Below are 447,963 nucleotides of genomic sequence, written 5' to 3'. Positions count from 1 at the left end.
GTGGTCATCGACTATCTGGAACTGAAGAAGTCTTCCTTCTTCGACCAGGTCACCGTGAAGGATGATGAGCTGCAGGCCGCCTATCAGAAAGAAATCGCCAACCTCGCTGAACAGCGTCGTGCCGCGCACATTCTGATTGAAGTCAACGACAAGACCACCGACGCGCAAGCCAAGGCCAAGATCGAAGAAATCCAGGCACGCCTTGCCAAGGGCGAGAAGTTCGAAGCCCTGGCCAAGGAGTTCTCCCAGGATCCAGGTTCGGCCAGCAATGGCGGTGACCTGGGCTTTGCCGGCCCTGGCGTCTACGATCCGGACTTCGAAACCGCCTTGTACGCGTTGAACAAGGACCAGGTATCGGCGCCGGTGCGCAGCAGCTTCGGTTGGCACCTGATCAAGCTGTTGGGCGTTGAGGCACCGCAAGTGCCGACCTTTGCCAGCCTGAAAGACAAGCTGACCAAAGAGCTCAAGACCCAGCAGGTTGAGCAGCGTTATGTCGAAGCGACCAAGCAATTGGAAGATGCGGCATTCGAAGCCTCCGACCTGGCCCAGCCGGCGTCTGACCTGAAACTGACCGTACACACCTCCGCGCCGTTTGGCCGTGAAGGTGGCGAAGGTGTTGCGGCCAATCGTGCCGTGGTCACCGCTGCGTTCAGCCCGGAAGTGCTGGATGAGGGTGCCAACAGCAGCGCCATCGAGCTGGACCCGGAAACCATCATCGTGCTGCGTGCCAAAGAGCACCTGAAGCCTTCGCAATTGCCGCTGGAAAGCGTTGCAGCGGCAATTCGCACGCAGATGGCCAAGGAGCGCGCCAGCGCGGCTGCCAAGACTCACGCTGACGAGCTGATCGCCATCTTGCGTGATGGCAAGACCCCGCTGAACCAGCCGGTTGACGGCCAGGCCTGGAAGGTCACTGAAGCGGCTACCCGTAGCCAGGAAGCGATCGATCCTGCCGTGCTGCAAGCCCTGTTCCGCATGCCCAAGCCAGCGGCCAAGGACAAGCCGACCTTCACCACCGTGACCCTGGCGGACGGTAGCCTGGTCATCGTGCGCCTGAACGGCGTCAACGAAGCCGCTGCGCCAACGGACGAAGAAAAGGCGCAATACCGCCGCTTCCTTGCCTCCCGTGTCGGCCAGCAGGACTTCGCGGCCTACCGCAAGCAGTTGGAAACCAAGGCTGACATCAAGAAGTTCTGATGTCGGTTTGAATAAAAAGCCCCCGGCCTGAAAAGACCGGGGGCTTTTTCATGGGCGCTGGAGTGGGATGCCCGGTGACGCACGCTTTGTCCTGCCGCTTTTCAAGGAGCCGGCCGCGACCTTGAGCAAACGCTGGAAATTCGGGCATTGCCCGTGGTCAGGTGCCGGGCAGTCCGCGGCATGCCGCAAGCCCTGGCTCATCGCTTTCAGGCGCTTGATGGTCGCGTCGATGCTGTCGGCCTTGTCCAGCAACAGTTGCCTGTCCACCTGCAACGCACCCTCGAAGGGCAGCATGCTGCGGATCTCGTCCAGCGACAAACCGCCGGCCTGCCCGAGGGCGATCAGCGCCAACTGATCAAGCACATCGGGCTTGAAGTGGCGCCGTTTGCCTGGGGCACTGGTCGCGGTGATCAACCCGGCCTTCTCGTAAAATCGCACAGTGGAGGAGGGCAGTCCCGTACGCCGGGCCACTTCCGAGATATCCATGACGCCTCGCTTGACTTGAAGTTGACTTCAACTTCTATCCTGCCTGTGAACGAAGGTCTCATCAATCAGAGGGTAGGTCATGTTGTCGATGGAAGCAGGGGTAAGGCTAGTATTGATCGGGGTCGGGGCGACTGCCGTGATGGATGTGTGGTCAATGATCCTCAAAGGCTTGGGCATTGCAACGCTCGACTACTCGATGGTGGGCCGTTGGGCAGGCCACCTGCGTCACGGCACGTTTGCCCATGCCAGTATCGGCAAGGCCTCGCCGGTTCGCGGCGAATCGGCGCTGGGTTGGGCGATTCACTATGCCGTGGGTATCGCCTTTGCGGCGCTGTTGGTGAGTATCTACGGGGTGCAATGGCTGCATGATCCCCAATGGTTGCCTGCGTTGATGGTGGGCACGCTGACGGTGGTGATCCCTTTCTTTGTGATGCAGCCCGCGATGGGCGCGGGTGTGGCGGCTTCTCGCACACCAACACCTTGGAGAAATCGCCTGCGCAGTGGGCTGTCCCATGGCGTATTTGGTGCCGGTCTGTATCTTTCGGCCGTGGTGCTCAGCCAGGTACGGTCTTATTGATTCTTCAGCTGCGGGCGCCTCTCGACGCCCCGGCCAATGCCCACAGCATCAGCAACACCACCGCCCACGGAAACGCCGCGACGCCCCAGCCCTGGAGCAACACGCCGCCCGCCAAGCCGCCGCCCGCAATGCCCAGGTTCCACACAGTCACCAGCATCGATTGCGCGGCGTCCGCTGACTCACCTGCCGATTTGGCCAGTGCGGTTTGCAGCAATGCAGGCAGCCCGCCGAACGCCAGGCCCCACAGGGCGACCGCGAGGTAGATAACCGTCGGCCGGTTCATCCAGAACGCCAGCGCCAAGGCGATCAGGCCAAACAGCGCACAGCTGACCAGTAGCAGCGTGTACAGCCACCGATCAATCAATACACCCGCCAGCCAAATGCTCAGCAACGCGGCAAGGCCGAACACCAGCAGGACCTGGTCAATATCGGCGGCAATCCCCGCCGGCACCAGCAGCGGCGCAATGTAGGTGTAGAGAATGTTGTGGGCCAGCACGTAGGTAAAAGTCACCCACAGCACCGGACGAATACCCGGCAAGCTGAACACTTGAAGCAGCCCCAAGCGTTTCCCCGCCGGTTCACCGGCGAAATCCGGCAGTTGCAGGCGTGCCCAGATCAGTAGCACCAGCGTCAGCCCGGTCATGATTGCAAAACTCAGGCGCCAGCCAACCGCAGCCCCCAGAAATGTACCCGCGGGCACACCCAGCGACAGGGCCAGCGGTGCGCCCAGCATCGCGACTGCGATGGCCCGGCCTTGCAGGTGGGGCGCGACCATTCGGCTGGCATAGCCTGCCAACAGCGCCCACAGCAGTCCGGCGAATACACCGGCAAAGAAGCGCGCCACCAGGGTCAGCCCATAGTGGCTGGAGAGCGTGGTCACGCTGTTGACCAGGGCAAAGCCGCCAATTGCGACCAGCAGCAAGGGACGGCGTCGCCAGCCTCGCGTCAACAGGGTCAGCGGGATGGCCGCCAGCAGCGACCCCAGGGCGTACAGCGTAACCAATTGGCCGACCAGTGCGGGTGACACGCCGAGGCCATCGCCCATCTGCGGCAGGAGCCCGGCGGGCATGGCTTCGGTCAGGATGGTGATAAAGCCGGCGCTGGCCAGGGCCAGCAATCCCCCCAGTGGCAGTGTTTCTTTTCGAGCAGTCACGGCGGAATCGGTGAGGGAGGTCATCGCGCTCTATCCATGCAAATGGGCAAGCCGACAGAGTAGGGGGCTGTGGTCTACGGAAAAACAGGCTAAGGTTCCGAACTTATCGGACGTTGGAGTCCGCAATTTCCAGGGACTCGCTCATGGATAGTCTGGGTAGCCTCTCTGTATTCGTACAGGTGGCAGAAACGCGTAGCTTCACCATAGCCGGGCGTGTGCTGGGCGTGTCGTCGTCGGCCGTCGGCAAGAGCATTGCGCGGCTGGAAGAACGTCTGGGCGTACGGCTGTTTCACCGCAGCACCCGCAGCATCACGTTGACCAGTGAAGGCGTGCTGTTCCTGGAGCGTTCGCGGCGGATCCTGGCCGAGGTCGAGGCGGCCGAGCGGGAGCTGACGGACGCCAGCGCCATGCCCCGTGGCACGTTGCGCATCAGCGTGCCGCAGGTGCGCGGCTTGCTGATGCCGGTGCTCAGCGACTTCCTGCGTGCCTACCCGGAGATCGAGCTGGATGTGGATTTTTCCGACCGCATGGTGGACGTGATCGAGGAAGGTTTCGATGCGGTGATTCGTACCGGCAAGCCAGAAGATTCGCGCTTGATGGCACGCCATCTGGGGCATTACCAGTTGGTGCTGGTGGGCACGCCAGCCTATTTTCGCCAGCACGGCACTCCACGACAGCCGCAGGACTTGAACGGGCATGCCTGCCTGCGCCACAAGTTCTGCGCCACCGGTAAGCTCGAACCCTGGCCGCTACGCCTGGTGCCCGGCGCCTCGGAGCCGGTCCTGCGCACCCCGTTGGTCAGCACCACCATCGAGTCCCTCAAGCATGTAGTGCTAGAAGGAATGGGGATCGCTTGCCTGCCGGACTACATGGTCAATCAGGCCGTCCAGGAGGGGCGGCTGCAAAGGGTGCTGGATGACTGCCTGGAACACCGGGGCAGTTTCTGGATCTTATGGCCATCAAGTCGCCATGCTTCGGTCAAATTGCGCGTGTTTATTGATCATATGTGTGCAGGGCTTTTTCCTACGGCCGGTACGCGGTAGGGCTGTGACGTTTTACCGACAGGAATGCGCGCGCCAAGGCCTCGTTCTGTTGCACAATACCGCCCGGACCGTTTTCCTCAGGATTTTCAATGTCGACATCATTTCACTTGCGTAGCCTCGGGCTGGCGCTGGTGCTGGCGGGCGCCGCGGGCTGCTCGTCACCCAAGACCGCCATTTATGAACATGAGAATTTCGACGACTCCGGTACGTTTTCCCGCGATTACCCAGTCACCGATGTGGCCGCGTGCGAAGCGGCGCGACGTGCCTTGCTGAGCCAGGGCTACATCATCACCAGCAGCGATCCGAAACTGGTGGTGGGCAACAAGAGCTTCCAGCAGACCGGCGAGACCCACCTGCAGATCAGCTTCAACGTGGTGTGTGCCGATGATGGTAAGGGCACCAATCATTCGACCATGTTCGCCAACGCCTTGCAGGACCGTTATGCGCTGAAGAAGGTCAACAACTCCGCGAGCCTGGGTGTGGGCGTGCTGGGGTCGGTGTCGATGCCGATCGGCTCTACCGATGACTCGATGGTGAAGGTAGCGAGCGAGACCGTTTCGGCGCCGAAATTCTACGAGCGCTACTTTGCGCTGGTGGATGTGTTCCTGCCTCAGGAAGTGAAGAAGGCCGCGCATATCCCCGAGCAGCCAAAAGCCGAGCTGGGTGTTCCGGAACCTAAAACCGCACCGGCGGCAGAGAAAACCGAGCCGCCGAAGGAAGAGCCAGCCGTGTCCCAACCCGTGGCGCCGCCTGCCGAGGCTGCGCCGCTCGCGCCGCAGGCGGAACCCGCGCCGGCCACCAGCAACCCGGACCTGCCGGCGCCGACAGAAGCGATTCCGCCCCTGCCGACGCCTGCGCAGTAATTCAGACCGCTACGGGGTCGGCCTTGTCGACGTTGATCCCGTAGCGGCTGATGGCTTCGCTGACTTTTTCACGACCGATCACGCCGTCATCCGCCAACGCCTTCAAGGCTGCCAGCGCGATGAAATACCGGTCCACTTCGAAGAACGCGCGCAGGGTTTCACGGGTATCTGATTGTCCGAAGCCGTCGGTGCCCAGGGCCACAAAGCGCCGGCCATGGACAAAGGGGCGGATCTGATCGGCGAACAGCTTCATGTAGTCCGTCGCCACCACCACCGGGCCCGCCTGCCCGGCCAGGCGTTGCTCCACATAACTCACCCTTGGCTCGCTCTGCGGGTGCAGCAGGTTCCAGCGTTCGGTTGCATGCCCGTCACGGCGCAATTCGGTGAGGCTGGTGGCGCTCCACACAGTGCTGTGCACGCCGAAGTCGTGCTCAAGCAACTCGCCCGCCGCAATCACCTCGCGCAGGATTGAGCCACTGCCCATCAGTTGCACCCGGGCCTGCTCGCTGGTCTTGAGCGGGTACATGCCCTTGAGAATCCCGTCTTCCACCCCTTCGGGCATCGCCGGGTGCGGGTAATTTTCGTTGAGCAGGGTGATGTAGTAGTAGATGTCCTCCTGTTCCACGTACATCCGCCGCATGCCTTCGCGAATGATCACCGCCAGCTCGTAGGCAAAGGTCGGGTCGTAGGACACGCAGCACGGAATCACCGACGACAGGATATGGCTGTGCCCATCATCATGTTGCAAACCTTCGCCCATCAGCGTGGTGCGGCCGGCGGTGGCCCCCAGCAGGAAGCCGCGTGCCCGGGCATCGCCGGCAGCCCACGCCAGGTCACCGACCCGCTGGAAACCGAACATCGAATAGAAGATATAGAACGGCACCGTCATCAAGCCGTGGTTGCTGTAGGACGTACTGGCCGCGATCCACGAGGAAATGGCGCCGGATTCATTCAGGCCTTCCTGCAGGATCTGTCCGTCCTTGCTCTCTTTGTAGTAGCTCAGTTGCCCTGCGTCCTGCGGGGTGTACAGCTGGCCTACGGCGGAGTGGATGCCAATCTGACGGAACAGGCTTTCCATGCCAAAGGTGCGCGACTCATCCGGCACGATAGGCACGATCAGTTTGCCCAGGTGCGGGTCCTTGAGCAGGGTGCCGAGGATGCGCACAAAGGCCATGGTGGTGGAGATCGCCCGTTCGCCGGTGTCCTTGAGCTGGGTAGCAAAGGCGGCCAGTTCGGGAATCTGCAAGGGTTCGACCGCGCTGTGGCGTGATGGCACATAGCCGCCCAGGGCCTGGCGGCGCGCGGCGAAGTAGCGGGCTTCTTCGCTGTCGGCGGCGGGCTTGAGGTAGGGAATGTCGGCGAGTTGCTCGTCCGCGACTTCCAGGCCAAAACGATCGCGGAAGGCCCTTACCGCATCTGCGCCCATCTTCTTCAATTGATGGTTGATGTTCTGCCCTTCGCCGGCTTCACCCATGCCGAAGCCCTTGACGGTTTTCGCCAGGATCACCGTAGGCTGGCCGCTATGGCGCACAGCGGCGGCATAGGCGTTGTAGACCTTGTCCGGGTCATGCCCGCCCCGTGAGAGTTTCCAGATTTCGTCGTCGGACATATCCGCAACCAATGCCAGTAACTCCGGGTATTTGCCGAAGAAATGTTCACGCACATAAGCGCCGTTCTGCGACTTGTAGTTCTGATAGTCGCCGTCCACGCATTCCATCATGCGTTGGCGCAGCAGGCCGCTGTGGTCTTTGTCCAGCAGGGCATCCCAACCGCCGCCCCAGATCACTTTGATCACGTTCCAGCCGGCGGCGCGGTATAGGCTTTCGAACTCCTGGATCACCTTGGCATTGCCGCGTACCGGGCCGTCTAGGCGTTGCAGGTTGCAGTTGACCACGAAGATCAGGTTGTCGAGCTTCTCGCGCCCGGCCAGGGAGATGGCGGCCAGGGATTCCGGCTGATCCATTTCGCCATCACCGAGGAAAGCCCAGACCTTGCGGCCCTGGTGTTGCTTGAGGCCACGCAATTCCAGGTAACGCATGAAGCGCGCCTGGTAAGCGGCCGTGATCGGGCCGAGGCCCATGGACACGGTGGGGAATTGCCAGAAGTCCGGCATCAGCCGTGGGTGCGGGTAGGACGAAATACCGTCGCCATTGGCCTCACGGCGGAAGTTGTCGAGTTGCGCTTCGCTGATGCGGCCTTCCAGGTAGGCGCGGCCATAAATGCCCGGGGAGGAGTGGCCCTGGATGTACACCAGGTCGCCGTCAAAGCGCTCGGTACGGCCACGGAAGAAGTGGTCGAAGCCTACGTCGTACAGCACGGCGGCTGACGCATAGGTCGCGATATGCCCACCGACCCCTGAGTGCTTGCCTGCACGCAGCACCATTGCCATGGCGTTCCAGCGGATAAACGCATTGGTACGGCGTTCGATGGCCAGGTTGCCGGGGTAGGGCAACTGACGGTCCGCCGGGATGGTATTGACGTACGGCGTGGTCACCCGCCCGTAGAAGTCGCCATGCCGCGCCACGTCGAAATCCAGCAACTGATCGATCAGGTAGTGCGCGCGGGGCCGGCCTTCGGTGGACAGCACCGATTCGATGGACTCCAGCCACTCGCGGGTTTCCTGTGGGTCGTCGTCGCGTCTGACTGCGTTGTTCGGGGTCATGTGAGGCTCCAGGGTAGGCAGGTTTGAAGTGGCGGGCTCCTTGTGGGAGTGCCGGCAAATGTAATTGCAATTGCAACTACATGGCCGAATCTAGCGCGGGATGAGCTACTATTGCAACCTTCTTGAAATTCCCCGGATGGTGTTGCATGTCGTCGAAAGAGCCGGATGTATGGTTCCGTTTTGTCAGGGCCCACAGGACCGTCATCCGTGAAATCGAGCGTCGCCTGGCTGAGGCGGACCTGCCGCCGTACGCCTGGTACGACGCGCTATGGGGCCTGGAAAGCGGCCCCGACGGCACCCGCCGCATGCACGAATTGGCCGATGTGCTCGCCATCGAACGCTACAACCTCACGCGACTGGTCGACCGTCTGGAAAAGGACGGTCTGGTGGTGCGCTCCCGCTCCGACGGCGATGGCCGTGCGGCGTTTGCCTCGATCACCGAGGCCGGTCGGGTGCTGCGTAAAAAGATGTGGAAGATCTACGAAAGCACGGTGGATGAGTTGTTTCTGTCGCAGATGGAGCCCGAGCAGCGCCAGGGCTTTGCCGACGCGTTGGAGCGCACCGCCGGGCTGGCCGTAGAGGCCGGTGTACAGGTTCGAGGACGACGCAGCTCCAAGAAACAATAGACATCCAATGTGGGAGCGGGCTTGCTCGCGAAAAAGGCGTGTCAGCCACAGGTGTTTCAAATGAACCACCGCCTTCGCGAGCAAGCCCGCTCCCACATTTTTGAGTGCATTCCAGCTCATTTCAGTGGGTAGCGCTGCATCACTTTTTCTATCTGCAGTGCATTAACCCGGCCCTCATCCGCCAACGCCTTCAGCGCCAACACCACTATCCAGTACCGACTCGGCGCCGCCGCCTGCACTGAACCCGCCCCCAGCGCCACATATCGCGCATCCACATAGGCCGCCAACTGGTCGACAATCGGTTGCGGGTAGCCCGTGACGGCAATCACCGGCGCGCCGCTTCCCGCCAGGCAGTCACGCAGATGGCAGCTGCGCTTGGGGGCTGTGGGATGCAGGCGGTTCCAGTGCTCAGCCGCGGCTGCCTCGCGGGCCAGTCGTGTGTAGCTGGGGCAACTCCACAGTTGCGCGCTGATGTTCCAGTCCTGTTTGAGCAAGCGCCTGGCGTGCACTACCTCGTCAAGCGCCCGGCCTGCGCCGAGCAATCGCACATCGAAGGGGCCGTCGCACTGGAGTGGGTACATGCCCTTGAGCGCGGCCTCTCGGTCCTGCTCGCTCAAGGGCGCTGCGCTGTCTTGATCATGCAACGCCAGGTAATAGAAACCGGGCTTGCCATCGACATACAGGCTTCGCAACGCCGCCAGCACAATCGTACGGGCTTCTTCCCCTGAGGCCGGGTCATACGGGGTACAGCGCGGATGAGTGGCCAGCCACAACGGCAAGGACGGCTGTGCACCTTTGGGCCAGCGCGAAGGCTGGTTTTCACTGTCGTTGCACAGGATGCCGCGCTGCCGGGTAACGTTCGATAGCGCGCTCAACTGTGCCGCCGAGTGCGCGCTGTGCAGGTACAGCAAGGGTTTTTCCACGGCGTTGCGGGCGAACCAGGCGGGCCAGTTACCCACGCGTCGGGAGCGCGACTGGCCGTGGATCACCCAGGCCTGGCGGCTGTATTCGAGGGTGCTGGCCATGCTGATCACGGTGTGCAACGGTGACCGGCTGGCGGGGGTGGCAGTGCTCAAGGCGTCGATACAGAGCTGCGCGGCGTGTGCGGTAGCGGCGGTCATGGAGAGGGTCACCTGGCGACGAATGCCCATACCCTAATGCAAATCTGTATTTGATTGCAATTGCAATGATTGCAATAGTTTCTCGGCCGTCAGGTGCTAAATCCCTGCAACGCTGCTACGTTTAATCCTTGAGTGCAGGAACGTCATGACGTCGACATTTTTTCGTCATCACGGCACTTTAGGCTGGTGATGCAGGTCATTTATCTGCAACCCCTGTTAACGCAAGAAGGAGTCCGCCATGGACGATTACCAGGAAGAACTGCTCGAGTACCATGCGATTGAGTTGGACCCGCTGGAACCGGCAGACGACGCTACAGAGCTGTAAGACCGACTTCAGGCGGAATGCCGCTGACTGCGGCGAAATTCCCCTGGGGTCTGGTTGTTCCACCGCCTGAAGGCCCGTTGAAATGCCTGGGCCGAGGCAAAACCGAGCAAGTAGGCGATCTCGCCGAACGCCAGTTCCGTGTCGCGGATGTAGGTCATGGCCAGGTCGCGACGGGTATCGTTGAGAATCGCGCGAAACTGAGTGCCTTCATCGGCCAGTTTGCGGCGCAGCGTCCAGGTCGGCAGCTTCAAGCGTGCCGCCACTTCTTCCAGGTCGGGTTCCCGGCCGCCATTGAGCATCGGCCCGAGCAAACGGGTAATGCGCTCGCGCAGGCTGCGGGTGCGGGTCAGTTGCTCCAACTCTCGTTCACACAGCTGCACCAACAGGTTCCAGGTACTCGGGCAGTGCTGCGGGTTGCGCAGGGCCAGGGTGTGCTGGTCGAGGCGCAGTTGATTGGCGTCGGCGCCGAAGTGAACGTCTCCCAGCGCGTCGTAGCGTTCGCTGTACTCCGGTGCCTCGAACTCAATGTCGATGCGCTGCGCCTGCACCGGTTGCCGGGCCAGGCTCGACAACTGCTGCAGCCAGCCGGCGATGATCGAGTCCACCACAAAGCGGTTGTAGGCGTTGTAGGGGCTGATGGAGTAGAAGCGCAGCCAGGCACCCTCGGCATCCTCGACGAAGCTCGACTGCCCGCGATAGTTGGAGCCGTAGAGTGCCTCGAAGCGGGTCAGCGCGCGCGCCGCCTCCCGCACAGTGGGCGCCTGGGCGGCAGTGACGCCGGCGAGCCCCGCCTGGCTCAAGCGGCTGAGCTGGCCCATGCGCAGGCCCAGGCCCGGGTCGCCGGTAAGCTGGATGGCCGCGTGGCCCAGGCGCATGTAGCGCGGGATCGACAGGCGTGCACCGGCTTCGGCGAGACGCGCCGGGTCGAGACCGTATTGCAGCAGCAGCGGTTGCGGGTCCAGGCCATGGCTGTGAATGGCATCGGCCAGGCTGTGCACGAAGCCCACAGACAGGTCCCCCAGCCGTACCGGTTTCACAACCAGATATTCAACAAGCGCGCACCACGGGCCTCGCCATCGGCGCTGATTTGCCCGTTGCTGCTGAGAAAGCTGTGCCCGGCGGTGCCCAGGTCCCAGAACTGCCCGCGCAGGAACACGCTCATGCCGGCGCTGGCCTGGCTGATCGGCTGCTGGCTGATCAGCGTAAGACGGCGCCAGGCTTCGCCCTCACTGAGTTCTTCGGGCTTGAGGCTGATTTCGGTCGGGGTGGACACGCTTTTGAAGCCGCGCCACGGACGGTCCCAGGTATCGCGACCCAGCACAAAGGCTGGCACCGCGATCAATTGCGCGCCTTGTTCGTTGAGCTTGCGGTAGTTGTCCGGGTACCAGCTGTCGCTGCCGACCAGCACCCCCAGGCGCCCGGCAGGAGTGTCGACCACGCTGACGATGTTTTCATCGCCAGGCTTGATGAAGCCGCGCTCATCGTAGATCGGGTAGAGCTGGCGCTGCGGATCGCCGATCGGCAAGCCGTCGGCGGCAAACACCACGCTGGCGTTATACAAGGCGCCATGGCCGACCTGCAGTTGACCCTGGCTCACGGTCGGGTTCGGCAGGGTGATGGAGCCGGCCACCAACGTAACGCCGAACTCCTTGGCCAGGCCGCCGAACAACAGCTGGTAGTCCCGCGCCATGCCCGAGGCTTTCATGCGCAGGTAGGCGTCGTCGGTGCGGTTGTCGCCGGTGGCGCTGATCCAGGCACGGGCGAAGAGCAGCGGGTTGCTGACCGACAGCCAGTTCATCGCATCCTTGACATGGAGCGCCTGGTACACCTCGTTCTTTTCGCCGGTGAGCATCAGCCAGGTGCCGATGTGTTCGGGCAGCACCACGATGGTCTTGTTGTTGATCAGCCCCTGGTCCCGGGCCTTTTGCAGGTAGGCCGCGAGCTTCAGGTGCAGGCGTTCCAGGCTCTGGTAGTCGGCGGGAAACAGCTCCGGCTGGATGCCCAGCAGGTTGCCGCGGTCGGCAGGCAGGCCTTCGTTGACGGCGAGAGTGATCCGCAGATCCGACAGGTAATGCGCCACGGGGCGCTCCTGGGTCCAGACCAGATACGCGGCGATGGCGGCAACCAGCGCCAGGGAGACGGTAAAAGCAAGAAGTTTACGCATGGGGGAACAGACAACAGACCGTGTGCAGGGTTCGCCGACTAGGGTAGGGCCCATGGGCGGGCTTGCCAAGGGGCGCTGTGCATTTGGATCAATAACTTGTCAGTTTCAGTCATTGAGCCGTCATCCACCGCCTTTTAGTCTGTGGGACATAAACCGATGGCGGGCCGCACGAGCCCGTCACACCCCGTGATGATCCGTTGTGGAGCTTGACCATGACCGCTGCTGCCTACCCGCATCTGCTGGCCCCGTTGGACCTGGGTTTTACCACCTTGCGCAACCGTACCCTGATGGGTTCGATGCACACCGGCCTGGAAGAGAAACCCGGCGGTTTCGAACGCATGGCTGCCTATTTTGCCGAGCGCGCCCGGGGCGGCGTGGGCCTGATGGTCACCGGCGGCATCGGCCCGAATGACGAGGGCGGGGTGTACGCCGGCGCAGCTAAGCTGACCACCGAGGAAGAAGCACAAAAACACAAGATCGTGACCCAGGCGGTGCACGCGGCGGGTGGCAAGATCTGCATGCAGATTCTCCACGCCGGCCGATATGCCTACAGCCCCAAACAGGTCGCGCCGAGTGCGATCCAGGCGCCGATCAACCCGTTCAAGCCCAAGGAGCTGGACGAGGAGGGCATCGAGAAACAAATCCAGGATTTCGTCACCTGCTCGCTGCTGGCCCAGGTCGCCGAGTACGACGGCGTGGAAATCATGGGGTCCGAAGGTTACTTCATTAACCAGTTCCTCGCGGCCCACACCAACCACCGCACCGACCGCTGGGGCGGCAGCTACGAAAATCGCATGCGCCTGGCCGTGGAAATCGTGCGCCGGGTGCGTGAAGCCGTGGGCCCGAATTTCATCATTATTTTCCGCCTGTCGATGCTCGACCTGGTGGAAGGCGGCAGCACCTGGGAAGAGATCGTGCAGTTGGCCAAGGCCATCGAAGGCGCCGGTGCGACGATCATCAACACCGGCATCGGCTGGCACGAAGCGCGCATCCCGACGATTGCAACCAAGGTGCCGCGTGGCGCGTTCAGTAAAGTCACCGCCAAGCTGCGCGGTGCGGTGCAGATTCCGCTGATCACCACCAACCGCATCAACACCCCGGAAATCGCCGAGCAGATTCTTGCCGAGGGTGATGCCGACATGGTCTCCATGGCGCGCCCGTTCCTGGCCGACCCGGAGTTCGTCAACAAGGCCGCCGCCGGTCGCGCCGATGAGATCAATACCTGCATCGGCTGCAACCAGGCGTGCCTGGACCACACCTTTGGCGGCAAGCTGACCACCTGCCTGGTCAACCCACGGGCGTGCTACGAAACCGAGCTCAACTACCTGCCGGTCAAGCAGATCAAGAAGATCGCCGTGGTCGGTGCCGGTCCTGCCGGCCTGGCCGCCGCAACGGTGGCCGCCGAGCGTGGCCACCAAGTGACGTTGTTCGACTCCGCCAGCGAGATCGGCGGCCAGTTCAACATCGCCAAGCGGGTGCCGGGCAAAGAGGAGTTTTTCGAAACCCTGCGCTACTTCAAGCGCAAATTGCAGACCACCCATGTGGAGCTGTGCCTCAACACCCGCGCGGACGTGGCGCAACTGGCGGCGGGCGGTTATGACGAGATCATCCTGGCCACCGGTATCGCACCGCGCACCCCAGCGATCCCGGGGATCGACAACGCCAAGGTGCTGAGCTACCTGGATGTGATCCTGGAGCGCAAGCCGGTCGGCAAGCGCGTGGCGGTGATTGGCGCCGGCGGTATCGGTTTTGACGTGTCGGAATTCCTCGTGCATCAGGGCGTGTCTACCAGCCTGGACCGCGAAGCGTTCTGGAAGGAATGGGGCATCGACACCCAGCTGCAAGCCCGTGGTGGCGTGGCCGGGATCAAGCCTCAGCCGCATGCCCCGGCGCGTGAAGTGTTCCTGCTGCAACGCAAGACTTCCAAGGTCGGCGACGGCCTGGGCAAGACCACCGGCTGGATCCACCGCGCCGGGTTGAAGAACAAGCAGGTGCAAATGCTCAACAGCGTCGAGTACCTGAAGATCGACGATGCGGGCCTGCACATCCGCATTGGCGCTGAAGGTGAACCCCAGCTGCTGGCGGTGGACAACATCGTCATTTGCGCCGGCCAGGACCCGTTGCGCGAACTGCAGGACGGCCTGGTCACCGCCGGCCAGAACGTGCACCTGATCGGCGGCGCCGATGTGGCGGCCGAGCTGGACGCCAAGCGCGCCATCAACCAGGGCTCGCGCCTCGCCGCCGAGCTGTAAGACCCTGGGCGGGGCGGTGGTAGACTACCGCCCCGTTTTTCATGCAGGTCCCGCCCGATGGGTCCCTTCGATTGGCTTCCCCACGCACCGCTTGAGCCGCTGCACCTGGATTGGCTCAGAGGTGTCGAGCTGGCCGTGTTGCGCCTGGACCGCATCGACCCGCTGATCAGCGGCAACAAGTGGTTCAAGCTCACCGGGCACCTGGCGCAGGCGCAAGCCGCTCGCGGCCTCATCAGCCTGGGCGGGGCTTACTCCAACCATCTGCATGCATTGGCGGCCGCTGGCAAGCGCTTCGGTTTCCCCACCGTCGGCCTGCTGCGCGGGCACCCGCAAGACACCCCCACCGTTCTCGACCTGAAAGCCTTCGGCATGCAGCTGCATTGGCTGGGCTATGGCGGTTATCGCGCGCGGCATGAACCCGGTTTCTGGTTGCCGTGGCGTGAGCAGTATCCCCACCTGCACCCGGTGCCCGAGGGCGGCGGTGGTCGGGAGGGCGCCCTGGGTTGCGCGGTGCTGGTCGAGCAGGTGCGTGCACAGTTGCACAGCGTGGGCTGGGCGGACTACGACGGCTGGTGGCTGGCCGCAGGCACCGGCACCACGCTGGGCGGCCTGGCACTGGCAGAGGCGGGCGCGCACCCGGTGCACGGCGCCATGGCGGTGCCGGACGATCACGGTGTGGCGCAGAACGTCGAGGCCATCGTGCAGGGCGGCTATGAACTGCTGGACGCCAGTCGAGGTGGCTTCGCCAAAGTCGACCCCGAGTTGCTCGACTTCATCGACACCACCCAGCAGGCCTGCGGCGTACCCTTGGAGCCGCTTTACACCGGCAAGGCGTTACTGGCCTTGAAGACGCAGATCGAAGCCGGGCGTTTCGCCCCCGGCACTCGCCTGGTCTTCGTCCACACCGGCGGGCTGCAAGGCCAGCGAGGCTTCAAGGGTTAGCGCGCTTGCCCGGCATCATCCGCAACGCGGTGTTGTCCCGCAGGATGTAATGGTGGGCGATCCCGGCCAGCGCATGCAGCCCGATCAACCAGTAGCCGATCTTGCCGAACAGCACATGCCAGCCTTCAATCTGCTTGGCCAGCGCCTTGTTTTCCGCGATCAACGGCGGCAATTCCATGCCATAGAACATCACCGAATGCCCCTCGGCACTCACAATCAGCCAACCCGCAATCGGCATGCCGATCATCAACGCGTACAGCGCAACGTGCATCAGCGTCGCCAACAGGCTCTGCCATGGCGGCGGTGCCGGTACGATCTTCGGCGCCACCCCCAGGCTGCGTGCGAACAGGCGCAGCCACACCAGCACAAACACGGTGAGGCCGAACATGAAGTGCATCTCGACGATCAGCGTTCGCGCACCGCTGCCTTTGGGAAACTGGCCGCGTAACTCAATGCAGGCGTAGACCACCGCCAGCAGCACCACCATCAACCAGTGCAACGCAATCGACATGGTGCTGTAGCGTGTATCGGAGTTTTTCCACGGCATTGCTGGGTTCCTCACTCATCAGGGCAAACCTCCATTCTTTGGCGATGGAGTCCTTTAACTGTATGCCGGTTTTGAGCGGTTTGCCTTGGGTAAGTGCCGTGATGTTGACCTCTATCAGTAGCTCTGCGGCATTTGCCCACGGGCCAGGCGCGCATTGATGTCGGTGATGACCGCAGGCAGGTCGTTGATGGTGTCGATCAGGTAGTGCGGCCGTGAGCCTGCGAACATCGCCTCGATGCGCTTGCGCTCGCTGGCCAGTGTGGCCGCATCCAGGTCGCGGAACTGCTCGTAGGTCAAACCCAGCGCATTGCCGGAGCAGGTCAGGGCCACGGTCCACATGCCGGCGCGGCGGCCTTCGAGTATACCCGGCACGGTGTCGTCGACCTTCACGCAGGCCGCCACATCGTCGATGCCCAGCGCAATCACGTTGGCCAGGGCCTGGGCTGGCCATGGGCGACCGTTGGGCACTTCGTCGGTGGCGACTACGTGGTCGGCGATATAGCCGTTGGTGGCGGCCAGGGCAACCACCTTGTCCATCACTTGCTTGGGGTAGCCGGAGCAGGAACCGATCTTGATGCCTTGCACCCGCAGCTGGGCGATAGTGTCGAGGGCGCCAGGGATCAGTGCCGAGTGTTCGGCGATTTTCTCGATCTGCAACGGCATGAAACGTTTGTAGATGGCGGTTACGTCATCGTCGGTGGGCGTGCGACCGAAGGCCTTGCGGTAGCGCTCGGCGACTTGCGGCTGATTGCACAGGGTGCGGATGTGGTCCCACTTGCCCATGCCCATCGGGCCACGGGCTTCTTCGATGGAAACTTGCACGTCGAATTCGGCGAAGGCTTCGACAAAAATCTGCGTCGGGGCGAAGGAGCCGAAGTCGACCACGGTGCCGGCCCAATCGAGGATCACGGCTTGCAGGGTGTTGGGGTTTTGATAGTTCATGCGTGTGCTCCAATCGATGAAAGGGTGATACCCATGGCCTGCAGTACGTCAGCGATGGCGGTGACGGCGGCGTGCATGTCGCTGTCATCGACATGGCCGATGCAGCCCACGCGGAAGGTGTCCACCTGGGTCAGTTTGCCCGGATACAGAATGAAACCCTTGGCCTTGACCCGTTCATAGAAGTCCTTGAACTGGTAACGCGGGTCTTGCGGCGCGTGGAAAGTGACGATGATCGGCGCCTGGATCGCCACCGGCAGGAAGCTGTGCAGGCCCAGCTCGGCCATGCCGTCCAGCAGAGCCTGGCAGTTATTGGCGTAGCGTTGATGACGTGCGCGCAGGCCGCCTTCTTCGGCGTATTGCAGCAGTGCTTCATGCAGGGCCGCCACCACGTGGGTCGGCGGGGTGAAACGCCATTGGCCGGTCTTGGCCATGTAGCTGTGCTGGTCGAACAGGTCCATCGCCAGGGAGTGGCAGTTGCCTTGGGCGGCGGCCAGCGCCTGTTGGTCGACGAAGACAAAGCCCATGCCCGGCACGCCTTCCAGGCACTTGCCCGAAGCGGCGATCAATGCGTCGAACGGTACTTCGCGGGCGTTGATCGGCAGCGCACCAAAGGCGCTCATGGCGTCGACGATCAGGCGCTTGCCGTGGTGTTTCACCACCTGGGCGATCTCGGCCAAGGGGTTGAGGATGCCGGTGCTGGTTTCGCAGTGGATCAGCGCGACATGGGTAATGGCCGTGTCGGCGTGCAGCAGGCGGTCCACATCGGCGGCGGTGGTGGGTTGGTCCTCGGCGGTTTCGAAGGTACTGAACTCGCGGCCCAGTATTTCGCAGATTTTCGCCAGGCGCTTGCCATAGGCGCCGTTGATCAGCACCAATACCTTGCCGTCGCGCGGGACCAGCGTGCCGATGGCCGCTTCGACGGCAAAGGTGCCGCTGCCTTGCAAGGGCACGCAATGGTGGCTGGCGGCGCCGTCGATGATTGCCAGCAACTGTTCGCAGACGCTGGCGGTGAGCTGGTTGAATCGGTCGTCCCATGAACCCCAATCCACCATCATGGCCTGGCGGGTGCGGTTGGAGGTGGTCAGGGGGCCGGGGGTCAGCAGGATGGGCGTCGTCATTACAAATCCTCGCGAAGCATCGGTTGAATCTACGGCGCCTAAATTGCAGTTTGGCTTGTCATCAATCAAATTGTTTGTTGTTATGCGAGCTATCAGTGAGGCCGATAAATATGAATCTGTTCCAACTGCGCGCATTCGATGCCGTGGCCCGCGAGGGCAGTTTTACCCGTGCGGCGGCGCGGCTGTTCATCAGCCAGCCGGCGGTGACCGGGCACATCAAGGCCCTGGAGGAGTATTACCAGATCCCTTTATTGCGCCGTACGGCAAGGCGCGTGGAACTGACCGAGGAAGGCACGCGCCTGGCGGCCATCACCCGGGCGATCTTCGGTCTGGTGGACGAGGCGCAGACCCTGCTGGAAGCCAATCGCCAATTGCTCACCGGGCGCCTGGAAGTGGCGGCGGACGGTCCGCACCTGGTGATGCCGATGATCGCCAGCCTGCGTGCGCGTTATCCCGGGATCACGGTCAATCTGCGCCTCGGCAACGCCCAGGAAACCCTGGCGGCGCTGTTGTCCGAGCATGCGGATGTGGCGGTGCTGACTGAGGTGGAGCCGCGCAATGGGCTGCACTTGCAGCCGTTGGCCGAATCGCGGATCTGCGCGCTGGTGCCGGTGGCGCATCCGTGGGCCAGGCAGGCCGAGGGTGTTCAGCTGGAGCAATTGCATGAGGTCATCATGGTGCTGCGTGAACCCGGTTCCATCACCCGGCGCACGTTTGACGGTGCTTGCCTCGCTGCCGGTGTACAGCCCAGGGTGCTGCTGGAGCTGGACAGTCGCGAGGCGGTGACGGAAGCCGTGGCTGCCGAATTGGGCGTGGGGGTGGTGTCGTCGATGGAGGTCAGCCCCGACCCGCGGGTGTGCGCCGTGCCGATCCAGGGTGATGGCCTGGTGAACCGGCACCTGCTCGGCTGCATGGAACGGCGCCGCGCATTGCGCCTGATCCAGGCGTTTTTCGAGTTGGCGCCCTGACGGTTTTTTGGTGGAACGATGCGTTCTTGCGCTATAAACTCTGCCCCCAAAGCGCCGGCCAGTAGACGTTTCGGCGCGATGGACATTAAAGAGAGTGAGTCATGGGCGCACAGTGGAAAGTCAAACATAAAGAAGCGGCAGCCAATGCCAAGGGCAAGATCTTCGGCAAGCTGGTGAAAGAAATCACCATCGCTGCCCGCAATGGTGCCGACACCGCGACCAACGCCCACCTGCGTCTGGTAGTGGAACAGGCGAAAAAGGCCTCGATGCCCAAGGAAACCCTGGACCGCGCCATCAAGAAAGGCGCCGGTCTGCTCGGCGAAACCGTGCAATACCACCGCGTGACCTACGAAGGGTTCGCCCCGCACCAGGTGCCGCTGATCGTCGAATGCGTAACCGATAACATCAACCGCACCGTGGCGGAAATCCGCGTGGCGTTCCGCAAGGGCCAGCTGGGCGCTTCCGGTTCCGTGGCCTGGGACTTCAACCACGTCGGCCTGATCGAAGCCTCGCCGGACAGCCCGGACGCCGATCCGGAAATGGCCGCCATTGAAGCCGGCGCCCAGGATTTCGAAGAAGGCGAAGAAGAGGGCACCACCCTGTTCATTACCGAGACTACCGACCTTGACGCTGTGCAGAAAGCCTTGCCGGAGCAGGGTTTCACCGTGTTGTCGGCCAAGCTTGGCTACCTCTCGAAGAACCCGGTGAGCGGTTTGAGCGATGAGCAGATGGCGGAAGTCGAAGCCTTCCTCGAAGGCCTGGACAACCATGATGACGTGCAGGATATGTTCGTCGGGCTGGCGGGCTGAACCCTCAAACTGTGGGAGGGGGCAAGCCTCCTCCCACATTGGCTCAGCGCAGTTGGATAGAGGCCAGGATGGCTTCGATCTCTTCGAATCCAGGCCGAGCCAGCACATCGGGCTGACAGCACCTTGCTTGTAGCGTCAGCCATTCACCGCTCACCTGTTCCTCAACCCGCTCCAGCAACTCCCCCAGCAAAATCCCGAACGCACGCACTTCAATACGCTGCAACGCCGTGGTTTCCACGGTGTCCGCCGTAGCATGGAACGATGCCGCGCCAAAGTCCCCGAGGAGGCAGTCACCCGCTTTATTCCACAGAATATTGTGGCCATACAGGTCGCCATGGGTGATGCCGTGCCGGTGCAGATGCGCCGCGACCGAGGCGATACCACGGGCGATGCGCAGCGCCACGTCAAGGCTGAAACGGGTGTCCGGCGTGTAGATATCCCGGGTGCACGACGCCAGGCTCGGCAGCGCCGCGAGGTTGCGGTAGCTCGGGTCGATCAGGTCCATCACCAGGGCGGCCTGGTCATCGGGGTGGCCGACCACGCGGCCTTCGACCTTGATCAGGTTGGGGTGCAACCCGGCGGCGATACAGGCCTGCATTTCGTGCAGCGGTGAGCCGTCGCTGGTGATGCTGCCCTTATAGAGCTTGACGGCGACGGGCGTGTTTGAGGGCGTCCATCGTGCTTTGCGGATCACGCCGGACGCGCCTTCGCCCAGTACTTCGGCCAGTTCCAGTTCGGACCAGGGAATGTCCGGCGTGGTGTCTTCACCCGCCACCGTCACAGCCATTTCCACCGGGTTCCCGGCGTAGGCCAGCCAGGTCAGGCTCGGCAGCGTCAACAGCCATTCCGGCAGGCGCGTGAAGCGGTTGGAGGCGATGCGCAGCAGTTCGAGGTTGTGGCAGTTGGCCAGGCTTTGCGGCAGGTGCGCCAGGTGGTTGCCGGCCAGCATCAGTTTTTGCAGCAATGGCCGTTCACCCAATGCCTCGGGCAGTGCGCTGACGCGGTTATCGGTCAGGATCAGCCAGCGCAACAGCGGCGGTAACGCGGCGGCGGGCACGTGGCTGATCTGGTTGGCCTTGAAGCCGATCATGCTCAGTTTGGCGCATTGGCCGAGGCAAGCCGGCAGTTCGGTGAACAGGTTGTCCGAACAGAACAGCACACGCAGGTGCGGCAGGCGGTGCAGGTCGTCGGGCAGGCTGCTCAGGGCATTGCCGCTGAGGTTGAGGATTTCCAGAGAGTCGGCCAGTTCGAAGATTTCCCGGGGGAATTCGGTCAGCCCGCAGGACAAGTCCAGGCGCGTGATGCCGGCCAATTGGCCGGCCTTGAGTTGGGCGAGGGTATTCATGAACGGCGCGGTCACTCGGCAAGAAGTCGTGGAAGGCGCTCATGATACCGGGTCGGGGGTGCGTTGCGGGGGGGCCTGCTGCAATTGTCCTAGACGGCTGGCGGTGCGGGCCAGGTCGATGGCCTGGCCGCTCAAGGCAATCTCGAGCGGCAGTTCGCCGATCAGTACCAGATGCTTGTCGCGGTCGTAAAGCACATCCACCAGGTTGATAAAGCGCTGCTGCACGGCAATCGGGCAGGTCGCCAGTTGAGGCAGGCCGTCGATGATCCAGTGGTCGTAGTCCTGGCACAGCAGCAGGTAGTCCATCACCGCCGTCAGTTGTTCGCACAGGTCGTTGAAGGTGAAGGCAATGCTGCGCCCTTCATGGCGGCGGCACATCAAGGTCCGATGGCCAACGCCTAGGGGGCGGGGCGGGCTGTCTGCGGCGGGCAGGTCGAGCGCCGCCCGCTGCCCCGGGGTGCCCGGCCACACGTAGTGACCGCAGGTGAAACGTTGCGCGCTCTGGGCCTGGGGCAGGCTGCGAAAGTCCTGGGGCGAACTGACTTCCAGCACCTCCATGCGCGCGGCGATCAGGTCGATCACCGGCTTGAAGCGCTCGTGGTACAGGGGGTTGGGCAGCAACCCTTGCGGCGCATAGTTGGACGTCACCAGCACCAGTACACCGCGCTCGAACAGGGCCTTGAACAGCCGTGTGATCAGCATGGCATCGCCGATATCATGGACGTGGAATTCGTCGAAACACAGCACCCGGCAGCCTGCCAACTGCTCATCGAGCGTCGCGGCCAGGGCATCGTCCTGCGCATGATGCGTGAACATGCCGCGATGCAGTTGGGCGAAAAAATCATGGAAGTGCACGCGCTGCTTCTCGGCGATCGGCAACGCCTGGAAGAACCCGTCCAGCAGCCAGCTTTTGCCGCGACCCACGGGGCCGTGGAGGTACAGGCTGCGGGCGGGCTGGCCGGCGAGCAGTTGTTGGGTTTCCCGGGCCAGGGCAGCAATGGCGCGGGTTTGACCGGTGCTCAGGGTGTAACCCTGTTGCGCGGCCTTTTGCTGAAAAAACGCGGGAATGGGCGAAGCGTCAAGGGGCCCGGGCTTTTGGCCGAGCAGGCGACGGATCAGGGAAAGCGCGGCCAATGCAAGTCACTCTGTATTTCGGTGGTTGCTCACTTTAGGACGCTCGTCGCGTTTTGACCAATAGAGAAGGGCGCTGCCAGCTATCTCGAAAAAGCATCTCGTGAAGGTAATCCTGTCCAGACTGGCAGTTTCTCGCTGAGTGACTAACCTCCTACACAGCAGTCACCCCTGTACAAGGATTTGGGGCAGTGAAGGGACGAGCAGTATTGGCAGTCATGGGCGCGATGCTCTGCAACACGGTTTACGGTGCACAGCTCCAGGTGGAGGTGCGTATCGACGTGCAGCGCGGTTGCCAGTTGGTGGGGACCACCCGCAGCGCTGGCATCGAGCAACTGGGCGTACTGGATTTCGGCAGCGGCCCGCGTCTGGATGACCCGGCCGGGCCCCTGAGTGCGGCGCTGATCAGCCAGCGCCAACCGCGGCTGGAGTGCAACCCCGACACGCCGTATCAGGTCCGCGTTGATGGCGGCCTGCATGGTGGCACCGGTGAAGTACGCTACCTCAGTGCTACCCCATCGACCCAACCCATTCCCTATCGCATCTATGCCGACGGGGCACGGCGCGTGCCGTTGCCGGTGGATGTGCCGCTCAGCGGCCGGGTGCCGGACGCAGGGTTCGTCAACCTGCCGCTCTATGGTCGCATCGAGCCACTCAAGGACATCCCCGCCGTCGGCCGCTACACCGACCTGCTCAAGGTGACGGTGACATGGTGAGCCGTTGCCTGGCCCTGGTGGCCATGGGCGGCCTGCTGGTGTTGGCAGACGACGTGCAGGCGGCTGTCGCCAGCGGGTTTATCCAGGCGCGGCTGGTGATCACCGCCAGTTGCGAAGTGAGCAAAGGCGTTGAGAGCGCGCCGGTGAACCCCACGGGCGGCACGGCGATGCTCGACTTCGGCAGTCAGGGTCCGACCTGGAACAACCCATTGGGTGCTGGCGTCACCGCTGGCGACAAGGCGCCCTTGGCGGTGTGGTGCAACCCCTCGGTCTCGAGCTTCACCGTGACCATCGACGGCGGCACCAACGGCGATGGCACTACCCGACGCCTGAGCAATGGGCGCCAGATGATTCCTTATCGACTGTCCGCCGACCCGCAGGGGCGCAGCACCTACAGCATCGGGCAGCAACGCAATTTTGTCGTGGCCAAGGGCACCCAGATACCGATCCCGGTATTTGGCTCCGTGGTGGCAAATACCAGTGCCTTACCGGCAGGGATCTACACCGACACGTTGACGGTGACACTGGACTGGTAACTCAAGAGGATGAAAACCATGCATGTACTTGTTTCGCGATTGGGTGTGTGTGCGCTGGGCCTGGCAATGGCCTCCAGCCTCAATGCCGCAACTACGGTGACCGGGCAGATCACCTCCAGCCTGATATTGATCGCCAGTTGCCAGGTCAACGGTTCGGGCGCGGCTACCGGGTTGAACTTCGGTAGCTTGAATTTCGGCACCACCAACAGCCTGTTCACCAACGCCGATGCCCAGTTGCTTGGCGGTACGGGTACCGGTGGCGCGTTGTCGATCCTGTGTTCTAGTGGCACTACGCCAGCGGTCAAGGTACGCGCCGGTGCCCATGATGGCGCGTCCCCCGGTGGCAGCCGTGCATTGGCCGACGGTGCGGGCAACTTCGTGCCCTACGATTTCTACACCGACAGCGGCCATTCCGCGCTGCTGGCGATTGACGGTGTGATCACCCTCGCCACCAGTACCGGCGTGGCGCAGACCGTCAACCTCTATGGTCGGGCGGTGGGCAAGGCGGGGCTGCCGGCAGGCACCTACACCGACACCGTGGCCGTGGAACTGACGTTCTAGCAATGTGGCTCAGAGCGTTGCTGGCCTGTGGGCTGGCGGTGCCGTTGCCGTTGTCGGCGGTGACCAGCCAGAGTTTCCAGGTGAGCGCGACCATCATCCCGGGCTGCCTGATCGTGGGCGGCAGCTCCAATTATGGTGCGCTGACCTATGGCAGTTATTCGGCCCTGGCCACCAGCACGGTCACGGCGGCGCTGACGGGGGGCGTGACCTTGCAGTGCACGCCGGGGGTGACGCTGAGCATGAGCGTCGACGGCGGGCAGCACAGCAGCACCGGGCGCAATCTGCAGCTCAATAGCGGTAGCGCGCGGGTGGCTTACCAGTTGTTTCAGGATGCGGCGTTCAGTCAGAGCCTGGGGATCGGCCAGAGCGTCAACGTGGCCTACAGCGATGCGAACAACATCAGCCTGCCGATCTACGGGCGGGTGCAATTGCCGGGCAATCAGCCTGGGGGGACATACAGCGACACGCTGCAGGTGCAGCTGACGTGGTAAGGCTATCGGTATAAGGAGTGGGGTTATGCGTTCACCATCCCGGCGGTTGTGGGCCGCGGGTATTGCCTTGAGTGCAGTGTGCACGGCGGGGCTTGTGCAGGCGGCCAGCTCGGTGCTGATCTGGCCCATCGACCCGGTGCTGGAGGCCGATCAACAGGCGAGCGCGCTGTGGCTGGAAAACCGTGGGACCGAAACCGCGAGCCTGCAGATTCGCGTGTTTGCCTGGAGCCAGCGTGGTTTCGAGGAGCAATACCAGAACCAGCGTGATGTGATCGGCAGCCCGCCCGTCGCGCGGATCGAGCCGGGGCAGAAACAATTGGTACGCCTGACCCGCACCCGCGAAGTACCACCGGGGCAAGAGTTGGCCTACCGCATCATCATCGATGAAATCCCTTCACCCTTGCAGGTGCCTACGCCGCCGGAAGGCAAGAACACCGCAGCGGCGATCCGCTTTCAGATGCGTTATTCGGTGCCGCTGTTCGCCTACGGCGCGGGCCTGTGGAACAAGGAGGACAGCACACGTCAGCGTGACCCCAAGGGCGCGGGCAAACCGGATTTGAGCTGGCACAAGGTCACGGTAGCAGGGCGCGACTACATCGAAGTGCGCAACCAGGGCGCTGTGCATGCGCGCCTGACCGATGCCGCATTCAAGCAGGGCGGGCAGACACGCCCCTTGGTGGATGGCCTGTTGGGCTACGTGCTGCCGGGCGCCAGCATGCGCTGGCCGGTGCCGCAAGCGCTGTCGGCAGACCAGCCGCTGCAGGTCAGGGTCAACGGCGCACCGCAGTTGGAGAGCCTCGCGCCGCAGCGGTAACAAGCCGGTAACGGGGCAGGAACGCCCCGGGATTTAAACGGATGGAGATGTCCATTGAAGGACACAACGCCATGGTGAGTCGTGGTCTGGCTCGCAGTCTATGGCTGTCGGTGGTGGGCGGGCTGGGCGGTGCAATGGTTGCGCTTCCGGGCGTGGCTGGCGACCTGCCTCCGCCCCCGAGCAGTATGGAGGCTGTCGCCGATGCACAGTTGTTTCTGGAGCTGGTGGTCAATCAGATGGACACCGGCCGCGTTATCGCGGTCGATCAACGGGCCGGGCAACTCTATGTGCCGGCCAGCGCGCTGCAGGACGTGGGCATGAAGCTGCCCGGCGAATTGAGCGGCAGCGTGGCGCTGGACACGATCCCCGGCCTGCACAGCGATTACGACAGCAACGGCCAGCGCCTGCTGCTGGATGTGCCGCCGTCGTGGCTGAAGGAACAATTTATCGGCAACCGCAACACCTACCCGCGCACCCAGGCAATGAGCAGCTTTGGCGCTTTGCTCAACTATGACCTGTATTTCAACGACACAGACGAAGGCGGCAGCTACCTCGCCGCCTGGAACGAAGTGCGACTGTTCGATCACTGGGGCACCTTGTCCAATACCGGCCAGTACCGCCAGACCTTGGCCGACGGCGTCAGCAGCAGTACGTTCAACAACGGCTACCGGCGCTATGACACTACCTGGCGCTTCTCCGATGATGAGCGGCTGCTGACCTACGAAGCCGGTGACGTGATCAGCGGCGCCTTGCCCTGGAGCAGTTCGGTGCGCCTCGGCGGTGTGCAGTTCTCGCGGGACTTCGCGGTGCGTCCGGACCTGGTGACTTACCCCCTGCCGCAATTTGCCGGTGAGGCCGCGGTGCCGTCGTCGGTGGACCTGTTTATCAATGGCTACAAATCCGATAGCGCGCAGTTGCAACCGGGGCCCTACACCCTGACCAACGTGCCGTTTATCAACGGAGCGGGCGAAGCGGTGGTGGTGACGACTGACGCCCTGGGTCGCCAGGTGTCGACCACCGTGCCGTTCTATGTGACCAGCACCCTGTTGCAAAAAGGCCTGACGGATTTTTCGGTGGCCGCCGGCACCTTGCGCCGGGAGTACACCCTGAAGGACTTCGCCTACGGCCCCGGCGTGGCGAGCGGTACCTTTCGTTATGGTTATTCCGACAATTTGACCCTGGAGAGCCATGCCGAAGCCTCCACCGACCTGACGCTGGGCGGCCTGGGTGGCAACCTGCGGCTGGGCAACCTCGGCGTGCTCAATGCCGCCGTCAGCCAAAGCCGATTTGAAGGGCGTAGCGGCCAGCAACTGAGCCTGGGGTATCAGTACAACAGCACGCGCTACAGCCTGTCCTATCAGCGGGTGGAACGACACGACGAGTACGCCGACCTGACCCTGGTCGACACCGCTTACGCGAGCCTCAGCAAACGCAGCGAGCAGGTGACCCTGAGCCTCAACCTTGAGCGTTTCGGCAGCCTGGGCATGGGCTATTTCGACGTGCAGGCGGCGGACGATTCGCGCACGCGGCTGCTCAACCTGAGCTGGAGCAAACCGCTGTGGCGCAATACCAGTTTCTACCTGTCGGCCAACCGCGAGATCGGCGACAGCAATTGGGCGATGCAGGCGCAATTGGTGATTCCGTTCGACCTCAACGGCAGCCTGGCCTTGAGCACCGAGCGCAGCAAGGACGGCGCCAGTCGCCAGCGCCTCAATTACAGCAGCGCGGTGCCCAGCGAGGGCGGGGTGGGCTACAACCTCGGTTATGCCCAGGGCGATGGCGCGGCGTATCGGCAGGCCGACCTGACCTGGCGCTTGCAGTCGGTGCAGCTGCAGGCCGGCGTGTACGGCAGCAGCGATGCCGAGACTCGCTGGGCGGATGCCAGCGGCTCGCTGGTGTGGATGGGTGGCGACACCTTTGCCGCCAACCGTATCAGTGATGCCTTTGTGGTAGTGAGTACCCAGGGTTTCGCCGGTATCCCGGTGCGCTACGAGAACCAGCTGGTGGGCGAAACCGACCGTAATGGGCATCTCCTGGTGCCGTGGAGCAGCGCGTACTACCGCGCCAAGTACGAAATCGATCCGCTGAACCTGCCGCTCAATGTGCAGAGCCCGAATGTGGAACAACGTGTGTCGGTGCGCCGTGGCAGTGGCTACCTGCTGGAGTTTCCATTGCGCCGGGTACTCGCGGCGAGCGTTACCCTGGTGGACACCCAGCATCAGGAATTGCCCTTGGGCAGCCTGGTGGTGCACGAGCAAAGCAACCAGCAGGCGGTGGTTGGCTGGGACGGCCTGGTGTACCTGGAGAACCTCTCGGCGCATAACACCTTGCAGGTCACGCTGGGTGAAGGGCGTACGTGCCAGGCGCGATTCGAGGTCGACGAGCAGCAACAAGGCGTGCCGCTGATCGGGCCGTTGGTGTGCCAATGAGACGCGTGGGCTGGCTGCCGCTCCTCGGGATGGTGTGCTCGGGGCAGGCAATGGCGCTGTGTTCGACGGTGGCGACGGCCCCGGTGAGTTTTGGCTCGGTGAGTTCGATCAACGTACGCACCACGACGCAAAACAGTTCGACCCTCAACGGCGGGTTGAGCTGCACCGCTTCACTGATTGCCCTCGGCACCAGTGACCACTTCTATGCCACGATCACCTCGACCACCAGCGGCATGGTCGGCCCCACGGGGGATGTGATCGGTTATACGCTGTATGGCAATAACACCACCACGTTCCCTATTACACGCGGGCTCCAGTTCGATTTCGGCCCCAATGGCATTGCGACAAGCGCGGGGCTTTTGACGGGGCCGGGCAGCAAGAACCTGCCGCTTTACGTGGGCAGTATTACCGGGACCAATGTGGCGGCCGGGGTGTATACCGAAGTCCTCAGCGTTGCATGGACCTGGGATTATTGCATTGGCCTGGGGGTGGGTAACTTGTGCGTATTGCGCGACAAGAACCTGACTCCCCAAGTCAAGCTCCTGACCGTGAGCATGACCGTCACCAATGACTGCCAGATCACCGCGCCCAATATCAGTTTTGGCAGTGCGCCCGTTATCAGCGGGTTCACCGCTGTCACCGGCCAGACCATCAGTGTTTCCTGCACCAAGGGCAGTGCCTACAGCGTGGGCCTGAGCGACGGCCAGAACGCTGTCAGTGTGGGCGGGCGGCGGCGCATGATCTCAGGCACCAACTACCTGGCCTACGACATCTTCAAAAGCGCCGGCACCACGCGCTGGGGCAGCGTGGGCGCGGCGCGGCGCGACAGTTCCAGCGCCGAGGTCAACCCCGGCAATGGCCTGGGTATCGGCAGCCAGGTGTTCAACTACAACGCCAGGATCTACACCGATCAAACCACACCGCCCGCCGGCACCTACCTCGACAACGTGGTACTCGACGTGGGTTTCTAGAACTTCAACATCGCCGGGGTGGGCTGATCTGCCGGGCTGACCACCGCATAGTTGTAGCCGGCACCGGACCAGTACTGGGCCTGCAAGCCATCGGCACTGCGGCTGCCACGCGGCAGGAAGCCGTTTTCCGGGCCTGGCGGGCGGATGTAGAAGCTGATGCGCCGCCCTTGCGGGTCTTCGTACAGCACCATGGCGGCGGCGCCTTGCTCGGTGGTGAGCAAGCGCCCGCTGACCGGCGTGAAGCCCGACGCGCTCAGGTCAGGCAGGCGGTGGGCCTGGTTGAAATAGCGGTCGAGCCAGGCCTGCATCGTGCCGCCGCCCTGGCCTTTGTAGTCGGCCTGCATGATGCCGTCCTGGGCAAACAAGCGGAACGCCTGCATCGCATCGGCCATCGGCAGTTGGGCCGGCTGGCTGACTTCACGGGCGTGCCAGCCGCCGACACCGCCGAGGCTGACAGCGATCAGCAGCACGGCTGCCGTGGCGAAGTGGCGGCGTGATTGACGCTTGATACGCTGGCGGATCAGCGCCGGGTCCAGGTCCGGGTTGGCCGGTTGCTGCAGGGCACCGCCCAACGCGGCACGCAGCAACTGCGCGTCGTGCTGCCAGGCGTGGACCTGGGCGGCAACGTCCTGGTGCGCCGCCAGGTAGGTTTCAACGATACGGCGATCACTCTCCAGCAGTTGGTGATCGACGTAGGCATGCAAATCGCGTTCGCTGGGGGGCAGGCTGATCATTTGAGTATCCGCAGGGAAGGGCTGGCAATTTCGCCATCACTGAGTTGACGCAGGGCTTGGCGCGCCCGGGACAGGCGTGACATCACCGTGCCGAGGGGCACATCGAGGATCTCGGCGACTTCCTTGTAGCTCAAGCCTTCGACCGAGACCCACAGCAGCAGGGCGCGCTGCTCGGTGTTGAGCTGATCGAAGGCTTGCAGGGTCGATTGGGCGATCACCGTGCGTTCAACCGACGGCTGCGCATCGTCACGCCCGGTAAAGAATTCCAGCATGCGCGCATAGCGCCGGGTGCGGCGGTGGGCATCGAGGAATTGCCGGTAGAGGATCGAGAACAACCAGGCGCGCAAGTCGCCTTCGACACGTTTATCGGCCCAACTGATGATCGCCCGCTCCAGGGTCGACTGCACCAGGTCGTCGGCGCTGCTGGCGTTACGGGTCAGGGACACGGCAAAGCGCCGCAGCCTGGGGATGAGTTCACGTAACGGTTCGTCGAGTTCATGCATGGGAATCTGGCTGGTCACTACGCTGGGATTAGAGAGACGTGCGCCGTTGAGGGTTATTCCCCGTGCGTGAAAATAAATCCAGGGCCAGGGAATAGAGCCGATCGGCGTTCGTCTCAATGCTCCGACCTTATGTTCACCCCTAAGGCCTTTGGCCTGGAGTTCCTTCATGGTAGATCACTCATCACCGCCCCGTCCTCCGTTGAGCATCGCGAGCCTGATCGCGCGCCTGGCGGGTATCGGTGCCGTGGTTGCGGTTGTGGCGGGGGCCTTTGCCTACGTCAACGGCACCCTCGACCCACAGCGCCTGCGTCCTAAAACCCTGGTCAACGCGCTGGAAACCAACAATGGCGTGCACCCGGGTTTTCGGCGTAACCATGCCAAAGGCATCTGCGTCGCCGGGTATTTCGAGAGCACGCCCGAAGCCCGCACCTATTCCAGTGCCCAAGTGTTCAGCGAGGCCAAGACCCCAATGATCGGCCGCTTTGCCTTGCCCAGCGGTAACCCTTACGCGCCCGACAGCAGTGTGCCGATCCGCAGTTTTGCCGTGCAGTTCACCCAGGCCAACGGCCAGCAATGGCGCACCGGCATGAACAGCATGCCGGTGTTCCCGGTGGGCACGCCCGAGGCGTTCTACCAGATGCTAAAGGCCGGTGCTCCGGAGCCCGCTACCGGCAAGCCGAACCCGGCGAGCATGCCGGCGTTTTTTGCTGCCCACCCCGAGACCGCGCCGTTCATGGCGTGGGTCAAGACTGCCAAGCCTTCGGCCAGTTATGCGACTGAAACCTACAACGGTATCAACGCGTTTTACCTGGTAGGGGCCGATGGCAAGCGCCAGGCCGTGCGCTGGGGTGTGGTGCCGCAGAGTCAGGACGCGGCGGGCGACGTCGCCCCGGCGGGGAGTGATTACCTGGAAAAAGACCTGGTCCAGCGCCTGGCTACCGGGCCGTTGCGCTGGCAGTTGAACATGACCCTGGCCAACCCGGGTGACCCACTGGACGATGCGAGCAAGGCCTGGACTGGCGAGCATAAAGTCATCAATGCCGGGACCCTGGTGCTGCAAAGTAGCCAGCCGCAGGCGGACGGTGATTGCCGCGACATCAACTTCGACCCGCTGATTCTGCCCAGTGGCATCGAAGCGTCCAATGACCCGTTGCTGGCGGCACGTTCGGCGGCGTATGCCAGTTCCTACCTGCGTCGCGCCGGTGAAGTCGGCCCGTTGCACAGCGCCCCTCAGGAGTCGAAGCCATGAATGCCCAACCACGGTTTTTTGCCCCGCTGGCGCGTTTGCTGCACTGGCTGATGGCGCTGATGATCATCGCCATGCTGTTTATCGGTGCGGGCCTGGCGGCGTCTGTCTCGGAGCGGCATGAGTGGTTGATCCACCTGCACAAGCCGCTGGGCATCGCGATTCTGGCGCTGGTGATCGTGCGCCTGATGGTGCGTTTCGCCACCCGTCAGCCACCATTGCCCACCGACTTGCCACTGTGGCAAGTGTTGGCGGCCAAGGCGTCCCATGTGCTGCTGTATGCCTTGATGCTGGTATTGCCGCTGCTGGGCTGGGCGATGATTTCGGCGGCGGGCGACCCGGTGATGCTCGGCAGTTCGGTGCAACTGCCGGCACTGGTGGGCGCGGATGCGCCGTTGTTCGCGGTGCTGCGCAAGGCCCACGGTTATCTCGCCTACCTGCTGTTCCTGACGGTGCTGTTGCACCTGGCGGCGGCGTTGTTCCATGGGTTGATCCGCCGCGACGGCGTGTTGCAGAGCATGACCGGCACCCAAGAGTGATGCCGGTGGGAGAGGGCGTCAGCGCAGCACGTTGACGATATCGGCCACCGTGCTCAGCACGTCCTTGCCCAACTGCTTGGAGCGCTCGCCGGACCAGCCGGTCTTCGGGTTGGGCGCGTCGTCGTTGTCCTTGAAGGGCATTTCCAGGGTCAGGGACAGGCAGTCGTATTTCTGGCCTACCGCGTTGCACGCCAGGGTCATGTTGGCTTCGCCCGGCAGGTGGCGGGTGTAGCCGTGGGTGGTCTGGAAGTCGCGGGTCAGGGCGCTCAAGTGGCTGCGGAAATGTTTTTCCAATGCCTCGATGCGTGGGGTGTACCCCGGGTTGCCTTCGCAGCCGGCGGTGAAGACGTAGGGGATTTCCTCGTCGCCGTGGATATCGAGAAACAGGTCGACGCCGTACTTTTCCATCTGTTGCTGGACGAACAATACCTCCGGGCTGATCTCCTGGCTGGCGCTCTGCCAGGCGCGATTGAGGTCCTGGCCCATGGCGTTGGTGCGCAGGTGGCCGTGGAAGGCACCGTCCGGGTTCATGTTGGGCACCAGGTACAGGTCGGCAGCTTTCAGCAGTTTTTTCAGCTCGGCGTCACCGTCCTGTTGCAGGCGTTCGATGATGCCTTCCATGAACCATTCGGCCATGTGCTCGCCGGGATGCTGTTGGGCGATGATCCAGATCTTGCGCCGACCTTCGCCGCCTTTGCCGCGACGCAGCAGTTGGATGTCACGGCCTTCGGCACTTTTGCCGGTGGCCAGCAACTGGGTATTGGCGCGACTCAGGGCCTGCTCGATCAGCCAGTCGTGGCGCTCACGGCTATAGGGTTCGAAATAGGCGAACCAGGCTAGCTTCTCACGGGTTTCCAAACTGATATGCAGGATTTCCCCATCGAAGCGCGACGGCACCCGGAACCAATTGACGTGGTCATAGGAGGCCACGGCGTTGTAGCCGCTCCACGCGTGTGGGTAGGACGATTTACCCGCGTTGCTCAGGCGAAAGGTGTGGGTATGACCCACGTGCATGCCTTCGGCCTTGAAGTGGAACCATTGGTAATGTGGGCTGCGTGTGTCGGGTTTGATGGCCAGCAATAACTGATAGGCGTCGTGGGCATCCAGTACCTGGATATTGCCACTGTCGAAGTCGGTGCTGATCCTGATGGAGGTCAAGGCCACGGTCATAGTCTGGTTGCCTGAATATGAGTGTTGTGGCGGCTATCTTACACAGGAGTCTGGTAAAGACTGGACGCAAAATTGTTGCGAAGGGGAGGGGGCGTCTTCCTTGACGCAGCAGCAGCTTAGAATCTATGAGATTGATTCTCAAGCGCTATTTCGCAAAGATCTGGGCTAGAGCGGTCGGCTGGCTTTCTTTTGGCGATGGTCTTTTGCTACCATGCGCGCCATCAAGCAACACAGTCTTCATTAGCCTGAAGCCATGCCAGGGAAACTGGCAAAAAAAAGACCCGGCCAAAGAGCCGGGTCAAAAACCGTGATTAGCCTGATGAGGAGATATTCCAAGAGTCCGACCTAAGGTCCCTTGGTCTATCGACTGATCTCGTGATCAGCTGGGTCCAATAATAATCATTATCATTTGCAAGTCAAATGTTTTTATCCCCTGGATAGAAATATTTTTCCTTCGCGCCTGTCATCCGTTCGCCTGAGCCTCCGGCGCCTGCAACGATCGCTCTACCATCGCCTTCGCCATATCGATCAAATACACCACCGAAAACGCCAGGTCCCGATGATTGCCCTGATGGCTGCTCGCTGACTCATAGGCCGTGGCTGCAGCGCTGCGCAACAGATCCGAGGCGTGCACCAGGGCTTCTTCACGGCCAATGCCCGGCTTGATGGCAAACAGGGCCTCGCCAGGGGCTGATTCCGACATATCTTCTTTCAAGTAAAAGTCCAATGCGCGCTTGGCGGCGCCACTGCTGCGCAGGTCGTGCAGCTCGGTGTCTTCGGGGATTTCAGGTAGCAGATACGGGCTTGTCGTCATAAGGGGCGGTACTCTGGGGTGGGTGTCGAAAACCTTATGCCCGATGATAGTACGTATCGTATTTATGTCGTTTTATGGATTACTACAAACTGTTTATTGCCCTGGAAACTGCGTGACGTATTGTCAGCGCCCATGGATAACTGGATCGCGTTGGTCAAGGCCAATATGGAAGACCGCAAGGTCACACAGGGTGAACTGGCTGAGCGCCTGGGCATGTCCCAGAGCGGTGTCGGCCATTGGCTCAACAAGCGCCGTGCGCCGAGCCTGGTGGACATGAATCGGGTGCTGGCGGCGCTGGGGCTGGGCTACCTGGAAGTCGCGCTGGATATCCGCGAGCGGGTCGATGAGCCGCCTGCGGAGAAAAACTACAACCCGTATTTCCGCTATCCGGTCAGCGACTGGAAAGGGCTGTGCGAATTGCGTGAGCCGCGAACACCTTACGGCGCTTCCCGCTTCGAGCTGACGGATTACCACGCCCGGGGCGAAGCCTTCTGGCTGCCGGTCACCGGCGACGCCATGACCGCACCCAGTGGCCTGAGCATCAGTGCGGGCATGATGATCCTGGTGGACCCGGCCATTGCCGCCGAGCCCGGTAAATTGGTAGTGGCCCAGTGGGTTGGGAGCCCCCAGGCGACCTTTCGCCAGTTGCTGGAAGAGAGCGGCCAGCGTTACCTGGTGCCGCTCAATCCCACCTACCCGAAGCAGTTGTTGACCGACGATTGCCGGCTGCTGGGCGTCGTCGTACAGGCCACGGCAAAGTTTTAACCCGCCGTTTCGAGCTCCACCAATGCGCAACCTTCGGCAACCATTTCGCCTTCCTGGCAGAACAGTGCCTTGACCACCCCGGCCTGGGGCGCACGGATGCTGTGTTCCATTTTCATCGCTTCCAGCACTACCAGTTGCGCGCCGGCTTCCACCGGTTGGCCCACCTCCACCAGCACCCGTACGATGCTGCCGTTCATCGGCGCTGTCAGCCCACCCTGGTGCGACTGGTTGGCCTCGACTGCCGCAATCGGATCGAACAGTGTGACGCCATGCATCTCGCCGTCCCAACGCAGATACACCGTGGGGTCATGGCGTACCGCCAGATGGCTGCGACGCACGCCCTGTTGTTCGATCAGCAACTGTTCGCCCCGCAACTGTGGCGCCTGGGCGGCCAGCGTCACCAGTCGGTCCTGGCCATCGCAACTCAAATGCAGCGACACCTCGGCAGGCAGCCCGGCGCGAAAGCCGTGCCTATCCGCCCACGGTCCCTCACCCGGCGGCAGGCTCTGAACAAAGGCCGCGCCAGCCGCCTGCCAAAACTCATCACTTAGCTCTCTTGGGGCCGGCAGCAATTCATCCTGATAACGCGGAATAAACCCGGTATCCAACTCGGCCGCCGCAAATGCCGGATGCCCGATAATGCGCCGCAGAAAACCCAGGTTGGTCTTGAGGCCGCCGATGGCAAACTCATCCAGCATGCCCAGCAACCGCAGTCGCGCCTGTTCACGGTCCTCGCCCCAGGCAATCAGCTTGCCGAGCATGGGGTCATAGAACGGCGAGACGTTGTCACCCTGCTCGACACCGCTGTCCACACGGCGTCCCGGGCCTGGTGCGGATTCACGGTACAGCGCCAGGTGCCCGGTGGCGGGCAGGAAGTCATTGGCCGGGTCCTCGGCATACAGCCGCACTTCGATCGCATGGCCGACCAGCGGCACCTGTTCCTGGGTGATCGGCAGCGCCTCGCCCTGGGCGACACGAATCTGCCAGGCCACCAGATCCAGGCCGGTAATCGCCTCGGTGACCGGGTGTTCCACCTGCAGTCGCGTGTTCATCTCCATGAAGAAAAACTCACCGCGCGCGTCCAGCAAGAATTCCACGGTGCCCGCACCGACATACCCGATGGCCAGGGCCGCACGCACGGCCGCCTCGCCCATGGCCTTGCGTTGTTCAACACTCAACCCCGGTGCCGGTGCTTCCTCGACGACCTTCTGGTGGCGACGCTGGATCGAGCAATCCCGTTCGTTGAGGTACAGGCAGTGCCCATGCTGATCGGCAAACACCTGGATCTCCACATGACGTGGCTTGAGCAGGTATTTCTCCACCAGCATCTGCCCATTGCCGAAAGACGACAGCGCCTCACGCTGGGCCGAGGCCAGCGCTTCGGCCAACTGGCTGACGTCCTCGACCACCTTCATGCCCTTGCCGCCACCACCGGCGGTGGCCTTGAGCAGCACGGGGTAGCCAATGCGCTCGCAGGCGGCGCGGAAAGTGTCCAGGTCCTGGGCTTCGCCGTGATAACCCGGCACCAGGGGCACACCGGCGGTTTCCATCAGCGCCTTGGCGGCCGACTTGCTGCCCATGGCATCGATGGCGGAGGCGGGCGGCCCGAGGAAGATCAACCCGGCGGCTTCAATCGCACGGGCAAACCCGGCGTTTTCCGACAGAAAACCGTACCCCGGGTGGATCGCCTGGGCGCCACTGGCCTGGGCGGCGGCGATCAGCTTGTCGATTTGCAGGTAACTGTCGGTAGCTTTGCTGCCGCCCAGGTCGACACGAATATCCGCCTCACGGCTGTGGCGTGCATCGCGGTCGATGGCGCTGTGCACCGCGACGGTAGTCAGGCCCATGGCCTTGGCGGTGCGCATCACGCGGCAGGCGATCTCGCCACGGTTGGCTACCAGCAGGGTCGTCAATGTACTCATGAACGCGGCTCCTGGGGCTGCCAGCTCGGTGGACGTTTTTGCAGGAAAGCGCGCAAGCCTTCCTGGCCTTCGGCGCTGACCCGGATGCGCGCAATGGCGTTTTCGCAGTAGCGACGCAGCGCCGGGGTGAGGGCACCGTTGCCCACTTCGCGCAGCAAGTCTTTGCTGGCGCGCATCGCCGCCGGGCTGTTTTGCAGCAGGTTGGCAATCCACTGTTCGACTTGATCATCCAACTCGCCAAGGGGATAACTCTCCGCCAGCAAGCCGATGTCGCGCGCGCGCTGGCCGCCAAAGCGTTCGGCGGTCAGGGCATAGCGCCGCGCCGCACGTTCGCCGATGGCCTGTACCACGAACGGGCTGATCACCGCTGGCGCCAGGCCGATGCGCACTTCCGACAGGCAGAACTGCGCATCATCGGCGCCAATCGCCATGTCGCAGCAACTGATCAAGCCCAGCGCACCGCCGTAGGCCGCGCCTTGCACCACCGCCAGGGTCGGGATTTTCAGTTTGGCCAGGTTGTACATCAGCTCCGCGAGTTCGCGGGCATCGTCCAGGTTGGTGTGGTAGTCCAGTTCTGCCGACTGCTGCATCCAGGCCAGGTCGGCGCCGGCGCTGAAGTGCTTGCCGCGCCCGCGCAGGACCAGGAAGCGCAGGGACGGATCGCCTTGTACCCGGTCGAGGGCGATGATCAGTTCGCGGATCATCTCGGCGTTGAACGCGTTGTTCTTGTCTTCACGACTGAGCCACAGCGTGGCAAAGCCACGGGGGTCGGTGATCAGTTCGAGGGTGTTGAAATCGCTCATGGGGTACAGCTCCATTTACATGCGGAACACGCCGAAGCGGCTCGGCTCGATGGGGGCATTCAGCGACGCGGACAAGGCCAGGGCCAGCACGTCACGGGTTTGCAACGGGTCGATCACACCGTCGTCCCACAGGCGTGCGCTGGAGTAGTAGGGGTGGCCCTGGGTTTCGTACTGGTCGAGGATCGGCTGCTTGATCGCCGCCTCTTCCTCGGCGCTGAACCCTGTGCCGGCGCGTTCAGCCTGCTCGCGCTTGACCTGCACCAGCACACCCGCCGCCTGCTCGGCGCCCATCACGCCAATACGCGCGTTCGGCCACATCCACAAAAAGCGCGGGTCATAGGCGCGGCCACACATGCCGTAGTTGCCGGCACCAAAGCTGCCGCCGATGATCACCGTGAATTTCGGTACCTTGGCACAGGCCACGGCGGTGACCAGCTTGGCGCCGTGCTTGGCGATGCCGCCGGCTTCGTACTTCTGGCCGACCATGAAGCCGGTGATGTTCTGCAGGAACAGCAGCGGAATACCGCGCTGGCAGGCCAGTTCGATAAAATGCGCGCCTTTTTGCGCCGCTTCGGCAAACAGAATCCCGTTGTTGGCCAGGATCGCAATCGGGTAGCCGTGCAGGTGGGCAAAGCCGCACACCAGGGTGGTGCCAAACAGCGCCTTGAATTCATCGAACACCGAACCGTCCACCAGCCGTGCAATGACTTCGCGTACATCAAACGGCTGCTTGGCGTCGGCCGGGATCAAGCCGTACAACTCTTCACCGCTGTATAGCGGCGCGACTGGCGAGCGTTGCAGCAACTGGCCTTGTTTGCGCCAGTTGAGGTTAGCCACGCTGCGCCGGGCCAGCGCCAGTGCATGCTCATCGCTGTCGGCATAGTGGTCGGCCACGCCGGAGATCTTGCAGTGCACATCGGCACCACCGAGGTCTTCGGCAGTCACCACTTCGCCGGTGGCGGCCTTCACCAGCGGTGGGCCGGCAAGGAAGATAGTGGCCTGGTTGCGCACCATGATTGCTTCGTCGGCCATGGCTGGCACATAGGCGCCACCGGCGGTGCACGAGCCCATCACCACCGCGATCTGCGGGATGCCCTGGGCGCTCATGTTGGCCTGGTTGAAGAAGATCCGCCCGAAGTGCTCACGGTCGGGAAACACTTCGTCCTGGCGCGGCAGGTTGGCGCCGCCAGAGTCCACCAGGTAGATGCACGGCAGGCGGTTCTGCTCGGCGATGGTCTGCGCGCGCAGGTGTTTTTTGACGGTGAGCGGGTAGTAGGAGCCGCCTTTCACCGTGGCGTCGTTAGCGACGATCATGCATTCGACGCCTTCCACGCGGCCGATCCCGGCAATCACCCCGGCGGCCGGCACGTCTTCGCCGTAGACCTGATGGGCCGCCAGTTGGCTGAGTTCAAGGAACGGCGAGCCCGGGTCGAGCAAACGATTGATACGTTCGCGGGGCAGCAATTTGCCGCGTGAGGTGTGTCGCTCCTGTGCCTTGGCGCCGCCACCTTGCTGCACGTGGGCGAGCAGGGTGTGCAGGGCGTCGACCTGTTGGCGCATCGCGGCGCTGTTGGCAGCAAATTCTGCCGAGCGCGGATTGAGCTGGGTATGCAGAGTGGCCATGGTGCGCTCCTTCAGCGGGTTTCGTTGAAGAGTTCGCGACCGATCAACATCCGCCGGATCTCACTGGTGCCGGCGCCGATCTCATACAGCTTGGCGTCGCGCAGCAGGCGCCCAGCCGGGAATTCGTTGATGTAGCCATTGCCGCCGAGAATCTGGATCGCGTCCAGGGCCATTTGCGTGGCGCGTTCGGCACTGTAGAGGATCACCCCGGCGGCATCCTTGCGCGTGGTCTCGCCACGCTCGCAAGCCTGGGCCACCGCGTAGAGGTAGGCGCGGCTGGCATTGAGCTGGGTGTACATGTCGGCGACCTTGCCCTGGATCAACTGGAATTCGCCGATGCTCTGGCCGAACTGCTTGCGGTCGTGGATGTAGGGCACGATCAGGTCCATGCACGCCTGCATGATCCCGGTAGGGCCGCCGGAGAGCACCACACGCTCATAGTCGAGGCCGCTCATCAGCACTTTGACGCCGCCGTTGAGCACGCCGAGGATGTTTTCTTCCGGCACTTGCACGTCATCGAAAAACAGCTCGCAGGTGTTGGAGCCGCGCATGCCCAGCTTGTCGAACTTGTTGCTGCGGCTGAAGCCTTTCCAGTCGCGCTCGACGATAAACGCGGTGATGCCGTGGGGGCCCTTTTCCAGGTCGGTCTTGGCGTAGATCACATAGGTGCTGGCGTCGGGACCGTTGGTGATCCAGGTCTTGCTGCCGTTGAGTACGTAATGATCGCCGCGTTTATCGGCGCGCAGCTTCATCGAGACCACATCGGAGCCGGCATTCGGCTCGCTCATGGCCAGGGCGCCGACGTGTTCGCCGCTGATGAGCTTGGGCAGGTATTGGAGTTTCTGTGCGTGATTGCCGTTGCGGTTGATCTGGTTCACACACAGGTTGGAGTGCGCGCCGTAGGACAACGCCACTGAAGCCGAGCCCCGGCTGATTTCCTCCATGGCCACCACGTGGGCCAGGTAGCCCAGGCCGGCGCCGCCGTATTCTTCTGGGACGGTAATGCCCAGCAGGCCCATGTCGCCGAACTTGCGCCACAGGTCGGCGGGGAACAGGTTGTCGATGTCGATCTGCGCCGCACGGGGCGCGATTTCCTTGCTCACAAAGGACTGCACCTGGTCGCGCAGCATGTCGATGGTTTCACCGAGGGCGAAGTTCAGGGACGGGTAACTCATGGACAGGCACCTTAATGTGAGCATTGTTGTTGTGTGGATGGGGCGCCAGGGGAGGGCGCTCACCTTTACGTTAACGTAAGCTTGCGTTACGGCGCTGTCAATCGTAGTTTACGTTTACGTCAACCTACAAAAAAGACAACAGGGGTCGTTATGGATCAACCGAACCAGAGCTACAGCCGTGGCTCACAGGACAAGACCTTGCTGGCCATGACGATTGGCCAAGCCTTTGACCGAACCGTCGCGCAGTTTCCCGATGGCGAGGCCCTGGTGGTGCGCCATCAACAACGCCGCTACACCTGGCGGCAGTTGGCCGAGACGGTGGATTTGCATGCCCGTGCCTTTCTTGCCCTCGGCATGCAGACCGGCGACCGCCTGGGCATCTGGGCGCCCAATTGCGCCGAGTGGTGCATCAGCCAGCTTGCCAGCGCGAAGCTCGGGGTGATCTTGGTCAATATCAACCCGGCTTATCGCAGCAGTGAACTGGAGTACGTGCTCAAGCAGTCCGGTTGCCAATGGCTGGTGTGCGCCGGCTCATTCAAGAGCTCCGATTACCACGCCATGCTGCAGGAACTGAAACCGGACGTGCGCGGCCTCATCAGCCTCGATCCCAACCCGCCTGCGGGGTTCATGCCCTGGTCGCAACTGGCCGCGCTCGGGGCTGGCGTGCCGCCCGAACAGTTGCACAGCCGTCAGGCCAGCCTGCACTTCGACCAGCCGGTGAATATCCAGTACACCTCCGGCACCACCGGCTTCCCCAAGGGCGCCACCCTCAGTCACCACAACATCCTCAACAATGGCTACATGGTCGGCGAAAGCCTGGGCCTGACCGCGCAAGACCGCCTGGTGATCCCGGTGCCGCTGTATCACTGTTTCGGCATGGTCATGGGCAACCTGGGCTGCATCACCCACGGCACCACCATGATCTATCCGAACGACGGCTTCGACCCGCTGCTGACCCTCACTGCGGTTTCCGAAGAGCACGCCACCGGTCTTTACGGCGTACCCACCATGTTCATCGCCCTGCTCGATCATCCACAACTGCGCGACTTTGACCTGTCCACCCTGCGCACCGGCATCATGGCCGGTGCCACGTGCCCCATTGAGGTGATGCGCCGGGTCATCAGCGAGTTGCACATGCGCGAGGTCCAGATTGCCTACGGCATGACCGAGACCAGCCCGGTGTCGCTGCAAACCGGAGCGGACGACGACCTGGAACGCCGCGTGACCACTGTCGGGCGCACCCAGCCACAGTTGGAAAACAAGATCATCGACGTCGACGGCAACACGCTGGCGCGCGGTGAGATCGGCGAATTGTGCACCCGTGGCTATAGCGTGATGCTCGGCTACTGGAACAACCCCGACGCCACCCGCGAGGCCATCGACGACGCCGGCTGGATGCACACCGGCGACCTGGCGAGCATGGATGCCCAGGGTTACGTATGCATCGCCGGGCGCAACAAGGACATGATCATTCGTGGCGGCGAGAACGTGTACCCGCGAGAGTTGGAGGAGTTTTTCTTCACGCATCCTGCGGTGGCGGATGTGCAGGTCATCGGCATTCCGGACGAGCGCTACGGTGAAGCCATCGTCGCCTGGGTCAAGTTTCACCCCGGCCATGTCGCCAACGAGCTGGAGTTGCAAGCCTGGTGCAAGGGTCGTATCGCGCACTTCAAGACGCCCAAGCACTTCAAGTTCGTGGAGGAGTTTCCGATGACGGTGACGGGCAAGATCCAGAAATTCCGCATGCGCGAGATTTCCATGCAAGAGTTGGGGACAGGGCAGGAATAAAGCCCGGAAAGCACAAAGGGGACCCGAGGGTCCCCTTTAATTTGTCGTTGCGTGCTCTTTTTTTATTATTGAGGGGCGGTCTATTGTTGTTTTTGGCAACCGTTACCCTTTACCGCTGTTTTTGGCGACCCCCATCCGGGATCAAGAGCAAACGTATTTTTTTGAGCGCTGATCTGCTTCTTCGTGATGATCCAACCAGTGGGCAGCTACCTGAGGTAGTTTTATTTTTCTCTGACCGGTTGCGGGTTTCGGCATGCCGTACCCTGCGAAGCACATCTTCTCCAAAAAAATCTGTTAGCTGCGTCTCTGCCGTGTTGTTTTTGTTATGTCAGAGTCGTTTCGTCTTATTTTTATTAGGTTTGGCGCTTTTTATTCTTGTTATGCCATAGAGATAGCAGAAGCCGTGCCAACTTTTAAAATCCCTTTAAAATCAATGAGTTGATTTTTTTGTAGGGTTTGGCCTACGGCAAATACGACAAAATATGTTCCCGTGTTACTCGATGTGTAGGCGTGCGGTAACACATTGTCACGGCTAAGCTACTCAACCGGCGTTACGCGCCTTTGCCACGCGCGACCCTGTCGGCCGGCCCAGCACACGGCTGATCTGCTGGCCCGCGCCAATCAATGCCTCAAGGTCGATACCGGTCTCGATACCCAGGCCGTTGAGCAGGTACAGCACGTCTTCGGTGGCGACGTTACCGCTGGCGCCCTTGGCGTAAGGGCAGCCGCCGAGGCCCGCGATAGAGCTGTCGAACACCGTGATGCCTTCCAGCAGGCTGGCGTAGATATTCGCGATGGCCTGGCCATAGGTGTCATGGAAGTGTCCGGCGAGCTTGTCCCGTGGCACCTGCGCCGCTACCACCTCGAACAGCCGCCGCGTGGCGCCTGCCGTACCGGTGCCGATGGTGTCGCCGAGGGACACCTCATAGCAGCCCATGGCATAGAGTTCCCGCGCAACGGCCGCGACCTGTTCCGGCGCGATCTCGCCTTCATAAGGGCACCCCAGCACGCACGACACATAGCCGCGCACGCTGACCCCGTGCTGCCTGGCCGCCGCCATGATCGGCGCAAAGCGCTCCAGGCTTTCACTGATGGAGCAATTGATATTGCGCTGGGAAAACGCCTCGGACGCGGCGGCAAACACCGCCACTTCCTTAACGCCAGCCGCCAGCGCGTCCTCGAACCCGCGCAGGTTCGGCGCCAGCGCACCATAAGTCACACCGGGCTTGCGCTGGATCTGCGCAAACACCTCGGCGGAACCGGCCATCTGCGGCACCCACTTGGGCGAGACGAAACTGCCGACTTCGATATAGCGCAAGCCGGCTGCGCTCAATGCATCCACCAAGCGGACCTTGTCCGCCACGCTGATGGGTTGGGCTTCGTTCTGCAAACCGTCGCGCGGGCCGACTTCCACCAGGCGTACGTGTGAGGGGAGGGACATGGTGGTTACCTTCTGATCAGTGGTCGGCCTGGCGCAAGGTGTGTGCCAGGGCCTGGGTGCAGCGCTCTTCGGCGGTGTCCAGCTCCAGCTTCATCTGTTCGATATCCAGCAGTTGCTGTTCCAGCTGCTCACGGCGCTCGGCGATTTTCGCCAGCATGCTGTTGAGTTGTACGTGGTTGCCGCTGGTGGGGTCGTAGAGTTCGATCAGCTCGCGGCATTCGGCCAGGGAAAAACCGATGCGCTTGCCCCGCAGGATCAGCTTGAGGCTGACCTTGTCGCGGGCCGAGTAGATGCGCTCCTGGCCCCGGCGTTCCGGGGCCAGCAGGCCTTGTTCTTCGTAGAAGCGAATGGCGCGGGTGGTGATGTCGAGCTCGCGGGCGAGGTCGGAGATGCTGTAGGTGGTGCTCATGGGGGCGCTCAAGAAGGTCTTGGCGTTAAGCTACTGGCAGGTTGACGTAAACGTCAAGGGTCGCTGCGCGACCCATCGGGGGCAAGCCCCCTCCCACAGGGCCGGCGCTTCAACCTCAGGCCTGTTGTTTATCGAGTTTCTTCTCGTGAGCGGTGACCTGCTGGCACAACTCGATCATCTGCTCGCGCATCCAGCGGTTGGCTGGGTCCTGGTCGGTGCTTTCGTGCCAGTACAGGTGGGTTTCCACCGGCGGCACGTCGTTGACCGGCAGGTTGAACCAGTGCAGTTCGTGGCGGCGGGCGAAGCGCTCGGGCACGGTCATGACCATGTCGGTCTGCTGCAACACCTGCGAGGCCATCAGGTAGTGTTGGGAGCGCAGGGCAATCTTGCGCTGGATGCCCATCTTGCCCAGTGCCAGGTCCACATGACCCAGGCCGTTACGCCGGCTGGAGATATGGATATGGGTCAGCGACAGGTAGTCATCCAGCGTGAGCTTGTCCTTGCCGGCCATGGGATGGCCCTTGCGCATGGCACACACGTAGCGATCTTCCATCAGCTTGACGTGGCGTACCTGCGGGTCGGTGTTGAGCGGCGCATCCACGGCAAAGTCCAGGCGCCCGGCGGCCAGCTCCTTGGTGGTTTCGCGGCGCTTGGACAGGAAACTCTCGATCACCACCGTGGGCGCCAGGCGGCGCAGGCGCTGGAACAGCAGCGGCAGGATCACCGCCTCGGTGAGGTCGGTCATGCTGATGCGGTAGGTCTTGGCCGCCTGCTGCGGGTTGAAGATGCGGCTTTCCTGCACCGACACCCGCAGCAATGACAGCGCGTTGCGCACCGGGCCGATGATGTTCTGTGCCATGGGCGTCGGCACCATGCCCTGGGCGGTGCGCACGAACAGTGGGTCGTTGAAGGTCTCGCGCAGGCGGGCCAGCGCGTTGGACACCGCCGGCTGGGTGATGCCGACAATCTGCCCGGCGCGGGTCAGGTTGGCTTCGGTGTAGATCGCGTCAAAGACGATAAACAGGTTGAGGTCGACCTTGCTCAGATTCATTTCGCAGCGCTCTTATTGTTAGGTGGCCATACGTCGATCATATATCGGTGATGAATGTTAATACACGCCGAGAATAGGCTAGGTAAATTATCAACGCTGTTCTAGCATCGATTGCATGACCTAAACAACCTCTCAGAGAAGGGAGCTGCTCATGGATTTCGCCTATTCGCCCAAGGTTCAGGAACTGCGTGAACGTGTCACTGCGTTCATGGATGCTTACGTTTACCCGGCCGAGCCGGTGTTCGAACGCCAGGTCAGCGAAGGCGACCGCTGGCAGCCCACCGCAATCATGGAGGAGCTCAAAGCCAAGGCGAAGGCCGAAGGCCTGTGGAACCTGTTCCTGCCCGAATCCGAACTGGGCGCCGGCCTCACCAACCTCGAATACGCGCCACTGGCCGAAATCATGGGCCGTTCCCTGCTGGGCCCGGAGCCGTTCAACTGCTCCGCCCCCGACACGGGCAACATGGAAGTGCTGGTGCGCTACGCCAATGAAGAGCAGAAGCGACGCTGGCTTGAGCCGCTGCTGCGCGGCGAGATCCGCTCGGCGTTCGCCATGACCGAGCCGGACGTTGCTTCTTCCGACGCTACCAACATGGCCGCCCGTGCCGAACGCCAGGGCGATGAGTGGGTGATCAACGGCAAGAAATGGTGGACCTCCGGCGCCTGCGACCCGCGCTGCAAGATCCTGATCTTCATGGGCCTGAGCAACCCGGATGCACCGCGCCACCAGCAGCACTCGATGATCCTGGTGCCGGTGGACACACCCGGCGTGAAGATCGTGCGCCCGCTGCCGGTGTTCGGTTACGACGATGCGCCCCACGGTCACGCCGAAGTGCTGTTCGACAACGTCCGCGTGCCCTATGAAAACGTCCTGCTCGGCGAGGGCCGTGGCTTTGAAATCGCCCAGGGCCGCCTTGGCCCAGGCCGTATCCACCACTGCATGCGCTCCATCGGCATGGCCGAGCGTGCGCTGGAATTGATGTGCAAACGCTCGGTCAGTCGTACCGCATTCGGCAAGCCGCTGGCACGACTTGGCGGCAACATCGACAAGATCGCCGATTCACGCATGGAGATCGACATGGCGCGCCTGCTGACCCTGAAGGCGGCGTACATGATGGACACCGTGGGCAACAAAGTGGCGAAAAGCGAGATCGCCCAGATCAAGGTGGTGGCGCCGAACGTGGCCTTGAAGGTGATCGACCGCGCGATCCAGATCCATGGCGGTGCCGGCGTTTCCAACGACTTCCCGCTGGCCTACATGTACGCCATGCAACGCACCCTGCGCCTGGCGGACGGCCCGGACGAAGTGCACCGGGCGGCCATCGGCAAGTTCGAGATTGGCAAGTATGTGCCTAAAGAGCTGATGCACAGCGGGCAGTAACACCGCGTCGCCTGCATCGGGGGCAAGCCCCCTCCCACACTTGGATGTGTTTACAGATCAAAATGTGGGAGGGGGCTTGCCCCCGATGAGGCCGGATCAGGCAATGAAGCTCCATCAGTCCTCAGTAAACCCACACCTCCACTCGCCGATTCTTGATCCGCCCCTCATCCGCCGTATTCGCCGCCACCGGCATCTGCGCACCAAACCCGCGGATGTCACGCAGCACTACGCCGTTCTTCACCAGTTCCCGACGCACCGCCATCGCCCGCAGCTTTGACAACAACGCGGCGCGCTGCGGGTCATCCTTGGCATCGCCAAACCCCACCAGCGTCACCTGCTTATTCAGCTTGTCGTGGTTTTTCAGATAGGCCACCACCCGCTGCAGATCCTGGCGCGCCTTGTTGTCGAGGCTGGCGCTGCCTTCTTCAAAGCGAAAATTCACCGTCAAGCGCTGGGCATCGCGGGCGATGGCTTGATAGTCATCGGGCATCGACGGGCGCGGTTGCACGGCGACTGCCTGCACCTGCTGCGCAATAAACCCGTTGGCGGCCACAATCGCCTGGCCCTTGGTGCCCTGGGTAAAGTCCACCAGTGCCTTGGCCCACGGGTTGTGCCCGGACGGCGGCAGGTAGAAAAACAACCGGCGTGACAGCGGATAATCCTCGGTAGCAATCAGGCTGTTGAGCGGCAACATGGGCTGTGAATCGCCATCCACAATCGCCACGGCCTTGGCCTGGCGCACGTAGGGCAGGCCGATAAAGCCGATGCCCTGCGGGTCGTGGCTGACCGCGTCGGACAGCTGCTCGCTGGACTCGAAGCGCTTGGCACCCGAGGCCAGCGGCTTGCCACGCAAACGCAACACCAGTTCCTTGAACGTATCGTAGGTGCCGGATTGATCATCCCGTGCGTACACATGGATAGGCCCGCCGATGCCGCCCACGGCCTCCCAGGTACTGATGTCGCCATTGAAAATCTGCGCCAGTTGCTCGGTGTTCAGTGTGTTCAAAGGGTTCTGCGGGTGGAGAATGATGGCCAGCCCGTCGATGGCTATCACCTGTTCGGCTTCGGGGCTTTTCAGGTCGCCCAGGGGTTCTAGGTCGACCAGTTCCCTGTCCTTGATCGGGCGAGACGAGGCGGCCAGATCGGCGCTGGTTTTTTTCAGCGCTGTGAACCCGGTGCTCGAACCGTGGGCCGCGACCTCGATGGTCACGGTCTTGCCTTGGCGCGTCTTGCCGATAACGCGTTGTTCATTGGCGCCTTCGCCCGGTTCGCTGTGCACTCCCTGCAAGCCCTGATGCTCCATCAGCCCCTTGACCAGTGCCGGGCCCAGCGCCGCGCCAATGGTATTGGAGCCCTGGATGCGCAGTGCAGGGCCTTGATCAGGAACGGGCAGGGGGGCGGAAACGGCGAAGAGGGGAAAAACAGTCAGCAGTAACAGAACGCGCAGCCTCATGCCGGCACCTTCTCAAGCCAAAGGGAGTGCCGCGAGAATAAGTCAGGCAGGTTGCATAAATATGACGGACGCGCCGCAAGGCTGAATGTGGGAGGGGGCTTGCCCCCGATAGCGGCGTGTCAGCTATAGATGGGCTGACGACCCACTGTCATCGGGGGCAAGCCCCCTCCCACATGTTGTGATCAGCTCAGTTCCAGCCAGATTGGCGCATGGTCAGACGGTTTTTCCAAACCACGCAGCTCGTAATCCACCCCGGCATCCTTGACGCGCGGCAGCAGGCCATTGGAGGCGAGGATCACGTCGATGCGCAACCCACGCTTGGGCTCGTCTTCAAAGCCCCGGCTGCGGTAGTCGAACCAACTGAAGCGGTCGGCCACGTCCGGGTTGAGGTGACGGAAGCTGTCCACCAGGCCCCAGTTTTTCAGGCGGGCCATCCATTCGCGCTCTTCCGGCAGGAAGCTGCACTTGCCGGTCTTGAGCCAACGCTTGGCGTTGTCGGCGCCGATGCCGATGTCGCAGTCTTCCGGGGAAATGTTCACGTCGCCCATCACCACCAGCGCCTGGTCGTTGCTGAACTGGCTTTCCAGCAGTTGCTGCAGGTCTTCGTAGAAGCGCTGCTTGGCCGGGAACTTGGTGGGGTGGTCGCGGCTTTCGCCCTGGGGAAAGTAGCCGTTCATGATGGTCACCGGGTGGCCGTTCTCGTCGGCGAAGGTGCCCCAGATAAAGCGACGCTGGGCGTCCTCTTCGTCACTGGCAAAGCCTTTGTGCACGCTCAGGGCTTCCTTGCGCGACAGCAGGGCGACGCCGTAGTGGCCTTTTTGCCCGTGGTAGTACACGTGATAGCCAAGGGCCTGCACTTCGGCCAGCGGAAATTGGTCATCGTGGACTTTGGTTTCTTGCAGGCCGATCACGTCGGGCTGGTGCTTTTCAATCAGCGCCGCCAACTGATGTGGGCGGGCGCGCAGCCCGTTGATATTGAAGGAGACGATTTTCATGGTCGGCAGTCCAGTCTGGCAAAAGGGCGATGCTAGCGGACAAGTCGGACGGGGGCCAGCGTGGCGGTAGGGCAGATGCACTGCTAATGTCTGGGAACGACTCGTGCTGTGTAGGTTCGTACCCATAAGAACGCTGCCTTTTGAGCCGCGCCCAGGGAGATTGACGGTATGCCGGACACTACAACTGCAATTGCTGAAATTCGCCTGCTCAACAGCGGCTATTCCCGTGAGGCCCGTTCCCTGTTGTACCAGGCCTATCGGCATGAGCCGACCTTCGCCTACATCTTCGAAGCCGAGCGTCCCGGTTATGAACAACGGGTGCGCGCCACCGTGCGCGAGTTGGTCAAGCAGCACTTCTTTCAGAAACTGCCGGCCATTGGTTTGTTCGTCAATGACCGCCTGATCGGCATCGCCCTGATCGCGCCACCGCAGCGGCGCCTGGGCATCACCGAGAGCTGGGCTTGGCAACTGCGCATGTGGCTGAGTACTGGTGTGCGCGGTACACGGCGTTACCTCGACTACCACCACGCGGTGCTGGCGTGCCTGCCCAGTGAGTCGGTGCATCTACTGCCGTTGCTCGGCATCCACCCGCAGTTCCAGGGCAAGCATTACGGCGAGCAGTTACTGGAAGCCGTGCACAATTGGTGTGCCGAAGACCCGCATTCGTCCGGTGTGGTGCTGGACACGGGGAATTCACGTTACCTGGAGTTCTATAAGCGTCAAGGCTATGAGGAAATCGGTGAAGTGGCGGTAGGCCCGATCCTGGAGCACGTGTTTTTTCATCCCAATCCCCAGCCGTTACATGCTGCAACGGCTTGATCCAGAATTATTCAGATAAATCCAGGTTCAAAGAATCTCCCTTGCTCGTGTAGCATCCGCGCCTATGAAGTTTCCAGGAAGATTTACCAGCGGCTTGATTCTGCTGTTCACAAGCTGCGGCGCATTGGCGCAAAGCGAACTGGACGTGCGGATCAAACCCTCAAACGACGCGTTGAAAGCCAACATCGAAGGCTATATCGGCGGGGTGGGCGATCGTGATGAAGAAGCCCTGCTGCGGTTCAGCCGTGGCGCCGAGGAGCAGGCGCGCAAAGCGGCTCAGGCCCTTGGCTTCTATCAGCCACAGATTGACAGTGAGGTGAAAGGCGGCAAGAACCCGCGCCTGATCCTCACCATCGACCCCGGCGAACCGGTGCATTTGCGCAACGTGACCATTCGGGTCGACGGCCCTGCCGCAGACCTCAAGACCTTTCGCGTGCCCGTCAGCAAAGACCTCAAGGCCGGCGCCGTGCTCAACCACGGCCATTACGAAGACGCCAAGCGCTTGATCCAGAACCAGGCCTCGCGCTACGGTTTTTTCAGTGGGCGCTTCACCCGCCAGAAACTGGCGGTAGACCCCAAGGCCGGTGTCGCCGATATCGAACTCATCTATGACAGCGGTCCGCGTTATGCCTTGGGCAAGGTCAGCTTTGCTGGCGACACGCCGTTTGACGAAGAACTGCTGCAACGCATGGTGCCGTTCAAAAGCGGCACGCCCTACGATTCCGAACTGATCGCCGAACTCAACCAGAACCTGCAAGCCAGTGGGTTTTTTGAAGGTGTGCGCGTGGATGCTGCTCCGGCAGCCTCGACCAATGACATCATCCCGGTGGCCGTGCGCCTGGAGACCCGCAAACCCCGCACCATGGGGCTGGGCCTGGGGTTCTCCACCGACGTCGGCCCGCGCGGCAAAGCCAACTGGACCCGCCATTGGGTCAACCCTCAGGGCCATAGTTATGGTTGGGAGGCCGAGCTATCGGCACCACGGCAGAACGTCGGCCTGTGGTACGACATTCCGCTGGACCCACCGCTCACCGACAAACTGCGCTTCGCCGGTGGCTATCAGAACGAAGAAATCGCCAACACCGACACCCTGAGTAAATTGCTCACCGTGGGCCCGGAGTGGCACAGCAAGCTGCCCAGCGGCTGGACCCGGGTGATTTCGCTCAAGTACCAGCGTGAAGAATATCGCCTGGGCAATGACTCCGGCCTGAGTAACCTGGTGATGCCAGGGATCAGCTACTCCTACCTGCGCAGTGACAACCGTATCGACCCGCACAACGGCTACCGCCTGCAATTCGACACCAAAGTCGCCAAGGAAGGCCTGGGCTCCGACACCAACCTGCTTTACGGCACGGCCATGGTCAAAGGCCTGACGACGCTGTGGGACAACCATCGCTTCCTGGCCCGTGCGCAGGTGGGCGGCAGCGCCACCAACGGCTATAACTCGGTGCCGCCGTCGCTACGTTTCTTTGCCGGTGGTGACCAGAGCGTGCGCGGCTACGAGTACCAGACGCTGTCGCCGGAGAATGATCGCGGCGACCGTATCGGTGGCCGCTACATGGTGGCCCTGAGTGCCGAGTATCAGTATTCCATCGCCGAGAAATGGCGGATCGCGACGTTCGTCGACCAGGGTAACTCCTTCAATAATCTGGACCTGCCCAGCCTGAAAACCGGCGTCGGCGTCGGTATCCGCTGGGTGTCGCCGGTCGGCCCGATCCGCCTGGACCTGGCCCATGCCCTGGAAGACCCGGGCGGCGTTCGATTGCACTTTTCCATGGGGCCTGAGCTGTGATGCGTGGTGTGAAAATAGCGGGGCTGGCGGTAGTGGCCAGCCTTGCCGTGTTGTTGCTGGCACTGTGGGCGGTGCTGGGCACCCAGGCGGGCAGCCGCTGGGCGTTGGGCAGCGTGCCGGGGTTGACCCTAGAGAATTTCCAGGGGCATTTGGGCGGCCAGTGGAGCGCCGATCAGGTGCTGTGGCAGCAGGACGGCAGCCGTGTCGAGCTCCAGGCGCCCAAGCTGGATTGGTCGCCGGCGTGTCTGTTGCGCATGACCCTGTGCATCAATCAACTGGATGTCGAGCAAGTCAGCCTGCAATTCCCCCCCAGTACCGAGCAGAGCAGCGGCCCGATCGAGCTACCCGACCTGAAACTGCCGCTGGCCATCCAGTTGGGCGATGTTCGCGTCGGCAGCCTGCTATTCAATGGCAGCGAAGAACTCAAGGGCCTGCAACTGGCGGCGCACTGGACGGCTGCGGGCATGCAGATTGATTCGGTGCATCTGCAACGTGATGGCCTGGTGCTGGACCTGGCTGGTCTGCTGCAACCCACCGGCGACTGGCCATTGAACGCCAGCGGCAACCTGAGCCTGCCTTACGCGCCCGGTGGTGAGCAGTGGACGGTTGGCCTCAAAGTCGAAGGCGACTTGCTCAAGACCCTCACCGTCAACGGCGATAGCCATGGCTACCTGGACGGCAGCCTGCTGGCGCAGTTGCAACCGCTGGCAGAAGATCTGCCGGGACAAGTGCTGATCAAGTCCGATGCATTCAAACCGGATGCCGGTTTGCCGGACACCCTGCAACTCAATGAGCTGGTGCTCCTGGCCAAGGGCGACCTGAAAACCGGTTATGTGCTCTCGGGCAAGGCGTCGCTGCCTGCCGAAAAGAGCCCGGTAAGCCTGTTGTTGCTGGGGCGCGTGGATGCCAAAGGGGCGCAGATTGAAAAACTCGACCTGTATGGCGACGACAAGCAAAGCCTGAAGCTCAGCGCCAACCTGGACTGGCAGCAAGGCTTCAGCGCCGACGCCAAGGTCGATTGGCTGGACTTCCCCTGGCATCGCCTTTACCCCGTCATCGATGAGCCCCAAGTCGCGCTGCATACATTCAATGGCGAGATCTCCTACAAGGATGGCAACTACCTGGGCAACCTCAAGGCCGATCTCGACGGCCCTGCAGGCAAGTTCAACGTGGTCACGCCGTTCAGTGGCGACCTCAAGCAAGTTTTCCTGCCTGAGCTGAAACTCACTGCCGGCCAGGGCAAGGCCGAGGGCCACCTGAACCTGCAATTTGCCGATGGCATCGCCTGGGACACGGCACTCGACCTGTCGGCGCTGAACCCGGCGTACTGGGTCGCCGAATTGCCCGGCACCCTGGCCGGGCCGCTGCGCAGCAAGGGCGAGTTCAAGCACGAGCAGCTCAAGCTGAATGCCGACCTCGACCTCAAGGGCCGCCTGCGCGGGCAAACCGCCGTGCTGGTCGCCAAGGCCGAAGGCGCGGGCGAGCAATGGACCCTGGCCAACCTGGATATCCGCCTGGGCGACAACCGCATCAACGGCAGCGGCAGCCTGCAACAACGCCTGGCCGGGCAGATCGACATCAAGCTGGCGCGCCTGGCCCAGTTGTGGCCGCAGTTGCGTGGGCAGGTCAACGGCCGACTCAATGTGGCCGGCAGCCTCACGGCACCCCAAGGCAAACTCGACCTCAAGGGCCAGCAACTGGCGTTCGCCGATAACCGCCTGCAAAGCCTCACCCTCGACGCCAGCCTCGACGGTGCCCAGCGCGCCAAGATTGACCTGAAAGGCAGCGGTATCCAATCCGGCGAGACCCAGGTCGGCACCCTGACCGCCAGTGCCCAGGGCGATATCAAGAACCAGAAGGTCCAGCTCGACCTCGCCGGCCCGCTGGTCAAGCTGGCCCTGGCGTTGGACGGCAACCTCGACAACGGCAACTGGCGCGGGCGCCTGGCCAGTGGCGATGTCCAGGCCGGCGGCCAGGACTGGAAACTGCAAGCCCCGGCCAGGATCGAACGTATGGCGGATGGCAGGCTGACCTTTGCCGCGCATTGCTGGGTGTCCGGGCCGGCCAGCCTGTGCGGCGAAGACCAGCGCCTGATGCCGGAGCCGAAGCTGCGTTACCACCTCAAGCAATTCCCCATCGACAGCCTGGCGGCGTTCCTGCCCAAGGATTTCGCCTGGCAGGGCAAGCTCAATGCCGACCTGCAACTGGACCTGCCGGCCAGTGGCCCCAAGGGCGTGGTGATGGTGGACGCCAGTGGTGGCACCTTGCGCGTCAAGGACAAGGACCAGTGGCTGGATTTTCCCTACAACACCCTGAAACTGGAAACCACCCTCAACCCCAAGCGTATCGACACGCAGCTCAACTTCCAGGGCGGCAAGCTCGGCGAACTGTTGTTGCAGGCGCAGATCAACCCGTTACCCAAGAACAAACCCATCACCGGCAACTTCAGCCTGGTCGGCCTCGATCTCGCGGTGGCACGGCCGTTTGTGCCGATGGTGGAAAAACTCACCGGCAAGCTCAACGGCAACGGCCGTCTCTCCGGCGGCTTGCTGGCGCCCCAGGTCAACGGCAACGTCAACCTGGTGGGCGGTGAGATCTCCGGCCCGGAACTGCCCATCAGCCTGGAAGGCCTGAATGTGCAGGCGCTGATTGCCGGCGAAAGTGTGCAGCTCAACGGCGCCTGGCGCAGTGGCAAGGCCGGGCAGGGCAGCCTCAAGGGGCAGGTCGACTGGGGTAAGGCGCTGGTGGTGGACCTCAGTTTGCAAGGCTCGCAGTTGCCGGTCACGGTCGAGCCTTACGCGGTGCTGGAAGTAGCGCCGGACCTGAAAATCAGCCTGAAGAACGACAAGTTGGCCATCGCCGGCAACGTGCATATCCCACGCGGCGATATCACCGTGCGCGAGCTGCCGCCGTCGACGGTCAAGGTCTCGGATGACACGGTGATCATCGGCAGCCAGACCGAAGAGGGTAAACCGCCGATGGCCATGGCGATGGATATCAACGTGGTTGTGGGCGAAGACAAGCTCAACTTCTCCGGCTTCGGCCTCACCGCCAAGGTCCAGGGCCAGGTGCACATCGGCGACAACCTCGACACCCGAGGCGAGCTATGGCTCAACGATGGCCGCTACCGCGCCTACGGCCAGAAGCTCGATGTGCGGCGTGCGCGGCTGTTGTTTGCCGGGCCGCTGGACCAGCCATTCCTGGATATTGAAGCCATCCGCAAGACCGGCGATGTGGTCGCGGGTATCCGCCTCAGCGGCAGCGCGGAACAGCCCACCACGCAAATCTTCTCCGAACCGGCCATGAGCCAGGAACAAGCGCTGTCCTATCTGGTGCTGGGGCGTCCGCTGAGCACCACCGGTGAAGACAACAACATGCTGGCCCAGGCCGCTCTGGGCCTCGGCTTGATGGGCAGTGCGGGGGTCACCTCGGACCTGGCGAAGAACCTGGGCATCCAGGACTTCGAACTCGACACCCAGGGCAGCGGCAACACCACCGCCGTGGTGGCCAGCGGCAAGATCACCGAGAAACTCAGCCTGCGTTATGGGGTAGGGGTGTTCGAACCGGCCAGCACCATTGCCTTGCGCTACCTGTTGAGCAAGAAGGTGTACCTGGAAGTGGCGAGCGGCGTGGCCAGCTCATTGGACATCTTCTACAAGCGCGATTTCTAAGCCACACAGTGACAAAAATGTGGGAGGGGGCTTGCCCCCGATAGCGGTGTTTCAGTCGGCTTCAAGTTGACTGACCCACCGCTGTCGGGGCAAGCCCCCTGTTACATTACCAAGCAAGCTAATAATTCCATTTGACATTCGCTGCCTAAGCAGTAACATCTTGTCATACATTCACTGCCTAGGCAGTAATAAGGTGACTTCCGATGCCCCACTTCACCCCTGACAGCTTTCGCAACTGCCACCTCGGCCTGCTCCTGGGCCGGGCGGCGCTGCTCAAGGACCGCATTATCGACACCCATATGGAGCCGCACGGCGTGACCGCTGCGCAGTTCAAGGTGTTGATCATCATCGCCCAGTTCGACGTGGATACTCCGGCGGAGCTGTGCCGCAACCTGTCCCTGGACAGCGGTTCCATGACCCGCATGCTCGACCGCCTGGAGCAAAAGGGATTGCTGGCACGCCAGCGTTCCGAGCAGGACCGGCGCCAGGTGCGCCTGGTGCTCACCGAAGACGGCCAGCGCCTGGCGGACATGCTGCCGCACATCGGCGCCCAGTCGATGAACGAACTGGCCGGCGCCCTGGAGCCCGGCGAGTTGCAGACGCTGGAGCGGATCCTCAAGAAAATTCTGGTAGCTGCCGGTGACGCCATCGTCATCCAGCGGGTAGGTAAAGAATGAACAGACGCGCACTTAGCCTGGTGCTGGTGGCCATGAGCATGGCCGGTTGCGCCAACTACAGCGGCCTCGACACCCAAGGCAAACGCCTCGACGCCGGCACATTGCAAACCGGTAAAACCTTGAGCGGCGTGACCCTGTCGAGCGCTGCCTGGCCGACCGCCGACTGGTGGAAAAGCCTCGGCGACCCGCAACTCGATGGCCTGATCCAGGAAGCCCTGCACAACAGCCCCGACATGCAAGTGGCCAGCGCCCGTGCCCACCAGGCCGAAGCCGCCGCCTACGCCGCCGACGCAGCGCGCATGCCGACCCTGGATGCCAGCGCCGGTGTGACCCGCTCACGCCTGGCGAAAGACCAGGACCCACGCGGGCAGGGTGATGCCTACTCGACCGTGCGCAATATCGGCGCCAGCTTCAACTACACCTTCGACCTCTGGGGCGGCCAGCGTGCGGCCTGGGAAGCCGCATTGGGTGAAGCGCGTGCCGCCCAGGTCGACCAGCAGGCCGCGCGCCTGACCCTGGCCGCCAACGTGGCCAAGGCCTACAGCGACCTGGGCCAGGCCCATATCGTGCGTGACCTGGCCAACGATGACCTCAAGCGTACCCGGCAGATGCTCGACCTGAGCAAACGCCGGCTGAATTCGGGTATCGACAGCCAGTACCAGTACCAGCAGACCGAAAGCCTGGAAGCCAGCTCCCAGTCGCAACTGATCGACGCGGAAAAACAACTGCAAAGTGCCAAGATCGCCCTGGCCGTATTGCTCGGCAAAGGCCCGGACCGTGGCAGTGAACTGGCCCGGCCCAACGTACTGAAACCCAGCGCTGTCGCCGTGCCCTCGGTGCTGCCGGCCGAGCTGCTGGGCCGGCGCCCGGACCTGATCGCCGCACGCTGGCGGGTCGAATCGGCGGGCCGCAACATCGACGCCAGCAAGACGCGCTTCTACCCCAACCTCAACCTGAGCGCGAGCGCTGGCGCCGAGTCGTTGCTGGGGGATGCGATGTTTGGCTCGGCCAGCCGCTTCTTCAACATTGCGCCGACGATATCGCTGCCGATCTTCGACGGCGGCCGCCTGCGTGCCGACCTCGACGCCCGCGACGCCGACTACGACCTGGCCGTGGCGCAATACAACAAAACCCTGGTGCAAGCCCTGGGCGATATCGGCAACACCCTTTCGCAACTGCGCGACACCGGCCGGCAGATCCAGGCCCAGCAACATGCCGCGGACATTGCGCAGCAGTCCTACGACACCGGGTTACAGCGCTACAGCTCCGGGATCGGTAACTACCTGGATGTGCTCAGCATCGAGCAGCAATTGCTGCAGGCCCAGCGTCAGCTGGCAACCCTGAATGCTGCGCAGATCGATCTGTCGATTCAACTGATGCAGGCCCTGGGCGGCGGCTACAGCGCCGACAACGTGGCAGCGACCACCCCCGCCACACGCACGGAATAATTTGAGGTATTTGTTATGGCCACTGCCGAAAACACCAACGCAACCGAACAACCCAAAGACAACAACCCACGCAAACGCAAAGTGATGCTGATCGGCCTGGCGCTGATCGTCATCCTCGCCGTGGTCGGCGTGTGGGGCTGGTACGAGCTCTACGGCCGCTTCAGCGAAAGCACCGACGACGCCTACGTGAACGGCAACGTGGTGGAAATCACTCCGCTGGTCACCGGCACCGTGGTCAGCATCGGCGCCGACGATGGCGACCTGGTCCACGAAGGTCAGGTGCTGATCAACTTCGACCCGAACGACGCCGCCGTCGGCCTGCAAAGCGCCCAGGCCAACCTGGCCCGCACCGTGCGCCAGGTGCGTGGCTTATACAGCAACGTCGACGGCATGAAGGCCCAGGTCAATGCGCAGAAAGCCGACGTGCAGACTGCCCAGGACAACTTCAACCGGCGTAAGACTCTGGCCCAGGGCGGGGCGATTTCCCAGGAAGAACTGTCCCACGCCCGTGACAGCCTGACCGCCGCGAAAAACGCCCTGACCAACCTTGAGCAACAACTCAAAACCACCAACGCGCTGGTGGATGACACAGTGATCAGCTCCCACCCGGATGTGCAGGCCGCCGCCGCGCAATTGCGCCAGGCCTACCTGGCCAATGCGCGTAGCACCTTGATCGCACCGGTCACCGGCTATGTGGCCAAGCGCACCGTGCAATTGGGCCAGCGCGTACAACCGGGTACCGCCTTGATGGCGGTGATCCCGCTGAACCAGCTGTGGATCGACGCCAACTTCAAGGAAACCCAACTGCGTGACATGCGCATTGGCCAGCCGGTGGACATCGAGTCGGACATCTACGGCAGTGACGTTAAATTCAGCGGCACCATCGACAGCCTCGGCGCCGGCACCGGTAGCGCATTTGCCCTGCTGCCAGCGCAGAACGCCACGGGTAACTGGATCAAGATCGTGCAACGGGTGCCGGTGCGTATCCACATCAATGCCGAAGAACTGGCCAAGCACCCGCTGCGTGTGGGCCTGAGCACCCTGGTCAAGGTCGACCTGCACGACCAGAGCGGCCCGGTCCTGGCGCAGCAGGCACCGCAGAAGGCCTCGTTCAGCACCAACGTGTATGACCGCCAACTCGCTGAAGCTGACGCCATGATCACCCAGTTGATCCATGACAACAGCCTCGCCGCGCCCAAGGCTGTGCAACGCTGATGAGCAATAACGCCTCCTTCACGCCACCCAGCCTGTTGATGGCCACTATTGGCCTGTCGCTGGCGACCTTTATGCAGGTGCTCGACACCACCATCGCCAACGTGGCGTTGCCGACCATTTCCGGCAACCTGGGCGTGAGTTCGGAGCAGGGCACCTGGGTCATCACCTCGTTTGCGGTGAGCAACGCGATTGCCTTGCCGCTGACCGGCTGGCTGAGCCGGCGGTTTGGCGAGGTGAAGCTGTTCTTGTGGGCGACGATGCTGTTTGTGCTGGCCTCGTTCCTCTGTGGTATTTCCTCGTCGATGCCCGAGCTGATCGCCTTCCGCGTCATACAAGGCCTGGTGGCCGGGCCGTTGTACCCGATGACCCAGACGCTGCTGATCGCCGTCTACCCGCCGGCGAGGCGAGGCATGGCCCTGGCGTTGCTGGCGATGGTTACGGTGGTGGCGCCGATTGCCGGGCCGATCCTCGGCGGCTGGATTACTGACAGCTACAGCTGGCCGTGGATTTTCTTCATCAACGTGCCCATCGGCATCTTTGCGGTGATGGTGGTGCGTTCGCAGTTGAAGAAACGCCCGGTGCAGACCAGTTATCAGCCGATGGACTACGTCGGGTTGCTGAGCTTGATCGTCGGGGTTGGCGCATTGCAGATCATTCTCGACAAGGGCAATGACCTGGACTGGTTCGAATCCAACTTCATTATCGTGGGCGCGGCGATTTCGGTGATTGCCCTGGCGGTGTTCATCATCTGGGAACTCACCGACAAACACCCGGTGGTCAACCTGAAGCTGTTCGCCTACCGCAACTTCCGCATCGGCACCATCGTATTGATCCTGGGGTACGCGGGTTTCTTCGGCATCAACCTGATCCTGCCGCAGTGGTTGCAGACCCAGATGGGCTACACCGCGACCTGGGCGGGCCTGGCGGTGGCGCCGATTGGTATTTTGCCGGTGCTGATGTCGCCGTTCGTGGGCAAGTACGCGCACAAATTCGACCTGCGCCTGCTGGCGGGCCTGGCCTTCCTGGCGATTGGCTTGAGCTGCTTCATGCGCGCAGGCTTCACCAATGAGGTGGACTTCCAGCACATCGCCCTGGTGCAGCTGTTCATGGGGATTGGCGTGGCGCTGTTCTTCATGCCGACCTTAAGCATCTTGATGTCCGACCTGCCGCCGCACCAGATTGCCGATGGCGCGGGCCTGGCCACGTTCCTGCGTACCCTGGGCGGCAGCTTCGCGGCGTCGCTGACCACCTGGATCTGGATTCGCCGGGCGGACCAGCACCATGCGTACATGAGCGAGAACATGACCACCTACGACTCGGCGACCCGCGATGCCTTGCAGGCGCTGGGCGGGGCAGGGCAGAAGGCCTACACGCAGCTGGACCAGATCCTCACCAGCCAGGCGTACATGATGTCCACCGTGGATTACTTCACGTTGCTGGGGTGGATGTTCATGGGGTTGATGCTATTGGTGTGGTTGGCCAAGCCGCCGTTTACGGCGAAGGCGGGGCCGGCGGCTTCCGGCCACTGATTTCGGGATGTACGCGGTCAAAAATGTGGGAGCGGGCTTGCTCGCGAAGGCGGTGCGTCAGTCAATTTATGTATCGACTGAGCCACCGCCTTCGCGAGCAAGCCCGCTCCCACATTTGAACTATGTGCGCAGGGGTTATGTGCCGGGCAGTGCCAGTTGCGGGTTCACAAAATCAAACGCCGCCAACTGAAACCCTTGCTCATCCACCTGCAACGCCCAGCCCTGCTTGTCCCAATCCCCCAGCACAATGCGCTTGGCCGCCTGGTCGCCAATCTGCAACTTGTGAATGGCGGGGCGGTGGGTGTGGCCGTGGACCAGGGTGCGCACGCCGAACTGCTGCATCACCCGTGGCACTTCCTCGGGCGTTACATCGACGATGTCGTTGGCCTTCATGCGCGTCTGCGCACGGCTTTCACTGCGCAGCTTGCGCGCCAGCTTGTGGCGTGTGCCCAAGGGCAGGTGGCGCAGGATAAACAGCACGATCGGGTTACGCAGGATGCGTCGCAGCTTCATATAGCCGACGTCGCGGGTACAGAGGCTGTCGCCGTGCATCAACAGCACGGGCTCGCCATGCAGCTGCACGACACTCGGGTCCTTGAGCAAGCTGGCACCTGCCGCTTTGCAGAACGCCTTGCCGATCAGGAAATCGCGATTGCCGTGCATGATGAAAATCGGGGTGCCGCTGTCGCTCAGTTCGCGCAGGGCTGAGCAAATGGAGCGCTGGAACGGTGTCATCCCATCGTCGCCAATCCAGGCTTCGAAGAAGTCCCCCAGAATGTACAACGCCTGGGCGCCACGGGCGCGGCCGTGGAGCAGATCCAGAAACGCCCGGGTAATGTCCGGGCGCTCCTCTTCCAGATGCAAATCTGAAATCAGCAATATCACCCAACGATCTCGGCTTTCTCGACGATCACGTCTTCTACCGGAACGTCCTGGTGACCGGCTTTACCGGTGGTCTGCACACCTTTGATCTTGTCGACGACGTCCTGGCCTTCGGTGACTTTACCGAATACCGCGTAGCCCCAGCCCTGCACGTTCTTGCCGCTGTGGTTCAGGAAGGCGTTGTCGGCCACGTTGATGAAGAACTGCGCGGAGGCCGAATGCGGCTCCATGGTACGGGCCATGGCGACGGTGTACTTGTCGTTGGAAAGGCCGTTGTCCGCTTCGTTCTGGATGCTTGGGCGCTTGTCTTTCTTTTCTTTCATGCCAGGCTCGAAACCGCCGCCCTGGATCATGAAGTTGCCGATGACACGGTGGAAAACGGTGTTTTCGTAGTGGCCGGCGTTCACGTACTCGATGAAGTTGGCGACGGTGATCGGCGCTTTCTCGGCGTTCAGCTCGATGACGATGTCACCGTGGTTGGTGGTCAGTTTGACTTGAGTCATGTTCACTACTCTTTTCAGGGAATTCGTGGGTTTGGGTGCATGGGCACCACGACCGGTATGGCGAAACTGCGGCCAAGGCGCGCAGTTTAGCGTGCCCTGCAGGAATTTCGAGGTGGTTTTTTACCACTGGTGCGTTAAATGCACCGCAACCCTGTCAGCGACTTGACAGCATCAGCTATGATAAGCCCTTTGTTTTATCGGCCTAGCCCGGCCACGTACTTGTCTGTTCAAGGATCCTATGAGCAAGCCCACTGTCGACCCTACCTCGAATTCCAAGGCCGGACCTGCCGTCCCGGTCAATTTCCTGCGCCCGATCATCCAGGCGGACCTGGATTCGGGCAAGCACACGCAGATCGTCACCCGCTTCCCGCCAGAGCCCAACGGCTACCTGCACATCGGTCACGCCAAGTCGATCTGTGTGAACTTCGGCCTGGCCCAGGAATTCGGCGGCGTCACGCACCTGCGTTTCGACGACACCAACCCGGCCAAGGAAGACCAGGAATACATCGACGCCATCGAAAGCGACGTGAAATGGCTGGGCTTCGAGTGGTCCGGTGAAGTGCGCTATGCCTCGCAGTATTTCGACCAACTGCACGACTGGGCCGTCGAGCTGATCAAGGCCGGCAAGGCCTACGTCGACGACCTGACCCCGGAGCAGGCCAAGGAATACCGTGGCACCCTGACCGAACCGGGCAAGAACAGCCCGTTCCGCGACCGTTCGGTCGAAGAGAACCTCGACTGGTTCGCCCGCATGCGCGCCGGTGAGTTCCCGGACGGCGCCCGCGTACTGCGCGCCAAGATCGACATGGCTTCGCCGAACATGAACCTGCGCGACCCGATCATGTACCGCATCCGCCACGCCCATCACCACCAGACGGGCGACAAGTGGTGCATCTACCCGAACTACGACTTCACCCACGGTCAGTCGGACGCCATCGAAGGCATCACCCACTCCATCTGCACCCTGGAGTTCGAAAGCCATCGCCCGCTGTACGAATGGTTCCTCGACAGCCTGCCGGTGCCGGCGCACCCGCGTCAGTACGAATTCAGCCGCCTGAACCTGAACTACACCATCACCAGCAAGCGCAAGCTCAAGCAACTGGTTGATGAAAAGCACGTACACGGCTGGGACGACCCACGCATGTCGACGCTGTCGGGCTTCCGTCGCCGTGGCTACACGCCTGCGTCGATCCGCAACTTCTGCGAGATGGTCGGCACCAACCGTTCCGACGGCGTGGTCGACTACGGCATGCTCGAGTTCAGCATCCGCCAGGACCTCGACGCCAACGCCCCACGCGCCATGTGCGTGCTGCGCCCGTTGAAGGTCGTGATCACCAACTACCCGCAAGACCAGGTCGACCACCTCGAGTTGCCGCGTCACCCGCAAAAAGAAGAACTCGGCGTGCGCAAGCTGCCGTTCGCCCGTGAAATCTACATCGACCGCGATGACTTCATGGAAGAGCCGCCAAAAGGCTACAAGCGCCTGGAGCCAAACGGCGAAGTGCGCCTGCGTGGCAGCTACGTGATCCGTGCCGACGAAGCGATCAAGGACGCCGATGGCAACATCGTCGAACTGCGTTGCTCGTATGACCCGGACACCCTGGGCAAGAACCCCGAAGGCCGCAAGGTCAAAGGCGTGATCCACTGGGTGCCGGCGGCCGCCAGCATCGAGTGCGAAGTGCGTCTGTACGATCGCCTGTTCCGCTCGCCGAACCCTGAAAAGGCCGAAGACAGCGCGAGTTTCCTCGACAACATCAACCCTGACTCCCTGCAAGTACTTACGGGTTGTCGTGCTGAGCCATCGCTTGGCGACGCACAGCCGGAAGACCGTTTCCAGTTCGAGCGCGAAGGTTACTTCTGCGCGGATATCAAGGACTCGAAACCAGGTCGCCCGGTATTCAACCGTACCGTGACCTTGCGTGATTCGTGGGGCCAGTGATCAAGTCTTAAGGGATTCATCGTGCTAACGATCTACAACACGCTCAGCAAGACCAAAGAAGTCTTCAAGCCGCTGGATGGCAACAAGGTGCGCATGTACGTGTGCGGCATGACCGTGTACGACTACTGCCACATCGGCCACGGCCGCAGCATGGTTGCCTTCGACCTGGTAACCCGCTGGTTGCGTTTCAGCGGCTATGACTTGACGTACGTGCGCAACATCACCGACATCGACGACAAGATCATCAACCGCGCCAACGAAAACGGCGAGTCGTTCGACGCGCTGACCGAGCGCATGATCGCCGCAATGCACGAGGACGAGGCCCGCCTCAACATCCTCAAGCCGGACATGGAACCGCGTGCCACGGACCATATCCCGGGGATGCACGCCATGATCCAGACCCTGATCGACAAGGGTTACGCCTACGCACCAGGCAATGGCGACGTGTACTACCGCGTCGCCAAGTTCATGGGCTACGGCAAGCTGTCGCGCAAGAAAATCGAAGACCTGCGCATCGGCGCGCGCATCGAAGTCGACGAAGCCAAGCAAGACCCGCTCGACTTCGTGCTGTGGAAAGGCACCAAACCCGGCGAGCCGAGCTGGGAGTCGCCGTGGGGCGCCGGGCGTCCGGGCTGGCACATCGAATGCTCGGTGATGTCCACCTGCTGCCTGGGCGAGACCTTCGACATTCATGGCGGCGGCAGCGACCTCGAGTTCCCGCACCACGAAAACGAAATCGCCCAGAGCGAAGCCGCCACCGGCAAGACCTACGCCAACGCCTGGATGCACTGCGGCATGATCCGCATCAATGGCGAGAAGATGTCCAAGTCCTTGAACAACTTCTTCACCATTCGCGACGTGCTGGAAAAGTACCATCCCGAGGTTGTGCGTTACCTGCTGGTGTCGAGCCACTACCGCAGCGCCATCAATTACTCGGAAGACAACCTCAAGGACGCCAAGGGCGCCCTGGAGCGTTTCTACCATGCGTTGAAAGGCTTGCCCGTTGTCGCCCCAGCCGGCGGCGAAGCGTTCGTTCAGCGCTTTACCCAGGTGATGAACGACGACTTTGGCACGCCGGAAGCCTGCGCGGTGCTGTTCGAGATGGTCCGTGAGATCAACCGTTTGCGTGAGAGTGATCTCGACGCAGCGGCCGGCCTTGCTGCTCGCCTGAAAGAGCTGGCCAGCGTGCTTGGGGTTCTGCAAATGAAGCCTGAGGACTTCCTGCAAGCCGGCGCCGAAGGGCGTGTGGATGCGGCTGAGGTGGATGCGCTGATCCAGGCGCGTCTGGCAGCGCGCGCCAATAAAGACTGGGCGGAATCCGACCGTATCCGTGACCAACTCACCGCCATGGGCGTGGTGTTGGAAGACGGGAAGGGTGGGACGACGTGGCGGTTGGCTGATAAGGCTTGATCGGTAAATGCTGAACGAAAAACGCCCCGACTGGTTCGGGGCGTTTTTTTGCACATCGGTTTAACGGCTTACTCGATCGACTGTGGTAGCTGGCAGGGCAGGCGAGGAGTGCCCTGTGGCGAGCGGGCTTGCCCCGCGTTGGGCTGTGAAGCAGCCCCAGCACCTGCGGCCGAAGAGTGCCTGATTCACCGCATTCCTCCTTCCAGGGTCGCTTCGCAACCCAGCGCGGGACAAGCCCGCTCGCCACAGGTTATGCGCGAGATTGAAAGTTGTGCTGATACGTATGTCGCGATAACAGCGTGTCTGCCACATATCGATTCGCCCACCTTCATTGCCCGCTGGCTTTGCAATTGCTACGACAGCGATACTTGATAGCGGCTCTGCACAAATCCATTGTCCGATACATACGTGCCGAGATGACGAAGTTCTTGCTCGCTGCCCATCTGGCTGAACAAACAAACCCCTTTGCCCAGCAACACTGGTATGCGTGTGATGATCAACTCCTCGATCAGGCCCGCTTCAAGAAACGCCTGGATCGTCTGCCCACCGTCGATATACAGATGCTTCACGCCGCGCTCGGCTAACGTCGTCACCAGTGTGGTCACGTCTCCTGCCATGACCTCAACCTTGCCTTCCAGATGCGCCGGGATCTCCAGGTGCTGGCGAGACAGGACAACGACCGGCGTACCCTCATAGGGCCACTCCGGAAAGGACAGTACCTTCTCCAGGGTCTTGCGTCCCATCACCAGTGCATCCACCGTGGCGATGAAACTTTCGTAAGTCACGCCGTTCAACTCGGCGGTTTCATACTCCGGCCGGTGCAACCAGTCGATATCACCGTCCGGGCGGGCGATGAAGCCGTCGATGCTGGCGGCGATAAACACCGAGCATTGGATATCCATGGCGAAAACTCCTTTTTGTGCGCTTGGACGCTAATGTTGATTTAATCCTCGCGTGTAACAACCGGGCGTCTGGGAAACAGCCCTGATGCCCCTGTCTGCCGTGCGAGGATGTATGCGAAGTTGGTTGATCCGTTACCGTTACGCAATCATTTTCTGGTTGTGCTTCGGCGTTTTCCGTACCTCTCTGGCGGACTGGAATCCCATTCCCTCCGGCTCCATGCGCCCGACCTTGCTGGAGGGCGATGTGGTGCTGGTCAATCGTGTGGCCTACGACCTCAAGCTGCCGCTCACGGACATTTCCCTGGCCCAACTCGATAACCCCCAGCGCGGTGATGTGGTGACGTTCTCGTCGCCCAAGGACGGCATGCGCCTGATCAAGCGCATCGTCGGCATTCCCGGTGACACCCTGGAAATGAAAGATGAGGTGTTGTGGGTCAACGGCGTGCCTGCCACCTACAGTGATGCGCAGGACATCAGCGAGCCTATCGTTCCCGGCCATGCGGTGCCGGGGATCAAGCTGAACGAGTTGGCGGCCAGCCGGCAGCGCACGGTGCAGTTCATACCGACGGTGCGGGCGATGCGCAGTTTCGGGCCGGTGGTGGTGCCGGCTGACAGCTATTTCATGCTCGGGGACAACCGCGACAACAGCGATGATTCCCGGTACATCGGCGTTGTGCCGCGCCGGCTGTTGATCGGGAGGGCGCATCATGTGCTGGCATCGGCACAGATTCCGGGTGATTGGATGCCACGGTTTCGCAGGTTTGGCTCGCCTATCTTGTAATGGAAGTTGTGCTATTTGAAGGGCACCAAGAACCACTGATGGAGACTCGAATGACGTGTATTTTCTGCAGCATCGTCCAAAAGACTTCCCCGGCGCACATTCTGTGGGAAGACGACCAGCACATGGCCTTCCTGTCGATCTTCCCCAACACCCCGGGGTTCAGCGTGGTGATCCCCAAGCAGCATTACGGCAGTTATGCGTTTGCGCAGTCGGATGAAGTGTTGGCCGGGCTCGCCGTCGCCGCAAAGAAAACCGCACAACAGATCGACCGTGCGTTTCCCGATGTGGCGCGCACCGGGATGATCCTGGAAGGGTATGGGGTGGATCACCTGCATGCGAAGCTGTTTCCCATGCATGGGACCGGCGGCGATAGCACCTTCAAGCCCATCAGCTCCAAGGTGGAGAAGTTCTTCGAAGCCTATGAGGGCTATATCTCGTCCCACGATTTTGTGCGGGCAGATGATGCCGAGCTAGCGAAGTTGGCGGCGCACATCAGATCATTTGTCTAATGCAAAACCAAATGTGGGAGCGGGCTTGCTCGCGAATGCGGTGGGTCAGTCGCTGATGTGCTGACTGAAAAACCGCATTCGCGAGCAAGCCCGCTCCCACATTTTTTACTGTGTTCGCTTGATGAATCAGCGGCGGCTGCTGACTTCGGCCGGTACGTCGTCACCGGCCATGCGCTTGCGGAACAGTGCAGTGCGGGCCAATAGCAACGTGGTCACTGGCACGGTGATCGACAACAAGATCGGAATCAACCACCCGTGCAACACCGGCCCGGACTTGAGCACCGAAAAATAGATAATCGACGCCAACGCCACACACCAGGCCCCCAACGTCGAAGCCAGTGCCGGCGGGTGCATGCGCTGGAAGAAGTCCTTCATGCGCAGCAAGCCGATCGCGCCAATCAACGCAAACACACTGCTGAGCACCAGCAATACCGCGACGACGATTTCCATCCATAACGGCATCATTCAATCACCTCCCCACGCAACAGGAATTTCGCCAGGGCAAACGAGCCTACGAAGCCGAACAGCGCGATCAGCAGCGCCGCTTCAAAGTAGGTGTCACTGGCATACCGGATACCCAGCACCAGCATCATCAACATCGCCAGGATGTACAGGTAGTCCAGCGCCAGTACCCGGTCCTGGGCTGACGGGCCTTTGAACAGGCGGATAAGCGTCAGCACCATGGCCAGGGAGAACAGGAACAGGCTGAACAGGATCGCATTGGAGAGCAGCGCGCTCATTCGAAGATCTCCATCAGGGGCCGTTCGTAGGTGGTCTTGAAGTGCTCGATGAAGGGCGCCTCATCGTCCAGGTCGAATACGTGCAAGAGCAGGATGCTGCGGTCCAGCGCCAGTTCCGACCAGATGGTGCCGGGCACCACGGTGGTGATCATCGACAGCGCGGCGAGGCCGTTGGGGTCGCGCAGGTCCAGGGGAATCCTGATGAAGCGCGAACGCGGTGGGCGGGAGCCGCAGGTCAGCACGCCCCAGGCCACTTGCAGGTTGGAGACGATCACGTCACGGCCCACCAGGAAAAACAGGCGGATGATCACGCCGGGGCGACGGATGCGGATCGGCAGTGGTCGCAACGGTGCCATCAGCAGCGGCGCAAGAAAGCCCAGCAGTGCACCCAGCAGCAGGTTGCCCGGGCTGACCGACAGGTTCAGCACCAGCCACAACACCCACAGCGCCAGGGACAACCACGGGGCAGGGAACAGTCGCTTCATGGCTGCACCTCCAGCGCGGCGGCCTGGGCTTCGGGGCTCGGCACCGGTCGCGTCGCCATCACCGCCATCACGTAGTGTTCCGGGTTGTTCAGGCTGACGGCGGTGGCCTGTGTATAGCGCATCAGCGGCTCGGCCTTGAAGGTCAGCAGGATGCTCAAGCCCAGCAGGAAGAAGATCGGCAAGCACTCGTAGCGACGCAGCAGCGGCGAAGGGCGTTCCTCAGGGGTCCAGAAACGCTGGATGCCCAGGCGTGCGAAGGCAATCAACGAGGCCAGGCCGGAGAGAATCAGCAGCGCCACCAAGCCCCAGGCGGCCGGTCGGATCGGTTCGTCAACACTGACGCCCAGGCCCAGCGGATTGACCAGCGCACTCAACAGACTGAGCTTGCCGATAAACCCGGAGAGCGGCGGCATGCCGATAATCAGCAGGGCACAGGCAATAAAGCTCAAGCCCAGGAACGCCATGGTCCAGGGAATCACCTGGCCGACCACGGCTTGCTGCTCGTCATCGAGGTTGACGCCAGGGCGCGGATGCAGGGATTCCATGGCCTTGGGCAGCGCATCGATCTCTTCATCCAGCGGCAGGTCGTTGGCCGAACGCGAGCGCTCGATCAACTCAGCCAGCAGGAACAGCGCACTCAAGGCCAAAGTAGAACTGACCAGATAGAACAGCGCGCCCGCCGTCAGGCTTGGCTGGGCAAACCCCACTGCGGACAACAGAATTCCCGCCGACACCAGGATGCTCAAGCTGGCCATGCGCTCCAGGCGCTGCGCCGCGACCATCGCCAGCGCCGCGCAGATGATGGTCGCCATGCCGCCATACACCAGCCAATCCCCACCAAACAGCGCCGACGCCCCGGCCTGGCCGGAGAACAGCAGGGTCCACAGGCGCAGCACGGTGTACACGCCAACCTTGGTCATGATCGCAAACATCGCCGCCACCGGCGCGCTGGCCGAAGAGTAGGCGGGCGCCAGCCAGAAGTTCAGCGGCCACATGCCAGCCTTGGCCAGGAACGCCGTCGCCAGGATCGCCGCACCGGCATGCAGCAGGCCACGATCAGCCTCCGGCACCAGCGGGATTTTCAGCGCAAGGTCCGCGAAGTTCAGCGTGCCGGTCACACCGTAGATCATCGCCGCGCCAATCAGGAACAGTGAAGACGCCAACAGGTTGATCGCAATGTAATGCAACCCCGACGACACCCGCGCGCGCCCGGAGCCATGCAGCATCAAGCCATAGGAGGCCGCCAGCAGCACTTCGAAGAACACGAACAGGTTGAACAGGTCCGCCGTGAGAAACGCGCCGTACAACCCCATCATCTGAATCTGGAACAGCGCGTGGAAGCTGGTGCCCGCGCGATCCCAGCGGGCCATGGCGAACAGCAGCGCACTCACGCCGATGATCCCGGTGAGCACCAGCATCAGCGCCGACAGTTGGTCCACCACCAGCACAATGCCGAACGGCACTTGCCAGTTGCCCGGTAGGTAAACCCCAATCGAGCCGGGGCCGCCTTTTTGCGTCCAGTACAGCAGCAGGATGGCGATGCCCAGGCCGATGACGCTGGAGAACAGGTTGATTTTCGCCTTGAGCGGGCGGCGCTTTTCGCCAAGCATCAGCATCAGCGCGGCCGTCATCAACGGCAGCAGGATCGGTGCGACGATCAGTTGATTCACCCAATTCATTCCTTGGGCTCCCGGCCGTCCACATGGTCGGTGCCGGTCAGGCCCCGTGACGCCAGCAGCACCACCAGGAACAGCGCGGTCATGGCGAAGCTGATCACGATGGCCGTGAGCACCAGGGCCTGGGGCAGGGGGTCGGTGTAGTTGAGCAGGTCTTGCGGCACGCCGTCCTTGATGATCGGCTCCTTGCCGATAAACAGGCTGCCCATGCTGAAAATGAACAGGTTGACCCCGTACGACAGCAGACACAGGCCCATCACCACCTGGAAGGTCCGTGGTCGCAGGATCAACCAGACGCCGGAGGCCGCCAGGACTCCAATGGCAATTGCGATGACTTCTTCCATCAGGCGGCTCCTTCCGTTGCGGCAACCACTTTGGCCTGGTTGCTCGGTTTATGGGCCCGCACGGACTGGTGACCGAGGGCGGTGAGCATCAGCAGCGTCGAGCCGACGACCATGGCGTACACGCCGACGTCGAAGAACAACGCGCTGGCGATATGAATGTCGCCAAGCAACGGCAGGCTGAAATGCCAGGTGTGAGTGGTGAGGAATGGGTAACCGGCAAACAACGCGCCGAGCCCGGTCAGGGTTGCCGACAGCAGCCCGAAGCCCATCCAGCGCATCGGCCGCAGGCTCATCTGCGCCTCGACCCACTGCGTACCGGCGACCATGTATTGCAGGATGAACGCCACCGACATCACCAGCCCGGCGACAAACCCGCCACCCGGCTGGTTGTGGCCGCGCATGAACAGGTAGAACGACACCACCAGCGCAATCGGCAGCAGCAGGCGCACCAGCACCGCCGGCACCATCATGAAGCCCAGCGCGGTGTCGCTGGCCTGGCGCGGGTTGACCAGGTCGGTGGCCACGTCCGGCGCCAGTTGGCGCTGTTGCGCGGGCAGTTGCATGCTTTCTTTTGACGGGCGGAAGCGCCGCAGCAGGGCATACACCGTCAGCGCCACGGCGCCGAGCACGGTGATTTCACCCAGGGTGTCGAAGCCCCGGAAGTCCACCAGCATCACGTTCACCACATTGCTGCCGCCGCCTTCGGGCAGGGCGCGGCTCAAGTAGAACGAGGAGATATCGTTGGGCGTCTGGCGCGTCAGCATTGCGTAGGACAGCAACGCCATGCCGCCACCCACTACGGTGGACAGCAGGAAGTCACGCAGGCGACGGATGCGCGCCTTGCGCAGCGAGCTGGGCAGTGGCGACACCTCTTCGATCCGCCGTGGCAGCCAGCGCAGGCCGAGCAGGATCAGCACGGTGGTCACCACTTCGACCACCAATTGGGTCAGCGCCAGGTCCGGTGCCGAGAACCACACGAAGGTCACGCAGGTCATCAGGCCGCACACGCTGACCATGGTCAGGGCCGCCAGCCGGTGGTACTTGGCTTGCCAGGCGGCGCCGAGCGCGCAGGCAATCGCCAGCAGCCACAGGGTCACGAACACGATGGAGCCGGGGATCTTCGGGCGGTCGCCCCAACTGAGGCCACTGTTGAGCATCGGGATCATGCCGCCGATCACCGCCACCAGCACCAGCAGGAACAACTGGGTCTGCAGGCGCTTGGTGCTGATGCGTTTTTCGATCCTGCGCACGCCACGCATCATCACCACCAGGCTGCGCTCAAAGCCGCGCTTGCCGTTGAAGTAGCTGATCACCGGCGGGTACTTGAAGCGGCCACGCTTGAGTTGCTTGCGCAGCAGCAGGTACAGCACCACGCCACCGGACATGGCCACCAGGCTCATGATCATCGGTGCGTTCCAGCCGTGCCAGATCGCCAGGCTGTATTCCGGCAGCACGCCGCCCACCACCGGCAACGCGGCGGCGGCGAGGATCGAACCGACCACCTGCGCCGGGAAGATCCCCACCAGCAGGCAGGTGAACACCAGCAGCTCGACCGGTGCGCGCATCCAGCGCGGTGGTTCGTGAGGCGTATGCGGCAAGTCGGTCGCGGGCGGGCCGAAGAACACGTCGACGGTGAAGCGCAGGGCGTAGGCCACGCTGAACGTACCGGCGATGGTCGCGATCAGTGGCAGGGCGAACTCCACCCAGGCGGTCGAGGTGATGAACACGGTTTCGGCGAAGAACATCTCTTTGGACAGGAACCCGTTGAGCAACGGCACGCCGGCCATGGACGCACTGGCCACCATCGCCAGGGTCGCGGTAAACGGGATCAACCGCACCAGGCCGCTGAGCTTGCGGATGTCTCGCGTACCACTTTCGTGGTCGATGATGCCTGCGGCCATGAACAGCGAGGCCTTGAACGTGGCGTGATTGAGGATATGGAACACGGCTGCGACGGCAGCCAGTGGGCTGTTGAGGCCCAGCAGCAAGGTGATCAGCCCGAGGTGGCTGATGGTGGAGTAGGCCAGCAGGCCCTTGAGATCATTCTGGAACATGGCGCAGTAAGCGCCGAGGAGGAGGGTGAGGGCGCCGGCACCGCCGACGATCCAGAACCATTCTTCGCTGCCGGACAGCGACGGCCACAGGCGGGCCAGCAGGAACACGCCGGCCTTCACCATCGTTGCCGAATGCAGGTACGCCGACACCGGCGTAGGGGCCGCCATCGCGTGGGGCAGCCAGAAGTGGAAGGGGAACTGTGCGCTTTTGCTCAAGGCGCCGATCAGCACCAGGGCCAGCATGACCGGGTACAGCGAATGCGCGCGGATCTGCGCGCCCGCCGCCAGTACCTGGTCCAGGTCATAGCTGCCGACGATATGCCCCAGCAACATTACGCCCGCCAGCAGGCACAGGCCGCCGGCGCCGGTGACCATCAGCGCCATGTACGCCCCACGGCGCGCATCGGCGCGGTGGTGCCAGTAGCCGATCAGCAGGAACGAGAACAGGCTGGTCAGTTCCCAGAAGAACACGATCTGGATCAGGTTGCCGGAGATCACCAGACCGAGCATGGCGCCCATGAAGGCCAGGAAAAACGCGAAGAAGCGCGGCACCGGATCGTCCGGCGACATGTAATAGCGCGCATACAGCGACACCAGCGTGCCGATGCCCAGCACCAGCATCGAGAACAGCCAGGCAAACCCATCCATGCGCAGCACGAAGTTCAGCCCGAGGCTGGGCAACCACATGAATTCTTCGCGGATCACGCCACCGTGGGCGATCTGGGGGTAGAGCAGGGCGACTTGAATAGTGCCGACCAGGGCCACCAGGCCGGCCAGCAGGGATTCGGTGTTACGTGCATTGTGCGGCAGCAAGGCCGCCAGACAGCTGCCAATGAACGGCAGAAGCAGTAGAACTATCAGGGACATAGGCTTCTAATCTGCGGGAGTTTGGGATGCATCATACGTGCCGCTTTCACGATCACCAAACGGCAAGATGTGGCAGGATCCTACAAGCCAAGCTGAAATCGCCCATTTCGCGTTGTTTCAGAAAACCGATTCGGGCACGCGGCACCGCCCCCTGTGGGAGCCGGGCTTGCCCGCGATGGCGATCTGACAGCCATTTCAACTATTCGGACCTCATCCCTGCTGTTCCTGTTCCCTCTCATCGTGCAATTGGAGGGCCTTCTGCCCTAACGATACGAGTGACACATACCGCGCGGTGATAAATGCCGACTGGCTGCGGGGAATGCTCTGCAGAGCGTTGGTCTGCAAGTCATAAACAAACATGATCGATCCGTCGATGAGGGCCCGGCCTTCAACGCCAGCGTCTTTATGTCAACTGTCAAGTCTGACAGGTTTCAATGCGCGCACCGGGTGTTAGATTAGGCCCTCGATACCACAGTTAGTTGTTGCCAGCGGGTGTCGAGCAACTAAACAATGGAGGTTCATGCAATGGATGTTTTTATTCCTGCCCCAGGCTCAAGTCTGCCGGGCGCGATTCTACCAGATCCCTCGATTACTCCCGTGAATGCAGATGGCACTATCAATCATGCTGATATTGCGGCCAACCTTGCTTATATACACATATACCCATACGCCGGTATCCAGTTGGGGGATGAAATTACGTGCGTCCAGGAAATCCTGGGTGGGACATGGTTTAGCTTTAGAGAAGTAACCGACCCAAGCGTTTCTGTCAATGTGCGCGTCAGGCCAGTCGATGTGGAGGGCGGTTCTTATACAATCGTTTCTTATACAGTGAAACGCGCTGATGGGACTCCTTTGGGACATTCTGCGAAGCGCCACTACGATGTAGTTTAAAAGCGCCTGTCGATCTTCTCATCATATGAACCGTTTAGTTGTCAGGCATTTTTATATGATGAGAATATCAAGAGTATATTCAACGGGTTTAAGTGTTTGCTCTCGAAGTCAGAGTTGACGTAGCGCACAGCGCCGTCGTGGCGACAGCACTCGTGACGTGATGCCGCCAGCGACGTTGGCAATACACTGATTTTCATTGTGCCGCTGTCGGCGTTCTTTATCGGGCACTCGGCGGCTTATTACAGGATTACTTCTTCCTCGGGAAATCCGATGACATCCCGTGCCGCGTGATATGAAATCAAATCCTGAGCCGCTTTCACGATCACCAAACGGCAAGATGCGGCAGGATCCTACAAGATAGGCCGAAAAACCCTTAAAGGAACGTCAGTTCTGGCGCTTCTGCTCCAGCTCTTCTTCCAGTTCCAGCTCCAGTGCCTTTTGCCCCTTGGTCTTCATCTCGCTGACAATCACCGCGACCACGATCAACGCCGCTCCGACCATGGCGATGGGGGCAAAACGTTCACCGGCAATGCGTCCGATCACACCGGCCCATACCGGCTCACCTGCGTATATCAGGGTGGCCCGCGTCGGTGAAACACTGCGTTGCGCCCAGTTCATCGCCACCTGGATCACCGCACTGGTCAAGCCCAGGCCCACCGCGCTGAACACCAGCAACCAGGAAAACCCCGGCAGCGCCTCGCCCATCGGCACCACCATCAGGAATGACAACACCGACGCGGTGGCCAGTTGCACCACGGTGACGCGGCGTACATCCACTTGGCCGGCATAGGCGCTGATCAGAATGATTTCGGCCGCTACCGCCATTGCGCAGATCAGCGTGGCGATTTCACCGGGGCTGAAATTGAAGGACGCGCCCGCCGGCCCGGTCAACAGCATCAGCCCGGTAAACGCCAGCATGATGCCGATGCTCGGCATCAGTGTCGGCCGCCGCCCCAGTACCAGCCACTGCAATAACGGCACGAATGGCACATACAGCGCGGTAATAAACGCCGATTGGCTGCTGGGAATGCTCTGCAGGCCGATGGTCTGCAAGCCGTAGCCAAACATGATCGACACGCCGATGAAGACCCCGGCCTTCAATTCCAGCAGGGTCAGGTCGCGCAGGGTGCGCAAGGTAAAGAACCCCACCACAAGCGCCGCCGCCGCAAAGCGCAGACCGACAAAAAACATCGGCCCACTGACCGTCATCGCATGTTGCACCAGCAAAAAGGTGCCGCCCCAGATCATGGTGATCACCACCAAGATGCATTCGGCTTTGCTGAAACGGTTGAAACGAGGGGAGGCGTTCGGGGTGGTCATGGCGGCTCGGTCTTGCAAGGGAAAGGCACGGACCGCACAATGCGCCGCACGCTGGGCAGTATACTGCGCACACCCACCCATTGAGCAATATAGTGCACAAAGAAAATCCACATCGGGCCTCGGTCCTGCAGCACGTCAGCCAGAACGTCCGTCGCCTGCGCCACGCCGCCGACCTGAGCCAGACTGCGCTCTCGGAAAAATCCGGGGTCAGCCGGCGCATGCTGGTGGCCATCGAGGCGGGCGAAAAGAACGTCAGCCTGTCCACCCTCGACCGCGTGGCCGAAGCGTTGGACGTGGCTTTCAGCGACCTGATCCAGGCGCCCGATGCCCCCGACCACAGCCGCATCAATGAACTGGCCTGGGCCGGTGAAATCCCCGGCAGCAAGGCGGTGTTGCTGGCCAAGGCCACGGCGCGGCGTGAAGTCGAGTTGTGGGAGATGCAACTGGAGCCGGGCGATCGCTACAGCCCGGACCCCGACCCGGACGGCTGGAGCGTGCAGCTATTTGTATTCCAAGGCTGCCTCACGCTGCTGGTGGGCGATGAAGAAAAGCACGTCGCTGCCGGTGAGTTTTATATGTTCGCCAGCCGTCACGTGCATGGCTATCGCAATGACGGCGACGTGGCGGTGCGCTTTGTGCGCAATGTGGTGATCTAACTGTTCCTGCGGCAACACTGGATGGACACTTTGCTGGTTTGAAACGCGCTCGACTGCGTTGAAATGCCAGCAACTCGCTGATTTTATTGGCGACTGGATTCAGGCACGACTTCTGCAATCACCCAGGTCATCCCCTCGGAGCCTGGAGTCGGCCCATGTCAGCCCACCCTCAACACCCTGCCCATATCATCCGCTCTGACGCGCAAGCCATCGAGGTCGCCACGCGCCTGGCCGCACGCTTTGCCGTCGAGGCCAGCGCCCGCGACCGTGAGCGGCGCCTGCCAGTGGCCGAGCTTGACGAGTTCTCCGCCAGCGGCCTGTGGGGCATCACCATTCCCAAAGCGTACGGCGGCGCTGGCGTGTCCTATGTGACCGTGGCCGAGGTGATCAAATTGATCTCTGCCGCCGATCCGTCCCTGGGGCAGATCCCACAGAACCACCTGGGCGTGGTGGACATCCTGCTGCAAACCGCGACCGAGGCACAAAAACAGTATTACTTCGGCAAAGTCCTCCAGGGCTACCGTTTCGGCAACGCCTTTTCCGAAGCCAAGAGCAAGAACGCCGGCACCTTCGATACCCAGATTCGCTTTCACGGCGATACCGCGCAGATCAACGGCGAGAAGTTCTACTGCACAGGCGCGCTGTTCGCTCACCTGGTGCCTACCGTCGGTAACAATGAAGCCGGCCAGGCCTTCATCGCCTTTGTCGAACGCGACGCGCCCGGCCTGAACGTGATCGACAGTTGGGACGGCTTCGGCCAGCGCACCACCGCCAGTGGTGGCGTGACCCTGGATGGTGTGACCGTGCCCTTGAGCGCGGTGATCCCTGCGCATCAGGCTTTTGACCAGCCCACCGCCAATGGTCCGATTTCGCAGATCATCCAGGCGGCGGTCGATACCGGTATCGCCCTCGGGGCCCTTGAACAGGCGAAGATTTACGCACGCCAGGCGCGACCCTGGATCGACAGCCAGCAGGAACACGGCTGGCAAGACCCGTTCACCATCGCCGCCATCGGCGACCTGGAATGGCGTGTGCACGGCACCGAAGCGATCCTCGCCAAGGCCGGGCTGGCCGTAGACCGTGCCCTTGCCGAGCCCAATGAAGACACCGTCGCCAACGCTTCGCTGGTGGTCGCCCAGGCCAAAGTCCTCTCCGCCGAAACCGCCTTGCTCGCCAGCAGCAAACTCTTCGAGCTGGCCGGCACCCGCTCGGTCACCGGCAAGCACAACCTCGACCGCTTCTGGCGCAATGCGCGCACCCATACTCTGCACGACCCGGCCCGCTGGAAATACCACCTGATCGGCAACTACGTGCTCAACGGCGTGAAGCCTGCGCGCCACGCCTGGAACTGAGGAGCCTCACCCATGACTGCACTGAACCTTGCGCGCCAACTGCTGGACAGCACCCGCCGCCACGTTGAAAACAGCACCGACCCCTACGTGATCAGCCGTTTCGGCGACTTGCAGATTCGCGTCGATGTGGCTGCGGCTTTGTTTGAACGCGCCGAAACCCACCCCAGCCCCGTCGCGGCTACCGAAGCGCAAATCGCCGCCGCCGAAGCCCTGATCGCCGCGAGCAATGCCGAGTTCGAACTCACCGGCCAACGCACCGCGTTGCCGGCGAGCCTTGATGACCCGCTGCGTACGAAGTACCAGATCGTCGGCAACTACCACCTCAACGGAGTGCTTTGATGTCCCGTGAAATCCGCTTGAATGCCTTCGACATGAACTGTGTCGGCCACCAATCCCCTGGCCTGTGGGCGCATCCGCGTGACCGTTCGTGGCAGTACAAGGACCTGGAATACTGGACCGACCTCGCCAGAATCCTTGAGCGCGGCAAGTTCGACGGCCTGTTTATCGCCGACGTGCTGGGTATCTATGACGTCTACAACGGCAACGGCGACGCGGCCATTCGCCAGGCGACGCAGGTGCCGGTCAATGACCCGCTGTCGTTGATCGCGCCGATGGCCTTGGTCACCGAACACCTGGGCTTCGGCCTGACCGCTTCGTTGTCATTCGAACACCCGTACCCGTTCGCTCGCAGACTCTCCACCCTGGACCACCTGACCAAGGGCCGCATCGGCTGGAACATCGTCACCTCCTACCTGGAAAGCGGCGCCAAGAACCTCGGGCAGAAAGCCCAGACCGAACACGATGCGCGCTACGACTACGCCGAGGAATACCTGGAGGTCTGCTACAAGCTCTGGGAAGGCAGTTGGGAGGAGGGCGCCGTGTTGCGTGATCGCGAACGGCGGATTTTCAGCGACCCGAGCAAAATCCACGAGATCCGCCACGTCGGCAAACATTTCCAGGTGCCCGGCATTCACCTCTGCGAACCGTCGCCGCAGCGCACGCCAGTGCTCTACCAGGCGGGCGCGTCCAGCCGTGGCAAGCAGTTCGCCGCCGAACAGGCCGAGTGCGTATTCGTCGCCGCGCCGTCCAAGGTGCTGCTGAAAAAGACCGTCGCCGACATCCGCCGCCGTGCCGCCGAAGCCGGGCGTGACCCGCAGAAAATCCTGATCTTCAACTTGCAGACCGTGATTGTCGGTGAGACCGATGCCAAGGCCAAAGCCAAGTTCGAGGAATACAAATCCTATGTCAGCTACGAAGGTGCGATGGCACTGATTTCCGGCTGGACTGGCATCGACTTCAGCCAGTTCAAACCCGATGAACCGCTCAAGCATGTGCACACCAACGCCATTCAATCGGCGGTAGAGGCGTTCTCGACGGCCGATCCGAACAAGGTCTGGACGCCCAACGAGCTGGCCGATTGGGTCGGCATCGGCGGCTTCGGCCCGCTGTTCGTCGGCGGCCCGGAAACCGTCGCGGACTTGTTGCAGGAGTGGGTCGAAGACACCGATGTGGATGGCTTCAACCTGGCCTACGCGCTGACCCACGAAACCTTCATCGACGCCGTGAACTTGCTGGTGCCGGAGTTGCAGAAGCGTGGGGTGTACAAGACCGAATATGCCCAGGGTACGTTGCGCGAGAAGTTGTTTGGCGTTGGTGCTCGATTGCCGGCGAATCATCCGGGGGCCGGTTACCGTGATTTGGCGGCCTTGCACTATTCCCCTGTGGGAGCGGGCTTGCTCGCGAATGCGGACTGACATTCAACATTGATGTCGACTGATTTGCCGCTTTCGCGAGCAAGCCCGCTCCCACAGTAGATCGGTGTCGATTCAAAAAAATCAGCCAGCGGACCACCGCACGCTTAACACTTCAATAGGAGCAAATCCCTATGAGCGTGCACGAACTCAACCGTCCGCTGACCCTGGAATGGCCCGCCGAACTGCTCGGCAACCTGCCCAAGGCCCTGGAACAACTGCGCCACTGGGCGCAGATCACGCCGCTGCACACCGCCCTGCGCCATAAGCGCCAGGGCCAGTGGTACGCGTGGCGCTGGATCGACGCCTTGCGCGATGTGGAACGCCTGGCCGATGGCTTGCGCCAGCAGGGGTTCAGCGAGCAATCGCGGCTGGCCCTCAGCGGTGCGTTCGAGCCGAACCTGCTATTGCTGGCGCTGGCGGCGCACAGCATCGGCGGGCAGGTGCTGACCCTGGCCGATGACCTGGAGCCCGAGGCACTGCAACAGCACCTGTGGCGCATTCGCCCGACTCATTCCTATGTGCAGGGCCGCCAGACCGCGCGGCACTGGCAGTCGGCCAACTTGTTGGATTTTGCCCAGTTGCTCGGCCCGTTGGCGCCGACGCAACACCTGGCACGCTGGTGGCAGCCCACGGGGGAAATCCTGTTGTGGAGCGAAGAGGGCACCCACTGGCAGGGCGGTCTGGCGGTGGTGCTGGAGCAATGGCTGAACAGCGGTCACGGTCTGGCCTTCCCGGAGAGCCTGGCCTCGGCGCGGCGCGACCGCAGCGAAGTCGCACCCACCGGCCTGCTGTTGTCGCCCGCACGCTTGCAGCACCTGGCCGACGAGATCGAAAGCCGCCTGGCGCCCCACGGCACCTGGCGCCGACGCTTGTGCGACTGGGCCATCGCCCACCCGCAAAGCGGCCTGCGGCGCCTGCTGAAAAACCGCGTGCGCCGGCTCCTGGGGTTCCAGCGCCTGGCGTACATCTGGCAACCCGTCAAAGCCACGCCTTCACCGGTGTGGCTGGCGCAATTCAAACGGGACATCGCATGAGCCAGGCCATTTTGCAGGTGCGGGATATCTCGCTGTCGTTCAAGGGGGTCAAGGCGATCAATGCCTTGTCCTTCGAGGTGTTGCGCGGCGAGATCTGCGCGTTGATCGGGCCGAATGGTGCCGGCAAGAGTTCGCTGCTCAATGTGCTCAATGGCGTGTATCGCTTCGATGCCGGCGAGATTGTCTTCGAAGACCAGCACTTCCACCGTATCGATCCGTTGGGCGCCGCGCTCCGCGGCATTGGGCGCACCTTCCAGAACAACGCGCTGTTCAAGAAAATGAGCGTGTTCGACAACATCCTCACCGGCCTGTCGCGGCATATGCGCAGCAGCTTTATCGAACAGGCCCTCGGCTTGCCTCGCGCACGCCGGGAAGCCGAGGCGTTCCGGTTGCGCGCACAGGGCATTCTCGAATTCCTGGAGCTGCAAGCCCACCGCGATGTGCTGGTGGGCAACCTGTCCTACGGCCTGCAAAAACGCGTGGAACTGGGTCGGGCGTTGATCGCAGAGCCGAGCTTGTTGCTGCTGGACGAGCCCATGGCGGGCATGAACGCCGAAGAAAAACAGGAAATGGCGCGCTTCGTCGCCGATGTAAACCGCGACCTCGGCACCACCGTGGTGTTGATCGAACACGACATGGGCGTGGTCATGGGCCTGTCCGACCATGTGGTGGTGCTCGACTACGGGCGCAAGGTCGGCGACGGCTCCCCAGCCGACGTGCAGGCCAATCCCGAGGTGATCGCGGCTTACCTGGGAGTGGTAAACGGATGACGTTTTTCTTTGAAACCCTGCTCGGCGGCCTGCTCGCCGGCACCATGTATTCGTTGGTCGCCATCGGCTTCGTGCTGATCTACAAGGCCAGTGGCGTGTTCAATTTTGCCCAGGGCGCGATGCTGCTGTTTGCTGCACTGACGTTCGTCAGCCTGCATGACCAGGGCGTGCCATTTGCCCTGGCGTTGCTGCTCACGGTGATTGTGATGAGCGTCGGCGCCTTGTTGATCGAGCGCCTGGTGCTGCGGCCATTGGTGAACCGTTCACAGATCACGCTGTTTATGGCCACGCTGGGCCTGTCGTTCATTATCGAAGGCCTGGCCCAGGGCTTGATGGGCTCCCAGGTGCGGGCGCTGGACCTGGGCATCGACGACGTGCCGCTGTTCGTCGGCCCGCTGATGCTCAGCCAGTTCGACCTGATCGCCGCCGCCGCTGCGGTGGTGCTGGTGACAGTGCTGGCACTGCTGTTCAACAAGACCCGCATCGGTGTGTCGCTGCGCGCAGTGGCGGATGACACCACGGCGGCGCTTTCCATCGGCATCAACCTCAACCGCATCTGGCAGATCGTCTGGGCCGTGGCCGGCATCGTCGGGCTGGTCGCCGGGCTGCTGTGGGGCGCGCGCCAGGGCGTGCAGTTCTCGTTGTCGCTGGTGGTGCTCAAGGCTTTGCCGGTGTTGATCATCGGCGGGTTTACCTCGATTGGCGGGGCGATTGTCGGCGGACTGATTGTCGGCGCGGCGGAGAACCTCGCCGAGGTCTACATCGGCCCGTTGATCGGCGGCGGTATCACGCCGTGGTTCGCCTACGTCTTGGCCCTGGCCTTCCTGTATATCCGCCCCGCCGGCCTGTTCGGCGAGCGCGCCATCGAGCGAGTCTGAAAGCATGTCGATCCCTCTTGTACAACACGCCGCGCCGTTGCTGCTGATTCAGCGGCGCATTCCCTGGGCCTTGATCGGCCTGTTGGCACTGGCCTTTATCGGGGTGCCGCTGTGGGGCAATGACTATTGGCTCAATGCGATCCTGATCCCGTTCCTGGTGCTGTCATTGGCCGGGCTGGGCCTGAACCTGCTCACCGGCTACACCGGCCAGACCTCGGTGGGCGCGGCCGGCTTCATGGCCGTCGGTGCGTTTGCCACCTACGGTTTTCTGCTGCGCCTGCCGGAGCTGGGTTTGCCCTTGGCGCTGCTCGGCGGCGGGGTCATCAGTGCGTTGGTCGGCCTGCTGTTCGGCCTGCCCAGCTCGCGGATCAAGGGCTTCTACCTGATGGTCACCACCCTGGCCGCGCAGTTTTTCCTGGAGTGGCTGTTCGTCAAGTTTCCCTGGTTTTACAACTACGGTTCGTCCGGGACCATTTCCGCGCCTAGGCTGGCGCTGTTCGGCCATGACCTCAACACACCGTTGGGCCGTTACCTGCTGACCCTGGTCACCGTACTGCTGCTGACCTGGACCGCCCTCAACCTGGTGCGCAGCCAGGTCGGCCGCAACTGGATGGCGATCCGCGACATGGACACCGCCGCCGCCGTGGTCGGCATCCCGGTGGTGCGCTACAAGCGTCTGGCGTTCGCAGTCAGCTCGTTCTACCTGGGCATAGCCGGCGCGCTGTGGGCCTTTGCCTACCTGGGCACGGCCAGCGCCAGCAGCTTTGATATCAACCGCTCCTTCCAGATCCTGTTCATCATCATTATCGGCGGCATGGGCAGTATCGCCGGCAACTTTGTCGGCGCGGCCTTCATCAGTTTGCTGCCGATCTTCCTCAGCCACGCCGGGCAGGCACTGTTCGGCGGCTCGGTGGATGCGGGGCAGTTGCAGAACCTGCAGAAAATCATTTTTGGCGTGTTGATCATCGTGTTCCTGATCAAGGAACCCGAGGGCTTGATTCGCCTGTTGCACAACCTGCGTGATCGCGTGCGGCAGTGGCCGCTGCGTTTCTGACATTCCTCTAAGAGAATCCCTATGCGTGCATCCTTGAAACGTTCCCTGGTCGGCGCTGCCTTTGCGCTGGCAACTTTGGCCGGTGCAGTCCCCCAGGCGATGGCCTCGCCGGACCAGCAATTCATTCCCCTTGCGACCTACCGTGTGGGCGCCTATGCGTCCAGCGGCGTGCAGGTGTGGGCCGGGATGATCGACTACCTGCGTTACATCAACGAGGTCGAAGGCGGCATCAACGGCGTCAAGCTGGTGTGGCAGGAATGCGAGACCGAGTGGACGGCGGAGAAGGGCATCGAGTGCTACGAGCGCTTCAAGCATGGCCTGGATGGCGCGCCGGTCGCGGTGTACCAGCCCAATGGCGCGCCGGCGGCATATGCGCTGAGCGAGCGGGCCGAGGTGGACAAGATCCCGCTGATCACCCTGGGCTACGGTCGCACCGAAGCCACCGACGGCACGGTGTTCCCGTATAACTTCCCGGTGATGCTGACCTTCTACAGCGAGGCGTCGACGCTGGTGAACTACATCGCCCAGCGCGAAGGCGGCTTCGACAAGCTCAAGGGCAAGAAGATCGCCACGGTCTACCACGACTCGGCCTACGGGCGTGAAACCCTCGGCCCGCTGAAGTTGCTGGCGGAAAAATACGGCTTCGAAAACATCCAGATTCCGGTGGCCGACCCCGGCAACGAACAGTCCGCGCAATGGCGCCAGGTGCGCCAGGCCAACCCGGACTGGGTGTTCCTGCGCACCTGGGGTGTGTCCACGCCAGTGGCGGTAAAGACGGCGGCGCGCTTCGGCTTCCCGGTGGACCACATCATCGGTGATATCTGGGCCAGCTCCAGCGAAGACGTATTGCCCGCCGGCGCCGCCGCCAAGGGCTACCTGGCCCTTACGCCATACCCGGCCGGGGCGGATTTCGAGATCCACAAGCGCCTCAAGCAATACATCCTCGACAAGGGCCACAGTGACCTCAAGGACCTGAAGAGCTTCGGCAGCGTCTACTACAACTCCGGCCTGGTGAACGCCGCCGTGGCGGTGGAGGCGATCCGCACGGGCCAGGCCAAATTCGGTAAGCGCCCGCTCAATGGCGAAGAAGGTCGCTGGGGCCTGGAACACCTGAACATCGACGATGCGCGCTTGAATGACATGGGTTACCTGGGCCTGATGCAGAACCTCAAGCTGTCGTGCCGTGACCACGAGGGTGGCGGCTCGGCGCGGGTGCAGCAGTGGGACGGCGCCAACTGGACGCTGATCAGCGACTGGATCGCCGCCGACCGTGCGCTGTTGCGCCCGTTGATCGATGAAAAGTCCGCCGCCTTCGCCAAGGAAAAAGGCCTGACGCCACGCGCCTGCACCGGGGATGAATAAGCCATGAGCCAGCCCGCCACCGCTGCCGCGCAGCCGTCGCTGCTGACGGTCAACGATATCGAAGTGATCTACGACGGCGCGATCCTCGCGGTGGCCGGGGTGTCGCTGAGCGTGCCCAAGGGCGCCATCGTCGCCTTGCTCGGTGCCAATGGCGCCGGCAAGAGCACCACGCTCAAGGCCATCTCCGGCTTGGTGCGTGCCGAACGCGCCGAGGTCAGCCGCGGTGTGATCGAATACGCCGGTGCCGATCTGGCCGGCATCGACCCCAGCCAGCGCGTGCGCCAGGGCATGGTGCATGTGTTGGAGGGCCGCCATGTGTTCGGCCAACTGAGCGTGGAAGACAACCTGCGCAGCGGCGGCTTTGTGCGGCGCCTGAGTCGCCGCGACATGGAGCACGACCTGGAGCGCCTCTACGCCTGGTTCCCACGGCTCAAGACCAAGCGCCACACTCGTGCCGGCCTCACCTCCGGCGGCGAGCAGCAGATGGTCGCCATCGGCCGGGCGTTGATGACCCGTCCTACTTTGGTACTGCTCGACGAGCCGTCCATGGGTTTGGCGCCTATGATCGTGCAGGAGATTTTCGCGATTATCGCGCAGCTCAACCGCGAGCAGCAGGTGAGCTTCCTGATCGCCGAGCAGAACATCAACGTCGCACTGAACTATGCGTCCCACGGCTACGTATTGGATACTGGGCGCGTGGCCTTGAGTGGCAGCGCCGCTGAACTGCTGGCGCGGGGCGATCTGCATGACATTTACCTGGGCAAACAGTAAGGGCGACTCCCCATGACTGAATCCATCCGCAACGCTGATGTCCTGATCATCGGCGGCGGCCTGAGCGGCACGATGCTGGCCGTGCAACTGCTGCGCCTGCCGGGCGCGCGCCGGGTGCTGGTGATCGAACCGCGTGCCGAACTGGGCCGGGGCGAGGCCTACAGCGCCGTCGAACTGGGCCACACCCTGAACGGCAACGCGGCGCGCATGAGTGTCGACCCGGACAACCCTGACGACCTGACCCAATGGCTCACCGACTACATCGGCGCCGGCGGCTGGCCCGAGTCCGACCAGCAGCACGTGCCGATCAGCGAACTGTTCCCGCCGCGCGGGATGTTTGGCTTGTATGCCCAGCAACGCCTGGCCGAGGCGAAGGCGCAGTCCGCGTCCAGCGTCGAGCATGTGCGTGGCGAAGTGGTCGACCTGCAAGTGGATGCAGGCTCAACCCTGTTGATTCTCGATAACGGCCAGCAACTGCGCGGTGGGTTTGCGGTCCTGGCCACCGGCATGTTCCCGGCGGCACGTACACCGCAGACCGACTCCAGCGGGCTGAACGCGGCGGCGGTCGACCCCTGGGATGTGAGCGCGATGCGCCGGATCGACCCTCACGCGCCGGTGCTGATCATCGGTTCCGGGCTGACCATGGTCGACGCCGTGGTGTCCCTGGAACAGGCCGGGCATCGCGGGCCCATCGAGGTATTCTCGCGTCACGGCCTGTTGCCCCATGTGCGTCGGCAACCGCCGGGCTGGGTGGATTTTCTTGGCGAGGACCATGGCCTGCGCAGCCCTCGGCAGTTGCTGCGCGAGGTGCGTCGGCAATGCGCGTTTGCGCAGGCCCAGGGCATTGATTGGCAAGCGCCGCTGGACACCGTGCGTGCGCATATCGCGCGTTTGTGGAGCCAGGCCAGCGAGCGCGAGAAGCGCCAGTTCGTGCGGCATGTGCGGCCCTGGTGGGAGAGCCATCACCACCGTTCGCCGCCATTGAGCGCGCAGTTGGTGGCGCGGCTGCATGCAGAGGGGCGGTTGCGGATCCGGGCGGCGTCGTTCAAGGGGCTGGAACCTTCGGGTGAAGGGGTGACGATTCGTTTGCGTTATCGCGGCGAGCAAGGCATCACCCAGGTCTCGGGCGCAGCGCTGATCAACTCCAGCGGTATCGAATACGACTGGCGCCGCGTGGCCCGGCCATTGCCCCGGCAATTGCTCAAGCGTGGGCTGATCCAGCCAGGGCCGCTGGCGTTGGGGATTGCGGCGGATACGTCGGGGGCGGTGGTGGACGCCCAGGGGCAGGTCAGCCAGCGCTTGTTCGCCATGGGCCCGCCGTTACGCGGGGTGTGGTGGGAGAGCACCGCTGTGACTGATGTGGCGCTGCAAGCCAAGGCACTGGCTTCAAAGCTGACAAAGATCTAAATGTGGGAAGGGCTCCATTTATCTTGAGGTCTTCACGAAGCCCGGCTTGAGGCCGAACACCTCCACGCCCTGCGCCGTTGCTTGCCCGGTGGTCACCATCACCCGCTCCACCGGCTTATCCATCGCCTCGCGGTATTCGACGGTCTTGTCCGCCTGGATCGCCTGGCTCGGAATCACAATGGCTTGCGCATTGTTGTAGGTCACGATGGTCAGCCGCGCACTCATCCCCAGGCGCACCCGTTGCAACTGCTGCGGCGTGAGCTTGGGGATTGACAGGGTCACCGGAAACTGCGCGCTGCCCTGGCTGTCGTTGGCAATTGCCAGGCCGCTGACCACGCTTACCGAGCCGGTCAGTCGCTCGCCATCAAACCCGTCGCCCAGCACTTCCACCGCCTGGCCCTGGTGCAATTGGTTGATGTCCAGCTCCGAGACCTTGGCGGTGATTTTCAGCCGTTCAATGTTCGCCAGTCCAAACAGCACCTGGCCCTGGCTGACTTTACTGCCGGCCTGCACCGGGGCATTGTTGTTGCCGCCGCCCTGGGATGAGGTGTTGCCCGGTGGCGGCACCACGATGCCGGAGAACGGCGCCTTGACCTCTTGCCCGTCGAGCAGCTTGTGCAGGGCGTCGTATTTCACCGTGGCGTTGGTCAGCTCCATGTCGGCGATCTGGCGGTACTCGCCCTTGCCCTGGTCGATGGCCTGCTGCAGTTCGCTGCGGGCCGAGGCAAGGTCCAGCTGTTGCTGCTGGGTCTGTTGCTTGAGGTCGTCCAGCTCATTGCGCGGGATGATGCCGCGCTGGAACAGGTTTTCGCTTTCGGTGAGTTTGCGCTGGGTGTTGCCGGCGGTCATTTCGGCGGTGCGCAGGCTGCGGCGGGCGCGGCTGACGGCGGGGCTGCTGTCCCAGTCCTGCATCTCTTGCACGGTGCGCCGAGCCTTGAGCTGGGCGGAAAGCGCTTCGCGCAATTGCACCTCCAGCGTGGCCGGGTCCATGCGCAACAGCACTTGGCCGGCCTCGACCCGCTGACCTTGCTCCACCAGGTTGGCTTGCACGTTGCCATCGAAGGGCGCGGTGAGGGTGATGGTGGTGTCAGGCTCGATCTTGCCCACCAGGCCGATCCGGTGCTCCAGCGCTTCGGGCTTGACGGCCAGCCACTGTTCGCTGGCACCACCCGGATCGGACGCCGGGCTGCGCAAGGCCAGGCCCGCGCCGCCGAGCAGGACGATCAACACAGCACCCAGCAGGCGTTTCTGATTAGTAGTCATTGAGGGCGATTTCCCAACTTTCCAGCGTCATGCCCAGGGTCAGGTCGAGCTGGGTCTGGGCGTTCAAATAAGCGATCAGCGCATTCAGTTGCGCGTTTTCGGCGTTGCGCAAATCAGTCTCGAAGCTCAGCACCTGGAAGTTGGTGGAGCGCCCGGCGCTGAGTTTTTCCCGCTCGATCTCGATCTTGCGCCGCGACAATTCCACCGCCCGCTGGGAGATTTCATACTGGCGCCAGCGCGTACCAAGGTCACGCACCACATCGTTGACGCTGCGTTCCAGTTCCTGGCGCGCATCGGTGATGCGGATGGCCTGGTCCTCCACATTCACCCGCGCGCGCACTTCGGCCTGGCGCGTGCTGATATCGCCGATGGGAATCTGCACCTGCACCCCGGCGTAGCTGTCCCAGGTACGGTTGTTGGAACGGCCCGCGTCGTTGTCGGTGTTGGCGCGCACCTGGTTGGCGCCGGCCACCAGGTCCACCTGCCAGCGCCCGGAGTCCTTGGCGATCACCAGGTTGAGGTCGGCCTGCTGGCTGCCGAGCAGGGCGGCGAGGTATTCGGGTTGCTGGGTCTGCGCCAGGGTAAAGGCCTGGCGCTTGTCGATCTGCATGGGCCTGGCCTCCAGGGCTTCGGTGGCGCGAATCGGCGTGGACAGGTCCAGCGCCAGCAGGCGCAGCAGGGCGAGGCGGCTGGTGTCCAGTTGGTTCTGCGCTTCTTCGACGCCCAGTTGCTGGGTGGCGATATCGGCTTCGGTCTGTACGATTTCGAATTCGGCCATGCGCCCGGCGCTGATCAGCGCCTTGTTCACGTCCAGCAGGGTGCCGGAACGCTTGAGCGCATCCTGCACGATGCTCAGTTGCTCCTGGGCACGCAGCAGTTCGCGGTAGGTGGCGATGATCTGGCTGATGGTCTGCGCCACGGTAGCCTTGAGGTTCAGGCGATTGGCCTGTTCCGACAGGCGTGACAGGCGCAGCGGCGCGGTGGTGGCGTCCCAGCCGGCGCCGCGCAGCAGCGGTTGGATGACTGCCAGGTCCAGGCCGTCGCTGCGGTAGCGACCGGCGCGGTCGGCGTTGCTCAGTTGCTGGGTCCAGGCCATGCTCAGGCGCGTGCCGTACTCGCCGAGCAGGCTGGTGGCGGGCGCCAGGTTGGCATTGCGCGCACTGTCGGCGGAGCCCCGGGTGGTGCGGTAGTAACTGTTGAGGGTGAGCTTGGGGTTGAACACATCTTCGGCCACGCGCAGGTCGAACTTCTGGGCCACCCGTTGCAGGTACGCGCTGCGGATCGCCGGGTTGTTGCGCAGGCCCAGGTACACCGCATCACCGAGGGTCATGGCGGTGGTCTGGGCGTTCAACGACACGCTGCGCTCGTAGCCGCTGCGGGTGGTGCTGGGTGCCGAGGGCTTGATCACCACGTCGGCGGCCATGCCGGGCAGGCTGGCGAATGCGAGCAGCCATAGCCATTTACTCATCGCGCAGGGCCTCCACCGGCTGCAACCGCGAGGCCGAGACCGCCGGGTAGATGCCGAAGAACAACCCCACCAGCAACGTGCTGCCCACCCCCAGCGGCAAAGCGGCGACCGCCAGGGCAAATGCCCAGCCCGACAGCCAGGCGTACAACCAGGCTGCCGTCATGCCCAGCACGGCGCCACACAGGGCACCGACGGCGGTGAGGGTTACGGCTTCGAGCAGGAACAGGTTGCGGATGTCGCGTTGGCGCGCACCCAGGGCCATGCGAATGCCGATCTCGCGACGGCGCTCCGAGACGTTCATCAGCATCACGTTCATCACCCCGACGCCACCGCCCACCAGGGAGATCGCCCCCAGGGCCAGCAGCAGATAGGCGAAGGTGCGGCTTTGCCGGGTCATGCCGTCGATCATTTGCTGGGGCACCTGGATGTCTGCATCGTGGTCGGCGAGCTGCGAGCTCAAGGCGGCAGCCACGTCCTTGGCAAGGCGCTCCATGTCCTGGCCGGGCGTGGCGCGGATGATCACGTTGCCGATCTGCGGTGTGGCATAGATGCGGCGCATGCCTTCGGCGGGGATGAACAGCGACTCATTGGCCTGCACCGGCATCAGCATCGCCCGGGGCTGGCTGCGCAGGATGCCGACGATCAGGAACAGGTAGTCGTTGATGCGCACGCGGTCGCCCAGTTGCAGCGGGTCACCTGGCGCACCGAGCGCCTGGGCCAGTTGGTCGCCGATCACGCCGTAGGTTTCATTGGCATCGAAGCTCGACAGGAAGCGCCCCTGCTGTATCGCCAGGCGCATTGCGTCCTTGATGTCTGGCGTGCTGCCGACGAAGTTGGCGTTGGTGGTGCGGCCGTGGAACACGATCGGCCCGCTGAACAGCGTGAGGGCGCCGATATGGGCAATGCCCGGCACGGTTTGGCGCACGGCGTCGAGGTCGAGGCGGGCGGGCATCGGGATGCTGCTGCCGCCTTTGGCTGGGAACTGGGCGATCAGGGTGTCGGTGCCCATGTCCTTGAAGATCATCGCCGCGTCGGTGGCGGCGTTGTGGCCGATGTTGATCAACGCCACCACCGACGAACTGCCGATGACGATGCCCAGCAAGGCCAGGACCGAACGCTTGCCCAGGGTGCGCAGGCTGACGAAGGCTTCATGCAGCAGCTGGCTGAGGCTTTGTTCGACCCGCAAGCTCATAGGCTTCGGGCCTCTTGCACCACGCCATTGCGCACCAGGATCTTGCGTTCCAGGCGCTCGGCGATATGCGGGTCATGGGTGACGATGATCAGCGTGACTTGCTGTTCGCGGTTCAACGCCAGCAGCAGGTCCATGATCTCCTGTGCGGTGGTGCTGTCGAGGTTGCCGGTGGGTTCGTCGGCGAGGATCACCGACGGGTTGCCCACCAGTGCCCGCGCGATGGCGACCCGTTGGCGCTGGCCACCGGAGAGGTCGGCGGGGCGGTGGTGGGCGCGGTCGGCCAGGCCGACCTGCTCCAGCATGCGCAGGGCCTGTTCCACCGACTCATGCCGCGATACGCCGCGATAACTCAGGGGCAGGGCGACGTTGTCCAGGGCGCTGAGGCGCGGCAGCAGGTTGAAACTCTGGAACACGAAGCCGATCTGCTGGTTGCGGATGGCGGCCAACTGGTCCGGTGTGGCGTTGAAAATGTCGTGGCCGGCGAAGTGGTACTGGCCGCAATTGGGCAGGTCCAGCAGGCCGAGGATGTTGAGCAGGGTACTTTTGCCCGAACCGGAGGCGCCGAGGATGCCGCAACTGTCGCCGCTGGCGATGGACAGGCACACATCATTGAGAATGGCCAGGTGTTGCCCGGCCAGCTGATAGCTTTTGCCGATGCCTTGCAGGGAGATCAAGCCTGGGTGCGTGGGGGTATCTGTCATCATGACTACGCCTGCAGTCTCGACGATGCTGTGCAGCCCCCGGAAAAGCATTGTTACAAGTTCGGGAGCTGCCTGGCATGCGTCACGGACTGGTTTTATTTCTTGTTTTTAAAATATTGTTTGAATACTAACCGTGTTCCTGCTGCTTCGCCAGCCATGGATATAGAGCGGTTTCATCCTTTGAAACGATTTCCTCCAGGGGCCTCCAGGCCGCTCAAAATTCATTCGACCAGTCTCAAAGAGCCCGTGGGCGCAGGCTTTTGATCATATGGCGCAGTGTCACTACTTGCTTTCAGGCGGCGGCCCCGGTATAAAAAATCAAATTATTTTTTAAAACAATATTTCCCACGTGGAACTTCTATGGTCGCGAAGAAAGTCAGCGCTCCAAACATTACCAAGACTCGATTGCTGGATGCGACAGAGGCTCTCTTCATCAAGTACGGATATGACGCGGTTTTGTTACGGCAGATTACCGAGCGTGCCCAGGTCAACCTGGCGGCGGTGAACTACCACTTCGGGGACAAGGACTCCCTGATGCAAACCCTGCTCAAGCAGCGCCTGGAGCCGCTCAACGAGCAGCGCCTGGAACTGTTGGCGCGGTGTGAGGCCGAGTCCGACGGCCCGCTGGACTGCGACACCTTGCTCGGCGTGCTGTTCGCCCCGGCCATGGGCCTGGAGCGCAGCGATCCGGCCAGCGCCAGCGGGGAAGGGCGTTCGTTCATCCGTTTCCTGGGCCGGGTCTACAGCGACACCTCGCCGTTTATCCAGGAATACCTCAAGGTGCATTACCAGCCGGTGTTCCAGCGTTTCTTCGAAGCCTTCGCCCTGGCCTTGCCGGACCTGCCGCGCAATGAACTGGGGGTGCGCCTGCAATTTGCCCTCAAGGCGATTTCCGGGGTGATGGCCGGCACCGAGCTGCGCCTGCTGATGAATTCCATGAGCCTGGGCCGCCCGGCGACGGATGCCGAGGTGATGGCCAAGTTGATCACCCTGGTGTCGGCGGCGATTCGTGTGCCACAGCAAAGCCCGGAAGCGGAAACCGCATTGGCCAAGGTACTGGATACCCAGCGGGCCATCCGCGAACAAGCGGCAGCCCCCGCCGCCAAGGCCTCACGCTGACCGCCCTGTACCTGTAGGAGCGAGCTTGCTCGCGAAGAACTCAAGGGCGCCGCGTTTACCCAGAATAAACGCGTCATCCTTAACGTTTTTCGCGAGCAAGCTCGCTCCTACAGTGTTTTGCACAGGCAAAAAAAAGCCCGCTGGGGCGGCGGGCTTGATATGCAACATTTGTAACGGATGAGGCTTCACCCTACGTTCCGGGATGTGAATAAAACGTGAAAAATATGTAATAGAAAGTGTGAAAGTGTTGACGTTGGCGAATTCGGCAACAAGCCACCTTCTAGATCTTCCAGTGCCCGGCAGTTTTGGCCAGGCGTTGGCGCATCGTATCCACGTTTGCCGCCAGTTGTACCGTCAACAACCGATAGCCATCCAGCGCGCTGTAGACCGGCGTATCCAGTGCTGGCTCGGTGCCCGTGATAGGGCTGGGCCGCTCCAACCGCTCCGTCACCCCCGACTTCAACGCCCGCGCCATCCCCACCAACTGCACCCGGATCTGCCGATGTTCGGCCCTCAACATCACCTGCATCCGCGCCATCGCCTGTTCATCCCGTGGATCGGGCCGGGTATTGCCAAGAATCTCCAGGGTGCTGATGCACATGCGCAGGTGGCGTTGGATCGCGTCCAGCTCGGTCATGGAAATGCGCACTTCCTTGGATACCGACGGCATCAACGAACGCAGTTGCAGCATCGCCGCGTTCAAGCGATTGAGTAGCTTCAGATGTTCATCATCGGTAACCGACTGGCCATTGATGATCCGGCTGTAGATCGCCGCGCAATCGCGCAGCGCACTCGCCAGGTTGTAGCGCCACGAGTACACGGCATACAGCGGCAGGGCGAACGAGAACGCCAAGGCCAGCACGATGCCGATCAGGATATCCACGGTGCGCCATAGCCCATCGGAGATCGGGTTGTCCCCGTGGCCGGCGACGATAAACACCGTGATCGCCGACAACAGGGCGATGTAACCGCCCTTGCCGATGGCGTGATAGGAAAAGAACCCGCACACCGCCGACATCAACAGGTAGGTCAGGAAGGGCTGGCCGAAGTAGGCCTGTTGCACCACCAGCACCAAGCCGACGCTGGCGCCGATCAAGGTGCCATAGGCGCGTTCCACGGCTTTCTTGCCGATATTGCCGTGGTGCTGCAAACCGCCGATCACGATCAGCATGGTCACCGACGCCCACTCACCGTGGGGCAGGTTGATGCCGGTGGTCAGCAGGATCGTTGCCAGCAAGCCGATGGACACGCGCACGGCATGGATCAGCTTGGCATGGCGGTAGCGGCGATAAGGGTCGAGCAACGGGCGCAACAGGCGCCGGGCGAAGAAGGGCAGGTTCATCGGTAGTAAAGTGGCCTCGAAATTCATGGGGTACGCGGTGCAAATGTGGGAGGGGGCTTGCCCCCGATAACGGTGGATCAGTCAACCGGTCTGTTACTGAGAGACTGCTATCGGGGGCAAGCCCCCTCCTACATTTGGGTGCGTGTCGTTTTCAGAAAATGTAATCGGTGGTCAGGAAGCTTGAATCGCGATTGCGCAGGATGTCGCTGACCAGCGCCTTGTTGCTCTCCTGGAACTTGGTCGCCACCAGTGTGCGGATCGAGAACACGCGCAACGCGTCATGCACAGACAGCGTGCCCTCGGCCGAGTTCTTGCGGCCGTTGAACGGGAAGGTGTCCGGGCCGCGCTGGCACTGGGCGTTGATGTTGATACGGCCGACCTGATTGGCGAAGGCGTCCACCAGGCGCCCGACTTCGACGGCGTTGGTGCCGAAGAGGCTCAGTTGCTGGCCGAAATCCGAGTCCAGTACGTAGTCGATCACAGTGTCCAGATCGCGGTAAGGCACGATTGGCACCACCGGGCCGAACTGTTCCTCGTGGTACACGCGCATCTGCGGGTTCACCGGGTACAGCACTGCCGGGTAGAAGAACGAACCACGGCTTTCACCGCCATGTTCGTTCACCACCCTGGCGCCGTGTTGCGCGGCATCGGCCACCAGGCCGTCGAGGTAATCCACCTTGCCCACTTCAGGCAATGGCGTCAGTGCCACGCCGTCTTCCCACGGCATGCCGGGCTTGAGCGTGGCCACTTTCTGGTTGAATTTCTCGATAAAGCGGTCGACCACGTCTTCATGCACAAACAGGATTTTCAACGCGGTACAGCGCTGGCCATTGAACGACAAGGACCCGGTGAGCGCTTCGCTGACCGCATTGTCCAGGTCCACCTCCGGCAGCACGATGCCAGGGTTTTTCGCATCCAGGCCCAATGCCGCGCGCAGGCGGTGCGGTTTCGGGTGCAGTTTTTTCAGGTCGCTGGCGGCCTTGTTGGTGCCGATAAACGCAAAGATATCGATCTTGCCGCTGGCCATCAGCGCACTGACGGTTTCGCGGCCGCTGCCGTAGATCACGTTGATCACCCCGGCCGGGAAGCTGTCGCGGAACGCCTCCAGCAACGGGCGGATCAGCAGCACGCCAAGCTTGGCCGGCTTGAACACCACGGTGTTGCCCATGATCAGCGCCGGGATCAGGGTGGTGAAGGTTTCGTTCAGCGGGTAGTTGTAGGGGCCCATGCACAGCGCCACGCCCAGCGGTACACGGCGGATCTGGCCGAGGGTGTCCTGCTCCAGCTCGAAGCGGCTGGAGCGGCGGTCGAGTTCCTTGAGCGCGTTGATGGTGTCGGTGATGTAGTCGCAGGTGCGGTCGAATTCTTTCTGCGAGTCCTTGAGGTTCTTGCCGATCTCCCACATCAGCAACTTGACCACCGCGTCGCGCTGTTCACGCATGCGCCGCAGAAACGCTTCGACATGCTGGATGCGTTCGGCCACGCGCATTGTCGGCCATTCACCCTGGCCCCGGTCATAGGCACGCACGGCGGCATCCAGGGCGGTGAGGGCGGTCTCGGCATCCAGCAGCGGCGTACTGCCGATGTGCACGCGCTCATCGCCGAACTGCACCGGGCTTTGCACTTTGGCCAAGGGGCCGTTCCATACCTGCAACTGGCCGTCGACCAGGTAATCACGCTGTTCAATGGGCGCACCGAGCTGGAACTGCTCGGGAACTGCGGCGGCGGAGGCGGGAAACAGCTGGGCGAGCAGGTTGCTGGTGGTCATGGCGCTACCCCTGGAATAGTTGCAAAACATGACTAGAGAGTCACTCAACAACAGGCTCTATGGCAAGGCTTGCGCGCTTTCTTGTACGCATGGCTGTGCCCGGCGGTTAAACTGCGTGGCTTTTCAGAAGGAGTTCACATGAGTCAGTACCAGCCGGGCATTCTCGCCGCACCGGTGCCGTTGCAGGCACGCCATCTGTTTTTTACTGTGGAGGCCCTGGCCGCCGTGCCTGCTGCGCTGGACGCGCTGGTGCAATTGGCTGACTCGGCGGCAGTGGTCGGTCTGGGCGAGCCGCTGGTCACCGCACTGGGCGCGCGCGTTGACGGCTTGCGCAGTTTCCCGGCGGTCAGCGGGCCGGGTGCGCATAATCCGTCCACTCAACACGCACTGTGGGTGTGGCTGCATGGCGTGGATCGCGGTGAATTGCTGTTGCGCAGCCGTGCCTTTGAAAAGGCCCTGGCCCCGGCATTTCGCCTGGTGCAGATGACCGAAGGTTTCCGCTACAAGACCGGCTTCGACCTCACCGACTACGAAGACGGCACCGAAAACCCCCACGACGACGCCGCGGTTGAAGCCGCCCTGACCGACAGCGGCGCCAGCTTTGCCGCGATCCAGCAATGGCAGCATGACCTCGATAGCTTCGCTGCGCTGCCGGCGCAGGAGCGCGACCACATCATCGGTCGCCGCCACGGCGACAACGAAGAACTCGACGACGCTCCCGAGTCCGCCCACACCAAGCGCACTGCCCAGGAAAGCTTCACGCCGGAAGCCTTCGTGGTACGTCGCTCCATGCCATGGGCCGAGAATGGCCAGGCAGGGTTGATGTTCCTCGCGTTCGGGCATTCCTTCGATGCGTTCGAAGCGCAACTGCGCCGCATGAGCGGGTTGGAGGATGGGATTGTCGATGGTCTGTACCGCATCAGCACCCCCTTGACCGGTGGTTACTACTGGTGCCCGCCGATCAAGGATGGGCATCTGGACTTGAGCACCCTGAGCTAAACCAAGCCGCCGCCCACACGTTCACCGCCGCCGCCTGACGGCCTCATCGCCCGCGGGTGCGCCGCCCGCTCGAACCAGGTGGGCGCGACAAAACGATAGCCCATGCCCGATGCCGTGGCGATGTACGGCACATCGTCATCGCCCAGTGTGCGGCGCAGCGTCTTGATCTGCGTGCGCAGGTTGCATTCCTCTACCACCAGTTTCGGCCAGGCAATGTCCAGCAGTTCGGTTTTCTGCAGCAATTCACCGGGCCGCGAGGCCAGGGCGATCAGCAGGGTCAGGGCGCGGCTGCCAAGGTTTACCGGCTGGCCATGCCTGAGCAGTTGGTGGCGCTTGGGCAGCAGTCGATAAGGGCCGAAGTGAATCTCAACGCAACCGTCGTCTTCAAGGAAAGTTGGGGGTGAATAATTCATGTCGGTCATAGATCACCTGGAAGTTTCATATATAGGCGGCCTGCAAGCGCGTCCTTTGGTTATTAGTGCAGTTGCACTAACAGGCACGGAGGAAAGTTGCTCCCCCCGCAATTAGGTTGTTGGGGGAGGCCTATCAAACGCGATGATTAAGTCGCTTTTGTTACAAATCGAAATGCCCTGGAAGTTGGGCAAAAGGCTATTAGCGAAAAATGTGACGTTGTCGCGAAAATAATTGCCGAGCAGTGCTGTGCCGGGCGTCTCCATCGAGATTTATTGTTCAGCTTCGTTCTGTAAACACTAGGTGAGTCCCCGTCAATCGGGGCCTGTAGCGTGTTTTGGGTTTCTGCTAAAAGTTCCATGCCGCTCCGGCGATGAGTTTTTTTCAATGCCAGGTTGAGCCACATCTTTCACAGTGCCTATCTGAAACGTTTCACAAGCTTTCACAGCGAAGGCGTTTTGATCGTGAGTAGTATGGATTCCATGCAAACCAACGGCGATTCGAAGGTTCACTGTCTGACGTTTTGGGCCTTCACCGGTTTGCATACTTTCAGCGTGCTGTTGCGCAACTGAATAACTTCCCTATCGATGCAAGGAGATGAACATGGCTGATGTCCCACCAGTAAAAGCCGGCGGCGCCGACGACGCTATCGCGAAGATGGAAGCGACCTTCAACATGGCTATCGAGAAGTCGGCCAAGATCACCGAAATCAGCACCGCGAAAAAAGCGGAGCTGGACGCCACCAAACAGCGTCCGCAGAACTGATTCGCCAAACGGGCAGCGCCGGCGCTGCCCGTTTACCCCTCAAGTTCCGTTTTTATCCTGATTCTTGACCCCGTTGCACAGGCTCAAGGGGGCAAACCCGACTATGACAGCCCTGATTTCCCTGGGTCCGGTCGCCGCAACTGGCGCGCCGACCCTGACGGTGACCGGCGGTTTGCATCAGGGCAGTTCCCTGGTGCTCGACCAGCCTGTCTACACCCTCGGCGCCGATCTGGCGGCTGATCTGGTGCTCAGCGATCCCGGCATTGCCGGCCTGCACCTGCGCTTGCGTTTTGAAGGTGGCCAGGTGGCGGTCGAAGCCCTGGGCGGTGACGTATTGATCGCCGGCAACGTGCGCATTCCCCAAGGCAACGGTCATCGCGCGCGGCTGCCGGTGCAGCTGCGCATCGGCACGGCGGGGGTAAGCCTGGCAATGCCTGGCGGTGCTGAAAAACCCGTGCCCGCACCACGCAGATTGACCCCCTGGATTGTCGCGACCGCGCTGTTGTTTATCTGTGCTGGAGCGCTGGCGTTTCGCAGTGAAGCACCGCTGCTGCCGACAACCGCCGTGGCCGACGTTGCCCCGCTGAAAAAACCTTCCCGCGAGCAGGCCAAGGCCTGGCTGGAGCAGCAGCTGCAAGCCGCCCAGCTGGACACGGTGAAAGTCAGCAACAGCAACGGCCAGCTCAGCGCCACCGGCACCTTCGAACAGTCGCAAAAACCGCAGTGGCTGGCGGTGCAGCGAGCCTTCGACCAGCGTTACGGCCAGCAGATCGTGCTCAACCCGCGTGTCACCGCGCGGGCCGATGCGGCGGCGCCGCGTGTGCGCTTCCAGGCCGTGTGGTTCGGCCCTCATCCCTATGTGATCAACGACAGCGGCAAGCGCCTGTACCCCGGCGCGGCACTGGCGGACAACTGGGTGCTGGAACGCATCGAAAACAACCAAGTGATCCTCGCCCGTGGCGAGGAGCGCTTCACCTTCACCCTATGAAAAACCACCGCCTCCCTGTAGGAGCGAGCTTGCTCGCGAAAAACCTCCAGCCAACGCGTTCCTCCAGGCGGCCCGCGCCAACGTTCACGACCTTCGCGAGCAAGCTCGCTCCTACAGTGTTTTTGCGAGTCTTTTCATGAAAGTCGAACCCCGCCCGTTGATCCCCAGTGACGTACGCAGTGCCCCGGTCGAAGCCGTGCGCCCGGTCAATTCGCGCCAGGCCACCGCTTTCGAAGCGGTGCTCAAGACCCGCAAGACCCAGACCCGCCGCTCCCTGCGCAGTGACCTCGAAGAACTCACCAGCGCCGCCGGCGTCGACTCGCTGCTGTTCGGCAGCGCCCGTTCCCTGGAACTGCTGGAGCATGTGATGGAACACATCCTGCCAAGCCTGGACGCCGAGCCACACATCAAGCAACTGGCCGTCGAGCTGATCGGTGAAGAGATCGAGATGCGCCGTACCCTCGCACAGCAACGCTCGGAGGTACACGCCTGATGGCCCGCGATAACGACGACGCCGTGCAACTGCTCAAGGGCATCGGCGAGCTGTACCGGCGCAATGGCCAGTCCCAGCGCGCCCTGGTGATGCTGCTGATCGCGGTCAACGTCGCTCCCGATGACGGTGCTTTGCTGCGCTCGCTGGTGCTGGCCTTCACCGACAGCGGCGACGCGACTCGCGCCCTCGGCGCCTTGGATCGCCTGGTGGCGCTGGAGGGCGAGTCCGCCAGCCTGTTGCTGCTGCGCGCCCGCGCCTTGTGGTACGGCGAGCGCAAGGACGACGCGCGCCAGTGCTTCAAACGCTACCTGGCCGCACGCAGGGCCGGCGCATGAGTGCACTCAACCGCCTGAACAACCTGGCGCGCCTGGCTGCGCAGCGCACCGACGTGATCATCGTCGCGTTCATGCTGATGGCGATTGTGATGATGATCATCCCGCTGCCCACCTACCTGGTGGACGCGCTGATCGGTCTCAATATCGCCCTGAGCATCCTGATCCTGATCGTGGCGTTCTACATCGGCCACTCGGTGGAGTTCTCCGCGCTGCCGCCGCTGATCCTGCTCAGCACGCTGTTTCGCCTGTCGCTGTCGATCACCACCACCCGTTTGATCCTGCTGCACGGCGATGCGGGGCATATCGTCAAGGCCTTCGGCGACTTTGTGATCGCCGGGCAAGTGGTGGTGGGCATGGTGGTGTTCCTGATCATCACCGTGGCGCAGTTCGTGGTGATCACCAAGGGCGCCGAGCGCGTGGCGGAAGTGGCCGCGCGCTTCACCCTGGACGCGATGCCGGGCAAGCAGATGAGCATCGACAACGACTTGCGCAATGGCGATATCGACCAGGCCGAAGCCCGGCGCCGGCGTTCACGCCTGGAGCGCGAAAGCCAGATGTTCGGCGCGATGGACGGCGCCATGAAGTTCGTGAAGGGCGATGCCATCGCCGGCCTGGTGATCCTGGCGGTCAACCTGCTGGGCGGCATGCTGATCGGCATGATCGAGCGCGACATGCCGTTCGGCGTCGCGGTGCACACCTACTCGTTGCTCACCGTGGGTGATGGCCTGATCGCACAGATCCCGGCGCTGCTGATTTCGGTGGCGGCCGGCACCGTGGTCACCCGTGTCAACAGCGACGGTGAAGCGGGGGACCTGGGCAGCGAGATCATCAAGCAACTGGGCGCCAGCTACCGTGCACTGGGGTTGACCGCGTTGATCATGATCGGCGTGAGCCTGTTGCCGGGGTTTCCGAGCTGGGTGTTCCTCGGCTTGTCCCTGGTGTTCGGCGGCGCGGCGTTCATGATGTATCGCCGGCATCACCGCCAGCCGGAACTTGACGTGCTGGTCGAGACGCCGGAGCCGGTGGTCGAAGTCCAGGCCGAACTGAATGACAACCTGCTGCCCGACACCCGCGTGCTGCTGACCCTCGGCAGCGGCGTGTCGCAAAGCGCGCCGCGCCAACTGCTGCGCCAACGCGTCGAAGCGCTGTGCCACGACCTGCGCACCGAACTCGGCGTGGACGTACCGGTGCCGGGTATCTACATGGAGGCCAAGGCCACACCGGGCAGTTTCCGTGTGTCCCTGGAAGGCGTGCCGGTCAGCGAAGGCGAGTTGCCGATCAATTGCCTGCTGGTGCAGGACGACCCGGTGCACGTGCAGTTGCTCGATCTCGCCACGGTGCAGGCCGACTCGCCTCTCACGGGCCGCAACGCCCACTGGGTCGAGCGCCAGCACGAAGACACGTTGCGTAACGCCGGCATCGGTTTCCTGCTGCCCGACGAGGTGTTGCGCGGTGTGCTGGAACGCAGCCTGCGCCGCTACGCTGCCGACTTCCTCGGCATCCAGGAAACCCGCCTGCTGCTGGAGCGCACCGAGGCCACCTACGGCGAATTGGTCAAGGAAGCCCTGCGCCTGGTGCCGTTGCAACGGGTCGCAGAAACCCTGCGTTTGCTGGTCGGCGAAGGTGTGTCGATCCGCAACCAGCGCGCCTTGCTGGAAGCCATGGTGGAGTGGGGCGCCCGTGAAACCGATGCCGGGCGCCTGGCCGAACACCTGCGCGCCGCGTTGGCACGGCAGATCAGCCATCAGTACGCCGACCGCAACCGGGTGATCGGTGCGCTGGTGCTGGCGCCGGGCCTGGAAGACCAGTTGCGCGGCGCCCTGCGTCGCCAGGAACCGCAGCGCGAGTTGATCCCCGAGGACGTCAGCCGCGCCTTGCTCACCCAACTGCGCCAGGCCTGCGAGCACACCCGCGAGGTCAACAGCGCGGTGTTGCTGGTGCACCCGGAACTGCGCCGCAGCCTGCGTCGCCTGGTGGTGCGCGGCGAGCTGGAACTGGCGGTGCTGTCGTTCCGCGAGCTGGCCACCGAGTACAACCTGCAAGCGCTGGTGACCATCAGCCTGACCGAAATTTCCAATCGCCGCGCGCCTGCCGCGGCTTCCGTCACTGCCCTGGCGTCTGCCTCATGATGCGTTTTTGTGTGTTGTTGCTGAGTGTTTTTTCGTGTGTGAGCCAGGCTCAGGAAATCGCCGCCGGCGCCGGTGGCTCTATCGCCCTGGCCTCCGGTGAAGGGCGCATCCTGCATTTTGTCGCCCCCGTGGACACGGTGCTGGTGGCCGAACCGAATGTGGCCGATTTGCAGGTGGTGTCACCGGGCACGATCTACATCTTCGGCAAGGCGCCGGGCAACACCAGCCTGATCGCCCTCGGCAGTGACGGTAAGCAACTGGCGAGCCTGAGCCTGGCCGTCAGCAGCGCCAGCCAGGCGGTGACGGCGCCGATGCAGGCATTGCATCCCGGCAACGCTGCGCAGATCAGCGGTGCCGGTAACCGCCTGATCGCCAAGGGCACCGTGGGGTCGGTGGCAGAAGCGACGGACTTGAATGCCTTGCTCAATCCCCAGGGGCAAGGCTTCCAGAGCGCGATCAACACTACCGAGTACGCAGGTTCCGCCCAAGTGAACCTGCGGGTGCGCTTTGCCGAAGTCTCGCGTTCGGAACTGCTGCACTACGGGGTCAACTGGAACGCGATGTTCAACAACGGCACGTTCTCGTTCGGCCTGATCACCGGCGGCCCGTTGGCCGCGGCCTCGGCGGGGGGCTTGGCCGCTGCGGGCGCAGGCTCCGGCAATGTGAATATCGACGGCATGCTCGACGCCTTGCAGGCCAATGGTGTGTTGCAGATTCTGGCTGAACCGAACATCACCGCCATGACCGGCCAGACCGCCAGCTTCCTCGCCGGTGGCGAAGTGGCGATCCCGGTGCCGGTCAACCGCGACCTGGTGGGCATCGAATACAAGTCGTTCGGCGTGTCGCTGTTGTTCAACCCGACCCTGCTGCCCAACGGCCGCATAGCCTTGCAAGTGCGCCCGGAAGTGAGCCAGGTGGTCAGCGGTGGCACCGTGGATTTCGGCAACTTCCATGTGCCGTCCTTCAGCGTGCGTCGCGCCGATACGCGGGTGGAAGTCGGCAGCGGGCAGACCTTCGCCATCGCCGGGCTGTTCCAGCGCCAAAGCAGCCAGGACATCGAGAAACTGCCGTTGCTGGGTGACCTGCCGATCCTCGGCAACCTGTTCCGCTCCAAGCGCTTCCAGCGCAATGAAACCGAACTGGTGATCCTGATTACGCCGTACCTCGTGGAGCCGGTGCGCGGTCGCACCCTCGCCACGCCCCTCGACGCACCACCGGCTACCGCAGCGACCACCGGACCGCGCAGCGGCGGGGCGTTCGGTTTCTACATGAATTGATCAGGGGGCCTGCCATGACTGTTTTGCGTGTGTTGCTGCTGTTGCCCCTGGCGCTGATGGGTTGCCAGACCCACCTGGCGCCGACGTACTACTCGTCCGAATACCGTGCCGATGGCTTGCCGACCCAGTGCCAGCAAGCCCCGGCGACGGACACCGTCGGGTTGGGTGAGGATTTCAAACCGACGTTGGCACTTGGCTGTGCGAACAATTTGAACCTGATGCAAATGGTCGAGCGCAAGCAGGACCTGACCCAAGGCCGCGCCACCGGCCCGGCCATGGCCGCGCCAGTAGGCCGCGCTGCCCAGGTGTACATCGAAGGGTTTGACCGCGAGCAATTGCAGCGTCGCAAGGACCAGCAGGAAGCCAAGGCTGATGCGGCAGGGGGCAAGCAATGACCCTGGAAGATCACACTGACTACTGTGGTGAGCGGGCTTGCCCCGCGTTGGGCTGCGAAGCAGCCCCAAAACCAGGCGCTGAGAACTGTCTGTTGGAATGCGGTGAATTTGACAGGGGCCGCTTCGCGCCCCAACGCGGGGCAAGCCCGCTCACCACAGGAAGCCTGCTCATCACAGGAAGCCTGCTCACCACAACAGGCCTGCTCACCACAGAAAAGTCATCTGCAGCAGAGTCAGCGCGGATCCACCAACCCCAACTCCCGAGCCTGCGCCACCGGATCACTGATCGCCCTGATCCGCTTGGCTTCATCCACCAACCGCGTCCGCTCGGCTGCGGGAATATCGTCCAACGGCAGCGCAGCGACGCGGCCTTCGTACCCCGCCAACACCATCACCAACAACTCATTGCGCTGATGCCGCGCCAATGCGCGGGGCGACTGGGCGACGGGGGTGATGGTGTCCAGCGCCTGCTGCGACTGCCCGCCCAGCGCATACGCCAGGGCCAGGTTGCAGCGGTTGTCGAGGTCGTCGGGCTTGAGGCTCAGGCTCTTGGCGAACGCGGTTTGCGCCGCAGCGGCCTGGCCATTGAGCATCTGCGCGACACCCAGGCGGGTGTAGGCCACCGGCAAGCCGCTGATATCAGCCGCCTGGCCCAGGGCGGTGGCGGCGCGCTGGGTCTTGCCCACTTGCAATTGCGCGGTGCCCAGGCCGAGCAGAGCCTCGGCGTTGCGCGCATCGAACCCCAGGGCCTGCTGGAACGCCCGCTCGGCGCCCGCCGCATCCTTGGCGTCGAGCCTGGCCTGGCCGAGCTTGAGCCACAGCTCGATACCCGCGCCGGGTTGCTGCGCCGCCCGCTCGTACAGCGCTGCCGCACTGGCGTAGTCGCCGCGCTTGCTCAGGTCGTTGGCCAGTTGCAGGGACTTGTCGGCATCGGTCGCAGGCTGGTGGGCGCAGGCGGCCAGCAGCAGGGTACTGGCGAGCAGAAATCTGGGGGTCATCGTCACAACTCGTCTGGCGAAGGCGGAGGCCATGTAAGCATATTTTTGATGGCTGTCCTATGCCTGTTCAGCGCCAGTTTCGCCCACGCTGCCGAAGAGCCTGCCTGGTTCTCCCAGCCGTACGCCTACGTGCTGGTGGACCAGGATGTGCGCAGTGCCCTGGAAGAATTCGGGCATAACCTCGATGTGCCGCTGGTGCTCTCCGACAAGGTGCGCGGCAAGGCTCGCAGCACGATTCGCGCGGCCACCGCCGGGGAGTTCCTGCAAACCCTGTGCAGCACCAACGGCCTCACCTGGTACTTCGACGGCAACCTCTTGTACCTCAACGCCAGCGATGAAATCAGCACCAAGCTCTTCAAGGCCAGCGCCCTGGACCTCGATCAGTTGCAGGCCTACCTCAACAACCTCGATGTGTTCGGCCAGCAGTTGTCGATGCGCAACGGCCCCGAGGGCGATGAAGTGTTCGTGTCCGGACCACCGCCGTACCTGGCGCTGGTGCAGCAGCATGTGGATCACCTGCAACCCAAGGTCGTCGCCACCCCGGTGGCGCGCGAGCGCGGGGTGCGGGTGTTCCGTGGCGCGCAAGTCAGTACCGAAACCCCAACCCAGTAAAGGAGCAGCACCATGTCCGTAACGGCCGTAGACAGCAATCCCACCCCTGGTGGCGCCAGCCCTGAAGCCAAGTTCAATGCGGCGGTGGAAAACGCCAAGACCGCCGATAAACCTAACGAGCCCACCGACGCCGAACTCACCGATTCGTTCATCACCCAGGCTGTCACCTACGGCGGCCAGTTCATCATCATGCCGAAGATGCAGGAACTGCTGAACGACGCCATGTCCGATGACGACGAAGAGTAGGAAACCCCTATGACTATCAGTCTCGCTGCCGGTGCTTCGGCGTTGCCGCCGTCTGCCGGCGCGGGGCCCGCCGGGGCCTCGCAGAACCTGTTCGAGCACATGGCCAACACCGCCAAGGGCATGCCCGAAGGCGCCAGCCCGCACCAGATCGGCTCGGGCCTGATGGAGCGCATGAACAGTTTCATCGACCGTACGCGGGCTTTCTCCGAACGGGCCGACCTGCTCACCAACAATCCTTCGGCACCGCCGCCGGCCCAGGCAGAAATCCGCACCGCCAGCGCTTCGCCCCAGGGTGAACCGGGGAAAAAAGTCGGCGAGCAACAGGTCGACCAGATCGTCCACTCCCTGGGCAAGATGTTCGATTACTCCATCGAAACCCAGATGGTGGTGCGCGGTGCGACACAGATTTCCGGTTCCGCCAACACGCTGCTCAAGGGTCAATAACCGTATGCCAAGCCCAAACCGCACCTTGCGCCTGTTGCTGATCGGCCTGCTCGCCAGCCTGTTGCAGGCGTGCAACACCGACCTCTACACCAACCTCAGCGAGCGCGACGCCAACGCCATGGTCGCGGTGCTGCTGCGCGGTGGTGTCCCGGCCGAACGCAAGGCCCAGGACAACGGCCAGCTCAAGGTGGTGGTCGATGAGTCACGCTTTGCCGAAGCCATGACCCTGCTCGACAACGCTGGTTTGCCGCAACAGAGCTTTTCCAACATGGGCGAAGTGTTCAAGGGCAATGGCCTGGTGTCGTCGCCGGTGCAGGAGCGGGCGCAGATGATCTATGCGCTGAGCGAAGAACTGTCCCACTCGGTGTCGCAGATCGACGGCATCGTTGCCGCCCGTGTGCATGTGGTGCTGCCGGACAATGACTTGCTCAAGCGTGTGATCTCGCCGTCGTCGGCCTCGGTGCTGGTGCGTTACGACCCGGGCACCGATATCAATACGCTGATCCCGCAGATCAAGACGCTGGTTGCCAACGGCATCTCCGGGTTGAGTTACGACGGCGTTTCTGTGACCGCGATCAAGGCTGCCGTCGCCATCAGCCAGAACCCGGCGCAGCCGCGACTGGCGCGGTTCATGGGCCTGTGGCTGCTGGAAGACAACCTGGCGCAGGCGCGGCTGATGTTCGGCGCCTTGTTGTTGATCGCACTCGGTGCCGTGGGCGTGCTGGCCCGTCAGCAGTGGGCGCGTCGTCAGTCCCAGGCGTTGTATGTGCTCAAGGAGGGTGAATGAGTTTGTTCGAACGCTGGCAGGGCTTGGTCGCCGAGCCGTTGCAGTTCGTGCGCGGGCAGAGCCTGGGCGCGTGTTTTGCCGATGAGTTGCCGCAAGCGGTGTTGCAGGCGATGCAGGGCCAGCCACGCTTTCGCCAGCGCCTGGAGCAGTTGCTGGTCAGCCATTATCAACTGGCGCCCATGGCGCAATTGACCACGCCAATGGCGGCAGACTTGGCGGTGCTGTTGTTGTCACCGGCACAGTTTGCGCGCTTGCCCAGGTTGTGCGGCGCCATCTGGCATGCCCCGACCCTGAGCCGCGAGATCCGCCGCGAGGTGGTCAATGAGTTGCGCGAAGGCCTGGGTGCTGAGGTCTTCGTGAGCGCCCTGGCCTTGCGCCAACTCGGTGGCGCGGCGGATCTGCTGCGCGAGCCGGCCGAGTTGGTCGACGCCATCGACCGCGATGGCCAAGGCTGTGTCGCGGCCTGGTTGCACGCCCAGCATGCCGACTGGCAGGGCTGGCTGCGTTTGCGCTTTGCCTTCCCCCAGGGCCACAGCGCCCGTGTGCCCCGCGACCTGGAAATCGTCCAGGCCGCCGCTGCGTGCCTGCTGGCCGAGGAGATTGCGCCATGAGTGAACTGCCGAGCCGTCCCACCGCCCGCATCCTGCGCGCCGAGGACGCCGCGTTATGGAGTGATGGGTTTGCCTTCCTGCAAGCGGCCAAGGCGCAGGCCGAGCAGCTCCGCGCCGACAGCGAACAATGGCTGAGCAGCGCCCGCGCAGAGGGTTTCGAAAGCGCCCGGCAAGCCGGTGCTGAACAGGTGGCGCAACTGCTGCTCGCTACCCAAGCCCAGGTGCAGCATTACTTGAGCAGTCTGGAAACGTCCCTGGTCGACCTGGCCCTGGGTATCGTGCGTGAAGTGCTGGGTGAGTTGGACACGGCCGAGCGTGTGGTGCGCAGTACCCGCCAGGCGTTGAGCGCGTTTCGCCAGGACCAGGCCCTGACCTTGTGGGTGCCGCCGGCGGACGTGGATGCCTTGCGTCAACGCCTCAAGCTGGAGGGGCTGGCGATTGCAGTGGATGCGGATGAACAGCTGAGCGCCGGCCAGGCCCGCCTGAACAGCCCGGCCGGCTCTGTGGAACTGGGCCTTGAAGCCCAATTGCAGAACCTGCGTCGCAGCCTGTTGCCCTTCGCCGAAGAGGGCGTGGCATGAACCTGGAACACCTGCTGCCACGCCTCACTGAACGCCTGGCCCAGGCGCGCCCGCGACCCATGCACGGCAGCGTGCTGAGTATTCGCGGTGTATTGCTGCGCGCCAGCGTGGCCGGGGCGAGCATCGGTGAACTGTGCCAGCTGCGCGACCCCGGCAGCGCGCGCAGCCTGAGCGCCGAGGTGATCGGTTTTGACGGCGACGAAGCCATCCTGTCGCCCATCGGCTCCATGGAAGGCCTGTCCACGCGCACCCAAATCACCGCCACCGGCGAAACCCTGGGCGTGGCGGTCGGGGATGCGCAGCTCGGCCGGGTCATCAGCCCCATGGGCGATTTCCTCGACGGCGACGGCATCCCGCCGACCGTGGCCTTGCAGCATTACCCGCTGCACGCTGAACCGCCGGCACCGTTTTCGCGGCAGTTGATCGTGCGCTCCATGGCATTGGGCATTCGCTCCATCGATGGCTTGCTGACCCTGGCCCAGGGCCAACGCATGGGCATCTTCGGTGAGCCCGGTGTGGGCAAGTCGTCGCTGCTCGCCAGCATCATCCGCAACAGTGAAGCCGATGTGATCGTGATCGGCCTGATCGGCGAGCGTGGCCGGGAAGTGCGCGAATTGCTCGATGTGCAGCTAGACGCCCAGGCGCGTGCGCGCACGGTGGCGGTGGTTGCCACGTCGGATCGCCCGGCCGCCGAGCGGGTGCGTGCGGCGTTTGTCGCTACGACCCTGGCCGAGTACCACCGCGACCAGGGCCGCAACGTGTTGCTGTTGATGGACAGCCTCACACGTTTCGCCCGGGCCCAGCGCGAGATCGGCTTGGCCGTGGGCGAGCCGCCGACCCGGCGCGGTTATCCGCCGTCGTTCTTCTCGGCCTTGCCGCGTTTGCTGGAACGCGCCGGCCCCGGTCCCAGCGGCAGCATTACCGCGCTGTACACCGTGCTGACCGAGGGCGATGCCGCCAGTGATCCGGTGGCCGAAGAGGCTCGTTCGATCCTCGACGGGCATATCGCGTTGAGTGCCGAGCTGGCCCAGCGCAACTACTTTCCGGCGGTGGATGTGTTGCGCAGTCGCAGTCGTTTGATGGAGCAGGTCGCCGGTGAAGAGCACAAGCGACTGGCCATGCGCATGCGTGAATTGATGGCGCGGTATGGCGAGATCGAAATGCTGATTCGCGTGGGGGAGTACTCCGCCGGCAGCGATCCTCTGGCCGATGAAGCGATCAACCGCCACGCCGCTATCGAAGCCTTCCTGCGTCAGAACGCGGATGAGCCGAGCAACCTGGAACAAACCCTGGCCCACATGCGCCGGGTACTGGCATGAACAAGGAGCATATCCAATGAAAACCCAACAACTGCGCACCCTGCAAACCCTGCGGGTATTGCGTGAACAACGGGCCGCCAGCCAGCTGGCCGCGCAGCAGCAGCGCTGTGAGCAGACCCACGGCGTGCTCACCGACGCCAAGGAGCAATTGCGCCTGCACCGTGAAGCCATCGCCGAAGAAGCGCGGCTGGTTTATGCGTCCTTGACCGAAGGCCTGTCGGTCGCCAGTTGGCAGGCCGCCCAGGATCGCTTGCGCGGCCTGTCGGATGACCAGCAGCAACTGGAAAACGATGTGAGTCACGTCTCCATTACCTTGGAAAGCCAGGAGCGTGAACGCGATCTGTTCCGTCAGGAGCGCCTGAGCCGCCAGCGTCAGTCCGACGCCTGGCAAAGCCTGCTGGAGGGCCGCGAAAGCGCCGAACGCCGGGTGGGCGAGCTGCGTGATGAAGGCACCGGCACATGATCGCAGCCCTTGCCGACCCGCTGTCGCCGTGGCTGACCCACTACGACCCGGCATTGCTGGCGCTGCATAACCAATTGCACCGCCGCTGCCGTCCCTGGCAGGGCCGTTGCGCCGGGCAGGACCTGCGCGTGAGCTGGGCCGCCGTAGCGCACAGCCTCGACGCGCCGCGTGAGGTGTTGCTGTCGCTGGGCCGTGCCCCGGTGCGCCTACGGTTGTCCGCTGTGGCGCTGGAGCAACTGATGCTGCCGCTGGCACTGCCGTTCGACGTGCAGCCGTTGCCTGCGCTACCGCGCGCGTTGTTGCTGGAGCTGGCGCTGCTCGACCTGATCCAAGCCCTGGAGCCGTTGCTCGGTCACCCGGTGCAGGTGCTTGAAGCCGCTGATGAGCAGAGCGTGTTTGCCCTGCGGTTGACGCTGGAATTGACCTTCGGCGACCAACCCGCCATGAGCGTCCAGCTGGACCTGAGCGAAAGCGCCGCCGTGCTGGTCGCGCAGCTGCTGGCGCAATACGCCGAGGTCGACCCCGACCCCTTGCCAGGCCTGCGCCAGACCCTGGCGGTGGTGGCGGGGCGGCAGTGGCTGAGCCTCGGCGAACTGCGCAGCCTGCGCCCCGGTGATGTGCTGATGCTGGAGCAAGGCCCGGGCCTTTTGCTTGACCTCGACGGCCGCCTGCAGGCGCGCTGCCAATACCAGGGCGAAGTCCTGCGCCTGCAGGAAGCCTTGAAAGCCCCCTTTGTGGAACCGGAGAACCCCATGACCGATGTTGATGCCGCCGTTGCGCTGGATGACCTGCCGTTGAAACTGGTGTGCCAGGTGGGCAGCCTGGAACTGACCCTGGCGCAATTGCGCGAACTGGGTGCCGGCAGCCTGTTGCAGCTCAATACGCCGGGCGTGGACAGCGTCGACCTGTTGGTCAACGGCCGCCGCGTCGGCCAGGGCCAACTGGTGAAAATCGGTGACGGCCTGGGTGTGCGCCTGCTGAGTTTTGCCACCCCATGACCGGTTATCAGCCGAACCTGATCGAGATCATCCTGGTCGTTGCGACGATCGGGCTGATCCCGCTGGCGGTGGTGACACTTACTGGATTCATGAAGATCTCGGTGGTGCTGTTCCTGATCCGCAACGCCCTTGGCGTGCAACAGACGCCGCCGAACCTGGTGCTCTACGGCATTGCGCTGATCCTGTCGGTGTATGTGACCACGCCGTTGATTGGCGACATGTACCGGCAGGTGGAGGGGCGCGACCTCAACATCGAGCATGTGGAGCAACTCAAGGATTTGGGCGATGCATTGCGTCCACCGTTGCAAGCGCACCTCAAGCGCTTCGCCAATGAGTCCGAACGCGGTTTTTTCGTGCAGGCCACCGAGACCATCTGGTCGCCTGAGGCACGCGCCGATTTGCGAGACGACGACCTGGTGGTGCTGATCCCGGCGTTCGTCAGCTCGGAACTGACCCGCGCCTTCGAGATCGGCTTTTTGCTCTACATCCCGTTCCTGGTGGTGGACTTGCTGGTGTCCAACGTGCTGATGGCCATGGGTATGTCGATGGTCTCGCCGAACCTGATTTCCATTCCGCTGAAGATCTTTTTATTCGTGTCCCTGAGCGGCTGGTCGCGCTTGATGCACGGTTTGATTCTGAGTTACGGCTGAGGCACGACCCATGGGCCAGGACGTATTCCTGTCATTGATGAAACAGGCACTGATGACGGTGCTGATGCTCTCCGCGCCGGCGTTGGGGGTGGCGATTATCGTGGGGTTGAGCGTGGGCCTGTTCCAGGCGTTGACGCAGATCCAGGACCAGACGTTGCCCCAGGTGGTGAAGCTGGTGGCGGTGTTGCTGACCATCGTGTTCCTCGGTCCGGTTCTCGCCGGACAAGTCGCGGAACTCGGCGGTCAGGTGCTGGACAATTTTCCAATGTGGACGCGCTGACCGCCCATGGATGCCAGCCTGACCGCGCAGTTCCTCGAAGTCGCCTACCCGGTGATCAGCTCCGCGTCGCTGGCCGCCTGCCGCGCCATGGGGGTGGTGGTGATCACCCCGGCGTTCAACCGCCTGGGCCTCACCGGCATGATTCGCGGCTGTGTGGCCGTGGCGATTTCCATCCCGATGTTTTTCCCGGTGTTTGAAGCGCTGACCTCGATGCCGGAGCACGGCAGCGTGTTTATCGCCGGGTTGCTGATCAAGGAATTCCTGATCGGCATCCTCATCGGCCTGCTGTTCGGCATTCCGTTCTGGGCCGCCGAGGTGGCGGGGGAGTTGATCGACCTGCAACGCGGCTCGACCATGGCGCAATTGGTGGACCCGCTGTCGTCCGGGGAGTCCAGCGTGATGGCGACCCTGCTCACGGTGATGCTGATCACGCTGTTCTTCATGTCCGGCGGGTTCATCCTGATGGTCGACGGCTATTACCACAGCTACCAGCTGTGGCCGGTCACCTCGTTCACGCCAGTGTTTGCCAGCTCGGCGCTGCTGGCGGTGTTGTCGATCCTCGACCAGATCATGCGCGTTGGCGTGCTGATGGTCTCGCCGCTGTTGATCGCACTGCTGGTGACCGACCTGATGCTTGCCTACCTGTCGCGCATGGCGCCGAACCTGCATATTTTTGACCTGTCGCTGCCGGTGAAAAACCTGTTTTTCACGATCCTGATGGTGATCTACATCGGCTTCCTGATCCCGCTGATGCTCGACCAACTGGCGGAGTTCCGCGGCACCGTCGAACTGCTCAAGACCCTGGCCGGCATGGAGTAGCCCATGGCCGATACCAGCGAAGAAAAATCCCAGCCGGCCACGGACAAGAAGCTCCAGGACGCACGCAAAAAGGGCCAGGTTGCCAAAAGCCAGGACCTGGTGTCGGGCATGGTCATCCTGTTCTGTACGCTGTGCATTTCCATTCTGGCGCCACGGGCCAAGGCCCAGGTCACCGCGTTGATCGACCTCACCGCGCAAATCTATATCGAACCGTTCGCCACCGTATGGCCCAGGGTGCTCGACCACGCCGAACAACTGGTGATCGGCATTACCCTGCCGGTGATGGCGGTGACCACTGGGGTGGTGATCCTGACCAATATCATCACCATGCGCGGGTTTGTGTTCTCGACCGACCCGATCAAACCCGAGTTCAAACGCATCAACCCGGCAGAGGGCATGAAGAAGATCTTTGCCCTGCGCAACCTGGTGGAGTTCATCAAGGGCCTGATCAAGGTACAGGTGCTGGCAATCGCGTTCTACCTTGTCGGCAAGCATGCGTTGCAGGCGCTGATGGAGTCGTCGCGCTGTGGCGCCGAGTGCATGGAATCGACATTCTTCCTGGTGCTCAAGCCGCTGGTGTTCACCGTGCTGTGTGCGTTCATCCTGGTGGGTGGGGTGGACGTGATGATGCAGCGCTGGCTGTTCGGCCGCGACATGAAGATGACCCGCAGTGAAACCAAGCGCGAACGCAAGGACATCGACGGCGACCCGCTGATCAAAAGCGAACGCCGCCGCCAGCGCAATGAGATGCAGGCCCTGGCGACCAAGCTGGGTTTGGGCCGTGCGTCCTTGATGATCGGCACCACCGACGGCTGGGTGATTGGCGTGCGCTATGTGCGCGGGGAAACCCCGGTGCCGGTGATCGTGTGCCGGGCTTCGCCGCAGGAGGCGTTGTTGATGCTGCAGGAGGCGTATGACCTGGGAATTCCCCATGCGCCGGACAGGGGCCTGGCCGCTGAGATCGCGCGCAGGACCGTCCCCGGTGACCCGGTGCCGGATGCGTCGTTCCAGGCCGTGGCGGACTGGTTGGTGGCCGCTCGCCTTATCTGACCCTCAGCTACCAGAGGGAGGCTGTTCAAGGACATTGGGATACATCCAGTCACCAAGTAACACTGGCTCACCTTACATCAGTCGCTAGCGTTAATGCTCTTAAGGACTTCTCCAGGAGTAATGGATATGCGCCCAGCACCTCAATCCCATCGCCTGCGCCACGGGCGTTATTCGGAACACGGCCGTAGCTACCTCATCACCATCGTCGTTCACAACCGCCAACGTCTATTCACTGATTTGTTCCTTGGGCGCCTGTTGGTTGCCGAATTCCGGAATGCCCACGAATTGGGCCTGGTCGAGTCCCTGGCTTGGGTCATCATGCCTGACCATATCCACTGGCTATTCGATCTGAAGCAAAAGACCCTGGCCGATGTAATGCGGCGTATCAAGTCGCGCAGCACACTGACCATCAATCGTCGTCGCCGAAGCAAAGAACGTGTCTGGCCGCCCGGATATCACGATAGGGCGGTACGTGAGGAAGATGATATTCGCAACATGGCCCGCTACATCATCGCCAACCCATTGCGGGCTGGGTTGGTTGAGCGGGTAGGCGATTACCCGCTGTGGGATGCTGTTTGGCTCTGATGGGTTTCTGGGTGTGGCTTGTGGTTGTGGTTGTGGTTGTGGTGAGCGGGCTTGCCCCGCGCTGGGCTGCGAAGCGGCCCCAATCCAGTCACCGCATATCTCCAGTCAGAAACAGGTCGCCTGGTTTAGGGCCGCTTCGCAGCCCAGCGCGGGGCAAGCCCGCTCACCACAGGAAGCCCGCTCGCCACAGGAAGTCTGCTCACCATGCTATCGGTGCTGGAAGCGCGGCAGGGAGGCGATGCGCAGCTTGGGTTCCTGCAGGCGCGCCAGGTCGGTCGCAATCTGCGCCCGCCAGAAGTGCGCGCCCGCCAACTGCGCGTCTACCCACGCCTGGCGCAGCAGCACGGTGGCCTTGTCCACCGAGCCATAGTGCGCCTGGCGCAGGGTCAGTTGTGCCTTGATCCGCAGCATTTGCGGCACGAACCAGCGTTCATGGCGGCCGAGGGCCAGTTGCAGGGTGTCTTCCAGCACTTCCAGGGCGAGTTTTTCCAGGCCCAGGCGCGCCAGGCCCAGGGCGTATTCACAGCGCAGCAGGCTGTAGAGCTGGCTGTCACCCTGGCCTTGCAGGTGGTGCAAGGCTTCGCCCAGCTGCGGCACACCGGTTTGCGGTGCGCCTTCGCGGATCAGCAGGATGCTTTCGAAACACAGGCGAAATTGCCGCCAGATATGCAGGTCCTGGCCGGTGGTGCTGTCTTGCAACAGGCCCAGGTAATAGCGCACTTTCGGCAGGTTGGACGCCAGCAGGGCCAGGGGTATGGCGCCCAGGCACAGGGTGTACCAGAGGGTCGCGGGGTGTTCGAGGGAGATGGCTTCGTCGACGCAACTGCCGATCAGGCGCAGCGCCGGGTCAACGTCGCCTTCAAGCAGCTGCACCTTGGCCTTGAGGCAGCGGGCGGCGATGCGTTGGTCGAAGTGCAGGTCGATGATGTGCGAGCGCGGTGCCGACGGCGAGCCCAGGGCTTCATCGATGTTCTGCCGTGCACCCATCAGGTCTCCCATGTGGAACAGCGCCACGGCGCGCATGCGCTTGCCGAGCAATTGTTGGCTGCCGCTGCTGTTCAGCGCGATGTAGCGCTCGGCAAGTTCCAGGGCTTCGGTGTACTGGTTGCAGCCGCAACGGTCGGTCCACAGGCCCCACAGGGCGCGCAGCTTGTGCTCGGCATCGCCGAGGTCGCGGGCGTCTTCGCACACCTGGCGCCAGGCTTCGCGCATCGGGCCGCCGGTGCCATAGGTGAGCATCAGCACACTGGCCAGGGCGGTCTGCAACAACATGCGCTGGCGCAAGGGCAGCGGGACGAGGGCGTCGCTGGCCAGGCCTTTGTCGACCCAACTGCGGCACTCGCTGACCAGTGACACCCGTAGCCACAACGGCACGCCGCCCAAGGTCAACTCGATGCCCAGGGGCAGGTCGCCGGTGGGCGAGTAGGCCCAGTCGAGGGCGGCCCGAAGGGTGTTGATCTCCGCAGCGTAGAGGGCCAGCCAGGTGCCCGGCGACAGGCCATCCAGGGTTCGCCCGGCTTCGCGCAACATACCGAGGGCATACCGCGCGTGACGCTGATTGGTGGCGTGGGTTTCGCCTTGCTCGTTGAGTTTTTCCAAAGCGTAGGCGCGGGTGGTTTCCAACAGGCGATAGCGCTTGGGCAGGGTGGAATCGCTGGCGATCAGCAGCGACTTGTCCATCAGGCTTTCGAGCAAGGGCAGGGCATTGCGCGGGGCCAGGCGGCTGGTGGCGGTCATCGACTTGACGGCCTCCAGGGTAAAGGAGCCAGTGAACACCGCGAGTTGGCGCAGCATGGCCTGTTCGTCGTCACTGAGCATGGCGTAGGTCCAGTCCAGGGTCGCGCTCAGGGAACGGTGCCGGGCGAGGGCGGTACGCCGGCCGGTCATTTGCAGGCGGAAGCTGCCGTCGAGCAGGCCCACCAGGTCCTGGACGCCAAAGGTGCGTACGCGAGCGGCGGCGATTTCGATCGCCAGCGCGTTGCTGTCGAGTTTGCGGCAGATCGCACTGACGGCCGCGACGTCGGCGTCGTGGAACACAAAACTCGGGTCGAGCGCGCGGACGCGCTCCACAAACAGACGCACACCGGACCAGGCCAGGGCTTGCTCGGCGCTGAGAGGGGCGTGTGCGTCGGGCACCTCCAGCGGCGCCAGGTCGTGCACCCGTTCGCCGTCTGCACGCAGCGGCTCGCGGCTGGTGGTCAGCACACAGCATTGCGGGGCGCCGCGCATCAGGGTTTCCACCGCATCGGCGATGGCCGGCAGTACGTGTTCACAATTGTCGAGCACCAGCAGCAAGCGGCGGTTGGCCAGGCTGGCGACCACAGAGTGCAGCGGGTCTGCGCTGACGGTCTGGATACCCAATGCGCTGGCGAGCATGCCGGCCACCCATTGGCCGCTGGTGGCCGGGGCCAGGTCGACAAAGCACGTGCCCAGGTTGAGTTCACCGGCCAGGCGCTGCGCCACGGCCATGGCCACGGTGGTCTTGCCGATACCGCCGGGGCCGGTGAGGGTGACGAAGCGCTGGCTCATGACCTGGTCGGCGAGGTTGGCGATCAAGGCGTCGCGGCCGATCACCTCAGCCGTCGGCGTCGGCAGGTTGGACTCATCCATTCGCACATAGGGCACGGGCAGGTGCTCTTCAGCGGCTGCCTGTACGGTGACCGGGGCGACAAAGCGATAGCCGCGGCCCGGCACGGTAACGATATAGCTGAAGTTGCCATCGTCACCCAGGGCACGGCGCAGCGCGACGATCTGTGCTCGCAGGTTGCATTCTTCCACCACCACCTTGGGCCAGGCGAAGGCGATCAGTTCGGACTTCTCCAGCAATTCCCCCGCACGGGTCACCAGGGCGATCAACAGGTAGAGCGCGCGGCTGCCCAGGGTGACCGGCTCGCCGTTGCGCAACAACACATGTTGCTTGGCCAGTAATAGAAAGGGGCCAAAGCCCAGGGTGCTGTCAGGGGTGGCCGGCGCGGGGTGGTCTGCGTCCAGGAAGGACACGGCGTGGTGCTTGCTCGAGCTCATCAAATCATCCTTTTTATAGTCGGGCTTGTTATTGGCGATCAGGCCATTCGCCCTTTTTGGGGTACAGATGTGCAGCAGCAGTCTTGGAAAATGATGTCGATCAACAGTGTTAAAGGCTGCCCTCCTTTGGGGCATGGTCGTTTTTATGGGTACGTCACAGAGCCTGTTTCAGGGGATGAGACTGTCTCAGAGCTGAAACATTTTATTACCAGAAATACTGATAAAGCAGAATGTATGCCAGTTGGCATGTAACAAACATGACATCAACCGTATGAAATTCATGGTGATTTTTGCGGTCGTGGGCGACACGGGAGGGCCTTCGTTCGGAAAGGCGAATATTTCAAATTGTTTCGTTCGGGATGCCGAATAAAGCGCCGGGGTTTTGGCACTGTTTTATTGACTGTGTATCGAACTGTATCCCTGCACCATCCTGATACACCTGCATGACGTTCTATCGCGTTCGCGACACAGAGCGGATACACGCCTGGCTTTAACTCTGCTCACCAGCTGGCGCAGGCGGTCATCGACCCCCAAGGCGCCCTGGTCACACTCAGTCAAGCCAGGAGACTCACCCTATGAAGCGTCCTTACGCAGCCCTCGCGGCAACCCTTGCGCTGTCCCTCAGCGCCTTCGCGGCCGTGGCCCACGCCGACGAGCCCAAGCCCCAGGAAAAATGCTTCGGCGTGTCCCTCGCCGGTGCCAACGACTGCGCCGCCGGCAAAGGCACCTCGTGTGCCGGCACCGCCACCACCGACTACCAGGGCAATGCCTGGGTACTGGTGGACAAGGGCACCTGCACCCAGATCAAGACCCCGAAAGGCTTCGGCAGCCTCACGGAGCAACCGTGATCCAGCGCCTGCTGCCCGAAGCCCTGTTGTTGCTGGTGGCCCGGGTGGGGATCGCGGCGGTGTTCTTCCTGTCGGGGCGCACCAAGGTCACCGGGTTTCTTGAACTCAAGCCGTCGACCTACACGCTGTTCCGCTCGGAGTACGCCTTGCCGCTGATCCCGCCGGAGTGGGCGGCGCACCTGGCGACCTACGCCGAGCACCTGTTCCCGCTGTTGCTGGTGCTGGGCCTGCTGACCCGTCCGGCCGCCGCCGCGCTGTTGGGCATGACCCTGGTGATCGAGGTGTTTGTATACCCCGACGCCTGGCCTGTGCACCTGACCTGGGCAGGCCTGTTGTTGCCGCTGCTGGCTTACGGCGGTGGGGCCTGGTCGCTGGACCGCCTGATCCTGGGCAAACGTTCTTAACTTTGATGGAGATTTCCAATGCGTATGCTTTCTACCCTGGCCATTGCCATGGCCTTGACTGTTCCGATGCTGGCCCAGGCCGCCGATGCCCCGCAGCCCGGCACTGGTAAAAGCGTGGTGATCGTGCCCGGTTCGTTTGTCGACGGCTCCGGCTGGCGTGTGGTGCACGACATCCTGATTCACAAGGGCTACAAGGTCACGGTGGTGCACCAGGGTCACGAGAACCTGGCCGCCGATGTGGCCGAGGCGCGCGAAGTGCTGGAGCAGCAAGTCGGCCCGGTGGTGCTGGTGGGTCACAGTTCCGCTGGCGCGGTGATCTCGATTGCCGGTGACCGCGACAAGGTCAAGTCGCTGGTCTACGTGTCGGCGCTGCAACCGGAAGTGGGCGAGAACATGGCCCAGTTGATCGGCTCCATGCCGGCGCCCAGCGATGACATCAAGCAGAGCCGCGACGGTCATCTGTTCTTCGACCGCGCCAAGTTCAACGCTGACTTCGCCGCCGACCTGACCACCAACCGCACCGATTTCATGGCCGCCTCCCAGGTCCCCGCGACCACCGCCTTGTTCGGCGGCACCGTGTGGGCCGCGGCCTGGCACAAAAAGCCGACCTACGCGGTGGTCTCCACCGAAGACCGCGCCCTGAGCCCCGACCTGCAGCGCTGGATGTACAAGCGTGCCGGTTCCAAGGTCAGCGAAATCAAGGCCAGCCACTCGGTGTACATCTCCCAGCCCGAGGCTGTGGCGAAGGTCATCGAAGACGCTGCGTCCGTTATCAAGTAATTCACCCCCAACCCTGGAGAAACACCCATGAACACTGCACTCAAGTCCCGTCTGAGCCTCGCTGCCGCTGCTGCCCTGATCGCCATGGCGTCTGCCTCATTCGCCACCGCCGCCAGCGCCGCCGACCAACAGGAAAAACCCGGTCGCTGCTACGGCGTCAACACCTGCAAAGGCACCAGCCTGTGCGCCACCGCCAAGAACGACTGCAAGGGCCTCAACAGCTGCAAGGGCGAAGGCGTGATCGTCAAGACCCCGTCCGAGTGCCTCAAGGCCGGCGGCACGCTGACTGAACCGAAATAAGCCCTCACCCCTTGTAGGAGCGAGCTTGCTCGCGAAAAACGTCAACGATGACGCGTAGTACCTGGAGGAGCGTGGTGACCTTGCGTTCTTCGCGGGCAAGCCCGCTCCTACAGGGTTATTGGAGAACTCCCAATGTCGACATCCAACCCTCACTTTTCAGGCTACGGCCTGGGGCTGCGCAAGGAGCATTACTGCGACTTCCTGGAGACCTCGGTGCCCGTGGACTTCGTCGAAGTGATCTCCGAAAATTTCATGGTCGCGGGCGGCCAGCCCCGGCACATCCTGCGCCAGGTGCGCGAACGCTACCCGGTGGCGCTGCACGGCGTGTCGCTGTCCATCGGCACCGCCGAAGGGCTGGACACCGATTACCTGCAACGCCTCAAGTCGCTGGTGGATGAAATTGAACCGCTGTTTGTCTCCGACCACCTGAGCTGGTCGCGCAGCGGCGGTTTCAATGCCCATGACTTGTTGCCGCTGCCCTACACCGACGAAGCGCTGGACCGGGTCTGCGCCAATATCCATCAGGCCCAGGATGTGCTGGGCCGCGCGATGCTGTTCGAAAATCCGTCGAGTTACCTGGCGTTCGAGGGCGCCTCCATGACCGAGTGGGAGTTCATCACGGCCATGGCCCGGCGCACCGGTTGTGAACTGCTGCTGGACGTCAACAACGTGTTCGTCAGTGCCAGCAATCACGGTTTCGACGCCCTGGCGTTTCTCGACGGCATCCCCGCCGAGCGAGTACGCCAGGTGCACCTGGCCGGCCACAGCCAGGGTCGTGACATCTTGATCGACAGCCATGATAGCCCGGTGTGCACCGGCGTCTGGGAACTGTACGCCCAGGCCATGACCCGGCTGGGGCCGGTAGCGACCATGATCGAGCGCGATGATGAGATCCCGCCGCTGGCCGAGCTGCTTCAGGAGCTGTCGATGGCCCGGACGTTGGGGGCGGTGCGATGAACCTGGCGCAACTTCAGCAGGCTTTTCGTGGCTGGCTGGTGACCGCGTCGGATGAATCCGCACAGTTGCTGGGTAGTAATCACGCCGGTTTGGCGGTGTATCAGAACAACTATCGCGCCCAGTTGGTGGGCTGCCTGGAACAGGCGTTCCCCAACCTGCGCCGTTGGGTGGGGGACGACGCGTTCCTGGCCGCGAGCATCACCCATATCGACAACCATCCGCCCCATGCCTGGACCCTGGACGCGTACCCCGAGGGGTTCTACGCCACGTTGAAGGAGGTGTTCCCGCGCAATCCGGATGTGCATGAGTTGGCGTGGATCGAGTCGGCCCTGAATGAAGCCTTTGTCGCCGCTGACGCGCAACCGCTGGCCCTGGAAGCGCTGGCCGAGCTGGACTGGGACACGGCGGTAGTGCAGCTCACACCGTCGTTGCGTTGCCACGACTTGACCACCAATGCCGAGGCCATCTGGTCGGCGTTGTGGCAGGAAGCACCCGCACCGCAGGCGGTGATGCTGGAACAGGCGGGCGGCCTGCTGGTGTGGCGGCGTCAATTCACCTCGCGACTGCGTCAGGTGGATGCGCTGGAACTTCAGGCGGTGCAGCACGTACAGGTTGACGGCAGTTTCGCCGGGCTGTGTGAGTTCCTGGTGCAGCGCCTGGGTGAAGACGCGGGCGTGATGCAGGCGGGTGAATACCTGGCCGCTTGGCTGGGCAGTGAATTGATCGTGGGGGTGAGCGATGTTTGATCGGCGTGGTTTTTTACTGTTGGCGGCGGTGGTGATGGCCGCACCGGCGTTCGCGCTGCAACAGGTGAGTACGGATGAGGGGGAGATCCGTTATGAGCAGTTCGGGCCGCAAGAGGGCCGAGCGATCATCTTGCTGGCGGCGGATGTCCGTGCATTTTCCCAGGTTACGACGCCGCTGGCCGCCCAGGGTTTTCGCGTGATCGTTCCCTCTCTGCGCGAGGCCGATGACGCTGCGCTCGGCCAGGACGTGCTGGACCTGATGAACGCCCTGCACATCCCCGAGGCGGTTTTCGCCGGTGTGGAGCAGGGCGCACGGATTGCTGCGCGCGCTGCCACGTTGAAACCGAGCCGGTGCGTGGGCCTGGTCACACTGAACAGCCTCCCCCAGGCTGGTTTTGCACAGGCCGTCGGGGTGATGGCCAGTACTGGGCATTGGCGCTGAGCTTCAGCCGAGCAACTCGACCTGGCCACTGTGCAACTTGTAGATACCGCCGACAATCTGCAGTTTCCCGGCGGCCAGGGCATCGGCCAGGAGCGTCGACTCGGTTTTGAGCCGCGCCACGGTGTCGCTGACATTTTGCGCAATCGCGTTCGCAAGCAGATCGCCAGGCGCCTTCAAGACCTTGCGCACCGACGGCTTGAACGCCTCGGCCAGGCCCTGGATCTTGCCGGGGAACGTGGCGTTGTCCTTGACGGCCTTGACACCGGCGGCCAGGGCGCCGCAGCTGTCATGCCCGAGCACCATGATCAGCGGGGTGCCCAGCACGGCTACCGCATATTCGAGGCTGGCGAGCCCGTCATCGGTCACGAAGTTACCCGCCACCCGCACCGCAAAAAGGTCGCCACGGCCGGTGTCGAACGCGTATTCCGGCGCAATCCGTGAATCGGCGCAGCCCAGGACTGCCGCGAATGGATTCTGCCCGCCTTCCAATATCACGCGCTCGCTCATGAAATCATGCCGCTTGGTGACGCCTTCGACATAGCGGCCATTGCCTGCCATCAACCGGGCAAGGGCTTGTTGCGGGCTGAGGTCATTGGCCGTTTTGGGGGCCGGTGCGGCGTGTGCCAGAGTTGCGGGTAGCGCCCCCGCAAACATCAGGGCACCCGCGCCGACGGTGGCGAGGCGCAAAAACCGTCGACGTGCGTTGATCGGAGGTTGCCGGTTGGACATGGGCTGTATTCTCAGGTTCGTTGAGAGAAGAAGCGCCAAGGGTGCAAAGAATGTTAAGGGGAGGATGTAGGCAATATCTGTACTCCAGGGGCAATCCCATGGTCATCAACATGAAAATTCTGACAGGCAGGCCATCGCCCACTGAAAAAAATCCGGTCTGCCCGTAATCTAGGCATCTTGTCACTTGAGCCGGACCGTTCATGTCTTCTGCCCCCGATGGGTTGCCCCTCAATAAACGCCTGCCGGCCGTGATGGCGATCTCCCTGGGGATCGGCATGGCGACCCTGGACACGGCCATCGTCAACACCGCGTTGCCCACCCTGGCCGAGGGGATCGGCACCGATTCCGCCTCGGTGATCTGGGTGGTCAATGCCTACCAGTTGGCCATCATCGCCACGGTGCTGCCATTTGCGTCGCTCAGCGATGTGCTGGGGCATCGGCGGGTCTACCTTGGCGGGTTGCTGCTGTTTATTGTGTCGTCGCTGTTTTGCGGGTTGGCCGGGTCGCTGGTCACCCTGACCGCCGCGCGAGTGGCGCAGGGGCTCGGGGCTGCGGCGATCATGAGCGTGAACACGGCGTTGCTGCGGCATATCTACCCGTCAAAAATGCTCGGGCGTGGGCTGGGCTATAACTCGTTGGTGGTGGGGTTGGCGTTCACGCTGGGGCCGACGGCGGCATCGGCGATCCTGTCGGTGGCGACCTGGCACTGGTTGTATCTGATCAACGTGCCGCTGGGGCTGTTGGCCTTGGGGCTGGGCTTGCGCTCGCTACCGACCCTGCCGATGACGGGGCATGCCTTCGATCGGCTTGCCGCCGTGTTGTGCGCCGGGCTGTTCGCCCTGCTGGTGCTGGGCCTGGGCACGGCAGTGCACGGCGCCCAGGGCGCGCTGACGCTGGGCCTGATTGCCGTGGCGCTGGTCTGCGGCGCGCTGTTGTTGCGGCGCCAGGCCGGGCACCCGGCACCGATGCTGGCGCTCGACCTGTTCAAGCGCCCGGTGTTTGCCTTGTCTTCCTTGACCGCTGTGTGTGCCTTCAGCGCCCAGGGCCTGGCGTTTGTGTCGCTGCCGTTTTTGCTGCAGGCGGTGCTCGGGCACACCCAGGTGGAAACCGGTTTCCTGATGACGCCATGGCCGGCGGTGGTGGCGGTGATGGCGCTGGTCGCGGGGCGCCTGGCGGATCGGGTGTCCCTGGGCGTGTTGTGTGGCATCGGTTTGTTGATGCTCAGCGTGGGCATGGCCGCGCTGGCAACCCTGGGCAGCGGTGCTTCGGCATTTGATATCGGCTGGCGCATGGCGCTGTGCGGGGCCGGGTTCGGGTTCTTCCAGTCACCCAACCTCAAGGCGCTGATGACCAGCGCGCCGCTGGCCCGCAGCGGTGGGGCCAGCGGCATCGTGGCGATCTCTCGGTTGTTGGGCCAGACGCTGGGCGCATCGCTGGTGGCGTTTTGTTTCCACCTGTCCATGGGCAGCGGCCCGCACTACGCGCTGTGGCTGGGCTGCGGGTTTGCACTGGTGGGCGCGGTGGCCAGTGGTCTGCGTTTGTTGCCCTATGGGAAAAAGGTCTGATTAACGCTACCGTGGCGACCTGAATATTTCGGGATGTTTCAGATTTATGTCCAGCCTGGCCCTTCGCACCGCTGATACACACTCCCGCCGCGCCGCGCTGACCCTCGCTTTGTGCTTGCCCAGTGATGTGTTGCTCTACCTGTTACTGCCCATGGAATCCCAGGCGTTCGGCATCACTCTGGCCCAGGCCGGGGTGTTGCTGGCGGCCAACCGCCTGGTGCGGATTTTCGGCTACCGGCATGTACTCAATTTTTACGCACGCAGCGGCGACCGCCTGACCTGCATGATCGCTGCCGGCGCCGCGACCTTGTGTGCGGTGGGCAACTCGATGTTGTCGGGTTTTGCGGCATTGCTGGGACTGCGGCTGGTGTGGGGCCTGTGCTTTGCCGCGTTGAACCTGTCGACCCAAGTGCTGGCCACCTCGGAACCTGCGGGTGCAGCACGCCGCGCCGGGCGCTCGCGGGCGTTGATCGCCCTGGGGCCGATGCTGGCGCTGCCCCTGGGCGGCTGGCTGACGCTGTGGGCCGGGCCGCGTCCGATCTTTCTGATTCTGGCCGGGTGTTGCCTGGTGGGCTTGTGGATGGCGCGCGGCTTGCCTACGGTCGGGCATGATTTGCACAGCACACCGGGGCGCCGCTTCAAATGGCCGGACAGTGTGGCGGTGTGGTCGTTTATCGAGGGCGTGGCGCTGGACGGGCTGTTTATCTTCGGCCTGTCGATCCAGGCGCAGAAGCTGCTGGGCGGGGATGCGGTGCTGATCGCCGGCGGCCTGATGGCGCTGCGTTATGTCTCGGAAATGCTCCTGAGCCCGTTGGGCGGTCGTGCGGCCCAGCGTTTTGGCGCCACCTCGATGCTGCTGCTGTTTTCGTTCCTGAGTGCCCTGGCCCTGACGGCGTTCGGCAGTTACTGGGTGATAGTCGGCGCGGCGGCGGTATTGGTGTTGCGTGCGTTGCAACTGCCGCTGGTGACCACCCTGGTAGCGGAGCGCAACCCCGGTTCGATGCGGGTGTCGGCCCTGGCCTCGAACGCCGTGTGGCGCGATATCGGCGCCGGCCTTGGCCCCTTGCTCGCCGGCCTGCTGTTGCCGATCGCCTCGGCGCCGTGGGTGTTTGGCCTGGCCGGTGCAGCCATCGCCGTGAGCGCGGTGTTCTGCTGGCGCGCAAAAAATTCCAACTGATGATGTGAGGTTGTACGTGCCCTCTCAAGAAACCTTCGTAGACGTGCTGGATAAGGCCTATCGACACTGGACCGGCCAGGGACTGCCGGCCCCGGCACACCTGGACGCGCAACAGCGCCTGGCCTGGCTGCACAGCGACGCGCCCTACAGCTTGCTGGCCCATGACGGCGGAGCAGATCCGCGATTTACGTATGTGAATGAATGCGCCTTGCAGTGCTTCAAATACCCGCGCGACAGTTTTATCGGCATGCCCTCACGCTTCAGCGCCTCGGCACTCGACCGCGCTGCGCGTCAGCGGCTGCTGGAGCAAGTCACCGCCAACGGCATCGCCGATGGCTACAGTGGCTGGCGGGTGGATGCGCACAACCAGCCGTTCATGATCCACGCCGGGGTGGTATGGACCTTGCTCGATGACGCCGGCCAGCCGTGCGGCCAGGCGGCGTTGTTCTGGCCCGACGAGCAGCGCATCGGCGTGTTGGCTTAAGCGGTTTTAAAGGCTGCCAGCCAGGCGGGGTCTAACCGGGTTTGTTCGGTGTCGATCCCCAGCGCCTGCATCCTGGCCTTGTGCGCCTCGACCTCGGCCAGCAACTGCACCTGGGCGCTGGAGTTGGCATCCAGCTCATGCATCTGTGTCAGGCCCAAGTGGTAGAAGCGCAGCACCTTGATCGCCATCGGGTCATTGGCTTGTACCCGTTCGGTGACCTTGTGCATCACATTGGTCACGCTCATCAGGCTGCGCTTGAGCTGCCAGCCATACACTGCCGGCGCCAGCCACGGCTGGGTCCAGAACGGGCCACGCACCAGGGCCAGGGTGATCAGCACCCCGGCGAACACACCGCCGACATTGAAGCGGAAATTGTCACCGCCGGGCTCACCGAACAGCATCACCGCCAGGCTCGACAGCAGCATCGCCAGGGCGACGAACAACACGGCCACGATCAGCGTGCTGCGCCGGGTCTGTTGGCGGAAGGTGACAGGGTCGCAGGGTTTGAGCTCGAACATCCGGGTCATCTCTCCAGAAGGGGCCGGCATCATCTCACGCTATGCGTGTGCTCACGTAACTCACAGCGATTCATGCGCGGCGAGGTTGCGATACTGTCCTTTGAAATACAGTAATGGCTGCGAAGCGGTCGCTTTATGCAGGTTCAGTGCTTTCACTTCACCAATCACGATCAGGTGATCACCCGCAGCGTGTTCGGCGTGAATTTCGCAATCCAGCCAGTGCAGGCTGCCGGCAATGAGCGGATTGCCCAATGGGGATTCTTGCCACTTCACGCCGTGCCACTTGTCTGTGCCTCGGCGAGCGAACTGGTTGGAAATCCTGATCTGCTCGCCGGACAGGATATTGACGGCGAACCGGCCGGCCTGGCGAATCCTGGGGTAACTGGCCGAATTGGACATGACGCTGAATGACACCAGCGGCGGGCTCATCGACACGCTATAGAACGACTGGCAAGTGAAGCCGATCGGCTCGCCATCAACGTGGGAGGTAATCACTGTGATACCGGATGCGTAGTGCCCGAGGGCTTCTCGAAAGCGTAACGGCTCGATGGGACGTGACATAGGCGGTCCTGAATAATGTGTGCCGTTCGAAAGCGCCAGGCAAGGCCTGACAGGGTCAGGCCTTGTGCGTGCTCAGTACGCGTTCGAGAGTTCTTTGCGCACGATGGCTGCGCCGGCACTCAACGCATTCAGTTTGCCCCTGGCCACGTGACGGGGCAGGGGCGCCATCCCACAGTTCGTGCAAGGGTAGAGCTTGTCGGCATCGACAAACTGCAGTGCTTTGCGCAAGGTGTTGGCGACTTCCTCCGGTGTTTCAATGGTATGGCTGGCCACGTCAATGGCCCCGACCATCACTTTTTTACCGCGGATAAGTTCAATCAGCTCCATGGGCACATGGGAGTTGTGGCATTCCAGCGAGACGATATCGATGCTGGATTGCTGTAACTTGGGAAAGGCTTCTTCATATTGACGCCACTCGGATCCCAGCGTCTTTTTCCAGTCGGTATTGGCCTTGATGCCGTAGCCATAGCAAATATGCACGGCGGTTTCACATTTGAGGCCTTCAATGGCCCTTTCCAGGGTAGCCACGCCCCAGTCGTTCACCTCATCAAAGAACACGTTGAAGGCGGGCTCATCGAATTGGATGATGTCCACCCCGGCGGCTTCTAATTCAAGGGCTTCCTGGTTAAGGATTTTGGCGAATTCCCAGGCCAGCTTTTCACGACTCTTATAGTGGTTGTCATACAGCGTATCGATCATCGTCATGGGGCCAGGCAGCGCCCACTTGATGGGTTGCCTGGTTTGCTGGCGCAAGAACTTGGCGTCTTCAACAAACACCGGCTTCTGGCGGGAAACAGCCCCTACGACCGTTGGCACGCTTGCGTCATAACGATCACGGATTCGCACGGTCTCGCGTTTCTCGAAATCAACACCGCTGAGGTGTTCAATAAACGTCGTCACAAAGTGTTGGCGCGTCTGTTCGCCATCACTGACGATATCAATGCCCGCGTGTTGTTGTTCCTGTAGGGACAGACGCAAGGCGTCGTGTTTGCCTTCGGTCAATGCCTCATCTTGCAGTTTCCATGGTGACCACAGTGTCTCAGGCTGGGCCAGCCAGGAAGGTTTAGGCAAACTGCCGGCAGTCGAAGTCGGTAACAACTTTTTCATCAGGGATGACCTTGTAGTATTAATGCGTCAAAGCGTGCAGTTGGCGGACCACTGTTGAAGAACAGCCTGGTAGGGTTTGATGAAGTGCTCTTCAACAAATTTTCCCTGTTCAATGGCCAGGCGGCTGCGTTCTTCTCGATCGTAAACAATCAGCGTCAGTGAATAGTCCTGATGCTTCAAACTGGGATGATAGGATTTCCCGGCGGCCGAATTGGCATTGTAGATCTCGGGCCGGTAAATCTTCTGGAAGGTGTCCATGGTGCTGATGGTGCTGATAAGTTCAAGGTTGGTGTAATCCGCCAGCAAATCACCGGAAAAATAAAAGGCCAACGGCGCAACACTGTTTGAAGGCATGAAGTAGCGAACCTTCAATCCCATTTTGCTGAAGTATTCATCCGTCAAGGAGTAGGCATCCTGTTGGTATTCGAAGCCTAGTACAGGGTGCTGGTTTTCCGTCCGATGATAGGTCCTGGTGTTCGAAACGCTCAGGCAGATTACCGGCGGTTTTTTGAAGTTTTCTTTGTAAGTGCTTGAGTTGACGAAGTGCTTGAACAGCTTTCCGTGTAGCTCGCCAAAGTTGTCGGGTGTGCTGAAGTCGGACCGATCCTTGTTGTGCGCTGATAAGGCAACACTGAAGTCATAATCTCGCACATAAGAGGAGAAGTTGTTGCCGACAATACCCTCAATGCGTTCATGGGTGTGTTGATCGACAATTGTTGTTTTCAAGATTTCAATCAGCGGGATGGCGTTGCCACGCTGTTCAGGGTCAATGCCCATTTCAACGGAGACGATATCAAGTTCCACGCTGTAGCGATCACCCTTGGGGTTATCCCACTGTGCCAACGCATTGAAACGATTGTTGATCATCCTCAGTGTGTTGCGCAGATTCTCCTGGCGGCTTTTGCCCCTGGCCAAGTTGGCGAAGTTGGTGGTGATGCGCGTGTTTTCCGAGGGATGATAATGTTCGTCGAAACGAAGGGTTTTGAGGGTAAAGGCAAACTCGCTGTTCATTGTGACCTGACATCCTGATTTCTGGGGCACACCTGATGGGTTGTTCAGGTGCCAGATTGATTTCGAGTATCAATAATTAGGATGTAGTTTAGGCGGGGCACAGGTCGAGTAAAATTGAATTGATTTCACTGAAGCGTTAGCCCTGTTCATGATGGGCAAACGGTCAACTGCAAAAGGTGTTGGAAGCCCCACCTTGCACGGTGAGGCTGTTCACTTACTTGGGTGCGATCCACGTGACATCCGTAATCCCGAACTTCTCCGCCCAGGGCCGGGTCGTCTTCTTGACCTGCTCGTGCCCCACGCGTCCCACGCGACTCACATGGGCAATATCGGCATCCACCGCCGCCCAGTGCCAGGCCTCGGCGTTGTTCATCACTTCGGCACGCACCACAAAGGTTTTCGGTTGACCGTGCAGCTGATAATTGATCGTGTAGATTTTTGCGGTACTCATGTTGCCTCCCTGTGTTGTTATAGATGGATAGGGCAGCGTTCAAAAAGGTTCATTCAAAATGACAATCTGCATGCGGGCGCGGCATAGTGACGCCTTCTTCCTGTGCCAAAGGATCGTGCCATGCCTGTGCTGACCCATAGCCGCCTCTACCTGCAACGCCTGGGTTATGACACGCCGCCGGCGCCCACCCTGCAAACCTTGCAGGACCTGCAATTGCGCCATGTGTGCAGCTTTGCCTTCGAGAACCTGTCGAGCCTGGTACGGCTGCCGGTGCCGATCGACCTACCGAGTGTTGAACAAAAAGTGCTGTTGGACGGGCGCGGGGGCTATTGCTATGAGCTGAACCAGATGTTCCTGGCGCTATTGCAGGAACTCGGTTTCGACGCCCGAGGCATCACCGGTCGGGTGGTGATGGGCGGGCCGCCGGATGCGCGTACGGCGCGTACCCATCGCTTGAGCCTGGTGACCCTGGACGGCGTGCGCTACATCACCGATGTCGGCTTTGGCGGCATGGTGCCCAGCAGCCCGTTGCAGTTGGACACGCAGGCGGTGCAGGCCACGGCTCATGAACCTTATCGTCTGACCTTCGACGGACAGGGCAGTTACACTTTGTGGGCGCAAGTGGCCGAGGAGTGGCGCGGCCTGTATGTGTTCGACCTGCAAGTACAGGCGGCTATCGATTACGAAATCGGCAACTGGTACGTCTCCACCCACCCGAATTCGGTATTCGTCGGCCAACTGAAGGTCGCGCGCCTGGCGCCGGGCAAACGCCATACCCTGAACAACACCCACTATGCGATCCACTCCCTGGATCGGCCGAGCGAAAAACGCATGCTTGGCAGTGCCGATGAGGTGGTGCAGGTGCTGACTGAAACCTTCGGGATTCGCGTGCCGTACTCGGTATCGCTTCGGCAATGCCTTGATGGCTTGGTCCAGGCCGCTACCCAGCAATAGCGAGATAGAGCCTTCGCTGAACCGTTTTACCTCCAAATCAACGCAAATTAATTCGAACCTTTGGTGCTCGCCGGGGTTCGAAGCGGTTCCTGAATAATTTGCTCACCAGACAAGGAGATGTAAAACGATGTCCAAGCTATTCGGAAAATTCCTCAAGGGTTCCTCACTGCTGGCGCTGGTCGCTGCGCCTGCCGTGGTGTTCGCCGCACCGTCCACCGACCCGATTTCCACCTTCGGGATCCTGGGCAGCTACAACGACTTCAAATTCGAAGGCGGCAGCGAAAGCGACAAGAGCCACATGCCTGAGGCCGGCCTGTTCTACAACTTCGGCAACAAGCTCACTGCCGAATCCGGCTTTATCTACCAGGCCGGTATCGAAGCCAAGTACGGCGAAAAGAGCGATAACAAACTCAAGGAAGGCCAGGCTGACCTGGACCTGGGCTGGCGTGCCGCGCTGGATGCGCGCAATTTTGTCGACGTGATCGTCGGTGGCGGCTACAGCTGGACCCGCTACGAGCCAGAGATCAACGACCTTGATGTGAAGCTCACCAACAAATCGCCGTTCGCCAAGGCGGCCCTGGGCTATAACCACCAGTTCGATGACATGACCCTGCGTGTCGAAGCCGGCGCCCGTCGTACCATTGATGGCCGCACCAAGCTCAAGGTGGATGACTTCGGCAGCGACACCGTCGACCTCAAGGACCGCACCAACCCCTACGCCGAAGTCAGCCTGTTGATGAACCAGAAGGGTGACCTGCCGGTGGTCGCGGGCCTGTACTACACCCGCACCGAGTACAAGCTCGACGGTGACTCCGAAGTGGCCGACAACACCAAGCTCAAGCGTAACGAGTACGGCTTCAAGGTCGGTATCGCTTTCTGACGCGATGCACCGAAAAACGCCCCGAATGTCCGGGGCGTTTTTTTTTGAGGCAATTGCAGATCAACCCAAAGCGGCAAGTTGCGCCACGGTCTCAGGAAAACGTGCCACCAGGCGAATCAGTGTGGCAGCCTGGGCATTCGGCTTGGCCCGGCCTTGCTCCCAGTTTTCCAGGGTGCGGGTGTTGGTGCGCAGGTACATGGCGAACACCGACCGGGAGAGGTTGAGTTGTTGGCGCACGGCGACCACCTCCTCGGCGGTAAGCGGCTCCAGTTGGTTGAGATGAACCTTATGGGTTCGCAGGGTGACTTTGCCTTGGCGTTCGTTTGCCAAGGCGTCGAAGCCTTCGACCAGTTCGGAAAAGATTTCACGTTTCATGGTGTGTTCTCGCTTTGATTTCCCTGTCCAGCATGTGTTTCAGGGCTTTTTTGTGCTGTGGTGTCAGGTCATCCTGTTCGTGCTTGCCGTACAGGGTGAATAGCCAGAATTGCGTGCCGCCCGACCACCAGTAGTAAATGACCCGCAGGCCACCGCGCTTGCCTTTGTTGCGTCGCTCATCGATGAAGCGAACTTTGCGCAGTCCGCCTGTTCCCTCGATCACATCTCCTGCTTCCGGGTTCTTCATCAACTCTTGTTGAAAACCCTGGAAAAGCTCGTCACTCAGATAGTCCTTGCGATGCCGCTCGAAGGCCGGCAGTTCGATAAATAGAGCATCCATGTTCTGTACGTAGCCTGCGTAGAGTTTGGTGGCCCACCTGCTTATGGTCAAGTGACCTTGCTGTGGGAACTTTCCTAAAACTCAAACACCATACGGCGGGCTTCGGCGTGCATATGCCAGATGAGTAGGCGAGTGGAAGAGGAAATTTCCGTGAGTTGAAGAGGGTGTTTGAACCCATTGCCCAGAATGCAAAACGGCGCCCTAGGGCGCCGTTTTGTTGACTGCATCCCGCTAAGCGATCAAACACCCAATACCGCGTGCTGCACCAGGGTCAGCAACGGTTGTGGGTACACGCCCAGGAAGAACGCGAGCAGGGCGATGGCCAACAGCATCACGCCGCCTGCCTTCTGTTCCCAATGCAGCTCGGCATCCACACGGCGCAGGTTCGGCTCGATCAGGTACAGGGTGACCATCACGCGCAGGTAGTAGAACACGCCGATGGCGCTGCCCAGTACCAGGGAGGCAACCAACCACCACTCGTGTGCTTCAACACCGGTCGCGACGATGTAGAACTTGCCGATGAAGCCCGCAGTGAGCGGAATACCAGCCAGGGACAGCATCATCACGGTCAGTACGGCGGTCAGGTACGGACGGCGCCAGAACAGGCCGCGGTACTCGTACAGGGCATCGGCGTCACGGCCTTTGAACGGCGAGGACATCAGCGTGATCACGCCAAATGCACCCAGGCTGGTGATCACGTAGGTGACCAGGTACACGCCCATGGCTTCCACGGCCAGGCCTTTGCTCGCCACCAGGGCGATCAGCAGGTAGCCGAAGTGAGCGATGGAGGAGTAACCCAGCAGACGCTTGAGGTTGTTCTGGGTCAGGGCCAGCAGGTTACCGAACAGGATCGACGCGATGGCGATCACGGTCAGCACGTTGCTCAGCACACCGGTGTTGGCGACAGGCGAGATCTGGAACAGACGCACCATCACCGCAAACACCGCAACCTTCGATGCGGTGGCCAGGAACGCAGCCACCGGCGCCGGGGCGCCTTCGTACACGTCCGGGGTCCACAGGTGGAACGGCACCAGCGACAGCTTGAACGCCAGGCCGATCAGCATCATGGCCAGGCCCAGTTGGGCGATTGGCGCAGGCAGGCTGGTGGTGGCCAGGGCGTGGCCGATACCGGTGAAGCTCAGGCTGCCGGCTTCGGCGTAGAGCAGGGCCATACCGAACAACAGGAACGCGGAACCAGCGGCCGACAGCACCATGTACTTGATGCCGGCTTCCAGGGAGCGCTTGTTGAAGAAGGCATAGGCCACCAGGCCATAGGTCGGGATCGACAGCAGTTCCAGGCCGATGAACAAGCCGGCCAGGTGCTGTGCACTGACCAGCACGATGCCACCGGCCGCAGCCAGCAGGATCAGCAGGTACAGCTCTTCCTTGTTGCCTGGGTAACCGGTGCCGCCTTCGCCCATGTAGGCGTGGGCGAGGGTGACGCAGGCCAGGGTCGCGACCAGGATCAGCGCGATATACAGCAGGGCGAAGTCATCGACCATCATCAATGGTGTGACCGCCAGTGGCGCGACCTTGAGGGCCGGGATGATCGACAGCAGGGCCAGGTTCAGGCCGGCACAGGACAGCAGGAACGTTTGCGAGTGATTGCGGCGCCAGGCGATCGCCAGCATCACCACCACGATGGTGAGGCTGGTGATCAGCAGCGGCGCAAGCGCGATAAAGTGTTGGATCGTGAATTCCATAGCGCTCTTACCGGGCCGAAGCGAGTTGAGAGAAGGCGGTGCCGAACCACTGCTGCACGCCATGCATCGTTGCGGCAGAAGTGTCCAGGAACGGTTGCGGGTACACGCCGATGTAGATCAGCAGTACCGCCAGGCCGAGCACCATGATCAGTTCGCGAGCGTCCATCCCTTGCAGGACGGTGTCGGACTTGGCCGGGCCGAAGTAGGCGCGGTGGATCATGATCAGCGAGTAGACCGAACCGAATACCAGGCCGGAGGTAGCAATCGCACTGATCCACGGCGTTTGCACGAAGGCACCCATCAGGATCAGGAACTCGCCGATGAAGTTGCCGGTGCCCGGCAAGCCCAGGGACGCGGCGGCGAAGAATAGGCTGATCGCCGGCAGGTAGGCGATGCGCGACCACACGCCACCCATTTCACGCATGTCACGGGTGTGCAGGCGCTCGTACAGCTGGCCACTCAGGATAAACAGTGCAGCGGCTGAGACACCGTGGGCCAACATCTGGATCACCGCGCCTTGCAGCGCCAGTTGGCTGCCGGAGTAGATGCCGATCAGTACGAAGCCCATGTGGGAAACGGACGAAAAGGCAATCAGACGCTTGATGTCGGTTTGCGCAAACGCCAGGAACGCACCGTAGAAGATCCCGATCAGACCCAGGGTCATGGCGATCGGCGCGAATTCGGCCGAGGCATTCGGGAACAGCGGCAGGGCGAAACGCAGCAGGCCGTAGGCTGCTGTCTTCAGCAGGATACCGGCCAGGTCCACGGAACCGGCCGTCGGCGCCTGGGCGTGCGCATCGGGCAGCCAGGAGTGGAACGGCACCACCGGCAGCTTCACCGCAAACGCGATGAAGAAGCCCAACATCAGGATGTACTCGGTGGTCAGGGACATCTTGGTCTTCAACAGGTCGGCGTAGTTGAAGGTAATCACGCCGGTGTTGTTGAAGTTGACCAGTACCAGGCCCAGGATCGCCACCAACATGATCAGGCCGGAAGCCTGGGTGAAGATGAAGAACTTGGTCGCCGCGTAGATCCGGGTTTTCTTGCCGTCCGAAGAACTGTGACCCCAGAGCGCGATGAGGAAGTACATCGGCACCAGCATCATTTCCCAGAAGAAGAAGAACATGAACAGGTCGAGGGCGAGGAACACGCCGACGACACCGCCCAGGATCCACATCAGGTTCAGGTGGAAGAAGCCCACGTGACGCTGGATCTCTTTCCAGGAGCAGAGTACCGAGAGGATACCCAGCAGGCCGGTCAGCAGGATCATCAACAGCGACAGGCCGTCGAGGGCCAGGTGCACGTTGATGCCGAAGCGCTGGATCCACACGTGCTTGAATTCAAGCGCGAAGGTGGGATCGAAACCCGGTGCCGGAGCAAATGAATAGTCGCCATGGGCCCACAGCCAGAGGCCGAGCGCGAGTTCCAGGGACATGGTCAGCAACGCAATCCAGCGGGGGAGGGTGGCGCCGAAGCGTTCACCCATCCAGCAGAGCAGGCCGCCGATGAAGGGGATCAGGATTAGCCAGGGCAGAATCATGACAGGCTCGTTTCCTTTCGCAAGTTCGCAAAGTTGGCAATGTTCATAATCAGACCGCTACCACGACGATGGCGCCAATAACCAGTACCGCACCGGCAGCCATGGAAGCAGCGTACCAACGCAACTGGCCAGTCTCGCTGCGGCTCAGGGCGGTGTGACCGGCCTTGGCGGCACGCGGGATCAGACCGATGGTCTGGTCGAGCGGGTCTTTGCGCAGAATGTGGCTGATGGCGAGGTAAGGCTTGACGAACAGTTTGTCGTAGATCCAGTCGAAGCCCCAGGCAGCGAACCACCAGGCCGACAGGAAGCGGCCAATACCACTGTTGGCGACGGCTGTCACGAAGCGACGCTTGCCGAGGAACAGCAGGGCCGCCAGCAGGATACCGGCAATGGCGATGGCGCCCGAGGCGATTTCCAGGCTGTGCTGGGCTGCGCCGCCGGCATGGCCGACGCTTTGCGGCAGTACACCGTGCAGAGGCGGAGTGATCATGGCGCCGACGAAGGTCGACAGGATGATCAGTACCGACAATGGCAACCAGTGCGAGATGCCGTGGCCTGCGTGGGCTTCGGTCTTGGCTTCACCGTGGAAGGTGATGAAGATCAGGCGGAAGGTGTACAGCGAGGTCATGAATGCACCCACCAGGCCTGCGTACAGCAGGTTCTGGTTGCCGCTGGCGAAGGCTTCCCAAAGGATCTCATCCTTCGAGTAGAAACCGGCGGTCACCAGCGGCAGGGCGGCCAGGGCGGCACCACCGACGATGAAGCTGGCGTAGGCCAGTGGCAGTTTCTTCCACAGGCCGCCCATCTTGAAGATGTTCTGCTCGTGGTGGCAGGCAACGATCACCGCACCGGAGGCGAGGAACAGCAGGGCCTTGAAGAAGGCGTGGGTCATCAGGTGGAAGATCGCCGCGTCCCAGGCGCCAACGCCCAGGGCCAGGAACATGTAGCCGATCTGGCTCATGGTCGAGTAGGCGAGGATGCGCTTGATGTCGGTCTGTACCAGGGCAGCAAAGCCAGCCAGGACCAGGGTCACGCCACCGACGATGCCGACCAGATGCAGGATGTCCGGCGCCAGGGTGAACAGGCCGTGGGTACGCGCGATCAGGTAGACACCGGCGGTGACCATGGTGGCCGCGTGGATCAGTGCGGAAACCGGGGTAGGGCCGGCCATCGCGTCCGCCAGCCAGGTTTGCAGTGGCAGTTGCGCGGATTTACCCACGGCGCCGCCCAGCAGCATCAGGGTAGCCAGGGTGATCCAGAAGTCACCGACCTGGAATTTCTGCGGTGCCAGCACCAGCAGTTCCTGGATGTTCAGCGTGCCCACCTGTTGAAACAGGATGAACAGGCCGATGGCCATGAACACGTCGCCGATGCGGGTGACGATAAAGGCCTTGAGGGCTGCGTTACCGTTGTTGCGGTTGCTGTAGTAGAAACCGATCAACAGGTACGAGCACAGGCCCACGCCTTCCCAGCCGAAGTACAGGAACAACAGGTTATCGCCGAGCACCAGGAACAGCATGCTGGCAATAAACAGGTTGGTGTACGAGAAGAAGCGCGAGTAGCCGGCTTCACCGCGCATGTACCAGGACGCGAACAGGTGGATCAGGAAGCCCACGCCGACAACCACGCCGAGCATGGTGATCGACAGGCCGTCGACGTAGAGGGCGAAGTTGGGCTTGAAGCCCTCCACCGACATCCACTGCCACAGCACCAGGGTGTAGTGACCGCCTTCCGGCGGCGCCACGTTGAATTGCCAGATGACGTAGGCGGCGACGATCGCCGACAGGCCAATGGAACCCACGCCCACCAGGGCCGAGAGGTTTTCCGACCAGCGTCCACGGGAGAACGACAGCAGCAGGAAACCGATCAGGGGGAATACGAAAGTCAGAAAGATCATGTTCATCCGCGCATCTCACTGGCAGCGTCGATATCAAGCGTGTGGAAGCGACGATACAGTTGCAGCAGGATCGCCAGGCCAATGCTGGCCTCGGCGGCTGCCAGGCTGATCACCAGGATGAACATGACTTGTCCATCCGGCTGGCCCCAACGTGCACCCGCAACGATGAACGCAAGTGCCGCGGCGTTCATCATGATTTCCAGGCTCATCAACACGAACAGAATGTTACGGCGGACCATCAGGCCGACCAGGCCAAGGCAGAACAGGATGCCGGCGACCGCCAGACCATGCTCCAAAGGGATAGCAGGCATCGTCATTGCTCCTTGGCTTCGTTGCGGCCCAAGTGGAAGGCGGTGACGGCTGCAGCGAGCAGCAGCATCGACGCCAGTTCGACCACCAGCAGGTACGGGCCGAACAGGCTGATGCCCACGGCTTTTGCATCCACGGTGGTGTGGCCGATGGCCTGGCCGCTCTGGTGAGCGAACAGCACATACAGCAGCTCACCCAGCAGCAGCGCTGCCAGGACAACCGGGCCGAGCCAGATGCCGGGCTTGAGCCAGACGCGCTCCTGGGCGACCGAAGCCGGCCCCAGGTTGAGCATCATTACCACAAACACGAACAGCACCATGATGGCACCGGCGTAGGCGATCACTTCCAGCACACCGGCGAACGGCGCGCCGAGGCTGAAGAAGGTCATGGCCACGGCGATCAGCGAAATGATCAGGTAGAGCAGGGCGTGCACAGGGTTGGTGTTGGTGATCACGCGAAGCGTGGACACAACCGCGATACCCGATGCGAAATAGAAAGCGAATTCCATCTTTCTTCCTTAAGGCAGCAAGCTCTTCACGTTGATCGGCTCGGCTTCGTTTTGTGCGGCGCCTTTCGGCTTACCGGCAACGGCCATACCTGCAACACGATAGAAGTTGTAATCAGGGTTTTTACCGGGACCAGAGATCAGCAGATCTTCTTTCTCGTACACCAGGTCCTGACGTTTGAACTCGGCCATCTCGAAATCCGGCGTGAGCTGGATCGCGGTGGTCGGGCAAGCTTCCTCGCAGAGGCCGCAGAAAATGCAGCGCGAGAAGTTGATGCGGAAGAAGTCCGGGTACCAGCGACCGTCTTCGGTTTCAGCTTTCTGCAGGGAGATGCAACCCACCGGGCACGCCACGGCGCACAGGTTGCAGGCTACGCAACGCTCTTCGCCATCGGGGTCGCGGGTCAGCACGATACGGCCGCGATAGCGCGGCGGCAGGTACACCGCTTCTTCCGGGTATTGCAGGGTGTCGCGTTTGCGGAAGCCGTGACCGAACACCATCACCAGGCTTCGCAACTGGGTACCGGTACCCTTAACGATGTCGCCAATATATTTGAACATGGGTCAAATCCTCACTGAACCGCGCCGGCTGGCGTGTTCAACAACACAACGGCAGCCGTCACCAGCAAATTGATCAGGGTCAGTGGCAGGCAGAAGCGCCAGCTGAAATCCATCACCTGGTCGTATCGTGGACGCGGAATGGAAGCGCGCAGCAGGATAAACAACATGATGAAGAACGCGGTCTTCAGGAAGAACCAGAAGAACGCCAACTGCGGCAGGATGCCGAATGGACCGTGCCAGCCGCCGAAGAACAGCGTGACCAGCAGGGCCGAGATCAAGATGATGCCGATGTATTCGCCGACGAAGAACATGCCCCATTTCATGCCGGCGTATTCGATGTGGTAACCGTCGGCCAGTTCCTGTTCCGCTTCCGGCTGGTCGAACGGGTGACGGTGAGTCACGGCCACGCCAGCGATGAAGAAGGTACAGAAGCCGAAGAACTGCGGAATGATGAACCACAGGTTCTGCGCCTGGTACTCGACGATGTCGCGCATGTTGAACGAGCCAACCTGCACCACGATGCCCATCAGCGCGAGGCCCATGAACACTTCGTAGGACACGGTCTGGGCCGAAGCCCGCAAGCTGCCCAGCAGGGCGAACTTGTTGTTGCTCGACCAACCGGCGAACAGCACCGCGTAGACCGACAAACCGGCCATGGCGAAGAAGAACAGCAAGCCGATGTTCAGGTCCGCCACGCCCCAGGTCGGGGTGATCGGGATGATCGCGAAGGCGATCAGCAAGGCACTCATGGCCACGACCGGTGCCAGGGTGAAGATCACCTTGTCGGCAAACGGTGGGGTCCAGTCTTCCTTGAAGAACATTTTCAGCATGTCGGCGGCGATCTGGAACATGCCGAACGGGCCAACGCGGTTCGGACCGTAGCGGTCCTGCCACCAGCCCAGCAGGCGACGTTCGACGAAGCTGAGCAGGGCGCCCGCGACGACCACGGCCAACAGGATCACGATGGCCTTGACGACCGAGATGATCACGTCGATCACTTCAGGGGTGAACCAGGTCATTGCGCTGCCTCCTGCAGACCGTCAACGGTTTTGCCAAAGATCGCCGGCGGGATACCGGCGAGGCCTTTAGGCAGTGCAACCAGACCGGCACCCAACTCATCGTTGATGCGCAGCGGCAGACGCAGGGTCTGGCCGGCCACGTTCAGGCTGAGCAGGGCACCGTCGTTGACGCCCAGGCGGTCGGCTTCGGACTTGGCCACGGATACGTAGGCCTCAGGAATGCGACTTTGCACCGGTGCGGCCTTGGAAGAGTTCTCTTCGCTGCCGAACAGGTGGAAGAACGGCACGACCTGCCAGGTGCCCTGGGCCGGGTTGAACGGACGCGGTACGGCGGCGAACCAGTTCAGCGCATCACCGGTGCTTTCGATCAGGCGGGTGCCCGGGTCGCCAGCGCGGATGTGACCACCGACTTCGTCCTGGAACTTGTTCCAGGCCTGCGGCGAGTTCCAGCCCGGCGACCAGGCAAATGGCACCTGCTGACGTGGCTCGACCGAACCCGAGTAACCTTCCATGGAGAAGGCGAACGCGGTGTCGTTGTCTTGCGGGGTACGCGGTTCATGCACGCTGATGTCGGCGCGCATGGCGGTACGACCGGAGTAACGCAGCGGCTCACGGGCCAGTTTCATGCCCTTGATGCGGAACGAGGCGGACGGTGCAGCGTCGACGATCCGCGCCAGTTGCGGGGCGCTGGCAGCGGTGGCTGCGGTGACGTGGTCGAGCTGGGTCCAGTCGATCGGCTGGTTCAGCAGGGTGGCGCGCAAGGCGTGCAGCCAGCGCCAGCCTTCGTGAACCAGGATGCTGGCGTCCATGTACTTCGGATCGAACACCTGGAAGAAGCGCTGGGCACGGCCTTCCTGGCTGACCAGGGTACCGTCGCCTTCAGCGAAGGTGGCGGCTGGCAGTACCAGGTGGGCGCGGTCGCTGGTGGCGGTCTTCTGGTGATCGGCAACGATCAGCACTTTGGCCGCGTTCAGTGCAGCGTCAACCTTGGCGGCATCGGTGCGGGTGTACAGGTCGTTTTCCAGTACCACGATGGCGTCGGCGTTGCCGTCGATCACCGCTTGCAGGCCGGCGTCCAGTGACTCGCCACCGAGCATGGCCAGGCCAAGGCTGTTGGCTTCCGGCACCACCAGGCTGATGGAACCGTTCTTGTCGCGCAGCTTCAAGGCCTTGGCGATGTTGGCGGCGGCTTCGATCAGCGCCTTGGAACCCAACGAGGTGCCGGCAATGATCAATGGGCGCTTGGCCGCCAGCAGGGCGTCGGCAATGCGTTGGGCCAGTTCACCGGCTTCGGTGTCCAGGCCTTCGACGGCAGGCGCGCTGGCGTCGAGAGCGTGGGCCACGGCGAAACCGAGGCGCGCCAGGTCGTCCGGCGCTGCGTGCACACATTCTTCGGCGATGTCGTCGAGCTTGGTTTCAGCCAAGCTTGCAATGAACAGCGGGTTCAGCGCGTGCTGGCCGATGTTTTTCACCGCGGCGTCGAGCCATGGCTGGACGCGCATGGCGTCGGCCATGTCTTCAGCCTTGCCCTTGACCGACTGGCGCAGCGACAGGGCGATGCGGGCGGCGGTCTGGGTCAGGTCTTCACCGAGCACGAAGATGGCGTCGTGGTCTTCGATGTCGCGCATGTTCGGAACCGGCAGCGGGCTGTCGTTCAACACTTGCAGGACCAGGCGGATGCGCTCCAGCTCAGCGGCTTCGATACCGGAGTAGAAGTGCTCGGCACCGACCAGCTCGCGCAGCGCGAAGTTGCTTTCGAGGCTGGCGCGCGGTGAACCGATACCGACGATATTTCGGCCGCGCAGCAGATCGGCGGCTTTATCCAGCGCGTCGTCCAGGCTCAGTTTGGCGCCGTCGGCCAACAGTGGCTGGCGTGGGCGGTCTTCGCGGTTGACGTAGCCATAGCCGAAACGGCCACGGTCGCACAGGAAGTACTGGTTGACCGAGCCGTTGAAGCGGTTTTCGATGCGGCGCAGTTCGCCGTAGCGCTCGCCCGGGGAGATGTTGCAACCGCTGGAGCAGCCATGGCAGATGCTCGGGGCGAACTGCATGTCCCATTTGCGGTTGTAGCGCTCGGAGTGGGTCTTGTCGGTGAACACACCGGTCGGGCAGACCTCGGTGAGGTTGCCGGAGAACTCGCTTTCGAGCACGCCGTCTTCAACGCGACCGAAATACACGTTGTCATGAGCGCCGAATACGCCGAGGTCGGTGCCGCCGGCGTAGTCCTTATAGAAGCGCACGCAACGGTAGCAGGCGATGCAGCGGTTCATTTCGTGGGAAATGAACGGGCCGAGGTCCTGGTTCTGGTGGGTACGCTTGGTGAAGCGATAACGGCGCTCGTTGTGGCCGGTCATCACCGTCATGTCTTGCAGGTGGCAGTGACCGCCTTCCTCACAGACCGGGCAGTCGTGGGGGTGGTTGGTCATCAGCCATTCGACGACGCTGGCGCGGAACGCCTTGGATTCATCATCGTCGATGGAGATCCAGGTGTTGTCGGTGGCTGGGGTCATGCAGGACATGACAATACGACCACGGGTGTCGTTCTCGTCGGTGTACTGCTTGACCGCACACTGGCGGCAGGCCCCGACGCTACCAAGCGCGGGGTGCCAGCAGAAATACGGGATATCGAGACCGAGCGACAGACAGGCCTGTAACAGGTTGTCTGCCCCATCGACTTCGAGCGCTTTGCCGTCTACGTGGATAGTGGCCATGGTTCAAAGTTCTTCGTTGGCCCGTTGTCAGCGGGCGTGGCTAATGGAATCTTGTTATTCATGGGCCTCAACACAGCCTTTACGGCGTCAGCCCATGAGCAGGTGAAGGGCACGGACCCTTCACCTGTTAAAGCGTTACGCGCCGACTACGATCGGCCTCGCCAGAGGCGGCACGGCGGCGCTGGTAGGCGCGATGCCGGCTTCGAACTCCGAGCGGAAGTATTTGATGGCGCTGCCCAATGGCTCCACGGCGCCCGGTGCGTGAGCACAGAAGGTCTTGCCTGGGCCGAGGAAACCGACCAGGCCCAGCAGGGTTTCGATATCACCCTCGCGGCCTTCGCCATTTTCCAGGGCCATCAGCAGCTTGACGCTCCATGGCAGGCCGTCGCGGCATGGGGTGCAGAAGCCGCAGGATTCGCGGGCGAAGAACTGCTCCATGTTGCGCAGCAACGAGACCATGTTCACGGTGTTGTCCACCGCCATCGCCAGGCCGGTACCCATACGGGTGCCCACCTTGCCGATGCCGCCGGCATACATTTGTGCGTCGAGATGCTCGGGCAACAGGAAACCGGTACCGGCGCCGCCTGGCTGCCAGGCTTTCAAGGTGTAGCCGTCGCGCATGCCGCCGGCGTAGTCCTCGAACAGCTCGCGTGCGGTCACGCCGAACGGCAGTTCCCACAGGCCAGGGTTCTTGACCTTGCCGGAGAAGCCCATGAGCTTGGTGCCCATGTCTTCGCTGCCTTCTCGGGCCAGCGATTTGTACCAGTCCACGCCGTCGGCAATGATCGCCGGCACGTTGCACAGGGTCTCGACGTTGTTCACGCAGGTCGGCTTGCCCCACACGCCCACGGCGGCAGGGAAGGGCGGCTTGGAGCGCGGGTTGGCGCGGCGGCCTTCGAGGGAGTTGATCAGTGCGGTTTCTTCCCCGCAGATGTAGCGCCCGGCGCCGGTGTGCACGAACAGTTCGAAGTCAAAACCCGAACCGAGGATGTTCTTGCCCAACAGGCCGGCGGCCTTGGCTTCTTCCACGGCACGGTTGAGGTGCTTGGCGGCGGTGGTGTATTCGCCACGCAGGAAGATGTAGCCCCGGTAGGTTTTCAGCGCGCGGGCGCTGATCAGCATGCCTTCGATCAGCAGATGGGGCAGTTGCTCCATCAGCATGCGGTCTTTCCAGGTGTTCGGCTCCATTTCATCCGCGTTGCACAGCAGGTAGCGGATGTTGATGGATTCGTCCTTGGGCATCAGGCCCCACTTCACGCCCGTGGGGAAGCCCGCACCGCCGCGGCCCTTGAGGCCGGCGTCTTTCACGGTCTGGACGATATCGTCCTGGGCCATGTCGGCGAAGGCTTTGCGCGCAGCGGCGTAACCGTTCTTGGCCTGGTACTCGTCGAGCCATACCGGCTCGGCATCGTCACGCAGGCGCCAGGTCAGCGGGTGGGTCTCGGGCGAACGCTTGATCAGGTTGGCCGGGCCGAAAGAAGTCAGGGTCATGGGTAGCCCTCGAGCAATTGGGTCACGCCAGCAGGCTGCACGTCACCGAATGTGTCGTCGTCGATCATCAACGCCGGCGCCTTGTCGCAGTTGCCCAGGCAGCACACCGGCAGCAGCGTGAAGCGGCCGTCCGGAGTGGTCTGGCCGAGGCCGATGCCCAGCTTGTTCTGGATCTCGCTGACCACGGATTCGTGGCCGCCGATGTAGCAGACCATGCTGTCGCACACGCGAATGATGTGGCGGCCCACCGGCTGGCGGAAGATCTGGCTGTAGAACGTGGCCACGCCTTCAACGTCGCTGGCAGGGATGCCGAGAATCTCGCCGATGGCATAGAGGGCGCCGTCCGGCACCCAGCCACGTTCCTTCTGGACGATCTTCAAGGCTTCGATCGACGCAGCGCGCGGATCTTCGTAGTGATGCAGCTCGTGCTCGATGGCCGAGCGCTCGGTTTCACTCAAGGTGAAACGGTCTGTCTGGATAAGCGTGCTGTTCATGCTTAGCGGTCCACGTCGGCCATAACGAAATCGATACTACCCAGGTACGCAATCAAGTCCGCGACCATCTCGCCTTTGATCACCGAAGGGATCTGCTGCAAGTGGGCGAAGCTCGGGGTACGGATCCGGGTGCGGTAGCTCATGGTGCCGCCATCGCTCGTCAGGTAATAACTGTTGATACCCTTGGTCGCTTCGATCATCTGGAAGGACTCGTTGGCCGGCATCACCGGACCCCACGAAACCTGCAGGAAGTGCGTGATCAGGGTTTCGATGTGCTGCAGCGTGCGCTCTTTCGGCGGCGGCGTGGTCAGCGGGTGATCCGCCTTGTACGGGCCGGCCGGCATGTTGCGCATGCACTGCTCGATGATCTTCAGGCTCTGGCGCATTTCTTCGACGCGCACGATGCAGCGGTCGTAGGCATCGCCATTGGCCGCCAGCGGGACTTCGAATTCGAAGTTCTCGTAGCCGGAGTACGGGCGCGCTTTACGCAGGTCGAAGTCGCAGCCGGTGGAACGCAGGCCAGCACCGGTGACGCCCCATTCCAGGGCCTCCTTGGTGTTGTACTGCGCGACGCCGATGGTACGACCCTTGAGGATGCTGTTATCCAGCGCCGCCTTTTGGTACTCGTCCAGACGCTTGGGCATCCAGTCGATGAACTCCTTGACCAGGCGTTCCCAGCCATTCGGCAGGTCGTGGGCCACGCCGCCGATGCGGTACCAGGCCGGGTGCAGGCGGAAACCGGTGATGGCTTCGATGACCTTGTAGGCGCGCTGACGGTCGGTGAAGGTGAAGAACACCGGGGTCATGGCGCCGACGTCCTGGATATAGGTACCCAGGAACAGCAGGTGGCTGGTGATCCGGAAGAACTCGGCCATCATGATGCGGATGGTGTCGACGCGGTCCGGCACCTTGATGCCGGCCAGCTTCTCGACCGAGAGCACGTACGGCAGGTTGTTCATCACGCCGCCGAGGTAGTCGATACGGTCGGTGTACGGGATGAAGCTGTGCCACGACTGGCGCTCGGCCATCTTCTCGGCACCACGGTGGTGGTAGCCGATGTCCGGCACGCAGTCGACGATTTCTTCGCCGTCCAGTTGCAGGATGATACGGAAGGCACCGTGGGCCGAAGGGTGGTTCGGGCCCAGGTTGAGGAACATGTAGTCCTCGTTGGTGCCGGAGCGCTTCATGCCCCAGTCTTCCGGACGGAAGCGCGCAGCTTCTTCTTCAAGCTGTTGCTTGGCGAGGTTGAGGCTGAACGGGTCGAATTCGGTAGCGCGCGCCGGGAAGTCCTTGCGCAGCGGGTGACCTTCCCAGGTCGGCGGCATCATGATGCGCGTCAGGTGCGGGTGGCCCGGGAAGTCGATGCCGAACATGTCCCAGACTTCGCGCTCGTACCAGCTGGCGTTCGGCCAGATACCGGTCACGGTCGGGATGCTCAAGTCGCTTTCCGACAGCGCAACCTTGATCATCACGTCACTGTTACGTTCCAGCGACATCAGGTGGTAGAACACGGTGAAATCGGCGCCACTCGGCAGCCCCTGGCGCTTGGTGCGCAGACGCTCGTCCACGCCATGCAGGTCATAGAGCATGACGTACGGCTTGGGCAGGTTGCGCAGGAAGGTCAGGACTTCGACGAGCTTGGCACGCGCCACCCACAGCACCGGCATACCGGTGCGCGTGGCCTGGGCGGTGAAGGCGTCAGGGCCAAAACGGTTATTGAGTTCGACGACCACATCCTGGTCGTCTGCCTTATAAGGCGGGATGTACAGAGCACTGCCTGTAGTCATGGTTTTTTATCGCTTTCGGTCAACGTAAAGAATGAAGCCAGGTGTTCGTTCTATAAAAGAAGCGGTGCTGGATCAGACTTCGTCGGGGCTGCGCAGGTTGGTGACTGCGATACGCTGTTCGCGGCGCTGTTCCTTTTGCGACGGCATCTCGGCGCGGTACACGCCTTGATCGCCGACGACCCAGGAAAGCGGACGACGCTCCTTGCCGATCGATTCCTGCAACAGCATCAAGCCTTGCAGGAACGCTTCAGGGCGAGGCGGGCAGCCAGGCACGTAGACGTCCACGGGCAGGAACTTGTCCACCCCTTGAACGACGGAATAGATGTCGTACATGCCACCGGAGTTGGCGCACGAACCCATGGAGATAACCCACTTCGGCTCGAGCATTTGCTCGTAGAGACGCTGGATGATCGGCGCCATCTTGATGAAGCAGGTACCGGCGATAACCATGAAATCCGCCTGGCGCGGCGAGGCCCGGATAACTTCGGCGCCAAAGCGCGCGATGTCGTGGGGCGCCGTGAAGGCGGTGGTCATTTCCACGTAGCAGCACGAAAGACCGAAGTTGTACGGCCACAGGGAGTTTTTACGCCCCCAGTTGACCGCGCCACTCAGCACGTCTTCCAGCTTGCCCATGTAGATGTTTTTGTGGACTTGGTCTTCTAACGGGTCGGAAACGGTTTCCCGTTCGCCGATGGGGTACTGCTCGTTAGGAGCATCCGGGTCGATCCTGGTGAGATTGTATTGCATCGCCAAAGCCTCATTGTTTCAGCTTCGCTTGCCGCTTACGACGAGCTTCCGGAGCCCAGTCAAGGGCGCCCACTCGGAATAGGTAGACAAGGCCTGCCAACAGAATTGCTATGAAAACGAGGGCTTCGACGAATCCGGTCCAGCCGCTTTCGCGGACGGACACAGACCAGGCAAAGAGAAAGAGGGCTTCGATATCGAAGATCACGAACAGCATCGCGACCAGATAGAATTTGGCTGAGAGCCGCAAGCGGGCGCCACCTGTAGGCAGCATGCCGGACTCGAACGGTTCATTTTTGCTGCGGCCCCAGGCTTTTGACCCGAGGAGGCTGGAGACACCGAGCATGAAGGCGCAGAGGCCGACAACACCGAGGAGGAAAATGGCAAAGCCCCAGTTGTGGGCCATGAGTCCTGTCGCTTCGGTCATGCTGGAAATCCTTAACAGAGAGCAAAGGTCTCTGAGCTCGAAAAAGTAACGATGCAGTGACGATATGTCGCACTGCAATCAATCGCGGTGATTTTATGGCTAAACACCGGGCAAGTAAAATTCCTATGGCGAAATTATTCGATGGAATAAGCACATAGTGCACCTTCTTGGGGCTGCAGCCCTTGTGTGGCGGGCATTAGCGGGCATTTAATCAAATGTGTTTTGTTTAACCGGTAACGAAGTTTTCATGGTCTAAATGATAATGAATATTGTTTGCGCGGGTTTTAAGCGGGTGTGTGTGGTGGGGCGGGGGAAGTTGCTGTTACTTGGTTGAATACCGCTTAGTTGCCGACGGGGATCTTTTAACCGATTTGATCCCTGCAAATACCGCTCTGGATCAATGTTTCGTACAAAAATTCCGAGGTCACCACCGTTCTTAATGTGGGAGGGGGCTTGCCCCCGATGACGGCGGGTCAGTCACAGATGTATCAACTGACGCTCCCTCATCGGGGGGCAAGCCCCCTCCCACATTTTGACCTTCATTTTGTCAGGGAGGTTTTCACGAGGCAAAAAAACGCCCCGAACAGGTCGGGGCGTGATCGTTGTGCGGCACTGCGGTTAGGTCTTCCTTGGGGCTGCAGTGGCCGTGTACGCGGTGCTTAGTGGAACTGCTCTTCTTCGGTCGAGCCGGTCAGCGCGGTCACGGACGAGGTGCCGCCCTGGATCACGGTGGTCATGTCGTCGAAGTAGCCGGTGCCCACTTCCTGCTGGTGAGCCACGAAGGTGTAGCCCTTGGCGGCGTCAGCGAACTCCTGCTCCTGCAGCTTCACGTAGGCGGTCATGTCGTTGCGGGCGTAATCGTGCGCCAGGTTGAACATGCTGTGCCACATGTTGTGGATGCCGGCCAGGGTGATGAACTGGTGCTTGTAGCCCATGGCGGACAGTTCGCGCTGGAACTTGGCGATGGTCGCGTCGTCCAGGTTCTTCTTCCAGTTGAAGGAAGGCGAGCAGTTGTAGGACAGCAGTTGGTCCGGGTATTCCTTCTTGATCGCCTCGGCGAATCGACGGGCTTCGTCCAGGTCCGGCTTGGCGGTTTCACACCAGATCAGGTCGGCGTACGGGGCGTAGGCCAGGCCGCGAGCGATGGCCTGGTCGAGACCGGCACGTACCTTATAGAAGCCTTCCTGGGTGCGCTCGCCAGTCACGAAGGGCTGGTCATACGGGTCGCAGTCCGAAGTCAGCAGGTCAGCAGCGTTGGCGTCGGTACGCGCCAGGATGATGGTTGGCGTGCCAGCAACGTCAGCGGCCAGGCGCGCAGCGGTCAGCTTCTGTACGGCTTCCTGGGTAGGCACCAATACCTTGCCGCCCATGTGACCGCATTTCTTCACGGATGCCAGTTGGTCTTCGAAGTGCACGCCGGCAGCACCTGCCTCGATCATGCTCTTCATCAGTTCGTAGGCGTTGAGTACACCGCCGAAACCGGCTTCGGCGTCGGCCACGATCGGCGCGAAGTAATCGATGTAGCCTTCATCGCCCGGGTTCTTGCCGGCTTTCCACTGGATCTGGTCGGCACGACGGAACGAGTTGTTGATGCGCTTGACCACAGTTGGAACCGAATCCACCGGGTACAGCGATTGGTCGGGGTACATGGATTCAGCGGAGTTGTTGTCCGCCGCCACTTGCCAGCCGGACAGGTAGATCGCCTGGATACCGGCTTTCACCTGCTGGACTGCCTGGCCGCCAGTGAGGGCGCCCATGCAGTTGACGAAATCTTTGTCGGGACGGAAGGAAGGCTTGGCCCCTTGGGTAACCAGCTTCCACAGCTTCTCGGCGCCGAGTTTTGCAAAGGTGTGCTCAGGTTGAACCGAGCCACGCAGGCGGACGACGTCAGCAGCGGAGTAAGCGCGGGTCACGCCTTTCCAGCGTGGGTTTTCAGCCCAGTCTTTCTCGAGGGCTGCAATTTGCTGTTCGCGTGTCAGTGCCATGGAAGTAAACCTCGTCGCGTCTTCGTGTGGTGGAAAAATCCATTTGCCAGCCCTGCATTCAAGTGCGGGGGCAGGGCTGCTCGCTGACCAGAAGCTTAGGCGGTCATGTCGGGTCTGGCGGGGAATGCGACGGGATGAACGAGTAGCGAGAGGGTCGGGCAGGTACAGGCGGACCGAGAACAGTCTTCGGGCGTCGTGGGCCCTCGGGTGTTCAACAGCGTGTAGCCGGGTTACCTGGTTAGCTTCCGTCCCTCGGGACAACTTCGTTCCAGTCGCAACCTCGTCAAACACGCCTTGTGGGCGGTACAGACACGAATCGGCTCAGGTGGGTAGCTTGGAGCGCGATCCGAAGGCCCTTGCCAGGGCCCCTGATTAGCGGGAGCGAGGCCATCATGCCCAGGCTTTTTTGGATCGTCAAATGTTTTGTAGTGCTTTTTTTAAAGCACTACATCTTTAGTCTAATACGACTCATCAGTCAGTTTTTGGTGCTTCAGTTCAGGGTGTCGACCTTGACGCGCACCGTCAGGTCATCACGGCCCTGAGTAGAGTAGCTGCGGGTTGTAGCGGATTTGTCGGCTTGGGTCTCGCGATTGATGCCGGCCAGGGTGATCCACTCGCCTAGGCGCCCACTGACGGTTGTGTCGGTACTCTGTACGTTCACTACATCGGGACGCTCCTGGCTCATGCGGTCACGATTGGTACTGATTGCCAGGTGCACGGTCTCGCCGGTGACGCTGGCGGTCACGTAGAAGCCCTGGGTCACGTTGCGATACTGGGTCTGGTTTTGCAGGCGGCCATAGCTGTCCTGCTGGGTGGTGGTCAGTGGCACACTCTGGCCGACCTGGATCAGCGCAGGCACGCCTTCGCTGGCCTGGATCTGCTGGGTACCGCCGTCGCGGCTGGTGGTGCCGTAGCTGATGATGCGGGTCTGGCTGTCTCCCGTGTTCTGCTGGTTGTTTTCGTTGGTGTCGACGGTGATCAGCAGGCGTTTGGCCGGAGTATCCAGTTGAGACAGCAGGGCGCGAAGGTCCTGGATCTTGCCAGGGTCGGCCTTGACGATCAGTTGATTGCCGTAGGCGCTGACGGTGCCGTCCTTGCCGATGAAGTTCTGCGCCACGGGGAGCAAGTCGGCGCTGGTGCGGTTGCTCAGGTTGACCACTTCGGTGTCGGCCACGGCCGAGACGCTGGCGGTCAGGAGGAGGGCGGTGAGCAGGGTGCGTAGGGACATGTCCGTTATCTCTGCGAGTCAAAGGCTGGATAGTGCCAGTTTGTCGGCCTGGCGGGTCGCAAATTGAATCGTAGACGGCAAAATGCCCTGGCAGTGCAGGGCATTTATGGTGCTGCTGATATCGCTTTCGCAGGCAAGCCAGCTCCCACATTTGACCGCATTCCAAGGAGTGTACTCGGTCAAGTGTGGGAGCTGGCTTGCCTGCGATGCAGGCGACGCGGTGTCGGATCAGTCCCCGCGCACCATATCCACATGCGGAATCCCGACTTCAAGAAACTCATCACTGACAATCTTGAAACCCAGCCGCTCATAGAACGGTGCAGCATAAACCTGCGCACTCAGGAACTGCCGGGTCTGGCCACGTTTCTCGGCCACGCCGATCACCGCTTCCATCAGCTTGTCGCCGACCTTCAAGCCGCGCCAGTCCTTGAGGACCGAAACGCGTCCGATCTCGCCACTGGGCAGCAGGCGCGCAGTGCCAATCGGAAAATCGCCTTCGAATGCAAGGAAATGCACCGCGCCGGCGTCGTCCGCGTCCCACTCCAGCTCCGGTGGAACCGATTGTTCAGCGATAAACACCGCTTCACGAATGCGCCGAATCTCGGCGATATCCTTTTGCCAGTCCGCGACACTTACGTGAATCTTATTCATCGGCAAATCCCAGGCTTCCTTGCTTGACCAATTCGCACAGCAGGTCGCGGCCGTCTTCGTCCGCCAGCCATTCGCCCAGGTTCTCGCTGTGCAGCGCATCGGCCGAACACACCAGCTTCAGCAGTTCACGCAATTTACCCGGCAGGTAACGGCTTTGCCCGCTGGCGAACAGCAGTACATCGTCATCCACTTCCGACCAGGCCATTCGTGCGCTTGGGTTGCGCACCAGGATCGCGCCGTCTTCCAGGGCGCTGATGAAGTCCTCTTCGCCGAGTTCTTCGCCGGCCACCAGTTCCGGGTAGCGCGGTTCGGTCATGAACTGGCCGAACCAGGTCAGCAGCATACGCTCGTCGCTCATGTGCTCGGCGAGCAGGCTCTTGAGGCGATCCAGGGCGTCGCTCTGGATCTGATGCGGGTCGCTGACCGGCTGGGCGTCGGCGTCGGTGTAGCGCTCTTCGTCGGTCAGGTACTGGCTGAGGAAGTCGGTGAAGTGGGTCAGCACCTCGGCCGCGCTCGGTGCGCGGAAGCCCACGGAGTAGGTCATACAGTCGTCTTCGGCAATGCCGAAATGCGCCAGGCGCGGCGGCAGGTAAAGCATGTCGCCCGGTTCCAGGACCCACTCGGCGCTTTCTTCGAATTCGGCGAGGATGCGCAGGTCGGCGTGCTGCAGCAGCGCGCTTTCGGAGCTGCACATCTGGCCGATCTTCCAGTTGCGCTTGCCCTGGGCTTGCAGCAGGAACACGTCGTAGTTGTCGAAGTGCGGGCCAACGCTGCCGCCCGGTGCGGCGAAGCTGATCATCACATCGTCGATGCGCCAGCTCGGCAGAAAGCGGAACTGCTCCAGCAATTCGGCCACTTCCGGTACGAACTGGTCGACCGCCTGTACCAGCAGGGTCCACTCACGATCAGGCAGGGTGCTGAAGGCGTCTTCGGCGAACGGACCGCGACGCAGCTCCCACGGGCGCTCGCCATGCTCGATCACCAGGCGCGACTCGACTTCTTCTTCCAGTGCCAGGCCGGCCAGTTCGTCGGCGTCGATCGGGCTTTCGAAATCAGGAATGGCCTGGCGGATCAGCAGCGGTTTTTTCTGCCAGTAGTCGCGCAGGAATTCCCGTGCCGTGATGCCGCCCAGAAGTTGAAGAGGGATATCAGGATTCATGTGTAACCTATTGAAAAAAAGCACTTTTCAGACTGGAATAAAAACGCCCGGCGCGGCCGGGCGTCTCAAAGGGTCTTGCGATGATCAGATGCGCTTGGCTTGCTCTACAGCGTTACCGATGTAGTTGGCCGGGGTGAGCAGTTTCAGTTCGGCCTTGGCGGCGGCTGGCATGTCCAGGCCGTCGATGAAAGTTTGCAGCGCTTCAGGGCTGATGCCCTTGCCGCGCGTCAACTCTTTGAGCTTCTCGTACGGGTTTTCGATGTTGTAGCGGCGCATCACGGTCTGGATCGGCTCGGCCAGGACTTCCCAGCACGCGTCCAGGTCAGCGGCGATCTTCTGCTCGTTGAGTTCCAGCTTGCTGATGCCTTTGAGGCTGGCTTCGTACGCGATCACGCTGTGAGCGAAGCCCACGCCGAGGTTGCGCAGTACGGTGGAGTCGGTCAGGTCGCGCTGCCAGCGGGAGATCGGCAACTTGCTGGCCAGGTGCTGGAACAGGGCGTTGGCGATGCCGAGGTTGCCTTCGGAGTTTTCGAAGTCGATCGGGTTGACCTTGTGCGGCATGGTCGACGAACCGATTTCACCGGCAATGGTGCGCTGCTTGAAGTAGCCCAGGGAGATGTAGCCCCAGATATCGCGATCGAAGTCGATCAGGATGGTGTTGAAGCGCGCAATGGCGTCGAACAGCTCGGCGATGTAGTCGTGCGGTTCGATCTGCGTGGTGTACGGGTTGAAGCCCAGGCCCAGCTCATCTTCGATGAAAGCGCGGGCGTTGGCTTCCCAGTCGATCTCCGGGTAGGCCGACAGGTGGGCGTTGTAGTTGCCCACGGCGCCGTTGATCTTGCCCAGCAGCGGTACAGCGGCGACTTGAGCGATCTGGCGTTCCAGGCGGTACACCACGTTGGCCAGTTCTTTGCCCAGGGTGGTCGGCGACGCCGGCTGGCCGTGGGTGCGCGACAGCATCGGCACGTCGGCGAAGCGGATGGCCAGTTCGCGGATGGCGTTGGCGGTCTGACGCATCAGCGGCAGCATCACGTCATCACGGCCTTCGCGCAGCATCAGGGCGTGGGACAGGTTGTTGATGTCCTCGCTGGTGCAGGCAAAGTGGATGAATTCGCTGACCTGGGCCAGTTCCGGCAGCTTGGCCGCTTGCTCTTTGAGCAGGTATTCGATGGCTTTGACGTCGTGGTTGGTGGTGCGCTCGATCTCTTTCACACGCTCGGCGTGCTCCAGGGAGAAGTTTTCCGCCAGGGTGTTGAGCGCAGCGTTGGCTTCGGCGGAAAACGCCGGCACTTCGCTGATGGCGGGGTGAGCGGCCAGGCGCTGGAGCCAACGCACTTCAACCAGTACACGAGCGCGGATCAGGCCGTATTCGCTGAAAATAGGGCGCAGGGCCTGGGTTTTGCCGGCGTAGCGGCCGTCTACAGGGGAAACCGCAGTGAGCGAAGAGAGCTGCATGGGGTGTTCTCGGACAGTCGGGCAACGAAATGGGGCGCGTATCATACATGAAAAAATCCGCCGGTCCGTTGCCAACTGACCGGCGTATTACGCGTAACGGCTTGAAAATGGCCTGCTGCTGCGACTTATTCGTTGCGCATCAACGGGTAAAGCTCTTTGAGCAATTTGCGCCGGCTGATCACCAGCTGCCAACGATGACCGCCCAACTGGCGCCACAACCGCGCCGAACGAATACCGGCCAGCAGCAGGGCGCGGATTTTCGAAGCGTTGTTCGGTTGTTGCAGGTTGCGCATGTCGCCGTGTACCTGGATGCGTTGGCGCAAGGTGCTCAATGTGTCCTGGTACAGCGCGCCACAGGCGGCGATCACGTTTTCGTGGGCCGGGCCGAAGTGTTCCACCTGGGACTGGATCTGCGGCAGGCGTTTGCCGATGACCTCCAGCATGTCCTCGCGCTTGGCCAGTTGGCGCTCGAGGCCGAGCATCGACAGGGCGTAGCGCAGCGGCTCGCGCTGCAGGGTGCTGGGGTCGCGCTCCAGGGCGCCGATCAGCGCGCGGTAACCTTCACGCAGCGCCAGGTCGTCGCCACCGTAGACTTCCAGGGTGTCCTTGGGGTCGCGGATCAACAGGCTGCCGAGCATGCAGGTCAGGCCGGCCTCGGTGACCTGGCCGGTCTTGGCGATCTTGTCCACCAATACCGCGGCGAGGAACACCCCGCCCAGTGCCGTCAATTGCTCCTGGGTCGGGCTCATGCCTTCTGGCTCCAGGCTTCGGCGATTTCAATCACGCCGCCGCCCAGGCAGATTTCGCCATCGTAGAACACCACGGACTGGCCAGGGGTGACCGCGCGTTGCGGGTCATCAAAGGTGGCACGGTAGCCGGTAGCGGTTTTTTCCAGGGTGCACGGCTGGTCGCTCTGGCGATAGCGCACCTTGGCGGTCAGGTGGCGTGGGGTGCTCAGGTCGATCGGGTTGACCCAGTAGATCTCGGAGGCGAGCAGGGCGCCGGAGAACAACAGCGGGTGCTCGTTGCCCTGGCCGACGATCAGCACGTTGTTTTCCAGGTCCTTGACCAGCACGTACCACGGCTCTTCACCGGCGTCTTTCAAGCCGCCGATGCCCAGGCCCTGGCGCTGGCCGATGGTGTGGTACATCAGGCCATGGTGACGGCCGATGACCTCACCTTCGGTGGTGTGGATCTCGCCCGGTTGCGCCGGCAGGTATTGCTTGAGGAAGTCGCTGAAGCGGCGCTCGCCGATAAAGCAGATGCCGGTGGAATCCTTCTTCTTGGCGGTAGCCAGGCCGTGTTTCTCGGCGATCCTGCGCACTTCGGGTTTTTCCAGCTCGCCTACCGGGAACAGGGTCTTGGCGATCTGTTCGCCGCCGACGGCGTGCAGGAAGTAGCTCTGGTCCTTGTTCGGGTCCAGGCCCTTGAGCAGTTCGGTGCGGCCATCAATGTCGCGGCGGCGCACGTAGTGGCCAGTGGCAATCAGGTCGGCGCCGAGCATCATGGCGTAGTCGAGGAACGCCTTGAACTTGATCTCGCGGTTGCACAGGATGTCCGGGTTCGGCGTGCGGCCGGCCTTGTATTCGGCCAGGAAGTGCTCGAACACGTTGTCCCAGTACTCGGCGGCGAAGTTGGCGGTGTGCAGCTTGATGCCAATCTTGTCGCACACGGCCTGGGCATCCGCCAGGTCGTCCATCGCGGTGCAATATTCCGTTCCATCGTCTTCTTCCCAGTTCTTCATGAACAGGCCTTCCACCTCATAACCCTGCTCCATGAGCAGAACGGCGGAAACGGAAGAATCCACGCCGCCGGACATGCCGACGATGACGCGCTTCTTTTGTGTGTCAGAAGGGGCTGGATCACGCATAGGGTTTCAACGGGTGTCTTGAAAAAGGACGCGATTCTATCAGGCTCGGGCCTTCAAGGCTAAAGAGAAGGGCGGATCAATTCGAGACTGTGGCGCTGGCCGGCCAGATAATCATCGATGCAGCGGATGATCAGCTCGCTGCGCCAGTCGTCGCGCAGGCTCATCAGCTCGTCACGGCTCAGCCAGCGGGCGCGCAGGATGCCGTCGTCGAGTGGGTAGTCGGGGTGGTGTTTCAGGGCCTTGGCGATAAAGCAGACTCTTTGATAAGTCACGCCATTGCTCGGGGCGGTGTACAGGTAAATGCCGACGATGCCGGTGGCTTCCACATCCCAGCCGGTTTCTTCGAGGGTCTCGCGTACGGCGGCTTCGGTGAGGGTTTCATGCGGGTCGAGGTGGCCGGCGGGCTGGTTGAGCACGGCGCGGCCGCCCTTGAGTTCTTCGACCATCAGGAACTTGCCATCGTCTTCGACGATGGTGGCGACGGTGATGTGGGGTTGCCAAGTCATGGTTGCCTCTGGATTTAAGATGCGGTGCAGTCCTGGAGCAGGATAACAGTCAGTGTGGGAGGGGGCTTGCCACCGATGAGGGAGTGTCAGTTGATCTATCTGTGCCTGACCTACTGCCATCGGGGGCAAGCCCCCTCCCACAGTTTGATTGGGTTTCTTCAGTAAGAAAGCACATAAAACAGAAACCCCGGCACGGGGCCGGGGCTTCTTTGCATCCTTACAACCTTACTTCAACTTGGCAATCGCCGCATTGAGGGTGTTGCTTGGGCGCATGGCCTTGCTGGTCAGCTCTGGGTTAGGCGCGTAGTAGCCGCCGATGTCCACTGGCTTGCCCTGGACGGCGTTGAGTTCGGCAACGATGGTTGCCTCGTTCGCGGTCAGGGTCTTGGCCAGTTCGCCGAACTGCGCTTGCAGTGCAGTGTCTTCGCTCTGGGCGGCCAGGGCTTGGGCCCAGTAAAGCGCCAGGTAGAAGTGGCTGCCGCGGTTGTCGATGTTGCCGACTTTGCGCGATGGCGACTTGTTGTTGTCGAGGAACTGGCCGGTGGCCTGGTCCAGGGTCTTGGACAGAACCAGGGCTTTCGGGTTGTTGTACGTCACACCCAAATGCTCAAGGGAGGCCGCCAGGGCCAGGAACTCGCCCAGGGAATCCCAGCGCAGGAAGTTCTCTTCCACCAGTTGCTGCACGTGCTTTGGTGCCGAACCGCCGGCGCCGGTTTCGAACAGGCCACCGCCGTTCATCAGCGGCACGATCGACAGCATCTTGGCACTGGTGCCCAGTTCCATGATCGGGAACAGGTCGGTCAGGTAGTCGCGCAGTACGTTGCCGGTCACCGAGATGGTGTCCAGGCCCTTGCGGGTGCGCTCCAGGGTGAACTTCATCGCGTCGACCGGCGACATGATGCGGATGTCCAGGCCGTCGGTGTTGTGGTCTTTCAGGTAAGCCTGCACCTTCTCGACCACGACGCCGTCGTGTGCGCGCTGTGGGTCCAGCCAGAAGATGGCCGGGGTGTTGCTGGCGCGGGCGCGGTTGACGGCCAGTTTGACCCAGTCCTGGATCGGCGCGTCTTTGGTCTGGCACATGCGGAAGATGTCGCCGGCTTCGACTTTCTGTTCCATCAGCAGGTTGCCCTTGCTGTCGGTGACGCGGACTACGCCGTCAGCCTTGATCTGGAAGGTCTTGTCGTGGGAGCCGTATTCTTCGGCTTTCTTCGCCATCAGGCCAACGTTCGGCACGCTGCCCATGGTGGTTGGGTCGAAGGCACCGTTGGCCTTGCAGTCTTCGATGACCGCCTGGTAGATGGTCGCGTAGCAGCGATCCGGGATCACCGCCTTGGTGTCGTGCAGCTGGCCATCGGTGCCCCACATCTTGCCGGAGTCACGGATCATGGCTGGCATCGAGGCGTCGACGATCACGTCGCTCGGCACGTGCAGGTTGGTGATGCCTTTGTCGGAGTTGACCATCGCCAGGGCAGGGCGAGCGGCGTAGACCGCTGCGATGTCGGCTTCGATCTGTGCTTGCTGCTCGGCCGGCAGGGCCTTGATGCGTGCGTACAGGTCGCCGATGCCGTTGTTCAGGTTGAAACCGATCTGCTCAAGTACGGTGGCGTGCTTGGCCAGGGCGTCTTTATAGAACTCGGCAACGATCTGGCCGAACATGATCGGGTCGGAGACCTTCATCATGGTGGCTTTCAGGTGAACCGACAGCAGCACGCCTTGTTTCTTGGCGTCTTCGATTTCAGCGGCGATGAACGCGCGCAGGGCTTTCTTGCTCAGTACGGCGGTGTCGATGATTTCGCCGGCCTGTACCGAGGTCTTTTCCTTCAGGACGGTGGCGGTGCCGTCCTGGGCGATCAGCTCGATTTTGACAGCATCAGCGCCTTCGATCTGTACGGCTTTTTCGCTGCCGTAGAAGTCGCCGTTGCTCATGTGGGCGATGTGCGACTTGGAGTCGGCAGCCCAGGCGCCCATCTTGTGCGGGTGCTTGCGTGCGTAGTTCTTGACCGACAGCGGTGCGCGGCGGTCGGAGTTGCCTTCGCGCAGTACCGGGTTCACGGCGCTGCCCTTGACCTTGTCGTAACGTGCACGGGTTTCTTTTTCCGCGTCGGTGGTTACGGTTTCCGGGTAGTCCGGCAGGGCGTAGCCCTGGGCCTGCAGTTCCTTGATCGCGGCTTGCAGCTGCGGGGTCGAGGCGCTGATGTTAGGCAGCTTGATGATGTTGGCTTCAGGCGTAACGGCCAGGTCGCCCAGTTCGGCGAGGTGGTCCGGGATGGCCTTGGCGCCCAGTTGCTCGGGGAAGCTTGCGAGGATGCGCGCGGCGAGGGAGATGTCGCGGGTTTCCACGGCAATATCAGCGGAAGCGGTGAAGGCCTCTACGATAGGCAGCAGTGAATAGGTGGCGAGGGCCGGGGCTTCGTCGGTGAAGGTGTAGATGATCTTCGAGCGGGTGGGCATATTCGGATTAACTCTCTTCTTTGCTGAAAGCGTGCGCAGAAACTCGAGATGCGCCGGGTGGAGCGCGTTCGTTCAAAGTCATCCATGAGCGAAATGTCGAGGTTTCTTCGCGGTGATGTTGGGTTGCATCAGTCGAGCGTCAAGCGGGTGGACTATTGTAATAGTCCTGCTTTGTAGCGGAAGGCTGTGTTCTAGAGCGGTCCGCCGTCGTGACTCTTTGGTCAGCGGCGGCATTATACATAGGTCGCTATGCTTACGCCGAGCCTTCATACAAAAGGTGTGTCGTCCATTGGTCTAAAGGTCGCAGGTGCCCAATTGCGACCAAAGTCGCACGATGTGCTCAAGATTGGCGATTTTGCCTTTGCTTTCAGGCTTGTAGGCGACAAATTATGCTGTTTTCGATGCAAATGAGCATGGCGTGAGGTTTCAGTCGCCATTTATCTGGAGTAGGCTCGAACGCAGCCAGATGTTCAATCCATAGATGGAGTTCAGCATGGGATACAAGAAGATTCAGGTTCCGGCAGTCGGCGACAAAATCACCGTCAATGCAGACCATTCTCTCAATGTTCCTGACCAACCGATCATTCCTTACATCGAAGGTGACGGTATCGGCGTCGACATCAGTCCGGTGATGATCAAGGTGGTCGATGCAGCTGTTGAAAAGGCCTACGGCGGCAAGCGTAAGATCTCCTGGATGGAGGTGTATGCCGGCGAAAAAGCGACTCAAATCTACGACCAGGACACCTGGCTGCCCCAGGAAACCCTGGATGCGGTCAAGGATTACGTGGTGTCCATCAAGGGCCCGCTGACCACCCCGGTCGGTGGCGGCATCCGTTCGCTGAACGTGGCCCTGCGTCAGCAACTCGACCTGTATGTGTGCCTGCGCCCGGTGCGCTGGTTCGAAGGCGTGCCCAGCCCGGTCAAGAAGCCCGGCGACGTGGACATGACCATCTTCCGGGAAAACTCCGAAGACATTTACGCCGGTATCGAGTGGAAGGCCGGTTCGCCCGAAGCGATCAAGGTGATCAAGTTCCTCAAGGAAGAAATGGGCGTGACCAAGATCCGTTTCGACCAGGACTGCGGGATCGGCGTGAAGCCGGTTTCGAAAGAGGGGACCAAGCGCCTGGCGCGCAAAGCCCTTCAGTATGTAGTGGATAACGACCGCGACTCGCTGACCATCGTGCACAAAGGCAACATCATGAAGTTCACCGAAGGTGCCTTCAAGGAATGGGCCTATGAGGTGGCGGCTGACGAATTTGGCGCGACGCTGCTGGATGGCGGCCCGTGGATGCAGTTCAAGAACCCCAAGACTGGCAAGAATGTGGTGGTCAAGGATGCTATCGCGGACGCCATGCTCCAGCAGATCCTGTTGCGTCCGGCTGAGTATGATGTGATCGCGACGCTTAACCTGAACGGTGATTACCTGTCCGACGCCCTTGCGGCGGAGGTGGGCGGTATCGGTATTGCGCCGGGCGCGAACCTGTCGGACACCGTGGCGATGTTCGAGGCGACACACGGTACTGCGCCGAAGTATGCGGGCAAGGACCAGGTCAACCCGGGTTCGTTGATTTTGTCGGCGGAAATGATGTTGCGTCACATGGGCTGGGTCGAGGCGGCTGACTTGATCATCAAGGGCACCAATGGTGCAATTTCGGCGAAGACCGTGACCTATGACTTCGAGCGTCTGATGGAGGGTGCGAAGCTGGTGTCGTCGTCGGGCTTTGGTGATGCGCTGATCTCGCATATGTAAGCAAGCAGGTATAAAAACGGCCACTCCAAGTTGATTGGGTGGCCGTTTTTCTTACGGGCTGTACGATCGGTGGCGGATCAGGCCGTTTGTTTCTTTTCTGTTTCGCTCGCACGTGCCGCAGGGCTGGCAACGACTTCTGCCTTCACTGTGTCGATATTCACGGCATGCAGTCCCTTGGGGCCCTGAATGATCTGGAAGGTGACCGCTTGTCCCGCTTTCAGCGTTTTGTAACCGTCCATGATGATCGCTGAATAGTGTGCAAAAAGGTCCTCGGTTTTCCCTTCCTCATTAACAAAGCCATATCCCTTGGCATTGTTGAACCATTTGACCTTGCCATTGATCTTGACGCCAGACATACCCATATCCCTCTGCACCAGACTCCATCACTGGAGTATCATCCAGTTTATCCGTCCTAACCCGAATAAATAAGGTTGACTGCGCGGACCTTTTTTACCCACTGTGGGTTCTATTGGTTGTAACACCGTTTCGCCGATAGTCAAGGCGACCAGCCGGTCAGTAGTTGAAAATCTGACAGGTCGCCCCCACCACTGTATTTGAACCACTGACGAACCTTTCTTTCCATGCATGCAAACAGCCAGATTCGACTAACATTCAATCAGGATCGACCGGATCAGGAACATGATGACGACGGTTCTGCAGGCATTGCTGTTCAGGAGGCCAAGCCTGCTCTACAGGCGCCGCCGATGTACAAGGTGGTTTTGTTCAATGATGACTACACACCGATGGATTTCGTGGTCGAAGTGCTCGAGGTGTTTTTTAACCTGAACCGCGAGTTGGCGACCAAGGTAATGCTGGCCGTTCACACAGAAGGACGGGCAGTATGTGGAGTGTTTACCCGCGACATCGCCGAGACAAAGGCCATGCAGGTCAACCAGTACGCCAGGGAAAGCCAGCATCCGCTACTCTGTGAAATCGAGAAGGACGGTTAACGCCGACCACTTGGGTATGAGGTGAAGCTATGTTAAACCGCGAGCTCGAAGTCACCCTCAATCTTGCCTTCAAGGAGGCTCGTTCGAAGCGTCATGAGTTCATGACCGTCGAACACCTGCTGCTGGCACTTTTGGATAACGAAGCTGCCGCCACCGTTCTACGTGCGTGCGGCGCCAACCTCGACAAACTCAAGCATGACCTGCAGGAGTTTATCGACTCCACGACGCCACTTATTCCAGTCCACGATGAAGACCGTGAGACCCAGCCAACCCTGGGCTTCCAGCGGGTGCTTCAGCGTGCCGTGTTCCATGTTCAGAGCTCCGGTAAGCGTGAAGTCACGGGCGCCAATGTGCTTGTGGCGATTTTCAGCGAACAGGAAAGCCAGGCAGTGTTCCTGCTTAAACAGCAGAGCGTTGCCCGTATCGATGTCGTCAACTACATCGCCCACGGTATCTCCAAGGTGCCTGGGCACGGCGATCATTCCGAGGGTGAGCAGGATATGCAGGACGACGAGGGCGGTGAGTCTTCTTCTTCGGGCAATCCACTGGATGCCTATGCCAGCAACCTCAACGAGCTTGCGCGCCAGGGGCGGATCGATCCGCTGGTGGGGCGTGAGCTTGAGGTTGAGCGTGTAGCGCAGATCCTCGCGCGTCGTCGCAAGAACAATCCGTTGCTGGTGGGTGAGGCAGGCGTGGGTAAAACCGCGATTGCCGAAGGCCTGGCCAAGCGCATCGTGGACAACCAGGTGCCGGACCTCCTGGCCAACAGCGTCGTCTACTCCCTTGACCTGGGCGCCTTGCTCGCCGGGACCAAGTACCGTGGCGACTTCGAGAAGCGCTTCAAGGCGCTGCTCGGTGAGCTGAAAAAACGCCCGCAGGCGATCCTGTTCATCGACGAAATCCACACCATCATTGGTGCCGGTGCGGCCTCGGGTGGGGTGATGGACGCCTCCAACCTGCTCAAGCCGTTGCTGTCGTCGGGTGATATCCGCTGCATTGGTTCGACCACGTTCCAGGAATTCCGTGGCATCTTCGAGAAAGACCGTGCCCTGGCGCGTCGCTTCCAGAAGGTCGACGTGTCCGAGCCTTCTGTGGAGGACACCATCGGCATCCTGCGCGGGCTCAAGGGGCGCTTCGAAGCGCACCACGGCATCGAGTACACCGATGAGGCCCTGCGTTCGGCGGCTGAGCTGGCGTCGCGCTACATCAATGACCGGCACATGCCGGACAAGGCCATCGACGTGATCGACGAGGCGGGCGCCTACCAGCGCCTGCAGCCGGTCGAGAAGCGTGTGAAGCGCATCGACGTGCCGCAGGTCGAGGACATCGTGGCGAAGATCGCGCGGATTCCGCCTAAACACGTCACCAGTTCCGACAAGGAGCTGCTGCGTAACCTTGAGCGTGATCTCAAGCTGACCGTGTTCGGTCAGGACGCGGCCATCGACTCGCTGTCCACTGCGATCAAGCTGTCGCGTGCGGGCCTCAAGTCGCCAGACAAGCCGGTGGGTTCGTTCCTGTTCGCCGGCCCGACCGGCGTCGGCAAGACCGAAGCGGCGCGGCAATTGGCCAAGGCCATGGGTATTGAGCTGGTGCGGTTCGACATGTCCGAGTACATGGAGCGTCACACCGTGTCGCGCCTGATCGGCGCACCTCCGGGTTATGTCGGTTTTGACCAGGGCGGCCTGTTGACCGAGGCGATCACCAAGCAACCGCATTGCGTATTGCTGCTCGATGAAATCGAGAAGGCCCACCCCGAAGTCTTCAACCTGCTGTTGCAGGTGATGGACCACGGCACCCTGACCGACAACAACGGGCGCAAGGCGGACTTCCGCAACGTGATCGTGATCATGACCACCAACGCCGGCGCCGAAACGGCCGCGCGGGCTTCTATCGGCTTCACGCATCAGGACCACTCGTCCGATGCGATGGAAGTGATCAAGAAGAGCTTCACGCCGGAGTTCCGCAACCGTCTGGACACCATTATCCAGTTTGGTCGCCTCAGCCATGAGGTTATCAAAAGCGTGGTGGACAAGTTCCTTACCGAGCTCCAGGCGCAGTTGGAAGACAAGCGCGTGCAGCTGGAGGTCACGGACGCGGCGCGCAGTTGGCTGGCCGAAGGCGGTTACGATGCGGCAATGGGCGCACGCCCAATGGCGCGTCTGATCCAGGACAAGATCAAGCGGCCGCTGGCGGAAGAGATCCTGTTTGGCGAGCTCTCCGACCATGGTGGCGTGGTGCACATCGACCTGAAGGACGGCGAGCTGACCTTCGAGTTCGAAACCACGGCTGAAATGGCTTGATCTATAGCTGCGGGCGTCAATGTGGGAGGGGGCTTGCCCCCGATAGCAGTGTTTCAGTCGCTACATGAGTGACTGATCTACCGCAATCGGGAGCAAGCCCCCTCCCACATTTGGTTTTGGCGCTTGGTAAATAGCGCACACACAAAAACGCCCGGCATAACCGGGCGTTTTGTATTGACTTGCTTAGCGAGCGCGGTAAGTGATGCGCCCTTTGCTCAAGTCATAGGGCGTCAGCTCGACGCGCACTTTGTCACCGGTAAGAATACGAATGTAGTTCTTGCGCATCTTGCCGGAGATATGCGCGGTTACGACGTGCCCATTTTCCAACTCCACACGAAACATGGTGTTGGGCAGGGTGTCGACGACAGTGCCTTCCATTTCGAAGCTGTCTTCTTTCGACATGCAGTAAAGCCCTCGGTATCCAGTGAATGGCCCGGTGCAACTGCGCCAGGCAAAAGCGGCGTGCATTGTGCCCGAAAAAGGGTGTTTAAGCCAAGGGGTTCTAGTTAAGCACGACCCATCTTTGATTAATCAGCAGTTCGATGGGCCGATATTGGGTCTTGTAGTTCATCTTTTTGCAGTTCTTGATCCAGTACCCGAGGTACACCGCCTCCAGTTCCTGGCGCAAGGCCTCGCCAATTTGCCAGAGGATCGCAAAGCGTCCGAGGCTGCGGCGTTCTTCGGCGGGTTCATAGAAGGTGTAGACCGCCGACAGGCCGTTGGGCAGCAGGTCGGTCACCGCGACGGCCACCAGGCGGCCGTTCGCACGAAACTCGTAAAAGCGCGAGAAGGGCAGGTCGCGTACCAGGAAGGTGGAAAACTGATCGCGACTGGGCGGGAACATATCGCCGTCGGCGTGGCGTTGCTCGATGTAGCGTTGGTAAAGGTCGAAATATTCTTCGGTGAAGCGTGGCTTGGTCGACGTCACCGTCAGGTCGGCGTTGCGCTTGAGGATGCGTTTCTGGTTGCGGTCTGGCAGAAACTGCGCAACGGGGATGCGTGCGGGCACGCAGGCATTACAGTTCTGGCAATGTGGCCGGTACAGATGGTCGCCACTGCGCCGAAAGCCCATCTCCGACAGGTCGGCATACACATGCACGTCCATAGGCTGGCTGGGGTCGAGGAACAGTGTGGTGGCCTGCTCGTCGGGCAGATAGCTGCAAGAGTGGGGTTGAGTGGCATAAAACTTCAAACGCGCCAACTCGGTCATGATCAACCCTCGGATAAGCTTTGAAATAAGTGTAAGCCAGGAGCACGGATGTCGCCTAGGAAACCCACGGTCCAGCGTTGGGTTGGTCCAGATGGTCGCGCAGGAACCCTGCGAAGTCGTTGCGGGATATGGCGCGGGCACCCAGGTTGTGCAGGTGATCGTTGGGCATCTGGCAGTCGATCAATACAAACCCCCAGGCCTGCAATTGGCGGGTCAGCGTGGCAAAGCCGAATTTCGAGGCGTTGTCGGCGCGGCTGAACATGGATTCGCCAAAAAACAGCTGGCCCATTGCAAGGCCATACAGACCGCCGACCAGTTCACCCTTGTCCCAGACCTCCACCGAATGCGCGTAGCCGCGCTGATGCAGTTCCAGGTAGGCGCTCTGGATGCCTTCGGTGATCCAGGTGCCGTCGGCATAGGCGCGTGGTGCGGCGCAGGCCTGGATGACGGCGGCGAAGTCCTGGTCGAAGGTCACGCTGTAGCGCTGTTGACGCAAGAGTTTGCCCAGGCTGCGCGATACATGCAGTTCGTCGGGGAATATCACGGTGCGAGGGTCGGGCGACCACCACAGGATCGGTTGGCCCTCTGAAAACCACGGGAAGCAGCCATGACGATAGGCTTGTATCAGCCGCTCGGCGCTGAGATCACCACCGGCGGCGAGCAAGCCATTGGGTTCGCGCATGGCCTTGGCCAATGGGGGGAAAGTCAGTGAATCGCGTTGTAACCAGGTCAGCATGGCATCCAGGCTTTGCGGAAGGGGAGGGGAGTGGCAGGTATGACACCTGCGGCGGCAGTGCTGATTATTGTCGACCTGGCGCCATCGGGCCAGCCCGAATCAGGCATTAAGGGGGATTAGCGTGAGCAGGTGTTTCTGCAACTCTATGCCGGGGGCGTGGTCGTAATCGGGTCTATTCCATGCAGGCCATTTGCCAAGCTTGCCTGGATTGGCAAAAACAGCTCATAAGCCTTTGTCAGCAAAGACAATGCATGCTCAAATTGAACATCTTGTGACACACAATTGGCTATGCTGCTGGAAGAGCGCCAAGTGGCGTGGCATCAGGGACACAAACCCGTACAATGCGGCCATTGTGGCGTTATTGCCATTTCATCCAGCAATCGCCCGGTGTTAAACAGTAGATTCAACGACGCTCGTTCATTTTTCAGCTGCTCGGATTGGGCAGTATTTACAGTCATTCAACAGATGGACGCGCTGAAGGCGCAGGAAAAGACCCGTTTTGAAGAAATCCGCCGCAACACCTAAAGCCGCAGTCGTGCCGGCCTGGCGCCAGCACCTGCATTATCGCCTCAAGGAAGGAGCGCTGATCGCCATCGGCGCACTGTGCCTGTTCCTGATGATGGCCTTGCTGACCTATGGCAAGGACGATCCGGGCTGGAGCCACAACAGCAAGATCGAAGACGTGCAGAACTTCGGTGGCCCTGCTGGTTCCTACAGCGCCGATATCCTGTTCATGGTGCTGGGTTACTTCGCGTATATCTTCCCGTTGCTGCTGGCGATCAAGACCTGGCAGATCTTCCGCCAGCGCCACGAACCGTGGCAGTGGAGCGGCTGGCTGTTCTCCTGGCGCCTGATCGGCCTGGTGTTCCTGGTGCTGTCCGGCGCGGCCCTGGCGCATATCCATTTCCACGCACCCACCGGCCTGCCTGCCGGTGCGGGCGGTGCGCTGGGCGAGAGCCTCGGCGACCTGGCGCGCAGGACCCTGAATATCCAGGGCAGCACCCTGATGTTCATCGCACTGTTCCTGTTCGGCCTCACCGTGTTCACCGACCTGTCCTGGTTCAAGGTGATGGACGTGACCGGCAAGATCACCCTCGACCTGCTGGAGCTGTTCCAGGGAGCCGCCAACCGTTGGTGGGCGGCCCGTATCGAGCGCAAGCGTATGGTCGCCCAGCTGCGTGAGGTGGACACCCGCGTCAACGAAGTGGTGGCCCCGAGTACACCGGACCGGCGCGAGCAGGCCAAGGTCAAGGAGCGCCTGATCGAGCGCGAGCAGGCGCTGAGCAAGCACATGTCGGACCGCGAGAAGCAGGTGCCGCCCGTGATTGCCCCCGCGCCGCCCAAGCCGGCCGAACCGAGCCATCGCGTACAGAAAGAGAAACAGGCGCCGCTGTTCGTCGACAGCGCCGTCGAAGGCACCTTGCCGCCGATCTCGATCCTCGACCCGGCTGAAAAGAAACAACTCAACTATTCTCCGGAATCCCTGGCGGCTGTCGGCCACCTGCTGGAAATCAAGCTCAAGGAATTCGGCGTCGAAGTCTCGGTGGACTCTATCCACCCCGGCCCGGTGATCACCCGTTACGAAATCCAGCCGGCCGCCGGTGTGAAGGTCAGTCGCATTTCCAACCTGGCGAAAGACCTGGCCCGCTCCCTGGCCGTGACCAGCGTGCGTGTGGTGGAAGTGATTCCCGGCAAGACCACTGTGGGTATCGAGATCCCCAACGAAGACCGCCAGATCGTGCGCTTCTCCGAAGTACTGTCGACGCCCGAGTACGACAACTTCAAATCGCCGGTCACCCTGGCCCTGGGCCACGACATTGGCGGCAAGCCGGTCATCACCGACCTGGCGAAGATGCCGCACCTGCTGGTGGCTGGTACCACCGGTTCCGGTAAGTCGGTGGGGGTGAACGCGATGATCCTGTCGATCCTGTTCAAGTCCGGCCCGGAAGATGCCAAGCTGATCATGATCGACCCGAAGATGTTGGAACTGTCGATCTACGAAGGCATTCCACACCTGCTGTGCCCGGTGGTCACCGACATGAAGGACGCCGCCAACGCCCTGCGCTGGAGCGTTGCCGAGATGGAGCGCCGCTACAAGCTGATGGCGAAGATGGGCGTGCGTAACCTGTCGGGCTTCAACGCCAAGATCAAGGAAGCCCACGAGCGCGGCGAGACCATCGATGATCCGTTGTACCGGCGCGAAAGCATTCACGACGAAGCACCAAAACTGACCAAGCTGCCGACCATTGTGGTGGTGGTCGACGAATTCGCCGACATGATGATGATCGTCGGCAAGAAAGTTGAAGAACTGATCGCGCGTATCGCCCAGAAGGCCCGTGCCGCCGGTATCCACTTGATCCTCGCCACCCAGCGGCCGTCGGTGGACGTGATCACCGGCCTGATCAAGGCCAACATCCCGACGCGCATGGCGTTCCAGGTGTCGAGCAAGATCGACTCGCGGACCATCATCGACCAGGGCGGCGCCGAACAACTGCTCGGCCACGGTGACATGCTCTACATGCCGCCGGGCACCAGCCTGCCGATCCGGGTGCATGGGGCTTTTGTTTCCGACGATGAAGTGCATCGTGTGGTGGAAGCCTGGAAACTGCGCGGCGCACCGGAATACAACGATGACATCCTCGCCGGTGTGGAAGAGGCCGGCAGTGGCTTCGACGGTGGCAGCGGCGGTGGCGACGATGATGCCGAGACCGATGCGCTGTACGACGAGGCCGTGGCTTTCGTGCTCGAAAGCCGTCGCGCCTCGATTTCCGCGGTACAACGCAAGCTGAAAATTGGCTACAACCGTGCCGCGCGTATGATCGAAGCCATGGAAAACGCTGGCGTCGTGACCGCAATGAACACCAACGGCTCGCGCGAAGTCATTGCCCCCGGGCAGATGCGCGACTGATCCCGCGCCGCGTGGCAGCACGCGGCGCGCCCTGACTACTCAATGAGGACTCCCATGCGCTTTATCCGCATGCTGTTGTTGCCGGCACTGGCCCTGACCGCTGTTTCGGCTCACGCTGACCCGGCCTCCGTCGCCAGCCTGAAGAACCTGCTCGACAAATCCCAGACCCTGACCGCGCGCTTTTCCCAGTTGACCTTGGATGCCGGAGGCACCCAGTTGCAGGAAACCGCTGGCGAAATGGCCGTGCAGCGTCCTGGCCTGTTCTACTGGCACACCGAGGGCAAGGCTGAGCAGACCATCGTGTCCGATGGCCAGAAGGTCACCCTGTGGGACCCGGACCTGGAACAGGCAACCATCAAGAAGCTCGACCCACGCCTGAACCAGACCCCGGCATTGCTGCTCTCCGGTGACGTGTCGAAGATCAACGACAGCTTCGACATCACCTCCAAGCAGACCAGCAACGTGATCGAATTCACCCTCAAGCCGAAATCCAAGGACACGCTGTTTGACACGCTGTCCCTGTCGTTCGGTAACGGTGTGATCAACAACATGCGCCTGATCGACAGCGTCGGCCAGCGCACCGATATCCTGTTCTCCGGGGTCAAGGCCAACCAGCCGGTACCGGCGTCCAAGTTCAAGTTCGACATCCCCAAGGGTGCCGACGTGATCCAGGAATAAACTCTCCAGAGGTTTCAAACGCTGCCCATGGACCTGTTTCGAAGTGACCCGATTGCCCAGCCACTGGCCGCACGCCTGCGTTCGACCAACCTGGATGAGTACGTCGGTCAGGAACACCTGCTCGCTCGCGGCAAGCCCCTGCGTGAAGCCCTGGAGCAGGGTGCGCTGCACTCGATGATTTTCTGGGGGCCGCCGGGGGTGGGCAAGACCACCCTGGCGCGGCTGCTGGCAAAAGTCTCGGATGCACACTTCGAAACGGTCTCGGCGGTACTCGCCGGGGTCAAAGAGATCCGCCAGGCGGTGGAAGTCGCCAAGCAGCAGGCCGGGCAGTACGGCAAGCGCACCATCCTGTTCGTCGACGAAGTGCATCGCTTCAACAAGTCGCAACAGGATGCGTTCCTGCCCTATGTGGAGGACGGCACGCTGATCTTTATCGGTGCCACCACTGAGAACCCTTCGTTTGAATTGAACAACGCCTTGCTGTCGCGGGCGCGGGTCTATGTGCTGAAAAGCCTGGACGAGGCGGCGATGCAAAAGCTGTTGCAGCGTGCCTTGAACGAAGACAAGGGCCTGGGCAAGCGCCAACTGAGCGTGAGCGAAGAGGGCTTCAAGATCCTGCTGACGGCCGCCGATGGCGATGGGCGCCGTTTTCTCAATCTGTTGGAAAACGCCTCCGACTTGGCCGAAGACGGCGCTGAGATTGGCGTCGACCTCCTGCAAAGCCTGCTCGGCGACACACGCCGCCGCTTCGACAAGGGCGGTGAAGCCTTCTACGACCAGATCTCGGCGCTGCACAAATCCGTGCGCGGTTCCAACCCGGATGGCGCACTCTACTGGTTCGCACGCATGATCGACGGCGGTTGCGACCCGCTGTACCTGGCCCGCCGCGTGGTGCGCATGGCCAGCGAAGACATCGGCAACGCCGACCCGCGCGCCCTGAGCCTGTGCCTGGCGGCATGGGACGTGCAGGAACGCCTAGGCAGCCCGGAAGGCGAGTTGGCGGTGGCCCAGGCCATCACCTACCTGGCCTGTGCGCCAAAAAGCAATGCGGTGTACATGGGCTTCAAGTCCGCACTGCGCGCCGCCGCCGAATATGGCTCGCTCGAAGTGCCGATGCACTTGCGCAATGCGCCGACCAAGCTGATGAAGCAGCTGGGGTATGGCGATGAATACCGTTACGCCCACGATGAGCCGGATGCCTACGCGGCCGGTGAAGATTACTTCCCCGATGAGCTTGAGCCGTTGCCGCTGTATCAGCCGGTGCCCCGTGGCCTGGAGCTGAAGATCGGTGAAAAGCTCAATCACCTCGCCACCCTCGACCGCCTGAGCCCCCGGCAGCGGAGAAAGTCATGATTCCTCTGGTTGTCGCCGTTTCGGCAGGTGGTATCGCAGGTACACTGCTGCGCTTTGCCACGGGCAATTGGATCAACGCCAATTGGCCGAAACACTTCTATACGGCGACGCTCGCCGTTAATATCGTGGGCTGCCTATTGATCGGCGTGTTATACGGCCTGTTTTTGCTGCGCCCGGAAGTGCCTATCGAGGTACGTGCCGGCCTGATGGTTGGCTTTCTTGGCGGCCTGACGACTTTTTCATCCTTTTCACTGGATACCGTGCGCCTGCTGGAAAGCGGGCAAGTGCCGCTGGCAATTGGCTATGCGGCCATCAGCGTATTCGGCGGGCTGCTCGCCACCTGGGCCGGCCTGTCCTTGACCAAACTTTGATAAACGAGAGACCGACATGCTCGATTCCAAACTGTTACGTAGCAACCTTCAGGACGTAGCGGACCGCCTGGCATCCCGTGGCTTTGCCTTGGATGTTGCGCGCATCGAAGCGCTGGAAGAACAGCGCAAGACCGTCCAGACCCGCACCGAAGCACTGCAGGCTGAGCGTAATGCGCGTTCCAAATCCATCGGTCAGGCCAAGCAGCGCGGTGAAGACATCGCGCCGTTGATGGCGGATGTCGAGCGCATGGGCACCGAGCTCTCCGAGGGTAAAGTCGAGCTGGAAAAGATCCAGTCCGAGCTGGATTCGATCCTGCTGGGCATCCCCAACATCCCGCACGAATCCGTGCCGATTGGCGCAGACGAAGACGGCAACGTCGAAGTGCGCCGCTGGGGCACGCCTAAAGCCTTTGATTTCGAGATCAAGGACCACGTCGCCCTGGGCGAACTGAGCGGTGGCCTGGATTTCGAGACCGCCGCCAAGATGTCCGGTGCGCGCTTCTCGCTGCTGCGTGGCCCGGTTGCACGCCTGCACCGTGCCCTGGCGCAGTTCATGATCAACCTGCACACCGGCGAGCACGGTTACGAAGAGGCCTACACCCCGTACCTGGTGCAGGCGCCGGCGCTGATGGGCACCAGCCAGCTGCCGAAATTCGAAGAAGACCTGTTCAAGATCAGCCGCGAAGGCGAAGCCGACCTGTACCTGATCCCGACCGCCGAAGTGTCGCTGACCAACATCGTCTCCGGCGAGATCCTCGACGCCAAGCAACTGCCGATCAAGTTCGTCGCCCACAGCCCGTGCTTCCGTAGCGAAGCCGGCGCATCCGGCCGCGACACCCGCGGCATGATCCGCCAGCACCAGTTCGACAAGGTCGAGATGGTGCAGATCGTCGAGCCGTCGACCTCGATGGACGCCCTGGAAGGCCTGACCGCCAACGCCGAGCGCGTCCTGCAACTGCTGGAGCTGCCGTACCGCGTACTGGCGCTGTGCACTGGCGACATGGGTTTCAGCGCCGTGAAGACCTACGACCTCGAAGTGTGGGTGCCGAGCCAGGACAAGTACCGCGAGATTTCGTCGTGCTCCAACTGCGGTGATTTCCAGGCCCGTCGCATGCAGGCGCGTTTCCGCAACCCGGAAACCGGCAAGCCGGAGCTGGTGCACACCCTCAACGGCTCCGGGCTAGCTGTAGGCCGTACCCTGGTGGCCGTGCTGGAAAACTACCAGCAGGCTGACGGCTCGATCCGTGTGCCGGAAGTGCTCAAGCCTTACATGGCGGGCGTTGAGGTCATTCGCTAAATGGAATTTCTGCCGCTGTTTCATAACCTGCGCGGCAGTCGTGTGCTGGTCGTCGGTGGCGGGGAGATTGCCTTGCGCAAATCCCGGCTGCTGGCCGACGCCGGGGCGTTGCTGCGGGTGGTTGCTCCCCAGATCGAAGACCAGTTGCGTGAATTGGTACTGGGCAGTGGCGGGGAACTGATTCTGCGCGGTTATCAGGAGGCTGATCTCGATGGCTGCACCCTGATCATCGCGGCAACCGACGACGAGCCGCTGAACGCGCAAGTGTCCAGCGATGCCAAGCGCCGGTGCGTGCCGGTCAACGTGGTCGATGCGCCGGCATTGTGCAGCGTGATCTTCCCGGCAATTGTCGACCGTTCACCCTTGGTGATCGCGGTGTCCAGCGGCGGCGATGCGCCAGTGCTGGCGCGCTTGATCCGCGCCAAGCTGGAAACCTGGATTCCGTCCACCTACGGTCAACTGGCCGGGCTGGCGGCGCGTTTTCGTGCCCAGGTCAAGGGCTTGTACCCGGATGTGCAGCAGCGCCGTGCGTTCTGGGAAGAAGTGTTCCAGGGCCCGATTGCCGACCGCCAGTTGGCCGGGCAGGGCGATGAGGCCGAGCGGCTGCTGATCGAGAAGGTCAACGGCGCGCCACCTTATGCGCCGGGCGAGGTTTATCTGGTGGGCGCGGGTCCGGGTGATCCCGACCTGCTGACCTTCCGCGCGCTGCGCCTGATGCAGCAAGCCGATGTGGTGCTGTATGACCGCTTGGTTGCACCCGCGATTCTCGAACTGTGCCGCCGGGATGCCGAGCGCATCTATGTCGGCAAACGTCGCGCCGACCACGCCGTGCCGCAAGACCAGATCAACCAGCAATTGGTGGACCTGGCCAAGCAGGGCAAGCGGGTGCTGCGCCTCAAGGGTGGCGATCCGTTCATCTTTGGTCGTGGCGGTGAAGAGATCGAGGAACTGGCCGCCCATGGCATCCCGTTCCAGGTGGTGCCGGGGATCACGGCGGCCAGCGGTTGCGCGGCGTATGCCGGGATTCCGCTGACCCATCGGGATTATGCGCAGTCGGTGCGTTTTATCACCGGGCATTTGAAGGACGGTACCTCGGACCTGCCCTGGCATGACCTGGTGGGGCCCTCGCAGACCTTGGTGTTCTACATGGGTTTGATTGGCTTGCCGATCATCTGCGAACAGCTGATCAAGCACGGGCGTGCACCCGACACCCCCGCAGCGTTGATCCAGCAGGGCACCACGTCCAATCAGCGCGTGTTCACCGGCACCCTCGCCGATTTGCCGCGCATGGTGGCGGAGCATGAAGTGCATGCGCCGACACTGGTTATCGTCGGTGAAGTGGTGGTGTTGCGCGAGAAGCTGAAGTGGTTTGAAGGCGCGCAGTCCCAGGTCTGAACCTTGAAAGCATCGGGGGCTTGCCCCCGATGAGGCCCTAAAAGCCAGCCAATACGTGGATCAGTTCCACACGCCTTTGCCAATCAATTGTTGCCGATCGTGCTGTTCATCAAACCCCTGCAACGGCCCCTTCGGCACAATCCCCGTCGGGTTGATCGTGCGATGGCTAGCATAGTAATGCCCCTTGATGTGCGCAAAATCCACCGTCTCGGCCACTCCCGGCCACTGATACAGCTCCCTCAACCAATTCGACAGATTCGGATAATCCGCAATCCTGCGCAAATTGCATTTGAAGTGGCTGTAGTACACCGCATCAAAGCGAATCAGCGTGGTGAACAGCCGCACATCTGCCTCGGTCAGGTATTCACCGGCCAGGTAACGATGGTCGCCCAAGTGCTGTTCCAGATGATCCAGCTCGGCGAACACATCATCAAACGCACTTTCATACGCTTGCTGTGAGGTGGCGAAGCCTGCGCGGTATACGCCGTTGTTCACTGCCGGGTAAATGCGTTCGTTCAACGCGTCAATGGTCGTGCGCAGCGGCTGGGGGTAGAAGTCCAGGGTGTTGCCGGTCAATTCATTGAAGGCGTCGTTGAACATGCGGATGATCTCCGCCGATTCATTGCTTACGATGCGCTTGAGCTTTTTGTCCCACAGCACCGGCACGGTGACGCGTCCGGTGTAATCGGCCGTGTCGGCGGTATAGCGCTGGTGCATGAAGTCGAAATCATCCAGCTTGTCGCCGGTGGAGCCGTGAGCCTTGTCGAAGGTCCAGCCGTTTTCCAGCATCAACCAGCTGACCACGGACACGTCGATCAGGCTTTCCAGGCTCTTGAGCTTGCGCAGGATCAGCGTGCGGTGAGCCCAGGGGCAGGCGAGGGATACGTACAGGTGATAACGACCGGCTTCAGCCTTGAAGCCGCCTTCGCCACTCGGGCCCGGCGCGCCGTCGGCGGTCACCCAGTTTCGGCGTTGCGCCTGTTCCCGTTGGAATGCGCCGTCTGCGCTACTTTCGTACCACTGGTCTTTCCAGTGTCCTTCGATCAGCAAACCCATGACTGGCTCCTTGGCTAATAAGCGTTGGAGGCCAGTCTAAAGGGCTGAGTTCGATTTAAAAGCGCAAAGACCGGGCGTTAATGATCAATTAAATCGATTTGTCCCGCGCGTTCCAGTATTGCTGGGCCAGGACGAACGCCTGTTCCCGTGAATGGCCCAGGCCACGCAAGGCCAGGGCCATGGTCGCGATCAAGGCCAGTTGCGGATAGCTGTCTTCGACATCGCCGCGCCACAACGCTTTCAGATGCTCAGGTTCGAGCATGGCTGGCTTGACGTGGCGCTGGGCGGAGAGGGCGGGCCACTCTTCGTCCCAGCTTTCGCCTCCAGTGGTGCCGTACAGGTGACTGGCCGAGTCGGGATTGATCTCGATCTCACCGCCGTCGCCCTTCACCACGATTACATTGTCGCCGAGCAGGCCGCTGGCATCGCGGTGCACGCCCTGGTAACCCGGATGGAAAATACTTTGCAGGCCCAGGCGCGCATTGAGCGGGTTGAGCAGGCGCGCCAGGGAGTGGATCGGCGAGCGCAGGCCCAGGGTGTTGCGCAGGTCGATCATGCGTTGCAATTGCGGCGCCCAGTCGCCCAGCGGGATAAACGCCAGGTTGCCGTGTGCATAAGCGGCCTCGACCTGCTGCCAGTTGCGGCACAGCGGGATCTGCAAACCCTCCAGCAATTGCTCGGTGTACAGCCGTCCCGCCGTGTGGGCGCCGCCGCCGTGCATGAGGATGCGCACGCCGTTTTGCGCCAGGCACTTGGCCGCCAGCAGGTACCAGGGCAGGTGGCGTTTCTTGCCGGCGTAGGTCGGCCAGTCAACGTCCACATTCAGCGCCGGGGCGTCCAGGCGTTCGCGCACGGCTTCGGTGAAACCGGCCAGTTCTTCCGGGCTTTCTTCCTTGTGGCGCAGCAGCATCAGGAAGGCGCCGAGCTGGGTGTCCTCGACTTTCTCGTCGAGCAGCATGCCCATGGCTTCGCGCGCCTCCTCACGGGTGAGGTTGCGCGCACCGCGCTTGCCTTTGCCCAGGATGCGCACGAACTGTGCAAACGGGTGCTCGGCAGGGGTTTCAAGGGTCAGCGGGGCAAAGTCGGTCATAAGCAATTCGTCGGCCTGGGCAGGCCCGCCAGCTTGGCGGCAAGTTTGGCGGGAGTGCCGTTGAACAGTTTGTTGAGGTGCAGGCTGTTGCCCTTTTCCGGGCCCAGCTTCAAAGCGGTGTACTTGATCAGCGGGCGCGTGGCGGGTGACAGCTGGAATTCGGCATAGAACTGGCGCAGTAGCGTGAGGATTTCCCAATGGTCCGCGGTCAACGCCAGCGGTTCGGCGGCGGCCAGGGCGTTGGCGACTTCCTCGGACCACGCGTTCAGGTCGACAAGGTAGCCGTCCTTGTCCAGTTCCAGGCTGCGAGTGCCTACGGTCAGGGTGTTCATAGCCAGCTGTTGACCTTGTCGTAGGCGAGCGACAATTGCACGAAACCCGGGTAGTCCACGCTGTCGGCCCAGTCCGGCAGAGGCAGGTTGCGCGCCTGCATGTCTTCGGCCAGTACGAACACCTTTACGCCTTTGGTGTGCAGCGCCGCGTTGTGCAGCCCGTAGGCGCCGTCGCCGCAGAGCAGGATGGCGTCATTAACGCCACAGATACGCAGGCAGCTGTCCAGGCGGCTATCGGTAAACGGGGAGTGGGAAACCACATGTAGAGTCGACATCAGAGGGTTATCACCTGGTCGTAACGGTCAATCAACTGGGAGATCGCAGCGCTGTCCAGCGGCTGTGCGCTGGTGGGCGTCGTGAGGCCGCGCTCGGCCAGGCTATGGCTACAGGCGAATACCTCGTCGATACCGAACAGGCCCAACGCCTGCAGGTTGGCGCTGAGGTCCTTTTGCTGCACGGCCTTGGCGTCCTGGTGCGGCGCCAGCTGGAACACGCCGTCATCGAGGAACAGCAGGCCAATGGGCAGATCGAACGCGCCCCCGGCCAGCACGATGTCCAGCGCTTCGCGCGCGCTTGGGCCGGACCACGGCGCCTGGCGGCTGATGACCAGCAAGGATTTGGACATGTCACGGCCCTCCAAAACAGATCAGGCGGTCGGCGGCCTGGGCGGCGTCATGCAATTGCCCCAGGCCCGACAGTTCCCATGGCGCCTCAAGGTTGATCGCGCTGCGTTGATACCGCGTAGCTTCCTCCTGGTTGAGCACGCCACGGCGCAAGGCGGCGGCGATGCATACCACGCTGTCGAGTTGATGCGCGCTGACAAACTCGCGCCATTGGCGGGCGATGTCCTGCTCATCCTGGGGCGCGACGATGGAATTGGAGGTGCTGTAGACACCGTCCTGATAGAAAAACAGCCGCACAATCTCATGCCCACCGGTCAGCGCCGCCTGGGCGAACAGCAGGGCGCGGCGCGAGGAGGGCGCGTGGGCGGCGGAAAACAGTGCAATCGCAAACTTCATGGAACACTCTGCAAGCAAACGTGGGCCAATGATAAAGCCGCCGCCACGAAAAAGCCCGCCGTGATCAAAACGGTCACTGTTGGTGACTGTTCCGGTGATTGCCGACTGGCGCAAGGCTGCCTAGTCTGTGGGCATTCAAAACCGAAATGGAGTGCCCATGTCAGGTCCCTTGGCGTCCCTCAAAGTGCTGGATTTTTCCACCTTGCTGCCTGGCCCGTTCGCGTCGCTGATGCTGGCGGACATGGGCGCCGAGGTGCTGCGTATCGAGTCACCCACGCGCATGGACCTGTTGCGCGTCCTGCCGCCCCACGACCAGGGCACGTCGGCCAGCCACGCCTACCTCAATCGCAACAAACGCAGCCTGGCGCTGGACCTCAAGCAGGCCGAGGCGCTGGAGATCGTACGGGCGCTGGTCAAGGACTACGACATCGTCCTCGAACAGTTCCGGCCAGGGGTGATGGAGCGCCTGGGCTTGGGCTATGAGGCGTTGAATGCGATCAATCCCCGGCTGATTTATGTGTCGATCACCGGTTACGGCCAGACTGGCCCGTATAAGGACCGCGCCGGGCATGACATCAATTACCTGGCGCTGGCCGGAATCGCCAGCTACACCGGGCGCCGGGACAGCGGCCCGTTGCCGCTGGGCGTGCAGTTGGCGGATGTGGGCGGGGGCTCGCTGCATGCGTTGGTGGGGCTGCTCGCGGCAGTCATCGCCCGGCAGCAGACCGGGGTCGGCCAGTATCTGGATGTGAGCATGACCGATTGCTCGTTCAGCCTGAACGCCATGGCCGGCGCGGGTTACCTGGCGTGCGACGTCGAGCCTGAACGCGAAAGCCATGTGCTGAACGGTGGCAGCTTTTACGATTATTACCGCTCGCGGGATGGGCGTTGGATGTCGGTGGGCAGTCTGGAGCCTGGGTTTATGCAGCAGCTCTGTGACGCGCTGGGCCGGCCGGAGCTTGCGGCGCTGGGCCTGTCGCCCGCACTCAGGCCGGCGCTGCAGGTTGAGTTCGAGAAGCGCAGCTTTGCTGAGTTGTGTGCGTTGTTTGCCGGGGTGGATGCGTGCGTGGAGCCGGTGTTGAGCCTGAGTGAAGCGGTGGAGCATCCGCAGTTGAAGGCGCGGGCGTTGGTCAGTCAGGTGCCTAGGGGCGATGGGTCGACCCAGGCGCAATTGGCGTGCCCGCTAAAGTTCTCCGAGGGGCTGCCTGAGCCGAGGCATATTGGCGCCGCCGTGGGGGCGCACAGTGATGAGGTGCTGGCGGAGTTGGGGTTCAGTGTTCAGCGGATAGAGGCTTTGCGGCGGGCCAAGGTCGTCGGGTGACTGGACCGGCGCCATCGGGAGCAAGCTCCCTCACACACTGGGTCGGCGGCGCGGTCACTATGTGGGAGGGGGCTTGCCCCCGATGAGGCCCTCACTCCATTCGGGTTTCGCCGGTAAACACCAAGGTCTGCCGGCACCGCCGACACAAATACCTTCGACCCTGGGCCACCATGCCATGGCGTTGTGACGAGAACGGAAAGTCACTGTCCGCACACGGGCATCGGTAGATATAGCGAGTGACCTGGCGGCGCTTCACGGCATACGTGTGGCAACGGTCCGGCGGCAGTTCGTAGACCCCGCGCATGATCAATTGCCATTCCTCGCCGTGGGGCTGGATGCGTTCGCCAAACAATTGGTGGGCAATCAGGTGCGCCACTTCATGGGCAACGGTCTGCTTCAGGAAATGTTGGCTGTTTTCACGGTACAACTGTGGGTTGAAGCGCAGCAGGTTCTCGTGCAAATGAGCGACACCGGCCTTCTGGCCCCGCAGCTTGAGGCTGACCTGGGGGCGTTTGAAGCTTCGTTTGAAAAAGGATTCGGCTAGCAGGAAACAATCTTCGACGCGGGTATTGAGTTGCTCGGGCATGCTGTACATATCTCCAGAGACGTCCAGTATGCCGCAAAGCTGGGTGTTTCCGAATCTGTCAGGCGCCGAATGGTCATGCATGATGCACAAAGCCACCTTGCGGTGGCTTTGCCTTAGGGTTTTCAACGGTCAGTTGGTGTAGATCGGCCCCACGCCCAGCCCCCAGACGATCACGGTAAACGCCATGATCGCCACCAGCACCACCAGGCCCACGGCCAGTACCGAGCTGGAAAACAGGAAGCCTTCATCCGGGTCGATGTTCATGAAGGTCGGCAGCCCCACATACAGCAGGTACACCGTGTAACAGATGGCCGCCGTGCCCACCACCATACCCAGCCACATGTGTGGGTAGAGCGCCGCCAGCCCGCCGATGAACAGCGGTGTAGCAGTGTAGGTGGCGAACGCCACGCAACGTGCCATGCTGGGGTTGGCGTCGTAGGTTCGCGCCATCCAGTGAATGAAGGCGCCCATCACTGCCACGCCACCGAGCATGGCGGCGTAGGACATGAGGGTCATCCACAATGCGCTTTCCTGGGTCAGCATCACCGGCGCGCGGTTGCCGATGACCCAGCCGACCTGGGTGGTGCCGATAAACGCTGAAACGGCGGGGATCGCCGCAAGAATCAAGGTATGGGTGAGGTACATGTGGCTGATGCTTTCTTCTTTATCGCCACGGATTTCCCGCCATTCCTGGTCGGGATGGGTAAAAAGCCCCACGACGTGATGGATCATGCCAGTCACTCCTGTCGTTATTGCCATCGCCCCCCATCGGAGCGCCCACGGGCCAAATGGCCTCAAAGGTCCTGGATAGCTGTGCGACCTCTAGTCGCAGTATAGGAAGGGATAGCCTGAATAACTGTAGGGCCATTAGAGCAAATTGCGCTGTAAACGTTGGGGTTAATCGCGCTGAGGTCTTTTGACTGGACGCGGATCATAGTGGGAGGGGGCTTGCCCCCGATGGCGTTGTGTCAGCTATCAATGAGTCGCTGGGACGCCACAATCGGGGGCAAGCCCCCTCTCACATTGGAACTCGGTGATTCTTACCGGTAAAATGCTGCGCTTTTCGTCACACACCTCTAGCGGATCCAAGCGCCATGGGCACTCTTACGGTCAACCAGAACAAACTGCAAAAACGCCTGCGTCGCCTGGCCGGTGAAGCGGTCGCCGATTTCAACATGATCGAGGACGGCGACAAGGTCATGGTCTGCCTCTCCGGCGGCAAAGACAGCTACACCATGCTCGACGTGCTGCTGCACCTGCAAAAGGTTGCGCCGATCAAGTTCGAGATCGTTGCCGTCAACATGGACCAGAAACAACCGGGTTTCCCCGAGCACGTGCTGCCGGCCTATCTCAAGGAGCTGGGCATCGAGTACCACATCGTCGAGAAAGACACCTATTCGGTGGTCAAGGAGCTGATCCCGGAAGGCAAGACCACCTGCTCGCTGTGTTCGCGCCTGCGCCGTGGCACGCTGTACACCTTCGCCGATGAGATCGGCGCGACCAAGATGGCCCTGGGGCACCATCGCGACGACATCGTCGAGACCTTCTTCCTCAATATGTTCTTCAACGGTTCGCTCAAGGCCATGCCGCCCAAGCTGCGTGCCGACGACGGGCGCAACGTGGTGATCCGCCCGCTGGCGTATTGCAACGAGAAAGACATCCAGGCCTACTCCGACTTCAAACAATTCCCGATCATCCCGTGCAACCTGTGTGGTTCCCAGGAGAACCTGCAACGCCAGGTGGTCAAGGAAATGCTGGTGGACTGGGAGCGCAAGACCCCGGGCCGTACCGAAAGCATCTTCCGTAGCCTGCAGAACGTGATCCCTTCGCAATTGGCCGACCGCAACCTGTTTGACTTCACCAGCCTGAAAATCGATGAAACCGCCGCGTCGCGCTTCGTCAATGTTGTGAACCTCTGAGTCCCTTCAAGGCTCTGACACACGGCGCTCGCGGGCGCCGTTTTCCATTCAATTGCCAGGAGAGGGCATGCGCGATTACAAGTGGCTGCACGAATATTGTCTGAACCGCTTCGGTTCTGCGGCCGAGCTGGAAGCCCATCTGCCTGCACCCAAGACCCCGGCGCAATTGCGCAAGATCAGTGATGATCGCTACCTGTCGACCCTGGCGCTGCGCGTGTTTCGTGCGGGCTTGAAGCACAGTGTGGTGGACGCCAAGTGGCCGGCGTTCGAAAAGGTGTTTTTCGGCTTCGATCCGGAAAAGGTAGTGCTGATGGGCGCCGAGCACCTGGAGCGGCTGATGCAGGACACCAGCATCATCCGCCACCTGGGCAAGCTCAAGAGCGTGCCGCGCAATGCGCAGATGATCCTGGATATCGAGCAGGAGAAGGGCAGCTTCGGCGCGTTCATCGCCGATTGGCCGGTGACCGACATCGTCGGGCTGTGGAAGTACCTGAGCAAGCACGGCCACCAGCTCGGCGGGCTGTCAGCGCCACGTTTCTTGCGCATGGTCGGCAAGGACACCTTTGTGCCGAGTGATGACGTGGTGGCGGCGTTGAACGCGCAGAAGATCGTCGACAAGGCACCGACCAGCCTGCGCGACCTGGCGACGGTGCAGGGGGTGTTCAACCAGTGGCACGCCGAGAGCGGACGGCCGATGTGCCAGTTGTCGATGATGCTGGCGTATACCGTCAACCATTGAGACTGAGGTGCTGCCATCGGGGGCAAGCCCCCTCCCACATTTGATAGGCGGCGCGGTAGAAGTGTGGGAGGGGGCTTGCCCCCGATGAGGGACTTCAGGCCGCTGTCAGCTGTCGGTTCAACTGATGCCGCCAGCGCACATACAACAGTGCCGTGCAAAACACCGCCAGGCTCGCCAGCATCTCCAGCACCCCGAACCACTGCCGGTTCGGGTCATACGCCGCCAGCGCGCCCTTGATGAAATACAGGTTCACCACAAAGCACATCCACGAGTGTCCGCGTGCGCTGCCCAGCAGCATGCCGGGCGTCAGCACCAGCAGCGGCACCAGTTCGATCAGCAGGATCACCCAGGGCCGCGCACCGTGCAGGTCGGCGACGAACAGGTAATACACGCAGAGCAAACCGACCAGGCCAAAAAACGCCAGCAGGCTGAGTGCGCGAGCCACCTTGACCCGTGGCTCCAGCCACGCCTGGGGCGGCAGGATCTTAGGCTTCCTGGCCACGACCGCCCTCCAGCAGGGTGGCGGTGTTCGCCAGGCGCAGGCCCAAGGCACGGCACAGGGCGATCTCATGCTGGTCGAGCATGCGCTTGCCGTCGGGGCCGGCGTGGTGGCTGGCGCCATACGGCGTGCCACCGCCCTGGGTATCGAGCAAGGCCTGTTCGCTGTAGGGCAGGCCGGTGATCAGCATGCCGTGGTGCAGCAACGGCAGCAGCATCGACATCAGCGTGGTTTCCTGGCCGCCGTGCAGGCTGGCGGTGGAGGTAAACACACCCGCCGGCTTGCCGACGAGGGCGCCGGTGAGCCACAGGTTGCTGGTGCCGTCGAGGAAGTACTTGAGCGGCGCCGCCATATTGCCGAAGCGGGTCGGGCTGCCCAGGGCCAGGCCGGAGCAGTGTTTCAGGTCGTCGAGGCTGGCATACAGCGCGCCTTCCTCCGGAATGCTCGGTGCCACCGCTTCGCACTCGGTGGAGATCGCCGGCACGGTGCGCAAGCGCGCCTCCATCCCGCCTTGCTCGATGCCTCGGGCAATCTGCCGGGCCATTTCGCTCACCGAGCCGTTGCGGCTGTAATACAGCACCAGCACATACGGCGACGTCACGGCAGGATCTCCAGTACGTTTTCCGGCGGACGGCCGATGATGGCTTTGTCGGCGGTTTCCAGGATCGGGCGTTCCATCAATTGCGGGTGATCGACAATCGCCGCGATCAACTGAGCTTCGCTGAAGCTGGCGTCGGCCAGGTTGAGCGCCTTGTATTCGTCTTCGCCGGTGCGCAGCAGTTGGCGCGCGCTGATGCCCAGCTTGCCGAGCAACGCCTTGAGTTGCGCGGCGTCCAGCGGGGTTTCCAGGTAGCGTACGACGGTGGGCGAGAGGCCACGGGCTTCCAGCAGTTGCAGCGCACCGCGGGATTTCGAGCAGCGCGGGTTGTGATAAAGCGTCAGATCGGTCATGTGCGGGTCGCATCTTGCGTAAGGTGGCGGGTATTCTACCCGCGCAGCGACCTGTCCTTAAACCGTAAGAGGCGATAGGCCGCAGCCAACGTTCATTTTTGCGAAGGATTACCCCATGACTAGGCGACTGATCGGTGTATTGGCGATCATCACAACCCTGCTGCTCAGCGGCTGCGGTAACGATTACGGCGTTGACCAATATGGCCAGAAGGTAGCGTCCGAACGCTTGGACAAGCAGTGGCTGGTGGTCAACTACTGGGCTGAATGGTGTGGCCCGTGCCGCACGGAAATCCCTGAACTCAACGCACTGGCCGAACACCTGAAGGCGCAGAACGTCGGCGTGTTCGGGGTCAACTTCGACAATGTGCAGGGCGAAGAGCTGAAAGCCGCCAGCGACAAGCTGGGCATCAAGTTCACGGTGCTGGCGCAGAACCCGGAAGAGATTTTCGATATTCCGCGTAGCGAAGCGTTGCCGGTGACCTACATCATCGATGACAAGGGCAAGGTGCGTGAAACGTTGATGGGCGAGCAGACGGTGGAAGGGGTGCTGGCCAAGCTCAAGGCCTTGCGCGGTTAAAGCCACAACTCAAAACAAATGTGGGAGGGGGCTTGCCCCCTCCCACATTTAGCTTCCATCAATCCATGGATTGGGAAAATCAGCCTTCTTCGAGCCACAAGCGTATTGGCTTGCCCTCGGCCGGCCAGAACCGCGTCTGCTCGATCGGCGAGATATCCCAGCGCTGTACGCCTTGCAGGGCCTGGAAGAAGCGGTGTTCCTGCTCCATCAAGGCTTCGGCGCAGAGTTTGCGGGTGCTGCCGATCTGGCCGAAGCTGAGCTTTTTGCCCTCGACGGTGTAGGGCGCGAACCAATGGTTGCAGCCGCCATTGCCGTAGGCGCGGCCATCGGCACCGAGGGTGACGGTCAGGTGCGCGTAGTCCATCAGCGGCCGCTCACCAATCCATTCCACCACGTAGCTGTGATCCTGCTTGAGCTTGACCGCGTCGCCGGCGCAGCCGGTCAGGGCCGACCCGAGGGCGGCGAGCAGCATCAGGCTTCTCATTGCGCAGCCTTCTGGCATTTCGGGCAGCGGTGCTTGTCGCCCTCGCTGGCCCAGCCCAACTCGGCGATCCGCGCATTGGCGGCCGGTTGCAGTGGCTCTTTGGTCAGCTTGGTTTCCACCGCAAACTCGAAGTCCAACACGGCGTCGCAGCTGTCGCAGTTGACCTTCCAGGTGTGAATCTCCAACTCGCCGAACTTCGGCCCCTGGGCCATGGCGACCCACTGGCCTGCAGGCCGGATGGAGTAGCGCGCGTCACCTTCGACGGTGAGGCGCATCGACAGGGTTTTACTGCCGCGCAGGGAGACGATCAGCACGTCGCCATGCTTGATCGAACCACCGTTGCCGGTGACCTGGTAACGGCCCGGCACCAGGGCGCGGCATTCGATCAGGGTGTGTTGCGGGCTCAGCAAACTGAAGCGGAAATCGTGTTCGGCCATGGATCCTCCAAATAGGCGCGGCATCCTATCACGGGTGCTGGCTCATCATGAGCCTGGTATGTGACCGCTGATCATCCTTCGACGAGGTTCTGTGCCCGGCCATCGGCCCAGGCGGCAATGTTGGCCAACGTTGTGCCGGCGATGGCCGCCAGCGCCTCGCGGGTCAGAAATGCCTGGTGCGCGGTAATGATCACGTTGGGGAAGGTCAGCAGGCGCGCGAGTACGTCGTCCTGCAAGGGCAGGTCGGAGCGGTCCTCGAAAAACAATTGCGCTTCTTCCTCATACACATCCAGCCCGAGGTAGCCGAGCTGGCCGTCCTTGAGCGCCTCGATCAGTGCCGGGGTGTCGACCAGACCACCGCGACCGGTGTTGATCAACATCGCGCCGGGTTGCATCTGTGCCAGGGAGCGGGCGTTGACCAAGTGTTTGCTGTCGGCGGTGAGCGGGCAGTGCAGGCTGATGATCTGCGCCTGGGCCAGCAGTTCGGGCAGGCTCACATAGCGCGCACCCAGGGCCTGGACCTGCGGGTTGGGGAAGGGGTCGTAGGCGAGCAACTGGCAACCGAAGCCGGCCATGATTTTGGCGAAGGTGGCGCCGATCTGCCCGGTGCCGACCACGCCGACGGTCTTGCCAACCAGGTCGAAACCGGTGAGGCCATGCAGGCTGAAATCGCCGTCGCGCGTACGGTTGTAGGCACGATGCAGGCGACGGTTGAGGGCGAGGATCAGCGCGACCGCGTGTTCGGCCACCGCGTGGGGCGAGTAGGCCGGTACGCGCACGATGGTCAGGCCCAGGCGCTTGGCGACGGGCAGGTCCACATGGTTGTAGCCCGCAGAGCGTAGGGCGATCAATCGTGTGCCGCCCTTGGCCAACTGCTCCAGCACCGGGGCGCTGAGGTCATCGTTGATAAAGGCGCAGACCACCTCGTGATGTTCGGCCAGGGCCACGGTGTCGAGGTTGAGTCGGGCCGGCTGGAATTGCAGCGCCAGACCCACCGGTAATGGTTCGCCGAGAAAGCTGTCGCGGTCGTAGGCCTGGCTGCTGAATAGAATTACGCGCATCAAAAAGCTCCCTGCAATTAATCACTTGGAAATGCCGATCAACAGTGGGAGGGGGCTTGCCCCCGATTACGGTGTGTCAGTGACAGACGTTTCGAATGACACGACGCTATCGGGGGCAAGCCCCCTCCCACAGGTGATCAGCGTCCATGAAGTCGCTTCAGGCGCTGACCCGCGCCTCGCTGGCCAGCCGTGCAATCGCCATGTCCAGTTCGTCCAGCGCATGCATGGCCTTGGCGTCGTCCTGCTTGAGCAGGGTTTCGGCGCGGTGGCAGCATGCGCGCAGTTGCGGTACGCCGCAGTAACGCGTTGCGCCGTGCAGGCGATGCACGCGTTCAATCAGGGCGTTGTTGTCATTGGCCTCACGGGCGAGGGTGATAGCCAGGCGGTCAGCATCCAGGGAGGCCAGCAGCATCGCCAGCATATCCGCCGCCAGATCGGCTTTGCCGGCCGCCAGGCGCAGCCCTTCCTCGTGGTCGAGCACCGACAGTTGCACGCCAGGGCCGAGGCCGTCGGTCGCGCGTTCCGGCCCCTGATTGCGCAGGGCGAGGCCGGTCCATTTCAACACCACTTGGGCCAGTTGGCGTTCGCTGATGGGCTTGGTCAGGTAGTCGTCCATGCCGCTTTGCAGCAAGGCGCGTTTTTCATTGGCCATGGCGTGGGCGGTGAGGGCGACTACCGGCAACGGCGTGCCGCTGCGTTCGCTTTCCCACTGGCGGATCGCCTCGGTGCTTTGGCGACCGTCCATACCGGGCATTTGCACGTCCATCAGCACCAGGTCGAAGGTGTCCTGCTTCACTGCGTCGATGGCTGCATAACCGCTTTCCACGGCATGCACCCGGGCGCCCATGTCTTCCAGCAGGGTCTGGACCAGCAACAGGTTCGCCGGGTTGTCATCCACGCACAGTACACGCGGTGCCCTACTGGACAGTGGCTCGCCGGGTTCGCTGCGTGTCGGGCGCGGGCTGATCAGGTCGGACAAGGCACGGCGCAGTTTGCGCGTGCACGCCGGCTTGGCCTGCAATTGACTGTTGGGGTTGGGCACCGACTGGTTGAACAGCATCTGTTCGGTGGTGGGGCACAGCACCAGCACTTTGCAGCCCAGGTGTTCGAGGTCCCACAGGTGTTGGTTGAGGCGCTCGGGCGGGATATCGTTGGCCGTGACGCCGAGCACCGCAAGGTCAATGGCCTGCTCGGTCTGATGGGCGCTGGTGATGCCGTTGGTCAGGCTCTCCAGGCTGTTGAACGGCGTGACTTCCAGGCCGCAATCTTCCAATTGATGTTGCAGCGCCTGGCGTGCCAGTTCGTGGTTTTCCAGCACCGCCACGCGATGGCCCAGCAGGGGCGCGGAAGGCAGGTCCTCGACGTCGTCGCGGGTCTTGGGCAGGTTCAGGCTGATCCAGAACTCCGAGCCTTCGCCCGGCGTGCTGTCGACGCCGATTTCGCCGCCCATCTGTTCGATCAGGCGCTTGGAGATCACCAGGCCCAAGCCCGTGCCGCCGGGCTGCCGCGACAGTGAATTGTCGGCCTGGCTGAAGGCCTGGAACAGGGCGCGCACGTCCTGGCTGGACAGGCCGATGCCGGTGTCCTGCACGCTGATGCGCAATTGCACGCTGTCTTCCTGTTCGTCCTCGATCATCGCCCGGGCCACAATGGTGCCTTCGCGGGTGAACTTGATCGCGTTGCTGATCAGGTTGGTGAGGATCTGCTTGAGGCGCAGCGGGTCGCCCACCAGCGCCAGCGGCGTGTCGCGGTAGACCAGGCTGACCAGTTCGAGCTGCTTGGCATGGGCGGCGGGGGCGAGGATGGTCAGGGTGTCTTGCAGCAAGTCCCGCAGGTTGAACGGGATGCTGTCGAGGACCAGTTTGCCGGCTTCGATTTTCGAGAAGTCGAGGATCTCGTTGATGATGCCCAGCAGGTTGTCGGCGGATTTTTCGATGGTGCCCAGGTAGTCGAGTTGACGCGGGGTCAGCTCGCTCTTTTGCAGCAAGTGGGTAAAACCCAGGATGCCGTTGAGCGGCGTGCGGATCTCGTGGCTCATGTTGGCCAGGAATTCCGACTTGATGCGACTGGCCTCAAGGGCCTCCTTGCGCGCCAGGTCCAGCTCGATGTTCTGGATCTCGATGGTTTCCAGGTTCTGGCGTACGTCTTCGGTGGCCTGGTCGATGCTGTGTTGCAGTTCTTCCTGGGCGTTCTGCAGGGTCTCGGCCATGCGGTTGATGCCCGAGGCGAGCTGGTCCAGTTCCTGGCTGCCCAGGGGCGGCAGGCGGGTTTCCAGGTTGCCGTCCTTGAGCTGGGCGACGGCTTGCTTGATCTGGCCGATTGGCGCGTTGATGGTACGGCTGATGCGCAGTGCCAGCGCCGCGGTGCAGATCAGGCCGATGGCAATCAGCAGCAGGCTGGCGAACAGGCTGCGGTAGCCACGCAGCAACATGCCGTTGTGGGACAGTTCCACCTCGACCCAGCCCAGCAGGCGGTCGGCTTCATCCGGGATCAGGTCGCCGGCGAGGTTGCGATGGCGGCCAAACACCGGCAGCAGGTAGCGCGTGGCGTCATTGCCGGTGCGCTGCAACAAGTGTGAGCTGTTGCCGATGGGTGCCTGGTTGAGCATGGTCGGGCCGGCATGGGCGAGGGACGCGCGGTCCGGGCTGAGGAACGACACGGCGCGTACGTCAGGCTGCTCAAGGGACTGGGTGGCGATGCGTTCCAGCAGGTCGGTGTTGCGTGCACTCAAGGCGGGCGCCACCAGCGGTGCCAGCTGCTCGGCGATCATTTCGCCACGTTGCAGCAATTGGGTCTGCAGTTCCGACAACTGCATCCAGGTGAAATAACCGCCCAGCAACGAGGCCATCAGGCTGGTTGGTAATAAGGTCAGCAACAGTACGCGGCCTTTTATCCCCATTCTTGTCAGCACGCCACTCTCCTGCTACCACATTGATATCGATGATTCACACGGGCATCCGGCCCGCGCCACCTGCGCAGTGTAGCCATTTGCGCGGCGTGGAATCTTGCAAATTAATGACATACGGCAATCTTCGCGCCATTTGGCGCCCGGTGGCGATTGCCTGTAGCGGGGTAATCTTGAATAATCAGCTATTGAGAATGACTTGCAGATACTAATGAATCCCGCAGCAATCGGCCTACCCAGTATCCTGACCATTGAAGATGACCCCGTGCTGGGCGCTTATGTCCATGAGCACCTGGGCCGGTGTGGCTTCCACGTGACCTGGTGCCAGAATGGCCAGCAGGGCCTGCAGATGGCACGCGACCAGGCCTTTGACGTGGTGTTGATGGATATCCTGTTGCCGGGGATGGACGGCCTGTCGATCCTCACTCACCTGCGCCAGAGCCATTCGATCCCGGTGATCCTGATGTCCGCACTGGGTGCCGAGGCCGATCGCGTCAGTGGTTTCCGCCTGGGGGCCGATGACTACCTGCCCAAGCCGTTCAGCATGATCGAGCTGCGCGTACGCATCGAAGCCATTCTGCGTCGGGTGGCCCTTGACCGGCGTCCACTGCCGATTCCGGCGCCGGTGCGCGACGATGCCCGCACCCTGCGTTTCGATGATGAACTGTGTGATGTCTTCCATCTTGACCACTGGGCCGGCCTGACCCGCAGCGAATACCGCCTGCTGGAAACCCTGCACCGCAACAGTGAAGAAGTCCTCAGCAAACCTTTCTTGTACCAGCACGTGCTGCAACGCGGTTATGCGCCCCATGACCGCAGCCTCGACATGCATATCAGCCAGATCCGCCGCAAACTCAAGGCCATCGGCTACACCGAGCGCGAAGTGCGCACCGTGTGGGGCAAGGGCTATGTGCTGAGCGGTCACGATGACGGCCTTTGAACGCCCCTTGAAACGGCTGCCGGGCAGGCACTCGTTATTCTGGAAACTGGCCTGCCTGCTGATCGCCTTTTGCTTGCTGATGATCTGGCTCAGTTGGTCCTGGGGCCGCTACATGGAGCAGAAGAATGCCTACCTGTCCGATGAAGCGCGGATCACCTTGAGTGGTTATGCAGTCGGGGCTGAGCAAGCGTGGAATCGCGGCGGGAGTGCGGGCGTTGACGCCTGGCTGCAGGCGGTGGGCAAGCGTGAAAGTACTTGGATAGGCGTGATCGGCAATGACCTGCAATCGTTGAGCAGCATCCCACTGAGCGACAACGAAAGCCAGCGCCTGACCTTTCTGCGTGGCCTGGATTGGCCAGTGAGCCGGCATGTCAAAGGCCTGCCGTGGCTGAAGATCCCGTTTCCGGTGGACCCTCATGCGGGTTCGCTGGTGATCGAGTTGCCGCAACGCTTCATGCCGGGGCGCTATCAACTGTTCTGGCGGGTGGTGACCAACGGGGTGATTCCCGGTCTGTTTACCCTGTTGCTGTGCATCGGCCTGTATCGGCTGCTGATCATGCCCCTCAATCAACTGCGCGAGCAGGCCAATGCCTGGCGTGCCGATCAGTTGAATACGCGGTTGTCTCACGATGCCACCAGTCGCCAGGATGAGCTGGGCGAACTGGGGCGTGCGTTCGACCATATGTCCGAGCGTTTGCAGGGCACCGTGGTGTTGCAGCAACAGTTGCTGCGGGACATGTCCCATGAACTGCGCACCCCGCTGAGTCGCCTCCGAGTGGCCTGTGACAGTGAGCAAGACCTGGTGCAACTGCGCGAGCGGCTCGGCCGTGAAATCGACGCGATGCAGCGCCTGGTGGAAGACAGCCTGCAACTGGCCTGGCTCGACACCGAACGCGCGCCGCTGCCCCAGGAAGCTATCCAGCTTCAGGCACTGTGGGACATGTTGCGCGAAAACGCCTGCTATGAGAGCGACTGGCCGGCGTCACGGCTGCCATGCCTGCTGGGGGCGGAATGCTGGGTGCGAGGCAACCTGAATGCGTTGGCCCAGGCCCTGGAAAACATCTTGCGCAACGCTATCCGCCACTCACCGTCGGGCGGTGTGGTCAGCCTGGACGGGCGTCACGAAGGTGATTATTGGCATGTCTGGCTGGAAGACCAGGGCGGCGGGATCGATGAGGGGGACCTGGAACGGATCTTCGCGCCTTTTACCCGCCTGGACGGTTCACGCCCCGGCGATGGCGGCTTCGGGCTGGGCCTGAGCATCGCCCGCAATGCCGTGCAGCGCCAGGATGGCAACCTGTGGGCGGAAAATACCGGTCAAGGCCTGAGGGTGCACCTGCGCTTGCGGGCCAGCTAAGCGCGACGCTGTTTGCGCTTTTTCCACTGGTGGGCCACCCACCAGCGCCAGTAGCCCATGGTCAGGCAATAGGCGAGGGCGCCCAGCACTAGCCCCAACACCACTGAACCCAGCAGGAACGGCTGCCACAAGGTGCTCAGTTGGCCGCTGATCCATTCCCAGGTCAGGTCGTCGGGCAGGCTGCGCGGTGGCACATTCATCAGCCAGGCACCGGTCATGTAGGTGCCGATAAAGACCACGGGCATGGTGATCGGGTTGGTCAGCCACACCAGGCTGATAGCGATGGGCATATTGCCGCGCACGGTGATCGCCAGGACCGCCGCTAACAGCATCTGGAGTGGAATCGGTATAAACGCCGCGAACAAACCCACGGCCATTGCGCGTGCGACCGAGTGCCGGTTCAGGTGCCAGAGGTTCGGGTCATGCAGCAACGTGCCGAGAAACTGTAATGACTTATGTTCCCTGATACTCGTGGGATCGGGCATGTACCGTTTGAATAAGCGCCGGGGCATAAGGGGTCCAGGTCAGTTCGAGGGGCAAGTATGCCCGCATTCTATAAACAGAAAATTCAGACTTTGTGACAAAACATCAAAGGCCGCCCTGGGCATCCGGCTAAGACTGAGTGGATCACTTGAAAAGGATGGTTCATGAAAACAGGGATGTGCGCGTTTGCGCTGGGGTTGCTGGCCTTGCGCTTTTTGCCGGCGTTGCCACCTATGGGATGGCTGATTGCCTGCCCGGTGCTGGCGTTGATGTTGTTGCCGTTTCGTACCTACCCACTGGCGTTTTTCCTGCTGGGGCTGGGTTGGGCATGCCTCAGCGCACAGTGGGCACTGGATGATCGCCTGATACCGGCACTGGACGGCCAGACGCGCTGGCTGGAGGGTCGGGTGATCGGATTGCCGCGACAGACGGGCGAGGGTGTGCGCTTCGAATTTGCCGATAGCCGGTCGCGAAATGCCCGCTTACCCCAACGCATCCGCGTGTCCTGGCGGGGCGGGCCGCCGGTGCGCAGCGGTGAACGCTGGCGCCTGGCGGTTACCCTCAAGCGTCCGGCCGGTTTGCTGAATTTCCACGGGTTTGATCAGGAAGCCTGGCTGTTGGCCCAACGCATCGGCGCCACGGGCTCGGTCAAGGACGGCGAGCGCCTGGCGCCGGCCCGCAATGCTTGGCGCGACAGTGTGCGTCAGCGCCTGCTGGCGGTGGATGCCCAAGGCCGTGAGGCCGGCCTGGTTGCCCTGGTGCTGGGGGATGGCTCCGGGTTGGCCGCTGCCGACTGGCACGTGTTGCAGGACACGGGCACCGTGCACCTGCTGGTCATCTCCGGCCAGCATATTGGTTTGCTGGCGGGTTTGATCTATGGGCTGATCGCCGGGTTGGCCCGCTACGGTTGCTGGCCACGAACCTGGCCGTGGTTGCCCTGGGCGTGTGGCCTGGCGTTCAGCGCTGCGTTGGGCTACGGCTGGCTCGCAGGGTTTGGCGTGCCGGTGCAACGGGCTTGTGTGATGGTCGGGTTGGTGTTGGTGTGGCGGCTGCGCTTCCGGCATCTGGGGCTGTGGTGGCCATTGCTGCTGGCACTCAATGGGGTGTTGGTGCTGGAACCGTTGGCCAGTTTGCAGCCAGGGTTCTGGCTGTCATTCGCAGCGGTGGCGGTGTTGATTCTGGCGTTTGGTGGGCGGCTGGGGCCGTGGAGCCTGTGGCAGGCGTGGACCCGACCGCAGTGGCTGATTGCCATCGGGTTGTTTCCGGTGTTGTTGGTGTTGGGACTGCCCATCAGCCTGAGCGCACCGCTGGCCAACCTGGTGGCTGTGCCGTGGATCAGCCTGGTGGTTTTGCCGTTGGCGTTATCAGGGACTGCATTACTGCCATTACCGTTCATTGGCGAGGGTTTGCTGTGGCTGGCGGGCGGTGCACTGGATGGCTTGTTCAGGGGGTTGGCGTGGCTCGCCGGACACATGCCGGCCTGGATCCCGGCGCAAGTACCGTTTGGTTACTGGTTGGTGAGCCTGCTGGGTGCCGTGCTGCTTCTGCTGCCCGGGGGTGTACCCTTTCGCATGCTGGGCTGGCCGATGTTGCTACTGGCGGTGTTTCCCCCGCGAGAGCAGGTGCCCCACGGGCAGGTGGAGGTGCTGCAGTTGGACGTCGGGCAGGGGCAGTCGCTGATTCTGCGCACGCGCCATCATGCATTGCTTTACGACGCCGGACCGCGCACCGGAACCTTTGATCTGGGCGCACGGGTGGTGCTGCCGTCGTTGCTCAAACTTGGCGTCGAGACGTTGGACCTGATGCTGCTCAGCCACGCCGATGCGGATCACGCCGGTGGTGCGGCGGCAATTGTCAAAGGCATACCGATCAGGCGTGTGGTGGGCGGGGAAACCGACGGGTTGCCGGTGTTTATCGGTACGCAACCCTGCGTCAGTGGCGAACGATGGACCTGGGACGGCGTCACGTTCGAACTCTGGCAGTGGCCTGGCGCCATCAGTGGCAATGCAAAGTCTTGCGTGTTGCAGGTGCAGGCCAATGGCGAGCGCCTGTTACTGACCGGCGACATCGATCGCGAAGCCGAGAAGGCCATGCTTGCGTCGCCCCTGGCGGTGCCCACCGAGTGGCTGCAGGCGCCCCACCATGGCAGTCGCAGCTCTTCGTCCTGGGCGTTTGTCGATCGGCTTGCACCCCGCAATGTGCTGATCTCGCGGGGGCGTGGCAATGCATTCGGCCATCCCCATCCGCAGGTGATGGAACGTTATCGGCGGTTGGGCAGCCGGGTGTATGACAGTGCCGAGCAGGGGGCCGTGCGTGTGCAGTTGGGAGCGTTCGCGCCACCGGTCGTTGCGCGCAGTCAACGCAGGTTCTGGCGCGAGCGCTTACCCTAAGGGTTCAAGGCCTCGGCCGATGGGGTCTGTGGCCGACGCACCTATATGGTAAAGTGGCGCACTTTTTCGAGGGGACATTCACTGTGTGGGAATTGGTCAAATCCGGCGGCTGGATGATGTTGCCGATCATCATGAGCTCTATCGCCGCACTCGGCATCGTCGCCGAACGCCTGTGGACCCTGCGTGCCAGCCGCGTGACCCCCGAGCATCTGCTGGGGCAGGTCTGGGGCTGGATCAAGAACAAGCAACTGGACAAGGAAAAGCTCAAGGAACTGCGCGCCAACTCCCCGTTGGGTGAGATCCTTGCCGCAGGCCTGGCCAACTCCAAGCATGGTCGCGAGATCATGAAGGAGTGCATCGAAGAGGCCGCCGCCCGCGTCATCCATGAACTGGAGCGCTACATCAACGCCCTCGGCACCATCGCCGCCATGGCGCCGTTGCTTGGCTTGCTGGGCACGGTGTTGGGCATGATCGACATTTTCAGTTCGTTCATGGGCTCCGGCATGACCACCAACGCCGCTGTTCTGGCCGGTGGTATCTCCAAGGCACTGATCACTACGGCCGCCGGCCTGATGGTGGGTATTCCTTCGGTGTTCTTCCACCGGTTCCTGCAACGCCGCATCGATGAACTGGTGGTGGGCATGGAGCAGGAAGCCATCAAGTTGGTGGAAGTGGTGCAGGGCGACCGCGACGTGGACCTGGTTGGGGGCAAAGCGTGAAATTTCGCCGCAAGCAACGGGAAAATGTCGATATCAACCTCGCGTCGCTGATCGACGTGGTGTTTATCCTGCTGCTGTTTTTTGTCGTCACCACCACCTTCACCCGGCAAACCGAGCTGCGCGTCGACCTGCCGGAAGCCGTGAGCGGTTCGCCGGCCGAAGACCAGCAAGTCAAGCAACTGGACATCGCCATCAGCGCCGACGGGGTGTTCTCGGTGAACAACCATTTGCTGGAGAAAAACGACCTCGCCAACCTGATGGAGGCGTTGCAGAAGGAGTCCGGCGGCGACACGCAGTTGCCGCTGTCCATCAGCGCTGATGGCAAGACCCAGCACCAGGCCGTGATTACCGCAATGGACGCTGCCGGCAAGCTCGGTTTCAGCCATTTGCGCATGAGCACCGTCGAGGCGGCGAGCCAACCCTGATGGCCATGTCCGATCGTTTGCTCAAGGCCTGGTACGAGGGCCATCCGGCACTCGTGTTGTTGCGGCCGCTGGAGTCGCTGTATCGCCGGGTGGTGCAGCGCAAACGCGCACGCTTCCTGGCGGGTGAGGGCGATATCTATCAACCGCCAGTGCCGGTGGTGGTGGTGGGTAATATCACCGTGGGCGGCACTGGCAAGACGCCATTGATCCTGTGGTTGATCGAACACTGCCGACGCAGCGGCTTGCGCGTGGGTGTGGTCAGCCGGGGTTATGGCGCCAAGCCGCCGCAGTTGCCGTGGCGGGTCGAGGCCAGCCAAAGCGCCGATGTGGCGGGTGATGAGCCTTTGTTGATCGTGCAGCGCTGCGGCGTACCGCTGATGATCGACCCCGATCGCAGCCGTGCGGTCCAGGCGCTGCTGGCCAGTGAAACCCTGGACCTGATCCTCTCCGACGACGGCCTGCAGCATTACCGCCTGGCCCGTGACCTTGAACTGGTGTTGATCGACGCCGCCCGTGGCCTGGGCAACCGTCGCTGTCTGCCGGCGGGGCCGTTGCGCGAACCGGTGGAGCGCCTGCAGGGTGTCGATGCGTTGCTGTACAACGGCGCCGTCGGCGACCACGAGGACGGCTTTGCCTTTCGTTTGCAGCCCACCGCACTGGTCAACCTGCAAACCGGCGAGCGCCGGCCGGTGGATCATTTTGCGCCGGGCCAGCAGGTGCATGCGGTCGCCGGCATCGGCAACCCGCAACGTTTCTTCAACACCCTTGAAACGCTACACTGGCAGCCGATACCCCATGCATTTGCCGACCACGCGCCCTACAGTGCCGAGGTCCTGAATTTTACGCCGTCATTGCCGCTGGTCATGACCGAAAAGGACGCGGTGAAGTGCCGCGCCTTTGCCCAGCCCGACTGGTGGTACCTTGCGGTGGATGCGCTGCCGTCGCCGGCGTTCGTCGCCTGGTTCGACACGCAGCTGATGCGCCTGTTGCCCGCCCGTCTTTTGCCTTAAACCGCTTTCTTCCAGGAAACACTCATGGACACCAAACTGCTCGACATTCTCGCTTGCCCGATCTGCAAAGGCCCGCTCAAGCTCAGCGCCGACAAAACCGAGCTGATCAGCAAAGGCGCCGGCCTGGCGTACCCGATCCGTGATGGCATCCCGGTGATGCTGGAAAGCGAAGCCCGTACCCTGACCACCGATGAGCGCCTGGATAAATGACCACCGCCTTTACCGTTGTCATTCCCTCCCGCTATGCGTCGACCCGACTGCCGGGCAAACCGCTGCAACTGATCGGCAACAAGCCGATGATCCAGCTGGTGTGGGAACAGGCCTGCAAAAGCAGCGCCGAGCGTGTGGTGGTGGCCACCGATGACCCGCGCATCATCGAGGCCTGCAAAGGCTTTGGCGCCGAGGCGGTGCTGACCCGCGAAGACCACAACTCCGGCACCGACCGCCTGGCCGAAGTCGCCACAAAGCTTGGCCTGGCGCCAGACGCCATCGTGGTCAACGTGCAAGGTGACGAGCCGTTGATCCCGCCCGGCGTTATCGACCAGGTGGCCGCCAACCTGGCCGCCCATGGCGAAGCGCGCATGGCGACGCTGGCCGAGCCGATCGAAGACATCGAGACCCTGTTCAACCCGAACGTGGTGAAAGTGGTCAGCGACATGAATGGCCTGGCGCTGACGTTCAGCCGTTCGACCCTGCCGTGGGCACGCGACGCCTTCGCCAGGCAACCGGACGTGTTGCCGGAAGGCGTGCCGTACCGTCGCCATATCGGCATCTACGCCTACCGCGCCGGCTTCTTGCATGACTTCGTCAGTTGGGGCCCGTGCTGGCTGGAAAACACTGAATCCCTGGAGCAACTGCGGGCGCTGTGGCACGGCGTGCGCATCCACGTAGGCGATGCGCTGGAAGCGCCGCCGGCCGGTGTCGACACTCCCGAAGACCTCGAGCGCGTCCGTCGCCTGCTGGGGGCCTGATGGAGGTTCTGTTCGTCTGCCTGGGCAATATCTGCCGCTCGCCCACCGCAGAAGGCGTACTGCGCCACAAACTGCGCGACGCGGGGCTGGCGGGGCAGGTCGATGTGGCGTCCGCCGGCACCGGTGAGTGGCATATCGGCAATCCGCCGGACCAGCGCAGCCAGCGTGCGGCGTTGGCGCGCGGCTACGATCTGTCGGCCCAGCGCGCCCAGCAGGTGTCCCGCGCCGACTTTGCGCGCTATGACCTGATCCTGGCCATGGACCACAGCAACCTGCGCAACCTCAAGGCCATGCAGCCGGGGCAGGGCAAGGCAGAGCTGGACCTGTTCCTGCGCCGTTACGATGCCGAAGTGGACGAAGTGCCAGACCCATATTACGAAGGTGAACAGGGCTTCGAACGGGTCCTGGACCTGATCGAACAGGCCTGTGATTTATTGGTGATCGAATTGAAGGGGCGGTTATGACCTTGCAGGTGCTTGCGCAGGTATCGCTCAAGCCTTTCAACAGCTTTGGCATTGATGTGCGGGCCCAACTGTTCGCCGAAGCCCACAACGACAGCGATGTGCGCGAGGCCCTCACATACGCCACCGCGCACAATGTGCCGCTGCTGGTGATCGGCGGCGGTAGTAACCTGTTGCTGACCCAGGATATTCCGGCGCTGGTGCTGCGCATGGCCACCCAAGGGATCCGCGTGTTGCACGACGACGGTTTGCGTGTGGTGGTCGAGGCCGAGGCCGGCGAAGCCTGGCACCCCTTTGTGCTGTGGACCCTGGACCAAGGCTTCTGTGGCCTGGAAAACCTCAGCCTGATCCCCGGCACCGTCGGCGCCGCGCCCATGCAGAACATCGGTGCCTACGGTGTCGAGATCAAGGATGTATTCGCCGGCCTGACCGCCCTGGACCGCCACACCGGCGAGCTGCGCGACTTCAGCCTGGAGGAATGCAACTTTGCCTACCGTGACAGCCTGTTCAAGCACGAGACCGGACGCTGGCTGATCCTGCGCGTGCGTTTCGCCCTCAGCCGCGCCAGCCACCTGAAACTCGACTACGGCCCCGTCCAGCAGCGCCTGGCGGCGCAGGGGATCAGCGAGGCAACGCCGAGCGACGTCAGCCGCGCCATCTGCAGCATCCGCCGCGAAAAACTGCCGGACCCGGCAGAACTTGGCAATGCCGGCAGCTTCTTCAAGAACCCGTTGGTGTCCCAAGTGCTGGCGGCCGAGTTGCAGGCGCTGTACCCGGACCTGGTGGCTTACCCGCAACCTGACGGGCAGATGAAGCTCGCGGCCGGCTGGCTGATCGACAAGGCGGGCTGGAAGGGCTTCCGTGAAGGGGATGTGGGTGTGCACAAGCTGCAGGCGCTGGTGCTGGTCAACTATGGCGGTGCCTCGGGGCACGACATTGCCAACCTGGCCCGGCGTATCCAGCGGGACATTCTGGAGCGCTTCAAGGTCGAGCTGGAAATGGAACCCAACCAGTACTGATCTCCTGAAAACAAAAATGCCCCGCATCTTTCGATACGGGGCATTTTTTATTGCAGCCAGTAATCAGTCGTCGCGGCTCATGATGCCGAAGATCTGCAACAGGCTGATGAACAGGTTGTAGATCGACACATACAGGCTGATGGTCGCCATGATGTAGTTACGCTCACCACCGTGGATGATCGCGCTGGTCTGGAACAGGATGCACACCGAGGAGAACAGCACGAAACCTGCGCTGATCGCCAGTTGCAGCCCGCTGATCTGGAAGAACATGCTCGCAACCACCGCCGCCAGCAACACGAAGAAACCTGCGGTGATGAAGCCGCCCAGGAAGCTCATGTCCTTGCGGGTGATCAGCACGTAGGCCGACAGACCACCAAACACCAGCGCCGTCATGGCAAACGCCGAGCTGACCACTTCCGCGCCGCCGGCCATGCCGAGGTAACGGTTGAGGATCGGGCCGAGGATAAAGCCCATGAAGCCGGTCAGGGCAAATGCCGACACCAGGCCCCACGCCGAGTCGCGCAGTTTGTTGGTGAGGAAGAACAGGCCATAGAAGCCGATCAGCACCACAAAGATATTCGGGTAGCCGACGCGCATCTGCTGAGCCACGAACGCCATCACGCCGCTGAATGCGAGGGTAAGGGCGAGCAGGCCATAGGTGTTGCGCAACACGCGGCTGACTTCAAGCTGCTCAGCCTGCGCGTTACCATTCACTGCGTAATTCTGTTCGCGCATGGCGACACTCCTTCAGTTTTGAAACGTTCAGTCGCAAAGATCATAACAGACGCTCTGTAACAAGCTATGGCGAGAGTTTGACAGTGTGTTTCATTCGGGTATTATGGCGCCCGCTGAGACGGGATAGGCTACTATAATCCTGTGATGCACAAGGGAAATTGGCAGAGTGGTTGAATGCACCGGTCTTGAAAACCGGCGGACGTTAATAGCGTCTCCAGGGTTCGAATCCCTGGTTTCCCGCCAAGATTCAAACGAAAGCCCCGCGAATGCGGGGCTTTTGTGTTTCTGGGGGTTGGGTAGGCAGCAACGGTTTTTCATAGGAGTTCCGAAACTTTCGGGTAGGCGTTCCGAAACTTCGCCTATTTTGATGGTTTAGCAGTGGCGCCAATCCTCCTGTAAACCCGTTTGGTGATCTCCTGCGTGCTATGTCCCGGCAGTAGGCTGGCTTCGCCAATATCGATGATTTCCGATGCCGCCTTGGGTCTTGCCGCTATAGCGGCTGACTTTGAAGGGGAGGGATAAAAGGGCAGCGAATGAGTGAGGTGCTAATTCCAGCGAACGTCGAGTTCTGAAATTTGTTGCTGCAGCTGCTCTATGCGCTCAAACCAAGAATCGAAACCATTGGATTCGTCCTGCACCATGAACAGGTAATATCCACCCGTTTCACCTGCGCGGTCATCCTGAATTTCTATCGTCCAACCAGCGTATTCGCCAGTGAAAACCGTTCCAGTGCGGATGATCTGCATGTGTTGGTCTGAATCCAGTGAAGGCTTGCAAGGGCAATAGTACTTTTTTACATCAGCTTGGGAGATGTTGGTACCGCGGCATACTCCCTTGCCACCAGGTCATGGGCATTCACAACCGTGATGCCGATTGATGACCACGCCCGCGGTCCTGAATACCCGCTACCAAGCTGATGCGTTATTCTTCGGGAAATTTAGCAGTGCCTGATAGGTCATTTCCATGCTGCGATTCGAAGCTTTCAGTAATGGGCAGCCTATCGGTTGGTCCGATTTAGAGCTCGGCGATCCGCCCATGGGGGTTGCGTTCGGCGTATTTGTTCCTGCTCCTGGATATTCCATTATCCAGGAGCAAGTCAGAGCCTTTGCTCAGCGTGATCAGAGACATTTTAATTTTACAGTGCGTATTGTGGGCGCAGAGGCGATTCGTGCAGCCGGTGTGTGCATTGCGGATTACTCGTCTGATTGCGGGGAAGACGCAATAGAGTTGAGCGTTCTAGGAATCGAGTATCCACCATACGGTGATGTCTTTCCTGAGCACGTCGCGGCCTATAACCAGCAGTGGGGAGCGTAAGTCGCTTCGAGCTACTGAAAACTGTGTAGATTTAGGTGTGCCGCAGGTGAGTGCGGCACGGGTGATTGTCACATGCCACCAAACAGTATCTTAGCGCTGACCAGTTTCTGGCCGTTGACCGTGAGAGTGCAAAAGCTCTCAGGTATTGTCCTGCCAGGCTCAGTCTTCAGAGGTTCGCATTTCAGAACTCCCTTCTTGTCGCCGAATGGTAGTTCAAACCCCGCAAGCGTCTTGCTGAATTCCAGAGTGTATTGCTGCCCATAGCCCATTCTTGCGATTACGGTAGGCTCGCCGTCGCTCAGGAATCCGGACGTAGGAAACGCGCACAATGTGCCTTCCACTCGCTTCCCGTCGATGATGTTTGCGTCTGTATAGCAGGCGATTTGGCTGCGTTTGGTTGCTATCCCACCGGGGCCCAGGTTGGTCCACGTTGCTTGAGGGCCCACGGTGCATCCGCTGAGCGACGCAGCGCCCAAAAGGCATACGAAGAGTGAGCCGGCTTTGACGAATGACATGAGTATTAGCGTCCTTACTTTTTGAAGTCGCCATGAATACCGGCAATGCGCCACTATTTCAAGCTCAAGGTAACTTATGGACAGGCAGACCCACCATCGTCACTGCTTGAGCTGTCCGACCTATCCGACTTCGACATTCGCCTAACCCCGGCTCCCGAAGTATGGGAATGACTCCAAGCCGAGATCCTCACCGACACCGGCAGTATTCACAACGAAGACCATGCCCAATTACTGGATGCGGGCATCCGGGTGATGTGGGCGTCGTCGAAGTTAGAGAAGCAGGGCCGCACAGCCATTATCCCATTGGGTTTGTGCACTTCCTGCCAAGCTTTTCCTCGTCATCTCTTTGATTTTTTACTACTATTGCTCACCTGCGCACTCAAGGAAGAGCGGCTGAGCGCCTTGAGTCTGGTAGAAAATGTACGCTCGATCATTGATTGAGTGATGACTTTTACCCAGAACCTAACGACTCAGCCAACCCCAAATACCTCTTGGTGAAACCGATGAATAAAATGAGTGGCATCGTTGTAGTGGTAGGTCTTGCTCTCTCGGGATGCGCTACGAAAACTCCAGAAAAACCTAAAGAGACTCCCCCTCCAGCCGTCGTCCATGAGGCACCCGCTGAAGCCGCACCTTCGACTCCACCAGAAAATTTCACTGTGCGATATGAGGCTGCGCCTGCGAACCCACGTCCTGTAGCCCCAATCCATGTCTCCCAGGAGGCTGCTCAGGAAGAATCTGAAACAAACTTGACCCAGAATCGCGCTGAGCAATGCCGTAAAGAGCTTGATGTTCTAAGGGTGTACAACAAAGCGTCTTACGATAAATACGAGGCGCAATACCAGGCCATTGCGGCCAAGACGGCTAAATACATGGAAATCAAAGACTCATTGGGTCCTGATTTGAACTACATGGTCATGCCGGCTTATCAATTTCAAATTCGTGAATTCTGCTTCCGGGTCAAGACTCGTTTGACGGAACTTGTGCTTCGCCAAGCCAAATAGTGATCCCGCGTCAGGGTGAGATTTTTGCCAGTCGAGGAAACGTTGAAAAACATTCCGTTTCTGGCGGAATACCCACCTTGAGCGCTGCTTAGCCCGGAGAGTTCAAGTGGTGCCCCGGAAGCGTCTTAAGGCCTTCGTGGCGCCGCTTTATCCGAGAGACGAAGTTGATCTCCGGTGTGTGTTTGTGTGGCACCTGGACATGCTTTGTATTGGCTTTTACCCGAAGGGGCTGCGTTTTCACGCCGTCGCGATTGCGGGGCTTTTGCGTTTTTGAGGGATGGTAGCGGGCACAGTAAAGCGCATCGGTTCATGCGGTTTGCGCAACTCAATATCAGCGAGCTGGTTTCGCGGTCTCCCCGGCTCACTTCATCGTCGCCGTTACGCCCCAGATTCCACGATACCCAGCAACAGCTCCAGCGATTGCTCCAGCGAGCAGAAGTCCGTATCTATTCGCAAGTCCGGATTAACGGGTGCCTCATACGGCGAACTGACCCCCGTGAAATTCGGCAGGTTTCCGGTTCTTGCCATGTGGTACATCCCTTTTGGGTCACGTGCTTCGCATATCTCCAAGCGGGTGCTCACATGAATCTCGCGGAAGCTCTCTGGCCCGATGATCGTTCTCGCTTGTTTTCGATCTTTTCCGTAAGGGGAAATGAATGCAGCTATCACGATGATTCCAGCATCGTTCATCAGCTTCGCGACTTCGGCGACGCGACGGATGTTTTCGGCGCGGTCTTCGGGGCTGAAGCCGATATTGTTGTTTAGTCCATGGCGTATATTGTCGCCATCCAGCACATAGCACACACGTCCTTTATCTATGAGCCTGCGTTCCAAGGCGTAAGCCAGGGTTGATTTTCCTGATGCGCTCAGGCCCGTCATCCATAGTGTCATGGGCTTGTGGCCGAGCAGTTGGTGCCGGTCTTCTGCCGTCACTTGGCTGTTATGCGCGACGATAAGATTTCGATTTTCTTGAGTCATTGAAAGCAAGTCTCGGAACTCTGCGGCTGGGGCCGCTTTTTGAAAGTATCTCAGGCTTGATTAACAGCAGCTTCTGCATTGAGCGTCTTACCACTCTAGCGCTTTATCCATGAGGCCGCGTTTCTTAGCGGTGCAGTCACTCGCCAGGACGTTGAGCTGTAAAGGGCCTGAAGCAGGCCTTTGCAGTGCGCCAGTTCCTCTGTCGTTGAGGTGGCGGCAGCAGTCGCTTCCAATCGCGCCTGTTCAGCGTTCCGCGCTAAAACGGCTTGCTTGACCAGCTCGTCATTGAGACGGTCCGCCAGTGCTCTCTGCTTGGTCAGTTCGTCATTGAGTTGATCTAGCAGGGCGCTCTGCCTGGCCAGTTCGTCATTGAGTTGACCCAGCTTGGCGGTCTGTTGAGCCTGTTCCTCATTGACATGACGCAACGTGTTTTCACTGTAGGAAAGTCGTTTTTCTTTCAGCTTGATCAGCCTGCTGATCAAGCGCTGGTCGTATGCTTGCAGCACGGCATCAGTGAATACATAGTCAAGCGAGTTGATGGCTTTGATTTGCGCCAATGTCTGAGGCTTGAGTGCAGGCACTTTGCTGCCGTTGGCGATGTGCTGCATGTCTTTCTCGATGTTTACGTCCAGATCAGCGATCAGCCCGCACGTACTCATGAATTCGCCCAGCGCAGGAAAGCGACCCACCCATATGAATGTCTGGCGCACCAGTTGAGCCAAATCCAGGGCGGCGGCCTCATCGAACGTCTTGCGCTCATGCTGGGGATGCAGGAAGGTTGAAAAGTAAGACAGGTAATAGTTCTGGTTCAGTTGCGCATAGTTTAAAACCAGCGCGTCGGGATCGACATCGTCTTCAATCATTCGATTGAACCAGGCCTCCCCGTACTCCTTGCGGTGAAACTCATATTCCCCGGATGGAAGTTGCCCGGCAGCAACGCTGGCATGCGCCTCGCGAAGAAAGCGACGCATGTGAAAGGCTTCTGAAACCAGGCGGCTCACCGGGTCACGAATCAATGTCACACGCTGTACCTGGTCAGACTCCAGCAAGTATGGTTCGTATTGATGGGTATGGTGATGGTAAATGACATCATCATCGAAGCAGAGGCCGGTCTGCTCAAGAAACTCGTGGAAAAACCGGATCGCCTTATCCGGGGCGAATGGATGTCCGGTGATCTCTTTGGATTGATGATAGAGGTCGGCGATGATTCTATTCTGCCTGGCCGCTACACCGGCCAAACTATGCCAGACCGATGATCCCCCAGTCCTGGGAATATGAAAAAACATCAAAGCCATGAGTATCCCGTTATTTTAATGCACAACACAATGCGTTGAGAGAATGTCCGGGCAGGCTGCAATGCAGTATGTGTCAGGGGTCTATGAACCCACCCAAAAGGATGGAACATTAACAGATTGACGGGTGGCTGTTCCAGGCGCAATGCGCGGACCTCGCCGGGATGATCCGGCACTCATCCGTGCTTTGAGTTCCATTGGCAGTTGCGGGCTTTCCGATCAGGTCGTCGCAGTCAACCCGCTACTTTGCCTGCGACTTCATCGGCCCATCGCCCGCAACCATTGAAGCAATTCCATTTCCACACCGCCTGCCTTGGGCGCAGTCGAAGACAGCAGGCAATAGCTTGTACCGTCCTCAACGAATCCTAAAGGAGCGGCCAAGACACCGTTGAGGATATCGTCGCGAACGAGATGCCACGGCCCCATGGCAACTCCGAGGCCCGCAACAGCTGCCTGAATGCTGAAGTAAAAGTGCTCAAATGCTTGCATCTCCGTCACGGGGGTGGGCAGTTGTTTTGCCACGGCCCATTCCTGCCAAGCTGTAGGCCGGCTTTTTGTGTGAAGCAGCGGGGCGGTTGAATGCAAGAAATGCCCGTTTGGGCCGAACCACGTATCCACCTTATCTGGCCGGCACACAGGGCCGACCTTCTCGGGGAATAAGGCTTCGGCGTGATAGCCGGGAGGGCGTGGGAAGTCGTCTCGCCGGATAGCCAGGTCGATGCCCTGGTCGAATGAAAACAGGCCACCGCCCGCCACCAAGTGAATGTCCAGCCCGCAGTGGCGTGCCTGGAACTCGCTCCAGCGCGGGATCAGCCAGCGCATCAGCAGGGTGGGTTCGCAGGACAGGACGAGCTGACGGGCGCGGCGGGATTCGGTACGGATCTCACGCACGGCGTGGTTCATCACGCCAAGCCCTTCGTTGACCGCTTTGGCAAGGCGTCTTCCGGTATTCGTTAAAAACACCCTGCGGCTGCGTCGGTCGAACAGGTCAACGCCCAGATCCTCTTCAAGCAAGCGCACGGCGCGGCTGATGGCGCCGGGTGTCAGGTGCAGTTCCTCTGCAGCACGGGCAAAGCTTTCAAAGCGTCCGGCTGATTCGAAGCAACGCAACGCGAGTAAAGAGGGCATACGATTGTCAGAAACAGGCGATTCAAAATCACCTTTCCCTTTAGAAATCATCGTTAGTTCCAGTCAGCACAGTTTGAAAAAATGGGGACCTACGACCACTATTTATCAAGGTACACCATGAACGAATGGATAGCAGTAATCACCATTACCCTGCTGGCATGCATCAGTCCCGGGCCGGATTTCGCCATGGTTTCCCGCAACGGGCTGTTGCTGTCTCGACGTGCGGGTGTCCTCACTGCGCTGGGCATCGGCATGGGTGTGCTTGTGCATGTGAGCTATACGCTGCTCGGATTAGGCTGGGTGCTCCAGCAAACGCTCTGGTTGTTCGGCGCGTTGAAGCTGGCGGGGGCGGCGTATCTTGTCTACCTGGGGGTGAACATGCTGCGGGCCAGGCCTGCGATCGATCCTTTGGATGCGCCGTCACCCGTCATGTCCGATCTGGCGGCTTTGCGGACGGGGTTTCTGACCAATGCGTTGAACCCCAAGACGGCGATTTTCATTGTCAGCCTGTTCATGGGGGTCGTCAGGCCGGACACGCACTTAAGCGTGCAAATCGCCTATGGCGTGTTCATCGCGGGGGCGCACGTGGTGTGGTTCAGCCTCGTCGCGCTGTGTTTCTCTGCGGGCAGTGTGCGCCAGAAGTTGATGGCTGCACGGCATTGGATCGACCGACTGTTTGGTGGCCTGCTAGTGAGCTTTGGTGTATTGCTGGCGGTCACCCGGCGTTCGGGCTGAGTTAATCAGTCGCATACCGTTGCCTTTTAACGCGGTACATATCGCCATCCGCGTGACTCAGCAGCGTATCGGCATCTGCCCCATCTTGCGGAAAAAAGGCCACGCCGATGCTGCAGGACGGCATTGTAACCCCACCAAACTCCGGCCCCAGTGGCTCGGCCATCACTGCGAGTAGGTGCGCGACCTTGCCGGCAACCGCATCCTGTGACGGGATATCGGTCATCAATACGGTGAATTCATCTCCGCCCATACGTGCAACCAGGTCGCATTCGCGCACGCAGCGCTCCAATCGGCGTGCAATCACGCAGAGCAGGCGGTCGCCCATGGCATGGCCGTGTATGTCGTTGATGCCCTTGAAGTCATTGAGGTCCAGGAACAGCAACGCCAGGGTTCGGTTGTGAAGCTGTGCGGTGTGCAGGGCCTCGTCCAGCCGGGCATTGAACAGCGACCGGTTGGTGAGGGCGGTCAGCGGATCATGGTGGGCCAGAAAGCGCAGTTCCTCCTCGGCCTGGGTGAGCGCCGTGACGTCCCGTGCGACACCGATGCGCGCCCCGACTTCTTCGGACCAGAACGCTGCCCACAGGATGTGCACGACGCTGCAATCCTTGCGGATATAACGATTGCGGAAGTCGACATGGGGTTGGCCGTTCATGACCCGGATAATGGAGGCACGGGTGCGTGCCAGGTCTTGCGGGTGCATGTAGTGGGTGATCAGGGTGCCCACCAATTCATCGGCACTATAGCCGAGCAGTGCCTCACAAGCATCGCTCACAAAGACAATCTGATTGTCACTGTCGACGACGAAGACCGTATCCAGCATCAGGTGGATCAGTTTGGGATAGAGGGCTTCCAGGTCAACGGGCATGGGCAGTCAGCCTTCCGGTTCATAGGGGCCGATCATAGCCTGAACAGGGCGAGTGGCGGCTAGGCTTCTGATGAATTTTGGATGCCCTGCACAGGTTGTTCAAAGCGCCTGACCAAACGTATGATCACGCCGGGCGTCCTCTACGGTCGCTTGGATTCACCCCCTTTTCAAGGACACGAGCATGCAAAAGCACTTCGGTAATTCAGGCCTGTTCAAGGCTGCTTCGTATCGCTGCAACAAAACCCTCGGCAACGGCATCGCCCGCTGGGAGCTGAAAAACAGTGCGTTGAATACGAAGGAGTTTTTGATATGTCCAAAGAATTACTCGGAGTTTCTGCTCTAGGATTGATGGTCGTTGGTGAGTTTTGTGCAATCTACAGCGAGGTAATCACCGCCAGATTGGCTCAGGCCGGCGACGGTTCATGGCAGGCGTTCATCATGCCGGTCGTAGTCATGTGTTTTGCCGGGCTTTGCCTGCTGGGGGCTTACTGGCTGGGGTATCGGGCGGTCGGTGATATCTGGGTGGTGACAGTCGTATCCATCACCTCGTTATTGCTGCTGGAGCCTGTGGTGATCTGGGCGCTGTTCCATGAAGTACCCGGGCGGGGTGCCCTGATCGGGTTTTGCCTGGGGGCTCTAGGCATGCTGGCCACGGTCTTGCTGTAGTTGCACGTTCTGGCCCGGCCACCTGTGTCGGGCCAGATGATGAGGTTGTTGCAGGCAATACCTTCCAGCGCCGCAGCCACGGCTGAATTCAAAACCAGTGACACGTTTTTCAGCAAAAAAGCTGAGCCACCGAAAGCAGGCAAATCATCTGAACAACCATTTGCGCCCGAATTGGATGTTTCATTGCCGTCAACTCCTATACAGCCGCTTATGAGCAAATGCGCCAACAACACACGCAGCTGTTGCTCTGAGTATAGGCCCTGAAACGAATCCTTCACGATTGCGCCGATTCACCTGCCCGGTGGTCTCTGCTTACAACTATCTGCCCGGGTCCACTGCACTTTTTTAGATTTCTCCGCTCTATCCTTGTCCCAGCCCTGGCGATTTCCCGCGTGGGCAGATGAATCAGATCGGGTGCCGATGGATCGCACGTTTCTTCGTTTCAACCTTCCACGCTGTTGCCAGCCCTTGCTGCTGGCCGCCGTGTTGATGCTTTGCGCTGGCGGTTGCAGCCAGCAACAGGGGCGGGATATCGCCAAGCAGTTCAGCAACGGCAAGCCCGATGAGTTCTTCCAGACCAGTGTCGACCGCATGGCCACGCTGGGCATGCGCGACAACCTGCAAAGCCTGTATCTGCTGATGAGCAAGCTCTACCTGCGCAACCCCAGCCAATGGCGTCAGTCGGGCTATCCGGATGCGGTCACCGCTGCGCGCGAGATCCGCCAGGCCATCGAGCAGCGGCGATCGCTGTCGGCCCTGGGTGATCGCCGCGACCTGGCGGCGCTGAGTTACTCCCTGAGTCCTGAGTTCAAAGGCGACCGCGTCGGCGCGTTTATCTATGCCATCGGCAGCATGATCGTCACCGCCCACGGGGGGCGCACCGAGTTCTACATCACCGATTCGATCAACCCGCAGTTCGTCAGCAACGCCGCGCGCAACATCGAGAAGGCCACCTGGCTGCTGAGCCAGCGCCAGGACGCCAATGGCGTGCTGCTTTTGTTCTCCAACGAGATATCGGAGGAGGGCAGCAACCTCAGCTTTGCTGTGGAGTTCGGCAAGATCGTTGCGCGCCTTGACCTGCTGACCCAGATGCTCGACGAACGTTACCGGCGCATCGGTCTCAATTATGCGCAGAGCTTGTTGCTGATGAATTTTCTGCCGGTGCAATAAGGTTTGGTTTCCTCTGATGATCGGTACGGTGTTTCGTTTTCCCTTGTAGGAAGCGCCCTATCTTGACCCTCGATGGTTGAAACGCCCTGTACTCATCAATAGCCTCGGATTTTTCCGAAAATCCGAGGCCTCTACCATGGGAAAGCAAAAAACGGTTTGGCCCACTGATCGCGAAATACGTTTGCGTTTTATCCTTTTCGCCGTGATCGATGCGGCGAGTGTCCAAGGCGTTTCTGCCGACTTGTTACTGCCGGCGCACAAGCTGTTGCGCGAATCGCCGAGCGAGGCACAGTTATTGGAAGCGCTGGGTGAAATCCTCAGTACTGATGACATGTATGGATTCCGGTTTGCTCCGGGATCAGAAGCAGAAGAACTGATGCAAACCTGGCTACCCTCCCATTAAGGACGAACACTGCAACTGTGGCGAGCGGGCTTGTCCCGCGTTGGGTTGCGAAGCGACCCTGGAAGGACGAATTCGGTGAGTCAGGTACTCTTCGGCTGCTGGTTTTGGGGCTGCTTCGCAGCTCAACGCGGGGCAAGCCCGCTCGCCAAGTCCTGCTGCTCTGCCACCCTCTTGCTGCGAATAGTCTCGGTCCGACGTTGGTGTAGGAAGGGTCTGGTCCGTTAATAAGGAGTGACCTGGCGGGCGCCCCTGACTTCCCACCACGTGCCCCCCGAATTCCAAGGACCTGCCCGATGCTGCTGCGCCAACCTCCGCTCCTGTTTGCCGCCCTGACCTTAAGCTCACTGGTGCACGCCGAAGACCTGCAATTGGCCCCGGTCGAAGTCACCAGCAGCCAAGCCAGCGACGCTGAAGTGGCCCAGGCGCAGCTCAAGAGCGTGCCCGGCGCCACCAACTATATCGACATGAACAGCGTGCAGCAGGGAAGGGTGAGCACCAACGAAGACGTGTTCAAGTACCAGGCCGGGGTGTATGCCAAGGCGGCCAACAACGAAGGGGTGAAACTCTCGATTCGCGGCTCGGGCCTGAACCGTAGTCCCGGTTCCCATGCTTCCGGCTTGTATGAAATGTTCGATGGCCTGCCACTCACCGGCCCCGGCGGCACGCCCTATGAGCTGAAAGACCCGCTGTGGCAAAGCCGGGTCGAAGTGCTGCGCGGCGCCAACGGTTTTGATCAGGGTGCGCTGGCCTTGGGCGGCGCAGTCAACTACGTGACCCGCACGGGCTATGACGCGCCCAAGCTGCAACTGCGTTACGAAGCGGGCAGTAAAGGTTATGCCCAGCGCGAGATCAGTTCGGGCCAGGTACTGGGGGATGCCGATTACTACATCAGCCTCACGAACTCCGAATCCGACGGCTACCAGCGCCAGAGCGCCGCCACAGGCAAGGGCGTGGCCGTCAACTTCGGCTACCGCTTCAACCCGGACCTGGAGACCCGCTTCTACTTCCGTTACCGCGAAACCACCAACGACACCCCAGGCAAGCTCACGCGCAGCCAGATCAGCCACGACCCGCGTGCGGCCAACAGCCTCAACGCCGCCCGCGATTCCAAGCGCCTGCAACCGGGCTCCACCTGGATCGCCAACAAGACCACCCTGCAGTTGGACGACAACGCCCGGGTCGAAGTCGGGCTGGCCTACCACGACTACCCGATGGACCTGCGCGAAGGCACCAACCGCCTGAAAGTCGCCTACACCGATATCAGCAGCACCCTCAACTACATCCGCCAGGACACGCTTTTCGGCCATGACAGCAAAACCACCGTCGGCCTGCGTACCACCCAGGCGATGCCCAACAATGGCGCTTCGGAATACGTGCGCACACCCGCCGGCAATACCGCCGGCTACACCCCAGGTACCAAGACTCGCGACTACAGCTACCTGGGTTCCGACACCGTGCTGCATATCGGCAACGACCTGGAACTGGTGCCTGACTTGTGGCTGACCACCGGCCTGGCGGCGATCTACACCCGTCGCGAAACCCAGGTCACCTACCCCGAAGGCCAGGCGCCGCTCAGCCAGCACGACTGGGACTACGCACCACGCGTCGGCCTGCGCTACGACTTCACTCCGCAGTTGCAGGTGTACGGCAACCTGAGCCGTTCGGTCGAGCCGCCGCATGCGTGGTCGATGATCTGGGGTTCCAACAAGTATTTCCCCGCAGGCAGCGGCCCGGCCACCGGCTTGCAGCGCGAAGGCGTGAGCCTTAAAAACCAGACCGCCACCACCCTGGAGATCGGCGGGCGCGGTGAGGCCTGGCTCGGCCAGTGGGACCTGGCCCTGTACCGCTCCGAAGTGCGCCACGAACTGCTCACCGTGGAAACCCAGGCGCAAACCTCTACCAGCAATGCCATCGTCGCCGAGTCCAACGCCAGCCCCACCGTACACCAGGGCGTTGAACTGAGCCTGCTCAGCCCGTTGTGGGACGGCGGCCGCAACGGCCGGCTTGCCCTGCGCCAGGCCTACACCTTCAGCGACTTCCACTACCGTGACGATGACCGCTTCGGCGACAACACCTTGCCCGGCATCCCCAAACACTACTACCAGGCGCAAGTGCGCTACAGCCATCCGACGGGTTTCTATACCAGCCTCAACACCGAGTATTCCTCGCGGGTGGCGGTGGACTACGCCAATTCCTACTATGCCGCGTCCTACACCCTGCTCGGCGCCACGTTCGGTTATGACGCGCCGAATCAGGACTGGCAAGCCTGGGTTGACCTGCGCAACCTGACCAATCGTCGTTACGCCAATACCGTGACGCCGGGTTATGACGACAAGGGGTTGGATGTTGCTCGCTCTACACCCGCAGATGGTCGTGGCATCTATACCGGCGTGTCGTGGAGTTGGCGTTAAAGACAGGCCCTTGCCCCAGGCAGGTTTTACTGGCATTGTTCGCGCAATTGGTAACTCTTCCCATTTGAGATCTTTTTGCGCATGCATGACATTCCGGCCGCGCTGGGCGACTCTGTTCGCCAGCAGACCCTCACGGCGATGTACAGCGAGCACCACGGCTGGTTGCACGGCTGGCTGCGCAAGAAACTCGGGTGTTCCCAGCACGCCGCCGACCTGGCCCATGACGCGTTCATTCGCGTGCTGATGCTGGCCGAGCCGCAAAGTATCAAGGAACCTCGCGCGTTCCTGGCCACCACGGCAGGCCGGTTGTTGATCGACGGCGCCCGTCGCCGCCGGATCGAAAAAGCCTACATGGAAGCCCTGGTGATCCAGTGCGAAGACGCCGGCATGCCCGACCCGGCCGCGATTCATGTGGCGCTGCAAGCCCTGGAACGCATCGCCGAGATGCTCGCCGGCCTGCCTGCCAAGGCCCGCGAAGCATTCCTGTTGAGCCGCCTCGACGGGCTGACCTACAGCGAAATCGCCCTGCGCCTGGACGTTTCCTCCAGCACCGTCAAAAACTATATTTCCAGCGCCCTGGTGCATTGCTACCACAGCCTGCACCCGGCAGACCCGCTGGCATGAGTTCCGAGCAGATCATCCAGCAAGCAGCGCAGTGGCTGACTCGCCTGCACGACGAAGGCGTGACCGACGCCGACCGCCAGGCGTTCAACACCTGGCGCCAGGCCGACCCGCGCCACGCCGTGGCCATCGAGCGCATGAGTGCGTTATGGGGCAGCCTCGATGCCGTGCCCGCCAAGCCCGCGCGCATGGCCTTGAACCGCGCATTCACATCGCGACGGCCACGTGGCGCACAGGTGGTGGGTCTGCTCGGCATGGTTTTGTGCGGCTGGCTGGGCCTGCATCACCTGCCGGTGTGGATGGCCGACCAGCGTACCGGTATCGGTGAGCGTCGACAGATAGCCCTCGAAGACGGCAGCCAGTTGCAGCTCAACAGCAACTCGGCAGTGGATGTGAAGTTCGACGGTCATCAACGGGTGATCGAACTGCTGCAAGGCGAGCTCTGGGTCGAGGTGGCGAAGGATGCGCAGCGGCCGTTCGTGGTCCGTACCGACCAGGGCACGGCCACTGCGCTGGGCACGCGTTATCTGGTCAAGCGGGCAGCAGATGGCACCACGCTGGTCACGGTGATCGAATCCACGGTAGCGGTCAAAGGTGAAAGCAACGAAGGGGTCAAGGTCACAGCCGGCCAGCGCTCCGTGCTCGACCACGGTCGTGCCCAGCCGCCGCAGGCCATTGGCGACAGCGACCCCGACGCCTGGACCCGGGGCCTGCTCAAGGTCAACGACCAACCCCTGAGCGAGGTCCTGCAAACCCTCGCCAGCTATCGCCACGGCATGCTGCGCTTCGACCCCCAGGCCCTGCAAAACCTGCGGGTGTCCGGGGTGTTCAAGCTGGACGACACGGCGGCGGCGTTGTCGTCGCTGGCCGATAACCTGCCGATTCAGGTGGAGTACTTCACCGATCTGCTGGTGGTGGTCAAGCCGCGTTAGTTTTCGTTCTGGCGCAGGCGTTTGTAGAGAGTATTGCGGCTCACCCCCAGCTCCCGCGCCAGGTGGGAGATGTTGCCGCCGGCGGCCTTCAAGCGCTGGTTCAGGTCGATGCTGTCATCCAGGTATTCACTGGTGGGCAGCGGCGCGGTAACTTTCAGATCCACGAAGAAATCATCCGGCAGATGCTCGGCACGGATCGGTTGTTCCTCGGCCATGGCCAGCGCCACCTGCAACACACTGCTCACCTGGCGTAAATTCCCCGGCCACGGGTGCTGCTCGAACAGCGCCAGCACTTCGGCGCTCAGGCCCGCCCATTGAGTCGGCTCGCGGTGCTGCTGCCACAGTTGCTGGAACAGCGCCTGTTTATCGGTGCGTTCGCGTAACGGCGGCAGCTCCAGGGTCAGGCCGCCGATGCGGTAGTACAGATCCTCACGGAAACGCCCGGCCTGCACCAGTTCCCGCAGTGCACGGTTGGTGGCCGAGATGATGCGCAGATCCACCGGGAACAACTCGCTGCTGCCCACCGGCTGCACGCAACGCTCCTGCAACACCCGCAGCAAGCGGGCCTGGGTGGGCAGCGGCATATCACCGATCTCGTCGAGAAACAGCGTGCCCTTGTCGGCCTTGCGGATCAGGCCGATGCTGCCTTTCTGGTTGGCGCCGGTGAACGCACCTTTTTCGTAGCCGAACAGCTCCGATTCCACCAGCTCGGCGGGAATCGCCGCGCAGTTCACCGCGATAAATGCCTTGTGGCTGCGTGAGCTGGCCTGGTGCAGGGCTTTGACAAACACCTCCTTGCCCACACCGGTTTCGCCGTGGATCAGCAGCGGGATGTCCTTCTCCAGCAGGCGCTCGGCCTGGCGCACGGCTTTCTCCACGCGCGCGTCGCCGAAGTGCAAGGTCTTGAGGCCAATCAGCGCCGGTTTAGACGGTGCCGGCGCGGTGAACACGCGCGCCTGCACCGGCGTCTGCTTGGGCCGCTTCAACAAGCATTGGAAGCGGTTGCGTCCCGCCGCTTGCAGGGAGAAGGGCAGGCCTTCCGGTTGGTTCAACAGTTCCAGCAACGACACCTTGAACAGGCTGTCGATCATCACCCGCGACAGGCTGATGCCCAGTAGGTTGTCGGCACGCCGATTGGCGGAGAGCACCTGGCCGCTCTCATCAAAGATCAACAGGCCGGCCCACTGGCTGTCGAGGTTGCTCAGGCCGGTGTTGAAGGTCAGTTGGAAATGTTCGCCGCGAAACAGGTTGAGGATCAGCCGGTTCTCCACGGTCTGGCTCATCATCTTGACCATGCCCAGGGTGTGGGAGGGCGGCAGGTAGCTGTCGCTGGACACATCCAGCACCGCGATGATCTCGCGCTGGGCATCGAAGATCGGTGCCGCCGAGCCCGTCATGAAACGGTTGGCCTTGAGAAAGTGTTCATCGTGTTCGATATGCACCGCCTGGGCGCAGGCCAACGCAGTGCCGATGGCATTGGTGCCGCTGGCGCGCTCCATCCAGCTGGCACCCGGGTTGAAACCACGGGCCAGCTTCGGCTCGATAAAGCGCTGGGTGCCCCAACTGGTCAGCACCTGGCCCTGGTTGTCGGCCAGCATGATCAGGCAGTTGGAATTGCTCAGGATGTTCTCGTAGTAGGGCAGCACTTCCTGGTGGGTGGTCTGCACCAGCGAGTGCTGGCTCTCCAGCAATTGGCTGATGCCCTCGGCAGGGAGTTGATCGAAGCTGGGCGTGCTCTGGTGGTCCAGGCCAAAGGCGCGGCAACGGCGCCAGGATTCCTGGATAAGGGTGTCGTGAGCCAGTGGTTCGGCCATGGGTTGACCTTCGTTTTTATTGTTATTGGGCTTGCACAATCTACCTGACGAAACCGGATCAAAATGTGGGAGCGGGCTTGCTCGCGAATGCGTTGGACCAGTCGACCTATGTATTGACTGACACACTGCTTTCGCGAGCAAGCCCGCTCCCACATTTGCCCTGTATCGGTGATGAGAGTGTTGTTCAGAACTGTTCATTGTCAAGGGCCTGAGTGTTCAGTTGTTCAGCCTGTGATGTTCATTTCTGTTCACACCTGAACATCCCTTTTAGCCCATTTCCTTGCACATCAATAACTTGCCGTTTTGGCACGGAACTCGCTCTGACACCTGGCCAGATTCATTCCAATAATAAAAAGGTCGTGTCATGTCATTGACCCTGGAACATGTCTCCCGCGTTGTCGAAGGCCAGACCTGGATCGACGACGCCAACCTGCGTTTCGAAGCCGGTTCCTTCAACGTCTTGCTCGGTCGCACGCTGTCCGGCAAGACCAGCCTGATGCGCTTGATGGCCGGCCTGGACAAGCCCGACAGCGGCCGCATCCTGATGAACGGCGTGGACGTCACGCAAAAACCGGTGCGCCTGCGCAACGTATCGATGGTGTATCAGCAGTTCATCAACTACCCGACCATGACCGTGTTCGAAAACATCGCCTCGCCGTTGCGCCAGGCCGGTGTGTCCAATGAGCTGATCCAGAGCAAAGTGCTGGAAACCGCCAGGATGCTGCGCATCGAGAAATTCCTCCAGCGTCACCCGCTGGAACTCTCCGGTGGTCAGCAGCAGCGCACGGCCATGGCGCGTGCACTGGTCAAGGACGCCGAACTGATTCTGTTCGATGAGCCGCTGGTGAACCTGGACTACAAACTGCGCGAAGAACTGCGTCAGGAAATGCGCGAACTGTTCGCTGCGCGCCACACCATCGCCATCTACGCCACCACCGAGCCCAACGAAGCCCTGGCCCTCGGTGGCACCACCACCATCCTGCACGAAGGCCGGGTGATCCAGAGCGGCAAGGCGGCCGAGGTGTATCACCAGCCGCAGACCGTATTGGCCGCCGAGCTGTTTTCCGAGCCGCCGATCAACCTGATGCCGGGGCGTATCAGTGGCAACGAAGTGAGCTTCGCCAATTTCGTGCACTTCCCACTCAACGTCGACCTGCGTCCCATCGGCGAAGGCGAGTTCCGGTTCGGCGTACGCCCCAGCCATATCAGCCTGGTGCCAAGCAACGATGACGACCTGGAGCTGGCGGTCACCGTGGAAGTCGCCGAGATCAGCGGTTCGGAAACCTTCCTGCATGTGCGCAGCGAACACTTCCTGCTGGTGCTGCACCTGCCGGGGGTGCACGAATACGACGTGGACGCGCCGATCCGCGTGTATATCCCCACCCATAAACTGTTTGTGTTCGATGGTCAGGGCCGTTTGGTCCAGGCCCCCGGGCGCCGTGTCGCGAGGGTTGCCTGATGGCCGAGATCCATTTGCAGAACTTGGCGCACAGCTACAGCCCTACGCCGAAAGGTCCTGAGGACTACGCCATCCGGGCAATGAACCACGTGTGGGAGCAGGGCGGGGCCTACGCCTTGCTCGGGCCGTCGGGCTGCGGCAAGTCGACCTTGCTCAATATCATCTCCGGCCTGCTCAGCCCCTCCGAAGGCCAGGTGCTGTTCGACACTAAAGTGGTCAACGACCTCACCCCGGAAAAGCGCAATATCGCCCAGGTGTTCCAGTTCCCGGTGGTGTACGACACCATGACGGTGTTCGACAACCTGGCATTCCCGCTGCGCAACCAGGGCATGGCCGAGGCGAAGATTCATAGCAAGGTGCAGGAAATTGCCGAAGTCCTCGACCTGCAAAACCTGCTGACCAAAAAGGCGCGCAACCTCACCGCCGACGAAAAACAGAAAGTCTCCATGGGCCGTGGCCTGGTGCGCGACGACGTGTCGGCGATCCTGTTCGATGAACCGCTGACGGTAATCGACCCACACCTGAAGTGGAAACTGCGGCGCAAGCTCAAGCAGATCCACGAGCAGTTCAACATCACCATGGTCTACGTGACCCACGATCAGCTGGAAGCCTCGACGTTTGCCGACAAGATCGCGGTGATGTACGGCGGCCAGATCGTGCAGTTCGGCACGCCGCGTGACCTGTTCGAACGGCCCAGCCACACCTTTGTCGGCTATTTCATCGGCAGCCCGGGGATGAATCTGATCGAGGTGCAGGCCGAGGCGAGCGGGGTGCGCTTTGCTGGCACCCATCTGCCCTTGTCCGAGGCCCTGCAGCAACGTATTGCCGATACTGATTACAAGAAGTTGCAGGTCGGCATCCGCCCGGAATTCATCCACGTCTGGGACGAGTACAACCCTGACGCCCTGCAGGCCGATGTCACTCACCTCGAAGACCTCGGCACCTACAAAATCATCACTCTCAACCTCGACGGCGCGCTGCTCAAAGTGCGCCTGGCCGAAGACAAGCCGGTGCCCGAGGGCAAGGCGTCCATCAGCTTTCCGGCGCAATGGCTGATGGTGTATGCCGACGACTACCTGCTGGAGGTGCAGCCATGAACAAGGTGCAGAACAACAAGGCCTGGTGGCTGGTACTGCCGGTGTTCCTGCTGGTGGCGTTCAGTGCGGTGATCCCGATGATGACCGTGGTCAATTACTCGGTGCAGGACATCTTCGACCAGTCCAGCCGCTACTTCGTCGGTGCCGACTGGTACAAGCAGGTGCTGCTCGACCCGCGCCTGCATGACTCGCTGCTGCGTCAGTTCATCTATTCGGCTTGCGTGCTGCTGATCGAAATCCCGCTGGGCATCGCCATCGCCCTGACCATGCCGACCAAGGGTCGCTGGTCGTCGCTGGTGCTGATCATCCTGGCCATTCCGCTGCTGATTCCGTGGAACGTGGTGGGCACCATCTGGCAGATCTTCGGGCGTGCCGACATCGGCTTGCTGGGTTACAGCCTCAATGCCCTGGGCATCAGTTACAACTACGCCGCCAACACCATGGACGCCTGGGTCACGGTGTTGGTCATGGACGTCTGGCACTGGACCTCACTGGTGGCGCTGCTCTGCTATTCGGGGCTGCGGGCGATTCCGGACGTGTACTACCAGGCTGCACGGATTGATCGTGCATCGCCCTGGGCGGTGTTCCGACATATCCAGTTGCCGAAGATGAAAAGCGTGCTGCTGATCGCGGTGATGTTGCGCTTCATGGACAGTTTCATGATCTACACCGAGCCCTTCGTCCTGACGGGCGGTGGACCGGGTAACGCCACCACGTTCTTGAGTCAGACACTGACTCAGATGGCCGTAGGCCAATTCGACCTGGGCCCGGCCGCGGCGTTTTCCCTGGTGTACTTCCTGATCATCCTGTTGGTGTCCTGGCTGTTCTACACCGCCATGACCCACTCCGACGCCAACCGCTGAGGCCGCCAACATGAGCAAGCGCAAGGTTATTCCGCTGCTGATCTACATCCTGTTCCTGCTGGTGCCGATCTACTGGCTGCTGAACATGTCCTTCAAGAGCAACACTGAAATCCTCGGCGGGCTGACGCTGTTTCCGCAGGATTTCACCCTGGCCAACTACAAGGTGATCTTCACCGACCCGAGTTGGTACACCGGCTACCTCAACTCGCTGTACTACGTGAGCCTGAACACGGTGATCTCCCTGAGCGTGGCGCTGCCGGCGGCCTATGCGTTTTCGCGTTATCGGTTCCTGGGTGACAAGCACCTGTTCTTCTGGCTGCTGACCAACCGCATGGCGCCACCGGCGGTGTTTCTGCTGCCGTTCTTCCAGCTGTACTCGTCGATTGGGCTGTTCGACACCCATATCGCCGTAGCCCTGGCCCACTGCCTCTTCAACGTGCCTTTGGCGGTGTGGATCCTCGAAGGCTTCATGTCCGGCGTGCCCAAGGAAATCGATGAAACTGCCTACATCGACGGCTACTCGTTTCCGAAGTTCTTCGTGAAGATTTTTATCCCGTTGATTGGTTCCGGCATCGGTGTGACGGCGTTTTTCTGCTTCATGTTTTCCTGGGTCGAACTGCTGCTGGCACGCACGCTGACCTCGGTCAATGCCAAGCCGATTGCGGCAGTGATGACGCGCACGGTGTCGGCATCGGGTATCGATTGGGGCGTGCTGGCGGCGGCGGGGGTGTTGACTATCCTTCCCGGCATGCTGGTGATCTGGTTTGTTCGCAACCACGTGGCCAAGGGCTTTGCCCTGGGCCGGGTCTGAGGAGTCGATGATGGAATGGATGGCCTGGACCACCCCCACCGCGCTGTTCTTTGGCGGCATAGCCCTGATCCTCGCGGGCATGACCACCTGGGAACTGCGCTCGCCGAGCATCCCCCGGCGGGGCTTTTTGCCGATCAGCACCACCCGTGGTGATCGTTTGTTTATCGGTCTTCTCGGCAGCGCCTACCTGCATTTGCTGGTGATCGGCGTTACCGACTGGAGCATCTGGGTAGCGTCCGCGCTCTCCCTGGTATGGCTGTTGAGTGTGATGCGTTGGGGCTAGTGCCCTTATGAATAAACAACCAGGAGGTCTCTATGTTGAATAAGAACAATAAGCTGCGACATAGCATTTCATTGGCCGCCGTACTGGCCCTGAGCGGTTTGAGCGCTTCGGCCTGGGCCGATGCTTACGAGGATGCCGCGAAAAAATGGATCGGCAGCGAGTTCAAACCGTCCACCCTCACGGCCGAGCAGCAGCTGGAGGAATTGAAGTGGTTTATCAAGGCCGCCGAACCGTTCCGTGGGATGAAGATCAACGTGGTGTCGGAAACCCTCACCACCCACGAGTACGAGTCCAAGGTGCTGGCCAAGGCCTTCACGGAAATCACCGGGATCAAGCTGACCCACGACCTGCTGCAGGAAGGCGACGTGGTGGAGAAGCTGCAAACCCAGATGCAGTCCGACAAGAACATCTATGACGGCTGGGTCAACGACTCGGACCTGATCGGTACGCACTTTCGCTACGGCAAGACCGAATCCATCACCGACCTGATGGCCAACGAAGGCAAGGACTTCACCTCGCCGACCCTGGATATCAAGGACTTTATCGGTATCTCCTTCACCACCGCGCCGGACGGCAAGATCTACCAGTTGCCCGACCAGCAGTTCGCCAACCTCTACTGGTTCCGCGCCGACTGGTTCGAGCGTCCGGAGCTGAAAGCCAAGTTCAAGGAAAAATACGGCTACGACCTCGGTGTGCCGGTGAACTGGTCGGCCTATGAAGACATCGCCAAGTTCTTCAGCGAAGACGTCAAGGAAATCGACGGCAAACGTGTCTACGGCCACATGGACTACGGCAAGAAAGACCCGTCCCTGGGCTGGCGCTTCACCGATGCCTGGTTCTCCATGGCCGGTGGCGGCGACAAGGGCCTGCCCAACGGCCTGCCGGTGGACGAGTGGGGCATTCGCGTGGAGGACTGCCATCCGGTGGGCTCCAGCGTCACCCGTGGCGGCGACACCAACGGCCCGGCCGCAGTGTTTGCCACGCAGAAATACGTGGACTGGATGAAAGCCTACGCGCCACCGGAAGCGGCGGGCATGACTTTCTCCGAATCCGGCCCGGTGCCGTCCCAGGGCAACATCGCCCAGCAGATCTTCTGGTACACCGCGTTTACCGCCGACATGACCAAACCGGGCTTGCCAGTGGTGAATGCCGATGGCACGCCGAAATGGCGGATGGCGCCGTCACCTGTGGGACCTTACTGGGAAAAGGGCATGAAGAAGGGCTATCAGGACGTAGGCTCCTGGACCTTCCTCAAGTCGACGCCTGAGAAACAGAAACTCGCGGCCTGGCTTTACGCGCAGTTCGTGACCTCGAAAACCGTTTCGCTGAAGAAAACCATCGTCGGCCTGACGCCGATCCGTGAGTCCGACATCAACTCCCAGGCCATGACCGACATGGCGCCGAAACTGGGTGGCCTGGTGGAGTTCTATCGCAGCCCGGCCCGCGTCGAGTGGACCCCGACCGGCACCAACGTGCCGGACTACCCACGCCTGGCGCAACTGTGGTGGAGCAACATCGCCGCCGCTGCCAGCGGCGAGAAAACTCCGCAACAGGCGCTGGACAACCTGGCCAAGGAGCAGGACGCGATCATGACGCGCCTGGAACGCTCCAAGGTGCAACCGGTGTGCGGGCCGAAAATGAACCCCGAGCGCGACGCGCAATACTGGTTCGACCAGCCGGGTGCGCCGAAACCTAAACTGGCCAACGAGAAGCCGAAAGGCGAGACCGTGGCTTACGGTGACCTGCTCAAGCAGTGGGAGGCGGCGCGTAAGTAATCACCTCTGTGCAAGTGTAGTGAGCGGGCTTGCCCCGCGCTGGGTGGCGAAGCCACCCCATGACAGGGATCGATTTCCTTCAGGCGGAACTTGGTTGTCTGGTTTTGGGGCTGCTTCGCAGCCCAGCGCGGGGCAAGCCCGCTCACCACAAAATGTGGCTTACGCCGCCTGCGGCTGAACCTGCAACGCCCCCTCCACATCCTTGACCAACCCACTGGCCAAAAACAACGGCGCCAGGCGCTTGTGCAACTGCGGTTCGACAAACTCCTTCACCGTATCCAGCGCCAGCACACCGCTCAGCGGCAGTTCGGCCTTGGTGTACGACAACCAGGCCTTCTTCAACACCTGCAACACATCGCTGCCCGCCGTGGTGGCGAAGCGGCGCTGGGTGGGTTTGCCGTCGAAGGTGAAGCTGTGCTGGAACTCATAGCCGTTTTCATCGCCGTTACCACTGGTGCAGCGAATGCAGCTGCACGGGCCGTCGCCGAACGCGCTGCGCAGGTAGGCGTTGAAGTCCACCACGGGTTTGAGTGACAGGCGTTTATCCACCTCGAACAGGTCCCCGGTCATTTTTTCGTCAGTGTTCAACGTCCATTTCCTCGCTGGTTCGGCAGTTTTTCAAAGCGCGGCACAATAGCAGCCGGGCGCTGGTTTGTGGTGCATTTGCATAACAATAGATCCAGATATTCTTTTCCAGTCTAAAAAAACGTCGCTAGGCTCCATCACCTTCTTAAAACCGCGGCAGACTCCCATGACTTTCAAGCGTTCCTCCCTGACCCTGTTGGCGGCTGCGACGGCCCTGATCAGTATCGGCGCCCAGGCCGAAGGCAAGATCAGCATCGCCCAGCAATTCGGCATCGGCTACCTGATCCTCGATGTGGTGCGCGACCAGCACTTGATCGAAAAACACGGCAAGGAACAGGGCCTGGATATCCAGGTGGAGTGGAACAGCATTTCCGGCGCTACCGCCATGAATGAATCGCTGTTGGCCGGTGCGCTCGACGTGGTCTCCGCCGGTGTGCCGCCGATGCTGACCCTGTGGGACCGCACCAAGGGCAAGCAGAACGTCAAGGCCATCGCCTCCCTGGGCTCGATGCCCAACTACCTGCTGACCAACAACCCCAACGTGAAGACCCTCAAGGACTTCAGCGAAAAAGACCGCATCGCCGTGCCCGCCGCCGGCGTGGGCTTCCAGTCGCGCACCTTGCAGATCGAGACGGCCAAGCAGTTCGGCGATGCCCACTACAAGAAGTTCGACGACATCTCCATCAGCCTGGCTCACCCTGATGCTACTGCTGCGCTGATTGCCGGGGGATCGGAGATCAACGCGCACTTCTCCAGCCCGCCGTTCCAGTATCAGGAACTGCTGAACCCTAACGTGCACAAGGTGCTCAGTTCCTACGACATCCTGGGTGGGCCGGCCACGTTCAACGTGCTCTACACCACGCAGAAATTCCACGACGAAAACCCCAAGACCTACAAAGCGTTCTATGCCGCGCTGGCCGAAGCCGAGACGATCATCAAGGCTGATAAGCCGGCGGCGGCCAAGGCGTATATCCGTGTAGAACAGTCGAAGTTGCCGTTGGACCTGGTAGAGAAGATCGTCCAGGACCCGGAGATCGACTTCACCATCGTGCCGCAGCGTACCTACATCTATGCCGAGAAATTGCAGGCACTCGGCGTGCTGAAAAACAAAGCCGCCAGCTGGAAGGACTACTTCTTCGAAGAGGCCCATGGCGGCAATGGCAGCTGATGTCAGCGGAAGAATTCACCGGGTGTCGCCTCGAATTGCTGGCGAAACGCATTGATAAACGCCGACGTCGACTCATAACCACACCCCAGCGCCACATCCGTGACCCGCTCGCCTTGCTCCAGGGCGGGCAGGGCGCTCAATAAGCGCAGGCGCTGGCGCCAGGCGCGGAACGTCAGCCCGGTGTCGCTCAAGAACAACCGACTGAGGGTCTTCTCGCTCACCCCCAGTTTCTGGCTCCACTGGCCCAAGGTCGTTTGCTGCTCCGGGTGCGCACTCAGGCTGCGATAGATCGGGCGCAAACGTGGGTCCAGCGGCAGTGGCAGCATCAGGTCGACGTGCGGCGCCGCCGCCAGCTGGTCCAGCACCACCTGGGCCAGGCGCCCGTCCGGCCCGTCCTCGGCATATTCCACCGGCAGTTCGCTGAAACTGCGGATCAACTCGCGCAGCAGGCTGCTTACCGCCAGCACATGACAGCGCTCGGCCGCCCAGGTGGTGACGCTGCAATCCAGGTACAGGCTGCGCATTTCGGTGTGGGGCGAGCTGAACACGCGGTGCGGTACACCGGCTGGAATCCACACCGCGCGCTGGGGCGGTGCGACGAAGCGGCCGACGCTGGTCTGGATCTCCAGCACCCCGGAAATTGCGTAGGACAATTGCACCCACGGGTGACTGTGCCGGCGGGTCAGGGCGCGGTTGGGCAGCGATTCGGTGCGCCCATACACCGGCCGTGGCAGGCTGGAAAGCCCGGGCACGCTACGGCGCACAGTGTTGGCATGTCCTTTGGGCGGCATTTGTTGGCTCATTGGCGTTAGTCGGTAACAAGCCGTTACGTTAGAGTCGCGATGACGCTCTTGGCAACCCCCGGAAGATCCTGCTTATGACTCGCCCCCGTTTCCTGCCTGACAACTTCACCCTGACCCTGATCGCCACGGTGATTCTCGCTTCCCTGCTGCCCGCCAGCGGCCAGACCGCCGTGGCCTTCGGTTGGGTCACCAACCTGGCCATCGCGCTGCTGTTTTTCCTGCACGGCGCCAAGCTGTCGCGCCAGGCTATCGTGGCCGGCGCCGGGCACTGGCGCCTGCATTTGCTGGTGTTCAGCCTGACCTTCGTGCTGTTCCCGCTGCTGGGCCTGGCGCTCAAGCCGGTGCTGTCGCCGCTGATCGGTAAAGACCTGTACATGGGCATGCTCTACCTGTGCGCCTTGCCGGCCACGGTGCAATCGGCGATTGCCTTTACATCGCTGGCGCGGGGCAATATCCCGGCGGCGATCTGCAGCGCGGCGGCGTCCAGCCTGTTCGGCATCTTCCTTACACCGTTGCTGGTGACGCTGCTGCTCAATGTGCACGGCGACGGCGGCTCGACGGTCGACGCCATCCTGAAAATCAGCGTGCAATTGCTGCTGCCGTTTATCGCCGGGCAGATCGCCCGCCGCTGGATTGGTGAGTGGGTCGGGCGCAACAAGTCCTGGCTGAAGTTCGTCGATCAGGGCTCGATCCTGCTGGTGGTCTATGGCGCATTCAGCGAAGCGGTGAATGAAGGTATCTGGCACCAGATCCCGCTATGGGAACTGGGCGGCCTGGTGGTGGCGTGCTGCGTGTTGCTGGGCCTGGTGCTGGTGGCGTCCACGGTGCTTGGCAAGGCGTTCGGTTTCAACCAGGAAGACCGCATCACTATCCTGTTCTGCGGTTCGAAAAAGAGCCTGGCCACCGGTGTGCCGATGGCCCAAGTATTGTTCGCCGGAGCGAGCATGGGTGTGCTGATCCTGCCGCTGATGCTGTTCCACCAGATCCAGTTGATGGTCTGCGCGGCGTTGGCCCAGCGTTATGCGAATCGGCCGGAGTCGATTCCGGAATTGATGGGGCAGGTGGACCCGTAACTTTTCTTTCAGACACCGACGAATAACCTCAAGTAAACGCCGGGCCAGACGACTTACTTCTTAACAGCCCAAGAAGGAGCGTCGACATGAACGTTTTACGTTTGTCACTGGTTAGCGGTGTTCTTGCGGTATGGACGGGGGCATGCCTGGCGGCATCTTCCGGTGTCATTCAATTTCACGGCAGCATCGTCGAGCCCGGTTGTAACCCCAGTACGTCGGGCGGCGCGACAGTGGAGTTCAATGGATGCCCGCAAGCGCTGCGTGGCAGCCAGTTCGAGGCACAGTCGGTGCGCAGTGTGACCGCGCTGGGCAATGCGGCGGTCAACGTCAAGTTGGTGGCCGACAGCCCCAACGGGCGCTATTTCGACCAGCGGTATGTGCTGGTGGATGCCCTCGGCAAGCCGGTTCAGTCGGGGGCCTACGTGGTCACCATGACGGCACCCTGACCCGGTTGAGGTCATTTTGAGCGGGATGAGCGTCAACAGTCGGGCCGCAAACCTATAGAATGCTCGGCGGCGGCGCTTGTTCCGGGTGGCCGCTCGCTCACCGCCCCCGCTTGATCACAGCCAGAGTACCGCGCCGTTTCATGAGTATTTCAGCCGCAACGCCCCAAGCCAATTGGCAACCGGTCTTCGCTCTCGCGTTGGCCGCGTTTGTGTTCAATACCACCGAATTCGTGCCCGTCGGGCTGCTCAGTGCCATCGGCGCCAGTTTCGACATGCCGGTGTCCAGCGTCGGGCTGATGCTCACCATCTATGCCTGGATCGTGTCCCTGACCTCGCTGCCGGTGATGCTGCTGACCCGCAACGTGGAGCGGCGCAAGTTGCTGATCGTGCTGTTCGGCCTGTTTATCGCCAGTCACATCCTTTCCAGTGTCGCCACCAGTTTCGGCATCCTGATGCTCAGTCGCATCGGCATTGCCCTGTCCCATGCGCTGTTCTGGTCGATCACCGCGTCCCTCGCGGTACGCCTGGCGCCAGCAGGCAAGCAGGTGCAAGCCCTCGGCCTGCTGGCTACTGGCACTTCCCTGGCGATGGTGCTGGGTATTCCGTTGGGCCGCTTGCTGGGCGAGGCCATGGGCTGGCGCACCACGTTCCTGGTGATCGGCGCGTTCGCCGCTGCGCTGGTGTTCTGGCTGGCGCGCACCTTGCCGTTGTTGCCGAGCCAGAACTCCGGCTCGTTGCGCAGCCTGCCGCTGCTGTTCAAGCGCCCGGCGCTGGTGGCGCTGTATGTGTTGACCGCGATGACGGTCACTGCGCAATTCACCGCCTACAGCTACATCGAACCCTTCGTCGAAGGCGTGGCCGGCATGAGCGGCAGCGCGGTGACCCTGATCCTGCTGGTGTTCGGCGGTGCGGGCATCATCGGCTCGCTGCTGTTCAGCCTGGTGCACCGTTTCAACCCGCACCTGTTCGTGGTGGGCGCGGTGTTCATCCTGAGCGCCTGCCTGGCGTTGCTGCTGCCCTTGAGCGGTGCCGAGTCTTACCTGGTGGTGCTGAGCGTTTTCTGGGGCATGGCGATCATGGGCTTTGGCCTGGCCATGCAATCCAAGGTGCTGGTGCTGGCACCCGACGCCACCGACGTGGCCATGGCGATGTTCTCCGGCATCTACAACATCGGCATTGGCGGCGGCGCGCTGATGGGCAGTTGGGTCGGCAGCCAGTTCGGCTTCGCCTGGATCGGCGCGGCCGGTGGGTTGCTGGCGGCGGTAGCGTTGATCGGTTACTGCCTGGCGATCAGGACATTTGGGCAGGGCGTTGTAAGCCGTTAAAACCAGACAAGTCTTACAGGACCTATTGATACCCATTGCTACCGTCGCCCCGGACCGCCCACCTCCCGTGGTGACGGCACTTGAGCAGCAATGGAGTTGATTGTGCAAAAACGTTTGACTGCAGAGTTCATCGGTACGTTTTGGCTGACCTTCGGCGGCTGTGGCAGCGCCATCCTGGCGGCTGCGTTCCCCGGGTTGGGCATTGGTTTTGTGGGCGTTTCCCTGGCGTTTGGGCTTACGGTGTTGACCATGGCCTATGCGCTGGGCGGTATTTCCGGCGGGCATTTCAACCCGGCGGTGACCATCGGCCTGTGGGTGGGGCGCCGTATCGAGGGCGCTGATGTGCTGCCGTACATCGTGGCGCAGGTTGCGGGGGCGATTACGGCCGCTGCCGCGTTGTTCCTGATTGCCAATGGGCAGCCGAATTTCGCGGTGGGTGGTTTCGCCGCCAACGGCTATGGTCCGCTCAGCCCCGGTCATTTCGACATGAAGTCCGCGTTGCTGGCCGAACTGATCGCCACGTTTTTCTTCGTCTTCATCATCCTGCGCGTGACCGCACCCGGCGCAGTGCCTGGCTTTGCCCCGATTGCCATTGGCTTGGCGCTGACCTTGATTCACCTGGTCCTGATCCCTGTGACCAATACCTCGGTCAACCCGGCGCGCAGCACCGGGCCGGCGTTGTTTGCCGGGGTGGATTACCTGGCACAGCTTTGGCTGTTCTGGCTGGCGCCGATGGTGGGCGGGGTGATGGGCGCGGTAGCGGCACGATCAATGGATGAATGCCGCAAAAAAATGCCCGCCTGAATTGCGGCGGTGGGCGCCCCGCAGGCCTTGGTTTTTCAAGGCTTCCAGGTCTGCACATCCCTGGCATCCACCGCCTTGGGCAACAAGCCCGCCTTGAAGAACGCATCGGCGATCTTCTGCTGTTCGCCCAACTGATCGAGCGTCACCGGCTGCACCTGATAACTGCGGTGCGCATTGGCCGCTTCAACCGTCGCCACATCCAGGTTGCCCCACAACGGCCCCAGCACCTTGGCGGCATCCTGCGGGTGGTTTTTCACCCATTGCCCGGTCTTTTCCAACTGCTCGTACACCACCTTCAATACTTGCGGGTGCGCCTTGGCGTACGGCGTACCGGTCAGGTAGTAACGCTTGTAGCTGGCCAGCCCTGCGCCGTCCGCCAGGGTGCGTGTGGGCAGTTGGCGCTGCACGCTGGTGAGGAAGGGTTCCCAGGTGACCCAGGCGTCCATCTTGTTGTTCTCGAACGCCGCGCGACCGTCGGCGGGTGACAGGTAGGCCGGTTCGATATCCGAAAAGGCCAGCCCCGCCTTGGCCAGTGCGGCGATCAACAAATAGTGGGTGCCGGCGGCCTTGGTCACGGCGATCTTCTTGCCCTTGAGGTCCGCCAGGTTCTGGATCGGCGAGTCCTTGCGTACCACGATGGCCTGGGCCGAAGGCGAGGGCGCTTCCTGGGCGAAGTAGGTGAGTTTGGCCTGGGCCGCCTGGGCGAAGATCGGCACGGTGTCGGCCACGTCGGCGCTGATGTCCACATTGCCCACGTTCAGTGCTTCCAGCAGCGGCAGGCCGCTGGGGAACTCGTGCCAGCTCACGTCGATGTTGTCGGCCTTGAGGGCTTTTTCCAGGGTGCCCTGGGTTTTCAGCAGGGTGATCAGGGTCGAGGACTTCTGGTAACCGATGCGCACGGTTTCCTGGGCCTGCGCGCTGATCGCAACGGAAAAAGCCAGCAACCCGAGGACTGCGGCGAAGGGGCGACGTAGGGACATGGTGGGCTCGATCTCTGACGAAATAGTCCTGAGCTTAAAGTTCTAAAAACTATTCGTTAAATACTCTTTAGATCTGAGCTTAGGACGCTTTGCCTGCCCGCCTATGAATTGGGCATAACCATAGAATTATAAGATTCTTTCATCATTCCTAATCATTAATATAATCGAATCAACTTCACTGCCAGGCCTTACGCGCTTTTTTGGCATAAGCAGCGCCCTCCCTTTCTTCCACGCCAAGGCCTCCCATGACGTTCAAAAAACTAGTCGTCGCCGCCAGCCTGCTGTTCGCCGCCACGGCGGCCCAGGCCGAGCAAACCCTGGACATCAGTTACCAGCGCTCATCCACCCTGTGGATCCTGCTCAAGCAAAATGGCCAGTTGGAACAGCGCCTCAAGCCCCTGGGTTTCACGGTGAACTGGCACGAGTTCAGCACCGGCCTGCTCAGCTCGCTGAACGCCGGCAGTGTCGACCTGCACGCTGATGTGGCCGACGCTTTCGCGTTGTTCACCCAGGCCGCCGACGCACCGCTGACCTATTACGCCCAGGAAAACGCATCGCCGGGCGCCCAGGCGATCATCGTCCAGGGCACGTCGCCGATCCACAGCATCGCCGACCTCAAGGGCAAGACGGTTGCCGTGTCCAAGGGTTCGGGCAGCAACTACCTGCTGATCTCGGCCCTGAAAAAGGCCGGCCTGACGCTGGCCGATATCACCCCGCGTTACCTGGAAGCACCGGATGGCGGCGCGGCGTTCGCCAATGGCAGTGTCGACGCGTGGGTGATCTGGGACCCGTTCCTCGCCACCCAACAGCTGGATCACCACGTACGGGTGATCGCCGACGGCAAGAACGGCCTGGCCGACTACAACCGTTTCTACCTGGCGACGACAAAGTTCGCCAAGGCCCACCCGGACGTGTTACAGGTGACCTTCGACACCCTGCGCGAGACCGGCCAATGGGTGAAGGCTCATCCCAAGGAAGCCGCCGCCATCCTTGGTCCGCTGTGGGGCAATATCGCCCCGGCCACGGTGGAGCGCGCCAATAGCCGCCGCAGCTACGACATCATCCCGGTCAAGCTGGACCACCTCGCCGAGCAACAGCGCATCGCCGACACCTACTATGCCGCCAGGCTGATCCCCAAGGCGTTGAAGATCAACGACATCAACGTGTGGACGCCCAAGCCATGAGCCGCCAGATCCATTTATCCGCGTTCCTGCTGAGTGGGCCGGTCGTGCACAGCCATGCGGTGTGGCGCCACCCGCAAACCGTCGGCAATTACCTCGACCCCGAGTACTACGCGCGCGTGGCCAAGGTGGTGGAGGAGGGGTTGTTCGACTTCCTGTTCTTCGCCGACCGCCTGGCCGTAGGCGACCAGATGGGCGGCTCGCGCGAGTTGGCCTTGCGCTACGGCGCCCAGGACGCCACGCGCCTGGACCCGTTGCCGATCCTCTCTTATCTGGTTGGCAAGACCAGCAAGCTGGGCCTGGGCGCAACGCGGTCCACCACCTATTACGAACCGGCACACATCGCCCGGGAGTTCGCCACCCTCGACCACCTGTCCAAGGGCCGCGCGGCGTGGAATATCGTCACCTCGATGAACGACAGCGAAGGGCGCCTGTTCGGCAAGGACAAGCACCTGGAGCACGACCTGCGCTATGACCGCGCCGATGAGTTTGTCGAAGTCGCGTTGAAACTGTGGAACAGCTGGGGCCAGGACGCGCTGAAACTGGACCGCGAAAGCGGCGTACTGGCGGACCCTGGATTGATCCGTTCGGTGCAGCACCAGGGCGAATGGTTCAGGGTTGAAGGCCCGCTGAATATCCCGCGCACGCCCCAGGGCCGACCGGTGCTGATCCAGGCCGGTTCTTCCGGGCGTGGTCGGCGCTTCGGTGCGCGTTGGGCCGAGGCGATTTTCACCATTCACCCGCACTTGGCGGCCATGCGTGCGTTCCGCGATGACGTGCGTACCCAGGTGGTGCAGCAGGGGCGTGACGCCGACAGTTGCAAAGTGCTCACGGCGGTGATGCCGTTCATTGGCGGCAGCGAGGCCGAGGCCCGTGCCAAGCGCGACCAGCACAATGCATTGGCTCGTCCGGAATTGGGGCTGGTGACGTTGGCTTCGCAGTTGAATGTGGACCTGTCGCCATTCCCGCTCTCGGCGACGCTGGCCGAGATCGCCCAGTCGCCGCTGATCCACCCGGCGGCGGCTGAAAAGCTGTTGATGCAAGGCCCGCAAACCACCTTGGAGCAACTCGGGCGCATCTTCGCCAGCAGCGTACGTGTGCCGCAGCTCGTGGGCACCGGCGCGCAGATTGCCGACCAGTTGGCCGAGCTGTTCGAGCAGGGCGGTTGCGATGGGTTTGTGATCTCTCCGGGGTATCTACCGGGCTCGTTCACTGAATTTGTCGAGAGCGTGATTCCGCATTTGCAGCGCAAGGGGCTGTTCCGCACCGCGTATGAAGGGGCGACGTTGCGTGAGCATTTGGGCCTGGCTGATCTGAACAGTTGACTGTGTAGCGTGGCGAACAGGCTTGTTGTAGTGAGCGGGCTTGCCCCGCGCTGGGGCGCGAAGCGGCCCTGAAACGGTCATCGCGGTTTGCCTGGGAGAACGCGGTGCTTTTATTGGGGCTGCTTCGCAGCCCAGCGCGGGGCAAGCCCGCTCACCACAACAGGTCCGTCGACCGGGGGCGCGGCACGTTCAGTTCAGCGCAATCGTCGCCGGCGCCAGCGAGCTCAAGGCCCCGGCGCGGTCCGCCAGGTAACGCGCCGGCGGCTGGCCCACGGTCTTGCGGAACATGGTGATAAAGCCGCTGGCGTTCTCATAGCCCAGGTCCAGGGCCACGCGCTGCACACTCTCACCCCTGGCCAGGCGTTGCAGCGACAGGATCACATGCAACTGCCGACGCCAACGGCCAAAACTCAGGCCCAGTTCCTCCAGCAGCAGGCGCGTCATGCTGCGTTCGCTCATGCCGATGCGCACCGCCCATTGGCTAAGGGTGGACTTGTCCGCCGGTTCAGCCAGCAGGCTGTCGGCCAGGCGACGCAGGCGCGGGTCCTGGGGCATGGGCAGGTGCAGGGCTTCAACCGGCGCGATGGCCAACTCGTCCAGCAAGGTACTGATCAAACGGCCCTGGGCGCCGTGCTCGTCATACAGTTGCGGGAAGCTCACTGCCTTGCTGATCAGCTCATGCAGCAGGGCCGACACCGCCAGCGTGCAGCATTGCCGGGGCAGGGCGCAGGCGGCATCGGGGTCGATCAACAGGCAATAGACTTCCGCAGCGCCAGCCCCCCGTGCCGCGTGGGGCGTTCCGCCGGGAATCCACAGCGCGCATTGCGGCGGCACGATCCAGATACCGGCCTCAATCTCGCAATGGATGACCCCGCGCAAGGTGTACATCAGTTGGCCTTTGCGATGGGCATGCTGGGTATGTTCCCAGGTATCCGACGTGGCGGTGGCCCCTACGGCCACTACGGCGCGGGGGAATACGTCGGCGTCCCTGGACAGCGACGGGTCGTGCATTTCCAGGCGATGGTGCTTCATGGTGGGTATCGCAGGTTGGCTGAATTGCGAAACAGTCTGGCTATTCTGTGCAATGCCGTCCAGTGGTCTGGCCCTTATAGTGAGATCAATTCTCAACAAGGAGCTCGGCCATGCGACTCGACAGTTCAACATTCCCAGTGGTGAAAATCGTCTTTGATGCGCCCAATGAAGGCGGGCCGGAGGATGCCTTCGCCGTGTTCGAAAGCCTGCTGGCCCGCCAGCAACCGTTCCTGCTGCTGCACGAAAAATCCGTGGACGAGAACAATCACGAACACTCCCATGAGGAGCGCAAGCAAGCGTCGATCTGGATGAAGAAAAACAAACAGGCGCTGCATACCTACGTCAAAGGCATGATCCAGGTCGAGCCCAGTGCCGCGCAGCGCCTGGCGCTCAAGCCGTTTGCCGCGATGTTCGGCAAGGCCTGGGGTTATCCGTTGCTGGTGGTGGAATCCCGGGACCGGGCCTGGGCACTGGCGCGGGATGTGCTGGATGAGCGGGTGTCGGATGTGGCGCACTTTTGAGCGAGGGCGACCGGATTGTGGCGAGGATATCGGGCATTTCAGGTATCCTCCGCGCCCCGCTTACCACCGATTCAAAGACAGATGACTGGACAAGACATGCAGGCGCTGCTGGAGTCGATCCTCGACGAAGTGCGCCCCCTGATCGGCCTCGGCAAAGTCGCCGATTACATCCCGGCATTGGCCGATGTGCCTGCCAACCAATTGGGCATCGCCGTGTACGGGAACGACGGCTCGGCCTACTGCGCCGGAGACGCTGACACGCTGTTCTCGGTGCAGAGCATTTCCAAGGTGTTCAGCCTGGTGCAGGCCATCGACCATGGTGGCGAAACCATCTGGGAACGCCTGGGCCATGAGCCTTCCGGGCAGCCGTTCAACTCCATGGTGCAACTGGAATTCGAACGTGGCCGCCCGCGTAATCCGTTCATCAACGCCGGTGCGCTGGTGATCTGCGACATCAACCAATCGCGCTTCGCCGTGCCGATTTTGTCGATGCGCGATTTCGTGCGGCGCCTGTCGGGCAACCCGCAGATCCTGGTCAACAGCGTCGTCGCTGAATCCGAGGCTCAGCACGGCGCCCGCAACGCGGCCATGGCCTACCTGATGAAATCCTTTGGCAACTTCCACAACGACGTGGACGCGGTGCTGCACAGCTACTTCAACTACTGCGCCTTGCAGATGAGCTGCCTGGATTTGGCCAAGGCATTCAGCTTCCTGGCCAACGAGGGCACGAGTGCCCACAGTGGCGAACAGATTTTAACGGCGCGCCAGACCAAGCAGGTCAACTCGATCATGGCCACCAGCGGGCTGTACGACGAGGCAGGCAATTTTGCCTATCGCGTGGGGTTGCCGGGCAAGAGCGGGGTGGGCGGCGGGATTGTCGCGGTGGTGCCGGGGCAATTTACGGTGTGCGTGTGGTCGCCGGAGTTGAATACGGCGGGGAACTCGCTGGCGGGGATGAAGGCATTGGAATTGTTGAGTGAGCGGATTGGGTGGTCGGTGTTTTGAGGGCGCGCCCCGTTCATGGGAGCGACCGCCGTTGGCGATTGAGAATATTGATCGCTTTACGTGTGCAATAGGTTCTCCCGGAAAAGGAGATCCAGTGTGGGAGCTGGCTTGCCTGCGATGGCGGTACATCAGCCAGCACATCCAGCGGCTGACACACCGCTGTCGCGGGCAAGCCCACTCTCACATGGGGAGTGGTGTGAGTGAGGGCTCTGTTCAGCTGATGTTGAGCCGATCCAGCAAGCTATACCACGCCACCCCCGCGCCAATGTAAAACCGCTGCAACCCATGCATCGGCAAGCGCTGCAACGGCGTCACCGGGTAGGCGAACTCCGCCTGGCTGTCACACAACCGCCCCGCCAATTGCTGGCCCAGGCTGGTACACAGCGCGATGCCACGACCATTGCAGCCCAGTGCCAATGTCAGCCCCGGTGCGGGCTGGTGCACATGGGGCATGAAGTCCCGCGTGATTGCGATGCGGCCCGCCCAGCGATACTCGAAGTCCAGCGGCCCCAACTGCGGAAACAGCAACGCCAGCGAGCGTTCCAGGTGGGCAAAATCCGTGGGTGACGTGGGGTCGTTGAACAGCCCGCGTCCGCCCATCAGCAAGCGGCCATGGCTGTCTTTGCGAAAGTACAGCAGCAGCCGTTGTGCGGTGGAGACGGTTTCCTGGCCCGGCAAGATGCTGTCCGCTGCGCGCCCACTCAAGGGTTTGGTGGCGACGATAAAACTGTTCGCCGCGAGGATACTCTGCGCCATGCCTGGCCACAGGTTGCCGCTGTAGCCGTTGGTGGCCAACACCACTTGATCGGCCGTGACCTGTGCACCGCCCCCCGTCTGCAATTGCCAGCCGCAACCCTGGCGCTGCAACCCGGTCACCGCGCTTTGCCCATGAATCCACACGCCCGCCGCCAACGCCGCACCCACCAAGCCACGGGCATACGCCAACGGCTGAATCGCCCCGGCGCGACCGTCCAGCCAGCCACCGGCAAATGCGTCACTACCCATGCGTGAAGCCACCGCTGCGGCATCCAGGCGCTGCACCGGCACGCCGCGCCGGGCCCATTGATCTGCCCGTGCGTGCAGCCCGGCGACGCCTTTTTCGCTGTACGACACCTGCATCCAGCCTTTACGTACCGGCGCGCAGTCGATGCGGTGTTTTTCGATCAGCTTGAACACCAGGTCGGCCGAGTTCGATACAGCCGAGATCAACGGTTCGGCACGCTCCGGTCCGTACATCTGCACCAGTTGCTGCGGGTCGTATTTGAGCGTCGGGTTGACTTGCCCACCGTTGCGTCCGGATGCGCCCCAGCCCGGCTCGTTGGCCTCCAGTACGCACACGCTGACGCCGCGCTCGGCCAAATGCAGCGCCGTCGACAAGCCGGTATACCCGGCACCGACAATCGCCACGTCCACCTTCAGCGACTCGCTCAACGCAGGCGTCGGCACCACAGACGGAGCCGTGGCTGACCACAAAGACTTCATGACAGGCTCCGCGTGTTGCCGGTGGGGTGCAGCACGCGCCGCAGGAAGTCCTGGGTCCGCGCATGCTGCGGGTTGCCCAGCACCTGTTCGGCGGGCCCGCTTTCGACGATGTAGCCGCCATGCAGGAAGCACACGCGGTCGGCCACTTCCCGTGCAAAGCCCATTTCGTGAGTGACCACGATCATGGTCATGCCCTCATCGGCCAGGGTGCGCATCACCGCCAGCACATCACCGACCAGTTCCGGGTCGAGCGCCGAGGTGGGCTCGTCGAATAACATGGCTTCAGGTTTCATCGCCAGGGCGCGGGCGATGGCCACGCGTTGTTGCTGGCCGCCGGAGAGCTGCTCCGGGTAGGCGTCGGCCTTGGCACTCAGGCCGACTTTTTCCAGCAGTACCAGGGCTTCTGCGCGGGCCTGCTGGGGCGGTTCGCCTTTGACGTACACCGGGCCTTCCATCACGTTTTCCAGCACGCTGCGATGGGGGAACAGGTTGAAGCGCTGGAACACCATGCCCATGCGGCTGCGCAGGGCGTGCACGGTCTTGCTGCCGCGCTGCACGGTTTCGCCGAACACGTTGATGTGCCCGCCGTCATAGGCTTCCAGCGCGTTGATGCAGCGCAGCAAGGTGGATTTGCCCGAGCCCGAGGGGCCGATCAGGCACACCACTTCGCCCTTGGCCACGTCCAGGTCGACGCCGTGCAGCACGCGGTGGCTGCCGTAGTGTTTTTGCAGTTGGCGAATCTCGATCATGCTTTTTTCCTCCGGCCCAGGTGCTGTTCCATGCGACGCAGGCCATACACCAGCGGCAGGCTCATCAGCAGGTAGAGCAGGGCGACCAGGGTGTAGACCGTCATGTTCTGGAAGGTCGACGAGGCAATCAGTTGGCCCTGGCGGGTCATCTCGGCGACGGTGATGGTGGACACCAAGGAGGAGTCCTTGAGCATCATCACCAGGGTGTTGCCATACGGCGGCAGCGCGATGCGAAACGCCTGCGGCAGGATCACCCGGCGCATCATCAGCGCCGAGCGCATGCCCAGTGCTTCGGCGGCTTCACGCTGGCCCTGCTCGACGGCAATGATGCCGGTGCGGAAGTTCTCGGCCTGGTACGCCGAGTAGGCGATGCCCATGCCGATCACGCCCGCGTAGAACGCGGTGAGGTGCACGCCCATGTCCGGCAGCACGAAGTAGATGTAGAACAACTGCACGATGATCGGCAGGCCACGGATCACATTGATGATGGTGCTCGCCGCCCACGACAGCGCACGGATCGGCGACAGCTTGAGCAACGCCAGCACCAGTCCGATGGCGCTGCTGAGCAGGAACGACAGCACGGTGATCTGGATCGTCACCCACGCGCCTTGCAGCAGAATCGGCAAAAAGTCCTGGGCGTTTTGCAGGAACTCCGCCGGGTTCATGGGCGCACCTGGGTATCGAGGCCCCACTTCTTGAGGATGTTGTCGAGGGTGCCGTCCGCCTTGATGCTGGCGATCGCGCTGTTCAGGCGCTCCAGGGTTTGCGCGTCACCCTTGCGCACCACCAGGCACACTTCGCCGACATTGGTGGGTTTGTAGTCCGGCGCCAGTTTTACGCCTTTGAACAGTTTTTGGCGGATCTGGTAGGCCACCACCGGCTGGTCACCCACGGCGGCCTTGATACGGCCCAGGGACAGGTCGCGGACCATCTCGCCGATGGAGTCGTAGGTGCGGATCTCCTTGAAGATGCCGAGCTTGTTCAACTGGTCATAGAAGACAGTGCCGGCCTGCACGCCGACCACTTGGTCCTTGAGAGGCATGAGGTCAGGGTAGGCGGTGTTGTCGTCGGCGTTGATGATCAGGCCTTCACCGTAGGCATACACCGGGGCGCTGAAGTCGACGACCTTAGTACGTTCTTCGGTCTTGAGCATGCCGGCGGAAATGAAGTCGAGCTTGCCGGACGTGAGGGAGGGGATCAGCGCGGCGAAGTTGGTCTGCTCGATCTGGCTGGTGAAACCACCGGCCTTGCTCACGGCCTCTGCCACATCGACCATCACGCCTTGGATGCTGTTGCTCTTGATGTCGAGGAAGGTAAACGGCGAACCACTGGCCGTTGCACCGACTTTGTACGAGGACGCACTTTCTGCGTGCACCGCTGTGACGCAGAGCGTGGCGCAAATACCGAAGGCGAGGCGGCGAAACAAGGGCGAAAGACTGTTCATCGGGTTACTCCAGTAGGAAAACGGAAAGTCAGTACCGCAAGCGGCTGCCGATGAAATCGCAAGCTATGTGCCATTTCGATCAATAAGAATCGTATAGCGCTATAGAAAATAGACAAAATGAACCATTCGTATCGATATGCGATATTTAATGGTCTATTTCTGTGATTTGGAGTAGAAATATCGCCACGCCTGATCGACCTGACCGTGAGTCCGCCATGTCCGAAGAACGCAACAGTCTGCACAACCAATCCCTGGAAAAAGGCCTGTCGGTGCTCAAGGCATTCAGCGCACAGCGCCGCAGCATGAGCCTCGCAGAGGTGGCCGAGGCCGCAGGCATGACCAAAAGCTCGGCCCAGCGCATGGTGTTTACCCTCGAAAGCCTGGGTTACCTTCGGAAACACTCCCGCACCCGGCATTACCAACTCACACCCCGGGTGCTGGAGCTGGGCTTCAGTTACCTGGATGCGCATTCGTTGATCGAGGTGGCGAATCCGTTCCTGTCGGAGTTGACCCGGTTGACGGGTGAGACGTCGTGCCTGACCGAGCCTGCGGGGTACGACATGACCTATATCGCACGGTTCGTCAGCTCGGGTTTTGTGCCCGTGCATATGCCGATCGGCTCGCGGGTGCCGATGTACTGCACGGCGTCGGGGCGGGCGTATTTGAGCGCGTTGCCGCAGGAGGAAGCGTTGGTGTTGATCGAGAACAGCCAGCGTATTGCGCACACCAGCCAGACGCTGACTGAAGTCGACGAAATCATGGCGTCGTTGCAGCAGGTGCGTGAGCAGGGCTATGCAGTGAACGGCCAGGAGTTGTTCCTGGGTGATATGACCATCGGTGCGCCGGTGCTGGGTGCCAATGGCCGGCCGGTGGCGGCGGTGCATGTGGTGGCGCCGACCAGTCGGTGGAGCAGGGCGGATGCGGAGCGGCAATTGGCGCCGGCGTTGTTGCAGTGTTCAAGGGCGCTGAGCAATTCGGCGCGGAACCTGGAATAACCCGCTATTTCAAATTCACTAGAGATCCCCTGTGGGAGCGGGCTTGCTCGCGAATGCGGTGTGTCAGCCAGCCTATTCAATATTGACCCACCGCTTTCGCGAGCAAGCCCGCTCCCACATTTTGTGCTTCATTGATTTCGAGAGTGTTGTTTGGTCAGGTCACCGGATGAGCCTGATCCAACGCCTTGTCCACCAACAATTGCACACCTTCGAGCATGCGGCAGATACCCAGCGCTACGTTGCGTTGAGCGCCCTCGACTTCAAAGGCGAGATGGGTGGCGATGTCGTTGAGGCTGGCCAGGTCTTGCGAGGCATTGGCCAGCAAGGTTTCGGTGTTCAGGTTGGGGTGGAGGGTGAAGGGGGTGGTTGGGGGATTTGGACTGTCTTTGATCATGGTGGCATTCCTAAGATTAGTGGAGCTGCCAGCGTTCGCGGTCAAACGAAGAGGGTGGCAGCTGTACGCGGGTTGACCGACCGGCAATCAAAGGAAATCCGGCATACCCGAAGGTATCCCGCGTACAGCCGCCGCGACACGATACCTCAGGCATAAAAAAAACGCCTGAAATAGGTTTTGGCGCAACAGTACTTCAATTAATCAGACGGTCAAATCCGGCCGCTAAATGGGTAGCGACGGCGAGGAGGTTAGCCAGTGAAGTTCCGAGGGACAACCTGAAAGCCTTGTGGGAAATCTCTGAGCACAGCAAGCGCCGTATACCACTGTGCTAGAGCACCACAAATCCCACAGCTGACCTCATTGGTCGTGAGGGCTGTGTTTGCCCCGAACAAAAAATGCGCCCCAGAGGGCGCATTTTTTTGTTCGGGCCGCTATCGCCTACTCAGGCAATCGCATCCCAAGCCCGATCACCGTTCTCGTCTTTGATCCGAGTCGGCAAGCCCATCACATCCAGCGCCTTCAGGAACGGCTCGGCCGGCAGTTCCTCGACGTTGGCCATGTGCTTCACATCCCACTCGCCACGGGCCACCAGCAGTGCAGCAGCGACTGGTGGCACGCCTGCGGTGTAGGAGATGCCCTGGCTGTCGGTCTCGGCAAAGGCTTCTTCATGGCACGCCACGTTGTAGATGAACATCTCGTGGGGTTGGCCATTTTTGGTGCCTTTGACCAGGTCACCGATGCAGGTCTTGCCGGTGTAGCCCGGTGCCAGCGAAGACGGGTCGGGCAGCACGGCCTTGACCAGTTTCAGCGGCACGACTTCCAGGCCTTCGGCGGTGGTGACCGGCTTCTCGGAGAGCAGGCCGAGGTTTTTCAGCACGGTGAACACGTTGATGTAGTGTTCGCCGAAGCTCATCCAGAAACGCACGTTGGGCACGTCGAGGTTTTTCGACAGCGAGTGCACTTCATCGTGGCCGGTGAGGTAGAGGTTCTGCGAACCGACAACCGGCAGGTCATCGGTGCGTTTGACTTCGAACATGGTGTTGCTGGTCCACTGGCTGTTTTGCCAGCTCCACACCTGTCCGGTGAACTCGCGGAAGTTGATTTCCGGGTCGAAGTTGGTGGCGAAGTATTTGCCATGGGAGCCGGCATTGACGTCGAGGATGTCGATCGAATCAATGCGGTCGAAATGCTGTTGCTGCGCCAGCGCGGCATACGCGTTGACGACACCCGGGTCGAAGCCCACGCCAAGGATGGCGGTGATGTTCTTCTGTTTGCACTCTTCCAGGTGGTTCCATTCGTAGTTGCCGTACCACGGCGGGGTCTCGCAGACCTTGCCCGGCTCTTCGTGGATGGCGGTGTCGAGGTACGCAACGCCGGTGTCGATGCAGGCACGCAGTACCGACATGTTGAGGAACGCGGAACCGACGTTGATGACGATCTGCGATTGTGTCTCGCGGATCAGGGCCTTGGTCGCTTCCACGTCCAGGGCGTTCAGCGCGAAGGCTTGGATGTCGGCGGGTACCTTGAGGCTACCCTTGGCCTTGACGCTGTCGATGATGGCCTGGCATTTGGAGATGTTGCGCGACGCGATAGCAATACGACCGAGTTCGTCGTTGTGCTGCGCGCACTTGTGGGCCACCACCTTGGCGACACCTCCTGCACCAATGATAAGAACGTTCTTTTTCAATTGCTTTATCTCTCCTTTATCCGCCAGCTTACGAAAGGCTGGACAGGTAGTCGTCGTAACCAAATTCACGAACCACCTCGACTGTACCGTCGAGTTGTTTCACTACGATGGACGGCATTTTCAGGCCGTTGAACCAGTTTTTCTTGACCATGGTGTAGCCTGCGGTGTCGATGAACGACAGCCGATCGCCGATGGCCAGCGGACGATCAAATTGATACTCGCCGAAGATGTCCCCGGCCAGGCAGGATTTGCCGCACACCATGTAGGTGTGTTCACCGTCGCTCGGCGCCAGCTTGGCGTTGAGGCGGTAGATCAGCAGGTCCAGCAGGTGGGCTTCGATGGAGCTGTCGACCACGGCGAGGTTCTTGCCGTTGTAGAGGGTGTCGAGCACGGTGACTTCCAGGGAAGCGCTGTTGGTGATCGCCGCTTCGCCGGGTTCCAGGTACACCTGCACGCCGTACTTCTCGGAGAACGCCTTCAGGCGGGCGCAGAACGCGTCCACGGCATAGTCTTCACCGGTGAAGTGGATGCCGCCGCCGAGGCTGACCCATTCAACCTTGTGCAGCAGCGCGCCGAAGCGCTCTTCGATGACGCCGAGCATTTTGTCGAACAGGTTGAAGTCGCCGTTCTCGCAGTTGTTGTGGAACATGAAACCGGAGATCTGCTCAATGACGCCTTCGATCTTCACCGGGTCCCATTCGCCCAGGCGGCTGAACGGGCGCGCCGGGTCGGCCAGCAGGTAGTCGGAGCTGCTCACCTGTGGGTTGACGCGCAGGCCGCGGGTCTTGCCTTCGCTGCGTTCGGCAAAGCGCTGCAGCTGGCTGATGGAGTTGAAGATGATCTTGTCGCAGTTATCCAGCATCTCTTCGATTTCATCGTCGGCCCAGGCCACGCTGTAGGCGTGTGCTTCACCTTCGAACTTCTGGCGGCCGAGCTTCAACTCGTACAGCGACGACGAGGTGGTGCCGTCCATGTATTGCTGCATCAGGTCGAACACCGACCAGGTCGCAAAGCACTTGAGCGCCAGCAGGGCCTTGGCGCCGGACTGTTCGCGCACGTAAGCAATCTTCTGCATGTTGACCAGAAGCTTCTGTTTATCGATGAGGTAGTACGGCGTTTTGATCATTTTTGAGAGCCTGCGGCGGTGCCTGCCAAAAAAGGACACGCATTGTGCCCGCACTTGGATCGAATCGAAAGGTTAGTGGGCGGATTTTGCTGCGCCAGATTTTCGACCTTACCCATTAAGTATGACCGTCTATGGAGGGACACCGATCCAATGTGGGAGGGGGCTTGCCCCCGATTGCAGTGTGTCAGCCACCCAATCCAGTACTGACCCACTGCTATCGGGGGCAAGCCCCCTCCCACAGTTTGGCCCCTGTCTATCGGGTCCATCGACATCAAACTGTCATCACCTTACCGCCGGATTGCCACATTTCCCCATTACTGTCCTCGCCAATGAGATCGATCTCAAGCGAGTGACAATGACTGATTTGAAAGACGTAGCACGGCTGGCCGGGGTATCCCGCGCCACCGCCGCCCGCACTTTTGCTTCCCCCGACCAGGTGCGCCCGACCACCCGTGAGCAGGTGTTCGCCGCCGCCCGTGAGTTGGGCTTCCGCCCCAATCTGCTGGGCCGCCAATTGCGCCTGCAAACCACCCAGTTGATCGGCGTGGTGGTGCCCAACCTGCTCAACCCGGTGTTCGCCGAACAGTTCCAGGCCATGGAGCGCGCGGCACGGTTGCGTGGTTATAGCCTGTTGCTGGCGACCACCGACTACAGCAGCGAGCGCGAAAGCATTGTGGTGGAAGAGCTGTTGCGCCAGCGCGTGGACGGCCTGGTGCTGACGGTCACGGATGCTGAAAGCAACGTGGTGCTCAGCAGCCTGAATACTGAGAAAACCCCGTTTGTGCTGGCCTACCACCAACCCAGCAACCCCAACTACAGCGCCGTGTCGGTGGACAACCGCGCCGGCATGGCCCTGGCCACGCGCTACCTGCTCGAAGCCGGGCACCGCCGCATCAGCATGGTCGCCGGCCCTGCGCTGCAGTCGGACCGTGCGCGCCTGCGCTACGCCGGCTATTGCGATGCGATGCGCGAATACGGCCTCGAGCCCCGCACAGTGATCGAAATGCCAGCTCATACCCAGGCCGAATTCGCCGCCATCGAACCTTGTCTGCAAGGCCCTGAGGCACCCACCGCACTGGTGTGTTCCAACGACTTCCTGGCCATCAGCCTGATCGCCGAGCTGCGTCGCAACGCCTGGAACGTACCCGGGCAACTCTCGGTAATGGGCTTCGACGGCATCAGCCTCGGCACCCAGATGCACCCGACCCTGTGCAGCGTGGTGCAGCCGATTGCGCTGCTCGCCAGCACTGTGATTGACCAACTGCTGGCGCAGATCGCCGGCAACGCCCCGACGTCCCATTGCCTGCCTTGCCATATCCGGCCGGGCGAAAGTACTCAACCCCACGAGGAAACCCCTGATGCGCGCACTCCGTAAAACCCTGGCAGCCGTGCTGCTGTGCGGTGCGGCCAGCCTGGCCCAGGCCGCCGACACCGCGATCTGCTACAACTGCCCGCCGGACTGGGCCGACTGGGGCACCCAGCTCAAGGCCATCGCCGCCAGCACCGGCGTGCAAGTGCCGCTGGACAACAAGAACTCCGGCCAATCCCTGGCGCAGTTGGTAGCAGAGAAAGCCGCACCGGTGGCCGACGTCGTTTACTACGGCGTGACCTTCGGCCTGCAGGCGCAAAAAGCCGAAGTGGTCGACACCTACAAACCCAAGGCCTGGGAGCAGATCCCTGCTGGCCTGAAAGACCCGGCCGGCCATTGGTTCGCGATCCACTCCGGCACCTTGGGCATCATGGTCAACGTCGATGCACTCGGCGGTCTACCGGTGCCGCACAGCTGGGCCGACCTGCTCAAGCCTGAATACAAAGGCATGGTCGGTTACCTCGACCCGTCCAGCGCGTTTGTCGGCTACGTCTCCGCGGTGGCGATCAACCGCGCCATGGGCGGCGACCTGGACAACTTCGCGCCGGCCATCGACTACTTCCAGAAGCTGGCGAAAAACGCGCCCATCGTGCCCAAGCAAACCGCGTATGCACGGGTGCTGTCCGGTGAGTTGCCGATCCTGGTGGACTACGACTTCAACGCCTACCGCGCGCGCTACAAGGACAAGGCCAACGTCGCCTTTGTGATCCCCCAGGAAGGCAGCATCAGCGTGCCCTATGTGATGAGCCTGGTGGCCAACGCGCCGCACCGCGCCAACGCAGAAAAGGTCCTCGACTTCGTGCTGTCGGACGAAGGCCAGGCGCTCTGGGCCAAGGCCTATCTGCGCCCGGTACGGCCGATGAAGATGCCGGCTGACGTGGCCGCACAGTTCCTGCCCGACAGCGACTACGCCCGTGCCGGCGTGGTGGACTACGAAAAAATGGCCGCTGTGCAGGAAGCCTTCGCCGCCCGTTACTTGAACGAGGTCAAGTAAGTGGCAGCATCGGCAAGACATGCCGCCTGGGCACTGGCCCCGGCCTTTGCGGTGCTGCTCGCGTTCTGGCTGCTGCCGCTGGCGCACTTGATGGTGCTCGGTGCAGAAAGCCGTGACAGCAACGGCAGCGGCTACTGGCAGGTGCTCAGCAGCGCGCAGTACCTGGGCAGCCTTGGGCAAACCTTGCTGCTGGCGGTGGTGGTGACACTGGTGGCGCTGCTGATCGGCGGTATCAGCGGGGTGTTCCTCGCCCGGCAGCAGTTTTTCGGGCGTTCGGCGCTGGTGGCATTGCTCACGTTTCCCCTGGCGTTTCCCGGCGTGGTCGTTGGCTTCTTGGTGATCTTGTTGGCCGGGCGCCAGGGCTTGTTTGCCGCGCTGGGCCTGCAATTGGCCGGTGAACGCTGGATCTTTGCCTACTCGCTGGCGGGGCTGTTCGTGGGTTACCTGTACTTCTCGATCCCGCGGGTGATCCTCACAGTGATGGCCGCGTGCGAGAGCCTTGATCGCAGCCTGGAAGAGGCCGCCCATTCCCTGGGCGCCGGGCATTGGCGAGTGGTGTGCGATGTGATCGTGCCAGGCCTGGCGCCGGCGCTGGCCTCCTGCGGGGCGATCTGTTTCGCCACCTCCATGGGCGCCTTCGGCACCGCCTTTACCTTGGGCACGCGGCTGAACGTTACCCCGGTGGCGATCTACAACGTGTTCACCAACTACGCCAACTTTGCCGTGGCGGCCGCACTGTCGGTGGTGCTCGGCGCGGTGACCTGGGCCGTGCTGCTGCTCACGCGCCGCCTGGTCAAGAACTCGGGGACTGTGCTGTGAAGCGCTCATCGCTGTTTGTGCTGCAACTGCTGTTCACCCTGTTGGTGTGCGCCTTCATGCTGGTGCCGGTGGTGATGTCGCTACTGGCCGGGCTGACCCGCAATTTCTTCGTCGGGCTGTCCAGTGGCTTGACCTTCGATTGGCTGGTGCAGGTGTGGCAGGCCTATTCGCCCACCGTGTGGTTGTCGCTGCAACTGGCGCTGGCCTGCGCGGCGTGCGTCTGCGTGATTGGTGTGCCGGCGGCCTACGGTTTGGTGCGCATGAACAACCGTTTCAGCCGCGCCTTCGAAGAGTTGATGGTGCTGCCGGTGGCCATGCCGGGGTTGGCCAGTGCGTTGGCCTTGCTGCTGACCTACGGCCAGTTCGGCAGCTTTCGCAGCAGTTGGCTGTTCATCCTGGTCGGCCATGTGCTGTTCACCTTGCCGTTCCTGGTACGCCCGGTGATGGCGGTGATGCAGCGCCAGCAGTTGCCGGTGCTGGAGGAGGCGGCGGCCAGCCTGGGTGCCGGTCCGATCAAGCGTTTTTTCAGCGTGGTGGTGCCCAACTGCCGGGCCGGGATCCTGGCAGGCGTGTTGATGGTGGTGACCTTGTCCCTGGGTGAATTCAACCTGACCTGGATGCTCCACACGCCGATGACCAAGACCTTGCCCGTGGGCCTGGCCGACAGCTACGCCTCGGCGCGCCTGGAAATCGCCAGCGCCTACACCCTTATCTTTTTGCTGATGATCGTGCCGCTGCTGATTGCGCTGCAGGCCATCAGTGCCCGTTTGTCCCGTGGAGAGCGTCGATGACCGCTATCACTATCCGCCTGCAAGGCTGTCGCAAGGCGTTCGCCGACGGCACCGTGGCCGTGCATGACCTGGACCTGACCGTCGAAGGCGGCGAAACCCTGGCCATTCTTGGCCCGTCCGGCTGCGGCAAGACCACCACCTTGCGCCTGATCGCCGGCCTCGAGCGCCCGGACGTGGGCCAGGTGTGGTTCGGCGACCAGGACGTGACCCGCCTGCCGATCGAACGCCGCGACGTAGGCATGGTGTTCCAGAACTACGCACTGTTTCCCAACCTGGATGTGGCCGGGAACATCGTTTATGGCTTGAAGATTCGCGGTATGGCGGTGGTGGAGCGCAACAAGCGCTGCGACGAGTTGCTGGAACTGGTGGGCTTGCAACACCACGGCAAGCGCAGCATCCATGAACTTTCCGGCGGCCAGCGACAGCGCGTGGCCTTGGCTCGTGCGTTGGCGCCGCGCCCGAAAGTGTTGCTGCTGGACGAACCGCTGGCGGCGCTCGATGCGCAACTGCGCGAACGCCTGCGCAGCGAGCTGAACGAGCTGCTGCGCGGCCTGGGCATCACCTCGGTGTTCGTCACCCACGACCAGGGCGAAGCCATGGCCCTGGGCGACCGTATCCTGGTGATGGAACACGGGCGTGTCGCGCAATTGGCCAGCCCGCGTGACATCTACCAGAAACCGGCCAATGCCTTCGTTGCGGGCTTTGTCGGCAACCTCAATGCCTTCGCTGTGATCCAGCCAGCGGCCCATGGCTTGAAAGTTTGTGGCGGCGAGTTGCCGTGGCATGACGCCCATTTACCCAGCACGGTGTATTGCCGTCCCGAACACCTGAAGGTGATGGAGAGCGAAGGGCACTTGCACGGCCACCTGCTGGCGCAGTTCTTCCAAGGTGCGCAAAGCCGCCTGCTGGTGGATGTGGGCGGCCCGCAACCGCTGCTGGTCGACAGCAGCGACAACCAGCTGTACGCCGTCGGCGCGCCGATTGCCCTGGCAATTGCGCCGCACATGTTGTTCACCCTGAATGCTTGAGACTCTATTGTGAATCGTCCGTTTCTCGTCGCGCAGATCAGCGACCTGCACCTTAAAGCCGGCCAGCGCCTCACTTACGGGGTTGTCGACACGTTAGGCGCACTGCGTCGTGCCGTCGATCACTTGAACGCCAGCCACCCACGCCCCGACATCGTGGTCATCAGCGGTGACCTGGTGGACTTCGGCCGTGCCGATGAATACGCCGTGCTGCACCCCGAACTCGCGCGCCTGCACATGCCGTGCTACCTGGTGCCCGGCAACCACGACAACCGTGCGCCGTTACTGCAGGCGTTCCGTGATCACGCGTATCTGCCGTTGTCCGCCGATGGCCCGTTGGACTGGGTGGTCGACCACCATCCGCTGCGCCTGATCGGCCTCGACTCGACCATTCCCGGCGGCCACGGCGGCCAATTGCTCGACAGCCAATTGCACTGGCTGGATGAGCAATTGGCGCTGCGCCCGGATGCGCCGACCCTGCTGATCCTGCATCACCCGCCGTTCATCAGCGGCATCGGCCACATGGACCGCGAACCCTTCATCAATGCTGCCGCCCTGGAGCACGTCGTTGCGCGCCATCCGCAAGTGGAGCGCCTGCTCTGCGGTCATCTGCACCGGCCGATGCAACGGCGTTTTGGCGGCAGCCTGAGTTGTGTGTGCCCCGGCACCTCCCATCAGATCGTGCTGGATTTACAAGAAGCGGCGCCCGCGCATTTCAACCTGGAGCCGGCGGGCTATCTGTTGCATCGCTGGGAGGCGCAGCAGGGTTTGATCAGCCACAACGGCGTGTTCGGGGAATACCCGGGGCCGTATCCGTTTTATGACGCCCATGGATTAATTGACTGAGGTTGTGATGAAAGCCACTTTGCATGTGTTAAGCGTATTGACCGGCGGCCTGGGCATTGCCCTGAGCCCCCTGGCCTCGGCTGATTTTCTGAGTGACAGCAAAGCCAACTTGAGCCTGCGCAACTTCTACTTCAACAACGACAACCGTGACGGCGCCGCCGCACCGTCGAAGACCGAAGAGTGGGGCCAGGCATTTATCCTCAACTACCAGTCGGGCTTTACCGACGGCACGGTCGGCTTCGGCCTGGATGCCGTGGGCATGCTCGGCGTGACCCTCGACAGCGGCGCCGGCCGCCATGTGGGCAGTTCGATGATCCCCACGGACGACGGCAAGGCCGCCGACACCTGGGCCCGTGGCGGTGCGACGGCCAAGGCGCGTTTTGCCAAGAGCGAACTGCGCTACGGCTACCTGCGGCCGAACCTGCCGATCCTGGTGAGCAACGACGGGCGCTTGTTGCCGCAGTCGTTCGAAGGCGGGCAGATCACCAGCAAGGACATCGACAACCTGACCCTGATCGGCGGCCAACTGCAGCACACCACTGGCCGTGGCTCCAGCGATCGCAGCGGCCTGGCGGCGGCGGGCGGCACCCAGGAAAGCAATAAATTCAACTACGCCGGTGCCGATTACCAGGTAACCAAGGACCTGCTGGTCCAGTACTACTACGCCAACCTCGAAGACTATTACCAACAGCACTTCGCCGGTCTGATCCATGTATTGCCGCTGGGCGACTACGGCTCATTGAAAACCGACCTGCGCTACTTCAAGACCACCTCCGACGGCAAGAACAGCAGCGTTGCCGGCCGTGCCGAAGGTTACAAGCTCGGCGGCTATACCAAGAACGGCACGGGTGAAATCGACAACAACACCTGGAGCGCGGCGTTCATCTACTCCCTGGGCCCGCACGCGATCACCGCCGGTTACCAGCAAGTCTCGGACGACAGCAACTTCGCCCAACTCAACCAGGGCGGCCTGGTCAACAAAGGGGAGGGCGGTTCCAGCCTGTACCTCTACACCGACCGTACCGTGCAGACCTTCATCCAGGCCGGTGAGCGCACGGCCTTTGCCCAATACGCCTATGACTTCGCCTCGCTTGGCGTGCCGGGCCTGAAGGCGTCGGTGATGTACTTGAAGGGCGAGCACATCCTCACCGCCAGCGGCAACGATGCCAGCGAGTGGGAACGCGATATCTCGCTGGATTACGTGGTGCAGAGCGGCACGTTCAAGAACGTCGGGTTCGGCTGGCGCAATGGTGTGTCACGCAGTGAAGTGGCGCGGGACCAGGATCAGAATCGGGTGTTCGTGAGTTACTCGATTCCGTTGATGTAGGTCCGCAAACGCAGGTCGAGACTGTAGGAGCGAGCTTGCTCGCGAAAAACCTGAGGACGACGCGTTAAGTCTGAATGAACGCGTCATCGTTGACGGTTTTCGCGAGCAAGCTCGCTCCTACAGCCAAGTGGCCTTGGACTCAATGCAGCTGTGCTTCAGGTTCTGAGGCGCGAACGGGGTATCGAGTGTGCCCAGTGCAATCGAAGTCCAATCGGGATACTGCCCTTTTGCATCGTGCCAAAACAACGATGAACCGCATTCCGAACAGAACTGGCGAGTAATGCCCGGTGATGACTCATAACTTTTCAACGTGTCCCGCACAGCATGGATAGTCACGTCTGATCGAGGCGCGCTGGCGTAAGTGGCAAAGGCTGCCCCATGCACTTTCTGGCATTTTTTGCAGTGGCAGTGGGTGGCGGACTTGAGCGGTGTCGCGACTTGATAAGTGACTGCACCGCAGAGGCAACTGCCTTGATTGATTGCATCCATGCCTGGTTTTATCCCAAAGAGTTCGACAAACACTATACCTGTGGCGAGGGAGCTTGCTCCCGCTGGGATGCCCAGCATCGCCAAATCCTGTCCTACCACAAACGTACAAGAATCCCCCCACCCCCCCTCAGTAGACTCGCCCCACTTCCTCTACAGCAGGTCTTCCATGGACATCTTCCTCTACTCCTTCAGCGTCATGTACAGCCCCGGTCCCGTGAACTTCATGGGCCTCAACGCCGGGCTCACCGGTCAGTTCCGCCGCTCCACCGGATTCTTCATCGGCGTGGGTTGCGCGATGATGCTGCTGTTCGTGCTGTTTGGGTACACCGGCGAGGCGATCATCTCCCAGGCCGCGTTGCCGTATATTTCGCTGGTTGGCGGGGTGTACACGCTGTACCTGGCTTACCAAGTGTTCACCGCGCGCACGGTGGTGGATGAAAACGCTTCAACGGCACCGGCCAGAACCCTTACGTTCTGGAATGGCCTGGTGATCCAGTTGCTCAACCCCAAGGGCATCATGGCTGTGTTGCCGATCACCAGTGTGATGCTGCCGGCGGCGCATATCACCGGGGCGTCCATCGCCGTGGTCTCGGCGGCGCTCGCCTTCGGGGCGTTCGGTGCACCGTGGATCTACGCGCTGCTGGGGGCGCTGCTGGGGCGGCGGATCAACGGGACGTCGGCGTTCACCCTGTTCAACCGGTGCATGGGGGTGGCACTGGCGGTGTGTGCGTATTTCATGTTTCACGCGTTCTATGTGCATCTGATCGCAACATGAACGGACCTTGCGACCATCAGAAGTAAAATGAGTTTGTCTCCCTGTTACCGTCTGCCGACGATGGCTGCATCGGCCTGACACCACCCGTGTAGGAGCGAGCTTGCTCGCGAAGAACCTGAGGGCCCCGCGTTAAACCTGAGTTAACGCGTTATCGTTGACGTTTTTCGCGAGCAAGCTCGCTCCTACAGTGTCATGCGCCAGGGGTCAGAGGTATTTGAGCCAGGCCAGGTCGCGGCGACGCGCCTTGAGCCCGGCGAACCAGCGCACAGGCGGGTAGAGCGCCAGGGGCAGCAATAGCGCCACCAGCCACACGGCGCCGATGCTGTCGAAACCGAAGTAGTTGCCGTGGTTGAGGCCAAACAACGCCACACAGGCGACGTAGAGGATTTTCAGCACGTACAGGTGCAGCAAATAGAAGAACATCGGTGCCGCACCAAATGTGGCAAGCACACCAATCCAGCGTTTCTGCCCCGCACGTTCAAACGCCAGCAACAGCAGCAAGCCAATCCCCAGGGTCAGCGCCAGGAACAGCAGCGAAGGCGGGTATTTGGTGATGTTGAACAAGCTCATCAGCGTCTGGACGCCGCTCTCATAGGCCTGCCAAGGCTTCTCGCCATAGCCATTGGCGGTGCGCAACAGTACGAACCCCACCAACGCACTCACACCACCCAGCAACAGATAACGCTGGCGCAGCGCCGGCGGCATGCCATTGGCAAACCATGGGCCCAGGCCGTACCCCAATGCAATCACGCCGATCCACGGCAGCACCGGGTAGGTCGTGCGCAACCGCAGCGAATCGCCCACCTCGATCCAGCTGCGCTCATGCAGGATCGTCCACGGAATATGCAAGGCCGACCCCGCAGCGAAGTGCACCCCATCCAGCAGGTTATGCCCGCCAATGATCAGCAGCGCCAACACGATCAGCAGCGCTCGCGGCAACCACACCAGCGCGGCCAGGGCGAGCATGCTCACGCCAATCGCCCAGATCACCTGCAGGTAGATTACGCTGGGCGGCAACTGGAAGGTCCAGGCGAAGTTGACCAGGGTGAATTCCAGCACCACCAGGAACAGCCCGCGCTTGAACAGGAACGCCGACACATCGCGGCGGCCCTGGTACTTCTGTCCGTAGAGCCAGGCCGACAACCCCGTGAGCAGAACGAACACCGGCGCACACAGATGGGCGAGGGTGCGGCTGAAAAACAGTGCGGGTTCGGTGCTGTCGATGGTCATCGGGTCGCTGACCTGGCGGTGGAGCAGGAAGGTTTCGCGCACGTGGTCGAGCAGCATGAACAGGATCACCAGGCCGCGCAGAGCGTCGATGGAGAGCAGGCGTTGGCGCAGGGGAACAGCATCGGTCATGGGCGTGATCACAGGGCAGGGCGGCAAGGGGGTGTTATCCTATAACATTGGATTCTGATACCGTCAGCTAAATTATCTTTCCAGGTACTCACCATGACCACTGCGCAGGCTGTCATCGACTTCTGGCAACACGCCGGCCCCAAACGCTGGTTCGCCAAGGACGATGCCTTCGACGCCAGCTTCCGCGACACCTTCCACACCGCCCACCTGCAAGCGGCCCGGCGTGAGCTGGAAAGCTGGCTGGACTCGGCGCACGGCGCCCTGGCGTTGCTGATCCTGCTGGACCAGTACCCGCGCAATGCCTTCCGTGGCACCGCCCATATGTTCGCCACCGATCCGCTGGCGCGGCTGTATGCCCGGCGCATGGTGGACGCCGGGCTGGACCGGCAGGTCGACCCGGCATTGCGTGCGTTCTGCTATTTGCCGTTCGAGCATTCGGAAGACCCGGCCGATCAACAGCGCTCTCTGGAGTTGAACCGGCAACTGGACGCCAACACCTTCCATTGGGCCAAGGAACATGCGCGCATCATCGAGCAATTCGGGCGTTTTCCCCATCGAAACGAGGTGTTGGCCAGAGCGACCACTGACGCTGAACGTAGGTTTCTGGAAGCCGGCGGATTTGCCGGATAGCGACTTGACTTTATTGAGCGTTCCGTTCGATTTCCAGGCGTTTGTGCGCATAGGGGCAGCCGTTGGTTGCCAACGCTTTCTCCAGGTATTCAATGCGCAACGGCCGTGCAGTTCTGCGATTGGTTTGGCTGGCGAGCACTTTATAAAGTTCGGCGCGGTAATCATTTTGGCTGCCTGATTGCAATTCGACGCCAGTCGGCCGCGCTCCGCAGGTCAACCATACGGCGGGCTGCGGGTAGTAACGTGCAAAGTCGTCGATTTTGCCCAGAGCGTTTTGCAGTGCCGGTATGTACTTGGGGCCCACTACATAGTCCAGGCAGGTGTTGTCTACATAAAGTGCGGCAGGGGCAAAGCCGTGTTCCAGGCTTGAGACAGCCAGTTGGCACATCTCTTGTTCTTTACCAGGAACCAAATAGACCTGATATAGGAGCATCAGGCGATATTCGGCGACGGGATGTCCGGCCTGCGCCGATTCGCTCAAGCGTTGTTGGACGAGCGCCAGGTTCGCTTTCTTCTCTTCCATATCTGTCGGCGTTTTCTTGGCTAGCAATGAGCGCATCAGGTCTGCGTACTCTGCGTCGCTTTTCTTCAACAGGTTCGCGGCTTGTTGATACTGCGCTTCACCGGGCAGTGCGGGGAGTTCACTGGAAAACGCTACGCAAGGAACACTGGAGAACGACAAAAACACGGCGAAAGGGCGGCGCAAGACGAAAATCCTTTTTTAGTGGTACGCAGGTGCGCGCAGTTTGGCGAGTCTACCTTTACAGGCGTTGCTGTCACAGCGGGCACGGCTATTCCCGCAAGGAATGCCCCCATAAAAACAGCGCATTGTCTTTCTTGTGGCGCATCTCGTAGCGTGGTGTTCCCCTCAAGGAGAATCGTTATGCGCCTGTATGTGGATCATCTGTACACCAGCCCCTACGCCATGTCGGTGTTCGTGACCCTGCGCGAAAAAGGCCTGGCGTTCGACACGATCGCCCTGGACCTGGATGCCGCGCAACAGCACGCCGCCGACTTCGCCCAACTGTCCCTGACCCAGCGCGTGCCGACCTTGCTGGAGGGCAACTTCGCCTTGTCGGAGTCTTCGGCGATCACCGAGTATCTGGAGCAGGCCTACCCTGACGTGCCGGTGTATCCGGCCGATCCAAAACAGCGGGCGAGGGCGCGCCAGGTCCAGGCATGGCTGCGCAGTGACTTGCTGCCGATCCGTCAGGAACGCTCGACGATGGTGGTGTTCTACGGGCAGAAGATGCCCGCACTGTCGCCGGTGGCTGAAGCGGCGGCGGCGAAGTTGATCAGTGCGGCCCAGGCGCTGTTGGTGGGTAATCCGCCGTACTTGTTCGGTGAATGGTGCATCGCGGACGTGGACCTGGCCGTGATGCTCAATCGCTTGATCCTCAACGGTGACAGCGTGCCTGCCGAGTTGGTGGAGTACGCCCAACGGCAGTGGCAGCGGCCCTCCGTGCAGGCGTGGGTGCGGCAACAACGCCCGGCGCAGTAACGACCATTCATCTTCCGTTTGCGGTGATGCGCTTGACAGGCGTCACCCGACGGAAGAATACTCTGGTCATATTCATATATATGACTACATAACAAAGTGAATGTGACCTCATGAACACGCTGTCCAGTGATGCCCGCCTGCCGCTTTACCAACGCTTGCGCGACCAGCTGATCGAGCAGATCGCCAACAATCGCTGGCGCCCCGGCGAAGCGATTCCCACCGAAGCGGTGTTGTCCGCCGAGTACGCGCTGTCCACCGGTACCGTGCGCAAGGCCGTGGATGCACTGGTCAGCGAGGGCATTCTGGAGCGTCAGCAGGGCCGTGGCACCTTTGTGCGCCGCCCGCAATTCCAGTCGTCGCTGTTTAGGTTTTTCCGTTTTCAAGGCCCGTCGGGCGAGCGTCAGGTGCCGCAAAGCCGCATCCTCACGGTCGAGTCCGTGGCCGCGCCGTCGGCGGTCAGCGAGGCGCTGGGCCTGGCCCCCGAGGCCCAAGTGATCCGCATCGTTCGGACCCGTCTGTTTGACGTGCAGCCACTGCTTGCTGAAGAGATCTGGCTGCCGCGCGCGCGCTTCCAGGCGTTGCTCGACATCGACCTGTCCGCGCAAGGCCCGCTGCTCTATCCGGTGTATGAAAGTGTCTGCGGGCAGGTGGTGGCCTCGGCCGAGGAAACCCTCACGGCCGAATCGGTCAACGCGGTGTACGCGCGGTTGCTGCAAGTACCGGTCAACAGCCCGGTGGTGGTGATCGAGCGTCTGGCCCGCGACTACGCCGGCCAACCCCTGGAGTGGCGACGCTCCCGTGGGCATGCCGAACACTTCCGCTACCGCGTGGACATTCGCTGACCGCACACCCGCACCGTTAACTGTTTGCCCAACACTGGCCCGGCTGTGGCGCGGTTCGCGCCCGGCTGCCTCGCGTTTGACCTATAAGGATAAAAATCATGTTCAGTTGGTATGGCCAAGTCACTCCTCGGGAGCGCAAAACGTTCTGGGCCTGCTTCGGTGGCTGGTCCCTGGATGCATTGGAAGTGCAGATGTTCGGCCTGGCGATCCCGGCACTCATCGCAGCCTTCGCCTTGAGCAAGGGCGATGCGGGGCTGATCAGCGGCGTTACGCTGGTGACCTCGGCCATCGGCGGTTGGGTCGGCGGCACGTTGTCCGACCGCTACGGCCGGGTGCGCACGTTGCAGTGGATGATCCTGTGGTTTTCGTTCTTCACGTTTTTGTCGGCGTTCGTCACCGGCTTTCACCAGTTGCTGATCGTCAAGGCGCTGCAAGGCTTCGGCATCGGCGGTGAATGGGCGGCGGGCGCGGTGTTGATGGCCGAGACCATCAACCCGAAATATCGCGGTAAGGTGATGGGTACCGTACAGAGCGCCTGGGCCGTGGGCTGGGGCGTGGCGGTCGGGGTGTTTGCGCTGATCTATTCGTTTGTGCCCCAGGACATGGCCTGGCGGGTGATGTTCGTGGTGGGGCTGCTGCCGTCGTTCCTGATTATCTGGGTGCGGCGTAACGTTGAAGAGCCTGACAGCTTCCAGCGCCTGCAGAAGGAACAGGCGATTCCCCAGAGTTTCTTCAAGTCTCTGGCCGGCATCTTCCGCCCTGAGCTGATCCGCGTGACGCTGTTCGGCGGCTTGCTGGGCCTGGGTGCCCACGGTGGTTACCATGCGGTGATGACCTGGCTGCCGACCTTCCTCAAGACCGAGCGCAACCTGTCGGTACTCAACTCGGGCGGCTACCTGGCGGTGATCATCTTTGCCTTCTGGTGTGGCTGCATCGCCAGTGGTTGGCTGATCGACCGCATTGGCCGCCGCAAGAACATCGTGCTGTTTGCGCTGTGCTGCGTGATCACCGTGCAGGCCTATGTGTTCCTGCCGCTGAGCAATACGCAGATGCTGTTCCTTGGCTTCCCGCTGGGCTTCTTCGCCGCCGGTATCCCGGCCAGCCTGGGGGCGTTGTTCAACGAACTCTACCCGGCGGATGTGCGCGGTGCCGGCGTGGGCTTCTGCTACAACTTCGGGCGCGTGCTGTCGGCGGTGTTTCCCTTCCTGGTGGGGCATATGAGCGACTCGATGTCCCTCGGCTCGGCCATCGGCATCGATGCCGGGATCGCCTACGGCGTCGCCGTGATCGCCGCGCTGTGCCTGCCGGAAACCCGTGGCCGCGTGCTGGAAGCGGCACCCGCCGAGAACGTCGTGAGCGGCCAGCGCGCCCAGGCCTGATCCTTTTTACTTTTGAAAGACGACCCCATGCTTGATAACCGTTCCATCACCGGCATCGACGCCCATGCCCATGTCTTCAGCCAGGCGCTCACCCTGGCCGGTGAGCGTCGCTACACCCCAGGCTACGACGCCACGCTGGCGGACTACCTCGGCCACTTGCACGCCAATGGCCTGAGCCACGGCGTGTTGGTGCAACCCAGTTTCCTGGGCACCGACAACGGCTACCTGTTGGCCGCTTTGCAGCAGGCACCCGATCAGTTGCGCGGCGTCGTGGTGGTGGACCGTGATATCCCGCAGCACGCTTTACAGGCGATGGCCCGCGCCGGCGTGGTCGGCGTGCGCTTGAACCTGGTGGGCCGGGCGCTGCCAGACTTTGCCGAGCCCGGCTGGAAGGTTTTTTTCGAGCACATCGTCGCGCTGGGCTGGCACGTGGAATTGCACCGCGAGGTGACCGACCTGCCGCAATTGGTGCGCCAGTTGCTGCCGTTCGGGGTCAAGCTGGTGGTCGACCATTTCGGCCGGCCAGATGCACGGCTCGGCGTCGCGCAACGCGGTTTTGCCGACCTTCTGGAACTGGGCCTCAGCGGCCAGCTGTGGCTGAAAGTCTCGGGGATCTATCGCCTGGCTGGCAGCCCGGCGCAGAACCTTGAATTTGCGCGCCAGGCCATGCCGTTGCTGCAACAGAGTTTCGGTCTGCACCGCTTGGTGTGGGGCAGTGACTGGCCGCACACCCAGCATGAAACGTCCGTCGACTACCGCGCTGTGATCGAGCAACGCCAGGCCTTGGGCTGGTCGGCTGCGGTCGCGCAAGCCTTGCTGATCGATACACCCCGGCAGTTATTCGGCTTCGACCACCCCTAGCCAATCCTCTTTCACGCGGCGGTCCAGCTCTTCCCAGTCGGCCATGCCCAGTACCCGCATGGTGTTCAGGCCGCGCAGGTAACCGCGCAGTTGCTGGGCGCTGGCGCTGATCCGGTCCGCGTCCGCCGCCTCGTCCTGCAGCACGTGTTCATAGTCGACCAGGTAATCGGCGACCCGTTCGCGAAACTCCGGTAGTACGGCTTCGCGGATGCGGTCGAAGGTTTTCTGGTGGGGCTTCATGGCGTGGTCCTTATAGGTTTTATGTCAGCACTATCGGTTCAGATAATAGTCACCATCACGCATCGCAAGTTCTGTTTTTTCCGGAAAAGCGGAAAATCGCCCCATCGAGACGCTGTTCAAGGAAATGCGCGATGAGGACGTTTATTCAGTTGGCTTTGATGGCTCTGATGCTTGGCACGGTGGTCATCAACAACGCGGCAATCGCCGATGATCTGCATACCAGCCATTTGCTACCTATCAACGGTAGCGTAGACTCCCTGCAGCACGCGCAGTCGGTGGGTGTGTTGTTGAGCGACAACACCCGCGACAACCTCAGCTACCTCGAACGCTACCACGACATGGCCTTGAATGGCGCCAAGGATGCCCTCGACGGGCGCATCCGCCAGGCGTTCGTCAACAGTTCCGACCCGGAACTGGCCATTGATTGGTTGATGAGCTCGCTGCAAGGCACTTTTTTGTCGGTGACGGTCTACGACAACCTGGATGCCCTGGTGCAGGCTCACCCCGATGTGGTGGTGATGCTCGATACCCATAACCAACTGCTGACCCAGCGTAACGATGTGGTCGAGGCGCGTTTTATTGCGCGGTTCTATGACGCGAACCTGCAGTACATTGCCCGGGCCGAAGGCTCGGTGCACAAGCAGGTGCCGTCGGTGTGGGTGCATGACAAGGCCGCGCCGGAGATTGCCGCGCAGATCGAGCAGCAGCGTGATGTGCAGCTCGACGCCTTGAAGCAGTTCGATGCCTCGCTCAAAGCGTTAGTCCGTGCCGGTTGATGTGAACCTTTATTGTTTATAGTCAGGAATTTTTCATGCGCGCTTTCTTAGTCCCGGCTTTGGCCATTGCTTCGCTGTCGCTGGTGGGTTGTGTCACCGCCCCAAACGCCCCGAGCCTGACCCTGCAAACCAGCAAGAGTCCGGAAGCCTACGTGCAGTGCGTGCTACCCAAGCTGGAAAAGCACGGGATCACCTCGACCGTCACCCAGAACTCGCGTCACGCCAAAGTGGTGCTGACCAGCAAGATTGCCGCCGATGACGTGCTGGAAGCCTACAAGTCCCAGGAGGGCGGCAAGGTGTTCCTGTATGAGCGCAAGCCGCTGGCGTCGACGATCACGCCGTCGCGGCTTGAGCTGGCGGCAAAGGACTGCCAGTAATCCCAGGCCATACATAAAACCACATGTGGGAGGGGGCTTGCCCCCGATAGCGGTGGATCAGCCAGAGCATCTGTAGCTGACACACTGTTATCGGGGGCAAGCCCCCTCCCACATGTAGATCTATGTATGGCTCAGGGTTTGGCTTCGTTGCTGAAGCTGTTCACTGTCTTGACCAACCCCTGCGCCGCCAACGCCACCAACTCCCCACCTTTTTCTACCGTCGCCAGCGCCGGGTCCGAGCCCATGCGCCCATCCGGGAAGCGCGCGCGGAAGTCCAGCGCCTCGCGGATCGGCCCGGTGTTGGCGATTTGCGGTGAGTAGTCGGCGGTCTTGATCGCGTCCGGGTAGGCCCATTGGGTCACCGCAATTTCCGACGGTGTGGCATGGCTGCCATGACCCACCGGGAATTGGCGCTGGGCCAGGTCGGTCACGCCCTCCAGGTCCCACCAGTTCACCAGCTTCAACGCAAAACCGGCGGGGCGGCGGGCGAAGCTCGCTTCGGCGTACAGCTCGGAAAAGGCCGCTTCAATCGTGGCGATATTGCCGCCATGGCCGTTCAGAAACAGAATCTTCTCGAAACCATGCCCGGCCAGCGAACGCACCCAGTCGCCAATCGCGGCGATAAAGGTGGAAGGGCGCAGGGAAATGGTGCCGGGAAAACCCAAGTGATGCTGGGCCATGCCGATATTGAAGGTCGGGGCGATCAGGATGTCGGCGTTCTGCTGCGCCTCATGGGCGATGATTTCCGGGCACATCCAGTCGGTACCGAGCAGGCCGGTGGGGCCGTGCTGCTCGTTGGAACCGATGGGAACCACCACCGTGCGGCTGCGTTCCAGAAACTGCCCGATCTCGATCCAGGTGGACTTGTGTAGAAGCATGCGGCGCTCTCTTATCTATGGGGACAGGCTATCCGCCACGGATTGTACGACTACTCGCCACCTGTTGGGGTTTGCAATTGAGGTAGGTCGACGACTTCAACCAGCGCTGGTCGGGGTACCACGAAAACATGAACTGCCCATCCTTGAGCTTGTCCACTACCTGGCGGGCGACCTGCGGGCGCACGGCCGGGCAACCCTGGCTGCGACCGATACGGCCTTCGCGCTTGCTCCACAGGGGGCTTACGTAGTCGGCGGCGTGGATCACGATGGCGCGGTCGCGGGCCAGGTCATTGAAACCCGGCTCCAGGCCGTCCATGCGCAACGAGTAACCGTGGGTGCCCAGGTAGCTTTCCTGGGTGCGGAACAAGCCCAGGCTGGACTGGTGGCTGCCTTCCAGGTTGGAGAACTGGGTGGCGAAGTTTTCCCCGGACTTGGCGCCGTGGGCCACCAGGTCGCGCAGTACCAGGGTCTTTTTGCGCAGGTCGAAGATCCATAGCCGACGGGCGGTCGAAGGCTGGGAGTAGTCAATGACCGCCAGGCGTTCGGAACGCTCCTCGCCGTTATTGACCGCGCATTGCACCGCATTCAGGGCGCTTTTGAGTACAGTGGGATTGAGTTCTGGAGCCGAGCGCGCCAGGCTGCTATACAGGGAAGGAGAGGTCGGATTGGCAGCGAGCGCAAAATTGCTCAGCGTAGCCAGCGTCACGGAGATCAAGCCGAGGCGGCGTATAAAAGTCAGCATCTACAAAGTATCCCCCGGTGTGGATTGGAGCCAGGTCAATTGTTCAAAAAACACGCATGTTACTTGAGCATTTGCCTGCTCGTTGCACCATTGGTCGCGACAGCCGACGCGCTGCCGGTCGAGCCGTTGCCGGTGACAACACCTGCGCCGGTCGATCTGGCGCCGGTGCAGCAGGCCTTGGCGCAATTGCCGAGCGTCTGCCCCGGCTTGGCGCCGCAGATTGACGCCGCCGCCCAACTGCGTCTGCAAGCGTTCTACCAACAGCAGGGGAATCTGCCGTTGTGGTCCGCCGACGAGCGCCGGCAAGCCCTGCAATCTCAGTTGCTGATGCTCGCCGATGACGGCCTGGACCCCACCCACTATAGCCTGCCTGCGCCAGATGCCACGGCCAACGTGCTGTGCAGCGACATCGCGACCAGCCAGCACTACCTGCAAGCCCTGCAGGATCTGCACTACGGGCGCCTGCAGCAATCGCGCTTCGAGCCGCTATGGCATTCCCAGCCACCGACCCGCGACCCCAACGTTGAAGTGCTGGCCTTTGCCGCCACCGGCCTGCAAGACATGCCCCAGGCGTTCGATCAGGCACGCCCCAGCGCGGACCTCTACCGCAGCCTGCGCAATGCCTATTCCACCGTGCGCCAGCAACCGCTGCCGCATTGGGACCCGGTCGCCACGGGCCCGCTGCTGCGTCCCGGCATGGAAGACCCGCGCGTTCCGGAACTGGCGCGGCGCCTGCTTGGTGGTGGTTACCTGGCCAAGGCCCCCGGCGGCAAGCAGTACAGCGACGAACTGGTCAAGGCGGTCAAGGCCTTTCAACTGAGCCATTCGTTGCAGGCTGACGGCGTGATCGGCGCCGGTACGGTGGCCGAGCTGAATATCAGTCCGGCGATCCGTCGCGAACAACTGCGCATCAACCTCGAACGCTTCCGCTGGCTGGCCCAGGACCTGGAGCCCGAGGGCGTGCTGGTCAACGTCGCCGCCGCGCAACTGAGCGTTTACCAGAGCGGCATCCCCGTGTGGCAAACCCGCCTGCAAGTGGGCCGCGCCGAGCGCCAGACGCCGTTGCTCAAATCCCGCATCACCCGGTTGACCCTCAACCCCACCTGGACCATCCCGCCCACCATCATGCGCGAGGACAAACTCCCGGCCATCCGCCTCAACCCCGAATACCTGCGCCAGCAGAACCTGCAAGTGCTTGATGCCGAAGGCCACCCGCTGGCGCCGGAACAGATCGACTGGGCGCGCCCGGGCAATATCCTGCTGCGCCAGGAAGCCGGCCCGCGCAACCCGCTGGGCAAGATCGTGATGCGCTTTCCCAACCCGTACTCGGTGTACCTGCACGACACACCGAGCCAACCGCTGTTCACCAAAGGGCCACGGGCATTCAGTTCGGGGTGTGTGCGGGTCGAGCAGCCGCTGCTGTTGCGCGATCTGCTGGTGAGCCCGGCCGAACGCGCGCGCACCGATGAGTTGCTGGCCACCGGCGTGACCCACGAATTCAGGCTGGCCACGCCGGTGCCGGTGTTGTTGAGTTACTGGACGGTGGAGGTCGATCGCCAGGGCGGTCTGGTATATGCGCCGGATATTTATGGGCGAGACCTGGTGTTGATGAAGGCGATGGGGACTACGTTGTAGTGAGCGGGCTTGCTGTGGTGAGCGGGCTTGCCCCGCGTTGGGCTGCGAAGCAGCCCCAGTAAGCCCCCCGCATTTCCCCTGTTAGAATGCATTGCCTGGTTTCAGGGCCGCTTCGCGCCCCAACGCGGGGCAAGCCCGCTCACCACAGCAAGCCCGCTCACCACAACAAGCGCGTTCAGCACAACAAGCCCGCTCACCACAGTGAAGTCATTCGCCAGCGGTGCGAGGTGAGCCTTTCAGAGTATCCTTCAGTTCCCCAATAGGTCGACCACAGGACAACCGATGCTTGTGCCGTTTGTGAAAATGCACGCCCATGGCGACGACTTCATCATCATCGACCGCCGTGGCTTGCACGATCCCATTACCCCACAGATCGCCAGGCGCCTGGGCGACCGTCACACCGGTATCGGTTTCAACCAGCTTGCCGTGGTACTCGACTGCGATGACGCCGCTGCGCGCATCAAGTTCTGGAACCCCAACGGTACGCCGCTGGCGACCTGCGGCAGCGCTACCCGTGGCGTGGCTGATCGCTTGATGCATGAGGCCGCTACGGATTCGGTGCTGTTGCGCACCGACCGCGGCCTGCTGACCTGCGTGCGTGCACCCGGGCGGCAGGTGTCGGTGAACATGGGCGAGCCGTCGTTGGACTGGCGTGCAGTGCCGCTGGCCGAAGCCATGGATACGCTTGTTTTACCTATCGAGGGCGACCCGGCTGCGTGCAGCATGGGCAACCCGCACTGTACGTTTTTCGTGGATGACCTCAGCGCAATCGACGTCGCCGCCGTGGGCCCAGGGCTGGAAAAACATCGCTTGTTCCCGGACAAGACCAATGTGCATTTCGTGCAGGTACTCGACCGCGGCCATATCCGCCTGCGCATCTGGGAACGCGGCGGCGGCGTGCCGCTGGGCTCCGGCTCGTGCTGCTGCGGCGCGGTGGTCAATGGGATTCGGCGTGGTTTGCTGGATGCCACGGTGCAGGTGGAGTGCGACGGCGGTACCGTGACCGTGCACTGGGCGGGTGAGGGCGGTGTGGTGCTGACCGGCAGCGTCGAGCCGGTGATGCAAGGCAGCGCCTATGTACTCTGAAATGTCACGGTAAAGGTAGTGCCGCCGGTAGCACAGGAACTCACCGTCACGTCCCCGCCGTGCACCCTGGCCAACTCGCGCACGATATACAGGCCCAGGCCCACGCTGCGTACATCGCTGCCCTGTTCGGTGCCTCGGGTCATGGGTTCGAACAGCCCGGCCAGCAACGCTTCGGGAATGGCCGCGCCATGGTTGTGTACCGCCACTTCGCAGCCGCCATTATCCAGGCGTGAGGTGATGGTGATCGGTTGCAGCAAGTCGCCATAGGCCACACTGTTGGCCACCAGGTTGCCGATGATCTGCTGCACGCGGTCGGCATCCAGGCAGGCGTCGCCACTGCCCTCGGTGTGATGCTCCAACGTCGCCTTAGGGAACGCTACGCGCAATTCATCCACGGCGCGATGAATCACGCCATGCAAGTCCAGAGGCAATGCCTTGATGGTGATGCCCTGGCCGACCCGGGCCTGGGTGAAGTCCAGCAGGTCGGCGATCATGCGTTGGGCGCGCTCGGACGACTGGCCGATATGCCCCAGCAACTGGCGTTCCTTGGCCGTGCGTTCACTGCGGCTGAGAAAGTCGGAGGCCATGCGGATTGCGGTGAGCGGGTTTTTCAGGTCATGGCTGACAATCGCCACCATCTGCTCGGCGAACAATGCGCGGCGCTGGGAAATCGCATAGGCCTCGCGCAACTCGGCCTGGGCTTGCTGCAAGGCCAGTTCGGTGGCGGTTTTTTCCTGCAACAGCGCTTCGGCCAGGTTTCGTGCATTGAGCAGCTCGCGTTCGTACTTGTCGCGGTCGGTGGTGCCGAACAGGGCCAGGTCGTACACCGCGACGTCGGCCTGCTCGCGCTTGTTGCCGTTGAGCAGCACGGTGATCTTGTGGCCGTCACGGTGCAGCATGTCCAGCTTCACCTCGTTGACACTGCCATGCATGCGCAACATGGGCGCCAGGTGGGTCTGGTGGAAGATCCGCCCGCCCATGGTCAGCAGGTCCTGGAAGCGTTTGCCGCACAACTCGGTGGTGCTGAGCCCCAGCCATTCGCTGAAGCGGGTGTTGGCTTGCAGGATCGTGCCGTCTTCCGAGGTAACGGCCAGCGCGCAGGCGGCGCTGTCGAACAATTCAGCTGGCACGTGCAGTTGCCCAAGGTACCAGGAACGCGTCCATGGCCGCCGCGCAAGCCTGGGGCGCGCTCATGTGCGGGCAATGGCCGACGTTGTCCACCAGGCGATAGGTGCTGTTGGGCAACACGCTGTGCAGGTATTCGCCGACAGCCACCGGGGCGATCAGGTCATCGGTCGACTGCAGGATCAGCACCGGGGTGGTCAGGCCGATCACATCCTGGCGGTTGTCCGACATAAAGGTCACCCGTGCGAACTGCTTGGCGATATCCGGCTCGGTGCGGCAGAAACTCTCGGTCAGTGCTTCGCCCAGCGCGGGTTGATCAGGTGCGCCCATGATCACTGGGGCCATGGCGCTGGACCAGCCGAGGTAGTTGCTGTCGAGGGTGTCGAGCAGGTCGTCGATATCGCTGCGTTTGAAACCACCAACATAGCCGTCGTCATCGATATAGCGCGGCGACGGGCCGATCATCACGTGGGCGGCGATACGCCCCGGAGCCAGGCGGTCGGCGAGGGTGCCGATCATCGCGCTGACCGAGTGACCCACCAGAATCACCGGGCCGACGGCATGGGCGTCGATAATCTGATTGAGGTCCCGGGCATAGCCGTCCAGCGTGCTGTACTTGTCTTTGTCGTACGCGCTCAGGTCAGACAGGCCGGCGCCCACCAGGTCGTACAGCACCACACGAAAACGCTCGAGGAAATCCGGCGCCAGGTAGTTCCACATGGCCTGGTTGCAGCCAAAACCATGGGAGAACACCAGGGTCGACGTGCCGGTGCCCATCACATTGACGTTGTTGCGCTGACGTAGATCCATGGATTTCCCGGTTATGGCGTATTGCTATGTATCCGCGCAGTTTAGATAGTCAACGCCGTGGGGTCACGCGTTATAGCGTTGATAAGGTAAAGTCGGCGCCTTCAGGAAGAAACTTCAGGTAACAAAGCATGATGGCGATTTTGCGGCAATCGATCCTGGGCCTGATGGCGCTGGCGCTTATCGGTCTGTTGAGCACTGCCCACGCGGAGGATTCGCCCATCGGTGTGGCCCTCGACCAGCGGGTGATCGACCTCACCAACACCCTGGACGCCGCCACCGCCACCCGTCTGAAAAACCAGCTGGCGGACCTTGAACAGCGCAAAGGCGCGCAAGTGGCTGTGCTGCTGGTGCCCACCACGGGTGGTGCGAGTATCGAGGACTACGCCAATCAGCTGTTCCGTGCCTGGAAGCTGGGACGCAAGGACATCAACGACGGCATCCTGCTGGTGGTGGCCAAGGACGACCGCAAGGTGCGCATCGAGGTGGGCTATGGCCTGGAAGGCACAGTGACCGACCTGCTGGCCCATCGCATCATCGAAGAACACATCACGCCGGCGTTTCGCCAGGGCGATTTCGCCGGCGGCGTCTCCCAGGGCGTGAACGACCTGGTGGTGCTGGTGGACGGTGGTGACTTGCCCGCGATTGCGGGGCCGGGGCTCAATCCGCAGTTCATTGCGATACTGCTGGCGTTTGTCATCGGCGCCATCGGCGGTGTGCTCATCGCCGCCGGCAAGCTGCATTGGCGCCGCGCGTTGATTGCCACCTCGGTGGTGACGGTGCTCCTGACGATCTATGGCGGCGGGCGCGATTGGCCGATGTACCTGTTTGTCGTGCCGCTGACGTTGCTGATCGGCGGCGCCACGTTCGGCGCACTGTGGCTGGCGCGTGCGGTGTTCTACAGCGTGTTGGGACTGCTGGCGTACATCGTCGGAGTGCTGGTGGTGAACCACTTCGTCGAGGTCAATTTCGTCCATTGGCTGGTGTGGCCGTTTGGCGGCGCCTTGGTACTGGGGTTATACGTGGGGCTGTTTTTCGTCATCCGTGAATCCTGGAAAAAACGCCCGCGCTTTTTCATCTTGCGTGTGTTGGCGGTGCTGGCGGTCTATGTGGCCGTGGGGGTGTTGCTGGGGCAGGGTTACCAGGGCTGGATAGTGGCGATACCGGCCGCGTCGATCGTGGCGTTTATTGTGTTTATCCAAAGTATTTCCGAGGGCGGCTCGGGGTCTGGCGGAGGTTCCGGCTCAAGCTCCGGAAGCTCCCGTTCCAGTTCCAGCAGCAGTTCATCGGGCGGCGGTGGTTCCAGTGGCGGCGGCGGGGCGTCAGGGAGCTGGTAAAACATCACAGCGCCTTAGACAGAAACACCCGGCTGCTGCCGTCCGGTTCGCATGGGATCTCGCCAAAACGCACCCAGCCGTGCTTCTCGTAAAACCCCGGCGCTTGAAAACTGAGGGTGTACAGCACTGCGTGGCGACAGCCGCGGCGCCGGGCTTCATCTTCAAAGGCGTGCAGCAACTGACTGCCAAGACCCACCCCGCGCAGGGTGTCGGGCAGATGAAACAGATCGAGAAACGCCGTGCCCAGCGTGGTTTTGCCGGTGAGACCGCCAAGGATTTGCCGGGTGTCGGGATCCTTGACCAGCACCGCCAGCAAGCGCCGGTCGTTATAGCCCGTGATGGCCTCATTGAACGCCGCCAAGCCGGCGCCGAGGACACGCTCGGCGTCGGGGTTGGGCTGGTCGCTGACTTCAATGTAGTGGGCTGTCATCACGGGTTCTCGTCTGGCTTATGCGCGTTGCCATCCTCCCATGTTATCGGCCTTGATCTCAAAATCTATTGGTTCGCGGTACGGATCTCCCAGCGGCGTATGTTGCCCTTTGCCCGCCGCCTGGGTGGGTTGCCAGCTTTGCGTATTGGGGTCGAACACTTCGGCATCGTCGCCGGCGGTGTCATCCAGGGGGTTGTGGCGTGGCTGGTCGTTGTCGATGTGTGTTGCCAGCGCTTGATAGGCAGCGGTGTAAGGGTTGAAGCCGTTGATTGAAGACATGGCAATACCTCTCTGATAGTGAAAAAAACCAACCCGTCAGCACTTGTCTGGCGGGTTGCATCAGAGGCTACAGAGCTTGCAAAGGCTGTTCAATCAGGCGGTTTTCGGCGGATGTAACGGGGTGAAACCGCTACCGGGTGCACTCATGCAATGGCTTGTGTGGCTGTACGACACGTCCCGTTTTTTTGCTTGTCGATGCAGGCGAAATGTCAGAGAGGGTGCACTTAGATCAGGTATTTGCATGCTGAAATATATCGGCGTCTTTTACTGCCCGTGATTGGCTTACGTCCGGACACACAAGTGCCGCCATGACCCTGAGGTCTAGAACACCATCACCATCTCATGCCACGCCATGCCACCGTGATCCGATGGCGACGGCTGCACATACTGGTAACCCATGCGCTCATACAGCGGCACATGCTGTTCCTTGCACATCAGGTGAATCGTCTGCTTGCCCATGCCGCGCATGCGCTGCACAAACTCGGTCATCAGTATTCTCGAATAGCCCTTGCCCTGGTGCGCCGGGTCGACCACCACCGACATGATCACCACATTCGGCGCGTCGGCCGAGTGGCCCACCAACTCCTTGAACGCTTCATCTGACATCACCACCTTGTGGGCGCAGCCGCCGTTGATGAAACCCACCACTTCGCCAGCCGCTTCCAGGATCAGAAAACCTTGCGGGTACTGCGCAATACGCGTGGCGATCTTTTCCAGGGTGGCGGCTTCGTCGCCTTCGTAGGCGCTGATCTCGATTTCAAAGCAACGGGCGGCGTCGGCGGGGAGGGCGTTGCGCAAGGTGAGGATGGACATGGGGTTTCCTGGGGTGTGACTGAAAGGTGACATATTAGGTATCAGGCAAGCGCATAGCCACAGGTGGGTATATCAATGGGCGTTTTCTACGCCTTCATGACGAAGCGTCTGAGCAAACTGTTCCTTGAAGCGGTTGATCTTCTGTTGAAGCTCGGAGGTATAGGTACCGTCAGGACCATCCGGTCTGAAGTCGAATTTGATCGGATAGCCGTTCTCCGGTGTTTGGAAATTAGCATGTTCCGGGCTGCCAACCTCCGCATTCGGAAATGCCATGCCCATCGCTTCGGCGATCCTGAAGGCAATGTTCATGGTTTTATCGACATCGCTCGCCCTGACCAGTACCTCGATTTTTTCCCTGGCGGTAGGCGCGGTGTTGACGGTGTTCTGAAGTGCGCCAACCTGTGACTGAGAGGCAACGGTTGACGCCGATAGAGGTTGAAACTGAATAGCAGACATTCGGGAACTCGCTGATGGAGGTTGATGGAACGGTTCAATACAAGCCACGCTTTGTGGCTGTACGTACGCGTCTGGTTCCAATTGCAACGGGTGCATCAAACTCCACCCAGCCACGTCCCTCCCTCCATCCGCCGCTTATAAGCACTGTCCCGACTCGCCAACCAGAAGTACAACGGCGACGTCACCACCAACCCCACCACCCAGGACAGGTCCGCCCCGTTGATATGCGCCGAAATCGGCCCGACATACAGCGGCGTGTTCATGAACGGAATCTGCACCACGATCCCCACTGCATACGCCAGCAACGCCTGTGGGTTGTAGCGTCCGTAAATCCCGCCGTCCACGCGGAAGATCGAGGCAATGTCGTACTTGCCCTTATGGATCGCATAGAAGTCGATCAGGTTGATCGCCGTCCATGGCACCAGCACCACCAGCAGCACCAGCACCATGTCGACGAAGTGGCCGATGAAGTCCTTGGAGGCAAACACCGCGGCAATCGCACAGGCCGCCAACACCAGGATCGAGATCACCGCGCGGCTTTTGGCGGTGGGAATCCAGCTGTATGCAAAGGTCTGCACCAGGGTGATGATCGACAGCACGGCACCATACAAATTGAGCGCGTTGTGGCTGATCACGCTGAGCAAAAACAGCACCAGCATCAACGGGCCGATGGCGCCGGTGGCGAGTTTGACGGCGTCCATGGTGTCCATGCCGACCGGGGTGGCGAGCACGGCGACGGCGCCGAAGATGAACGACAGGCTGGAGCCCAGGGCCGAGCCGAGGTAGGTGGTCCAGAAGGTGGAGGCGACCGGCACATCGGCCGGCAGGTAGCGCGAGTAGTCCGAAACGTAGGGCGCGAATGCGATTTGCCACAGCGCCGCCAGGGACACCGTTGCCAGCCAACCGGAGATGTTGAATTCACCACGGGTCAGGAAATCTGTGGTCTGTACGTGGGTGAAGATATAGCCGAACCCCAACACGATCCCGGCGCCCAGCACCCAGGTGCCGATGCGGTTGAGCACGTGGATGAAGCGGTAGCCGATGATGCCGATGATGCCGGAGCCGATGGCGCCGATCACGATGCCCACTGGCACGGGCACGGCGTCGACCACGCCGTGCAGGGACTTGCCCGCCAGCACGATGTTGGAGGCGAAGAAGCCGACATACATCACGCCGGCAATCACCACCACCAGCAGGGCACCGAGCGAGCCGAACTGGGCGCGGCTCTGGATCATTTGCGGGATGCCCATCTGCGGGCCCTGGGCCGAGTGCAGCGCCATCAACACGCCGCCAACCAGGTGGCCGACGAGGATCGCGACGATGCCCCAGAGCAGGTTGAGGTGGAACAGTTGCACACCCAGCGCCCCCGTGACGATCGGCAACGGCGCGATGTTGCCGCCGAACCACAGGGTGAACAGGTCTCTGACCTTTCCATGGCGGTCTTCCGGGGGCACGTATCCAATCGTGTGTTTTTCGATAAGCGGGGCGGAGGATGTTGCAGTGGTAACCATGACGAGCTCCAAGGCAAGGTGAGTACGTTGACGTACTTCGCTGTGCGCCACCTGCGCGGCGCTTTGTTGTTGGAGTGATCATCTGCAATGGGCGCGGGGAGGTAAATTAGTAAGTTTGTTGCTATAGACCTTAAAAAATATAGCTCGCGTCTTGTCGCGCTCCGGTATGTTGCCTACACCTGATTGACGGGCGAAGTCCCACGTTTCTGGAGGTCCCGATGGCTGCCTACAACCTGCGCCAGCTCAGATATTTCGTCACCACCGCCGAGTGCGGCAGCGTCGCCGAGGCGTCGCGCAAGCTGTATATCGCGCAGCCGTCGGTATCCACGGCGATCAAGCAGCTGGAAGACAGCTTTGGCGTGCAGCTGTTTATCCGTCATCACGCCCAGGGCGTGTCGCTGACACCCAGCGGCGCACGCTTTTACCGCAAGGCGCTGGAGCTGCTGCGGGTGGCCCACGAGTTCGAGCAGAACGCCCTGGCGGACAATGACGTGGTGGCGGGGCAGATCGATATCGGCTGCTTTGAAACCGTGGCGCCGCTGTACCTGCCGCGCCTGATCGCCGGCTTCAAGGCGCGTTGGCCGGGGGTGGAAATCCGTATCCGCGATGGCGAACAACAGGAGCTGGTGCAGGCGCTGACGGCGGGCAGTATCGACGTGGCCATGCTCTTTGAGCACGACCTTGGCGCGACTATCGAAACCACACCGCTGATGCCGCCGCAGCAACCTTACGCGCTGCTGCCGGCTGATCACCGCTTTGCGCAGCAGGCCAAGGTCTCGCTGGCAGACCTGGTGCTGGAACCGATGATCCTGCTGGACGTGTTGCCCAGCCGCACCTACTTCGTGAGCATCTTTGAAGAGCGCGGGCTGACGCCGAATATCGTGTTCAGCTCGCCGTCAATCGAAATGGTGCGGGGCATGGTGGGGCGGGGGTTCGGGTTTTCGATTCTGGTGACCAAGCCGTTCACCGAGTACACCTATGACGGGCAAAAGGTCGTGTGTGTGCCGTTGGCCGAGACCGTCACCGGTTCCGGCCTGTCTGCGGTGTGGCTGCGGCGGGCGCCGTTGACCAAGCCGGTGCAGCTATTTGTCGACTACTGCCGGGAAGAACTCGCCCGAATCCTTGGCTAAATCCAGGCACGCCTTGCTTTTGTAGTGAGCGAGCTTGCCTCGCGCGGGGCAAGCCCGCTCACTACAAAACCAAGCGCTTACCAGGCTCTGCATGAATCCAAGTGCTCAAGCGCGAACAGACGCCAACATCCGCCCCAACATCGCATCACACCCCGCCAGTTGCTCCACCGTCACAAACTCATCCGGCTTATGCCCCTGGTCCATGCTGCCCGGCCCGCACACCACCGTGGGAATGCCCACTGCATCAAACAACCCGCCTTCGGTCCCAAACGCCACCGTGCCGAACTCCTTCGAACCGGAAAACGCCGCAATCCACTGCGCCGCCTGGCTGCGTTCATCGGTGACCAACCCGGGGTACGCCGACAGCTCGGTAAACCGAATCGCACTCTGCGCGCTCACCGCCTGCATGCGTGGCAGCACCTGCTGCTCGGCATACGCCTTCAATTCGTCCGCCACCTCGGACGGGTCCTGCGACGGTAACGCGCGCACCTCGAAATCAAACCGGCAATCCGCTGGCACGATGTTGAGGGCCTTGCCGCCACTGATCACCCCGGTCTGCACCGTGCTGAACGGCGGGTCAAACCGCGCATCCTGGGTATCGCGCAGTCGCTGCCCAATCCGCCCCAGTTCACCGATCAACTCGGCGGCATGTTCAATCGCATTCACGCCATACGGTGCATAGGCCGAGTGGCACGCCTCGCCATGCACATCACAGCGCATCGCCAGCTTGCCCTTGTGCCCGAGCACCGGCTTGAGTTCGGTGGGTTCGCCGATGATGCACAGCATGGGTTTGACCGGGCGTTGCTCCAACACTGCGAGCAACGAACGCACACCCAGGCAACCGACTTCTTCGTCATAGGACAGGGCGATGTGCACCGGCACCCGCAGCGGCGCTGCAACCAGTGCCGGCACCAGCGCCAGCACGCAGGCGATATAGCCCTTCATATCGGCGGTGCCGCGGCCAAACAGCTTGCCATCGCGCTCGGTCAACTCGAACGGCGGCACCGTCCAGGGCTGGCCGTCCACCGGCACTACATCGGTATGCCCCGACAGCACAATGCCGGGCAACTCTACCGGGCCGACGCTGGCAAACAGGTTGGCCTTGCTGCGTTCCTCGTTGTAGATCAACTCGCTGGCCACCCCGAAACCGGCCAGGTAATCGCGTACAAACTCGATCAGTTGCAGGTTGGATTCACGGCTGGTGGTGTCGAACGCAACCAGCGATTGCAGCAGTTCGCGGCTGGTGCTCATCGGTCATCTCCGGCCACGCCGTAGCCGGGCGAACGGTCCGGGGCGAGGGCGCGGTCGATGTAGTCCTGCACCTGCGGACGGTAGGCGTCCCAGAGCGTTTGCAGTGCGAGGATCGGTTGCTCATCGGCCCAATCCACGCGCAGGTTGATGATCGGCCAGGTCAATTCGCCCACCACCACCAGCGCGGCCGAATGCACCGGGCCGGCTTCGCCGCCGGCGGCAATCGCGGCGTGCATGGCCGCCAGCAGTCGGTCGGCCAGTTGGCCTTCACCTTGCTCGAAAGCAGTGACCATCGCCTCGATCACCGCGCGGTCGGCCAGCATGTTGCCCGCCGCCACGCACTGTTCGCCCGACACCGCGTGGTGAGTGCCGAGGGTTTCGCTGCCGCTGAAATGCACGCTGCGCCCCAGGTGATCAATCGCCGTCAGTTGCCGGTACTGGCTGTAGCCGTTGCTCGTCAACGCCTTGTCGATGGCCTCAGCTGGGGCCAAGCCCTGTTCCAGCAAATCAAGCACGTCCGGGCCCAGGGCCGGCAGGGTGATGTTCTGGGTCGACACCGCGCCCACACCCGGCCGCAGCCATGGGCAGCGGGCGCCTACGGCAATGCTCGAGGAGCTGATGGCGATGCCTAGCTGCCCGGTCTCGGCACAACGGGCGACGATTGAAAAGGTCATGGTGGCGCTCCTTATTCGGGAATAACCGCGATTACATCGATTTCCATCAGCCACTGCGGCTGGCCGAGCGCCGACACCACCAGCCCGGTGGAAATCGGGAACACGCCCTTGAGCCACTTGCCGACCTCTTGGTACACCGGTTCGCGGTAGCGCGGGTCGATCAGGTAGGTGGTGGTCTTGACGATGTGGCTGAGGTCGCTGCCGGCTTCTTCCAGCAGTTGCTTGACGTTTTTCATCGCTTGCTCGGCCTGGGCGCGTGGGTCGCCAAGGCCGATCAGGTTACCGTCGAAATCGGTGCCGACCTGGCCGCGCACGTACACGGTATTGCCGGCGCGCACGGCCTGGCACAGGTCGTTGTCGAGGCTCTGGTTGGGGTAGGTTTCTTTCGTGTTGAACATGCGGATACGGGTGTGAGTAGGCATCAGGAAAACTCCGGCAATAAGGCTCAGGCGTTGACAGGGGATGGGCGAACCACCGGGGCGGCTTCGCGGTATTCGAGGTATTGACGCTGAATGGCGATGTGGTCGGCCACGTATTTGGCGTCGTGCCACACCCCCCAGATAAACGACGAGCCACGGCGCGACTGCCACGGCAAACCGAGGAAGTAGATCCCGGCTTCGGTGGAGACCCCGCGCTGGTGCGCTGGCTTGCCGGCGGCGTCGAAGGCATCGACTTTCAGCCAGCTGTAGTCCACGGCAAAGCCAGTGGCCCAGATGATCGAAGTGATGCCGGCCGCGGCCAGGTCCAGCTCCAGGATCGGCTGCTTGATGCACTCGGCGTCGGGGAACACACGACGGGCTTCGGGTTCCAGGGGCAAGTCCAGGCCGTTGCGCTCGATGTAGGCATCGGCGGCATCCAGCAGGGCCAGGTAGTTTTCATCGCCGCGTGCCAGGTTCTCCACCAGGTTCGGCTGGAAGGTGGCGACGTTGCCATTGAACGCCTGGGTCAGGCCAACCAGGGTCATGCCTTGCTGGGCCAGCTCGCGGAAGTCGATGGTCTTGCCGCCGTGTGCGCCGCTGACGGCAATGGTCACGTGCTCGCGGCCGGGCTTCATCGCCGCTTGGTCCCACTCGCCCAGCACCCCCAGCCACCAGCAGAAATCGCGGTTGCGGTAGGCGCGGGGCGGGCGGTCGTGGGGGCCGACCGAGAGGTACACCTGGCGCCCGGAGCGCTGCAATTCATCGGCAATCTGCACGCCGGATGAGCCGGCGCCCACCACCAGCACGGCACCGGCCGGCAGTTGCGCGGGGTTGCGATAGTCGGCGGAGTGGATCTGATGCAACGCGCTGTCTTTAGGTGCGATGGCCGGAATCACTGGCTTCTGGAACGGCCCGGTCGCGGCCACCACGCGGTTGGCTTCGATCACCCCTTCACTGGTGTGCACGGTGAAGCCGGGGCGACCGACATTGCGTACCACCGACAGTACGTCGACGCCGGTACGGATCGGCGCGTTGAACTTGCGCGCGTAGGCTTCAAAGTAATCGGCCACGCGCTCCTTAGGCGCAAACCCGTCCGGGGCGACGGTATCGAATGCCAGGCCGGGAAAGCGGTCGTGCCACGCCGGGCCGTTGGCCACCAGCGAATCCCAGCGCCCGGTGCGCCAGCGCTCGGCGATGCGGCTGCGCTCCAGCACCATGTGTGGCACGCCTTGCTTGCTCAGATGTTCGCTCATGGCCACGCCAGCTTGGCCGGCGCCCACCACCAGCGTGTCTGTTTTTGTGAGTGTTTCAGTCATGTCTCTGTCCTTGCGTAATGCAGTTGGATTCAGCGTTGGCATGACCTCAAGGTAGGGGGAGGGGGGGTATAAATAAAATATTATTAAGCTGGGAAGTGAGCATAAATATCGGATGCAGAGGGCTGCAGAGCGTCACAACAATGTGCCAATCTGCTTGGCCCTTCACCTCAGGCCCAGCCCATGCCCAACATCCGTGTGATGACCCCAGCCGACTACGACGCCGTCCTCGCCCTGATGCAAGACACCCCTGGCATCTCCCTGCGCGACGCCGACTCCCGCGAGGCCACCGAGCGCTACCTGGCGCGCAATCCCGAGATGAGTTTTGTCGCCGAAGCCGACGGCCGATTGATCGCGTGCGTGATGTGCGGCCACGACGGGCGTCGCGGTTACCTGCAACACCTGCTGGTAGTGCCGGACTTTCGCCGCCGAGGCATCGCCCAGGCGCTGACACAGCGCTGCCTGGACGCGTTGGAGCAGTTGGGCATCTACAAATGCCACCTTGACGTGTTCAAGACCAACAGCAGCGCCGCCCAGTATTGGCAAGGCCAGGGCTGGAAATTGCGTACTGATATCGACCGCTACTCCTTCACCCGCACAGGCGACGAAAACGCCTAGAACTCCCCGGAATACTTGACCGCAGCCGCCGCCCGCGAGGGCACACCTAGCGTACGCAGCAGCGACGACACATGGATGCGCACGGTAAACGGCGAGATATCCAGGGCCTTGGCGATTTCCTTGTTGGTCTTGCCCTGGGCGATCAGGCGCAGCACGTCTTGCTGGCGGGCGGTGAGGGTATGGGTGTCCAGCGGAAGCAGGCCGGAGGGGGCGAACCTGACCAGTACTTCGCCTTCGCGGATCGCCAGCAGCGCCTGGCCGATCTCGTCGGGGGCAATGTTCTTGCCGATGAAGCCGTCCACGCCCAGGGCCATCACCTGATCGATCAATGCCGGGTCGTCCACCATCGACACCACGACCAGCGTGGTGCGCCGTAGTTGCTGGCGCAGTTCGATCAGTTGGCTCATGCAGGTCAGGCCGGGGAAGCGCAGGTCGAGGATCAGCGTGTCGATCTCGCCGCCTTCGTGGATCAGCGTGAGCACACCGTCGAGGTCGCCGGCTTCCTGCACCACGGCCTCCGGCAGCAGACGCTGCACGGTGCGCAGCATGCCTTCGCGGAACATCGGGTGGTCATCGGCGATGATGATACGGCCGGTCATGGGGGTGCTCCTCCCTGGGGCAAGGTTGTGCCGTTGCATGCTACCTTACCACCGTGCCTAGGGCCTGCCTGCGGTGCGTTAAGGAATTGATGACTGCCGCACAAGGACGTAAACCCATGAGTCTTGAGACTAACTCCGAACTCGACCAGGCCAACCTGCGCATCGTGGTCGCCAGCATTGCAATCGTCTACATCGGTGCATTGGGCTTCCTGCCGGGACAGTCGGTGAACACCTACGTGCCGGTGATCCTGTATATCTTCCTGTTCCTGCTCGCCTCCATTGCCTTGCGCCAAGTAATCGTGCGCTGGCCGGGGCATTACCCGGCACGGCGCATCTTCGGCATGATCCACGACTACACCGGCACCTCGTTCGGCATGGTGGTGGGCGGTGAAGCGGCGTTGCCGTTGTATGCAGTGATGGTGTGGGTCAACCTGGGCAACGGCATGCGCTACGGCTCGCGCTACCTGGCGATCGCCACGGCGCTGGCCTTGCTGGCGCTGCTGATCGTGTATCGGCTGACGCCGGTGTGGCAGGCACAACCCTTCATGGTGCTGATGCTGATGATCACCAGCACGGTGATCCCGGTGTACGCGCATATCCTGCTGGAGCGCACGCGCAAGGCCTCCGAGCAGGCCATCGCCGCCAACCTGGAGAAATCGCGTTTCCTTGCCCAGGCCAGCCATGACCTACGCCAACCCATTCACTCCATCGGCCTGTTCACCGCCTGCCTGCGCGAAGCCCGGCTGGGTGATGAAGAGCGGCGCCTGGTGGATAACATCGACCGTTCGCTGCTCAACGTATCGCAATTGTTCCGTTCCATTCTCGACCTCTACACCCTCGACAACGGTCGCCTGTTGCCCAAGTACCAGGCCGTGCACCTGGGCGAGTTCCTTGCCGACCTGGTACGCCAGAACGCCGAGGCCGCCCGTTGGGCCGGGGTGGAACTGCGCCTGCGGCCCTGCACGCATTGGGTGCTGGTCGACCCTGCGCTGCTGGCGACCATGGTGCAGAACGTGTTGTCCAACTGCTTCAAATATGGCGCGCAACGACCTGTGCTGATCGGCGTGCGCATTCGCGACGGCGGCTTGGCGGTGGAGATTCATGACCGGGGGCGGGGGATTGCCGAGGAGCATCTGTCAAATGTCTTCGAGGAGTTTTATCGGGTACGCCACCTGCGTGACAAAGACGTCGAAGGCGTCGGCCTCGGGCTGTCCATCGTCAAGCGCCTGGGGCAGTTGATGGGGGTGCAAGTTGGCCTGCGCTCACGGGTGGGCCATGGTACTTCTGTAAGCCTGTATGGCTTGACCCTGGCCACCGCGCCACGCGCCACGGCACCGCGCGACGACACGCGCCAGGCCGGGCTGCTGACCGGGTTGAAGGTGTGCCTGGTGGAAGATGACCACAACGTGCTGCTCGCCACCCAGGCCCTGCTGGAGCGCTGGGGTTGCGCGGTGCAGGCGGAGTCTTCGGGGCGTGATCTGGTCAGCGATTGCGACATCATCGTCGCCGACTATGACTTGGGCAACCACGCCACGGGTATCGAATGCATCGATGCCCTGCGCCAGCAACGCGGCTGGGCCGTCCCTGCGCTGATTCTCACCGGGCACGACGTGGAGAGAATCCAGGCCGCCTTGCACGACCGCCAGATCGCGATCCTCTCCAAGCCTGTGCGTCCCGCCGAACTGCGCGGGACCTTGCGCGACCTGAGCCAGCAGGCGGTTACTGGGTGAAGCCCTGTAGTGCGTTGCCGCGTGCACCTTTGGGTTGGCAGTAGGCCGCAGGTTTCATCATGCCAAAGCTGGCTACGGCAAACATGCCGCCGCTGGCACCGCTGGGCACCGAGCAGTTGTACTCGCCGGAGGCGGCACTGGCGACATAGTAGGTGGTCATCGAGTCGCTGCGCACATTGGAAATACGCTTGACCGGTTCGCCCAGGTTGGTCTCCGACAGCGTCTTGAGGTGATCTTCGGTGGGCTTGATGTTGCTGCAGCCGGCCACGCCGATGATCAGGGCGCCCAACAGGGTGAGGCGGGTAACGGAGGGTTGCAGTTTCATGGTGCTTCTTCCTTGGGGTTGTTATGGTTTTTCCAGCGCACAACACGCCCACGCGCAATAGCTGCACGGTGCCTGGGGAACGTTGGAAGTGCCGGGGAATATAGCGCCGCAGGGAGGAGGGGTCGATTAGCACAAGTGTGCTAATGGCACGATGATTTCATGGAAGGAGTGGGAAATGCTGGAGATAACACGCGCAACCCCGCGAGATGCCCAAGTGGCATTCGACATACGTTTGCAGGCCATTCGCAGCCAGTGCATAGGCGCATACACGCGCGAGCAAATGCTGCTGTGGACGCGAGGTAAGGCCGAGGATGGTTATAGCGCGCTGATGGATAAACCGTTTTACCTGGGGTGGCTGAACGGTAGGGCGGTCGTCACTGGAATGCTTGACCCGGACAACAACGAAGTCGGCGCATTGTTCGTATTGCCAGAGTACACCGGACGCGGCTATGGCAAGGCGATGCTTGATCACCTTGAGCGCGTTGCGCTGGAACTGGCGATCGAAGCAGTGGTGCTGGATGCGACGTTGAACGCAGCAAGTTTCTACCAGGCGTGTGGATATGTAGGGGATGAGCAGGCGATTTATCACTCGCCGTCAGGATTGGAATTGGCCTGTATTCCGATGACAAAACGCTTGGGTTGCTGAGCGCTTTTCAGCGCTGCCAGCTGAAAGCTGAACGCAGTCGAGCAATCACTTGCTCGACTGACGCCCCCTGGATCGACGGTGGCGTAGTGCTCTCTCCAAACTCCCGCCAGACAAACAGGGTCAACTCGGCCCCATCGGTCTGCGCCAGCTGCGCAGTGCCAAAGCGCTGCAACAGCCGATAACGCTCATCCCGCCAGAACGCTGCTTCCACCCAGTCATACACCGGGATGAAATGAAAGTGCAGCGGGAAGCCCGGCATGTGCCCATACCGGCTGATGTACAGCCATTTCGGCTTCAGCTGCGCCTCCATTACCCGTTGGACCTTCGCGAGCAATCCTCCCAACTCGGCCAGCGCCGGTTCCGGCATGTCAGCCAGGGAGTGGATCGGTGCCTTGGCCCCCAGCATCAGGTAGCCGGGCAACGCAGATGCCAGATGATGGTTTAGCCGCCAGTGTTCGGTTTCGTGAAGGATGTAGGCAGGGTCGATCTGCATAAGCGCATCCATGGGAGTGGTGCGGGCAGCATACCTGATGGAAAGCCATCGCTCGTCGACGGGCATCGGGGCGAAGCTGTTTAGTGTGGACTGAGGCGCACGATCAGCTTGCCGAAGTTGCGCCCCTCCAGCAGCCCGATAAACGCCTCGGGTGCCTGGGCCAGTCCGTCGACAATATCCTCGCGCCATTTGAGTTTGCCTTCGGCGATCCATTGCGCGGCCTCTTGCAAGAATGTGTCCTGCTGCTGATCGACAAACTCGGTCTGGATAAAGCCGCGCACGGTCAGGCTTTTGGCGAGGATGTCATGCATTGTTGCCGGCAGCCGGTCGCACGCTGCTTCTTGAAGGGCGCCATCGTTGTAATGGGCGATCAGCCCGCACACGGGTACGCGGGCAAAATTATTGAGCAGCGGTCGCACGGCATCCCAGACAGGCCCGGCGACGTTCTCAAAGTACACGTCGATACCATGGGGGCACGCCTTGGCCAACTGCTCGGCAAAGTCCGGGGCGCGGTGGTCAATAACCGCATCAAAGCCCAGGTCGTCTTTCACGAATGCGCACTTGTCCACTCCACCGGCAATGCCCACGGCACGAGCACCGTGCAGTCGGGCGATCTGGCCGACCACTGAGCCGACTGCACCGCTGGCTGCTGCAACGACTACCGTGTCGCCGGGTTTGGGTTTGCCGATGTTGAGCAGGCCGGCGTAGGCGGTAAAACCCGGCATGCCCAGCACGCCGAGGGCGGTGGTCAGCGGTGCGATGTTCGGGTCCAGGCGGCGCAGGTCTTGCCCGTCAGACAACGCAAAGCGCTGCCATCCGGCGTAGGCCAATACACAATCACCTTCGTGCCAGTCGGCGTGACGTGAGTATTTGATACGCGCCACGGTGCCGCCCACCATCACTTCACCGATACCCACCGGTTCGGCATACGATTTGGCGGCACTCATGCGCCAGCGCATGTAAGGGTCGAGGGACAGGTAAAGGTTTTCCAGCAGCACCTGTCCATCGACCGGCTCGGGGATCGGTGTGTATTCGAGGCGAAAGTCGCTGGTTTTCGGGCGGCCATCGGGACGAGCGGCCAATACGATGCGCGGATTGCGGGTGTTATCCATGATGTTTCTACTCACTGATTGAACAGGCTGAGCAGCGTAGTCATACGGTGGATATCAAGGTAGGCTGATAGCAATTGATTCAGAGTTATGCCAAACATGATATCCGATGCGTTCGAACCCTATTTGCTGCGCACTTTTGTCGCGGTATGTCATCACGGCAGCCTCAGTGGCGCCGCCCAACAGGCGGGCAGGGCGCAATCGGCACTGAGTGCGCAGATTCGCCGGTTGGAAGAGTTACTGGGGCAACGCCTGTTGCGTCGAACCGGGCGTGGTGTGGTGCCGACCACCGAGGGCGAACTGTTGCTCAGCTATGCCACACGCATCCTGGCGTTGGGCGAAACGGTGGCGACGCGTTTGAAGGAGCGTACGGTGATGGGCACGGTGCGCGTCGGTCTGTCGGAGGACGTCGCCGTCTCGGCGTTGCCAGCCGCCCTGGGCCGTTTACGCCGTGCCAGCCCCCATGTGCACATGGATATCACCGTGGACCACGGCGATGCGCTCGCTGAGCGCTGGCACGATGGCTTGCTCGACGTGGCCATTGGTGTGAGCTCGGTATTTGCCGCCGACCCCGTGCATACCTGGAACATGCCGTTGTATTGGGTGTGCGGCATCGATGATGAGATCGACCCGGCGCTGGCGTTGGAGGTGATCGTGTACGCCGAGCCTTGCGCGTGGCGGCGCCTGATGTTCGACGCGTTGTTGAGTGCCGGCCGCGATTTCCGGGTGACCGTCACCAGCCCGAACATCGGCGTGATCATGGCGGCCGTGGAAAGCGGGCTGGGTGTCGCGTTGCTACCCGCCGAAAATATCCGTCCGGACACCATGCGTGTGATTGCGCTGGGCCCCAGCGACAGCCCTGGGTTAAGCGTCAACTATGGATTGTTCGCGGTGCAGCGCCAGACCGACAGCATTCGCGCGACGGTCGAACTGCTGAGTGAGAGTTTTCACCAGATGACGCAGCCAAGGAGCGTTGGCCTGATCCCTTGCGATACATCCCACCCAACGCCCGCGCCAAGCCGATAAAACTCTCGTTTGGTGGGGTGAACGGGCTTGCCCCGCGCTGGGCTGCGAAGCAGCCCTAAAACCATCCACCGAGTTCTGTCAGAGGGAATTGAGTGCTCTTGATTGGGGCCGCTTCGCGCCCCAGCGCGGGGCAAGCCCGCTCAACACAGTAAGCCCGCTCACCACAACAGAACTGACAAACCTTCCGAACCCGTCAGCCACAGACCCTATCAATGCATCTTGCTATGGTCCATCCCATCCAGACCCCGCACCGGCGCCTGCACTTCAATCGCCTGCTTCTCGCCCTTGGCGTTCTGCACGGTCAGGGTCAGCGGCACCTGTTCACCTTCCTTGATCTGGCCGGTCAGGCCCATCAGCATCACGTGGTAACCATCAGGGTCGAGGGTCACGGCCTTGCCGGCCGGCAGGGCCACCGAGTCCACCGGGCCCATGCGCATCACGTCGTCCTTCATGCTCATTTCATGGATCTGCACGTCCTTGGCCACCGGCGAGGCCACGCTCAGCAGTTTGCTGTCGCTGTCGGCGGTGACGGTCATGAACGCGCCGCTGGACGGCTGGCCTGGCACAGTGGCACGTACCCAGGCGTCGGTGACTTGCACCTGGGCGCTGGCGTGCGCGGCGAGGCCCAGCAGGGTCATGCCGATAAGGGTGCGCTTGAGGTGTTGAACGGCAGTCATTAGCAGACCTCCATGACGGTGAGCAGGTCTTCTGCGCACTCTTTAGCGGTAAGGGATGCCTGCAGGCCCAGGCGCAGGTTGCCACGGGTGTCGAACACGAAACTGGTGGCGGTGTGGGACAGGGTGTAGGTGTCGCCGGCGGGGATCTTTTCATAGAAGATCCCGAATTCCTTGGCGGCCACGGCGATTTCTTCCGGGGTGCCGTACAGCGCTTCGAAGCTGGGGTCGAAGGCTTTGACGTACTTGTCGAGAATCTCCGGCGTGTCGCGTTCCGGGTCGAGGGTGATGAACACCACCTGCATGATTTCGCCGTCGCGGCCCATCAGCTTCTTGGCCTGGGCGGCGCGCGCCAGGGTGGTCGGGCACACGGCCGGGCACTGGGTGAAACCGAAGAACACCACCGGCATCAGCCCACGGAACGAGCTCAGGGTGACGGTTTCGCCGTCGGTGTTCTTGAGCTTGAAGGTACGGCCCATGATCTTGTCGCTCAGGTCCTTGCCGTACTTGAAGTTCAGCTTGGGGCTGTAGTCACAGCCGCCCAGCAGGCTGCCCAGGCCCAACAGGCCCATACCGGTCAGCACCTTGCGGCGGGTGAATAACGTACTCATCAACTGTGCATCCTGTGAAGCGCCTGCATTGCTCTGGATCAATACGTCAGGCTTTGAGGGCGCCCAGTCTACCAACCCTGGGAAGCGCACGTAATCTGCGACGTTCTGCCACAGGGGCATGTCGCGCTTCATCCTTTTGCGGCGCTGGTGGTAGAGTCGCCGCCATGAAATCGAGCCACCCTGACCGTTCGCTGATCGCCTGGGCCCTGTACTTCTGCGTGCTCATGAACCTGTTTGTCTGCGGTTTGGGGCATGGGCAGATGACGGGGCAGGCGCTCAACGGCATCGGTGGGGCGTTCTGTTCGGTGAGCGGCAACCAGGCGCCACTTTCCGACAAAGGGTTAGGCAGCCCGTCTTCCAGCAACATCTCGAACTACTTTGCCTGCCCGGTCTGCAACGCATTGACCGTCGCCCTGGTGTTCCTGGTCGGCCTGGCCTGGTTGCTGGGCCTGGGACACACCCCGCGCCCGGCCCATGAACGGCGCAACAAGGCGCCGCCACGCTATTCCTGGCCCTCGGCCAACCCTCGCGCTTCCCCTGCACGCTGACGTTTGCCTTGGGCTTCCTGAAACCAGGAGGCTTCCCATCGTCATGACTGTGAGTGCGTTTCATGAACCACCTGTTGCCCGCAGGCGCCCGCCGCCTGGTCAGCAAGGCGTCCCGTCGCCCGCCCGCGGAGCCGGCGCCGCCTGAATACCCCAGCAATTCCCGCAGTTTCGTGCACCTGGATGCACGCCTGCTGCCGTATTGGCACACCCTGTTCGATATCTGCCCGGCGCTGCTCAAGCTGGACCCGCCCGAGGGCCTGAACCTGTTTCGCAGCTTCATGACCTGGGCCTATCGCCACCGCCCGCCGCTGGATTGGACCTACCACGTGAACGTCTGCCGCTGGCTGCTGGGCTCGGAGTATCGGGCGCAGATCGATGACGAACCCATCGAGGCGTTCATGGCGGCCGCTGCCGCGCGTTGGGTGCAGACAGATAAAAGCCAGGCCAGGGGTGTGGTCCTGGCCTGGCAGGGCGCAACCCTGTTCGATTGGAAAGGGGCGCCGTGCGCGGCGGTCGAACCCCAGCCATTGCCCGGCGCGCAAACGGACTTCGCCTGGTGTCCGTTGAACAGCCGGGGTGAATTCAGCGGATGGTTGCCGGTGCCCTGAGGTGTTGGCGGATCCACGTGGCAACGTCCGTCATGGCGATGTGATGGCGGGCGTTGAAGGTCACGGCGGGGTCCCAGGCCACGCCGTGGCCTTGGGCGAACACTGCGCGGTATTTCTTCAGGTTGTCATCGGGGTCCTTCGCCAGTTCGGCCAGCAACCTCGGCACCGGCCAGGGCTCGCGCTGCAGCCGGATGCCGAGGGTGGCGTCGACGGTATTGGCCAGTTGCCCATAGGTCAGGGTGTCACCGGCGGTGAACACCACTTGGTTGCCCAGCGCCGGTTCGGCCAGCACGATGTGTGCGGTTAACCGGCCGATGTCCTCAGGCGTGGTGACGGTGACGGCGGTGTCCCAACTGCCCAGCGCACGCACGGTGTTCTGCGCCAGGTCGACCACGCCGAACGAGGGCTCGAACAGAAAACTGGTGAACATGCCGGTGGAGATGATCAGCCATTGCGTGCCGTGCTGGGCGCGCAGCAGGTCGCGTACGTCGAGCTGTTCGTCGAAGGTATCCTGCGGGCTGCCACGACCGATCAGGTCATAGTCCACGCCGAATTGCCACGGCACATAACGCCGCACTCCACCCTCGATGGCGGCCCGTGCCAGTTTGCGCTGGGTGCCGGGGCCGGCGGCAAAACCGGTGCAGCAGATCACTGTGTCGAAGGGCGCGAAGTGCTCGGCGAGCACGCGTTGGCTGTCGTTCTGCAGGTCGCCGGCAACTGCCTCGATACCCCGCGCACGCAAGGCGTTGGCCGCAGCCGAGTGCAGGCTCGCGGGGCGCAGCAGCACGGCGAGGCGCATGTCGCCGGGTGCGGCCAGGTCGGCCAGTGCATGCAATACGGCCATGCCCAGTTCGCCGGCACCGAGTACCAGGATGGAAGAGGCGGTCATAGGAACTCCGTCTGGGTTGAAAGTCGTGGCATGCTTGCAGAATTCATCGCCGCGCATAAGAAGGCACACCCGTGATACCGAGAGCTCCCCATGGATAACGACGAGATCATCCGCCGCTCCCAAGCCGCCTGCGACGCCCTCAGCGCCGACGATGACGGCCTCAAGCGCGAGGTGCTGACCCACGCGGGCAACCGCTGGTCATTGGGCATCGTGCACGTGCTGGGCGTGTCCGGCCGCTTGCGTCACGCCGAGATCGGCCGGCGCATGCAGGGCGTGACCCAGCGCATGCTGACCCGTACGTTGCGCCAGTTGGAGCGCGACGGGCTGGTGCTGCGCTACGACTTCCAGGAAGTGCCGCCCAGGGTCGAGTACGAGCTGTCGAGCCTGGGCACGGAACTGCTGGTACACATGATTCCGCTATGGACCTGGGTGGTAGAGAAGGGCGATGAATTTCGCCAGGCGCGGCAGCGGTTCGACAACGCCTGATCAGGGAAACAGGCGTTCCTTGAGAAAGTCGATAAACACCCGCAACTTCGGCGACGGGTGCCGGCTCGACGGCCACATCATGCGGAAGCTGCCGTGCTCGGTGCAGTCAGGCAGCACCTGCAGCAATTGCCCGCTGTCGAGGGCCTCGCGGATGGCGAAGTCCGGCAGGTAGGCGATTCCAATGCCGTGCAGTGCAAAACATACCCGGGCCTCGAGGTTGTTGCAGATCATCGCCGCTGGCAGGGGCTGGTCCAATTCGAGGCCTTGTGCATGCAGCGGCCAACGCTGCAACTTGCCGGTATTGGGGAAGCGAAACAGGATGCAGCGGTGTTGCGCCAGGTCGCTGGACGTCTGTGGTGTGCCGTGACGCGCAAGGTAGGCGGGGGCGGCGACCACAATCATGCGGTAGTCCCCCACCAACCGTGAACTCAAGCGCGAATCCGGCGCCTCGCCGCTGCGCAGCACCGCGTCGTAGCCTTCTTCCACCACGTCCACGCGGCGGTCGGTGAAGCTCAGGTCCAGCTCGACGTCAGGGTAGGCCTGCTTGAAGTCGGCCAGCACTGGCAAAAACGGATGCCCCACCAGCGGCAGGCTGACCTTGAGGCGACCACGGGGCGCCTGGCTGACCTGGGACAACTCTGCCTCGGCTTCCTCGATTTCCCGCAGGATGCGCCGGCTGCGCTCCAGAAACAGCTCGCCCTCGGCAGTCAGCGTCACGCTGCGCGTACTGCGGTGGAACAACCGGACGCCCAGGCGTTCTTCCAGGCGCGCCACGCTCTTGCCAACCGCCGACGCTGTCACCCCGAGCACCCGCCCGGCGGCGACAAAACTGTGGGTATGCGCGACCTGCACAAAGGCATTCAGGGTCGTGAGGTTGTCCATCTGAGGCACCGATTGGCGACGGGAATTGCCGATACCCTAGCGCAATTGCCGGTATTGCGGAATGAAAGCTCCGTAGACCCAGGAGCCGCGCCCTACTTAATCCCGTGAAGCGAGGTTCTTATCCTTGCGCAAAACCCTCACGAGAGACCTGAACATGACTGACTTGATGCAACGCTGGGAAATCCCGACCTTTGGCCTCGATACCCTGCGCCTGGCCCGTGTGCCACGCCCGGTAGCCAAGGCCGGGGAAGTGCTGGTGCGCGTCGCGGCGGTATCGCTCAATTACCGTGACGCCGAGGTAGCGGAAAACGGCATGGGCGCCAGCCTGCAATTCCCCTTTACCCCGGCGTCCGACATGGCGGGTACGGTGGTGGCCGTGGGTGAGGGTGTGAACCGGTTCAAGGTGGGCGACAAGGTGCTGTCGAGTTTCTTTGCCGGCTGGGTCGACGGCAGGCCGTTGTCCTGGGCCGACGCGCCACCGCAAGGCGGCCCGATCCCCGGCATGCTGGCCGAATACGTGGCCACCCCCGCCGAATGGTGCGTGCTCGCGCCACGCTCGTTGAACGCCGCCCAGGCCAGCACCTTGCCGGTGGCGGCATTGACGGCCTGGATGGCCTTGATCGAACTCGGCCATTTGCACGCCGGCCAGACCGTGGTGGTGCAGGGCACCGGTGGCGTCTCGCTGTTTGCCGTGCAACTAGCGGCGGCCCATGGCGCCCGTGTGATTATCACCAGCAGCAGCGATGAAAAAATCGCCCGTGCCGTCGAACTGGGTGCCACCCATGGCATCCACCGTGGCCGGGTGCCGGACTGGCACCACGCCGTGCTGGAACTGACCGGCGGGCAGGGTGCCGAGCATGTGCTGGAAATGGCCGGTGGCGACAACCTGGCGCGTTCACTGCAAGCGGTGAGCAACGGTGGGCGTGTCTCAGTGATCGGCCTGCTGGAGAGCGACCAGTTGAGCGCGCCGCTGATGAGCCTGCTGGCCAAGCGCGCCGCCATCGTCGGTGTAGCGGTGGGGCCACGCCGTGCCCTCGAAGACCTGATTCGCATGGTGGAGCGACACACCCTCCAACCGGTGATCGACCACACCTACCGCTTTGCCGAAGTGCCCCGGGCCTTCGCCCATTTGCAGCGCGGTGCCTTCGGTAAAGTCGTGATCGAGGTCGGCCCGTGATCTACCTCATCCTGGGGTTGTTCGGCCTGTATACCCTGGAGTTTGGGGTGGTCGGCATCTTGCCGATGATCGTCGAGCGGTTTGCGATCAGTGTGTCCCAGGCCGGGTGGTTGATGGGGTTGTTTGCGCTGATCGTGGCGGTGCTGGGGCCGTTCCTGGTGTTGCTGGCCTCGCGGGTGGCGCGCAAGAAAATCCTGGTGGGCGCGTTGGTGGGGTTCTCGATCAGCAGTGTGTTGTCTGCGTATGCACCGAACTTCGAGACACTGATGGCGCTGCGCGTGGTGCCCGCCATGCTCCACCCGGTATTTTTTGCCGCCGCTTTTTCCACGGCGGTGTCGCTGTACCCCCGCGAACAAGCGGCCCATGCCACAGCGCTGGCGGTGGTGGGCACCACGCTTGGGCTGGTGTTGGGCGTACCTCTGACCACATGGGTGGGAGCGAGTCTTTCCTACGAGGCTTCGTTCTACTTTTGCGCCGTGGCAACAGCGGTGGCAGCGTTGGGCCTGTGGCTCAAACTGCCCGATCACCCGCGTTCGGCACCCCTGAGTTTCGGCAAGCAGCTGTCTGTGCTGCGCTGCCTCTCGGTGTGGCTGGCGATCCTGGCTACCGTGTTGGTGTTTACCACGATGTTTTCGGTGTACAGCTACGCCGCCGAATACCTCAAGACCCAGGTCGGTATGGATGGCCGGACCATCAGCGTCATGCTGGTGATCTTCGGCATCGGCGGCGTCGTCGGTAACCTATGGGTGGGGCGTGCGCTCAGCCGGCATCTGGTTGTGACGGCCGTACTGTATCCGGTGGTACTGGCGGCGGCATACCTGGTGTTGTATGCCTTTGGCAGCCTGTCGTGGGCGTCGATGAGTGTGATCGTGTTGCTCTGGGGCGCGGCGCATACCTGTGGCCTGGTGGTCACGCAAGTCTGGCTCACGTCTTCGGCACCCGAGGCGCATGAGTTCGCCACCAGCCTGTATGTGTCATCGGCGAATGCCGGGGTGGTGATCGGGTCATCGGTGGGCGGGCTGTTCATCAATGCCTTCGGCACCACCGGGGTGATTGGCTGCGGGCTGATCTTTGCCGGGTTGTCGCTGTTGGTGATCGGTTGGAAGGCCCTGGCATTCGGAGGTGCCAAGGCCATGCCTGCACTGGCCTGATCAGCGCAAGGTATAACCTCCGTCCACCACCCAATCCTGGCCGAACACGCTGCGTGCGCCCTGGCCCAACTGGAACAGGATCACATCGGCCACGGCGCCCGGCTCCAGGAACTGCCCGTCGAGCAGGCGGGCGTTGACGGTCTTCGCCACCGAACCCAGGGCTTCGTCATTGAGCCCCAGGGTACTCCAGATCGGCGTGGCGGTGGGGCCGGGGGAGACCATGTTCAGGCGGATGCCGTGGGGCGCCAGTTCCACCGCCAGGGTGCGCACCTGGGCGCGCAGGGCGGCTTTGGACGCGATGTAGGCGGCCAGGCCGGGAAAGGTCACTTGCTCCAGGAACGTGCCGATGAACACCACCGACGCCTGCGCCGACAACTGCCCGCGCAGGCTGCCCAAGGTGTTCAAGGCGCCGGCACCATTGACCGCCCATTGCCGATCGAAGGCGGCCAGGTCCAGGCCATCGGCCAGTTGGGCAATGCCCGCGTTCGGCACCAGCAAATCCACTGGCCCCATCGGTGCCGCCACCTGCGCCAGGCGCGCCAGGTCGGCTGCCTCGGTCACATCCCCGGCCAGCCACCTGAGCTGCTCGCCAAACTGCTCGGCCAACACGCCAAGCCCGCCCAGTTGACGCGACATCGCGACCACCTTCGCGCCGCGTTCGAGCAAACGTTGGGTGACGGCCAGGCCGATGCCTGAACTGGCACCGGTGACAACGGCAAGACGCTGGTTGAATTCATTGCTCATGGTGATCTCTCTGTGGGTTTCGACGATGTGTCCTGCCCATTTTCGAGTCAGAAATCATGCCAATGAATAACGTTATGAAAATCAGTCGGTTGCGATTTTTGTTGTCGTTATGACCCTGGCGTCCTGTAGTCGCTATGACCCGATGTAGTCCTTATGACTCAACAGCGCTGAGCAACGGGCGGGTCTTCAGCACGGCCTTATGGTCGGCGAGCACCTCCGGCAGGGAGCTGCGCAGGTACTCCACCCAGGTTTTGATTTTTGCGTCCAGGTAATGCCGGGAAGGGTAGATGGCGTACAGACTCAGCTCCTCCAGGCGGTACTCGGGCAGTACGCGCACCAGGCTACCGCTGCGCAGCCCCTTGATCGCCGCATGCACGGGCAGGATGCCGACGCCCATGTCATTGCTGATGGCGGTTTTCATCGCGTCAACCGAATCTACCAGGAAGGGCGAGTGGCTGATGATCACGTTTTCCTTGCCGTTGGGACCGTCGAAGGTCCAGTCCTCCAGGGGGATCACCGGGCTGACCAGGCGCAGGCAGGCGTGGTCGAGCAGGTCCTTGGGAACCTGTGCGATGCCGTGGCTTTTTACGTAGGACGGCGATGCGCAAACGATGCTGTAGGTGCTGCCGAGCTTCTGCGACACATGGCTGGAGTCAGGCAGGTCGATGGCCAGCACGATCGATACGTCGAAGCCTTCGTGCACCAGGTCCGGCGTGCGGTTGCTCATGCTCAGGTTGAAGGTCACATCCGGGTAATGCTGGCGATAACGGGCGATGGCGTCCACCACGTAATGCTGGCCGATGCCGGTCATCGAATGCACCTTGAGCTGGCCGATAGGCCGGGTATGGGCGTCGCCGGCTTCTACCTCGGCTTCCGCGATCGAATGCAGGATCTGCTCGCATCGCACCAAATAGCGTTGGCCGGATTCGGTGAGGGCGATGCGGCGCGTGGTGCGATTGAACAGGCGCGTGCGCAGGTGTGCTTCCAGGTTGGAGATGGAGCGGGATACATGGGTGGTGTTGGTGTTCAGTCGCGTCGCCGCGCCGGTAAAACTGCCGGCTTCGGCGACGCAACGGAAGATGCGCATGTTCTGCAGAATGTCCATCGATGGCTACCAGGGATAACGGATTTTTCCAGTGTGGCATGAAGTCGCGGGCCGCTGTAAACGCTATTTATTGTGGTGTTTTGCGTAACAGTCATTCACGTTCTGGATGACTTACCGACCCTGGCGCAACTGCCTAAAGTCGCCGGCCTTGTGTGCCAGCCAGCTTGTCGGGAGTCCCTGTTTCGTGCCGCCACTCACTGATTTTTCACGCCGGCTGAGAGCACTGCCCTGGCGCCGGGGCTTCCTGGAATGGGCGCGCACCGACGGGGTGATGTGGGTCTACCTGTTCAAGGTGCTGATCGCTTCGTACCTGGCCTTGTGGCTTTCGATGCGTCTGGAATTGCCGCAGCCCAGCACGGTGATCACCACGGTATTCATTGTGATGCAGCCCTACAGCGGGCATGTCCTGGCCAAAAGCGTCTACCGCGTGATCGGCACGCTGGTGGGGTCGTCGTTCATGGTGCTGTTGATGGCGCTGTTCGCCCAGAGCACCGAGCTGTTCCTGGCCGGGTTGGCCGTGTGGGTGGGCGTGTGCTCATACGGCGCGGCGCGCAATCGTCATTTTCGCGCCTATGGGTGGGTGCTGGCGGGGTATACCGCGGTGATGGTCGGCTTGCCGGTGGTGGGGCACCCGGAGCAGGTGTTCATGGCGGCGGTGTGGCGGGTGTTGGAGATCACCCTGGGCGTGCTGTGCGCCACCGGGATCAGCGCAACGTTGCTGCCCAATACGGCGGGCGCCGCCATGCGCAATACCCTGTACCAACGCTTTGGTCGTTTCGCCGGATTTGTCGTGAGCGGTCTGCGCAGTACCCACGACCAGGCGGCGTTCGAGGTCGCCAACCTGCGCTTCATCGCCGAGGCAGTGGGCCTGGAAGGGATGCGCAGCGTCAGTGTGTTCGAAGACCCTTACATGCGCCGACGCAAGGGGCGGCTGGATCGGCTCAACGTCGAGTTCATGGCCATCACCACGCGTTTCAATGCCCTGCATCAGTTGCTCGACCGAGTGCAGATGCGCGGTGCCACGGCGGTGCTGGAAGCTGTGGGCCCGGCACTCAAGGCGCTGGTCAATGTGCTGGAACCGTTCGCCGGGCAGGTACTCACAGACCTGGATGCGGCACACTTGTCGACACGCCTGAAGCGTTATATCCACGGGCTGCCGAGCCAGGTCCGCCACCGGCGCGCCGAGTTGGCGCAGGCGCATCCGCCCGCCGATGACCTGCTGGATTTTCACACGGCCTGCGAGTTGCTTTATCGCTTCGTCGACGAGTTGTACAGCTACGCCCAGACCCATGCTTGCCTGGCCGATCACAACCACCGGCGTGAGCGTTGGGCCGAACCTTTTCAGCCACAGACCCATTGGCTGGCAGCGGTAGGCGCCGGCCTGCGTGCCGCAGTGGTGCTGCTGGTGTTGTGTGCGCTGTGGATCGCTACCAGTTGGCCCAGTGGCGCGGCGATGACCCTGGTGTCCGCGCTCACGGTGGGGCTCTCGGCGTTCTCCCCCAACCCCCGGCGCATGTCGTTCCAGATTGCCTGTGGGACGGTGTTGGCGGCGGTCATCGGGATTTTCGAGGTGTTCTTCGTCTATCCCCGGATCGATGGGTTCCCGTTACTGTGCCTGGTGATTGCGCCGGTGATCATGCTGGGGTCGTTTTGGTTGGCCAAACCACAGTGGGCGGGCTACGGCCTGGGCATGCTGGTGTTTTTCGGCACCAGTTCGGTGCCCGGCAATCTCACGCTCTACAACCCTTATGGCTTGATCAATGACTACCTCGCCATGGTGTTCGGGATGCTGGTGTGCGCGGCGGCAGGGGCGATCATTCTGCCGCCCAACAGCCCGTGGTTGTGGCGTCGGTTGGAACAGGACCTGCGCCAGCGGGTCGTGTTCGCCCTCCACGCACCCTTGCCGGCGCTGGGCTCGGGTTTCGAAAGCGGCACCCGTGACCTGCTTAACCAGGCCCATGGCTTGTCCGCCGGCCAGCCCCAGGTGCAACACCGCCTGCTGCGCTGGACGTTCGTGGTGCTTGACGTCGGCCATGCCCTGATCGAACTGCGCCGCGAGCAGGCGCAGTTGCCGGCGCTGGCCTGCTACGCCGAAACCACCGCGTGGCGCCAGGCGGTACGTGCCATGGGGCGGGCATTGGTGCGCTTGTTCACCCAGCCGGGGCATGCACGGTGGCAACGTGCACTGGCACGCGTCGAACACGCGATCGAGTGCGTGCAGGACACAGTCGAACCTTTCGAAGCGCACTTTGAGACCTCGGCCTTGCGCCGGGTGGAAAGTTACCTGCACTTCATCCGTACCTCACTGCTGGACACGCGCTCGCCATTCGCTGGATTGTTACCCAAACTGAAAAAGTGATTGGCGGTTTTGCCGGCTTTTTCCCGGCCACGCAACGCTATACCGTGCGCGCTCCCGTTGACTGCAGCCCCCAGGCACAACAAAAACAGCGCTGCGACGGGGCGCCTCAATCACTTCTCGGAGCCTTCATGAACCACAAGACTTGCCTGGCGCTCGCCGTCTCTATCGGCGCTGCGCAGCAGGCGGCTGCGTCGGGTTTTATCGATGACAGCAAAGCCAGCCTCGACCTGCGCAACTTCTACTACAACCAGGACACCCGCAACGCCAAGGCCGCCTCGGACAAGGAATGGGGCCAGGCCTTTATGTTCAACTACCAGTCCGGTTTCACCGAAGGCACGGTCGGCCTGGGCCTGGACCTGCAAGAGTGGTACGGCCTGCGCCTGGACGCCTCCGGCCGGGCCGGCAAGTCCGGTGCCGATAACACCCCCGGCAGCGTCTTCCCGCTGGACGATGGCAAGGCCGCCCATGACTTCAGCAAGACGGGCGTTACCGGCAAACTGCGCATTGCCCAGACCCAACTCAAGGCCGGCAGCCTGATGCCCAGGCTGCCGGTGCTGACCACCGAAGACGGGCGCCTGCTGCCCCAGACCTTCCGCGGCTATCAGGTGGAGTCCAAGGACTTCAAGGACGTCAACCTGATCGCGGGCAAGATCGAGCAGGTCGTGGACCGCAACTCCAGCAATGCCCAAGGCCTGTCGATTGCCGGCGCCAATGACCCGGTCAAGGGCAAGTCCAGTAACCAGTTCTACTACGGCGGCGTGGATTACACCGTCAGCAAGCAACTGCAGATGCAGTACTACTACGCCAGCCTGGAGAACTTCTACCAGCAGCACTTCCTGGGTCTGCTGCACAACTGGCAACTGCCTGTGGGGCAGCTCAAGAGCGACCTGCGTTATTTCTACAGCACCGCCGACGGTAAGAACGGCAGTGCTTCGGGCCGTGGCGAAGGTTATGTCGGCTCGGGTTACTACGCGCCCGGCGTCAACACCGGCAAGGTCGACAACCGCTTGTGGAGCGTACTGTTCACCTATGGTTTGAGCGGGCATTCGCTGAGCCTGGGCTACCAGAAAACCACCGGGCAAAGTGACTTCCCGCACATCAACCAGGGGCAGGGCCGTTCGCTTTACCTGATCACCAACTCCCAGTCGCTCAAGTTCGTGAATGCCGGCGAACAGGCCGCGGTAGGCAGTTATGCCTATGACTTTGCCAGCCTGGGCGTACCGGGGCTGCGCTCCAGCGTGACTTACATTCACGGCAGCCATATCCGCACCGCCGGCCGCGACAACAGCGAATGGGAGCGCGACCTGCGCCTGGACTATGTGATCCCCACCGGGGCCTTGAAAGGCCTGGGGTTTGCCTGGCGCAGTGCGGTATTGCGCGGCAATGACACGGCGGACAAGGACGAGACACGGTTGATTGTCAGCTACAGCATCCCCTTGCTGTAACGCGCAGTGGTGTAGGCAAAAAGCGTGGAATTGGACCTGGGTTTCCCTCGCGCCAGTCCGTAGGGTCGCGGGGGAAAATCCATGAGTAAGGACGCAACAATGTCTCTCGCAAAACCGCTGGCCGACACCCGATTGGAATGGCTGTGGCTGCTGCCATTCGCCGCCGCGCTCTATTACCCCTGGGCACTGCAATGGAGCAACCTGGCCCATGTTGGCGGGGCCGGCGGGCCGGTGACTCTGGCGCTGATGTTGAGTGCCTATGCAGTGCCGGTGGTGGCGTTCTACTGCGTGTTCGTCACGGGTGTGCAGCCCATGATGAGTGCACGCCTGGTGCTTGCCAGGCGCCTGGCCTGCCTGGCCGTTGCCACGCCGCCAGCCTATACGCTGATGGGCGTGCTGCTGTACCTGATGAAGGTCAATGGTCACGACCTTGTCGTGTGGAGCGGCCTGTGGTTGGCAGTGAGCGCTTACTTCTCGATGGTGTCGGCCACGCTGCCCAGCATTGACTTCACCCACCACCCGCGCACCTACATCAAGCTGCGGGTCGCCCATGGCATTGCGTCGGTGGCGATCCTGCTGGTGTTCCTGGCGCCGCACCTGTTCAACCATCTGCTCGGGGTTTTCGGCAACGATGCGCATCGTGCGGTGATGGAGGTGTTGCGGGTGGTGTATCGCAACGGTTGGCTGGAGCCGATCCTTATCGTCATGTTCTTTTTCCAGATACTCAGCGGCCTGGTGCTGATCCGCCCCAAAACCGTCCACCGCGCCGACCTGCTGGACGCCTTGCAGACCGCGTCTGGCGCTTACCTGGCAGTGTTTATAGCCTCCCATATCAACTCGGTATTTACCCTGGCGCGCTACTTCGGCACCGACACCGATTACGCCTGGGCCGTGGCCGAACCAGTGGGGTTGCTGGCCGATGCCTGGAGCATCCGGCTGGTGCCGCATTATTCCCTGGCGGTGTTCCTGTTGATCGCGCACCTGGGGTGTGGCCTGCGCGGCGTGCTGCGTAACCATGGGGTGAGCGAGGCGCGTTGTGCGACGATGACGTGGGCGGTGATCGGCGTCGGTGCGCTGGTGACGCTGATCATCACTGCCGGCATGCTCGGCGTGCGGGTTTAGCTTGATCGGTATCAAGGATCAGGTGGCGTCAAGGCGCCACACTGGCACCTTGACGCCACCTGCGAGGCCACCATGCTTTACCTGTTGTTTCTGCTGGCCCATCTGTTCGCCGCGCTGATCTTCATCGGCACGGTGTTTTTCGAAGTGCTGATCCTGGGCGGTCTGCATCGGCAGTTGCCGGCGAGGGTGATGGTGCAGGTTGAGCAAGGCATCGGCGTGCGTGCCCGGGCGCTGATGCCGTGGGTGTTGCTGGTGCTGTTCGGCGCCGGGCTGGGCATGGTCGGCTTGCGTTACCTGCCGGTGTTGGCCGCGCCGTTCGCGTCGTCGTTCGGTACCTTGTTGACCCTCAAGCTGATCCTCGCCGCCAGTGTGCTGCTGCACTTTCTGCTGACGATGCTGCGCATGCGCCGTGACCGGGTGAGTGCGGCTTACCTGCGCTTTATCCATCTGAGCCTGTTCGGGCATATGGTCGCCATCGTGCTGTTGGCCAAGGGCATGTTTTACCTCAGTTGGTAAAGCCTTTGATGCACATCAAGGTGCGCCGTGGCGTCGCACCGGACAATGGCGCATCGTCGCCGGATCCGGAGCCCGCCATGCACACCGTCATTCCTCTCGATGTCGCCCGTGCTTTGCGCACCAGCCGCCAACGGCAGCGTCCACTGGCAGTGACCCTGCACTGGCCAGGTACGCCGAGTGCCGTTTACCGCCGCAGCTTGGCGCAGCAGATACGCCTGATCGGTGGCGGCCTGGGCAGTCGCCAGCCGGTTGAGCACTTCCAGTGGCGCGGGGCAGCGCCCATCGGCGATGTGCAGGCGCACATGATGCGACTGCATGAGCGTTTGCATTTCCTTGAGCACGACCGCGGCGACTACGCCATCGACCTGGCGCCCCAGCACAGCGATTGGGGCAGCGTCGGCCGGTTGCGCGAACTGGGTTTCAACCGGGTGTGCATCGGCGTGCCGGATGCCTGTACCGCGGACCCTGCTTCCCAGGATGCCTATCGTGATCCGGCACCGATCCAGTCGTTGATCGATGCGGCGCGCACCTTCGGGTTCCGTTCAGTGAGTGTTGACCTGGGCTACGGCAATGCCTGGCAGACCCTGGCCAGCCTGGAGGCGAAGCTGGCCAGCCTGATCGCGCTGGAGCCCGACCGCCTGCAAGTGTTCGACTATGCCCGGCTACCGGCGCGATACGCGGGGCAGTGCCCGCAGGCGTTGTGCAGCGCCGCGCAAAGCACCGCCATGGGGCTGTTGTGCGTCGAGCGCCTGGAAGCGGCCGGTTATCACTACCTCGGCCTGGGCCAATTTGCCCGTGGCGACGATGAGTTGACCCAGGCCCAGGAGCGCGGTCGATTGCGGCGCACCGAAGAGGGTTTCACCCTGCACGGTGATTGCAGCCGCATTGGCCTGGGTCTGTTTGGCCGACACTAGTGGGAGGTGCCCTCGGCAAACTCGATCTTGTTGCCCACGTTGTACTTGCCCGATGGCTTGTTCATGGGCAGGCGCTTGATCTCCTTGAGGGTCTGGCTGTCGTAGACGATCAGCGCGCCGTCGGTGGCCCAGATACTCAGTAGCACGTAGCGCCCGTCCCGGGTGAACTCCACGTGGGCCGCCGTCTTGCCCGGCACCGGGCGCAGGGTGTGGGCGATGTGCAGGGTCTGCTTGTCGATCAGGTGGATGGCGTCGTTATCCGGGCCGAAGAACACATCGCTCCACACGTAGCGCGAGTGGATATGGCTGCGCATGAAGAAGCCCGGGCCGAGTGTGGGGATCTGCTTGATCAGCGTCCAGGTGCTCGGGTCGAGCACGGTGATTTGCCCCTGGCTGATATTCGGGGTGGCGAACACCCAGTTGCCGTCGCGCTTCCAGTACGTACCGGAGCCCAGGTGCGGCATGCCCGCCAGCGGAATGTCAGTGACCACCGCGCCCGAATCCAGATCGATCACCTGGCCGCCACCGGCCTTGCGCGAGGTGGCGAGCAACTGGCGGTAATCGGGGGTGAACGAGAAGTCGTCCAGCACATCGCGGGCCGGGATACGCCGGGGTTCAAACGTGGGGTGCGCCGCCGCGTAGGACAGCTCCCACACCTCATTCACATCCTTGAGCGCCACCACAAAACTGTTGCGCGGCGGCGCGGTGTACACCGCGCTGACCCGCGAGCCCGTCTCCAGGGTCTTGACCAGCGACAGGTCACGCGCATCGAGCACCGCCAGGTTCCCCGGCAGGTAATTGCCCACTAGCACCCAGCGGCCATCCTTGCTCACCGCCAGGTTGCGGGTGTTGAGGGCGACGCGGGTCTCGGCGATCAGGGTGAGGTTGTGCAGGTCGTACAGGCTGATCCAGCCGTCGCGGGAAGCAAAGTAGACGAAGCGCCCGTCCGGCGAGAACTTCGGCCCGCCGTGCACGGCGAAGTGGCTGGCGAAGCGGTCCAGTACGGTGAAGCGATCACCGTCGAGAATGTCGATGTGATGGTCACCGGACTCCACCACCACAAACAGGTTGAGCGGGTCGGCGTGGTGCTGCGGGGTGCTGGGCAACGTGCTGACGTCTGCCAGCAGGCGGTGGCTGTTGCGGATGTCCTGCACGCTCCAGGTGGCCGGCGTGGCCGGTGGCTGTTGCAGGTAGTTCGCCAGGCCGTCGATCTGTGCGGCGCTCAACTGCAAGCCGAACCCGGCCATCTGGCTGGCGGGACGGCCCTGTTCGATAACCTTGCGCACCTCGTCCGGCTTGATCCGCCCCAGGCTCTCCGGGAGTAACGCCGGGCCGCTGGCGCCGATGCGGTTGAGGCCGTGACAGCTCTGGCAATATTCGCCGTAATCCTCGGCTGGTGTGCCATGGGCAGCGCTGATCCAGAGCAACGGCACCAGCAGCAGGCGTTTCATACCGCCACCGGGATGCGCGGTGCCGACAGGCTGGCGGGGTAGTGCAAGGTGGCTTCGGCGAACAGGTTCACCACATGGCCGATCACCGTCAGGGTGGGCACGCCCGGTTCACAGTCGGCGGCCAGGGTCGGCAACTGGCGCAAGGTGCCACGCGCCACGTGCTGGTCGGCGCGAGTGCCGTTGCTGATCAGCGCTGCGGGGGTATCTGCCGGCAGACCGGCTGCCACCAGGTGTTCGGCGATCAGCGCCAGGTTCGCCAGGCCCATGTAGAACACCAGGGTCTGGCTCGGCTCGGCCAGGCTGGCCCACGGCAGTTTCAAGGCGCCGTCGCGCTGCAGGTGACCGGTGACGAAGCGACAGGAGTTGACCAGGTCGCGGTGGGTCAGCGGGATGCCGGCGTAGGCGCTGCAACCGGAGGCGGCGGTGATGCCCGGCACCACCTGGCAGGGGATGTCGCGTGCCAGCAGGTATTCGAGTTCCTCGGCGCCGCGCCCGAAGATGAACGGGTCGCCGCCCTTGAGCCGCACCACCCGCTGGCCCTGGTCGGCCAGTTCCGCCAGCAGTGCGTTGAGTTGGTCCTGGGGCAGGCTGTGGTAACCGCTGGCCTTGCCCACGTAATGCCGGGCGCAGCTCAGGGGGATCAGCGCCAGCAGCTCGGCGCTGATCAGCCGGTCAAACACCACGGCGTCGGCCTGCATCAACAGGCTCCAGGCACGCAGGGTGAGCAGGCGCGGGTCACCGGGGCCGGCGCCGACCAGGGCGACTTCGCCGGGGTGGAAGGGGCTGTGCAAGCTAGCGGGTAGGGCGGTTGGCGTGTGCATGAGACATCCTTGGTTCATCATCAGGTTGGCGCCCCCGGTTGTGTCACCGGGTGGTGCAAGGGATCAACGGTGTGGGATGCCGGGCGATTTCGGCATCGTTGAAATAGCAACCGGGGTCCGGCCCCCACAGATCGCCATCGGCCCAGGCGCGGGTGCGGGTGTTGCCGTTGCAGATCGCCAGCCAGCGGCACTCGGCACAGCGCCCGCCGATGCGGCGCGGGTGTTCGCGCAGGCGCAGCAGCAACGGGTCGGGCTGGTCCAGCCAGAGCTGGCGGAAGCGGGTGTTGCGCACATTGCCCACCGAGTGCTGCCACCAGTAGGTGTCCGGGTGCACCTCGCCGGTGTTGTCGATATTGGCGATGCCGCTGCCCGAGGCATTGCCACCCCAGCCATGCAGCAAGTGTTCGAGCTGTGGGTAGTGTTCGGGCAGGTGCTGGTGCACCCATTGCAGCAACAGCACGGCGTCGGCGTCGTTGTTGCCGCTGACGAAATCGCTGTCGATACCCTGTTCGATGTCATGCCAGGCCTGCTGGAAAATCAGCGTCATGGCGTCACGGCTCATCTGCCGGTGTGCATCCAGCAAGCGGCTGCGCTTGCCGCGCCCGCTGTAGTTGAGGTGCGACAGGTAGAACTTCTGCACATCGTAGGCGCGCATCAACGCCAGCAACTGCGGCAGTTGCGCGTGGTTGGCCTGGGTCAACGTGGTGCGCAGCCCCACGCGGATCCCGGCTTCGCGGCACAGGCGAATGGCGTGCATCGAGCGCTGGAAGCTGCCGTGCAGTTGGCGAAACGCGTCGTGGGTCGCCTCCAGGCCGTCGATGCTGATGCCGACGTAGTCGAAACGCGCGTCGGCAATCTGCTGGATATTCTGCTCATCGATCAGCGTGCCATTGGTCGACAGGGCGACGAAAAAGCCCTTGTCGCGGGCATAGGCGCTGAGCTGGAACAGGTCCTCGCGCAGCAGCGGTTCACCGCCCGACAGGATCAGCACGCGCACGCCCGCCGCGTGCAAATCATCGATCACCCGCAGCGCCGCTTCGGTGTCCAGCTCATCGCGAAACACGCTGTCGGCGCTGGTGGCGTAGCAGTGTTTGCAGGTGAGGTTGCAACGCCTGAGCAGGTTCCAGATCACCACCGGCGGGCGGTCGCTGCCGGGTGTTGAAGCGCGCGGCGGCGGGCAGCGGCCGGCGAGGGTACGCAAGTACTGACTGATCCGCAGCATAGAGCACTCCTTCTAGTGCGAGGTGGCCAGGCGCAGGCCGGTTTTTTTCAGGATGCGGCTGCTCACCAGCATTTCATCAGCACCACAGGCTTCACCCAGCAGGTAACGCAGGTGCTCACGGTAGCTGTCGATTTCTTCGCGGCTGCGCCCATGCACCATGGCGAACAGGTTGTAGGGCCAACCGGGTCGGCGTGGTCGGCGGTAGCAGTGGCTGACGAAGGGCTGCGCACCGATCAGTTCGCCCAGGCGCGGCATCTGCTCGTCGACTACATCCCACACGGTCATGCCGTTGTGTCGATAGCCCAGGCGGTAGTGGTTGGGCACCGCAGCGATGCGCCGGATCGCACCTTCAGCCTGCAAGCGCTTGAGCAGGTCCAGGGTCGATTCGACGCTGATGCCCAATTGCTCGGCCAGCCACGCCCACGGGTCCTCCACCAGCGGCAGGCCGCTTTGGGTCAGGGCGATCAAGCGCAGGGCCAGGGCCTTGTCAGACCGGGAAATACACACCGACATGGTAGGTTTGCTCCTTCGGCAGATTGAGCACCGCCAACCCGGTGAGGGCTTCGATGCGGGACAAGGTGACGGCCAGCTCCGCCTCGGTGGCGCAGGCCAGCACAAACCACATGTTCCAGTGGTGTTCGCGGCGGTAGTTGTGGGCCACTTGCGCCAGCGCGTTGACTTGCGCGGCCACCGCTTCGAAGCGGGCTTCGGGCACCGCCAACGCAGCGAGGGTGAAGGCGCCGCCGAGGCGCTCGATGTCGAACATCGGACCGAAGCGGGTCAGCACGTCGTCTTCAAGCAAGTCATGCAGATGGTCAAGCAACTCGCAGGGACGGCTGTGCAGTTCCTGCGCCAGTTGCTGCCACGGCTGGCGCACCAGCGGCAAGCCGCGTTGCAGGCGATTGATCAATTGGCGATCGAGATCATCCATGGGCCCATACCTGTGACGGCGGCGGGGCGAAACGTCCGCCACATTGTTTGTAGGCGCGGGTGCTGAACAGCAGTTGGTGGGGCAGGTCGCTGAGCTGCTGTTGTTGCAACACCGCCTGGATATGCGCGGTCACGGCTTCGCGTTCACGGCCATGGACCATGCAGAACAGGTTGTAGCGCCACTGCGGCAAACGCCGGGGGCGCTGGTAACACAAGTTGATCCCGGCGGCGCGGCCCAGGCGCGTACCCACTTCGTCCACCAGCGCGTCCGGCACGTCGAGCACCAGCATGGCGTTGGCGACAAAGCCCAGGGCACGGTGGTTGAGCACCAGGCCGACCCGTCGGAACAGGCCTTGCTCGTGCCATTGCTGCATCTGCTGCAACACCTGGTCGTGATGGGCGCCGATCAGCTCCGCCAGTTCCTCATACGGTCGTGTCACTCGGGGCAGGCCGCGCTCCAGGCATTGGCGCAGGTCGAGCATCTGTTCGTGGTTCAGCGGCGTGATCACGGATGTTCTCCCAGGGCAAACCCCAGGTCGATGCGGTAGGCGGTGAGCATCGGCAGGTCCAGGGGCGGCAGGCCGGTGTCTTTCTCCAGTTCCGCCAGCACCTGTTCCAAGTGCTGGCGGTGCGGGCCGGTCAGCACGAACCACAGGTTGTAGTGGTGTTCGCGTGCGTAGTTGTGGTTGACCTCCGGGTACTGGCTGACGCGCTGCGCCACCTGTTCCAGGCGCTCGATCGGCACCGCCAGTGCGGCCAGGGTGCTGGCGCCGGCGCGGGTGTGTTCGAACACCGGGCCGATGCGCGACAAGGCACCCGCCAGTTCCAGGCGTTGCAGGCAGGCCATCAGTTCGGCTTCAGTGCAGTCGAGCAGCCGGGCCATCTCCCTGTACGGTTCGGCGCACAGCGGCATGCCGTGCTGGTAACGGTCGATCAGTCGACGGCTGAGCAGGTCAAGGTCCATTTCAATACCCCATTTTTTGCGCACGGTTGCTGAAGAAAATCCCGCTGGGGCTCAAGGCCGGCAGGGTCTTGAGCAAGGTCAGGCGATACGGGTCCCAGACCTGCACCTGCTTACCATCGCGCACCGACAGCCACAGCTGGTCGCCACGCCCGGTGAACTCCATGTGCAGCACGCCGGGGCCGGGGCGCAGGTCGGCGATGATCTGGTGGGTTTCACTGTCGAGCACCTGCACCCGGTCGTTGTCCGGGTAGGCGAAGTTGACCCACAGCTGGCGCCCATCGGGCCGCGCAGTGACAAAGATCGGCTGGCCGGCCACGGCGATGGCAGCGGTCTGCTGCCAACTGCGGGCATCCATCACCAACACCTGGTGACGGCCCACGGCCGGCACAAAGGCCTGGTTGTCGGCCACGGCCCAGCCTTCGAGGTGGGGCATCTTGTACACCGGCAGTTTTTCCTGGCCACGGCCATAGTCGGCAAGCACGCGCTTGACGCCGTGTTCCGGGTGCCACAGGTCGAGCTGGGCCATGCCGTCTTCACCGAACAGGCCGGCCATGTAGTAGCGGCCATCGGCGGTGACCAGGGCGTCGTAGGGCTGCTCGCCGATGCCGGTGAAACGGCTGATGCGTGGCGCGTTGCCCTGGCTGAAGTCCGCGCTCCAGATCTCGCCGGTGTCGAACAGGCTGAACACGAAGCGCTGGCCGGGCGCGTCCACCAGGCCTACCACGCGGGAGCGCTTGCCATCGGCGAGGGTGGTGGCGGGAATGTCCGCCACCTGGGCCAGGGTCACCGCGTCGAACACCTTGACCCCACCGGGCTGGTAGTTGGACACGGCGATCAGGCGCCCATCCTGGCTGATCGCGCCGCCGATGCTGTTGCCGCCCTGGAGGATGCGCTTTTCGATGCGCTGGCCCAGCAGGTCGACCTTGGTCAGCCCGCCGTCGCGGCCGAAAATATAGGCATGGCGCTGGTCGCGGGAGAACACCACCGAGGCATGGGACAGATCGCCCATGCCCTCGATGCGCGCCAGGCTGCTCATGCCGGTGGACTCGATGATTTGCACGCTGGCGCTGGTACGTTCGATCACCAGGCCCAGGTCGCCGGTGCCGCGCAACGTCGGTTGGGTACAGGCGCCCAGCAACAGGCAAGCGGCTAACAGGGTGGGACGGATCATGGGGCGGGGCTTCCTTGCAGGAGTCGATCGACCAGCCAGGCGATTTCACTCGCGCTGAGCAGCGGCGCCCAGCCCGGCATCGCACGGGCAGGGCGGCCATGGGTGACGGTGGCGATCAGGCTGTCACGGCTCTGGCCGGCGAGGGCCTGGTGTGTCAGCGGCGGGCCGAGGCCACCGGTGAGGTACAGACCGTGGCAGGCGCCGCAGTCCTGGGTCAGCAGATGTTCCAATCGTTGGGCATCCACCCCGGCGCCTGCGGGCACGGGAATGAGTAGAAGCAGCGCCACGGCCGAACCGATCATCGAGACTTTCATGGCGCGCTCCTTGGCGGTTATTTCAGGGTCAGGACCCACTCGGCCAATACCTTGGCTTCGTCATTCGTGACCTGGTTCGGCGGCATCGGGATCGGCCCCCAGTTACCCTGGGTGCCGTTCTTGATATGGCTGGCCAGGGTGGTGGCGGCGTCTTTCACACCGGCATTCTTGGCCGCGACATCCTTCAAGGCCGGCCCCACCAGCTTGCTGTCGATGGCGTGGCAGGCAGCGCAGGGCTTGCTCTTGAACAGGGCCGGCCCGTCTTGCGCCAGCGCCGGTTGCAGGCTGAGCGCAGCGGCGGTTGCCAGCAGTGCGCGGAGAATATTTTTCATTGGCGGACCTCATGTTGATTGGGCTCAATAAATATCGTGTTGGGTGTTGAACACGTTGAACTTGCCGGTCGGGGTGATCAGGCGCTTGTCCTTGATCACTTGCTTGAGCTTCAAGGTCTTGTCGTCGATCACCACCAGCGCCGACTCTTCGGTCTGGCCGTTCCACACCGAGAACCACACCTCGTCGCCGGCCTTGTTGTATTCCGGTTGTACCACGCGCAGCGCGCCTTGCTTGATGCCGGAGTACTCGGCAATCGGCAGTACGCTGTAGCCCTTGTCGAGGTGGTTGATATCGAACACCGCCACCGACTGGCTGAGCTTGGCGTCGGGGTTGAGCGTGGTGTCCACGTACAGGTGGTGGGAGTTGGGGTGGGTCTTGATAAACAGCGAACCGCCGCCCTGGCCCTTCAACGAAGCCACCTGTTTCCAGGCGTACTGCGCGTGCTTGACAGGGTCAGTGCCGATCACCGAAATGCCGCCGTCCCCCAGGTGGCTGGTGGCCCACACCGGGCCGAACTGTGGGTGCACAAAATTCGCGCCGCGCCCGGGGTGCGGGGTCTTGCCCACGTCCACCAGGGCGGTGAGGGTGCGCTCCTTGGAGTCGATCACCGCCACCTTGTTCGAGTTGTTGGCCGCCGTGAGGAAGTAGCGGTGGGTGCTGTCCCAGCCGCCGTCATGCAGGAACGGTGCGGCGTCGATGGTGGTGATGGTGAGGTTCTTGATGTCTTGGTAATTGACCAGCATCACCTTGCCGGTTTCCTTGACGTTGACGATGAACTCCGGCCATTCGTGGGACGCAATGATCGCCGCCACGCGTGGTTCGGGGTGGTACTCCTGCGTGTCCACGGTCATGCCACGGGTGGACACGATCTGCCTGGGCTCCAGGGTTTCGCCATCCATCAGGGTGAACTGCGGCGGCCAGTAGGAACCGGCGATGGTGTACTTGTCTTCGTAGCCCTTGAACTTGGACGTCTCCACCGAGCGCGCCTCGATGCCCACCTTGATCTCGGCGACCTTGGTGGGTTCGGCCGGCCACAGGTCGATCATGTCGATCTTGGCGTCACGGCCAATCACCAGCAGGTAGCGGCCCGAGGCGGAGATCCGCGAGATGTGCACGGCGTAGCCGGTGTCGATCAGCTTGACGATCTTTTTGCTGTCGCCATCGACCAGGGCGATCTTGCCGTCATCGCGCAGGGTCACGGAAAACAGGTTGTCCAAGTTGAGCGTGTTCAGCTGTTTCTTCGGCCGGTCTTCGGGCTTGACCAGCACCTTCCAGGTCTTGAGGGTTTCGGCCATGCCCCATTCCGGCGGTGTGGGCGCGGTGTGCTGGATGAACGTGGCCATGCTGCTGATCTGCGCCTTGGTCAGCGCATTGGAGGTGCCCCAGTTCGGCATGCCGGCGGGGGAGCCGTAGGTGATCAGCGCTTCGAGGTACGCCTGGCCACGCGCCTGGGTGATGTCCGGGGTCAGCGGTTTGCCGGTGGCGCCTTTGCGCAGTACACCATGGCAGCCGGCGCAGCGTTCGAAGTAAATCTGCTTGGAGGTGTCGAAGTCGGCCTGGCTCATGTCCGGCGCGCCGGCGGTTTTCACCAGCGCGGGTTGCGCGGCGCCATGGGCCGTCGGGGGCATTGCCAGGGCCAGCGCGCAGCTCAGGCTGGCGAGGCTCAGTGTGAAGGTTTTGCGGGTGCGAGTCAGCATTCCATGTACTCCTCAGGCGAGACCTTTGCGATGCCACGCAACAGGTGCGGGGCGCAGGTTCTTAGTGCCCGGCCAGACTATGGCGACGTGTCGGAATGCTCGCTTGACGGCGATCAAGTTTGCCTTGGGTAGCGCTTGCCAGGTTGTCGCAGGCGCCCTTAGCGTGGCCGTCGAACCCGCTTTGGATACCGGCCATGACCACACCCTTCTACCAACCCCTCGCCAACGAACAGGTGCTGTTCGAACACGCCTGGCGCCACCGCATGCCCGTGCTGATCAAGGGGCCGACCGGCTGTGGCAAGACCCGCTTCGTGCAGCACATGGCGCACCGCCTGAACCTGCCGCTGTACACCGTTGCCTGCCACGACGACCTCAGCGCCGCCGACCTGGTCGGCCGCCATCTGATCGGCGCCCAGGGCACCTGGTGGCAGGACGGCCCGCTGACCCGCGCCGTGCGTGAAGGCGGCATCTGCTACCTGGACGAAGTGATCGAGGCGCGCCAGGACACTGCCGTGGTCCTGCACCCGTTGGCCGACGACCGCCGCGAGCTGTACCTGGAACGCACCGGCGAAGTGGTCAAGGCACCGCCGTCGTTCATGTTGGTGGTGTCGTACAACCCCGGTTACCAGAACCTGCTCAAGGGCATGAAACCCAGCACCCGCCAACGCTTCGTGGCGATGCGCTTCGACTACCCGGCGGCGGCGGACGAAGCGCGCATCGTGGCCCAGGAGGCGCAGGTGGATAACGCGTTGGCCACTGAGGTGGTACGCCTGGGCCAGGCGTTGCGGCGCCTGGATCAACACGACCTGGAAGAAGTCGCCTCCACCCGTCTGCTGATCTTCACCGCCCGCCTGATCGCCGCCGGCATGCCCCCGCGCGAAGCCTGCATGGCCTGCCTGGCCCAGGCCCTGAGCGACGACCCGCAGACCGTCGCCGGGCTGATGGACGTGGTGGATGTGCACTTTGCCTGAACCCCGGTGCCTGCCGGGTGACCTGGCGATGTGGTTTTTCATCCTCGCCGAATTGACCGTGTTCGCGATGCTGATCCTGGCATTCGCCGTGACCCAGCGCCTGGAACCCGCGGTGTTTGCCTCGGGCCGCGCACAACTGGACACCTCCACCGGGCTGGCGATGACCGTGAGCCTGTTGACGACCGGGCTGCTTGCGGCGTTGGCCTTGCAGCAGGTGCGCCTGGGACATTGGCGGCGCAGCGCCGGGCTGTTTGGCGCGGCGTTGCTGGTGGCGCTGGTGTACGTGGGGATCAAGCTCGGCGAGTACACCCATCTGGTGGAGGTCGGGTTGGGGATGGAGTACAGCCGGTTTTTCACCTTGTACTGGGTGCTGACGGGGTTTCACTTCCTGCATGTGCTGCTGGGCATGCTGATCCTCGGGTGGCTGGCATTGGTGTGCTGGCGGGGTGGGGTGGCGGTGAATGGGGTGGAGTCGGGGGTGCTGTATTGGCACATGGTGGACCTGGTGTGGGTGGTGTTGTTTCCGGTGGTGTATGTGATGAGGTAGGAGCGGATGAGTGCGTCGCAGGGGTTGATGGTGTGTTGGGTTGTGCTGGTTTTGTTGAGTGTGGGGACGGTGTTGGCGGGGGGCGCTGGTGTGGGGTGGGGGGTGTGGGTGTTGGCGGTTGGCAAGTCGTGGTTGATTGCGGATGGGTTCATGGAATTGCGGGATGCGCCTTGGGGGTGGCGGTGGGGGGTGTTGGGGTGGGCTTGGGTGGTGGTGGGGTGTGTGGGGGTGTTGGTTTGAATGTGGGAGAGGGCATATCCGTTTCTTCGGTAACGGCCACCTAGGGTTCCGCCCTTACGGCGGGTCACTTTTGAAAAGCCGGAATGCCGGCCCAGTCAAAAGTAAGCAAAACGCTCTTGCCCCAACACTCGGTACCTCGCCTAGGCTCGGTATGCCCGTAATCCGACAGTGATTTGGGGGGCCGCCTAAGATCAAAATCAAAAACAAAGCGCGGCGGCCTGGTAGCCGACCGGATCGTTGAGGCGTGGGCGTTCCCCCCTGGGCTGGCTTGCCAGCGATGGTCGTTAACGATGACGCGGGTAACCAGAATGCACGCGGCGCCCTCACGTTTTTTGCTGGCAAGCCCGCTCCAGCGGGCATTCGCAACGCGTGAATCATTGTTCAGCATGCCTTACGTCCCTGATGATTTTTCCCTGGTTCAGAGTAATAACCCGCCTTGCCATCGCTATAGTCTCAGGCCTATGTGCCACGAGTACGCGTGTCATTGACACATCTTTGATGGCCGCATTGACGAGCTTTTCATTCCACACATCGAGGTGGCTGGTCGCTTCATCCAGCACCAATAATTTGGGTGACCGGTAAAAAGCTCGTGCTAGCAGGACTCTCTGCTTTTGTCCCCCTGAGAGTCCTGAACCAATATCCCCTACAAGCGTGTTGTAACTCATAGGCATGCTCATGATTTCGTCATGGATGGCGGCCTGTTTTGCACTGTTAACGATTGCTTCATGGTCAGGTTGGGCGTCGAAAAAACTGATGTTGTCTGCGAGTGATCCAGTAAACAGTTGATCATCTTGCATAACCGTAGCAGTCATCTGGCGATAGTTTTTCAAACCTAGCTGTTCGAGTGGAACCCCGCCTACCAGTATGTCCCCTGAGGTGGGTTTCAAGAGTCCCAGCATCAGTTTCATCAATGTCGTCTTACCGCATCCTGAGCTCCCAGTAATCGCAAGGCATTCACCTGCCGAAATTTTCAGGCTGACATCATTTATGACGTCAGCCTCCTCTTCTGCGTACCTGAACGTCACATGACGTAGTTCAACCGTTGCAGGCAAACACTCAATATCCGCATCCAAGGTCTGCGCATCTTTTTCAGGGGCGGTTAGGAGGATATCCGCTACACGTTCGCCGTGAAGTCGCAACATCTTCAACTCGAATAGCTTGTCGACCAGTGCCGCAATGCGCTGACTGAACTGGTCTTTGTAACTGAGGAATGCGAAGAGCATTCCCACCGATAGCTTGCCATCCATGACGGCAAGCGCAGCTAGCCAAATTACAACAACCCTTTCACTGTTGAAGATCCATGCGTTGGCTGATTGGAACGAAATTGAAAGTCTCGAAACGCGTAATTCGGCGTTGAGTTGATCCGCCAGTCCGTTAACCCATGCCAGGCGCCGTTGCTCTTCGCATCCGAACAGGCGAATGCTCTGTATGCCTCTGGCAGTCTCGATAAACAAAGTGTGTTGTTTGGCTGTGTGCGAAATGTGGACTGCAGTAGCCTCGCTCTGTCTGCTGAATGCGTACCAGCGCAGAATCGTGTAGAAACCCACTGCCAATAGACATATGGCGGTGAGCCCTAGGCTGTAGAAGGTCATGAAGACAAGTGTAGTGATGACGAGAACTCCGTCGATGATGCCCTCGATCAGTTGCGTAGTGACGGTTCTCTGGATGACTTGTAGAGCGTTGAACCGAGAAGCTATATCACCCAAGTGACGTTTTTCGAACCAGGTCATGGGAAGCCGTAGCAGATGCGAAAATGCATTACCCAGCCACTGGTAATTCACGTGAGTGGAAAGCGCCGCCGTCATCCACGAGCGAAAAAATGTCAGGCTCGCCTGAAGCAAAATGAGCAGTAAGAATCCCATGCCGAGAACTGTCATTAACTGCCGATCACCTGCGGCGAGTACGTCGTCCACCACCCATTGCACGTAAAACGGAGCGGTCAACGCTATGGCTTGTAAAACCAGGCCTATCAACAGCAGTTTGCCGATGCCTGAATGCAGTCCCTCAACTTTGCCAAGCATGGACCTCAGTGGCGTTCGATTACCGTCATTTGAGGGGGTGAATAATTCTCCAGGTAAAAGCTCCAGCACCACCCCCGTGTAGTGCTCGGATACCTGAGCCATAGACATCCGCCTCACGCCACAGACGGGATCGTGAATCACCACACGCTTGGTTGAGACCTCTTTCAAGACGACGAAATGATTCATATCCCAATGCAAAATACAGGGAAGCCTCAAGCGAGATAGCTGTACCAGCTCCACGCGCAGAGGTCGTGACTGAAAGCCGATGTGCTGAGCAATGGATATCAGACTCTTGAGGGTCGAACCTTTCAGCGAGACACTGAATCGCAGGCGCAATGCAAGTAAGTCAGTGGTTTTTCCCCAGTAGGTCGCCACCATTGCCAGGCATGCCAGACCACACTCTGCGGCTTCAGATTGGAGTAAAACTGGAAGTGAGCGTCTATTGAAACGTCTTAACCAGGTCATATCAGTGCTCACGTGTCATGTTTGTTTGAGAACGGTGAAACACACGGTGCGTGTTGAGTATCCTTTCCGATTATTGGTTGTGCGGGTAAGGGTTGGTACGTGTGCTCTCTTTTCCAGTAGGTTATGTAAAAAAATCCTACAGCAATTAATGTGAGGCTTGAAAAGCAAGTAAATACTATCGCAAGGCGAGTCGGTCCAGAGGTTTGTATTTGTAGGAAGTCTCCTTGCAGGCGATGCGTTAAATATTTAAGTGCTTTCGCTCTGAATATAGGTGGTCTTTTTTTGTAGGTGTTTTCTGTAGTCATTTTGCTTTGGCTTTTCATAGTTCTGCCTTAAATAAAAAATTCATAATGTCTGTGTTGACTCTAATCAATCGCAATTCTTATAGTCAATCCGTTGGCGCCAAACAATTCTGAAAATTAACAGAGTGAGGATGTAGATATGAAAATCTATTTGCGTGGCCTGCCTGAAGGCCTCATTGGAAAGTCTGAATTGGAGTCGGAAACGTTGGAGTCTGCTTTTGAAGAGTATCCTGTTCTTGAGCTTTTTCAGCATGAAATAGAACAGGTGAGTGGTGGTGCATGCAATGCTAGAAGTTTTCGTGCGTGCGATGGTTGATTTGACTGATCTTTAATTAATGGTGAATCAGTAAAGACTGACTCGGCCCCGAGTTTCCTGGGGCTTGGGGACGAGTCAATATGAGTTTTTTATCGTGCAGGCAGGGCAGGATTTTATGCAGTTTGATTTTAAGGATGATCGATATAATCGACAGGAAAATATGCCTGAATGGGGGCAGGAGGGGCAGCGGAAATTGAAGGCTGCGTCTGTTGCAGTGATTGGTGCGGGTGGCGTTAAGTCAACCTTGCTCATGGCGTTGGTGGCGGGTGGAATAGGCAGGATCGGGATAATTGAGTTTGATAAAGTCGAATTGTCGAACCTGAACCGACAAGTTCTTTATCGAACCAATGATGTCGGGTTACCTAAGGGGATGGCGGCTCATAAAACGCTGACGAACCTGAATCCGGATATAACGATCGAGTTGATTGAGGAAAAAGTCTCCAGATCTAATATTGATAGGCTGCTCCAATCATACGATTTTATTGTTGAAGGGGGTGAATCCCCTGATGGGCGAAATGCGGTTAATGAGTATTGCCTTCGAAGAAACAAGCCTATGGTCCATGCGTCTGCCCAGTTTTCTTACGGCTATGTGTTCTCAATGCTGCCTTCAAGAAATAGCGCTTGTTTTGCTTGTTTGTTTCCTCGGGATCATTCTCGTGTTGAACATACAGGACCTGTTCCTGTGAATGTATTGTCTACATCAGTGGCGGGGACGCTGGGCGCAGCAGAAGTGTTCAAATGGTTTTTGGGTTATGAGGAAAAGATGTATTTTAATAAGCGGCTGACGTTTTCGTCACTTTTGTTGAGTGGCGTGTTTAGTGTCGATGAGGTGGCTAAAAAACGCGAATGTGAATACTGTTCCGTGTATACAGAAGAGAGGTAGATCCATGGAGTTTAAGCAGCCGTCATCCCAAGACGCGGTAGCGCTGTTAGCCTTTTTTAGTCAACTTGTTGAACGGGACCCCGAGCGGGTAGAGCGCCCCACGGATGTTCGATTGTTAAACCCTGACAAGGAAGCCATCTGGATCGGCAAGTTACTTGAAAAAGAGGCAGCGGGGGAAGCTATTGTTTTGTGTGTGTTGAATAAGGCGTCAGTGATTGTGGGACTAGGCGAGGTCGAGCGGCGGCCCCGGTGGATTGAGCGTCACGTAGCGGAAATTCGTTTCGGTTTGCTGCCTGACTACGCTGAAGAAGGACGTGAGTTGGTAAGACTCTTGGAAACGCGGGCAAAAGCCATCGGTATTGAGTGTCTGTACTACTTTCACCTGGCGACGCAATCCCAGGGCATAGCGGTAGTAAAAACATGCGGGTTTGAACTTGCCGGTACCTTGCCGGGGTATTACAAAAGAGAAAGTGGGTATGTCGACCGTGTTTTCTACACTAAAAACATAACCTGATCGGGTGCATGGTTTTCGTGCGCTTCGAGAGTGTACGTGTATACCATCGCCAATACCCCACCACCGCGATCAACAATTCTTGATCGCCATCAAGCAGTTTCCCAACCCCACCTTCCTATCATGGCCCCCGCCAAGCCATGAGGAAGACGACCATGTCAGAGACCTTCACCAAGGGCATGGCCAGGAATATCTACTTCGGAGGAAGCGTGTTCTTCTTCCTGATTTTCCTGGCCCTGACCTATCACACCGAACAGACCTTTCCCGCCCGCAGCAACGCCGACCAACTCACCGAGTCGGTGGTGCGTGGCAAGGGCGTGTGGGAGCGCAATAACTGCGTCGGCTGCCACACGCTGTTGGGCGAGGGCGCCTACTTTGCGCCGGAGCTGGGCAATGTGTTCCAGCGCCGGGGCGGTGAAGAAGGGTTCAAGCCGTTCCTGCACGCCTGGATGAAGATGCAACCGCTGGGCGTCCCGGGGCGTCGGGCCATGCCGCAATTCAACCTCAATGACCAGGAGGTGAACGATCTGTCCGAGTTCCTCAAATGGAGCTCGAAGATTGACACCAACAACTGGCCACCGAACAAGGAGGGCTGAGCCATGCGCAGCGCCAATCCCTATCTGAAATTCCAATCCCAGGCCGTGGCCAAACCCTACTTTGTGTTTGCGCTGATGCTGTTTGTCGGCCAGGTGCTGTTCGGGCTGATCATGGGCCTGCAATACGTGGTGGGCGACTTTCTGTTCCCGCTGATCCCGTTCAATGTGGCGCGAATGGTGCACACCAACCTGTTGATCGTGTGGCTGCTGTTCGGCTTCATGGGCGCGGCGTATTACCTGGTGCCCGAGGAGGCGGACCGTGAGCTGCACAGCCCGAAACTGGCGATCCTGTTGTTCTGGGTGTTCGCCGTGGCCGGGGTGCTGACCATCCTCGGCTACCTGCTGGTGCCGTATGCCGCGCTGGCGAAATTGACCCATAACGAACTGCTGCCGACCATGGGGCGCGAGTTCCTTGAGCAACCCACCATCACCAAGATGGGTATCGTGGTGGTGTGCCTGGGCTTTCTGTACAACATCGGCATGACCTTGCTCAAGGGTCGCAAGACCACGGTGAGCATGGTGATGATGACCGGGCTGATCGGCCTGGCGGTGTTCTTCCTGTTCTCCTTCTACAACCCCGGCAACCTGGCGCGGGACAAGTTCTACTGGTGGTGGGTGGTGCACCTGTGGGTGGAAGGCGTGTGGGAGTTGATCATGGGCTCGATGCTGGCGTTCGTGCTGATCAAGGTCACCGGCGTCGACCGCGAGGTGGTGGAGAAATGGCTGTACGTGATCATTGCCATGGCGTTGATCACCGGGATCATCGGCACCGGGCACCACTTCTTCTGGATCGGCGCACCGCAGGTGTGGTTGTGGGTCGGTTCGATCTTCTCGGCCCTGGAACCGTTGCCGTTCCTGGCGATGGTGATGTTCGCCTTCACCATGGTCAAACGCCGTCGGCGCCAACACCCCAACCGGGCGGCGACGTTGTGGGCCAAGGGCACCACGGTGACGGCGTTTTTCGGCGCCGGGGTCTGGGGTTTCCTGCACACCCTGGCACCGGTCAACTTCTACACCCACGGCACCCAGCTCACGGCGGCCCACGGGCACCTGGCGTTCTTCGGCGCCTACGCGATGATCGTGATGACCCTGATCAGCTACGCCATGCCGCGCCTGCGTGGCCTCGGTGAAGCGCCGGATGCGCGTTCGCAGACCATCGAGGTATGGGGCTTCTGGCTGATGGTGGTGTCGATGGTGATGATCACCCTGTTCCTCACCGCCGCCGGCGCCGTGCAGGTGTGGTTGCAGCGCTGGCCGGTGGACGGTGTGGCGCTGCCGTTCATGGCCACGGTGGAACACCTGGGTACGCTGTTCTGGGCGCGATTGGCCAGCGGCGTGGTGTTCCTGCTGGGGCTGCTCTGCTACCTGTACAGCTTCCGGCAACGGCGCGGCGTGGTTAGTGAGCCGGTCCCCGCCGTGTAGACAACAAGGTTAATCCCCAAGAGGGCGGCCCGGCTGATACAGCGGGCCGTTTTACGTTTGGAGCAATGACATGGGCTTTACCCTGGAACTTGAAGAGTGGGTCGGCAGTGCCTGGCACCGCTTTATCACACGCCGCGCCAGTGTGGATTTCCCCGAAGCGCGGGTTGCCCTGGCTGACCATCAACGCCGTGTGGCGCTGCTGTTCCGAGCCCTCGGTGGGGCGGGCGGCATCGTCGTGGAGGCGGCTGGCGAGCGTGACCTGTTGCTGCGGCGCAACCTGCTGATGCGCATCGCCGGCACCTGCAAGCAGGCGCCGCTGGCTACCTGTGACGGCAACCGCCTGCGCTTGCCGATCAGCCTGGCAGTATTTCCCGACCCGGTGCTGAATGCCGACTTGTACCAATGGTTGGCATTGCTGGCCGCCCACGCCGGTCCCATGACCCACTGGGCCCGCGACAATCAACGCTGGACCTGGCTGTTGCTGCAACGCTACCCGGCGATGCTGCCCCGTTATCGTCGCCTGGTGCATGCCCATCTGGAGTTGCGCCCCGACCCGGCGGGCCTCAAGCCCGACGAAGCGGCCCTGGAAAAAGCCTTGCGCAAGGCCCTGCGCGAACCCGGTAGCGTGCGCCAGCTGCCGCGCAGCGAGCGCGCCCCGTGGCCATTGCCGTTATGGCTGTACCCACCGCAGCAGTTGGACGCACCGCACAGCGCCGACCTCGACGACGAAGGTGACGATCTGTCGGCGCCGCCGGGCGCACAACAGGGATCACCCAAGCGCGCCACACGCCTGGATGACCAAGCCCGCGACGGCGGCCTGCTGGTGGTGCGCCTGGAAAACCTGTTCAGCTGGACCGAGCACGTCGAGCTTGACCGCTGGACCGACGACAGCCAGGACCCCGACGCCGCCCGCGTCGCCGAAGACCTCGACCACCTGAGCCTGTCGCGCCAGCGCGTGCGCAAGAGTGGCGGGCTGAAACTGCACCTGGACCTGCCGCCCGCCGATGTCGACGACATCCCCCTCGGCGAGGGCATCAAGCTGCCCGAATGGGACTACCGCCGGCAGTGCTTGCAGGACGCCTTCGTCAACCTGCAACTGATGCAACCGCGCGCCGATCAACCCCAAGCGCTGCCCACGCGCCTGCACGCCCAGGCCCAACGCCTGCGGCGCCAGTTCCAGCACCTGCGCACCGAGCGTCACTGGCAACGCCAGCAGCCCCAGGGCAGCGAACTCGACCTGCAGGCCTGGCTGGATTTCCATGTGGAGCGCCAGCACGGCGCCTGTGCCGAACGCGGGCTGTTCATTCAGCAGCGCCAAACCCACCGCGACCTGGCCTGCCTGCTGCTGGCGGACCTGTCGATGTCCACCGACGCCCATCTGAACGACACGCTAAAGGTCATCGACGTGATCCGCGACAGCCTGTTGCTGTTCGGCGAAAGCCTGGCAGGGGCAGGGGACCGCTTTGCGCTGTATGGGTTCTCGTCCCTGCGTCGGCAGCAGGTGCGCCTGCAGGTGATCAAATCGTTCCAACACCCCTACGATGACCGCACACGCGGGGTGATCCAGGCCCTCAAGCCGGGTTACTACACGCGCATGGGCGCCGCGATTCGCCAGGCCACCCACCTGCTAAGCGCCTGCAAGCAACGGCGAAAACTGCTGTTGCTGCTCACCGATGGCAAGCCCAACGACCTGGACCTCTACGAGGGGCGCTACGGCGTGGAAGACACTCGCCAGGCAGTGCTGGAGGCGCGACGCCAGGGCCTGGTGCCGTTCTGCATCACCATCGACAAGCAGGCCGGCGATTACCTGCCGTACATGTTCGGCGCCCATGGCTTCACGCTGATCCGCCAGTCGGCGCAGTTGCCCCAGCGTTTGCCGCAGCTGTACCGACAACTCACCGAGGGTCAGTAGATATCACGGGGCAACCAGAAGAACATCGCGATGCAGAACAGCACGAGGCCCACGCAGAACCACTGGAAACGGCTGAGCCGGCGGGCCTGGTTGCCGGCCTCGGCGCTCGGCAACGGCATGGCGCAGTGCTCGCAGGTGTCGCGCTCCACCGCATTGCGGTGCTGGCAATACAGGCAGGTCTTCACTCGAATTGCTCCAGGCGCAGGCGGTCGAGAATCGCGATCTGGCGAGCGTCCTGGGTGATGATCTGTTCGTCGATCAAGCGCCGGATAATCCGCGAGAACGTCTCCGGCTGGATCGACAAATGCCCGGCGATCAGTTGCTTGGCCATGGGCAGTTGGAAACGGTTTTCGCCGACCGGCAGGCGCATCAACTGGGTCATCAGGTAGCGCACCACGCGGTGGGTGGCGTTCTTCAACGACAGGGTCTCGATCTCGTTGACCCGCTGGTGCAGGCGCACGCACAGCGTGCCGAGCAGGGCGAAGGTCAGGCGGCTGTTGCTGTGCAGCAGGCGCATGTAGGTGGCGTTGGACAGCCGGTACAACTGGGTTGGGCACACGGCTTCGGCGCACGCCACATAGTTGGGCGTATCCATAAGCATCATCGCTTCGGCGAAGGTGTGGCGCTCGCCGACCACTTCGAAGACCTTTTCCTGGCCGTCCGGGGTCAAGCGGTAGATCTTCACTGCGCCGGCGATCACAAAGTAGAAGGCGTCCGCCGGTTCGCCCTGGCGGAACAAGGGTTGGCCCTTGTCGACGCTGAGCAACTGGCTGCTGCTCATCAGCTCGTTTAGTTGTAGCTCGTCCATGGGCTCGAACAGGTGATGACTGCGCAGGATCTGGTGATGGACGCGATGGAGCACCATCTTAACCTCGGGGCACACAGGGGCAGGGGCGTCGAGGTTAATCCGGTTGCCCTTGGCGCGGCTTGATCTGCGACAAGGGCAAGACGCGCGCGCAGGTGCACCATCGGCGCAGTGATACATTCAGGAGCCCTGCCATGCACGTACTGGATCGACGCAAGGCCATGTCGATTACCCCGTTGTTTCGCCTGGCCTTCCGGCCGTTTTTCCTCGGTGCCTGCCTGTTGGCCGCGCTGGCGGTGCCGCTGTGGCTGCTGGCCCTGGGCGGCATGACCGGCAGTTGGCAACCGGCCGGCGGCTGGCTGGCCTGGCATCGGCATGAACTGCTGTTCGGCTTTGGCCTGGCGATCATCGCCGGTTTCTTGCTGACGGCGGTGCAGACCTGGACCGGTCGCCCGGGGCTCAGCGGGGCACCCTTGGGCGCACTCGCGGCGCTGTGGCTGGCGGCGCGCGTAGGCTGGTTGCTCAACGTTCCCCTGCCATTGCTGGCGGTACTGGAACTGAGCTTCCCACTGGCCGTGGCGGGCGTGATGGGATGGACGCTGTGGCAGGTGCGACAGACGCGCAATTATCCGATTGTGCTGGTGCTGGTATTGCTGGCGGTGGCTGATGGCTTGGCACTGTATGACCAGGGCTTGCAGCGCCAGGCAGTGTTGACCGGCCTCTGGTTGGTGGCGGCGATGATGGGGCTGATCGGCGGGCGGGTGATCCCGTTTTTCACCCAGCGCGGCCTGGGTCGGGTCGCGGCGGTCAAGCCCTGGCCGTGGTTGGATCACCTGCTGTTGGGCGGTTCGGTGCTGGTAGCGTTGTTGTATGCCGGTGGGGTGGCCTTGTTGCCACGGGCCTGGATCGCTGTGCTGTTCGCGCTGCTGGGCGTGGGCCATCTGTTGCGCCTGGCGCGTTGGCATGCTCGCGGCCTGTGGCGGGTGCCGCTGCTGTGGTCCCTGCACCTGGCCTATGCCTGGCTGGCGCTGGCGTGCCTGGGCATGGCGCTGTGGCATTTTGGTGTGCCGCTCAACCCGAGCCTGGCGGTGCATGCGCTGACCATCGGCGCCATGGCCGGGTTGATCCTGGCGATGATTGCGCGGGTCAGCCTGGGCCATACCGGCCGGCCATTGCAGCCGCCCTCGGGCATGACCCTGGCCTTTGCACTGCTGAACCTGGCGTGTGGGTGCCGGGTGCTGCTGGTGCTGGTGTGGCCGGTGGCGGCGTTGTGGTTGGCGGCGCTGTGCTGGTCCAGCGGGCTGGGGCTGTACCTGTGGCGCTACGGGCCGATGCTGTGGCAGGCGCGTGTGGACGGGCATCCGGGTTAGGAGAGATCCATGTATTCAGTGCTATTGATGGTTCATCTGCTGGCGGCCATCGCGTTTATCGGCACGCTGTTTTTTGAAGTGGTGATCTGGCACAGCGCCCGGGAGGAGTTGGCCTGGTCCGCGCAGTTCACCTGCGACCAGGCGATTGCCCGGCGCTCGCGGCGGGTGTTGCACGGGGTGGTGGTCGTGCTCTATGGCGCGGGCCTGGGGCTGGCCTGGCACTACTGGGGCATGCCGTGGAGTGGTCGTTTTGCGTGGCTGCTGAGCCTGAAAATCCTGCTGGCCCTGAGCATCATCGGGCACTACCTGCTGCTGGCGTACTGGCTGGGTAAACAGCTTCTGAGTGCCAAGCGTGCGCTGTGGATTCGGCGCAGCATCCTCGCGCACATGGTGCTGATCGTGATCATCGCTAAATCGTTGTGGTAAGCGGTATGCGGCGTCATGCCGCGGCCGATTGTTGATCGCGGTCAAGGGATAACGGTGCGCCAGTTCCCACACTGTGGCGAACTTTCTGGAGGACCGCCCCCATGCCCCTGTCCCTTGCGCAATTGCGCCGCAACTACACCCTTTATGGCCTGCGCGATGACTGCCCGCAGGCCGACCCGCTGGAGCTGTTCGGTCAGTGGCTGGAGCAGGCCCGCAAGACCGAAGTGCCGCCCGCCGAGGCCAACAGCATGGCCCTGGCCACGGTGGACGGCCAGGGGCATGCCCACTGCCGCATCCTGCTGCTCAAGGGCTTCAGCGCCGACGGGTTTTTCTTCTTTGGCAATTACCAGAGCGCCAAGGGCCATGAACTGGCGGACAACCCCCATGCTGCCATGACGTTCTTCTGGCCGGGGCTGGAGCGCCAGGTGCGTATCGAAGGCCCGGTGGTGAAGGCCGATGCCGAGCTGTCGGACGACTACTTCGATGCCCGCCCGGCCGCCAGCCAGTTGGGCAGTTGGGCCTCGCCCCAGAGCCAGCCTCTGGCCCATCGCAGTGAGTTGGAAGGGCGCCTGCGCGAGGTCACCGAGCGTTTTGCCGGGCGCCAGCCGCCCCGGCCCGAGCACTGGGGCGGCTACTGCCTGCAACCCCAACGTATCGAGTTCTGGCAAGGCCGGCCGGACCGCTTGCACGACCGCCTCGACTACCGCCTGCATGACGCCGGGTGGCAGCGCACGCGCCTGGCCCCCTGACGGCATACCTCCTTCGAGGAATAGGCCCTGCGCCCGATGCGGCGCAGGCTGGATGCATCTTTTCAACGCCTGGAGCCTGGATCATGGCCCATCTGACCCAACGCAGTTTCGTTTCCTTGAACATCGCGGTGCTGACCATCAGCGACACCCGCACCTACGACACCGACACCTCCGGCGACACCCTGGTGGACCGCCTGCAACGTGCCGGCCACATGCTGATCGACCGTGGCATCGTGATGGATGACATCTACCAGATCCGCGCGCGCGTCTCGCAATGGATCGCCGATCCCCAGGTGCAAGTGGTGCTGATGACCGGTGGCACCGGCTTCACCGCGCGTGACAACACGCCCCAGGCGGTGTTGCCGCTGCTGGACAAACAGGTGGACGGCTTTGGCGAGTTGTTCCGCCAGGTATCGCTGGCGGAAATCGGCATGTCGACCCTGCAATCCCGAGCCCTGGCCGGTTTCAGCAACGGCGTGCTGGTGTGCTGCATGCCCGGTTCGCCGGGGGCCTGTCGTACTGCCTGGGACCAGATCCTGGTTGGCCAGTTGGACAGCCGTACCGGCCCGTGCAATTTTGCGCCGCACCTCAAGCCGCAACTCGATCAGATACTCGCTGCTTGTGAGGCACGCTCATGAGTCCCTGCGACAGCGGCGACCTGCTGCCGGTGGAGGAGGCCATCGAGCAGTTGCTGGCCCAGGCGCCGCCACCACCGGCCACCGAAATGATCGCGTTGGCCCAGGCCCTGGGCCGGGTGACCGCCGAAGAGGTGTTCTCGCCCCGCGACCTGCCGGGCTGGGACAACAGCGCCATGGACGGCTACGCCCTGCGCGCGTTTGACGTGCCGGAGCAGGGCGGCTACCTGGAAGTGGTCGGGCGGATCGCCGCCGGGCACAGCACGGATGTGCCGTTGCAGCCCGGGCAAACCGTGCGCATCTTCACCGGCGCGCCGCTGCCGCCGGGTGCCGACAGCGTGGTGCCGCAGGAGCGCTGCCGGGTATACGGCCAGCGCATCTGGTGCCCGCCGTTGCGGCTGGGCGAACATGTACGCAAGCGCGGCGAAGAGCTGCAACGCGGGCAACGGGTACTGAGCGCCGGCAAACGTCTGCGCGCCCAGGAACTCGGCCTGTTGGCAGCGGCAGGCATCCCCCGCGTCAAGGTCTACCGGCCACTGCGCGTGTGCCTGCTCAGCAGTGGCGATGAACTGCGCGAGCCGGGCGAGTCGCTGGCGCCGGGGCAGATCTACAACAGCAATCGCTACCTTGTGGCGGCGTTGCTGCGCGGCTGGGGCGTGGAGGTACACGACTACGGCGTGATGGCCGACGCCCTGGCGGCCAGCCGCGATGCGTTGGCGCTGGCCTCGTCCGAGTGCGACCTGCTGCTGACCACCGGCGGCGTGTCGGTGGGCGAAGAGGACCATCTCAAACAGGCGATCCAGGCACTCGGCAAGGTTGAATTCTGGCGCCTGGCGATCCAGCCCGGCAAACCCCTGGCGTTCGGCCAAGTGGCCGGCAAACCCTGGATCGGCCTGCCGGGCAACCCCACCGCCGCGCTGGTCACCACGCTGATCGTGGTGCGCCCGTTCCTGCTGCGCGCCCAAGGCGTGGAGCGGGTGTTGCCGGTGCCTGTCAGCGTGCCGGCGGCCTTCGAGTGGCTTAAATCCAACAAGCGCCGCCAGTACCTGCGTGCGCGCTTGAGCCCCGACAGCGATGGGCAGCTGCGCGCAATCCTGCACCCCCAGCAAAGCTCGGCGATGCTTGCCGCCGCCTGCTGGGCCGATGGCCTGGTGATCATCGAGCGCGAGCAGCAGGTGCTCAAGGGCGCCGCCGTGCCGTTCCTGTCGTTTGCCGATTTTCAATAAGGAGCCACCATGCAACTGGTCTGTCCGGCAGGCAACCTGCCTGCGCTGAAAGCCGCCGTGCGCCAAGGTGCCGACGCGGTGTACGTGGGTTTTCGCGATGACACCAATGCCCGGCATTTCGCCGGGCTGAACATGGACGACAAACAGTTCGACGCCGCCGTCGCCCATATCCGCCAGCACCAGCGCAAGCTCTACGTGGCGGTCAACACCTACCCGCAGCCGAAGATCTGGTCGCGCTGGCAGCGCGCCGTGGACCGTGCCGCCGACCATGGCGTCGACGCGCTGATCGCCGGTGACCCCGGTGTGCTTGGCTATGCCGCGCAACGTCATCCACAGCTGGCGTTGCACCTGTCGGTGCAGGGCTCGGCCACCCATGCGGCGGCGTTGAAATTCTATGTGGAGCGCTACGGTATCCGGCGCGCCGTGCTGCCACGGGTGTTGTCGTTGGCCCAGGTCAAGCAGGTGGCGGCCAGCGGCACGGTGCCCATCGAGGTGTTCGGTTTTGGCAGCCTGTGCATCATGGCCGAAGGGCGTTGCCATCTGTCCTCCTACATTACGGGTGAATCACCCAACCTGTGCGGCGTGTGTTCGCCGGCCAAGGCGGTGCGCTGGAGCGAAGATGCCGACGGCCTCAGCGCCCGCCTGAGCGAAGTGCTGATCGACCGCTACACCCCGGACGAACCCGCCGGCTACCCGACCCTGTGCAAGGGCCGCTTCCTGGTGGGCGGCAAGCGCTTCCATGCGCTGGAAGAACCCACCAGCCTCGACACCCTGGACCTGCTGCCCGAGCTCAGTGCCATCGGCGTGGAAGCGGTGAAGATCGAAGGTCGGCAACGCAGCCCGGCCTATGTGGAGCAAGTCACCCGCGTGTGGCGCGCCGCCCTCGACGCGCACCGCAGCAGCCCGGCCCATTTCGCGGTCAAGGACCAATGGCGCCAGGTGCTTGCCGGGCTTTCCGAAGGCAGCCAGACCACCCTGGGGGCTTACCATCGTGCATGGCAATGAGGACACACAGATGAAGCTCAGCCTGGGACCGGTGCTGTTTTATTGGGACAAGGAACAATTGGGGCGCTTCTACGCCGACATGGCGGCCTTGCCCCTGGACGTGATTTACCTGGGGGAAACCGTGTGCGCCAAACGCCGCGCGCTGAACCTGGATCAATGGCTGGGCCTGGGCCGTGAGTTGCAGGCGTGCAGCCCGGCGCAGATCGTGCTGTCGAGCCTCACCCTGATCGAAGCCGCCTCCGAACTCTCCAGCCTGCGCCGCCTGTGCGACAACGGCGAGTTGCTGGTGGAGGCCAACGACATGGGCGCCGTGCAGTTGCTGATCGAGCGCAAAGTGCCCTTTGTCGGTGGCCCGGCGCTCAACCTCTACAACGGCCACGCGCTGGTGCAGCTGCTCGACGCAGGCATGCAACGCTGGGTGCCGCCAGTGGAATGCTCCCACGGCCTGATCGCCGATGTGCTGGAGCAGGTCCGCGAACTGGGACGGCCGCTGCCCGAGGTGGAGATCTTCGCCTACGGCCATCTGCCCCTGGCGTATTCGGCGCGCTGTTTCACCGCCCGTGCGGAAAACCGGCCCAAGGACGACTGCCAGTTTTGCTGCATCAACTACCCGGATGGCATGGCGTTGACCAGCCAGGAGGGGCAGGCGCTGTTTACCTTGAATGGGATTCAGACGATGTCCGCGGACGTGACCAACTTGCTGGCGGACTACCCCGGCTTGGTGGCCTGTGGCGCCGACCTGTTGCGCCTGAGCCCACGGGCCGAGGGTATGACCGAGGTGGTGCGTGCCTTCGACCAGGTGCGCCAGGGTGCCACGCCACCGTTGCTGGTGAGTGGCTGCAACGGTTACTGGCATGGGCAGGCGGGGATGTTGCGGGTCGAGGAGGTGGGGTTGTGTTGAATCACAAGCAATGGTTGCTCAAGGGTGCTGACCGGGTGTTGCCGCTGATTCGCCTTATGCCTTTCGCGGTGCAGCGCCTGGCGTTGCAACAGGGGCTCAACCGCTGCCTGGCCGAGCCGCTGCGCGACGGTGGTTTTGACCTGCTGCGCGGGCGCTGGCTGTGCCTGCGCATTCCGGACCTGGGCTTGTGCTGGTACCTGACATTGGCGCGGAACGGGTTGCGGATTGCGCCGAAGGCGCAGGCCCAGGTGACCATCAGCGGCAATTGGCGCGAGTTCTTGTTGCTGGCCAGTCGACAGGAAGACCCGGATACGTTGTTCTTCCGGCGGCGCCTGGTGATCGAAGGGGACACGGAGCTGGGGTTGGGCTTGAAGAACCTGATTGACAGCCTCGACCCGGATGTCTTGCCGCCCTGGTTGTGGCGCAATCTTGAGCGGGCGGGGCGGGGGCTTGCGACCTGACGGCATCCGAGCGCCGGGGTTTGGGATATGCCTCGCTGGGGTTATCACGGTGCGCATATCCGTTTCTTCGGTAACGGCGGCTATTGGTTCCGCCCTTACGGCGGCTCACTTTTGAACAGCGCAAAAGTAAGCAAAACGCTCTTGCCCCAACACTCGGTACCTCGCCTAGGCTCGGTATGCCCGTAATCCGACAGTGATTTGGGGGGCCGCCGCCACGCGCCATCCATGGCGCGGGGCGGCTAAACCGGCATCCCTGCCGGTTTACCCCCCAAATCCCTGCCGAATTCCGGCCAGCGTGTTTGACGGGGCGCCTAAGATCAAAATCAAAGCGCGGCGGCCTGGTAGCCGACCGGATCGTCGAAGCGTACGCGCTCCCCTGTAGGAGCTGGCTTGCCCGCGAAGGTCGTTAACGATGACGCGGGAAACCAGAATGAACGCGGCGCCCTCACTGGTTTCAGGGCTGCTTCGCAGCCCAACGCGGGGCAAGCCCGCTCACCACAGTAAGTGGGTTACACAGAACAAAAAACGTATCTACGATGCGCAGCGAGTCGCTCTTGATCTTGATCTGGGGCGCCCCGTCAAACACGCTGGCCGAACGCAGGCTTGAATCCGTGGGTAACCCGGCAGGACGCCGGGTTAGCCGTCCTGGGCCAAGGATGGCCCATGACGGCGGCCCACGGATTCAAGCCGGAGTGCGGGCACACCGAGCCTAGGCGAGGTGCCGAGTGTTGGGGCAAGAGCGTTTTGCTTACTTTTGCGCTTTTCAAAAGTGAGCCGCTGTAAGAGCGGAACCGTCAGCAGCCGTTACCTAAATAACGGATATGTACTCACACCCCTCAACCTCAAAAAAAACTCACCCCACCTGCCTCAAATGCTCCATCGCCCAAACCGCCGCCTCCACCCGCGACCTCAACCCCAGCTTATGCAGCAAATTCTTCACATGCACCTTCACCGTCCCCTCGGTAATCCCCAACTTATGCCCGATCACCTTGTTGCTGTAGCCACTGGCAATCGTCTTCAACACCTGCCGCTCCCGCTCAGTCAATTCCACCGCCGCATGGGGCTGCGGCGAGCGCAACGCCTGGGCCAGGACCCTGGTCAGGCCAGGGCTGATCACCAAAGCGCCATGCAACGCATCACGGATAAACTCGACCACCAATTCCGGTTCCATGTCCTTGAGCAGATACCCATTGGCATCCAGGCGCAGCGCATCGCGAATATCGTCTTCAGCGTCGGACACGGTAAACAGCAACACCTTGCCCGCGTAGTCCATGGCCCGCAGGCGACGCAGGGTTTCCAGGCCGTTCATGTGCGGCATGTTGTTGTCCAGCAGTACCAGGTCCGGTTGCAGGCTGGCGATCTGGTCGAGGGCTTCCTGGCCGTTGCCGGCCTCGCCGACCACGTGCAGGTCGTCTTCCAGTTCGAGAATCTGGCGCATGCCGTGGCGCATCATCGGGTGGTCGTCGACCAGCAGGATCCGGTGGCGAAGAGGGACGTTCATGAGGTGCTGCCTTGTAGGGTGTGGCCGAGGAATTCCGGCTGGAAACGTAATTGCACGCGGGTACCCTGGGGCTCGCGTGGGCTGATCTCAAGCTGGCCGTGCAGGCTGCGGGCGCGTTCGTCCATGATGGTCAGGCCGTGGTGTTCGCGCTGGTCGACGGCGCCGCAGAAACCCCGGCCATCGTCTTCGATACTCAAACTCACGGTCTCGCCGACCTGGCGCAGCTGCAGCCAGGCATTCTGCGCATGGGCGTGACGCAGGCAGTTGGACAGCGCCTCGCGGGTGATCTGCAGCATGTGAATCTGCTCGCTGGCCGACAGCTGGAAGGCCAGGGCGTCCACGTGCAAGTGCACCTGGAATTCGCCACGCCGGGAGAATTCTTCGGCGGTGTCCTGCAGCTCCTGCACCAGCCCGGCATCGTGGATCTGCAGGCGGAAGGTGGTGAGCAATTCGCGCAGTTGCCGGTAGGCGTTGTTGAGGCCGTCGCGCAGTTCGCTGGTGACGGTGGCCAGGGTTTCGACTGGCTCGCCACGGCGGATCAGGGTTTGCATGCGGCTCACTTGCAGCTTCATGTAGGACAGCGCCTGGGCCAGGGAATCGTGCAGTTCGCGGGCGATGATGGTGCGCTCGTCGAGCAGCAACAGGCGGTGGTCCTGCTCGCGCTGGCGCTTGAGGGACAGTGAGGTGCCGATCAGGTTGGCCAGGGCCTGGATCAGCTGTTTTTCCCAGTCCTGGGGCGGGTGGCCGTCGAGGAAGTGCGCCTTGAGTTCGCCCAGTTCAGTGCCCTGGTTGCTGATGCTGAACACCTGTGGCGGCGCGGCCTTGTGCTTCTGGCAGGTGGCGCAGTCGCCGATGGCGCACACGTTGCGGCTGTTCTCGCCGTGCAGGGCCAGCATCTGTTGGGCCGGGGCAAGGAAGTGACCTTGCAGGCACAGCGACAGGCGCAGGCCCGGCAGGCGTTTCTGGAAGCGCCGGATCAGTTCATCCAGGCCCTCGGCATTGGCCAGGCGCGTGGCCAGGCTGCGGCTGCTCTGGTAGAGCAATTCGAGGGCGGCGTTGGCCTGTTGCAGGTTGAGGGTCTTGAGTTGTACCTGGGTTTCCAGGGTGCGATGGGAGGCCTCGATGGTCTCGGCCATGGCGTTGAAGCTCAGGGCCAGTTGGCCCAGTTCGTCCTCGGAGCGGTGGTTGACCCGGGTCTTGAAGTCGCCGTCGCGAAAACGCCGGGTGGCGTGCACCAGTTCCTCCAGCGGGTTGACCACGCCGTACTGCAACTCGTACAGACCGAGCAACAGGATGATCAAGGTGCTGAACAGCGCCAGGCCCTGGATGCCTTGCTGCCAGCTCTGTTTCTGCTCGCTCTGTTGCTGCAACAGGCTGACGAACTGGTTCAGTTGCTCGACGAACGCCGGTGCGCGGGCCTGGAACACGTCGGCGTCACCGCGAATCACTGCCGGGCCCAGTTCGCTGTCCCAGCGTTGGCGGATCTGCTGGTAGCTCTGCAACAGGGCGCTTTGCGGGCCGTCTTCCAGCGCCGCCTTGAGCGAGGGGCTGTCGAGCCGGCGTTGCAGGCTCTGGCTGACCTCGGCGACTTCATCCGCGCGCGCGCTGGCCGCCAGCTTCCAGCTGAGGTGGTAGGTCTCCATGCGCACCGAGCCTGCGGTGTTGATCGCCGCAGCGTCGCCCTGGCTGAACCAGGCGATCAGCCCGGCGCTGAGGGAGCTGGCCAGGGCCAGGATCGCGATGAGGATCACCGCCACGCCGGCGCGGGCGGGCAGGGAACTGCGCAGCCAGTCAAGCATGACGGTGCAGTCGGAGTGGAGGGCAGAGCAGCATGGTCGCACCTGGAGCGGGAAAGGGGGTTGTCGATGGCCTTCCCTGGCGCACTACCTCTAAAGAATTGCCGGCGAACCCTCCCACGGACAAAAGCCGGCACAAGAGAGCAATCCATTGATAAATAAAGGTTTTCTCTTGTTTTGGTGACTACCTCCTTGGAGGTAGACGGGGCGAGCATAGCCCCATACCCACCCGGCGGACGTTGACCTGGGTCAAGTTCCACCCAAGTGCCGCCCCTAACCTGCGCCCATGGAATCACTTTCTGGAGCGCATACCGTGACTCAACCCCGTATAAGACAAGGCTTGGTGCTGGGCATGAGCACCCTGGCCTTCACCGTCTGCTTTATGGTGTGGATGATGTTCGCCGTGCTCGGCGTGCCCATCAAGGAGCTGCTGCAACTCAACGAAACCCAGTTCGGCCTGCTGGCCGCCACCCCGGTATTGACCGGCTCCCTGGTGCGCCTGCCGCTGGGCCTGCTCACCGACCGTTTCGGCGGGCGCATCGTGTTCTTCCTGCTGATGCTTGCCTGCGTGTTGCCGCTGTACCTGATCACCTACGCCACCGCCTACTGGCAGTTCCTGGTGCTGGGCCTGTTTGTCGGCCTGGCCGGCGGCTCGTTTTCGGTGGGCATCGCCTACGTCGCCAAATGGTTCGACAAGCACAACCAGGGCTTCGCCATGGGCGTGTTCGGCGCCGGCAACGCGGGGGCGGCGGTGACCAAGTTTCTCGCGCCGGGCCTGATCGCCCTCGGCACCTGGCACCTGGTGCCCAAGGTGTTCAGCGCGATCCTGTTTATCACCGCGCTGCTGTTCTGGTTCCTCACCAGCGAAAACAAGGCCCACCGCAGCGCCGGCGGCGCCACCTTGCGCCAGCAGTTGCTGTGCCTGAAAGACCCGGCCGTGTGGCGCTACTGTCAGTACTACTCGATTGTGTTCGGCGGCTATGTGGCGCTGGCGCTGTGGGTGACCAAGTACTACGTGCAGGAATACGGTTTCAGCCTGCAAAGCGCCGCGCTGCTGGCCGCGTGTTTCTCGCTGCCGGGTGGTGTGCTGCGCGCCGTGGGTGGCTGGATGTCCGACCGCTGGGGCGCGCAGAGCGTGACCTGGTGGGTGCTGTGGGTGAGTTGGGTGTGCCTGTTCCTGCTCAGCTACCCGCAGACCCAGTTGCAGGTGATGACCGTCAACGGCCCGCTGGATTTCCACATCGGCCTCACCCCTGCGCTGTTCACCGTGCTGCTGTTCGTGATGGGCATCGCCTTCGCGTTCGGCAAGGCCTCGGTGTTCAAGTACATCGCCAATGACTACCCGCACAACATGGGCGCGGTGTCCGGCATCGTCGGCCTGGCCGGCGGCCTGGGTGGCTTTGTGCTGCCGATCATGTTCGGCGCCCTGGTGGACCTCACCGGCGTGCGCTCTTCCTGCTTCATGTTGATGTACGGCGTGGTCTGGGTGTCCCTGGCCTGGATGTACTTCAGCGAAATCCGCAAACAACCGCTGCTCGGCAAGCCCGCGCTCCAAGGAGAATGATCATGTCCATTGCGCAAAAGCCCACCTCGGGCCCGGTGATCCATGACTGGCGCCCCGAAGACCCGGCGTTCTGGGGCGCCAGCGGCAAGAAGACCGCCACCCGCAACCTGTGGATCTCGATCCCCGCGCTGTTGCTGGCCTTTGCCGTGTGGATGGTGTGGAGCACGGTGATCGTGCGCCTCAACGCCATCGGCTTCAGCTTCACCACCGACCAGCTGTTCTGGCTGGCGGCACTACCGGGCCTGTCTGGCGCGACGTTGCGGGTGTTCTACTCGTTCATGGTGCCGATCTTCGGCGGGCGCCGCTGGACCGCCCTGAGTACCGCGTCGTTGCTGCTGCCGTCGCTGTGGATGGGCTTCGCGGTGCAGGACCCCAACACGCCGTACAGCGTGTTCGTATTGATCGCGTTGCTCTGCGGTTTCGGCGGCGGCAACTTCGCTTCGAGCATGTCCAACATCAGCTTTTTCTACCCCAAGGCGCAGCAGGGCACCGCCCTCGGTTTGAACGCCGGCCTGGGTAACCTGGGCGTGTCGGTGATGCAGTTCTGCGTGCCGCTGGTGATTACCTTCGGGGTGTTCGGCCTGATGGGCGGGCAACCGCAAACCCTGGCGGACGGCAGCCAGCTGTGGCTGCAGAACGCCGGTTTCATCTGGGTGCCATTCATCCTCACCGTCACCGTGGCCGCTTGGTTCGGCATGAATGACCTGTCCAGCGCCCGTGCGTCGTTCAGCGACCAGGCGGTGATCTTCAAACGCAAGCACAACTGGCTGATGTGCTGGTTGTACCTCGCGACCTTCGGTTCATTCATCGGTTTTTCGGCGGCGTTCCCGCTGCTGATCAAGACCTCGTTTCCCGAGGTGGTGGCGCTGAAATTCGCCTTCCTCGGCCCGCTGGTGGGCGCGCTGGTACGCCCGCTCGGCGGCTGGCTGGCGGACAAATTGGGCGGTGCGCGGGTGACCCTGTGGAACTTCGTGCTGATGATCGTGATGGTGTTCGGCGTGCTGCACTTTCTGCCGCAGAACGGGCAGGGCGGCAGCTTCTACGGCTTTCTCGGCCTGTTCATGCTGCTGTTCATTACCACCGGCATCGGCAACGGCTCCACCTTCCGCATGATCCCGGTGATCTTCCGCACCCTTCACGAGAAGGCCAGTGCCGGTAAACCCGCTGCGGTGCGTGAACAGGCCCTGAAGGACGCCGGCAAGGAATCGGCTGCGGTGCTGGGGTTCAGCTCGGCCATGGGCGCGTTCGGCGCGTTCTTCATCCCTAAATCCTTCGGCAGTTCCATGGCCGCCACCGGCAGCCCGGCCATGGCCTTCTACATGTTTGTCGGTTTCTACCTGAGCTGCATCGTCGTGACCTGGTGGTGGTACGCCCGCAAGGGCTGCGCCACACCCTGCTAGTCCGACCTGAATTCGCGGGGCAACGCACCCCACGGCACGCCTGATGAGGAAAGCACCATGAGTCACTTACTGGATCAACTGCGGTTCTTCAACCGCAAGCAAGACGAGTTCTCCGAGGGGCACGGCGAGACCCGCAAGGAGTCCCGCGACTGGGAAAACGTCTACCGTTCGCGCTGGCAGTACGACAAGATCGTGCGCTCCACCCACGGGGTGAACTGCACCGGCTCCTGCTCGTGGAAGATCTACGTGAAGAACGGCCTGATCACCTGGGAAACCCAGCAGACCGACTACCCGCGCACCCGCAACGACCTGCCCAACCACGAACCCCGTGGCTGCCCGCGTGGCGCCAGCTACAGCTGGTACATCTACAGCGCCAACCGGCTCAAGTACCCGAAGATCCGCAAGCCGTTGCTCAAGCTGTGGCGTGAAGCACGCCTGACCATGGCCCCGGTGGAAGCCTGGGCGAGCATTGTCGAGGACAAGGCCAAGGCCGAGTCGTACAAGAGCAAGCGTGGCATGGGCGGTTTCATCCGCTCCAACTGGGCGGAGGTCAACGAGATCATCGCTGCCTCCAACGTCTACACCATCAAGCAATACGGGCCGGACCGCATCGTCGGCTTCTCGCCGATCCCGGCCATGTCGATGGTCAGCTACGCCGCCGGCTCGCGTTACCTGTCGCTGCTCGGTGGGGTATGCCTGAGCTTCTACGACTGGTACTGCGACCTGCCACCGGCCTCGCCGATGGTGTGGGGCGAGCAGACCGACGTGCCGGAGTCGGCCGACTGGTACAACTCCAACTACATCATTGCCTGGGGTTCCAACGTCCCGCAGACCCGTACGCCGGACGCGCATTTCTTCACCGAGGTGCGCTACAAGGGCACCAAGACCGTGGCCATCACCCCCGACTATTCGGAAGTGGCCAAGCTCACCGACCTGTGGCTCAACCCCAAGCAGGGCACCGACGCCGCGTTGGCCCAGGCCTTCAACCATGTGATCTTCAAGGAATTTCACCTCGACCACCCGAGCGCCTATTTCACCGACTACGCCAAGCGCTTCACCGACCTGCCGGTGCTGGTGATGCTCAAGCCCGTGACCGGGTTTGCTCCCGGCGCCGGCTTCCAGCCCGACCGCTTCCTGCGCGCCTCGGACCTCACCGGTAACCTGGGCCAGGACAACAACCCGGAATGGAAAACCATCGCCCTCGACGAGAGCGGCGAACTGGTGTCGCCACAAGGGTCCATTGGCTACCGCTGGGGTGAGAAGGGCAAGTGGAACATCCTCGCCAAAGAGGGCGGTGAAGGCCGTGAGATTGATCTCAAGCTCAGTCTGATCGGCGCAGACGTGGCCGAAGTCGGCTTCCCGTACTTTGCCGGTGAAGCCCACGAACACTTCCAGCACGTGGCCGGTGACGCCGTGCAGTTCCGCCGCGTGCCGGTGCACAGCGTGACGTTGGCCGATGGCAGCGTGGCCAAGGTTGCCACGGTGTTCGACCTGTCCGCCGCCAACCTGGCCATCGACCGTGGCCTGGGCGGCAGCAACGTGGCCAGGGACTACGACGACGCCAGCGTGCCGGGCACCCCGGCCTGGCAGGAAGCGATCACCGGCGTCAGCCGCGAGAAAGCCATCCAGATCGCCCGTGAGTTCGCCGACAACGCCGACAAGACCAAGGGCCGCTCGATGATCATCGTCGGCGCGGCGATGAACCACTGGTACCACATGGACATGAACTACCGCGGGCTGATCAACATGCTCATGCTCTGCGGTTGTGTCGGCCAGACCGGCGGCGGCTGGGCCCACTATGTCGGCCAGGAAAAACTGCGTCCGCAATGCGGTTGGCTGCCCCTGGCGTTCGGCCTGGACTGGAGCCGCCCGCCACGCCAGATGAACGGCACCAGCTTCTTCTACGGCCACAGCTCGCAGTGGCGCCACGAAAAAATGAACATGCACGATGTGTTGTCGCCGATGGCCGACAAGTCGCAGTTCCCCACCCATGCACTGGACTACAACATCCGCGCCGAACGCGCCGGCTGGTTGCCCAGCGCGCCGCAACTGAACACCAACCCGCTGCATATCTGCCGGGACGCGGCGGCCGCCGGCATGGAGCCCAAAGACTACGTGGTCAAGGCCTGGCAGGACGGCACCTTGCGCTTTGCCTGCGAGCAACCGGACAGCCCGGTGAACTTCCCGCGCAACATGTTCATATGGCGTTCCAACCTGCTTGGTTCGTCCGGCAAGGGCCATGAGTACATGCTCAAGTACCTGCTCGGCACCAAGAACGGCGTGATGAACGAAGACATCGGCTTTGGCGGCGAAAGCAAGCCCACCGAAGCCGAATGGGTCGACGACGGCGCCATCGGCAAGCTCGACCTGGTGACCACCCTGGACTTCCGCATGTCGTCCACCTGCGTGTACTCCGACATCGTCTTGCCGACCGCCACCTGGTACGAAAAAGACGACATGAACACCTCGGACATGCACCCGTTCATCCACCCACTGTCGGCAGCCATCGACCCGGCGTGGGAGTCGCGTTCCGACTGGGAAATCTACAAGGGCATTGCCAAGGCGTTCTCGGCCATGGCGGTCGGGCATCTTGGCGTCGAGCAGGACCTGGTGACCGTGCCGCTGATGCATGACAGCGTCGGCGAACTGGCCCAGCCGTTCGGCGGCACCGACTGGAAAAGCGCCGGTGTGGCGCCGGTGCCGGGCAAGAACGCGCCGAACATGGCGGTGGTGGAGCGTGACTACCCGAACATCTACAAGAAATTCACCTCCCTCGGGCCTTTGCTGGAAAAACTCGGCAACGGCGGCAAGGGCATCAACTGGAACACCGATGACGAGGTGGCCTTCCTCGGCGAGCTGAACCATCACGAAGGCGACGCGGGTATCAGCCATGGTCGGCCGAAGATCGACACGGCCATCGATGCGGCCGAGGTGATCCTGTCCCTGGCCCCGGAAACCAACGGCCATGTGGCGGTCAAGGCCTGGGCGGCGCTGTCGGCCTTCACCGGCATCGACCACAGCCACCTGGCGTTGCCCAAGGCCCACGAAGCCATCCGCTTCCGCGACATCCAGGCGCAGCCGCGCAAGATCATCTCCAGCCCCACTTGGTCGGGCCTGGAAGATGACCATGTGAGCTACAACGCCGGCTACACCAACGTTCATGAAAACATCCCATGGCGCACCATCACCGGTCGCCAGCAGTTCTACCAGGACCACCCGTGGATGCAGGCGTTCGGCGAACAGCTGATGAGCTACCGGCCACCGGTCAACACCCGCACCATCGAAGGGGTGAAGGGCAAGCGCAGCAATGGCGAGACCGAGATCGTGCTGAACTGGATCACCCCGCACCAAAAGTGGGGCATTCACAGCACCTACAGCGACAACCTGCTGATGCTCACCCTGAGCCGTGGCGGGCCGATCGTGTGGCTCTCGGAAATCGACGCCAAGCGCGCCGGCATCGAGGACAACGACTGGATCGAATGCTTCAACGTCAACGGTGCGCTCACCGCCCGTGCGGTGGTCAGCCAACGGGTCAAGGAGGGCATGGTGATGATGTACCACGCCCAGGAACGCATCGTGAACGTGCCCGGTTCGGAGACCACCAAGACCCGTGGCGGCCACCACAACTCGGTGACCCGCGTGGTGCTCAAGCCGACCCACATGATTGGCGGCTACGCCCAGCAGGCCTACGGCTTCAACTATTACGGCACGGTCGGTTGCAACCGCGACGAGTTCGTCGTGGTGCGCAAGATGGCCAAGGTCGACTGGCTCGATGGTTCCACCGGCGATGACCTGCCGCGCCCATTGCCGACCGATATCGAGGAGAACTGAGATGAAGATTCGCTCACAGATCGGCATGGTGCTGAACCTGGACAAATGCATCGGCTGCCACACCTGCTCGATCACCTGCAAGAACGTGTGGACCAGCCGCGAAGGCATGGAATACGCCTGGTTCAACAACGTCGAATCCAAGCCCGGCATCGGCTACCCCAAGGAGTGGGAAAACCAGGACAAGTGGAAGGGCGGCTGGGTGCGCAACGCCAACGGCAGCATCAACCCGCGTATCGGCGGCAAGTTCCGCGTGCTGGCGAATATCTTCGCCAACCCGGACCTGCCGAGCCTGGACGACTACTACGAGCCGTTCGACTTCGACTACCAGCACCTGCACTCCGCACCGTTGGGCGAGCACCAACCGACCGCGCGGCCGCGCTCGGTGGTGTCGGGCAAGCGCATGCAGAAAATCGAGTGGGGCCCGAACTGGGAGGAAATCCTCGGCACCGAGTTCGCCAAGCGCCGCAAGGACAAGAACTTCGACCAGATCCAGGCGGATATCTATGGCGAGTACGAAAACACTTTCATGATGTACCTGCCGCGCCTGTGCGAGCACTGCCTCAACCCGGCGTGTGCGGCGTCGTGCCCCAGCGGTGCGATCTACAAGCGTGAAGAAGACGGCATCGTGCTGATCGACCAGGAAAAATGCCGCGGCTGGCGCATGTGCATCAGCGGTTGCCCGTACAAGAAAATCTACTTCAACTGGAAGAGCGGCAAGTCCGAGAAGTGCATCTTCTGCTACCCGCGCATCGAGGCCGGCATGCCCACCGTGTGTGCCGAAACCTGCGTCGGGCGCATCCGCTACCTCGGCGTGTTGCTCTATGACGCCGACCGCATCAGCGAAGTGGCGAGCACGGCCAGCGAGCACGACCTGTACGAGAAGCAACTGGAGATCTTCCTCGACCCGAATGACCCGGCGGTGATCCGCCAGGCGTTGGCCGATGGCGTACCGCAGTCGGTGATCGACTCGGCGCAGCGCTCGCCCGTGTACAAGATGGCGGTGGACTGGAAGCTCGCACTGCCGCTGCACCCGGAATACCGCACCTTGCCGATGGTCTGGTACGTGCCGCCGCTGTCGCCGATCCAGAACGCTGCCGCGGCCGGCACCGTGGGCATGAACGGGGTGATCCCGGACGTGGACAGCCTGCGCATCCCGCTGCGCTACCTGGCCAACATGCTCACCGCCGGCGATGAAAAACCGGTCAAGCGTGCCCTCAAGCGCCTGCTGGCGATGCGTGCGTTCAAGCGTTCCCAGCAGGTCGATGGCGTGCAGGACTTGCAAGTGCTCGAAGACGTGGGCCTGAGCGTGCCGCAGGTGGAAGAGATGTACCGCTACCTGGCGATTGCCAACTACGAAGACCGCTTTGTGGTGCCGAGCGCGCACCGTGAAGACGCCATGAGCGACGCGTTCGCCGAACGTTCCGGCTGTGGCTTCAGCTTCGGCAGCGGTTGCAGCGGCAGTTCCGACACCAACATGTTCGGCGCCAAGAAGGCTAACCGCCGCGACGTCCTGAAAACCGTGCAGATCTGGGAGGACTGAGCCATGCGCATTCTTAAAGTGATTTCGTTGCTGCTGGACTATCCCACCGAGACTCTGGTGAACGGCCGCGATGAACTGGAGCAGGCGATCATCGAGTCGCGGGAAATCAGCCCCAAGCAACGCGGTGCGTTGTTCGAGCTGTTGGAGCTGATCTGCGGCAATGACCTGATGGATGGCCAGGAGCACTACGGCGCGCTGTTCGGCCGTGGTCGCTCGCTGTCGCTGTTGCTGTTTGAACACGTGCACGGCGAGTCCCGGGACCGTGGCCAGGCGATGGTCGACATGATGGCCCAGTACGAGGCCGCCGGGTTTGCCATCGGCGTCAAGGAGCTGCCGGACTATATCCCGCTGTACCTGGAGTTCCTCTCCACCCGCGAAGACATCGAGGCCCGCGAGGGCCTGGCGGATGTGGCGCACCTGCTGGCGTTGCTCGCGGCGCGCCTGGAAGAGCGTGAGAGCGCCTACGCCAGTTGCATGCGCGCGCTGTTGCAAATCGCCGGCACCGAGCCGCACCAGGCCGTGGCCGAGGTGCGCGCCCAGGTGGCGGCCGAGCCGCGCGACGACTCCCTCGAAGCCCTCGACAAGGTGTGGGAAGAGGAGGCCGTGGACTTTATGCAGGCCGAGCAGCAGGACCGTTGCAGCGCGATGCCCAGCGCTCCCGGCAAGGCACGGGAAGAAAGCGCCGTGCCGCTGCATTGGGTGGATTTTCAGCAAGCAGCGCCGGCCGCCGTGCCGGCCGGGGAGGTGGGTAATGTCTAAGTGGAATTTGCTGGTATTCGGGGTGTATCCCTATGTGGCCCTGGCGATCTGCCTGTTGGGCAGTTGGGCGCGGTTCGACCTGTCGCAGTACACCTGGAAGGCCGGCTCCAGCCAGATGCTGAACAACCGCGGCATGCGCGTGGCGAGCAACTTCTTCCACATCGGCGTGCTGTTTGTGCTGGCCGGGCATTTTGTCGGCCTGCTCACACCGGCGTCGGTGTATCACCACGTGATCAGCACTGAAAACAAGCAACTGCTGGCGATGGTCTCCGGCGGGTTCTTCGGTCTGCTGTGCCTGGTGGGGTTGCTGATGCTGGTCAACCGCCGCTTGAGCGACCCGCGGGTGCGCGCCACATCGAGTGCGTCGGACATCCTGATCCTGCTGGTGCTGCTCGCGCAGTTACTGCTCGGTTTGCTGACCATCGTCGCCTCGACCGGGCACATGGACGGCTCGGTGATGGTGATGCTCGCCGACTGGGCGCAGAACGTGGTGTTGCTGCGGCCGGTGCAGGCGGCGGAATCGATTGCGCCGGTGTCGCTGGTCTACAAGGCCCACGTGGCATTGGGCTTGACCCTATTTGTGCTGTTCCCGTTTACCCGCCTGGTGCACATGGTCAGCGCGCCGATCTGGTACCTGGGGCGGCGTTACCAAATCGTGCGGCAGAAGTCGTGAGGAGCGCGTGATGACCCAGCCTGAATTGATTGCCAGCAGTGAACAGGAATGGCCCATCGTCAGCGTCAACGGCGTGTCGATCACGCCCGAGGCGATGGCCCTGGAGTTGCAATACCACCCGGCCGAAAGCCGCGAGGCGGCGGTGTACCTGGCGGCCCGCGCCCTGGTGATTCGCGAGTTGTTGCAGCAGCGCATTGCCGAATTGGGCCTGGCGGTGGACATCGCCCCCGGCGAGAACGAAGAGGAAGCGGCCACGCGCTTGCTGCTGGAGCGCGAAATCAGCGTGCCGCAGTGCGACGAAGCGACCTGCCGGCATTACTTTGAAAGCAATCGCGGGCGCTTCCACAGCGCGCCGTTGCTGGCGGTGCGGCATATCCTGCTCGAGTGCGCGCCGGACGATGCCGAGGCACGCCAGATGGCCCATGTGCAGGCGGAAATCCTGTTGCTGAGCCTGGCGCAGACCCCCGGTAGTTTCGCCGAACTGGCCCTCAAGTATTCGGCGTGCCCCTCCAAGGCCCAGGGCGGTTCGCTGGGCCAGATCAGCAAGGGCCAGACCGTACCGGAACTGGAGCGCCAGCTGTTCACCCTGGCACCGGGCCTGGCCGACAAACCGCTGGAAAGCCGCTATGGCTGGCACGTGATCAGCATCGACCAGCGTATCGAAGGGCAACCACTGCCCTATGAAGCCGTGGCCGGGGCGATTCGCACCCAACTGCAACAAGGCGTGTGGCAGAAGGCGTTGGTGCAGTACCTGCAAACCCTGATCGGCGCGGCGGACATTCGTGGCCTTGCGCTGCAGGGCGCCGACTCGCCGTTGGTGCAGTGACATGAGTCTGGTGGATGGGCTCGGCCGTACCATCGACTACCTGCGCTTGTCGGTGACCGACCGCTGTGATTTTCGCTGTGTGTACTGCATGGCGAAGACCATGACCTTCCTGCCGCGCCAGCAGGTGTTGAGCCTGGAAGAACTGGAACGCCTGGCCCGGCTGTTCGTGGGCCAGGGCGTGCGCAAGATCCGCCTGACCGGCGGTGAGCCGCTGATCCGGCCGGGGATTGTCGGGCTGTGCCGCAACATCGCGGCGCTGCCGGGCTTGCGTGAACTGGTGATGACCAGCAACGGCTCGCAACTGGCGCGATTGGCACGGCCCTTGGTGGACGCGGGGGTCAAGCGCATGAACATCAGCCTCGACAGCCTGGACCCCGAGCGGTTTCGGGCGATCACCCGCAACGGTGACCTGCGCCAGGTACTGGACGGTATCGAGGCCGCGCGGGATGCGGGGTTCGAGCGGGTCAAGCTCAATTGCGTGGTGATGAAAGGGCGCAATTTCGATGAGGTGCCGGGGTTGGTGCGGTATGCGCTCGAGCAGGGGATCGATATCAGTTTTATCGAGGAAATGCCCTTGGGGGATGTGGGGCGTTCGCGGGGGGAGACGTTCTGTGCCAGTGATGACGTGCGTGGGGTGATTGCCCGTGAGCATGTGTTGCTCGACAGCACCGAGAACAGCGGTGGGCCGGCCAGGTATGTGCGGTTGGCGGGGCATCCGCGGACGCGGATCGGGTTTATTTCGCCTAATTCGCAGAATTTTTGTGGCAGTTGCAATCGGGTGCGGATGACGGTGGAGGGGCGGTTGTTGTTGTGTCTGGGGCAGGAGGATGCGCTGGACCTGCGTGGGTTGCTCAGGCGCTATCCGCTGGAGGATGGGCCGTTGGTTGAGGCGTTGCATCGGGCGTTGCGGGGGAAGCCGTTGGGGCATGATTTTACGGGGGCGGGGGAGGTGCAGGTGGTGCGGTTTATGAGTGTGAGTGGGGGGTGATGGGGGCATATCCGTTATTTAGGTAACGGCCACTTATGGTTCCGCCCTTACGGCGGCTCACTTTTGGAAGGACCGGAATGCCGGCCCAGCCAAAAGTAAGCAAAAGGTCCTCGCCCCAACACTCGGCACCTCGCCTAGGCTCGGTGTGCCCTCACTCCGGCTTGAATCCGTGGGCCGCCGCCACGCGCCATCCATGGCGCGGGGCGGCTAACCCGGCGTCCTGCCGGGTTACCCACGGATTCAAGCCTGCGTTCGGCCAGCGTGTTTGACGGGGCGCCCCAGATCAAAAGCAAGAGCGCGGCGGCCTTAGAGCCGACCGGATTGAATGGCCGGTACTCGGTCAAAGTGTGGGAGGGGGCTTGCCCCCGATGGCAGTGGGTCAGTCACTGATGAGTTGGCTGACACACCGCCATCGGGGGCAAGCCCCCTCCCACAGTTTGATCTCCATGCATCAGTTAGATATCCGCCTGCTTTTGATCTGGCTTTTGATTTTGATCTTAGGCGCCCCGTCAAACACGCTGGCCGGAATTCGGCAGGGATTTGGGGGGTAAACCGGCAGGGATGCCGGTTTAGCCGCCCCGCGCCATGGATGGCGCGTGGCGGCGGCCCCCCAAATCACTGTCGGATTACGGGCACACCGAGCCTAAGCGAGGTGCCGAGTGTTGGGGCAAGAGCGTTTTGCTTACTTTTGACTGGGCCGGCATTCCGGCTTTTCAAAAGTGAGCCGCCGTAAGGGCGGAACCAATAGCCGCCGTGACCGAAGAAACGGATATGCCCCCGATCTGAAAAACCTTGACCCCGATCAAGGGCACCCAAGACCAATCTTCGTAAAATCACCGCATATTGTGTTTAAAGACTAAAAAATACCTATATGTAGTGTTTGGAGCCTCCCCAATGCAAACCGCGCTCACCCCCCTGACCAGCACCCGCCTGCACAAACGCGACGGCACGCTCGTCCCCTTCGACGCCGAAAAAATCCGCCAGGCCCTGATCGCCGCCGGCACCGCCACCGGCGAATACCAGACCACTGACGTCGACCTGCTGCTGGGCGCCGTCCTGGCCCGCCTGAGAGGCATCGACCAACTGGACGTCGAACAAATCCAGGACAGCGTCGAACGCGTATTGATGGACGCCGGCTACTTCCTGTCGATGCGCGCCTACATCGTCTACCGCGAACAACACGGCCGCCTGCGCCGCGACCGCAAGACCCTGGTGGAAGTCGCCACCTCCATGAACGAATACCTCGACCGCGAAGACTGGCGCGTGCAGGCCAATGCCAACCAGGGCTATTCCCTCGGTGGGCTGGTGCTGAATGTGGCGGGCAAGGTCACCGCCAATTACTGGCTGGATGAGGTCTACAGCGAGCAGATCGGCCGTGCGCACCGCGAGGCGGACCTGCATATCCATGACCTGGACATGCTCGCCGGTTACTGCGCCGGCTGGTCCCTGCGTTCGTTGTTGCATGAAGGCCTCAATGGCGTACCGGGGCGCGTGGAGGCGGGGCCGCCCAAGCACTTGAGCAGCGCGCTGGGGCAGATGGTCAATTTCCTCGGCACCCTGCAGAACGAATGGGCCGGTGCGCAGGCGTTCAGTTCCTTCGACACGTACCTGGCGCCCTATGTGCGCAAGGACCAGCTGAGCTACCCGCAAGTGCGCCAGGCGGTGCAGGAGTTCATCTACAACCTCAACGTGCCGTCACGCTGGGGCACCCAGACGCCGTTTACCAACCTGACCTTCGATTGGGTCTGCCCCGAAGATTTGCGTGAACAGGTGCCGGTGATCGGCGGTGAAGAAATGCCGTTTGCCTATGGCGACCTGCAAGCCGAAATGGCGTTGATCAACCGCGCCTACATCGAAGTGATGCAGGCCGGGGACGCCAAGGGCCGGGTGTTCACCTTCCCGATTCCGACCTACAACATCACCCATGATTTCCCCTGGGACAGCGACAACGCCGACCGCCTGTTCGAGATGACCGCACGTTATGGCCTGCCGTACTTCCAGAACTTCCTCAACTCGGACATGCAGCCCAACCAGGTGCGCTCGATGTGCTGTCGCCTGCAGCTGGACGTGCGCGAGTTGCTCAAGCGTGGCGGCGGCCTGTTTGGCTCGGCGGAGCAGACCGGCAGCCTGGGGGTGGTGACGATCAACTGTGCGCGTCTGGGCTACCTGTTCAAGGGCGATACCTCGGGCTTGCTGCAACGCCTGGACAGCCTGATGGAGATGGCCATGGAGAGCCTGGAGGTCAAGCGCAAGATGATCCAGCATCACATGGACGCCGGTCTCTACCCCTACACCAAGCGCTACCTGGGCACGCTGCGCAATCACTTCTCCACCATCGGCCTCAATGGCATGCACGAGATGCTGCGCAATTTCAGCGGTGACGAGCAGGGCATGCACACCGAGCAGGGCCGTGCCTTTGCGCTCAAGTTGCTCGACCACGTGCGCGCCACCTTGCTGCGCTTCCAGGAAGACACCGGTCACCTCTACAACCTCGAGGCGACGCCGGCCGAAGGCACCACTTACCGCTTCGCCAAGGAAGACCGCAAGCGCTACCCCGACATCCTGCAAGCGGGCAGCGAGGTCGCGCCGTATTACACCAACTCGTCGCAACTGCCGGTGGGCTTTACCCAGGACCCGTTCGAAGCCCTGGAGCTGCAAGACGAGCTGCAATGCAAATACACCGGCGGCACCGTGTTGCACCTGTACATGGCCGAGCAGATTTCCTCGACCCAGGCCTGCAAGCAGTTGGTGCGCAAGGCGCTGGGGCGTTTCCGCCTGCCGTACCTCACGGTGACGCCGACGTTTTCGATCTGCCCGGTGCATGGCTATCTGGCCGGTGAACATGAGTTCTGCCCCAAGTGCGATGAAGCCCTGGCAGCCGCCCGTTAAACCAAGCTTTTCAACCCCAAGGAGATTCACCATGCAAGCATCCCAGCCACAACGTCAGCGCTGCGAAGTCTGGACCCGGGTGATGGGTTATCACCGGCCGGTGTCGGCGTTCAACCCCGGCAAGCAATCCGAGCACAAGGAGCGCGTGCACTTCACCGAAACGGCTGCGGCGGCCGGGCGTCAATGAGCCGAGCGCTACGGGTCGGGGGCCTAGTGCCCCTGACCACCCTCGACTACCCCGGCATGCTCGCCTGCGTGCTGTTCTGCCAGGGCTGTGCCTGGCGTTGCCGTTACTGCCACAACCCGGACCTGATCCCGCCGCGTGCCAGCACGGAGGTGGATTGGCGCCGGGTGCTGCTGTTCCTGCAACGGCGCCGGGACTTGCTCGATGCCGTGGTGTTCAGCGGCGGCGAGCCGACCTTGCAGGAAGGCTTGCCGGCGGCGATGGATGAAGTGCGGGCGATGGGTTTTCACATCGGCTTGCACAGCGCCGGGATCAAGCCGGCAGGGTTTGCCAATGCGTTGCGTCATGCCGACTGGGTCGGGTTCGACGTGAAGGCCCTGGCCGAAGACTGCCAGTCGATCACCCAGGTCAAGGGTAGTGGCGCCGCCAATTGGCGCAGCCTCGACACCTTGCTCGCCAGTGGCGTGGACTACGAATGCCGCACCACGGTGCATTGGCACCTGATCGATCCATCCCGGTTGTTGCGGCTGGCCCAGCGTTTGCAAGCCACGGGTGTGCAGCGCTTCGCCGTGCAGATGGTGCGCACCGTCAGCATGCTCGACCCGCAATTGCCGAGTGCACCGGCACAGGCCGCGTTGCCCGAGCTGTGGGGCCGTTTGCGCGAGTTGTTTCCCGCGTTTGTCTTGCGAGGGTGACCCACACCCTCAACCGGTTTTTAAAGATGCTGCCCATGGTGGGCAGGTGTTCATCAAGGAATGTTCAGAATGAAGCAGTTAACCACGGCACAACGCATTGTCATCGGTTTCGCGATTGCGCCGCTGGCCCTGGTCGGCTTGGTGTTCTACGCCTTGCACGACCTGGCGACCCTCAAGCAACAGTCCGCACAGATCGTGCAGCAGGACTGGCCGAAAATCGCGCCGATCATGGTGATCGCCACCGGCGTGCGCGATAACGGCCGCAACACCCGCGACCTACTGATCGACGCAGATAATCAGGCCGCTCAAGCTTCGATCGGCAGCACCCGGCAACGCATCACCGAGGCGTTTGCCACCCTCGAACCGTTGCTCGATACCGCCGAAGGCCAGGCCGCCTATGCGACCCTCAAGGCCCATCGTGAAACCTACGTGGCAGCCTTCACCCAGGTGCAGGCTTTGATCAAACAGGGCGCCCGTGAACAGGGGCTGGCCCAGCTCAAGCAACAGGTGATGCCGGCCGAGCTGGCGGTGTTCAAGAGCCTGGATGCGCTGATGGCCATGCAGGGACGCGTGTTCGCCGAGCGTGAGCAGGCGGCGCAGGTGCTGTACGACGACGCCCGGCGCACCATGCTGGGGCTGTTGCTGTTGTGCGTGGCGCTGGTGGTGACCGCTGCCGTCATCGTCACCCGCAGCGTGATCCGCCCGCTGGGCGGGGAGCCCGACGAAGCCGCACGTGTACTCAGCCATATCGCCCAGGGCGACCTGACCATCGAAGTGCCGCTGGGCAACAGCGCCGAAGGCAGCGTGATGCGCAACCTGCACCAGATGCAGCAGAACCTCAACCAGATGGTCCGACAGATTGCCGCGTCGGTGGACGGCGTGGCCAGTTCCTCCGAAGAGTTGAGCGCGGTCAGCAGCCAGACCAGCAACAGCTTGCAGTCCCAGGGCCAGGAGATCGAGCAGGCGGCCACCGCCGTGAATGAGATGACCGCCGCCGTCGACGAGGTGGCGCGCAATGCCGTGAGTACCAGCGAGGCTTCGCGCCTGTCGGAGCAGACCGCTCAGCGTGGCCGTGCCCAGGTGCAGGAGACCGTGGCGTCGATCAACACCCTGGCCACCGGCGTGGTGGAAACCTCGGAGCGCATCCAGCAACTGGCCGGCCGTGTGCAGGACATCAGCAGCGTGCTCGAAGTGATCCGCAGCATCGCCGACCAGACCAACCTGCTGGCCCTCAACGCCGCCATCGAAGCGGCCCGGGCCGGCGATGCCGGGCGCGGGTTCGCGGTGGTGGCCGATGAGGTGCGCGCGCTGGCCCATCGCACCCAGGCCTCGACCCAGGAGATCGAGCAGATGATCGGCAATATCCGCCAGGACACCGAACACGCGGTGGCGGCCATGCACAACAGCAGTGAGCGGGTGCAGGCGACCCTCGGCGTGGCGCAGCGTTCGGGGGAGGCGCTGGATGAAATCACGCGGTCCATCTCGCAGATCAACGAGCGCAACATGATGATCGCCAGCGCCACCGAAGAGCAGGCGCTGGTGGCGCGGGAGGTGGATCGTAACCTGGTGGGCATCCGCACACTGTCGCAGCAGGTGTTGCAGGGGGCTTTGCATACGGAGACGGCGGGGCATGACCTGGCGGGGATGGCGGGGGCGCTGCATCAGACCGTGGCGCGCTTCAAGGTCTAGCGGGAAGTTGGCAAATGTGGGAGGGGCTTGCCCCCGATGACGGAGTGTCACTGACAGATGAACTGGCTGACCCACTGTCATCGGGGGCAAGCCCCCTCCCACAGTCTCAATGCTTCAGTTGATCCAGCCCCAGAACTGCAGCCACCAGCCGTAGCCGATCAACCCGGTACTCATCAGCATGCACAGCCACGCCCGTCCGCGAGGCAGTCCCTCGAGTCGTTGCCACGCCAACCACAGGCACCAGCCGATCGCCGCCATCAAGATCACCGCTCGCAGCGGTTGCACCCACGCCAATACCAAGCCTTCGTAGCGCAACAGCTTCACCGTGGTCGCCGACAAACCCAGGAACAACCCCGTACCACCCAGGGGCGTCAGTGTCAGCGCCAGGGGCCGAAACAGTGCGCGATCGCCCGCCGAGCGCGCAGCCAGTTGCAACCACAGCCAGCATCCGCCGCCCACCACCAGCGAGCTGCCGGCCAGATACAGCACGATGCACACCCCGTCCAGCCAACTGAAGCTGTCATTGCGTTGCGGGTAATGGGTGAGCAACCACCAGGGGGCGTTGTCGTGCAGCGGCCATAGCCAGTCGTGGCTCACCAGCCACTCGGCCAGGTGTTGCTTGAGGGCGATGAACCAGGGGCTCACCGTCCACTGAAACGCGCCCATGGCCAGGCCGATCACACCGAACAGCAAGAGGCGCGCGTCCCAGGCCGAGCCGTGTTGCAGGGGGGCCTGGAGAATCTCCTGGTTGCATGAGCGGGCGATCAATTGCACCGCGCCGCGTTGCCCGCTGCAGCGGCCGCAGGCGTGGCATTCGCTGGCGCCTTGCAGGCGGCGGATATCCAGCAGCGGCGCGCAGTTGGGCAACGGCAGGCGTGGCGCGGCGTTGGCCTTCCAGCGTTGTTCATCCACGGCGAAGTGCACCGGCGCCAGGCGGGCGAGCAGGGCGAAGACGCCGCTGACCGGGCACAGGTAGCGGCACCAGACGCGTTTGCCGCGCACGAACAGCAGGCCGACCACGACCGCCGCGAGGGTCGAGCCTCCGAGGATCAGCAGCGCGGCCTGGGCGTAGTCGTACACGCTGATCAACTGGCCGTAGAGCGTGGTCAAGCAAAAGCCCAGGGTCGGCCAGCCACCCCAGCGCAGCCAGCGCGGAATGCCCAGGCCGCGCCCGTGCTGGCTGGCCCATTCGCTCAAGGCACCTTCCGGGCAGAGCACCCCGCACCACAGGCGCCCGAACAGCACCATCGACAGCAACACGAACGGCCACCAGAGGCCCCAGAAGATGAATTGCGCAAGCAGCGTGAGGTTGTCGAGCAGGCGCGCCTGGCTGTCCGGCAGGGGCGACAGCGTCGGCAACACCAGCAGCACGGCGTACACCAGCACCACCGCCCATTGCACGCTTCGGATCAGCCGCCCATGGCGACGCATGCCATCGCCCAGTTGCTGTAGCCAGCTCATGCGGCTTGCCGTGACCGGCGCAGGCCGTTGCCCACCAGCAGCCAATAGCCGAGCAACACCAGCACCGTGATCAGGCTGGGCGCGGCGCGGTAGCCGGCGAAGTCTGCCAGCAACGCGCCCAGGCCATGGCTGTCACTGAGCAGCAGGCTGCTGTCCCAGCGGCTGTCGCCAAACGCCGAGTAGACCCAGTCGGGCATGTCCATCGCCAGCAGTTGCCCACTGATGCGGTCCACCGCAGCGACCAATAACGCGCCGCCCAGCAGCAACAGCAAGGCTTCGCTGAGGGCGAAAAAACGTGCCCAGGAAATAAAGCGTTGGCTGCTGCGCAACAGCACCACGGTCAGCCCGGCCAGCACCAGCCCCAGCACGCCACCGACGGCGAACAGGCCCAGGGCTTCGTCGTGCAGACGGGCACCGGCGCCATACAAAAACACCACGGTCTCGCTGCCTTCGCGGCTCACCGCCAGCAGGGCCAGCAGCAACACGCCCCAGCTGCCGTGCCGGGCCAGGCGCCGGTCGGCTTCACTGACCAGCCGGTGTCTGAGGGTGGGCGCATGGCGATGCATCCAGAACACCATCTGCACCATCAGGCCGCTGGCGACCAGGGTCAGCGCCGCTTGCAGCCATTCACCCGCGGGGCCGGTCATGGCTTCGCCGGCCCACAGCATCAACACCGCCAGCCCGGCGGAACCGAGCAGGCCCAGCAGCACGCCGGCCCAGAGGTAACGGGCCAGGCGTGAGCGACCGGCCTGGCAGCTGATCCAGGCCTGCAGAATGCCGATCACCAGTAGCGCCTCGACGCTTTCGCGCCACACAATAAACATCGATGTGTTCATCAACGGCTCCTATTCGGCACGGATGCTGCCTTCGGGCAGTTGGGGGTTGAATTCGTCGAAGAACGGATAGGTGCCTGGCTTGAGGGGGTGGATCACCACAAAGGTGGCCACCCCAGGGGACAAGACTTTCTCCACCCGCAACGGCGTGCTTTCGAATTCGGCCGGGCCTTGGCCGAGGTTCTTGAGCACGATCTTGAAACGCTCGCCGGCCTTGACCGCCAATTGGGGTGGGGTGAAGTGGCCGTCTTGCAGAGTCAGCTCATAGGTGGGTAGAGGCGCGGCCAAGGCCGCACCGTTCAGCACAAACCCGCCGAGCAGCAGGGCGCGGCGCATCAATAGCCGCCTTTCTTGCCGATGCCGGCGTAGACGAATTCGTAGTGCACTTCGCAGCGTTCGAACCAGGGCGCGACGCCGGTTTCCTTGTCGGTATGATGGCCCAGGGAACGGTGGCCGGAAGGCGGTGTAACGGTGAAGGTGAGGCTGTATTTTCCCGGCCCTTGCAGCTTGACGTTGTCGCCATAGTGCGGGCCGTCATTGGCGACCATGGCGTGGAAGTCTCCGTTGATGGGCTGCGTGTCACCTTGCTTTTTCAGCGAGAAGGACAGGTTCAGGTAAGGCACGAAACTGCCTTCCTGAAAGCCCTGGGCGTTGTCTGCCGTGGCGCGTACGTCGGCTTCCAGGTGCACGTCGGAGTCGGCGGTGGCGCGCATCATCCCCGCAGGGGCCATCTCGATCGGTTGCAGGTACACCGCGCCGATTTCCAGCCCCGGGCAGTGTTGCGGTTCGCCGATTGGATACTCTTTCGCGGAAGCCGCGCCGGTGGTCATCAACAGGAGGATGGGCAGCAGGGATGAGGTACGCATGAGGGCTTCCTGACGGGTGAGGGGAGAGAGCCCGAGTCTAGGAAGGTCTGGCGTGAATAATAATGATTCTTGTCAAGTTTGCAGGATATTTCATGATTGCCCGGCTTGATCCGGGTCAAGGCTGGGTTGGGATCGTGGCGTTAGGCTTGACCCACAGTTCGCCGGTAGGAAGCTGCTTCATGGCCAAGCCTTTTCCGCTGCATCCCAAACACCCTGAACGCATCTGCTGGGGGTGTGACCGCTATTGCGCCGCCTCTGACCTGGCTTGCGGCAACGGTGCCGACCGCACCATGCACCCGGCCGAGATGCTCGGTGATGACTGGTATGAACACGGCGACTGGGGGCTCACGCCCGAGCCGCCGCCCGCACAAAACACCGAAGCCCCTTCACCACCCGAGAGGGTTCGATGAAGCCAACATCAGGCTGCCAGGGGTTTGCTGGCTTGCTGCTTTTTGTGCGCTGTTTTCATGGCTTCCATTTCGGCGCCCAGTTCTTCGAGGCGTGCTTTACCGAGTAACTTCCTCGCTTGGGGGAACATCTCGGTTTCTTCCTCTTCAATATGGTGCTCCAACAATTCCTTGACCACTTTGACCCGCCCCGAGAACTCCGTTGTCGACGGTTCGGTCTGCTTCAGGTCCGGGAGCACCAGAGAGTCGACGGTGCGATGCTCCTCCTTGGCCTCGTGGTACATGATGTCTTGTTCCTTACCGCCGGCCTTTCTGAACGCCGGGTAGAGGATCTCTTCTTCCAACTTGGTGTGCAGGCTGATTTCCGCTTCCAGCTTGGCCAGCAGATCAGTGCGTTTCTTGACCCCGCGTTCAGTGGACTCACTCAGTTGAGTCAACAGGGCTTTGACGCGTTCATGGTCGGCTTTGAGCAGGTCAATCGCATTCATGGGTGACACCTCACGGGAAACGCAGGGCGTGTCGAAATGCACGCCTCGTCCAGTGCAGGGTTGCATCAGTTGTACCAACTTAAACCATCTTGAATTCATCAAATAATTCAATGGTCTACGCCAAGTGTGCGGCTGTGTGGGTCGTGCAGGTTGCATGGTTGGCCCGATGGAGCGTTGCATTCCACAACGCTAGGAGGTTGGGGCAAATTTTAATGAACCCTCGCGGCTGATGCTTGACCTAACGCATACGACCTAGGAGGTGAAGCATGGAAATTCAATATATCTGGATCGGTCTGGCAGTGATTCTGCTGCTGCTGGAATTGTGGGCGATCAATATCGTGTTGCGCAGCACGGGGGGCTGGGAGTCGAAAGGGTTATGGCTGGTGGTGCTGATTTTTGTGCCGCTGTTCGGGCTGATCGCTTGGGCGATGTTCGGGCCGAAACGGGAGATGCCGGAGCATCGTAAAAGCTGAAGCATCAGCCCATAAAAAACAGGCGCCTCGACGGCGCCTGTTTTCGTTCAGCGCTTGGGCGTCAGCCTGCCACTGCCTTAGCAATCGCCTCATTGAACGCAGGCAAGTCGTCCGGCGTGCGCGAGGTAATCAGGGTCCAGCCGTTGGCCTTGCATTCCTTGACGTCGGCATCGACCCAGCCAGCGGCCCCGGCGTTTTCCAGGTCGATGCGTACGCTCTTGTAGGAGGTCAGGGTCTTGCCTTTGATCACGCCTGCATCAATCAGCGTCCATGGCCCGTGACAGATCGCGGCCACGGTTTTACCGGCCTGCACGAACTCATTGATCAGCTTCAGCGCGGCTGGATCCTGGCGCAACGTGTCCGCATTGACGGTGCCACCGGGAATGACCAGTGCATCGAAATCAGCACCGGAGAGCTCGGACAGTTTTGCAGCGGATTCCACCGTCTGGTCTTTCTCGGTGTCGCCCACGAAGGTCTGTGTGGTGCCGCCCTTGCTGGAGGCGTGGGTCACCGTCGCGCCATAACCGCGCAGTGCTTCCAACGGTTTGAGCAGTTCGTCGCGCTCGATGCCGGTATTGGAGGTGATGACCAGAATCTTCTTGCCGTTTAGGTGTGAACTCATGATCGAGTGTCTCCTGATGGGGAATGGGATGTGGGAGAGTTGATCCGGCTCGCACGGCAAAGGTTTAAATTAATTTGCGCTTATTTTCCGGGCGGTTGGCGCGGGCAATTTCCTTGAACTATCCAGATTGGCAGGCCTCTGCTGCTTAAGCGCCCGCCATTTTCACGGGCCTTCAATTGACTGGAGATACACCATGACTGCCGATAAAACCCCTGCCCCCATCAGCTCTGAAGAAGCCCAGAACGGCACGGAAAAACCCGCCAAGGGCCAGACCCTGGAACGCCCGAATCCCAAGACTGAAACCGTCGATAAAGTGGTGACGCCCACCTCGATCAAGGACATCGAGCGCCAGACCGATGCCATCAACGAACAGGCCGCCAAGGCCGAGCGCAAGCTGGGCCACTGAGCATGGCCCGTGCCATCAGCGCGACGGAGTTGGGCATCGACCTCAAGCCCGGCGATGACCACGCGCTGTTCAAGTGGTTTATCGCCAGCTTCCTGATGGGCAAGCGTATCCAGGCACCGATTGCCGCGCAGGCCTATAAGGTGATTGTCGAGGAAGAAGGCCGTGACACTGCGCGCAAGCTGCAGCACTGCACATCGCGTGAATTGGTGGCCATGCTTGGACGCGCGCATTACGTGCGCTATGACGAAACCACCGCGCAACGCTTGCTCGACCTCAGCGCCAGGTTGAACGCCGAATACGCCGGCAAGATCACCCACATGCGCAGCGCCAGCGAAAGCCGTGAGGCCTTCGAAAAACGCCTTGGAGAATTCGACGGGGTGGGCCCCAAGACCATCGAGATTTTCATGCGCGATGCGGCCAAGGTGCTGTTCTGACTGTGCCTACTCGACCTCTACCCGCAGCACTTCCAACCCTAGCTGCTCATACGCCTCCACACTCGGCACGTGCCATTCGGTGATCAGCGTGTGAATACGACTGCACGGCGCCACCACAAACGGCTCCACGGCGCCGAGCTTGTCGGCCATGGTCACCGCCACCACGTGGGACGCACTGTCGAGCAAGGCTTGCTTGACCGCCACTTCATCAAAATGCAGCGAACTGATGCCGACTTGCGGATGCAGCGCGCATACGCCGGTAAATAGCAGGTCGGCCTTGATGCTCTGGATCAGCCGTACAGTTTCATGGCCGCTGGTGGAGAGCGTGGCCGGGTTGAGTTGGCCGCCGGTGAGGATCACTTTTACCTCGGGATGGTCGGCCAGGGCGATGGCGATCATGGGCGATGTGGTGACCACCGTCAGGCGGATCGAATGCGGCAATGACTGGGCGATCTGCAGGGTGGTGGAGCCGGAATCGAACAGCACGATCTGGCCGTCCTCGACCCGTTCGGCGGCCAGGCGGGCGAGGTGGCGCTTGGCGTCGTTGGTCTCGCCGACACGGGTGAAGAAGTCCTTGCCGGTGTCCTTGGGCCGGGGCAGGGCGCCGCCGTGCACGCGTTGCAGCAGGCCGGCGGCGGCGAGTTCGCCGAGGTCGCGGCGAATGGTGTCCTGGGACACGGCGAAGTGCTCCACCAACTCCGAGGCGGTGACTTTGCCGTCGCGCTCCAGCAGCAACAAAATCTTCTGTTTGCGCAAGGAAGGCAGGTCGATGGCTTGATGCGTGTTGTGCATGGTTTTGCGTCTTTTTGCGGGTTTGTGCGAGATTAATCGCGCAGTGCTGTAAACGCAATGGCTGGTTGTGCGCGCGATGGGCGGTTACTCTCAGCGTTCAGTCCAGGGAGAGGTGACCTAGATGTCGTTGATCACAACCATCTAAGATTTACGCAAGCTCGCGCAAAAACGTGTGCCACGCATGTTCTACGACTACGCCGATTCCGGCTCCTGGACTGAGAGCACCTACCGCGCCAATGAAAGCGACTTTGCCCGCATCAAGTTCCGCCAGCGGGTGGCGCGCAATATCGACGAGCGCTCGATCCGCGCCCGCATGATCGGCCAGGACATGGCCATGCCCGTCGCGCTGGCGCCGACCGGGTTGGCCGGCATGCAGCATGCCGATGGCGAGATTCTCACCGCCCGCGCTGCCGCTGCCTTTGGCCTGCGCTATACCTTGTCGACCATGAGCATTTGTTCGCTGGAAGACATCGCCGAACACGTCGGCCAGCCGTTCTGGTTCCAGCTGTACGTGATGCGCGACCGCGCCTTTATCGAGCAATTGATCGAGCGCGCGAAGGCCGCCGGTGTGGATGCATTGGTGCTGACCCTCGACCTGCAGATCCTCGGGCAACGCCACAAGGATTTGATCAACGGCCTGTCCGCGCCGCCCAAACTGACGTTGCCGAATATTCTCAACATGGCCACCAAACCGCGTTGGGTGATGGGCATGCTGGGCACTAAACGGCGCGGCTTCGGCAATATCGTCGGGCATGTAAAAGGCGTGGCCGACATGAGTTCGCTGTCGTCCTGGACCGCCCAGCAATTCGACCCGCGCCTGAGTTGGGATGATGTGGAGTGGATCAAGAAGTGCTGGGGTGGCAAGTTGATCATCAAGGGCATCCTCGATGTGGAGGATGCACGCCTGGCCGCGAATGCCGGCGCCGATGCGTTGGTGGTGAGCAATCACGGAGGACGGCAATTGGATGGCGCCCCGTCGAGCATCAGCCAGTTGCCGGCGATTGTGGAGGCGGTGGGGGAGCGCATCGAGGTGTGGCTCGACGGCGGCATTCGCTCCGGCCAGGACGTGCTCAAGGCGATGGCGTTGGGTGCCAAAGGTACGATGATCGGCCGGCCGCATTTGTATGGCCTGGGGGCGATGGGCGAGGCGGGTGTGACCAAGGCGCTCGAGATTATCGCCCGTGAGTTGGACGTGACGATGGCGCTGTGTGGGTATAACGATATACGCGATGTGAATCGCGAGATTTTGTTGCCGGGGACATTCCCGGAAAACGTTTACTGAGCAAAAAAAACGTAAAAAAATAAAAAGAGTTGTCCACGAAAACCGTGGGTATCTCTGTGGATAACTTTGCGAAGCCCCGGCAGGGTTGGCGATTTAAGCCAAGATCAATATTTGATCAACTTCGGATTCGGCCCAGCATGGGCTGGGTTTGCGCTTGACAGGCAAGCGCGAACCCAGTGCCGAAAAACGTTTTTACGAGTTGCCGTTGTGGCCTGTGGAGTGCGTGACAACCTGCGCCGGCATCTTCGCTTGCATCAGTTTGTCCAGCGCCTGGCCATAGCTGCGACCGGCCAGGCTCATGCTGTTGTTGTGGCTGGCACCGGGCACCAGTAACAGCCGCTTGGGCTCCCGGGCGGCTTCAAACAACTGCTGGCTGAAACGCGGTGGTACATAGCGGTCGTCAAGGCCATGCACCACCAGCAGCGGCATATGGATGTCGGCGATCTTGTCGATGGAATCGAACTTCTGCGACAGCAACCAACGCACCGGCAGTGAGGTATTCGCCACGGCGGTGGCTACATCCGCCAGCGACGTAAAGGTGGATTCGATCACCAGCCCACGCACCGGCAAGGGTGTCTGCCTGCCCAATTCGGCAGCCAGGTCGATGGCCACTGCACCGCCCAGCGAGTGCCCGTAGATCAGGCGTTTCTGTGGGTCGGGTTGCAGTACCTGGAAACGTTCCCAGGCGATGCGTGCGTCTTCGTACACGGTGGTTTCCGACGGCAGCTCGCCGTGGCTCTGGCCGAAACCGCGATAGTCGATGGCCAGCACCGAATAACCCAGGGCGTGCAGTTGCTCGATGCGAAACAGCTGCCCGGTGAGGTTCCAGCGCACGCCGTGCAGGTAGAGGATCGCGGGAGCGTCTTTCTTGTCCGCCGGGTACCACCAGCCATGGATGTTCTGCCCCGATTTGAAGCTGGCCGGCTTGAGCTCGAATTCCTGCACCGCCTTGGGCAAACCGCTGTACCAACTGGCGGTGCCCGGCTCGATGCGAAACACCAGTTCGCGTTCCTTGTGTTGCAGCACGGCGCAGCCCACGGGCAGGCCGACAATCAGCAGCGCCATGCACACCAGGGGAAACCAGCGCAGGCTCAGGCGCGAGAGAAAACGTGAGGACATGAAGGTTCCAGGTAAAAGGTCAAGCAGGGGTTTTACCAGATGGCTTGCCCAGGCAGGTATTAATTCGACAGCCGCCCATGGGTGTTTCTTACAAAGTGTTACTGCATTGAACAAGACGTGCAGAGATTGTTAGGGTGGGCCGCCGAACAGGAGAGCAAGCACATGGATTTCACAGGCAAGACTGCAATTGTCACCGGCGGTGCACGCGGGTTGGGGCTCTGTTACGCACGGGCCCTGGCCCAGGGCGGTGCACGGCTGGTGATCAGCGATATCGGCGCCGACAGCGCGGGCGCAGGCAGCGATGCAACGGTCGTCCAGGTGGCGGCAGAGGCGTTGCAGGCCGAGGGCTTGAACGTGATCGGCCACGGCGGCGACCTGTCCACGGACGAGGGCTGCCGGCAGCTGGTTGCGTACACCCTCGAGGCCTTTGGCCAACTCGATATCCTGATCCACAACGCCGGCTGGGTGGGTTACCAGAACATCGCCGACCTTGACGCCACGTTCCTGCAGCGTGCCATGGACATCAACCTCTACGCCCCGCTGTGGCTGTGCAAGCACGCCTGGCCGCACCTGCTGCGTTCACCCGCGCCGCGCATCATCCTCACCACCTCCGACCGCGCCATGTACGCGCAGTACGAGCAAACCGGCCTGGTGGCCTACAGCGCCGGCAAGATGGCCCAACTGGGGATCATGAATGCGTTGAGCCATGAGGGGCTGGAGGCGGGCGTCAAAGTCAATGCAATCTCGCCGGTGGCGAAGACGCGCATGTGGGGCGTGACTGGAGAGCCGGACGAACTCAAGCCTGAGTGGGTGACGCCAGGGGTGGTGTACCTGGCATCGGCGCAGTGTGAAGACACCGGCTACATCCTGCGCGCGAGCAACGGCCAATTCACCGCTACGCGGTTTACGGAAAACCCCGGGGTTGAATATCCGCGTAACCTGGCGCGGATCAAGGCAAGCAGCGCAGAAGAAGTCGCCGCTGCCTGGGATCGCATCAAACAGACACATTCCCTTTCTTGAGAAAACGACCATGGCTGACAGCCCCGTGCGCATTACCGCTGAAGAGACCCTTTCGAAAAACTGGTACCTGCTGAAAAAGTACAGCTTCGACCTGCGCCGCCGCGACGGCAGCTGGCAAGCCCAGACCCGCGAGGTGTACGACCGCGGCAACGGCGCGACCATCCTGCTGTACAACCGCGCGCAGCGTACGGTGTTGCTGATTCGCCAGTTTCGCATGCCGACGTTTGTCAACGATTACCATGGCTACCTGATCGAAGCGGCGGCTGGCTTGCTCGACAATGCCAGCCCCGAAGAGCGGATCCGACTGGAAGCGGAAGAAGAAACCGGCTACCGCGTGGGGCATGTGGAGAAGATCTATGCGGCCTTCATGAGCCCAGGGTCGGTGACGGAGCGGATTCACTTTTTCATGGGTGAATATCAGCCAGGTGATCGGGTTGGGACTGGCGGTGGCTTGGAAGAGGAGGGCGAAGATATCGAAGTGCTGGAGCTGGGCTTTGAAGAGGCTTTGGCAATGGTGCAGAGCGGGGAGATTGTGGATGGGAAGACCATCATGTTGTTGCAGCATTTGGAGTTGCGGATGCTTAAAGAGGGTTGGTGAACTCCCTTTGTTTGGGTGATCCCGCTTGTTGTGGTTCGCAGCCTTCCTGTGGTGAGCAGGCTTGCCCTGCGTTGGGCTGCGCAGCAGCCCCAAAACAGACAATGCGGGGTTACCTGAAAACACCCATCGCCTGGACTGGGGCCGCTTCGCGGCCCAACGCAGGGCAAGCCTGCTCGCCACAGAGGGGCGGTGTTGCCTTGGAGGGCGGTGTTTGGGTTACCAGGTTGACTGGTCTTCGAGGCTGGCTTTTTGGAGGTCTTCTTTCCAACTGATTTGAGCGAGTTGATATACATCCACTAAAAATTCTCTAGGGTTTTCAAGTTCGTACCATTCTTCTCTTGGCCATGACGCGGCCTCATCTTCATTTATATCGAATAAGCTCTGGAAGTCATAACTTTCATTGTTCAGGCTGCTTTCTAGGGCCTTGATCAAAACATATTTATGTCTGTAAGAAAGGTAGCTTAAATTCAGGGCGTAATTTTTTATGAGGAACTCTCGGTCGGCTCTTTCGTTTGGATTATATTTCTCCAGGTCTAGACCTGGTCCTTGCTCTTGATCATATATATCAAATACACCAATGAACCATTTCAGGCTAGGATCGAACGGCTCATTTAAAAATGGGTTTTTCAACATTATTTCTTCTCGGCTGGAAAGGCGGTAAATGGCCTGGTGTTATCTTTTTTATCAAATTTCACTTCGAACCAGTTTAGGTTTTCATTAAGGGTTGGGCTTTCAACCTGTTTTTTGTTAGGGCGATAGCCTCGTCCTGCTCCGGGTAATTCCAGCTTGAGTATCGGATTTTTATTGTGATCCATTCCGTTGAACGGATCTAGCCCAAGCGATTCACGTGTCAACGCCTTGTTCAATGCGTTGAGTTGCATTTTCCAACCATGAAACTGAGAGCTTAAGTTTCCTTTCGCTCCAGGCTTATGCAATCCGGTGCTCGGGTCTGTTCCATCAATTGCTCTCTGTTTTAGCGCAGTATCGGTGATCTCAGGGCCGTGCTTGGCGACAGTGTGCATGTCATATTTTTCTTCAAGTTCTAACACGCGTCGTTTTGCATTTGCCTCAGTTAGGGCCCCAATTCGTTCGCTTCGATCTTTCCTTGTTAGCCTCGGTAGTGCTGGCTGACTTTCGTTGGCCCTGGCTTTTATAATTGGGTTTTCGACCTCACTGCCGGGCTTGCATTCACCGACGCCAGGACATGAGCTGAGCCCTAACGGGTCTACCCACCCGGTAGGGTTGGGCACGTACTGGTAGGCATTGATCCCACCCGCCAGCTTCACCGGGTCCGGCGTGATGTAGCGACCAACATCCGGATTGTAGTAGCGATGGCGGTTGTAGTGCAGCCCGCTTTCCTGATCGAAATACTGACCCTGGAAGCGCAGCGGGTTGTCGACTTTTCCTATATCGAGGCGGGTTATTTCGCCGTAGGCGCGGTAGTGCGCCGACCAGACGATTTCGCCGTCTTGGGCAGTGAGTTCCTGCGGGGTGCCCAGATGGTCAAGTTGGTAGTGGTAGGCCTTGGTTTCCTTGGGGCCGAAGCCTTCCAGCAAGGCTAGCGGACGGAAGCTGTCGGGTTCGTAGAGATAGCTGCGATGCCGATCCGCATGGTGTTCGGCAATCAGTTTGTCGCCTTGCCAGAAGAACTCGGTGGTGATGCCGTCGACGGTTTTACTGATACGCCGCCCAAACGGGTCGTAGCGGTAGCTGGCGGTCTGGCCGTTGGGTTTTTTAATACCGATCAGACGATGCTGACAGTCGTAGCGGTATTCGGTGACGAGTGCGTGACCTTTGCCACGCCGTTCACGGATAAGGTTGCCGAAGGCGTCGTAGTCATAGTGGTGGTCGCCCTGGATCATCAGGCGGTTGCCGGCGACGATGTCGGGGCCGGGGCGGTTTTGCATGAGCAGGTTGCCGGCGGGGTCGTGGCCGAAGCGTTCTTGCTCGCCTTGGGTGTGGTCGGCGCGGGTGAGGCGGTTGAGTGGGTCGTAGTGGTAGCGGTGTTCGCCCTTGCGGGTGTCGAGCAGGCGGGTGAGGTTGCCGGATTTGTCGTAGTCGTAGTGGCGTCGGTAGAGCGGGCCTTCGGCGTCGTTGATGCTCTGGTTGAACAGGCGTCCCTGGTGGTCGTGTTGGTAGTGGCTGAGCAGGTTTCCTTGGGCGCGTTGCTGTTCGCGACCGGCCTTGAACAGGTGTGAGGTGAGGACCGCGCCGTTCAGTTCGACGGTGGCGAGGTGGCCACCTTTGTCGTGATTGAAGGTGAGGCGGTTGTTGTCCGGCAGACGCAGGTTTTGCAGGTGGCCGCAGGCGTCGTAGCCGTAGCGCAGGGTGCCCCAGCCTTGGTGTTCGGCGGTGAGGCGGTTTTGGCTGTCGTACTCGTAGGCCAGGGCCCAGTGGCCGTCTTCGACGCTGAGGAGGTTGCCCTGGCGGTCGTAGGTGTAATCGACGGTATTGCCATCGGGTAGGGTTTTTCTGATCAGGCGTCCGGCATGGTCGCGCTGGTAGCGGGTAACCAGCTGACTGCCGTCATCGCCGTGTTCGGTCTTTTCCCGAAGGTTGCCGTTGAGGTCGTATACGTACGCCGTGCGCTGACCGTCAAAGCCGATTTCCTGCTGGATCAGGCCGTTGCTGTGGTACTGGAGCCGGTAGGTCTCACCCACCTCGTTTTCGATCTCGGTCAGCAGTAACCGCGCGTTGTCGTAGCGGTAGTTGACCTGTGTACCATCGGCATTGATGCGGCGGCTGATCAGGTGCAGGCCGTCGGCGTATTCGTAGCGGGTGATGTTCCCGAGTTCATCGCGCTCGGCGGTGATTTTTCCGTAGGGGTTGTAGCTGTATTCCTTGAACCCGTCGCCTGGCAGCACAACACGAGTCAACCGACCCACGCTGTCCCACTGATACTGGGTCAGTGCGCCGTGTTCATCTTCCCGTGCAATCTGCCGCCCTAGATCGTCATAGCGATAACGCTTGATCCCACCATTCGGCAACTGCTCTTCAAGCAACTGCCCACGCTCATTCCACACCAGCCGCTGACAGCTGTGATCCGGGTACCAAACCCCAATCAGTTGGCCATATTTGTTGTAGCTGTAGTCAGTAGTGCTGCCATCAGGATCGGTCTTACGGATGACATCGCCCTGATCATTGCGCTCATACTTCCAGACGGCTTCACCACGCCGCACCACCCGTACGAACCCGTTGTCATGCTCGTAGGTCGTCGGCTCATCGTCCCCCGGAAACACGGCCACCAAGCGCCCGGCTTCGTCGTACTGATACGCCGTGATCGCTCCCAGCGGATCCTGCTCAACCGTCAGCCGGCCTTTTTCATCGTAGGATTTAAAGTGCTCGGCCCCGTCCGGATCCACCCGCTGCACCAGCCGCGCCCGCTGGTCATGCACGTAGACTTCCTGGCTACCATCGGCGTTAAACACCGTGACCTGGCCGTTGTCATCCCAGGCATAACGCGTGTCCATCTGCGAGAAACTCGCCCAATGCCGCACACATCGCGCGGCCTTGCCAGACCGTTCCCACTCCCAGAAAAAACTCGCGCCACCGGCCAAGCCGCGCTCAAGAATGACGTGCTGTTCGTCGTACCGATAAACCTCGCTTTCACCGACGGCATTGGTCGCTGAAACCAGTCGTCCCAAGTCGTCATAGGCGTAGGAAACAACGGTCTGCTCCGTCACCCAAACAAACGGCCCGTCATCCACGACGCGATGAATCTGGTAATCCACCGCCACGATGCGGCCCGATGCATAACGCAAAAACAGCGAGCGCCCGACACCGTTATCCACCCGCTCAACACGCCCCAGAAAATCCCGGGTAATGCGCAGCCGGTTGTCATACGCGTCGCTGATCGCTGTCAGCACACCGTCGCGGAAGTGGTAGAAACGTGATGCCTGCGCCAGCACCAGTTCATCAGGCAACGACCCTAGGTAGATCGCCGCTTCGGCCAGGCTATTGGTGATCGCAGGTCGAGCAGCCGTGGGCAAGGGCAGGGTGGTCGACCGATTCTCATGATCGGTCCACACCACCGAATCCCCGGAAACACTCAACCGATGCGCCAGCGAGTGACTCCAGCCAAACCCCAGCCCGCAATCCATTTCCACCGCACTGGTGCGATACAACCGTGTCCACTCAAACGGCAAGATCCCGTCCAGCGTGCCATCGGTCAGGGTCAGCAATTCCTCGCCGGTGACCATCGACACCGGGCAGCCATTGGTGACGGTCTTGTCCGCAGGTGCCGCCGCATCCCCATTGGGATTGCGAGCAGAAACCGGCACATCATCCACAGGCTCTTGCTGAACCAACACGGTTCGCTGGGACTTGCTGCGCACCACCGGCACCGCGTTGGAAACCACCTGATCCCCAGCCTTCAACGGCGCATCTGGAATCGTCTTGATCGTCGTCGCCTGGCTACTGAGCAATATCGGCTTGGCAACCCGCGTGTGATCATCCGCACGAAATTTCCCGAACTGCCCAGCCATGTGCTCAAGCCATGTGCGTACACGTTGAGACTTGATGCTGCCCAGCACCTTCGTACTGATGCGTACCGCCATCCCCATCCCGGCCGTGGCAAGGCACAGCAGCAAATTGATCAATACTTCAGCGCTGATTTCCCCCAGCAGCTCATTCATATAAGGCGGCGGCAACATCCGCATCCAACTGACCATTGCCGACAGATAAATGAACAGCAACGGCTCATCACTCAGCACCAGCAGGCCCTTTGCGATGCTTTCGGTGCCGAGCTTCAACAGCTTTTCGAATTCTGCCTGGGTCAGGTAATGCAGCAGCTTTTCGGCATGCTGCAGTGGGTCCAGAAACCACTGAAGCATCTGCTTGATGTTGTCCCAGAGTGAATACAACGCCCCACTGAACCCGCGTGCGTAGGCTTGGTGCAGCGAGAGGTAGCGCTTGAGGAAATTGGCTTCGGAATAACCCTTCCACAAGGCGGCGAAGGTGGTGGTCCACTCACGGCGCAGCCAGCCTTCCAGCGGTTCGATCACCGACTGATAAGAGGCGTACAGCGCCTTGAAGTGCGCCTTGGAAACGTTGGGATAGAAACTGACCCGGTACTGCTGGTTGCGATCACATTCCTTGATTTCGAGAATGCCGCTGGGCCCGATGGTTTTATGGAGGGGCTCCCCGAGCGGGCCACCCTTCGGATCAATGCGCTGCACCATTACGGGCGTATCGCCGATGGGTACGAATCGAGAACTCTGGAACATATGCACCAGGGTCAGCGTGCCGTCTGCCTGGCAGGTTGCGGTGGTGGTGCTGGGAAACAGGGAGCGGTTGATCGGCGCGACCAGCGCCACTTCATCCCCCACCTTGAAGACCTGTTCGATATCCAGCGCCGAAAAGCTGAAAAAGCTCGAAGCCCAGGCGTCGTAGTGATTGAGGCAGCGCTTGAAGTCGCTGATAACGGATTCGACGTCTCGCGTCTTTGAATCCAGGGTGGCCAGTACCAAATAGCCAATGGTTTGGCTGGTCACTTCGATCATGAAACCGCCCCATCCACCGGAGCCCAAACCCATAACGCCATCTGCAATCCCTCGCACTGTGTAGTCAGGCGAGGGACTTTGCGGACGTTTGCAGGGTAGGGGAGTAGAGCTAATCCGGCGGTTATGTGGGACGGTTCGACAAAGCTCGTCCGCTATCGCGCGACTAGCGGCTATTGTCAGAAATTTCCCACAGGAGTACAAATGTACTCCATGACGACTCTCACCCCCCGCCGTACCGCCATCCTGACCTTTATCCGCGACCGCATCGCGCAGCAAGGCCAGCCCCCGAGCCTCGCCGAGATCGCCGAGGCGTTCGGTTTTGCCTCGCGCAGCGTGGCGCGCAAGCATGTGCTGGCGCTGACCGAAGCCGGGTATATCGAGGTCAACCCCCACCAGGCCCGTGGCATTCGCCTGCTCAACCAGCCGGCGCGCCCGGAATGGCTGGACGTGCCGGTGCTCGGTCGCGTGGCCGCAGGTTTGCCTATCGGCGCCGATGCCGAAGTGCACAGCCGCCTGCAACTGGACCCGTCGACCTTCGCGAAAACCCCGGACTACCTGTTGCGGGTGCAGGGCGATTCGATGATCGAGGACGGCATCCTCGACGGTGACCTGGTCGGCGTACGCCGCAGTGCCGAGGCCTTGAACGGGCAGATCGTGGTGGCGCGCCTGGACGGTGAAGTGACCATCAAGCGTTTCGAGCGCAGTGGCGACCGCGTGCGGCTGCTGCCGCGCAACCCCGCGTATCAACCCATCGTGGTGGGGCCTGACCAGGACCTGGCCATCGAAGGGGTGTTCTGCGGTTTGGTGAGGCAAGGCTGATGGGCGCCGTGGTCGCGCTGGACACGCTGTTCAATGGCGGGCGTGTCTGGAAGGGCCGGCCTGCCGCGCCGCCGTCCAGTGTGCATCCCACCGGGCTGGCGGCGCTGGACGCGGTGCTGCCCACGGGCGGCTGGCCGGAGGCGGCCTTGAGTGAAATCCTCATGGCCAAGGAAGGTGTGGGCGAATTGCAACTGGTGCTGCCGACCCTGGCGCGCTTGTCGAAGGCGGGGGAGCGCATTGTGTTGGTGGCGCCGCCGTACACGCCGTACCCCCATGCCTGGCAGAACGCCGGGGTGGACCTGCGCCTGCTCTCGGTGATCCAGGCCGAGGAACGCGACGCCCTGTGGGCGGTGGAGCAATGCCTGCGTTCCGGCAGTTGCGGCGCGGTGCTGTGCTGGCCGCGCAAGGCCGATGGCCGGGCGCTGCGGCGCCTGCAAGTGGCGGCGGAAACCGGGCAGACCCTGGCGTTTGCCTGGCGGGCCTTGAGTGAGTCGGTCAACTCATCGCCCGCCGCGCTACGCCTGGCCGTGGAGGCCAGGCCCGCGCAGGTACGGGTGCTCAAGTGCCGGGGCGGCTTGGCCCATCCGGCGCCGATTGCCCTGGCGGGGCACTGAGGTTGTCATGCGCTGGGTGTGTATTGTCTTCCCGCAATTGGCGCTGGACGGAGTGCTGCGTGTGCATCCCGAGCCGGAGCAACCCCTGGCCCTGCTGGCCGGCACGCCACAGCGGCGCGTGTTGCAAACCGTCAATGACGCCGCCCGCGCCCTGGGCCTGCGCCCCGGCCAATCCCTGACGGCGGCGCATGCCCTGGCCAAGACCTTTGCCAGCGTCGAATACGACCCCGCCGAGATCGAGCGCCACCAACAGTTCCTGGCTGCCTGGGCCTACCAGTTCAGTTCCCAGGTCAGCCTGTATTACCCGCGTGCCTTGTTGTTTGAAATCGAATCGAGCCTGGGGCTGTTCGGGCCGTGGCCGAGGTTCGAAGCACGCTTGCGCCAGGAATTGACCGAATTGGGCTTTCGTCACCGTATCGTCGCGGCGCCCAACCCGGCGGCGGCGCGGGTGCTGGCGAATATATACGATGGTTTGGCGGTGCAGGATGACGGCTTGTTGCAGGCCCTGGCGCCGCTGCCCATCGACCGCGCCGGCCTCGACCCGCAGGCCGCCACGGCGTTGTCGCGCATGGGCCTGCGCCGCCTGGCCCAGGTGCAGGCGCTGCCTCGGCACACCTTGGCGCGGCGCTTTGATGCTGGACTGCTCAAGCATCTGGATGCATTGAGCGGGCAGCGGCCATTGGCCTTGGCGTTCTATCAGCCACCGGACCGGTTCGATGTGCGCATCGAGTTGAATTTCGACGTGCAGTCCCATCAGGCGCTGCTGTTTCCCTTGCGACGCCTGACGGGCGATCTGTCCGCCTTCCTGTGCGGTCGCGACAGTGGCGTGCAGCGTTTCGACCTGTATTTGGAACACGCCCAGGCGCCGGACACGGTGATCAAGGTTGGCCTGCTCAGCGCCGAGCGCGAACCGGCGATGCTGTTTGAATTGGCCCGAGGTCGCCTGGAGCAGGTACAGGTCACCTCACCGGTACGCGGTTTCCGCCTGATCGCCCAGGATTTGCCGGTGTTCGTGCCGCAGCGCCAGGACCTGTTCGACGACCGCCCGCAACAGACCTTGCCCTGGGAACAATTGCGCGAACGCCTGCGCGCCCGTCTCGGCGATGAGGCCGTGCAGGGCTTGCGCTTCCACGCCGACCATCGCCCCGAATGCGCCTGGCAAGCGGCGACCGACAAAAACCTCTGCCCGACCTTGCACAAGGTGCAACGCCCCGGCTGGTTGCTGAGCGAACCCACACTCTTGGCCGAACACGGCGTGCACATCCTCATGGGCCCGGAGCGCATTGAATCCGGCTGGTGGGACGGTGCCGATATCCGCCGCGACTACTACCTGATCCAGACCCGCGCCGGCCAGCGAGGCTGGGCCTTTCGTAACGTCGGGCAAAGCGATGGGTTGTGGTTGCAAGGCTGGTTCGCATGAAAATCCCCCAAACGCCGACTGCTCCCTGTAGGAGCGAGCTCGCTCGCGAAAAACGCCCAGGCAACGCGTTCATCCAGACCCCCCGCGTCATCGTTGACGACCTTCGCGAGCAAGCTCGCTCCTACAGTGAACTGCACTGCCTGTCCAACTTCAGCTTCCAGCGCGGTGCGTCCAGTGCGCTGGAGTTGTTCGAGCGGGCCAAGCGCCAAGGCTACAGCGCCCTGGCGATCACCGACGAATGCACCCTGGCGGGTATCGTGCGGGCGTGGCAGGCGGCGAAGGCGGTGGAACTGCCGCTGATTATCGGCAGCGAGATGCGCATCGAAAACGGCCCGAAACTGGTGCTGCTGGTGGAAGACCTCAGCGGCTACCAGCACCTGTGCCGCTTGATCACCGTGGCCCGGCGGCGCTCGGAAAAAGGCAGCTATCGCCTGTTGCACGAGGACTTCGAGCAACCGCTGCCCGGCCTGCTGGCGCTGTGGGTCGCCGAGGACAGCGACACCCAGGCCTCGATCCAGTGGCTGCGCCGCACCTTCACCGAGCGCCTGTGGCTGGCGGTGCATCTGCACTGCGGCCAGGACGATGCGCGCCACCTGGAACAACGCCTGAGCCTGGCCGCCAGCCTGCACCTCCCGGCGGTGGCCTGTGGCGATGTGCACATGCATGCGCGTGGCCGCCGCGCCCTGCAAGACACCATGACCGCCATCCGCCATCACGTGCCGGTGGCCGAAGCCGGTACGCGCCTGCACCCCAATGGCGAGCGGCACCTGCGCAGCCTCGATGCCCTGGCCGCGCTGTACCCGCACGCCTTGCTCGATGAAACCCAGGCGATTGCCCGCCGTTGCACCTTCGACCTCAGCCAGTTGCGCTATCACTACCCGCGTGAGCTGGTGCCCAGCGGCCACGACGCCGAATCCTGGCTTCGCACCGTGACCGAAGCGGGCATCGCCCAGCGCTGGCCGCAGGGTGTCGACGCCAAGACCTTGCAGCAGATCCACGACGAACTGAAGCTCATCAGCGAGCTGGGCTACGAAAGCTACTTCCTTACGGTGCATGACATTGTGCAGTTCGCCCGCAGCCGTTCGATCCTGTGCCAGGGCCGCGGTTCGGCGGCCAACTCGGCGGTGTGCTTTGCCTTGGGCATCACCGAGATCGACCCGAGCCTGACGAGTCTGTTGTTCGAACGTTTCCTGTCCAGGGAGCGCAACGAGCCGCCGGACATCGACGTGGACTTCGAACATGAGCGCCGCGAAGAAGTACTGCAGTACGTGTTCCAGCGCTACGGCCGCACCCGCGCGGCGCTGACGGCGGTGGTCAGCAGTTACCACGCTGCTGGCGCGGTACGCGATGTGGCCAAGGCCCTCGGGCTGCCGCCGGACCAGATCAACGCCCTGGCCGATTGCTGCGGACGCTGGAGCGACGATGCCCCGCCGCTGGAGCGCCTGCGCGAAGGCGGCTTCGACCCCGAGAGCCCGCTGTTGCGCCGGGTACTCACGCTCACCCAGCAGTTGATCGGCTTCCCCCGGCACTTGTCCCAGCACCCCGGCGGCTTCGTGATTTCCGAATACCCGCTGGACACCCTGGTGCCGGTGGAAAACGCCGCCATGGCCGAGCGCACCATTATCCAGTGGGACAAGGACGACCTCGACGCGGTGGGTTTGCTCAAGGTGGATATCCTGGCCTTGGGCATGCTCAGTGCGATCCGGCGTTGCTTCGACTTGCTGCGCCGTCACCGCAACCGCGACCTGGCCTTGGCGACGATCCCCAAGGAAGACCCAGCCACCTACGCGATGATCAGCAAGGCCGACACTATCGGCGTGTTCCAGATCGAGTCGCGGGCGCAGATGTCGATGTTGCCAAGGCTCAGGCCGCAGAAGTTCTATGACCTGGTGATTGAGGTGGCCATCGTGCGACCGGGGCCGATCCAGGGCGGCATGGTGCACCCGTACTTGCGGCGGCGGAACAAGGAAGAACCCGAAACCTATCCTTCGCCGGAGCTTAAAACCGTTCTGGAACGCACCCTGGGCATTCCGTTGTTCCAGGAGCAAGTGATGCAGATCGCCATGGTCGCCGCCGACTACAGCCCCGGCGAGGCCGACCAGTTGCGCCGCTCCATGGCTGCCTGGAAACGCCACGGTGGCCTGGAGCCGCACCAGCAGCGCCTGCGCACCGGCATGTTGAAAAACGGCTACACCGAAGCCTTTGCCGCGCAGATCTTCGAGCAGATCAAAGGCTTTGGCAGTTATGGCTTCCCTGAGTCCCACGCGGCCAGTTTCGCCTTGCTGACCTACGCCAGTTGCTGGCTCAAGTGTCATGAACCGGCGGCGTTTGCCTGTGCGCTGATCAACAGTTGGCCCATGGGCTTCTACAGCCCGGACCAGATCCTGCAGGACGCACGGCGCCATCGCTTGCAGATCCGGCCGGTGGATGTGCAGGCCAGCGATTGGGATTGCAGCCTGGAGCCCATCGACGGCGCGCAGCCGGCGATTCGCATGGGTTTGCGCATGATCTCAGGGTTTCGCGAAGAGGATGGGCGGCGCATCGAAGCCGCGCGCGTGCGTCGAGCGTTCAGCGACATTGCCGACCTCGACGAGCGCGCCGGGCTGGATGCGCGTGCCCAGGCCTTGCTCGCGGATGCCGGGGCTCTGCGCGCCCTGGCCGACAACCGGCACAAGGCGCGCTGGGAGGTGGCTGGCGTACACAAGCAACTGGGGCTGTTTGCCGGCCTGCCGAGCCCGGATGAAGCGCCGGTCGAGTTGCCGGCACCGAGCGTGGGCGAGGACCTGCAGGCCGACTATGCCACCGTGGGCACGACCCTGGGGCCGCATCCGTTGGCGCTGCTGCGGGATGAATTGCGCAAGCGCCGCTGTCGCAGCTCCCATGAGCTGATGACGGTGGAGCACGGCCGTAATGTCAGCGTCGCGGGGCTGGTGACCGGTCGACAGCGCCCGGGCACGGCCAGTGGGGTGACCTTTGTCACCCTGGAAGATGAATTCGGCAACCTCAATGTGGTGGTCTGGCGTGACCTGGCCGAGCGTCAACGCCAGGCCCTGGTGGGTTCGCGGCTGTTGAAAGTGGATGGGCGCTGGGAAGCGGTGGGCGAGGTGCGGCACTTGATCGCCGGGCGCCTGACCGACCTGACGCCGTTGCTGGAAGGGATCAATGTGCGCAGTCGGGATTTTCACTGAGCCCGTGGTTTCTGCTGTAATGACCTCTGATGCAGATGGGTTGAAACCATCCGGGTCTACAGCGCTCCAAAACTTGCCGATGTTCTCTTTTTGCGCACAGAGCCAACCATGCAATTCTTATCCAACCCCCACGGCTGTGAAGGCTGGGCCGGTGAAATGGCCCAGCGGATCCGCGCATTCGATTGGTCGAGTACCGATCTTGGCCCCATCGACCGCTGGTCCACCAGCCTGGCGTGTACCGTGCAGATGATGCTGGCTTCGCCCGTGCCCATGGTGATGCTCTGGGGACAATGGGGGTACATGATCTATAACGACAGCTACTCGGCATTTGCTGGCGGGCGCCATCCGTACCTGCTGGGCACGCCGGTGGAGTTGGGTTGGCCGGAAGTGGCCGAGTTCAACCGGCATGTGATGGACACCTGCCTGGCCGGTGGCACCCTGTCATTCAATAACAAGGACCTGGTGCTGTTGCGCAACGGCCAGCCGGAAACCGTGTGGCTGGACCTCTACTACAGCCCGGTGGCCGGCGACGATCAACAACCGGCCGGCGTGCTGGCGATTGTGGTGGAGACCACCGAACTGGTGAAGTCCGAACAGGTGCGCCGGGAGCTCACGCACAACCTCGAACAACGGGTGGCCGCCGAAGTGCAGGCGCGCTCCGCGGCCGAGGACCAGTTGCGCCAGTCGCAGAAACTCGAAGCCATCGGCGGCCTCACCGGCGGCGTGGCCCACGACTTCAATAACCTGCTGCAAGTGATCGCCGGCAACCTGCACCTGCTGGCCCGCCAGGAACCGGACAACGCCCAGGTGCAGCGGCGTGTCACCGCCGCCATTGCGGCGGTGGAGCGTGGGGCCAAGCTGTCGTCGCAACTGCTGGCGTTCGCCCGGCGTCAACCCCTGTCGCCGGCGGTGTATAACCCGCAACGCATTTACGCCGGGCTTGGCGAGTTGCTGCAACGGGCGCTGGGCGAGACCATCCATATTGATGTGCAGATGCCCCAGGACGCCTGGTTTATCAATGTCGACCGCAACCAGCTGGAAAACGCGCTGCTCAACCTGGCGATCAATGCCCGCGACGCCATGAAGGGCGAGGGGGTGATCCGCATCTCCGGCGAAAACATCATCCTCAACCCGGACGATTGCGCGGGCAAAAGCATCAAGCCTGGCGAGTACGTGCGCCTGGAGGTGGCCGATACCGGCGTCGGCATGTCCGAAAGCACCCTCAAGCGCGCCTTCGAACCCTTCTTCACCACCAAGCGTGAAGGCCATGGCACCGGCCTGGGCCTGAGCATGGTGTTCGGCTTTGTGCGCCAGAGTGGCGGGCATGTGGAAATGTGGAGCGAGGAGGGCAAGGGCTCGGTGGTGCAGATGTATTTCCCCCACAGCCTGGAACCGGAAAGCCTCGATGTGCATATGGACCAGGTGCAGCACAGCCGCGGCCAGGAAACCATCCTGGTGGTCGAGGACAATGAAGGCGTGCGCCTGACCGTCGTGGAACTGCTCGAACAGTCCGGCTACACCGTGCTCACCGCCGAAGACGGCGACCAGGCCATGTCGAAACTGCAGGCAGGCTCGCCACCGGACCTGATCTTCACCGATGTGGTCATGCCCGGCCGCGTCAAAAGTACCGACCTGGCCGACTGGGCACGCCAGCAGACGCCTGCCGTGCCGGTGCTGTTCACCTCCGGCCACACCCGTGACATTCTCTCCAGCAATCACCTGCTGAGCCCCGATATTCATCTGCTGAGCAAACCCTACAGCCCCGAAGCGCTGACGCAACGGGTGCGCAGCGTGCTCACCGCCCGACAAGGTTGTCCATGACTTCACAGCGCAATATTCCTCCGATCACTGCCCAACCCGCCGGCTTCGTCCGCGTGCGCGGCGCCCGCGAGCACAACCTGCGCAACGTCGATGTGGATATCCCCCGGGATGCCCTGGTGGTGTTCACCGGGGTGTCGGGTTCCGGCAAATCGTCCCTGGCGTTTTCCACGGTGTATGCCGAGGCCCAGCGCCGCTATTTCGAGTCGGTGGCGCCCTATGCGCGGCGGTTGATCGACCAGGTCGGCGTGCCGGACGTGGACAGCATCGAAGGCCTGCCGCCCGCCGTGGCCCTGCAACAGCAGCGCGGTACGCCGAGTGCGCGTTCGTCGGTGGGCAGCGTGACCACGTTATCGAGTTTGATCCGCATGCTGTACTCCCGCGCCGGCAGTTATCCGAAGGGGCAGGCGATGCTGTACGCCGAAGACTTTTCGCCGAACCTGCCCCAGGGTGCATGCCCGCAGTGTCATGGCCTGGGGCGCGTGTATGAAGTGACTGAGGCGTTGATGGTGCCCGATCCTTCCCTGACCATTCGCCAGCGTGCGGTGGCGTCCTGGCCGTTGGCGTGGCAGGGGCAGAACCAGCGCGACATCCTGGTGACCCTGGGCTATGACGTGGATATCCCCTGGCGCGACCTGCCGAAAAAGCAGCGTGACTGGATCCTGTTCACCGAAGAAACCCCCACCGTCCCGGTGTACGCCGGCTTCACCCCGGAACAGACCCGCGATGCGTTGAAGCGCAAACTGGAGCCGAGCTACCAGGGCACCTTCATCGGCGCCCGGCGCTACATCCTGCACACCTTCACCCACACCCAGAGCGCGCTGATGAAAAAGCGTGTGTCGCAGTTCATGCAGGGCAGCGCCTGCCCGTTGTGCGACGGCAAGCGCCTGACCCAGGCGGCGTTGTCGGTGAAATTTGCCGGGGTGGACATCGGCGAGCTGTCGCAATTGTCGTTGACCCAGTTGGCCGAGTTGCTGCGACCGGTGGCGGCGGGGCAGGACAAGATGAAGCTGTCGGTGGAGAAACGCCTGGCCGCGCAGCGCATCGCCCAGGACTTGCTGGAGCGGGTCAGTACCTTGACCGAATTGGGCCTGGGCTACCTGTCCCTGGAGCGCAGCACGCCGACCTTGTCGTCCGGCGAGTTGCAGCGACTGCGCCTGGCAACGCAATTGGGCTCGCAGTTGTTTGGTGTGATCTACGTGCTGGACGAACCTTCGGCGGGCCTGCACCCGGCGGACGGCGAGGCATTGTTCACCGCCCTTGAGCGCTTGAAGGCGGCCGGCAATTCATTGTTTGTGGTGGAGCATGACCTGGAAACCATGCGCCGCGCCGACTGGCTGATCGACGTCGGCCCGGCGGCCGGTGAACAGGGCGGGCAGGTGCTGTACAGCGGCCCGCCGGCGGGGCTGGCGCAGGTGGCGGCGTCGCAGACCCGTGAGTACCTGTTTGCGCAAAAGCGCGTGTCGGCTCAGGTACGCCGTGAACCCAGCGGCTGGCTGCAACTGGAAGGCGTGACGCGTAATAATCTCAAGGGCTTGAACGTGGATTTCCCACTGGGCTGCTTCACGGCGGTCACCGGGATTTCCGGCTCGGGCAAGTCCAGCCTGGTCAGCCAGGCACTGCTGGAACTGGTGGGCGCCGGGCTAGGGCGTGTGGTGGAAAACGACGAAGAACCAAGCCTGGAAGATGACGCCCCGCAAACCAGCGGGGGCCACATCCGCGCCGGGCTGGAGCACATCCGCCGCCTGGTGCAGGTCGACCAGAAACCCATCGGCCGCACCCCGCGCTCCAACCTGGCGACCTACACCGGGCTGTTCGACAACGTGCGCAAGCTGTTCGCGGCCACTCCGGCGGCGAAGAAGCATCACTACGATGCCGGACAGTTCTCCTTCAATGTCGCCAAGGGCCGTTGCCCGAATTGTGAAGGCGAGGGCTTTGTCAGCGTTGAATTGCTGTTCATGCCCAGCGTGTACGCGCCATGCCCGACCTGCCACGGCGCGCGCTACAACCCCGAGACCCTGGCGATCAAATGGCAAGGCTTGAGCATCGCCGAGGTGCTGGGGCTCACGGTGGCACAGGCGGTGGAGGTGTTTGCCGAACAGCCAGCGGTGTTGCGTTCGCTGCAGGTGCTGCGGGATATCGGCCTGGGTTACCTGCGCCTGGGGCAACCGGCGACCGAGTTGTCCGGTGGCGAAGCGCAGCGCATCAAACTGGCGACCGAGCTGCAACGCAATGCGCGGGGCGCCACCCTGTATGTGCTGGACGAACCCACCACCGGGCTGCATCCACGGGATGTGGACCGCCTGCTCAGCCAGTTGAACCAGTTGGTGGACGCGGGGCATACGGTGGTCGTGGTGGAGCATGAAATGCGCGTGGTGGCGCAGAGTGACTGGGTGATCGATATCGGGCCGGGGGCAGGGGATCTGGGCGGGAAGGTGGTGGCCAGTGGCACGCCGCAGAAGGTTGCCAAAAGCAAGACTAGCCGGACTGCGCCATTCCTGGCCAAAGAACTGAACTAAAAGCGGATGAGAACTTGTGGGAGGGGGCTTGCCCCCGATGACAGTGTGTCAGTCAACTGATATGCGACTGACACACCGCTATCGGGGGCAAGTCGAACCGTCGCACCGCCCCTCCCACATTTCGATCACTGTTGAGTCAGTTGGATCTGCGCTTTCGCCTGCTTCACCATATTCTCCACGGTAAACCCGAACCTCTCCTGCAACTGTGCCAGCGGCGCCGAGGCGCCAAAGCTGTTCATCACCACCTTGGCCCCGGTTTGTCCCACATACCGGTCCCAGCCAAGGGGACCCGCCTGTTCCACCACGACCCTGGCCTTCACCGCCGGCGGCAACACGCTATCGCGGTAGGCCTGGTCCTGGTCCTCAAACAACTCCCAGCTGGGCATGGACACCACCTGCGCGGCAATCCCTTCGTTTTCCAACTGCTCATACGCCGCCACCGCCAGGCTGACTTCGCTGCCTGTCGCCAGCAGAATCACCTGGGGCGCATCCGCACCCGCCAGCACGTAAGCGCCCCTGGCGGCCCCGGATGCCGGCGCGTACCGCGTACGATCCAGCGTCGGCAGCGGTTGGCGCGACAGCACCACGCAGCTCGGCCGATGAGTCTGTGCCAGTGCCACCTTCCACAGTTCGCGGGTTTCATTCGCGTCACCGGGGCGCAAGGTCAGCAGGCCCGGCGTTGCGCGCAACTGGGTCAGATGCTCGATCGGCTGGTGCGTTGGCCCATCTTCACCCACGCCAATCGAGTCGTGGGTAAACACGAACACCACCGGCAGTTCCATGATTGCCGCCAGGCGGATCGGTGGCTTCATGTAGTCGCTGAACACCAGGAAGGTCGAGGTGTACGGCCGCAGGTAGGACAATGCCATGCCATTGGCGATGGCGCCCATGGCATGTTCCCGAATGCCGAAGTGCAGGTTGCGCCCGCTGTAGTCCTCGGCACTGAAACGCCCGGCACCGTCAAAGGTGAGGTTAGTCTTGGTCGACGGCGACAGGTCGGCCGAGCCGCCCAGCAGCCAGGGGATTTGCCGGGCAAACGCATTCAGCACTTCACCTCCGGCGGCGCGGCTGGCCACGCCTTTGGCGTCGGGGTTGAAGTCGGGCAAATCGTCCTGCCAATGCTCGGGCATTTCCCCGGCACGCATCCGGCGCAGTTCGTCAGCCCGTTCCGGTTCGTATTGCTCAAGCTGCGACAGGTGCTGGTTCCAGGCGTCGTACAAGGGTTGGCTGCGTTCCAGCAGTGCATCGCGCAACACATTGCGGGCTTCGTCGGGCACCAGGAAACTCGAATCCTGCGGCCAGCCGTAGGCCGCCTTGGTCAAGCGGATTTCTTCATCGCCCAGTGGCTCGCCATGGGCGGCAGCGGTGTTGTGCTTGTGCGGCGAGCCGTAGCCGATCACGCTGTCGACCACAATCAGGGTCGGCGCACCGGTGTTGCTCTGGAAGGTTTCCAGCGCCGTGCTCAGGGCCTGCAAATCGTTGGCGTCGGTCACGTGCAAGGTGTGCCAGCCGTAGGCCTGGAAGCGCTTGATCACGTCCTCGCTGAACGCCAGCTCGGTGTGCCCCTCGATGCTGATGGTGTTGTTGTCGTAGATCCAGCACAGGTTCGACAGCTGCAGATGCCCGGCCATCGACGCCGCTTCGCTGCTGATGCCCTCCATCATGTCGCCGTCGCCGCACAGGGTGTAGACGTTGTAGTCGAACAGGGTTTTTTCTTCGCGGTTGAAGCGCTTGGCCAGCCAACGCTCGGCCATCGCCATGCCGACGCTGTTGGCGCAACCCTGACCCAGCGGGCCGGTGGTGGTCTCCACCCCAGTGGTCATACGGTATTCGGGGTGGCCGGGGGTTTTGGAGCCCGCTTGGCGAAACTGCTGGATATCGTCCAGGCTGACGGCGGCCTGGCCGGTACGCTTGCCATCGGCATCAATCTCCACCACACCGGCCAGGTGCAACAGCGAATACAGCAGCATCGACGCGTGCCCCACCGACAGCACAAAGCGGTCACGGTTGGGCCAGTCGGGATGTTGCGGGTGGTAACGCAGGAAGCGACTCCACAGCGTATAACCCACCGGCGCCAGGCCCATGGGCGTACCCGGATGGCCGGAATTGGCCTTTTGCACGGCATCCATGGCCAGGGTGCGGAGGGTGTTGATGCATTGGGTGTCGACAGCGGTGGCAGCGTGCGTCATGAAACCGTTCTCCCTCGGGTGGCTATCTAGAGTGGAGGGCAGGGCGCCGCAAAGGTTTGATCCAAACGCCCGCGCCGCGACGAACGGGGCTGTATTGACCCCGCGCATGACAAGACCCCTTGCAATGGTCTAGCGTCTAGGGCGTAAGCCATTGATCAACATGCGGAGGTACGCCATGCCAGTGAAACACGACCTGTATCAGGACTTGGGGTTGAGCAAGGAAGTCGTTCACGAACGCAGGGCGAGCGACAAACGCCTGGACTCGCTGCTCACGCAGTACGACGACGCTGACAAAGAGGTGCTGAAGGCGGAGTCGGCAAGTGCCAGCGACGAGGAGGTGGAGAAGCTGAAGAAGAAACGCTTGTTGATCAAAGACGAGATTGTGGCGAAGTTGGGCTGATCACAACCGAGCCCCCTGTAGGAGCGAGCTTGCTCGCGAAAAATGTCAACGATGACGTCAGTGTCCTGAGTGGACGCGGCGTTCTCGGGTTCTTCGCGAGCAAGCTTGCTCCTACAGGGTTATGGACATATTTATCCACCCGGCTCTAGGCCTGTCACGGCGCATCTTCAGTAAACCGGATTGATTCAAGCTTTTTGCTCTTTTTACGACGTTGTTGCCCACTTATCAGTAAGGTAGTACTTGCAAAAAAGATCCCCATAAAACAGACCCCTGCAACAACAATCAACGTCGACGAGAAACCATATCTATCCAGCAGCCCGCCGAAGACAGTGTAGGAGATACCGATGATGATCGAATTGACTAGATTGGCGACGGAGAGGCAGGAGGCTCGAATGCGTGACTCTATGTTTTCATTGATGTAGGTCTCGTAGGCAGTTTCATAGATGGCGGGGAGTGACATGATTAAAATAAATACTGCGACTGAAGAGAGTGTTCCGGTATTCAAAGATAGGGTGAAGAGCAGTGCGGTGACAATGAGGGTGGTAGTGACGGCTATCACCCCAAGCGTGAATCTGGAGCAAATATATCCTGCAACCATAAACATGGCAGCCGATATGATTTCAATGGCGGCATAAATGCCGGCAATAACAGGTATTTCTAGACCCTGCTGGGAGAAGAATGGCTGGCCGTAGATGAAAAGAGGAATGGTTGAGAGTTCAAATAGAGCATATCCAACAAAAAGAGGTATCAGAAAAGCACCTCTGTTGGAGCTGAAGAATTTGATGAGTGAAGTAAAGCTTCCCTCTGCGGTTGTCGTATTTAATTCATTTACGTTGTTGGGGTTTAGTGAAATAGGTGGAAGCTTGATTTCGGAGTTGAATACTACAATGATCGCGCCGATGAGTTTTGATGCCGCAAAAAAAATATAGACTCCGTTCCAAGACAAGGTGTCTTGTATGACACCGCCAAGAAGCATGGACAAACTCAGCGATATCGCACCAATAGCACGGGCGCGTGACAATATTTTAGGATACTCATCAGCCCGATGTTCTGCCAGTAAGTTGTCATACAGCAATGCTCTGTCTGAACCAGACCCCATGGCAATGCTGGCACCGAATAGGCAGAATATGATTGCGAAGGGAATAAAAGACGAAAATAGCAAAAATCCAATTCCACTTATACACAAGCCTAAAAAGCTGATGATAAGCGTGCACTTGCGACCATATCGATCTGCGAGTAAACCAGAGGGGATTTCCAGCGCGACTGAAGAAAAAAACAAGAACGACTGTAGAATGCCTACCTCTCCCTGGGTGATGCCGAGTTGCAGTAGGTAAAGTACAAATAAGCTTCTCTGGACGTCCAGATTCATGAAGACAGACAAAGCGTAATATAAGTTGTCGTTCTTGTTTTTGATAGATTTAAGCATGCTTGTTGAATGTCTGTTTGGGGGCGGGAAAGAGGCTGATCGTTCCTGAATGGCACTCAGTAAAAGCTATGTTGCCAGCATTGTGCAAATGTAGGACTTCCTAAATGCGTGTAGTATTTTTCTGTTGGGTTTAATGTGGGTTGTTCTTTGTGGTGTGTTTTTGCATTGCACGCATGATAAACGCAGTGGGGCTTATGTCTGGAGGTTTAGAGCACATGCGCGTTACCTTGTAACTATTATGTTTTTTGAGTCGCCAGTTCATAGATCAGGAGTACTATCAGCACGCTCACGACGAATGAGTGCAGGGCAACACATTCATCAAGATCGGTTGCTTGTACACGCACACGGCAATCACAAGCGATGTGAGGGGCAAAAACGCATTGGAGTACGGCTGCCTGGGAATACGGGATTCTCCGCTGGACGCCGCCAATAGATAGAAAAATGAAGGCTTGGTCATAGCTGCCGCACGCAGGGGAACCTGCTGCAGCATCGTTGTTTTATTGCGCAGTGAACAGGGAGGTTCGCCCCTTTCACATTTTTTCAGAATTGACTGAAAGACATCATCCCACTCACTGCCTATGATGCCCACCGCCCACCCGGCTCTGGGGACTGTTGCAGCGCAAGGATTGCGCTGGTGAGCCGGGTGGGCACTTCAGTTTATGCCAGCAGCGCCTGGGTGCATTCATTGATGGAGCGCTGCTGCGTCTCGCCATACAGTTTCAATTCATCAATCGTCCGCCGGCCCAGTGCCTGTTCGAACTCGGCCTGGTTCGAGTTGGCTGCGTAGTGACTCTGCGCCGCGTCCCCCAGGTTCGACTGGAAAATCCCCGCCGCGCTTACCGGCAGAAAATCTTCATACACCAATGGTTCCACGTCGATGTGGCCAGCGGCGATCAGTGCCTCCAGGGTGCGCGGTTGATCGGCGCTGCCGCGTGCCGCCAGGCCTTGCTCGGTGGGGAAGTAGCGGTAGTAGGCCAGGCCCTGGTCGCGCATCTGGGCGTGGTTGTCCGGGAAGGCCTGGAAGTGTTCCTCCATCAATTCGACATAGCGCGCAGCGTTGCCCTCGTTGGGGAAGGCGCCGAGTGCGTCGCGGGCGGCGTTCAGCAGTTGGTCGTAGAGTGCGCGGCCTTTGGGCGTCAACGCCACGCCGCGTTGTTCGATTTCACCGAAGCGTGCGCTGTGGCTGCCTTGGGTGTCGGTGAAGGCGATGGGTTCATCCAGGGCCTTGAAGCTGGTCTGGCGCAGCAGGATCGGGCAGTGGCGGCGCGGTGGGCCTTCGATCACGGCCTTGGGCGTGATGCCTTTGCCGGGCATGGCGGCCTGGACCTGGTCGATGTCCAGGGTGCGCGGGGTCAGGTGGTTGATGTGCGGCCCTTTGAAGGCGACCACGTCGGCGATCAGGCGGTGCTGGTCGCTCAGTTGCTGGTACTGCGCGCCGGTGACGGTGGCGGTGTGATGCCAGCGGAAGGTTTCCAGGGCCTGGCGGATGAACTCGTCGGCATCCTGGGCGTTGAGGCCGCCATCTTTTTCGGCTTGTTCAATCAGCGCCAGGGCGCCGGGGGTGAAGATCGAGCGCTTGGCCAGGGCCGTCTCGGCGAAGGCGCGCAGGTCGGGGTTTTCGATCAGCTCCAGGCGCAGCAATGAGGTGAACACGCGAAACGGGCTGGTCTGCAGCGCCTGTTCATGCACCGCGCGAAACGCGGTGGAGTGCACGGGCACGCCGGCCGGGGTCAGGTCGTAGTAGCCCACCGGCTGCATGCCCATCACCGCGAACAGGCGGCGGATGGTGGCCAGCTCGGTGGCGGTGCCCAGGCGGATCGCGCCGTGGCGTTCCATGTCCAGGCGCTGGATTTCACCGGTACGTTGCAGCTGTTGCGCCAGCTGCGGTTGGGTGTCGAGCACGTGGGCATTGGTCTCGGCCACCAGCTCCATCAGCGCGCCATACAACGGAACTTCATCTCGGTACATGTCGGACATGGCCTTGGAAAAGCCCTTGCGGATCTCGTCGGGGCTGACCTGTGCGGTGCTGTGCATAGAAAAATTCCTGATGGCGGGGGCGAGGATGGTGGCCTTTTGCTGGATTTTGTTGAGCGCAAGGCCACCTTGCAAACGAAGATTCCTCAGGACTTCATTCTGCAAATGAATGAGATGACGTGAAGATGACAAAAATCAGCCCGCGTGAAATTTCATTTTCGGGCGATTTTCCTAACTAATTCTTCACGAAGTCCGCCCCGGCCGGCGTGAAAGAATCGTCACGTTGCAAGGATGAAAACGCCGTTACGCACATCGCACACATAAAAATATGTTTAGGGGCCGTCGTTAATGAAAATTTCTACACTGGCGTTGTCGATCACCGCCGCCGTTCTTGCACAACAGGCTTACGCCGATGATTTCGGGCTCGGCTCGCTGGGCACCGGCAACGGGCACAGCGGCTTCCTTGAAGACAGCCATGCGTCCGTCAGCTCACGGACCATGTACTACAGCGCGGACAACCGCTCGGGGACCAACAACGATCTGCGCGAAACCGCCACAGCGCTGCGGTTTGACTACAAATCCGGTTTCACCCAAGGCACCGTTGGCCTGGGCTTCGATGTCATGGCCTTCGGCGCCCTGCGCCTGGACGGTGGCGACGGCCACACGGCGGGCGCGGGCCTGGCGGGTAACGGCAATAGCTTCTTCCCGACCAAGAACAACGGCACTGAGCCGGCCGATTCCTTCGGGCGCGCCGCCGGTAACGTGAAGTTCCGGATTTCCCAGACCGAGTTGCACGTCGGTGGCGGACTGGCACCGGTCCTGCCGATCCTGGTGTCCAACGACAGCCGCGTAGCACCGCAGACCTTTGATGGCGGCATCCTGACCTCCAACGACATTCCCAACGTCACCTTCACCGGTGGTGAGCTGAACCGCGTCGAAGGCCGTGCCTCCAGCAACTCCACAGGCCTGAGCGTGGCCGGTGGTACTCGTGACAGCGACAGCTTCAAGTTCGGCGGGGTGGACTACAAACCGTTTGGGTCTTCCGACAACGTGATCGCGAAAAACCTGACGTTGCAGTACTACTACGCCCAACTGCAAGACTTCTACAAACAGAACTACGTTGGCCTGGTCCACACCCTGCCGCTGGGCAATGACCAGTCGTTCAAGACCGACCTGCGCTACTTCGACAGCCGCAGCGATGGCAAGAACGGCGAGAGCGGCTACCAGTTCAACAACAACGGTGGCTACGCCAAACACGCCGGCGAAGTCGACAACAAAACCTACAGTGCGGCCTTCACCTACCAACTGGGCGGCAGCAGCTTGATGCTCGGCCACATTGGCGTGGGTGACGACGGCGGTTTCGTCTGGGTCAACCAGGGCAGCCTCGCCGACCCGCACGCCCAAGGCGCTGGCGGCAGCGACTTCTACCTGTTCACCGACGCCGTGGTCGGCCAGTTCTCCCGTGCCGGCGAGCAGGTCAACTTTGGCCAGTACACCTATGACTTCAAGGCCTATGTGCCTGGCCTGAAGGCGTCCGTGGCCTACCTGGACGGTTCGGACATCAAGTCGAAGGTCGCCGGTGGCCCGGACCAGAAAGAGAACGAAGCTGACTTCCGCCTGGACTACGTGGTGCAGGCAGGTCCCCTGAAAGGCTTCGGTACCACGTTCCGTACCGGCACCTATCACGGCAAGAACACCGGTACTGCCGACCAGGACCAGACCCGCCTGATCTTCAACTACACCTACGCCATCTTCTAAGTCTTCATGTGCACCCGGGCGTCATTGGGCTCTACACTGCCTCTCACCTGGTAGGCGATGGAGGACCCGATGACGGCCACACCCGACACCCGAATGCTTGATACAACCGAAGGCCAGCGCCTGGCGCAGCAGGATGCCGAACGTTGGCGCGAGTGGGGCCCCTATCTGAGCGAACGCCAATGGGGCACCGTGCGCGAAGACTACAGCGCCGACGGCGACGCCTGGGCCTACTTCCCCCATGAACATGCACGCAGCCGCGCCTACCGCTGGGGCGAGGATGGCCTGGCCGGTTTCAGCGACAAGGCGCAACGCTGGTGCCTGGGCCTGGCCCTGTGGAACGAGCGTGACGCGATCCTCAAGGAGCGCCTGTTCGGCCTCAACAACGCCGAGGGCAACCACGGTGAAGACGTCAAGGAACTGTACTTTTTCGTCGACGGCGTACCGAGCCATGCCTACATGCGCATGCTCTACAAATACCCCCATGCTCCCTTTCCCTACGCCGACCTGATCAGCGAAAACGCCCGCCGTGGTCTGGCCGATGCCGAGTATGAGATCCTCGACACCGGCGTGTTCGAAGACAACCGCTACTGCGATGTCAGCGTCGAGTACGCCAAGCACCAGCCCGACGATATCTTCATGCGCGTCACCGTGCACAACCGTTCAGACCAACCCACCCGCTTGCAGGTATTGCCGCAACTGTGGGCGCGCAATGACTGGAGCTGGACCTTTGACGCGACCAAGCCGCAGTTGGTGTTGGACGGGGCGCAGGTGCTGGCACGCCATCCGGAACTGCCGGACCGTCATCTCAGCGCCTGGGGCCAGGACGGGCTGGAGTGGCTGTTCTGCGAGAATGAAACCAACTACCCCAGGCTGGATGGGCAGCCTGCACCGGGGCCGTTCAAGGACGGGATCAACGATTTCGTGGTCGAGGGCGTTCAATCCGCGATTCGCCATGACAGCGGCACCAAAGTCGCGGCGCGTTTCATCCTCGAACTGGCCGGCCTGGAAAGCAAAAGTCTCTACCTGCGCTTTGCTCCTGTCGACGCGCCACAGGTCAACGCGCGCAAGCTGTTCGAACAACGCCGCCAGGAAGCGGATGACTTCTACGCCGCCCTGCAACACGGCATGACCGACGACGATGCGCGCAATGTGCAACGCCAGGCGCTGGCCGGGTTGCTGTGGTCCAAGCAGCTGTACTATTTCGACGTCAACCAATGGCTCGACGGCGACCCCGCACAACCCGCGCCGCCGCCCGAGCGCCTGCATATCCGCAATACCCATTGGCGCCACCTGTCCAACTTCGACATCCTCTCGATGCCCGACACGTGGGAATACCCGTGGTATGCCTCGTGGGACCAGGGCTTCCAGGCGGTGGCCATGGCGCTGATCGATCCGGGGTATGCCAAGCAACAGCTGTTGCTGCTGGTGAAGGACCGCTTCATGCACCCCAACGGCCAATTGCCGGCCTACGAATGGCGTTTCGACGATGCAAACCCGCCGGTGCATGCCTGGGCCAGTTGGCGGGTGTATCAGCAGGACAAGGCGCTCAACGGCGTAGGCGATATGGATTTCCTCGAGCGGATTTTCCACAAGCTGCTGCTGAATTTTTCCTGGTGGGTCAACCGCAAGGACGCCGAGGGGCGCAACCTGTTCCAGGGGGGGTTCCTGGGGCTGGACAATATCGCCTTGTTCGACCGCTCCGCCGCACTGCCGCCGGGGTATCAGCTGGATCAGGCGGACGGCACGGCGTGGGTCGCCGCCTATGCGCTGGATCTGATGCGGATCGGCTTGGAGTTGGCCAAGCGCAATGCGGTGTATGTCGATATCGCGGTGAAGTTTTTTGAGCACTTCCTGTATATCGCTGGCGCCATCAACCGTGTCGACGACAGCGCCGAAGGCCTGTGGGATGAGCAGGACCTGTTCTTCTACGACGTACTGCACCGTCCCGACGGCCAGAACGAGCCGGTACGCCTGCGCTCGATGGTTGGCCTGATGCCGCTGTTTGCCGTGCTGGTGCTGGAGCAGCACGAACATGAAGGCCTGGAGGGCTTGCGCGAGCGCCTGCTGGGGTTCATGAAACATCGGCCGGACCTGGCCAAGCTGGTTTCACGCTGGAACGAACCGGGGCAGGGCAATCGCCTGTTGCTGGCGCTGCTGCGCGGCGAGCGGACCAAGGACCTGCTGCGGCGCATGCTCGATGAGCATGAGTTCTTGTCGACGTTTGGCGTGCGCTCCTTGTCCAAGGCATTCGCCGAGCAACCGCTGGCGTTGAAGATGAATGGCAACACCCTCAGTGCGAGCTACCAGCCGGGTGAATCCGACTCGCGGCTGTACGGCGGCAACTCCAACTGGCGCGGGCCGTTGTGGATGCCGGTGAACTACATGTTGATCGAGTCGCTGCGCGAATTTCACCGTTATTACGCGGACAACTTCTCGGTGGAGTACTCGGCGGGCAGCGGTTATCTGGCGTCCCTGGAGGAAGTGGCTGACAGCCTGAGCCAGCGGCTGACGCGGTTGTTCCTGAGGGATGAAAACGGCTCGCGGCCGTCGATGGTGGGGTATGCGCAGTTGGAGGCGGACCCGCAGAGCCGTGAGTTGGTGCTGTTCCATGAGTACTTTCATGGCGAGACCGGGCGGGGGCTGGGGGCTTCGCATCAAACCGGGTGGAGTGCGTTGGTGGCGTTGTTGCTGCAACCAAAAATCTAAGTAGCGCCGCAGAAAAAATGTGGGAGCGGGCTTGCTCGCGAAAGCGGAGTGTCCGTCAATGCACCTGGCACTGATACACCGCATTCGCGAGCAAGCCCGCTCCCACAGGGATTCAGGGTTGCCCGTGAATCAGGAAGGGAACAGCTCGCTCAGCTTCATGGCCAGCATCATGTCGCCTTCGGTGCGCAGCTTGCCGCCCATGAAGGCCTGCATGCCGTCGGTCTCGCCGCTGACGATGCCTTTCATGGTTTCTGCGTCCATCACCAGGGTGACCTGGGCGTCCGGGTTTTCGCCTTCCAGCAGTTCGCAGGTGTTGTTTTTCACTACCAGCGAGAAGTTCTGGGTGTCGTCGATGCGGAAACCGAACACCAGGTCCAGGCCGTCAGCGGCGGCTGGGTTGAATTTGGCTTTCATTGCTTCTACAGCTTTGGCTACGTCAGTCATGGTTTCGATCCTTTAGGGTAGAGTCCAGTGACCTTGGGGTCACGGTTGGCCGCAGTTCATCGGAACGTGATGAGCTGCGGCGCCTTCAACAGTTGCAAGTGGGTATGGCTGTTGAAGGAAGCCAGTGCCACCTCGCGCCCGCGGAATTTCAGCTGGTTGAGCGAGGTGTTAACAATTTGCCAGTTCAGTTCGAACGCCTGCGCGGCGGGCATCCGGGTGATCAGGTGGAGCAGGGCGGTGATGGTGCCGCCGGAGGTGAACACCGCGATTTTCTGCGTGTTGTCCGCCGCTTCAAGGATGCGTTGCAGGCCGCCTTGCACACGTTCCACGAAGCCCAGCCAGCTTTCGAGCCCCGGAGGGTCATAGGTGCCGGCCAGCCAGCGCTCGATGATCAAGGCGAAGATGCGCTGGAACTCGCTGCGGTTCTGCGCGGCATTGCGCAGGATCTCCAGGGCTTCGGGTTCGGTGGTGAGCAGGTCGGGGAGCAGGGCGCGGATGATCGCGTCGGCATCGAATTCGTTGAACGCACTGTCGGTTTCCAGCGCTGGTACCGGCAGGCCGAGGGCGTGGTACTGATCGAAGGCGGCGGTGGCGGTGTGCTGCTGGCGGCGCAGGTCGCCGGCCACGCAGCGGTCGAACACCAGGCCCATGTCCGCCAGGTGGCGACCGAGCACTTGCGCCTGCTCCACGCCGACGGACGACAGCACGTCATAGTCGTCTGCACCAAAGGAGGCCTGGCCATGTCGAATCAGATAGATGCTGCCCACGTCCGTTTTCCCGGTACGTTGAAAGTCTGGCGAGGTTATGAGGATGCCTGCGAGCTGTCAATGAAAAAACATACGCTTGTTTTAAAAGCTCGTTGGAGCCTGTCGTTGCTGGCGGTTTGATCACTGGCCCGAACGCGGTGCCGCCGGTATGCTGGGGCAATCCGCGCCCGGCGCACTGCACTTGTAAGGAGCAACATGGATTTTTTGGCTGAATATGCGAGCTTTCTGGCGAAGACCGTCACCCTGGTGGTCGCTATTCTGGTGGTATTGATCAGCTTCGCGGCGCTGCGCAGTAAAGGGCGCCGCAAATCCGCCGGCCAATTGCAGGTCAGCAAGCTCAACGATTTCTACAAAGGCCTGCGTGAGCGCCTGGAGTCGACCCTGCTAGACAAGGACCAGCTCAAGGCCTTGCGCAAGTCCGAAGGCAAGGTCGAAAAGAAGAAGGGCAAGCAGAAGGCCGAGGCCAAGCCGCGGGTGTTCGTGCTGGACTTCGACGGTGACATCAAGGCCTCGGCCACCGAAAGCCTGCGCCACGAAATCACTGCATTGCTGAGCCTGGCTACCCCGAAGGACGAAGTGGTGCTGCGCCTCGAAAGCGGCGGCGGCATGGTCCACAGCTACGGCCTGGCCTCGTCGCAACTGGCGCGTATCCGCCAGGCGGGTGTGCCGTTGACCGTGTGCATCGACAAGGTCGCGGCCAGCGGCGGCTACATGATGGCGTGCATCGGCGAGAAGATCATCAGCGCGCCGTTCGCCATCCTCGGCTCCATTGGGGTGGTGGCGCAGTTGCCTAACGTCAACCGCCTGCTGAAAAAGCACGACATCGACTTCGAAGTGCTGACCGCCGGCGAGTACAAGCGCACGCTCACCGTGTTTGGCGAAAACACCGAGAAGGGCCGCGAGAAGTTCCAGGAAGACCTGGACATCACTCACCAGTTGTTCAAGAACTTCGTGTCGCGTTATCGCCCGCAGTTGGCAATCGATGACGTCGCCACCGGAGAAGTGTGGCTGGGTGTTGCAGCCCTCGACAAGCAACTGGTCGATGAGCTGCAAACCAGCGACGAATACCTGGCCACCAAGGCCAAGACCGCCGAGGTGTTCCACCTGCACTATGCCGAGCGCAAGAGCCTGCAGGAGCGGGTGGGCCTGGCGGCCAGCGGTTCGGTAGACCGGGTGCTGTTGACCTGGTGGAGCCGGTTGACCCAGCAGCGGTTCTGGTAACTCTGTTCGGAAAATGGCGCTGATCCCTTGTGGGAGCGGGCTTGCTCGCTAAAGCGGTGGTTCAGTCGATACATGTGCGACTGATATACCGCTTTCGCGGGCAAGCCCGCTCCCACATTGGTTTGCGTTGTGTATGGATTATCGAGTCAGCAATGAGGGCTGCTGAACTGTGGGTATTGGTTTCCTCATCAACATCCCCACCACCAACGCTCCAAGCAACCCCAACAACCCCGCCACCCATAACACCCCGCTGAACCCACCCACAAACGCCTGCCGTGCCAGCGGCTGTATCACCGCCCGTGCCGACTCCGGCAACAAGCCCATCGCCGCCGGCATATCCCCGGCCACCACGCGTGAAGCAATCCCGTTGACCTGTGCCTGCCATTGCGCGCCGATGCTGGCGCTCAACAGCTGCTCGCTATGACTGCTCAACAATGCCCCATACACCCCAATCGCCAACATGATCGCGCTGAAGCGCATGGTCGTGCTCATGCCCGACGCCATCCCCGCGCGGTCCCGTGGCACGCAGGCCATGATGTTTTTCTGCGTATCGCCATTGAGCAAGCCAGCACCGGCGCCCGTAACGGCAATCGCCAGGGCGAAGGGCAGGTAGCCGCCGGCGTTCACTGCCCAGGCACTCAAGAGGTTGCCGCTGCCCACCAGCGTCAACCCGGCGGCCATCATCGTCGCGGGTGCAAAGCGTGCGGCCAGGCGTGCGCCGATGCGCGGACAGATCAGCATGGTCAGCGCAAACGGCAGCATGCCCAGGCCCGAGGCAATCGCGGAAAACCCCAGGCCGTTCTGCAGGTAAAACGGCAACAACGTCATCATCACCTGGGCACAGCCGGCATAGGCGAACATCCCCAGCAGCGCACCGATAAAGCGTGGGTGGCGGAACAGTTGCAGGTCGACCATGGGCCGCCGTTGCACCCGTTCGACGAGGACAAATACGCCCAGCAAGACCAAGCCGCCGATCAAGCGGGCGTAGGTCAACGGGTTGTCCCAGCCGATGCGATTGGCTTCGATAAGCCCCCAGATCAGGCACAGCAGGCTGGCGCTGAACGCCAGGCTACCCCAGGGATCGAGCCTTGCGGATTGGGTGTCGCGGGATTCCGGGATGGCGCGCAGGACCAGGCTCATCAGTGCCAGGCCCACCGGCAGGTTGAGGTAGAAGATCCAGCGCCAGCCCAGGTACTGGGTGATCAGGCCGCCCAAGGTCGGTGCGGCAGTCATCGCCACGCCCATGCACGCGCCCCAGAAGGCCCAGGCCTTGGCGCGCTCCACCTCGTCGTGGAAGGTATGGCCGATGGAGGCGAGGGCGGACGTGAGCAACAGCGCCGCGCCCACGCCTTTGACCGCGCGGGCGATATCGAGGAGCAGCGCGGTGGGCGCGGCCCCGCAACCCAATGACGCCAGGATGAAAATACTCAGCCCCCAGATCAGGGTTTTCTTGCGCCCGAACCGGTCGGCAATGCTCCCGGCCGGTAGCAATAACGCGGCAAACGCCAGCATGTAGGCGCTGACCACCCATTCGATATCGGCGAAGTTCGCCCCCAGGTCGCGGGCGATGCTCGGCAGGGTCACGGCGACGATATTGGTGTCGAGTACGATCAGCGAGCAGACGCCGGAGGCGGTCAGCAAGGTCAGGCGTGGTCTGACCCGGCTCATGGTTGAATTACCTCAAAGGCAATAAGCGGAATGCAGTTGACGGACATCGCAAGGGCTCTCTACTGTTCTGGTTTGCCTCAGCATATCCGCGCTGCCCAGCGCCTTTATTAGCCCGGCCGACTCATTTCATTACCTTTGAGCTAATGCAGAAATGGAAATCCGTCATTTTCGCTATTTCCTGGCCGTTGCCCGTCAGCGCAACTTCACCCGCGCCGCTGAGCAACTGGGTATTGCACCCCCCACCTTGAGCCGACAGATCCAGGACATGGAAACCAGCCTGGGCACCCGCCTGTTTGTCCGCCAGCAGCGCGAAGTCAGCCTGACCGAGGCTGGCGCCGCGCTGCTGATCGAAGCGGAGGCGACGTTGCGTCAGTTCGAGTTTGCCCAGCGCAATGCCCAGCGTGCCGGGCGCGGTGAGATCGGCCATCTTGAACTGGGCTACGTGGCTTCCGCCGTGTATTCCGGGGTGTTGCAACGGCAGATGCAGGAGTTCTGCCAGGCGTTTCCCGATGTCAGCGTGAACGTGCGCGAATGCGCCATGGCCACACTGCCGGGCGCCGTTGCGGACGGGCGCTACGACATCGGCTATATCCGTTCGCCGATGACCTTGCCGGACGGTGTGGAGGCCATGCGCCTGGACAGTGAAGGTTTTGTGCTGGCGCTGCCGCAGGATTCGTGGCTGTTGGGTTTGAAGGTAATCCACTGCGAGCATCTGCAAAACGAGACCTTCATATTGCCGGAGCAGATCAGTGGCACGCTGCATGTGGCGGCCCAAGGTGGTTTTGCGCCGCGCCTGGGGCCGCAGCCGGGTGGGTTGGTGGCGGTCGTCGCACTGGTGTCATTGGGGCAGGGCGTGGCGGTGGTGCCGGCGTCGGTGGTGGGGCATGTGAGCTTGCCGGGGGTGGTGTACCGCCCTATCCAGGGCAGCGAGGCGTCGTCCTGGTTATCGTTGATTTACCGGCGCTTCGAAAAAGCGCCGGCAGTAGTGCGGTACATCCAGCAGGTCAGGGCTCAAGCACAACCTTGAGGGACTTGTCGCCGCGCTCCATCACTGCAAACGCTTCCTTGAAGTCCGCCAGGGCGAACTTGTGGGTGACCACGTCGCGCATGTCGATCTTGCGGTTGCCGATAAAGTCGATGGCGCGTGGGTACATATAGGGCCCCAGGTGCGAGCCGAGCACATCCAGTTCCTTGCGGTCGCCGATGATCGACCAGTCCACCGTGGCCTCGTCATTGAACACGCTGAACTCGACGAACCGCCCCAGCTTGCGCAGCATCGCCAGGCCCTGGTTCACCGCCTTGTGATGCCCGGTGGCTTCGATGTAGATGTCGCAGCCGTAGCCATCGGTGATGTCGCGGATCTTCGCCAGCACGTCGACTTCGGCCGGGTTCCACACTTCGTCGGCGCCCATGCGCAGGGCGAGGGCGGCGCGTTCCGGTTTCATGTCCAGCACGATGAGTTTCTTCGGGTTGCGCATGCGCACCGCGCCGATGATGCCCAGGCCCAGGGTGCCGGCACCAGCGACCACCACCACGTCATCAAAGTCCACATTGGCGCGTTCGGCGGCGTGCAGCGAGCAGGCCAGGGGTTCGATCAGGATCGCTTCATCCGGGGCGATGGAATCCGGGACCTTATGGATGATGCCTTCCTTGGTGAAGATCATGTACTGGGCCATGGCGCCCTGCACGTTGTTCTGAAAGCCGTACAGGTCGTGTTTCTGGCACATCCAGTACTGGCCGTGGTTGCAGAAGCGGCAGCCCCAGCACGGCACGATCTGTTCGGAAATGACCCGGTCGCCGATCTTCACACCGCGCTTTTCCGCGCCAGGCCCCAGGGCGACCACGCGGCACACGAACTCATGGCCGGGAATCATTGGCGGTTTCACATAGCGTGGCTGCTCGGCATCGCCCCAGAACGACGGCGCGCCGCGATAGGTCTTGATGTCGCCCATGCAGATCCCGCACAACTCTACCTTGGTGAGGACTTCCTCGGGGCCGGGGGTGGGCACGTCGACGGTTTCCAGCCGATAGTCTTCCGGGCCATGGCAGACCACGGCCTGCATGGTTTTGGGGATGACGGGATGCAGTTGTTCTTGCGGGCGTTCGGTAACGGTGGACATGGCAGGCCTCACAACAAAAATGAACGGATCGCTCCCATGCGGGGAGCGATCAACCGGCTACGGCTTACTTGGCGCCGCTGACCTGCTTGTACAGCGCATCAGCGTTGGCGTTGGTCACCGGCACCCAGGGCAGGATGTAGTTCTTGGCGGTGCCGTCAGCCCATTTCAGGTCCTTGGCATAGCGCTCCCAGATCACCGAGCGGGGCTTGTAGTCGCTGCCGGCCAGGGCGCGCAGGGCCACGTCCAGCGCACCCTGGGACTGGGCCTGGGCGTCCTGCAGGAAGGTGGTGACTTCGTCTTTCTTGGCAGCCTGGATGGCATCCGGCATGCCGTCGATGGAGGTGACCGGCACATCCTTGGACGTCAGGCCGTGGGATTTCAGGGCCTGTACCGCGCCGAGGGCCATGTCGTCGTTCTGCGCGATGACGCCGTTGATGCCTTTGGGGTGGGCGTTCAGCCAGTCTTCGGTCAGCGCCATGGCCTGGGCGCGGTCCCAGTTGGCGGTCTTTTTCTCGATGATCTTGATGTCCGGGTGCTTGCCCAGCACTTCCAGCTCGCCTTTTTCCCGGTCGATCTGTGCCGACTGGCCAATGGGGCCCTGGATGATCACCACATTGCCCTTGTCGTTGAGTTTGTCGACCATGGCCTGGGCCTGCAGGCGGCCGCCCTCCACATCGTCGTTACCCACGTAGGGGACGGCGGCATCGGCAACTTTCGTATTGGAGGCGATGACCACCACGTCGTTACTCATGGCCTGCTTCACGGTGCCAACGCCGGCCTTGGTGTCGATGGGCACGAAGAGGATGGCGTCGTAATGCTGGGTCACCATGTTTTCGATCTGGTTGTTCTGGGTCAGCGCGTCGTAGTTGCCATCGAATACGGTCAATTGCACGGTGCCGTCTTTAACGGCGGGGTGCTCCTTGAGCTCGCGTACCCAGTTCTGCATGAATTGGCCCTTGAGGCCGTAGACCGCGGCGCCGACCTTGTAGGTCTTGCCGTCGGCGGCCAGGGCGATGCTGCTGGCGAGGAGGGAGAGGGCCGCAACGGCGGCGAAGGTCGTAGCAATTTTCATGATGAGCACCCCATTTATTGTTGTAGTCAGTCGTTCATTCATTGCCTTGTGCTGATCATATGTTTATCAAATGAAATTCTGATCAGTCAAATGCTTTTACGAAAAACTGGAAAATAGGGTGGATTATGGGTTTATAGGCTGTTTATGTCGTTCTCTGGCATGGGTTTTGATGTATTTGTCGTGATAATAATTTCAGTAGATGATCAAATGATCGAGTTGGTGTGAAAGGTTTTACAGATCTTGTAATAGTTTTGGAGTGTGGGGATTTTCCCTTTCGATTGTACGATTCAAGTCCTTTTGTCATTGCAGGATTTGCATGAACACCCTCTCGGAGCCTCCCAGTCGTCTTTCCCCAAGACATCCGCTGCCGCTGTTCCCGTTGAAGCACCCCGTATTCCGACTGCCAACCCCGTACCGGTCCCCTGACCGCGCCTTGCCGTGTCCGGCATTCTGAAAACCGACTGAAGAGACTCTATAAATGGAATGGTTAGCGGATCCAACGGCCTGGCTCGGCCTGTTGACCTTGATTGTGCTGGAACTGGTGCTGGGCATCGACAACCTGGTGTTTATCGCGATCCTGGCGGACAAGCTGCCGCCGGAGCAGCGTGACCGTGCGCGCTTGATCGGCCTGTCCCTGGCGTTGCTGATGCGCCTGGGCCTGTTGGCGAGTATTTCCTGGTTGGTGACCCTTACCCAGCCGTTGTTCGAGGTGTTCGACAAGAGCTTCTCCGGCCGTGACCTGATCATGCTGTTTGGTGGTGTGTTCCTGTTGTTCAAGGCCACCATGGAGTTGCATGAGCGCCTCGAAGGGCATGTGGCCCAGCGCACGGGCAATGTGGCCTATGCGATGTTCTGGCCGATCGTGGCGCAGATCGTGGTGCTCGACGCGGTGTTCTCCCTGGATGCGGTGATTACCGCCGTGGGCATGGTGGACGAACTGGCGGTGATGATGATCGCGGTGATCGTGTCCATCGGCCTGATGATCGTGGCGAGCAAGCCGTTGACGCGCTTCGTCAACGCGCACCCGACGGTGATCATGCTGTGCCTGGGCTTCCTGATGATGATCGGTTTCGCCCTGACTGCCGAAGGCCTGGGTTTCCATATTCCCAAGGGCTACCTGTACGCCGCCATCGGCTTCTCGATCCTGATCGAAGTGTTCAATCAGATCGCCCGTTCACGCCGCAAGAAGTCGGCGCAAGGCGTGTTGCCGGTGCGCGAGCGTACCGCCCATGCGGTGATGCGTTTGCTCGGCGGTCGCAGCCTGGCGGTGGAAGAGGTGGGTGAAGAGGTTGCCGACCTGCTCGGCGAGCCGGATGCCACCCAAGGCCCACTGTTTGATCGACGTGAGCGCGTGATGATCAGTGGTGTGCTGCAACTGGCCGAGCGGCCGATCCGCACGCTGATGACGCCACGGGCCAAGGTCGACTGCATCGATCTGGCGGATGATCCCGAGAGTATCCGCCTGAAACTGATGCATTCGTCCTACTCGCGACTGCCGTTGATCCGCAACGGTGCCGTCGATGAGCCGCTCGGCTTCGTGCACAAGAAGGAATTGCTCAAGGAATACCTGGCCGGCAACGAGCCGAACCTGGAGCACCTGGCGCGTCGGGCGATCAATTTGCTCGAGAGTTTTTCGATCCTCAATGCGCTGGAGCAGATGCGCCAGGAGTCCACTCACATTGCGTTTGTGATCAACGAATTCGGGGATTTCATGGGCGTGTTGAGCATGACTGACATCCTCGAATCCATCGCCGGTGAATTGCCGGATGCCAGCGAAATCGAAGGGCCGGATATCGTCGAGGAGGGTGATGGCTTCCGCGCCAATGGCGCCTTGAACCTCAGCCTGGTTCGCCAGCGCACCGGTTTCAAGGCGACGGTGACCGAGGACTACCAGACCCTGGCCGGCTTGGTCATGAGTCTGCTCGACCGCTTGCCAGTGGTGGGCGATAGCCTGGAGCATGAGGGTTGGCGCCTGACGGTGGCGGCGGTGGAGGACCGCCGGGTGACGCAGGTCAGCCTGATGCCTTTACCCCAGATGTAACCGCTGGTAGTCGGGAGTACTGCTCGAAGGCTCGTTCCAGCGCTTGCTCGCCCAGGCCGGGAAGGGTCTCGAGCAGTACGTGGTTGTGGTAAATCAACAGCATCGGGATGCGGTCGACACTCGGATGGCGTGGGGTTTCGGCACAATCGAGGATCAAGATTTTGACGTGGTTCTTGTAGCGCTCGCTGATGCGCATGAAGGGTGGCATTGCGTCCCTGCACGCCGCGCAGTGATGTGATATGAACACCACGAAGACGGGCTGGGTCGTCTCCAGTTCGCGTTCAAACGCAGCCTTGTCTGCAATCACCGCATTCACATAGTTCATCGGAATTTCCCCTCCAGGCATGGCTCAAGCTAAGGCGGGAAATCGTTCGGGTCTACTGTCAACCTTCACAGGTCCTTGTCACGCTCCAAGCGTTCGCGGGCTTTGCGCGCCTGGCTCGCGCATTTCTTGTATTCCAGATTGTCCCTTGAGGCCTTCGCCTGGCGGTAGCCGTGGTGGTTCTGGCTGGTGTAATTGGTGCTCAAGGCTTCGTTGAGCTTGCGCAGCTCTGCCTTGCATTCGCGGCGGTCGTTGCTGGCCGAAGCATTGCCGGCCACCAGAAAGGACAGCAAAACCAGGGTGAGGCGTAACGTCATCAGGGTGGAGTCCTTGTCGGAATGAATGTGCCAAGGCTAGCCCAGCGTGGGGATTTTTCCATGCCGCAAGTGCACTGCAACGGTGCGCGGTAACGCCTGTTTGGCGCACGCAAGTGGGGCCTGTCACCGCTATGTGGGGCTTTGGGTAGCAAAGTGATTTCAAGTGCTGGCTTAACGCCTTGTTACCAATCATCTTTTATCTGATTGATCTAAAACAGATTTATTCATGTCGTGTTTTTCTGTTGCCGCGTGTGGCACACTTTCTGCTGTCTATTCCGTTGTTACATACTAAGTTCCGGTATAGCGGAATACACAACTCCTGGAGTGCTTGTCATGCATCACCGACCTTCCGTGTTCAAAGCGTGTGTTTTTCTCTTCGCCGCATCGGCTTCCCTCGCAAGCGTAGTGCAGGCGGCGGACAGCAAGCTCGATGATGTGCTCAAGCGTGGGCATCTGATCGTGGGTACAGGCAGTACCAATGCGCCGTGGCACTTCCAGGGAGCGGATGGCAAGTTGCAGGGGTTTGATATCGACATCGGCCGCATCGTGGCCAAAGGCTTGTTCAACGACCCGAGCAAGGTCGAGTTCGTGGTGCAGTCTTCTGATGCGCGGATTCCCAACCTGCTGACCGACAAGGTCGACATGAGTTGCCAGTTCATCACCGTCACCGCCAGCCGCGCGCAGCAGGTGGCCTTCACCCTGCCGTACTACCGCGAAGGCGTGGGCCTGCTGCTGCCGAACAACAGCAAGTACAAGGAAATCGAAGACCTGCAGGCCGCCGGCGACAGCGTCACCGTGGCCGTGCTGCAAAACGTCTACGCCGAAGAACTGGTGCACCAGGCGCTGCCCAAGGCCAAGGTCGACCAGTACGACAGCGTCGACCTGATGTACCAGGCGGTGAACTCCGGTCGCGCCGATGCTGCGGCCACCGACCAGTCCTCGGTCAAGTACCTGATGGTGCAGAACCCAGGCCGCTACCGCAGCCCGGCTTACGCCTGGAGCCCGCAAACCTACGCGTGCGCCGTCAAGCGTGGCGACCAGGACTGGCTGAACTTCGTCAACACCGCGCTGCATGAAGCCATGACCGGCGTGGAGTTCCCGACCTACAAGGCCTCGTTCAAGCAATGGTTCGGCGTGGACCTGCCGGAACCTGCGATCGGCTTCCCGGTTGAGTTCAAGTAAATCGAAAACCTGGGGCGTCGCTGACGGCGCCCCAATCAGGTACTGCTGACCATGAACTATCAGTTGAACTTTGCCGCCGTGTGGCGCGACTTCCCCAGCTTGCTGGCGGGGCTCGGCCTGGGCCTCGAGCTGGCGCTGCTGTCGATCGCGATTGGCTGCGTGATCGGCCTGATGATGGCCTTTGCCATGCTGTCGAAACACAAGGCGTTGCGCGTGCTGGCCTCGGTGTATGTGACGGTGATCCGCAATACGCCGATCCTGGTGTTGATCCTGTTGATCTACTTCGCCTTGCCCAGCCTGGGCATCCGCCTGGACAAGATCCCGTCGTTCATCATCACCTTGTCGTTGTACGCCGGGGCTTATCTCACCGAAGTGTTCCGCGCCGGGCTGCTGAATATTCCCAAGGGCTTGCGTGAAGCCGGGCTGGCCATCGGCCTGGGTGAGTGGCGTATCCGCGCCTACATCACCGTGCCGGTGATGCTGCGCAATGTGCTGCCCGCGCTGTCGAACAACTTCATTTCGCTGTTCAAGGACACCTCGCTCGCCGCCGCCATCGCGGTGCCGGAGCTGACCTATTACGCCCGCAAGATCAACGTCGAAAGCTACCGGGTGATTGAAACCTGGCTGGTCACGACCGCGCTCTACGTGGCTGCCTGTTACCTCATTGCCATGCTGCTCCGTTACCTGGAACAGCGTCTGGCGATCCGTCGTTAAGGAAGGTTTCCATGTACGAATCCCCCAGCTGGCTGCATGAGTTGTGGATCGCCCGGGATACCCTCTGGGCGGGCTTTCAAGCCAGTGTTTATGTGTCCGCGCTGGCGATTATCTTCGGTACCCTGATCGGTATCGTCGCCGGGTTGATCCTGACCTACGGCAAATTCTGGATGCGGGCGCCGTTCCGGCTGTACGTCGACCTGATCCGCGGTACGCCGGTGTTTGTGCTGGTATTGGCGTGCTTCTACATGCTGCCGGCGCTCGGTTGGCAGATCACCGCGTTCCAGGCCGGTGCGGTCGGGCTGACGCTGTTCTGCGGCTCCCACGTCTCGGAGATCGTGCGCGGTGCGCTGCAGGCCATTCCCCGTGGGCAACTGGAAGCGGGCAAGGCCATCGGCCTGACGTTCTACCAGTCCCTGGGCTACGTGCTGTTGCCCCAGGCGTTGCGCCAGATCCTGCCGACCTGGGTCAATTCCTCCACGGAAATCGTCAAGGCCTCGACCTTGCTGTCGGTGATCGGCGTGGCCGAATTGCTGTTGAGCACCCAGCAAGTGATCGCACGCACCTTCATGACCCTGGAGTTCTACCTGTTCGCAGGTTTTATGTTCTTTGTCATCAACTACGCCATCGAGTTATTCGGGCGCTACATTGAAAAGCGGGTGGCCTTGCCATGAACCAACCTCAAACCAACCCACCCTTGCTGAACATTAGTGGCCTGCGCAAGCAGTACGGCCAGGTGGAAGTGCTCAAGGGCGTCGACCTGTCCATGCAGCGCGGCAACGTGGTGACCCTGATCGGCTCCAGCGGCTCGGGCAAGACCACCCTGTTGCGCTGCGTCAACCTGCTGGAAGAGTTCCAGGGCGGGCAGATCACTCTGGACGGCGAGTCCATCGGCTACCGCGACATCGGCGGCAAGCGCGTGCGTCATCCCGAGCGCGTGATTGCCCAGCATCGGGCGATGACTGGCATGGCGTTCCAGCAATTCAACCTGTTCCCGCATTTGACCGCGTTGCAGAACGTGACCCTGGGCTTATTGAAAGTTAAGAAAATGCCTAAGGACGAGGCGGTAGCATTGGCGGAAAAATGGTTGGACCGTGTAGGACTTTTGGAGCGTCGTAACCACTTTCCCGGCCAATTGTCTGGCGGCCAGCAACAGCGCGTGGCGATTGCCCGTGCGATTGCCATGAACCCCAGCCTGATGCTGTTCGACGAAGTCACCTCGGCCCTCGACCCGGAACTGGTGGGTGAAGTGCTCAGTGTGATCAAGGGCTTGGCGGAAGAGGGCATGACCATGTTGCTGGTCACCCACGAAATGCGCTTTGCCTATGAGGTATCGGACAAGATCGTATTTATGAACCAAGGGCGCATTGAAGAGCAGGGCACCTCGAAGGACATCTTCGAACGCCCGCAATCGCCGCGCCTGGCGGAATTTCTCAAGAACATTCGTTTTTAATCAGGAGCCTTTTTTATGAGCATTACTCGTTACGGTGCCGGCAGTACTGCCGGCGGCGGCCAGCCCCGTCCTTTCGCCCGCGCCGTGGAAGCGGACGGTTGGTTGTACGTCTCGGGCCAGGTGCCTGCGGTGGATGGCGAAATCATCACTGGCGGGATCATCGAGCAAACCCGGCAGACCATGCGCAACGTGGTGGCGATCCTCGAAGAGGCCGGCTACGAGTTGAAAGACGTGGTGCGCGTGGGTGTATGGCTGGAAGACCCACGGGACTTCTGGAGTTTCAACAAGGTATTCGGCGAATACTTCACCCCGGAACACGCCCCGGCGCGGGCCTGTGTGCAGGCCAACATGATGGTCGACTGCAAGGTGGAGATCGATTGCGTGGCCTACAAGAAAAAAGGCTAAATGATCGTTCCCACGCTCTGCGTGGGAACCCCACCCCGGACGCTCTGCGTCCGCTTCTGTGACGCAGAGCGTCACGGTATGCATTCCCACGCAGAGCGTGGGAACGATCATCTGCAACGGGACCGGAATTGCCATGACCGAAGACACCATCAAACGCCGCGCCAAAGGCCTGGACCGGGCATTCGATATCCTCGATTTCCTCAAGGAAATCGGCCAGCCCCTGCGCCCGAATGATATTGCCAGCGGCATCGGCAGCCCCAAGTCCACCGTCTACGAACTGGTTGCGTCGCTGCTTGAGCGGCGCATCCTGGAAACGGTGGGCAAGGATGGCCACGTCTACCTCGGTCGCCAGCTGTACTTCCTGGGCCAGGCGCACCTGCGTCATTTCGACCTGACCCGCGAGGCCGACCACGCCTTGCAGGAGATCGTCAGCCAGACCCACGAGACCGCGCAGATGTGCCTGCTCAACGGGCGCAAATACACGGTGGCGCTGATGCGCGAGGGCGAGCGGCATTTCCGTATTTCCTCGGATATCGGCGAAAACGCGCCGATCCCCTGGACCGCTTCCGGGCGCCTGTTGCTGGGGCACTTGAGCGACCAGCAGATCGTCGACCTGATTGACCACGACGACTTCATCCTGCCGGATGGCCAGCGCCTGCCGCTGGACACCTTCCTGGCGCAAATCCGTCAGGCCACCCTCGATGGCTTCTTTTCCTTCGACAGCGTGGCCGACACCTTTACCCATTGCTTTGCCGCCCCGGTGCGGGACGCGCAAGGCATCAGCATTGCGACTTTGTGCATCGTCGCCCCGCGCGCCGACGCGATCAAAAATTACAACGACTATCGCCGGGTGTTGATCGAAAGCGCCAACAACCTGGCTCGTCGCATCAACGAATAGGAGCATTTCATGTCTGCCATCAATGCCGTTGAAAAGGGCGCCGCCGCCGTCGGTGCCCATCTGGTCCGCGACGTCAGCCTGCCGGCCCTGGTGCTGCACCGTGACGCCCTGGAACACAACATCCGCTGGATGCAGGACTTCGTCAGCAAGAGCGGCGCGCAGCTCGCACCCCACGGCAAGACCAGCATGATGCCGGCGCTGTTCCAGCGTCAGATCGCGGCGGGCGCCTGGGGCATCACCCTGGCCAACGCCGTGCAGACCCGCGCCGCGTATGCCGGTGGCGTGCGCCGGGTGCTGATGGCCAATCAGCTGGTGGGCGCGCCGAACATGGCGTTGATCGCTGACCTGTTGGCCGACAAGGACTTCGACTTCCACTGCATGGTCGATCACCCGGACAACGTCGCCGACCTGGGCTTGTTCTTCGCCGCCCGTGGCCTGCGCCTGAACGTGATGATCGAGTACGGCGTGGTCGGCGGCCGTTGCGGTTGCCGCAGCGAGCAGGAGGTGCGTGACCTGGCCAAGGCGATCAAGGCCCAGCCGGCCCTCGCCCTCACCGGTATCGAAGGCTATGAAGGCGTGATCCACGGCGAGCACGCCATCAGCGGCATCCGCGATTTCGCCGCGAGCCTGGTGCGTCTGGCGGTGGATTTGCAGAACAACGGCTCGTTCGACCTACCCAAGCCCATTGTCACGGCGTCGGGCTCGGCCTGGTACGACCTGATCGCCGAGTCGTTCGAAGAACAGAACGCCGCCGGCCGTTTCCTCAGTGTGCTGCGCCCCGGCAGCTATGTGGCCCATGACCACGGCATCTATAAAGACGCGCAATGCTGCGTGCTCGACCGCCGCAGTGACCTCGACGAAGGCCTGCGCCCGGCCCTGGAAGTCTGGGCGCATGTGCAGTCGTTGCCCGAGCCGGGCTTTGCGGTGATCGCCCTGGGCAAGCGTGACGTGGCCTACGACGCCGGTTTGCCGGTGCCGCTCAAGCGCTACAGGGCGGGTATCCTGTCGGCCGAAGGTGATGACGTGAGTGGGTGCAAGGTCACGGCGGTGATGGACCAGCATGCGTTCATGACGGTGGCATCGGGGGTTGAGTTGCGTATTGGCGACATCATTTCGTTCGGCACCTCGCACCCTTGCCTGACCTTCGACAAGTGGCAGGTCGGCTGCCTGGTTGATGAGCAGTTGCAGGTGATCGAGTCTTTGCATACCTGCTTCTAGACCGCGTCGTTCCTATCGGGGGCAAGCCCCCTCCCACAGTTTGATGTGTGAACCTATTCAAATGTGGGAGGGGGCTTGCCCCCCGATGAGGCCATCAGCCACACCCGAGACAATTGCTATGACCACTCAACCCCGCATCGCCCTGATCGGCGAATGCATGATCGAATTGCAACACCGCGCCGACGGCAGTCTGCACCAGAGCTTCGGCGGCGACACGCTGAACGCGGCGGTGTACCTGCGCCGCGAGTTGGGCGACACCGGCAGCGTCGACTACGTCACCGCCCTGGGCGATGACAGTTTCAGCGATGCCATGTGCCAGCAGTGGACTGACGAAGGGTTGGGGGTGGGCATGGTCCAGCGCCTGCCGGGACGTCTGCCGGGTTTGTACTGCATCCAGACCGATGCGAACGGCGAGCGAAAATTCCTCTATTGGCGCAACGAAGCCGCCGCACGTGACTGTTTCACTGCGCCCACGGCCGAACCGGTCCTGGCGGCCCTGCCGGGGTATGACGTGGTGTATTTCAGCGGTATTACCCTGGCGGTGTTGGGCGAAGTCGGACGTGAGCGTCTGCTGCAAGCCCTGATCGAAACCCGACGTCGTGGTGGCCGGGTCGTGTTCGACAACAACTACCGGCCGCGTCTGTGGGCCAGTTTCGAAGCGGCACGGGTGGCTTATCGTCGGGTGCTGGCGGAGGTCGACATTGCCTTGTTGACCGAGGATGACGAGCGCGCGTTGTTTGGGTATGCCGACAGCGAGCAGGTATTGGCGGCCTATCCGAGGATTGAAGAGGTGGTGCTCAAGCGAGGCGCGGATGTGTGCCTGATACGCTGCAACGGCGAGCGGTTTTGCGTGCCGGCGATCAAGGTAGAAAAGGTAGTGGACACGACAGCGGCGGGGGATTCGTTCAGTGCGGCGTACCTGGCGGGGCGGCTCAAGGGTGGTACGCCAGAAGAGGCGGCATTGGCCGGGCATCGACTGGCCAGCCGGGTTATCCAGGTGCCGGGGGCGCTGATTCCCAGGGTGTGAATGGCCGCCTGCGGCGGATCGGGGGCAAGCCCCCTCCCACAGTCGACCGCGTTTCATCTGGAGAAATGCGGTCCCTTGTGGGAGGGGGCTTGCCCCCGATAGTGGTCTACAGCCAACCCATCAATCCCGGTAGAACACCTGCACCAGGTGATACCCGAACTTGCTCTTGATCGGCCCGTGCACCACCTTCACCGGCTTCTTGAAGATCACCGCGTCAATCGCCCCCACCATCTGCCCAGGCCGCACTTCACCCAGGTCGCCACCACGCTTGCCGGACGGGCAAGTGGAGTACTTCTTGGCCAGCACATCAAACGCCTCGCCCTTGGCGATGCGCTGTTTGAGCTGTTCGGCTTCTTCACTGGTTTTCACCAGGATATGACGGGCTTGGGCTTTCATTGATCTCTACCAGGTGTGCGACGGCGCGCGATTATGCCTGAACTCATTCGGCGACGTTGATCATGCTGCGAATTTTTGTCGCCAGCAGGTCGATGGAAAACGGCTTGGCCACCATGTCCATGCCGTCTTCCAGGAAACCCTGGCGCTCGGCGGCTTTTTCGGCGTAACCGGTCATGAACAGCACCTTCAGCCCTGGCCGGTGCTGGCGGGCAATTTCCGCCAGTTGCCGGCCATTCATGCCCGGCAACCCGACATCAGTCACCAGCAGGTCCACGCGCAGATCCGACTCCAGCAGCGGCAGTGCCGCCCGGGCGTCGCCCGCCTGGTGCGCCGTGTAGCCCAGTTCATCGAGCACATTGACCACCAGCATGCGCACTGCCGGGTCATCTTCGACCACCACCACCGCTTCGCCGGCCAGGGCTACCGGCGCTTCACCGAGGCTGGCAGGCAGGTTGCTTTCCAGGGCAGTGCCATGCAAACGCGGCAAATACAGGCGCACGCAGGTGCCCTGGCCCGGTTCGCTGTGAATGGTCACATGCCCGCCGGATTGCTGGGCAAACCCGTAGATCATCGACAACCCAAGGCCCGTGCCCTGGCCGATAGGTTTGGTGGTGAAGAACGGGTCGAACGCCTTGGCGAGGATTTTCGGTGCCATGCCGGTGCCGTTGTCGCACACGCCGAGCATCACGTAGTCGCCGGCCTTGACCGGTTCCAGGGTGGTGATGTCGGTGCCGTCCAGGTAACTGTTGGCGGTTTCGATCAGTAGTTCACCGCCGTCGGGCATCGCGTCGCGGGCGTTGATCACCAAATTGAGCAGGGCGTTTTCCAGTTGGCTGGCGTCGGTGTTCACCGGCCAGATGTCGTGGCCGAGCTGCACCTTGAGGCTGATGTGCGCGCCCTTGGTGCGGCGGAACAACTCTTCAAGGGACGCCACCAACTGATTGGGGTCGAGCGGGCGGCGGTCCAGCGACTGACGCCGGGAGAACGCCAGCAAGCGGTGGGTGAGGGCGGCCGCACGGTGGGCGGAGGACACGGCGGCATCAGTGAAGCGCCCGATCTCGTCACTGCGCCCGGCGGCGATGTAGCGCTGCATCAGGTCCAGGCTGCCGATGATGCCGGTGAGCATGTTGTTGAAGTCATGGGCGATGCCGCCGGTGAGCTGGCCCACCGCTTCCATCTTCTGCGCATGGCGCAGTGCGTCTTCGGCGCGTTCGCGTTCGAACATCTCGTTCTGCAGGCGCTGGTTGGCCTCGGCCAGCGCCTGGGTGCGCTGGGCCACGCGTTCTTCGAGGTTTTCATTGAGGTGGCGCAGGGCTTCTTCGGTGAGCTTGCGTTCGGTTTCATCGATCACAAAGATATAGAAACCATTCACCGAACCGTCATTGCTGAAGCGCGGCAGGTACTTCATCAGGGCATGGCGCGGTCGACCGTCCTGGTGCGGCGTAATGGTGATGAAGCTACAGGCCTTGCCCTTGAGCGCAGCGGCGATCTTGTCTTCACGCCCGGCGTACACCTCGTCGCCGAGCACTTCGCGAATGGTCTTGCCGTACAGTTCCTGGGGCGTCATGCCGTACCACTCCAGGTACGCACTGTTGTTCAGGCGAAAGCGCTGTTCATGGTCGACATAACCGATCAGTACCGGCATGGCGTTGATGATCAGCTGCAGTTCGGTTTGGCTTTGGCGCAACGCCTGCTCGGTGTGCTTGCGCTCGGTCAGGTCCAGTGCGGCGCCGAGGAAGCGCGCCGGGCGGCCTTGATGGTCCTTGTAGCAGCGCCCACGGGCAAACACCCAGCGCAGTTGGCCGTCAGCTTGCAACAGGCGGTATTCCTCGGCGTATTCGGTGCCGAAAGTAATGCAATGCTTGATGCTGCGCGCCACCATGCCACGGTCTTCCGGGTGCACGCCTTGCAGGTAGGCGCTGATCGGCAGCCGGCTTGCATCGTCGGGGTCGACACCGTGCAGGTAGGCGAAGTGCGTGTCGGCGATAAAGCGGTCTTCGCTGATATCCCAGTCCCAGGTGCCGACGGCGTCGGTGGCCGCCAGTGCCAGTTGCAGGCGTTGCTCGGTGTTGTGCCGGGCCTTGCGCCGTTCGTTGGTTTCGATGGCGGTGACCAGGATGCCGGCCACGCTGCCGGTTTCATCGCGGATCGGGCTGTAGGTGAGGTCCAGCCAGATTTCAGTGTCGCGATTGTGGCGTGGCAGTACGAAGCGCTGCTCGCTGAAGGTACGCACCTGGCCGCTGAGCACGGCGTCGTAGATCGGCGCGGCAAAGCTCTCAAGCTCCGGCCAGGTCTGGTGCGCCGGCTGGCCCATGGCCTCGGGGTGTTTGTTGCCCGCCAGTTGGGCGAAGCCGTCGTTGTAGAGTTGCGTGAGCTGGTTGCCCCACAGCAGGAGCATCGGCATCGGCGAGTGCACGACGATATCGACCGCCGTGCGCAGGCTTTGCGGCCAATCTTTGGCCTCACCGAGAGGGCTTTGCGCCCAGTCCAGCCGCGCAATCAATGCGGCGGCTTCGCTGCCGGTGGATGTTCCAATCATGAAAAAGCCCTGAGCGTAACGCTTTGAAAAATGACAACACCCATTATCCCGTCTGCCGGCAATGGGTGACTACCCCCGAAAAATAGCATGCATTCGGGGTTTGTCTTCAAATGAGTACGTCAGCGCTGAAACCTTTCATCTGTCCGCCAGTTCCGGGCGGTTGCGGAACTGATCAAGCGCCTGCGGGTTGGCCAGGGCGTCGGTGTTCTTCACTGGCTCGCCGTGCACCACATTGCGCACCGCCAATTCGACGATCTTGCCGCTGATGGTGCGGGGGATATCGGTGACAGCGAGGATCTTCGCCGGCACATGGCGCGGTGTGGTGTTGGCACGGATCACCTGGCGGATCTGCTGTTCGAGGGCTTCGTCCAGTTCGATACCGTCATTGAGGCGCACGAACAGCACCACGCGCACGTCGTCCTGCCAGCGTTGGCCGATGGCCAGGCTTTCCAGCACCTGGGGGACTTTTTCCACTTGGCGATAGATCTCTGCTGTACCGATCCGCACACCGCCGGGGTTGAGCACGGCGTCGGAGCGCCCGTGGATCAGCAGGCTACCGTTCGGCCGTTGTTCGGCGTAGTCACCCTGGGCCCACACGCCAGGAAACTGGCTGAAATACGAGGCGCGCAGCTTCTGGCGGTCCGGGTCGTTCCACAGGCCGATGGGCATCGCCGGGAAGTGCCGCGTGCACACCAGCTCGCCTTTTTCACCGACCAGCGGCCGGCCCTGGTCGTCCCAGACTTCTATAGCCATCGCCAGGCTCTTGCACTGCATTTCACCGCGCCGTACCGGCAGCACCGGGTTGCCGATCACAAAGCAGGAGACGATATCGGTGCCGCCGGACATGGATGACAGGCATAGCTCATCCTTGATCTCGCGGTACACGTAGTCGTAGCTCTGCGGAGACAGCGGCGAGCCAGTGGAAATCAACCCTTTGAGGCTGCCCAGGTCGTGGCTCAAGCGCGGCCGCAATCCGGCCTTTTCCAACGTGGCGAGAAACTTGGGGCTGGTGCCGAACACGCTGATTTTTTCTGCATCGATCAAGTCGATCAGCCGCTCGGGCCCTGGATGAAACGGCGAGCCGTCATACAGCACCGCCGTGGCGCCGATAGCCAGTACAGACACCAGCCAGTTCCACATCATCCAGCCGCAGGTGGTGTAGTAGAACAGGCAGTCCTCGCGGGACAGGTCGGCGTGCAAGCCGTGTTCCTTGAGGTGGGTGAGCAACACGCCGCCGGTGCCGTGGATGATGCACTTGGGCACGCCGGTGGTGCCGCTGGAGTAGAGGATGTACAGCGGATGGTCGAACGGCACCGCAACGAACTCGGGCTCGCCGCCGGGTTGGTAGACGTCTCGCCACAGCGCGACGCGGGCCTGGGTCTGATAGTCCTCGTTCTGCGCCTGGGGCTTTGCGTAAGGCACGATGATCAACTGCTCCAGGGACGGCAGGCGCGCGAGGATTTCATTGAGCTTGGTGGTCTGGTCGATGTCTTTACCGGCATAGCGGTAACCGGCGCAGGTGATCAGCACCTTGGGCTCGATCTGGCCGAAACGGTCGATCACGCCCTGGGTGCCGAAGTCCGGCGACGAACACGACCAGATTGCGCCCAGGCTGGTGGTGGCGAGCATGCCCACCAGGGTTTGCCAGGTGTTGGGCATGCACGCGGCGACGCGGTCACCTTGGGTCACGCCGGCAGCGCGCAGGCTGCGTTGCAGGCCGGCGACGTGGGCGGCCAGTTCGGCGTAGGTCAATTGTTCGCGTTGGCCGTCTTCTGCGACAGCCACGACAGCGGGGTGATCGTCACGGCGGCGCAGCAGGTGTTCGGCAAAATTGAGCGTCGCACCGGGAAACCAGTGGGCGCTTGGCATCTCGGCGTCTTCGATCAGCACCGCGGTGGGCGGGTTGCGCCACTGCACGTCGAAATAGTCCACGATCGCGCGCCAGAAATTCGGGCGCTGGTCGATGCTCCACTGGTGCAGCGCCGGGTAGTCGCCAAGCTGCACGCTGTAGCGCTGGTTGATGTAGCGCCGAAACTGGTCCATGCGCGTGTTGGCGATGCGTTCCGGGGAGGGTTGCCAGAGGATCTCGGACATAGGCAGGTCTCTTTTTATGTATTAATTCATCCAGACAACACAGGGCCAATGTGGGAGGGGGCTTGCCCCCGATTGCGGTGTGTCAACCACCCGATGTATCAACTGGCACAGCCTCATCGGGGGCAAGCCCCCTCCCACATTTTGAACGCCAGTGTCCGCTGTTACTGGGCCAGCCAGCCGCCGTCGATATTCCATGCGGCACCGCGTACCTGGCTGCCGGCTTCGCTGCACAAGAACAGCACCAGCTCACCCAACTGCGGCGGCGTCACAAACTCCAGCGACGGCTGCTTCTCCGCCAGCAGGTCGTGCTGCGCCTGCTGCGGGTCGACGCCGTTTGCGGCACGATCATCAATCTGCTTCTGCACCAGCGGCGTCAGCACCCAGCCCGGGCAGATGGCGTTGCAGGTGACATTGCTGGTGGCGGTCTCCAGGCCGACCACCTTGGTCAACCCGATCACGCCATGCTTGGCCGCCACATACGCGGCCTTGCCCACCGAACCGACCTGGCCATGCACCGAGGCGATATTGACGATACGTCCCCAGCCCTTGGCTTTCATCCCCGGCAAGCTCAACCGTGTGCTGTGGAACACCGAGGACAGGTTGATCGCGATGATCGAGTCCCAGCGTTCGGCGGGGAAGTCTTCGACTGCCGCCACATGCTGGATACCGGCGTTGTTGACCAGGATGTCGACGCCGCCGAATTCACGCTCGGCGTAGGCGAGCATGTCGGCGATCTGCGCCGGGTCGCTGACGTCGGCCGGGTGGTGGCCGACCTTGCCGCCGAACGCCTGCACCTGGGCGATCACCGCGCTGGCGTCGCCAAAACCGTTGAGGATCAGGTTGGCGCCGGCCTTGGCCAGGCTCAGGGCGATGCCCAGGCCGATGCCGCTGGTGGAGCCGGTGACCAGGGCGGTCTTGCCGTTCAATGTCGTCATGCAAACCTCACACAATGCCGGTGGCATAGAAAGTAGCGATCACCACGAACACCGCGAGGGTCTTGATGATCGTGATGCCGAAAATGTCTTTGTAGGCTTCGCGGTGCGTCAGGCCGGTGACCGCCAGCAGCGTGATCACCGCGCCGTTGTGGGGCAGGGTGTCCATGCCGCCGCTGGCCATGGCCGCGACGCGGTGCAGCACTTCAAGGGGGATATTGGCCGCATGGGCCGCCGAAATAAAGCTTTCGGACATGGCCGCGAGGGCGATGCTCATGCCGCCCGACGCGGAGCCGGTGATGCCGGCCAGCAGGGTCACGGTGATCGCTTCATTGACCAGCGGGTTGGGGATGCCCTTGAGCCAGTCAGCCAGCACCAGAAAGCCCGGCAGCGAGGCGATCACCGCACCGAAGCCATATTCCGAGGCGGTGTTCATCGCCGCCAGCAGCGCACCGCTGACCGCGCTTTTGCTGCCTTCGGCGAGCTTGCTCTTGATTGCCGAGAAGCCGAACACCAGCACCACGATGATCCCCACCAGCAACGCCGCCTGTACCGCCCAGATCGCGGTGAGCTTGGCGATTTCGGTGGTCACCGGCGTGCTCATGCCCGGCAGGCTGAGGCTGTGGGTCTTGCCGTACCACTGCGGGATCCAGTGGGTGAACAACAGGTTCATCACGCCCACTAGGATCAGCGGCGACAGCGCGATCCAGGGGTTGGGCAGGGTCAGGTTCTCGGCGGTTTCCGGCTCGTTGCGCAGCTCGGTGCCATAGCCTTCACCGGCACGTTGCGCCTTGTTGCGCTGGCGCGCCAGGTAGAGCATGCCGGCGCAGAACACGAAGATCGTGCCGATCAGGCCCAGCCACGGCGCGGCCCAGGCGGTGGTGTTGAAGAAGGTGCTGGGGATGATGTTCTGGATCTGCGGCGTGCCGGGCAGGGCGTCCATGGTGAACGAGAACGCGCCGAGAGCGATGGTGGCCGGGATCAGGCGCTTGGGGATATTGCTCTGGCGGAACATCTCCGCCGCAAATGGGTACACCGCAAACACCACCACGAACAGCGACACGCCGCCGTAGGTGAGCAGGGCGCAGACCAGCACGATCACCAGCATCGCCTGGCGAGTGCCGAGCAAACGAATGGCGGCCGCCACGATAGAGCGCGAGAAGCCCGACAGCTCGATCAGCTTGCCGAACACCGCGCCCAGCAGGAACACCGGGAAATACAGTTTGATAAAGCCGACCATTTTCTCCATGAACACCCCGGTAAAGGCGGGGGCGACGGCGGACGGATCGGTAAGCAGGACAGCGCCGAGGGCGGCAATGGGGGCAAACAGGATAACGCTATAGCCACGGTAGGCAGCCAGCATCAGCAGCGCGAGGGCTGCCAGGGCAATGATCACACTCATGGTGTGTCTCCATCGGATTGTTATTTTTGTGGGGTGTTGCTGTGGGAGAGAGCTATAGCGAGATGTGTGCCAGGTTCTTAACTTGTTGAAAATAAACAGTAATTTTCTGTATTAGGTGTGCTTCTCTGAATATTGTCTCTAACTTGAGACAAGTGACAAACAAGTGTGGGAGGGGGCTTGCCCCCGATGGCAGTGTGTCAGCCAACTAATAGCCAACTGAAGCACCGCTATCGGGGGCAAGCCCCCTCCCACATTAGGTTGTCTCTGTATTGAGAGTTTTGTCTCTATATTGAGATCAGTCGATACCCAACGCCACCATCTTCTTGTACAGCGTCGACCGCCCAAGCCCCAACCGCTTGGCCGCTTCCACCACATTCCCCTCGCACGCGTTCAATGCCGCCGCAATGATCTGCCGATCAAACCGCTCCCGCGCCGCATTGAAGCTTTCACCCTCGACCGTCGCGACGGCACTGCCACGCGCCACGGGGGTGAAGGTGCCGATCGCGGCGCGAATCTCCCCGGCATTCAACACAAGGTCATCACTCAACAACGCCGCCCGCTCAAGTACGTTGCGCAGTTCGCGGATATTCCCCGGCCACGCATGCTGGGCCAGCAACGCCAGGGCCTCGCGATCCAGTTCATGCTGGCTGCGCAGTTCCTCAAGAATCGCCTCGCTCAACGCCGGAATATCTTCAAGCCGCTCACGCAACGGCGGCACCTGGATCGGCAGCACATTCAGCCGATAATACAAATCCGCGCGGAATTCGCCGCGCTTGATCGCCGCCTCCAGGTCCATGGAGGTGGCGGCGATCACCCGTACATCGCTGTGCAGCATCTCATTGGAGCCGACCGGTTCGAATTCCTTTTCCTGCAACACCCGCAGCAGTTTGCTTTGCAAGGGCAGGGGCATGTCACCGATTTCGTCGAGGAACAGCGTGCCGCCCTGGGCGATCTGGAACTTGCCGGGGCGGCCCTTGCGGTCGGCGCCGGTAAACGCGCCCGGTGCGGTGCCGAAGAACTCGGCTTCCAGCAGGTCAGCCGGAATCGCCGCGCTGTTGACGCTGACAAACGCCTTGTGCGCACGGGTGGAGGCGCCGTGAATCGCCTGGGCCAACAATTCCTTGCCGGTACCGGTTTCGCCCAGCAGTAACACTGGCGATTCAGCGCTGGCACTGCGCCGTGCGCGGCGTTTCACTTCGAGGCTGGCTGCGCTGGTGCCTATAAAATGCGCGAAGTTGTATTTGCTCTGCCGCGAACGCAGCAGGGAGCGCGTCGACGCCAATTCCTGCTGCATGCTCAGATAACGCTCAATCAGTGGCGACAGGTTGCGCAGTTCATCAAACAAGGCAAAGCCGATCGCACCGATCACCGCGCCGGCATCGTTGTGGATCGGCAAGCGCATCACCACCAACGGACCCTTGGGTGTGTCCTGGATGTCCAGCAATATGGGCTGGTCATTGCGCACCACTTGGCGCAACAGGCTGTTGGAAATCACCTGCTCGCACGGCTGGCCGATGGCTTCGTCGGCGCTCTTGAGGCCAAAACGCCTGGCATAGCGCTCGTTCATCCACACGATATTGGCGTCGCGGTCGACAATCACCGTGCCTTCGCTGGACTGCTCGATGATCTCGAACAGCGACTGGATGGCCAGGCCGCGAACCTGTTGGTAATCCGTGAGGCTGGTACTCATACGCCATAATCCTGTAGGAGCGAGCTTGCTCGCGAAAAACGTCAACGATGACGCAGCGCTAATCGGTATCCCGTGTCGCCTGTGGTTTTTTCGCGAGCAAGCTCGCTCCTACAGTGGGATGTGGGCTGCGGCCAGCAGTTCTTTGGTGTAGGCGTGCTGCGGTGCATCAAACACCTCGTGGCTCGCGCCGCGCTCCACCACCTTGCCGTCCTTGATCACGATCATGTCGTGGGCCATGGCACGTACCACCGCCAGGTCGTGGCTGATAAACAGGTACGTCAGGCCGTATTTCTCCTGCAACTCACGCAGCAACGCCACCACTTGTTTCTGCACAGTGCGGTCGAGGGCTGAGGTCGGTTCGTCGAGCAACATCAGCGCTGGCTTGAGTACCAGAGCGCGGGCGATGGCGATACGTTGGCGCTGGCCGCCGGAAAATTCGTGGGGGTAGCGATGGCGGCTGGCGGGATCGAGGCCCACGTCCTTGAGCACCTGCACCACCTGCGCATCGCGGTCGGCCAGGCTGCACGGTGCGTGAACCTCCAGGCCTTCGCTGATGATCTGCTCCACGGTCATGCGTGGGCTGAGGCTGCCGTAAGGGTCCTGGAACACCACCTGCATTTGCTTGCGCCACGGGCGCATCTGCTGGTGGTTCAGCGAGTCGAGGGCTTCACCCTGGAAGCGGATGCTGCCGCTGGAGTCCAGCAGTCGCAGGATCGCCTGGCCCAACGTGGACTTGCCCGAGCCGGACTCGCCGACAATCCCCAGGGTTTTGCCGCGCTGCACGCGGAGGCTGATGCCATCCACCGCTCGCAGGTAGGTCTTGCGTCGGAACAACCCGCCGCCAAGGGGGAATTGCACGGTCAGGTCATCCACCTGCAACACGGTCTCGCGTTCATCGCTGCACAGCGCATCGCCGGCCGGTTCTGCATCCAGTAGCAGGCGGCTGTAGGGGTGTTGCGGCGCGTTGAACAGTGTCTGGCAGTCGGCCTGCTCGACGATCTCGCCGGCTCGCATCACGCACACGCGCTGGGCAATGCTGCGCACCAGGTTGAGGTCATGGCTGATCAGCAGCAAGGACATGCCCAGGCGTTGTTGCAGCGACTTGAGCAGCAGCAGGATCTTGCGCTGCACGGTCACGTCCAACGCCGTGGTGGGTTCGTCGGCGATCAGCAGCTCAGGCTCGCAGGCCAGCGCCATGGCGATCATCACCCGTTGGCGCTGGCCACCGGAGAGCTGGTGCGGATAGGCTTTGAGCCGCTCCTGAGGCTTCTGGATGCCCACCAGTTCGAGCAATTCGAGGATGCGCGCCTGCGCCGCCTTGCCGCCCAGACCCTTGTGCAGCAGCAGGGTTTCGCCGATCTGCTTTTCGATGCTGTGCAGCGGATTGAGTGAGGTCATCGGCTCCTGGAAGATCATGGCAATGCGGTTGCCGCGCAGCTTCTGCAAGGTGGTGGCCGAAGCGCCGACCAGTTCCTGGCCACGGTACTTGATGGAACCGGTGGTTTGAGTACCGGCCTCGGGCAGCAGTTGCAGGATCGAGTGGGCCGTCACCGACTTGCCCGAGCCAGATTCGCCCACCAGTGCCAGGCACTCGCCGGGGCGCACGTCCAGGCACAGGTTGCGCACCACGGTCTGGCCGCTGAACGCGACGCTGAGGTCGCGGATTTCGATCAGGTTCATAGGCAGTCACTCATGAGCGTGGGTCGAAGGCATCACGCAATGCCTCGCCGATAAAGACCAGCAGCGACAGGATCAGCGCCAGGGTGAAAAACGCTGTCAGGCCCAGCCACGGCGCTTGCAGGTTCTGCTTGCCCTGGGCGATCAGCTCACCCAGCGACGCGCTGCCCGCCGGCATGCCGAAGCCGAGGAAATCCAGCGCGCTCAGCGTAGAAATCGCACCGGTCAGGATAAACGGCAGGTAACTCAAGGTGGCCGTCATGGCGTTGGGCAGGATATGCCGGCGGATGATCTTGCCATCGCCAAGGCCCAGGGCTCGTGCCGCCTTGACGTATTCCAGGTTGCGCCCGCGCAGGAACTCGGCGCGCACCACGTCCACCAGGGCCAGCCAGGAAAACAACGCCATGATCCCCAGCAACCACCAGAAATTCGGCTCCACAAAGCCGGACAGGATGATCAGCAGGTACAGCACCGGCAGCCCGGACCACACCTCAAGTACCCGTTGGCCGATCAGATCGACCCACCCGCCGTAGTAGCCCTGCAATGCACCGGCGGCAATGCCGATGGCCGCGCTGATCGCGGTGAGCGCCAAGGCGAACAGGATCGACACCCGCGCGCCGAAGATCACCCGCGCCAGCACATCCCGTGACTGGTCATCGGTGCCCAGCCAGTTCACCGCCGAAGGCGGGCTGGGGGCAGGGCGGGTCAGCTCGTAGTTGGGCGTGTCATCGCTGAACGGAATGGGTGGGAACAGCATCCAGCCGCCGTCCTGCTTGATCAGCTTTTGCACGTAGTCACTGCGGTAGTCGGCCTGGAACGGCAGTTGGCCACCGAACTGTTGCTCGGTGTAGCGCTTGAATACCGGAAAATACAGCTCGTTCTTGAAGCTCAGCACCAAGGGTTTGTCATTGGCGATCAACTCGCCGCCCAGGGTCAGGATAAACAGGCCGATAAACAGCCACAGCGACCACCAGCCGCGGCGGTTTTTCTTGAACCGCTCGAAACGCCGACGCGCCACGGGAGACAGATTGAGCATCAGGCGTTCCTCGCGGCGAAGTCGATACGCGGGTCCACCAGGGTGTAGCAGAGGTCACCGATGAGTTTTATCAAGAGGCCGAACAAGGTGAAGATGAACAGCGAACCGAACACCACCGGGTAGTCCCGGGACACAGCCGCCTCGTAGCTCATGCGGCCCAGGCCGTCGAGGGAGAAGATCACCTCGATCAGCAGCGAACCGGCAAAGAACACGGCAATAAAGGCCTGGGGAATCCCGGAAATCACCAGCAACATCGCGTTGCGGAACACATGCCCGTAGAGCACGCGTCGTTCGCTCAAGCCTTTGGCGCGGGCAGTCACCACGTACTGGCGCGTGATTTCATTGAGGAACGAGTTTTTGGTGAGGATCGTCAGCGTGGCAAACCCGCCGATCACCAGTGAAGTCACCGGCAATACCAGGTGCCAGAAGTAATCGGCGATCTTGCCCACGGTGCTCAGCTCTTCGAAGTTCTCCGACACCAGCCCGCGTACCGGGAACCAGTTCAGCGAAGTGCCACCGGCAAACACCACGATCAGGAACATCGCGAACAGGAACGCCGGCATGGCATAGCCGATGACAATTGCGGTGCTGCTCCACACATCAAAACTGCTGCCGTGGCGCACGGCCTTGCGGATCCCCAGGGGGATCGACACCAGGTAGGTGATCAACGTGGCCCACAGGCCGAGGGAAATGGTCACGGGCATTTTTTCCAGGATCAGGTCGATCACCGTCTTGCCACGAAAGAAGCTGTTGCCGAAGTCCAGCTGGGCGTAGCTCTTGAGCATCAGCCACAGGCGCTCCGGCGCGGGCTTGTCGAAGCCGTACTGTTTCTCGATGTCAGCGATCAGCTTCGGGTCCAGGCCCCGGCTGGCGCGGGAGCCACCGCTGATGCCTTCGCCGGAGGAACCGCCGACGCCACCGCCGCCGATCCCTTGCAGGTGGGCAATGGCTTGTTCCACCGGACCGCCGGGGGCGGCCTGCACGATCACGAAATTCACCAGCAGGATGATCACCAGCGTCGGGATGATCAGCAGCAGGCGCCGCACGATATAGGCAAACATCAGCGCGCACCTCCGCGTTTTTTCAGCTCAGCGTTCATTTGCTCATTCGTCAGGGGCGTGGGGCTGATTTCCCACCAGGTTTCCAGGGCTTCGTCGTTTTTCGCCTCGATGGTCGGGCGACCGAAGCGGTTCCACCACGCGGCGGACGTGCCGGGCGGGTAGTAGTTGGGGATCCACAGGTAATTCCATTGCAGCACCCGGTCCAGCGCGTGGGCGTAGGTGAGCATCTGCGCCTGGGTGTCGGCCTTGACCAGGCCCTTGATCAGGCTGTCGACGGCGGGGTCCTTGAGTACGGCGTAGTTGTTGGCGCCTGGGTCGTAGGCGGCCGCCGAGCCGAAATAGTTGTACAGCTCCATGCCCGGTGACGTGGTGACGGGGAAGCCGATGACGATCATGTCGTAGTCCCTGGCCATGATCCGATTGACGTATTGCGAGGAGTCGATGCGACGGATATTCAGGGTAATACCGATCTGCGCGAGGTTACGTTTGTACGGTAACAACAGACGCTCCAGGCCGTTCTGGGTGTTGAGGAACGTGAACTCCAGCGGCTCGCCTTCGGCATTCACCAGTTTGTCACCTTCTGGTTTCCAGCCGGCTTGTTCCAGCAGCGCCAGGGCTTGCAGCTGCTTGTCGCGGATCATGCCACTGCCATCGGTCACCGGTGCCTTGAACACCTGGTTGAACACCTCGTCGGGCACCTGGCCGCGCAAGGGTTCGAGAATCGCCAGTTCCTCTTTCGTCGGCGGCTGGCTGGCCGCCAGCGGGCTATTGGAAAAATAGCTCTGCTGGCGGATGTACATATTGCGCATCATCTGCCGGTTGGCCCATTCAAAATCCCACAACATCGCCAGGGCCTGGCGCACGCGGCGGTCCTTGAACATCGGTTTTTGTACGTTGAACACATAACCCTGGGCCGGTTGCGGCATCTCCCTGGCCAGGTGCGCGCGTTGCAGGCGGCCGTCATCCAGGGCCGGGCCGTTGTAGCCGATGGAGTACCCAGTGGCGGAAAACTCCCGGTTGAAATCGTATGCGCCGCCGCGCAATACCTGGCGGGCCACTTCGGTGTCGCCGAAATACTCCAGGCTCAGGTGATCGAAGTTGTACAGGCCGCGACTGACAGGCAAGTCCTTGCCCCACCAGTTCGGGTCGCGGGTAAAGGTGATGGTGCTGCCGGAATCGATCTTGCTGACTTTGTACGGGCCGCTGCCCAGCGGAGCTTCATAGCCACCGCCGTTGGCGAAGTCGCGGGTCTTCCACCAGTGCTCGGGGAAGACCGGCAGGGTGGCAATATCCAGGGGCAGGGTGCGGTTTTCATTGCTGGAAAAATCAAAGCGCACCTGGCGCTCGCCTTCGACTTCGACGTGCTTGACGTCGGCGAACAAGGTGCGAAAGCGCAGGCTGCCCTGGGTCATCAGCAGGTCGAAGCTGTAGCGCACGTCCTCGGCGGTGATCGGCTTGCCATCGGCAAAGCGTGCCTTGGGGTTCAGGAAAAAGCGTAGCGACAGGCCGTCATCGGCGCGCTCCATTTTTTCGGCGACCAGGCCGTAGACCGTGTAGGGCTCGTCGAGGGAGCGCTGGGCCAGGGGCGCGTAGAGCCAGCCGTCGACCTGGGACACGCCGATGCCTTTGTCGATATACGGCAACACATGGTCGAAGCGCCCGATCTCGATGGCCGAGCGGCGCAGGCTGCCACCCTTGGGGGCGTTGGGGTTGGCGTAGTCGAAATGGGTAAAGCCGGCAGCGTACTTGGCCGGTTCGCCATACACCGTCAGGTACGGTTGAGGCGCCGCGATCACGGCAGTGCTGGCCAGCAGCAGGGCCAGGCTCGCGCTAAAGAAGTAAGAAAAAGCCAATCGCATTGTCAGCCTTGAACGCCGTATGAAGAAGAAAAGGGATTTGTACGCTAACGGCATCAGCGTCGCCAGTCATCACATGCACAACGGCCCACCAAAAGGCGGGCCGTTGTTTATTGCATCAGCACAGGCAGGATCAGTCCTGGCGGCTGGTGACTTCGAGCAGGTGGTAGCCGAACTGGGTTTTTACCGGGCCTTGCACGGTGTTGACCGGGGCGCTGAATACGACGGTGTCGAATTCCTTGACCATCTGGCCTGGACCGAACGAACCCAGGTCGCCGCCGCTGCGGCTGGATGGGCAGCTGGAGTTGGCTTTGGCAACTTCTGCGAAATCAGCGCCGCCTTCGATTTGGGCCTTGAGTTCGTTGCACTTGTCTTCAGTGGAAACGAGGATGTGACGGGCGGTGGCTTTGGCCATGGGAAGTAACTCCTTGAATAAAAAAGGTGAGCCTACCGGATTCAGGCGGTTATTTCCCGGCAAAGTTCCGCCGGATTGCCCGAGTGGCTCAGGCGCGGGCCATGGCGCCGCTATGGGTGAGCCATTCGATGAGCTGCGCATGCACTGTGGGGTAGGTTTCAGGCCAAGACGATGTAGTCGTTCTGCTGGATGATCGGCCGATGCGGGCCTTGCACCAGGTGGATATAGCGACCGTCCACCAGGTCGATGGGCAGGCAGTCGTCGATGTCCAGTACTCCATCGGTATGGGCCTGGGACCAGTGACGTAGCATTTGTTGTTTGCCCTTGTTCGTGGCCTCCTGCTTATTGCGGGCGGCCACCAGGAGGTAGTGGTGGGCCTCGCCAAAGCTGTTGGCCTCATAACCGCCCAGGTTGATGAAGTACAGGTGATGTGCGCCGGCGGCAGGTGCCAGGGGGCTGAGTTCGACCTTCCAGCCGTCGACGCCATCCACCGCCATCCACGAGTCGATATGCACGCCCTTGGGGCTGCCAAACCAGTCGGCGCGCAGTTGCGGGTAGGCTGCTTCCAGCGTGTCCGCCACTGCAAACAGCACATCGTGCACTTCGATTTTCGCCCGTGGGTGCTTACCCCCGAGCATGACGACAAACAGCATTGCAGAGACTTCCTGGCGATTTGGCAGAGGCTAACCATACTTCGATTGAACCCTTTTGTCCGGCCAATGCCACACTGTTGATCCGCGAACTCATCAGGAGGTTGTCATGCGTACCATTGATCTGGCGGGTGTTCCCGTCCCTGTCATCGGCCAGGGCACCTGGCGCATGGGCGAAAAACCCGACCAGCACCGCGCGGAAGTCGCGGCGTTGCAACTGGGTATCGACGAGGGCATGACTCTCATCGATACCGCCGAAATGTACGGGGAGGGCGGCGCTGAGACGGTGGTCGGCGAGGCCATTCGTGGCCGCCGCGACCAGGTGTTCCTGGTGAGCAAGGTCTACCCGCACAATGCCAGCCACAAGGGCGTGCCCCGTGCCTGTGAGGCCAGCCTCCAGCGCCTGGGCACCGACTACATTGATCTTTATCTGCTGCATTGGCGCGGCCAGTACCCGCTGGAAGAAACGGTTGAAGCCTTCGAACGCCTGCGCGAAGCGGGCAAGATCGGACGTTGGGGTGTTTCCAATTTTGACGTGGCCGACCTGCAGGAGCTTGCCTCCCCGGCCTGCGCCACCAACCAGGTGCTGTACAACATCGAAGACCGCGGCATCGAATTTGACCTGCTGCCCTGGTGGCAACAGCACCACTTGCCCTTGATGGCGTACTGCCCGATCGCCCAGGGCGGCGAACTGCTGTCCAGCCCCACCCTCAAGCAGATCGCCCGCCGTCACGAGGTCACACCCGCCCAGGTCTCCCTGGCCTGGGTGTTGCGCCAGGACGGTGTGATCGCCATCCCCAAGGCCGTTACGCCCGAGCACGTGCGACTCAACGCAGCAGCAGCCAAGCTGGTGTTGGATGAGCACGACCTGGACGCGATCGATCGGGTATTTGGCGCGCCAAAACGCAAGCATCCTTTGGCGATGGTGTAGTTGCCGTACGGAAACGGCGCCTTCCTTGGCGCCGCGCCCGCGTCAAGCCGGTTTAACCCGCAACCGGGCTGCGCCAGTCATCCGACCCGGAAGTACCGGACACTTCGTGAGTCCACACAATCTTGCGATAGGTGAAGTACACATCTTCCAGGTGAGTGAAATGGGCGTTGTCGGGGTCCTGGCAGTTGGGCATGCGTGACTGGATATCCACGATGGTCGCCCCCTCCAGTTCGATGGTGAAGTAATGCTCCTGCGTGCCGGCCGACGAAGTGCGCAGCCATTCCAGCCGGCACTTGACCTCTTCGCCGCTGGTCAATGCGCTGAACAGCAGGGGCGAGGACTTATCGAACACTTTGCTGATCATCAGGGGTTTATGCACCCGCTGGCCGGTTGGCTGGCCCGACTGTGGGTCGCGGGGAATGATCACCTGATGAGAAAACGCCTGGACCAGAATCTGGTCCTCATGGCCTTCCTGGTAAATGTTACCTACCGAGTCCTGGGTATACGTGCCTGCCGTGATCAAACCTTGTTTTACACCGGTAATAGAGAGATACGCGGGTGTTGGCATGACGGGGTTCCTTGTCTGATTGATGAGGTAGTTCCAGCCGGAAAGTTTTTCGGCTGGTCAAATGCCTATAACAAAAATCGTGCCGGAAAGTGCCTGCGTCAATGAAATCGGGGTGATGCTGTTGTATTGGTTCGAGTGTGGGTTTTGATAAGGCGCTGTGGGTTTTGATTTTGTGTGATTTATTGCGCACAGGTGCGCATTTAGTTGCTCGCCCAGAGAAGGTCTATAAGTGATTAAGTTGGCGGGGTGGTCGAGTGTTTATATGTGCTTGAGTGCGCAAAGCATTGCGCACCCCTTGTTTTTACTGGGTTTGTAGGAAAAGGACTAAGTGTAATTCCGGCACTTGCTGAATGTTTTGGTCATGACTAAGGTTCGATGGCTTCGCAGGGCGTTTGCGAACTCAAGATGGCTAGCTGTTATGCAGTAATTGTGTGGCTAGTTGGTTTGTTTTATTTATTGGTTGTGCGTGGTGGCAAATGGTTTATTCGGATGCTCGGTATGATTATTACCTCGAACTTGCGCGAACACCCTGTATGCAAACAAGTTTTGCCGGCAGCGATATGCGCTTTTCGAGTGAATATGAAGTGCTGGAGTCCGAATTGGCCAAGGCACAATCGATTCATGTCGGCAGCCAGCCCGACTGGCACAAGGTCCTGGAAACCAGCGAGAGCCTGCTACGCCATCAGTCCAAGGATCTGCGAGTGGCGGTGTGGTTGACCTGGGCGTTGCACCAGCGTGAATCCTACTCGGGGCTGCTGGCGGGGCTCGGGGTGTTGCGCTACCTCTGTGAGCATCAGTGGTCGGTGCTCTACCCGGAAAAACCGCGTACCCGCGGTGCCGCATTCGGATGGCTGGTATTGCGCCTTGAGCCGCTGTTCACGCAGGGCCTGGCGCTCCAAGACCAGCAGCCTTTGTTCCGCGCCTTGCTAGAGCACCTGGTGCGTCTGGATGGGCTTTGGGCCGAGCACCTCGGGGATGACGCGCCGTTGCTGTTGCCGGTTCGCAGGCAGTTGGCGCAGCGATTGGAGCGGGCGGCGCAGGACGATACCCCGGCGACGGGTTTGAGCGGTGTCATTGCGCAAGTCAGGCAGGCCACCAGCCAATTATTGAAGCCCGAAGCAGTGGTGGAGAGTGAAAAGGACGCCCACAAGGTGCTCCGTACCTTGCAGGAGCAGGCTCGTCCACTCTGTGCCTGGTGGCTGCGCCAGAACGCCACGGACCTGCGTGCGTTGCGCTTGAGTCGCACGCTGACATGGCTGGCACTTGCCAGCTACCCGAATGCCGATACCGAGCAGGTCACCGCGTTGCGCGGGCCCGCCCCTGAAAAACTCAAGCGTTATCAGGAGCGTTTTGCACAAGGCCATCACGCAGACCTCGTGCTTGAACTTGAGGTCAGCCTCGCCGGGGCAATGTTCTGGTTCGATGGTCTGCGCATGCTCTGGGAGTGCCTGGAGGTGCTGCAGGCCGACCTGGCCATGACCGAGCTGGAAGTGACCTTCGCGCTGTTGCTGCAACGCTTGCCGGACCTGCCAGCGTTTCGCTTTCACGACGGCACCCCCTTTGCCGATGCCGCCACTCGCGACTGGATCTCCCAGGAGGTTGTCTGTCACCTGCACAGGCCCGAATCACCGGCTGCAGTGGTTGGTATCAAAGCGGAGCCCTGGGTGATCACCTTGCAGGCGGTCACACAGCGGCTGCGCCAGGACGGGCTCAAGTCTGCCGTCCGAGAGCTCAAGCAAGGCATGCAGGCCGCGCGCAGCGATCGCGCACGCTTTCATTGGCGGCTCGCCCAAGCGCGTCTGTGCGTACAGGCGGGGAAGCATGAGTTGGCTAAGATCCAGCTCGAACAGCTTGACCATGAACTGCAACGCACGGGCCTGGAACGCTGGGAGCCGGAGTTGGCCCTCGAAGTGGCGCAGCTTCTGCACCGCTGTTGCGACGTGCTGCCACAAAACCAAGCCGTGCGCGAACGCAAGGAAGACACCCACCGCAGGCTGTGCCTCTTCGATCTGGAAGCGGTACTTGAATAGGCTTTCGAGCCACTTGAAAAAGGAGAGACACCATGGCCAAAGAAGGTTCGGTAGCCCCCAAGGAACGTATCAACATCACCTTCAAACCTGCCATTGGCGGGGCGCAGGAGGAAGTCGAACTGCCATTGAAGCTGTTGGTATTGGGCGATTTCACCCAGCGTGAGGATGTGCGCAAGCTCGAAGATCGCAAGCCCGTCGCAATCGACAAGAACACCCTGGATGACGTGTTGGCCAAGCAGGCATTGAGCTTGACGCTGAGCGTGCCCAACCGTCTCCAGGAGGACGCCGGCGTTGACGAGTTGGTCATTCAGGTACGCATCAATGCCATGAAGGATTTCAACCCGGCGAATCTGGTGGAACAGGTGCCCGAGTTGCACAAGCTGATGGCGTTACGTGAGGCACTTATGGCGCTGAAGGGCCCATTGGGCAACACCCCAAGCTTTCGAAAGGCTATCGAACAGGCCCTGGCCGACGACGAGTCCCGCGCCCGGGTATTGGCGGAACTTGGGCTGGACAGCTCCGACGCCTGACATTTTTCAGTAAAAGGACACTGACTCCATGACGACACAACAGCATTCGCTGCCGGCACAACCTGCTGATCAGTACAGCATCCTCGATAACATCGTTGCACAGACATTACTGAGCGCCGACGACGACGCCTATGACATTGCCAAACGCGGTGTCTCGGCATTCATCGAAGAGTTGATCAAGCCACAGAACCGTGGCGAGCCTGTCAAGAAACGCCTCGTCGACCGGATGATCGCCGAGATCGACACCAAGCTCAGCCTGCAGATGGACGAGATACTGCACCATCCCGACTTCCAGGCGCTGGAAGCTTCCTGGAAGGGGTTGCAACTGCTGGTCGATCGCACCAACTTTCGCGAAAACATCAAGATCGAACTGCTGAACGTCTCCCGGCAAGACCTGCTGGAAGATTTCGAAGATTCGCCGGAAGTGACCCAGTCCGGGTTGTACAAGCACATCTACAGTGCGGAATACGGGCAGTTTGGGGGCCAGCCGGTGGGCGCGATTATCGCCAATTACTTCCTGTCCCCCAGCGCCCCAGATGTAAAGCTGATGCAGTACGCCTCCAGTGTGGCGTGCATGGCCCATGCACCTTTTATCGCCGCCGCCGGGCCGGCATTCTTCGGGTTGGAGAGTTTCACCGGTTTACCCGACCTCAAGGACCTGAAGGATCACTTCGAAGGCCCGCAATTTGCCAAATGGCAAAGCTTTCGCCAAAGCGAAGATGCGCGCTACATCGGTTTGACCGTGCCGCGATTTCTGCTGCGTACGCCCTATGACCCCCTTGAGTGTCCGGTCAAGACCTTCGCCTACCAGGAAAATGTGGTCAACAGCCACGAGCACTACCTGTGGGGCAACACGGCCTACGCCTTCGCCACGCGTCTGACCGACAGTTTCGCGCGGTTTCGCTGGTGCCCGAACATCATCGGCCCGCAAAGCGGTGGTGCGGTGGAAGACTTGCCGCTGCATCACTTCCAGAGCATGGGGGAAATAGAAACCAAGATCCCCACCGAAGTGTTGGTGTCCGACCGTCGTGAATACGAGCTGGCGCAAGAAGGTTTCATCGCCCTGACGATGCGCAAGGGCAGTGACAATGCTGCGTTTTTTTCCGCCAGCTCCGTGCAAAAGCCGAAACACTTCGGGCTCAGTCCCGAGGGCAAGGAGGCCGAGTTGAATTACCGGCTGGGCACCCAGTTGCCATACATGATGGTGGTCAATCGCCTGGCCCATTACCTCAAGGTCCTTCAGCGTGAGCAATTGGGCTCATGGAAGGAGCGCACTGACCTGGAGCTGGAACTCAATAAGTGGATTCGCCAGTACGTCGCCGACCAGGAAAACCCCAGTGCTGAAGTCCGTGGGCGACGTCCCTTGCGGGCGGCACGCATCGTCGTCAGTGATGTCGAGGGTGAGCCCGGCTGGTATCGCGTGAACCTGAGTGTGCGACCGCATTTCAAATACATGGGGGCAGATTTCACGCTGTCCCTCGTTGGCAAGCTCGACAAAGAATGAGCAAGGACCAGGAAGTGCATGGTTATCGAAGCCTGTTCGAGCGCCTCGAGCATCCGGCGGCTACCCCCGCCTGTGGCGTGACATCCGTCGCGCGCCACTTGGGAAAGATGCTCAGCATCCGTGCTGGTAGCGTTCAGACACTGCCGGACTACGGTATGCCTGACCTCAATGATATGAATCAGAGCCTGCATGAATCATTGAGTCAGTCGCGTCTGTTGATCGAGCGATTTATCCGAGCCTACGAGCCGCGCTTGAAGCAGGTAAGAGTGATGACGCTGCCACGGGACCATGACCCGTTGGCACTTGCATTCGCTATCGAAGCCACCCTTGTGGTCAAGGGGGGCGCTCAACCGGTGGTGTTTACTGCGCGGCTCTCTGACTCCGGCCGGGTAGAGGTCATCCCTGATGTCCTTTAACCGTTACTACCAAAGCGAACTCAGTGCGCTACGACAACTCGGGCGACGCTTCTCCGAGCGCAATCCGGCGCTTGCTCCCTTTCTTGCGGAGGCCGGTCAGGACCCGGATGTCGAGCGGTTGCTGGAAGGCTTTGCGTTTCTCACCGGCCGCTTGCGCCAGAAACTGGATGACGAGCTTCCAGAGCTGACGCATTCGCTGATGCAGTTGCTCTGGCCCAACTACATGCGCCCGATGCCCGCGTTCAGCATCCTGCAGTTTGATCCGCTGAAACACTCAGGCCCGGGTGTGTGGGTCGCGCGTGACACACCGATCGAAAGTGCTGCAGTCAATGACGAGCGATGCCGCTTTCGTACCTGTTACACCACTCAGGTTTTGCCACTGCAGCTGAGCGCGCTGGACTACAACACCCAGGCCGAACAGGGGCGCTTGAGCCTGCGTCTGGAGATGAGCGCAGAAGGCAACTTCAGTGAGTGGAACTTCGATCAGCTACGCCTGCATCTGGCGGGGGATCGCTATATCAGCCAGGCGTTGTACCTGAGCCTTTTGCGTCATCTGGACGGTATCGAGTTGCTGCCTTTCGGTCACGATGGCTTGCCGGTCAGTGGGGGCGATGGGCAGGCGATATCACTGCTGTTGGGTGCCGATCAGGTCCAGCCGGTAGGGTTCGACGAGGAGCAGGCGTTGATTCCGTATCCGCCGAATACCTTTGGCGGGTATCGCCATCTGCAGGAGTACTTTGCCTTCCCCGACAAGTATCTGTTTGTCGATGTGGGAGGGTTGGGGGTACTGCGCGGGTTACCCGGCGAACTGCTCAAGCAGGTGCGTGGCGTGGTGTTGCGCTTGCGCTTCGGCAAACCATGGCGTGAATCCAGGCTGCCCACCCTGGATAACGTGAAGCTGTACTGCACACCCATCGTCAACCTGTTCAAGCATGACGCGGTACCCATTCGCCTGGACGGAAAGCAGGACGAATACCTGCTGATTCCAGGTGAGTACTCACGCGGGAGCGCCAGTGTTTTTTCTGTGGACAACGTCACGGGTTGGCACCCGGGAGGGCTGGGATATCAGGCCTACGTGCCTTTTGAGTCCTTCGAACATGAGGGGGACACCGAGTGTTCCCAGGGGCCGGCAAGTTACAGCATCCGCCAGCGGCTGTCGGCACAGCATACCGGGCTCGATACCTGGCTCGGGTTGGATAGCGGTCTGGCGTTGGATCAGCAAACACTGTCGATCGAGCTGACGTGCACCAATCACGACCTGCCTCGACGATTGCAGGTCGGCGACATCAACCAGCCTTGCGAACAGACGCCACAAGGGCTGTCGTTTCGGAATATCTGTGCGCCGACGGCCAGTTATTCTCCGCCTCTGGACCGGGACTTTCTCTGGCGGCTTATCAGCAATATGTCGCTCAACTACCAGTCACTGACCGACATCCGTGCCTTGAAGGTGATCCTCGAAACCTACGACTTGCCGCGCTATCACGATCGCCAGGCGCAGAAGGTCAGCGAGCGACGATTAGGTGCGATGCGCTCCGTCAGCCACGCAGCGGTCGACCAATTGCACCACGGCTTGCCGATTCGCGGGTTACGTATCGACCTGACCATAGATCCCCAGGGCTTCCTGGGGGAGGGCGAAGTGTTTGTGTTCGCATCGGTGCTCAACGAGTTCTTCGCGCTGTACGCGAGCCTCAACGCTTTCCACGAACTAAGAGTCATCAGCACACAAGGAGACGTGTACCTATGGCCACCACGGATGGGCCAGCAGCCCCTGCTTTGACACAACTGACCCGGGTTATCCGCGAGTACTCGCTGTTTCAGGCGGTCCTGCGGGTCATCCAGCGTCTGCGCGATGCCCATCCGTTGCTGGATGACGACACGCTGTACGACTTGTTGGAATTCCAGGCCAACCCGAGCCTGGGGTTTCCCGGAGACGATATCGACCGGGTAGCGTTTTTTGTCGAGCGCGGTCAGTTGCGTGCGCGTTTACGCCTTAACGTGCTGGGCCTGTGTGGCGCGGGCTCGCCATTGCCGGCGTTTTACGGCGAGCAGGCGTGCGCCGATGAATCGGGCGGCAATGCAACCCGGGACTTCCTCGACGTGTTCCATCACCGTCTGCAACGGCTGATGCTGCCGATCTGGCGCAAGTATCGCTACCGGGCATGCTTCAAGGCAGGTGCCAGTGATGCCTTCTCCGAGCAGATGTTTGCGTTGATCGGGTTGAGGGGGCGCCAGGTTCGCAGCGTCACGCAATTGAACGGCAAGCGACTGTTGCCCTATCTGGGGTTGCTTGGCCTGCGGGCGCATTCGGCAGCCTTGATCGAGACGCTGCTGCGCTATTACTTCAAGCACTGTCGCGTGATTGTCGAGCAATGGGTCCTGCGCAGCGTTGTCATCGCCGAATCACAACGAAATCGGCTCGGTGCAGCGAACAGCGCGCTTGGTCATGACCAGGTGCTGGGGAGCCAGGTGGCCGATCGCAACGGCAAGTTCAGGGTGCATCTGCAGGGGTTGGGCTGGCACCCGTTCCATGGTTTTTTGCCGACTGGCACGGACTACCCACTGTTGTGTTCGTTGGTGCGTCTGACGGTGCGGGACCCCATGGATTATGACCTGCGCCTTGTCATGGACAAGGACGAAATCAGGCCGTTGCACATCGGCGAACACAACGTCTGCCGGCTCGGCTGGACCAGTTGGCTGGCGCATGAGTGTGCCGACGGTGTGGTCATTGTGCCAGGCAACGCTTATTAGGGATGAATCATGATGATGAATATGGACCTGCAACAACTTATCCAGGCATTGACCAACCAGACCCGCAGAGACCTGGAGCACTCCGCCCAGCGCTGTGTCACGCGCGGCGGCAGGGAAGTGCTGGTGGAAGACCTGCTGCTGACCCTGCTGGAACATCATGATGGCCTGCTGGTGCGGGCGCTGAACGATGCCGGTATTGAAGTTGCAGAGCTGCAAGCCACGCTGCAACCCAAGGGGGAGGCGAGTGCGTCACGCAATCCGGTGTTTGCCCTGGCACTGGTGCAATGGCTGCAACAGGCTTCGATGGTTGCTCATCTGGAGCTGCGCCGAATTGAAGTGGATCACGGCGCTCTGTTGCTGGCGCTTTTGTGTCACCCGCTGCAACACGCGGGCAGCGCCTATCAGGTTTTTCTGAGCCGGTTGGATGCACAGCGTGTGCGTGAATTCGTGTTGAGTCAGGTGCCTCGTACAGACCCTGCGCCACAGGGCGAATCATTACTGGAGCGCTTCACCCACGACCTGACACGCCAGGCCCTAGAAGGGCGTATTGACCCGGTGTTGTGTCGCGACGCGGAGATCAGCCAGTTGATCGACATACTCATGCGTCGGCGCAAGAACAACCCGATCCTGGTCGGCGAAGCCGGGGTGGGCAAGACAGCCGTTGTCGAAGGCCTCGCGCTACGTGTGGCCACTGCACAGGTGCCCGAGCCTCTCAAAGAGGTCCGGGTGCTGACCTTGGACATGGGCCTGCTCCAGGCCGGTGCCAGTATCAAGGGCGAGTTCGAACGACGCCTCAAGGGTGTGATCGACGGGGTCAATACGTCGGTGAAGCCGGTGATCCTGTTTATCGATGAAGCGCACACGCTGGTGGGGGCGGGAGGGCAGGCGGGCGCGTCCGATGCCGCCAATCTGCTCAAGCCGGCGCTGGCCCGGGGTGAGTTGCGCACCATCGCTGCGACAACCTGGACGGAATACAAGAAGTACTTCGAAAAAGACTCGGCATTGGCGCGGCGTTTCCAACCTGTGCGGGTCAGTGAGCCCAGTGTCGAAGAAGCGATCTCGATCCTGCGCGGACTAGTCCCGGTGTATGAGCGCAGCCATGGTGTTTATGTGCGGGACGATGCGGTGGTTGCGGCGGCGCAGATGAGCGCCCGTTACCTGGCCGGGCGTCAGTTGCCCGACAAGGCGGTGGATTTGCTGGATACCGCCTGCGCCCGCTTGCGCACTAGCCGGGAGACAGCGCCTGGGGCGTTGCAGCACCTTTATGCAGAACAGGCGCAAGGGGCGCGGCAGCTTCAGGCATTGAATCGAGACCGGGACAAAGGCTTTCCCGTGGAGGAACAAACCCTGCTCGCGTTGAACCTGCGTATGGAGGCGCTGGACAGCGAGCGCCTGGACCTTGAGCAACGCTGGCTTGAACAGCAGAAAACCACGCAGCAGGTGTGCCCCCGCCTGGTGGCGCAAGTCATCAGTGCCTGGACGGGGATCCCGGTTGAACAACTGGCACGTGAACACAGTGAACAGGTCTTGGGTTTTGCCGATGCGTTGCGCCTGCGCATTCTCGGCCAGGAGCAGGCGGTGCAGGCCCTGGACCGCAATCTGCGTGCGGTTTCTGCCGGGCTCAACAAGGCTGACGCGCCCGTCGGCGTCTTTCTGCTGGTCGGCCCCAGTGGCGTGGGCAAGACGGAGACGGCGCTGGCCCTTGGCGACCTGCTGTATGGCGGTGAGCGTTTTGTCACCACCCTCAACATGTCGGAGTTCCAGGAAAAACACTCGCTGTCTCGTTTGATTGGCGCACCGCCCGGTTATGTTGGTTTTGGCGAGGGTGGCGTGTTGACGGAGGCTGTGCGCCAACGCCCGTATTCAGTGGTGCTGCTCGATGAAGTCGAGAAAGCCGACCCGGAAGTGTTGAACCTGTTCTATCAGATTTTCGACAAGGGCCTGGCCAATGATGGAGAAGGCCGGGAAATCGACTTTCGCAACACGCTGATCCTGATGACGTCCAACCTTGGCAGTGAGCGTATCGGGAAATTGTGCGCAGGCGGCCGGCGACCTGACGTGCAAACGCTGCATGAGGCAATCCTGCCGCAGCTGCGCGATCACTTCAAAGCCGCGTTATTGGCCCGGATGCGTGTCGTGCCGTATTACCCGGTCACGGGTGACGTGCTGCATGACTTGGCAAGACTCAAGCTCGAACGCCTGGGGCAACGCTTGGGTCTGCGCAGCCTGGCATTCAGCTATACGCCGGAGCTGGTTGAGCACATGGCCGAGCGGTGCGCCCACGATGACAGTGGCGCGCGTTATATCGACCAATGGATCGAGCTGCATTTATTGCCGCAGGTGGTCGATCGGCTGTTGCAGGCCATGGCCCGAGGTGAGCCTGTGTCACAGGTCCATGCCCGGCTGGAGGCTAACGGCGTTCCAACCTGTGAGTTCAGCCAATGAGGGAGGATCGGCTGCTCGCCCTGCTGCCCCTTTCGGCGGCTTGTACCCATACGCTGCTTGACGGGTTCATCCGCCTGGGCAGCGCTGACGACGAAGCGACTCTACCCGGACTGTGTGTCGCCGCGGCGGCGCAACTGAGCCAGTGTGACCTCAGCCAATGGTACTGGCGCAACGAGTGCACTGGCCGGCTTGAGCTGGTCGCCCAGCATTTGCACGGCATGCCTTGCCCTGTTGATCCGTCCTGTACCAAGGATTTCCAGCATGAGCAGGTGCTTCAGTATGTGCTGAACCAACAAACCGCCCTTAGCCTGGAAGAACACAAAGGCAGCGTGTACGAGTGCGGGTTCCTGCCGGCAATGGCGACGCCCTGGAAAGCGTTGTCATGCGTGCCTTTGTTTGACCGAGGCAGGGGCATCAAGGGTGTGTTGCTGTGTGCCAGTCAGCATCGGAAAAACCTGCAGGGCTACACCGCCGCCTTGAGTGAGCTGGGTAGCTTTGCCTTGATGCAACGGACTTTACTGCGATGTCAGTGTGCCACGGGACGTGTCACCCAACCCACTGCTTGCATAACGGCCCCGCGTTCGGCCTACGGCTTGATCGGCAGCAGTACGGCGATGGACGAGACGTATCGTTTGATCGGCAAGGTCATGGATACGCCCTACACCGTGTTGCTGCGCGGCGAGACCGGTACGGGCAAGGAGGTAGTGGCGCGTGCGATTCATACTGCGGGGCCACGCAGGAGCAAAGCATTTGTGGTGCAGAACTGTGCGGCGTTTCCCGAAGGACTGCTGGAAAGTGAGCTGTTCGGTTATCGCAAAGGTGCTTTCACAGGGGCTGAGCGTAACCATACCGGGCTGTTTGACAGCGCTGACGGCGGCACGCTGCTCCTCGACGAAATCGGTGATATGCCGCTGTCGCTGCAAGCCAAATTGCTCCGCGTCTTGCAGGAGGGCGAAGTGCGCCCATTGGGTGCCAGTGCGGCTCACAAGGTGGATGTGCGCATCATCGCTGCAACCCACCGTGACCTCGGCGCAATGGTCGCCCAAGGCAGTTTTCGCGAGGACCTTTACTACAGGCTCGCGCAGTTTCCCATCGAACTGCCCCCCCTGCGTGAGCGCGACGGCGATGTGCTGCTGTTGGCGCGGGAGTTTGCACGACAAGCCGCCGCCGCCCTGGGGCGTGTACCGGTGGGATGGTCCAGCGCAGCCCTTGATCAACTTTCGGGTCACGCCTTCCCAGGCAATGTCCGCGAACTCAAATGCCTGGTGGAACGTGCGGTGCTGCTCTGTGACGACGGTGTGATCCTGCCGGCACACCTGTCCTTGCCGGTGCCGGCTGCCACAGGGGCAGTCGATGCGACATTGCGCCAACGCCTGGAGCGGGTAGAGCGGGTGTTCCTGATCGATTGCCTGCACAAGAACCGTGGCAATCGCACCCGTACCGCGCGCGAGTTAGGCGTTGCGCGGCGCACGCTGCTCTACCGTCTGGCGCGCTTGAAAATCCCCGTGGGGGATGCCCGCGAGGAGTGTTGAGCGGGGAATGTGCGGGCAGCTTATTTTCATGGGAGATACCTGATGTCTTTTCATCCGTGGCAAGCCCTGGTGCTTGCGTTGTGTTTGTTGAGTGGCTGTAACGCCAATTATGTCTTTGATGATGCCGACTACCGTCCGTTGGGTGATCCCCAGGCGACTCGTCGTGGGCAGTGAGCAGGGAGGCTGTCATGCAGTTGATGTTTGAACGCGGTAGCACCGCGAGCGGGGAGCCGCTTGAGCGCAAGACGTTTGACGGTGTCGGTGGCGTGATCGGGCGTGGGTCGGGTTGTGACTGGGTGCTCGCGGATGCCAACCGCCTGATTTCCAGTCATCACGCCTTGGTCAGTTTTAGAGAGGGCCGCTATTTCCTGACGGATATCAGCAGCAACGGCATCGGTGTGTCAGGCAGCATGGAGCGTTTGTGCAAAGGGCAGACACGCCTGATCAGTGACGGCGATGTGTACCAACTGGGGTTGCTCGATATCCATGCCCGTCTGGTGGAGCCGGCACGGCCGGTACTTGCCCGGGAAAACACCATTCCAGACGATGCGTTCCTGGGGCTGGATCCTGTCGACACATTGGATCGCGCGGCATTGCGCGGGAGTTCTTCGGCTGAGCTGGACGCCTTGGACGCAACGCCGCCGGCACCGCTCGACGTGTTACGCCAGGGTAGTTCGGAGCACGATCATCTGGTCGTACCGCAGTGGGCTGAGCCGGCCAGGGATGTTATCTCACCTGACCCCGTAACACCTCCACCTGCGACCTCGGAAACATTTTGGTCGCAGTTCGCCGACACATTGGGCATCCAGGTGGACACGCTCGATACGCCGGGGCGTGAAGCCCTGGCGATCAAGGTGGCGGGCCTGTTCAGGCAAGCCCTCGAAGGGTTGCAACAAAGCCTGCGAACCCGTGACGAACTCAACAGTGAGGTTCACGGCACATTGACCGTTCCGCTGCTCAATACCCGCAATCCGTTGAAAGACTGTGCCGACAGCCACGCTGCCTTGGCTTTTCTATTGGGTGTCGGAGAATCTGGTCAACGTTCTGCCGAGCAAGTGGTGGACCAGGCTTACCGAGACCTGCAGGTTCATCAACTGGCTCTGGTCGTGGCCTGTCGGGCTGCCGTACGCGGTGTACTAGCAAACTTTGCGCCTGCGCACCTGCTGCTGCGCTTCGAACGTGACGGCAAGTCACCCAGGTTCTTCGGCGATGGCGCCCATTGGCGGGCATACCAACGCCATTATCGGCAACTGACTGACGAGGCCTCCATGGATGAGCAGGTGCTGCGTCATGATTTTTGCAAAGCCTACGAGGAGCAGGTACGCCTGGTCTCCACCCTTCACGCGGGGTGCGCAGGATGATTGGCCGGTCTCGGGTCGCTGTTTCATCAATGCTGCTACTGCTGGGGCTGCTGGCGGGATGCAGCACCCTTTCACTTTTTTCCACTCGGACCAAACTGGACCTGACGATGACAGCCAGCGACGAGGTCAACCCCGACCTTCACGGTCGCCCCTCGCCCGTGGTGGTGCAACTGCTGGCGCTGCGGCATCCGGTGGCATTTGAAAACGCCGATTTCTTCAGCCTCTATGGCCGGGCCGAGCAGGCATTGCCCAAGGATTGGATCAGCGGCGAGGAACTGGAACTGCGCCCCGGTGAACGGCTGGCGCTCAAGCTCAGCGTCGAACCGCGCAGTCGCTATGTCGGCGTGCTGGCGGCCTATCGTGATTTGCCCCATGTGCAATGGCGATGGGTGCTGCCGGTGACCCCAGGGCAACTTACCCGTGCCGACATTGTGCTGGACCAGACGGGTATCCGGATGGCGGTACCTCAACCCGACAGGACGGAGGACTGAGATGCAGACCCATAACGTTATCTGGCAAGAGGGCATGCTGCTGAGACCCCAGCACTTGCAGCACAGCGACCGCTACTACCATCGGCAACTCAACCGTACCCGCCTGCTGAGCAGTGATGCCTGGGGCTTCCTGAACCTTGAAGTCGATGTGCAGTACCTGAACCTGGGCAAGGTTGTGGTCAACCAGGCCAGCGGGGTGTTACCGGACGGCAGCCTGTTCGAGCTGAGCGGGACCATGGAGCCGTTGGTGTTGCAGGTGCCTGCCAATGTGGGCCGGCAGGCTGTTTACCTGGCGCTGCCGCTGGCAACCGATAATCAGGTTGAGGTGCGTACGAAGGAACAAGGCGATGTCCTGGCACGCTATGTCGCCTGTGATACGGAGATCGGTGACTCCAATGCCGGCGTCGACTCCCGTTGCCAGATCAAGTGCGCGCGCCCGGACTTGCGCTTGATGCTGGGCGAGTCGCCCGGTGACGTGTGCTACGTGAAACTCCAGGTTGCCCGGGTGGTTGACTCGACCCAGGACGGCGGCGTGAGGCTGGATGCGGATTTTGTACCGACGTTCATCTACCTCCAGGGCTCGGGGTATGTGTCGTCTTGTATCAACGAAGTTGCCAGCCTGCTGGCAACCCGTGGCGACGCGATCGCAGCCCGCATCCAGGGAAGCGGCACCTCTGCCAGCGCCCAGGTCGGCGACTTTCTGATGCTGCAGTTGATCAATCGTGCGGAGTTGAGATTGCGTCATTACCTGAGCCAGGCCCAGGTGCGCCCGGAGGTGGTATATCGGGAGTTGCTGTCGATTTTTGGTGAGCTGTGCACGTTTTCCAACGACAGCAAACGTGCGCAATTTCCGCTGCAATACCGACATGGCGATCAGGGCGCGAGCTTTCGTGGGTTGATGGAAGGCCTGCGTGCGGTGCTGTCGCTGGTGTTGGAACAGCAGGCGATGCAGTTGACGCTGCAGCCACGCCAGTACGGGGTGCTGGTGTGCCCGGTGAGCGATCTCAAGTTACTCGGTACGGCCACGTTTATCCTGGCGGCCACTGCCCAGTGCGATACGGAGGAGCTTCGTCATCGACTGCCGGCCCATCTCAAGATCGGACCGGTGGAGCGCATCCGTGAACTGGTCAACCTGCACCTGGCCGGGATCAAGGTCAAACCGTTGCCGGTAGCGCCGCGGCAGATCCCGTTTCACGCCGGCAAGACCTATTTCATGCTTGAGCTCAGCCACCGTGACATCGCGCAGCTGGAGCAATCGGGTGGTTTCGCCTTCCACGCCAGCGGCGAATTCGCCGAGCTGGAACTCAACTTCTGGGCTATCAGGAACTGACGTCATGACTATGGACAGTGAATACCCGCAAGACGAAAAAACCGTGTTGCTTGACCGTGAAGGCCTCGGCCCGGCGCACGGAGCCGTTACGGACTTTCCGTCGCCCCCACGCTTCGAGCAACTGGAAGACCGAATGATCTATTCCGCCCAGCTGCAAGGCGCGCGGACCTTCAAGAGTGGCCCTAACGTGCTGTTGACCGCGGCCTCGGATCTCTTGCTGCAAGTGGCCCAGCTCAAGGCCGGCCCCGGTCGGGAAAGCCTGGCGGCGCTCAATGATCAGTTTTCCTCGGGTATCAACGCGTTTGAGGCGTGTGCCTTGTATCTGGGGGCAGAGAACAGTCAGGTGATGTCGGCGCGCTACGTGCTGTGCAGTGTCATTGACGAAGCCGTGGTCACCACGCCGTGGGGAGGCCATAGCGATTGGTCGAAGACCAGCCTGTTGAGTCGTTTCCACAACGAAACCTTTGGCGGTGAAAAGTTTTTCCGGTTGCTTGAGCGTTTGTCCCGTGACCCCGTCAAGCATGTGGCCTTGCTGGAGTTGATGTACCTGTGCCTGTCGTTGGGGTTCGAAGGCCAATACCGCGTCATGGAGCGGGGAAGGGCGCAGCTTGAAACCGTACACGACGCCGTGTATCGACAGATCAGGCATGTGCGCGGTGATCGGTCTCCGGTAATCCCGGCGTCAGGCGCCAGTGGGGCCTCTCAGGCGCGGATACGCATTGTCCCTGCCACCTGGGCCGCGGTCTGTGTGCTGGCGTGTTTGCTGGTGATGTATTCAGGTTGCGCCTGGATGCTGGGCCAGGAGCGCAGGGCGACGTTGCACGCTTTCCAATCTTCGCTGGCAGAGCCGTCTCGGTCGCCCTTGTAACGCTGGGAGCAATGAATGAACGCATTCTTCAAGGGCGTAGGCAGGGTGCTGCGCGAGAGTTGGGTATGGAGCCTGTTGCTGGTGCTGGCCGGTGTGCTGCTGGTGTGGTTTGTCGGGCCGCTGCTGGCGGTGGACGACTACCGTTTCTGGCAAGGCTCGACGGCCCGTTTGTTGACCATCAGCGCAATGTTGCTGTTATGGGGATTGGCAATGGTGTTGGTGGGAGCACGTCGCTCCGCGCGTTTGAATCAACCCGGACAGCATGAACATCATCAGCGGCAGGCGTTGATCAATGACGAAGTGGCGCAGGTGCGGGGGCGCTTCAAGGAAGCGTTGCAGACGTTGAAAACCACCCGCCGCTACGGCGAGCGCAATGAGCGTTCGCGCCATGAATTGCCCTGGTACCTGTTGATCGGCGAGCAGGGCAGCGGCAAGACTGGCCTGCTTGCCGCTGCCGGGTTGCCGACGGCGCTCGACCGGGCGCACGTGATGCCGCCTGGCGCCACCTCATACTGTGACTGGTATTTTGGCGACGACGCGGTGGTTGTCGAGATGGCAGGTCGATACCTGAACCAACCTGACCACAGTGTCGATGCGGCGGGATGGTCGACATTGTTGGACTTGCTCAAGTCGTGGCGTAGGGCACGGCCGCTCGATGGCGTGGTGGTGACGCTGTCAGTCGATACGCTTTCGAGCAGCAATGAGCACGACCTGGAACTTCACGCGCGCCATGTGCGGAGCCGCTTGCAGGATATCCAGCAGTCACTGCAAGTGGATGTGCCGGTTTACCTGGTGCTGACCCAGATTGATCGGTTGGTCGGGTTTGCCGAGTTCTTTGATATGCCGCAGGGCGAAGCCGCAGAAGACTGGCTGGGTGAACGCCTGCTGGCAGGCGCGGCAGGCATTGAAATCGCCGAGGTGCGCGATGCATTCGACGCGTTGTTGCAACGCGTGGGCGCCGAGCTGATTCCGCGCTTGCATCAGGAACGTAACCTCGAACGCAGAGGCCGCATGCTGGGCTTTCCTCAGCATCTCGCTCGCCTGGGTGAGTCCGTTTGCCTGTTTATCGAGAGTGCGTTTGCCGCCCATCGCTATCAGCGTGTCGACGGCCTGCGAGGTTTCTACCTGACCTGTGCGAAGACGGGGGATGTTCGCGCCCGTTTTGCCCTGGGTCTGTTCAAACGAGTGATTTTTGCCGAGGCCGGTCTTGCCGGGCTGCGTACCCCGGAGCGACAGCGCATCCGTCGACGCCACGGGTTGATGGCGCTGGTCGCCTCATTGGTTGTGGGTACGGCCGGGGCGCTGTGGGCGCACAGTTACGCATTCAACCATCAGCGGCTGGTGCAACTGCGGGAGCTGATCAACCCCAAGCCTGTAGGCCAACCCGAAGCGGACGCCAGCCTGGCGTTGCTCGCACTGTTGGACAGTCGTCTGGCGGCCACAGGGGTGTTTCCACCGGCGGCCGAAGTACCTTGGGTTGAGCGGGGCGGGTTGTATCAGGGCGAGATGAGTCGGCCGTTATTGAACAGCGCCTACGAACAAGCCCTGCTTCAGCAATTGCTGCCCTACGTGACCATACGGCTCGAACAACAGGTACGTGACAGCCTGGGTGATCGCGAGCAGTTGCTGGACAGCCTGCGTGCTTACCTGATGCTCAACCTGCCCGAGCGACGTGACAAGGCCTGGTTGGCTGAGCAAGTGGCGGGGCTGCGGACTGTTGGGTACATCGAGGATGCATCGACACACAAGCGCCTGAACGAACACGTTGCACGGCTCGTTGAACAGGGTTTTTTGGCCCCGCTGAACGATGAGTTGGTCGCACAGGCCCGGCAGGCGCTGCGCGGTGAGTCACTGGCAGAGGTGGTCTACCGGACACTGCGCGAGCAAGCGCGGCACCTGGAACCCTTGCGCCTCGCCGAAAGCCCGGTGTTTTCCAGGGTTGAGCCCTCCATCCCGGGTTTCTATACGCGTAAATACCTGCAGTTTTTCGAAAGTCAGGGGCCACAGTTGGTCAATGCCATCGCCCAGGACAACTGGGTGCTTGGGGAGGCCACTGACCTCAGCGTCGTGGATTTGCGCAAGCTTATGTTCGCGCTGGAACAGCGTTACTTCAGCGAGTACGCCGACATTTGGAGCGATGCGCTGGGTCGAGTCAGGCTGCTGGAAAGTGACGACCTGAGGCACGATGCGCAGCAGCTCGCGAACCTCACTTCCGCCCAGTCGGCGTTGGTGCTGTTGTTGCGGCAGGTGCGTGAACACACGCGACTGCAACCGACCCATGAAAGGTTTGAAGCGGTGAGCCAGCAGGTCGCTGAGTTGGGCTCGTCGGTATCCGGCCTGCTGCCCCGAGCCTTGCCGCGCCAAATGCTGGCTGATACGAACCGACGCGCATTGCTGCGCCGCTTCGAGCCCTTGCACCAATTGCTGGATGAAGAGCAGAACCCGACGGCCGAGCTGACCCAAGCCTTGCGCTTGCTGGATGAGCTGCACCTGCAGGTTTCGACACTGAACCGTGACAGTTCGCCCGAGCAGGCCGCATTCAAGATGGCCAGGCAACGCATGGATGGACAGCAGCCGCTGTTGGGCAACCTGCGTGACGCCGCTGTTCGCCTGCCGCAGCCGCTCAAGGGCTGGTTGGACGGGATTGCCGAGCAAACCTGGCGCCATCTGCTGGATGACGCCTATGGGTACGTGAATCAGCGGTATCACAGCGAGGTGTATGGCTTTTATGTGAAGGCGATCCGGCACCGCTACCCCTTCAATGCCGATGCCGGCAGCGATGTTGCCCTGGGTGATTTCCAGTCGTTCTTCAAACCACGGGGGGTGATGGAGCACTTTTATGACAGCTACCTGCGGCCGTTCGTCAGTGTCGAGGGGAGCCGCTATCGTTTGCGTGGCCTTGAGGGCCGCAGCTTGCCGGTTTCACGCTCGTTGCTCGACCAACTGACCCGGGCGCAGGTGATTCGCCAGGGTTTCTTCAACGCAGACCAGGGGGATTGGGCCGTTCTGTTCACGCTGGCACCCTACAGCCTGGACCAGGCCGTCAACCGGGCGACGCTGCGGGTGGGCGATCAGCAATTGGAATACCGTCACGGCCCCATCGTGCCGATGGCGTTTCATTGGCCGATTGATGCGGACAATGGGCGCAGCAGCCTGGTACTGGAGCGCGGTACTGAGCGGCCGCTGGGTATTGAGAAAGACCGGGGGGCCTGGTCGTTGTTCCGGCTTTTCGAGTTGATGCAAAACGAGCCGGCCAGCGGCAGGGATGCACAGATACTCAAGGCCGACCTGGCCGGCCTGCGTGCCAACTACCTGCTCACCAGCCAACGCAGCCCCAGCCCGTTCCAGATGGCCACATGGCGCGGCTTTCGGCTGCCGGAGCAATTGTGAACTGCGCGCACCCTTGGCGAAGTGCCAGCCGCACAGCGCAAGGCAAGCGTCGTGCGCGTAACGAGGATGGATTCCTCGATTGCCCGCAACGCGGTTGCTGGGCGGTCGCCGATGGAATGGGGGGGCATCATGCAGGGAATGTGGCCAGTCAAAAGGTGGTCAGCAGTCTCGCGGCGCTGCCAGGCCAAGGCAGCTTCGATCAGCGCGTCGAGGCTGTCCAACGCTGCCTGCGCAGGCTCGACAGCCAGTTGCAGGCGGCCGATGGCCCCTCAGGCATCATGGGCAGTACGGTGGTTGTGCTGTTGCTTGATCGTGACCGCGCGGCGTGCATCTGGGCAGGGGACAGCCGATGTTATCTCTGGCGAGGGCAGCGTTTGTATCAGCTGTCCAGGGACCACTCCCTGCAACAGCAACTGATGGACAAGCAGCATTTGAGCCTGGAACTGGCCCGTGCTCATCCAGATGCCCGCGCCTTGACTCGTGCCATTGGCGCCGGAAAACCGCTGAGTCTGGAGATACTGGAACTGCGTCCCCACCCAGGTGATGTGTTCTTGCTGTGCAGTGATGGACTGTACCAGGGGCTCAACCACCGGGAACTAGGGCGCGCGATGAATGCCGGCACGCCAGGGCAGGTGGTGGAGCGGTTGTTCAGCGACGTGCTGCGTGGGCCTGCGCAGGATGACCTCACTGCGGTGGTGGTGCAGCCATGAACGCCGCAGCCGGCCCGCCGAACCTGCTTGCGGGACGCTACCAGCTGGAGCGAGTGCTCGGTTCAGGGGGCATGGGGGTGGTCTATCGTGCCCGGGATCTGCTGCATGAGGCGTTTGGCGAACCGGACGCACGCGTGGCGCTGAAGCTGTTGGGCGAGACGCTCTGTGCGTCCACCGACGCCCATGTGTTGCTGTACAGCGAGTTCGCCCTGACCCGAAGCCTGCGCCATGAACACGTGGTTCGGGCCTTTTCTTTCGAGGTCGATACAGCGCACCAGTTGGCATTCTTCACCATGGAAGTGATGCCCGGCCTGACCCTGGACCGCCTGCTCCCGGAATGCCCGCAAGGGTTGGCGTGGCCGGCGTTGCAACCCATCGCCCTGCAACTGCTGGATGCGCTGGCCTACACCCATCGACAAGGAGTGCTACATGGCGATGTGAAACCGGCGAACATCATGGTGGGGGAGCAGGGGGTACGCTTGTTCGATTTTGGCCTGGGCCATGCTGAAGCGCAGGCAAGGGCAGGATTGCCCGGTTTGAGCCGCAGTCGCTTGAATGCCTGGACACCTGCGTATGCGGCGCCGGAACTGATGGCCGGAGGGCTTCTGTCAGCCCGTGCCGATTTGTATGGGGTTGCCAGTGTGCTCTATGAGTTGGCCGAAGGACGGCGCCCCGGGGAACGTCAGCAGCATCAACCGCTGCCGAGGCCGAGGCAACTGCCCAGGCATTGCTGGCCCGCCGTGTGCTCGGCTCTGGCTATGGATCCTGAACAACGAACGGTGTCGGTCGCCGAGTTGCGCGAAGTGCTGGGGTACAGACGCCGTCTCTGGTTCCTGGGGTAGTGCGTTAGCCGGGCAGGTCGTGCAGTTGGCAGTACTCGACCCAGCTCAGGCCCGCCATCTGCGCCACCTCCTTGTGTACCTCAAGGCGCTGGGCCTCAAAGGCCTCGCAGGAGTCGGCGGTCAGTTTGAGGGTCAGCTCCCAGGCAAACAGGCCCTGGCGTTCAGCTTGCGCTTCAAAGGCTTCATGCAGCCGTTCGGCGCGATACTCGGCCAGGGTTTCGCCCCTGGCCTGGGCAGCCAGCGGATTCAGGGTATCCAGTTCGGCGGCGACTTCGGGGTGCTCATCGAGGAATCTGTCCAGCGCGCGCTGGTGGTTATCACCGGGTTGTGACAAAGGCTTACTCCAAACACAGGTCAGGGGAAGGGCGGACAGGCTTCATTGAAGCAGATTCGGCGATTGGCCTGTTATCCGATACGGAAAATTCACCCAGATGAATGGCAAAAGGCTTTCGCTCATTGGGCCAGGACGTGTAGCGTTAGCCGGTGCTTCCAGCCCTGCCTTCCAGGGACCGTGGGCGATGGGCAGAGGGATGGGTCATGGCGCAAACGCTGTTCAAGCTGTTCTTCACCCAACGCCTGGCCGCGTTGGCCAGCACTGAGTCGTTGCGGGCGATCCGCGAAGGGCTGTTGTGGATCCTGCCTTGCCTGCTGGTCTCGGCGGGTTTTCTGATTCTGTCGGAATGTGCCCGCGTCCTTGGCTTTGACCCGCAGGTGGTGGCGTTCCTCGCCGGCCTGCACAACCAGATCAGTTCCGTGATTCCGTTGCTGGTGGCTGCGTCCATCGGTTACATGTTGGCGATCCAGCATCGCCTGCCCCAATTGCCCGTGGCATTCCTGTGCCTGGCCCATGTGGTGGTGGCGACATTTATCCTGCGCGACTACCCACGGGCCTCGGCCACCTTTGTGCTGTTTATCGCCATTGCCTCGCCATTGTTGAATGTTCCCGCCATTGCCTGGCTGCACCGCTACCGCTGGACCCGTCTGGTCAACGAAGACCTGGTAGGGCACAACCTGCGGGGCACCATCAATATGGTGCTGCCAGGTGCTATCACCGCCCTGGCGTTGGTGGTGGTGCTGTCCTTGTTGCTGCAGATTCCGTATGTGGCGCAGTTGCAAGGCCCCCAGGTCCTCGACGCGCTGGAATCGCCTTACGGCAGTGGCCTGTTCGTGACCCTGATGAATTCACTGCTGTGGTTTTTCGGCATCCACGGCGTGTACGCGATGCAACCGCTGTTCGATGTGCTGGACCAGGCCGTGGTGCTCAATAGCGCGGCCCTGGCGGTAGGCGAGCCGCTCAAATATGTGTTGAACAGTGGCCTGTTGGGCAGCTTTGCGTTTATCGGTGGCTCGGGCGGTGCATTGTGCCTGTTGCTGGCCATCCTGCTGTTCTCGAGGAGCCAGTCCATGCGCCTATTGGCGGTGGCGAGTCTGCCGCTGTCATTGTTCAACGTCAGTGAGGTGCTGCTGTTCGGCTTGCCGATCATCCTCAACCCGCGTTTGTTCATACCGTTTCTGATTGTCCCTGCGTTGAATGCCATGCTGGCATTGACGGTGGTGCAGATGGGCTGGGTGTCGCCGGCGGTGGTCAGTGTGCCGTTCACCGCGCCGGTGCTACTCAATGCCTATTTGAGTACCCACGGCGACCTGGCTGCGGTGGCACTGCAAGTGGCGCTGCTGGGCCTGGGCACCCTGGTCTATGCGCCGTATGTGCGGGCGATCCATCGCCAGGCCAGCGAAGGGGGCACGGTGTACCTCAAGTCCCTGGACATGACCTTCCGTGGCCTTGAAGAAAAGGGCCGCCTGCGCGAGCTGGACCCGGTACTCGCCTCCCACAAGACCCTGGCGCGCCAGGCCTTGGAGCTGAGCCGCATCCAGCAGATCAGCGACTATGAGTTCTACCTCGAATTCCAACCGCAGGTCTCGACCCGCACAGGCCTGTGCACCGGGTGTGAAGCGCTGATGCGGGCCCGCGACGCCCAGGGCACGGTGCATTCGCCGTGGGAATTCCTGCAATGGCTGGCCCAGGCGCGGTTGATGCCGGATGTGGATGTGTGGGTGGCATCCCAGGCGGTTCGCCAGTACCAGAAGTGGCAGAAGCTCGGTTTCGCCCTGCCGATGACCATCAATATTTCCAGCGCAACCCTGACCGACGCCGCCTATGGCGAACGCCTGGTGGAGATCCTGGCCCAGGCCCATGGGCATGTATCGGTAGAGATCACCGAAGACGCGCTGGTCAGTGATATCCAGGTCACCCGCCAGACTATCCAGAAGCTGCAGGCCATCGGTGCCAAGGTGTATATCGACGATTTCGGCACCGGCTTTTCAGCCCTGAGTTACCTGCACCAGTTCCCGGTGGACTTCATCAAGATCGACCGCAGCTTCGTGGTGGCCCAGCACGAGCCCAAGGGCGCGCAGGTGATGACCGGCATGCTGCGCTTCTGTGAGGCGCTGAACCTGGGCGTTGTGGTGGAGGGCGTCGAGACTGCCGAGCAGTTGGCCTTCCTGAATACCGGCGCCGAATTGATTATCCAGGGCTGGTATTTCAGCAAGGCGCTGCCGGGCGATCAGTTGCAAGGGTTTGTACGTGAACGCGCCGCCTTAGCGCAGGTTTAATACCCGCGCTGGGTCTGCTCGATCTCCTCGACCAGGCCATCAATCCCGGCCAGGCGTGCCCGATTGTCGTGGTCCCAGGGGTGAAAGCCGGGTTTGAAGTAATGCAGCCACGGCACCAGCATCCGTGGGAAAACACCCTTCGGCCCATACAGAAACTTCAACATGCGCCAGAAGCCTTTCAGGTGCCCACCCGACTTGCGGTCGGCAATCAGCAAGCGCAGGTGAAAGTCGAACACCACCAGCCAGAAGAACACCGTGGTGGTGAGCATGGTGCCGGTGCGCAACAGGTAGCGCATGGGGCCGGGCTTGATCACGCGGTTCCACACATCGAAGGCCACGGCCTTGTGCTCGGTTTCTTCCAGGGCGTGCCAGTACCACATCTGCTGGTAGCCCTTGAGTGAATTGCCGAAGCGTGAAGGGTCGCTCAACAGGATTTCAGCCAGCATCGCTGTGTAGTGCTCAAGGGCAATGGTGACTGCCAGGTTGAAGGACGGTGGCAGGTGCTTTTTCTGCAGGTCGAGGATGAATTTGAGGCGTCGGTCGAGTGTATGCGCAGGCAGCCCGGCGGCTTGCAGCAAGTCGTTGTAGGCCACGTGTTCACGGCTGTGCATGGCCTCCTGGCCGATGAAACCCTGGATCTCTTTTTTCAGTTCGGGGTCGTCGATGTGTTGCCGGTAGTGGCGCACGCTGTCCATGAAAAACAGCTCGCCCTGGGGAAACAACAGCGACAGGGCATTGAAGAAATGCGTGATGAACGGGCCTTGCTCATGCCAGTCCTTGATGCGCTCGGCGGGCAGGGCGAAATGGATGTCACGGCGGATCGGCAACATAGTGCGTGCTCCTGTTCAGAGACGGGGCTCGTCATTGGTTTCAAACACCGGCGTACGCGGCTTGGGCGCCATGCGCTTGCTGGCGAACACCACCAGGGCCTGATAGGCGGCCGGCAGGCAACGGGCGAGCAGGTCGAGGCAATACGCGTCGCGGCCGATGAGCACGCGGCGCTTGTTTTTGCGCACGCCATGCAGGATTACCTTGGCGGCCTGGTCGGCGTCGGTGATGAACAGCTTTTCGAAGTCGGCGCGGGCCTGCTGTTCGCTGTGGATCAGGAAGCCGGTCATGTTGGCGTCGATACGGCTGCTGCGGCAGATGTCGGTGCGGATACCACCGGGGTGCACGCAGGTGGCTGACACGCCGCAGCGTTGCAGGTCCAGTTCCTGGCGCAGGGATTCGGTAAAGCCGCGCACCGCAAACTTGGTGGCGTTATAGCCGCTCATGCCGGGCTGGGCGAACAGGCCGAATACGCTGGACGTGTTGATCACATGGCCGTCGCCCGAGGCTTTCAGATACGGCAGAAATGCTTTGGTGCCATGCACCACGCCCCAGAAGTTGATACCGACGATCCATTCCAGGTCGGCATAGTCCGCGCCCTCCACCGTGCTCGACAGCGCAACCCCGGCATTGTTGAACACTAGGTTGACCTGGCCGTGATCGGCCACGCAGCGTGCGGCCCAGTCCTCCATGGCCTGGCGATCGGACACGTCCAGCACCTGGGTAGTGACCGCCACCGGGGCCAGGGTCGAGGTTTTGATCAGCGCCAGGGTCTGTTCCAGTCCCTGGCCGTTTTTATCCGCCAGCGCGAGGTGGCAACCTTCACGCGCCAGGGCCAATGCCAAGGCGCGGCCCATGCCGGATGCGGCGCCGGTAATTGCCGCTACGCGGCCGTTGAATGACTTCATGACAGGCTGCCTTCCGGGGTGGAGTGGGGGGGCGGCACGGGGCGGCTGGGCGTGTTCACCGGCAGCAGGTCGGCCACGTAATCCTTGAGCGCAAACTGGCGGGTGACCTGCTTGAAGCGCCAGGTCGAGCCAGGCCACAGGGTGGTGTTCTTGCCGGTGCGCGGGTCGAGGTACCAGCTCTGGCACCCACCGGTGTTCCAGATGGTGCGCTTGAGCTTGGCTTGCAGCTGTTGGTTGTAGGCGCTTTCCACGGCTGCCTTGACGTCCACCGTGGCGATGCGCTGCCGTTGCATGTGCTGGAGGGCATCCATGATGTAAGTCACCTGGGCTTCGATCATCAGGATCATCGAGTTATGCCCCAGGCCGGTGTTGGGGCCGACGATCAGGAACAGGTTGGGATAGCCAGGCACCGTGGTGCCCTTGTACGCATGGGCGCCGTCTTTCCAGGTGTCCATCAGGTCCACACCGCCGCGCCCGATGATGCAGTCGCGGGGCAGGGGATCGGTGGCTTGGAAACCGGTGCCGAAGATCAGGCAATCGGCCGGGTGCTTGATGCCGTCGGCGGTGATCACACCGTCGGCTTCGATGCGCAGCACGTGATCGGTGACCACCTCGACATTGCTGCGCGACAAGGCGGGGTAGTAGTCATTGGAGATCAGCACGCGTTTGCAGCCGATGGTGTAGTCCGGGGTCAGGGTCTTGCGCAGGGACGGCCGGGCTACTTGTTTATGCAGGTGACGCAGGGCGATTTTCTGCACCATTTTCATCAGCCGCGGGTGCAGGGCAAAGCCCACCACACGGCCTTCCAGCGCCCAGTAGAAAGCACCGCGCACCAGGCGCTGAGTGAAGGGCAGGTGCTTGAACAACCAGCGCTCCAAAGGCGTAATCGTCCGGTCGGGCTTGGGCATGATCCACGGTGGCGTGCGCTGGAACAGGTCCAGATGGGCTACTTGCGGCGCGATCTGCGGCACGAACTGAATGGCGCTGGCGCCGGTGCCAATCACTGCCACGCGTTTGCCTTTCAAGGAATAGTCGTGGTCCCACTGCTGGGAGTGGAAGCGCTTGCCCTTGAAGCTGTCCAGACCCGGAATATCCGGTAACGCCCGGCGCGACAGGCCGCCCATGCCCGACACCAGCACCCGCGCGCTGACCTGGCGGCCACCGCTGAAGCTCAACTGCCAGCGTTGCAGGTGCTCGTCGAACACCGCCCGCTCCAGGCCCATGCTGAAACGCAGATAGGGCGCCAATCCAAAGCGCGTGGCGCATTGCTCCAGGTACGCACGGATCTCCGCCTGCGGCGCGAACTGCCGTGTCCAGGCCGGGTTGGGCGCAAAGGAAAACGAATACACATGGGACTGCACATCGCAGGCGCAGCCCGGGTAGTGGTTGTCCCGCCAGGTGCCGCCGAGGGTGTCGGCTTGTTCGGCGATAAAGAAGTCGGTGAACCCGGCCTCCTTGAGCTTGATCGCCATGCACAGACCGGCAAAGCCGGAGCCGATGATGGCGATGTCGATTGAGTCACTCTGGGCATTCATAGGCAGTCCCTCGTGGGCATCGGATGTGCTCCTTTCTTGTTTTGTCTTTTAGATAGAACACCATTGCAAAGAAAAATTGAATTACTTATTTTAAAAAAGATTTTAAATAATCTACCTGAAAATATCGCCTACGCTAGTCCCAGGTCTCTCATGTGCCAGTTGTCCGACGGACAGGCACGCAGTTCGGGTCCAGGGTGTGGACGATGGCCGAGGCCTTGATCAATTCCGGTCAGGTCGCCGGCAGCAGGGATGCAGAGGACCGAGCTATGGCTGTTGAATGGGTTGTCGCTGCGGCTGTTTTTGTAGGCGCGAGCGCCGTTTTGTGGGGGTTCAGTACGTGGATGACGCGGCGCATCGAAGCCGCCGTTCCGATCAATGGGCGCTTTCTGGAGGTGGACGGCGAGCGCTTTCATTATTACGAGGAAGGCAAGGGCCCGCCGCTGGTGATGATTCACGGGCTGATGGGCAGCAGTCGCAACTTGACGTATGCCTTGTCTGGTCAGTTGCGTGAACATTTCCGCGTGATCAGCCTCGACCGACCGGGGTCGGGCTATTCCACCCGTCATAAAGGCACTGCTGCGGACTTGCCAGCCCAGGCGCGTCAGGTGGCGGCTTTTATCAATACGCTGGGCCTGGATAAACCGCTGGTGCTGGGGCATTCCCTTGGTGGGGCGATTTCCCTGGCGCTCGCCCTCGACCATCCCCATGCGGTGTCCGGGCTGATACTGGTGGCGCCCCTGACGCACCCTCAACCGACCTTGCCAGTGGTGTTCTGGTCACTGGCTGTGCGACCTGCCTGGCTCAGGCGCTGGGTGTCGCGCACCTTGACGGTTCCCATGGGCCTGTTGACGCGCCGCTCGGTGGTCAAGGGTGTGTTCGCACCGGACAGTGCCCCGGAGGACTTCGCCACCCGTGGCGGCGGGCTGCTGGGCATGCGTCCTGACAACTTCTATGCAGCCTCCAGCGAGATCGCCCTCGTCAACGACCACCTGCCGGACATGGTCAAGCGCTACCCGCAACTGACGCTGCCCATCAGCCTGCTCTACGGCGCACGGGACAAGGTCCTGGACTTCCGTAAACACGGCCAGGCCCTGGCCGACAAGGTGCCCGGCCTGAAGCTGCAAGTGGTGGAAGGCCGCGGGCATATGCTGCCGATCACCGCCACCGAACGGGTGGTCGAGGCAGTCCAGCAGTTGGCCAAGCGTGCGCGGCCAGCACAGGCCGCCGCGATCCTGCATCCGCCGTTTGCCCTGGCGAACAAATAATCGTGGCCCTCGTTGCGGGTTGGACCGTCCGAAATGCTTGCCCTAGAGACCTGACCCAACAGCTGAAAAAGAGACTGCATGGTCACGCAAAAAAGGCCTCGAAAAAGTAGTTGACGACCTAACGATTCCGCGCTATTTATTTAAAAAAATATTTCAATGTTTATTTTGAAATGATTTTTGAAATGCCTAAGAGCGAATAAAAATGAAAAAAACGTCTTTTATCGCATGGTTGATTTCCTGGAGCCTTCAGCGCTCCCTGAACCTGTTTCCTGCCTCCCTGCCACGGAGGCTGCCATGAATCAGACCCTGGCAGCTCCAAGCATATGGACCGACGGCAAACGTCACCTGTGGTGGCTGGGCATCATGCCCCTGGCCACCCCGTTGCTCTCCGGCGCACTGGCCATCACCACCGGTATCCAGCAGCTCTGGTGGGTCGGTGTACTGGTGATCTTCGGCCTGATCCCGTTGATCGATGGCTTGCTCGGTGAAGACGTGAGCAACCCGCCCGAATCCGCCGTCAGCCACCTCGAATCCCAAAGCTACTATCGCTGGATCGTCTACACCGGCGTGCTGTTTGTCATCTCCTCGGTGGTGATCACCGGCTGGCTCGCCGCCGGCGGTATCGACTGGATCATCCAGGGCGGCCTGTTGCAGGCTGCCGCGAACCTGGAGCCGTCCAGCTGGCTGTCTCACGCCGCGAGTTACATCACTGCACGCACGCAACTGCATGGCGAACCGAGCTGGTTCACTTACTTGGGCATGGCCATGTCGACCGGCGCCGCCACCGGCATCGCGATCAACACGGCGCATGAACTGGGGCACAAGCCCAACGCGCTGGAAGTGTTCCTGGCCAAGGTCACCCTGGCACCGACCTTCTACGGGCACTTCTACACCGAACACAACCGTGGCCATCACGTGCGTGTCGCGACGCCGGAAGACCCGGCCAGCTCGCGGTTGGGCGAGAGTTTCTGGGCATTCCTGCCACGCTCGGTGTGGTTCAGCGCCCGCTCGGCGTGGAACCTGGAGCGCGAACGCCTGCGCAAGCTTGGTCTGCCGGCCTGGCACTGGCAGAACGGTGTGCTCAGCGCCTGGATGTACAGCGTGGTGTTGTGGGGCGCGATGATCGCCTGGCTGGGCGCGGCGGTGATTCCGTTCCTGATTATCCAGGGCATCTACGGCTTCTCGTTGCTGGAAGTCGTGAACTATGTGGAGCACTACGGCCTTAAACGCCAGAAGTTGCCCAATGGTCGTTATGAACGGTGCTCGCCACGGCATTCATGGAACAGCAACCGTATTGTCACCAATATCTTCCTGTTCCAACTTCAACGGCACTCTGATCACCATGCCAACCCGACCCGTAGTTATCAGTCGTTGCGCCACTTTGATGAATCACCGCAACTGCCCTATGGCTACGCGAGCATGATTGTCTGGGCCTATGTGCCGTACTTGTGGCGGCGGCGCATGGATCATCGAGTCCTGAATCATTATGCCGGGGATATCACCCTGACCAATCTTCAGCCCTCACAGCGGTTGAAGTACCTGGAGAAGTACAGTAACAGCGCCAAACCGTTCTAAGTTCAACTAACCGGTTGTTGGCGTACTCGGGGCCTGCGTGCCGCGCAGGCTGCTTTCGCCCAAGGTTTACACAATGAGTTGCAATACAGTGGTTTGACCCGAACAACAATAATTAAAGGGAAGGACGTACACCATGCAATCACCTGCCAAGTTCACAACCCATATCGTATTGGCCGCGCTGGGGCTGATTGTCTATCACCAGGCCCAGGCTGCACGCATCGAACCGGCGGGCAGCGCCTTTACCGCCCAAGGCCCCATCAGCTTCTCCAAGGGCGCGCTGATCAGCGCCGACTGCACCATCAAGGTGGCCGGCAAGGTCGCGGCCGATGGCTCCTCGGTGAATGTCGACAAAGTTGAATTCGACGGCGGCCTCAAGTGCAGCCGCGTGGAAGCCATCAACTTGCCGTGGGTATTAATCGCCAAAGACACCAAGAGCGGTTCCATGTCGAAGATCAGCGTGGACGTACACGCATTCGGTCTCGGCGGAAAGTGCGGACCTTCGACCGCCGATGGTACTTGGGATAACGCCACTGGCAAGTTGGAAGCCGCCAATGTGCCGATTGGTGAAGACTGCAAGATCAAGACGGTGTCGATCAAGATGCCACCGAACTTCAAAGTTGTTGAATGACTGTCGGATGTTACAGCGGTAATTGAATTGAGATTTGGCTGGAAAGGGAAGTTCTGCAGATTCACCGTGACCTCTCGTTCATGGCCATTACCCCCGGCGAAATGACTTCGCCTTAACATGTGAGGAAAAACAATGAAAAGCTTGAAAACCCTCGTGTCGTTGACTGCTTTGACTGTTTGCATGGGTGCGGCATCGATGGCCAGTGCGGCGACCATTACGCCCGCCGGGCCTTTTACCACGAGCGCAGGCACCATCGTGGTGACCTCTCCTTCGTCGGCCGGTGCCCCGATCACCTGTGGTATCACCTTCGGCGGTACGGTGGCTGGCAGCGGTGTGGTCACCATCACTTCGGCGTCGCTCACTGGGGGCGGCCTGTGTGGTTTGCCCACCCTGAAGAACATTCCATCTCCAGGTTGGGTATTGACCGCGACCAGCTATGACCCTGTTACCAAGAAGGGCACCGCTACCGTGACCAACGTTGGCTGGACCGTTGCCTTCCCGCCATCCAACTGCGGTGCTGGCACCCTCAACCTGGTGTGGGACGAGCCGACTCAAACCCTGTCGACACCTTCCAGCCAGCCGCTCTCGGGCAACTGCGCTGTTCAGTCGTTGACCGTGAAGGCGCCGACGCTGCACGTGCAATAAGAACAAAGGGCTGATCACCCGTGTACGACAGGCGCCTCGTCGCAGGCGCCTGTTGTACACAACATGGCGGTCCAGCCGACCGTCGTGGATAAAAATAATAAGGAGTGGGGCATGAATAACAAGAAACAGCCGGCGCACGCATTTATTAGCCTGGCACTGCTGGGAGGACTGATGGCCTCCAGCATCCAGGTGCACGCGGGCGGGTTTATGACACCGACCACTAACGCCGCTGGCTGGGGCCGTGGGTTTGGTGGGGGCTCGTTGTTCAAGAACGACCCTTCGGCGGCCTACAACAACCCGGCCGCCATGGCTTTCATCGATAAGACCGTTTCGCAGTTCACGCTCAACTACGCAGACATCAATATCAAATACAAAGGGGCGGCCTACGATTACGCGGGTAACCCGACCTCTTCGACGGTGTATGACCCCGACACCGGGCTAACCACCTCTACGCCACGTACCGGCGATGGCGGGCAAGGCGGGTTCGAGGCGTGGGTGCCTACCGGTTTCATGGTCATGCCCATCAATGATCGCCTCGCGTTTGGTCTGAGCCAGGTCGTACCCATGGGCGCTCGTACTACGTGGGATGACGATTGGAAGGGCCGTGACTTCGCCGTGGATACGCGCATAGAAACAGTGGGGTTGACGGGGTCCTTGTCGTTCAAGGTCAACGATGAGTGGTCGGTGGGCCTGGGCACCATCCTTCAACACACCAAAGGCTTTGTCAGTCAGAACGTCGACCTTTACGCGGCGGCTGCGCAATCGCCGGACTTCGGCATGATTCCCTTCCCTGCGGGCCAGGGGGCGGCCTTGATGCGGGTCAAAGTGGACAATACGTCCCTGGGCTGGTTTGGTGGCATCGCCTGGAAAGCGACACCTCGGGACACGCTGGGCTTGAATTACCACGCCAAGGTCAAGAACAAGCTGGAAGGCAAATACAATATGTACGCCGACCCAACGTCCAGAGGCTTGATGACCATCCCTGTGGTCGATGGCAAGACCCTGGTCGAGTTGGCTTATCCGGGCCTCAAGCTGTATCCGGACGGCGCCAACGCGTCCACGCAACTGGATATTCCCGCCAACGCATCCTTCGATTGGGTTCACCAGTTTTCCGATCGCCTCACACTGGGCGCCAGCGTAACGTGGACAGAGTGGTCGTCGTTCAAGGCGCTGACCTTGAAGTCTGATGGCAATACCATCGTGTCGATCCCTTACAACTACAAGAACAGCTGGCAGTACTCATTCGGTGGTGATTACAAACTGACCGATGATTTTACCCTGCGTACAGGGGTTTCCTTCGATCAGACGCCGACCCGTAACTCGACGCGTGACCCGCGTATTCCGGATGGCGATCGCACCTTTGTGTCACTGGGTTTTGGCTACAACATTCGTGCGATTCCAGGGTTGAGCATCGACGGGGCGTACTCCCGGCAGTTTGTCGAGACCGTCAAACTCAAGACCAAGAACGTAGACCGACTCGGCGCGGCGAGCCTGGACGGCAAGTCTGAAGCCAAGGGGGAGGTGGTCAGTCTCTCGGCGACTTACGCATTCTGATAACGCGCGTTGTAGCAGGTATCTCGGCATTCACCCTCCTGGTCAGCGCATCTTTCCAGGCGGGTTGCCTCTATGGTGTGTCTACGGGTTGCTCATGCAACCCGCTCCGAACTTTTCCAACCTTGATCAAATGAAGGAGGGCCCAATACGGCCTGTTTTTTTGCTCAATGATTAAATAATAATTTCAAAACAAAATTTGAATATGTTTTTCGAATTTTGTAGTGTGGCTTTACGCCGCAGCTCATTCGACCTGCAGCCTGTAGGCCATACCCTGAATACGAATTGAGGTATCCCCATGGTTATCTGGTTATTGGTGGGTGTCGCAGCCGCGATTGCCCTGGCGTATCGACAAGCCGCGGCCATTCACTGGTTGGGTGCAGGCCTGATCTGGCTGGCGGCCGGTTACCTGTTCAACGCGGTGACCGGTTTCGGCATTAGCGTTGCGGCGCTGTTGGTGGTGTTGCCCGCACTGCTGATGGCAATCAAACCTGTGCGCCGCACCCTGCTCACCAGCAAGGCCCTGGGCCTGTTTCGTACAATCATGCCCGCCATGTCCGACACCGAGCGCGCCGCGATCGAGTCCGGCACCGTGTGGTGGGACGCCGAGCTGTTCAGCGGCAAGCCCGATTGGCAGCGCCTGCTGCAAGCCGCGCCTGCCAGCCTGAGTGCTGAAGAACAAGCCTTCCTCGATAACGAAGTGGAGACCCTGTGCGACATCGCCAACGATTGGGAAACCACCCAGGTCTGGCAAGACATGTCCCCCGAAGGCTGGCAGTACACCAAGGACGCCGGGTTCCTCGGCATGATCATTCCCAAGCAGTACGGTGGCAAAGGTTTCTCCCACTATGCGCACTCGCAGGTGGTGATGAAGCTGTCGACGCGCTGCTCGGCGGCGGCGATTTCGGTGATGGTGCCCAACTCCCTCGGCCCGGCCGAACTGCTGCTGCATTACGGCACAGATGCCCAGCGCAATTACTACCTGCCGCGTCTGGCGCGGGGCGAAGACATCCCGTGCTTTGCCCTGACCAGCCCGTATGCCGGCTCGGATGCCGGGGCGATTCCCGACCTGGGCATCGTCTGCAAAGGGATGCATGAAGGCGAGGAAGTCCTCGGTTTCCGGGTGACCTGGGATAAGCGCTACATCACCCTCGGCCCCATCGCTACGGTGCTCGGCCTGGCGTTTCGCGCAGAAGATCCGGACGGATTGCTGGGCCAGCCCGGTTCCCTGGGGATTACCTGCGCGTTGATCCCGACGTCCCATCCGGGCGTCAACAGCGGCCGCCGGCATTGGCCACTCAACGCGGTGTTCCAGAACGGTCCTACCACCGGCAAGGACGTGTTCATCCCCCTGGAATGGGTGATCGGCGGGCGCGAACAAGTCGGCAACGGCTGGCGCATGTTGATGGAATGCCTGGCAGCCGGCCGGGCGATTTCGCTGCCATCGGCCAACGTTGGCCTGGGCAAGGTCGCAGTGCGCGGCACAACCGCGTATGCGGCCATGCGTAAACAGTTCGGCCTGCCCATCGGCAAGTTCGAAGGTGTGCAGGCGCCACTGGCGCGGATGGCCGGGCACTTGTATGCCTGCGATGCGGTGCGCAAGGTCTCGGTGGCGTCCCTGGATGCCGGTGAAAAACCTTCGGTGATCTCGGCCATTGCCAAGTACCACGTTACCGAGCGGGCGCGGATCATCGTCAATGACGGCATGGACATCGTCGCCGGCAAAGGCATCTGCATGGGGCCGAATAACTTCCTGGCCCGCGCCTATCAGCAAAGCCCCATCGCCATTACGGTGGAAGGCGCGAACATCATGACGCGCTGCCTGATCATCTTTGGCCAGGGCCTGATCCGTTGCCATCCCTATGTGTTCCGCGAGATGGAAGCGGCGCGCAACCCGGATCGGCGCAAGGCGCTGGAGGCATTCGACAGTGCCATGTTCGGCCATGTGAGTTTTGTGCTGGCCAACACCGTGCGTGCAGTGGTGCATTCCCTGACAGGCGGTCGGCTGATTTCTGCTCCCGCCAAGACCGATCCCGCGCTGGCATCCTACTATCGCCAGGCCAATCGTCTGTCGGTGGTGCTGGCACTGGTCTCGGATATCTCCATGGGCGTGCTGGGCGGTGCCCTCAAGCGCAAGGAAAGTATCACCGGGCGCCTGGGGGATATTCTGTCGCAATTGTACATTCTGTCCTGCGTGCTCAAGCGCTTCGAGGATGACGGTCGGCCCCAGGCGGATTTGCCGCTGGTGCACTGGGCGGCCCAGGATGCGTTGCTGCGTGCCCATGAAGCGCTGGCCGAAGTACTCGATAACTACCCATCGAAAGCCGCCGCCTCCGTGCTGAAGGCGTTGACGTTCCCCTTCGGTATCCCGCTGCGCAAACCGTCGGACCGCCTGCTGGCCCAGGTGGCCGATGTGGTGCAGACGCCGGGGGAAACCCGCGACCGCCTGCTGGCCAATTCCTACATCCCGCGTCCGGAAATCGACAAGCTGGCCTATGGCGAACTGGGTTTCCGTCTGTTGCCGCAAGTGGAGCTGATCGAGGCCCGCCTCAAGTCCGCCGTCAAGCAGGGCCTGATCGAGCCGATGCCGATCTCCGCCACCGCGTTCACGACCTGGCGCGTCAAGGCACGGGCACTGGACCTGATCAGCGACGACGAAGACACCTTGCTCGGGCGTTATGTGGAATACGCCGATCACGGTATCCAGGTGGATGACTTCCCGCAGGACTTCGGCTTGTTGGAAGCGTTGCAACAGCGCAAGCAAGCGCTGGAGCCGACCACGAAACGTCGCGCCAGCCAAAGCGAAAACGCCTCGGTCAATTAGGAAAAAACCCAATCAATGTGGGAGGGGGCTTGCCCCCGATAGCGGTGGTTCAGCCAATGAATCGTTGACTGATAGATTGCTATCGGAAGCAAGCCCTCTCCCACACAGACCGGGTTTACACGGCAAGTATGTGTGGTGAGTGGATCTATCTATGAGTGACAGCTACCTTTCGTTCGTCAATTCCCCCTGGGGCCGTCGCCTGGCCCAGGCCGTGGGTTTACCGCAACCGCTGCCGCTGCAACGCCACCGCAGCGGCCAGCACGGCTTGGTCAACCCGGTGATCGTCGCCGGGGCAGGGCGCCTGGCCGCTGAAGTGCAGCGTGTGTTCGCGGCCACCGACACAGTGATCGCCACCCCGGCCACGCCCAAGGCGCCGTCCACGGTCAAGGTGCAGGGCGCAGTGTTTGACGCCACCACCGTGGCCGATCTGCAACAGCTGGACGAGCTGTATGAATTCTTCCACGCCAACGCCAAACGCATCGGCCACCATGGTCGTGTGGTGGTGCTCGGCACTGCGCCGGAACATTGCCAGGACTTGCCCCAGGCCATCGCCCAGCGCGCCCTTGAAGGGCTGGTGCGCTCGTTGGCCAAAGAGCTGCGCCGGGCGATCACTGTGCAATTGATCTACGTCGCGCCGGGTGCCGAAGAAGCACTGGACAGCAGCTTGCGTTTCTTCCTGTCGCGCCGCTCGGCCTATGTGTCGGGGCAAGTGGTGCGCCTGGAACAACCGGTAGACAGCCACGTCTCCGTTAACTGGGACAAACCCTTCGCCGGCTGCCGCGCCCTGGTCACCGGTGCATCCCGTGGCATCGGCCTGGCGATTGCCCAGGTGCTTGCCCGAGACGGTGCGCATGTGGTGTGCGTGGACATGCCCCAGGCGCAAGACGCCTTGCAGCAAGCCGCCACCAGCGTTGGCGGTTCCGCCTTGCCGCTGGACATCACCGCCCTGGACGCTGCCACGTTGTTGCAGGCCCACACCAGCCAATACGGCGCGTTTGATGTGGTGGTGCACAACGCCGGGATCACCCGTGACAAAACCATCGCGAAAATGCCCGAAGCAG

Annotated in this window: 436 protein-coding genes, 1 tRNA gene and 4 pseudogenes (2 of these 441 cut by a window edge); 246 read left to right on the top strand and 195 right to left on the bottom strand. The window is 61.8% G+C overall.

Annotation, left to right across the window (positions count from 1 at the left end):
• On the top strand, positions 1–1,194 hold the 3' portion of the coding sequence (locus tag BLR69_RS09905; protein WP_071493497.1) for a SurA N-terminal domain-containing protein. It extends 681 nt beyond the left edge of the window; the window shows 1,194 of its 1,875 coding nt (coding positions 682–1,875); its start codon lies beyond the left edge, outside the window; its stop codon occupies positions 1,192–1,194.
• Between the two features lie 48 nt (positions 1,195–1,242).
• Here BLR69_RS09905 and BLR69_RS09900 read toward each other — a convergent pair whose 3' ends face one another.
• The gene (locus BLR69_RS09900) at positions 1,243–1,680 is read right to left on the bottom strand and encodes a helix-turn-helix domain-containing protein (protein WP_071493496.1); all 438 of its coding nucleotides are present in this window, start codon (positions 1,678–1,680) and stop codon (positions 1,243–1,245) included.
• A 79-nt stretch (positions 1,681–1,759) separates the two neighbouring features.
• On the opposite strand from BLR69_RS09900, the gene BLR69_RS09895 reads away from it, so the two are divergent.
• Entirely contained in the window at positions 1,760–2,257 is a 498-nt protein-coding gene (locus BLR69_RS09895; protein WP_071493495.1) for a DUF2938 domain-containing protein, read from the top strand.
• Between the two features lie 4 nt (positions 2,258–2,261).
• Here the strand turns inward: BLR69_RS09895 and BLR69_RS09890 are convergent, their stop codons facing one another.
• Complete coding sequence (locus tag BLR69_RS09890; RefSeq protein WP_071493494.1) at positions 2,262–3,434, bottom strand: MFS transporter; 1,173 nt, start codon at positions 3,432–3,434, stop codon at positions 2,262–2,264.
• 119 nt (positions 3,435–3,553) lie between these two features.
• Here BLR69_RS09890 and BLR69_RS09885 point away from each other — a divergent pair, with 119 nt between their 5' ends.
• Both BLR69_RS09885 and BLR69_RS09880 read left to right on the top strand, forming a co-directional pair.
• A complete protein-coding gene (locus BLR69_RS09885; RefSeq protein WP_071493493.1) occupies positions 3,554–4,453 on the top strand; it encodes a LysR substrate-binding domain-containing protein in 900 nt (299 codons plus the stop codon).
• Between the two features lie 89 nt (positions 4,454–4,542).
• A complete protein-coding gene (locus tag BLR69_RS09880) occupies positions 4,543–5,316 on the top strand; it encodes a DUF2242 domain-containing protein (protein ID WP_071493492.1) in 774 nt (257 codons plus the stop codon).
• A gap of 1 nt (position 5,317) precedes the next feature.
• Here BLR69_RS09880 and aceE read toward each other — a convergent pair whose 3' ends face one another.
• The gene (gene aceE / locus BLR69_RS09875) at positions 5,318–7,978 is read right to left on the bottom strand and encodes a pyruvate dehydrogenase (acetyl-transferring), homodimeric type (RefSeq protein ID WP_071493491.1); all 2,661 of its coding nucleotides are present in this window, start codon (positions 7,976–7,978) and stop codon (positions 5,318–5,320) included.
• Positions 7,979–8,124: 146 nt separating this feature from the next.
• Between aceE and BLR69_RS09870 the strand changes: the two genes are divergently transcribed.
• Positions 8,125–8,604, top strand: a complete 480-nt coding sequence (locus BLR69_RS09870; protein ID WP_071493490.1) for a MarR family winged helix-turn-helix transcriptional regulator — start codon at positions 8,125–8,127, stop codon at positions 8,602–8,604.
• Positions 8,605–8,720: 116 nt separating this feature from the next.
• On the opposite strand, the gene BLR69_RS09865 is transcribed toward BLR69_RS09870, so the two are convergent.
• From BLR69_RS09865 to BLR69_RS09855, 3 genes are all read right to left on the bottom strand, one after another.
• Positions 8,721–9,725: a transketolase-like TK C-terminal-containing protein gene (locus BLR69_RS09865; protein ID WP_083365852.1), complete on the bottom strand. Its 1,005-nt coding sequence runs from the start codon at positions 9,723–9,725 to the stop codon at positions 8,721–8,723.
• Positions 9,726–10,058: 333 nt separating this feature from the next.
• A complete protein-coding gene (locus BLR69_RS09860; protein ID WP_071493488.1) occupies positions 10,059–11,087 on the bottom strand; it encodes an AraC family transcriptional regulator in 1,029 nt (342 codons plus the stop codon).
• On the bottom strand, positions 11,084–12,214 hold the full coding sequence (locus tag BLR69_RS09855; RefSeq protein WP_071493487.1) for a carbon-nitrogen hydrolase family protein: 1,131 nt from the start codon (positions 12,212–12,214) through the stop codon (positions 11,084–11,086). Before BLR69_RS09855 ends, BLR69_RS09860 begins: the two co-directional genes overlap by 4 nt.
• A 212-nt stretch (positions 12,215–12,426) precedes the next feature.
• On the opposite strand from BLR69_RS09855, the gene BLR69_RS09850 reads away from it, so the two are divergent.
• Both BLR69_RS09850 and BLR69_RS09845 read left to right on the top strand, forming a co-directional pair.
• Entirely contained in the window at positions 12,427–14,466 is a 2,040-nt protein-coding gene (locus BLR69_RS09850) for an NADPH-dependent 2,4-dienoyl-CoA reductase (protein ID WP_071493486.1), read from the top strand.
• 57 nt (positions 14,467–14,523) lie between these two features.
• On the top strand, positions 14,524–15,408 hold the full coding sequence (locus BLR69_RS09845; protein ID WP_071493485.1) for a 1-aminocyclopropane-1-carboxylate deaminase/D-cysteine desulfhydrase: 885 nt from the start codon (positions 14,524–14,526) through the stop codon (positions 15,406–15,408).
• Here BLR69_RS09845 and BLR69_RS09840 read toward each other — a convergent pair.
• From BLR69_RS09840 to BLR69_RS09830, 3 genes are all read right to left on the bottom strand, one after another.
• Positions 15,398–15,955, bottom strand: a complete 558-nt coding sequence (locus BLR69_RS09840; protein ID WP_071493484.1) for a cytochrome b — start codon at positions 15,953–15,955, stop codon at positions 15,398–15,400. The genes BLR69_RS09845 and BLR69_RS09840 overlap by 11 nt on opposite strands.
• A 114-nt stretch (positions 15,956–16,069) precedes the next feature.
• A complete protein-coding gene (phnX, locus tag BLR69_RS09835; RefSeq protein WP_071493483.1) occupies positions 16,070–16,897 on the bottom strand; it encodes a phosphonoacetaldehyde hydrolase in 828 nt (275 codons plus the stop codon).
• A complete protein-coding gene (locus tag BLR69_RS09830; RefSeq protein WP_071493482.1) occupies positions 16,894–18,015 on the bottom strand; it encodes a 2-aminoethylphosphonate--pyruvate transaminase in 1,122 nt (373 codons plus the stop codon). Before BLR69_RS09830 ends, phnX begins: the two co-directional genes overlap by 4 nt.
• A gap of 110 nt (positions 18,016–18,125) precedes the next feature.
• Between BLR69_RS09830 and BLR69_RS09825 the strand changes: the two genes are divergently transcribed.
• Together BLR69_RS09825 and BLR69_RS09820 are read left to right on the top strand one after the other, a co-directional pair.
• The gene (locus BLR69_RS09825; RefSeq protein WP_071493481.1) at positions 18,126–18,983 is read left to right on the top strand and encodes a LysR substrate-binding domain-containing protein; all 858 of its coding nucleotides are present in this window, start codon (positions 18,126–18,128) and stop codon (positions 18,981–18,983) included.
• A 101-nt stretch (positions 18,984–19,084) separates the two neighbouring features.
• Positions 19,085–19,792 (top strand): YebC/PmpR family DNA-binding transcriptional regulator, encoded by a 708-nt coding sequence (locus tag BLR69_RS09820; protein ID WP_071493480.1) that lies wholly within the window; start codon positions 19,085–19,087, stop codon positions 19,790–19,792.
• 43 nt (positions 19,793–19,835) lie between these two features.
• Here the strand turns inward: BLR69_RS09820 and BLR69_RS09815 are convergent, their stop codons facing one another.
• The gene (locus tag BLR69_RS09815; RefSeq protein WP_071493534.1) at positions 19,836–21,137 is read right to left on the bottom strand and encodes a protein kinase; all 1,302 of its coding nucleotides are present in this window, start codon (positions 21,135–21,137) and stop codon (positions 19,836–19,838) included.
• Positions 21,138–21,176: 39 nt separating this feature from the next.
• Positions 21,177–22,271, bottom strand: coding sequence for a cell division protein ZapE (gene zapE, locus BLR69_RS09810; protein WP_071493479.1), 1,095 nt, complete (start codon positions 22,269–22,271; stop codon positions 21,177–21,179).
• A gap of 215 nt (positions 22,272–22,486) precedes the next feature.
• Here zapE and BLR69_RS09805 point away from each other — a divergent pair, with 215 nt between their 5' ends.
• From BLR69_RS09805 to BLR69_RS09775, 7 genes are all read left to right on the top strand, one after another.
• Positions 22,487–22,984 (top strand): Csu type fimbrial protein, encoded by a 498-nt coding sequence (locus BLR69_RS09805; RefSeq protein ID WP_076955273.1) that lies wholly within the window; start codon positions 22,487–22,489, stop codon positions 22,982–22,984.
• Positions 22,978–23,520: a Csu type fimbrial protein gene (locus BLR69_RS09800; protein ID WP_071493477.1), complete on the top strand. Its 543-nt coding sequence runs from the start codon at positions 22,978–22,980 to the stop codon at positions 23,518–23,520. Before BLR69_RS09805 ends, BLR69_RS09800 begins: the two co-directional genes overlap by 7 nt.
• A gap of 18 nt (positions 23,521–23,538) precedes the next feature.
• The gene (locus tag BLR69_RS09795; protein ID WP_034107216.1) at positions 23,539–24,081 is read left to right on the top strand and encodes a Csu type fimbrial protein; all 543 of its coding nucleotides are present in this window, start codon (positions 23,539–23,541) and stop codon (positions 24,079–24,081) included.
• Positions 24,082–24,083: 2 nt separating this feature from the next.
• Positions 24,084–24,572, top strand: a complete 489-nt coding sequence (locus BLR69_RS09790) for a Csu type fimbrial protein (protein WP_071493476.1) — start codon at positions 24,084–24,086, stop codon at positions 24,570–24,572.
• A gap of 25 nt (positions 24,573–24,597) precedes the next feature.
• The gene (locus tag BLR69_RS09785; RefSeq protein ID WP_071493475.1) at positions 24,598–25,386 is read left to right on the top strand and encodes a fimbrial biogenesis chaperone; all 789 of its coding nucleotides are present in this window, start codon (positions 24,598–24,600) and stop codon (positions 25,384–25,386) included.
• Between the two features lie 71 nt (positions 25,387–25,457).
• Positions 25,458–27,815 carry a fimbria/pilus outer membrane usher protein gene (locus BLR69_RS09780; protein WP_071493533.1) on the top strand — a complete coding sequence of 786 codons (2,358 nt, stop codon included), beginning with the start codon at positions 25,458–25,460 and terminating at the stop codon, positions 27,813–27,815.
• Entirely contained in the window at positions 27,812–28,786 is a 975-nt protein-coding gene (locus BLR69_RS09775) for a Csu type fimbrial protein (RefSeq protein ID WP_071493474.1), read from the top strand. Before BLR69_RS09780 ends, BLR69_RS09775 begins: the two co-directional genes overlap by 4 nt.
• Here BLR69_RS09775 and BLR69_RS09770 read toward each other — a convergent pair.
• The gene (locus tag BLR69_RS09770; protein WP_071493473.1) at positions 28,783–29,520 is read right to left on the bottom strand and encodes an anti-sigma factor family protein; all 738 of its coding nucleotides are present in this window, start codon (positions 29,518–29,520) and stop codon (positions 28,783–28,785) included. The genes BLR69_RS09775 and BLR69_RS09770 overlap by 4 nt on opposite strands.
• Entirely contained in the window at positions 29,517–30,023 is a 507-nt protein-coding gene (locus BLR69_RS09765) for an RNA polymerase sigma factor (protein ID WP_071493472.1), read from the bottom strand. Before BLR69_RS09765 ends, BLR69_RS09770 begins: the two co-directional genes overlap by 4 nt.
• A gap of 166 nt (positions 30,024–30,189) precedes the next feature.
• On the opposite strand from BLR69_RS09765, the gene BLR69_RS09760 reads away from it, so the two are divergent.
• On the top strand, positions 30,190–31,272 hold the full coding sequence (locus BLR69_RS09760) for a catalase family peroxidase (RefSeq protein WP_071493471.1): 1,083 nt from the start codon (positions 30,190–30,192) through the stop codon (positions 31,270–31,272).
• Positions 31,269–31,808, top strand: a complete 540-nt coding sequence (locus tag BLR69_RS09755; protein ID WP_071493470.1) for a cytochrome b — start codon at positions 31,269–31,271, stop codon at positions 31,806–31,808. The genes BLR69_RS09760 and BLR69_RS09755 overlap by 4 nt, the downstream gene beginning before the upstream one ends.
• Before the next feature lie 18 nt (positions 31,809–31,826).
• On the opposite strand, the gene BLR69_RS09750 is transcribed toward BLR69_RS09755, so the two are convergent.
• Positions 31,827–32,978, bottom strand: coding sequence for a M14 family metallopeptidase (locus BLR69_RS09750; RefSeq protein ID WP_071493469.1), 1,152 nt, complete (start codon positions 32,976–32,978; stop codon positions 31,827–31,829).
• A gap of 463 nt (positions 32,979–33,441) precedes the next feature.
• Positions 33,442–33,792 (bottom strand): DUF6124 family protein, encoded by a 351-nt coding sequence (locus tag BLR69_RS09745; RefSeq protein WP_071493468.1) that lies wholly within the window; start codon positions 33,790–33,792, stop codon positions 33,442–33,444.
• Between the two features lie 132 nt (positions 33,793–33,924).
• Here BLR69_RS09745 and BLR69_RS09740 point away from each other — a divergent pair, with 132 nt between their 5' ends.
• Entirely contained in the window at positions 33,925–34,557 is a 633-nt protein-coding gene (locus tag BLR69_RS09740; RefSeq protein WP_071493467.1) for a LexA family protein, read from the top strand.
• On the opposite strand, the gene BLR69_RS09735 is transcribed toward BLR69_RS09740, so the two are convergent.
• From BLR69_RS09735 to BLR69_RS09720, 4 genes are read right to left on the bottom strand one after another with little or no spacing between them, the layout of a single operon-like run.
• Positions 34,554–36,479 carry an acetyl/propionyl/methylcrotonyl-CoA carboxylase subunit alpha gene (locus BLR69_RS09735; RefSeq protein ID WP_071493466.1) on the bottom strand — a complete coding sequence of 642 codons (1,926 nt, stop codon included), beginning with the start codon at positions 36,477–36,479 and terminating at the stop codon, positions 34,554–34,556. The genes BLR69_RS09740 and BLR69_RS09735 overlap by 4 nt on opposite strands.
• A complete protein-coding gene (locus BLR69_RS09730; RefSeq protein WP_071493465.1) occupies positions 36,476–37,282 on the bottom strand; it encodes a gamma-carboxygeranoyl-CoA hydratase in 807 nt (268 codons plus the stop codon). The genes BLR69_RS09735 and BLR69_RS09730 overlap by 4 nt, the downstream gene beginning before the upstream one ends.
• Positions 37,283–37,297: 15 nt before the next feature.
• Positions 37,298–38,905, bottom strand: a complete 1,608-nt coding sequence (locus BLR69_RS09725) for a carboxyl transferase domain-containing protein (RefSeq protein ID WP_071493464.1) — start codon at positions 38,903–38,905, stop codon at positions 37,298–37,300.
• An 11-nt stretch (positions 38,906–38,916) separates the two neighbouring features.
• Positions 38,917–40,080, bottom strand: coding sequence for an isovaleryl-CoA dehydrogenase (locus BLR69_RS09720; protein ID WP_071493463.1), 1,164 nt, complete (start codon positions 40,078–40,080; stop codon positions 38,917–38,919).
• A 150-nt stretch (positions 40,081–40,230) separates the two neighbouring features.
• Here BLR69_RS09720 and BLR69_RS09715 point away from each other — a divergent pair, with 150 nt between their 5' ends.
• Positions 40,231–41,868 carry an AMP-binding protein gene (locus tag BLR69_RS09715; RefSeq protein WP_071493462.1) on the top strand — a complete coding sequence of 546 codons (1,638 nt, stop codon included), beginning with the start codon at positions 40,231–40,233 and terminating at the stop codon, positions 41,866–41,868.
• 541 nt (positions 41,869–42,409) lie between these two features.
• Here BLR69_RS09715 and BLR69_RS09710 read toward each other — a convergent pair.
• The 3 genes from BLR69_RS09710 to BLR69_RS09700 all read right to left on the bottom strand — a co-directional run bounded on the left by BLR69_RS09710 (position 42,410) and on the right by BLR69_RS09700 (position 44,769).
• A complete protein-coding gene (locus tag BLR69_RS09710; RefSeq protein WP_071493461.1) occupies positions 42,410–43,309 on the bottom strand; it encodes a hydroxymethylglutaryl-CoA lyase in 900 nt (299 codons plus the stop codon).
• Between the two features lie 16 nt (positions 43,310–43,325).
• A complete protein-coding gene (locus BLR69_RS09705) occupies positions 43,326–43,718 on the bottom strand; it encodes a MerR family transcriptional regulator (RefSeq protein ID WP_071491993.1) in 393 nt (130 codons plus the stop codon).
• A gap of 115 nt (positions 43,719–43,833) precedes the next feature.
• The gene (locus tag BLR69_RS09700; RefSeq protein ID WP_071493460.1) at positions 43,834–44,769 is read right to left on the bottom strand and encodes a LysR family transcriptional regulator; all 936 of its coding nucleotides are present in this window, start codon (positions 44,767–44,769) and stop codon (positions 43,834–43,836) included.
• A gap of 151 nt (positions 44,770–44,920) precedes the next feature.
• Between BLR69_RS09700 and BLR69_RS09695 the strand changes: the two genes are divergently transcribed.
• Positions 44,921–46,150, top strand: a complete 1,230-nt coding sequence (locus BLR69_RS09695; protein ID WP_071493459.1) for an acyl-CoA dehydrogenase — start codon at positions 44,921–44,923, stop codon at positions 46,148–46,150.
• A 121-nt stretch (positions 46,151–46,271) separates the two neighbouring features.
• Here the strand turns inward: BLR69_RS09695 and BLR69_RS09690 are convergent, their stop codons facing one another.
• Positions 46,272–47,603, bottom strand: coding sequence for a substrate-binding domain-containing protein (locus BLR69_RS09690; protein ID WP_071493458.1), 1,332 nt, complete (start codon positions 47,601–47,603; stop codon positions 46,272–46,274).
• A 182-nt stretch (positions 47,604–47,785) separates the two neighbouring features.
• Complete coding sequence (gene xthA, locus BLR69_RS09685; RefSeq protein WP_071493457.1) at positions 47,786–48,598, bottom strand: exodeoxyribonuclease III; 813 nt, start codon at positions 48,596–48,598, stop codon at positions 47,786–47,788.
• A 168-nt stretch (positions 48,599–48,766) separates the two neighbouring features.
• On the opposite strand from xthA, the gene BLR69_RS09680 reads away from it, so the two are divergent.
• From BLR69_RS09680 to BLR69_RS09650, 7 genes are all read left to right on the top strand, one after another.
• Positions 48,767–49,417: a GNAT family N-acetyltransferase gene (locus tag BLR69_RS09680; RefSeq protein ID WP_071493456.1), complete on the top strand. Its 651-nt coding sequence runs from the start codon at positions 48,767–48,769 to the stop codon at positions 49,415–49,417.
• A gap of 64 nt (positions 49,418–49,481) precedes the next feature.
• Positions 49,482–51,209 (top strand): autotransporter assembly complex protein TamA, encoded by a 1,728-nt coding sequence (locus BLR69_RS09675; RefSeq protein ID WP_071493455.1) that lies wholly within the window; start codon positions 49,482–49,484, stop codon positions 51,207–51,209.
• The gene (locus tag BLR69_RS09670; RefSeq protein WP_071493454.1) at positions 51,209–54,880 is read left to right on the top strand and encodes a translocation/assembly module TamB domain-containing protein; all 3,672 of its coding nucleotides are present in this window, start codon (positions 51,209–51,211) and stop codon (positions 54,878–54,880) included. The genes BLR69_RS09675 and BLR69_RS09670 overlap by 1 nt, the downstream gene beginning before the upstream one ends.
• Positions 54,881–55,083: 203 nt before the next feature.
• Positions 55,084–55,557, top strand: a complete 474-nt coding sequence (locus tag BLR69_RS09665; RefSeq protein ID WP_058423859.1) for a MarR family winged helix-turn-helix transcriptional regulator — start codon at positions 55,084–55,086, stop codon at positions 55,555–55,557.
• Complete coding sequence (locus BLR69_RS09660; RefSeq protein ID WP_071493453.1) at positions 55,554–57,005, top strand: efflux transporter outer membrane subunit; 1,452 nt, start codon at positions 55,554–55,556, stop codon at positions 57,003–57,005. Before BLR69_RS09665 ends, BLR69_RS09660 begins: the two co-directional genes overlap by 4 nt.
• A 15-nt stretch (positions 57,006–57,020) precedes the next feature.
• On the top strand, positions 57,021–58,220 hold the full coding sequence (locus BLR69_RS09655; RefSeq protein ID WP_071493452.1) for an HlyD family secretion protein: 1,200 nt from the start codon (positions 57,021–57,023) through the stop codon (positions 58,218–58,220).
• Entirely contained in the window at positions 58,220–59,749 is a 1,530-nt protein-coding gene (locus BLR69_RS09650) for a DHA2 family efflux MFS transporter permease subunit (protein WP_071493451.1), read from the top strand. The genes BLR69_RS09655 and BLR69_RS09650 overlap by 1 nt, the downstream gene beginning before the upstream one ends.
• 135 nt (positions 59,750–59,884) lie before the next feature.
• Here the strand turns inward: BLR69_RS09650 and lpxH are convergent, their stop codons facing one another.
• Together lpxH and BLR69_RS09640 are read right to left on the bottom strand one after the other, a co-directional pair.
• A complete protein-coding gene (gene lpxH, locus BLR69_RS09645; protein ID WP_071493450.1) occupies positions 59,885–60,634 on the bottom strand; it encodes a UDP-2,3-diacylglucosamine diphosphatase in 750 nt (249 codons plus the stop codon).
• Positions 60,631–61,134 carry a peptidylprolyl isomerase gene (locus BLR69_RS09640; RefSeq protein WP_010209496.1) on the bottom strand — a complete coding sequence of 168 codons (504 nt, stop codon included), beginning with the start codon at positions 61,132–61,134 and terminating at the stop codon, positions 60,631–60,633. Before BLR69_RS09640 ends, lpxH begins: the two co-directional genes overlap by 4 nt.
• Before the next feature lie 238 nt (positions 61,135–61,372).
• Between BLR69_RS09640 and BLR69_RS09635 the strand changes: the two genes are divergently transcribed.
• Both BLR69_RS09635 and cysS read left to right on the top strand, forming a co-directional pair.
• On the top strand, positions 61,373–63,073 hold the full coding sequence (locus BLR69_RS09635) for a glutamine--tRNA ligase/YqeY domain fusion protein (RefSeq protein WP_071493449.1): 1,701 nt from the start codon (positions 61,373–61,375) through the stop codon (positions 63,071–63,073).
• A gap of 21 nt (positions 63,074–63,094) precedes the next feature.
• Positions 63,095–64,483, top strand: a complete 1,389-nt coding sequence (gene cysS / locus BLR69_RS09630; RefSeq protein WP_071493448.1) for a cysteine--tRNA ligase — start codon at positions 63,095–63,097, stop codon at positions 64,481–64,483.
• A gap of 353 nt (positions 64,484–64,836) precedes the next feature.
• Here cysS and BLR69_RS09625 read toward each other — a convergent pair whose 3' ends face one another.
• Positions 64,837–65,385 carry a dihydrofolate reductase family protein gene (locus tag BLR69_RS09625; RefSeq protein WP_071493447.1) on the bottom strand — a complete coding sequence of 183 codons (549 nt, stop codon included), beginning with the start codon at positions 65,383–65,385 and terminating at the stop codon, positions 64,837–64,839.
• Positions 65,386–65,497: 112 nt separating this feature from the next.
• On the opposite strand from BLR69_RS09625, the gene lepB reads away from it, so the two are divergent.
• Both lepB and BLR69_RS09615 read left to right on the top strand, forming a co-directional pair.
• Positions 65,498–66,166, top strand: a complete 669-nt coding sequence (lepB, locus tag BLR69_RS09620) for a signal peptidase I (protein WP_071493446.1) — start codon at positions 65,498–65,500, stop codon at positions 66,164–66,166.
• A 50-nt stretch (positions 66,167–66,216) separates the two neighbouring features.
• Positions 66,217–66,675 (top strand): HIT family protein, encoded by a 459-nt coding sequence (locus BLR69_RS09615; RefSeq protein WP_071493445.1) that lies wholly within the window; start codon positions 66,217–66,219, stop codon positions 66,673–66,675.
• Positions 66,676–66,801: 126 nt separating this feature from the next.
• Here the strand turns inward: BLR69_RS09615 and BLR69_RS09610 are convergent, their stop codons facing one another.
• The 7 genes and pseudogenes from BLR69_RS09610 to BLR69_RS31135 all read right to left on the bottom strand — a co-directional run.
• A complete protein-coding gene (locus BLR69_RS09610; RefSeq protein WP_028616866.1) occupies positions 66,802–67,140 on the bottom strand; it encodes a Na+/H+ antiporter subunit G in 339 nt (112 codons plus the stop codon).
• Complete coding sequence (locus BLR69_RS09605) at positions 67,137–67,415, bottom strand: K+/H+ antiporter subunit F (RefSeq protein WP_005789171.1); 279 nt, start codon at positions 67,413–67,415, stop codon at positions 67,137–67,139. Before BLR69_RS09605 ends, BLR69_RS09610 begins: the two co-directional genes overlap by 4 nt.
• Entirely contained in the window at positions 67,412–67,900 is a 489-nt protein-coding gene (locus tag BLR69_RS09600; RefSeq protein WP_071493444.1) for a Na+/H+ antiporter subunit E, read from the bottom strand. Before BLR69_RS09600 ends, BLR69_RS09605 begins: the two co-directional genes overlap by 4 nt.
• Positions 67,897–69,579, bottom strand: coding sequence for a monovalent cation/H+ antiporter subunit D (locus BLR69_RS09595; RefSeq protein WP_071493443.1), 1,683 nt, complete (start codon positions 69,577–69,579; stop codon positions 67,897–67,899). The genes BLR69_RS09600 and BLR69_RS09595 overlap by 4 nt, the downstream gene beginning before the upstream one ends.
• Positions 69,576–69,920, bottom strand: a complete 345-nt coding sequence (locus tag BLR69_RS09590; RefSeq protein WP_003192163.1) for a Na+/H+ antiporter subunit C — start codon at positions 69,918–69,920, stop codon at positions 69,576–69,578. Before BLR69_RS09590 ends, BLR69_RS09595 begins: the two co-directional genes overlap by 4 nt.
• Positions 69,920–72,841, bottom strand: a complete 2,922-nt coding sequence (locus BLR69_RS09585) for a monovalent cation/H+ antiporter subunit A (RefSeq protein WP_071493442.1) — start codon at positions 72,839–72,841, stop codon at positions 69,920–69,922. The genes BLR69_RS09590 and BLR69_RS09585 overlap by 1 nt, the downstream gene beginning before the upstream one ends.
• A gap of 258 nt (positions 72,842–73,099) precedes the next feature.
• Positions 73,100–73,222, bottom strand: a pseudogene (locus BLR69_RS31135) (EamA family transporter); the annotation flags it as partial.
• Between the two features lie 144 nt (positions 73,223–73,366).
• Here BLR69_RS31135 and BLR69_RS30735 point away from each other — a divergent pair.
• On the top strand, positions 73,367–73,732 hold the full coding sequence (locus tag BLR69_RS30735) for a hypothetical protein (protein ID WP_134434992.1): 366 nt from the start codon (positions 73,367–73,369) through the stop codon (positions 73,730–73,732).
• A gap of 384 nt (positions 73,733–74,116) precedes the next feature.
• On the opposite strand, the gene BLR69_RS09580 is transcribed toward BLR69_RS30735, so the two are convergent.
• The gene (locus BLR69_RS09580) at positions 74,117–75,052 is read right to left on the bottom strand and encodes a DMT family transporter (protein WP_071493441.1); all 936 of its coding nucleotides are present in this window, start codon (positions 75,050–75,052) and stop codon (positions 74,117–74,119) included.
• Positions 75,053–75,144: 92 nt separating this feature from the next.
• On the opposite strand from BLR69_RS09580, the gene BLR69_RS09575 reads away from it, so the two are divergent.
• The 11 genes from BLR69_RS09575 to BLR69_RS09525 all read left to right on the top strand — a co-directional run bounded on the left by BLR69_RS09575 (position 75,145) and on the right by BLR69_RS09525 (position 86,090).
• The gene (locus BLR69_RS09575) at positions 75,145–75,708 is read left to right on the top strand and encodes a helix-turn-helix domain-containing protein (protein ID WP_071493440.1); all 564 of its coding nucleotides are present in this window, start codon (positions 75,145–75,147) and stop codon (positions 75,706–75,708) included.
• 155 nt (positions 75,709–75,863) lie between these two features.
• Positions 75,864–77,060 (top strand): SfnB family sulfur acquisition oxidoreductase, encoded by a 1,197-nt coding sequence (locus BLR69_RS09570; protein WP_071493439.1) that lies wholly within the window; start codon positions 75,864–75,866, stop codon positions 77,058–77,060.
• Between the two features lie 12 nt (positions 77,061–77,072).
• A complete protein-coding gene (locus BLR69_RS09565) occupies positions 77,073–77,399 on the top strand; it encodes an acyl-CoA dehydrogenase (RefSeq protein ID WP_071493438.1) in 327 nt (108 codons plus the stop codon).
• On the top strand, positions 77,399–78,814 hold the full coding sequence (locus BLR69_RS09560; protein WP_071493437.1) for an LLM class flavin-dependent oxidoreductase: 1,416 nt from the start codon (positions 77,399–77,401) through the stop codon (positions 78,812–78,814). Before BLR69_RS09565 ends, BLR69_RS09560 begins: the two co-directional genes overlap by 1 nt.
• Before the next feature lie 131 nt (positions 78,815–78,945).
• The gene (locus BLR69_RS09555; protein ID WP_071493436.1) at positions 78,946–79,848 is read left to right on the top strand and encodes an AMP-binding protein; all 903 of its coding nucleotides are present in this window, start codon (positions 78,946–78,948) and stop codon (positions 79,846–79,848) included.
• The gene (locus BLR69_RS09550) at positions 79,845–80,618 is read left to right on the top strand and encodes an ABC transporter ATP-binding protein (RefSeq protein ID WP_071493435.1); all 774 of its coding nucleotides are present in this window, start codon (positions 79,845–79,847) and stop codon (positions 80,616–80,618) included. The genes BLR69_RS09555 and BLR69_RS09550 overlap by 4 nt, the downstream gene beginning before the upstream one ends.
• Positions 80,615–81,496 carry a branched-chain amino acid ABC transporter permease gene (locus BLR69_RS09545; protein ID WP_058423839.1) on the top strand — a complete coding sequence of 294 codons (882 nt, stop codon included), beginning with the start codon at positions 80,615–80,617 and terminating at the stop codon, positions 81,494–81,496. Before BLR69_RS09550 ends, BLR69_RS09545 begins: the two co-directional genes overlap by 4 nt.
• Before the next feature lie 4 nt (positions 81,497–81,500).
• Positions 81,501–82,550: a branched-chain amino acid ABC transporter permease gene (locus BLR69_RS09540; protein ID WP_071493434.1), complete on the top strand. Its 1,050-nt coding sequence runs from the start codon at positions 81,501–81,503 to the stop codon at positions 82,548–82,550.
• 21 nt (positions 82,551–82,571) lie between these two features.
• Positions 82,572–83,912 carry an ABC transporter substrate-binding protein gene (locus tag BLR69_RS09535; RefSeq protein ID WP_071493433.1) on the top strand — a complete coding sequence of 447 codons (1,341 nt, stop codon included), beginning with the start codon at positions 82,572–82,574 and terminating at the stop codon, positions 83,910–83,912.
• 3 nt (positions 83,913–83,915) lie between these two features.
• Positions 83,916–84,683 carry an ABC transporter ATP-binding protein gene (locus BLR69_RS09530; RefSeq protein WP_058423836.1) on the top strand — a complete coding sequence of 256 codons (768 nt, stop codon included), beginning with the start codon at positions 83,916–83,918 and terminating at the stop codon, positions 84,681–84,683.
• Positions 84,684–84,695: 12 nt separating this feature from the next.
• Positions 84,696–86,090 carry an FAD/NAD(P)-binding protein gene (locus BLR69_RS09525; protein ID WP_071493432.1) on the top strand — a complete coding sequence of 465 codons (1,395 nt, stop codon included), beginning with the start codon at positions 84,696–84,698 and terminating at the stop codon, positions 86,088–86,090.
• Between the two features lie 18 nt (positions 86,091–86,108).
• Here BLR69_RS09525 and BLR69_RS09520 read toward each other — a convergent pair whose 3' ends face one another.
• From BLR69_RS09520 to BLR69_RS09505, 4 genes are read right to left on the bottom strand one after another with little or no spacing between them, the layout of a single operon-like run.
• Positions 86,109–87,353 carry an efflux RND transporter periplasmic adaptor subunit gene (locus tag BLR69_RS09520; protein ID WP_071493431.1) on the bottom strand — a complete coding sequence of 415 codons (1,245 nt, stop codon included), beginning with the start codon at positions 87,351–87,353 and terminating at the stop codon, positions 86,109–86,111.
• Positions 87,343–88,821, bottom strand: a complete 1,479-nt coding sequence (locus BLR69_RS09515) for a TolC family protein (protein WP_071493430.1) — start codon at positions 88,819–88,821, stop codon at positions 87,343–87,345. Before BLR69_RS09515 ends, BLR69_RS09520 begins: the two co-directional genes overlap by 11 nt.
• Positions 88,814–90,013: an ABC transporter permease gene (locus BLR69_RS09510; RefSeq protein ID WP_071493429.1), complete on the bottom strand. Its 1,200-nt coding sequence runs from the start codon at positions 90,011–90,013 to the stop codon at positions 88,814–88,816. The genes BLR69_RS09515 and BLR69_RS09510 overlap by 8 nt, the downstream gene beginning before the upstream one ends.
• Positions 90,010–90,717, bottom strand: coding sequence for an ABC transporter ATP-binding protein (locus BLR69_RS09505; RefSeq protein WP_071493428.1), 708 nt, complete (start codon positions 90,715–90,717; stop codon positions 90,010–90,012). Before BLR69_RS09505 ends, BLR69_RS09510 begins: the two co-directional genes overlap by 4 nt.
• Before the next feature lie 357 nt (positions 90,718–91,074).
• Here BLR69_RS09505 and BLR69_RS09500 point away from each other — a divergent pair, with 357 nt between their 5' ends.
• A complete protein-coding gene (locus tag BLR69_RS09500; protein WP_025855923.1) occupies positions 91,075–91,833 on the top strand; it encodes a TetR/AcrR family transcriptional regulator in 759 nt (252 codons plus the stop codon).
• 280 nt (positions 91,834–92,113) lie between these two features.
• Here the strand turns inward: BLR69_RS09500 and BLR69_RS09495 are convergent, their stop codons facing one another.
• Together BLR69_RS09495 and BLR69_RS09490 are read right to left on the bottom strand one after the other, a co-directional pair.
• Entirely contained in the window at positions 92,114–93,175 is a 1,062-nt protein-coding gene (locus BLR69_RS09495) for an FUSC family protein (protein ID WP_071493427.1), read from the bottom strand.
• 151 nt (positions 93,176–93,326) lie between these two features.
• Positions 93,327–94,943 (bottom strand): NADP-dependent glyceraldehyde-3-phosphate dehydrogenase, encoded by a 1,617-nt coding sequence (locus BLR69_RS09490; RefSeq protein ID WP_071493426.1) that lies wholly within the window; start codon positions 94,941–94,943, stop codon positions 93,327–93,329.
• A gap of 138 nt (positions 94,944–95,081) precedes the next feature.
• Between BLR69_RS09490 and BLR69_RS09485 the strand changes: the two genes are divergently transcribed.
• Entirely contained in the window at positions 95,082–95,942 is an 861-nt protein-coding gene (locus BLR69_RS09485; RefSeq protein ID WP_071493425.1) for a Dyp-type peroxidase, read from the top strand.
• On the opposite strand, the gene BLR69_RS09480 is transcribed toward BLR69_RS09485, so the two are convergent.
• The gene (locus tag BLR69_RS09480; RefSeq protein ID WP_134434990.1) at positions 95,939–96,364 is read right to left on the bottom strand and encodes a winged helix-turn-helix domain-containing protein; all 426 of its coding nucleotides are present in this window, start codon (positions 96,362–96,364) and stop codon (positions 95,939–95,941) included. The genes BLR69_RS09485 and BLR69_RS09480 overlap by 4 nt on opposite strands.
• Positions 96,365–96,956: 592 nt before the next feature.
• Here BLR69_RS09480 and BLR69_RS30930 point away from each other — a divergent pair.
• The 7 genes from BLR69_RS30930 to BLR69_RS09450 all read left to right on the top strand — a co-directional run bounded on the left by BLR69_RS30930 (position 96,957) and on the right by BLR69_RS09450 (position 102,735).
• Positions 96,957–97,118, top strand: coding sequence for a hypothetical protein (locus BLR69_RS30930; RefSeq protein WP_016969018.1), 162 nt, complete (start codon positions 96,957–96,959; stop codon positions 97,116–97,118).
• A gap of 103 nt (positions 97,119–97,221) precedes the next feature.
• A complete protein-coding gene (locus BLR69_RS09475) occupies positions 97,222–98,106 on the top strand; it encodes a SctD/MshK family protein (RefSeq protein ID WP_071493424.1) in 885 nt (294 codons plus the stop codon).
• A 136-nt stretch (positions 98,107–98,242) separates the two neighbouring features.
• The gene (locus tag BLR69_RS09470; protein ID WP_071493423.1) at positions 98,243–98,599 is read left to right on the top strand and encodes a hypothetical protein; all 357 of its coding nucleotides are present in this window, start codon (positions 98,243–98,245) and stop codon (positions 98,597–98,599) included.
• Entirely contained in the window at positions 98,599–98,934 is a 336-nt protein-coding gene (locus BLR69_RS09465; protein ID WP_071493422.1) for a tetratricopeptide repeat protein, read from the top strand. Before BLR69_RS09470 ends, BLR69_RS09465 begins: the two co-directional genes overlap by 1 nt.
• Entirely contained in the window at positions 98,931–101,063 is a 2,133-nt protein-coding gene (gene sctV, locus BLR69_RS09460) for a type III secretion system export apparatus subunit SctV (RefSeq protein WP_071493421.1), read from the top strand. Before BLR69_RS09465 ends, sctV begins: the two co-directional genes overlap by 4 nt.
• Positions 101,060–102,340, top strand: a complete 1,281-nt coding sequence (locus tag BLR69_RS09455; RefSeq protein ID WP_071493420.1) for a type II and III secretion system protein family protein — start codon at positions 101,060–101,062, stop codon at positions 102,338–102,340. The genes sctV and BLR69_RS09455 overlap by 4 nt, the downstream gene beginning before the upstream one ends.
• Positions 102,341–102,354: 14 nt before the next feature.
• A complete protein-coding gene (locus BLR69_RS09450) occupies positions 102,355–102,735 on the top strand; it encodes a hypothetical protein (protein ID WP_071493419.1) in 381 nt (126 codons plus the stop codon).
• Positions 102,736–102,968: 233 nt separating this feature from the next.
• On the opposite strand, the gene BLR69_RS09445 is transcribed toward BLR69_RS09450, so the two are convergent.
• Positions 102,969–103,733 (bottom strand): tetratricopeptide repeat protein, encoded by a 765-nt coding sequence (locus BLR69_RS09445; RefSeq protein WP_071493418.1) that lies wholly within the window; start codon positions 103,731–103,733, stop codon positions 102,969–102,971.
• A gap of 48 nt (positions 103,734–103,781) precedes the next feature.
• Here BLR69_RS09445 and BLR69_RS09440 point away from each other — a divergent pair, with 48 nt between their 5' ends.
• The 14 genes from BLR69_RS09440 (at position 103,782) to BLR69_RS09375 (ending at position 113,178) form a co-directional block, all read left to right on the top strand.
• Positions 103,782–104,345, top strand: a complete 564-nt coding sequence (locus BLR69_RS09440; RefSeq protein ID WP_071493417.1) for a type III secretion protein — start codon at positions 103,782–103,784, stop codon at positions 104,343–104,345.
• Positions 104,346–104,357: 12 nt separating this feature from the next.
• On the top strand, positions 104,358–104,591 hold the full coding sequence (locus tag BLR69_RS09435; protein ID WP_058425051.1) for a hypothetical protein: 234 nt from the start codon (positions 104,358–104,360) through the stop codon (positions 104,589–104,591).
• 9 nt (positions 104,592–104,600) lie between these two features.
• Complete coding sequence (locus tag BLR69_RS09430; protein WP_058425050.1) at positions 104,601–105,035, top strand: hypothetical protein; 435 nt, start codon at positions 104,601–104,603, stop codon at positions 105,033–105,035.
• 4 nt (positions 105,036–105,039) lie between these two features.
• Positions 105,040–105,822: a type III secretion system inner membrane ring lipoprotein SctJ gene (gene sctJ / locus BLR69_RS09425; RefSeq protein WP_071493416.1), complete on the top strand. Its 783-nt coding sequence runs from the start codon at positions 105,040–105,042 to the stop codon at positions 105,820–105,822.
• Entirely contained in the window at positions 105,819–106,433 is a 615-nt protein-coding gene (locus tag BLR69_RS09420) for a type III secretion protein (RefSeq protein WP_071493415.1), read from the top strand. Before sctJ ends, BLR69_RS09420 begins: the two co-directional genes overlap by 4 nt.
• Positions 106,430–107,014, top strand: a complete 585-nt coding sequence (gene sctL / locus BLR69_RS09415; protein ID WP_071493414.1) for a type III secretion system stator protein SctL — start codon at positions 106,430–106,432, stop codon at positions 107,012–107,014. The genes BLR69_RS09420 and sctL overlap by 4 nt, the downstream gene beginning before the upstream one ends.
• Entirely contained in the window at positions 107,011–108,333 is a 1,323-nt protein-coding gene (locus BLR69_RS09410) for a FliI/YscN family ATPase (RefSeq protein WP_071493413.1), read from the top strand. Before sctL ends, BLR69_RS09410 begins: the two co-directional genes overlap by 4 nt.
• 16 nt (positions 108,334–108,349) lie before the next feature.
• The gene (locus BLR69_RS09405; protein WP_071493412.1) at positions 108,350–108,796 is read left to right on the top strand and encodes a hypothetical protein; all 447 of its coding nucleotides are present in this window, start codon (positions 108,350–108,352) and stop codon (positions 108,794–108,796) included.
• Complete coding sequence (gene sctQ / locus BLR69_RS09400) at positions 108,793–109,794, top strand: type III secretion system cytoplasmic ring protein SctQ (protein WP_071493411.1); 1,002 nt, start codon at positions 108,793–108,795, stop codon at positions 109,792–109,794. The genes BLR69_RS09405 and sctQ overlap by 4 nt, the downstream gene beginning before the upstream one ends.
• The gene (sctR, locus tag BLR69_RS09395; protein ID WP_017137580.1) at positions 109,791–110,444 is read left to right on the top strand and encodes a type III secretion system export apparatus subunit SctR; all 654 of its coding nucleotides are present in this window, start codon (positions 109,791–109,793) and stop codon (positions 110,442–110,444) included. The genes sctQ and sctR overlap by 4 nt, the downstream gene beginning before the upstream one ends.
• Positions 110,445–110,454: 10 nt before the next feature.
• The gene (locus BLR69_RS09390; RefSeq protein ID WP_016969171.1) at positions 110,455–110,724 is read left to right on the top strand and encodes an EscS/YscS/HrcS family type III secretion system export apparatus protein; all 270 of its coding nucleotides are present in this window, start codon (positions 110,455–110,457) and stop codon (positions 110,722–110,724) included.
• 6 nt (positions 110,725–110,730) lie between these two features.
• Positions 110,731–111,543: a type III secretion system export apparatus subunit SctT gene (sctT, locus tag BLR69_RS09385; protein ID WP_025855898.1), complete on the top strand. Its 813-nt coding sequence runs from the start codon at positions 110,731–110,733 to the stop codon at positions 111,541–111,543.
• 3 nt (positions 111,544–111,546) lie between these two features.
• Positions 111,547–112,593: an EscU/YscU/HrcU family type III secretion system export apparatus switch protein gene (locus tag BLR69_RS09380; RefSeq protein WP_071493410.1), complete on the top strand. Its 1,047-nt coding sequence runs from the start codon at positions 111,547–111,549 to the stop codon at positions 112,591–112,593.
• Positions 112,594–112,719: 126 nt separating this feature from the next.
• Entirely contained in the window at positions 112,720–113,178 is a 459-nt protein-coding gene (locus BLR69_RS09375) for an REP-associated tyrosine transposase (protein ID WP_071493409.1), read from the top strand.
• A gap of 207 nt (positions 113,179–113,385) precedes the next feature.
• Here BLR69_RS09375 and BLR69_RS09370 read toward each other — a convergent pair whose 3' ends face one another.
• Positions 113,386–116,202 carry an ATP-binding protein gene (locus BLR69_RS09370; RefSeq protein ID WP_071493408.1) on the bottom strand — a complete coding sequence of 939 codons (2,817 nt, stop codon included), beginning with the start codon at positions 116,200–116,202 and terminating at the stop codon, positions 113,386–113,388.
• On the opposite strand from BLR69_RS09370, the gene BLR69_RS30730 reads away from it, so the two are divergent.
• The 8 genes from BLR69_RS30730 to BLR69_RS09330 all read left to right on the top strand — a co-directional run bounded on the left by BLR69_RS30730 (position 116,185) and on the right by BLR69_RS09330 (position 120,679).
• Positions 116,185–116,454, top strand: coding sequence for a hypothetical protein (locus tag BLR69_RS30730; RefSeq protein WP_156790785.1), 270 nt, complete (start codon positions 116,185–116,187; stop codon positions 116,452–116,454). The two genes, BLR69_RS09370 and BLR69_RS30730, sit on opposite strands and share 18 nt — an antisense overlap.
• A 323-nt stretch (positions 116,455–116,777) precedes the next feature.
• The gene (locus tag BLR69_RS09360) at positions 116,778–117,050 is read left to right on the top strand and encodes a BufA1 family periplasmic bufferin-type metallophore (protein WP_049712652.1); all 273 of its coding nucleotides are present in this window, start codon (positions 116,778–116,780) and stop codon (positions 117,048–117,050) included.
• A complete protein-coding gene (locus BLR69_RS09355) occupies positions 117,047–117,454 on the top strand; it encodes a DoxX family protein (protein WP_083365789.1) in 408 nt (135 codons plus the stop codon). Before BLR69_RS09360 ends, BLR69_RS09355 begins: the two co-directional genes overlap by 4 nt.
• A gap of 18 nt (positions 117,455–117,472) precedes the next feature.
• On the top strand, positions 117,473–118,234 hold the full coding sequence (locus tag BLR69_RS09350) for an alpha/beta fold hydrolase (RefSeq protein ID WP_071493407.1): 762 nt from the start codon (positions 117,473–117,475) through the stop codon (positions 118,232–118,234).
• A 27-nt stretch (positions 118,235–118,261) separates the two neighbouring features.
• Positions 118,262–118,534 (top strand): BufA2 family periplasmic bufferin-type metallophore, encoded by a 273-nt coding sequence (bufA2, locus tag BLR69_RS09345; protein ID WP_016979675.1) that lies wholly within the window; start codon positions 118,262–118,264, stop codon positions 118,532–118,534.
• 132 nt (positions 118,535–118,666) lie between these two features.
• Complete coding sequence (bufB, locus tag BLR69_RS09340; RefSeq protein ID WP_071493406.1) at positions 118,667–119,491, top strand: MNIO family bufferin maturase; 825 nt, start codon at positions 118,667–118,669, stop codon at positions 119,489–119,491.
• Positions 119,488–120,237, top strand: a complete 750-nt coding sequence (locus BLR69_RS09335; RefSeq protein WP_071493405.1) for an HvfC/BufC N-terminal domain-containing protein — start codon at positions 119,488–119,490, stop codon at positions 120,235–120,237. The genes bufB and BLR69_RS09335 overlap by 4 nt, the downstream gene beginning before the upstream one ends.
• Positions 120,230–120,679, top strand: coding sequence for an alpha/beta fold hydrolase (locus tag BLR69_RS09330; RefSeq protein WP_071493404.1), 450 nt, complete (start codon positions 120,230–120,232; stop codon positions 120,677–120,679). The genes BLR69_RS09335 and BLR69_RS09330 overlap by 8 nt, the downstream gene beginning before the upstream one ends.
• Positions 120,680–120,682: 3 nt before the next feature.
• Here BLR69_RS09330 and BLR69_RS09325 read toward each other — a convergent pair whose 3' ends face one another.
• The gene (locus BLR69_RS09325) at positions 120,683–121,408 is read right to left on the bottom strand and encodes a carbonic anhydrase (RefSeq protein ID WP_071493403.1); all 726 of its coding nucleotides are present in this window, start codon (positions 121,406–121,408) and stop codon (positions 120,683–120,685) included.
• A 200-nt stretch (positions 121,409–121,608) separates the two neighbouring features.
• Here BLR69_RS09325 and BLR69_RS09320 point away from each other — a divergent pair, with 200 nt between their 5' ends.
• The 3 genes from BLR69_RS09320 to BLR69_RS09310 are packed head-to-tail and all read left to right on the top strand — an operon-like array spanning position 121,609 to position 124,634.
• Complete coding sequence (locus BLR69_RS09320) at positions 121,609–122,973, top strand: MFS transporter (RefSeq protein WP_071493402.1); 1,365 nt, start codon at positions 121,609–121,611, stop codon at positions 122,971–122,973.
• Positions 122,974–123,019: 46 nt separating this feature from the next.
• Positions 123,020–124,150, top strand: a complete 1,131-nt coding sequence (locus tag BLR69_RS09315) for an MFS transporter (protein ID WP_071493401.1) — start codon at positions 123,020–123,022, stop codon at positions 124,148–124,150.
• A 43-nt stretch (positions 124,151–124,193) separates the two neighbouring features.
• On the top strand, positions 124,194–124,634 hold the full coding sequence (locus BLR69_RS09310; RefSeq protein WP_083365851.1) for an MEKHLA domain-containing protein: 441 nt from the start codon (positions 124,194–124,196) through the stop codon (positions 124,632–124,634).
• Here BLR69_RS09310 and BLR69_RS09305 read toward each other — a convergent pair.
• The 5 genes from BLR69_RS09305 to BLR69_RS09285 all read right to left on the bottom strand — a co-directional run bounded on the left by BLR69_RS09305 (position 124,631) and on the right by BLR69_RS09285 (position 128,282).
• Positions 124,631–125,152 (bottom strand): DUF3087 family protein, encoded by a 522-nt coding sequence (locus tag BLR69_RS09305; RefSeq protein ID WP_071493399.1) that lies wholly within the window; start codon positions 125,150–125,152, stop codon positions 124,631–124,633. The two genes, BLR69_RS09310 and BLR69_RS09305, sit on opposite strands and share 4 nt — an antisense overlap.
• Before the next feature lie 60 nt (positions 125,153–125,212).
• Positions 125,213–125,713: a flavin reductase family protein gene (locus BLR69_RS09300; protein WP_071493398.1), complete on the bottom strand. Its 501-nt coding sequence runs from the start codon at positions 125,711–125,713 to the stop codon at positions 125,213–125,215.
• 72 nt (positions 125,714–125,785) lie between these two features.
• Positions 125,786–126,820, bottom strand: a complete 1,035-nt coding sequence (locus BLR69_RS09295; RefSeq protein ID WP_071493397.1) for a methionine synthase — start codon at positions 126,818–126,820, stop codon at positions 125,786–125,788.
• Between the two features lie 27 nt (positions 126,821–126,847).
• The gene (locus BLR69_RS09290; RefSeq protein WP_071493396.1) at positions 126,848–127,831 is read right to left on the bottom strand and encodes a DUF1852 domain-containing protein; all 984 of its coding nucleotides are present in this window, start codon (positions 127,829–127,831) and stop codon (positions 126,848–126,850) included.
• A 214-nt stretch (positions 127,832–128,045) separates the two neighbouring features.
• Complete coding sequence (locus BLR69_RS09285; protein ID WP_058425027.1) at positions 128,046–128,282, bottom strand: DUF6555 family protein; 237 nt, start codon at positions 128,280–128,282, stop codon at positions 128,046–128,048.
• 120 nt (positions 128,283–128,402) lie between these two features.
• Here BLR69_RS09285 and BLR69_RS09280 point away from each other — a divergent pair, with 120 nt between their 5' ends.
• Both BLR69_RS09280 and BLR69_RS09275 read left to right on the top strand, forming a co-directional pair.
• Positions 128,403–129,236 (top strand): arylamine N-acetyltransferase family protein, encoded by an 834-nt coding sequence (locus tag BLR69_RS09280; RefSeq protein ID WP_071493395.1) that lies wholly within the window; start codon positions 128,403–128,405, stop codon positions 129,234–129,236.
• A gap of 127 nt (positions 129,237–129,363) precedes the next feature.
• The gene (locus BLR69_RS09275; protein WP_058425025.1) at positions 129,364–130,116 is read left to right on the top strand and encodes an outer membrane beta-barrel protein; all 753 of its coding nucleotides are present in this window, start codon (positions 129,364–129,366) and stop codon (positions 130,114–130,116) included.
• Positions 130,117–130,176: 60 nt separating this feature from the next.
• Here BLR69_RS09275 and BLR69_RS09270 read toward each other — a convergent pair whose 3' ends face one another.
• The 24 genes from BLR69_RS09270 to BLR69_RS09155 all read right to left on the bottom strand — a co-directional run bounded on the left by BLR69_RS09270 (position 130,177) and on the right by BLR69_RS09155 (position 157,324).
• Positions 130,177–130,491, bottom strand: coding sequence for a helix-turn-helix domain-containing protein (locus BLR69_RS09270; RefSeq protein ID WP_071491908.1), 315 nt, complete (start codon positions 130,489–130,491; stop codon positions 130,177–130,179).
• On the bottom strand, positions 130,481–130,831 hold the full coding sequence (locus tag BLR69_RS09265; protein ID WP_071493394.1) for a type II toxin-antitoxin system RelE/ParE family toxin: 351 nt from the start codon (positions 130,829–130,831) through the stop codon (positions 130,481–130,483). The genes BLR69_RS09270 and BLR69_RS09265 overlap by 11 nt, the downstream gene beginning before the upstream one ends.
• Positions 130,832–131,070: 239 nt before the next feature.
• Positions 131,071–132,534 carry an NADH-quinone oxidoreductase subunit NuoN gene (nuoN, locus tag BLR69_RS09260; RefSeq protein ID WP_071493393.1) on the bottom strand — a complete coding sequence of 488 codons (1,464 nt, stop codon included), beginning with the start codon at positions 132,532–132,534 and terminating at the stop codon, positions 131,071–131,073.
• Positions 132,535–132,541: 7 nt separating this feature from the next.
• The gene (gene nuoM, locus BLR69_RS09255; protein ID WP_071493392.1) at positions 132,542–134,074 is read right to left on the bottom strand and encodes an NADH-quinone oxidoreductase subunit M; all 1,533 of its coding nucleotides are present in this window, start codon (positions 134,072–134,074) and stop codon (positions 132,542–132,544) included.
• A gap of 49 nt (positions 134,075–134,123) precedes the next feature.
• On the bottom strand, positions 134,124–135,977 hold the full coding sequence (gene nuoL, locus BLR69_RS09250; protein ID WP_058425022.1) for an NADH-quinone oxidoreductase subunit L: 1,854 nt from the start codon (positions 135,975–135,977) through the stop codon (positions 134,124–134,126).
• On the bottom strand, positions 135,974–136,282 hold the full coding sequence (gene nuoK / locus BLR69_RS09245) for an NADH-quinone oxidoreductase subunit NuoK (RefSeq protein WP_003174727.1): 309 nt from the start codon (positions 136,280–136,282) through the stop codon (positions 135,974–135,976). Before nuoK ends, nuoL begins: the two co-directional genes overlap by 4 nt.
• 2 nt (positions 136,283–136,284) lie before the next feature.
• A complete protein-coding gene (nuoJ, locus tag BLR69_RS09240) occupies positions 136,285–136,788 on the bottom strand; it encodes an NADH-quinone oxidoreductase subunit J (RefSeq protein ID WP_016974048.1) in 504 nt (167 codons plus the stop codon).
• A 9-nt stretch (positions 136,789–136,797) separates the two neighbouring features.
• Entirely contained in the window at positions 136,798–137,346 is a 549-nt protein-coding gene (gene nuoI / locus BLR69_RS09235) for an NADH-quinone oxidoreductase subunit NuoI (RefSeq protein ID WP_003174725.1), read from the bottom strand.
• A gap of 11 nt (positions 137,347–137,357) precedes the next feature.
• A complete protein-coding gene (nuoH, locus tag BLR69_RS09230) occupies positions 137,358–138,365 on the bottom strand; it encodes an NADH-quinone oxidoreductase subunit NuoH (protein ID WP_017137518.1) in 1,008 nt (335 codons plus the stop codon).
• On the bottom strand, positions 138,362–141,076 hold the full coding sequence (nuoG, locus tag BLR69_RS09225) for an NADH-quinone oxidoreductase subunit NuoG (protein WP_071493391.1): 2,715 nt from the start codon (positions 141,074–141,076) through the stop codon (positions 138,362–138,364). Before nuoG ends, nuoH begins: the two co-directional genes overlap by 4 nt.
• Positions 141,077–141,211: 135 nt before the next feature.
• Positions 141,212–142,567, bottom strand: a complete 1,356-nt coding sequence (nuoF, locus tag BLR69_RS09220) for an NADH-quinone oxidoreductase subunit NuoF (protein ID WP_003174722.1) — start codon at positions 142,565–142,567, stop codon at positions 141,212–141,214.
• Positions 142,564–143,061 (bottom strand): NADH-quinone oxidoreductase subunit NuoE, encoded by a 498-nt coding sequence (nuoE, locus tag BLR69_RS09215; protein WP_003174721.1) that lies wholly within the window; start codon positions 143,059–143,061, stop codon positions 142,564–142,566. Before nuoE ends, nuoF begins: the two co-directional genes overlap by 4 nt.
• A gap of 2 nt (positions 143,062–143,063) precedes the next feature.
• The gene (gene nuoC / locus BLR69_RS09210; protein ID WP_033896875.1) at positions 143,064–144,848 is read right to left on the bottom strand and encodes an NADH-quinone oxidoreductase subunit C/D; all 1,785 of its coding nucleotides are present in this window, start codon (positions 144,846–144,848) and stop codon (positions 143,064–143,066) included.
• 72 nt (positions 144,849–144,920) lie between these two features.
• The gene (locus tag BLR69_RS09205) at positions 144,921–145,595 is read right to left on the bottom strand and encodes a NuoB/complex I 20 kDa subunit family protein (RefSeq protein WP_003174719.1); all 675 of its coding nucleotides are present in this window, start codon (positions 145,593–145,595) and stop codon (positions 144,921–144,923) included.
• A gap of 10 nt (positions 145,596–145,605) precedes the next feature.
• The gene (locus BLR69_RS09200; protein ID WP_003219575.1) at positions 145,606–146,019 is read right to left on the bottom strand and encodes an NADH-quinone oxidoreductase subunit A; all 414 of its coding nucleotides are present in this window, start codon (positions 146,017–146,019) and stop codon (positions 145,606–145,608) included.
• Between the two features lie 659 nt (positions 146,020–146,678).
• A complete protein-coding gene (aceA, locus tag BLR69_RS09195; protein ID WP_005789113.1) occupies positions 146,679–148,004 on the bottom strand; it encodes an isocitrate lyase in 1,326 nt (441 codons plus the stop codon).
• A gap of 490 nt (positions 148,005–148,494) precedes the next feature.
• Complete coding sequence (locus BLR69_RS09190; protein ID WP_071493390.1) at positions 148,495–149,232, bottom strand: secretin N-terminal domain-containing protein; 738 nt, start codon at positions 149,230–149,232, stop codon at positions 148,495–148,497.
• A 228-nt stretch (positions 149,233–149,460) separates the two neighbouring features.
• Positions 149,461–149,883, bottom strand: coding sequence for a GNAT family N-acetyltransferase (locus tag BLR69_RS09185; protein WP_033896835.1), 423 nt, complete (start codon positions 149,881–149,883; stop codon positions 149,461–149,463).
• Positions 149,876–151,042 carry a ribosomal protein uL16 3-hydroxylase gene (locus BLR69_RS09180; protein ID WP_071493389.1) on the bottom strand — a complete coding sequence of 389 codons (1,167 nt, stop codon included), beginning with the start codon at positions 151,040–151,042 and terminating at the stop codon, positions 149,876–149,878. The genes BLR69_RS09185 and BLR69_RS09180 overlap by 8 nt, the downstream gene beginning before the upstream one ends.
• A gap of 84 nt (positions 151,043–151,126) precedes the next feature.
• Positions 151,127–152,497 (bottom strand): adenylosuccinate lyase, encoded by a 1,371-nt coding sequence (gene purB / locus BLR69_RS09175; RefSeq protein WP_071493388.1) that lies wholly within the window; start codon positions 152,495–152,497, stop codon positions 151,127–151,129.
• Between the two features lie 125 nt (positions 152,498–152,622).
• Positions 152,623–153,246 carry a high frequency lysogenization protein HflD gene (gene hflD, locus BLR69_RS09170; protein WP_058425015.1) on the bottom strand — a complete coding sequence of 208 codons (624 nt, stop codon included), beginning with the start codon at positions 153,244–153,246 and terminating at the stop codon, positions 152,623–152,625.
• Positions 153,243–154,367 carry a tRNA 2-thiouridine(34) synthase MnmA gene (gene mnmA, locus BLR69_RS09165; RefSeq protein ID WP_071493387.1) on the bottom strand — a complete coding sequence of 375 codons (1,125 nt, stop codon included), beginning with the start codon at positions 154,365–154,367 and terminating at the stop codon, positions 153,243–153,245. The genes hflD and mnmA overlap by 4 nt, the downstream gene beginning before the upstream one ends.
• Positions 154,368–154,426: 59 nt before the next feature.
• Positions 154,427–154,873 carry an NUDIX hydrolase gene (locus BLR69_RS09160; RefSeq protein WP_071493386.1) on the bottom strand — a complete coding sequence of 149 codons (447 nt, stop codon included), beginning with the start codon at positions 154,871–154,873 and terminating at the stop codon, positions 154,427–154,429.
• 225 nt (positions 154,874–155,098) lie between these two features.
• Positions 155,099–157,324, bottom strand: a complete 2,226-nt coding sequence (locus BLR69_RS09155; protein ID WP_071493385.1) for an NADP-dependent isocitrate dehydrogenase — start codon at positions 157,322–157,324, stop codon at positions 155,099–155,101.
• 493 nt (positions 157,325–157,817) lie between these two features.
• Here BLR69_RS09155 and icd point away from each other — a divergent pair, with 493 nt between their 5' ends.
• On the top strand, positions 157,818–159,074 hold the full coding sequence (gene icd, locus BLR69_RS09150) for an NADP-dependent isocitrate dehydrogenase (RefSeq protein ID WP_071493530.1): 1,257 nt from the start codon (positions 157,818–157,820) through the stop codon (positions 159,072–159,074).
• 77 nt (positions 159,075–159,151) lie between these two features.
• On the opposite strand, the gene cspD is transcribed toward icd, so the two are convergent.
• Complete coding sequence (gene cspD, locus BLR69_RS09145) at positions 159,152–159,430, bottom strand: cold shock domain-containing protein CspD (RefSeq protein WP_071493529.1); 279 nt, start codon at positions 159,428–159,430, stop codon at positions 159,152–159,154.
• Between the two features lie 225 nt (positions 159,431–159,655).
• Here cspD and clpS point away from each other — a divergent pair, with 225 nt between their 5' ends.
• Positions 159,656–160,024 (top strand): ATP-dependent Clp protease adapter ClpS, encoded by a 369-nt coding sequence (clpS, locus tag BLR69_RS09140; RefSeq protein WP_005789091.1) that lies wholly within the window; start codon positions 159,656–159,658, stop codon positions 160,022–160,024.
• A 29-nt stretch (positions 160,025–160,053) separates the two neighbouring features.
• Entirely contained in the window at positions 160,054–162,324 is a 2,271-nt protein-coding gene (gene clpA, locus BLR69_RS09135) for an ATP-dependent Clp protease ATP-binding subunit ClpA (protein ID WP_071493384.1), read from the top strand.
• Between the two features lie 183 nt (positions 162,325–162,507).
• Here clpA and infA read toward each other — a convergent pair whose 3' ends face one another.
• From infA to aat, 3 genes are all read right to left on the bottom strand, one after another.
• Positions 162,508–162,726, bottom strand: a complete 219-nt coding sequence (gene infA, locus BLR69_RS09130) for a translation initiation factor IF-1 (protein ID WP_002553999.1) — start codon at positions 162,724–162,726, stop codon at positions 162,508–162,510.
• Positions 162,727–162,826: 100 nt separating this feature from the next.
• Positions 162,827–163,534, bottom strand: coding sequence for an arginyltransferase (locus BLR69_RS09125; protein ID WP_071493383.1), 708 nt, complete (start codon positions 163,532–163,534; stop codon positions 162,827–162,829).
• A gap of 55 nt (positions 163,535–163,589) precedes the next feature.
• A complete protein-coding gene (gene aat, locus BLR69_RS09120) occupies positions 163,590–164,270 on the bottom strand; it encodes a leucyl/phenylalanyl-tRNA--protein transferase (protein WP_071493382.1) in 681 nt (226 codons plus the stop codon).
• Between the two features lie 288 nt (positions 164,271–164,558).
• Between aat and BLR69_RS30725 the strand changes: the two genes are divergently transcribed.
• The 7 genes from BLR69_RS30725 to cysG are packed head-to-tail and all read left to right on the top strand — an operon-like array spanning position 164,559 to position 172,272.
• Positions 164,559–164,795 (top strand): hypothetical protein, encoded by a 237-nt coding sequence (locus BLR69_RS30725; protein ID WP_134434989.1) that lies wholly within the window; start codon positions 164,559–164,561, stop codon positions 164,793–164,795.
• The gene (locus tag BLR69_RS09115; RefSeq protein ID WP_071493381.1) at positions 164,770–167,178 is read left to right on the top strand and encodes a DNA translocase FtsK; all 2,409 of its coding nucleotides are present in this window, start codon (positions 164,770–164,772) and stop codon (positions 167,176–167,178) included. The genes BLR69_RS30725 and BLR69_RS09115 overlap by 26 nt, the downstream gene beginning before the upstream one ends.
• Before the next feature lie 54 nt (positions 167,179–167,232).
• The gene (lolA, locus tag BLR69_RS09110) at positions 167,233–167,856 is read left to right on the top strand and encodes an outer membrane lipoprotein chaperone LolA (protein WP_071491890.1); all 624 of its coding nucleotides are present in this window, start codon (positions 167,233–167,235) and stop codon (positions 167,854–167,856) included.
• 27 nt (positions 167,857–167,883) lie between these two features.
• A complete protein-coding gene (locus BLR69_RS09105) occupies positions 167,884–169,209 on the top strand; it encodes a replication-associated recombination protein A (RefSeq protein WP_071493380.1) in 1,326 nt (441 codons plus the stop codon).
• On the top strand, positions 169,206–169,580 hold the full coding sequence (crcB, locus tag BLR69_RS09100) for a fluoride efflux transporter CrcB (RefSeq protein WP_071493379.1): 375 nt from the start codon (positions 169,206–169,208) through the stop codon (positions 169,578–169,580). The genes BLR69_RS09105 and crcB overlap by 4 nt, the downstream gene beginning before the upstream one ends.
• 16 nt (positions 169,581–169,596) lie before the next feature.
• Complete coding sequence (serS, locus tag BLR69_RS09095; protein WP_071493378.1) at positions 169,597–170,877, top strand: serine--tRNA ligase; 1,281 nt, start codon at positions 169,597–169,599, stop codon at positions 170,875–170,877.
• Positions 170,878–172,272 carry a siroheme synthase CysG gene (gene cysG, locus BLR69_RS09090; RefSeq protein ID WP_071493377.1) on the top strand — a complete coding sequence of 465 codons (1,395 nt, stop codon included), beginning with the start codon at positions 170,878–170,880 and terminating at the stop codon, positions 172,270–172,272.
• Positions 172,273–172,332: 60 nt separating this feature from the next.
• Here cysG and BLR69_RS09085 read toward each other — a convergent pair whose 3' ends face one another.
• From BLR69_RS09085 to tusD, 6 genes are all read right to left on the bottom strand, one after another.
• Complete coding sequence (locus BLR69_RS09085) at positions 172,333–173,328, bottom strand: glutathione S-transferase family protein (protein ID WP_071493376.1); 996 nt, start codon at positions 173,326–173,328, stop codon at positions 172,333–172,335.
• An 88-nt stretch (positions 173,329–173,416) separates the two neighbouring features.
• Complete coding sequence (locus tag BLR69_RS09080) at positions 173,417–174,418, bottom strand: glycosyl transferase family protein (protein WP_071493375.1); 1,002 nt, start codon at positions 174,416–174,418, stop codon at positions 173,417–173,419.
• Positions 174,415–174,750, bottom strand: a complete 336-nt coding sequence (locus BLR69_RS09075) for a TusE/DsrC/DsvC family sulfur relay protein (RefSeq protein ID WP_071493374.1) — start codon at positions 174,748–174,750, stop codon at positions 174,415–174,417. Before BLR69_RS09075 ends, BLR69_RS09080 begins: the two co-directional genes overlap by 4 nt.
• Positions 174,747–175,025 carry a sulfurtransferase complex subunit TusB gene (tusB, locus tag BLR69_RS09070; RefSeq protein ID WP_071493373.1) on the bottom strand — a complete coding sequence of 93 codons (279 nt, stop codon included), beginning with the start codon at positions 175,023–175,025 and terminating at the stop codon, positions 174,747–174,749. The genes BLR69_RS09075 and tusB overlap by 4 nt, the downstream gene beginning before the upstream one ends.
• Positions 175,025–175,375, bottom strand: coding sequence for a sulfurtransferase complex subunit TusC (gene tusC / locus BLR69_RS09065; RefSeq protein WP_071493372.1), 351 nt, complete (start codon positions 175,373–175,375; stop codon positions 175,025–175,027). The genes tusB and tusC overlap by 1 nt, the downstream gene beginning before the upstream one ends.
• Position 175,376: 1 nt before the next feature.
• Positions 175,377–175,769 (bottom strand): sulfurtransferase complex subunit TusD, encoded by a 393-nt coding sequence (gene tusD, locus BLR69_RS09060; protein WP_071493371.1) that lies wholly within the window; start codon positions 175,767–175,769, stop codon positions 175,377–175,379.
• A 157-nt stretch (positions 175,770–175,926) separates the two neighbouring features.
• Between tusD and BLR69_RS09055 the strand changes: the two genes are divergently transcribed.
• On the top strand, positions 175,927–177,090 hold the full coding sequence (locus tag BLR69_RS09055; protein ID WP_071493370.1) for a CaiB/BaiF CoA transferase family protein: 1,164 nt from the start codon (positions 175,927–175,929) through the stop codon (positions 177,088–177,090).
• A gap of 91 nt (positions 177,091–177,181) precedes the next feature.
• Here BLR69_RS09055 and BLR69_RS09050 read toward each other — a convergent pair whose 3' ends face one another.
• Positions 177,182–177,676 (bottom strand): SprT family zinc-dependent metalloprotease, encoded by a 495-nt coding sequence (locus tag BLR69_RS09050; protein WP_071493528.1) that lies wholly within the window; start codon positions 177,674–177,676, stop codon positions 177,182–177,184.
• A gap of 129 nt (positions 177,677–177,805) precedes the next feature.
• The gene (locus BLR69_RS09045; RefSeq protein WP_071493369.1) at positions 177,806–178,408 is read right to left on the bottom strand and encodes a Yip1 family protein; all 603 of its coding nucleotides are present in this window, start codon (positions 178,406–178,408) and stop codon (positions 177,806–177,808) included.
• Between the two features lie 362 nt (positions 178,409–178,770).
• Here BLR69_RS09045 and ttcA point away from each other — a divergent pair, with 362 nt between their 5' ends.
• On the top strand, positions 178,771–179,595 hold the full coding sequence (ttcA, locus tag BLR69_RS09040) for a tRNA 2-thiocytidine(32) synthetase TtcA (protein WP_025858140.1): 825 nt from the start codon (positions 178,771–178,773) through the stop codon (positions 179,593–179,595).
• A 67-nt stretch (positions 179,596–179,662) separates the two neighbouring features.
• Positions 179,663–180,334: a DNA-3-methyladenine glycosylase I gene (locus BLR69_RS09035; RefSeq protein WP_071493368.1), complete on the top strand. Its 672-nt coding sequence runs from the start codon at positions 179,663–179,665 to the stop codon at positions 180,332–180,334.
• Positions 180,335–180,428: 94 nt separating this feature from the next.
• Here the strand turns inward: BLR69_RS09035 and BLR69_RS09030 are convergent, their stop codons facing one another.
• Genes BLR69_RS09030 through arsC form a run of 3 tightly spaced genes read right to left on the bottom strand, consistent with a single transcriptional unit; the run spans position 180,429 to position 181,784 of the window.
• Positions 180,429–180,836, bottom strand: a complete 408-nt coding sequence (locus BLR69_RS09030) for a DUF2069 domain-containing protein (protein ID WP_071493367.1) — start codon at positions 180,834–180,836, stop codon at positions 180,429–180,431.
• Positions 180,820–181,434: an NAD(P)H:quinone oxidoreductase gene (gene wrbA / locus BLR69_RS09025; RefSeq protein WP_071493366.1), complete on the bottom strand. Its 615-nt coding sequence runs from the start codon at positions 181,432–181,434 to the stop codon at positions 180,820–180,822. The genes BLR69_RS09030 and wrbA overlap by 17 nt, the downstream gene beginning before the upstream one ends.
• A complete protein-coding gene (gene arsC / locus BLR69_RS09020) occupies positions 181,431–181,784 on the bottom strand; it encodes an arsenate reductase (glutaredoxin) (protein ID WP_071493365.1) in 354 nt (117 codons plus the stop codon). Before arsC ends, wrbA begins: the two co-directional genes overlap by 4 nt.
• A 115-nt stretch (positions 181,785–181,899) precedes the next feature.
• On the opposite strand from arsC, the gene BLR69_RS09015 reads away from it, so the two are divergent.
• Entirely contained in the window at positions 181,900–182,361 is a 462-nt protein-coding gene (locus BLR69_RS09015; protein WP_071493364.1) for a TlpA disulfide reductase family protein, read from the top strand.
• 79 nt (positions 182,362–182,440) lie between these two features.
• Here the strand turns inward: BLR69_RS09015 and BLR69_RS09010 are convergent, their stop codons facing one another.
• From BLR69_RS09010 to BLR69_RS08995, 4 genes are all read right to left on the bottom strand, one after another.
• Positions 182,441–182,845, bottom strand: a complete 405-nt coding sequence (locus BLR69_RS09010) for an META domain-containing protein (RefSeq protein WP_071493363.1) — start codon at positions 182,843–182,845, stop codon at positions 182,441–182,443.
• A complete protein-coding gene (locus BLR69_RS09005) occupies positions 182,842–183,282 on the bottom strand; it encodes a hypothetical protein (protein WP_071493362.1) in 441 nt (146 codons plus the stop codon). The genes BLR69_RS09010 and BLR69_RS09005 overlap by 4 nt, the downstream gene beginning before the upstream one ends.
• A gap of 71 nt (positions 183,283–183,353) precedes the next feature.
• Positions 183,354–184,343, bottom strand: coding sequence for a 2-hydroxyacid dehydrogenase (locus BLR69_RS09000; protein WP_071493361.1), 990 nt, complete (start codon positions 184,341–184,343; stop codon positions 183,354–183,356).
• Positions 184,344–184,500: 157 nt separating this feature from the next.
• Entirely contained in the window at positions 184,501–187,254 is a 2,754-nt protein-coding gene (locus BLR69_RS08995) for a response regulator (protein WP_071493360.1), read from the bottom strand.
• A gap of 205 nt (positions 187,255–187,459) precedes the next feature.
• Here BLR69_RS08995 and BLR69_RS08990 point away from each other — a divergent pair, with 205 nt between their 5' ends.
• On the top strand, positions 187,460–188,188 hold the full coding sequence (locus BLR69_RS08990; RefSeq protein ID WP_071493359.1) for a response regulator transcription factor: 729 nt from the start codon (positions 187,460–187,462) through the stop codon (positions 188,186–188,188).
• On the top strand, positions 188,175–189,545 hold the full coding sequence (locus BLR69_RS08985) for a sensor histidine kinase (protein ID WP_071493358.1): 1,371 nt from the start codon (positions 188,175–188,177) through the stop codon (positions 189,543–189,545). The genes BLR69_RS08990 and BLR69_RS08985 overlap by 14 nt, the downstream gene beginning before the upstream one ends.
• On the opposite strand, the gene BLR69_RS08980 is transcribed toward BLR69_RS08985, so the two are convergent.
• Positions 189,542–190,057, bottom strand: coding sequence for a DUF2062 domain-containing protein (locus tag BLR69_RS08980; protein WP_071493357.1), 516 nt, complete (start codon positions 190,055–190,057; stop codon positions 189,542–189,544). The two genes, BLR69_RS08985 and BLR69_RS08980, sit on opposite strands and share 4 nt — an antisense overlap.
• Positions 190,058–190,192: 135 nt before the next feature.
• On the opposite strand from BLR69_RS08980, the gene BLR69_RS08975 reads away from it, so the two are divergent.
• The 8 genes from BLR69_RS08975 to murB all read left to right on the top strand — a co-directional run bounded on the left by BLR69_RS08975 (position 190,193) and on the right by murB (position 197,023).
• Complete coding sequence (locus tag BLR69_RS08975; protein WP_232000968.1) at positions 190,193–192,418, top strand: DNA internalization-related competence protein ComEC/Rec2; 2,226 nt, start codon at positions 190,193–190,195, stop codon at positions 192,416–192,418.
• Between the two features lie 83 nt (positions 192,419–192,501).
• Positions 192,502–193,137 (top strand): MotA/TolQ/ExbB proton channel family protein, encoded by a 636-nt coding sequence (locus BLR69_RS08970; protein WP_058425437.1) that lies wholly within the window; start codon positions 192,502–192,504, stop codon positions 193,135–193,137.
• Complete coding sequence (locus BLR69_RS08965; protein WP_071493355.1) at positions 193,134–193,562, top strand: ExbD/TolR family protein; 429 nt, start codon at positions 193,134–193,136, stop codon at positions 193,560–193,562. Before BLR69_RS08970 ends, BLR69_RS08965 begins: the two co-directional genes overlap by 4 nt.
• Positions 193,562–194,572: a tetraacyldisaccharide 4'-kinase gene (lpxK, locus tag BLR69_RS08960; protein WP_071493354.1), complete on the top strand. Its 1,011-nt coding sequence runs from the start codon at positions 193,562–193,564 to the stop codon at positions 194,570–194,572. Before BLR69_RS08965 ends, lpxK begins: the two co-directional genes overlap by 1 nt.
• A gap of 24 nt (positions 194,573–194,596) precedes the next feature.
• Positions 194,597–194,782, top strand: a complete 186-nt coding sequence (locus tag BLR69_RS08955; protein WP_003174668.1) for a Trm112 family protein — start codon at positions 194,597–194,599, stop codon at positions 194,780–194,782.
• Positions 194,779–195,543 carry a 3-deoxy-manno-octulosonate cytidylyltransferase gene (kdsB, locus tag BLR69_RS08950; RefSeq protein ID WP_071493353.1) on the top strand — a complete coding sequence of 255 codons (765 nt, stop codon included), beginning with the start codon at positions 194,779–194,781 and terminating at the stop codon, positions 195,541–195,543. Before BLR69_RS08955 ends, kdsB begins: the two co-directional genes overlap by 4 nt.
• Complete coding sequence (locus BLR69_RS08945) at positions 195,543–196,007, top strand: low molecular weight protein-tyrosine-phosphatase (protein ID WP_071493352.1); 465 nt, start codon at positions 195,543–195,545, stop codon at positions 196,005–196,007. The genes kdsB and BLR69_RS08945 overlap by 1 nt, the downstream gene beginning before the upstream one ends.
• The gene (gene murB, locus BLR69_RS08940) at positions 196,004–197,023 is read left to right on the top strand and encodes a UDP-N-acetylmuramate dehydrogenase (protein WP_071493351.1); all 1,020 of its coding nucleotides are present in this window, start codon (positions 196,004–196,006) and stop codon (positions 197,021–197,023) included. Before BLR69_RS08945 ends, murB begins: the two co-directional genes overlap by 4 nt.
• Before the next feature lie 63 nt (positions 197,024–197,086).
• Here murB and BLR69_RS08935 read toward each other — a convergent pair whose 3' ends face one another.
• Positions 197,087–197,758 (bottom strand): Bax inhibitor-1/YccA family protein, encoded by a 672-nt coding sequence (locus BLR69_RS08935; protein ID WP_016977342.1) that lies wholly within the window; start codon positions 197,756–197,758, stop codon positions 197,087–197,089.
• Between the two features lie 152 nt (positions 197,759–197,910).
• Between BLR69_RS08935 and BLR69_RS08930 the strand changes: the two genes are divergently transcribed.
• Positions 197,911–198,001: transfer RNA gene (locus BLR69_RS08930), tRNA-Ser, on the top strand.
• Positions 198,002–198,117: 116 nt separating this feature from the next.
• Here BLR69_RS08930 and BLR69_RS31130 read toward each other — a convergent pair.
• Both BLR69_RS31130 and BLR69_RS08920 read right to left on the bottom strand, forming a co-directional pair.
• A pseudogene (locus BLR69_RS31130) lies at positions 198,118–198,243 on the bottom strand (integrase); the annotation flags it as partial.
• A gap of 60 nt (positions 198,244–198,303) precedes the next feature.
• Complete coding sequence (locus tag BLR69_RS08920; protein WP_071493350.1) at positions 198,304–198,504, bottom strand: hypothetical protein; 201 nt, start codon at positions 198,502–198,504, stop codon at positions 198,304–198,306.
• Positions 198,505–198,721: 217 nt separating this feature from the next.
• Between BLR69_RS08920 and BLR69_RS08915 the strand changes: the two genes are divergently transcribed.
• The gene (locus tag BLR69_RS08915; protein ID WP_169716629.1) at positions 198,722–199,072 is read left to right on the top strand and encodes a hypothetical protein; all 351 of its coding nucleotides are present in this window, start codon (positions 198,722–198,724) and stop codon (positions 199,070–199,072) included.
• A 68-nt stretch (positions 199,073–199,140) separates the two neighbouring features.
• On the opposite strand, the gene BLR69_RS08910 is transcribed toward BLR69_RS08915, so the two are convergent.
• The gene (locus BLR69_RS08910; protein ID WP_071493349.1) at positions 199,141–199,587 is read right to left on the bottom strand and encodes a hypothetical protein; all 447 of its coding nucleotides are present in this window, start codon (positions 199,585–199,587) and stop codon (positions 199,141–199,143) included.
• A gap of 45 nt (positions 199,588–199,632) precedes the next feature.
• Between BLR69_RS08910 and BLR69_RS31125 the strand changes: the two are divergent.
• Positions 199,633–199,884 (top strand): annotated as a pseudogene (locus BLR69_RS31125) (hypothetical protein); the annotation flags it as partial.
• Between the two features lie 140 nt (positions 199,885–200,024).
• Positions 200,025–200,591, top strand: coding sequence for a hypothetical protein (locus BLR69_RS31120; protein WP_232000967.1), 567 nt, complete (start codon positions 200,025–200,027; stop codon positions 200,589–200,591).
• Positions 200,592–200,969: 378 nt separating this feature from the next.
• Here the strand turns inward: BLR69_RS31120 and cysC are convergent, their stop codons facing one another.
• From cysC to BLR69_RS08880, 3 genes are all read right to left on the bottom strand, one after another.
• On the bottom strand, positions 200,970–201,569 hold the full coding sequence (gene cysC, locus BLR69_RS08895) for an adenylyl-sulfate kinase (protein ID WP_071493347.1): 600 nt from the start codon (positions 201,567–201,569) through the stop codon (positions 200,970–200,972).
• Between the two features lie 95 nt (positions 201,570–201,664).
• Complete coding sequence (locus BLR69_RS30720) at positions 201,665–202,864, bottom strand: hypothetical protein (protein WP_071493346.1); 1,200 nt, start codon at positions 202,862–202,864, stop codon at positions 201,665–201,667.
• A gap of 255 nt (positions 202,865–203,119) precedes the next feature.
• The gene (locus BLR69_RS08880) at positions 203,120–204,040 is read right to left on the bottom strand and encodes a LysR family transcriptional regulator (protein ID WP_071493345.1); all 921 of its coding nucleotides are present in this window, start codon (positions 204,038–204,040) and stop codon (positions 203,120–203,122) included.
• 66 nt (positions 204,041–204,106) lie between these two features.
• Between BLR69_RS08880 and BLR69_RS08875 the strand changes: the two genes are divergently transcribed.
• Entirely contained in the window at positions 204,107–204,724 is a 618-nt protein-coding gene (locus BLR69_RS08875; RefSeq protein WP_071493526.1) for a LysE family translocator, read from the top strand.
• A 1-nt stretch (position 204,725) separates the two neighbouring features.
• On the opposite strand, the gene BLR69_RS08870 is transcribed toward BLR69_RS08875, so the two are convergent.
• On the bottom strand, positions 204,726–205,589 hold the full coding sequence (locus BLR69_RS08870; RefSeq protein ID WP_071493344.1) for a sensor domain-containing diguanylate cyclase: 864 nt from the start codon (positions 205,587–205,589) through the stop codon (positions 204,726–204,728).
• Positions 205,590–205,770: 181 nt separating this feature from the next.
• Here BLR69_RS08870 and BLR69_RS30915 point away from each other — a divergent pair, with 181 nt between their 5' ends.
• The 7 genes from BLR69_RS30915 to BLR69_RS08840 all read left to right on the top strand — a co-directional run bounded on the left by BLR69_RS30915 (position 205,771) and on the right by BLR69_RS08840 (position 211,792).
• On the top strand, positions 205,771–205,932 hold the full coding sequence (locus BLR69_RS30915; protein ID WP_166794331.1) for a hypothetical protein: 162 nt from the start codon (positions 205,771–205,773) through the stop codon (positions 205,930–205,932).
• A 5-nt stretch (positions 205,933–205,937) separates the two neighbouring features.
• On the top strand, positions 205,938–206,255 hold the full coding sequence (locus tag BLR69_RS08865) for a hypothetical protein (RefSeq protein ID WP_071493343.1): 318 nt from the start codon (positions 205,938–205,940) through the stop codon (positions 206,253–206,255).
• Between the two features lie 420 nt (positions 206,256–206,675).
• A complete protein-coding gene (locus BLR69_RS08860) occupies positions 206,676–207,425 on the top strand; it encodes a hypothetical protein (RefSeq protein WP_071493342.1) in 750 nt (249 codons plus the stop codon).
• Between the two features lie 136 nt (positions 207,426–207,561).
• Positions 207,562–207,828 carry a hypothetical protein gene (locus BLR69_RS08855; RefSeq protein WP_071493341.1) on the top strand — a complete coding sequence of 89 codons (267 nt, stop codon included), beginning with the start codon at positions 207,562–207,564 and terminating at the stop codon, positions 207,826–207,828.
• 293 nt (positions 207,829–208,121) lie between these two features.
• Complete coding sequence (locus tag BLR69_RS08850; RefSeq protein WP_071493340.1) at positions 208,122–210,239, top strand: TonB-dependent receptor family protein; 2,118 nt, start codon at positions 208,122–208,124, stop codon at positions 210,237–210,239.
• Positions 210,240–210,320: 81 nt separating this feature from the next.
• Positions 210,321–210,863 (top strand): sigma-70 family RNA polymerase sigma factor, encoded by a 543-nt coding sequence (locus BLR69_RS08845; protein WP_071493339.1) that lies wholly within the window; start codon positions 210,321–210,323, stop codon positions 210,861–210,863.
• Positions 210,860–211,792, top strand: a complete 933-nt coding sequence (locus BLR69_RS08840) for a FecR family protein (RefSeq protein WP_071493338.1) — start codon at positions 210,860–210,862, stop codon at positions 211,790–211,792. Before BLR69_RS08845 ends, BLR69_RS08840 begins: the two co-directional genes overlap by 4 nt.
• Here the strand turns inward: BLR69_RS08840 and BLR69_RS08835 are convergent.
• On the bottom strand, positions 211,789–213,606 hold the full coding sequence (locus BLR69_RS08835) for a sigma-54-dependent Fis family transcriptional regulator (protein WP_071493337.1): 1,818 nt from the start codon (positions 213,604–213,606) through the stop codon (positions 211,789–211,791). The genes BLR69_RS08840 and BLR69_RS08835 overlap by 4 nt on opposite strands.
• Before the next feature lie 364 nt (positions 213,607–213,970).
• On the opposite strand from BLR69_RS08835, the gene BLR69_RS08830 reads away from it, so the two are divergent.
• The 6 genes from BLR69_RS08830 to BLR69_RS08805 are packed head-to-tail and all read left to right on the top strand — an operon-like array spanning position 213,971 to position 219,894.
• Positions 213,971–215,065, top strand: a complete 1,095-nt coding sequence (locus BLR69_RS08830; protein WP_071493336.1) for an ABC transporter ATP-binding protein — start codon at positions 213,971–213,973, stop codon at positions 215,063–215,065.
• On the top strand, positions 215,065–216,162 hold the full coding sequence (locus tag BLR69_RS08825; protein WP_071493335.1) for an ABC transporter ATP-binding protein: 1,098 nt from the start codon (positions 215,065–215,067) through the stop codon (positions 216,160–216,162). The genes BLR69_RS08830 and BLR69_RS08825 overlap by 1 nt, the downstream gene beginning before the upstream one ends.
• On the top strand, positions 216,159–217,025 hold the full coding sequence (locus tag BLR69_RS08820; RefSeq protein ID WP_010209674.1) for a carbohydrate ABC transporter permease: 867 nt from the start codon (positions 216,159–216,161) through the stop codon (positions 217,023–217,025). The genes BLR69_RS08825 and BLR69_RS08820 overlap by 4 nt, the downstream gene beginning before the upstream one ends.
• Positions 217,026–217,035: 10 nt before the next feature.
• Complete coding sequence (locus BLR69_RS08815; protein ID WP_003174634.1) at positions 217,036–217,836, top strand: carbohydrate ABC transporter permease; 801 nt, start codon at positions 217,036–217,038, stop codon at positions 217,834–217,836.
• 10 nt (positions 217,837–217,846) lie between these two features.
• Entirely contained in the window at positions 217,847–218,119 is a 273-nt protein-coding gene (locus BLR69_RS08810) for a DUF2160 domain-containing protein (protein ID WP_003232363.1), read from the top strand.
• A gap of 32 nt (positions 218,120–218,151) precedes the next feature.
• Positions 218,152–219,894: an ABC transporter substrate-binding protein gene (locus tag BLR69_RS08805; protein ID WP_071493334.1), complete on the top strand. Its 1,743-nt coding sequence runs from the start codon at positions 218,152–218,154 to the stop codon at positions 219,892–219,894.
• A 159-nt stretch (positions 219,895–220,053) separates the two neighbouring features.
• On the opposite strand, the gene BLR69_RS08800 is transcribed toward BLR69_RS08805, so the two are convergent.
• Entirely contained in the window at positions 220,054–220,482 is a 429-nt protein-coding gene (locus BLR69_RS08800) for a hypothetical protein (RefSeq protein WP_071493333.1), read from the bottom strand.
• A gap of 163 nt (positions 220,483–220,645) precedes the next feature.
• Between BLR69_RS08800 and BLR69_RS08795 the strand changes: the two genes are divergently transcribed.
• Positions 220,646–221,647, top strand: coding sequence for an ABC transporter substrate-binding protein (locus BLR69_RS08795; RefSeq protein ID WP_071493332.1), 1,002 nt, complete (start codon positions 220,646–220,648; stop codon positions 221,645–221,647).
• 2 nt (positions 221,648–221,649) lie between these two features.
• Here the strand turns inward: BLR69_RS08795 and BLR69_RS08790 are convergent, their stop codons facing one another.
• Positions 221,650–222,438: an AraC family transcriptional regulator gene (locus tag BLR69_RS08790; RefSeq protein ID WP_071493331.1), complete on the bottom strand. Its 789-nt coding sequence runs from the start codon at positions 222,436–222,438 to the stop codon at positions 221,650–221,652.
• 86 nt (positions 222,439–222,524) lie between these two features.
• On the opposite strand from BLR69_RS08790, the gene BLR69_RS08785 reads away from it, so the two are divergent.
• From BLR69_RS08785 to aqpZ, 4 genes are all read left to right on the top strand, one after another.
• Positions 222,525–223,523 (top strand): bile acid:sodium symporter family protein, encoded by a 999-nt coding sequence (locus BLR69_RS08785; protein ID WP_058424017.1) that lies wholly within the window; start codon positions 222,525–222,527, stop codon positions 223,521–223,523.
• 86 nt (positions 223,524–223,609) lie between these two features.
• Complete coding sequence (locus tag BLR69_RS08780; protein WP_071493330.1) at positions 223,610–223,969, top strand: hypothetical protein; 360 nt, start codon at positions 223,610–223,612, stop codon at positions 223,967–223,969.
• A gap of 140 nt (positions 223,970–224,109) precedes the next feature.
• A complete protein-coding gene (locus tag BLR69_RS08775; protein WP_071493329.1) occupies positions 224,110–225,294 on the top strand; it encodes a sugar transporter in 1,185 nt (394 codons plus the stop codon).
• A gap of 90 nt (positions 225,295–225,384) precedes the next feature.
• On the top strand, positions 225,385–226,098 hold the full coding sequence (gene aqpZ / locus BLR69_RS08770) for an aquaporin Z (protein WP_071493328.1): 714 nt from the start codon (positions 225,385–225,387) through the stop codon (positions 226,096–226,098).
• A gap of 35 nt (positions 226,099–226,133) precedes the next feature.
• On the opposite strand, the gene BLR69_RS08765 is transcribed toward aqpZ, so the two are convergent.
• Entirely contained in the window at positions 226,134–227,078 is a 945-nt protein-coding gene (locus BLR69_RS08765; RefSeq protein WP_071493327.1) for an aliphatic sulfonate ABC transporter substrate-binding protein, read from the bottom strand.
• A 245-nt stretch (positions 227,079–227,323) separates the two neighbouring features.
• Between BLR69_RS08765 and BLR69_RS08760 the strand changes: the two genes are divergently transcribed.
• Positions 227,324–228,262, top strand: coding sequence for an aliphatic sulfonate ABC transporter substrate-binding protein (locus tag BLR69_RS08760; protein WP_071493326.1), 939 nt, complete (start codon positions 227,324–227,326; stop codon positions 228,260–228,262).
• Positions 228,259–229,584 (top strand): LLM class flavin-dependent oxidoreductase, encoded by a 1,326-nt coding sequence (locus BLR69_RS08755; protein WP_071493325.1) that lies wholly within the window; start codon positions 228,259–228,261, stop codon positions 229,582–229,584. The genes BLR69_RS08760 and BLR69_RS08755 overlap by 4 nt, the downstream gene beginning before the upstream one ends.
• A 189-nt stretch (positions 229,585–229,773) precedes the next feature.
• Here BLR69_RS08755 and BLR69_RS08750 read toward each other — a convergent pair whose 3' ends face one another.
• Positions 229,774–230,616 carry an AraC family transcriptional regulator gene (locus tag BLR69_RS08750; protein WP_071493324.1) on the bottom strand — a complete coding sequence of 281 codons (843 nt, stop codon included), beginning with the start codon at positions 230,614–230,616 and terminating at the stop codon, positions 229,774–229,776.
• Between the two features lie 110 nt (positions 230,617–230,726).
• Here BLR69_RS08750 and BLR69_RS08745 point away from each other — a divergent pair, with 110 nt between their 5' ends.
• Positions 230,727–231,137, top strand: coding sequence for a hypothetical protein (locus BLR69_RS08745; RefSeq protein ID WP_071491762.1), 411 nt, complete (start codon positions 230,727–230,729; stop codon positions 231,135–231,137).
• A 96-nt stretch (positions 231,138–231,233) separates the two neighbouring features.
• Positions 231,234–232,142 (top strand): glutaminase B, encoded by a 909-nt coding sequence (gene glsB / locus BLR69_RS08740; protein WP_071491761.1) that lies wholly within the window; start codon positions 231,234–231,236, stop codon positions 232,140–232,142.
• Between the two features lie 213 nt (positions 232,143–232,355).
• Here glsB and BLR69_RS08735 read toward each other — a convergent pair whose 3' ends face one another.
• Genes BLR69_RS08735 through BLR69_RS08720 form a run of 4 tightly spaced genes read right to left on the bottom strand, consistent with a single transcriptional unit; the run spans position 232,356 to position 235,817 of the window.
• Entirely contained in the window at positions 232,356–233,624 is a 1,269-nt protein-coding gene (locus BLR69_RS08735) for an NAD(P)/FAD-dependent oxidoreductase (RefSeq protein ID WP_071493323.1), read from the bottom strand.
• Positions 233,621–234,373 carry an amino acid ABC transporter ATP-binding protein gene (locus tag BLR69_RS08730; protein WP_071493322.1) on the bottom strand — a complete coding sequence of 251 codons (753 nt, stop codon included), beginning with the start codon at positions 234,371–234,373 and terminating at the stop codon, positions 233,621–233,623. The genes BLR69_RS08735 and BLR69_RS08730 overlap by 4 nt, the downstream gene beginning before the upstream one ends.
• Positions 234,370–235,038: an amino acid ABC transporter permease gene (locus BLR69_RS08725; protein WP_016977168.1), complete on the bottom strand. Its 669-nt coding sequence runs from the start codon at positions 235,036–235,038 to the stop codon at positions 234,370–234,372. The genes BLR69_RS08730 and BLR69_RS08725 overlap by 4 nt, the downstream gene beginning before the upstream one ends.
• Complete coding sequence (locus BLR69_RS08720) at positions 235,035–235,817, bottom strand: ABC transporter substrate-binding protein (RefSeq protein ID WP_071493321.1); 783 nt, start codon at positions 235,815–235,817, stop codon at positions 235,035–235,037. The genes BLR69_RS08725 and BLR69_RS08720 overlap by 4 nt, the downstream gene beginning before the upstream one ends.
• Before the next feature lie 215 nt (positions 235,818–236,032).
• On the opposite strand from BLR69_RS08720, the gene BLR69_RS08715 reads away from it, so the two are divergent.
• A complete protein-coding gene (locus tag BLR69_RS08715) occupies positions 236,033–236,812 on the top strand; it encodes an IclR family transcriptional regulator (protein WP_071493320.1) in 780 nt (259 codons plus the stop codon).
• A 154-nt stretch (positions 236,813–236,966) separates the two neighbouring features.
• Here the strand turns inward: BLR69_RS08715 and BLR69_RS08710 are convergent, their stop codons facing one another.
• From BLR69_RS08710 to BLR69_RS08700, 3 genes are all read right to left on the bottom strand, one after another.
• Positions 236,967–237,206 carry a DUF6124 family protein gene (locus BLR69_RS08710; RefSeq protein ID WP_071493319.1) on the bottom strand — a complete coding sequence of 80 codons (240 nt, stop codon included), beginning with the start codon at positions 237,204–237,206 and terminating at the stop codon, positions 236,967–236,969.
• A gap of 442 nt (positions 237,207–237,648) precedes the next feature.
• The gene (locus BLR69_RS08705; protein ID WP_038846952.1) at positions 237,649–238,893 is read right to left on the bottom strand and encodes a saccharopine dehydrogenase family protein; all 1,245 of its coding nucleotides are present in this window, start codon (positions 238,891–238,893) and stop codon (positions 237,649–237,651) included.
• A gap of 28 nt (positions 238,894–238,921) precedes the next feature.
• Positions 238,922–240,019 carry a carboxynorspermidine decarboxylase gene (locus BLR69_RS08700; protein ID WP_071493318.1) on the bottom strand — a complete coding sequence of 366 codons (1,098 nt, stop codon included), beginning with the start codon at positions 240,017–240,019 and terminating at the stop codon, positions 238,922–238,924.
• Between the two features lie 355 nt (positions 240,020–240,374).
• On the opposite strand from BLR69_RS08700, the gene BLR69_RS08695 reads away from it, so the two are divergent.
• The 7 genes from BLR69_RS08695 to BLR69_RS08665 are packed head-to-tail and all read left to right on the top strand — an operon-like array spanning position 240,375 to position 247,190.
• Positions 240,375–241,394, top strand: a complete 1,020-nt coding sequence (locus tag BLR69_RS08695; RefSeq protein WP_071493317.1) for a LacI family DNA-binding transcriptional regulator — start codon at positions 240,375–240,377, stop codon at positions 241,392–241,394.
• Positions 241,378–242,382 carry an ABC transporter substrate-binding protein gene (locus BLR69_RS08690; protein ID WP_071493316.1) on the top strand — a complete coding sequence of 335 codons (1,005 nt, stop codon included), beginning with the start codon at positions 241,378–241,380 and terminating at the stop codon, positions 242,380–242,382. Before BLR69_RS08695 ends, BLR69_RS08690 begins: the two co-directional genes overlap by 17 nt.
• On the top strand, positions 242,383–243,201 hold the full coding sequence (locus tag BLR69_RS08685; RefSeq protein WP_071493315.1) for an ABC transporter permease: 819 nt from the start codon (positions 242,383–242,385) through the stop codon (positions 243,199–243,201).
• Positions 243,198–243,992 carry an ABC transporter permease gene (locus tag BLR69_RS08680; protein ID WP_071493314.1) on the top strand — a complete coding sequence of 265 codons (795 nt, stop codon included), beginning with the start codon at positions 243,198–243,200 and terminating at the stop codon, positions 243,990–243,992. The genes BLR69_RS08685 and BLR69_RS08680 overlap by 4 nt, the downstream gene beginning before the upstream one ends.
• On the top strand, positions 243,989–245,020 hold the full coding sequence (locus BLR69_RS08675; protein WP_071493313.1) for an ABC transporter ATP-binding protein: 1,032 nt from the start codon (positions 243,989–243,991) through the stop codon (positions 245,018–245,020). Before BLR69_RS08680 ends, BLR69_RS08675 begins: the two co-directional genes overlap by 4 nt.
• 9 nt (positions 245,021–245,029) lie before the next feature.
• Positions 245,030–245,863: a phosphodiesterase gene (locus BLR69_RS08670; protein ID WP_071493312.1), complete on the top strand. Its 834-nt coding sequence runs from the start codon at positions 245,030–245,032 to the stop codon at positions 245,861–245,863.
• A 7-nt stretch (positions 245,864–245,870) separates the two neighbouring features.
• Positions 245,871–247,190, top strand: coding sequence for an OprD family porin (locus BLR69_RS08665; protein WP_071493311.1), 1,320 nt, complete (start codon positions 245,871–245,873; stop codon positions 247,188–247,190).
• Positions 247,191–247,307: 117 nt separating this feature from the next.
• On the opposite strand, the gene BLR69_RS08660 is transcribed toward BLR69_RS08665, so the two are convergent.
• The gene (locus BLR69_RS08660) at positions 247,308–247,679 is read right to left on the bottom strand and encodes a GFA family protein (protein WP_076955283.1); all 372 of its coding nucleotides are present in this window, start codon (positions 247,677–247,679) and stop codon (positions 247,308–247,310) included.
• A 166-nt stretch (positions 247,680–247,845) separates the two neighbouring features.
• On the opposite strand from BLR69_RS08660, the gene BLR69_RS08655 reads away from it, so the two are divergent.
• Complete coding sequence (locus BLR69_RS08655) at positions 247,846–248,454, top strand: LysE family translocator (RefSeq protein ID WP_071493310.1); 609 nt, start codon at positions 247,846–247,848, stop codon at positions 248,452–248,454.
• Between the two features lie 204 nt (positions 248,455–248,658).
• Here the strand turns inward: BLR69_RS08655 and BLR69_RS08650 are convergent, their stop codons facing one another.
• Entirely contained in the window at positions 248,659–249,813 is a 1,155-nt protein-coding gene (locus tag BLR69_RS08650; RefSeq protein ID WP_071493309.1) for a DUF1624 domain-containing protein, read from the bottom strand.
• Between the two features lie 93 nt (positions 249,814–249,906).
• Here BLR69_RS08650 and BLR69_RS08645 point away from each other — a divergent pair, with 93 nt between their 5' ends.
• On the top strand, positions 249,907–250,443 hold the full coding sequence (locus BLR69_RS08645) for a DUF924 family protein (protein WP_071493308.1): 537 nt from the start codon (positions 249,907–249,909) through the stop codon (positions 250,441–250,443).
• Positions 250,444–250,453: 10 nt separating this feature from the next.
• On the opposite strand, the gene BLR69_RS08640 is transcribed toward BLR69_RS08645, so the two are convergent.
• Complete coding sequence (locus BLR69_RS08640) at positions 250,454–251,149, bottom strand: hypothetical protein (protein ID WP_058423976.1); 696 nt, start codon at positions 251,147–251,149, stop codon at positions 250,454–250,456.
• Positions 251,150–251,326: 177 nt separating this feature from the next.
• Here BLR69_RS08640 and yfcF point away from each other — a divergent pair, with 177 nt between their 5' ends.
• The 4 genes from yfcF to BLR69_RS08620 all read left to right on the top strand — a co-directional run bounded on the left by yfcF (position 251,327) and on the right by BLR69_RS08620 (position 255,026).
• Entirely contained in the window at positions 251,327–251,944 is a 618-nt protein-coding gene (yfcF, locus tag BLR69_RS08635; protein ID WP_071493307.1) for a glutathione transferase, read from the top strand.
• Positions 251,945–252,054: 110 nt separating this feature from the next.
• A complete protein-coding gene (locus BLR69_RS08630) occupies positions 252,055–252,786 on the top strand; it encodes a GntR family transcriptional regulator (RefSeq protein WP_071493306.1) in 732 nt (243 codons plus the stop codon).
• A 98-nt stretch (positions 252,787–252,884) separates the two neighbouring features.
• The gene (locus BLR69_RS08625; protein WP_071493305.1) at positions 252,885–254,165 is read left to right on the top strand and encodes an MFS transporter; all 1,281 of its coding nucleotides are present in this window, start codon (positions 252,885–252,887) and stop codon (positions 254,163–254,165) included.
• A 27-nt stretch (positions 254,166–254,192) separates the two neighbouring features.
• A complete protein-coding gene (locus tag BLR69_RS08620; RefSeq protein ID WP_071493304.1) occupies positions 254,193–255,026 on the top strand; it encodes an amidohydrolase family protein in 834 nt (277 codons plus the stop codon).
• On the opposite strand, the gene BLR69_RS08615 is transcribed toward BLR69_RS08620, so the two are convergent.
• Positions 255,003–255,266 carry a hypothetical protein gene (locus BLR69_RS08615; RefSeq protein ID WP_071493303.1) on the bottom strand — a complete coding sequence of 88 codons (264 nt, stop codon included), beginning with the start codon at positions 255,264–255,266 and terminating at the stop codon, positions 255,003–255,005. The genes BLR69_RS08620 and BLR69_RS08615 overlap by 24 nt on opposite strands.
• A gap of 131 nt (positions 255,267–255,397) precedes the next feature.
• On the opposite strand from BLR69_RS08615, the gene BLR69_RS08610 reads away from it, so the two are divergent.
• Both BLR69_RS08610 and BLR69_RS08605 read left to right on the top strand, forming a co-directional pair.
• Positions 255,398–256,042, top strand: a complete 645-nt coding sequence (locus BLR69_RS08610) for an ATPase (RefSeq protein ID WP_071493302.1) — start codon at positions 255,398–255,400, stop codon at positions 256,040–256,042.
• Positions 256,043–256,077: 35 nt separating this feature from the next.
• Positions 256,078–256,419: a hypothetical protein gene (locus tag BLR69_RS08605; RefSeq protein ID WP_071493301.1), complete on the top strand. Its 342-nt coding sequence runs from the start codon at positions 256,078–256,080 to the stop codon at positions 256,417–256,419.
• A 131-nt stretch (positions 256,420–256,550) separates the two neighbouring features.
• On the opposite strand, the gene BLR69_RS08600 is transcribed toward BLR69_RS08605, so the two are convergent.
• Together BLR69_RS08600 and BLR69_RS08595 are read right to left on the bottom strand one after the other, a co-directional pair.
• Positions 256,551–257,297, bottom strand: coding sequence for a creatininase family protein (locus BLR69_RS08600; protein ID WP_071493300.1), 747 nt, complete (start codon positions 257,295–257,297; stop codon positions 256,551–256,553).
• Positions 257,298–257,325: 28 nt separating this feature from the next.
• On the bottom strand, positions 257,326–258,039 hold the full coding sequence (locus BLR69_RS08595; protein WP_071493299.1) for a murein L,D-transpeptidase catalytic domain family protein: 714 nt from the start codon (positions 258,037–258,039) through the stop codon (positions 257,326–257,328).
• A 39-nt stretch (positions 258,040–258,078) separates the two neighbouring features.
• On the opposite strand from BLR69_RS08595, the gene BLR69_RS08590 reads away from it, so the two are divergent.
• Positions 258,079–259,674, top strand: coding sequence for a L,D-transpeptidase family protein (locus BLR69_RS08590; RefSeq protein ID WP_071493298.1), 1,596 nt, complete (start codon positions 258,079–258,081; stop codon positions 259,672–259,674).
• A gap of 282 nt (positions 259,675–259,956) precedes the next feature.
• A complete protein-coding gene (gene dapF, locus BLR69_RS08585; protein ID WP_071493297.1) occupies positions 259,957–260,760 on the top strand; it encodes a diaminopimelate epimerase in 804 nt (267 codons plus the stop codon).
• On the opposite strand, the gene BLR69_RS08580 is transcribed toward dapF, so the two are convergent.
• Both BLR69_RS08580 and BLR69_RS08575 read right to left on the bottom strand, forming a co-directional pair.
• Positions 260,748–261,890: a PAS domain-containing sensor histidine kinase gene (locus BLR69_RS08580; RefSeq protein ID WP_071493296.1), complete on the bottom strand. Its 1,143-nt coding sequence runs from the start codon at positions 261,888–261,890 to the stop codon at positions 260,748–260,750. The genes dapF and BLR69_RS08580 overlap by 13 nt on opposite strands.
• Positions 261,880–262,695: an alpha/beta fold hydrolase gene (locus tag BLR69_RS08575; protein WP_071493295.1), complete on the bottom strand. Its 816-nt coding sequence runs from the start codon at positions 262,693–262,695 to the stop codon at positions 261,880–261,882. Before BLR69_RS08575 ends, BLR69_RS08580 begins: the two co-directional genes overlap by 11 nt.
• 128 nt (positions 262,696–262,823) lie before the next feature.
• On the opposite strand from BLR69_RS08575, the gene BLR69_RS08570 reads away from it, so the two are divergent.
• A complete protein-coding gene (locus tag BLR69_RS08570) occupies positions 262,824–264,029 on the top strand; it encodes a TPM domain-containing protein (RefSeq protein ID WP_071493294.1) in 1,206 nt (401 codons plus the stop codon).
• Between the two features lie 4 nt (positions 264,030–264,033).
• Here BLR69_RS08570 and BLR69_RS08565 read toward each other — a convergent pair whose 3' ends face one another.
• The 5 genes from BLR69_RS08565 to BLR69_RS08545 all read right to left on the bottom strand — a co-directional run bounded on the left by BLR69_RS08565 (position 264,034) and on the right by BLR69_RS08545 (position 267,518).
• Positions 264,034–264,459: a GNAT family N-acetyltransferase gene (locus BLR69_RS08565; protein ID WP_071493293.1), complete on the bottom strand. Its 426-nt coding sequence runs from the start codon at positions 264,457–264,459 to the stop codon at positions 264,034–264,036.
• Positions 264,460–264,477: 18 nt separating this feature from the next.
• A complete protein-coding gene (locus tag BLR69_RS08560; protein ID WP_071493292.1) occupies positions 264,478–264,738 on the bottom strand; it encodes a hypothetical protein in 261 nt (86 codons plus the stop codon).
• A gap of 321 nt (positions 264,739–265,059) precedes the next feature.
• Positions 265,060–265,551, bottom strand: coding sequence for a GNAT family N-acetyltransferase (locus BLR69_RS08555; RefSeq protein ID WP_071493291.1), 492 nt, complete (start codon positions 265,549–265,551; stop codon positions 265,060–265,062).
• Between the two features lie 72 nt (positions 265,552–265,623).
• A complete protein-coding gene (locus BLR69_RS08550) occupies positions 265,624–266,007 on the bottom strand; it encodes a hypothetical protein (RefSeq protein ID WP_071493290.1) in 384 nt (127 codons plus the stop codon).
• 95 nt (positions 266,008–266,102) lie between these two features.
• On the bottom strand, positions 266,103–267,518 hold the full coding sequence (locus BLR69_RS08545) for a purine-cytosine permease family protein (protein ID WP_071493289.1): 1,416 nt from the start codon (positions 267,516–267,518) through the stop codon (positions 266,103–266,105).
• A gap of 218 nt (positions 267,519–267,736) precedes the next feature.
• On the opposite strand from BLR69_RS08545, the gene BLR69_RS08540 reads away from it, so the two are divergent.
• Positions 267,737–268,648, top strand: coding sequence for a LysR substrate-binding domain-containing protein (locus BLR69_RS08540; protein ID WP_016976118.1), 912 nt, complete (start codon positions 267,737–267,739; stop codon positions 268,646–268,648).
• 105 nt (positions 268,649–268,753) lie between these two features.
• Here the strand turns inward: BLR69_RS08540 and argE are convergent, their stop codons facing one another.
• The 4 genes from argE to BLR69_RS08520 are packed head-to-tail and all read right to left on the bottom strand — an operon-like array spanning position 268,754 to position 272,350.
• Positions 268,754–269,899: an acetylornithine deacetylase gene (gene argE / locus BLR69_RS08535; RefSeq protein ID WP_071493288.1), complete on the bottom strand. Its 1,146-nt coding sequence runs from the start codon at positions 269,897–269,899 to the stop codon at positions 268,754–268,756.
• Complete coding sequence (locus BLR69_RS08530) at positions 269,896–270,573, bottom strand: DUF1028 domain-containing protein (protein ID WP_071493287.1); 678 nt, start codon at positions 270,571–270,573, stop codon at positions 269,896–269,898. Before BLR69_RS08530 ends, argE begins: the two co-directional genes overlap by 4 nt.
• An 11-nt stretch (positions 270,574–270,584) precedes the next feature.
• Positions 270,585–270,995: a RidA family protein gene (locus BLR69_RS08525; protein ID WP_003207327.1), complete on the bottom strand. Its 411-nt coding sequence runs from the start codon at positions 270,993–270,995 to the stop codon at positions 270,585–270,587.
• A 23-nt stretch (positions 270,996–271,018) separates the two neighbouring features.
• Positions 271,019–272,350, bottom strand: coding sequence for a flavin-containing monooxygenase (locus tag BLR69_RS08520; protein WP_371858637.1), 1,332 nt, complete (start codon positions 272,348–272,350; stop codon positions 271,019–271,021).
• A 138-nt stretch (positions 272,351–272,488) separates the two neighbouring features.
• On the opposite strand from BLR69_RS08520, the gene BLR69_RS08515 reads away from it, so the two are divergent.
• On the top strand, positions 272,489–272,923 hold the full coding sequence (locus BLR69_RS08515; protein WP_071493285.1) for a GNAT family N-acetyltransferase: 435 nt from the start codon (positions 272,489–272,491) through the stop codon (positions 272,921–272,923).
• On the opposite strand, the gene BLR69_RS08510 is transcribed toward BLR69_RS08515, so the two are convergent.
• The gene (locus BLR69_RS08510; RefSeq protein WP_071493284.1) at positions 272,920–273,522 is read right to left on the bottom strand and encodes a LuxR C-terminal-related transcriptional regulator; all 603 of its coding nucleotides are present in this window, start codon (positions 273,520–273,522) and stop codon (positions 272,920–272,922) included. The genes BLR69_RS08515 and BLR69_RS08510 overlap by 4 nt on opposite strands.
• 116 nt (positions 273,523–273,638) lie before the next feature.
• Here BLR69_RS08510 and BLR69_RS08505 point away from each other — a divergent pair, with 116 nt between their 5' ends.
• On the top strand, positions 273,639–275,252 hold the full coding sequence (locus BLR69_RS08505; protein WP_071493283.1) for an ATP-binding response regulator: 1,614 nt from the start codon (positions 273,639–273,641) through the stop codon (positions 275,250–275,252).
• Here the strand turns inward: BLR69_RS08505 and BLR69_RS08500 are convergent.
• On the bottom strand, positions 275,242–275,577 hold the full coding sequence (locus BLR69_RS08500) for a hypothetical protein (RefSeq protein ID WP_071493282.1): 336 nt from the start codon (positions 275,575–275,577) through the stop codon (positions 275,242–275,244). The two genes, BLR69_RS08505 and BLR69_RS08500, sit on opposite strands and share 11 nt — an antisense overlap.
• A 175-nt stretch (positions 275,578–275,752) precedes the next feature.
• Here BLR69_RS08500 and BLR69_RS08495 point away from each other — a divergent pair, with 175 nt between their 5' ends.
• Positions 275,753–276,223: a GNAT family N-acetyltransferase gene (locus BLR69_RS08495; RefSeq protein ID WP_071493281.1), complete on the top strand. Its 471-nt coding sequence runs from the start codon at positions 275,753–275,755 to the stop codon at positions 276,221–276,223.
• 7 nt (positions 276,224–276,230) lie between these two features.
• Here the strand turns inward: BLR69_RS08495 and BLR69_RS08490 are convergent, their stop codons facing one another.
• Together BLR69_RS08490 and BLR69_RS08485 are read right to left on the bottom strand one after the other, a co-directional pair.
• Positions 276,231–276,716, bottom strand: coding sequence for an HIT family protein (locus tag BLR69_RS08490; RefSeq protein ID WP_071493280.1), 486 nt, complete (start codon positions 276,714–276,716; stop codon positions 276,231–276,233).
• Between the two features lie 80 nt (positions 276,717–276,796).
• Positions 276,797–277,828, bottom strand: a complete 1,032-nt coding sequence (locus tag BLR69_RS08485) for an NADP-dependent oxidoreductase (RefSeq protein ID WP_071493279.1) — start codon at positions 277,826–277,828, stop codon at positions 276,797–276,799.
• Between the two features lie 87 nt (positions 277,829–277,915).
• Between BLR69_RS08485 and BLR69_RS08480 the strand changes: the two genes are divergently transcribed.
• The gene (locus BLR69_RS08480; protein WP_076955274.1) at positions 277,916–278,851 is read left to right on the top strand and encodes a LysR family transcriptional regulator; all 936 of its coding nucleotides are present in this window, start codon (positions 277,916–277,918) and stop codon (positions 278,849–278,851) included.
• 209 nt (positions 278,852–279,060) lie between these two features.
• On the opposite strand, the gene BLR69_RS08475 is transcribed toward BLR69_RS08480, so the two are convergent.
• Both BLR69_RS08475 and BLR69_RS08470 read right to left on the bottom strand, forming a co-directional pair.
• Positions 279,061–279,528 (bottom strand): copper chaperone PCu(A)C, encoded by a 468-nt coding sequence (locus BLR69_RS08475; protein ID WP_071493278.1) that lies wholly within the window; start codon positions 279,526–279,528, stop codon positions 279,061–279,063.
• Positions 279,528–280,136 carry an SCO family protein gene (locus tag BLR69_RS08470; RefSeq protein ID WP_016976099.1) on the bottom strand — a complete coding sequence of 203 codons (609 nt, stop codon included), beginning with the start codon at positions 280,134–280,136 and terminating at the stop codon, positions 279,528–279,530. The genes BLR69_RS08475 and BLR69_RS08470 overlap by 1 nt, the downstream gene beginning before the upstream one ends.
• 164 nt (positions 280,137–280,300) lie before the next feature.
• Between BLR69_RS08470 and BLR69_RS08465 the strand changes: the two genes are divergently transcribed.
• Together BLR69_RS08465 and BLR69_RS08460 are read left to right on the top strand one after the other, a co-directional pair.
• Positions 280,301–280,684 (top strand): DUF2946 domain-containing protein, encoded by a 384-nt coding sequence (locus BLR69_RS08465; RefSeq protein ID WP_071493277.1) that lies wholly within the window; start codon positions 280,301–280,303, stop codon positions 280,682–280,684.
• Positions 280,685–280,746: 62 nt separating this feature from the next.
• Entirely contained in the window at positions 280,747–281,292 is a 546-nt protein-coding gene (locus tag BLR69_RS08460) for a putative natural product biosynthesis protein (RefSeq protein WP_071493276.1), read from the top strand.
• On the opposite strand, the gene BLR69_RS08455 is transcribed toward BLR69_RS08460, so the two are convergent.
• Positions 281,267–282,181, bottom strand: coding sequence for an aromatic alcohol reductase (locus BLR69_RS08455; protein ID WP_071493275.1), 915 nt, complete (start codon positions 282,179–282,181; stop codon positions 281,267–281,269). The genes BLR69_RS08460 and BLR69_RS08455 overlap by 26 nt on opposite strands.
• A 90-nt stretch (positions 282,182–282,271) precedes the next feature.
• On the opposite strand from BLR69_RS08455, the gene BLR69_RS08450 reads away from it, so the two are divergent.
• A complete protein-coding gene (locus BLR69_RS08450) occupies positions 282,272–282,667 on the top strand; it encodes a winged helix-turn-helix transcriptional regulator (RefSeq protein ID WP_071493274.1) in 396 nt (131 codons plus the stop codon).
• Here the strand turns inward: BLR69_RS08450 and BLR69_RS08445 are convergent, their stop codons facing one another.
• A complete protein-coding gene (locus BLR69_RS08445) occupies positions 282,668–283,549 on the bottom strand; it encodes a LysR substrate-binding domain-containing protein (RefSeq protein ID WP_071493273.1) in 882 nt (293 codons plus the stop codon).
• A 154-nt stretch (positions 283,550–283,703) separates the two neighbouring features.
• On the opposite strand from BLR69_RS08445, the gene BLR69_RS08440 reads away from it, so the two are divergent.
• Together BLR69_RS08440 and BLR69_RS08435 are read left to right on the top strand one after the other, a co-directional pair.
• Entirely contained in the window at positions 283,704–284,726 is a 1,023-nt protein-coding gene (locus BLR69_RS08440) for a zinc-dependent alcohol dehydrogenase family protein (RefSeq protein ID WP_071493272.1), read from the top strand.
• Entirely contained in the window at positions 284,723–285,877 is a 1,155-nt protein-coding gene (locus BLR69_RS08435; RefSeq protein ID WP_071493271.1) for an MFS transporter, read from the top strand. The genes BLR69_RS08440 and BLR69_RS08435 overlap by 4 nt, the downstream gene beginning before the upstream one ends.
• Here BLR69_RS08435 and BLR69_RS08430 read toward each other — a convergent pair whose 3' ends face one another.
• Together BLR69_RS08430 and BLR69_RS08425 are read right to left on the bottom strand one after the other, a co-directional pair.
• Positions 285,878–286,621: an SDR family NAD(P)-dependent oxidoreductase gene (locus BLR69_RS08430; protein ID WP_071493270.1), complete on the bottom strand. Its 744-nt coding sequence runs from the start codon at positions 286,619–286,621 to the stop codon at positions 285,878–285,880. It abuts the gene before it with no gap.
• 151 nt (positions 286,622–286,772) lie between these two features.
• Positions 286,773–287,726 (bottom strand): LysR family transcriptional regulator, encoded by a 954-nt coding sequence (locus tag BLR69_RS08425; RefSeq protein ID WP_071493269.1) that lies wholly within the window; start codon positions 287,724–287,726, stop codon positions 286,773–286,775.
• Between the two features lie 184 nt (positions 287,727–287,910).
• Here BLR69_RS08425 and BLR69_RS08420 point away from each other — a divergent pair, with 184 nt between their 5' ends.
• The 5 genes from BLR69_RS08420 to BLR69_RS08400 all read left to right on the top strand — a co-directional run bounded on the left by BLR69_RS08420 (position 287,911) and on the right by BLR69_RS08400 (position 294,082).
• Positions 287,911–290,085, top strand: a complete 2,175-nt coding sequence (locus BLR69_RS08420) for an FUSC family protein (RefSeq protein WP_071493268.1) — start codon at positions 287,911–287,913, stop codon at positions 290,083–290,085.
• A 128-nt stretch (positions 290,086–290,213) separates the two neighbouring features.
• Positions 290,214–291,530, top strand: coding sequence for an OprD family outer membrane porin (locus BLR69_RS08415; protein ID WP_071493267.1), 1,317 nt, complete (start codon positions 290,214–290,216; stop codon positions 291,528–291,530).
• A gap of 99 nt (positions 291,531–291,629) precedes the next feature.
• Positions 291,630–292,652: a hypothetical protein gene (locus tag BLR69_RS08410; protein ID WP_071493266.1), complete on the top strand. Its 1,023-nt coding sequence runs from the start codon at positions 291,630–291,632 to the stop codon at positions 292,650–292,652.
• A gap of 72 nt (positions 292,653–292,724) precedes the next feature.
• On the top strand, positions 292,725–293,168 hold the full coding sequence (locus BLR69_RS08405; protein WP_071493265.1) for a CopD family copper resistance protein: 444 nt from the start codon (positions 292,725–292,727) through the stop codon (positions 293,166–293,168).
• Between the two features lie 77 nt (positions 293,169–293,245).
• On the top strand, positions 293,246–294,082 hold the full coding sequence (locus BLR69_RS08400; protein WP_232000966.1) for an oxygen-independent coproporphyrinogen III oxidase: 837 nt from the start codon (positions 293,246–293,248) through the stop codon (positions 294,080–294,082).
• Here the strand turns inward: BLR69_RS08400 and BLR69_RS08395 are convergent.
• Genes BLR69_RS08395 through nirS form a run of 11 tightly spaced genes read right to left on the bottom strand, consistent with a single transcriptional unit; the run spans position 294,079 to position 302,985 of the window.
• Positions 294,079–295,533, bottom strand: coding sequence for a nitrite reductase (locus BLR69_RS08395; RefSeq protein WP_071493264.1), 1,455 nt, complete (start codon positions 295,531–295,533; stop codon positions 294,079–294,081). The genes BLR69_RS08400 and BLR69_RS08395 overlap by 4 nt on opposite strands.
• The gene (gene cobA / locus BLR69_RS08390; RefSeq protein WP_071493263.1) at positions 295,530–296,354 is read right to left on the bottom strand and encodes a uroporphyrinogen-III C-methyltransferase; all 825 of its coding nucleotides are present in this window, start codon (positions 296,352–296,354) and stop codon (positions 295,530–295,532) included. The genes BLR69_RS08395 and cobA overlap by 4 nt, the downstream gene beginning before the upstream one ends.
• 43 nt (positions 296,355–296,397) lie before the next feature.
• Positions 296,398–297,576 (bottom strand): heme d1 biosynthesis radical SAM protein NirJ, encoded by a 1,179-nt coding sequence (gene nirJ / locus BLR69_RS08385; RefSeq protein ID WP_071493262.1) that lies wholly within the window; start codon positions 297,574–297,576, stop codon positions 296,398–296,400.
• A 12-nt stretch (positions 297,577–297,588) separates the two neighbouring features.
• Positions 297,589–298,089: a siroheme decarboxylase subunit beta gene (gene ahbB / locus BLR69_RS08380; protein WP_071493261.1), complete on the bottom strand. Its 501-nt coding sequence runs from the start codon at positions 298,087–298,089 to the stop codon at positions 297,589–297,591.
• Positions 298,064–298,507, bottom strand: a complete 444-nt coding sequence (locus BLR69_RS08375; protein WP_071493260.1) for an Lrp/AsnC family transcriptional regulator — start codon at positions 298,505–298,507, stop codon at positions 298,064–298,066. Before BLR69_RS08375 ends, ahbB (BLR69_RS08380) begins: the two co-directional genes overlap by 26 nt.
• A complete protein-coding gene (gene ahbB, locus BLR69_RS08370; protein ID WP_134434987.1) occupies positions 298,500–299,015 on the bottom strand; it encodes a siroheme decarboxylase subunit beta in 516 nt (171 codons plus the stop codon). Before ahbB (BLR69_RS08370) ends, BLR69_RS08375 begins: the two co-directional genes overlap by 8 nt.
• On the bottom strand, positions 299,012–299,470 hold the full coding sequence (locus BLR69_RS08365) for an Lrp/AsnC family transcriptional regulator (RefSeq protein WP_071493259.1): 459 nt from the start codon (positions 299,468–299,470) through the stop codon (positions 299,012–299,014). Before BLR69_RS08365 ends, ahbB (BLR69_RS08370) begins: the two co-directional genes overlap by 4 nt.
• 1 nt (position 299,471) lies before the next feature.
• The gene (locus tag BLR69_RS08360; RefSeq protein WP_071493258.1) at positions 299,472–300,641 is read right to left on the bottom strand and encodes a cytochrome D1 domain-containing protein; all 1,170 of its coding nucleotides are present in this window, start codon (positions 300,639–300,641) and stop codon (positions 299,472–299,474) included.
• Positions 300,638–300,955 carry a c-type cytochrome gene (locus BLR69_RS08355; protein WP_071493257.1) on the bottom strand — a complete coding sequence of 106 codons (318 nt, stop codon included), beginning with the start codon at positions 300,953–300,955 and terminating at the stop codon, positions 300,638–300,640. The genes BLR69_RS08360 and BLR69_RS08355 overlap by 4 nt, the downstream gene beginning before the upstream one ends.
• 17 nt (positions 300,956–300,972) lie before the next feature.
• Complete coding sequence (locus BLR69_RS08350; RefSeq protein ID WP_071493256.1) at positions 300,973–301,287, bottom strand: c-type cytochrome; 315 nt, start codon at positions 301,285–301,287, stop codon at positions 300,973–300,975.
• Between the two features lie 24 nt (positions 301,288–301,311).
• On the bottom strand, positions 301,312–302,985 hold the full coding sequence (gene nirS, locus BLR69_RS08345; RefSeq protein ID WP_071493255.1) for a nitrite reductase: 1,674 nt from the start codon (positions 302,983–302,985) through the stop codon (positions 301,312–301,314).
• Between the two features lie 194 nt (positions 302,986–303,179).
• On the opposite strand from nirS, the gene BLR69_RS08340 reads away from it, so the two are divergent.
• From BLR69_RS08340 to BLR69_RS08330, 3 genes are read left to right on the top strand one after another with little or no spacing between them, the layout of a single operon-like run.
• The gene (locus tag BLR69_RS08340; RefSeq protein WP_071493254.1) at positions 303,180–303,956 is read left to right on the top strand and encodes a CbbQ/NirQ/NorQ/GpvN family protein; all 777 of its coding nucleotides are present in this window, start codon (positions 303,180–303,182) and stop codon (positions 303,954–303,956) included.
• Entirely contained in the window at positions 303,940–304,503 is a 564-nt protein-coding gene (locus BLR69_RS08335) for a cytochrome c oxidase subunit 3 (protein ID WP_071493253.1), read from the top strand. The genes BLR69_RS08340 and BLR69_RS08335 overlap by 17 nt, the downstream gene beginning before the upstream one ends.
• Before the next feature lie 6 nt (positions 304,504–304,509).
• Positions 304,510–304,743 carry a cytochrome C oxidase subunit IV family protein gene (locus tag BLR69_RS08330; RefSeq protein ID WP_071493252.1) on the top strand — a complete coding sequence of 78 codons (234 nt, stop codon included), beginning with the start codon at positions 304,510–304,512 and terminating at the stop codon, positions 304,741–304,743.
• 64 nt (positions 304,744–304,807) lie between these two features.
• Here the strand turns inward: BLR69_RS08330 and BLR69_RS08325 are convergent, their stop codons facing one another.
• Entirely contained in the window at positions 304,808–305,131 is a 324-nt protein-coding gene (locus tag BLR69_RS08325; protein WP_076955275.1) for a hypothetical protein, read from the bottom strand.
• Positions 305,118–307,229, bottom strand: a complete 2,112-nt coding sequence (locus BLR69_RS08320) for a peptidase domain-containing ABC transporter (protein ID WP_071492606.1) — start codon at positions 307,227–307,229, stop codon at positions 305,118–305,120. The genes BLR69_RS08325 and BLR69_RS08320 overlap by 14 nt, the downstream gene beginning before the upstream one ends.
• 441 nt (positions 307,230–307,670) lie before the next feature.
• Here BLR69_RS08320 and BLR69_RS30715 point away from each other — a divergent pair, with 441 nt between their 5' ends.
• From BLR69_RS30715 to BLR69_RS08290, 6 genes are all read left to right on the top strand, one after another.
• On the top strand, positions 307,671–307,847 hold the full coding sequence (locus BLR69_RS30715; RefSeq protein WP_156790784.1) for a hypothetical protein: 177 nt from the start codon (positions 307,671–307,673) through the stop codon (positions 307,845–307,847).
• 94 nt (positions 307,848–307,941) lie between these two features.
• Positions 307,942–308,730 carry a HesA/MoeB/ThiF family protein gene (locus tag BLR69_RS08310; RefSeq protein ID WP_071492608.1) on the top strand — a complete coding sequence of 263 codons (789 nt, stop codon included), beginning with the start codon at positions 307,942–307,944 and terminating at the stop codon, positions 308,728–308,730.
• A 4-nt stretch (positions 308,731–308,734) separates the two neighbouring features.
• Positions 308,735–309,244 (top strand): GNAT family N-acetyltransferase, encoded by a 510-nt coding sequence (locus tag BLR69_RS08305; protein WP_071492609.1) that lies wholly within the window; start codon positions 308,735–308,737, stop codon positions 309,242–309,244.
• Positions 309,245–309,396: 152 nt separating this feature from the next.
• Positions 309,397–309,837 (top strand): c-type cytochrome, encoded by a 441-nt coding sequence (locus BLR69_RS08300; RefSeq protein WP_071492610.1) that lies wholly within the window; start codon positions 309,397–309,399, stop codon positions 309,835–309,837.
• Between the two features lie 3 nt (positions 309,838–309,840).
• Complete coding sequence (locus tag BLR69_RS08295; protein WP_071492611.1) at positions 309,841–311,259, top strand: cbb3-type cytochrome c oxidase subunit I; 1,419 nt, start codon at positions 309,841–309,843, stop codon at positions 311,257–311,259.
• 70 nt (positions 311,260–311,329) lie between these two features.
• Complete coding sequence (locus BLR69_RS08290; RefSeq protein ID WP_071492612.1) at positions 311,330–313,171, top strand: nitric oxide reductase activation protein NorD; 1,842 nt, start codon at positions 311,330–311,332, stop codon at positions 313,169–313,171.
• On the opposite strand, the gene BLR69_RS08285 is transcribed toward BLR69_RS08290, so the two are convergent.
• Together BLR69_RS08285 and BLR69_RS08280 are read right to left on the bottom strand one after the other, a co-directional pair.
• A complete protein-coding gene (locus BLR69_RS08285; protein ID WP_071492613.1) occupies positions 313,165–313,356 on the bottom strand; it encodes a protein DnrP in 192 nt (63 codons plus the stop codon). The genes BLR69_RS08290 and BLR69_RS08285 overlap by 7 nt on opposite strands.
• A complete protein-coding gene (locus tag BLR69_RS08280; protein WP_071492614.1) occupies positions 313,353–314,036 on the bottom strand; it encodes a Crp/Fnr family transcriptional regulator in 684 nt (227 codons plus the stop codon). The genes BLR69_RS08285 and BLR69_RS08280 overlap by 4 nt, the downstream gene beginning before the upstream one ends.
• 134 nt (positions 314,037–314,170) lie before the next feature.
• On the opposite strand from BLR69_RS08280, the gene BLR69_RS08275 reads away from it, so the two are divergent.
• The 8 genes from BLR69_RS08275 to ubiT all read left to right on the top strand — a co-directional run bounded on the left by BLR69_RS08275 (position 314,171) and on the right by ubiT (position 320,749).
• Complete coding sequence (locus BLR69_RS08275; RefSeq protein WP_071492615.1) at positions 314,171–315,346, top strand: NnrS family protein; 1,176 nt, start codon at positions 314,171–314,173, stop codon at positions 315,344–315,346.
• Positions 315,347–315,355: 9 nt separating this feature from the next.
• Complete coding sequence (locus tag BLR69_RS08270) at positions 315,356–315,772, top strand: hypothetical protein (RefSeq protein ID WP_071492616.1); 417 nt, start codon at positions 315,356–315,358, stop codon at positions 315,770–315,772.
• Between the two features lie 101 nt (positions 315,773–315,873).
• Positions 315,874–316,521, top strand: coding sequence for a pyridoxamine 5'-phosphate oxidase (gene pdxH, locus BLR69_RS08265; protein ID WP_071492617.1), 648 nt, complete (start codon positions 315,874–315,876; stop codon positions 316,519–316,521).
• A gap of 83 nt (positions 316,522–316,604) precedes the next feature.
• Positions 316,605–317,159 carry a molybdenum cofactor biosynthesis protein B gene (gene moaB, locus BLR69_RS08260; RefSeq protein ID WP_071492618.1) on the top strand — a complete coding sequence of 185 codons (555 nt, stop codon included), beginning with the start codon at positions 316,605–316,607 and terminating at the stop codon, positions 317,157–317,159.
• Positions 317,156–318,382 (top strand): molybdopterin molybdotransferase MoeA, encoded by a 1,227-nt coding sequence (locus BLR69_RS08255; RefSeq protein WP_071492619.1) that lies wholly within the window; start codon positions 317,156–317,158, stop codon positions 318,380–318,382. Before moaB ends, BLR69_RS08255 begins: the two co-directional genes overlap by 4 nt.
• Positions 318,383–318,391: 9 nt before the next feature.
• Positions 318,392–319,387 carry a ubiquinone anaerobic biosynthesis protein UbiU gene (gene ubiU / locus BLR69_RS08250; protein ID WP_071492620.1) on the top strand — a complete coding sequence of 332 codons (996 nt, stop codon included), beginning with the start codon at positions 318,392–318,394 and terminating at the stop codon, positions 319,385–319,387.
• Positions 319,388–319,397: 10 nt separating this feature from the next.
• Positions 319,398–320,288 (top strand): U32 family peptidase, encoded by an 891-nt coding sequence (locus BLR69_RS08245; RefSeq protein ID WP_071492621.1) that lies wholly within the window; start codon positions 319,398–319,400, stop codon positions 320,286–320,288.
• Entirely contained in the window at positions 320,282–320,749 is a 468-nt protein-coding gene (gene ubiT / locus BLR69_RS08240) for a ubiquinone anaerobic biosynthesis accessory factor UbiT (RefSeq protein ID WP_071492622.1), read from the top strand. Before BLR69_RS08245 ends, ubiT begins: the two co-directional genes overlap by 7 nt.
• A gap of 853 nt (positions 320,750–321,602) precedes the next feature.
• Here ubiT and narL read toward each other — a convergent pair.
• Positions 321,603–322,250, bottom strand: coding sequence for a two-component system response regulator NarL (gene narL / locus BLR69_RS08235; RefSeq protein WP_058427558.1), 648 nt, complete (start codon positions 322,248–322,250; stop codon positions 321,603–321,605).
• Positions 322,247–324,049, bottom strand: a complete 1,803-nt coding sequence (locus BLR69_RS08230) for a HAMP domain-containing protein (RefSeq protein ID WP_071492623.1) — start codon at positions 324,047–324,049, stop codon at positions 322,247–322,249. Before BLR69_RS08230 ends, narL begins: the two co-directional genes overlap by 4 nt.
• A gap of 310 nt (positions 324,050–324,359) precedes the next feature.
• Here BLR69_RS08230 and BLR69_RS08225 point away from each other — a divergent pair, with 310 nt between their 5' ends.
• From BLR69_RS08225 to BLR69_RS08160, 12 genes are all read left to right on the top strand, one after another.
• Positions 324,360–325,610 carry an MFS transporter gene (locus tag BLR69_RS08225; RefSeq protein WP_076955266.1) on the top strand — a complete coding sequence of 417 codons (1,251 nt, stop codon included), beginning with the start codon at positions 324,360–324,362 and terminating at the stop codon, positions 325,608–325,610.
• Positions 325,611–325,612: 2 nt separating this feature from the next.
• Positions 325,613–327,010, top strand: a complete 1,398-nt coding sequence (locus tag BLR69_RS08220) for a NarK family nitrate/nitrite MFS transporter (protein WP_071492625.1) — start codon at positions 325,613–325,615, stop codon at positions 327,008–327,010.
• A 57-nt stretch (positions 327,011–327,067) separates the two neighbouring features.
• Complete coding sequence (locus BLR69_RS08215; RefSeq protein ID WP_058427562.1) at positions 327,068–330,841, top strand: nitrate reductase subunit alpha; 3,774 nt, start codon at positions 327,068–327,070, stop codon at positions 330,839–330,841.
• Between the two features lies 1 nt (position 330,842).
• Positions 330,843–332,381: a nitrate reductase subunit beta gene (gene narH, locus BLR69_RS08210; RefSeq protein ID WP_071492626.1), complete on the top strand. Its 1,539-nt coding sequence runs from the start codon at positions 330,843–330,845 to the stop codon at positions 332,379–332,381.
• 3 nt (positions 332,382–332,384) lie between these two features.
• Positions 332,385–333,140: a nitrate reductase molybdenum cofactor assembly chaperone gene (narJ, locus tag BLR69_RS08205; protein WP_058427564.1), complete on the top strand. Its 756-nt coding sequence runs from the start codon at positions 332,385–332,387 to the stop codon at positions 333,138–333,140.
• Positions 333,133–333,813 (top strand): respiratory nitrate reductase subunit gamma, encoded by a 681-nt coding sequence (gene narI / locus BLR69_RS08200; RefSeq protein ID WP_071492627.1) that lies wholly within the window; start codon positions 333,133–333,135, stop codon positions 333,811–333,813. Before narJ ends, narI begins: the two co-directional genes overlap by 8 nt.
• 10 nt (positions 333,814–333,823) lie before the next feature.
• Positions 333,824–334,639, top strand: a complete 816-nt coding sequence (locus BLR69_RS08195; protein WP_071492628.1) for a peptidylprolyl isomerase — start codon at positions 333,824–333,826, stop codon at positions 334,637–334,639.
• Position 334,640: 1 nt separating this feature from the next.
• A complete protein-coding gene (moaA, locus tag BLR69_RS08190; RefSeq protein ID WP_071492629.1) occupies positions 334,641–335,627 on the top strand; it encodes a GTP 3',8-cyclase MoaA in 987 nt (328 codons plus the stop codon).
• An 894-nt stretch (positions 335,628–336,521) separates the two neighbouring features.
• Positions 336,522–338,516: a ribonucleoside triphosphate reductase gene (locus tag BLR69_RS08175; RefSeq protein WP_071493067.1), complete on the top strand. Its 1,995-nt coding sequence runs from the start codon at positions 336,522–336,524 to the stop codon at positions 338,514–338,516.
• Between the two features lie 31 nt (positions 338,517–338,547).
• Complete coding sequence (nrdD, locus tag BLR69_RS31320; RefSeq protein WP_058427276.1) at positions 338,548–338,703, top strand: anaerobic ribonucleoside-triphosphate reductase; 156 nt, start codon at positions 338,548–338,550, stop codon at positions 338,701–338,703.
• Positions 338,700–339,395 carry an anaerobic ribonucleoside-triphosphate reductase activating protein gene (locus BLR69_RS08165; protein WP_071493066.1) on the top strand — a complete coding sequence of 232 codons (696 nt, stop codon included), beginning with the start codon at positions 338,700–338,702 and terminating at the stop codon, positions 339,393–339,395. The genes nrdD and BLR69_RS08165 overlap by 4 nt, the downstream gene beginning before the upstream one ends.
• 69 nt (positions 339,396–339,464) lie before the next feature.
• The gene (locus BLR69_RS08160; RefSeq protein ID WP_071493065.1) at positions 339,465–341,084 is read left to right on the top strand and encodes a methyl-accepting chemotaxis protein; all 1,620 of its coding nucleotides are present in this window, start codon (positions 339,465–339,467) and stop codon (positions 341,082–341,084) included.
• Between the two features lie 114 nt (positions 341,085–341,198).
• On the opposite strand, the gene BLR69_RS08155 is transcribed toward BLR69_RS08160, so the two are convergent.
• Genes BLR69_RS08155 through BLR69_RS08140 form a run of 4 tightly spaced genes read right to left on the bottom strand, consistent with a single transcriptional unit; the run spans position 341,199 to position 344,244 of the window.
• On the bottom strand, positions 341,199–342,545 hold the full coding sequence (locus BLR69_RS08155; RefSeq protein ID WP_071493064.1) for a 4Fe-4S binding protein: 1,347 nt from the start codon (positions 342,543–342,545) through the stop codon (positions 341,199–341,201).
• The gene (locus BLR69_RS08150) at positions 342,542–343,381 is read right to left on the bottom strand and encodes an FTR1 family iron permease (RefSeq protein ID WP_071493063.1); all 840 of its coding nucleotides are present in this window, start codon (positions 343,379–343,381) and stop codon (positions 342,542–342,544) included. Before BLR69_RS08150 ends, BLR69_RS08155 begins: the two co-directional genes overlap by 4 nt.
• Positions 343,382–343,390: 9 nt before the next feature.
• On the bottom strand, positions 343,391–343,714 hold the full coding sequence (locus tag BLR69_RS08145; protein ID WP_071493062.1) for a cupredoxin domain-containing protein: 324 nt from the start codon (positions 343,712–343,714) through the stop codon (positions 343,391–343,393).
• Complete coding sequence (locus tag BLR69_RS08140) at positions 343,714–344,244, bottom strand: iron transporter (protein ID WP_071493061.1); 531 nt, start codon at positions 344,242–344,244, stop codon at positions 343,714–343,716. Before BLR69_RS08140 ends, BLR69_RS08145 begins: the two co-directional genes overlap by 1 nt.
• Before the next feature lie 179 nt (positions 344,245–344,423).
• Here BLR69_RS08140 and BLR69_RS08135 point away from each other — a divergent pair, with 179 nt between their 5' ends.
• Entirely contained in the window at positions 344,424–344,654 is a 231-nt protein-coding gene (locus BLR69_RS08135) for a DUF3079 domain-containing protein (protein WP_071493060.1), read from the top strand.
• 8 nt (positions 344,655–344,662) lie between these two features.
• On the opposite strand, the gene BLR69_RS08130 is transcribed toward BLR69_RS08135, so the two are convergent.
• A complete protein-coding gene (locus BLR69_RS08130) occupies positions 344,663–345,139 on the bottom strand; it encodes a hemerythrin domain-containing protein (protein ID WP_058427283.1) in 477 nt (158 codons plus the stop codon).
• Positions 345,140–345,405: 266 nt separating this feature from the next.
• On the opposite strand from BLR69_RS08130, the gene BLR69_RS08125 reads away from it, so the two are divergent.
• Complete coding sequence (locus BLR69_RS08125) at positions 345,406–345,612, top strand: PLDc N-terminal domain-containing protein (protein WP_058427284.1); 207 nt, start codon at positions 345,406–345,408, stop codon at positions 345,610–345,612.
• Between the two features lie 61 nt (positions 345,613–345,673).
• On the opposite strand, the gene BLR69_RS08120 is transcribed toward BLR69_RS08125, so the two are convergent.
• Complete coding sequence (locus BLR69_RS08120) at positions 345,674–346,234, bottom strand: type 1 glutamine amidotransferase domain-containing protein (RefSeq protein ID WP_071493059.1); 561 nt, start codon at positions 346,232–346,234, stop codon at positions 345,674–345,676.
• A 193-nt stretch (positions 346,235–346,427) separates the two neighbouring features.
• On the opposite strand from BLR69_RS08120, the gene BLR69_RS08115 reads away from it, so the two are divergent.
• Positions 346,428–346,640 (top strand): hypothetical protein, encoded by a 213-nt coding sequence (locus tag BLR69_RS08115; RefSeq protein WP_071493058.1) that lies wholly within the window; start codon positions 346,428–346,430, stop codon positions 346,638–346,640.
• 2 nt (positions 346,641–346,642) lie between these two features.
• Positions 346,643–347,074, top strand: a complete 432-nt coding sequence (locus BLR69_RS08110) for a DNA methylase (RefSeq protein ID WP_071493057.1) — start codon at positions 346,643–346,645, stop codon at positions 347,072–347,074.
• Between the two features lie 6 nt (positions 347,075–347,080).
• Here BLR69_RS08110 and BLR69_RS08105 read toward each other — a convergent pair whose 3' ends face one another.
• Complete coding sequence (locus tag BLR69_RS08105) at positions 347,081–347,866, bottom strand: DeoR/GlpR family DNA-binding transcription regulator (protein ID WP_071493056.1); 786 nt, start codon at positions 347,864–347,866, stop codon at positions 347,081–347,083.
• Between the two features lie 121 nt (positions 347,867–347,987).
• Here BLR69_RS08105 and BLR69_RS08100 point away from each other — a divergent pair.
• Positions 347,988–349,148, top strand: a pseudogene (locus tag BLR69_RS08100) (alpha-hydroxy acid oxidase).
• A 192-nt stretch (positions 349,149–349,340) separates the two neighbouring features.
• Here BLR69_RS08100 and BLR69_RS08095 read toward each other — a convergent pair.
• Positions 349,341–350,267, bottom strand: a complete 927-nt coding sequence (locus BLR69_RS08095) for an alpha/beta hydrolase (RefSeq protein ID WP_071493055.1) — start codon at positions 350,265–350,267, stop codon at positions 349,341–349,343.
• Positions 350,268–350,429: 162 nt separating this feature from the next.
• Between BLR69_RS08095 and BLR69_RS08090 the strand changes: the two genes are divergently transcribed.
• Both BLR69_RS08090 and BLR69_RS08085 read left to right on the top strand, forming a co-directional pair.
• Positions 350,430–351,287, top strand: a complete 858-nt coding sequence (locus BLR69_RS08090; protein WP_071493054.1) for an SDR family NAD(P)-dependent oxidoreductase — start codon at positions 350,430–350,432, stop codon at positions 351,285–351,287.
• Between the two features lie 10 nt (positions 351,288–351,297).
• Positions 351,298–351,885: an NUDIX domain-containing protein gene (locus BLR69_RS08085; protein ID WP_071493053.1), complete on the top strand. Its 588-nt coding sequence runs from the start codon at positions 351,298–351,300 to the stop codon at positions 351,883–351,885.
• A gap of 216 nt (positions 351,886–352,101) precedes the next feature.
• Here the strand turns inward: BLR69_RS08085 and BLR69_RS08080 are convergent, their stop codons facing one another.
• Together BLR69_RS08080 and BLR69_RS08075 are read right to left on the bottom strand one after the other, a co-directional pair.
• The gene (locus BLR69_RS08080; RefSeq protein ID WP_071493052.1) at positions 352,102–352,518 is read right to left on the bottom strand and encodes a hypothetical protein; all 417 of its coding nucleotides are present in this window, start codon (positions 352,516–352,518) and stop codon (positions 352,102–352,104) included.
• On the bottom strand, positions 352,518–357,386 hold the full coding sequence (locus tag BLR69_RS08075) for an RHS repeat-associated core domain-containing protein (protein ID WP_083365850.1): 4,869 nt from the start codon (positions 357,384–357,386) through the stop codon (positions 352,518–352,520). Before BLR69_RS08075 ends, BLR69_RS08080 begins: the two co-directional genes overlap by 1 nt.
• Before the next feature lie 201 nt (positions 357,387–357,587).
• Between BLR69_RS08075 and lexA the strand changes: the two genes are divergently transcribed.
• From lexA to uvrA, 6 genes are all read left to right on the top strand, one after another.
• A complete protein-coding gene (lexA, locus tag BLR69_RS08070; protein WP_071493069.1) occupies positions 357,588–358,205 on the top strand; it encodes a transcriptional repressor LexA in 618 nt (205 codons plus the stop codon).
• The gene (gene imuA / locus BLR69_RS08065) at positions 358,205–358,819 is read left to right on the top strand and encodes a translesion DNA synthesis-associated protein ImuA (RefSeq protein ID WP_071493070.1); all 615 of its coding nucleotides are present in this window, start codon (positions 358,205–358,207) and stop codon (positions 358,817–358,819) included. Before lexA ends, imuA begins: the two co-directional genes overlap by 1 nt.
• Before the next feature lie 7 nt (positions 358,820–358,826).
• The gene (locus tag BLR69_RS08060; protein WP_071493071.1) at positions 358,827–360,239 is read left to right on the top strand and encodes a Y-family DNA polymerase; all 1,413 of its coding nucleotides are present in this window, start codon (positions 358,827–358,829) and stop codon (positions 360,237–360,239) included.
• Entirely contained in the window at positions 360,236–363,427 is a 3,192-nt protein-coding gene (locus BLR69_RS08055) for an error-prone DNA polymerase (protein ID WP_232000964.1), read from the top strand. The genes BLR69_RS08060 and BLR69_RS08055 overlap by 4 nt, the downstream gene beginning before the upstream one ends.
• Positions 363,428–363,535: 108 nt before the next feature.
• Positions 363,536–365,248 (top strand): ATP-binding protein, encoded by a 1,713-nt coding sequence (locus BLR69_RS08050; protein ID WP_071493072.1) that lies wholly within the window; start codon positions 363,536–363,538, stop codon positions 365,246–365,248.
• Positions 365,245–367,764 (top strand): excinuclease ABC subunit UvrA, encoded by a 2,520-nt coding sequence (gene uvrA, locus BLR69_RS08045; RefSeq protein WP_071493073.1) that lies wholly within the window; start codon positions 365,245–365,247, stop codon positions 367,762–367,764. The genes BLR69_RS08050 and uvrA overlap by 4 nt, the downstream gene beginning before the upstream one ends.
• Before the next feature lie 125 nt (positions 367,765–367,889).
• On the opposite strand, the gene tkt is transcribed toward uvrA, so the two are convergent.
• Positions 367,890–369,953 (bottom strand): transketolase, encoded by a 2,064-nt coding sequence (gene tkt / locus BLR69_RS08040; RefSeq protein ID WP_071493074.1) that lies wholly within the window; start codon positions 369,951–369,953, stop codon positions 367,890–367,892.
• Between the two features lie 175 nt (positions 369,954–370,128).
• Between tkt and BLR69_RS08035 the strand changes: the two genes are divergently transcribed.
• Positions 370,129–370,353 (top strand): DUF465 domain-containing protein, encoded by a 225-nt coding sequence (locus BLR69_RS08035; protein WP_071493075.1) that lies wholly within the window; start codon positions 370,129–370,131, stop codon positions 370,351–370,353.
• A gap of 154 nt (positions 370,354–370,507) precedes the next feature.
• On the opposite strand, the gene BLR69_RS08030 is transcribed toward BLR69_RS08035, so the two are convergent.
• Both BLR69_RS08030 and hglS read right to left on the bottom strand, forming a co-directional pair.
• Complete coding sequence (locus BLR69_RS08030) at positions 370,508–371,722, bottom strand: MFS transporter (protein WP_071493159.1); 1,215 nt, start codon at positions 371,720–371,722, stop codon at positions 370,508–370,510.
• A 714-nt stretch (positions 371,723–372,436) separates the two neighbouring features.
• On the bottom strand, positions 372,437–373,813 hold the full coding sequence (hglS, locus tag BLR69_RS08025; protein ID WP_071493076.1) for a 2-oxoadipate dioxygenase/decarboxylase HglS: 1,377 nt from the start codon (positions 373,811–373,813) through the stop codon (positions 372,437–372,439).
• Between the two features lie 288 nt (positions 373,814–374,101).
• Here hglS and BLR69_RS08020 point away from each other — a divergent pair, with 288 nt between their 5' ends.
• Both BLR69_RS08020 and BLR69_RS08015 read left to right on the top strand, forming a co-directional pair.
• Positions 374,102–375,511, top strand: coding sequence for an OprD family outer membrane porin (locus tag BLR69_RS08020; protein ID WP_071493077.1), 1,410 nt, complete (start codon positions 374,102–374,104; stop codon positions 375,509–375,511).
• Between the two features lie 69 nt (positions 375,512–375,580).
• Positions 375,581–378,217 (top strand): MGH1-like glycoside hydrolase domain-containing protein, encoded by a 2,637-nt coding sequence (locus BLR69_RS08015; protein ID WP_071493078.1) that lies wholly within the window; start codon positions 375,581–375,583, stop codon positions 378,215–378,217.
• 129 nt (positions 378,218–378,346) lie between these two features.
• On the opposite strand, the gene BLR69_RS08010 is transcribed toward BLR69_RS08015, so the two are convergent.
• Together BLR69_RS08010 and BLR69_RS08005 are read right to left on the bottom strand one after the other, a co-directional pair.
• Positions 378,347–378,661 carry an SCP2 sterol-binding domain-containing protein gene (locus BLR69_RS08010; protein ID WP_071493079.1) on the bottom strand — a complete coding sequence of 105 codons (315 nt, stop codon included), beginning with the start codon at positions 378,659–378,661 and terminating at the stop codon, positions 378,347–378,349.
• 56 nt (positions 378,662–378,717) lie between these two features.
• Positions 378,718–379,428, bottom strand: coding sequence for a histidine phosphatase family protein (locus tag BLR69_RS08005; RefSeq protein WP_071493080.1), 711 nt, complete (start codon positions 379,426–379,428; stop codon positions 378,718–378,720).
• 195 nt (positions 379,429–379,623) lie between these two features.
• Between BLR69_RS08005 and sohB the strand changes: the two genes are divergently transcribed.
• Positions 379,624–380,649 carry a protease SohB gene (sohB, locus tag BLR69_RS08000; protein ID WP_071493081.1) on the top strand — a complete coding sequence of 342 codons (1,026 nt, stop codon included), beginning with the start codon at positions 379,624–379,626 and terminating at the stop codon, positions 380,647–380,649.
• A 138-nt stretch (positions 380,650–380,787) separates the two neighbouring features.
• Here sohB and BLR69_RS07995 read toward each other — a convergent pair whose 3' ends face one another.
• Positions 380,788–382,317, bottom strand: coding sequence for an MFS transporter (locus BLR69_RS07995; RefSeq protein WP_071493082.1), 1,530 nt, complete (start codon positions 382,315–382,317; stop codon positions 380,788–380,790).
• A 151-nt stretch (positions 382,318–382,468) separates the two neighbouring features.
• Here BLR69_RS07995 and BLR69_RS07990 point away from each other — a divergent pair, with 151 nt between their 5' ends.
• Positions 382,469–383,344, top strand: coding sequence for a LysR family transcriptional regulator (locus BLR69_RS07990; protein WP_071493083.1), 876 nt, complete (start codon positions 382,469–382,471; stop codon positions 383,342–383,344).
• Here BLR69_RS07990 and BLR69_RS07985 read toward each other — a convergent pair.
• Together BLR69_RS07985 and BLR69_RS07980 are read right to left on the bottom strand one after the other, a co-directional pair.
• Complete coding sequence (locus BLR69_RS07985) at positions 383,322–384,437, bottom strand: MDR/zinc-dependent alcohol dehydrogenase-like family protein (protein WP_071493084.1); 1,116 nt, start codon at positions 384,435–384,437, stop codon at positions 383,322–383,324. The genes BLR69_RS07990 and BLR69_RS07985 overlap by 23 nt on opposite strands.
• A 64-nt stretch (positions 384,438–384,501) precedes the next feature.
• On the bottom strand, positions 384,502–385,509 hold the full coding sequence (locus tag BLR69_RS07980; protein ID WP_071493085.1) for a substrate-binding domain-containing protein: 1,008 nt from the start codon (positions 385,507–385,509) through the stop codon (positions 384,502–384,504).
• A gap of 478 nt (positions 385,510–385,987) precedes the next feature.
• Between BLR69_RS07980 and BLR69_RS07975 the strand changes: the two genes are divergently transcribed.
• The gene (locus BLR69_RS07975; protein ID WP_071493086.1) at positions 385,988–387,550 is read left to right on the top strand and encodes a TerC family protein; all 1,563 of its coding nucleotides are present in this window, start codon (positions 385,988–385,990) and stop codon (positions 387,548–387,550) included.
• Here BLR69_RS07975 and BLR69_RS07970 read toward each other — a convergent pair.
• Positions 387,522–387,875, bottom strand: a complete 354-nt coding sequence (locus BLR69_RS07970) for a thioredoxin family protein (protein ID WP_071493087.1) — start codon at positions 387,873–387,875, stop codon at positions 387,522–387,524. The two genes, BLR69_RS07975 and BLR69_RS07970, sit on opposite strands and share 29 nt — an antisense overlap.
• 65 nt (positions 387,876–387,940) lie before the next feature.
• Positions 387,941–388,189, bottom strand: coding sequence for a hypothetical protein (locus BLR69_RS07965; protein WP_071493088.1), 249 nt, complete (start codon positions 388,187–388,189; stop codon positions 387,941–387,943).
• A 333-nt stretch (positions 388,190–388,522) separates the two neighbouring features.
• Here BLR69_RS07965 and BLR69_RS07960 point away from each other — a divergent pair, with 333 nt between their 5' ends.
• The 8 genes from BLR69_RS07960 (at position 388,523) to BLR69_RS07925 (ending at position 395,086) form a co-directional block, all read left to right on the top strand.
• On the top strand, positions 388,523–389,371 hold the full coding sequence (locus tag BLR69_RS07960) for a transporter substrate-binding domain-containing protein (protein ID WP_071493089.1): 849 nt from the start codon (positions 388,523–388,525) through the stop codon (positions 389,369–389,371).
• A 51-nt stretch (positions 389,372–389,422) separates the two neighbouring features.
• Positions 389,423–390,085 (top strand): amino acid ABC transporter permease, encoded by a 663-nt coding sequence (locus BLR69_RS07955; protein ID WP_025857547.1) that lies wholly within the window; start codon positions 389,423–389,425, stop codon positions 390,083–390,085.
• Between the two features lie 11 nt (positions 390,086–390,096).
• Positions 390,097–390,759: an amino acid ABC transporter permease gene (locus BLR69_RS07950; RefSeq protein ID WP_016976586.1), complete on the top strand. Its 663-nt coding sequence runs from the start codon at positions 390,097–390,099 to the stop codon at positions 390,757–390,759.
• Positions 390,756–391,538: an amino acid ABC transporter ATP-binding protein gene (locus tag BLR69_RS07945; protein ID WP_071493090.1), complete on the top strand. Its 783-nt coding sequence runs from the start codon at positions 390,756–390,758 to the stop codon at positions 391,536–391,538. The genes BLR69_RS07950 and BLR69_RS07945 overlap by 4 nt, the downstream gene beginning before the upstream one ends.
• Positions 391,539–391,553: 15 nt before the next feature.
• Positions 391,554–391,943 carry a RidA family protein gene (locus BLR69_RS07940; protein ID WP_010210958.1) on the top strand — a complete coding sequence of 130 codons (390 nt, stop codon included), beginning with the start codon at positions 391,554–391,556 and terminating at the stop codon, positions 391,941–391,943.
• Positions 391,944–392,076: 133 nt separating this feature from the next.
• A complete protein-coding gene (locus BLR69_RS07935; protein ID WP_058424172.1) occupies positions 392,077–392,841 on the top strand; it encodes an IclR family transcriptional regulator in 765 nt (254 codons plus the stop codon).
• 9 nt (positions 392,842–392,850) lie between these two features.
• On the top strand, positions 392,851–394,059 hold the full coding sequence (locus tag BLR69_RS07930; protein WP_071493091.1) for an amino acid deaminase: 1,209 nt from the start codon (positions 392,851–392,853) through the stop codon (positions 394,057–394,059).
• Between the two features lie 118 nt (positions 394,060–394,177).
• Positions 394,178–395,086, top strand: a complete 909-nt coding sequence (locus BLR69_RS07925; RefSeq protein WP_071493092.1) for a sugar kinase — start codon at positions 394,178–394,180, stop codon at positions 395,084–395,086.
• 120 nt (positions 395,087–395,206) lie between these two features.
• On the opposite strand, the gene BLR69_RS07920 is transcribed toward BLR69_RS07925, so the two are convergent.
• The 12 genes from BLR69_RS07920 to BLR69_RS07865 all read right to left on the bottom strand — a co-directional run bounded on the left by BLR69_RS07920 (position 395,207) and on the right by BLR69_RS07865 (position 410,837).
• Entirely contained in the window at positions 395,207–395,482 is a 276-nt protein-coding gene (locus tag BLR69_RS07920) for a peptidylprolyl isomerase (RefSeq protein ID WP_003174397.1), read from the bottom strand.
• A 43-nt stretch (positions 395,483–395,525) separates the two neighbouring features.
• The gene (locus BLR69_RS07915; protein ID WP_071493093.1) at positions 395,526–398,021 is read right to left on the bottom strand and encodes a hybrid sensor histidine kinase/response regulator; all 2,496 of its coding nucleotides are present in this window, start codon (positions 398,019–398,021) and stop codon (positions 395,526–395,528) included.
• A 135-nt stretch (positions 398,022–398,156) separates the two neighbouring features.
• A complete protein-coding gene (locus BLR69_RS07910) occupies positions 398,157–400,115 on the bottom strand; it encodes an acetoacetate--CoA ligase (protein ID WP_071493094.1) in 1,959 nt (652 codons plus the stop codon).
• 161 nt (positions 400,116–400,276) lie between these two features.
• Entirely contained in the window at positions 400,277–401,050 is a 774-nt protein-coding gene (locus BLR69_RS07905) for a 3-hydroxybutyrate dehydrogenase (protein WP_071493095.1), read from the bottom strand.
• A 7-nt stretch (positions 401,051–401,057) separates the two neighbouring features.
• Positions 401,058–402,449: a GntP family permease gene (locus BLR69_RS07900; RefSeq protein ID WP_071493096.1), complete on the bottom strand. Its 1,392-nt coding sequence runs from the start codon at positions 402,447–402,449 to the stop codon at positions 401,058–401,060.
• 295 nt (positions 402,450–402,744) lie between these two features.
• A complete protein-coding gene (locus BLR69_RS07895; RefSeq protein ID WP_071493097.1) occupies positions 402,745–404,139 on the bottom strand; it encodes a sigma-54 interaction domain-containing protein in 1,395 nt (464 codons plus the stop codon).
• Positions 404,140–404,247: 108 nt separating this feature from the next.
• A complete protein-coding gene (locus BLR69_RS07890; protein ID WP_071493098.1) occupies positions 404,248–405,819 on the bottom strand; it encodes an ABC transporter ATP-binding protein in 1,572 nt (523 codons plus the stop codon).
• A gap of 10 nt (positions 405,820–405,829) precedes the next feature.
• Positions 405,830–406,852: an ABC transporter permease gene (locus tag BLR69_RS07885; RefSeq protein ID WP_034104518.1), complete on the bottom strand. Its 1,023-nt coding sequence runs from the start codon at positions 406,850–406,852 to the stop codon at positions 405,830–405,832.
• Positions 406,852–407,913: a microcin C ABC transporter permease YejB gene (locus tag BLR69_RS07880; RefSeq protein WP_016976573.1), complete on the bottom strand. Its 1,062-nt coding sequence runs from the start codon at positions 407,911–407,913 to the stop codon at positions 406,852–406,854. The genes BLR69_RS07885 and BLR69_RS07880 overlap by 1 nt, the downstream gene beginning before the upstream one ends.
• Positions 407,913–409,772, bottom strand: a complete 1,860-nt coding sequence (locus BLR69_RS07875) for an extracellular solute-binding protein (protein WP_071493099.1) — start codon at positions 409,770–409,772, stop codon at positions 407,913–407,915. Before BLR69_RS07875 ends, BLR69_RS07880 begins: the two co-directional genes overlap by 1 nt.
• Positions 409,773–409,902: 130 nt before the next feature.
• Positions 409,903–410,184 carry a peptidylprolyl isomerase gene (locus tag BLR69_RS07870; RefSeq protein ID WP_058424161.1) on the bottom strand — a complete coding sequence of 94 codons (282 nt, stop codon included), beginning with the start codon at positions 410,182–410,184 and terminating at the stop codon, positions 409,903–409,905.
• Between the two features lie 158 nt (positions 410,185–410,342).
• Positions 410,343–410,837, bottom strand: a complete 495-nt coding sequence (locus BLR69_RS07865; protein WP_071493100.1) for a DUF1543 domain-containing protein — start codon at positions 410,835–410,837, stop codon at positions 410,343–410,345.
• 106 nt (positions 410,838–410,943) lie between these two features.
• On the opposite strand from BLR69_RS07865, the gene BLR69_RS07860 reads away from it, so the two are divergent.
• The gene (locus BLR69_RS07860; protein WP_071493101.1) at positions 410,944–411,765 is read left to right on the top strand and encodes an aldo/keto reductase; all 822 of its coding nucleotides are present in this window, start codon (positions 410,944–410,946) and stop codon (positions 411,763–411,765) included.
• A 52-nt stretch (positions 411,766–411,817) separates the two neighbouring features.
• Here the strand turns inward: BLR69_RS07860 and BLR69_RS07855 are convergent, their stop codons facing one another.
• Positions 411,818–412,333 carry an Hcp family type VI secretion system effector gene (locus BLR69_RS07855; RefSeq protein WP_071493102.1) on the bottom strand — a complete coding sequence of 172 codons (516 nt, stop codon included), beginning with the start codon at positions 412,331–412,333 and terminating at the stop codon, positions 411,818–411,820.
• Positions 412,334–412,809: 476 nt separating this feature from the next.
• Between BLR69_RS07855 and tssA the strand changes: the two genes are divergently transcribed.
• Genes tssA through BLR69_RS07775 form a run of 16 tightly spaced genes read left to right on the top strand, consistent with a single transcriptional unit; the run spans position 412,810 to position 432,530 of the window.
• Positions 412,810–414,363 carry a type VI secretion system protein TssA gene (tssA, locus tag BLR69_RS07850; RefSeq protein ID WP_071493103.1) on the top strand — a complete coding sequence of 518 codons (1,554 nt, stop codon included), beginning with the start codon at positions 412,810–412,812 and terminating at the stop codon, positions 414,361–414,363.
• 32 nt (positions 414,364–414,395) lie between these two features.
• Positions 414,396–414,893 carry a type VI secretion system contractile sheath small subunit gene (tssB, locus tag BLR69_RS07845; protein ID WP_071493104.1) on the top strand — a complete coding sequence of 166 codons (498 nt, stop codon included), beginning with the start codon at positions 414,396–414,398 and terminating at the stop codon, positions 414,891–414,893.
• 28 nt (positions 414,894–414,921) lie between these two features.
• On the top strand, positions 414,922–416,397 hold the full coding sequence (gene tssC, locus BLR69_RS07840; RefSeq protein WP_071493105.1) for a type VI secretion system contractile sheath large subunit: 1,476 nt from the start codon (positions 414,922–414,924) through the stop codon (positions 416,395–416,397).
• Complete coding sequence (tssE, locus tag BLR69_RS07835; protein WP_071493106.1) at positions 416,394–416,813, top strand: type VI secretion system baseplate subunit TssE; 420 nt, start codon at positions 416,394–416,396, stop codon at positions 416,811–416,813. Before tssC ends, tssE begins: the two co-directional genes overlap by 4 nt.
• Entirely contained in the window at positions 416,803–418,590 is a 1,788-nt protein-coding gene (gene tssF / locus BLR69_RS07830; protein ID WP_071493107.1) for a type VI secretion system baseplate subunit TssF, read from the top strand. The genes tssE and tssF overlap by 11 nt, the downstream gene beginning before the upstream one ends.
• Complete coding sequence (tssG, locus tag BLR69_RS07825) at positions 418,554–419,561, top strand: type VI secretion system baseplate subunit TssG (RefSeq protein WP_071493108.1); 1,008 nt, start codon at positions 418,554–418,556, stop codon at positions 419,559–419,561. The genes tssF and tssG overlap by 37 nt, the downstream gene beginning before the upstream one ends.
• A gap of 12 nt (positions 419,562–419,573) precedes the next feature.
• Positions 419,574–422,006, top strand: coding sequence for an AAA family ATPase (locus tag BLR69_RS07820; RefSeq protein WP_071493160.1), 2,433 nt, complete (start codon positions 419,574–419,576; stop codon positions 422,004–422,006).
• Positions 422,003–423,538, top strand: coding sequence for a sigma-54 interaction domain-containing protein (locus BLR69_RS07815; RefSeq protein ID WP_071493109.1), 1,536 nt, complete (start codon positions 422,003–422,005; stop codon positions 423,536–423,538). Before BLR69_RS07820 ends, BLR69_RS07815 begins: the two co-directional genes overlap by 4 nt.
• A gap of 42 nt (positions 423,539–423,580) precedes the next feature.
• Positions 423,581–423,712, top strand: a complete 132-nt coding sequence (locus BLR69_RS07810; RefSeq protein ID WP_076955244.1) for a type VI secretion protein — start codon at positions 423,581–423,583, stop codon at positions 423,710–423,712.
• Positions 423,713–423,726: 14 nt separating this feature from the next.
• Entirely contained in the window at positions 423,727–424,899 is a 1,173-nt protein-coding gene (gene tagH, locus BLR69_RS07805; protein ID WP_071493110.1) for a type VI secretion system-associated FHA domain protein TagH, read from the top strand.
• Entirely contained in the window at positions 424,896–425,390 is a 495-nt protein-coding gene (gene tssJ / locus BLR69_RS07800; protein WP_134434902.1) for a type VI secretion system lipoprotein TssJ, read from the top strand. The genes tagH and tssJ overlap by 4 nt, the downstream gene beginning before the upstream one ends.
• Position 425,391: 1 nt before the next feature.
• The gene (tssK, locus tag BLR69_RS07795; protein WP_071493112.1) at positions 425,392–426,720 is read left to right on the top strand and encodes a type VI secretion system baseplate subunit TssK; all 1,329 of its coding nucleotides are present in this window, start codon (positions 425,392–425,394) and stop codon (positions 426,718–426,720) included.
• Positions 426,721–426,724: 4 nt separating this feature from the next.
• On the top strand, positions 426,725–427,588 hold the full coding sequence (gene icmH / locus BLR69_RS07790; RefSeq protein WP_071493113.1) for a type IVB secretion system protein IcmH/DotU: 864 nt from the start codon (positions 426,725–426,727) through the stop codon (positions 427,586–427,588).
• 15 nt (positions 427,589–427,603) lie between these two features.
• Positions 427,604–430,978 carry a type VI secretion system membrane subunit TssM gene (gene tssM, locus BLR69_RS07785; protein ID WP_071493114.1) on the top strand — a complete coding sequence of 1,125 codons (3,375 nt, stop codon included), beginning with the start codon at positions 427,604–427,606 and terminating at the stop codon, positions 430,976–430,978.
• Complete coding sequence (locus tag BLR69_RS07780; RefSeq protein WP_134434903.1) at positions 430,975–431,688, top strand: PP2C family protein-serine/threonine phosphatase; 714 nt, start codon at positions 430,975–430,977, stop codon at positions 431,686–431,688. The genes tssM and BLR69_RS07780 overlap by 4 nt, the downstream gene beginning before the upstream one ends.
• A complete protein-coding gene (locus BLR69_RS07775; RefSeq protein WP_071493116.1) occupies positions 431,685–432,530 on the top strand; it encodes a serine/threonine-protein kinase in 846 nt (281 codons plus the stop codon). The genes BLR69_RS07780 and BLR69_RS07775 overlap by 4 nt, the downstream gene beginning before the upstream one ends.
• Before the next feature lie 4 nt (positions 432,531–432,534).
• On the opposite strand, the gene BLR69_RS07770 is transcribed toward BLR69_RS07775, so the two are convergent.
• On the bottom strand, positions 432,535–432,864 hold the full coding sequence (locus BLR69_RS07770) for a DUF6388 family protein (RefSeq protein ID WP_071493117.1): 330 nt from the start codon (positions 432,862–432,864) through the stop codon (positions 432,535–432,537).
• A 203-nt stretch (positions 432,865–433,067) separates the two neighbouring features.
• Between BLR69_RS07770 and BLR69_RS07765 the strand changes: the two genes are divergently transcribed.
• Positions 433,068–435,143 (top strand): EAL domain-containing protein, encoded by a 2,076-nt coding sequence (locus BLR69_RS07765; protein WP_071493118.1) that lies wholly within the window; start codon positions 433,068–433,070, stop codon positions 435,141–435,143.
• On the opposite strand, the gene BLR69_RS07760 is transcribed toward BLR69_RS07765, so the two are convergent.
• From BLR69_RS07760 to BLR69_RS07750, 3 genes are read right to left on the bottom strand one after another with little or no spacing between them, the layout of a single operon-like run.
• Positions 435,140–435,973 (bottom strand): metal-dependent hydrolase, encoded by an 834-nt coding sequence (locus BLR69_RS07760; RefSeq protein ID WP_071493119.1) that lies wholly within the window; start codon positions 435,971–435,973, stop codon positions 435,140–435,142. The two genes, BLR69_RS07765 and BLR69_RS07760, sit on opposite strands and share 4 nt — an antisense overlap.
• Positions 435,974–435,988: 15 nt before the next feature.
• Positions 435,989–436,879 carry an SDR family NAD(P)-dependent oxidoreductase gene (locus BLR69_RS07755; RefSeq protein WP_071493120.1) on the bottom strand — a complete coding sequence of 297 codons (891 nt, stop codon included), beginning with the start codon at positions 436,877–436,879 and terminating at the stop codon, positions 435,989–435,991.
• A complete protein-coding gene (locus BLR69_RS07750; protein WP_071493121.1) occupies positions 436,876–438,414 on the bottom strand; it encodes a flavin-containing monooxygenase in 1,539 nt (512 codons plus the stop codon). The genes BLR69_RS07755 and BLR69_RS07750 overlap by 4 nt, the downstream gene beginning before the upstream one ends.
• 266 nt (positions 438,415–438,680) lie before the next feature.
• On the opposite strand from BLR69_RS07750, the gene BLR69_RS07745 reads away from it, so the two are divergent.
• From BLR69_RS07745 to BLR69_RS07715, 7 genes are all read left to right on the top strand, one after another.
• Positions 438,681–439,679 (top strand): alpha/beta fold hydrolase, encoded by a 999-nt coding sequence (locus tag BLR69_RS07745; protein ID WP_232000963.1) that lies wholly within the window; start codon positions 438,681–438,683, stop codon positions 439,677–439,679.
• A gap of 294 nt (positions 439,680–439,973) precedes the next feature.
• Positions 439,974–441,254 carry an alkane 1-monooxygenase gene (locus BLR69_RS07740; RefSeq protein WP_071493123.1) on the top strand — a complete coding sequence of 427 codons (1,281 nt, stop codon included), beginning with the start codon at positions 439,974–439,976 and terminating at the stop codon, positions 441,252–441,254.
• A 133-nt stretch (positions 441,255–441,387) separates the two neighbouring features.
• On the top strand, positions 441,388–441,882 hold the full coding sequence (praA, locus tag BLR69_RS07735; RefSeq protein ID WP_071493124.1) for an alkane oxidation protein activator PraA: 495 nt from the start codon (positions 441,388–441,390) through the stop codon (positions 441,880–441,882).
• Positions 441,883–442,014: 132 nt separating this feature from the next.
• Entirely contained in the window at positions 442,015–442,527 is a 513-nt protein-coding gene (praB, locus tag BLR69_RS07730; protein ID WP_071493125.1) for an alkane oxidation protein activator PraB, read from the top strand.
• Between the two features lie 111 nt (positions 442,528–442,638).
• Complete coding sequence (locus BLR69_RS07725) at positions 442,639–444,081, top strand: outer membrane protein transport protein (RefSeq protein ID WP_071493126.1); 1,443 nt, start codon at positions 442,639–442,641, stop codon at positions 444,079–444,081.
• Positions 444,082–444,376: 295 nt separating this feature from the next.
• Complete coding sequence (locus tag BLR69_RS07720) at positions 444,377–446,902, top strand: acyl-CoA dehydrogenase (protein WP_071493127.1); 2,526 nt, start codon at positions 444,377–444,379, stop codon at positions 446,900–446,902.
• A gap of 151 nt (positions 446,903–447,053) precedes the next feature.
• On the top strand, positions 447,054–447,963 hold the 5' portion of the coding sequence (locus BLR69_RS07715) for a 3-oxoacyl-ACP reductase (protein ID WP_071493128.1). Its footprint extends 434 nt past the window's final position; 910 of the gene's 1,344 nt are visible here — the first part of the coding sequence; the start codon lies at positions 447,054–447,056; its stop codon lies off the right edge, out of view.

The sequence above is a fragment of the Pseudomonas azotoformans genome, from assembly GCF_900103345.1.
GTDB lineage: Bacteria > Pseudomonadota > Gammaproteobacteria > Pseudomonadales > Pseudomonadaceae > Aquipseudomonas > Aquipseudomonas azotoformans.
Note: the sequence above shows the minus strand (reverse complement) of the source record. Positions and strands in the feature narration are given on the sequence as shown.

Excerpts from the sequence above, each read along its gene's own strand:
- sctV (WP_071493421.1), top strand. The coding sequence starts at position 98,931 with ATGAGTGCACTCAACCGCCTGAACAACCTGGCGCGCCTGGCTGCGCAG.
- BLR69_RS09270 (WP_071491908.1), bottom strand. The coding sequence starts at position 130,491 with ATGAAACGTGAAATCTTTTCCGAACTGGTCGAAGGCTTCGACGCCTTG.
- BLR69_RS08510 (WP_071493284.1), bottom strand. The coding sequence starts at position 273,522 with ATGACCGGCCGTATCATCATCGCCGATGACCACCCGATGTTCCGCGAA.
- BLR69_RS09585 (WP_071493442.1), bottom strand. The coding sequence starts at position 72,841 with ATGTCCCTGATAGTTCTACTGCTTCTGCCGTTCATTGGCAGCTGTCTG.
- BLR69_RS08400 (WP_232000966.1), top strand. The coding sequence starts at position 293,246 with ATGCACACCGTCATTCCTCTCGATGTCGCCCGTGCTTTGCGCACCAGC.
- BLR69_RS09640 (WP_010209496.1), bottom strand. The coding sequence starts at position 61,134 with ATGACTCAAGTCAAACTGACCACCAACCACGGTGACATCGTCATCGAG.
- BLR69_RS08880 (WP_071493345.1), bottom strand. The coding sequence starts at position 204,040 with ATGATTTCTAAAGGGAAAGGTGATTTTGAATCGCCTGTTTCTGACAAT.
- BLR69_RS07820 (WP_071493160.1), top strand. The coding sequence starts at position 419,574 with ATGATGAATATGGACCTGCAACAACTTATCCAGGCATTGACCAACCAG.
- BLR69_RS09740 (WP_071493467.1), top strand. The coding sequence starts at position 33,925 with ATGGATAACTGGATCGCGTTGGTCAAGGCCAATATGGAAGACCGCAAG.
- BLR69_RS08860 (WP_071493342.1), top strand. The coding sequence starts at position 206,676 with ATGGATCGCACGTTTCTTCGTTTCAACCTTCCACGCTGTTGCCAGCCC.
- tssB (WP_071493104.1), top strand. The coding sequence starts at position 414,396 with ATGGCCAAAGAAGGTTCGGTAGCCCCCAAGGAACGTATCAACATCACC.
- BLR69_RS09725 (WP_071493464.1), bottom strand. The coding sequence starts at position 38,905 with ATGGCCACTCTGCATACCCAGCTCAATCCGCGCTCGGCAGAATTTGCT.
- BLR69_RS07910 (WP_071493094.1), bottom strand. The coding sequence starts at position 400,115 with ATGTCCGAGATCCTCTGGCAACCCTCCCCGGAACGCATCGCCAACACG.
- BLR69_RS08425 (WP_071493269.1), bottom strand. The coding sequence starts at position 287,726 with ATGGACATTCTGCAGAACATGCGCATCTTCCGTTGCGTCGCCGAAGCC.
- BLR69_RS09470 (WP_071493423.1), top strand. The coding sequence starts at position 98,243 with ATGAAAGTCGAACCCCGCCCGTTGATCCCCAGTGACGTACGCAGTGCC.
- BLR69_RS09705 (WP_071491993.1), bottom strand. The coding sequence starts at position 43,718 with ATGAGCACCACCTACAGCATCTCCGACCTCGCCCGCGAGCTCGACATC.
- xthA (WP_071493457.1), bottom strand. The coding sequence starts at position 48,598 with ATGAAAATCGTCTCCTTCAATATCAACGGGCTGCGCGCCCGCCCACAT.
- pdxH (WP_071492617.1), top strand. The coding sequence starts at position 315,874 with ATGCCCCTGTCCCTTGCGCAATTGCGCCGCAACTACACCCTTTATGGC.
- BLR69_RS09675 (WP_071493455.1), top strand. The coding sequence starts at position 49,482 with ATGAAGTTTCCAGGAAGATTTACCAGCGGCTTGATTCTGCTGTTCACA.
- BLR69_RS09565 (WP_071493438.1), top strand. The coding sequence starts at position 77,073 with ATGACTGCACTGAACCTTGCGCGCCAACTGCTGGACAGCACCCGCCGC.
- BLR69_RS08845 (WP_071493339.1), top strand. The coding sequence starts at position 210,321 with ATGCATGACATTCCGGCCGCGCTGGGCGACTCTGTTCGCCAGCAGACC.
- BLR69_RS09380 (WP_071493410.1), top strand. The coding sequence starts at position 111,547 with ATGGCCGATACCAGCGAAGAAAAATCCCAGCCGGCCACGGACAAGAAG.
- BLR69_RS09510 (WP_071493429.1), bottom strand. The coding sequence starts at position 90,013 with ATGAGCTTGCGGGTCGAACAAAGCCTCAGCCAGCTGCTGCATGAAGCC.
- hflD (WP_058425015.1), bottom strand. The coding sequence starts at position 153,246 with ATGAGCCCGACCCAGGAGCAATTGACGGCACTGGGCGGGGTGTTCCTC.
- tssJ (WP_134434902.1), top strand. The coding sequence starts at position 424,896 with ATGATTGGCCGGTCTCGGGTCGCTGTTTCATCAATGCTGCTACTGCTG.
- BLR69_RS07975 (WP_071493086.1), top strand. The coding sequence starts at position 385,988 with ATGGAATGGTTAGCGGATCCAACGGCCTGGCTCGGCCTGTTGACCTTG.
- BLR69_RS08720 (WP_071493321.1), bottom strand. The coding sequence starts at position 235,817 with ATGAACAGTCTTTCGCCCTTGTTTCGCCGCCTCGCCTTCGGTATTTGC.
- BLR69_RS09075 (WP_071493374.1), bottom strand. The coding sequence starts at position 174,750 with ATGAACACCCTGACCGTAGGCACTCGCAGCCTGGAACTGGACAAGGAC.
- nirS (WP_071493255.1), bottom strand. The coding sequence starts at position 302,985 with ATGCTGACTCGCACCCGCAAAACCTTCACACTGAGCCTCGCCAGCCTG.
- BLR69_RS08090 (WP_071493054.1), top strand. The coding sequence starts at position 350,430 with ATGGATTTCACAGGCAAGACTGCAATTGTCACCGGCGGTGCACGCGGG.
- BLR69_RS09720 (WP_071493463.1), bottom strand. The coding sequence starts at position 40,080 with ATGAGTTACCCGTCCCTGAACTTCGCCCTCGGTGAAACCATCGACATG.
- tusB (WP_071493373.1), bottom strand. The coding sequence starts at position 175,025 with ATGTCGACTCTACATGTGGTTTCCCACTCCCCGTTTACCGATAGCCGC.
- BLR69_RS09880 (WP_071493492.1), top strand. The coding sequence starts at position 4,543 with ATGTCGACATCATTTCACTTGCGTAGCCTCGGGCTGGCGCTGGTGCTG.
- BLR69_RS08220 (WP_071492625.1), top strand. The coding sequence starts at position 325,613 with ATGTCCATTGCGCAAAAGCCCACCTCGGGCCCGGTGATCCATGACTGG.
- BLR69_RS08015 (WP_071493078.1), top strand. The coding sequence starts at position 375,581 with ATGACGGCCACACCCGACACCCGAATGCTTGATACAACCGAAGGCCAG.
- BLR69_RS08445 (WP_071493273.1), bottom strand. The coding sequence starts at position 283,549 with ATGGACAACCTCACGACCCTGAATGCCTTTGTGCAGGTCGCGCATACC.
- BLR69_RS09490 (WP_071493426.1), bottom strand. The coding sequence starts at position 94,943 with ATGACCACCAGCAACCTGCTCGCCCAGCTGTTTCCCGCCTCCGCCGCC.
- BLR69_RS07750 (WP_071493121.1), bottom strand. The coding sequence starts at position 438,414 with ATGAATGCCCAGAGTGACTCAATCGACATCGCCATCATCGGCTCCGGC.
- cobA (WP_071493263.1), bottom strand. The coding sequence starts at position 296,354 with ATGCACACGCCAACCGCCCTACCCGCTAGCTTGCACAGCCCCTTCCAC.
- BLR69_RS30735 (WP_134434992.1), top strand. The coding sequence starts at position 73,367 with ATGGATGTTTTTATTCCTGCCCCAGGCTCAAGTCTGCCGGGCGCGATT.
- BLR69_RS08350 (WP_071493256.1), bottom strand. The coding sequence starts at position 301,287 with ATGAAAAATATTCTCCGCGCACTGCTGGCAACCGCCGCTGCGCTCAGC.
- tssG (WP_071493108.1), top strand. The coding sequence starts at position 418,554 with ATGGCCACCACGGATGGGCCAGCAGCCCCTGCTTTGACACAACTGACC.
- sohB (WP_071493081.1), top strand. The coding sequence starts at position 379,624 with ATGGATTTTTTGGCTGAATATGCGAGCTTTCTGGCGAAGACCGTCACC.
- BLR69_RS08945 (WP_071493352.1), top strand. The coding sequence starts at position 195,543 with ATGGAGGTTCTGTTCGTCTGCCTGGGCAATATCTGCCGCTCGCCCACC.
- BLR69_RS09550 (WP_071493435.1), top strand. The coding sequence starts at position 79,845 with ATGAGCCAGGCCATTTTGCAGGTGCGGGATATCTCGCTGTCGTTCAAG.
- praB (WP_071493125.1), top strand. The coding sequence starts at position 442,015 with ATGAAAAGCTTGAAAACCCTCGTGTCGTTGACTGCTTTGACTGTTTGC.
- BLR69_RS08295 (WP_071492611.1), top strand. The coding sequence starts at position 309,841 with ATGCGCAGCGCCAATCCCTATCTGAAATTCCAATCCCAGGCCGTGGCC.
- BLR69_RS08490 (WP_071493280.1), bottom strand. The coding sequence starts at position 276,716 with ATGCAGATCGACCCTGCCTACATCCTTCACGAAACCGAACACTGGCGG.
- BLR69_RS09405 (WP_071493412.1), top strand. The coding sequence starts at position 108,350 with ATGAAAACCCAACAACTGCGCACCCTGCAAACCCTGCGGGTATTGCGT.
- BLR69_RS08095 (WP_071493055.1), bottom strand. The coding sequence starts at position 350,267 with ATGTCCTCACGTTTTCTCTCGCGCCTGAGCCTGCGCTGGTTTCCCCTG.
- tusD (WP_071493371.1), bottom strand. The coding sequence starts at position 175,769 with ATGAAGTTTGCGATTGCACTGTTTTCCGCCGCCCACGCGCCCTCCTCG.
- sctQ (WP_071493411.1), top strand. The coding sequence starts at position 108,793 with ATGATCGCAGCCCTTGCCGACCCGCTGTCGCCGTGGCTGACCCACTAC.
- BLR69_RS08450 (WP_071493274.1), top strand. The coding sequence starts at position 282,272 with ATGGATAACGACGAGATCATCCGCCGCTCCCAAGCCGCCTGCGACGCC.
- BLR69_RS08290 (WP_071492612.1), top strand. The coding sequence starts at position 311,330 with ATGGGCTTTACCCTGGAACTTGAAGAGTGGGTCGGCAGTGCCTGGCAC.
- BLR69_RS09855 (WP_071493487.1), bottom strand. The coding sequence starts at position 12,214 with ATGCGTAAACTTCTTGCTTTTACCGTCTCCCTGGCGCTGGTTGCCGCC.
- BLR69_RS08935 (WP_016977342.1), bottom strand. The coding sequence starts at position 197,758 with ATGCGCGAACAGAATTACGCAGTGAATGGTAACGCGCAGGCTGAGCAG.
- BLR69_RS09670 (WP_071493454.1), top strand. The coding sequence starts at position 51,209 with ATGCGTGGTGTGAAAATAGCGGGGCTGGCGGTAGTGGCCAGCCTTGCC.
- BLR69_RS08595 (WP_071493299.1), bottom strand. The coding sequence starts at position 258,039 with ATGCTGACTTTTATACGCCGCCTCGGCTTGATCTCCGTGACGCTGGCT.
- BLR69_RS09560 (WP_071493437.1), top strand. The coding sequence starts at position 77,399 with ATGTCCCGTGAAATCCGCTTGAATGCCTTCGACATGAACTGTGTCGGC.
- BLR69_RS09295 (WP_071493397.1), bottom strand. The coding sequence starts at position 126,820 with ATGAAAAAGTTGTTACCGACTTCGACTGCCGGCAGTTTGCCTAAACCT.
- BLR69_RS09815 (WP_071493534.1), bottom strand. The coding sequence starts at position 21,137 with ATGAATACCCTCGCCCAACTCAAGGCCGGCCAATTGGCCGGCATCACG.
- BLR69_RS08215 (WP_058427562.1), top strand. The coding sequence starts at position 327,068 with ATGAGTCACTTACTGGATCAACTGCGGTTCTTCAACCGCAAGCAAGAC.
- tssC (WP_071493105.1), top strand. The coding sequence starts at position 414,922 with ATGACGACACAACAGCATTCGCTGCCGGCACAACCTGCTGATCAGTAC.
- BLR69_RS08745 (WP_071491762.1), top strand. The coding sequence starts at position 230,727 with ATGCGACTCGACAGTTCAACATTCCCAGTGGTGAAAATCGTCTTTGAT.
- BLR69_RS09305 (WP_071493399.1), bottom strand. The coding sequence starts at position 125,152 with ATGTTCGAGCTCAAACCCTGCGACCCTGTCACCTTCCGCCAACAGACC.
- BLR69_RS08365 (WP_071493259.1), bottom strand. The coding sequence starts at position 299,470 with ATGGACCTTGACCTGCTCAGCCGTCGACTGATCGACCGTTACCAGCAC.
- icmH (WP_071493113.1), top strand. The coding sequence starts at position 426,725 with ATGACTATGGACAGTGAATACCCGCAAGACGAAAAAACCGTGTTGCTT.
- BLR69_RS08485 (WP_071493279.1), bottom strand. The coding sequence starts at position 277,828 with ATGGATAACACCCGCAATCCGCGCATCGTATTGGCCGCTCGTCCCGAT.
- nuoN (WP_071493393.1), bottom strand. The coding sequence starts at position 132,534 with ATGGAATTCACGATCCAACACTTTATCGCGCTTGCGCCGCTGCTGATC.
- BLR69_RS09010 (WP_071493363.1), bottom strand. The coding sequence starts at position 182,845 with ATGAGAAGCCTGATGCTGCTCGCCGCCCTCGGGTCGGCCCTGACCGGC.
- BLR69_RS07945 (WP_071493090.1), top strand. The coding sequence starts at position 390,756 with ATGAACCAACCTCAAACCAACCCACCCTTGCTGAACATTAGTGGCCTG.
- BLR69_RS07925 (WP_071493092.1), top strand. The coding sequence starts at position 394,178 with ATGACCACTCAACCCCGCATCGCCCTGATCGGCGAATGCATGATCGAA.
- narI (WP_071492627.1), top strand. The coding sequence starts at position 333,133 with ATGTCTAAGTGGAATTTGCTGGTATTCGGGGTGTATCCCTATGTGGCC.
- kdsB (WP_071493353.1), top strand. The coding sequence starts at position 194,779 with ATGACCACCGCCTTTACCGTTGTCATTCCCTCCCGCTATGCGTCGACC.
- BLR69_RS07880 (WP_016976573.1), bottom strand. The coding sequence starts at position 407,913 with ATGTTTGCCTATATCGTGCGGCGCCTGCTGCTGATCATCCCGACGCTG.
- BLR69_RS08660 (WP_076955283.1), bottom strand. The coding sequence starts at position 247,679 with ATGGATGCAATCAATCAAGGCAGTTGCCTCTGCGGTGCAGTCACTTAT.
- BLR69_RS08120 (WP_071493059.1), bottom strand. The coding sequence starts at position 346,234 with ATGAGTTCACACCTAAACGGCAAGAAGATTCTGGTCATCACCTCCAAT.
- BLR69_RS30725 (WP_134434989.1), top strand. The coding sequence starts at position 164,559 with ATGCTGCTGGAAGAGCGCCAAGTGGCGTGGCATCAGGGACACAAACCC.
- BLR69_RS09515 (WP_071493430.1), bottom strand. The coding sequence starts at position 88,821 with ATGAGTAAATGGCTATGGCTGCTCGCATTCGCCAGCCTGCCCGGCATG.
- BLR69_RS07720 (WP_071493127.1), top strand. The coding sequence starts at position 444,377 with ATGGTTATCTGGTTATTGGTGGGTGTCGCAGCCGCGATTGCCCTGGCG.
- BLR69_RS09795 (WP_034107216.1), top strand. The coding sequence starts at position 23,539 with ATGCATGTACTTGTTTCGCGATTGGGTGTGTGTGCGCTGGGCCTGGCA.
- BLR69_RS07905 (WP_071493095.1), bottom strand. The coding sequence starts at position 401,050 with ATGACGACATTGAACGGCAAGACCGCCCTGGTCACCGGCTCCACCAGC.
- BLR69_RS08810 (WP_003232363.1), top strand. The coding sequence starts at position 217,847 with ATGGAATGGATGGCCTGGACCACCCCCACCGCGCTGTTCTTTGGCGGC.
- nuoK (WP_003174727.1), bottom strand. The coding sequence starts at position 136,282 with ATGCCTGCTATCCCTTTGGAGCATGGTCTGGCGGTCGCCGGCATCCTG.
- narJ (WP_058427564.1), top strand. The coding sequence starts at position 332,385 with ATGCGCATTCTTAAAGTGATTTCGTTGCTGCTGGACTATCCCACCGAG.
- BLR69_RS09590 (WP_003192163.1), bottom strand. The coding sequence starts at position 69,920 with ATGGAAGAAGTCATCGCAATTGCCATTGGAGTCCTGGCGGCCTCCGGC.
- BLR69_RS08395 (WP_071493264.1), bottom strand. The coding sequence starts at position 295,533 with ATGAAACGCCTGCTGCTGGTGCCGTTGCTCTGGATCAGCGCTGCCCAT.
- BLR69_RS08465 (WP_071493277.1), top strand. The coding sequence starts at position 280,301 with ATGAAATCGAGCCACCCTGACCGTTCGCTGATCGCCTGGGCCCTGTAC.
- BLR69_RS09080 (WP_071493375.1), bottom strand. The coding sequence starts at position 174,418 with ATGACCGACTTTGCCCCGCTGACCCTTGAAACCCCTGCCGAGCACCCG.
- BLR69_RS08815 (WP_003174634.1), top strand. The coding sequence starts at position 217,036 with ATGAGCAAGCGCAAGGTTATTCCGCTGCTGATCTACATCCTGTTCCTG.
- BLR69_RS09800 (WP_071493477.1), top strand. The coding sequence starts at position 22,978 with ATGGTGAGCCGTTGCCTGGCCCTGGTGGCCATGGGCGGCCTGCTGGTG.
- BLR69_RS09785 (WP_071493475.1), top strand. The coding sequence starts at position 24,598 with ATGCGTTCACCATCCCGGCGGTTGTGGGCCGCGGGTATTGCCTTGAGT.
- BLR69_RS08470 (WP_016976099.1), bottom strand. The coding sequence starts at position 280,136 with ATGAGTACGTTATTCACCCGCCGCAAGGTGCTGACCGGTATGGGCCTG.
- BLR69_RS09105 (WP_071493380.1), top strand. The coding sequence starts at position 167,884 with ATGGACCTGTTTCGAAGTGACCCGATTGCCCAGCCACTGGCCGCACGC.
- BLR69_RS09745 (WP_071493468.1), bottom strand. The coding sequence starts at position 33,792 with ATGACGACAAGCCCGTATCTGCTACCTGAAATCCCCGAAGACACCGAG.
- BLR69_RS09180 (WP_071493389.1), bottom strand. The coding sequence starts at position 151,042 with ATGAATCCTGATATCCCTCTTCAACTTCTGGGCGGCATCACGGCACGG.
- BLR69_RS09820 (WP_071493480.1), top strand. The coding sequence starts at position 19,085 with ATGGGCGCACAGTGGAAAGTCAAACATAAAGAAGCGGCAGCCAATGCC.
- BLR69_RS08795 (WP_071493332.1), top strand. The coding sequence starts at position 220,646 with ATGACTTTCAAGCGTTCCTCCCTGACCCTGTTGGCGGCTGCGACGGCC.
- BLR69_RS09525 (WP_071493432.1), top strand. The coding sequence starts at position 84,696 with ATGACTGAATCCATCCGCAACGCTGATGTCCTGATCATCGGCGGCGGC.
- BLR69_RS08110 (WP_071493057.1), top strand. The coding sequence starts at position 346,643 with ATGGCCCGTGCCATCAGCGCGACGGAGTTGGGCATCGACCTCAAGCCC.
- BLR69_RS08695 (WP_071493317.1), top strand. The coding sequence starts at position 240,375 with ATGACTGATTTGAAAGACGTAGCACGGCTGGCCGGGGTATCCCGCGCC.
- BLR69_RS08865 (WP_071493343.1), top strand. The coding sequence starts at position 205,938 with ATGGTCGTTGGTGAGTTTTGTGCAATCTACAGCGAGGTAATCACCGCC.
- BLR69_RS09845 (WP_071493485.1), top strand. The coding sequence starts at position 14,524 with ATGGGTCCCTTCGATTGGCTTCCCCACGCACCGCTTGAGCCGCTGCAC.
- BLR69_RS08655 (WP_071493310.1), top strand. The coding sequence starts at position 247,846 with ATGGACATCTTCCTCTACTCCTTCAGCGTCATGTACAGCCCCGGTCCC.
- BLR69_RS09665 (WP_058423859.1), top strand. The coding sequence starts at position 55,084 with ATGCCCCACTTCACCCCTGACAGCTTTCGCAACTGCCACCTCGGCCTG.
- BLR69_RS09700 (WP_071493460.1), bottom strand. The coding sequence starts at position 44,769 with ATGAATCTGAGCAAGGTCGACCTCAACCTGTTTATCGTCTTTGACGCG.
- BLR69_RS07990 (WP_071493083.1), top strand. The coding sequence starts at position 382,469 with ATGGAAATCCGTCATTTTCGCTATTTCCTGGCCGTTGCCCGTCAGCGC.
- BLR69_RS08830 (WP_071493336.1), top strand. The coding sequence starts at position 213,971 with ATGTCATTGACCCTGGAACATGTCTCCCGCGTTGTCGAAGGCCAGACC.
- BLR69_RS08255 (WP_071492619.1), top strand. The coding sequence starts at position 317,156 with ATGAGTCCCTGCGACAGCGGCGACCTGCTGCCGGTGGAGGAGGCCATC.
- BLR69_RS08840 (WP_071493338.1), top strand. The coding sequence starts at position 210,860 with ATGAGTTCCGAGCAGATCATCCAGCAAGCAGCGCAGTGGCTGACTCGC.
- BLR69_RS09505 (WP_071493428.1), bottom strand. The coding sequence starts at position 90,717 with ATGATGACAGATACCCCCACGCACCCAGGCTTGATCTCCCTGCAAGGC.
- BLR69_RS08750 (WP_071493324.1), bottom strand. The coding sequence starts at position 230,616 with ATGAAGCACCATCGCCTGGAAATGCACGACCCGTCGCTGTCCAGGGAC.
- phnX (WP_071493483.1), bottom strand. The coding sequence starts at position 16,897 with ATGAACTATCAAAACCCCAACACCCTGCAAGCCGTGATCCTCGATTGG.
- BLR69_RS09475 (WP_071493424.1), top strand. The coding sequence starts at position 97,222 with ATGACAGCCCTGATTTCCCTGGGTCCGGTCGCCGCAACTGGCGCGCCG.
- BLR69_RS09430 (WP_058425050.1), top strand. The coding sequence starts at position 104,601 with ATGACTATCAGTCTCGCTGCCGGTGCTTCGGCGTTGCCGCCGTCTGCC.
- BLR69_RS08785 (WP_058424017.1), top strand. The coding sequence starts at position 222,525 with ATGACTCGCCCCCGTTTCCTGCCTGACAACTTCACCCTGACCCTGATC.
- tssA (WP_071493103.1), top strand. The coding sequence starts at position 412,810 with ATGGTTTATTCGGATGCTCGGTATGATTATTACCTCGAACTTGCGCGA.
- BLR69_RS09615 (WP_071493445.1), top strand. The coding sequence starts at position 66,217 with ATGACGTGTATTTTCTGCAGCATCGTCCAAAAGACTTCCCCGGCGCAC.
- BLR69_RS08035 (WP_071493075.1), top strand. The coding sequence starts at position 370,129 with ATGCCAGTGAAACACGACCTGTATCAGGACTTGGGGTTGAGCAAGGAA.
- purB (WP_071493388.1), bottom strand. The coding sequence starts at position 152,497 with ATGCAGCTCTCTTCGCTCACTGCGGTTTCCCCTGTAGACGGCCGCTAC.
- BLR69_RS08280 (WP_071492614.1), bottom strand. The coding sequence starts at position 314,036 with ATGGTGCTCCATCGCGTCCATCACCAGATCCTGCGCAGTCATCACCTG.
- BLR69_RS09735 (WP_071493466.1), bottom strand. The coding sequence starts at position 36,479 with ATGAGTACATTGACGACCCTGCTGGTAGCCAACCGTGGCGAGATCGCC.
- BLR69_RS07875 (WP_071493099.1), bottom strand. The coding sequence starts at position 409,772 with ATGCGATTGGCTTTTTCTTACTTCTTTAGCGCGAGCCTGGCCCTGCTG.
- nuoE (WP_003174721.1), bottom strand. The coding sequence starts at position 143,061 with ATGAACAGCACGCTTATCCAGACAGACCGTTTCACCTTGAGTGAAACC.
- BLR69_RS08155 (WP_071493064.1), bottom strand. The coding sequence starts at position 342,545 with ATGAGCTGGCTACAGCAACTGGGCGATGGCATGCGTCGCCATGGGCGG.
- sctR (WP_017137580.1), top strand. The coding sequence starts at position 109,791 with ATGACCGGTTATCAGCCGAACCTGATCGAGATCATCCTGGTCGTTGCG.
- BLR69_RS08270 (WP_071492616.1), top strand. The coding sequence starts at position 315,356 with ATGTATTCAGTGCTATTGATGGTTCATCTGCTGGCGGCCATCGCGTTT.
- BLR69_RS09485 (WP_071493425.1), top strand. The coding sequence starts at position 95,082 with ATGAGTCAGTACCAGCCGGGCATTCTCGCCGCACCGGTGCCGTTGCAG.
- BLR69_RS09000 (WP_071493361.1), bottom strand. The coding sequence starts at position 184,343 with ATGCGCGTAATTCTATTCAGCAGCCAGGCCTACGACCGCGACAGCTTT.
- nuoC (WP_033896875.1), bottom strand. The coding sequence starts at position 144,848 with ATGACTACAGGCAGTGCTCTGTACATCCCGCCTTATAAGGCAGACGAC.
- BLR69_RS08080 (WP_071493052.1), bottom strand. The coding sequence starts at position 352,518 with ATGTTGAAAAACCCATTTTTAAATGAGCCGTTCGATCCTAGCCTGAAA.
- BLR69_RS08610 (WP_071493302.1), top strand. The coding sequence starts at position 255,398 with ATGAGGACGTTTATTCAGTTGGCTTTGATGGCTCTGATGCTTGGCACG.
- BLR69_RS08195 (WP_071492628.1), top strand. The coding sequence starts at position 333,824 with ATGACCCAGCCTGAATTGATTGCCAGCAGTGAACAGGAATGGCCCATC.
- moaA (WP_071492629.1), top strand. The coding sequence starts at position 334,641 with ATGAGTCTGGTGGATGGGCTCGGCCGTACCATCGACTACCTGCGCTTG.
- BLR69_RS07865 (WP_071493100.1), bottom strand. The coding sequence starts at position 410,837 with ATGCTGTTTGTCGTCATGCTCGGGGGTAAGCACCCACGGGCGAAAATC.
- BLR69_RS08130 (WP_058427283.1), bottom strand. The coding sequence starts at position 345,139 with ATGAATGCGATTGACCTGCTCAAAGCCGACCATGAACGCGTCAAAGCC.
- BLR69_RS08300 (WP_071492610.1), top strand. The coding sequence starts at position 309,397 with ATGTCAGAGACCTTCACCAAGGGCATGGCCAGGAATATCTACTTCGGA.
- BLR69_RS08455 (WP_071493275.1), bottom strand. The coding sequence starts at position 282,181 with ATGACCGCCTCTTCCATCCTGGTACTCGGTGCCGGCGAACTGGGCATG.
- BLR69_RS09465 (WP_071493422.1), top strand. The coding sequence starts at position 98,599 with ATGGCCCGCGATAACGACGACGCCGTGCAACTGCTCAAGGGCATCGGC.
- BLR69_RS08780 (WP_071493330.1), top strand. The coding sequence starts at position 223,610 with ATGAACGTTTTACGTTTGTCACTGGTTAGCGGTGTTCTTGCGGTATGG.
- BLR69_RS08765 (WP_071493327.1), bottom strand. The coding sequence starts at position 227,078 with ATGTCCCTACGTCGCCCCTTCGCCGCAGTCCTCGGGTTGCTGGCTTTT.
- crcB (WP_071493379.1), top strand. The coding sequence starts at position 169,206 with ATGATTCCTCTGGTTGTCGCCGTTTCGGCAGGTGGTATCGCAGGTACA.
- BLR69_RS08645 (WP_071493308.1), top strand. The coding sequence starts at position 249,907 with ATGACCACTGCGCAGGCTGTCATCGACTTCTGGCAACACGCCGGCCCC.
- narL (WP_058427558.1), bottom strand. The coding sequence starts at position 322,250 with ATGAACGTCCCTCTTCGCCACCGGATCCTGCTGGTCGACGACCACCCG.
- BLR69_RS08060 (WP_071493071.1), top strand. The coding sequence starts at position 358,827 with ATGCGCTGGGTGTGTATTGTCTTCCCGCAATTGGCGCTGGACGGAGTG.
- BLR69_RS08245 (WP_071492621.1), top strand. The coding sequence starts at position 319,398 with ATGAAGCTCAGCCTGGGACCGGTGCTGTTTTATTGGGACAAGGAACAA.
- BLR69_RS07760 (WP_071493119.1), bottom strand. The coding sequence starts at position 435,973 with ATGTTGCCGATCCGCCGTGACATCCATTTCGCCCTGCCCGCCGAGCGC.
- BLR69_RS08460 (WP_071493276.1), top strand. The coding sequence starts at position 280,747 with ATGAACCACCTGTTGCCCGCAGGCGCCCGCCGCCTGGTCAGCAAGGCG.
- BLR69_RS08825 (WP_071493335.1), top strand. The coding sequence starts at position 215,065 with ATGGCCGAGATCCATTTGCAGAACTTGGCGCACAGCTACAGCCCTACG.
- BLR69_RS09580 (WP_071493441.1), bottom strand. The coding sequence starts at position 75,052 with ATGACCACCCCGAACGCCTCCCCTCGTTTCAACCGTTTCAGCAAAGCC.
- BLR69_RS08690 (WP_071493316.1), top strand. The coding sequence starts at position 241,378 with ATGCGCGCACTCCGTAAAACCCTGGCAGCCGTGCTGCTGTGCGGTGCG.
- BLR69_RS07930 (WP_071493091.1), top strand. The coding sequence starts at position 392,851 with ATGTCTGCCATCAATGCCGTTGAAAAGGGCGCCGCCGCCGTCGGTGCC.
- BLR69_RS07995 (WP_071493082.1), bottom strand. The coding sequence starts at position 382,317 with ATGAGCCGGGTCAGACCACGCCTGACCTTGCTGACCGCCTCCGGCGTC.
- BLR69_RS08910 (WP_071493349.1), bottom strand. The coding sequence starts at position 199,587 with ATGTCATTCGTCAAAGCCGGCTCACTCTTCGTATGCCTTTTGGGCGCT.
- infA (WP_002553999.1), bottom strand. The coding sequence starts at position 162,726 with ATGTCGAAAGAAGACAGCTTCGAAATGGAAGGCACTGTCGTCGACACC.
- BLR69_RS09555 (WP_071493436.1), top strand. The coding sequence starts at position 78,946 with ATGAGCGTGCACGAACTCAACCGTCCGCTGACCCTGGAATGGCCCGCC.
- BLR69_RS08360 (WP_071493258.1), bottom strand. The coding sequence starts at position 300,641 with ATGATCCGTCCCACCCTGTTAGCCGCTTGCCTGTTGCTGGGCGCCTGT.
- BLR69_RS09605 (WP_005789171.1), bottom strand. The coding sequence starts at position 67,415 with ATGAGCGCGCTGCTCTCCAATGCGATCCTGTTCAGCCTGTTCCTGTTC.
- bufA2 (WP_016979675.1), top strand. The coding sequence starts at position 118,262 with ATGAACACTGCACTCAAGTCCCGTCTGAGCCTCGCTGCCGCTGCTGCC.
- BLR69_RS07985 (WP_071493084.1), bottom strand. The coding sequence starts at position 384,437 with ATGTCCACCGTTACCGAACGCCCGCAAGAACAACTGCATCCCGTCATC.
- lexA (WP_071493069.1), top strand. The coding sequence starts at position 357,588 with ATGTACTCCATGACGACTCTCACCCCCCGCCGTACCGCCATCCTGACC.
- dapF (WP_071493297.1), top strand. The coding sequence starts at position 259,957 with ATGCTTGTGCCGTTTGTGAAAATGCACGCCCATGGCGACGACTTCATC.
- BLR69_RS08990 (WP_071493359.1), top strand. The coding sequence starts at position 187,460 with ATGAATCCCGCAGCAATCGGCCTACCCAGTATCCTGACCATTGAAGAT.
- BLR69_RS08440 (WP_071493272.1), top strand. The coding sequence starts at position 283,704 with ATGACTGACTTGATGCAACGCTGGGAAATCCCGACCTTTGGCCTCGAT.
- uvrA (WP_071493073.1), top strand. The coding sequence starts at position 365,245 with ATGACTTCACAGCGCAATATTCCTCCGATCACTGCCCAACCCGCCGGC.
- BLR69_RS09320 (WP_071493402.1), top strand. The coding sequence starts at position 121,609 with ATGTCTTCTGCCCCCGATGGGTTGCCCCTCAATAAACGCCTGCCGGCC.
- BLR69_RS09765 (WP_071493472.1), bottom strand. The coding sequence starts at position 30,023 with ATGCATGAACTCGACGAACCGTTACGTGAACTCATCCCCAGGCTGCGG.
- moaB (WP_071492618.1), top strand. The coding sequence starts at position 316,605 with ATGGCCCATCTGACCCAACGCAGTTTCGTTTCCTTGAACATCGCGGTG.
- tusC (WP_071493372.1), bottom strand. The coding sequence starts at position 175,375 with ATGTCCAAATCCTTGCTGGTCATCAGCCGCCAGGCGCCGTGGTCCGGC.
- BLR69_RS07935 (WP_058424172.1), top strand. The coding sequence starts at position 392,077 with ATGACCGAAGACACCATCAAACGCCGCGCCAAAGGCCTGGACCGGGCA.
- BLR69_RS08985 (WP_071493358.1), top strand. The coding sequence starts at position 188,175 with ATGACGGCCTTTGAACGCCCCTTGAAACGGCTGCCGGGCAGGCACTCG.
- tssM (WP_071493114.1), top strand. The coding sequence starts at position 427,604 with ATGAACGCATTCTTCAAGGGCGTAGGCAGGGTGCTGCGCGAGAGTTGG.
- BLR69_RS07970 (WP_071493087.1), bottom strand. The coding sequence starts at position 387,875 with ATGAACTATGTGAATGCGGTGATTGCAGACAAGGCTGCGTTTGAACGC.
- BLR69_RS09005 (WP_071493362.1), bottom strand. The coding sequence starts at position 183,282 with ATGGCCGAACACGATTTCCGCTTCAGTTTGCTGAGCCCGCAACACACC.
- BLR69_RS07920 (WP_003174397.1), bottom strand. The coding sequence starts at position 395,482 with ATGAAAGCCCAAGCCCGTCATATCCTGGTGAAAACCAGTGAAGAAGCC.
- BLR69_RS08500 (WP_071493282.1), bottom strand. The coding sequence starts at position 275,577 with ATGAAACTGCAACCCTCCGTTACCCGCCTCACCCTGTTGGGCGCCCTG.
- BLR69_RS09545 (WP_058423839.1), top strand. The coding sequence starts at position 80,615 with ATGACGTTTTTCTTTGAAACCCTGCTCGGCGGCCTGCTCGCCGGCACC.
- BLR69_RS09865 (WP_083365852.1), bottom strand. The coding sequence starts at position 9,725 with ATGACCGCCGCTACCGCACACGCCGCGCAGCTCTGTATCGACGCCTTG.
- BLR69_RS08125 (WP_058427284.1), top strand. The coding sequence starts at position 345,406 with ATGGAAATTCAATATATCTGGATCGGTCTGGCAGTGATTCTGCTGCTG.
- clpS (WP_005789091.1), top strand. The coding sequence starts at position 159,656 with ATGCATGCAAACAGCCAGATTCGACTAACATTCAATCAGGATCGACCG.
- BLR69_RS30915 (WP_166794331.1), top strand. The coding sequence starts at position 205,771 with ATGCAAAAGCACTTCGGTAATTCAGGCCTGTTCAAGGCTGCTTCGTAT.
- BLR69_RS08805 (WP_071493334.1), top strand. The coding sequence starts at position 218,152 with ATGTTGAATAAGAACAATAAGCTGCGACATAGCATTTCATTGGCCGCC.
- lolA (WP_071491890.1), top strand. The coding sequence starts at position 167,233 with ATGCGCTTTATCCGCATGCTGTTGTTGCCGGCACTGGCCCTGACCGCT.
- BLR69_RS08140 (WP_071493061.1), bottom strand. The coding sequence starts at position 344,244 with ATGCGTACCTCATCCCTGCTGCCCATCCTCCTGTTGATGACCACCGGC.
- BLR69_RS09780 (WP_071493533.1), top strand. The coding sequence starts at position 25,458 with ATGGTGAGTCGTGGTCTGGCTCGCAGTCTATGGCTGTCGGTGGTGGGC.
- BLR69_RS07980 (WP_071493085.1), bottom strand. The coding sequence starts at position 385,509 with ATGAAAATTGCTACGACCTTCGCCGCCGTTGCGGCCCTCTCCCTCCTC.
- BLR69_RS07765 (WP_071493118.1), top strand. The coding sequence starts at position 433,068 with ATGGCGCAAACGCTGTTCAAGCTGTTCTTCACCCAACGCCTGGCCGCG.
- BLR69_RS07775 (WP_071493116.1), top strand. The coding sequence starts at position 431,685 with ATGAACGCCGCAGCCGGCCCGCCGAACCTGCTTGCGGGACGCTACCAG.
- BLR69_RS08870 (WP_071493344.1), bottom strand. The coding sequence starts at position 205,589 with ATGCCCGTTGACCTGGAAGCCCTCTATCCCAAACTGATCCACCTGATG.
- BLR69_RS08410 (WP_071493266.1), top strand. The coding sequence starts at position 291,630 with ATGTCTCTCGCAAAACCGCTGGCCGACACCCGATTGGAATGGCTGTGG.
- BLR69_RS09275 (WP_058425025.1), top strand. The coding sequence starts at position 129,364 with ATGTCCAAGCTATTCGGAAAATTCCTCAAGGGTTCCTCACTGCTGGCG.
- BLR69_RS08520 (WP_371858637.1), bottom strand. The coding sequence starts at position 272,350 with ATGCCAACGCTGAATCCAACTGCATTACGCAAGGACAGAGACATGACT.
- aceA (WP_005789113.1), bottom strand. The coding sequence starts at position 148,004 with ATGGCACTGACACGCGAACAGCAAATTGCAGCCCTCGAGAAAGACTGG.
- BLR69_RS08615 (WP_071493303.1), bottom strand. The coding sequence starts at position 255,266 with ATGAAGCCCCACCAGAAAACCTTCGACCGCATCCGCGAAGCCGTACTA.
- BLR69_RS08625 (WP_071493305.1), top strand. The coding sequence starts at position 252,885 with ATGTTCAGTTGGTATGGCCAAGTCACTCCTCGGGAGCGCAAAACGTTC.
- BLR69_RS09755 (WP_071493470.1), top strand. The coding sequence starts at position 31,269 with ATGAATGCCCAACCACGGTTTTTTGCCCCGCTGGCGCGTTTGCTGCAC.
- BLR69_RS08620 (WP_071493304.1), top strand. The coding sequence starts at position 254,193 with ATGCTTGATAACCGTTCCATCACCGGCATCGACGCCCATGCCCATGTC.
- BLR69_RS09495 (WP_071493427.1), bottom strand. The coding sequence starts at position 93,175 with ATGAACCTGCCCTTCTTCGCCCGGCGCCTGTTGCGCCCGTTGCTCGAC.
- BLR69_RS07915 (WP_071493093.1), bottom strand. The coding sequence starts at position 398,021 with ATGATTGGAACATCCACCGGCAGCGAAGCCGCCGCATTGATTGCGCGG.
- BLR69_RS08675 (WP_071493313.1), top strand. The coding sequence starts at position 243,989 with ATGACCGCTATCACTATCCGCCTGCAAGGCTGTCGCAAGGCGTTCGCC.
- BLR69_RS09600 (WP_071493444.1), bottom strand. The coding sequence starts at position 67,900 with ATGAAGCGACTGTTCCCTGCCCCGTGGTTGTCCCTGGCGCTGTGGGTG.
- BLR69_RS08135 (WP_071493060.1), top strand. The coding sequence starts at position 344,424 with ATGGCCAAGCCTTTTCCGCTGCATCCCAAACACCCTGAACGCATCTGC.
- BLR69_RS09125 (WP_071493383.1), bottom strand. The coding sequence starts at position 163,534 with ATGACCGAGTTGGCGCGTTTGAAGTTTTATGCCACTCAACCCCACTCT.
- cysG (WP_071493377.1), top strand. The coding sequence starts at position 170,878 with ATGGAATTTCTGCCGCTGTTTCATAACCTGCGCGGCAGTCGTGTGCTG.
- BLR69_RS09695 (WP_071493459.1), top strand. The coding sequence starts at position 44,921 with ATGGATTTCGCCTATTCGCCCAAGGTTCAGGAACTGCGTGAACGTGTC.
- BLR69_RS09655 (WP_071493452.1), top strand. The coding sequence starts at position 57,021 with ATGGCCACTGCCGAAAACACCAACGCAACCGAACAACCCAAAGACAAC.
- BLR69_RS07950 (WP_016976586.1), top strand. The coding sequence starts at position 390,097 with ATGTACGAATCCCCCAGCTGGCTGCATGAGTTGTGGATCGCCCGGGAT.
- BLR69_RS09050 (WP_071493528.1), bottom strand. The coding sequence starts at position 177,676 with ATGCCCGAGCAACTCAATACCCGCGTCGAAGATTGTTTCCTGCTAGCC.
- BLR69_RS09360 (WP_049712652.1), top strand. The coding sequence starts at position 116,778 with ATGAAGCGTCCTTACGCAGCCCTCGCGGCAACCCTTGCGCTGTCCCTC.
- bufB (WP_071493406.1), top strand. The coding sequence starts at position 118,667 with ATGTCGACATCCAACCCTCACTTTTCAGGCTACGGCCTGGGGCTGCGC.
- nuoM (WP_071493392.1), bottom strand. The coding sequence starts at position 134,074 with ATGATTCTGCCCTGGCTAATCCTGATCCCCTTCATCGGCGGCCTGCTC.
- BLR69_RS08630 (WP_071493306.1), top strand. The coding sequence starts at position 252,055 with ATGAACACGCTGTCCAGTGATGCCCGCCTGCCGCTTTACCAACGCTTG.
- BLR69_RS08650 (WP_071493309.1), bottom strand. The coding sequence starts at position 249,813 with ATGACCGATGCTGTTCCCCTGCGCCAACGCCTGCTCTCCATCGACGCT.
- BLR69_RS08325 (WP_076955275.1), bottom strand. The coding sequence starts at position 305,131 with ATGCTGAACAATGATTCACGCGTTGCGAATGCCCGCTGGAGCGGGCTT.
- BLR69_RS09530 (WP_058423836.1), top strand. The coding sequence starts at position 83,916 with ATGAGCCAGCCCGCCACCGCTGCCGCGCAGCCGTCGCTGCTGACGGTC.
- BLR69_RS09650 (WP_071493451.1), top strand. The coding sequence starts at position 58,220 with ATGAGCAATAACGCCTCCTTCACGCCACCCAGCCTGTTGATGGCCACT.
- nirJ (WP_071493262.1), bottom strand. The coding sequence starts at position 297,576 with ATGCTGCGGATCAGTCAGTACTTGCGTACCCTCGCCGGCCGCTGCCCG.
- BLR69_RS07965 (WP_071493088.1), bottom strand. The coding sequence starts at position 388,189 with ATGACGTTACGCCTCACCCTGGTTTTGCTGTCCTTTCTGGTGGCCGGC.
- BLR69_RS09035 (WP_071493368.1), top strand. The coding sequence starts at position 179,663 with ATGCGCGATTACAAGTGGCTGCACGAATATTGTCTGAACCGCTTCGGT.
- BLR69_RS09715 (WP_071493462.1), top strand. The coding sequence starts at position 40,231 with ATGGATCAACCGAACCAGAGCTACAGCCGTGGCTCACAGGACAAGACC.
- BLR69_RS08415 (WP_071493267.1), top strand. The coding sequence starts at position 290,214 with ATGAACCACAAGACTTGCCTGGCGCTCGCCGTCTCTATCGGCGCTGCG.
- BLR69_RS07885 (WP_034104518.1), bottom strand. The coding sequence starts at position 406,852 with ATGCTCAATCTGTCTCCCGTGGCGCGTCGGCGTTTCGAGCGGTTCAAG.
- BLR69_RS09710 (WP_071493461.1), bottom strand. The coding sequence starts at position 43,309 with ATGTCCCTCCCCTCACACGTACGCCTGGTGGAAGTCGGCCCGCGCGAC.
- BLR69_RS07900 (WP_071493096.1), bottom strand. The coding sequence starts at position 402,449 with ATGAGTGTGATCATTGCCCTGGCAGCCCTCGCGCTGCTGATGCTGGCT.
- BLR69_RS09055 (WP_071493370.1), top strand. The coding sequence starts at position 175,927 with ATGTCAGGTCCCTTGGCGTCCCTCAAAGTGCTGGATTTTTCCACCTTG.
- BLR69_RS08730 (WP_071493322.1), bottom strand. The coding sequence starts at position 234,373 with ATGATCGAGATTCGCCAACTGCAAAAACACTACGGCAGCCACCGCGTG.
- BLR69_RS07740 (WP_071493123.1), top strand. The coding sequence starts at position 439,974 with ATGAATCAGACCCTGGCAGCTCCAAGCATATGGACCGACGGCAAACGT.
- nuoJ (WP_016974048.1), bottom strand. The coding sequence starts at position 136,788 with ATGGAATTCGCTTTCTATTTCGCATCGGGTATCGCGGTTGTGTCCACG.
- imuA (WP_071493070.1), top strand. The coding sequence starts at position 358,205 with ATGGGCGCCGTGGTCGCGCTGGACACGCTGTTCAATGGCGGGCGTGTC.
- BLR69_RS08915 (WP_169716629.1), top strand. The coding sequence starts at position 198,722 with ATGCTGCGATTCGAAGCTTTCAGTAATGGGCAGCCTATCGGTTGGTCC.
- BLR69_RS09680 (WP_071493456.1), top strand. The coding sequence starts at position 48,767 with ATGCCGGACACTACAACTGCAATTGCTGAAATTCGCCTGCTCAACAGC.
- BLR69_RS08980 (WP_071493357.1), bottom strand. The coding sequence starts at position 190,057 with ATGCCCCGGCGCTTATTCAAACGGTACATGCCCGATCCCACGAGTATC.
- BLR69_RS08515 (WP_071493285.1), top strand. The coding sequence starts at position 272,489 with ATGCCCAACATCCGTGTGATGACCCCAGCCGACTACGACGCCGTCCTC.
- argE (WP_071493288.1), bottom strand. The coding sequence starts at position 269,899 with ATGAGCACCAGCCGCGAACTGCTGCAATCGCTGGTTGCGTTCGACACC.
- ahbB (WP_071493261.1), bottom strand. The coding sequence starts at position 298,089 with ATGTCGGTGTGTATTTCCCGGTCTGACAAGGCCCTGGCCCTGCGCTTG.
- cspD (WP_071493529.1), bottom strand. The coding sequence starts at position 159,430 with ATGTCTGGCGTCAAGATCAATGGCAAGGTCAAATGGTTCAACAATGCC.
- BLR69_RS08010 (WP_071493079.1), bottom strand. The coding sequence starts at position 378,661 with ATGACTGACGTAGCCAAAGCTGTAGAAGCAATGAAAGCCAAATTCAAC.
- BLR69_RS08340 (WP_071493254.1), top strand. The coding sequence starts at position 303,180 with ATGACCACACCCTTCTACCAACCCCTCGCCAACGAACAGGTGCTGTTC.
- BLR69_RS09325 (WP_071493403.1), bottom strand. The coding sequence starts at position 121,408 with ATGTCCAACCGGCAACCTCCGATCAACGCACGTCGACGGTTTTTGCGC.
- BLR69_RS09370 (WP_071493408.1), bottom strand. The coding sequence starts at position 116,202 with ATGAGCTCGAGCAAGCACCACGCCGTGTCCTTCCTGGACGCAGACCAC.
- yfcF (WP_071493307.1), top strand. The coding sequence starts at position 251,327 with ATGCGCCTGTATGTGGATCATCTGTACACCAGCCCCTACGCCATGTCG.
- sctT (WP_025855898.1), top strand. The coding sequence starts at position 110,731 with ATGGATGCCAGCCTGACCGCGCAGTTCCTCGAAGTCGCCTACCCGGTG.
- hglS (WP_071493076.1), bottom strand. The coding sequence starts at position 373,813 with ATGCACAGCACCGCACAGGTCAGCCCCGACGAGATCCGCAAGGGCTTT.
- BLR69_RS09440 (WP_071493417.1), top strand. The coding sequence starts at position 103,782 with ATGGCTGTCCTATGCCTGTTCAGCGCCAGTTTCGCCCACGCTGCCGAA.
- BLR69_RS09085 (WP_071493376.1), bottom strand. The coding sequence starts at position 173,328 with ATGGGTTTGCTGATCGAAGGACACTGGAAAGACCAGTGGTACGAAAGT.
- BLR69_RS09610 (WP_028616866.1), bottom strand. The coding sequence starts at position 67,140 with ATGATGCCGTTATGGATGGAAATCGTCGTCGCGGTATTGCTGGTGCTC.
- BLR69_RS08430 (WP_071493270.1), bottom strand. The coding sequence starts at position 286,621 with ATGAGCAATGAATTCAACCAGCGTCTTGCCGTTGTCACCGGTGCCAGT.
- BLR69_RS08075 (WP_083365850.1), bottom strand. The coding sequence starts at position 357,386 with ATGATCGAAGTGACCAGCCAAACCATTGGCTATTTGGTACTGGCCACC.
- BLR69_RS08790 (WP_071493331.1), bottom strand. The coding sequence starts at position 222,438 with ATGCCGCCCAAAGGACATGCCAACACTGTGCGCCGTAGCGTGCCCGGG.
- BLR69_RS09595 (WP_071493443.1), bottom strand. The coding sequence starts at position 69,579 with ATGAATTGGGTGAATCAACTGATCGTCGCACCGATCCTGCTGCCGTTG.
- BLR69_RS09375 (WP_071493409.1), top strand. The coding sequence starts at position 112,720 with ATGCGCCCAGCACCTCAATCCCATCGCCTGCGCCACGGGCGTTATTCG.
- BLR69_RS09155 (WP_071493385.1), bottom strand. The coding sequence starts at position 157,324 with ATGCCCACCCGCTCGAAGATCATCTACACCTTCACCGACGAAGCCCCG.
- glsB (WP_071491761.1), top strand. The coding sequence starts at position 231,234 with ATGCAGGCGCTGCTGGAGTCGATCCTCGACGAAGTGCGCCCCCTGATC.
- BLR69_RS09435 (WP_058425051.1), top strand. The coding sequence starts at position 104,358 with ATGTCCGTAACGGCCGTAGACAGCAATCCCACCCCTGGTGGCGCCAGC.
- BLR69_RS07810 (WP_076955244.1), top strand. The coding sequence starts at position 423,581 with ATGTCTTTTCATCCGTGGCAAGCCCTGGTGCTTGCGTTGTGTTTGTTG.
- ubiU (WP_071492620.1), top strand. The coding sequence starts at position 318,392 with ATGCAACTGGTCTGTCCGGCAGGCAACCTGCCTGCGCTGAAAGCCGCC.
- BLR69_RS08550 (WP_071493290.1), bottom strand. The coding sequence starts at position 266,007 with ATGTCTGCTATTCAGTTTCAACCTCTATCGGCGTCAACCGTTGCCTCT.
- BLR69_RS09200 (WP_003219575.1), bottom strand. The coding sequence starts at position 146,019 with ATGACCGAAGCGACAGGACTCATGGCCCACAACTGGGGCTTTGCCATT.
- ttcA (WP_025858140.1), top strand. The coding sequence starts at position 178,771 with ATGGGCACTCTTACGGTCAACCAGAACAAACTGCAAAAACGCCTGCGT.
- BLR69_RS09315 (WP_071493401.1), top strand. The coding sequence starts at position 123,020 with ATGTCCAGCCTGGCCCTTCGCACCGCTGATACACACTCCCGCCGCGCC.
- BLR69_RS07960 (WP_071493089.1), top strand. The coding sequence starts at position 388,523 with ATGCATCACCGACCTTCCGTGTTCAAAGCGTGTGTTTTTCTCTTCGCC.
- BLR69_RS09750 (WP_071493469.1), bottom strand. The coding sequence starts at position 32,978 with ATGACCGTGGCCTTGACCTCCATCAGGATCAGCACCGACTTCGACAGT.
- nuoL (WP_058425022.1), bottom strand. The coding sequence starts at position 135,977 with ATGAACATGATCTTTCTGACTTTCGTATTCCCCCTGATCGGTTTCCTG.
- BLR69_RS09690 (WP_071493458.1), bottom strand. The coding sequence starts at position 47,603 with ATGAGGCTGCGCGTTCTGTTACTGCTGACTGTTTTTCCCCTCTTCGCC.
- BLR69_RS07725 (WP_071493126.1), top strand. The coding sequence starts at position 442,639 with ATGAATAACAAGAAACAGCCGGCGCACGCATTTATTAGCCTGGCACTG.
- BLR69_RS08775 (WP_071493329.1), top strand. The coding sequence starts at position 224,110 with ATGAGTATTTCAGCCGCAACGCCCCAAGCCAATTGGCAACCGGTCTTC.
- BLR69_RS08480 (WP_076955274.1), top strand. The coding sequence starts at position 277,916 with ATGCCAAACATGATATCCGATGCGTTCGAACCCTATTTGCTGCGCACT.
- aceE (WP_071493491.1), bottom strand. The coding sequence starts at position 7,978 with ATGACCCCGAACAACGCAGTCAGACGCGACGACGACCCACAGGAAACC.
- nuoG (WP_071493391.1), bottom strand. The coding sequence starts at position 141,076 with ATGGCCACTATCCACGTAGACGGCAAAGCGCTCGAAGTCGATGGGGCA.
- lpxK (WP_071493354.1), top strand. The coding sequence starts at position 193,562 with ATGGCCATGTCCGATCGTTTGCTCAAGGCCTGGTACGAGGGCCATCCG.
- BLR69_RS30720 (WP_071493346.1), bottom strand. The coding sequence starts at position 202,864 with ATGGCTTTGATGTTTTTTCATATTCCCAGGACTGGGGGATCATCGGTC.
- BLR69_RS08145 (WP_071493062.1), bottom strand. The coding sequence starts at position 343,714 with ATGCGCCGCGCCCTGCTGCTCGGCGGGTTTGTGCTGAACGGTGCGGCC.
- BLR69_RS09830 (WP_071493482.1), bottom strand. The coding sequence starts at position 18,015 with ATGACGACGCCCATCCTGCTGACCCCCGGCCCCCTGACCACCTCCAAC.
- BLR69_RS09850 (WP_071493486.1), top strand. The coding sequence starts at position 12,427 with ATGACCGCTGCTGCCTACCCGCATCTGCTGGCCCCGTTGGACCTGGGT.
- BLR69_RS08605 (WP_071493301.1), top strand. The coding sequence starts at position 256,078 with ATGCGCGCTTTCTTAGTCCCGGCTTTGGCCATTGCTTCGCTGTCGCTG.
- BLR69_RS08050 (WP_071493072.1), top strand. The coding sequence starts at position 363,536 with ATGCAATTCTTATCCAACCCCCACGGCTGTGAAGGCTGGGCCGGTGAA.
- BLR69_RS09205 (WP_003174719.1), bottom strand. The coding sequence starts at position 145,595 with ATGCAATACAATCTCACCAGGATCGACCCGGATGCTCCTAACGAGCAG.
- BLR69_RS08600 (WP_071493300.1), bottom strand. The coding sequence starts at position 257,297 with ATGCTTCTACACAAGTCCACCTGGATCGAGATCGGGCAGTTTCTGGAA.
- BLR69_RS09350 (WP_071493407.1), top strand. The coding sequence starts at position 117,473 with ATGCGTATGCTTTCTACCCTGGCCATTGCCATGGCCTTGACTGTTCCG.
- BLR69_RS08355 (WP_071493257.1), bottom strand. The coding sequence starts at position 300,955 with ATGAAAGTCTCGATGATCGGTTCGGCCGTGGCGCTGCTTCTACTCATT.
- BLR69_RS09870 (WP_071493490.1), top strand. The coding sequence starts at position 8,125 with ATGTCGTCGAAAGAGCCGGATGTATGGTTCCGTTTTGTCAGGGCCCAC.
- BLR69_RS07890 (WP_071493098.1), bottom strand. The coding sequence starts at position 405,819 with ATGAACCTGATCGAAATCCGCGACCTCAGCGTCGCGTTCAGCGGCCAG.
- nuoH (WP_017137518.1), bottom strand. The coding sequence starts at position 138,365 with ATGACCTGGTTCACCCCTGAAGTGATCGACGTGATCATCTCGGTCGTC.
- BLR69_RS08160 (WP_071493065.1), top strand. The coding sequence starts at position 339,465 with ATGAAGCAGTTAACCACGGCACAACGCATTGTCATCGGTTTCGCGATT.
- icd (WP_071493530.1), top strand. The coding sequence starts at position 157,818 with ATGGGATACAAGAAGATTCAGGTTCCGGCAGTCGGCGACAAAATCACC.
- BLR69_RS08055 (WP_232000964.1), top strand. The coding sequence starts at position 360,236 with ATGAAAATCCCCCAAACGCCGACTGCTCCCTGTAGGAGCGAGCTCGCT.
- BLR69_RS08525 (WP_003207327.1), bottom strand. The coding sequence starts at position 270,995 with ATGCCTACTCACACCCGTATCCGCATGTTCAACACGAAAGAAACCTAC.
- aat (WP_071493382.1), bottom strand. The coding sequence starts at position 164,270 with ATGCTGACCTGGTTACAACGCGATTCACTGACTTTCCCCCCATTGGCC.
- BLR69_RS08505 (WP_071493283.1), top strand. The coding sequence starts at position 273,639 with ATGAGTCTTGAGACTAACTCCGAACTCGACCAGGCCAACCTGCGCATC.
- nrdD (WP_058427276.1), top strand. The coding sequence starts at position 338,548 with ATGCAAGCATCCCAGCCACAACGTCAGCGCTGCGAAGTCTGGACCCGG.
- BLR69_RS09760 (WP_071493471.1), top strand. The coding sequence starts at position 30,190 with ATGGTAGATCACTCATCACCGCCCCGTCCTCCGTTGAGCATCGCGAGC.
- BLR69_RS08030 (WP_071493159.1), bottom strand. The coding sequence starts at position 371,722 with ATGAATCTGGACGTCCAGAGAAGCTTATTTGTACTTTACCTACTGCAA.
- BLR69_RS08875 (WP_071493526.1), top strand. The coding sequence starts at position 204,107 with ATGAACGAATGGATAGCAGTAATCACCATTACCCTGCTGGCATGCATC.
- BLR69_RS08920 (WP_071493350.1), bottom strand. The coding sequence starts at position 198,504 with ATGCAGATCATCCGCACTGGAACGGTTTTCACTGGCGAATACGCTGGT.
- BLR69_RS09535 (WP_071493433.1), top strand. The coding sequence starts at position 82,572 with ATGCGTGCATCCTTGAAACGTTCCCTGGTCGGCGCTGCCTTTGCGCTG.
- BLR69_RS08710 (WP_071493319.1), bottom strand. The coding sequence starts at position 237,206 with ATGATCAAAGACAGTCCAAATCCCCCAACCACCCCCTTCACCCTCCAC.
- lepB (WP_071493446.1), top strand. The coding sequence starts at position 65,498 with ATGCGAAGTTGGTTGATCCGTTACCGTTACGCAATCATTTTCTGGTTG.
- BLR69_RS09420 (WP_071493415.1), top strand. The coding sequence starts at position 105,819 with ATGAGTTTGTTCGAACGCTGGCAGGGCTTGGTCGCCGAGCCGTTGCAG.
- arsC (WP_071493365.1), bottom strand. The coding sequence starts at position 181,784 with ATGACCGATCTGACGCTTTATCACAACCCGCGCTGCTCGAAATCCCGC.
- BLR69_RS08545 (WP_071493289.1), bottom strand. The coding sequence starts at position 267,518 with ATGGTTACCACTGCAACATCCTCCGCCCCGCTTATCGAAAAACACACG.
- BLR69_RS09410 (WP_071493413.1), top strand. The coding sequence starts at position 107,011 with ATGAACCTGGAACACCTGCTGCCACGCCTCACTGAACGCCTGGCCCAG.
- BLR69_RS08530 (WP_071493287.1), bottom strand. The coding sequence starts at position 270,573 with ATGACCTTTTCAATCGTCGCCCGTTGTGCCGAGACCGGGCAGCTAGGC.
- BLR69_RS09265 (WP_071493394.1), bottom strand. The coding sequence starts at position 130,831 with ATGGATGCTCTATTTATCGAACTGCCGGCCTTCGAGCGGCATCGCAAG.
- BLR69_RS09840 (WP_071493484.1), bottom strand. The coding sequence starts at position 15,955 with ATGCCGTGGAAAAACTCCGATACACGCTACAGCACCATGTCGATTGCG.
- tssK (WP_071493112.1), top strand. The coding sequence starts at position 425,392 with ATGCAGACCCATAACGTTATCTGGCAAGAGGGCATGCTGCTGAGACCC.
- BLR69_RS09480 (WP_134434990.1), bottom strand. The coding sequence starts at position 96,364 with ATGACCGACATGAATTATTCACCCCCAACTTTCCTTGAAGACGACGGT.
- BLR69_RS08975 (WP_232000968.1), top strand. The coding sequence starts at position 190,193 with ATGAAAACAGGGATGTGCGCGTTTGCGCTGGGGTTGCTGGCCTTGCGC.
- BLR69_RS08700 (WP_071493318.1), bottom strand. The coding sequence starts at position 240,019 with ATGATCAAAACGCCGTACTACCTCATCGATAAACAGAAGCTTCTGGTC.
- BLR69_RS08760 (WP_071493326.1), top strand. The coding sequence starts at position 227,324 with ATGACGTTCAAAAAACTAGTCGTCGCCGCCAGCCTGCTGTTCGCCGCC.
- nuoI (WP_003174725.1), bottom strand. The coding sequence starts at position 137,346 with ATGTTCAAATATATTGGCGACATCGTTAAGGGTACCGGTACCCAGTTG.
- BLR69_RS08855 (WP_071493341.1), top strand. The coding sequence starts at position 207,562 with ATGGGAAAGCAAAAAACGGTTTGGCCCACTGATCGCGAAATACGTTTG.
- BLR69_RS08560 (WP_071493292.1), bottom strand. The coding sequence starts at position 264,738 with ATGTCTTCAATCAACGGCTTCAACCCTTACACCGCTGCCTATCAAGCG.
- BLR69_RS08725 (WP_016977168.1), bottom strand. The coding sequence starts at position 235,038 with ATGAACCCGGCGGAGTTCCTGCAAAACGCCCAGGACTTTTTGCCGATT.
- BLR69_RS08335 (WP_071493253.1), top strand. The coding sequence starts at position 303,940 with ATGTGCACTTTGCCTGAACCCCGGTGCCTGCCGGGTGACCTGGCGATG.
- BLR69_RS09775 (WP_071493474.1), top strand. The coding sequence starts at position 27,812 with ATGAGACGCGTGGGCTGGCTGCCGCTCCTCGGGATGGTGTGCTCGGGG.
- BLR69_RS08565 (WP_071493293.1), bottom strand. The coding sequence starts at position 264,459 with ATGACAGCCCACTACATTGAAGTCAGCGACCAGCCCAACCCCGACGCC.
- BLR69_RS09500 (WP_025855923.1), top strand. The coding sequence starts at position 91,075 with ATGGTCGCGAAGAAAGTCAGCGCTCCAAACATTACCAAGACTCGATTG.
- BLR69_RS08835 (WP_071493337.1), bottom strand. The coding sequence starts at position 213,606 with ATGGCCGAACCACTGGCTCACGACACCCTTATCCAGGAATCCTGGCGC.
- BLR69_RS09445 (WP_071493418.1), bottom strand. The coding sequence starts at position 103,733 with ATGACCCCCAGATTTCTGCTCGCCAGTACCCTGCTGCTGGCCGCCTGC.
- BLR69_RS07815 (WP_071493109.1), top strand. The coding sequence starts at position 422,003 with ATGAGGGAGGATCGGCTGCTCGCCCTGCTGCCCCTTTCGGCGGCTTGT.
- BLR69_RS08330 (WP_071493252.1), top strand. The coding sequence starts at position 304,510 with ATGAGTGCGTCGCAGGGGTTGATGGTGTGTTGGGTTGTGCTGGTTTTG.
- sctL (WP_071493414.1), top strand. The coding sequence starts at position 106,430 with ATGAGTGAACTGCCGAGCCGTCCCACCGCCCGCATCCTGCGCGCCGAG.
- praA (WP_071493124.1), top strand. The coding sequence starts at position 441,388 with ATGCAATCACCTGCCAAGTTCACAACCCATATCGTATTGGCCGCGCTG.
- BLR69_RS30715 (WP_156790784.1), top strand. The coding sequence starts at position 307,671 with ATGAAAATCTATTTGCGTGGCCTGCCTGAAGGCCTCATTGGAAAGTCT.
- BLR69_RS09015 (WP_071493364.1), top strand. The coding sequence starts at position 181,900 with ATGACTAGGCGACTGATCGGTGTATTGGCGATCATCACAACCCTGCTG.
- tssF (WP_071493107.1), top strand. The coding sequence starts at position 416,803 with ATGTCCTTTAACCGTTACTACCAAAGCGAACTCAGTGCGCTACGACAA.
- BLR69_RS09770 (WP_071493473.1), bottom strand. The coding sequence starts at position 29,520 with ATGATCAGCCTGCCCCCCAGCGAACGCGATTTGCATGCCTACGTCGAT.
- BLR69_RS08575 (WP_071493295.1), bottom strand. The coding sequence starts at position 262,695 with ATGGATCTACGTCAGCGCAACAACGTCAATGTGATGGGCACCGGCACG.
- tagH (WP_071493110.1), top strand. The coding sequence starts at position 423,727 with ATGCAGTTGATGTTTGAACGCGGTAGCACCGCGAGCGGGGAGCCGCTT.
- BLR69_RS08495 (WP_071493281.1), top strand. The coding sequence starts at position 275,753 with ATGCTGGAGATAACACGCGCAACCCCGCGAGATGCCCAAGTGGCATTC.
- BLR69_RS09540 (WP_071493434.1), top strand. The coding sequence starts at position 81,501 with ATGTCGATCCCTCTTGTACAACACGCCGCGCCGTTGCTGCTGATTCAG.
- BLR69_RS09885 (WP_071493493.1), top strand. The coding sequence starts at position 3,554 with ATGGATAGTCTGGGTAGCCTCTCTGTATTCGTACAGGTGGCAGAAACG.
- BLR69_RS09330 (WP_071493404.1), top strand. The coding sequence starts at position 120,230 with ATGTTTGATCGGCGTGGTTTTTTACTGTTGGCGGCGGTGGTGATGGCC.
- BLR69_RS08150 (WP_071493063.1), bottom strand. The coding sequence starts at position 343,381 with ATGAACACATCGATGTTTATTGTGTGGCGCGAAAGCGTCGAGGCGCTA.
- BLR69_RS07855 (WP_071493102.1), bottom strand. The coding sequence starts at position 412,333 with ATGCCAACACCCGCGTATCTCTCTATTACCGGTGTAAAACAAGGTTTG.
- BLR69_RS09160 (WP_071493386.1), bottom strand. The coding sequence starts at position 154,873 with ATGACTTGGCAACCCCACATCACCGTCGCCACCATCGTCGAAGACGAT.
- BLR69_RS09185 (WP_033896835.1), bottom strand. The coding sequence starts at position 149,883 with ATGAATAAGATTCACGTAAGTGTCGCGGACTGGCAAAAGGATATCGCC.
- serS (WP_071493378.1), top strand. The coding sequence starts at position 169,597 with ATGCTCGATTCCAAACTGTTACGTAGCAACCTTCAGGACGTAGCGGAC.
- BLR69_RS08165 (WP_071493066.1), top strand. The coding sequence starts at position 338,700 with ATGAGCCGAGCGCTACGGGTCGGGGGCCTAGTGCCCCTGACCACCCTC.
- BLR69_RS09290 (WP_071493396.1), bottom strand. The coding sequence starts at position 127,831 with ATGAACAGCGAGTTTGCCTTTACCCTCAAAACCCTTCGTTTCGACGAA.
- BLR69_RS08665 (WP_071493311.1), top strand. The coding sequence starts at position 245,871 with ATGAAAGCCACTTTGCATGTGTTAAGCGTATTGACCGGCGGCCTGGGC.
- BLR69_RS09455 (WP_071493420.1), top strand. The coding sequence starts at position 101,060 with ATGATGCGTTTTTGTGTGTTGTTGCTGAGTGTTTTTTCGTGTGTGAGC.
- BLR69_RS09825 (WP_071493481.1), top strand. The coding sequence starts at position 18,126 with ATGAATCTGTTCCAACTGCGCGCATTCGATGCCGTGGCCCGCGAGGGC.
- BLR69_RS08405 (WP_071493265.1), top strand. The coding sequence starts at position 292,725 with ATGCTTTACCTGTTGTTTCTGCTGGCCCATCTGTTCGCCGCGCTGATC.
- BLR69_RS09895 (WP_071493495.1), top strand. The coding sequence starts at position 1,760 with ATGTTGTCGATGGAAGCAGGGGTAAGGCTAGTATTGATCGGGGTCGGG.
- murB (WP_071493351.1), top strand. The coding sequence starts at position 196,004 with ATGACCTTGCAGGTGCTTGCGCAGGTATCGCTCAAGCCTTTCAACAGC.
- BLR69_RS08230 (WP_071492623.1), bottom strand. The coding sequence starts at position 324,049 with ATGCTTGACTGGCTGCGCAGTTCCCTGCCCGCCCGCGCCGGCGTGGCG.
- BLR69_RS09390 (WP_016969171.1), top strand. The coding sequence starts at position 110,455 with ATGGGCCAGGACGTATTCCTGTCATTGATGAAACAGGCACTGATGACG.
- BLR69_RS08105 (WP_071493056.1), bottom strand. The coding sequence starts at position 347,866 with ATGCACAACACGCATCAAGCCATCGACCTGCCTTCCTTGCGCAAACAG.
- BLR69_RS08320 (WP_071492606.1), bottom strand. The coding sequence starts at position 307,229 with ATGACCTGGTTAAGACGTTTCAATAGACGCTCACTTCCAGTTTTACTC.
- BLR69_RS08555 (WP_071493291.1), bottom strand. The coding sequence starts at position 265,551 with ATGTCCATCCTCACCTTGCGCAACGCCCTCCCCGCCGACGCCGCCCGT.
- narH (WP_071492626.1), top strand. The coding sequence starts at position 330,843 with ATGAAGATTCGCTCACAGATCGGCATGGTGCTGAACCTGGACAAATGC.
- tkt (WP_071493074.1), bottom strand. The coding sequence starts at position 369,953 with ATGACGCACGCTGCCACCGCTGTCGACACCCAATGCATCAACACCCTC.
- BLR69_RS08020 (WP_071493077.1), top strand. The coding sequence starts at position 374,102 with ATGAAAATTTCTACACTGGCGTTGTCGATCACCGCCGCCGTTCTTGCA.
- BLR69_RS08570 (WP_071493294.1), top strand. The coding sequence starts at position 262,824 with ATGATGGCGATTTTGCGGCAATCGATCCTGGGCCTGATGGCGCTGGCG.
- sctJ (WP_071493416.1), top strand. The coding sequence starts at position 105,040 with ATGCCAAGCCCAAACCGCACCTTGCGCCTGTTGCTGATCGGCCTGCTC.
- BLR69_RS09625 (WP_071493447.1), bottom strand. The coding sequence starts at position 65,385 with ATGGATATCCAATGCTCGGTGTTTATCGCCGCCAGCATCGACGGCTTC.
- BLR69_RS09190 (WP_071493390.1), bottom strand. The coding sequence starts at position 149,232 with ATGTCCCTACGCACCCTGCTCACCGCCCTCCTCCTGACCGCCAGCGTC.
- BLR69_RS07870 (WP_058424161.1), bottom strand. The coding sequence starts at position 410,184 with ATGGCCAAAGCCACCGCCCGTCACATCCTCGTTTCCACTGAAGACAAG.
- BLR69_RS09335 (WP_071493405.1), top strand. The coding sequence starts at position 119,488 with ATGAACCTGGCGCAACTTCAGCAGGCTTTTCGTGGCTGGCTGGTGACC.
- BLR69_RS09520 (WP_071493431.1), bottom strand. The coding sequence starts at position 87,353 with ATGACTACTAATCAGAAACGCCTGCTGGGTGCTGTGTTGATCGTCCTG.
- BLR69_RS09660 (WP_071493453.1), top strand. The coding sequence starts at position 55,554 with ATGAACAGACGCGCACTTAGCCTGGTGCTGGTGGCCATGAGCATGGCC.
- tssE (WP_071493106.1), top strand. The coding sequence starts at position 416,394 with ATGAGCAAGGACCAGGAAGTGCATGGTTATCGAAGCCTGTTCGAGCGC.
- BLR69_RS07940 (WP_010210958.1), top strand. The coding sequence starts at position 391,554 with ATGAGCATTACTCGTTACGGTGCCGGCAGTACTGCCGGCGGCGGCCAG.
- BLR69_RS08955 (WP_003174668.1), top strand. The coding sequence starts at position 194,597 with ATGGACACCAAACTGCTCGACATTCTCGCTTGCCCGATCTGCAAAGGC.
- BLR69_RS07745 (WP_232000963.1), top strand. The coding sequence starts at position 438,681 with ATGGCTGTTGAATGGGTTGTCGCTGCGGCTGTTTTTGTAGGCGCGAGC.
- BLR69_RS09280 (WP_071493395.1), top strand. The coding sequence starts at position 128,403 with ATGCCTGTGCTGACCCATAGCCGCCTCTACCTGCAACGCCTGGGTTAT.
- mnmA (WP_071493387.1), bottom strand. The coding sequence starts at position 154,367 with ATGCGTGATCCAGCCCCTTCTGACACACAAAAGAAGCGCGTCATCGTC.
- BLR69_RS08540 (WP_016976118.1), top strand. The coding sequence starts at position 267,737 with ATGGCTGCCTACAACCTGCGCCAGCTCAGATATTTCGTCACCACCGCC.
- BLR69_RS09890 (WP_071493494.1), bottom strand. The coding sequence starts at position 3,434 with ATGACCTCCCTCACCGATTCCGCCGTGACTGCTCGAAAAGAAACACTG.
- BLR69_RS09450 (WP_071493419.1), top strand. The coding sequence starts at position 102,355 with ATGACTGTTTTGCGTGTGTTGCTGCTGTTGCCCCTGGCGCTGATGGGT.
- BLR69_RS08375 (WP_071493260.1), bottom strand. The coding sequence starts at position 298,507 with ATGGATGATCTCGATCGCCAATTGATCAATCGCCTGCAACGCGGCTTG.
- BLR69_RS09635 (WP_071493449.1), top strand. The coding sequence starts at position 61,373 with ATGAGCAAGCCCACTGTCGACCCTACCTCGAATTCCAAGGCCGGACCT.
- BLR69_RS07860 (WP_071493101.1), top strand. The coding sequence starts at position 410,944 with ATGCGTACCATTGATCTGGCGGGTGTTCCCGTCCCTGTCATCGGCCAG.
- BLR69_RS09900 (WP_071493496.1), bottom strand. The coding sequence starts at position 1,680 with ATGGATATCTCGGAAGTGGCCCGGCGTACGGGACTGCCCTCCTCCACT.
- BLR69_RS07895 (WP_071493097.1), bottom strand. The coding sequence starts at position 404,139 with ATGAGTACCAGCCTCACGGATTACCAACAGGTTCGCGGCCTGGCCATC.
- nuoF (WP_003174722.1), bottom strand. The coding sequence starts at position 142,567 with ATGACCCTGACTTCTTTCGGCCCGGCCAACCTGATCAAGCGTTCGCCC.
- BLR69_RS30930 (WP_016969018.1), top strand. The coding sequence starts at position 96,957 with ATGGCTGATGTCCCACCAGTAAAAGCCGGCGGCGCCGACGACGCTATC.
- BLR69_RS07755 (WP_071493120.1), bottom strand. The coding sequence starts at position 436,879 with ATGAAGTCATTCAACGGCCGCGTAGCGGCAATTACCGGCGCCGCATCC.
- clpA (WP_071493384.1), top strand. The coding sequence starts at position 160,054 with ATGTTAAACCGCGAGCTCGAAGTCACCCTCAATCTTGCCTTCAAGGAG.
- BLR69_RS08085 (WP_071493053.1), top strand. The coding sequence starts at position 351,298 with ATGGCTGACAGCCCCGTGCGCATTACCGCTGAAGAGACCCTTTCGAAA.
- BLR69_RS08275 (WP_071492615.1), top strand. The coding sequence starts at position 314,171 with ATGCACGTACTGGATCGACGCAAGGCCATGTCGATTACCCCGTTGTTT.
- BLR69_RS08475 (WP_071493278.1), bottom strand. The coding sequence starts at position 279,528 with ATGACTGCCGTTCAACACCTCAAGCGCACCCTTATCGGCATGACCCTG.
- BLR69_RS07955 (WP_025857547.1), top strand. The coding sequence starts at position 389,423 with ATGAACTATCAGTTGAACTTTGCCGCCGTGTGGCGCGACTTCCCCAGC.
- BLR69_RS08735 (WP_071493323.1), bottom strand. The coding sequence starts at position 233,624 with ATGAAGTCTTTGTGGTCAGCCACGGCTCCGTCTGTGGTGCCGACGCCT.
- BLR69_RS09730 (WP_071493465.1), bottom strand. The coding sequence starts at position 37,282 with ATGAGCGATTTCAACACCCTCGAACTGATCACCGACCCCCGTGGCTTT.
- aqpZ (WP_071493328.1), top strand. The coding sequence starts at position 225,385 with ATGGAGTTGATTGTGCAAAAACGTTTGACTGCAGAGTTCATCGGTACG.
- BLR69_RS09285 (WP_058425027.1), bottom strand. The coding sequence starts at position 128,282 with ATGAGTACCGCAAAAATCTACACGATCAATTATCAGCTGCACGGTCAA.
- BLR69_RS09300 (WP_071493398.1), bottom strand. The coding sequence starts at position 125,713 with ATGTCACGTCCCATCGAGCCGTTACGCTTTCGAGAAGCCCTCGGGCAC.
- BLR69_RS08305 (WP_071492609.1), top strand. The coding sequence starts at position 308,735 with ATGGAGTTTAAGCAGCCGTCATCCCAAGACGCGGTAGCGCTGTTAGCC.
- BLR69_RS08850 (WP_071493340.1), top strand. The coding sequence starts at position 208,122 with ATGCTGCTGCGCCAACCTCCGCTCCTGTTTGCCGCCCTGACCTTAAGC.
- BLR69_RS08755 (WP_071493325.1), top strand. The coding sequence starts at position 228,259 with ATGAGCCGCCAGATCCATTTATCCGCGTTCCTGCTGAGTGGGCCGGTC.
- BLR69_RS08175 (WP_071493067.1), top strand. The coding sequence starts at position 336,522 with ATGCAAACCGCGCTCACCCCCCTGACCAGCACCCGCCTGCACAAACGC.
- BLR69_RS09570 (WP_071493439.1), top strand. The coding sequence starts at position 75,864 with ATGTCAGCCCACCCTCAACACCCTGCCCATATCATCCGCTCTGACGCG.
- BLR69_RS08820 (WP_010209674.1), top strand. The coding sequence starts at position 216,159 with ATGAACAAGGTGCAGAACAACAAGGCCTGGTGGCTGGTACTGCCGGTG.
- BLR69_RS08715 (WP_071493320.1), top strand. The coding sequence starts at position 236,033 with ATGTCCGAAGAACGCAACAGTCTGCACAACCAATCCCTGGAAAAAGGC.
- BLR69_RS09790 (WP_071493476.1), top strand. The coding sequence starts at position 24,084 with ATGTGGCTCAGAGCGTTGCTGGCCTGTGGGCTGGCGGTGCCGTTGCCG.
- cysC (WP_071493347.1), bottom strand. The coding sequence starts at position 201,569 with ATGACTCAAGAAAATCGAAATCTTATCGTCGCGCATAACAGCCAAGTG.
- BLR69_RS08115 (WP_071493058.1), top strand. The coding sequence starts at position 346,428 with ATGACTGCCGATAAAACCCCTGCCCCCATCAGCTCTGAAGAAGCCCAG.
- BLR69_RS09805 (WP_076955273.1), top strand. The coding sequence starts at position 22,487 with ATGGGCGCGATGCTCTGCAACACGGTTTACGGTGCACAGCTCCAGGTG.
- BLR69_RS09045 (WP_071493369.1), bottom strand. The coding sequence starts at position 178,408 with ATGATCCATCACGTCGTGGGGCTTTTTACCCATCCCGACCAGGAATGG.